The sequence below is a fragment of the Acidipropionibacterium timonense genome, from assembly GCF_900605005.1.
Taxonomy (GTDB): Bacteria; Actinomycetota; Actinomycetes; order Propionibacteriales; family Propionibacteriaceae; genus Cutibacterium; species Cutibacterium timonense.
Window position 1 is genome coordinate 158,033 of the sequence record NZ_LR027558.1, and the last position, 446,926, is coordinate 604,958.

The window sequence follows — 446,926 nt, forward strand, 5'->3', positions numbered from 1 at the left end:
ACTGGCTCTTCAGGATCCAGGGTGTAGTCGGGGTCTGAATCCTCCGGTCTCCAGGAGTGATCTGGTGATGTAGTGGGTGAGGTTGCGGAATCCCAGGGCGATGCCGCGGAGGTGTTCGAGTCTGCCGTTGATGGCTTCACTGGGCCCGTTCGAGGTCCCGGGGTGGTCGAAGTAGGCCAGGATGTCGTCGGCCCGCTTCTTCAGGGTGTGGCCCAGAGTGGTGACTTCGGGCAGGGCCTTCGGGACTTTGGTGGCGATCGCGTCGATGAGGTGGGCCATGATGCGTCTGCCCTCGGCACGGTTCTCGGCGCGGTAGGCGGCCACGATCTCCTGGTAGACCGCCCAGGTGACCTGGACCGGGGCGTGGGCGTCGGCGGCGAACACCTGTTCCAGGCGGGCGGCCTGCCGGTCGGTGAGCAGGTCCCGGCCCGTGTGCAGGGTCAGCCTGACCCCGAACAGGGGGTCGCCCGCCCGGCCCCGATGGCCCGTGGTGTCCTGCTGGACGCGTTGGCGGGTGACATCGAGCTGGTCGCCGGCGAGCTGCACGACGTGAAACGGATCCACGACCTCGACCGCGGCCGGGAGTTCTTCGGCGGCTGCGGTCTTGAAGCCGGTGAACCCGTCCATCGCCACGATCTGGATGCGGTCGCGCCAGGCCTGGTCGCGGCCGGCCAGCCAGGTCTTGAACACCTTCTTGGAACGTCCCGCCACCATGTCGAGCAGCCGGGAGGCCCCGGTGCCGTCGCGAAGCGGTGTCAGGTCGATGATCACGGTGACGTACTTGTCACCACGGCTGGTGTGGCGCCACACGTGCTCGTCGACCCCGATGACCTCCACGCCCTCGAAGCGGTGCGGGTCGTCGATGAGCCGGCGGGTGCCCTCGGCCAGCACCGCATCGTTGGCGGTGGTCCAGTCCACCCCCAGACCAGCGGCGATACGGGAGACCGGCAGGGGATCGAGCACCAGGCCCTCCAGTGCCCAGGCCAGCCCGCCCCGCGACAGTTTCGCCCTCGCCTCGGCGGCCTGGTCGGTGTTCTGGCGCCACACGTGTCCGCAGCCGGTGCACCGGTACCGGCGCACCCGGATCCGGAGGATCGTGGGCCGGTGGCCCATCGGGGTATGGGCCAGCCGGCGGATCACCGTGTCACGAGGGACCCCCTGGCATCCGCACCAGTGGCACCAGTCGTCGGGGGCGACGACCCGGCAGGCCAGGACCGTCTCCTCGTCACTGATCAGCTGGCCGGTGACCTCCAGACCGAGTTCGTCGAGACGGGCGAATGTGGTCAGGTCGGGGGTGCTGAAGGTAGCGTGGTTCATGGAGGACCTTGCGATTCACGAGGACGGGACTTAAGACACTCCGATCCTCGCGCAGGGTCCTCCCCCCACGCACCCCGGCCCCACAGGCCAACTACAGCAGACTCTCACACAGTCAAGTCACAACTACACCCTGGATCCTGAAGAGCCCGTTCATCCTCTTCACCGGCCTCATCATGGTGCCGCTCCTCGAGGGCATCTTCTACACCTTCACGAACTTCCAGGGCTACGGGAACTGGCACTTCATCGGGCTGCGCAACTACCAGGCGCTCTTCGGTGACCAGATCATCTGGCAGTCCTACCGATTCACCCTCACCTATGCGGTGACCGGCACCATCCTCGTCAACGTCATCGCCCTGGGGATCGCCCTCCTGCTCAATGCGAGGATCGCCGCCAAGAATGCCTGGCGTGGGCTCTTCTTCGTGCCCTACCTGCTGCCGGTCCTCATCATCGCGTACGTCTTCACCTACCTCTTCACCAACAACCTGCCGGCCATCGGGTCGGCACTGGGTGTCGGGTGGCTCTCGACCTCGCTGCTGGCCAACGAGCACCTGGCCTGGCTGGCCATCGTCGTCGTCGGCGTCTGGCAGGCGGTGGCCTTCAACACGCTCATCTACCTGGCCGGTCTGCAGACCGTGCCCTCCGAGGTGTACGAGGCGGCCGACGTCGACGGGGCGGTCGGCTGGCGGAAGTTCAGCCAGATCACGTTCCCGCTCATCATGCCGTACTTCACCATCAACATGGTGCTGTCGTTCAAGAACTTCCTCGGGGTCTTCGACCAGGTCGTCGCCATGACCAACGGCGGCCCGGGGACGTCGACCCAGTCCATCGCCTTCCTCATCTTCTCCAACGGTTTCAAGGGCGGCGAGTACGCCTACCAGACGGCCAACGGCGTCATCTACTTCCTCATCGTCCTGGCCATCTCGTTCGTCCAACTGCGATTCCTCCAGGGCAAGGAGCGTGTCTGACATGTCGATCAATCCTCGACGCCACGATCGCGTCAACTGGTGGCTCACCGCCCTCGTCGCCGTCCTCAGCCTCACGGTCCTCGTCCCGCTGTACTTCACCGTCGTCACGACCTTCAAGACGCCGCAGGAGCTCGCCCAGTCGGCCTTCGGTCTGCCGCACCACTGGACCCTGGCGAACTTCAGGACCGCCTGGACCCTCACGAGCTTCCCCAAGCGTCTGCTCACGAGCTCGATCATCACCGTCGGCGCGGTGGTCCTCACCATCCTCACGAACTCGCTCGTCGCCTACGCCCTGGCGCGCAACCTCGAACGGCGCTGGGTCAAGGGGCTCTACTACTACTTCATCGCCGCGATGTTCGTGCCCTTCCCCATCATCATGCTGCCGGTCGTCAAGGAGACCGCGCTGCTGGGCATCGACAACGAGGGTGGCCTCATCCTCCTCTACACGGTCTTCGGGCTGAGCTTCAACATCATGCTGTACACCTCGTACCTGCGCTCGATGCCTCTGGAGATCGAGGAGTCAGCCGCCATCGACGGGGCCTCCCGATGGAAGGTCTTCTGGCGGATCGTCTTCCCGCTGCTGGCCCCGATGAACGCCACGGTCGGCATCCTCACCTGCGTGTGGGCGTGGAACGACTTCCTCCTGCCCCTGGTCATCCTCACCGACCCGGGCACCCAGACGCTGCCTCTGGCGCAGTACGTCTTCCAGGGCAAGTTCAACACCAACTACACGGTGGCCTTCGCCTCGTACCTGCTGGCCATGGCACCCATGATCATCGTCTACATCTTCTGCCAACGGTGGATCATCTCCGGTGTCATGAGAGGGTCGGCCAAGTGAGCCCTCGACCGACGCCCAACGGTACCCACCCCGAGCATCTGGAGTTCCTGTGACCACCACCCTCACCCACGTCGGGCGCGACGGGGTCGGCGTCATCCTCGCGATGACCGATGACCACCTGCCCCGGATCGTCCACATGGGCGCCGATCTCGACCCCTCCGGAGATCTGGCCGCCGTCCTCGTGCCGGCCGAGACCTCGGACCGCACCGACGAACCCCCCGAGCGGTCGATCCTGCCCGAGGCCTCCCGCGGCTGGCTCGGCACCCCCGGTCTGGCCGGCTCGTTCGGCGGGCTGCACGGCCTGACGCACCTCGTCACCGATTCGGTCGAGGAGGACGGCACCGGGGTGCTCGTGCGGGCCCACGACGACCGGCTCGCCCTCACCTGGGGGCTGGCGGTCGCCCCCGGCGGGCTCGTCGCCGTCCGCGCCGTCGTCGAGAACACCTCGGACGAGCCCTACGAGCTCGCCGGACTCGACCTGTCGGTACCGGTCGGCGACTGCGCCACCGAGCTGCTGAGCTTCACCGGCCGACACCTGCGTGAACGCCAGCCGCAACGCTCGCCCTTCCTCGTGGGAACCACCCAGTTCTCCAGCCGACGCGGCCGCACCGGCTTGCAGACGACAGGCCTGGTCGTCGCCGGGGAACCGGGGTTCGACTTCGAGCGCGGACAGGTGTGGGGAGTCCATCTGGCCTGGTCGGGGAACCATCGGGTGTGGGCCGAACGCACCCACGACGGACCGGCCGCCCTGGGCGCCGGCGAGCTCCTCGGACCCGGCGAGATCGTCCTCGGCCCGGGGGAGTCGTACACCTGCCCGGAGCTGCTCGTCTCCTGGGCCGAGGGGCTCGACGCCATGGCCGCGCGCTACCACCGGTGGCTGCGGGCCCTGCCGAGCCACCCGAGCCGTCCCCGTCCGGTCACCCTCAACACATGGGAGGCCGTCTACTTCGACCAGAACCTCGACTCCCTGGCCGAGCTGGCCCGACTCGGTGCGCAGGTCGGTGTCGAGCGGTTCGTCCTCGACGACGGGTGGTTCGGGTCACGGCGCGACGACACCTCGGGCCTGGGCGACTGGACGGTGTCGGCCGACGTGTGGCCCGAGGGGCTCGGCCCGCTGTGCGACGTCGTCACCGGCCTGGGCATGGAGTTCGGCCTGTGGGTCGAGCCCGAGATGGTCAACTTCGACTCCGACCTGGCGCGGGAACACCCCGAGTGGATCCTCGGCGAACGCGAGCACCCGGCCATGAACGCCCGGCACCAGCAGGTCCTCGACCTGGCCAACCCCCAGGCGTGGGAGCACATCCGGGCCAGGCTCGACGACCTGCTCACCCGGTACCCGATCAGCTACCTCAAGTGGGACCACAACCGCGACACCCACGAACCGGTCGATCCGGTGACCGGGAGGATCAAGGCGCACGAGGAGACGGCCGCGTACTACCGCCTCGTCGACCGGCTCAAGGCCGACCACCCGGGCCTGGAGATCGAGTCCTGCTCGGCCGGCGGAGGTCGGATCGACCTGGGGGTGCTCCAGCACACCGACCGGGTGTGGACGAGCGACTGCATCGACCCCCTCGAGCGCCAGACCATCCAGACGTGGACCTCGATGCTCGTGGCCCCCGAGTACCTCGGCTGCCACGTGGGAGCCCCGCGGGCGCACACGACCGAGCGGACCCATGACCTCACCATGCGGGCCGCGACGGCGCTGCTGGGCCACTTCGGTATCGAGTGGGACCTCACGAGGACCAGCGACGAGGACCTCGCCGGGCTGGCCGCCTGGGTCGAGGTGCACCGGGCCTGGCGCGAGGTCATCGCCACCGGATCGCTGCACCATCGGGCCAGCGGCTCGACCCTCTCGGGTGAGGGAACCCCCGCCCGCCTGGTGACGAGCCTCGTCTCGCCGGAGCGCGACCGGGCCCTCGTCGTCCTCGCCCAGTTGGCGACCCAGCACCGCTACCCGGCCGAGCCGCTCACGGTGCCGGGGCTCGACCCGGACCGCCGCTACCGGGTGCGGGCCGTCGACCCGACCCCGGGGCGCGCCGCCCAACCGGCCTGGGTCGGCCGGGAGGTCGTCCTCACGGGGGCCGCGCTCGACCGGATCGGCGTGGCCACCCCGACGATGTACCCCGAGACGGCCTGGGTCGTCGAGCTCACCGCGGTCTGAGGGGGTCCTGTCGGAGGGGTGTGCGTTCGGGCCGCGTAGTCGCGGCCCGAACGCACACCCCTCCCAGGGTCGACAACGCAGGTGGCCCCCGGCTCACGCCGGGGGCCACCTCGTCACGGAAGGGTCAGGAGAGCTTCATCGTCCCGGTCTCGAGGAAGCGGGTGTGCCAGGAGTAGGCCTCGCCCAGCAGGTGCGGGGTGTGCTTGAACTTGCAGTCGCGCAGCGAGCGGTCGTAGTAGTCCTGGAGCATCGGCCGGTAGTCCGGGTGGGCGCAGTTCTCGATGATCTTCGGGGCGCGCTGGCGGGGGGCCAGGCCACGCAGATCGGCGATGCCCTGCTCGGTGATGATGACCATGGCGTCGTGCTCGGTGTGGTCGACGTGCGAGACCATCGGGACAATCGCCGAGATGCCGCCGCCCTTGGCCGTCGACGGGGACACGAAGGCCGAGATGTAGGCGTTGCGGGTGAAGTCGCCCGACCCGCCGATGCCGTTCATCATCCGCGAGCCCATGACGTGGGTCGAGTTGACGTTGCCGTAGATGTCGGCCTCGATCATGCCGTTGGCGCCGATGACGCCGAGGCGACGGATGACCTCGGGGTGGTTCGAGATCTCCTGCGGGCGCAGGATGATGTGCTCGCGGTAGAAGGCCGCGTTGTCGTTCATCTTGTGCGCGTAGTCCGGCGACAGCGAGAAGGCGGTGGCCGAGGCGACGTCGAGTTTGCCGGCGTCGATGAGGTCGATCATGCCGTCCTGGATGACCTCGGTGTACGAGGTGAGGTGCTCCAGGTCCGAGTGCAGCAGCCCGTCGAGGACGGCGTTCGGGATGTTGCCGACGCCCGACTGCAGCGGCAGGAGGTTCCTGGGCATGCGGCCCTGCTTGACCTCGTTGTCGTAGAAGTCGAGGAGGAACCCGGCGATCTTGCGGGAGTCGTCGTCGATCGGCTTGAAGGGCGAGTTGCGGTCGGGGCCGTGGGTCTCGATGATCGCCGCGACCTTGTTCTGCGGGATGTGCAGGAACTTGTCGCCGACGCGGTCCCCGGGGTGGGTGATCGGGATGGGGACGCGGTTCGGGGGCAGGGCGAAGCGCCCGTAGATGTCGTGCATGCCCTCGAGGTCCTCGGACTGCCACGAGTTGACCTCGATGATGACCTTCTCGGCGACGTCGCAGTAGACGGCGTTGTTGCCGACCGAGGAGGTGAGGACGATGTCCCCGTCCTCGGTGATCCGGGTGGCCTCGATGACGGCGAAGTCGACCTTGCCGAAGAAGCCCTGCCGGACCATCATCCCCGACTCCGACAGGTGGATGTCGGTGTAGTAGCTCGTCCCGTCGTTGATCTTGTTGCGCATCGTCGGGTCGGACTGGTACGGCATGCGCCAGCCGATGCCGTCGATCCCGGCCAGCGCTCCGTCGAGCTCCGGGGCCGTCGAGGCGCCGGTGAAGACGTTGACGGTGAACTTCTCGCCGCGGTCGTGCGCGGCCTTGATGCGCTGGGCGAGGGCCCCCGGGAACTCCTTGGGGTAGCCCGACCCGGTGAACCCGCCGAAGCCGATCTGGGCGCCGTCGTTGACGAGGGCGGCTGCGTCCTCGGCGCTCATCACCTTCTGACGCAGAAATGGGTTGGCAATCCGCTCTGACATCTGTCCTCCTGCCGGTTGCGGCACGTGATCTCGTGCACCGTCAGGACACCACGGGGCGCACCCGACGGAATGCTGTCACTGTACCGAAGCCCGGCCGCGCGCAGGCCGGCGGGGCAAGGCAACCCGGGTCGGCCGGGCGGGGGCGCGTGCCGGGTCCCGACGGCAGGTGCTCAGGCGACGATGTTCTCGAGCTGCTCGCCGGCGGCCAGGTGCTGCAGTTGACGGCGCAGCAGGGCCGAGGCGCGGCTCCAGAACCCTTCGGCCGCCCCGCCGACATGGGGGCTCATGAGGACCCCGGGGGTGGTCCACAGCGGATGGTCGTCGGGCAGCGGCTCGGGATCGGTGACGTCGAGCCCGGCCCGCACGTGGCCCGACCGGCAGGCGGCGACGAGGGCGTCGGTGTCGACGACCGATCCGCGTCCGACGTTGACGAGCAGCGCTCCCTCCTTCATGGCCGCCAGGAAGGGCGCGTCGACGAGGTGCCGGGTGGCCTCACCGCCCGGGACGACGATGATGACGACGTCCTGGTCCACGAGCATCCCGCCGATCTCGTCGATGCCGTGGACGGCGTCGACCAGCTCGTCGCCGGGGTGGGGACGTGAGGCGACGGCGGTGATGCCGGCCGGCTCGAAGGCGGCCACCCGGCGGGCCACCGCCCGACCGATGCTGCCGTAGCCGACGATCATGACGTGCTGGTCGGCCAGCCCCGGGCAGAAGCCCTGGCGCTGCCAGGTGTGACGCCGGTGGTTGTCGACCCACTGCCACACTCCGCGTTGCAGGGCCAGGGTGAGGGTGAGGGCCAGCTCCGAGGTGGCGGCCGAGTGGACGCCGCGGGCATTGGCCAGGGTCACGCCCGGCCCGATGTGGGGCAGGGCGTGCTCGAACCCGGCCGAGAGGAGCTGCACGACTCGGACGCTCGGGGCCTGGGGGAGGAATCCCCATTCGTGTCCGGACAGGTGGTCCGGCATGCACACGAGGTCGATCTCGTCGGCCCGTTCCGGGGTGCCGTCGAGGTCCCAGGGGACGACGTCGACGCCGTCGACCGGTCCGACGCGGTCGATCCACTCGCCGGGCAGGGAGGCCACCGGGGTCATCGTTGCTCCTCGGGCGCGACGGTGATCCGCGTCCTCGTCGTGACGCTGGTGCCGGGCGCCAGGGTGAGCGCGTGCTCCTTGGCGTACCCGGTCTCGACACAGACGAAGTCGCGCCAGGCGGCGAGGGCAGGGGAGGGGTCGGCCGGCATGACGCCGCGGTACGGATTCCACACGACGACGGTCGGGCAGCCCTCGGTGGCCAGATCGATCCGTCGGCCCCAGGCGGGGTCGACGAGGGCGACGGTCCTGGCGCGGCCGGGCGCCCCGGCGTCACCGGGGTCGGCGGCGAGGTCGTCGGCGTGGCTCGGGTCGGCGTCCTGGACGACGGTGTCGGTGCCCGGGACGATCGGCATGATGTCCTCGTCGAAGACGCCGCGGGTGTCGTCGACGGTGTTCCACCAGCTCGCCCCGGCGACCCCCTCGACCCGGGAGCGGGCGGCGTCACCCACCCGGAAGTAACTGTGCCACATGGCCTCGACCGTGACCGGCTCGGCGCCCTCGTTGGTGAGGGTCAACCGCAGGTCGAGGGCGTCGTCGGTGAGGTGGACCTCGTGCCGGACGGCCACCCGGTCGCGTGCCGGGTCATCGGCGGCGGGCAGGGCGAGGACGACCTCGAGGCCGTCCGCGGTCGAGGAGCTGACCCGGGTGAAGTCGAGGGTGCGGGCCGGGCCGTGCTGCGGGTCGAGGGTGCCGTCGGGTCCGTGGCCGAACCACGGCGCGCACACGGGGATGCCGCCCTCGAGGACGCCCGGATGGCTCACCGGGTGGTCGGGGTCGGTCCAGATGACGGGATGGGCGGCGTCGGCCGGTTGCCAGGCCAGGACCTGCGCGCCGTGGTCGGCGACCTGCCAGCGTCCGTCACGTGCCTGGGTCAGGGGTCCGGGGAGGGTGCTCATGGGACCACGCTATCCAGCCCGGTGGGAGGCGGCCCTCACCTGCGCAGCGCCGGTGACCGGGGTCCGGGGCAGGAACACCGTGGCGAGCGCGTCGAGATGCGGCAGCGACAGGGCGGCAGGGGCGGCGTCGACGACGACCTGCTTGGCGTGGAAGGCCACCCCGAGCCCGGCCGTGGCGATCATGTCGAGGTCGTTGGCGCCGTCGCCGAGGGCGATCGTGGCCGCGAGGTCGACGCCGAACCGCTCGGCCCAGGAGCGCAGGTGCGCGGCCTTGGCCCGACGGTCGACGACGGGTCCGACCACCCGCCCGGTGAGGTGGCCGTCGAGGATCTCGAGGGTGTTGGCGGCATGGGCGTCGACGTGGAGCCGGTCGGCCAGGGGTGCCACCATCTGGGTGAATCCTCCGCTCACCAGGGCGACCCGCCAACCGGCGGCGTGGGCGGCGTCGACGAGCTCGGTGGCCCCGTCGGTGAGGACGACCGCCCGCTCGGCCTCGGCGACCGCACCCTCGGGGAGCCCGGCCAGGCAGGCGACCCGCTGGCGCAGGGAGTCGGTGAAGTCGAGCTCACCGGCCATCGCCCGGGCGGTGACCTCGGCCACCTCGCTGGCCCGTCCGGCGCAGTCGGCGAGCAGATCGATGCCCTCGGTGCGCACCATCGTCGAGTCGACGTCGCTGACGAGAAGTCCGGGGCGACGCAGGGCGTCCGGGACGACGATGAGGTCGACCGGGTCGGCGGCCGGCAGGGTGGCCCTCAGCGCGGTCGGGTCGAGCGTGCCGTCGTGGTCGACGACGAGGGCGCTCCAGCCGGGGCCCGCCACGGGGATCGTCGTCGTGGCGGACAGCCGCGGCAGGACGGTGGTCCAGTCCCGGGGCGAGGCGGTGACGAGGACGAGTCGGGTGCTCGATGGACTCATGGCGTCCTCACCGCTTCGTCGTCATGGTGACGGTGTAAGCCCGGTTCCGGGCGATCTGCCTGGTCGGGCCGACGGTCTGGTCGAGGTGCTCGCCCCACGGCAGGTGCGAGTTGTAGACGCACCACAGGTGGCCGCCGGGGCGCAGGACGCGCCCGGCGTCGGCGAGCATGACCAGGGTGGGGCCGGACTCCTTGGCGGTGCCGCGGTGGAACGGGGGATTGGTGACGACGAGGTCGAGACAGGCGTCCGGCAGGCCCTCGAAGCCGTCCCGCTGGGTGACGTCGACGTCGACGCCGTTCGCGGCGGCCGTCATCCGGGTCGAGTCGACCGCCGCCCAGGAGACGTCCGAGGCGGTCACCGCGGCCCGGTCGCCCAGTCGACGGGCCAGGGTGGTGGCGATGACGCCGTTGCCGCAACCGAGGTCGTGCACGGTGGCGCCGGCCGGGAGGCCCTCGACGATGCGATCCAGGTGCGCCAGCAGCAGGGCGGTCCCGGCGTCCAAGCCGGCGGTGTGGAAGGCCGCCCCATGGGCGACGATCTCCAGGCCGGCCTCGCCGACCGTGTTGTGACGCGGCCAGTCGCCGCCCCGGGCCGGACGTTCCCGCGGGTGCTCGAAATGGAGCGCCCGGGCGCGGCCCCAGCCGCGGCTGGCGTGGACCTCGTCGAACCAGCGGGCCCCCACCTCGTTCATCGACCGGTTCATGTGCCGGGTGCGGCCTCCGGCGATGACGTGGAGGTTCTTGACGCCGTGGCGGACGGCCAGGGCGTGCAGCACCGAGAGGGTCTCGTCGAGGGCGTCGAGTGAGGTCGGCAGACCCATCCACACCTGGTCGGGAACGAGGCCCTCGGGGGCGGTGAAGGGATTGACGACGAGGGTCGGGTCGAGTCGGGCCAGGTCGCGCAGGTCATCGCACCAGACGTTGACCGGGGACCATGCGCGGGCGACGTCGACGAGGGCGGGGCGGTCGAGCACGAGGACGTGACGGGCCCCTGCGGGAGCCTCCACGGCGATGACCTCGTCCACGCTGTCGTCCATGTGGACAGTCTTCCATGGGGCGGAACGCGGGACGGCGGGGGTGGACACGGCCCGCCGCCACCGTGTGCGCACCTCACCGTGGCCAAGGCCGCTACCGTGTCTGCATGGCCGAATCCGTCCTCGAGATCCACGTCATCGCCGACTCGACCGGTGAGACCGGTGTACGCCTCGCCCGCGCCGCCCGCAGCCAGTTCGAGGGAGTGCACTGGCACATCGTCCGACACCCCATGATCGGGACCGTCCACGACATGGTCACCGCTCTCGACGCCGTCCGCACCCGCCGCGACGCCGGCATGTGGATCTGCGTCGTTCACACCCTGGCCCTGCCCGACATGCGCGCCATGGTCATCGACGCCTGCGAGGAGCTCGGCGTCCAGCAGGTCGACCTCATGGGCCCCATGCTCGAGGCCATGTCGACCGCCTCCGGGCTGGACGCCGACCAGGTCCCGCGTCGTCCCGTCGGCGTCGAGGCCGACTACTTCACCCGCATCTCGGCCATGGAGTTCGCCGTCCGCAATGACGACGGCGCCATCCCCGAGCGACTCACCGAGGCCGACATCTGCCTGGTCGGCGTCTCCCGTTCGGGCAAGACGCCGTTGTCGATCTACCTGGGGTACCTCGGCTACAAGACCGTCAACGTCCCCCTGGTCCCCGGCATCCCTGCTCCCAAGGAACTCGCCGCGGTCGACCGGTGGCGCATCGTCGGCCTCACCATCGACGCCGAGCGCCTCCTGGCCATCCGGGGACGCCGGGTCCGCGGCCTCGGCGGGTTCGGCACCGAGGACGGGTACGCCGACCTCGTGGCCATCTACGAGGAACTCGACGAGGTCGGCAGGACCCAGCGTCGACTCGGCTGCCCCGTCATCGACACCACCGGTCTGGCCCTCGAGGAGGCGGCGACGAGGGTCATCGACGTCGTCGAGGAGCGGGCCAAGGTGGCCGGCACCCATCTGCGGCGTCCGGCCGGCAGCTTCCGCACGGCGCCCTGACGACCCTCGACCGGCGACTCCCGCGCCGGCCAGCCGGCTCGGCGCCAGAACCCTCCGGGCCGCAACTGTGACAAGAATCACCTTTGCCCCGTCCCGAGGTGCCATGGCGGCCCGCACCGTGGAAGAATGACGACGTGGTTCGACGAGGCGGTCGATCTGGCCGTCCCGACGAACGCAGGCTTCCGGGCTCGGGGCGTGCTCCTGCCCGGATGTGTCGAGACCGACCCGACCGGGTGCAGATCGAAGGAGATCGCCGAAGATGACCGACCACCGTTACGTGTACGACCTGTCCGAGGGCAGCGCCGAGATGAAGCCCCTGCTGGGAGGCAAGGGCGCCGGCGTCGCCGAGATGATGAGAGTGGGTGTGCCCGTTCCCGACGGTTTCACCATCACCACCGAGGCATGCGTCGAGACGATGAAGCGCCAGGGCGAGTGGCCCGAGGGGCTCGACGAGCAGGCCTGGGAGGGCCTCCAGCGCCTCGAGGAGCGTACCGGCCGCAAGCTCGGTGACCCCGACAAGCCGCTGCTCGTCTCGGTCCGTTCCGGCGCGGTCATCTCGATGCCCGGCATGATGGACACCATCCTCAACCTCGGCATCTCCGACGAGACCGTCGAGGCCATCGCCCGCGAGGCCGACAACGAGCGCTTCGCCTGGGACTGCTACCGCCGCTTCATCCAGATGTACGGCGAGGTCGTCGAGGGCATCGACGCCCACGTCTACGAGGACGCCCTCACCGCCCTCAAGGAGTCGGAGGGGGTCGAGTCGGACACCGACCTCACCGCCGAGGACCTCAAGGGCCTCGTCGACACCTTCAAGAAGCTCTCCAACGAGAAGCTCGGCGGCAACTGGACCACCGACCCGCGCGAGCAGCTCATGCGCGCCGTCGACGCGGTCTTCCGTTCCTGGCTCAACCCGCGCGCCTTCGTCTACCGCAAGGCCAACAAGATCTCCGACGACCTGGGCACCGCCGTCAACGTCATGCAGATGGTCTTCGGCAACCGTGGTGACAGCTCCGCCACCGGCGTCTGCTTCACCCGCAACCCCGCCACCGGCGCCAACGAGCTCTACGGCGAGTTCCTCCAGAACGCCCAGGGCGAGGACGTCGTCGCCGGCATCCGCACCCCCAAGCCGCTCGCCGAGATGGAGGAGATCCTCCCCGAGGCCTACCAGCAGCTCACGGCCACCATGAAGAAGATGGAGGCCCACTACCGCGACATGCAGGACATGGAGTTCACCGTCGAGAACGGCAAGCTCTACCTCCTGCAGACCCGCAACGGCAAGCGCACCGCCGCCGCCGCCCTCAAGGTGGCCCGTGACCTCGTCGACGAGGGGGTCATCACCAAGGAGGAGGCGCTGCTGCGCATCGAGCCCGGACAGCTCGACCAGCTCCTCCACGAGGCCATCGACCCGTCCCACTCCGAGAAGCCCGTCACCGAGGGCCTGCCCGCCTCCCCGGGTGCCGCCGTCGGTGAGGCCGTCTTCGACGCCGACCTGGCTGCCGAGCGCGGTGCCGCCGGCGACAAGGTGGTCCTCATCCGCTTCGAGACGACGCCCGACGACATCCACGGGGTCCTCCAGTCCCAGGGTGTCCTCACCGCCCACGGCGGCATGACCTCGCACGCGGCCGTCGTGGCTCGCGGCATGGGCAAGCCCTGCGTCGCCGGCGCCCGCGGCATCAAGATCGACTACGAGGCCAAGACCCTCACCATCGGGCAGACCGTCATCCACGAGGGCGACCCCATCACCCTCGACGGCTCGACCGGCGAGGTCTACGCCTCCGCCCTGCCGCTCATCCCGCCGCAGATCAACGAGGACTTCCAGGAGGTCCTGTCCTGGGCCGACGCCGTCCGTCGCCTCGGCGTCGAGGCCAATGCCGACAACGCCACCGACGCCGCCAAGGCCCGTGAGCTGGGCGCCGAGGGCATCGGCCTGTGCCGCACCGAGCACATGTTCTTCGGCCCCGATCGTCTTCCCGCCATGCACGAGATGATCACGGCCGAGACGCCGGAGGAGCGCAAGACCGCCGTCGACAAGATCCTGCCGATGCAGCAGTCCGACTTCGAGGGCATCTTCACCGCCATGAAGGGCCTGCCGGTCACCGTCCGTCTGCTCGATCCGCCGCTCCACGAGTTCCTGCCGAACCTCGTCGAGCAGTCCCTCAAGGTCCAGGAGCTGGAGCTCAAGGGGGCCGGCGCCGGCGAGCTCGACAAGGAGCGTCGTCTGCTGGCCCAGGTGAAGAAGCTGCACGAGCAGAACCCCATGCTCGGCACCCGCGGCTGCCGCCTCGGCATGCTGTACCCCGAGATCCCCGACATGCAGGCCCGCGCCATCATTCGCGCGGTCATGGCCGTCCTCGAGCGCGAGGGTGAGACGGTCGAGATCAACATCATGATCCCGCTCGTCTTCAACCCGACGGAGCTGGAGACCCAGCGCCGGATCGTCGCCGACGCCGTCGCCGACGAGCTCTCGAAGGCCGGCAAGGAGGTCGAGGTGCGGATCGGCACGATGATCGAGCTGCCGCGCGCCGCTCTGGTCGCCGACAAGATCGCCGAGCACGCCGACTTCTTCTCCTTCGGCACCAACGACCTCACCCAGACCACCCTGGGCATCAGCCGTGACGACGCCGAGAACGGGTTCCTCACCGAGTACCTCCAGACGAAGGTCCTCAAGGTCAACCCCTTCGCCTCGATCGACGTCGACGGCGTCGGCCAGCTCGTGGCCGGGGCCGTGGAGAAGGGCCGTCGTACCAACCCGAAGCTCGGGCTGGGCATCTGTGGCGAGCACGGCGGTGACCCGGACTCGATCCACTTCTTCCACGAGGTCGGGCTCGACTACGTGTCCTGCTCGCCGTTCCGGGTGCCGGTGGCCCGCTTCGCCGCCGCCCAGGCGGTGCTCCGGGCCACGAAGTGATCTGACCCCTCCGCTGACGACCGGCCGGGCCGTGGGGACGTCCCCACGGCCCGGCCGGTCGCTGTGTGTGCGGGCCCGGGTCCGACGCCGTGCACCTGTGAGAAGTTTCCACGGAGCGGCAAACCGGGGTTCGCCAGTTTGATAACAAAACGATAACGTTGCGCGCCGAGGGGTGGTCGAAGTAGACCAGCCCCTTGTCAACTCGTTGAACGCGACACGGACAGTTGTGCATATGAAGGACTGCACGACGTCGCTCGACAACCTTGCACGGCGTTCGACGAGCACTCGACCACGAAAGGACGAGCACATCATGGCGGACGCTCCCTCATCCCTTCTCGACGCCCCGGGGTCGGCCGGCGTCACCCCGGCGCACCGACGTGGCCGCTACCGGCCGAAGAACCTCGTCACCGGTCCGTCCCGCCAGGACACGGGTTTCCTCGGCCATCCCGGCGGCCTTCCGTGGATGCTCCAGGTCGAGATGTGGGAGCGGTTCTCGTGGTTCGGGATGCGGGCGATCCTCCTGTATTTCCTCACCGAGACCATCGCCCAGGGCGGCCTGGGCCTGCCGACGAGCGCCGGTCAGGTCGTCATCGCCTCCTATGGTGCCGCGGTCCTGCTCATGACGATCCCCGGCGGCATCTTCGCCGACCGCATCCTCGGGCCGTGGGTCTCGACCCTGTGGGGCGGACTCATCATCATGACCGGTCACCTCGTCCTGGCGATCCCGCAGGTCGTCACGAGCTGGGTGGGCCTCATCCTCATCGCCATCGGCACCGGCTTCATCAAGCCCAACCTGTCGACCATCGTCGGCGGCCTCTACGACGACCACGACCCACGACGCGACCAGGGCTTCCTCTACTTCTACATGTCGATCAACATCGGATCGCTCTTCGCCCCGCTCGTCACCGGCTTCCTCGGGCTACCACGTCGGTTTCATCGCCGCGGCGGTCGGCATGGCCCTGGCCCTCATCGCCTTCATCCACGGTCGCTCGAAGCTGCGCGAGTTCGCCTTCGACGTGCCCAACCCCCTGGGCCCGGGGGAGGGACGCCGTCTCCTCCTCGGCGCCCTAGCCGTCGTCGCCGGTGGTGCCCTGCTCGTGTGGGTGTGCAACCTCATCCTCGGCGAGCTCACGAGCGCCATCGCCTACGCCCTCTTCCTCTTCGCCCTGGGGACGTCGATCAGCTACTTCGTGACGATGTTCCGCAGCCCCAAGGTCACCGCCGCCGAGCGGGTGCACGTCCTGGCCTTCATCCCGCTGTTCGTCGGGCAGGTGCTCTTCACGATGATCTTCGAGCAGGCTGCCGGCAAGATGGCGACCTTCGCCAAGGACAACACCGCCCCGTCGTTCATGTCCCCGGAGGCCTACCAGTCGATCAACCCGACCGCCGTCCTCCTCCTCGCCCCGTTGCTGGGGCTTCTCTTCCGTCGTCGGGAGGGACGCTTCCCGACGACCCCGCAGAAGTTCGCCATCGCCGTGGGCATCATCGGTTTCTCGGCCCTCATGATGGGCTACGGGTTCCAGTCGTGGCCCGGCGGCGCGCGCCTGGCGCCGTTCTGGTACCTCGGTCTGGTCTTCGTCGTCCAGACGGTCGCGGAGCTGTCGATGAACCCGGTCGGCCTGTCGGTGACGACGAAGCTCGCCCCCAAGCAGTTCGCCTCGCAGATGATGACCCTGTGGCTGCTCGCCCCGGCCTGCGGTCAGGGCCTGGCCTCGGTCGTCATCGAGCGCACCAAGACCCTGGGCGACGTCACCTTCTACTACGGCCTGGGCATCGTGACGATCGTCGTGGCCGTCGTCCTCTTCGTCATCGCACCGTGGACCCAGTCGAAGATGAGTGACACCGACGTCTCCCAGGAGCGGCTCATGGCGGCAACGTCCGACCGGCCCGAGTGATTGCGGCCCCTCCGTGGGGCCGGCGGGGGTGGTGGAGCGGTGTTCCTGTGGAGGACGCAATAGGCTGAACCCACGGGAATGACCGCCCCCGAGACCATGGAGGACCCCATGACCCAGTCGTTCGGCGCCTGGCGTGCCACCTACACCCCCGGATCCTGGGTGGTGCTCGCCGGGCCCAGCAGCCTCGTCGTCATGCAGCCGGCGGCACCGCGGCACTCCGAGCTGGTCCGCTCGATCTGGAACCAGGTGGTCCGGGCCGCCGACGCCGACGCCCTCGTCGCGACCCTCACCTCCATCGGTCTGTCGCAGATGCCCAATCTCGGCGTCTTCTTCTGGAAGGGCGACCGGATGTGGTCGCTGGCGCGCGGCAGCGTCGTCGTCAAGGACGCGAGCAGCGGACAGGTCGTCAACCACGGGGAGGGACTGCTCACCTGGCGTGAGGAGGGGCTCGACCCCTCGGTCGTCCGGGTCGAGATGGAGGACGCCGCCCAGGGCCTCGACATGCCGCTCATGCTCGGGGTCGCCCTGGCCTCGGCGGTGACGATCGACGCCACCGGTACCGGTGAGGTGCTCCTCGTCGAGGACGAGGCGGAGGGTCCGGCCGATGCCGCCGTGCACCCGGACGTCGTCCCCGCGCCCGAGGTGTCCCCCTCCTCACCGACCTCGCCCGTCCCCCCGACGTCTCCCGCCTCGCCCGTGGCGCCGCAGTCCCCGGTGACGACCTCGCCGACCCGCCAGGAGGAGGCCCCCCGGCTGTCCGTCGTGCCCCGACCCCGGCACGACGAATGGGCCGAGGAGGCCGACGATCTGCCGGCCTGGCGCTCGGCGACCTACTCCCCCCATGAGCACGAGCCCGCGGCCGTGCACCTCGTCGCCTCCACCGGGGGTTCGGTGCCGCTGGACGGACCGGTGCTCATCGGCCGCGCTCCGAACGGCGGTGCCCACGAGCCCGACGCCGCCCTGCTGCGGGTGCCGTCCCCGAGCCAGGACATCAGCCGCACCCACGTGCGGGTCGCTCCGTCGCAGTGGGGCTACGACGTCACCGACATGAACTCGACCAACGGCACCACGGTGCGCCGGGCCGGGGAGGGGCCGCTGCGTCTGGAACCGGGAGAGACCGTCGGGGTGCGCGTCGGTGACGTCGTCGACCTCGGTGACGGGGTCACCCTGTCGATCGTGCAGGACCACTGAGCCACTTCCGCCTGCAGGTCGCGGCCGGCGGCCCCGGCGCCTATGGTGGCCTCGTGGTCCAATCGCAGGAAAGGGGTAGGTGATGGCTCGGATCCTCGTCCTGTCGGGTGCGAACCGGTACTCGGACGCCTGGCACGACTTCGACGGCACGTCCGCGGCCGTCGCCCAGATCCTCACCGACAAGGGGCACCAGGTGCAGGTGCGACGCTCGGAGCCGAGCGCCCTGGACGGCCTCGACGACGTCGACCTGCTCGTCGTCAACACCGGCGGCGGTGACCCCGAGGAGGGATGGGACTACATCCCCGAGTGGACGCGCGCCCATGGCCGCATCCTCGACTTCCACGAGTCGGGTCGGCCCATCCTCGGGCTGCACACGGCGTCGAACACCTTCTGCGACTGGGAGTTGTGGCCGGAGATCCTCGGTGGACGGTGGGTGCTGGGGCAGTCCGGGCATCCCGAACGGTCGTACGCCGTCTTCGAGCCCATGCCGGAGGCCCTCGACCACCCGGTGACCCGCGGCATCGACCAGGTCGTCTGCTACGACGAGCGTTACAGCAACCTCGACATCAGCCCGCTGGCGACCCCGCTGCTCTTCCACGAGACCGGTGAGGAGTTCCACGTCGTCGCTTGGACCATGGGCAATGACGTCGTCTACGACGGACTCGGGCATTCCGAGCGGTCCTACGAGTCCCCCTCCCGCCGACTGCTGCTGTGCAACGAGGTGTCGTGGCTGCTCAACTGGCGCAAGAGGTTGGCGGCCAGGGCGGCGGCGGAGGACGCTTCGGATATCTGAGCCGGTCTGGGCGTTGTGCGGCCGGAGACGTTGGCGTCCGCGGGTGGAGATTCAGCGCCGGGCGCCGGTTTTCGTCGCTGTCGTGACGAATTCGCCCGGTTGACGCTGAATCTCCACCCACTCGAGCCGATCGTCAGTCCTCCGGCGCCCCGGCGAGGATCTTCTCGGTCGCCGAGACACCGAGTCGGGTGGCCCCGGCCTCGATCATGGCGCAGGCCGTGGCGTAGTCGCGGATGCCACCGGAGGCCTTGACCCCCAGGCGTCCGCCGACGGTGGCCGCCATGAGTTCGACCGCGTGGACACTGGCCCCACCGGCCGGATGGAACCCGGTCGACGTCTTGACGAAATCGGCCCCGGCTGCCTCGGCGGCCCGGCAGGCCCGGACGATCTCGTCGTCGGTGAGGGCGGCCGACTCGATGATGACCTTGAGCAGCAGCGCCGGGGCGGGAACCGCCGCGCGCACGGCGGCGATCTCGGCGGTGAGGTCCTCGTCGAGGCCGGCCCTGAGCAGTCCGATGTTGATGACCATGTCGACCTCGTCGGCCCCCAGCCGCACCGACTCGGCCGCCTCGGCGGCCTTGGTGGTGGCGGTGTGCTTGCCCGAGGGGAACCCGCAGACGGTGCAGGTGTGCACCTGTCCCAGGTCGACGCCGTCCAGCGGAAGCATGGCGGGGGAGACGCAGATCGACCACGTGCCCAGATCCTTGGCCCGGGCGGCCAGGGCGGCGACGTCGGCGGCCGTCGTCTCGGGCGACAGCAGGGTGTGGTCGATGATGCGGGCGAGCTCGGCTCGGGTGGGCTGGGTGGTCACGACGGTGTCCTTCCTGTGGGTATGCGGTCAGGATACGGACCTTGCCGGGTCCTCGTCCGCGCAGGGGAGGGCAGAACGCCGACTCATCTGTGGCAGCTCACAGGTTTCGCATCGGAACACCACAGAGCCGATTCCCAGAATGAGGCCATGGACGCCACGACATTCCCCAGCCAGCAGCCCCGAGTCACCCCCGAACAGGCCAGGTCCGCCACCACCCAGCCCCGGTCGAAGAGCACCCAGCCCCGCAGATCATGGCGGACGAAGGTCCGCAACGTCGTCCTCGGCGTCGCCGCAGCCGCCACCATCGCCGTCGGTGGAGCCGGCATGTTGTCCAACCAGGACGCCGCGGAGGCCGGCGTCGTCCACCAGAACTACGCCGTGCTCACCCAGACGGTGCAGGTCCCGCAGGTGTCGATGGCCACCAGGAACGACGAGTGACGCCGTCCCCCCTTCCGGCGTCGAGTTCCGCAGTCGAGCCCCTAGCCGAGGCTGAGGCCCCATCCCTCGGGATGGGGCCTCAGCCGTTGCCGGGTGCCGCTGTCAGCGGGTGGCCACTTGGCCGTCCTTGGCGTCCGATCCGATGACCATCCGCAGGGTGACGAAGCGCACCAGGGTGGCGACGGCGTTGGCGACGAGCAGGACGAGCACCTCGACCCACCGGGAGACACCGGGGCTCCAGTGGTGCAGGGCCCACAGCGACCCACTGGTCAGCAGGAGTCCGACGCCGAAGGCGAGCAGACCGCTGAGTTGGTGCTTGACCATCCCCTCACGGCTGCGCAGGCCGAAGGTGTGACGCCGATTGGCGCTCGTGTTCCAGATCTGCGTCGTGAGCAGTGACACGAGATTCGAGATCTGTGGGCCCATGACGAGTCGGCAGAGCAGGTAGATGACGTAGTAGGCGATGGTGCTGACGACCCCGACGACACCGAAGCTCACGAGCTGGCCGACGAGTCCGCGGGGGGCGGCGGCCGACACCGCATGGGTGGTGGCCGTGTCGGTCTCCTGTTCGAGCTCCTCGCGGAGCCGGTCGAGGGGGATCGATCCGGTGGTGAACCCCTTGAGGAGTCGGGCGACTCCCCGCAGGTCCTCGGTGGCGGTGCCGACGATGTGCACCGTCGAGTCGGGGTCGTCGACCCAGTCGACCGGCACCTCGTGGATGCGCAGTCCGACCCGCTGGGCCAGGACGAGCATCTCGGTGTCGAAGAACCAGTTCTGGTCCTCCACCAGGGGGATGAGCCGTCGGGCGACATCGGCGCGGATCGCCTTGAACCCGCACTGGGCGTCCGAGAAGGACACCCCCAGGATGGTGTGGAGGATGAGGTTGTACGACCGCGAGATGAACTCGCGTTTCGGTCCGCGGACGACCCGCGACGAGGTCGACAGTCGCGACCCGATCGCCAGGTCGGAGTGCCCCGACATGAGCGGGGCCACGAGAGGGGCCAGGGCGCGCAGGTCGGTCGAAAGGTCGACGTCCATGTAGACCAGGACGGTCGAGTTCGACGACAGCCAGGTGCGTCTCAGAGCGCGTCCGCGTCCCTTCTCGTCGAGATGGACGGCGCGCACCTCCGGGTAGCGCTGGGCCAGGTCGTTGGCGATGGCCCAGGTGCCGTCGGTGCTGGCGTTGTCGGCGATGGTGATCGTCGCGCTCCAGGGGAAGTCGACGGCGAGGAACTCGTGCAGCCGGGTGACGGCGTGCGGCAGGTCCTTCTCCTCGTTGTACACGGGGATGACGATGTCGAGCGCCGTGCCGATCGACGCCGTCGCGTCCGCTTTCCGGATGGGGAGGGTGTCGGTGATGGTCATGTCGTGTCCTCCTTCTGACGTGGAGGTTTGCTCGCGGATCGAGGTGCGGACTGTGGGGCTCGTGTGCGCGTCATGTGGAGTCACGAGGCACCACCTGTGAGGTCGTAGACGGTGACCCCGCCCACGGTCCTGGCGGTGAAGGTCGACGCCACCCAGGCGGAGATCTCGGACGCAGCGTTCGACCCACCGTTCTGTTGGCCGCCGATGCCTCCGGCGATGAAGTAGTGGATCTTCTTCTGGGCGACGAGGGCCTTGAACTGCGCAAGGGTGGGGGAGGGGTCCGACCCGTTGAACCCTCCGATGGCCATGACGGGGTGCTGGGTCGCCAGCTGGTACGAGGCCGCCGACTGCGAACCGATGGCCGCGGCCACCCAGGTGTACGACGAGGAGTTGGTGTCGAGCAGGGTCGTCATGGCCGAACTCACGGTCGTCTCACCGAACATGCCGCCCTGGCGGCCGCCCGTGGCGCCGAACTCACGTCCTCCGGTGAGCCCCTGGTTGCCTTGGGAGGTTCCCGTCCCGCCCTGGCCAGTCCCGCCCGGTGCCGTCCCGCCCTGGGACGACCCGTTCGGCGCTGTCCCGTTGGGGGATGTCCCGTTGGGTGCCGTGCCGTTCGGTGGTGTGCCACCGGGCATCCCGTTCTGCCCGGTTCCGCCCGGCCCGGTGCCGTTCCGCGTGCTGCCGCCGGGCGCGGTGCCGTTGGGAGCGGCGCCCCCCGGCTGGAATCCTCCCCTGCCGCCGAAGGACCTGCCCCCTCCGGGTCCACCGTGCCCGCCCGGGCCGCCCATCCCGCTCACCGGGCCGGCAGTGACGATCGATCCGGTGTGCGGGGTCGACGCCGTGTTGACGGCGTATCCGGCGGGGCCGACGAGGGCCCCGCAGATCCCCAGGACGAGGGCCGTGAGCGCGACCTTGGTGCGGTGTCCGGACAGGGCCAGGCCGATCGTCGCCAGGGCCCCCAGGACGACGGCGAGCACCTGCGCCCACACCCAGCCCGAGCCGGCCTGGCGCAGCAGCACGACGGCCCACACCGTCGTCACGGCGCTCGACGCCGCCAGGGCCAGACGAGCGACGAGCCGCTGCCGACTCGACCAGCAGATGGCTCCGCCGATGGCCGTCGAGGCCCCGATCGCCGGCGCCAGGGCCACCGTGTAGTAGTCATGGTAGATGCCCGACATGAAGGCGAAGGTGAGGTAGGTGACGACGAGCCAGCCACCCAGGGCGAGGATGCCCGACACCGCCTGGGTCCGGGGGGTCGACGTCGTCCCCGCTCCGGCGCGCAGGTTCGCCCACCCGGGCCGTCCGGCCAGCACGAGGGCCGCGACGAGCAACAGGAGTGCGGCAGGGATGAGCCAGGTCACCATGCCACCCGAGACGCCCTCGAAGAGACGCAGGAGACCCGTCGACCCCCACGATCCGGCCCCGCCGGTACCGCCGCCGGTGACCGACCCGGTCTCGTTGCCGGTGATCCGGCCGAATCCGTTGTAGCCGAAGGTGAGCTCGAGGAAGGAGTTCGTCTGCGATCCGCCGATGTAGGGCCGTGAGGACGCCGGCCACAGCTCGACGGCGGCCACCCACCAGCCGGCTGAGACGATCATCGCCGCGAAGGCCGCCAGGAGGTCGACGATCTTGCGCCGCCACCGCACCGGGGCGGCGACCGCGTAGGCCAGGACGAATCCCGGCAGGACGAGGAAGGCCTCGAGGGTCTTGGTGAGGAAGGCGAAGCCGATGGCCACCCCGGCCCCGACGAGCCAGCGTCGCGACCCGTGTTCGGTCGCCCTGACGACGCACCAGGCCCCGGCGACCATGAGGAGCACCATGAGGGCGTCCGGGTTGTTGAAGCGGAACATGAGGGTGGCGACCGGGGTGAGGGCCATGACGGCCGCCCCGACGAGCGCCGCCCAGTGTGCGGTCGTCGTCAACTCGGTACGACGACGCCAGCCGACCCCGCAGATGACCCGGCGGATCGTCGCGTAGAGCAGGCCGACTGCGGCGACTCCCTCGAGGGCCTCCGGCACGAGGATGCTCCACGAACTGAGCCCGAAGAGTCGTATCGACAACCCCATGACCCACAGGGACGCCGGGGGCTTGTCGACGGTGATGGAGTTGGCGCCGTCGAGGGAGCCGAAGAACCACGCCTTCCACGACACCGATCCGGCCTGGGCCGCCGCCGAGTAGAAGGAATTCGCCCAGCCGGAGGCCGACAGACCCACGATGTACAGCGCCGCGACCCCGATGAGGAGCGCGGCCAGGCTGGCTCGACGCACCACGGAGCCCGCCCTGCCGGACGCCGCCGGTGGAGGCAGCGATGGCGAGTCCATGGGGCTCTGGGCAAGGGGGATCGTGGGCGCAGTGATGTCCATGTCCACCACACCACAGGCCGGCGCTGTGGGACGGCTGTCCTGGCGGTGAGACCTCGGCGTGGATCGGCGTCGGTCCGTCTGAGAGGATCGCGTACGGACCGGCGGGGAGACGTCGGACGGCCGGCCACACCGGGCCGGTTCCGGGCGAACGGACGGCCAGGGCCGGGTCGGCGAGCGGCCGACCCGGATCTCAGGCCAGCGGCAGGCGCAGGGTCACCGTCGTGCCGGCGTCACTGGAATCGACCTCGGCCGATCCGTGATGGGCCTCCATGACGGCCGCGACGATCGACATCCCCAGACCGGTCGACCCCTCCTTGGACGCCGTCCTGGCGGCGTCGGCACGGGAGAAGCGCTCGAAGACCGTGTCGCGGACGCTCTCGGGGATGCCCGGCCCGTTGTCGGCCACGGTGACGACGGCGCGGCAGTTCGCGGATCTCACGCTGGTGTGCACCTTCGTGCCCGGCGGGGTGTGCTTGCGGGCGTTCGACAGGACGTTGACGACGACCTGGACGAGTCGGTCGTGGTCGGCCTCGACCATGACCTCGTCCTCGGGCAGGTCGAGCGACCACGTGTGGTCGGGCCCGGCGGCCTGGGTGTCCGAGACGGCATTGAGGACGAGTTCGACGAGGTCGACCGGCACGAGCTCGAGTTTCTGGTCGTTGTCGAGCCGGGCCAGCAGGAGCATGTCCTCGACGAGGGTGCTCATCCGCGCGGACTCGGCCTCGATCCGGGTCATGGCGTGGTCGGTGTGCGGGGGCAGCACCTCCCCGGAGCGTCGGGTGAGTTCGGCGTAGCCACGGATCGACGCCAGCGGGTTGCGCAGCTCGTGCGAAGCGTCGGCGACGAACTGGCGCACCTTCGTCTCGGAGCGCTGGCGTGCGGCCAGGGCACCCTCGACGTTGTTGAGCATGTGGTTGAAGGCGTACCCCACCTGCCCGACCTCGGTGCGCGGGTCGGTGAGTTCGGGGGCCACGCGCACCGGAAGGTTGACCTCGCCGGTGTCGAGGTCGAGTTCGGAGACCTCGGTGGCCGTCGAGGCCAACTGGTTGAGGGGCTTGAGGGTGCGCACGACGACGGCCCGACACAGCAGGACGGCCGTGCCGATGGCGAGCACGGTGACGACGGCCTCGAGGGCCAGCAGGGAGGTGATCGCCTTGTCGACGTGACTCAGCGGCAGGGCGACGACGAAGGTGGCGCCGTCCCGGGTCTCCGACAGGACGCGGTAGTGGCCGAGCCCGTCGAGTTCGACGTCGTGCTTGCGGGAGTCGGAACTGACCGACAGCAGCTCGCTCACCGCCGACTGGGCGACGGCCTGGTCGACCTTCCCCTCGGCGACGATGGAGGCCCGGGCCGCCCCGCTGGCGAACCGGGTGATGAAGATCGAGCCCACGGAGTTGCCGAGGACGTCGGAGCCGGGCGCCGGGCCACGGGTGCCGTCGTCGACGTCGGGGCTGTGGTTGACCTGGCGGGCCGCGGCGGCGTCGATCTGCTGATCGAGCTGGTTGACGAGGATGCGGTGGGTGCCCCAGGAGGAGGCGGCCGCCAGGACGATCGCCAGGAGGATGACGACACCGACGACACGCCACACGAGGAGGCGCCCCAGGGTGCCCCGGCCGGTGGGATGGGCCAGCCAGGTCGAGGGGCGTCCCTCGCGCACGTCGATGTCGTCGTGCCGGTCGGTGTCACTCGTGCTCACGGATGATGATCGCAGTCCGGGCGGCCCTCAGGCAGCCGGACGCAGGACGTACCCGGCGCCGCGCATGGTGTGGATCATCGGATTGCGGCCCTTGTCGATCTTCTTGCGCAGGTAGGAGATGTACAGCTCGACGACGTTGGCCTGGCCGCCGAAGTCGTAGTTCCACACCCGGTCGAGGATCTGCGCCTTCGACAGGACGCGCTTGGGGTTGCGCATGAGATAGCGGAGCAGCTCGAACTCGGTGGCGGTGAGGTTGATCTCCGCGCCGCCGCGGGTCACCTCGTGGGAGTCCTCGTCGAGGGTGAGGTCGCCGACGACGAGGGTCGAGTCGGACCGCGGCTCGGTGGCCCCGGAGCGACGCAGCAGGGCGCGCAGTCGGGCGATGACCTCCTCGAGGGAGAAGGGCTTGGTGACGTAGTCGTCGCCGCCGGCGGTGAGCCCGGCGATCCGGTCGCCCACGGCGTCCTTGGCGGTGAGGAAGATGACGGGGACGTCCGGCTGGTCCATCCGGATGCGACGCATGACCTCGAGCCCGTCGAAGTCGGGGAGCATCATGTCGAGGACGATGACGTCCGGGTGGGTCTCCTTGGCGGCGCGCACGGCATGGGTGCCGGTGTCGGCCGTGGTGACCTCCCAGCCCTCGTAGCGCATCGCCATGGAGAGGAGTTCGGTGAGGCTCGGTTCGTCGTCGACGGCGAGGACCCGGATGGGGGTGCCGTCGGCCCGCGTGAGCCTGGACTGTGGTGCTGCCATGACTCAAGATTCCCACTGACGGGGCATGTGAGCACTGTGCCAAAGCTGTGATGAAGCTATGAATCTGTGAGCATACTGTGCACTGGCTGCGTGCCGCGACGCGGGTTCGGGGCCCTGTCGGGCCGGGACCTCATGCCCCGCGTTCCCCTGGGACCCCGATGGCGGTAGCGTGTGCCACGGTCGCGCTCCTTGCGGCGTCGACTTCCCCATGGTCGGCCTGCAGCCGGTCCGGCCGTGGTCTTCGATCGATCGACTCGGCTACAGAGGACGTCACATGAGTTCGACCCTGATCATCGTGGTCATCGTCGTCGTCACCGCACTGGCCTTCGACTTCACCAACGGATTCCACGACTCGGCCAACGCCATGGCCACGTCGGTCGCCACCGGGGCCCTGGCCCCCAAGGTCGCCGTCGCCATCGCCGCAGTCCTCAACGTCGTCGGTGCGATGCTGTCGACGGAGGTCGCCAAGACGATCTCGAACGGCATCGTCGACGACTCCCTCGTCACCCCGAGCATGGTCTTCGCGGGCCTCGTCGGGGCCATCCTGTGGAACCTCGCGACCTGGCTCTTCGGGCTCCCCTCCAGTTCCTCCCATGCCCTCTTCGGCGGCCTCATCGGGGCCGTCCTCGTCAAGGCCGGGATGCCCGGGGTTCACGTCGGCAAGATCATGAGCAAGATCATCCTGCCCGCCCTCGTCGCCCCCTTCGTCGCCGGCGTCGCGGCCCTGCTGGCCACGTGGCTCGCCTACCGGATCACCGACCACACGGCGCACCACTCGCAACGGATGTTCCTCAACGGGCAGCGGGTCTCGGCCTCCATGGTCGCCCTGGCCCACGGCACCTCCGACGGGCAGAAGACGATGGGCGTCATCACGCTGGTGCTCATCGCCGGCGGTTACCAGGCCTCCGGGACGAGCCCGCACTGGTGGGTCATCCTCCTGGCCGGAGCGGCCATCGGCCTGGGCACCTACTCGGGCGGCTGGCGGATCATGCGGACGATGGGCAAGGGGCTGTGCGACATCCAGTCGCCCCAGGGGTTCGCGGCCGAGACGGCGTCGACCGCGGCGATCCTCGCCAGCTCGCACCTGGGATTCGCCCTGTCGACGACCCACGTGTGCTCCGGGTCGATCCTCGGCTCGGGAGTGGGACGGCGCACCGAGGTGCGCTGGTCGACCGCCGGCAAGATGGCCGTCGCCTGGGTGGTCACCCTGCCCGCGGCGGCCCTCGTCGGCGCCGCTGCCTCGTGGATCGCCTCGACCGGCACCATCGGCACCATCATCGACGTCGCCCTGCTGCTCGTGGCCGCGTGGCTCATCGTGCATCAGGCGGCAAAGACGCGAATCAACCATGAGAACGTCAACGACGCCGCCCACGTCGGCGTCCGAGGCGGCAAGGTCTCCGAGGGGGCGGCGGCATGAACATCGACTGGGCATCACTGGGACTCGTGACGATCGTGACGATCTGCGTCACCGTCCTCATCGTCGCGGTCGTCTCGGGTGGGGCACTGGCCCTTGACAAGGCGCGCGAGCGTGCCCAGGGGGACGCCGGCGGGGAGGTCGCGCTCGTCGCACTGGGGTGGTTCATGATCGGGCTGGCCGGACTCGTCGTCCTCTACGGGCTGTACCTGCTCATCCCGTACTTCCACTGAGCGGGACTCGGCCCGTCCCCGGACGCTCCCGGCGCGGCGTCGACGACGTGAATCCGGGGGGTGGGGGTCGGACTGGTGCGCCCATGCCGTGGCGAATACTGGGATCAGTCCCCGCCACAGGAGGTCCCCATGTCCGTCAAGACGCACAAGCTCGCCCTCATCGGTGCCGGCAAGGTGGGTGACGCCGTCCTCGGCAACGCGATGCACAGCGGGCTCTTCGCCGAGGTCGTCGTCATCGACGTCAATGAGGACCTGGCACGCGGCCAGGCCCTCGACCAGCACCACGCCACGGCCCTTCCGCCCATGAACAATGCCCACGTGTTCGCCGGTGGGTACGACGACGTGGCCGATGCCGACATCGTCGTCCTCACCGCCGGGCCGTCCATCCCGCGCACCGACAAGCCGGCCGGCGTCGGGGCCCGCCGTCAGCTGGCCGCCACGAACGGGCGCATCGTCCGGGAGACGATGGCGCAGATCACCGCGCGCACTCGGGACGCCGTCGTCATCCTCTGCTCGAACCCCCTGGACGCCCTGGTCCACATCGCCTCGACCGAGTTCGACCTGCCGGCCGGTCAGGTCTTCGGGACCGGGACGATCCTCGACTCGGCGCGGATGTGTCGGGTGCTGGCCGACCGGCTCGGCGTCGACCCCATGTACGTGCGCGGGTACATGCTCGGTGAGCACGGTCCGTCCGGATTCCCCATGTTCAGCGGGGTCAACGTCGGCGGGGTCGGGTTCGCGGGACTGGCCGAGCTGTTCGGCGTCGATCCCATGGACCGCGAGGAGCTGACGACGCAGATCAACCGCGCCGGCTTCGACGTCTTCAACCTCAAGGGGTGGACGAGCGCCGGCATCGGCCAGTCCGTCATGACGATCATCCGGTCGGTCCTGCTCGACGAGAAGTCGGTGTACCCGGTGTGCACGACCCTGCGTGGCCAGTGGGGGCATGACGGCGACGTCAGCCTCGGCGTGCCCTGTGTCGTCGGTGCCGCCGGGGTGGAGCGGATCCTCGAGGTGCCCCTGGACGCGTGGGAGCGTCAACGGCTCGACGAGACGATCGCCGCCATCAAGGAGACGATCGAGGTGGCGGCCGGCTGACGGCGGCGTCGGCCGGGGGCTGGATGGGCGTGCAGGACCGACGCAGTGCCGACAGCCGCGTCGACCGAGTCGGCCCCGGGTGCTGGTTCAGGGGTGACGTGGCAGCTCGCTCTGGTCGCGACCCTGCTCCGGAAAGTGCACCCCCTCGCCACTTTGCTCCGGATACTGCGGCGACTGTCCACTCTGCTCCGGATACTGCACTGGCGGTCCACTTCGCTCCGGATACTGCACCTTGCTCCCTGTATTCCAGGAGCGACGTGCACTTTCTGGCGCTACGTGGTCTCCATGGTGGTTTCGGGTGATCTTTCCGGAGCAGAGTGAGGTGGTGTCGGATGACTCGTCATGTGACGCCGAGTTGCGGTATGTCAATGGCCACGGCATGCCTGTCCCGGTGGGGATCGCGTCGCGCTGGCAAACGTCCGCGATACCCGGTCGCGACCCTGCTCCGGAAAGTGCACCCACGCTCCACTCTGCTCCGGATACTGCGGCGACTGTCCACTCTGCTCCGGATGCTGCACTTTGCTCCCTGTATTCCAGGAGCGACGTGACCTTTCTGGAGCATGGTGGGGATCACCATGGTGGTAGGCGGTTGTTTGGGCGCGACGTGATTGTTGTGGAGCCAAGTGGATCTTGTGGAGCGAGGTGGATCTTGTGGAGCCAGGTGAATCCTCGGGCAACGTGCCTCGCGTGGAGCGACGTGCGTCTTCTGGAGCTACGTCAGCTCTCCGGGGCGAGGTCGGGGTCCCGGGGCGACGTCGGCGTCCGGAGCGAGGTGGACGTTTCGGGGGGTGGCACTGCGGCCCCGGCCCATCAGCCCCGACGATGCGACGGCCTCCGGGACTGCGTCATGGCCGCATGTGTCCGGGTGGCGTCGAGGGCCGTGACGGGAAGGGGAGTGAGGGTCCGGTCGGCGCGGATGCCGTCGAGGAAGATCTGCAGGTATCTCCGGTAGAGGTCGGGTTCGACGTCGGCGCTGCGGTTGCGGATCGATGCCAGCCCGGCCTGGAGGAAGATGATGTCGCTCTGTTCGACGTCCGGGCGAATGGCGCCCTGGCGTCGAGCCTTCGCCACCAGCTCCTCGAGGAGTGGCGCGATCCGGGTCTGCGCCTCGCGCACCTGGTCGTCGGCGAGGGCGGGATGGCTCATGATGGCGTTGAGTCCGGAGTCGCCGAACTGCAGGTCCAGGGAGTGGTCGAGGAAATCGACCAGCCCCACCCAGGCGTCGGGTTCGGACAGCGCTCGGCGGGCGAACCCTTCGAGCTCGTCGAGGGCGTCCTCGAGGAGCGCCGCCATGAGCTCCTGCTTGTTGGCGAAGCGACGGTACGCCGTCCCGACCCCGACCCCTGCATGATGGGCGATGTCGTTGAGGGTGACGTCGACTCCATGGCTGGTGAACAGGTCGCGGGCGGCGTGGAGGAGCCGTTCACGGTTGGCGGCGGCATCCTTGCGAAGGGTCTGGGCCATGCCTTCATCATGGCACAACCGGATAGATGCATCCGGTTGTGCTACCGTGGAGACGATCCGGACAGCCTCATCCGCTTGGCTGGGGCCTCCAGTTCTCCCGAGCACCAGCGATCCTCCTGGGCTCGCGGACCCCACGCTCGTGAAAGGACTCGACATGACCGACCCCGACTTCCAGCAGGACTTTCCCACCGGCGAACCCAACGACGGCTACGCGCAGTACTTCAGCGGCAGGAGTTGGCGTGCGCCCCTCACTGGCGGCAGCGTCCCGGTGAGCAACATCACCTTCGAGCCGAGTTGCCGCAACAACTGGCACATCCACCACGGCGGCAACGGTGGTGGCGACCAGATCCTCCTGTGCACCGCCGGCTCGGGTTGGTACCAGGCCGAGGGTGAGGATCCGGTGAGCATGGTGCCCGGCGTCACCGTCCGCGTCCCCGCCGGCACCAAGCACTGGCACGGCGCCAAGGCCGACTCGTGGTTCTCCCACCTCGCCTTCATCACTTCCGGGGACGACGTGAGCAATGAGTGGCTCGAGCCCGTGTCCGACGAGGCCTACCGTCAGCTCCCCGGCGTCGACCGGGATTGAGCGGTCCGACGCGACGGCATCGTGGTCGGACCGCTCGGCCGCCCTCCGATGCGTATCCGGACGACGACGACCTCAACGACCGCATCGACGACGCCTATCGCGCGAAGTACGCGGGCAGCGCGTACCTGCCGCCCATGGTCGCCGACGGCCCACGAGCGGCCACCGTCGAGGTGACGCCCCGGTCCTGACGTCCGCCGGAACTCACGGCGCCCCGGGCCTGCGAGTGCCGGTGATGGCCCGGGAATATCCGCCTCCTGCCAAGAGTTGAGTCGAGTGAACTCAAGTTTGACCCTGAGATCCCCCGGATCCCCTTGATACGACCCGGCTCAACCGTTAGCCTTGAGTCGTTGCCGCTCAAGGCGTCCCTCATCGGGCGTCCAGGCGAGAACTCAGCTCAACACAGACATCAGGAACACAGGACTCAAGTCCCAGGAGGAACCCCCATGGCCCGTGCAGTCGGTATCGACCTCGGAACCACCAACTCGTGTGTCGCCGTCCTCGAGGGCGGCGAGCCCACCGTCATCCCCAACGCCGAGGGCGCCCGGACGACCCCGTCGGTCGTCGCGTTCACCAACTCCGGCGAGGTCCTCGTCGGTGAGGTCGCCAAGCGACAGGCTGTCACCAACGTCGATCGCACCATCCGCTCCGTCAAGCGCCACATGGGCACCGACTGGAAGGTGACCATCGACGGCAAGGACTACCGTCCGCAGCAGATCAGCGCCTACGTGCTGCAGAAGCTCAAGAGGGACGCCGAGGCCTACCTCGGTGAGCCCGTGACGAACGCCGTCATCACCGTCCCCGCCTACTTCTCGGACGCCCAGCGTCAGGCGACCAAGGAGGCCGGTGAGATCGCCGGTCTCACCGTCGACCGCATCGTCAACGAGCCCACCGCGGCGGCCCTGGCCTACGGCCTCGACAAGTCCGACAAGGAGCAGACGGTCCTCGTCTTCGATCTCGGTGGCGGCACCTTCGACGTCTCCCTGCTCGACATCTCCGACGGCGTCTTCGAGGTCCAGGCGACCAATGGTGACAACCACCTCGGCGGTGACGACTGGGACCAGCGGATCGTCGACTGGCTCGTCAAGCGCTTCAAGGACGCCAACGGCATCGACCTGTCCGCCGACAAGATGGCCAAGCAGCGCCTCCAGGAGGCTGCCGAGCGCGCCAAGATCGAGCTCTCCCAGACCTCCGAGACGCAGATCAACCTGCCCTACATCACGGCCGGCGCCGCTGGGCCGCTGCACCTGGACGAGAAGCTCACCCGGGCCGAGTTCCAGCGGATGACCTCCGACCTGCTCGACCGCTGCCGCACGCCGTTCAATGCCGTCATGAAGGACGCCGGGGTCACCGTCTCCCAGATCGACGAGGTCATCCTCGTCGGCGGCTCGACCCGCATGCCCGCCGTGACCGACCTCGTCAAGGAGCTCGCCGGCAAGGAGCCCCACAAGGGCGTCAACCCGGACGAGGTCGTGGCCCTCGGTGCCTCCCTCCAGGCCGGTGTGCTCAAGGGTGAGGTCAAGGACGTCCTCCTGCTCGACGTCACCCCGCTGAGCCTCGGTATCGAGACCAAGGGCGGCGTCATGACGAAGATCATCGAGCGCAACACGACGATCCCGACGAAGCGCTCCGAGGTCTTCACCACCGCCGAGGACAACCAGCCCTCCGTGATGATCCAGGTGTACCAGGGCGAGCGTGAGTTCGTCCGCGACAACAAGTCGCTGGGCAACTTCGAGCTCACCGGCCTCATGCCCGCCCCGCGCGGCATCCCGCAGATCGAGGTGACCTTCGACATCGACGCCAACGGCATCGTCCACGTCCACGCCAAGGACATGGCCACCGGCAAGGAGCAGTCGATGACCGTCACCGGCGGGTCGGCCCTGGGCAAGGACGAGATCGACCGCATGGTCAAGGAGGCCGAGGCCAATGCCGACGCCGACAAGAAGCGTCGCGAGTCCGTCGACATGCGCAACGAGGGCGACGCCCTGGCCTTCCGTACCGAGAAGCTCCTCGAGGAGAACGGCGACAAGATCCCCGAGGAGACCAAGACCCCGGTGACCGAGGCCGTGGCCAAGCTCAAGGAGGCCCTCAAGGGCACCGACAACGACGACGAGGTGAAGGCCGCCATGGACGACCTCAACCAGAAGGCGTCGGCCATGGGCCAGGCGATCTACGCCGCCGCCCAGCAGGCCCAGGCCTCGGGACAGTCCGCCGCCGGTGCCGATGAGCAGGCCGACCAGGGTGGCGACGACACGGTCGTCGACGCCGAGATCGTCGACGACGAGAAGAAGTCCGACAAGTGACGACGAGTCGGTGGGCGGGGTGACCTGCCCCGCCCACCGACCACGCCCGGGCGCCCGGGGCCTGTGGGGGCCCCGGGTCGGCAGCGCCCACGAGAGCCACAGACGAGGATGAGATGAGCGAGAACACACACGAGCCGGGCCCCGATCCCGAGGACATCCGTCCCGGGAACGAGGACGCCGGCCAGAGCCCCGAGGCCGGACGGGCCGACGGGACGAGCCCTGCCGGCGACGACACCGGCCCCGCTGACACCGGTTCCCCTGACGCTGGGTCCGGTGACGCTGGGTCCAGTGACTCGGGCGCCCGGCCCGCGGACATCGACGGGCGTTTCGAGGAGATCGTCGAGGGAGTCGACGTCGCCGCCCCCTCCCGCGAGTCCGAGCTCGAGGCCATGCTGGCCGAGCGCACCGAGGACCTGCAGCGTCTCCAGGCCGAGTACGTCAACTACAAGCGTCGGGTCGACCGCGACCGCGCCCTGTCACGTCAGGGTGGCGTCGAGAAGGTCGTGAGCGACCTCATGCCGGTGCTCGACTCCATCGCCATGGCCCGTCAGCACGGCGAGCTCGAGGGTGGTTTCAAGCTCGTCGCCGACGAGCTCGAGAAGGTGGCGAGCGCACACGGACTGCGGTCCTTCGGGCAGATCGGGGAGGAGTTCGACCCGCGTCTGCACGAGGCCCTCATGCAGCTGCCGCTGGCCGGGGCGACGGTGACGAGCGTGTCCCAGGTCATGCAGCCGGGTTACATGATCGGGGACCGGGTGCTGCGTCCGGCCCGGGTGGCGGTCTCCGACCCCGATCCGCAGGCGTCCGGTGCCCCGGCCTCGCAGGAGGAGCCCGGGACGGACGACCCGCAGGGGCCGGACGAGGCCTGATTGACCAGACGATGAGGAGAGGAGGCGCACGGTGAGCACCAAGGACTTTGCCGAGAAGGACTACTACAAGGTGTTGGGCGTCTCCAAGGACGCCAAGCCCGAGGAGATCAAGAAGGCCTTCCGGAAGATCGCCCGCGACAACCACCCCGATTCCCATCCGGGTGACAAGGCAGCCGAGGCGCGGTTCAAGGAGGCCTCCGAGGCGAACGACGTCCTGTCGGACCCCAAGAAGCGCAAGGAGTACGACCAGGCTCGCAGCCTCTTCGGCGCCGGCGGACTCCACTTCCCACGGTCCGGTGGGGCGACGAACGTCAACGTCGAGGACTTCCTGCGCACCGCGGGCAACGGCGACGGTTTCGGCGATCTCTTCGGGAACCTCTTCGGGGCGACCGGGGGCCGCCGGACGACGACCCGCAGCGCCCGCCGCGGGGCCGACATCGAGGGCGAGACGACGATCGACTTCATCGACGCCGTCAATGGCACGACGGTGAGCCTGCAGATGGTCTCCCAGGAGCCCTGTCAGGCGTGTCGGGGCACCGGCGCCAGGGCCGGCACCGTCCCGACGGTGTGTCCGACCTGCCAGGGCTCGGGCATGCACGCGACGACGGCCGGCGGCGTCTTCCAGATGACCGAACCCTGCCCGGACTGTCACGGGCGCGGCATGATCGTCGACGACCCCTGCCAGGTGTGCCACGGTTCGGGGCGGGCCCGCTCGACCCGGACCATGCAGGTGCGCATTCCCGCCGGGGTCGAGGACGGTCAGCGCATCCGCATCAAGGGCAAGGGATCGCCGGGCGAGAACGGGGGAGCCTCCGGCGACCTCTACGTCGTCGTCCACGTGCGTCCCGACCCCACCTTCGGCCGTGACGGGTCGAACCTCACCGTGACCGTCCCGGTGACCTTCTCCGAGGCGGCCCTGGGGGCCGAGGTGGAGGTGCCGAAGCTCGGCGGGGGCACGGTGCGCCTGCGCATCCCGGAGGGCACCCCGAACGGGCGCACCTTCCGGGTCCGCGGTCGCGGCGTGACGCGCTCGGACGGATCGAAGGGGGACCTTCTGGCGACCGTCGACGTCGTCGTCCCCACGGGTCTGGACGCCGCCTCCCGCAGGGCGCTCCACGAGTTCGCGGCGGCCGCCCACGAACCGAACCCGCGCTCCTGGGAGGTGAGCTGAGGTGCGCCGGCGGGTCAACGTCGGCGCCTCCGGGCTGGCGAGGATCGACCGGGACGCCCCGATCTTCCCCATCTCGGCGGCCGCCGAGCTCGCCGGCATGCACCCCCAGACCCTGCGCACCTACGACCGGCTCGGCCTCGTCGTGCCGACCCGGGCCCGGGGGAGGGGACGACGCTACTCGGCAGCCGATGTCGCGAACCTGCGGATGATCCAGCACCTGTCGCAGGACGAGGGGATCAACCTCAACGGCATTCACCGGATCATGGAGCTCGAGCGACAGATCGTCCGACTCAACGACCAGGTGGAGCAGCTGTCCGACACAGTGCGGCGGATGCAGTCGGTGGAGTTCGAGGGGCGCAGTGACCCACGGGTGTTCACGGCCGAGTCGACCGGCCGGGTCCACATGGGGCGGACGGTCGTGCGGACCCAGCTCGCCCTTCCGCCCCGGTGACCGGGCTCTGACGAGCGACGACGTCGACGCTACCGCGCACTCGTATCCTGAGAATGTACTGAGAGAACCGGCTGGGCAGCGTGCCGCACGGGCGTGTCGGTTCCGGTGATCGGCCTGCGCATCTGCGCTCTGACGATGCATGATGCCGGGAATCGAGGCATGATGGAGGGGTGAAGCGCGTGCTGAGAATCCTCAGCTTCGTCGTCCTGGGGATGGCTGTCCTCGTCGGCGGGGCGAGTTGGTTCATGTCCCGTGCCTCCGCCGTGCCCGCGGTCGTCAGGGCCGCTGCGCATTCCCACTCCACGGCTTCCGGGTCACCGTCGTCGGGCGCGGCGGCTCCCAGCGCGTCACCCGTGCCTGCCTCGACGGACCCCACGGTCGGCTCCGTCTATCGGACGGTCGGTCTGGGTGACTCCGTCCCGGCTGGCACCAACTGCCCCGACTGCACGGAGTACGTCACCCAGGTGGGTCGCGCCATGGCGTCGTCCTCGGGAAAGGTGGCGTCGGTGGACAACGAGGCGGTCGCGGGGGCGACGACGAGTGACGTCCTGGCCCAGCTGGCCGATGCGTCGATTCGCGCGCGGATCGCCGACGCCGATCTCGTCATCATCACCATCGGGGCGAACGACCTGGACACCTCGCAGATCGACGGCGACTGTTACCCCCTCTCCACGACGGGCTGCTATCGCGATGATCTCGTCGGCATCTCGAGCCGGCTCACCGCCATCGTCAACCGCGTCCAGGGGCTCATGTCACGGCCGGGTGGGACGATCGTCCTCACCGGTTACTGGAACGTCATCGAGGACGGTGAGGTCGGGGCGGAGAACGGGTCGACGTACGTCACCGCGTCCGACGAACTCACCCGGATGTTCAACGCCGACGTGAGCGCCGTCGCGACGGCGACGTCGACGGCCTATGTCGACGTCTACACCCCGTTCAAGGGGGCGTCCGGGACGACGGACGACACCCAGCTGCTCGCCAGCGATGGAGACCATCCCAATGCCGCGGGTCATGCCGTGCTGGCGCGGGCCATTGAGACCGCCCTCGGGGTGGAGTGAGGTCGGGTTCATCCACATGGTGGACCGCACCGGCGCCCATGGGAGCAGTGGTCCCCAGTTGGGGGAACAACGGCGGCCCCTCTCTTTTCATGGATGAATGCGTGTATTTCCTTGTCGAATGCATGTCATCCGATGTCATTATCCCCCGCGTGGGTGACAAACTCAGCATTGCTGAAACCTGAATATTTGCTGAAGGTGTCCATCCTGGCTAGCCAAGGGGACACCGGACAACCTATGGTCTTCTCAGGTTGTGGCAGTCGGCACATGGCTCGACGCACTGCAGGAGGAAGAACAACAATGAACAACGCAGACACCCGGTCCGTCTCCCGGCGGACGGTGGCCAAGGGCCTCGCGTGGAGTGTCCCGGCGGTCACCCTGGCGACCCAGCTCCCGGCTTTCGCCACCTCGCCCGGTCCGATCGACATCCCGCCGTCCATCGGTGGGGACGTTGCGCACAAGTGCCCGGGCCACTCCCATGTCATCGGTGATGGCGTGATCTTCGGTCCCATCGAGGTCAAGAGCACGGCTCAGGCCGATGTCGCCGTGTCGTTCAGCTTCGCGTCGTCGAGCATCTACGGGGACGTCGCGTATGTCTCCACCGACGGTGGCAAGACCCTCCAGAGCGGGTCGTCGATCACCGTCCCCGCCGGCGAGACCATCGAGGTGTACGTCGTGAGCACGCGCGGATCCAGCAACAATGGTGCCGGAAGCCTCACCATCAACTACACCTACACCGTGGACGGAGTGACGAAGTCCGGGACGACGGTCCTCAGCTACAACAGCGTCCCGCCGCACCACAAGGTGTGTGACGCCAGGATCACCGGCTGATCTGCGGATACCTCCGGAGTCGGTGAGGGGCTCACGAGCGCGATGCTCGTGAGCCCCTTCGCTGTCCCTCACACCAACGCGATGACCTGGACGAGGAGGATCTTGACGATCGTCCCCAGGGCGAAGAGCGCCCCGTAGGCCGACTCGATCCGTTCATCGTTGACGAGGCTGTTGGCGTACCCGAGAATCGCCGGCTGCCCGACGAACCCGGCGAAGGCGCCGGTCGCCCGTTGCGCCGACAGGTCGAGCAGGCGGGCTGCCCCCAGCAGCAGCCCTGCCCCCAGGAGCAGCGACACCGCCGACACGGCGACGACGCACAGTCCCGACCAGCTCGCCGCCTGCGAGATGAAGGCCTGCCCCGAGGCCAGCCCGACGCAGGCCAGGAAGAGCATGAGGCCGAGCTGACGCAGGATGGCGTTGGTGGCGTGCGGCAGGTCCCAGCGGATCGGCCCGGTGCGGTGCACAGCACCGAGGACCATCCCCATGACGAGCGGCCCGGCAGCCGCCCCGAGCTCGAAGACGAGCCCGCCGGGCAGGGCGACGAAGAGCGCTCCCAGGGCCAGCCCGAGGGCAGCCCCGAGCCCCAGGGACAAGGCGTCGACCTGGGAGACGCCGGCCTCGGAGTCACCGAAGAAATCGGCGGCGTCGCTGATCCGGTTGGCCGGCACGACGCACAGCACCCGGTCTCCCGGTTGGAGGACGAGGTCGGATCGGGCGAGCATGTCGAGATCGCCGCGCCGCACCCGCGTCACCTTGCCGTTGGTGCGTCCGCGCACGTCGATCTCGCCGAGGGTGCGGCCGACCAGACGCGGGTTCGAGACGAGGAAGCGACGGAAGTCGATCTCCTGGCGCTGGTCGGTGAGGCGTCGGTCCGAGACGTGCCCCAGGTGCTCGACGGCCCGGGCGACGTCGTCCGGGTTGCCGACGACGAGCACCTCGTCGCCGGGATGCAGGTCGTCCTCCGGGGTGGCCAGGGTCATCTCGCCGTCGCGCAGCAGGTACGACATGCGGATCTGGTCGTCGACGAACCCGGGCGTCCGGCGGATCGACGTGTGCCGGTCGACGACGGTGGAGACGGCGGTGATGCCGGCCTCGGCCAGGGACGTGTTGTCCTTGCGGGCCGGCCAGCGGCGTCGGGCCACCAGGGCGACGACGATCATGGCGACGACGACACCGGTGGGGTACGAGAGGGCGTAGCCGACGAGGGTGTCGCCGGCTCCGTGGGTGGCCGAGGTGGCGGCGTCGATGGCCGGTGAGGTGAGCACGCCGGCGAAGAGCCCGGCGACGTGGGCCGGCGTCAACCCCAGGAGCCTGCCCAGTCCCAGCGCAGCCGCGGCCATCGCCACGAGGGCGAGTGTTCCGGCGACCATGAGGTGCCACTGGCGACGCAGGTCGGACAGGAAGGTCGACCCGGCGGCCAGCCCGACGGTGTAGCAGAAGAGGACGACGCCGAAGCTCTTGATCATCCCGAGCCCGACCCCGAACCGCGGATCGAGGGCACCGACGACCAGCCCCATGAAGAGGGCTCCGGCTGCCCCGAAGCGCAGCGGCCCGAACCTCACCTGCCCCAGCAGGGCCCCCAGGGCCAGGACGACGAGGATGGTGAGGATCTGGTGGGTGGCGAGGAAGTCAAGGACGGGGGTCACCCCGTCATTTCATCATGACTGTCCGGTATGTGCCCGTCGGTGTCCGGCTCTCTTCGCGAGAGTGTGGGCGGCGATGAGCAGCGCCACCCAGATCGGGCCGATGATGACGGCGATCCGGTAGGTCGGCGAGGTGGCCATGATGACGACGGTCGCGGCCAGGGCGGCCAGGACGATCCAGTTCGTCACCGGGGCACCGGGCATCCGGAAGGTGAGTGAGGCCAGCGTCGCGGCGTCGGCACGGCGTCGGAACTTCATCTGGGTGATGACGATCATCGACCAGTTGATGATGCCCGCGACCAGTGCGATCGACATGATGTAGCCGAAGGCCTGCTTGGGCAGGACGGCGACGAGGACGACGGCGATGAGGGTCATCGCGCTCGAGACGAGGATCGCCACCCAGGGGGCGCCGTGGCGGCTCACCCGGCCGAGGATGGCCGGAGCATTCCCCTGATGGGCCAGGGAGTGGAGCATCCGGCCGTTGGAGTAGAGCCCCGAGTTGTAGGCCGAGACGGCGGCGGTGAGGACGACGATGTTGAGGATCGTCGCGGCACCGGGCACCCCGACCCGGTCGAAGATCTGGACGAAGGGGCTGGAGTTCCCGTCGATGGTGCGCCACGGCACGATCGCGACGATGACGAGAACCGCGCACACGTAGAACAGGAGGATCCGGTGGACGACCTGGTTGATGGCCCGCGGGATGGTCCGTCGGGGATCGGTGGCCTCGCCGGCGGTGATGCCGACGAGCTCGACCCCGCCGAAGCTGAACATGACGACGACGAATCCGATCGCCAGACCCGCGAGACCGTGCGGGGCGAAGCCGCCGTCGTTCCACAGGTTCGAGATCCCGGTCGCGGCGTGGCCGCCGGCCCCGAAGACGATGATCCACAGCCCCAGCAGCACCATGGCGACGATGGCGACGACCTTGACGATGGCGAACCAGAACTCGAACTCGCCGTAGGCACGCACGTGGAGCAGGTTGATGGCCGTCACCGCGACGAGGAGCACCGCCGCCGACACCCAGCTCGGCACGCTCGGGAACCAGTAGTTGACGTAGATGCCGACGACCGACAACTCGGCCATCGACACCGCCACGTAGTTGAACCAGTAGTTCCAGCCGGACACGAAACCCGGCAGTTCCCCCCAGTAGTCGTGGGCGTACTCGGAGAAGGCCCCCGACGTCGGCCGATGAGTGCTCATCTCGCCCAGGGCACGCATGATGAGGTAGATGATCGCCCCGCCGACGAGGTAGCACAGGGCGACGGCCGGGCCCGCGGCACCGATGGAGTCGGCCGCGCCGTAGAAGAGCCCGGTGCCGATCGCCCCGCCCAGGGCGATGAGCTGGATGTGCCGATTGTGCAGACCCCGGCGCAGCCCGGCGTCGGAGTCCGCGGGGGCACTGGCGGGCGCGCCGTCGGGCGTCGCAGGGGCGTCGGATGTGCTGGGCTGGCGATTCACGGCGTGAATGGTATCGGTGCCCACAGGTTGGTCGACGTATCGTTCGGCCCGTGATCCTCGAGCTCTCCGCCGTCTGCCTGCTGCGCGGGCGCACCTGCCTCAACGTCCGCAAGGACGGCACCGCGCACGTCATCCTGCCCGGGGGCAAGATCGAGCCGGGGGAGGACGCCCTCGCCGCGGCGGTGCGCGAGGCGCGGGAGGAGCTACGACTCGACCTCGACCCGTCGTCGTTGAGCTGCCTGGGGACCTTCTCGGCGCTGCCCGCCAACGGTGACGCCGACTCCATCGTCTGCACGGTGTACGTCACCGGGTGGCAGGAGAGCTGGCCCGAGCCCCGACCCGACCACGAGATCGTCGAGTACGAATGGACTGCGCTGGACGAGGCCCACGCCGACCCGCGTCAGGCGCCGTTGCTCGTGGACGCCGTCATCCCGGCCCTGCGGGAGAGCGGCCTGCTCTGAGCCCGTCGCCCCCGCTTCCGGGACGGGCTGTGCTCTCAGCGTCCGGGACGGGCTGTGCTCTCAGCGTCCGGGACGGGCTGTGCTCTCAGCGTCCGGGACGGGCTGTGCTCTCAGCGTCCGGGACGGGCTGTGCTCTCAGCGTCCGGGACGGACTGTGCTCTCAGCGTCCGGGACGGACGAGGCCCGCATCGTACGCGGTGATGACCATGTGGACCCGGTCGCGCAGATCGAGCTTGGTGAGGATGTGCCCGATGTGGGTCTTCACCGTCGTCTCGGCCAAGAAGAGCCTGGTGGCGATCTCGGAGTTCGTCAGGCCCTCGCCGACGCAGGTGAGGACCTCTCGTTCCCGGTCCGACAGGGCGTCGACGAGGTTCCCATCGACCACCGTTCCGGCCTCCCCGGTGCGGAACCGCTCGATGAGCCGTCTCGTCGCCGAGGGGGCGACGACGGCGTCCCCCGAACTCACCGCGCGAATACCGGCCAGCAGCTCGGTGGGCCCGGCGTCCTTGAGGAGGAACCCGGCGGCCCCCGCGTGGAGGGCCCGATGGACGTACTGGTCGAGGTCGAAGGTCGTGAGGACGAGCACCCTGGTGGCCGGTTCGGCCGCGATGATCCGTTCGGTCGCCTCGAGGCCGTCCATCCGGGGCATCCGGATGTCCATAAGGACGACGTCGGGAAGCACCCGCCCGGCCAGGGCGACCGCCTCGGCGCCGTCCCCGGTCTCCCCGACGACGGTCATGTCGGGTTGGGCGTCGAGGACCATCCGGAAACCCACGCGGACCATCTCCTGATCGTCGGCCAGCAGAAGCCGGATCGGGTTCGCATCGGACCGGGTGTCGTTGGATCGGGGGTCATCGGTCACGAGGTCCTCCTGTCGGTCCAGTCCTGGGCGGGGACGACGGCGTGCACCCGGAAGCCGCCCGCAGGCAGGTCACCGGCCTCGAGGGAGCCGCCCCAGGCTCCCACCCTCTCACGCATGCCCACCAGTCCGTGGCCATCGCCCGCCGTGTCGGCGTCGTGGGATCCCCGGCCGTCGTCGACGACCTCCACCTCGACCGCCTCCGGGAGGTGACGCAGCCGCACGTGGGCACTGGCGTGCGCGCCGGCGTGCTTGATGACGTTGGTGAGGGACTCCTGGACGACGCGATAGACGGCGAGTTGGGCGCCCTGGGGCAGGTCCGGGTGACTGCGCGGTTCGCCCTCGACCACGAGATCGACGTCGAGGGCTCCGCAGGTGCGGCCGACGAGGTCGGGGATCTGGTCGAGGCCGGCCGCCGGGGCGAGATCGAGAGGCTGATCGCCGTCGTCCCGAAGCACCCCGACGAGGCGCCGGGTCTCGGCCAGGGCCCGCCGGGCGGTCTCGGCCACGGTGTCCAAGGAGCTTGCCGCTGCCGCCAACCGGCTCGTCGCGTCGCCGGTCTCCTCGTGATGGGCCAGGTAGGAGCCGCCATCGGCCTGGACGACGATGACCGACAGCGAGTGGGCGACGATGTCATGCATCTCCCGGGCGATCCGGGTGCGCTCCTCCTGGGTGGCCAGGCGAATCCGCTGGTCCCGCTCGCGTTCCAGATCCTCGGCCCGCCGACGCAGGGTCTCGAGGTTGAGACGTCGGGCGCGGGCGAAGCTCCCGGAGAACCAGGCGACGAGAACGGTGAGCGCGCAGGTCACCGCGACGATGGAGAACTGGACGACGCCGACCCGCAGGCTCGTCGCCGGGGGCGCCGACTGTCGCCAGCCGTATCGCCACCCGGCCAGGCACGCCCCGACCAGCGCCAGGGCCAGCCACCACCGCGCTCGGGTCGGCTTCCCATAGGCCACGACGGCGTAGATGACGACGGGCACGACGATGACGGAGGGCTCGATGGTCGGTGCGACGATGAGTTCGATGAGACAGCCGACGGCGGCACCGGCGGCGGCGACGTCGGGCCGGGTGCGACGCCACAGCAGCGGCACGACCATGACGAGCGTCCACACCCAGCCCAGGAGCACACTGGTCGTGCCGTTGTTGGCGCTGGCGCTGATGAGGGGCAGCAGGAGGACGGCCCAGACGGCGTCACCGATCATGGGCCGGGCGCTGAACCAGTCGTGGATTCCCTTGACGCTCACCCCACGAGGGTAGGGGCAGGCGCCGGTGCGCGACATCGTCCCGTGGGATGACGTCCACCGGTCATCGGGCGACGGCCGCAGGCCACCACACGACGAGACCTCGGGTCAGCGTGGTCCTGACCCAGTGTGACTCTGACACAATGACCGGGTGGACGCCCTCGACCTCACCCGACGTACCCGACGGATCGTCGGCGTCGTCGCCGTGCTCAACCTTGCCGGGATGATCGGTGAGCTCGTCGTCGCCTCCCTCATCGGCTCGGTGTCGCTCTTCGCCGACGCAGCCGACTTCGCCGAGGACTTCCTCATCAACGGGTTGGTCGTCGTCGCCCTCGGCTGGTCGGCGTCGTCCCGACGCAAGGCCTCGGTGTGGCTCGCCGGGCTCATCCTCATCCCTGCGGTCGCGGCCCTCGTCACAGCGGTGCTCAAGATCGTCGACGGCTCGGCTCCCGAGGGGATCCCGATGTCGGTGACGGCCGCCCTGGCCGGGATCGTCAACCTCGCCGCGGCGGCGCTGCTGCTGCGGGTGCGGCACGAGGGCAGTTCCCTCGTGCGCGGGGCCTGGCTGGCCGCCCGCAACGACGTCCTGGGCAACCTCCTCATCCTCGTGGCCGGACTGGTCACCCTGGCCTGGCCGGCCATCTGGCCCGACGTCGTCGTCGGTATCGTCATGGCGGTCGTCAACGCCCTGGCTGCCAAGGAGGTCGTCGAGCAGGCGCGGGCCGAGGTGCCGGAACTGGAGTGAGCCGGCGGGACGATCCATCCCTCGGTGACCCCGAGCGGTAGGTTCAAGAGGTGGGCGAGGAGAGGGCAGGCGGGCACGCCGTCAAGGGCCATCACCCCGTGTGGCGCCTGTTGGGGCCCGGCTTCGTCGCCGCCGTCGCCTACGTCGATCCGGGCAATGTCGCCGCGAACCTGTCCGCCGGTGCCGAGTACGGCTACCTGCTCGTGTGGGTCCTCGTCGCCGCGAACCTCATGGCCATGCTCGTCCAGTACCTGTCGGCCAAGCTCGGCCTGGTCTCCGGCCACACCCTGCCCGAGCTCATCGGTGAGCGGATCGGCACACGGGCCGGTCGCCTCCTCTTCTGGTTCCAGGCCGAGATCGTCGCCGCGGCCACCGATCTGGCCGAGGTCATCGGCGGGGCGGTGGCCCTCCAGCTGCTCCTCGGGCTGCCGCTGCTCGTCGGCGGGCTCGTCATCGGCGCCGTCTCGCTGCTCCTGCTCGTCCTGGGATCGCGACGCGGGCCGCGGGTCTTCGAGCTGTCCATCACCGGCCTGCTCGTCGTCGTCACCCTAGGTTTCGTCGCCGGCCTGGTCGTGTCCCCGGTCGACTGGGGAGGGGTCGCCGCGGGCCTCGAACCGAGGTTCTGGGGGAGGGACACCGTGCTCCTCGCGGCGTCGATGCTCGGCGCCACCGTCATGCCCCATGCCGTCTACATGCACTCGAGCCTGGTCCGCGACCGCCACGGGGTGAGCGAGGAGCCGGGACGGATCCGGATGCTCGTGCGCGCCACCCGGTGGGACATCCTCCTGTCCCTGCTCGTCGCCGGGACGGTCAACGTGGCCATGCTCGTCCTGGCGGCGTCGAGCCTGTCCGGCCTCACCGGGATCGACGGCATCGACACGGCGTACGACGCGATCCGGACCCGCCTGGGTGCCGGCGTCGGCCTCGCCTTCGCGGTCGGGCTGCTGGCCTCCGGTCTGGCCTCGACCTCGGTGGGCGCCTATGCCGGGTCCGAGATCATGGACGGTCTGCTCCATGCCCGGGTGCCGATGATCGTGCGTCGCCTCGTCACCCTGGTCCCCGCCCTCCTCATCCTGGCGACCGGGTTCTCCCCGAGCCGTGCGCTCGTGCTGAGCCAGGTGCTGCTGTCCCTGGGACTGCCATGGGCCGTGATCCCGCTCATCCGTGTCACGGGGGACCGACGCGTCATGGGCCGGTTCGCCAATCCACACTGGCTACGGGTCACGTCATGGGCGGTGGCCGGACTCATCTGCCTGCTCAACATCATGCTCGTCGTGCTGACTCTGGCGTGACGGCCCTCGCGGTGGCAGGGTGGGTGCTCGTGAGTGAACACCTCCACACGAGCGCACCCGGTGCGGTGGACCGCGACCCCATGATGCTGGCGTCAGCCCTGGCCGGAGCCTTCCGTGAGCACCCGGCAGGAGTGGCGATCCTCACCGTCCAGGGCCTCGACGGTCCCCAGGGGCTGACGATCTCGTCCCTCACCTCGGTCTCGGTGACCCCACCCGTCATCGCGGCCTCCCTGGCCAACGGCTCGTCGACCCTCGCCGCCCTCCGGATCGGCGCGAGGGTCGTCGTCCACCTGCTCGACGCCGCCCAGGAGTCCCTGGCCGACGAGTTCGCCCGACCCGGCGGCGACCACTTCGCCAGGACGCCGTGGACGGCCTCGCCGGAGGGTGCGCCGCTCCTGGGGACCCCCGGTCCCCGTCTGCACGGGTGGGTCCTCGACCGGCTCGACGTCGGCACGTCCACCCTCGTGGCCATGCAGGTCGACGACATCGAGCCGGGAAGCCGTGACGACGACGCCCTCATCCGGATGGGTCGGTCCTGGCGTCGTCTGCCGCGCCCCTCCGCCTCGTCCCGGGACTGAACCCGCCGCTTCCCGAACCGCGACTGTGTTCACCGAGTAGTCTGGAGGAACGAGATCCCACAGTCGACGAAGAGGTGGAGGACAGCGACATGAACACGGAACAACTCGATCGAATGCACTCGGCGCGCGGGTTCATCGCGGCACTGGACCAGTCGGGAGGCTCGACCCCCAAGGCGCTGCGCGCGTACGGGATCGAGGAATCGGCCTACGGCGACGACAAGGAGAAGATGTTCGACCTCGTCCATGAGATGAGGACACGGATCATCACCAGCCCGTCCTTCACGAGCGAGCACATCCTCGGCGCCATCCTCTTCGAGATGACGATGGACCGTCAGGTCGAGGGCATCCCCACCGCCGACTTCCTGTGGCAGCGCAAGGGCATCGTGCCCTTCCTCAAGATCGACAAGGGCCTGGCCGAGGAGGCCGACCACGTCAAGGTCATGAAGCCCATCCCCGGGCTCGACGAACTGTTGCACCGCGCGGTCGAGGACAAGCACATCTTCGGCACCAAGGAACGCTCGGTCATCCTCGACCTGGACGATGCCGGCATCGGTCGGGTCGTCGACCAGCAGTTCGAGCTCGGTGACCAGGTGCGCGCCGCGGGGCTCGTGCCGATCCTCGAGCCCGAGGTGGACATCCACGCCCCGCACAAGGCCGAGGCCGAGGACCTGCTCCACCAGCGGATCCGCGAGCACATCGACGCCCTTCCGGCCGATGCCCGGATCATGCTCAAGCTGACCATCCCGACGAAGCCCGACCTCTACGCCGACTTCATCGCCGACCCCAAGGTCGTCCGGGTCGTCGCGCTCTCGGGCGGCTACTCCCGGGACGAGGCCAACGAACTGCTCGCCCTCAACCACGGGCTCATCGCGAGCTTCTCACGGGCCTTGGCCGAGGGACTGTCGGCCGGGCAGGGTCAGGAGGAGTTCGACGCCACCCTCAAGGCGTCGATCGACTCGATCTACCAGGCCTCGATCAGCTGATCGGGGCCCGAGCGGCGCTCGGGCGGCGTCCGACCGGTCCCCACCCAGTAGGGTGTCGGCTGTGAAGACGCTGCCCGCAGTCGTCGCCTTCGACCTCGACGACACCCTCGCCCCCTCCAAGACCCGCCTGCCGCGGCCCATGGCCGAGGTGCTCGTGCGGCTCCTCGAGCGCGCCCAGGTGTGCGTCATCTCGGGCGGGCAGTTCGGGCAGTTCCGCTCCCAGGTCGTCGAGGCCCTCGACGAGGTCGGTGGCGCCCGGCTCGACCGGTTGCACCTCATGCCTGCCTGCGGCACCCAGTACTACCGCTTCGTCGACGGCCGATGGGCCCGGGTGTACCTCGAGGGCCTCACCGACGACCAGAAGTCCCGTGCGGCCGCGGCCCTGGAGTCGCAGGCCAGGGACCTGGGCCTGTGGGAGGAGCACACCTGGGGCCCGGTGCTCGAGGACCGTGAGTCGCAGATGACCTTCAGCGCGCTGGGTCAGCAGGCCCCGGTCGACGCCAAGCGCGCCTGGGACCCCGACGGGACGAAGAAGCTCGCCCTGCGCGAGCAGGTCGCCGCGCTCCTGCCCGATCTCGAGGTGCGGGCCGGCGGGTCCACCTCGGTCGACATCACCCGGGTCGGTCGCGACAAGTCCTTCGGCATGACCAAGCTCCTCGAGCAGACCGGGGTGGACAAGGGCGACGTCCTCTTCTACGGCGACCGGCTCGACGAGCACGGCAACGACTACCCGGTCAAGGCCATGGGTGTCCCGTGCGCCGCCGTCACCGGGTGGCAGGACACCCTCGCCCAGCTCGAGGAGCTCCTCGCCGACTGAGGAGGCACCCCACCGCCAGTCCGACCACCGCGGGCACCACCCAGCCCAGCCCGTCCGCCGACCACGGCAGGACGGCGTCGGCCAGGGACACGACGGCCCGGGTGAGGGAGTTCTGGACCGGCAGGGCGCGGACGAGGTCGAGGACCGCAGCCACTGCCACGCACCCGGTCATGACCTGATGGGGCAGACGCCGTCCTCCCAGCCACGGGGTGAGCAGTCCCAGGGCGATGGTCGTCACGGCCAGCGGGCAGAGGAACATGAGCACCGGGACCGACCACGCGATGATCGTCGTCAACCCGGCATTGGCGACCACCGCCGAGACGACGCAGAAGACGACCACCCACCCACGCACGGACAGCGACCGGAGGAACATCCGGGCGAACATCTCGGCGCAGGAGACGACGAGTCCGATCGACGTCTTGAGGCAGGCCACCAGGACGATCCCCGCGATGAGCACCTGTCCGGCGACCCCGTAGTAGTGCCGGGAGACGCCGGCCAGCACCGTGCCGCCATTGGTGGCGTCCGGCACGACGAGGTTCGAGGTGCGCCCCAGATGGGCCAGGGCGATGTACACCACGGCGAGGGGGACGACGGCGACCAGTCCCGATCGGGCCGTCTGCCGGGTCACCGCGCGCCGCCCGGTGATCCCGGCCCGGCCGATCGCCTCGATGATGACGATGGAGAAGGCCAGGGAGGCGAGGGCGTCCATGGTGTTGTAGCCGTCCAGGAGGCCGCGCACGAGCGGCAATCGGTCATAGGGCGGCGCCGGTGCGCGGGCCGGGTCCGTGGGCATGGGGTCCGCCAGGGTCGCCACGACGAGGACCGTGAGGAGCACGAGGAACAGTGGCGTGAGGTAGCGTCCGACCCAGTCCATGAGCCGACCCGGCCGCAGTGACGCCGCCAGGGTCGCGCCGAAGAAGAGGACCGTGAAGACCGCCAGGGCGGGGGTGCCCGACCCGGCCGCGACGAACGGTGCCACGCCGATCTCGTACGGCACCGTGGCGGTGCGCGGGATCGCGAAGGCCGGACCGATGGTGAGGTACAGCAGGCAGGTGACGGCGGTGGCGTAGCGGACCGAGACCCGCGAGGTCATCTCGTGGACGCTGGAGCTTCCCGACACGGCGGAGGCGACGACGCCCAGGACCGGGATACCCACGGCGGTGAGGAGGAATCCCGCGCAGGTGGTCGTGGTGGCCCCTCCGGCCAGCCGGCCGAGCTCCACCGGGAAGATGAGGTTGCCCGCGCCGAAGAACAGCCCGAAGGTCATGAGTCCGACGAGCAGGGTGGGGGATGTGCGTACGGCGTGGGCATGAGACACGGGTGACATCCTGCCGCATGTCACCTCGGGGCCCCGCTCGGGGTGGAGGAAGGGAATAATCCCGACCGAGCTGGGGTTGAGTCAATGTCACTCAAGTCTGACCGGATGTCCCCCGGGCAGCCATACTTGAGTTGAGGAAGCTCAACCAATCGAGGGATGCATGGACACCAATCTCACCACCATGAGTCGCGACGCGGTCACCGCCGCCTCGCGTCATGCGTTGGCCCACGGAAACCCGTCCGTCGAGCCTTCGCACCTGCTGCACGCCCTGCTGACGATCCCCGACAACACCGTCGGACCGCTCATCGAGGGCCTCGGTGTCGACCCCAGGCAGGTCGACACCGCCGCCACCGAGGCCATGGCCAAGCTGCCATCGACCTCGGGGGCCTCCGTCACCCAGCCACAACTGTCGGGCTCCTTCGCCCGGGTCATCGCCGACGCGCAGAACCGCGCCGAACAGATGGGTGACGCCTTCGTCGCCACCGAGCACCTGCTCATCTCGCTCACCGCCGTCCCGTCCGACGTCCAGCCCGCTCTGGCACGGCTGGGGCTGCGTCCGGACGCCCTGGCGCGTGCCTTCAATGAGGGACGCGGCGACCGCCGGGTCACCTCCGAGGAGTCCGAGGGAGGGGAGTCGGCCCTGGCCAAGTACTCGGTCGACCTCACCGAGCGCGCCCGCGCCGGCAAGCTCGACCCCGTCATCGGTCGTGACGCCGAGATCCGTCGGGTGGTCCAAGTGCTCGCCCGACGCACGAAGAACAACCCCGTCCTCATCGGCGAGCCCGGCGTCGGCAAGACCGCCGTCGTCGAGGGCTTGGCCCAGCGCGTCGTCGCCGGGGACGTCCCCGACTCCCTCAAGGGACGGCGCGTCGTCTCCCTCGACCTGTCGAGCATGGTCGCCGGAGCCAAGTACCGCGGCGAGTTCGAGGAGCGGCTCAAGGCCGTCCTCGGCGAGATCAAGGAGGCCGAGGGTCAGATCATCACCTTCATCGACGAGCTGCACACGGTCGTCGGTGCCGGGGCCTCCGGTGAGGGGGCCATGGACGCCGGCAATATGCTCAAGCCCATGCTGGCCCGCGGTGAGCTGAGGATGATCGGGGCGACGACCCTCGACGAGTACCGCGAGCGCATCGAGAAGGACCCTGCCCTGGAACGTCGGTTCCAGCAGGTCTTCGTCGGGGAGCCCTCGGTCGAGGACACCATCGCCATCCTCCGTGGTCTGCGCGAGCGGTACGAGGCGCACCACAAGGTGCGCATCACCGACGGCGCCCTCGTCGCCGCGGCCTCCCTGTCGAACCGCTACATCACCAGCCGTCAGCTGCCCGACAAGGCCATCGATCTCATCGACGAGGCCGCCTCGAGGCTGCGCATGGAGATCGACTCCTCCCCCGAGGAGATCGACACCCTGCGCCGTGAGGTCGACCGGATGAAGATGGAGGTCTTCGCCGTCGAGAAGGAGGAGGACCCGGCCAGCCGCCAGCGACTCGATCGCCTGCGCGCCGAGATGGCCGACAAGGAGGAGACCCTGCGTGGTCTGGAGGCCCGGTGGGAGGCCGAGAAGGCCGGCCTCAACAAGGTCGGCGAGCTCAAGACGCGGATCGACGAACTGCGGACCACCGCCGAGAAGTTCCAGCGCGAGGGCGACTTCGGCAAGGCCTCCGAGATCCTCTACGGCCAGATCCCCGGCCTGGAGAAGGAGATGGAGGCCGCCGCCCGGGCCGAGGAGGAGACCCCGCGGATGGTCTCCGAGGAGGTCGGCAGCTCCGACATCGCCGAGGTCGTCTCGGCCTGGACCGGCATCCCGGTCGGCCGGATGATGCAGGGCGAGCAGGAGAAGCTGTTGTCCATGGAGACGCGGATCCATGACCGTCTCATCGGCCAGGACAAGGCCGTCAGGGCGGTGGCGGACGCCGTGCGGCGCTCCCGTGCCGGAATCAGCGACCCCAATCGGCCCACCGGCTCCTTCCTCTTCCTCGGGCCGACCGGTGTCGGCAAGACGGAGCTGGCCAAGTCGCTGGCCGAGTTCCTCTTCGACGACGAGACCTCGATGGTGCGCATCGACATGAGCGAGTACATGGAGAAGCACTCCGTCTCGCGGCTCGTCGGTGCGCCTCCGGGCTACGTCGGCTACGAGGAGGGCGGTCAGCTCACCGAGGCGGTGCGGCGTCGTCCCTACTCGGTCATCCTCCTCGACGAGGTGGAGAAGGCTCATCCGGACGTCTTCAACATCCTCCTCCAGGTGCTCGACGACGGCAGGCTCACCGACGGTCAGGGGCGCACGGTCGACTTCCGCAACACGATCCTCGTGCTCACGAGCAACCTGGGATCGCAGTTCCTCTCGGACCCGGCCCTCGACGAGAAGGCCAGGCACGACGCCGTCATGGGCGCGGTACGGCAGGCCTTCCGCCCGGAGTTCCTCAACCGGCTCGACGACATCGTCATGTTCGACCCGCTGACGACCGCCGACCTCACGAGGATCGTCGACACCAACCTGGCCAAGCTCAACGCGCGGATGGCCGACCGCCGGATCACCGTCGAGGTGACCGATGCCGGCAAGGAGTGGCTCGCCATGACCGGTTTCGACCCGGTCTACGGGGCCCGACCGCTGCGTCGACTCATCCAGATGACGATCGAGGACGAGTTGGCTCGCAAGGTCCTGTCGGGCCAGGTGTCCGAGGGTGACACGGTGACCTTCGACGTCGCCCCCGACTCCGACGGGCTGACGAGTCGCTGATCCGGGACCCGATCCCGCCGAACCCTCGAAGCTGTGTGCGTTGGGGCCGTGAACTCACGGCCCCAACGCACACAGCTCGGCAGGGCCGGGCTCAGCGGCCGGTGTGAGGCAGCTTTCGCGGCGGACGCGGGGCTCGACCCGGGCGGCTCGGCCGGACCGACGAGGTCACCGAGGCGCCGGCCGACGGGGAGACGGCCGACGGCGTGCCCGAGGGGGTCGTATTCGAAGGGCTCGGGGTGCCGGTCACCGACGGGGTCGAGGTGGGCGTGCCGGTGGGCGTCGCGGTCGGTGTGGGCGTCGGGCTCGGCTTGGCGGCCCGAGCGGTGAGCCACTGCTCGGCGGTCGTCGGGTGGTCGATGAACCTCATCTCGCCGATGATCCCGAAGAAGCCCTTGTCCATCTCGCCGCCGTAGATGCTCCCGCCGATGATCCACGGCAGGTCGTCGAAGCCGTTGATGCCGTGCGCGACCCCCTTCGTGCCGTACTGGTTGCGGAGCATGGGCACGCCGTTGATGTACATGACGACCGATCCCTCGGCCGGGTCGTCGACGACGGCGACGTGGTACCACTTGCCCAGGTCGACGTCACCGGACCAGTTGGAGTACCCCATGCCGGCCGGCGCGATGTCGGTGAACGCCCACTGGACTTCCTTGAGGCTCGAGATGGCCCCGGCCATCGGCGGCTCGTCGAGGTCGGAGGTGTCCGCCCCCGCGACCTTGAAGTTGGGCAGGTCGGAACGCTTGCCGCCACGGCACACGAAGGCGCTCCAGTAGTTGTCGCCGCCGTAGGCCTCGTCGATCCGGATGAAGGTCTCGAAGGTGTAGCCGTGGGCGAAGCGCTCCTTGTTGGCGGGCGCATCCGTGGCGGTGGCGAAGTAGGAGAAGTTCGCCTTCGACGCCGGGGTGAGCTTGACGGCGTGGAAGCCGGACGAGTACATCATGTGGTCCTCGACGAGGGCCGCCGAGTCCGGGGCGACACCGGCGACCATGAGCGTCATGTCATTGCCGTGCCCGCTGATGTCCTGCTCGACGAGCTTTCCGTCGACCATCGTCGGACGCCAATGGGCGACGGTGCCGGGGACCTTGGGGTAGTCCTGATCGTCGACCGGCTTGACCAGGGGCAGGTCGGCGATGGGGGTGAAGACCGAGCGCAGGTGCTCGCGCAGCGCCTTGGTGGCCGAGGGCACCTCGCCGGTGGGGTGGAAGTCGGCCCCGAACGAGGCGAACCGGGAGGCGAAGTCGAAGTGGGTCGACCAGGTGTCGCCCGGACCCTCGAGGAGTGCGCGGTCCAAGGAGTTGGCCTTGGACCCCTTGAGCGGCACCCACGGCGAGAAGGCCGTCTGGGAGAGCTGGTTGTGGGTGAAGTCGAACTCCATGAGGGCCATGAGACCGTTGCCGCCCTGGTACGCCATCTGGTAGTCGAGGAGCTGCTGGAAGACCGGCTGGCCGGCGTCATTGGTGAGGACGCGGTTCGTCGCCCCGTGGTGGTGGCCGTTGACGGTGAGGAAGACCTGGTTGTGGGCCTTGACGAGGCGGTCCCAGATGCGCTGGCCGAAGTCGGTCGACAGGGCGGTGCCGTCGGGCGAGATGTCGATGATCTGGTGGGTGGTGACGATCGTCGGCACCGTCGGGTGGGCCTTGAGCACGGACTCGGCCCAGTCGAGGTCGGCCGTGTCGGAGCCCCAGGGCACGTTGACGGCCATCATGGGGACGCCGGCGACCGTGAAACTGTGCCAGTTCGACAGCCCCGAGGGCCCCATCTCCCGGAAGCTGGGTGACGACTTCTGCCGGGACTCGGGGAACCACGTCCGGTAGTACTTGAAGTCGTTGGCGACATCGTGATTGCCCGGGATGAGCGAGTAGCGCACCGCGGCGTCGTCGAGGATCTTCATGGCCCGGGAAGCGACGACGTACTGGTCCTCGTGGCCGTTGCCGGACTGGTCGCAGACATCGCCGAGGTGGTGGGTCATCTCGATCCGGTAGGTCTTCGTGTTGTCGGCGATCCACCTGGTCTGGCAGTCATAGGGGTTCGGCAGCCCGGGGTACTGCTTGGCGTAGAGGTCGGCCGTGGCGACGCCGTACCTCGAGTAGAACTGCGTGTCGGGCAGGAGGGCGATGCAGCCGCGAACCCCGGGGCGGTCGTCGACCGTTCCCGTCGTGGTGTAGGGGGCGGCGTTGGCGGGCCATCCCTCCCGGACGGCGACCCCCGCCAGGGTGATGGCTGCGCCGGTCATGAGTAGGTGACGGCGGCTGATCGGCGACATGTGTGGCTCCTCGACGGTCTTGGCTGGACCCGGTGTCGCAGCCCGCCAGTCATCTGAGCACTCCTGTCCGACGGGAACCCCTCGTACACGTGAACACGAGCTGACAGGCTCATGGACAGTCGGGGATGCCCCGGCGTGAGGGGCCGTCGGTGCGGGTTCATGCCGGCCGAACCCTCGAGCTGTGTGCGTTGGGGCCGTGAGTTCACGGCCCCAACGCACACAGCTCGGCAGGGCCGGGCTCAGTCGAGGAGATCACCGTCGACGTACATCCACCGACCGGCGCGGAACTGGAACCGAGCGACCTCGTGCATCCGGCCGCCGATGTGCTCGGCGAGATACTCGACGACCCCGGTCGCGTCGCCCGGCTGCCCCGCCTCGGTGCGCACCACGCGCAGCCCGGTCCAGCGCAGCGGCACCTCGTCGACGACGTCCGGCCGGGTCCGCGGGTGCCAGGTGGCCCACAGGTGGTTCCACCGCCGGAGGACGTGGGCGCTGTACCGCGACCTCATGAGGGCCTCGGCGGTGAGGGCCCGACGCGGGTCGTCGAGAACCGGGCCGCAGCAGGCCGACAGCGCCGCTCCGGAGCCGCAGGGGCAGGGACTGCTCATCGTCATCCTCTCGTCGGGTGGCACTCATGCTAGGGCGGCGCGGACGGTGGCCGCGGCCGGGCTCGATAGGGTCGCCCCGTGCCCCGTGTCGATCCTCCCGAGCCCGAGCGTCTCGTCCCCGACCCCGACGTGCCCGGGGCGTGGATCGTTCGGGTCGGCGGCGCCGACCAGTCGTGGATCGACCCGGCCGACCCCACCCGCCTCGAGTTCGACTACATGGAGCGCATCGCCGACCACCTCGACCTGCACCGCCCGGAAGGCGAGCGGATGCGCGTCATCCATGTCGGAGGAGCGGGGATGGCGCTGGCGAGGTACGTCGCGGCGACCCGCCCGACCTCCCCGCAGATCGTCCTGGAACCGGATGCCGCCCTCACCGAGGAGGTTCGTCGCAAGGCTCCGCTGGCACCGCGATCGGGCATCAAGGTGCGGCCGGTCGACGGACGGTCCGGGATCGCGGCGATGCGGGCGGACTTCGCCGATGTCGTCATCATCGATGCCTTCGCCGGCGCGAGGGTGCCGTCCGAGCTCGTCACCGTGGAGTTCCTCGCGCAGGTCCAGCGGATCCTCGTTCCCGACGGAGTCGTCGTCGCCAACGTCACGGACCACGCCCCGTTGGCCTGGACCCGACGTCTGGTGGCCAGCCACGGCGAGGTCTTCGCCGACGTCTGCCTGGCCGCCGAGTCCTCCACCCTCAAGGGGCGCCGGTTCGGCAACCTCGTCCTGGCGGCGTCGAACGGCCCGTTGCACGCGGCGCAGGTGAGACGCCGTGCCGCCGGTGCACCCTTCCCCTTCCGGCTGCTGCACGGCGAGGACCTCGATCGGTTCGTCGCGGGGGCTCGTCGGTTCACCGACGCCGACACGCAGACCTCTCCCGGGCCGCCGTCGGGGCTGACCTTCTTCGAGTGAGGACGAGCGGACCGGGGCCCGGGTCATGCGGCCAATGACATGATGGACCCATGTCCGAGCCCCAGCAGCCCCCGCGTCGGGCCGTGCCCCAGCCGCCGGGCTCGTACCCCCAGCAGGGCCCTCACGCGCCGCAGGGCCCGTACCCCCAGCACGGCCCGTACGGGCCGCAGACTCACCCCGGCGGGTACCTCATGCCGCCGAGGAACCCGCTCGCGCCGCCGGGAGTCCTCCTGGCGGTCGAGCTCGTCGTCGGGATCGCCGGGGCCCTGTGGATGCTCATCATCCTCGCCCTGTGGGTGAGCGCCGGGCGGTCGACCTCGGGTCTGGGACCCATGACGACCTCCTTCGCGCTCTCCCTGGCCGGAGGCGACTGGGTCCTGTACCTGCTCGTGCCGACGGCAGGATTCGTCCTGTCGATGACCATGAGACGCGGTCACGCCATCGACCGGTGGCTGTTCACCATCCTCGGCGCCTTCTGGATCATGTGGCTGCTCAGCCATGTGCAGGCCATCAGGTGGCCCGGGGTGCTCCTCGTCGGCGCCGGGATCCTCCTGGCCTGGACCCCGGCCATGAACGCCTGGATCGCCGCCGTCGCGGCCCATGAGCAGGCGATGGTCAACCCGCTTCCCCCGCCACAGCCACCGTCCTCATCGGCCTGCTCGGGCGCCCAACCCTGGGGACGCCATCCCTCCGACGACCCCTCCTCCTGGCCGCCGCCCTCACCGGGGCAGGACCGATGAGCCGGCGACCCTCGGCCTTCGGCTGGACTTTCGTCGTCCTGCTCGTCCTCGTCCTGGCCGGCGGGGCCTGGGCAGGATGGACGTGGTGGGGGAGCACCCTGGTGCCCGGGTCCCGGGGCCCGCGCGAGGCCGACGCCGCGGTGGCCTCCTGGTCGGCCTCACCCGCCCCCTCGCCCACGACGAGTTCGGTTCCCACACCGACGGACGGCACCGTCATGGCCGTCCTGCGCATCCCGGCCCTCGGGGACTCGTGGCGGTGGCCGGTCGTCGCCTCCACCGATGACGCCGACGCGGCCCTCGACCACGCCCTGGCCTGGTACCGCGGCACCGCCGGGGCCGGCCAGGTCGGCAACTTCGCCGTGGCCGGCCGGGCCGCCACCGGGGCCGACGCCTTCGCCGAGTTGCGCCGTCTGCGCAAGGGCGACGACATCGTCGTCCAGGCCCCGGGTGTGACGTACACCTATGTCGTCGACGTCCCGGCCTCGGCTCTCACCGTCGGCAAGGACGCCTCGTGGGTCCTCGACCCGGTGCCCGGCCACCGCGGCGCCATCCCCACCCAGGCCGTCATCACCCTGACGACGAGCCAGGACAGGGTCGCCACCGACGCCCGGGCCGTCCTCATGGGCCACCTCGTCGCCACCCGGGCGAACCGCTGAGCGTGATCCCGCCGGAAGCGGCCCCGGCGCCCAGTACCCTGCTGTGAAGCCCAGTACCCTGCTGTGAAGCCCAGTACCCTGCTGTGCCCGCCCCGGAAGGAACTGCACCGTGAGCCTCATCATCGTCCTCATCGGCCTGGCCGCCCTCGTCGCCCTCATCGTCGGAGTCGGCATCGGTGCCTACAACGGCTTCGTCCGGCAGCGCAACACCATCCAGGAGTCCTGGCGTCAGGTCGACGTCGAGCTCAACCGGCGCTACGAACTCATCCCCAACCTCGTCGAGACGGTTCGCGGGGCCGCCGCCCATGAGAGCGGAACCCTCGAGAACGTCATCCGGCTGCGCAACCAGGCGGTCCAGTCCTCCGGCGGCGACGCCCCCGACGCCCGGCGCGCCGAGATTGAGTCGCAGCTCAGCGGGGCGGTGCACAACCTCATGGTCCAGGTCGAGGCCTATCCGCAACTCCAGGCGAATGCCTCCTTCGTCGAGCTGCAGCGTCAGCTGGCCGAGACCGAGGACCGGATCGCCGCCGGACGTCGCTACTACAACGCCAACGTCAGCGCCTACAACACCCGGATCGACTCCTTCCCGTCGAACCTCGTCGCCTCGATGAACCACTTCGAGAAGGCCGCCTACTTCCAGGTCGACAACCCCGAGATGCGCTCGGCCCCGACGGTGAACTTCGGGGCCGGTACCGGGACGACGTCGACCCAACCCGGCATCGACCGGGGGACCTCCCAGGCGGCTCCGGGCTATGAGGCGCCGGGCTTCGGGACGCCGTCCGCCGAGCAGGGGCAGCAGGCCGGCCAGACCCAGCGGGCCGACGGCGTCGACCCCCGCTGACTCGCGGCCTCAGGCGGCGGCGTCGCGGCGTCGACCGCGCCACCACTCGACGACCATGGGGAGCACGGACACGAGGATGATGAGGATGAGCGCGGCCTCGAAGTTGTTGCGGATGACGTCGATCTGACCGAGGAAGAAGCCGGCCTGGACGGCGATGAGCACCCACAGGACGCCGCCGATCGCCGTGTACGAGATGAACCTGCGGAAGTCCATCCGACCGACCCCGCTCACCATGGTGACGAAGGTGCGCACGATCGGCACGAATCGGGCGAGGATGAGGGCCATCGCACCGTGCTTGGCGAAGAACTCGTTGGTCTTGTCGACGTACTCCGGCTTGAAGATCCTCCCCGCCAGGCCGTCCCGAGGCCGGAACAGCCGTGGACCCACCTCGCGCCCGATCCAGTAGCCGACGACATTGCCCGCCACCGCTGCGACGATGAGGACGGCGTTGACGAGCACCAGGGTCGAGACCTTCGACCCGTAGTGGACCAGCGGAGTCGAGCTCGTCACGCCGACCGCCGCGAACATGCCGAGCGCGAAGAGGAGCGAGTCTCCCGGCATGAAGAAGATCGCCAGGCCGCACTCGGCGAAGACGATGAGGGCGACGATCCACAGGGCGGCGGCTCCGGCGGCCTGGATGATGGCCTGCGGGTCCATCCAGGAGGGCAGGAGCAGGGGGACCAGGGTCAGGAGAGGACTCGGCATGGCCAACAGAGTAGCCTCAGGGCGTGACTCCTCCCTGTGACGACGAACGGCCCGGGGGGCTGCCCGACGACCTGTCGGTGCGTGTTCCCGGGTCGGCCGCGGGCACCACGAGTGACGACCCCTTCCTGCGGGTCGGGGTCGGCCCGGCCTCTCGACCCTGGCCGCAGGACCCCAGGCTAGACCCGGACCTGCTCGCCCACGGGGACCGTCGCAATGTCGTCGACCAGTACCGCTACTGGAGCGTCGAGGCCATCGTCGCCGACCTCGACACCCGACGCCGCCCGCTCCACGTGGCCATCCAGAACTGGGAGCACGACTTCAACATCGGCTCGGTGGTGCGCACCGCCAACGCCTTCAACGTCTCCGGGGTGCACATCCTGGGGCGGCGCCGGTGGAACCGTCGCGGCGCGATGGTCACCGACCGTTACCTCCACGTCCACCACCACCGGGATGTGCCGACCTTCCTGGCCTGGCTCGCGGGGCACGGCGTCGTGCCGGTCGGCGTCGACAACCTGCCCGGGGCGGTGCCCCTGGAGACCGCCGCGCTGCCGCGCGAGTGCTGTCTCGTGTTCGGCTCGGAGGGGGCCGGGCTCACTGACGAGGTGGTCGCCGGGTGCCGTCAGCTCGTCGCCATCACCCAGTACGGGTCGACGAGGTCGATGAACGCCGGCGCGGCCGCGGCCATCGCCATGTACGCCTGGGGACTGCAGCACCCTCTAGAGTGACCTTCATGACGTCGCCATCGCTGTTGGTCGCGTACAACCCTGTGCCGACGGCCGGCCGCGTGGCCCACCACCGGTCGACGCGGGTGAGGTTGGCCGTCCAGGCCCTCGTCATCGTCGCCATCGCCTTCCTCACCCTGGCCCTCACCCGTGACTCCTTCGACCTGTCCACGCTCATGTGGATGCTCGGATCGTGGGTCGTCCTCTTCGCGGTGCTCTTCCTCGTCCAGACCCTGCGGCTGCGGTCGGCCAGCAAGGCGCTGCTCGGTATCGGGGAGGGGACGGCACTGCGCCTGGACCGTTCCGGGATCGCGCTGCGGCGTCAGCTGAGGCAGGGGGACGGGTCCTTCGACGACGTCACCGGTGTGCAGGTCGAGGGGGCCCCGGCTGCCGAGCACCTCGACCTGGTGTCCTGGGACGACCTCGACCGGTTCGCCGTCCAGGGCACGGGCCTGGGGGAGGGGCCGGCCCTCGTCGTCACCGACCGTGCCGGACATCGCTGGCAGGTGCCGGTCTCGTGGCTCGACGAGCGGCCCGGGGCCATCGACTCGGCCGCCCTGGCGTGGTCGGGCGGACGACGACGACTCGACGTCACCGGGCTGGACTCCTTCTGACGCCCGGGTGGGCTCTGCCGATGCCCCGGTGGGCCCGGCTCGTGGGCCCCACGGGACACAGTGCCGCCCGATGCGGAACAATGGAGGGCGTCATCGCGAGATACCGACGCAGAAAGGCGCATGCACATGCCCATCGCAACACCTGAGGTCTATGCCGAGATGCTCGACCGCGCGAAGCAGCAGGGCTTCGCGTACCCCGCCATCAACGTGACCTCCTCGCAGACCCTCAACGCGGCCCTCCAGGGCTTCACCGACGCGGGTTCCGACGGCATCATCCAGATCTCCACCGGTGGCGCCGAGTACGCCTCGGGCCAGAAGGTCAAGGACATGGTCACCGGTGCCGTGGCTCTCGCCGAGTACGCCCACATCGTCGCCAAGACCTACCCGATCAACGTCGCCCTCCACACTGACCACTGCCAGAAGGAGAAGCTCGACAAGTACGTCAACCCGCTCATCGCCATCTCCCAGGAGCGCGTCGACCGCGGCGAGGACCCGCTGTTCAACTCGCACATGTGGGACGGCTCGGCCATCGAGGTCGAGGAGAACCTCCAGATCGCCGAGGAGCTGCTGTCGCGCACCTCGAAGGCCAAGCTCATCCTCGAGATCGAGGTCGGCGCGGTCGGTGGCGAGGAGGACGGCGTCACCGGCGAGATCAACGACAAGCTGTACACCACCGTCGCCGACGGCATGCGCACCCTCGAGGTGCTCGGCCTCGGCGAGAAGGGCCGCTACACCACGGCGCTGACCTTCGGCAACGTCCACGGCGCCTACAAGCCCGGTCACGTCAAGCTGCGCCCCGGCATCCTCAAGGAGATCCAGGACGCCTGCGGCGCCAAGTACGGAAAGGACAAGCCCTTCGACCTCGTCTTCCACGGCGGGTCCGGCTCAACCGCCCAGGAGATCGCCGACGCGGTGTCCTACGGCGTCATCAAGATGAACATCGACACCGACACCCAGTACGCGTTCTCGCGTCCGGTCGTCGAGCACATGTTCAAGAACTACGACGGCATGCTCAAGATCGACGGGGAGGTCGGCAACAAGAAGATGTACGACCCGCGCGCCTGGGGCAAGAAGGCGGAGGCCGGCATGGCCGCCCGCATCGTCGAGGCCTGCGAGCAGCTCGGCTCGAAGGGCACCTCGATCAACGCCTGACGGCTGGAACGCCTGACGTCGGGCGAGGGGGCCGGCCCGCATGGGTCGGCCCCCTCGCCGTGTCCGGGCAGCCCCGTGCCGGGCGCCGTGGCAGGGCAGCCCCGTGCCGGGCGCCGTGGCAGGGCGGTGCCGGGGATTGATGTCGGGATTTTCCCCCCAGCCAAGAAGTGTTCCCCTCCAGGGGAACGATCTCGATCTGGGGGGACTTTCCTGACAGTGCCTCCGTGAGCTCTCGGGCCCGACCGTGCCCGATCCCTGCCGCACCGTGAACGGACGCGCGACTGAACGCCGTTCAATCCTGCACAAGCCTGCAACTGGGACCCCCGCGGCTGACGGAGGGTCCGACGAGTGCAAGGATTGGGGCATGAGTCCGCGAAAGATTGGCGTCACCGAGCTCGTCCTCCGCGACGCGCACCAGAGCCTGCTTGCCACCCGCATGTCCATGGAGGACATGGTCGACGCTTGCGCCGACATCGATGCAGCCGGTTACTGGTCCGTCGAGTGCTGGGGCGGGGCCACCTTCGATTCCTGCATCCGATTCCTCAACGAGGATCCTTGGGAGCGTCTGCGCACGTTCCGCAAGCTCATGCCCAACTCGCGCCTGCAGATGCTGCTGCGCGGCCAGAACCTCCTGGGCTACCGCCACTACAACGACGAGGTCGTCGACAAGTTCGTCGAGAAGTCGGCCGAGAACGGCATGGACGTCTTCCGTGTCTTCGACGCCCTCAACGACCCGCGCAACCTCGAGCACGCCATGGCTGCCGTCAAGCGCGTCGGCAAGCACGCCCAGGGCACCATCTGCTACACGACCTCCCCGATCCACACCCCGGAGAGCTTCGTCAAGCAGGCCGACACCCTCGTCAACATGGGTGCCGACTCCATCGCCTTCAAGGACATGGCCGCCCTGCTCAAGCCGCAGCCCGCCTTCGACATCATCAAGGGCATCAAGGAGAACCACCCGGACGTGCAGATCAACCTGCACTGCCACTCCACGACGGGTGTCACCCTCGTCACCCTGCAGAAGGCCATCGAGGCCGGGGTCGACGTCGTCGACACCGCGATCTCCTCGCTCTCCCTCGGCCCGGGCCACAACCCCACCGAGTCCCTCGTCGAGATGCTCGAGGGCACCGAGTACACGACCGGCCTCGACATGGAGCGGCTCATCAAGATCCGCGACCACTTCAAGAAGGTCCGCCCGAAGTACAAGAAGTTCGAGTCGAAGACCCTCGTCAACACGAACATCTTCCAGTCCCAGATCCCCGGCGGCATGCTCTCCAACATGGAGTCGCAGCTCGTCGCCCAGGGCGCTGGCGACCGGATGGACGAGGTCATGCGTGAGGTCCCCAGGGTCCGCGAGGACGCCGGGTTCCCGCCGCTGGTGACCCCCTCGTCGCAGATCGTCGGCACCCAGGCCGTCTTCAACGTCCTCATGGGGCGCTACAAGACCCTCACCGCCGAGTTCGCCGACCTCATGCTCGGCTACTACGGCAAGCCGATCGGTGACCTCAAGCCGGAGCTCATCGAGCAGGCCCAGAAGCAGACCGGCAAGGAGCCGATCACCTGCCGCCCGGCCGACACCCTCAAGCCCGAGTGGGACGGCCTGGTCGAGCAGGCCAAGTCGCTCGAGGGCTTCGACGGGTCCGACGAGGACGTCCTCACCAACGCCCTCTTCCCGGGAGTCGCCCCGAAGTTCTTCAAGGAGCGCCCGCAGGGACCCAAGAGCGTCGCGATGAGCGAGGCCCAGCTCAAGGCCGAGGCCGAGGGCAGCGGGTCGACGGCCCTGTCCGGCCCGGTCAACTACACCGTGAGCGTCGGTGGCCGCAGCCACGACGTCACCGTCGAGCCCGCGTGAGGATGACTGCCCATCATGGCTGACAAGAAGACCATCAAGCTCGCCGACACCATGGAGGGTCGTGTCGAGCAGCTGGCCCAGGAGCGTCACCGCATCGAACTCGGTGGTGGTGAGGCCCGCCAGGCCAAGCAGCGCGAGAAGGGCAAGCAGACCGCTCGCGAGCGCATCGACAACCTCGTCGACGCCTACTCCTTCGACGAGGTCGGGGCGTTCCGCAAGCACCGCACCACCCTCTTCGGGATGGATGCGGCCGATGTCCCGGCCGACGGTGTCGTCACCGGCGCTGCGACCATCGGCGGGCGTCCCGTCCACGTGGCCTCCCAGGACTTCACCGTCATGGGTGGGTCGGCCGGCGAGACCCAGTCGACCAAGGTCGTCGAGACGATGGAGCAGTCCCTGCTCACCGGAACGCCGTTCCTCTTCTTCTACGACTCGGGCGGCGCCCGGATCCAGGAGGGCATCGACTCGCTGTCTGGCTACGGCAAGATGTTCTACGCGAACGTCAAGCTGTCCGGCGTCGTGCCGCAGATCGCCATCATCGCCGGCCCCTGCGCCGGTGGCGCCTCGTACTCCCCGGCGCTGACCGACTACATCATCATGACCCGGCAGGCCCAGATGTTCATCACGGGCCCGAACGTCATCAAGTCGGTCACCGGTGAGGAGGTCACCGCCGAGGATCTCGGTGGCCCGGACGCCCACATGTCGACCTCCGGCAACATCCACTTCGTGGCCGAGGACGACGACGCCGCGGTGCTCATCGCCAAGAAGCTGCTGAGCTTCCTGCCGCAGAACAACACCGAGGACGCCGCCATCGTCAACCCGAACAACGACGTCTCCCCGGATGCGTCGTTGCGTGAGGTGGTGCCGCTCGACGGCAACAAGGCCTACGACATCCGCGACGTCATCGCGAAGATCGTCGACTGGGGCGACTACCTCGAGGTCAAGGCCGGCTGGGCGACGAACATCGTCACCGCCTTCGCCCGGGTCAACGGTCGTACCGTCGGCATCGTCGCGAACCAGCCGAAGGTCATGGCCGGATCGCTGGATATCAACGCCTCCGACAAGGCCGCCGAGTTCATCACCTTCTGTGACGCGTTCAACATCCCGCTCGTCCAGCTGGTCGACGTCCCCGGCTTCCTGCCCGGCGTCCAGCAGGAGTACGGCGGCATCATCCGCCACGGCGCGAAGATGCTCTACGCCTACTCCGAGGCCACCGTCCCGAAGATCACCGTGGTGCTGCGCAAGGCCTACGGCGGCTCCTACCTGGCCATGTGCAACCGTGACCTGGGTGCCGACGCCGTCTTCGCCTGGCCGACCGCCGAGATCGCCGTCATGGGTGCCGCCGGTGCCGCGAACGTCATCTTCCGCCGCGAGATCAAGGCCTCGGAGGACCCGGCCGCGACCCGCGCCGAGAAGATCGACGAGTACCAGAACGCGTTCAACACGCCCTACGTGGCTGCTGCTCGCGGGCAGGTCGACGACGTCATCGACCCGGCCGACACCCGCCGCAAGATCGCTGCCGCCCTGGAGATGTACGCGACCAAGCGTCAGCCCCGTCCGGCCAAGAAGCACGGCGTCATGCCCTGCTGAGTGGAGGAAGAGATGACTGACAACGACAAGGATCGCGTCATCGAGTCGCTCCAGAGGCGACTCAACGCCCTCGAGGCCGAGGTGGGACGACTCCGCTCGTCCAGCCCCGGCGTCCCCGAGGACGTCCTGGTGGCCATCAGCGCCGCTGTGTCGGCGTACCTAGGGAACGACGGCAAGGTCCAGGCCGTTCGCTTCGCCCCGTCGGAGAACTGGACCCGTCAGGGTCGCAGGGCTCTGCAGAACCATTCGATTCGTTGACCCGGAGAAACTGACATGAAGCTCAAGGTGACCGTCAACGGCGTCGCGTACGACGTGGACGTCGATGTCGACAAGACCCCGAACGCCCCCATGGCCCCCATCCTCTTCGGTGGTGGCTCCGGCCCGGCCCTCAAGCCGTCGGCCGGTGGTGGCGCCAAGGCCGGCGCTGGCGAGGTCCCGGCCCCGCTCGCCGGTACCGTCGCGAAGATCCTCTGCAAGGAGGGTGACGCCGTCAAGGCCGGCGACGTCCTCCTCACGCTCGAGGCCATGAAGATGGAGACCGAGATCAACGCCCCTGCCGACGGCAAGGTGACGAAGATCCTCGTCGCCGTCGGGGACGCCGTCCAGGGCGGGCAGGGCCTCGTGGCCGTCGAGTCCTGAGACTCGCAGTTCTACACGAGTCCTGAGACTCGCAGTTCTACACGAGTCCTGAGGACTCGCCGTCCTACACGAGTCCTCACACGGCAAGATCCACGTCGGGCCGGAACCCTCGGGTTCCGGCCCGACGTGCCGTCCTGGCGATCCGCGGCCGAAGCTGCTGCGAGCCGTGACCCGGTCGATGAAAGCATGCGCCCATGGAGGGTGTGGACGCCGTCACGGTCGACGAGCACGTGCGCCGGCTCGACGCCGTCCTGGCGACCCTCGCCCCGCCGGTCGTGGTGAGTCACCTCTCGGCGGCCGTGCTCCACGGATTCGACGTCGACCCACTGCCGCTCGACAGGGTCTGGGTCACCCGGCCTCCCGGCCACCGGGCGCCCATGAGGCGCCACCTCGTCACCCGGGCGTGCCAGATCGAACGGGACGAGACCGTCCTCGTCGACGGCCGGCTGGTCACCATCCCCGAGCGCACCGTGCTCGACCTGGCCCGGGAGTTCGACTTCCTGCCGGCGGTGGCCGTGGCCGACTCGGCGCTGCGTCACGGGGCGGACCGCCAGCTCATGTCCGACCTCGTCGAGCGGGGTGCTCGTCGTCGCGGCAACGCCAAGGCCAAATCGGTGCTGGCCACCGCCGACGGGCGGTCCCGCGGAGCGGCCTCCTCGATGATGAGGGTGCTCCTGGTGCGGCACGGCTGCCCGCCTCCCGACCTGGACGCCGCCCTCACCGACGCCCAAGGCCGACCGGTGGGTCGCTTCGACTTCCTGTGGTCGCGCGAGCACGTCGTCGGGCAGGTGGACGACACCACGACCGGGGAGCCGGGCAGGATCGCCCGGGTGCGGTCCTGTGGATTCGAGCTGGTGCGGTTCGGAAGCCGTGACATCGAGCGGCCCGAGGCCGCCGCGGCGCGGACCCTGAGATGCCTGGCTCGGGGGCGGGCCCGGTGGGGGAGAGCTGACTACCGGCCCTCGCGATGAACCTTGTGGTTCGCGGCCTGGGCGACCGGACGCACGACGAGCCGGTCGATGTTGACGTGGGCCGGCAGACCCGCGATCCACCGGACGCACTCGGCGATGTCCTCGGCGACGAGGGGTTCGGCGACCCCGGCGTAGACGGCGTCGGCCGTGGCCCGGTCGCCGTGGAACCGCACGAGCGAGAACTCGTCGGTGCGCACCATGCCCGGTGACACCTCGCACACCCGCACCGGCCGTCCGCACAGCTCGAGGCGCAGCGACCCGACGAGGGCCCGCTCCGCCGACTTGGCGGCGCAGTACCCGGCACCTCCCTCGTAGGAGGCCTCGGCGGCGGTCGAGGTGATGAAGATCGCGGTGCCGTGACCGGCGTCGAGGGCGGGCAGCAGCGCCTTGGTGACCCGTCCGGCTCCGACGACGTTGGTGGCGTACATGGTGTCCCAGGCCGCCAGATCGGCCTGCGCGACGGGTTCCTGACCGACGGCGCCGCCGGCGTTGTTGAGCAGGAGGCCGAGCTCCGGGCCGACCTCGCGGGCCAGGTTCGCCACCGACTCGTCCGAGGTGACGTCGCAGACGACGGCCCGTCCACCGATCTCGCGAGCCAACTGGTCGATGCGGTCGGCCCTGCGGGCCGCGCAGATGACCGTCCACCCATCGTTTGCCAGGGCGCGTGCGCTGGCAGCCCCGATTCCTGAACTTGCTCCGGTGACCACTGCGGTTCTCATGGGACCATCTTGCCCCGCTCGGGCCGGGTGTGAGGCGGACCCGGTGAGGGTGGGAGCCGCAGGGACGACGAACGGGCCCCCGCATCGCGAAGGCCCGTCCGGTCCGTGGTGGGCGGTCAGCCGATGAGCACCTCGACGGCGTCGTCGGCCAGGTCGAGGGCCGCCTTTCGGGCCTCCTCCGGGGTCGGTGCGGCCACGGCGGCCCGGGCGATGGCCCGGCACTGCTCGAGGCTGTGCAGGGCCAGTGAGGCCTTGACCGCGGTGATCTTCCCGGCGGCCATCGACAGCGACCGTACCCCGAGCCCGACGAGCACCAGGGCGAGCAGCGGGTCGCCGGCGGCCTCGCCGCAGACGCCGATGAGACGGTCCCCGGCACCCTGGCAGGTCGCCTCGATGAGCTGGATGACGGCCGGCTGCCACGGCGTGAGGAGCTCGGCTAGCTCGCCCTGGAGGCGGTCGGCGGCCATCGAGTACTGGGTGAGGTCGTTGGTGCCGATGGAGGCGAAGTCGACCGGTGCGAGCACCTGGGACGAGCGCAGGGCCGCCGAGGGCACCTCGACCATGATGCCGACGGTCCTGATGCCGGCAGCGCGGGCGCGCTCGGCGAACCATGCGGACTCCACCGGGGTGGCGACCATGGGGGCCATGACGTAGGGATCGCGTCCGGTCCGGGTGGCGGCCTCGGCCAGCGCGGCCAGCTGGGTGTCGATGAGGTCGGTGCGCACCTGCGACAGACGCAGGCCGCGTCGACCCAGGGCCGGGTTCTCCTCGGGTCCGAGGTCGGCGAAGGCCAGCGGCTTGTCGGCCCCGGCGTCGAGGGTGCGGAAGACGACCTTGGAGCCGGCCTCGAAGGTCTCGAGCACCTTGGCGTAGGCGTCGACCTGCTCCTCCTTGGTCGGGGCGTCCTGACGCTCGAGGAAGAGGAACTCGGTGCGGAACAGGCCGATGCCCTCGGCGCCCTTCTTCTTCGCGGCAGGGGCGTCGGCGGGGTTGCCGATGTTGGCCAGGGTGAGGATCCGGGTGCCGTCGGACAGCGTCGCCTCCCCGGTGGGGGCGGCGTCGAGCACCTGTTGACGGCGTCCGGCCCGCTCGGCGAGCTTGGCGACGGTGGCCTCGTCCGGCTCGACGAGGACCGTCCCGGAGACACCGTCGAGGGCCAGCGGGGTGCCCGACTCGACGCCACGGACGTCGGGGCACCGGACGACGGCGGGGATGCCGATCTGGGCGGCGAGGATGGCCGTGTGGCTCGTCGGGCCGCCGGCAGCCGTCACCAGACCGCGCACCAGGGTGGGGTCGAGGGTGGCGGTGTCGGCCGGGGCGAGGTCCTCGGCGACGAGGATGACCGGCGAGTCGAAGGCCGGGACGCCGGGCTCGGGAAGCCCCTGGAGGACGGCCAGGGCCCGGTCGCGGACGTTGCGCAGGTCGGTGACGCGCTCGGCCAGGTAGCCGCCGGCGGCGGTGAGCTGGGCGCAGAACTCGTCGAAGGCGCCCCACAGGGCGTGCGCGGGGCCGTCTCCGGCCTCCAGATGGGTGCGGACGGACCCTGCCAGACCGGGGTCGCGGGCCATCATCGCGGTGGCCATGAGGACGTCGATCGCGGAGGGATCGGCCTCGAGGGCGCGGGCGTCGAGGCGGTCGGCGACCTTGTTGAGGGACGCCGTCACCGCCTCGAGATCGGTGTCGAGGTCGCCCTTGGGATCGCGTGACGGAAGTCCGGGGGCGGGGGCCACGAGCAGTGCAGGGGCCTGACCGACGCCCGCCGAGACGCCCAGTCCGGTGAGGGTCCGCATGGGATCAGGCCTCCGGATCGGACTCGAGGCTGGCCACGAGCGCGTCGAGGACGGCGTCGGCACCCTCGCCCTCGGCCGACAGCTCTACGACGTCGCCGTGCTTGACCCCCAGACCCATGACCGACAGGATGGAGCGGGCGTCGACGGCGGGCTGGCCGGGTCGTCCGATGGTGACGGCCAGACCGGACTTGGCGGCAGCCTGGACGAACATCGCGGCGGGGCGGGCGTGCAGACCGCTGGCGGCGGCGATGGTGGCGGTGCGAGTGGGCATGGGAACTCCTCCGTGGGGTCGAATCGTCACGGACGACGATAACTCAGGGATGCCTCGGTTGTGTGCCCGACCCCCGATGTGCTCACTTGCGCGCGAGCTGCCCGGGCGGAACCCGTGCCTCGGGCGGCCGGTAGGGTGGAGCCATGACATCCAAGCTCATCCTCCTCCGCCACGGCGAGAGCGAGTGGAACTCCAAGAACCTCTTCACGGGGTGGGTGGACGTCGACCTCAACGAGAAGGGCGAGGGCGAGGCCCGTCACGCGGCCGAGCTGCTCTCGCAGGAGAACCTCCTGCCCGACGTCGTCCACACCTCGCTGCTGCGCCGCGCGATCCACACCGCCTACCTCGCCCTCGACGGGTGCGATCGGCACTGGATCCCCGTCCACCGGTCCTGGCGACTCAACGAGCGTCACTACGGTGCGCTCCAGGGCCTCAACAAGGCCGAGACGAAGGCCAAGTACGGCGACGACCAGTTCATGGCCTGGCGTCGCTCCTACGACGAGCCGCCGCCCGTCATCGACAAGGACGGGCAGTGGAGCCAGTTCAACGACCCGCGGTACGCCGACATCCCCGAGGACGAGCGCCCGCTCACCGAGTGCCTCAAGGACGTCGTCGCCCGCATGGTGCCGTACTTCGAGTCGTCCATCGCCGAGGACCTCAGGGCCGGCCGTACCGTGCTCGTCGCCGCCCACGGCAACTCCCTGCGTGCCCTCGTCAAGCATCTCGACGGGATCAGCGACGACGACATCGCCGCCCTCAACATCCCCACGGGCATCCCGCTCTTCTACGACCTGGACGACGACCTCAAGCCGGTCACCAGGGGTGGACGGTACCTCGACCCGGAGGCTGCGGCCGCCGGCGCCAAGGCCGTCGCCAACCAGGGCAACAAGTGAGTCGCTGAGTCCCTCGGCGCGCCCGGGACCCCGACCTCTCGAGGGCCGGGGTCCCGGGCGTCCGGGCCTGTCGGCGCGAGACCGGAGCACTCGGATCGTTTTGCCCCGCCGGTGCCGTCGGCCGCGCTAGTGTCCCCTCAGGGGCCGCCGAGGGAGCGGTCACGACGTCAGGAGATTCCCATGGCTGTGGACTGGGCCGCCGACATCAAGAAGCATGTTCCCGACGCCGACGAGGGCGCCATCGCCGGCATCGTGCGGCACTGCGGTATCGCCCTGCAGAGTCAGGACGCCTCGATGGTCTCGTTCGGTGACGAGGCCGAGCTCGACCGGGTGCGCAAGAAGTTCATCGGCAAGAAGCTCGGCGTCACCGACGAGGCCCAGGCCGAGGAGGCCCTCAAGGCCGTCGGCGACAAGCTCAAGGGAGCCACCCGCAAGTACCGCCCGACGGTCTACTACCTGCTCGCCGATCACTTCGGCAAGCTCTCGCTGTTCACCAAGTGACCTTGACGTCCTGACGCTCGGCCGGTCGAGCGGACGACGATGCGGCGCCCTCCGGACAGGAGGGCGCCGCATCGTGTTCCCGGGTCGGGCGGCCCGTATCGCCGACTCAGGCGATGACGCCGAGCTCGTATCCCTGCGACTTGAGGTACTTCACCATGGCCGGCACGGCTTTGGCGGTGATCTTCTTGTCGGGGGCGTCGTGGTTGAGGATGACCAGGACGTTCGGCGTGCCGTACTCGGCGGCGGTCGACTTGATGTTGGCGACGGCCTCGTCGACGCTCGTCAGCGGCTTGCCCTCGGCGTCCTTGGACAGCGAGTTCCAGTCGATCCACGACATGTGACGCTCGGTCATCGCCGGGTCGGCCTTCTTCCAGCCGTTCCACGACATGTGCCCGCCGGGGTTGCGGATCGCTCCGGTGGTGTAGCCCGACCCGATGACCGAGCGCATCTGGGCCACGGCGTAGTCGATGTCGCAGCCGATGTGGCTGGCCGAGGCCCAGCGGCCCGGGTAGAGGTAGTTGTAGTCGTGGCTGAAGGAGTGGACGGCGATGGCATTGCCGTCGGCGAGGATCTCGTTGAGCAGTGACTTGTCGACGCCGACCTCCTCGCGCGAGATGTTGAAGAAGGTGGCGTGACCGCCGGTGGCCTTGAGCCCGGCGAGCACCTCGGAGGTGCGGTCGCTGGGGCCGTCGTCGAAGGTGAGGAAGGCGATCTTCTTGTTCTTCGGCTGGGTGCTCGGTTCGAGCATCCACCGGTGGACGGTGGCCGCCGGGTAGGCGTAGGAGTCCGCGGTGGTGCCGTGGTTGGTGCCGGGTTCCAGGGCGGGAAGGTTCGGTACGACGGTCCCAGTGGCCTTGAGCGGCGTCCCCTGGGCAGGCGGAGTGGGGCAGCTGGGCTGGGTGACGGGCTGCCCGACGCCGGGGTAGCCGACGGTCTTGGTGGTCGCCGTGGGCGTGGGGGTCGGGGTGGCCGAGCTGGCCGACGTCGACGCGGACGCGGCCTTGCTCGCGGCCGACGACGTCGACCCCTTCGCGGTGGAGGTGCCGTCGACGGTGGTGGAGGCGGACTGCGAGGCGCAGCCGGAGACGGCCAGGCAGATGGCGCCGAGGGCGGCCAGGGTGCGGCGTCGGCCTCGGGCTGACAGGTCGGGTCGGCGCTGGGGGAAGATCAGGGACATGACAGAACCTCATCGGAGGGGGGTGGTCCGGTCGGACCGCGGTCAAGCATACATATCGGGTACGAAAACACCGAATCGATCGGCATGGCGGGTCGGGTCCCCTGGGGCTCTCTCGAGAGGTCGATGACACCCCTTGTCAAAGCGCTTTCGGTGGGCTGTCCGGGGGATGTGGGGCAGCTGTCCTGAGCGCCTTGTCGTCATTTCTCAGCGAATGATTCTCTTCTCAGAAAAGCGTCGGCGCAGCCTCTCTGAAGGCCTTCGCGTGGGGTTCTCAGAAGGCCTTCGGCCAGTCCTCGCCCTCGGGCGCCTCGCCGGTGACGATGTAGATGACCCGCGAACCGACCGCCACCGCGTGGTCGGCGATCCGCTCGTAGTAGCGGCCGAGCAGGGCGGTGTCGACCGCCTTCTCGACCCCGTAGGTCCAGTCGTCGCCCAGGAGCATCCGGAACTGTTCGCGTCGCAGCTCGTCCATGGAGGAGTCCTGGCTGGCGAGGTCCCGCGCGGCGTCGGCGTCACGGTCCTCCAGGGTCGAGATCGCCGTGGCGATCATCGAGTCGGCGATGGTCGCCATCTGCTCGAACTGGCGGGCCACCGGCTCGGGGGCGGCCACCTCGGGGTAGCGCAGCCGGGCGATCTTGGCGACGTGCGCGGCCAGGTCGCCCATCCGGGACAGCTCGTAGGTCATGCGGAGCACCGCGACGACCGTGCGCAGCTCGCCGGCCACCGGGGCCTGGCGGGCGAGCAGCTGGAAGGAACGCTGCTCGATCTCGTCATTGAGGGCGTCGACCTTGGCGTCATCGCTGATGACCCGCTCGGCGGTGGTGAGGTCGGCCCCTACGAGCGCCTCGGTGGCGTCGCGCACGGCGGTCCTCACGAGACCGGCCATCGTCACGATCTGCTCGGTCGTGGCGTTGAGTTCGTCGTGGTAGCTCTCGCGCATGGTGACCCTTCCCGGTCGTCGGTCCTTCCCCTGGAAGCCTAGTTTGTCGGGGAACGCCGAGACGTCACGACTCTGATCAGTTGGTGAACCCTCGGTGAACAGCCGGTGTCGCGGTTCGACCGGGCCTCCCGCGGGTGCAGAGCGGGCGGCGTCGGGCCATATGATCGGGGCCGTGTACGTGTGGTTGGCAGCGATCGGTGGGCTGGTCGTCGGGGCTGTCGTGACCTGGCTCGTCGGTCGCGCCCTCGACGAGGCCCGCCATCCCGTCGACACCCTCGCCACCGACGTCCGTCAGGCCGTCGTCGAGCCCGAGGTCAAGCGCGTCATGGCGCTGCTCAAGGGAGCCGGGGTCATCGTCGGCCCGCACGACGAGGTGCTCCACTCGACGGTCGCCGCCCGTTCCCAGTCACTCACCAGGGGCACCCGGATCGCCGACCAGGAGGTCCTCGACCTCGTACGCAGCAGCCGGGAGGACGGGGCCCAGATCACCAGCGACCTCGACCTCGATCGTGGCCCGGGGCGCACCGTCCAGCACCTCACGGTCCGGGTCGGACCCCTCGACGACCACGGCAACGTCGTCCTGCTCACCGACGACCGGGCGCCCCTGCTGCGCGCCGAACAGACCCGCCGGGACTTCGTCGCCAACATCAGCCACGAGCTCAAGACGCCCATCGGGGCGGTCGCCATCCTCTCCGAGGCCATCGAGGGGGCGGCCGACGACCCCGACTCCGTCCGTCATTTCGCCGGGCGCCTCATCGTCGAGGTCGGTCGCCTCAGTGAGCTCGTCAAGCAGATCATCAATCTCTCCCGGCTGCAGTCCGACGAGCCCCTGCTCACCCCCGAGCAGGTCGACGTCGACCGGGTGCTCAGGCTGGCCGTCGACCGCAACCGTGAGCTCGCCGGGAGCCGCGAGGTCAACCTCGTCCTGCGCACCGAGCCCGACCTCGTCGTCCTGGGTGACGCCGATCAGCTCACCGACGCCGTCTCGAACCTCGTCCACAACGCCATCGTCTACTCCGACCGGCGGGCTCGCGTGGCGGTGAGTTCGCGTCTGGTGCGCGACGTCGACCAGGACGAGGTGGAGATCGTCGTCGCCGACAACGGCATCGGAATCAGCGACGACGACCAGAAGCGGATCTTCGAACGGTTCTACCGCGTCGACTACGCCCGTAGTCGCGACAACGGAGGGACGGGCCTGGGCCTGTCCCTCGTCAAGCACATCGCCCAGGTCCATGGCGGTGCGGTGGACGTGTGGAGCAAGGTGGGGCAGGGGTCGACCTTCACCCTGTCGCTGCCGGTTCCCGAGCCCACCCCCGACGCCGAGGACGAGATCGGGATCGAGAAGGAGCAGGCATGACCCGGGTACTCATCATCGAGGACGAGGAGTCCTATCGGGAGGCCACCGCCTTCATGCTCCGCAAGGAGGGCTTCGACGTCACCGAGGCCTCCAATGGGAACGCCGGTCTGGCCGAGTTCGACCGGGTCGGGGCCGACATCGTCCTGCTCGACCTCATGATGCCCGGGATGCCCGGCACCGAGGTGTGCCGTCAGTTGCGCCAGCGCAGCGCCGTGGGGATCATCATGGTCACCGCCCGGGACTCCGAGATCGACAAGGTCGTCGGCCTCGAGCTGGGGGCCGACGACTACGTCACCAAGCCGTTCAGCCATCGTGAGCTCGTCGCCCGCATCCGGGCGGTGCTGCGTCGTGGGCAGGACGCCGAGGACGTCCCCGACATCCTCGAGGGAGCCGGGGTGCGGATGGACGTCGAGCGACACGAGGTGAGCGTCGACGGGGAACCGGTCAAACTCGCCCTCAAGGAGTTCGAGCTGCTCGAGGTGCTCCTGCGCAACGTCGGACGCGTCATGACGCGCGCCCAGCTCATCGACCGCATCTGGGGCGCCGACTACGTCGGCGACACCAAGACCCTCGACGTCCACGTCAAGCGGCTTCGCTCCAAGGTGGAACCCGATCCCTCGCATCCCTCGCACATCATCACGGTGCGCGGACTGGGCTACAAGTTCGAGGACTGAGCCCGCCGGGAGTCGATGCGTCCGCCGGGGCCGCGAGGAGGGCTCAGGACTGCGAGGAGGGGCTCGTCGTCGGCGCGGCCGAGGAGAAGTCCGGGTTGACCGACGAGACGATCGGCGTGCGCACGGTGATCGGCTCGGAATTCTTGAAGGTGAGCGTCACGCTGGCCAGCAGGCCCGGCTTGAGATCGGCGGAGGTGAGTTCGACGCCGGCGTCGGTGATGTTCGTCGACGTGCCCTGCTCCAGGGTCACCGCCACTGCCGGGGCCTGCACCGCGCTGCCCTGGTTGTCATTGGTCGCCGACAGCGGCTGGGCGCTGATCCCGGTGATCTCGTCGGTCCTGCTCGCGACGACCGAGGCGGACACCCTGGCGGCCCCGTCTCCGTCGACGAGGATGAGGTTGCTCACCTTGACGGTGTCGTTGTGCGCGTCGACCCCGGCGGCGGGGGTGTAGGAGGTGAGCACCTTGGGTTCCTGGCCGCAGGCCGTCAGCATCGTCGCGGCCAGTCCGGCCGCGGCCAACGCGGCGGCACCACGGCGGAACCGGCCCGTCGTTCCGCGCGAGGGCGTCGTGCGCCGGGTGCTCGTGGAGGTGCGGGTGCTCATCGGTGGTGGTCCTCCCCGGTCGTGGGTCGTCGTGTCAGGAACGGTGCGCTGGTCCCGTGCCGAGCTTAGCTGAAACGCCCCCCTGACGCCCGTCCGTCCGGGTCCTCGTCGGGGACTCCCGGACCCCTAGTCAGAGCGTGGACGACCGGGTCCTGGCCGGCCGGCAGGCACAGGATTGACTCGATGTCAAGGGGTGGGTATAAGGTGAAGCGGCGCGTGACTAGGCTCGATGACTACCCGGACGTCGACGTCGGTGGTAGGATGGATCCCCGGAAGGGGTTGCGTACATGACTTTCAATGTCGGCGAAACGGTTGTCTATCCCAATCACGGGGCGGCGGTCATCGAGGAACTCGAGACCCGCACCATCAAGGGCGAGGAGAAGCTCTACCTGGTCCTCCGCATCATCGGTCAGAACGATCTGGTCGTGAGGGTGCCGGCCGCCAATCTCGATCTCGTCGGCGTTCGTGACGTCGTCGACGAGCAGGGTCTGGAGAAGGTCTTCGACGTCCTTCGTCAGCCCCACGCCGAGGAGCCCACCAACTGGTCGCGTCGCTACAAGGCGAACCTCGAGAAGCTCCACAGCGGCAATGTCCTCAAGGTCGCCGAGGTCGTGCGTGACCTGTGGCGTCGCGAGCGTGACCGCGGCCTGTCGGCCGGCGAGAAGCGGATGCTCTCGAAGGCCCGCCAGATCCTCGTCTCCGAGCTGGCCCTGGCCGAGAAGGTCGCCGAGGACCGCGCCGAGGAGATGCTCGACGAGGTGCTCGCCTCCTGAGGTCCTGCTGACCACGGCACGATGCCCCGACGGGATGAACCGTCGGGGCATCGTCCTGTCCGGGGGAGTCCGGCCCGATCAGGGCACGATCGCGTACTTCGATCCGCGTCCTGCGGCCATGTCCTCCAGGGAGTCGACGAGCGCCTCGAGCGGCCGTTCCTCACTGACGAGGTCGTGGCCGTCGACGATCCCCGACGACACCAGGTCGACGGCGGTCGCCACGTGCCTGGGGGTGTGGTGGAAGACGCCCTTGATGAGGTACTCGTGGTAGTGCATGGCGGTCGTGTCCAGCGGGAACGACGCCCCCGCCTTCGTCCCCCCGAACATGATCCCGGTGCCGCCCGGGCGCAGGCTCAGCAGGTTCTGCTGCCACACCGGGGCGTACCCGGTGGCCTCGATGCCGACGTCCGCCCCGCGCCCGGCCGGAGTGCGCGCCGCGACGAGCGCGGCGTTCGACTCCGGCGTCCCGTCGGTGGGCAGCAGCACGGTCTGCTCGGCACCCATCCGGGTGGCCTGGGTGAGCCGCCACGGCGTCTGGTCGACGGCGATGACGTGGGCACCCCGCGCTGCCGACAGACGCACGAACATGAGCCCGATGGGCCCGGCTCCGTGGACGACGACGGTGTCGGCGAGCTCGATGCCGGACTCGGCCATGGCGTGGGTGACGCAGGCCAGGGGTTCCAGGGGTGCGGCTGCGGCGAAGTCGACGTGGTCGGGCAGGTGGTACGTGTTGCGGGCCGCGATCCGCGCCGGGATGACGAGTTGTTCGGCGAAGGCGCCCCAGAGGAACTCGAGGTTCTCGCAGAGGGATTCGCGTCCGATCCGGCAGGCCCAACAGTGCCCGCACGGCACGGTGTTGGCCGAGACGACCCGATCTCCCGGGGCGAACTGCGTCACCCCCTCGCCGACCGACTCGACGACCCCGGCGATCGTGCGGCCGGTGTCGATGACTTGGTGCGCGGCATCCTGCCGGTACTGCGGCTGTCACTCGTCCCCTTGGTACCGATGAGGGCATGCCGACTCGACGGAGTCAACCCCAAGCTCGATCTGTGAGGGTGCCTCCTTCCGGGCCGTGAGCGGGGCTGGGATCCTTGCCCACGGCCCGGTTTTCCCGGCAGCGGTGGTAATCTCGGCCGCTTAACGGCTCTCGGCGGATACGTCCAGCTGGTCTGGGGCCCGGATCGAAACACCTGAGTGGGAGATCAGCTGAGCTCGTCCCAGCGGGGGATTGAGTCCTGGGCCCCGGGACGCGTGACGGTGACGGCTGCAGCGTCGGTCGCTGACGCAACGGCCCGCTCGAGGCTCAAACCGCGTCCGAGCTCCGCACAGAAAACACCGCAGAAAGTGTCCCCCCGCTGCCGTCGTGTCCACGGCCTCGACCTTCCGTGCAGCCTGACGCACCACTGGTTGCCCAGCCCGGACGATTACGCTTCCCTCGGGTCCGAGGGTCATCAACACGGTGACTCCCCCGGAAGCGATCTTCTCGGCAGCCTGCCATGGGTCGTCCAGCCCAGACACCGCCCGCGCCTCGTGCTCGTTGACGACCAGGATGTCGACCAGGGCCAAGAGGTCCGCCGGCAACACCTGGGCGGGAGCCGCATTCAGAACAAAAGGCACCCCTGGATGTCGCGCAATCGCGGCCCGACGCACCACCTCCAGAGGGATCTCCAATTGCGAGAGCAGGACATCGGCCGACGCCACCACATCGAGCTGCGTCGTTGACAGCTCTGACCGGGCCATGTTCGCGCCTGAGACGACAATGATCCAGTTCTCGCCCCGCCCGTCAACCGTGATCAGTGCCAGCCCCGACGGGCCATCCACCCGCTCCAACCCTTGTACGTCGATCCCGTCGGCCTCGAGCCCGGCCCGCAAGAGTTCCCCCTCCGGATCGGTGCCCACCCACCCCACCATCGAGGTGGTCGCCCTACCGGCCCGGGCGGCACCAACGGCCTGGTTGCCTCCCTTACCTCCGGGGCTGCGTACCACCGATTGAGCCAAGAGAGTCTCGCCAGGAACCGGGTGTCTTCTGACAGTCGTTGTCAGATCCATGTTGATCGAACCGACCACGACGACTCGAGGTTCAGAAGTGTTGGTCATGCCATCCTCCGATGGGTGGGGGTGATGGCAAGGGGTCAGGGCGTTGGGAACCCAACCCCGTCTCGTCACCCCTCTCGATGATGCCTCAGCAGACGCCTTTGGTAAGCAGGTAGCAGGCGTAGGGGAGGGTTTCCCCGGTGCGGAGGGTGAGCATCGCCTCGCGAGCCGGTGCGTAGAAGTCGAGACGCTTGACGCCCTGTTCCCCGATCGGCGAAGTCTCGGCAGCTGTCCATAGCTCGCGGGCACGCGCAGTGGAGGGGGCCTCCACTCCGTCGTCGGTCAGCATGTGCCGGACGGCCGGGGTTGAGAGTGTGTCGACTGGCCAGACCGAGAAGACAGCCTGCAGCACCCGTTCGACGCCGCAACTTGGCAGTTCGATGACTCGGTCACAGCGATAAGCCGGGAAGTTCCGGTCGACGACCGCCAAGACGTCCCCGTGACCCATGCGCGCAAGTCCCGCCAGCAGTTCAGGTGTCAGCAGCGGATCAATTCCCTTGAGCATCTCACGCCGTCCGGACGGCGAGCAGGACTTCGGCTGCCAGCTTGGACAGTGCCTCGGGGGAGCGCTCGACCTCGTGCTGACGCACCAGTCGACGGGCCACCTGTAGGACGCCCCGGGCAGCACCCTCGCGCAGGTTCTCCGGCAGGGTCTGCACGTCGGTAACCTTCGCGGCCCCGACAATGCGGCGCGACATCTCCGCAGCAGCGAAGAGCCAAGCGTCCGAACGCCAGGCGAAAAGAAGGTCGTGCAGGAAGTCGTCTCCAAAGACACGCGGGTCACGTCGCTCGGGCCAGCGACGACGGAACTCAGTCTCGAGCCCTTGCCAGACCAGCGGAATCTGCTTGAGTAGCCACAGCGCCCGGTCGTCCTCCTTGAGGGCGAAGGCCCGCGAGGAGGCCAAGACGAGGTTAGCCCAGACGGCGCCGAGGTCGAAGGCTTGGGGGCCGTAGAAGGCGAACTCGGAGTCAAACACCTTGACCGAGTCGGCCTCCGTGTCGGTCGGGTCGGCCTTGCGAACCATCACCGAACCCGTGTGCAGGTCGCCGTGCAGCAAGGTCTCGGCCTTGGTGAGGAACATCCACTTGGCCCAGCCCATAGCGCGAAGCATGGCCTCGTCGGCTTGGAAGTCGGCCACGTCTGGAGCGTTGGCGTCGAGGTAGGAGTTGCGTCCGGCGTCCACCAGCGGCTCGGTGAGCACAAGGTCGTCGGTGATCAGGCAGAGCTGCGGGTTTAGCGAGCTGGCGGTCGCCTCGGCGAGCTGGTCGCGGTCGAGGGTCAGGGCCGAGGTGCCGAAGGCGCAGGCGCCCATGAAACGCCCGACGGACTCGGCGACACCGGCGTGCGCCTCGCCCTTGTTGAGGGCACTGCGCCAGACCTCGTGGTCGGACAGATCCTCCATGGCGAAGATGTAGCGGGACGGATCGTAGAAGAAGACCTTGGGCACCAGGTCGGGGACCAAGGCCCCGTGAGCCTGCAGTGACTCCACCTCGTGGCGGGCACGGTCCGGCGTCATCGGCCAGCCCTCACCCGTCATCCGGACGTAGGGCAGTGCCTGCTTGACACAGAGGCCGCGACCGTGGGAGTCCTTGACTAGAAAGACCAAGTTGAGGTTGCCGTCGCCGATCTCGCGGACGGACTCGACTCGGTCGACGTCAACGACACCGGCCACCTCAATCCGAGTGCGGAGGTAGTCGACGATGGTCGCTTCAGTGAGGAATTCGTAGTTAACCATGACCTATTCACCTTTGCTGTTTCAGGGATAGTGCGTCCGATCACCCGGGACGCAGTGCGTGAAGTTGTCGTACGGTAGTCAGGTGGCTGGGGTGTAGCGCACCTTCTTGCGCGAGATGGTGTAGGAGAAGAGCAGGGCCAGCAGCAGGACCAAGCCCTTGGCGGTGTCCTGGTAGAAGTAGGCGAAACCGTCCATCGTGAGGCCGGTCAGGACAATGCCGACGAGCAGGGCGCCGAGCAGGGTGCCCCAGGCGTTCGGCTTGTTGGCGCCGAGCACAGAGGTGCCAACAAGGGCGACGGCGACCGCCTCAAGGAGCGAGGACGCGCCGGCATTCACGTCGCCCTGGCCTATGCGGGAGACCAGGATTAGGCCGCCGATTGAGGCGAAGGTGCCGCATAAGACGTAGGCGAGTCCACGGTAGAAGCCGACTTTCACGCCGGCGAGGCGCGCAGCCTCAGGGTTGGCACCGACGGCGTACATGATTCGGCCCCACTTGGTGCGTGCCAGGAAGAACCAGACGAGGATGGTGAGCACCAGCATCATCACGACGGGGATCGGGACCGGCCCGATGCTCCCGCGGTCGATCTGAAGGAAACCGTCGGTGAACTTGCCGGGGGCTTGGGTACCGTCCTTGAGCACCATGCCGGCCGACACGGACTGGCCGTTGACCGGGATGAGCTTGGCGCCCTGAATGACGAACATCATGGCCAGCGTCGCCAGCAGGTCGGGGATCTTGCAGATGACGATGAGGAAGGCGTTGAGGAGACCGACCAATACACCGGAGAGGATGACGACGACCACGGCAGTGCTGCCGGTCATGTTATAGAAGACCATGGTCATGGCGCCCAACTGGACGGCCAGACCGGCGGTAGAACCGATGGACATGTCCATGCCGCCGACCACCATCGAGATTGTCATGCCAAGGCCGAGGATAGCGGTGACCGATGCGAACTTCAGCATTGAGAAAAGCGATCCGGAGGTGCGGAACGCGGGCTCGGTCGCGGCGAAGAAGATAAACAGCGTTACGGTGACTACGACGAAGCCATACTTGACGACGAGGTCCTGCAGTCGACCGGCGTTCGAGGTGGCGTCGCTCTGTGGCGGCGGGACGGCCACGGCACGCGTGGCTGGTGTGTTCGAGGATTCAGACACTTTCGGGGACCTCCGACATGCTCCGGACAATTTCACCGTGGCTGGTTTGGGTGGTGTAGGCGTCGAGGGTCACCTGGCCCTCGACGAGGACGATGACGCGGTCCGCGACTTCGCGGATCTCGTCGACGTCGCTGGACAGGACGATGACGCAGGCTCCCCGCTCGGCGCACTCGCGTGCCTTCGCCGACAACACGCGTCGGGCACCGATGTCGACGCCGCGGAATGGCTCATCGAGCAGGAGGACCTTCGGGTCGGCCTGCATCCAGCGCCCGACCACAGCCTTCTGCTGGTTGCCGCCCGACAGCGAGTCGACGCTCTGCTCGGGTCCGGTGGCGACTACTGCGAATTCGTCTATGACCCTCTGGGCGCGCTTGCGCTCTAGCGGGTGGCGGATGACGCTCATCGGGCTGTCCTTACCAATGAACGGGAGGCTGATCGTGCGGGCGAGCGACCACCCGGGGAACATGGCCTCCTGCGCGCGATCCTCTGGCATTAGGTAGACACCGTGACGGACGGCATCGCTGGTATGCCTTGGCGCGAAAGGCTTACCGTCGAGTTCCATGGTGCCGGCTAACAGCTTGTCCGCACCGAAGCAGGCGCGTGCGAGCTCAGACTTCCCGGCGCCGACGAGTCCCACGATGCCGGTCACCTCACCGCGTCGAAGGTCCAAGTCAAATGGCTGGGCGCGCTTGAGCAGTTGCACGCCGCGCAGGCTCAAGGCTACGGACTCGCCTCGTCGCTCCTCGATGGCCGCGGCGTCGGCAAGTACTGAGTTTCCGAGCATCGACCGGATCGCCTCTTGCAGGTCCAGCGGCTTGGTCTGGCGGTCGAGGATCTGCCCGTCGCGCAGGACCAGCAGCTCGTCGGCGAGGTTCTTGATCTCGCTCATGTGGTGGCTGACATAGAGGATGGCAACGCCTTGGTCGCGCAGGTGGCGGATGACGTCAAACAGCCGGTTGGCCTCGGCCTGGGAGAGGGTGGAGGTAGGCTCATCCAGCACGAGCACCTTCGGACGGTGGCTCAGGGCACGGGCGAGCAGGACCAGCTGGCCGTCGGCGATTCCGAGGTCGAACGCGTCAGACCTGAGCTTCGAGTCGCTCCAGTCGAGGTCGAGAGTTGAGGCGACCTCCCGCGCCTTGGGCAGCATTGAGCGGACCGAGGCCACGCGGGGGATATCACTGCGCAGGATCTCCTCGAATAACAGGTTCTCTGCGACGGTGAGGCCGGGTACTAAGTTCTCGTCGATGCGCTGGTGAACGGTCTGGATTCCGTGAGCGGCGGCGTCGTTGGGCGTGACGATCTCGACCGGACGGCCGGCGACCTCGATTGTTCCGTTGGTGCGGGAGTAGACGCCCGCGAGGATCTTGATGAGGGTCGATTTGCCGGCGCCGTTGGCGCCCAGCAGCGCCGTGATGCGCCCGGGGCGCAGGGTGAGGGAGACGCCCTTGAGAACGCGGTTCGCTCCAAAGGACATGGTAATGTCCTTGAGCGCGAGGGCAGGGATCTCGTTTTCCATCGTCTCGGTCATGGGTACTCCTACGAGGTGGTGCCCCGGGGGCGGCATCGGCCTCCCCCCGGGGGGCGGGACGATCAGAAGGTCACCTTCGGTATCCAATCGGCGCTGGACGTGTCGGAGATGTTGAGCGCGGGCTCGGCCTTGCGCAGGTCGTCCATGTTCTTGATGCCTCTTGCCTTGAGCATCTCGGCGGTGACCAGGATCGGCGGGAACTCCACGTTCTTGGTCGTCAGCTGGCCCGCCATGTCAAGGGCCAGCGTGCGAGTGACCGCAGCGCCAATCGCGTTCGGGTCGGTGGCGCCGGTGGCCTTCCACGGGCTGCCGTTAGCAGTCATGAGTTCGATGTCCGCAGTGGAGATGTCAGCGCCGTAGACCGAGACCTTGCCTTTTCGGTTGGGGTTCTGCTCGAGCGCGGACAGCGTGGCCTTGGTCAGCTCGTCATAGGGCGCGTAAATCGCGGTGACATCGGAGTTGGCCTTGAGAGCGTTGTCGACCATCGGCGCGGTGTCCGTGGCAGTAGAGGCTGTGTACTTGCCCGTCTTGAACTTCTCGGTCCAGTTGTTGGCCTTCTTGGCCGACTGCCAAACGGCGTCGCGGCGGTCGAGCGGGGCGATGCCGGCGACGTTCACGTAGCCCACGTTCTGGTTCTTGCCGACGTCCTTGAGCATCTGGGCGAGCACCAATCCCGCCATCTTGGAGTCGGACTGCTGTGTCTGGACTGCACGCGGGGCGCACTTCTGGATCTCGACGTCGTAGATGACGACCTTGATGCCTTTGTCGAGCGCCTTGTTGACGCCGGGGCACAGGGTGTCGGCGAAGCCGTGGCGTACGATGATGCCGGTGGCGCCGGAGGCGATGGCCTGGTCGAGCTGCGAGGCTTGGGTGGCATTGTCGCCTTGGGCGTCGTAGACGTCGAGCTTCATGCCCAGTGCCTCGGCCTGCTTCTTGGTGCCGTTGAGGTACTGCTGGAAGTAGTCGCCCTGGCCGGTCTGCTGCACGATGGCCACGTGCACGTTGCCCTTACTGAAGGGCGTCGGCATCGGCTTGCTGGGCGTGGAGACGGCGGCCGACGGTTGGTTGGCCGCGGCGGCCGAGCCGCTGGTGCCGCTCGAGTTGCCGCCCTGGCTGCACGCGCTGGCCGCGAGGGTGAGTGCGGCGAGGGCGACTGCGGTGATCTTCTTGGACATTCCTTGCTCCTTTACAAGAAACCCGTGGGCTGTCGCCCAGTGTCAGTCGGCGACCCGCGCCAGGAGGCGGGGGTCCGACTCGTGCGCGGGCTCGACGATCCCGCGTTCAGTCACGATCGCGCTGATGAGGTCGTGCGGTGTGACGTCGAAGGCAGGGTTGTAGCCCTTGGCCTCCCTAGGGGCGGTCCGCTGACCGCCCAGCTCCAAGACTTCTGCGTCGTCCCGGAGCTCGATGTTGATGTCCTCGCCGCTGGAGGTGTCCAAGTCGATGGTCGAGGACGGTGCGGCGACGATGAAAGGAATACCGGCCCGCTGGCACGCAAGTGCCAAGGCTACCGAACCTACCTTGTTCGCGCTGTCGCCGTTGGCGGCGATGCGGTCGGCGCCGATGATGGCGACGTCCACCAGCCCCCGCAGGATCGTGGACGATGCCGCGCCGTCCACCTGCACGACGTGCGGGATTCCGTCTTGGGTCAGCTCCCAGCTCGTGAGCCGGGCACCCTGCAGCAACGGTCGGGTCTCGTCGGCGTAGACCATCTCGATGGCCCCCCGCTCGAAGAGCTCGCGGATGATGCCATAGGCGGTGCCTTGAGCGGTGGTGGCGAGGGCACCGGTGTTGCAATGCGTGTTGACACGCACCTTTTCCTTCCCGACCTTCGCCAAGATCCAATCGGCGCCAAAGCGGGACAGTTCCTTGTTGGCGGTGGTGTCGTCGGCGACAACCTTCTTGGCGGCTTCTGTGACGACTTCCACTCCCTGCCCAACAAGGTGCCGGACCTGGTTGACCCCCCAGGCGAGGTTGATGGCGGTGGGACGGGCATCGCGGATGCGGTCGATCTCGGTCTCAAGCCGGGTATCGTCCCAACTCTCCCTTTGGGCCTGGTAAAGGGCCATTGCCACGCCGAGGGCGCCGGCTGCACCGAGGGCGGGTGCCCCGCGTACGGCGAGGTCCTTGATGGCCTTTACCAAGACGTCGACGGTGCGCACGTCGATGTACTTCTCTTCTGCCGGAAGCAGGGTCTGGTCGATGAGCCGAATCGTCGGCTGGGGGAGTTCGACCCACTCGATTGCGAGAACCATGTCACTCCTTTGAACAAGGTTGTCCGACCTCTCGCTACAAGAGTATTGGTATCTCGATTGCGATGTCAATCACCCGCCGAGACTTGCACAGCGCCCCACGTGGCCCCATGTGGCAGGCAGGGCCCGTGGCTCACATGGTGTCCCCGGGAAATGGGTGCGGCAGGCACGATGGGGTGTAAGTGGACGGGAGCTGTCGTTGGGTTCTCGAGTTGAGGTGATGAAGAAGCGAGTCACGGCGTACTGGACTGCGTCGAAGAAGGACACGGGCTGGACCCTGGACCTGATGGTCGAGGTGACGGGCTAGAGCCAGGGCCAGTCCCGCCAACAACTGCGGGCCCGGCTGGCCTGAATCGGCCCGGGTTTCGTTCCTATCGGTTTCCCTGTCCGGCGGTCGCCGGGAGGCCTGATTCGAGGTCAGCGTAGTACGCGTCCTCGATCTCGATCGGGGTGCGCATGCCGAGTTCGCCGTGCAGGCGTTGATGGTTCCACCACCACACCCATTCGAGCGTCGCGAGCTCGACCTGCTCGACGGTCCTCCAGGGGCCGCGCTGGCGGATCAGCTCGGTCTTGTAGAGGTTGTTGACCGCCTCGGCGAGGGCGTTGTCATACGAGTCCCCGACGGTTCCCGTCGAGGGTGTTGCGCCAAGCTCGACGACCCGGTCGGTGTAGACCATCGACATGTAGTTCGAGCCGTGATCGGCGTGATGGATCAGCCCGTCCAGCGGGCCGTCCGCGCCCCAGGCGGCCATGTCCAGCACTTGCAGCGGCAGCACCTCCGCGCGCAGCGTCGCCGCGACGTTCCAGCCCACGATCCGACGTGAATAGACGTCGGTGACGAACGCGACGTATGCGAAGCCCGCCCAGGTGGCCACATACGTGATGTCTGCAACCCAGAGTCGGCGCGGCGCGTCCGCAGGGAACCGCCGCTGGACGAGGTCCCGCGGTAGGGCCTGCGCCTTGTCCGGCCTGGTCGTGAACACCTTCTTCGACTTGCGAACCCCACGCACTCCCGCGAGGCGCATGAGGCGCTCGGTCTGGTCGCGGCCGATGCCCCACCCCTGCCGTTTCAGGAGAGCATGCATCTTCCGCCGCCCGTAGACGCCGTAGTTCTGCGCATGCAGCCTGGCGACCTCGGGCACCAGCAGCTCGTCGCGCAGCTGCCGGGCGGAGGCTACGCGGGTCTTCGCGGCGCGATACCCGCGGGACGTGATGAATCCCTGCACTGCCGGGCGCAGCGTCCGGCAGATGAGCTCGACCCCGAACCGCTCTCGATACTCGTCGATGAAGCGGATCATCCCGGTCAGGGCCGGTCGAGCTCCTTCGCGACAAACACGCTCGCAGCCTTGAGGATCTCATTCGCCTTTCGCAGCTCGGCCACCTCGCGGCGCAGGCGCTTGTTCTCCTCAGCGACATCGCTCGGGACACCGGGCTTCGCGCCGGCGTCGACCTCGCGCGGCGATGCCACACCCGCAGCGTCTCCGCGCTCATGCCGAGGAGCCCCGCAACATGCCGCACGGCGGACATCAGATTCGAGTGCTCACCAGAGGCCTTGGCCTCATCGAGCATCCGCAGCGCGCGCTCGCGCATCTCGGGAGAGTACTTCTGGTTCATCGTGTTCCATCCTTGCTTCAAGAACGGAACGAAACCCAGGCCGATTCACCNCAGATTCGAGTGCTCACCAGAGGCCTTGGCCTCATCGAGCATCCGCAGCGCGCGCTCGCGCATCTCGGGAGAGTACTTCTGGTTCATCGTGTTCCATCCTTGCTTCAAGAACGGAACGAAACCCAGGCCGATTCAGTCGGAGTCGAGAGCACCGGAAGTTTCGGCGCAAGCTTGGCGCGGTTCCTGACCGATCAGCAGGTCAGGGTCGTCGAGGCCAACAGCCTCAACATGATGGTCCGGCGTCGCGACGGCAAGTCCGACCGGCTCGACGCCGAACAGGTCGCCCGGGCGGTGTTGAGCCAGACATCGACCGCGATCCCGAAGAGTAAGAGCGGCATCGTCGAAGTCATCCGGACCCTGCGCGTCACTCGAACCAGCGCTGTCAAGGCCAAGACGCAGACGTTCAACACCTTGTGGGGCGTCATTATCGGCGCCCCGTCAGCCCTCCGCGACGAGCTCACCCCGCTGAGCAGGAGAACGCTGATCAAGCGCTGCCTGANCGTCACTCGAACCAGCGCTGTCAAGGCCAAGACGCAGACGTTCAACACCTTGTGGGGCGTCATTATCGGCGCCCCGTCAGCCCTCCGCGACGAGCTCACCCCGCTGAGCAGGAGAACGCTGATCAAGCGCTGCCTGACGCTGCGTCCCGAAACGACCGACCTTCTCAGCCTGGCCACAACCCCGGAACGGCTCCTGCTCGCGGGGACCAAGACCGCCCTGCGTGACCTGGCCCGCCGCTGGAAGAGCCTCGACGAAGAGATCCAACTCCTCAACCGTCAGATCGATGCCCTAGTCCGTCACGCAGCCCCCGAGCTGGTCGAGCTGCACGGCGTCGGCACCGAGATCGCCGGCCAGTTCCTGGTCACCGCCGGGGACGACAACAGCCGGATCCACAGCGAGGCAGCCTTCGCCAAGATCTGCGGCGTCGCGCCACAACCCGCCAGCAGCGGCCGCACCACCGGGCGTCACCGACTCAGCCGCGGAGGCGACCGCGCCGCCAACAGCGCCCTCTACATCGTCACCTTGGTCCGAATGCGACGCCACCAGCCCACCATCGACTACGTCCAACGCCGCACCGCCGAGGGCCTCAGCAAACGAGAGATCATCCGCTGCCTCAAGCGTTACATCGCCCGCGAGATCTACGCCAATCTGCCCCAGCAACAACCCATAGCCCTGTCCGTCGCAGCCGCTTGACAAACATAGGAGCATCGAGCGCTACAACCGGATCCTGGCCGAAGAGTTCCTCTACGCCCGCCCCTACGACAGCGAGTCCGCCCGCACCAGCGCCCTGGCCGCCTGGAACATCCACTACAACTACCATCGACCCCACACCGCCTGCCGAAACCAGCCCCCAGCCACCCCGACCGCGGCACGCGTCACCAACGTCCTGGCCGAGTATCAGTACCCCAGCTGGCTGTTCGGCCACCGGCTGCGCGAGCCGGCTTGCCCGGATTGGTGGGACCGGTGACCTCCAGTCAGGAGAACGCAGCCGTGGAATCGTTCCGGTTGACCATGCAGCGGAAACTCCTGAACCGGAACACCTGGCCCACCCACACCGCCCTCGCCTCGGCCAGTTCGAGTGGATTGAGGGCTGGTATAACCTCAGACCCCGCCGGCACCTGCCTCGGAATGCTTTCACCTCACGAATGCGAGTCCCTTGGCGTTGACCCCGGCGAGGGCGGCATGATCACCACACGATAAGTACTGTCTGGGAAACCGGGGCAAGCTCCATGCCCTGCTGGGAGGTTCTTGGATGCGAAAGGAGAACGTCAATGGCTCGCAGGACTAGCCTCGTCTCGAAGGTCTCGGGTGAGCTCCGGGCTCAACTGGCTCGGGATGCCTTCCCAGTCGGCGCACGTCTGCCGACCGAGGCCTCACTGGCTGCCGAGTTCGGCGTCTCTCGGCCGACTGTCCGCGCTGCCCTGCGCGAACTCGAGACCCTTGGTCTGGTGCGGACTCGCCACGGCGTCGGCACCTTCGTCGCTGGGACCCCCGCTGTCCGAGCCGGTCTGGAGAGGATGGACTCGATCACCGACTCCATCCGGGACGGGGGAAAGGTCCCCGGAATGGACTACGCCTCCCGCTTGACTCGCCACGTCTTGCCTGAAGAGGCTAGCCGGATGGGTGTTTCGGGGGACAGTGAGGTGCTCGAGCTGAGGCGCACCATATTGGCGGACGGTGAGGTCGTGGCCTACTCCTACGACTTGATCCCCACCTGGTTGCTGCCGGAGGACTTCAATGTCGAGGAGCTGGACGGGTCCCTGTTCGCCTTCTTCTCCGCCCGGCTCGGGATCCAGGCAGTGCGCGGTGTGGCCGAGGTACATGCAATCCACTCGACCCACATCGGATGGGGCAAGGAGGCCGCCGCCCACGACCTGTTCGTCCTGCTCGACCAAGTCCATTACAGCGACGACGACTCGGTTCTGATGTACTCGCGCACCTACTTCATCGAGGGCCGCTACAACTTCACCATCCGGCGAACACGAGGCTGACCGTTCCCCGGTCGTCTATTGACGAGGCCAGGATAACGATCTAGATTGTCTGACAACTTCTCTTGGAGGTATGACATGACATCCTCGGCCCTTGGCGATGAAGCAAGCAGTCTATCTGGGCTGGTTGAGGCGACGCGCCAACTCGGCAGTGATCCGCGACTGGTCCTCCACGGTGGTGGCAACAGCTCCCTCAAGACCTCCGTCACCGACCTGGACGGGTCCACGGTCGAGGTGCTGTGGATCAAGGGGAGTGGCCACGATATGGGCACGATCACCGAGGCGGGCTTCGCCCCCTTGCGGCTGGCTCGCCTGCGCCAGATCCTGCCGCCGGTCACGGTCCCCGAGGAGGCCCTGCGCAACGAGTTGCGCTGTGCCTTGGTCGACTCCTCAGCCCCCGACCCCTCGGTGGAGGCCCTCGTCCACGCCCTGATCCCGGCCCCGGCCGTCATGCACTCTCACGCCGATTCGCTACTCGCCTTGGGCGCAGCTCTCGGCCGGGAAGGGCTGGCCGAGGTGCTCGGGGACCACGTGGTGATCGCCGACTATGCCATGCCCGGCCCCCACCTGGTGGTCTCTGTCGCCAATGCTTGGGCCCTGGCCGACGACCAGACCGTCGGCGTCATGGTCCAGGGGCATGGCCTCTTCACCGGTGGACAGACCCCGGCCGAGGCTCTGGAGCGGCACCTCGAAGTCGTGGCCCGGGCCGACGCCCGGCTAGGCGAGACCCGTCCGGTGACCGCCGAGCCAATCGGCCCGACGGATGCCGTCCGGCTGGCCACCCTGCGCTCGAAAATCTGTGACGCCGCCGGCCATCCGATGGTCGTGCGCACCACCCGCGACGAGCGGGTGGCAGCCTTCCTTTCAGATGAGGGTGCCCTATCGTCCACCACCGAGGGGCCGCTGACTCCCGACCACGTGATCTGGACCAAGCCATGGCCCCAGGTCGGCGAGGACTTCGAGGCCTTCGGCCAGCGCTACCGCGACTACGTCGAGCGCAACAAGCGCCGTGCCCCCGGCGAGACTATCGCGCTCGACCCAGCCCCACGTGTCGTCCTCGACCCCGAGGTTGGCATGCTGGCGGCTGGACGCACCGCCCGTGAGGCGGGGATCGTCACCGACATCTACCAGCACACGATGGATGCCATCACCAATGCCCGAGCCCTCGGTGGCTACACCGGTGCTGGAGAGGGCCACCTCTTTGACCTCGAGTATTGGTCCTACCAGCAGGAAAAGGTGCGTCGCACTGACGACCATGCACCGATGGCCGGCCAGGTGGCTGTGGTCACTGGGGCTGCCTCCGGCATCGGACGGGGCTGCGCCCGAGCGATGCTCGACCAGGGCTGCTGCGTCGTCGGCTGGGACCTCTCGCCCAAGGTCGTCGAGACTTTCGATTCGGATCGCTACCTCGGCATCCCGCTTGATGTCACCGACGCCGAGGCCGTCTCCAACGCCCTTCGGCTGGGCGTCGAGACCTTCGGCGGTCTGGACGTACTGGTAGTTGCAGCAGGCATCTTCCCATCCAGCGCCAACGTCGGCGAGATGGACATGGCCCAGTGGCGGAGGGCCATGTCAGTCAACGTCGACTCGGTGGCTGAACTCTACAGGCAGGCCCACGCCTTGCTGGCCCTCGGACGTCCATACGGCCGTGTGGTGCTGATCGCATCGAAGAACGTCGCGGCCCCCGGGCCGGGCGCTGCGGCCTACTCCTCGTCCAAGGCAGCTGTCACCCAGCTGACCAGGGTGGCCGCCCTTGAGTGGGCGGGGGAGGGGATCCGTCTCAACATGGTCCACCCCGATGCTGTTTTCGACACGGGACTGTGGACACCTGAGCTGCTGGCGGCCCGTGCCGAGCACTACGGCATGACCGTCGACCAGTACAAGCGCCGTAACATGCTGCACGCCGAGGTCACCAGCACCAAGGTTGGCGCCCTGTGCGTCTCGATGTGTGGCCCCGCCTTCGAGTGCACCACCGGTGCTCAGGTTCCGATCGACGGCGGCTCCGACCGAGTGATCTGAGGAGCACGACATGAAAAAAGGGAATACCAGCGATATTGAACCGCGCTTCGGTGACTGGGGGCCGGCCTACATCATTCAGGGGTCGACCAGCGATATCGGATTGTTGACCCTTCGCCCTGGCGACGAAATGACCAACCACATCCACCACTTTTGCGACGAGTCCTTCGTCGTGCTCGAGGGACGGGCGACCCTGTGGGTCGACTGCGAGAAGTCCTTTGCGCTCACGCCGGGCGACCTTTACCGCTGCGAACCTACCGAGATGCACTACTTTGTAAACGACTGGGACGAGGTGTTTAAGATGATCTTCATCAAGTCGCCTTCCTCGCCCGGTGACACCATCAATCTTCCCTGGCGTCCGGGCGAAACAGCGCCCGTGGTGCCCGTTGCTCCCGAGAAGTAATCTACGAAAGGATCACATCCATGGCAGACCTCGACGGCAACATCACGGCCAAGAACTTCGGATTCGATCATCCACAGGAGGTAATGGGCTTCCACATCAAGGGATCCGGGCAACTCGACTTCGGCATGAAGCACCGCCTCTCGCGGATCTTCGGTGACGACGGTCGCACCGTTATGCTGGCCTTCGATCACGGCTATTTCCAGGGTCCCACAAGCGGTCTGGAGCGAGTCGACCTCAGCATCGTGCCGTTGGCCCCGCATGCCGACGCCCTGATGGCCACCCGTGGCATCATCCGCTCGGTCGTCCCGGCCAGCTGCGACAACGCCTTGGTGCTGCGCGCCTCAGGCGGCCCGTCGGTCCTCAAGGAACTGTCCGACGAGCGCGTCGCCATGGACATGGCTGATGCCGCCCGCATCGACGCTGCCGCGGTGGCCGTTCAAGTCTTCATCGGTGGCGAGTTTGAGACCCAGTCGATCGCCAACCTGAACCAACAGATTGACGCCGGCCTGCAGTATGGCATCCCGGTTCTCGGCGTCACTGCTGTCGGCAAACAGATGACCCGCGATGCCCGCTACTTCGGCTTGGCCACCCGCATTATCGCCGAGTTCGGCGCGCAGATGGTCAAGACCTACTTCATTGAAGACGGCTTCCAGAACGTCACCGCCGGCTGTCCTGTGCCGATCATCATGGCCGGCGGCAAGAGGCTTCCCGCCCTCGACGCCCTAACCATGGCTTGGAAGGCAATCGACCAAGGCGCTTACGGCGTCGACATGGGTCGCAACATCTTCCAGCGCAAGGCCCCGGAGGCCATGATCAAGGCCGTGCGTGCGATCGTCCACGAGGGCCTGAAGCCCGAGCAAGCCCACGAGATGTACAAGGACCTCTCTCAGGGAGCCGATGACTGATGGGTGACGAGCAAGTTCTCCGGGCGCAGATCTGCGAGTTTGGGCGAAACCTATGGACCAAGAACATGGTCGCAGCCAATGACGGCAACATCTCGGTGCGCTTGAACGACGACCGCATCCTGTGCACCCCTACCGGCGTCAGCAAGGGCTACATGCGCCCGGAGAAGCTTGCCGAACTCGACTTGGACGGCAACCTAGTCAACGGGTGCACCGTGAAGCCGTCTAGCGAGGTCAAGATGCACCTGCGGGTCTACGTCGAGGACCCCTCGGTGAAGGCCGTCGTACATGCGCACCCGCTCTACGCGACCCTCTTCGCCACCCGCGGGATGGGTCTTCGCAACACCATGCTCCCCGAGACCATTGTGGGCCTCGGGGATGTCCCCTTGGCGCCCTACGCAACCCCGTCCACCCATGAGGTTCCGGACTCGATCGCCCCCTTTATCGCCGGCCACATGGCCTGCCTGCTGGAGAACCACGGGGCCCTCACTTGGGGCAAGGACCTGATGTCGGCGTATCTGGCAATGGAGCGGCTGGAGTCGTCCGCCCATCAGATGTGGGCTCTCGAACTGGTGGGCGGGGGCAATGACCTGCCCTCCGAGGAGGTTTTCAAACTCAGGGCACTCTTCGGAGTCACGTCGTAACTACGCAACATGAAGAATCATCAACTCCCCTGAGTGGTTCGTCGGCGTAGGTGCTCGAGGGGATTATGCTCGCATACCCGGATGCTCTGTGAGCCGTAGGCGACGGTCGTACACTGCTGCGCGTGGACACTGGCACGCGTGGTCGGGTTGGCATCGTCACCGGTGGCGGGGAGGGACACCTTCCCCTCTTCATCGGGCAAGTCGGATGGGGCTGGCCGGCGGTGTAACCGTCGGAAAGGTGTCTTCATCACTCTCCTGTGACGAGATCTTGGCTGCCACCGTGGCCAGCGACGGAGGGGCTGGAGTCCTTAACCTGTACGGCCGACCACGGCGGTGGCCTCCACAACATCAACGCAGCCCGCAAGCTGGCCGACGTGCGGGGGCATTCGGACGACGACCGTCGTACGCAGCAACAGGCAGCGCAGGACGCGGGCTGGCGCAGCCTGGCCCTGAGCTGTTGGCGGGCATGGTCTCGGTTCCAGCCGGTCACCGCGACCACCTGATCCAGAATCAGGGACCTGCCCTTGTCCTGCGCTGCCACATACTCGTCTGCGTACTTCTTTGTGACCTCATACCTCGCAGCGACCGACAGCCGTCCTTCGACCTCCACGCCCGATCGTGGTCCCCCCACCTTCCCGGGAAACTACATGTGGCACGGGCCCCCTACTACGACGCGGGGCCTCTTGAGGACGTGGTCGTCGACCCGGACGCTGATGTTGCCGCTCGTGCCGAGGGTGAGGTCGTCCTCGAGCATCCGCAGGCAGTACGCGATGATCTCCTCGCGCTCGTGCTCGTGGAGCATCACTGCGCCTCCCCGACCGCGGCCATGACGGAACCGAGGCTCGCCTGGATCTGCTCGGGCGAACCGTGGAGGAGCGACTCGTAGTCCTCCTGGGACTGCAGCAGCTCGATGACCGAGCCGAGCATGCCGACCTGGTTCTCCGGGTTGGTGACGAGCGGCCAGATCGACAGGGCGACGTCGAGCTCGCGCTCCGGGTCGTCCATGGCGTGGAAGACGGTCGTCGAGGAGTTGCGGCACAGGAGGATCCCCGCGTGCTTGACGTACTCGGGGTCGATGTGGGGGATGGCGACGCTGACGTAGCCGAAGTCGAGGCCGGTGGGGAAGGTCTGCTCGCGACGCGAGACGGCCTCGAGGAAGGCATCGGTGACCATGTCGTCGCCGGTGAGCCGCTCGTTGACGAGACGGTAGAGGTCCTCGCGCTCGGAGGTGTCGACGTCGAGGATGAGGAGCTTGGGGGCCATGGGTGGCTCTCCTGTCTCCGGCCCGGTGGGGTCGGTGTGGGTGGGAATGGGGATGGAACGGTCCCGCGGGCCCGGCAGGGGTGGTCGACCGGCGGAACAGCTCGGCGCCCCGCGGGGGCGCCGAGTGCGGGTCAGCGGGTGGCGCCGACCTTGCGGGTGCGGCGACCGGTCGTGCCGTAGACCTCGTCGCGGAACCGCAGGTAGTAGTTGGGCAGGCGGGTCATGTGGGCCAGCACCTCCTCGGGCTGCGCATGCTTCATCCACAGCCCGTGGAAGGCCGGCATCCACCGGTGGGTCGCCGCCGTCTCGAGGACGACGGGGTCGAGGGCGCGAGCCAGGCCCGGGCCGCCCGCGCGTCGCAGGGACGGCGTCGACCGGAGCTTGGCCCGCATCGCCTGCTCGCAATGCCTGACCACCTGGTTGCCGATGACCATGACGGCCATCCATGCCAGCAGGGGCACGAGGAAGATCATGAAGTGCTCCTGGAAGGTCGCGATGGCCGTGCGCCACCAGCGTCCCAGGATCGCGTCAAGCATGGCCTCGACCATGATGGATCACCAACCCGCTTCCGCAGCCTCGCGCTCCGCCTGGAGCTCCTCCTCGGACATGTACATCTCGCGGTCGTCGATGCCGGGCTTGCCGCCGCGGGCGATGTGGATGAAGAAGGCCGCGTAGCAGACGACGGCGAAGGCCAGCAGGAAGATGCTGAATCCGATGAACGCCGCGCCATAGGTCTTCGCCTGGGCGAAGACGAAGAAGAAGGCGAAGAAGTAGGCGATGAGGTGGGCGCCGGAATCGATCGAGGAGATCTGGCTGGCTCCCTGCGGGATGGCGAAGTGGGCCTGCTGGGCCAGGGTCGTCGTGGCCGGGGCCATGAACGTGCCGATGGTGAGCATGCAGGTGACGAAGAAGGTGCCGATGACGGTGCCCCGCGGGATGTTGCCCCGGCACCAGGTCGTCGCCCAGACGGCGAAGAACGGGGTGTCGGCCAGGTCGGTGAAGGGCAGCATCTGGTTGAGGTGCAGGTAGCTCATGACGATGCCGAGGAGCAGGGTGATCGGCACGAGGATGATGGCCACCGACATGTTGGCCGGGTAGCCGACGAGGATGGCGGCGTCCAGACCGATGTTGAGCTCACGATCGGGGTAGCGCGCCTTGATCCAGTCCTGGGCGGCGTCGGACAGCGGGATGAGGCCCTCCATGAGGATGCCGACCATGCGCGGCAGGAGCAGCATGACGGCGCCCATGGAGATGGCGACGGTGAGGATGCCCTTGATGGCGGTGCCCCAACCCCCGTTGAAGTCGGGGTAGTAGGCGAGCAGGCCGATGACGAGGCCGAGCAGGGTGCCCATGACCATGGGCTCGGCCCAGGCGCCGTACTTCTCCTGGATGTGCTCGGGGGTCATCCTGTTGTGCTTGAACCCGGGGACGTGGTCGAGCATCTTGTTGATGGTCCAGCCGACCGGTGCCCAGGAGACGGTGTCCGTGTGCGCGGTGGTGACGCCGGGGATCTTGTAGTAGTCCTGAATGATCGGGGCGACGATGTCGGCCAGCTTGAGGACGACGACGAGGGTGATGAGGCCGGCGGCCAGGCCGAGCCAGAAGTTGTTCGTCGCGATGTAGACGAACGCGGCCGAGAAGATGAAGTGCCAGAAGTTCCACATGTCGACGTTGAGGGTGGACGTCCACCGCAACGCGATCATGCCGAGGTTGACGGCGATGCCGATGATGAAGATCCACGGCACGACCTTGGCGGTGCCGAAGGAGATGGCCGCGGCGACCGGCCAGCCCGCGTCGATGATGGGCAGGTTGAGGCCGGTGTTGTGCACCATCTTCTGGGCCGCCGGGCCGAGGCTCTCGGACAGCAGGCCGATGACGAGGTTGATGCCGATGAATCCGATGCCGATCGTCAGCGCAGCGCGAATGGCCTTGCCGGGCTTCATCCGGAAGAACAGGCTGAGCAAGAATATGATGATGGGCAGGACGATGCTGGCACCCAGACCCAGGAAGTACTGGATGACGGTGGTGACGGTTCCCATGACTGGTGAGCTCTCTTCGTGTCCTGGGGTGTCCCCGGTCGGACCAGGACCGGGGACACCTGTGTGTCAGGTGATGGTCAGGCCTTGAGATCGGCTGCGATCTCGTCGGCCAGTTTGTCGGCACCGACGCCGGTGAGGAAGGCGACTCCGCGGTACACCTTGATCTGTGGCGAGGGGGCCTTGACGACGGTGGTGGAGACGATGGCGTCGGGCTTGAAGGCAGCGGTCTGGGCCGGCACCTCGACGGCCTTGCACTCCTTCATCGCGGCGTCGACACCGCGCTCCTTGAGCATCCGCTGCAGCTTGTTGGCGACCTGGACCGAGGTGGCGATCCCGGTACCGCAGCAGACGAGAACCTTCTTCTTGAGCATGTGGTTTCCTCCTAGGGGTCTGGGTGGACGCGGTCCTCGCGCGCCCGGTTGGACTCCACCTTTGCACCTGTGCGGGTGGAAGTCGTCATGGCCGTGGCCATGTCTCGCCGGCCGGAACGATGGATGTCACGGCGACATGGCGATTGTTCCCGAACCGGGGCATCCCTGCACCCGCCCGGGCCGGGTTCTGCTCCTATGTGCAGAACCCGGCGTGCGTGGTCAGCGGACGGGGCTCACTTCTCCCCACCGAAGAAGGTGCTCCAGGGCAGGTCGAGGGGGGCGTCGCGGGCGACGATGTTGTACAGGGCGCGCACGAGCGGATAGTCCTCGGCCGAGATGACGCCGCGATCGGTGAGCTTCTCGATGGCTTCGCCGACGACGCGAATGGCGGCCACACCCTCGAGGGTGATGCCCTTCATCCTGACATTGCGAATCTCCGAGAAGGGAACCCCTTGGCCGACGAAGGTTCCGGCGCGCACATTGCGTCCGCCCATCGTCGTGACGAACATGTCGCCGACGCCGCCGAGGCCGGTGGCGACCTCGGGATCGCCGCCCATGAATGTCACCATCTGCTTGAGTTCGCGGGCGCCTTCGCCGAAGAGGGCTGCGGTGTAGTCGTACATGACGTACTTGTTGTCCTGCTCGCCATTCTTGAGGAGCATTCCGGGGGCGAACCCGCCGCCGAAGGCGAAGATGTTCTTCATGCAGGCACCGACCTCGTGGCCGATGAAGTCGGTGGAGGTCCACACGTGGTAGTAGTCGGTGCGGAAGTCCTTGGCCAGGCCGTCGAGGATCTCCTGCTCCTCGCCGCAGAAGACGACGCAGGTGTTGCGGTGGACGGCGAGCTCGCCAGCGATGGAGGGGCCGACGATGGCGGCCCAGTGCACCTGGGAGGCCAGTTCGCCCATGTGCTTCTTGAGCACCTCGGGAAGGATGTGCAGGGTGCCATCCTCATCGGCCTGCATTCCCTTGGTGACGCAGAGAATCGTCTGTCCCGGCTCGGCCAGACGGGCGAGCTGTTCGCCGGCCCAGTCGACGCCGAAGGAATTGACGCCGCTCATGACGACGTCGGCTCCCGCAATGGCTTCCTCGGCCTCGCTGAAGAAATACGGCTTGACCGAGTCATTGACCTTGAGTTCGAGCACCGGATGGATTCCGGAGGTCTTGATCGACTCGATGATGTCGTCGTCCAGATGGGTGCCGATGAGGCGGACCTCGTTGCCATTCTCGCTGGCGGGGAACGTGAGCGCGGTGGCCATGACACCTGCGCCCAGAACTGCAATAGTGGTCATGAAGAACTCCTTCGTGGCGTCCAGCGGATTCCGCGCCGAATCACCAGGTCGTGTCGTTCCGGGTTCGCCGTCGGCTCCCCGGCCGTCACCGTCAAGCTATGGCACCGGGACCGACCCCGTCGCCCCCCGGGGGCAACGTGCACATTTGTGGGGAGAGCCTGGCGGGGGCTGCCCCGCAGAGCTCCAGGGCCCTGGCTGCGGTCTCGCTGTCGGTCACCAGGTCGGTGCACAACCCGGCCGCGGCCACCGTCCGGACCGCCCGGGCCCGATTGACCCCCGGGGCGACGGCGATGACCCGGCGGCAGTGACGGACCGACGCCAGGTCGATGGAGATGGTGCGGGCCTCGAGGTCCGGGTCGACGACATCACCGGCGTCATCGACGAAGTGGCTCATGACGTCGGCGCCCGCCCCGGCCTCGGCGAGCGCCGTCATCCGCTCGACAGGGATGTGCCCGGCGGCGACGAGGACCGAGTCCTTCTCGATCGGGCCCGGGGCGAACACCATGAGGTCGGCGCGGGCGGCGACCTCCATGGTGCGACTCACCGACGCGTCGGCCCGCAGCAGGTCGCCCAGTTCACGGCGTCCGACGATCGTCGGGGCCTGGAGGGTGAGGGCACGTCCGGGCCCGCGCTCGGCCATGGTGACGATGGACCGGCCGACGAGATCATTGCGGGTCACTGCGACCCCACCATTGGTCTGGGCGATGGTCACCCCGCGCGCCCAACCGACGTGCAGGTGCTTGGCGACGAGGGCGGTGCTGCGGCCCCAGCTCACCCCGACGACGGCGGGGGAGGGGCGCACCGAGGCGAGCCGGTCGGCCGCCGCGGCGCAGACGGCGTCGATGGTCGCCGGGGTGCTCGTCTGGGTCGGCACGACGACGGCGCCGGCCAGCTCGAACTGCTTGACGAGCTGCACCTCGAGCTGGTGATGGCGGGCGAGCGGGTGGTCGATGGTGATACGCACGAGACCGGACTCGCGGGCATCGTCGAGAATGCGCCCGACGGTCCACCGGCTCAACGAGAGCCGATCGGCGATGGCCGACTGGGTCATGCCCTCGAAGTAGTACATCTCGGCGGCGTGGATGGCCTGGAGCACCTGGTCGTCACTGGACCTGCGGGACATCGAGCCTCCTCGTCCCGACGGCGACCCGGTGCCGTCGGCTCTGGATGCGGCGTGGCAGGTGACACCTGCCGTGGTGCACCACCCTAGGGGATCGTCCCCACCGGTGGGACGTCGGATGGGACAATGGTGGGAACGAAGGTCGGGGCCGTCGTCGTGCGGCGAGAACGAGGAGTGACGAATGGGGCAGGCACACCCGCAGGTGAAGTGGCGGGCGGGAGTGGTCCGACTGGGTGACGACGTCGCCCAGATGACCGAGCACGACATCCTCGTCCTCTTCGGCAACCCGGTCCCGGTCGCCCTGTCGACCCTGGCCGTCGTCCACAGCCGCGGCGGGAACCAGGCCCGGGTGCCCAGCCCGTCGGTCGTCCCCCGCGACCTGCTGCGGGTCGGTGACCAGGAGTTCCGGGTCGACGAGGTCGGAGAACTGGCGAACGGCAACCTCGGCGACATCGGCCACGTCGTCATCTACGTCGACTCCCCGGGTCAGCCCATCCTGCCCGGCGCCATCAAGGTGAGTGCCGCGGCGGGTGGTGGAGTGGGGTTGCGCACCCCGGCCGTCGGCGAGCTCATCTGCTTCGAGGCCCCCGACGAGGCGTCCGGCTCCACCGGAGAGGGTGCGGGTCGGTAGGGTTCGGGCCATGGCTGAACCCATCGTCGCCGTCGTCATGGCCGCCGGCCTCGGCCAGCGGTTCGGCGGGCCGATCCCCAAACAGGTCACCACCCTCACCGGCAAGGCCGTCGTCGCCGTCGCCGTCGAGTCCTTGGCGGCCGGGGGATGCACCGACGCGGTCGTCGTCATCAAGGACGGGATGCACAACCACTTCCGGTTGGTCCTGGCGGCCTCGCCCATCCCGATCCACTTCGTCACCGGGGGAGACAGCCGACAGGATTCGGTGCGACGGGGGCTCGAGTACGTCGACTCCCATCCGCGGCTGGCCAGGGCCACCAAGGTGCTCGTCCACGACGCCGTCCGCCCGCTCGTGCCGGCCTACGTCGTCGAGGACGTCATCGCCGCCCTCGAGGGGGGAGCGGTGGCCGTCGCCCCGGCCATGCCGGTCGTCGACACCATCCGTGAGGTCGATGCCGACGGCGGGTCCAGTGTCATCGACCGCGACGTGCTCCGGGCCATCCAGACCCCGCAGGGATTTGACCGTGAAATCGTCACCGAGTGCCACCGACGAATGGCCGCCGACGGCGCCAGGGTCACCGACGACCTGTCCTGCTGCGAGCTCTACGGCCACGAGGTGAAACTCGTCGAAGGCTCCCGGATGGCCATGAAGATCACCGAACCGGTCGACCTCGACATCGCGGAGACCTTCGCCAAGGCGGCCGCCGGCGCCGGTCAGCACAGCGGCAAGCGGGTCAGGCGGGTACTGCATCTCCTCGACCCACGTCGGGCTCGGCGGCGGGCCGCCGGGAGACGGGGAGGCCGATCATGAGCGGGCTGCGTACCGGGATCGGCACCGACGTCCACCAGCTCACCGCCGGGGTGCCGATGCACGTGGCCGGGCTCTGCTTCCCCGAGGAGGACCACGGCCTGGCCGGGCACTCCGACGGTGACGTCGCCGCGCACGCCCTGTGCGACGCCCTGCTCTCGGCGGCCGGGGTCGGCGACATGGGATCGGTCTTCGGCACGAGCGATCCGCGGTGGGCCGGGGCGGCCGGGGTCGACTTCCTCCGCGAGACGGTGTCCCTCCTCGCCGCGGCGGGTTTCCGGCCGGTCAACGGGGCCGTCCAGATCATCGGCCAGCGTCCCCGGATGGCCGCGCGGCGTCTGGAGGCCCAGGAGGTGCTGTCGGCGGCGGTCGGCGCACCGGTGAGCGTGTCGGCGACGACCACCGACCACCTCGGATTCACCGGGCGAGGCGAGGGGGTCGCTGCGGTCGCCTCTGCCCTCGTCGAGGCCGTCGACTCCTGACCCGGCCCCTCGGACCCGCCGGGCCGCCGTGCGTGGGACGGCGTCGTGCGGGAGGATGGACCCACCGATGACAGGAGGTCCCCGTGTCCCACCCCGCCGACTGGTACCGGCAAGCCGTCGTCTACCAGATCTACCCCCGGTCCTTCGCCGACTCCGACGGTGACGGGATCGGCGATCTGCCGGGCATCGTCGCCCACGTCGACCATCTGGCGCGACTGGGGGTCGACGCCGTCTGGCTCAGCCCCTTCTACCCCTCGGCCCTGGCCGACGGCGGGTACGACGTCGACGACTACCGCGACGTCGACCCACGCCTGGGAACCCTGGACGACTTCGACCGTCTCGTCGCCGCGCTCCACGAGCGGGGCATCCGGCTCGTCGTCGACATCGTCCCCAACCACACCGGATCGGGTCACGCCCTCTTCCGCAAGGCGTTGGCCGATGGCCCCGGCTCGGCGGCCCGCGAGGTCTACATCTTCCGCGACGGTCGGGGTGACCAGCCTCCCACCGACTGGACGGCCACCTTCGGCGGGTCGGCCTGGCAGCAGGTTCCCGACGGCCAGTGGTACCTCCACCTCTTCGACGTCGCCCAGCCCGACCTCAACTGGGACAACCCGGTCGTCGTCGAGGAGTTCGACCGGACACTGCGGTTCTGGGCCGATCGTGGCGTCGACGGGTTCCGGGTCGACGTCGCCCAGCTTCTCAAGAAGGACCTGTCCGAGCCGCTGCCGAGCCAGGCCGAGCTCGACGCCCACGACCCCACCCTGGGCAACGGCCGGCTCGTCGACCGCGACGAGGTGCACGAGGTGTACCGGCACTGGCGCGAGATCTTCAACGAGTACGATCCCCCGCGGGTCGCGGTGGCCGAGGCCTGGGTGCCGGCCAACCGCCGTCCCCCCTACGCCACCGCCCAGGAGCTGGGGCAGGCGTTCAACTTCGACCTGCTCAAGGCCCCGCTGGTGGCCGCGGACCTGCGGGCCATCGTCGACGACAACCTCGCTCTGGCGGCCCGGTCCGGGGCGTCCAGCACCTGGGTGCTGTCGAACCACGACATGGTGCGCCACGCCACCCGCTACGGTCTGCCGGCCGGGCAGGAGGACGGGCGGCAGTACGTCCTCGGGGACGGTCGGACGGTGCCCTGCGACGCCGAGCTCGGCCTGCGTCGGGCCCTGGCGGCGACCCTCTTCATCCTCGCCCTGCCCGGGTCGAGCTACCTCTACCAGGGCGAGGAGCTCGGGCTGCCGCAGGTCGTCGACATCCCCGACGACGCCCGCCAGGACCCGACCTTCTTCCGGTCCCCGGGCTGGGACAAGGGCCGCGACGGTTGCCGTGTCCCGCTTCCCTGGCAGCCCGACGGGCCGTCCCTGGGGTTCGGGGAGGCCGCCCCGCACCTGCCGCAGCCGCCCGAGTTCGCCCGCTTCGCGGTGAGCGTCGAGGACGCCGACCCGCAGTCCCCGCTCAACCTCTACCGACGGGCCCTGAGGCTTCGCCGGGAGCTGCTGCGTGGCGAGGACCTCAGCTGGGCCGACGCCCCCGAGGGTGTGCTCGCCTTCGACCGGCACGACGGCTGGCGCTGCGTCTTCAACGTCTCCGCCGAGCCGGTCGGGCTCGACGGAGAGGTGCTCGTGGCCTCCGGGGAACTCGGCGACGGCCTTCTGCCCGCTGCGACGACCGCCTGGATCCGTCCGCGCTGAGGGTGCTGTCGTGGGGCGGGCCGGTGTGCCCGCCCCACGTCGTCACAGCTCGAGGCCGGGGTACAGCGGGAAGTTGCCCAGCAACTCGTCGGCCGCGGCGTGGACGCGGTCGGCGACGCCGTCGGCCATGACGTACTTGGCCTTGCCGGGCTTGCCGGTGGAGGCCGTCGCCGGGCTGGTGGCCTTGAGCGCCTCGAGGATGAGCTCGGCCACCCGGTCGAACTCGTCGGCACCGAACCCGCGCGAGGTGAGGGCCGGGGTGCCGATCCGGATGCCGGAGGTGTACCAGGCGCCGTTGGGGTCGGCCGGGATGGAGTTGCGGTTGGTGACGATGCCCGCCTCGAGCAGCGCCGACTCGGCCTGACGCCCGGTGAGTCCGAAGCTCGTGTTGACGTCGAGCAGGTTGAGGTGGTTGTCGGTGCCGTCGGTGACGAGCTTGACGCCGCGCTTCATGAGCCCCTCGGCCAGGGCCTTGGCATTGGCGGCGACCTGCTGGGCGTAGTCGCGGAACGCCTGGGTGCGGGCCTCGGCCAGGGCGACGGCCTTGGCGGCCATCATGTGCGACAGCGGGCCGCCGAGCACCATGGGGCAGCCGCGGTCGACGTCGTCGGCGTACTCCTTGGTGGTGAGCACCATGCCGCCACGCGGGCCGCGCAGGGACTTGTGGGTCGTCGTCGTGACGACCTGGGCGTTGGCCACCGGGTCCTCGTCCCCGGTGAAGACCTTGCCGGCGACGAGGCCGGCGAAGTGGGCCATGTCGACCATGAGGACGGCGCCGACCTCGTCGGCGATCTGGCGCATCGTCGCGAAGTTCACCCGGCGCGGGTAGGCGGAGTACCCGGCGACGATGACGAGCGGCTTGAACTGACGGGCCAGCTCGGCGACCTTGTCGTAGTCGAGCAGGCCGGTGTCCGGGTCGGTCCCGTAGGAGCGCTGGTCGAACATCTTGCCCGAGATGTTGGGCCGGAACCCGTGGGTGAGATGGCCGCCGGCGTCCAGGCTCATGCCGATGGCGCGCTGGTCGTTGAACCGGTGACGCAGGGTGTCCCAGTCCCCCTGGGTGAGGTCGTTGACGTTCTTGACGCCGAACTCGGCCAGGGCCGGGGTCTCGACGTGGTGGGCCAGGATCGACCAGTAGGCGGTGAGGTTCGCGTCGATGCCCGAGTGCGGCTGCACGTAGGCGTGCTCGGCGCCGAAGAGTTCGCGGGCGTGCTCGGCGGCCACCGACTCGACCGTGTCGACGTTCTGGCAGCCGGCGTAGAAGCGATGTCCGATGGTGCCCTCGGCGTACTTGTCCGAGAACCACGTGCCCATCGTCGCCAGGACCGGTAGCGAGGCGTAGTTCTCCGAGGCGATGAGCTTGAGCGAGTGGCGCTGGTCGGTGAGCTCCTGGCGGGTCGCCTGCGCGATCCTCGGCTCCACCGCACCGATGATGTCGAGGAGGGTGCGATAGGCGGTCGATGCCTGGGCGGCGATCGCGGGGTCGGAATGGATGGGCGTGGACTCGGACACGTGATCTCCTCGGGTCGGGGTGGGTCCAAATCTAGCCGTGGGACGAGCCGGCGGTGCCGATCCGCTCCCGGCTGGACGTGCCACCCTTCCGCTGCACGGTGGGATATGGGGACGCGCTGCCGGCGCCCGGCCGAGGATGCCGTGGTGGCCGCGTCAGGCCGCCTGTCGGGCCACCCAGCACTCGGTCGTCATGGGGATGTCGACGTCGTCGCGGTCCCGGACGGCCGGGTCGGTCTCGAGCACCTCGCGCCAGCCAGCCATCCAGCGCTCCCGGTCCGCGTGCGGCGCGACGAGCCACTGGGAGTGGGTGGTCCACAGGGCCAGGAAATCGTCCTTGGTCATGGTGCGGGTCCACGGGACGTCGGTGTGGGCGAACTCACCGCAGCCGTGTCCCGGCGCGGCCGGGGCGTTGTCCTCACCCCGGTTGAACTGTGAGCTGCGCGGAACCCCGCAGGTGCGCGGGGATGTCGCGGGCGTGGGCCGGGTTGTCAGCCTCGGACACGGCACACCTCGTAGAGGGCGATGGAGGCGGCCACCGAGGCGTTGAGCGACTCGACCTCGCTCGAGATGGGGATCGACGCCAGGGCGTCGCAGGTCTGCCGGGTGAGCCGGGCCAGGCCGTCGCCCTCGGAGCCGACGACGAGGACGAGCGGACCGTCCAGACCCGGGGTGGCGGCGATGTCGGCGTCGGCCTCCCCGGCCAGTCCGACGATGGTCCATCCGGCCCTGGCGAAGCGGCCGAGGGCCTGGTTGAGGTTGGCCGTCATGGCCACCGGGATGCGCGCGGCCGCCCCGGCGGAGGTCTTCCAGGCGGCGGCGGTCATCGAGGCCGAGCGGCGGGAGGGGATGAGCACCCCCTGGGCCCCGAAGGCTGCGGCCGACCGGATGATGGCGCCGAGGTTGCGCGGGTCGGTGACCTTGTCGAGGGCCACGACGAGGCCACCGTGCGGGGCCTCGACGCCGGCGGCGATGAGGTCGTCGGGGTCGGCGTACTCGTACTCGGGCATCCGCAGCGCCACACCCTGGTGGACGGCCCCTCCGGTGAGCCGGTCGAGCTCTCCGCGGGTGATCTGGAGCAGGGGCAGCCCGTGCTCGGCCGCGAAGGAGAGGATCTCGCGCAGTCGCGAGTCGTGCTCGGCTCCCTCGGCGACATAGGCGGTGCGCACCGGCAGGCCGGCGTGCAGGGCCTCCAGCACCGGGTTGCGGCCGATGACCCACTCGGGCCCGGCGCCCTTGCCCGTCCCCTTGGTCGCCTGGGAGGGGCGGGACGTCTGTCGCGCGGCGGCGGCCTGCTTGGCCTTGTATGCCTTGTGGTAGACGCGGTCCTCCGCCTTGGGGGTCGGGCCGCGCCCGGCCAGTCCCTTGCGGCCACGCCCGCCCGATCCGGCGGTGTTGCCCTTGCCCTTGTGTCCAGCGCCCTTGCGCTGCGAGTTGCCGGCCATGTCGTCCTTCCGTCAGCTCGGGGACCTCAGAGGGTCCATCGAGGGCCGTCGGGGGTGTCCTCGATGGACAGTCCGAGGGTGGTGAGGGTGTCGCGGATCGAGTCGGCGGTGGCCCAGTCCTTGCGGGCCCGGGCCTCGGCCCGCTGCTCGAGGATGGCCCGGACGAGTCCGTCGACGACCGGCTCGAGCCTGGCCGCCCCGCGGCCCTTGTCGGCCTCCCACTCGGGGGCGTCCGGGTCGAGCCCGAGGACCTGGAGGAAGTCGCGCACCTGGCTGGCGTGGTCGACGATCCCCTGGGCGTCACCGGCGTCGATGGCCTTGTTGCCCTCGGAGATCGCCGTGAAGAGCGTCGCGACGGCCTGGGGGGTGCCCAGGTCGTCGTCCATGGCGGTGGCGAAGCGCGTCGCCAGCTCCGGGACGCCGTAGGAGAAGTACCCGGCCGAGCCCGACTTCCCGCCGAGGGTCAGGCGTCCGTGGGCCTCGTCGGCCCGGCGCAGGAAACCGTCGATCCGCTCGATGGCCTTGTCGGCCTCGTCGAGGGAGCCCTGGGTGCCCTCGTCGGAAGGGGAGAACTCGATCTTCGACCGGTAGTGCGGGGCCAGGAGGAAGTACCTCACGGCCCGCGGGTCGTGGTTCCGCGTCACCTCGGAGACCTGGGCGGTGTTGCCCAGGGACTTGCTCATCTTCTCCCCGGCCATGGTGACCCAGGCGTTGTGCATCCAGTACCGCGCGAAGGGGCGCCCGGCCGCCGCCGACTGGGCCAGTTCGTTCTCGTGGTGGGGGAAACGCAGGTCGATGCCACCGCCGTGGATGTCGAAGGCGTCACCGAGGTACTTGCCCGCCATCGCCGAGCACTCGAGGTGCCAACCGGGACGGCCCCGACCCCACGGCGTCGGCCAGGAGGCGGTGAGCGGCTCACCCTCCTTGTGGCCCTTCCACAGGGCGAAGTCGCGGGGGTCACGCTTGCCGCGCGGGTCGGCGTCGGCGGCGGCCTCCATCTCGTCGACCTTCATGCCCGACAGCTCCCCGTAGCGGGGCCAGGAACGGACGTCGAAGTAGACGTCCCCCGAGCCGTCCGGGGCGACGTAGGCGTGGCCGCGTTCGATGAGGGTCTCGATGAGTTCGATCATCTCGGGGACGTGCCCGGTGGCGCGCGGCTCGTAGGTGGGCGGTCGGCAGCCGAGAGCCCGGTAGGCCGCGTGCAACTCGTTCTCGAAGTGATAGGCGTGGGCCCACCACGGCACCCCTCGCTCGGCGGACTTGACGAGGATCTTGTCGTCGATGTCGGTGACGTTGGCCACGACGGTGACGTCGTAACCGGAATGCTCCAGCCAGCGGCGCAGGACGTCGAAGACGACCTCCTTGCGGATGTGACCCAGGTGCGGCGAGGACTGCACGGTCATGCCGCAGTGGTAGATCGACACCTTGCCGTCGACGAGGGGGACGAAGGGCTCGACGCGTCGCGAGGCCGTGTTGTACAGCTGGAAGGTCACGGGCGACAGCCTACCGGCCGGCACCGACAGGTCGAGCCGGTGTGGATGACGGTGCATAGGATGACGACGTGGCTGAGATCAGGAAGCACAAGCCCTCCACGAGCGCCATCGCGCGGGCCATCGAGGAGGCCATGGGGCCGGTGCTCAGGCCGGTCGTCCCCGGTTCGCGTCCCGAGCCCGATGAGCCGGCCGCCTCGAGCCGGTCCGTGCAGCAGGGGCCGTCGACGGCAGCCACCTGGCAGCAGTTCGTCGTACCCCGACCGCCCGCCCGCACCGATCGGGCATCCGGGACCGAGGACCTCAGCCCCGATTCCTCGCCCGAAGGGCATTGATGTCGAATCGCTGGGCGGCGGCCAGGTCGACCTCCTCGGCCCCGTCCTCCCAGGGGTCGTAGGGCGGCGTCTCCTCGACGTCCTCGACGTAGCCCAGGGAGGGGTCGTAGGGGTTGACGAGCTGGTGAGCCGTCTCGGGACGGGAGCCGTCGAGAGGGACGACCGTCTCGGTGCTCATGGCCTCGTCGGGCAGGGTCGACAGGACGTCGCGCACATAGCCCTGGGCCGCCTCGACGTGCGGCACCTCGCGCTCCTCACGCTGGGACTCGTACCAGCGGTAGTCGAGGACCTCGTGGAACACCTGGGCCAGATCGCGCTTGCGGGACAGCTCCGGGGGGATCTGGGCGATGACCGGCTCGAAGACCTCGGTGAGCCACATGTGGGCGACGACGCCCTCGTCGACCCCCTGGAGGCCGCGTCGGGCGCGGAAGGTGTCGAGGTCGTTGAGCAGACGCCGGGCCTGGTTCTCCTCGGTGTCCAGTCCGGTGAGCCGCAGCAGCCGGCGCTGGTGGTGGCCGGCGTCGACCACCTTGGGCTGGATCCGGATGGACGAGCCGTCCGGGGAGGTCTGGATGTCGAGTTCGGCGACGTCGAACCCGAGGGCATTGAGACGGCGCACCCGTGACTCCACCTGGGACACGTCATTGCCGGCGAACTCCTGGGGTTCGGTGAGCTCGGCCCACAGTTCCCGGTAGCGCGTCTCGATGGTCGTCACGAGGTTGAGCGGGTCGAGGCTCGAGTCGAGCAGGTCGCCCTCCTCGAGGTCGAGGAACTCGCCGAAGAGGTTGGTGCGGGCGATCTGCAGGTCGTGCTCACGCTGACCGTCGGTGAGCTCGTCGTGGAGCTCCCCGGTCTCGGCGTCGACGAGATAGGCGGCGAAGGCCTCGGCGTCGCGTCGGAAGAGGACGTTCGACAGGGAGACGTCGCCCCAGAGGAAGCCCACCAGATGCAGGCGCACCAGGAGGACGACGAGGGCGTCCAGCAGCCTCATGACGGTCTCCTGGCGCACCCCGGAATGGAAGAGCGAGCGGTAGGGCAGGGAGAACTGGAGGTGTCGGGTGATGAGGATGGGGTCGAGAGGCTGGCCGGCCCCGTCGACCCGCCCGGTGACCACCCCGATGGGTTCGACCGACGGGGTGTCGAGCCGCTTGAGGTCGTGCAGCAGACGGTACTCGTGGACCGCCAGGTGCTCGATGACCTCCTTGGCGGCGTACACCGAGTCGTCCACCTTGATGAACCGCACGACGTGCCTCGAGATGCCGCGCGGGAGCGCGACGAGACGTTCGGCCGGCCAGTCGACCAGGGGAGTGCTCCACGGCAGCGGCAGCAGCCTGGCGTCGGGCTTGGCGGACAGGAAGCGGGTCACACCGCCAGTCTGCCACCACCGCTCGGAGCGGCGCCGGCAGGGGAGGTGGCGCCGATCAGGCCGCGGCGGCGCGGTCGAGGGCCTCGGTGAGGCAGGCGGCCAGGTCGTCGGCCGGTTCGATGCCCGGGCTCATCCGGATCATGGCGTCGGTGACTCCGGCGGCGTCCCGGGCAGCCTGGGTCATCGCGGCGTGGGTCATCGTCGCCGGGTGACAGACGAGGGACTCCACCCCACCCAGTGATTCGGCGAGGATGAACCCCTCGAGGCCGGTCATGAAGGCGCGGACGGCCTCGACGCCGGCCAGTTCGAAGCTCAGCAGGGAGCCGAAGTCCTCCTGCTGGCGCAGGGCCAGGTCATGGCCGGGGTGGTCAGGCAGGCCGGGCCAGTGGACGGCGCGGACGGCTCGGTGGCCGGTGAGGACCTCGACCATGGCTCGGGCGTTGTCACAGTGGGTGCGCATCCGCGCAGCCAGGGTGCGCAGGCCGCGCAGGGTGAGCCAGCAGTCGACCGGGGAGGCGGTGACCCCGGTGACATTGGCGAGGTACGCGAGGGCCTCGGCGTCCTCGGTGCCGGCGGCCACGACCGAGCCGCCGACGACGTCGGAGTGGCCGTTGAGGAATTTCGTGTCCGAGGCCACGGCCAGGTCCGCCCCGAGGCCGAGGGGGTGCTGGAGGACGGGGGAGCAGAAGGTGTTGTCGACGGCGACGACGGTGCGGCCCGGGGTGGGTGTGGACCGATGCGCGATGTCGGCGGCCGCCGCGATGTCGGTGACCCGCAGCAGCGGGTTCGACGGGGTCTCGACGAGGAGGAGGTCGGTGGGCCGGGTGAGGGCCTCACGGAGGTCGTCGAGGTCGGTCTGGTCGACCCAGTCGACGGACAGCCGTCCCCGAGTGGCCCAGGTGTCGAGGATGCGCCAGGTGCCGCCGTAGCAGTCGTGGGGGGCGACGACGTGCCCGCCGATGGGCACGAAGGTCTCGATGACCAGGCCGATCGCCGCCATCCCGGAGGCGGTGACGGTGGCCCCGGCGCCCCCCTCGAGGGTGGCCAGGGCGTCCTGGAGGAGTGCCCGGGTGGGGTTGCCGCCCCGGGAGTAGTCGAAGTTCGGACGCTGCCCGAACTCCTCATAGGCGTAGTTGGAGCTGAGGTACACCGGAGGGACGACGGCCCCGTGGGCGGTGTCGGCGGCCAGTCCGGTGGTGAGGCCCCGCATGGCCCTCGACAGCTTGGCACGGGCGCTCGCGGGTTGGGGCTGGGTCTGCTGGGACGGGTCTCGTGGGCTCATCATCGGTCCTTCCTGCTGGCCCGAACTGTAGTCGTGCGTGACGATTCGGCCCGGTCGGCATCTTCATGGGTGGAACGGGGCGCACGCCCGCATCCCGACGGCAGCATTCCGCCGGCCGCACACCGAGGAGAGTCCAGCATGACCACCGAACCCACCAGCCCGAGCACGGGCGACGTCGAGCCAGCCCTTCCGCCGTCCCCCCTGCACACCGACAGAGGAGCGACCCTCATCGCCGAGCAGGTCGTCCAGAAGATCGCCGGCATCGCCTGTCGGGAGGTGCCCGGGGTGTACGCCATGGGCTCCTCCGGTCGACGGATGCTCACCTCACTCACCGAGCGCATCCCCGGGTCGACGACGAACGTCGCCAACGGCGTCCAGGTGGAGAAGGGCGAGCGGCAGTGCGCCATCGACGTGAGCGTGGTCGTCGAGTACGGCTACTCGGTCGTCGAGGTGGCCGACAAGCTCCGTGAGACGATCATCGACGCCGTCGAGTACGGCACCGGCCTGGAGGTCGTCGAGGTCAACGTCCAGGTCACCGATGTGCGGATCGTCGGGGACGAGGACGGCGTCGACCTGCCCGATCCACCGGCCCAGACTCGCGCTCGCGCCGGGTCCGAGCTGGCGTGATGCCCATGAGTGCAGCACGTGTGGGAGCCCTCGCCGGGTTGATCCTCGGGGTGCTCGTCGTCTTCGCGGGTCCGTGGCGGGCCCTCGTCGTCGTGGCCTTCGGGCTCGTCGGCCTCATCATCGGGCGGGTCATCGACGGTCAGCTCGACCTGCGTGACATCTTCGGGCCCGGTGCGGGCCGAGGACGACGGTGACAGCGGAGGGTCTCGCCCTCGCCGGACGACGCCGATCGGTGCCGTCCCTGGTCGTCCACGACCGGGGCAAGGCCGACCGCGGGAGCCTCACGGTGACGGCCGCGGTCGTCGAGAAGGTCGCGGCCATGGTCGCCTCCGAGGTCGACGGGCTCGGCGCGCCGAGTGGTGGACTGTTGCGCCGATGGGACCGCGCCGACTACGACCGGGGGCCGGTCGTCACCGCCCGGCTCGTCGGTGACGTCGCCGACCTCACGGTGGCCGTCGCCGTGACCTTCCCGACGCCGGTTGAGCCGGCCTGCGACGAACTGCGTGAGCGGCTGGTCACCAGGGTGCCGCGGCTGTCCGGTGTCGAGCTGAGGGTCGTCGACATCGTCGTGACGACGGTGAGTAGGCACGCCGACGAGCATCGGGAACTGTCATGAGCGCCCCGCGGCGGATGTCGCCGGGGCTGGTCCGCCGGCCGGCGCGCACGGTTCCGGTGGCCCTGTTGGGTGTGGTGTTCCTCGGTGTCGGGGGCGTGGCCCTGGTGCTCGGGGCGGAGCGACTCATCGGCGGGTCGACCCCGCACTGGGCCCGCGCGGTCCGGGGAGTGCACCGGCTCGCCCCGTGGTCGAGCCGGTTCGCCCTCGTCCTGGCGATCACCCTGGTCATCGTCGGTGCCCTGTGTCTGGCGGCCGCCCTGGTGCCCGGTCGGACCGGAGCCCTTCGGCTGCGGCCGACCGACGGCGCGACGACGAGCCGGGAGGTGGCCATCCCCGACCGGGAGCTCGAGGGGTGGGTGTCGCGGTGGCTGCTCGGGGAGGACGGCGTCTCCTCGGCGCGGGCCCGCGTGCGCGGTCGGGTCCTGCTCGTCGACGTCGACACCCCGGTGGAGCCCTCGCAGGACCTGGCCGATCGGCTCACCGCCGGGGCCGGGCGACGGGTGGACGACCTCGGCCTCGCTCGGCCTCTGACGGTGAAGGTGAGGTTCCGATGAGATCACCGAGTGGTGGAGCCGACCGGGTGCGTCTGGCCGTCGTGGGACTGGTGTGCGTCCTCGCCGGGGGGTGGATCCTCGCCGTGCGCGGGTCCTGGCCCGATCGATGGGGCTGGTGGCAGCCCGACCCCACGGCTCCGATGGTCGTCGTGCCGCGGGCCTGGCAGGCCGACTGGTTGTCGTGGCTCCTCGTGGCGGTGGGGGCCGTGGCGCTCGTGATCGGTCTGGTGTGGTTGGTCCGTCAGGTGCCACCTCGCGTCCGGGTCCGGCGCTACGGGTTGAGCCACGCGGATTCCGGGTCGAGCTCGGTCGAGACGGCTGCGGTGGCCCGCGCGGTGCAGGCCGAACTCGAGGAGTTGCCCGACGTCGGATCGGCCACGGTGCGTTTTCTCGGCGATCGCACCAGACCCGAGATGCTCGTCCAGATCGACATCGCGGACCGCTCGGACGTGAGAGCCCTCCTCGAGCAGGTCGAGACCCGGGTCGTCGCGGACGTCGAGCAGTTCCTCGGCGCGCCGCTCGTCCACGTCGGCGTGCGGTTGCGCACCGGGGCGACGGTGGGCCGGCGGCCGGACCTCGTCGACGCCGTCCACGCCAGCGGCGCCTCGTCCTCGGTGCCCGACCCCACCGGGGCGAGCCTGCCCGAGTCACCGATGCCGCGCCCGACCTTCCCGCTCAAGCGGCAGACCCGTGACGGTGCGGCCCCGCGCACCCGGGACGGCCGGATCCTGCTGTGAGTCGGCCCGGGCAGGCCCCTCGTCAGTCTCGGTACGACTTGCTACCGTGGCGGACAGGACCGACATGGCCGGGAAGGAGACGGCGATGAGCGCACAACCGTGGTCGCCCGAGCCCGGCGTCGAGGTCGACGAGGAACCCGGTCTCGACGCGGTCCTCGCCGCACGCGACGGTGACGTCGAGTCCTACGCCAGGCTGGCCTGGTGGTGGGCGCCGCGACTCGAGTCCTTCTGCCGCCACCACCTGCCCTTCGACCTCGACCCGGCCGACGCCGTCCAGGACGTCCTGCTCACCGGGTGGCGCCGGCTGCCCGATCTCGACGACCCGGCCAGGTTCCGGGGCTGGATCCACGCCATCGCGCGGAACCGGTGCCTCGAACTGCTGCGGTTCCGGGGGCGTCATGCCACCGACCCGTGCGACCCCGATCTCCTCGACCGTGCCCCCGGGCAGGGGCGGGGCCCGGAACGCCGACATCTCCAGGATGCCGCCATGGTCGCGTTGCGCGGCGTCATCGACGCCCTGCCCGAGCCGCAGCGTCGCGTCTGGTGGCTCTGCGAGGTCGAGGGACTGGGCTACGCCGAGATCGCCGAGGTGGAGCAGGTGCCGGTCTCGACCGTCCGCGGGCGGCTCGCCAGAGCTCGCGCCGCGGTGGCCTCCGGGATGGCGTCATGGAGGTGACCCTGCCCTGCGGGGCCGATCCCAACGAGGTCTGGGAGGGCATCACTCGACCCCCGACCGATCGCGAGCGCGACTGCCCGTCCTGCTCCTCGGTCCGCCGGGAGGCCCGGCGTGCCTCGGCCCTGCGGATGGACGTCGTCCGCCCGGCTGCCGATCGCCCCCCGATCGACCTCGACGCCCTCGCCTCCGCCCGTCGCAGCGGCCGGCGTGACCTGTCACCGCGCCATCGGGTGCGTCGTGACCAGGACGGTGTCGTCGACGTGCGCGAGGCCGTCCTCGAGGCCATCATCGGGGCGACGCTGCGCGAGTCGGAGGACGTCGTCCTCAGGGATGTGCGGTTCTCCGTGCCGGGCTCGCCGCTGGCCGTCCGTCTGGACGTCGAGGTGGCCGGCGGGGTGCCCATCGCCGAGCGGACCGCGTGGGCGCGCCAGCGTGTCGCCGACACCTTGGAGCACCAGCTCGGCGGGCGACCCGATCGGGTCGACATCGTCGTCGGGGACGTCCATGTCTGACGAGGCGCTCGCCGGACCGGTCCTCGACGACAGCGGTGAGGAGCTGCGTCGTGTCGTCGCCGGCATCGTCACCCGGACCCCCGGGGTCGTCCGCCTGGTGCGGCCCCGGTGGCGACGGGGAACTGGTGGGGACGAGGCCGCCGTGCGAGTGTCGTCCCGGGACGGTGCCACGGGCATCGAGGTCGAGATCTGCGTCGATCTCACGGTGCCCATCGTCGTCCTCACCGAGGACCTGCGGACGCGGATCAGGGCTGCGGTCGAGGCGACCGGGCGGGCAGCCGGTCCCGTGACGGTCGTCGTCTCGCGCGCCCTCTGACAGGCACGACGCCCCCGGACCGAGGTCCGGGGGCGTCTGCTGGTCGACCGGGTCAGGAGATCCGCTCGGTGGTCTCCTGGCTGAAGACGTGCACCGCGGCGGGATCGACACCCAGACGGACGCGCTCGCCGTGCTGCGGAGGACGACGCGAGGAGATACGGGCGACGATCTGGTGCGCCTCGCCGTCCTCGATGGTGCCCTCCTCGTCGACGTGCGAGAGGGTGCCGTAGAGGTACGCGTCGGCGCCGAGCTCCTCGACGACCGCCACGTCCAGACCGATGCCCTCGGTGGCGAGGGTGAAGGCCTCCGGGCGGATGCCCAGGGTGAGCGACTTCTCGTTCGGGGCCTTGGCGAGGATCTCGCGGGCCACCGGCACGACGTAGTCGCCGATCCGCACGCCGCCGTCGACGACGTCACCCTCGATGAGGTTCATGGCCGGCGAGCCGATGAAGCCGGCGACGAAGAGGTTCTTCGGGGTGTCGTAGAGGGCCAGCGGCGAGTCGACCTGCTGGAGCACGCCGTCCTTCATGACCGCGACGCGGTCGCCCATCGTCATGGCCTCGACCTGGTCGTGGGTGACGTAGACGGTCGTGACGCCCAGACGCTGCTGGAGGGCAGCGATCTGCGTACGGGTCTGGACACGCAGCTTGGCGTCGAGGTTCGACAGCGGCTCGTCCATGAGGAACACCTGCGGGTTACGGACGATGGCGCGGCCCATGGCGACGCGCTGACGCTGACCACCCGACAGAGCCTTCGGCTTGCGGTTGAGGAAGTCCTCCAGACCGAGCAGCTTGGCGGCCTCGAGCACGCGCTGCTGGCGCTCGGCCTTGGGCACGTTCTGCATCTTGAGGGCGAAGCCCATGTTGTCCGCGACGGTCATGTGCGGGTACAGGGCGTAGTTCTGGAAGACCATGGCGATGTCGCGGTCCTTGGGGGGCAGGTCGGTGACGTCGCGGTCGCCGATCCAGATCGACCCGGAGTTGACCTCCTCGAGGCCGGCGAGCATGCGCAGGGAGGTCGACTTGCCACAGCCCGAGGGGCCGACGAGAACCATGAACTCGCCGTCGCCGATGTCGAGGTTGAGCTTGTTGACCGCAGCGCGATCAGTGCCCGGGTAGACCCGGGTCGCCTCGTTGTACTTCACGGTTGCCATGACCGTTGATCCTTTCCACGGGCAGGTACGTGCCCGACGATCCGTAGTGGAAACTGGCGACGCCGATGCGTCACCTGCTGCTCGCCCGGGACTGCTCCCGATCGATGGTGCTCAGCATAACGTGCCTTTCCACTGTGCGGCCAAGGGGGGTCGTCGAAAGTCTCGAGTCACCACACCGGGTCCACAGCGAGTCAGCACTCGACGATGTTCACCGCCAGCCCGCCGCGCGCCGTCTCCTTGTACTTGACCTTCATGTCCCGACCGGTCTCCATCATCGTCTTCATGACCTGGTCGAGGCTGACGATCTGGTTGCCGTCCCCGGTCATGGCCAGGCGCGCCGAGGTGACGGCCTTGATGGCCCCGACGGCGTTGCGCTCGATGCACGGCACCTGCACCAGGCCACCGACGGGGTCGCAGGTGAGACCGAGGTGGTGCTCCAGACCGATCTCGGCGGCGTTGCACACCTGGGCGGCACTGCCGCCCATGACCTGGGCCAGGCCGCCGGCGGCCATGGAGCAGGCCACCCCGACCTCACCCTGACAGCCGACCTCGGCCCCCGAGATCGACGCCGACTGCTGGTAGATCGCCCCGATCGCCCCGGCGGTGAGCAGGTAGTCGACGATGGCGTCATCGTCACCCCGGTCGACCCCGGGGGTTCCAGTGTCGACGTCCGGTCCGGAGGCGACGAACCTGAGGATGAAGTGGGCCACCGCGGGCACGATGCCGGCCGCTCTGTTGGTCGGGGCGGTGACGATCCGGCCGCCGGCGGCGTTCTCCTCGTTGACGGCCAGGGCCCAGACGGTGAGCCAGTCCATCGAGTCGAAGGCAGCCTGGCTCTTGCCCTGGGAGAACCGCTCCCGGGTCACGAGGTCCTGGTAGGCCCGGCGGGCACGACGCCGCACGTGCAGGCCGCCGGGCAGCACCCCCGACCGCGAGCAGCCGCGCTCGACGCACTCGTGCATGACGTCGTAGACGTGCAGGAGCATCTCGCGCACGTCCTCGCCGGGGTGCAGGGCCTCCTCGTTGGCCAGGGTGACCTCGGCGATCGTCATCCGGTTGTCGGAGCACTGGGCCAGCAGTTCCTTGCCGGTACGGAAGGGGTACGGCACGACGGTCGAGTCGGGGACGATGGCCGGGTGTCCGTCCTCGCCGTGCTCGACGACGAAACCTCCGCCGATGGAGTAGAAGGTGCGCTCCGAGACGACCTCGTCCCCGGCCCAGGCGGTGAAGGTCATGCCGTTGGGGTGGAAGGGCAGCGACTTGTTGCGGTACAGCACGAGGTCGTCGACGTCGGTGAATCCGATCTCGCGCCCGTGGCCATGGGCGGCGTCGATGACGATCCGGCCCTCCGAGCGGATCTGCGCGGCGCGTACCGGGGTCCGGTCGGTGTCGACCGTCGCCGGCTCCTCACCCTCGAGACCGAGGAGGACCGCCGACTCCGAGCCGTGCCCGTGCCCGGTCGCTCCCAGGGAGCCGAAGAGTTCGGCCCGGACGCGGGTGACCTCGGCGAACCTCGGGGAGGCCGCCAGATCCGCCGCGAAGGTGTTCGCTGCTCGCATCGGCCCGACCGTGTGCGAACTGGACGGTCCGATGCCCACCTTGAAGATGTCGAAGACGCTCACTGCCACGGTCCCAGTCTGCCGTATGTGGCCGCGTCGGTGGCCTGACGTGGTGGGCCGGCTCCCACCTGACGGCACGACGTCCTGACGTCCCCGACCGGGCCGGTACTAGCATCGACACCGCACGACGTGGTGATGGGACGACGTCCCGGAGAGGTGGACCGATGAAGGCCCTCGTCAAGACCCGACCCGAACCCGGGCTGGAGCTCATCGACATCCCCGAGCCCACGGTGGGCCCCAATGACGTCAAGATCCGCGTCATGCGCACCGGCATCTGCGGCACCGACCTGCACATCGACAAGTGGGACCCGTGGGCCGCCAAGGTCGTGCGGACCCCGCTCGTCGTCGGTCACGAGTTCTGTGGCGAGATCGTCGAGCTCGGTTCGGAGGTCGGCGACCTCGAGATCGGCCAGTTCGTCTCGGGTGAGGGACACTACGTGTGCGGACGGTGCCGTGCGTGCCTGGCCGGCAAGAGGCACCTGTGCCGCAACACCAGGGGTATCGGGTACGCCGTCGACGGCGCCTACTGCCAGTACTTCGTCATGCCGGCGTCGAACGTGTGGGTGCACCACATCAAGGGGCTCGACCCCGACGTCGCCGCGATCTTCGACCCCTTCGGGAATGCGGTCCACACCGCCCTCCAGTTCCCCTGTCTGGCCGAGGACGTCCTCGTCTCGGGGGCCGGTCCGATCGGGATCATGGCTGCCCTCGTCGCCCAGTTCCAGGGGGCACGCAATGTCGTCCTCACCGACCTGTCCGACGAGCGCCTCGAACTGGCCCACCGGCTCGGCCTCACCAACACCGTCAACGTCGGCCGCGAGCGCCTCGAGGACGTCTGGGGTCGTTTCGAGATGCACGAGGGGTTCGACATCGGACTGGAGATGTCGGGCTCCGGCAAGGCCCTGGAATCGATGATCGACAACATGACCCATGGTGGACGGATCGCCCTGCTCGGCACCCCGAGCGCCAACGTCAGCCTCGACATGTCGAAGGTCATCTTCTCGATGCTCACCCTCCAAGGGGTCACCGGTCGTCAGATCTTCGAGACCTGGTACACGATGGCCTCCCTCATCCGCTCCGGGCTCGACATCTCCGGGGTCATCACCGACCGATTCCCGGTCACCGAGTTCCGTGAGGCCTTCGACACCGCCGGCAACGGCACCGCCGGGAAGGTCGTCATGGACTGGGAGTGCCTGGCCTGACCCACCCACCCATCACCGAAGTCCGAGGAGGACGCATGTACGGATCCATGAAGGACGATCTCGAGGCCCGTCTCGACGACCTGCGGAACCAGGGCCTCTACAAGGCCGAGGCGGCGCTCACCAGCCCCCAGTCGTCGGTCATCGGCGTCGTCGACGGACGCCAGGTCATCAACCTGTGCGCCAACAACTATCTGGGCCTGGCCGACTCGCCGGTACTCATCGAGGCCGCCAAGAAGGCCCTCGACGAGTGGGGCTTCGGCATGGCCTCGGTGCGCTTCATCTGTGGCACCCAGACCCTGCACCAGAGGCTGGAACGGGCCATCACCGAGTTCCTCCACCCCGATGACCCGGACGAGTGGGACACCATCCTCTACTCCTCCTGCTTCGACGCGAACGGAGGGCTCTTCGAGGTCCTCTTCAAGGAGGAGGACGCCATCATCTCCGACGAGCTCAACCACGCCTCGATCATCGACGGCGTCCGGCTGTCGAAGGCACGTCGGTTCCGCTACCGCAACCAGGACATGGCCGACCTCGAGGCCCAGCTCCAGGCCGCGGCGGACTGCCGGTACAAGGTCATCGCGACCGACGGCGTCTTCTCCATGGACGGATTCGTCGCCCCGCTGCCGCAGATCTGCGAGCTGGCGGAGAGGTACGGCGCCATGGTCATGGTCGACGACTCCCACGCCGTCGGGTTCGTCGGTGCCCATGGCGCCGGGACGCCGGAGAAGTGGGACGTGCGTGGTCGCGTCGACCTGCTCACCGGCACACTGGGCAAGGCCCTCGGCGGGGCCTCCGGTGGCTACACCTGTGCCCACAAGGAGGTCGTCGAGTATCTGCGGCAGAACTCCCGGCCGTACCTCTTCAGCAACTCCCTGGCGCCCTCCATCGCCGGCGCGACCCTGGCCACCCTCGAGATGCTGCGCTCCTCGAGCGACCTCATCTCCAGGCTCGCCGAGAACACCGCCTACTTCCGTTCCGAGATGACTCGACGCGGGTTCGACATCCCCGAGTCCGACCATCCCATCGTGCCGGTCATGGTGGGTGACGCCGTCAAGGCCGCGAAGATGGCCGACGCCATGCTCGAGCGGGGCATCTACGTGCGGGCCTTCAGCTTCCCGGTGGTGCCGCGGGGCAGGGCGCGCATCCGCACCCAGATGTCGGCGGCCCTCACCCGCGAGCAGCTCGACCGGGCCATCGGCGCCTTCGAGGAGGTTCGCGAGCTCGTCGGCTGAGCGCAGAGGAGTGCTCAGGGGCCCCGCGGACGTCGGTCCGGGGCCCCGGCTCGTCGTGAGCGGTCCCATGAGGATGGACCCCCGGGGGCGGATCAGGCTGTCAGGGGAATGTGTTAGAGTGTGGTCACTGGTTGATGTACACGTGTACATCGCGCCGTTGCCAGACGGCACAGACCCCGGGGCGACAAGGCCCCGAGGATCCATGAAGACTCAAGGAAGAGTGGTCGACATGCCAACACGTAGGAACCGTACGGCGGCCTGTGCCGTCGGCGTCGTCGCCGGTGCGCTCATGCTGGGCGCCTGCGGAGGAGCCGGCTCGGGATCGGGTCAGGCCTCGACGTCGGGGTCGGCCGGAGCGTCGTCGGCGGCGGGCCCGGTGACGATCGAATACGTCCACCGCCTGCCCGACGGCGACGGCATGGTCAAGGTGGCCGACATCGTCAAGAAGTGGAACTCCGCCCACCCGGACATACAGGTCAGGACGACGAAGTTCGACGGCAAGGCCAGCGAGCTCATCACCAAGCTCGAGAAGGACGTCCAGGCCGGGAAGGCTCCCTGCCTGGCCCAGGTCGGCTACTCCGAGGCCCCGACGATGTTCGCCAAGGGGTTCACCGAGGACGTCACCGCCCAGGCTGCCAAGTACAAGGACCACTTCTCGGCGGGCGCCTTCGCCGCGATGACCGTCGGTGGCAAGACGATCGGCCTGCCCCAGGACACCGGCCCCATGGTCTACTACTACAACAAGGCCGAGTTCGCGAAGCTGGGCATCCAGGCCCCCAAGAACCTCGACGAGTTCAAGGCCGCCGCGAAGAAGGCCGCGGCCAAGGGCAAGTACATCTCGGCCTTCGAGCCGGACGAGGGCCTCATGTTCATGTCGGCCCAGGCCGCTGCTGCGGGTGCCAAGTGGTACAGCAACGACGGGGGCAAGTGGAAGGTCGACGCCAACTCGGCGGCCTCGAAGACGGTGGCCGATTTCTGGCAGTCGATGCTCGACGACAAGACGACGCTCGTGGCCGAGCGCTGGGGCGACGCCTTCGGCAAGGCCCTCAACGACCAGAAGCTCATCGGCACCATCGGTGCCGCGTGGGAGGCCCCGTTGCTCTCCGACACCATGAAGGGCACGAAGAATGCCGGCCAGTGGGCCGTCGCCCAGCTGCCCGACTACGGCAAGGGACAGGTCACCGGACCTGACGGTGGATCGGGTGTGGCCGTCCTCAAGGGCTGCAAGTACGCTGACCAGGCCATGCAGTTCAACGACTGGTTCAACACCCAGGTCTCCGACCTCGTCTCCCAGGGTCTCGTCGTGGCCGCCACGACCGATTCCATGAAGACCCCGGACGCCCTCAAGGCCTTCTACGGCGGCCAGGACGTCTTCGCGGAGCTGGGTCAGGCCAACAAGAACCTGTCGGCCGACTTCACCTACATCCCGTTCTTCCCGTCGATCGATGACGGAGTCGTCAAGGCCGCCGGTGCCGTCGGCGAGGGCAAGGGCAAGGTGGCCGACATCTTCGCCGCAGCCCAGGACGGCTCCATCAAGGCCCTCAAGGACGGTGGCCTGCCCGTCGAGGGCTGACCCCGTCGTCCACCCGATCCGCGAGGAAGCGATACCCGATGTCCGACCGCACCACCGCCCCGGTGACGGCTCCCGCCAGGAGTCGCCGGAGGGGGCACTCGAACAGGCGTCACGAGGCGGTGGCCGGTTGGGCCTTCATGGCTCCCTTCGCCGTGCTCTTCGCGGTCGTCTTCCTCGTGCCGATCATCGTCTCGATCCGGCAGTCCTTCTACCAGCAGGTGAGCGTCGGGGGAGGGTTGTACGGCGGCGGCGAGTTGCGTGACACCTTCGTCGGCCTCCACAACTACGCCGAGGTCGTCAACAACCCGCACTTCTGGACCGGGATCGCCAGGGTCGTCGGATACGGCCTCTTCCAGATCCCGGTGATGATCGTCGCGGCCCTGGCCCTGGCGCTCGTCCTCGACTCGTGGCTGGTGCGCCACGTCACGGTCTTCCGGCTGGGGTTCTTCCTGCCGTACGCCATCCCCGGGGTCGTCGCGGCCATGGTGTGGCTGTACCTCTACACCCCCGAGATCTCACCGATCGTCCGGGCTCTGGCCGGGGTGGGCATCCACGTGGACTTCATGGGCCACTCGATGATGCTCGCCTCGATGGCCAACATGACGACGTGGACCTACACCGGCTACAACATGCTCATCTTCCTGGCGGCACTCCAGGCCATCCCGCGTGAACTGTACGAGGCCGCGCGGATCGACGGTGCCAGCGAGTGGAAGGTCGTCACCCAGGTCAAGGTGCCGCTCGTCGGCTCGGCCGCCCTGCTGGCCGTTCTGTTGTCGATCATCGGCACCATCCAGCTGTTCAACGAGCCGACCGTCATGGCCTCGGTCAATTCCTGGATGGGCAAGGACTACATGCCCATGTCGATGGCCTACAACTCGATGATGGGCTCCCTCAGCCCCTCGGGTGACGGCCCGGCCTCGGCCATCTCCATCTGCATGGCGCTCATCGCCGGGGTGCTCGCCGTCATCTACGCCCTCGCCCAGAGGAGGATCGCCCGATGAGTGCTCGACGCCGTCACCAGCAGGCCGGTCCCGATGATCCGCCGTCCTCCCTGGCCCCGTCGGGAGTGGCCAAGACGATCGCCGTCATCATCCTCGTCTTCTGCCTGCTGTACTTCCTGCTGCCGATCGCCTGGGTCGTCATCTCGTCGTCGAAGTCGAATGCCGACCTCGTGTCGACGCCGGGGTTCTGGTTCGGCCACCTGAGGTTCGCCGAGAACTACGCCAAGCTCATGGACTGGACCCAGGGGTTCTTCTGGCGTTGGGTGCTCAACTCGGTCATCTACTCGTGCGTCGCCGGGGCCGTCGGGACCCTCGTGTCGGTCTCGGCCGGGTACGCCCTGGGCAAGTTCCGGTTCCCCGGGGCCGCGGTCATGGAGGGCACCATCATGGGCGGACTGCTCATGCCGGTGGCCCTGCTCACCATCCCGCTGTACATCGTCTTCAATCATGCGGGCCTCACCAACACGATGTGGGCCATCCTCATCCCGTCCTGCGTCTCGCCCTTCGGTGTGTTCCTCGGCAAGGTCTTCGCCCAGGCGTCGGTGCCCACCGAACTGCTCGAGGCCGCGAGGATCGACGGCGCCTCGGAGGCGCGGGTGTTCTTCACCATGGTGCTGCGTCTGCTCGCCCCGGCGATGGTGACGATCTTCCTCTTCATCTTCGTGGCGACGTGGAACAACTTCCTGCTTCCCCTCATGATGGTCAACTCCCCGCAGATCAAGCCGGTGACGCTGGGTCTGTACGGGATGATGAGCTACTTCGCCCCGCAGAAGGGTGCGGTCATGATGGGTGCCCTGCTCGGCGTCCTGCCGCTCATCGTCCTCTTCCTCGTCCTCCAGAAGTACTGGCAGGCCGGGTTGGCGGCCGGGGCGGTGAAGGGCTGATCGCTGTCGCGCATGTTCGGTCGACACGTAGCGGTCACGCGAGTGTGAGGACTCCTGCCGCCAGCGCTTCGTCGACAACCAAGATGTCGATCGCCCCGGTGCGGAGCGCGCCAAGCGCGCCGCGGGCCTTTTCCCGCGACGAGGCGACGGCCACCGTGCAGTCGATGGCTCGTAGGTCCTCTATGGTGATGCCTATGACCCGATCAGAGGCAGGCGGCCCCAGCGGGGTGCCGTGCACGTCGAAGTAGCGTCCGAGGACGTCACCGACCGGGGAACTCGCCAACACCTGGGCCATCTCGTCGTCATTGAGTTTCATGGCAGCGAGCACTTGGCGTGAGGTGTGTACGCCGAAGGAACCGATCCCCACGAAAGCCAACTCGGACGCCTTGACGCGTGCCAGTGTCGCCTTGATGGTGGATTCTGACATCATCGCCGCGTACGTCTGGGGCGATTCGACGATTGCGGGTGCATCGAATCTTTCGGGTATCGCTTGGATCTTCTCCGCGAGCAGTTGTATGTACGAATTGCCTTCCAGGCCGGTGTCCAAGGTCGGCATTCCACCCACCAAGGGGGTGACGCGCGTGTCAGTTCGCATGGGTTCGGTTGGTATGGCGTCGATGAGGGCTCCAATCGTCAGGCCCCAGCTGAAGCCGATCCGCGAGGCACTCGGGGCTCGGCGCATGAACACCTCGGCCGCGAGCATCGCTACTCCTCGCGAGCCCTCCGCACTGTTCGTGGCCTGAGCGACAAGGACTTCGCGGAGCCCGAATCGTCGCATCAACTCCGCCTCGATGTCCCTGTTTCGCTCCGCGTGGTCGTCCCCGACGATCCTGACTTGTACCAAGCCCTCTGCGCGCGCAGTGGCCAGCATGCGTGACACGCTGGACCGGGACACTCCAAGTCGCGTGGCCACAGCACCTTGGTCCAGCCCCTCGACGTAGTAGAGCCTGGCCGCGGCGATCAGTGTGCGTTGATCCCGTTTGGGTGGCACCGTCCCCCCAGTTCTCGATCGCAGTGTTTGCCTTGGACCGTTGTACCGTGATCCACAGTCACGAACAAAGTCTGGGTCCGAGCCGCGGCTCGGACCCAGACTTGTCTCAGATACCAGCTACTACTTGCCGATCACGCCAGAGGCAATGAGGGAATCCTGGAGGCGACGCATCGCGACGATCGGACGGGTCTCATCGATCTCAAGGTCGTCGTAGGTGATGATCTCGTCCTGCTTCTTGGCCGTCTTGAGCTTGCTGTGCTGCAGCAGGCCGATCGGAACTGCGCGCAGCTCTCGAGCCTTCTCGGCCGGGATCGACCACCCGTAGAAGTGATGACCGCCCATGCCCTCGAGCACGGTTTCCGGTTCAAGATCGAACTTCGCGCGCCCGACCACCTCCGTGCAGTTGTAGTGCGACTGGAAGTCAGCCTTCCGGTTGAGGACCGCCTCGCCGATCGACAGATGTGCCTCGATGGAGGCGATGTGCCACGGGCGGTAGAACAGGTAGTAAGGCCCGTGGCCCAGCTTCAGGTAGTCGAGTTCGTGCGTGATGACGTCCGATTCGGACTTCACGATGCAGAACACGCCAGGCGCGACATCTCCAGTGACGTACTCGACGACGGCACCCTTCTCCATGGAGAGGATCCCACCGTCTTCCACGGGGACAAGCTTCGTGGCGAGTTCCTTGACATTGATCTGCTGGCCATGCATGCCGTCAACCTCAACTGGAAGATTGGTGGCATTCGAAAGGGCCGCCATCTCGAGCTGAGTCTTCGTACCATCAGTGAACTCCGTCAGCATGCGCGGGCTCATCTTCTTGCGGGCGGCTTCCGCCTCGTTGTCCTCGGGCACCGAATGGATGATGTTGACGTTGTTCTTGCCCTTGCCGGCGCAAATGACCTTGAGGCCGAGGTCCTCGGCATACTCGACCAACTTGAGTGCCTCGACGGGCTCGTCCCCGCGGCAGACGGTGTAGACGGTGTCGCCGGCATTTGCCAAGCTGGACAGGAGCGGGCCGACGGTGATGTCCGCCTCGACCGTCATCAGCGCGACATCCTTCTGGTGGGTGATGCAGGTGTACGCAATTTGGGCAGCGATCTCAGGGACACCTGAGACCTCCACCACGATGTCGACGGGGAGCTTGGGCATGGAGAGGCCATCGCGGATCGCCACGGCCTTCCCATCCTGCATCGACGCGATCGCAAGCTCGAGGTCGTCCCCTGCCTCGACGACATCATCTCGGCCGGCATTCTTGAGCGCCGCAGTGGCCTTCTCGATGAAGATGTCCGCGACCGCGACGACGCTCAGACCAGGTGCCTTCTCGATGGAGGCCACGAGTCCCGAGCCCATCTGACCTGCGCCGACGACGCCGACATAGACAGGACGGCCCAACTTGGCTTGGCGCTCGAGGAGACCTTTGGTGTAACTCATTTCAGATTGTCCTTTCCAAATTGTGGGGAATTGAGACGCGCTACGGGGCTGGCCGCACGAGGTCGGCTCCGCTCACATACCTGGGGTGACGATGCACGACGCGTCGAGCACTCGAAGCTGTGATGACATTGGATGTTGATGCCATGGTCATTGACATCGCGTGGGGTAGTTCGCTTGACGGCGGCAGTTTCACCTGAGCCAGTGCCATCGAGATAGCATCCCTTAGTCGCTTGCGCTTCACACGACCTGTGGCATCGTCCATGGGCCCGACGAGTTCGGGCATGTCGTGAAAGCGGGCGAACACAGTCAGTCCGGACATGGCAGACGCACGCACAATGCGTCCGGTGGCTACATTCACGACAAGAATGGCGATTGCGCCGCCCTTGAAGGATCGCCCACGCCCCGAGACCATCATGAGTTCGTCTCCGGCGGATGTCCTCAACACGCGATTGAGTTCCTTCTGGTAGGCGCGTTGTTGCTGGATCGTGAACCATGCGCCGAGTGACATTCCGACGAAAAGAAGCAGGGCGAAGAGCCAATCGCGTGGCATGGGTCAGGCTCCAGTGATAGTCACGCGGCTGCCGACCGGTGGGGCAACGGGGTGATCGCCAGTCGCTTTGACTGCGCCCGGCAACAACGGTTGATCAGGCTGATTGACGTACAGCACGAAGTGACCGAGCTCGGAAAGGTTGTCATTGGCACGGGATCCGACTTCATCGATACGAAATGTCTGCTGTCCCAACGCGAACGTGTCGCCTTCTGCGACGTCTCGTGTGAGAGCGGTCGCACTCCTGTGGACGATGCTGTAGTCGGCCAGTTCGCTCGGTACTGGCTCGCCGAAGAGGATGATGACGCCCCCCTCGAGCATGTCCGTCGAGTCGGCACCGATGGCAGTCACCTCGGCGCTCCATACGATGTTGGTCACGAGATCTCCTAAGCGTTGGGTCGTCGGGAGTGCCTTCTTCCGACGGGACCCCTGCCTGAAGGGGGTCCTTGAGTGGGTGTTGGGGGATGGGCGGGGGAGCCGCTGAAGCCAGAGGGCTCCCCCAGGGAGTGGGTCACACGAGCAGGAACGAGGCCAGGTAGGCGAGGGCAACCGCCAAGGGGGACGTGACGAGCCGGGTGAAGAGAACCGCTGACACGCCGACGGACACCGTCTCTGGCTTTGCCTCGCCGAGCGAGAGCCCCACCGGGACGAAGTCACATCCGACCTGGCCATCGATGGCGAAGAGGGTGGGAAGGGCGTACTGCACGGGCAATGCGCCCTGACCGATCTGGGTACCCATGAGGACCCCGATCACCTGAGCGATCGCAGCACCCGGACCAAGAATTGGCGACAATAGCGGGATCGCGACGATGAAGCCCAGAAGAAGGAGGCCCAACGGGTTGCTCGCCAGCGGTGTCACGGTCTTCGCCAGCCACTTCGAGATGCCCGTGTAGTTGACGATGCCAATCAACAGGGCAACGTACGCCATGAATGGAATCACCGTCTGGAGGATGATTTCCAATGCCTGACGGCCAGATGACAGCAGCGAGTTGATGAAGTAGCCGATGCCGTTACCAAACTTGACGACGAACCCCATGAAGCCGCCCTTTTCGGCCTGCTGCTGGCTCACGGTCTTCGGCGTGGGTGGAGTTTCGGTGGGCATGGTCGTCGAGGTATCGCTCGCCGCTTGGGCTCCAGCTGCCGCTGGGTCGGCGATGGTGATCCGTTCGGGGCTGACATCCGACACGAAGATGTCCGGCTTGATGTATTTCGCGAGTGGACCTGTTGGACCGCCTGGAAAGATGTCGACGGTTGGCAGTCCCTTCTTTGGATAGATGCCGACCCGAGCGGTCCCACCGCAGTTGATGACGACGGCCATGACCTGCTCGTCCGGGATGGTGTTGCTGAATCCATCCACCGCTTCGGCGCCGCTGAGTTCGGCCATCTTCGCGGCAACTGGATGAATCCCACCTCCTGTGACGGACAGCACGATGTGGCGATCTTCGGTCGGTGTCAGGACGAGTCCATTTCCCCAGCCGCTCGATCCCTTGGAAACCTTGATGGACGTGTAGCTCATTCTGCCACCCCCTGGAGGTTACCGGCCTGGTAGGCAGCGTCATAACGAGCGAACGTCTCGACGTGCCCGCCTCGCTTGATGAGGATGTTCGTCATCCATTGAGTCGCGAGTCCACGGAAGAAGATGACGACCAGTCCGACGAGGAAATATAGGATTGCAAGCGTGGCATATTTGTCCGGAGCGATCTTCTGGACGCCTGCCGCTACCCCCATCCATACGAATATCTCGCCGGCGTTGGCATGCGGGAACAGTGCCGTGATCGGATGACACATCGAAACGGCCGAGTCATAGAACGCCGGCTTGTAGCGCTCTGGCAGGAATCGTCCGAAGGTGTATGCCATGGGGTTGGTCAGCAGTAGCATCGCCAAGAAAGGCATGATAGTGTACCGAGTGACCGTGTACCGGCCAGCGCGTTGGATGGCTCGGGTCACGCGCTCCTCGCCAATCCATGTAGTGATTGCGTACATGGCTGTCAACATGACCATGAGCAGCGGGAGGATTCCCGTGACCAAGCTCGTGAATGACTTGGCGGATTCATTGAAGAGGCCAATGAAGTGTTGAGCGAACCAGGTGATGCCATGCATCAGTGGGTTGTTGCCCATGTGAACTCCTCTGTTCGTTGGGGTTTGCGTCTGGGTTCCCTAAGTGCCGGGTGTGGGTGATCGTGGGAACCAAGCGGCTGGCGGTGGGTCATCCTTTCTGACTTGTGCGGGAGTCGCTTCGGCTGACTTGAGTGACGTTTTCCAGTTCTTATCGTGTGGCGACTTCGGTCAATCTCCGATGATCGTGACTCGACACGTTCTCTTGCGTGCACGAGATCGGTCCCAATCGGTGAAGAAAATGTATCCAGTTACACCGAATCCCAGCTCTCCATCGATGAGAGGGAAGACTTGACTTGAACCGACGACACTTGCTTTCAGGTGTGCGTCGGCATTGAGGAGCTGCGTGCGATCTCCATCAGGAAGGTACACGGCGGCATCGGGCCATGTCTCGACCTCTTGGAAATGCTTCTCTCCCGGATACCGATAAGCGCCGGCAGGGGGAAGCTCAGTCTGGTCTGGGGCAATCCTGGCCAACGTGTCATTGAGATCGGCCTGAAGAAAGTCCGTTCCGTCGGGCAGCTCGTCGTGGGCGTATTCGTCATAGTAGATTGAACACGTCGTGTGAGGTGACATCACGGCCACGATGCCATTCGTAATGTGCGATCGTGCGATGGCCTCACGCACCTGCGACGTCACGTTGATGAAGCTCGGGGTTCCACCGTGGGACTCGAGTTCGATGGTGTGGTGGAAGACAGTCATGATCAATCCTTGATCAGATAGTGGGTGTGGCGAGGACACTCACAAAGTGGGAAACATCCGCTTCGACGCCCCGTTGAGCTGCCACGGCCAAGTTGGAGAAGAGGATGGAGCTCTCGTCGTCGATGAGTGGAGCAGCGGCATCATATGCCGCCTTCGCGGCGTACGTGTAGTAGTTGATCTTCCGCACTCCATGCCGGATGCATTCCTTGTACTCATCGTCACTGAGACCGGAGCCCCCATGCATGACGATGGGAACTCCAGTTTGCTCACGGAGTTGGCTGATGAGCTCATAGTTGAGATGGGGCTTCCGGCGGTAGACGCCGTGCACGGTTCCGAACGAGGCTGCGAGGCAGTCGACTCCGGTGGCCTCGACGAAGGTCGTTGCCATTGCGGCGTCAGTGTAAAGGGTTTCGTCTGCGATGCCTTGGGAGGGGTCCCCGTTCTCGTTCCCGGTCATGACCCCGATTTCACCTTCGACTGCGATGTCGCGGGCATGGGCCATCTCGACGACCTCGCGCGTGATCTTGACGTTCTCGTCGTATGGACGACGTGAGGCGTCAATCATGCACGAATTGAAGCCGATGTCCAGTCCTCGGCGGATATAGTCGATGTCATCCCCGTGGTCGATGTGGAGGACGAACTTGCCCTCAGAGCGTGTCGCGAGTGCGACCATGGCAGGTCCGATCTCGTCCAGCGGAGTGATGTTCTCGTGGACCTGGGCGCACTGGAGAATGATGGGAAGCCCCGTCCGCTCGCCTACGCGAATTGTCGCGGTAAGAGCTTCGAAGAACGGTGTGTTGACGGCAGCGATGGCCGAGTTGTGCTGGTCGGCATAGGACAGTGCTTCGCGCAGTCCGATGAGCATCGTGGAGTCCTTTCGGTCAGGGGCGGGGGGTGGAGTGGGACGCCCTATGGTTGGCGATTGCCGTGAACATGTCGGTGAGGATGTGTCGCCAATCCGGGTGGTTGACAATGCCGCTGGTGCCGCCTGAGCCATCGGCGCCTTGGCCGAGGACGCGCGTGATGTCTGCGCCGGTCGTGACACCAGCGCCCTGGATGACCATGATGTGCGGGTCGACGTCCTTGACGATCCGCGTCGTCCTACCGATGTAGTCGCCCGCATCCATGGTTCCTGTTCCGATGAGCGCTGTGGGCTCGCAAATCATGATGTCGGGTCCCATCGTCGCGATGGCGCGGCACTGGGCGTCTGTGTCAGCGCAGACGATGGTGGCGAGGCCCACCTCCCTGGCGCGACGGATGTTCGCGTCCAGCTCCGCGATGGTCAGCGGATGCTCTGCATGGTTGAGGACCACGCCTCTCGCTCCAGCTTCGACGAGGGAGTCGGGAAGGATGTGACCCATTCCGCGACCCTTGACGATCGGGTCCATGTGCTGTGCCGTCACGGCCAGATGCCTGGTGGTCTCGGCAATGAGGCGGAGGTCGACATGTTGCGCCGTGAAGACCACGTCCACGTCGAACTCAGGAGCGAGTTCGTCGGCGAGACGAGCGAGCCGCAAGGTGTCGGCCGAGCCCAGGTACGCCTTCGGGTTGATGATCAGGAAAGGCGAGCGGACGAAGGGCTGATGCTGCGCCATGGTTGACATCCTCTCCGGTGAGTCTGCACAAAATTGCATATGATTCGGGAATAAGTGCGAATGGCTTCATGATGGCACGCCGGCTGTCGGTGCGCAAGGGTTCGGCGCGAATCTGACCGGTTCGGCCGTCCGCGCGCTTCGCATCCTGGACGGGAGGGATGGGAGGGTCCTGTCTCGGCGGCTTGTGGGCTGACCTACTTGTGGGCTGTCGTCAAGGTGTGTCCAGTGGTGAGTGTCCGTCCCGTCCATGGACTGGGCGTATCGACCGAAGGTCTTGACATCCTGCCCATCGCGGGCCGAAAGTGTTCCTGTTCATGTGAAGACCCCTTTCGAAAAGGGTCTTTGTAACCACTGTGTTACCGCGATGACAGGAGCAGGCGATGACGCCGGACGACCACGACGCCAGGAGGGCCAGGGCGGATGCAGTTCTTGCTGCCATCCGTGCCGCGGCACCAGAGCCCCGGACCGCCCGTGATCTTGTCGCGGCCACCGGCCTGTCCCGACCGACGGTCATGTCGTTGCTCGGGGATCTCGAGAGGCGCGGGCTCGTTCGACGCTCGGAATCGCTTCCCGAGTCCGGGGTGGGGCGTCCGGCGGCGTGCTGGCTGCCTGCTCGCCAGTCCGGCATCGTCGTCGCAGCGGACGTGCTCGTGTCGACGATGCTCGTCACCGTGGCCACCGTCCACGGTGAGGTGCTGCAGGCGCAGGCTCACCCGGTGCGCCACGAGCGGCGAACGGAACGGCTCGACGAGGTCGTCTCCGTCATCGAGGATCTCGTGGCTCGGTGGGCTCCCAGTCGTGGACCCCTCATCCAGATCGGCGTCTCGACAACGGGTGTCGTCGACGGCGATGGCCTCATCCAGCGCTGTGATCTCGTCCCGCAGTGGGTGGGCCTGGCTCTGGCGGAGGACCTGTCCGCGCGGCTCGGTGCCCCTGTGCTCGTCGACAACGACATCAACATGGCCGCCTACGGCGAGTTCGCGACCCGACGCCAGGATCGATCCCTGCGCCCTGACAGCGACCTCCTGCTGGTGCAGATGACGCGCGGTTTCAACACGGGTCTGGTGCTCGGGGGCGCCGTGCACCACGGTCGGCAGTGGAATGCCGGCGAGCTCAGCGACGTCCTGGGTCGTCCACTCGACCGGATGGACGCGCCGACGCAGGAGTGGGTGGAGCAGGCGGCGGTGGCGATCGGGACCGCCGCTGCCGTCATCGATCCCGAACTCATCGTCATCACCGGCCCGACGCCGCGTTCGCGTGCCGCCATTCGCCAGGTCATCGCCCGACTGGTCAACGGACGCCCCGACGGCGCGCCGGCGCTACCCACCGACATCTCGACCCTCGGCTGGTCGGCCTCGGTCACCGGCGCCCTGGCGATGGCGCTCCATGCCGCCGTCGGGCGCCTGCTCGAGGTACCCGATCCCACTGCCGTGGACATCACTCACACCGACCTCATCGCTGCAGAACTCGAGAAAGGACCTCACTCCACCATGACGACGACCACCACCCCCGCCCCGCGCAGCGACACCCTCCGGGTGGGCGTCGTCGGGGTCGGAGCCCGGTCCCGCCTCGCGCTCAATGCCGAGCTCGAGGAGAACAACGGACGCATCACCGCCGTGGCCGAGCCCCATCACCTGGTCCGCAAGCGGGTGGCGGACCGACTCCACAAGGACCCCGACACCCTGACCATCGTCCCGGACGTCCAGGGGCTCATCGACGCCGGCGTCGACGTCGCCTTCGTCACCTCGCCCGATGACACGCACGCCGACGTCACCTGCGCGCTCCTGGAGGCCGGCGTGCCGGTCTACCTCGAGAAGCCCTTGGCGATCACCCTCGAGTCCGCGACCCGAGTGCTGACCACGGCCTTCCAGACCGGGACGCGACTCTACGTCGGACACAACATGCGGCACATGAACGTCGTGCGCTCCATGCGCGACCTCATCCGAACCGGACGGATCGGCGAGGTCAAGGCGATCTGGTGCCGACACTTCGTCGGCAACGGCGGCGACTTCTACTTCAAGGACTGGCACGCCACCCGCGAGCACGGCACCGGCCTGCTGCTGCAGAAGGCGGCCCACGACATCGACGTCATGCACTGGCTCGCCGACTCCCACGCCACCGATGTCGTGGCGATGGGGGAGCTCACCCTGTACGACCAGGTGACCGACCGTCGTTCCCACGCCGACGAGCTCATGGGTGACTGGTTCTCGCACGACAACTGGCCGCCGCTGGCCCAGAAGGGGCTCAATCCGGTCATCGACGTCGAGGATCTCTCGATGGTGCTCATGCGCATGGAGTCCGGCGTGTACGCCTCCTATGAGCAGTGCCATTACACGCCCGACTACTGGCGCAACTACACGGTCATCGGCACCGAGGGACGCATCGAGAACTTCGGCGACGGCGAGGGTGGCGTCATCCGGTTGTGGAACCGGCGCACCGAGTACAACCCGGGCGGCGACGAGCAGTTCCCCATCATCGGTGATGCCAATGGCCATGGTGACGCCGACGTCCTCACCGTCGGTGAGTTCATGCGTTTCGTGCGGACCGGTGCCCCGACCGACACCTCTCCGCTGGGGGCGTGGTACGCCGTCGCCGCCGGCATCCAGGCCACCGAGTCGCTGCGCGACGGCTCGACGCCCCGTGAGGTCCCGGTGTTGCCGTCCGAGATCGTCGACTACTTCCGGAACAACCAGGTCAAGTGACCACGAGAGAAATCAAGGAGAGACCATGAAGAGGCGCAGTTTCCTGGCCGGTGCAGCAACGCTCGCCGCCATGGCTGTCACCGGGTGCGGATCGAAGTCGGGTGGATCGTCGTCGACGTCGTCGACCATCGACGCCGGCACCACCGCTGAACTCACGCTGGCGTACTGGGACAAGAACCAGACCCCGACGATCCAGGAGAACATCAAGAGTTTCAAGGCGAAGTATCCGAAGATCACCATCAAGACGAACCTCACGGCCTACGCCAACTACTGGACGAAGCTCAAGACCCAGGCTCAGGGCGGGGACCTGCCTGACGTCCTGTGGATGAACGGACCGAACATCCAGCTGTACTCGTCCAACGACATGCTCGAGCCCCTGGACTCGGTGACCTCACAGGGGGTCTCGTGGGACAACTACCCCAAGGCACTCGTCAACCTCTACACGTACGACGGCAAGCACTACGGCATCCCCAAGGACTACGACACCATCGGCGTGTTCTACAACAAGGCGATCTTCAAGCAGGCAGGAGTGGAGGAGCCCAAGGCCGGTTGGACCTGGGATGACTTCCACACCAAGGCAAAGAAGATTTCGGACTGGGGCAGGTCGAAGGGCATCTACGGCTGTGCCACCACCATCAACGGTGACGGCCAGGGCACCTACTACAACACGATCCTCCAGGCGGGTGGGTTCATCATCAAGGACGGCAAGTCCGGATACGACGATCCCAAGTCGATCGAGGGGCTTCAGTGCTGGGCCGACTGGATCAAGGACGGTTCGGTCGCCTCGGCGAAGATCGTCACCGACACCAAGCCCGACGTCATGTTCGAGAACGGGAAGTCGGCCATGTTCTGGGCCGGCGACTGGACGGCGTCCGAGCTGGCCAACGATCTCAAGGGCAAGGAGGACCAGTTCGGCGTCGTCGAGCTGCCGCGCAAGGACAAGCAGGCCACGGTCATCCATGGCCTGGCCTGGGCCGTGTCGAAGAAGTCGGCGAACAAGGCCGCGGCCATCGCCCTGGCGGCACACATGAGCTCGAAGGCCGCCCATGAGGTCGAGGCGAGGAATGGCACCGCGATCCCGGCGTTCAACGGCACCCAGGACGCGTGGGTGAAGTCGTACCCGAAGTGGGACGTCAAGCTCTTCATCGACGCCGCGACGAGTTACGCCCAGCCGTATCCGGTGAGCAAGAACACCGATGTGTGGGCCAACAAGGAGGCCGAGATCCTCGTCCCGGCCTTCGATGGGCAGACCACCATCGCCGCCGCGGCCAAGCAGATGGCCGACTTCATGAATGCGGCCCTGGCCAAGGAGAAGTGATGTCGACAGCTGGCGCTCGGGGCGTCACTGGCGCCCCGAGCCCCGGCTCGGCTCGGCCGAGGGGTCGACGTCGCCGGGGCTCTCCCACCTCCGTCGGTGCCTGGCCGGTCCTCTTCATCGGCCTGCTCATGCTCGGTGTGGCCGTGTTCTACTACTGGCCGATCGTCAAGAACATCATCACCTCGCTGCAGCAGACCAATGCCTTCGGCGGTGATCCCGAGTTCGTCGGGCTGGCCAACTACCGGGATCTGTTCACCGATCCCGGGCTGGGGTCCGCGATCGGCAACACGCTGCTGTACACGATCGTGGTCCTTCTGGGGGTGCCCCTGTCGGTGGCCATCGCCTCGATGATCGAATTGCCCGGGCTGCGCGGGAAGAGCGTCTACCGGATGGTGTATTTCCTGCCCTATCTGGCGATGCCGATGGCCGTCGCCCAGGTGTGGAAGATCATCTTCAACGGGAACTTCGGTCTGCTCAACCAATTCCTTCGAGCCATCGGGGTGAGCAACCCTCCGTACTGGATCGTCACCTCAGGATGGGCCATCGTCGCGGTGTCCGTGTTCGGCCTGTGGTGCTCGATCGGGTTCAACGTCATCATCCTCTCGAGTGGGCTCAAGGCCATTCCGAGGGAACTGTACGAGGCGGCGTCCATCGACGGCGCCACCGGGCTCAAGCAGTTCCGGTGGGTCACCGTGCCTCTGCTCACGCCGTCGATCTTCTTCCTCACGATCATGACGACGATCGGTGGGTTCCAGTTGTTCGACGCCCTCTACGCCATGATGGGCGCCCTCAATCCAGCTGAGCCGAGCACGCGGTCGCTCGTGTCACTGTTCTATCGACAGGCCTTCGTCGACAGCAACCAAGGAGCAGGAGCCGCCATCGCGGTCGTTATCCTCGTCTTCGTCGCGATCGTCACGCTCGTCCAGTTCATCGGGCAGCGGAGGTGGGTGAACTATGTCTGAGGTCGAGACCGCCGAGGCGGTGGCGCGCATGTCGGCGCGCAGGTCGCACGTCTCCCAGCGACGGTACCTGGGCGTCCACATCCTGCTCGTTCTCGGCGGACTGTGCATGGTGTTCCCCTTCGTCTACCAGATCCTCATGTCGTTGTCGACGAATCTGGAGATCCAGTCGGTGCCGCCCACCTTCATCCCGTCGAGCCTGCACTGGAGCAACTACTCGGACGTTCTCACCAAGCTCCCGTTCCTCCACCAGTTCTGGGTGTCGGTCGAGATCACCGTGCTGCGCACGGTCGTCCAGCTCGTCCTGTGCTCGATGGCTGGCTACGCGTTCGCGCGCATGCAGTTCCGGGGAAGGACGGTCCTCTTCGGTTTGCTCCTGGCGATTCTCATGGTCCCCGGACAGTCGTACCTCATCGGTCAGTACAAGGTCATCCAGGGCCTGGGACTCCTGGAGACACCGTGGGGGATCGTCCTGCCGGGATTCTTCTCCGCCTTCGGCGCCTTCCTCATGAGACAGGCCTTCATGAGCCTGCCGGTCGAGCTCGAGGAGGCGGCGCGCCTCGACGGGTGCAATCCCTGGCAGACCTTCTGGCGGGTCATGTTCCCGTTGGTCAATCCGAGCCTCTTCGCGGTGATGATCACGACGGTGCTGTGGTCGTGGAACGACCTCCTGTGGCCGCTCATCGTCACCACCCGCGAGGAGTCGATGCCGCTGAGCGTCGGAATCGCCACCCTGGCCGGGCAGCACGCCAGCGACTACGCCCTCATGATGGCGGCGTCGACGATGGCCATGGCCCCGATCTTCATCCTCTTCTTCACGATGCAGAAGCGGGTCATCGAGGGGCTGGCGACCTCGGGTCTCAAGGGCTGATCAGCCCAGTCCCTTGGCCTTGAGCCAGTCCTTGGCGACCGTCTGGGCCGAGGCCTTCTCGTCGCCCTGGTTGCGGGAGTTCATCGCGATGAGGTCGTCGGTGGTGAGCTTGGCCGAGACGGCGTCGAGGACCTGCCTGGCCTTGGCGTCGACGGCCGAGGTCATGAGCGGGACGACGTTCTGCGGGACGATGAGGTGCTTGGGATCCTTGAGGACGACCAGGCCGTTCTCCTTGATCGCCGGGGTCGTCGTGTACAGATCGACGAGATCGACCGAGCCCGAGGTGAGCGCCTTGATGGTCAGCGGACCGGAGGAGTCGCTGAGCGCGGTGAACGAGATCCGGCTGGCCGGGACGCCGTACACCGACGTCAGCCCCTTCGGCCCGTACGGGCGTTCCTTGAGTTCGGGATTGCCGCCCACGCGAAGGGTGCCGGACACCTTCGCCAGATCGGCCAGGGAGGTCACCGAGTGCTTCGCCGAGAACTGCGAGGTGACGCACCACGAGTCGGCGTCCTGGGCGGCTGACGGCTTGCCCACGGCGAGCTTGCGGCCCGCGGCGGCCTTGGTCAGGGCGGACATCACCGAGGACTCGTCCGAGGCACTGGCTCCCGGCTCGAGATACTGGAGCAGGTTGCCGCTGTACTCCGGCACCAGGTCGATCGACCCGTCCTGCAGGGCCTTGACGTAGACGTCGCGGGCTCCGATCTGCATCCGGCGTCGTACGGTGAGACCCTTGGCCTCCAGGGCGGCGGCGTAGATCTCGGCGATGATCTGTGACTCGGCGAAGTTGGCCGAGCCGACCGTCACCGCGCTGCCCCCGGCCGAGGGTGACGCCGAGCTCGACAGCGGGTCCTGGGAGGAGCAGGCGGCGAGGGGCGCGAGGATCGCAGCGGCCAGGAGGGATCGGCGGGACAGGTCGGTCGTGAGAGGTCGGGTCATCATCGGGGCCTTCCGGTGGGGTGGGTGTTCTCAGTCGAGGGCGAGGGCGGTGCGCACGCCACGTCCGGTGGCGACGCGTCCGGCCAGGGACAACAGGAGGTCGAGCAGCAACGCCAGGGCGATGACGATGATCGCCCCGGCGAGCATCTGGGGATAGTCGGAGACGGCGAGGCCGTCGAGGATGGGACGGCCCAGTCCGCCCATCCCCAGGTAGGAGCAGATCGTCGCCGTCGCGACCACCTGGAGCACGGCGGACCTCAGCCCGCCGAGAAGCAGCGGCGTGGCCAGCGGGATCTCCACCCGCGCCAACACCTGGCGGGGCGACATGCCGCACGCCCGGGCCCCGTCGACGACGTCCGGGTCGATCGCCTCGACCCCTGAGTACGATCCGGCCAGCAGGGGCGGGATCGCCAGCAGGACCAGGACGATCGTCGCCGGGACGACCGGCCTGGTGATTCCCCACGTCGTCGCGACGGCCAGGAGGGTGAGCAGGCCCAGTGAGGGCAGCGACCTCAGCGCCCCGGTGAGGGCGACCGCCGCCGTCCGGCCGCGTCCGGTGTGCCCGATGACGAGTCCGGCGGGGACCGCCAGGACGGCCGCGATGACCACCGCCAGGGCGGTGTACTCGAGGTGTTCGAGGAGCCGGGTCGCCAGGCCGTCGGCGCCGACCCAGTGCGAGCCGTTCGACAGCCATGTCAGGGTGAGGGCGAACTGGTTCATGCTGTCCTCCTCGTCCACGGCATGATGATCCTCCCGGCGGCCACGAGGGCGAGGTCGAGCACGACGGCGAGCAGCAGGGTCCCCCCGATCCCCACCCAGATCTCGGTGGGGAAGGATCTCTGGTAACCATCGGTGAAGAAGTACCCCAGCGAGGGCACCCCGATGAGTGCCCCGACCGACACCAGCGACATCGTCGAGGCCGACACCACCCGCAGACCGGCGAGCAGCGCCGGTCCGGCCAGGGGCAGGGCCACCTTCCAGAAGACCTGGCCGGGGGAGTGACCCACCGCGACGGCATCGGACCTCACGGTGCGACCGACCGAGTCGAAGGCGTCGACGGCGGTACGGACGAGCAGCGCCACGCCGTAGATCGACAGGGCGACGACGACGTTGAGGGGGTCGAGGATCCTCGTGCCGAGGATCAACGGCAGGACGACGAACAGTGGCAGGGACGGCAGGGCGTAGAGGATGCCCGAACTCGTCGTCAGCACCCTGCGGGCGATCCGATTGCGGTGCGACCACCAGCCCAGGGGCACGGCGGTGAGCAGGCTCACCGCGAGGGGAACCACCGCCAGGACGAGATGGCTCACGGTGAGCTGCCAGATCTGGGCCCAGTTCGTGGCGATCCAGCGGGTGTTCACGCCGACTCCGCGGCGTCGAGACGCCCGACGAGGTGTCCGTCGGCGTCGACGACGGTCGTCGTGCCGCCGTCGCGTCGCACCGCCAGGTGTCTGCGCGGACCACCGATGAAGCTGTCGACGAAGTCGTCGGCTGGGTGCAGGAGGATCTGGTCCGGCGTCCCCTCCTGGGCGACGTGCCCGCCCTCGGTCATGACGAGGACCCGGGCGCCGAGGAGGAAGGCCTCGTCGACGTCGTGGGTGACGAAGAGGATCGTCTTGGCCAGATCGGCCTGGATGGACAACAGCTCCTGCTGGAGCTCGGTGCGCACCACCGGGTCGACCGCTCCGAAGGGCTCGTCCATGAGGAGGATGAGGGGATCGGCGGCCAGGGCACGCGCCACGCCGACCCGCTGACGCTGCCCTCCCGACAGCTGGGAGGGGTACCTCGAGGCCAGCTGGGCATCGAGCCCGACCCGCTCCAGCAATCCGAGCGCGGCGGTCCGGGCCCGGCGTCGCCCGACCCCGGTGAGGACGGGAACGGTCGCCACGTTGTCGAGCACGGTCCGGTGCGGCAGCAGGCCCCCGGACTGCATGACGTACCCGATCCGGCGTCGCAGGGCCACCGGGTCGAGGTCGGCGACGTTCTCGTCGTCGATCCAGACCGCGCCGCTGGTCGGGTCGACCATCCGGTTGACCATCCGCAGCAGGGTCGTCTTGCCACAGCCCGAGGACCCCAGGAGGACGTGCAGCTCGTGGGAGGGTACGACGTGGCTGAACCCGTCGACGGCCACGGTCCCATCCGGGTAGCGCTTCGTCACCGAGTCGAAACGGATCATGTCACCCTCCTCTCGTTGTCAGTCCGACTGTGCCATTCACCGTAGGCCATGGGTACGACAGTTCCGTGGAGGTTCGTCTTCCCGCGCAATCCGTCGAGGGCTGTGTCGTCCGCGTCCGGCGGATGACACAGTGGTCCCATGACGACCTTCCGCACCGCCAACATCCGTGACGACATCCGTTCCGGTTCGGGTCAGGCCGGTTCGGGTGAGGGTCTGCGCGTCCTCGTCGACCGGCTGTGGCCGCGCGGGGTGAGCAAGGACGCCGCCCGGCTCGACGAGGTGGCCAAGGACCTGGCCCCGAGCACCGAGTTGCGGCGGGAGTTCCACCACGGCGCCCTCGATTTCGACGTCTTCGCCGAGCGTTACCGGACCGAGCTCGAGGAGTCACCCGTTCCGGCCGACGACGTCGCTCGATGGGCCGGTCAGGACGTCGTCACGCTGCTCTACGGCGCGGCCGACCGGGAGCACAACCACGCCGTCGTCCTCGCCGACCACCTCCAGCGCCTCGCCGACGAGTCCTGACGCAGCCGAGCCGGACCGGCCCTCCCGGTACTCTGGGCGCCATGGCTTCGGACCCCACCACCCCGCACGACGACGTCGCCACCGGGCATGTCATCGACGCCGAGGAGCGGCCCTGGTGGGACGACGAGGGCATGCCGTGGAAGCACAAGCCCGGTCGCGCCGACTACTGGTGCATGGGCTGGATCGCCTTCCTCGGCGTCTTCTCGCTGGCCATGCTGCCTCTCAAGGGGTGGCTGCTCGGGCTCGACGCCCCGGTCATGCTGGGGCTCACCGGGTCTCGCACCGGGGCGACCGCCACCGGGGCGCTCGTCTCGGTGGGGCAGGCTCACGGCTGGGTGTGGTGGCTGCTGCTCGGCTCGCTCATGTCGATCAAGCTCGACTGGGTGTACTGGTGGGCCGGAAAGCTCTGGGGCCGCGGGATGATCGAGGTCTGGGCCGGGGCGTCGGACCGGTCGGCGCGGACGTATGCTCGCGCAGAACGATGGGCCGACAAGCTCGGATGGTTGGGGATCCTCGTCGCGTACGTGCCCATCCCGCTGCCGATCATGCCGGTCGTCTTCGTCCTCACCGGCGCCTCCGGGATGAGGGCGCGCACCTTCGTCGCCCTGGACTTCCTGGCCGCGACCCTGTGGAACCTCGGCTTCCTCGCGCTGGGTTGGGCGATCGGGGCCCCGGCGGTGAGCGCCCTGCGAGGCTACGCGAAGGTCGCGAACTGGGTGGCCATCGCCCTGGTCGTCGTGGTCGTCGTCCTCGTCATGCGGCGTCAGAACGCGTCGGCCAAGGGCACCCCCCGGTGAGTAGGTGCGGGATTCGTCGTATATCATGACGATGTGAATCACGGTGATCGGGGCACTCGCAGGATGCTGAGAAAACGCAGTGTCGTCATTGTGAGTTCAATTGTGGTCGTCCTCGGGCTGGCGGTGGTTGGCCTGTCCTACCCCTCATGGAAGGGTCTGGTGCGTCACGAGTCGCAACCGCGGTCGCTCGCCGGGGCGACCTCGACGGTGAATGACTCGCCCACCGCGGTACCATCGGTCCCCGCCCCTCCGCGGGGCTGGGTCAAGGACGAGAACCGCAAGCCGGGCACGACCGAGTGGTACGTCCCGATGAAGAAGATCGCTCCGGTGATGAAGCTCGGGGGCTACACGACCTCGACCTCGGTGCTTCCCGGTCAGCCGGTGACATTGCGGATCAACAACGTCATCGGCCCGCGGCAGAGGGTGAGTGCTTTCCGGGTCGGGTGGTACGGAGGCAAGGGCGCCCGGCTCGTGGCGCGGTCGCCCTGGCAGCCCGCGACCAAGCAGCCTCGCCATGTGTTGCGCGACAAGACCCCTGATGGCCGGACCCTCAACATGGTGGACGCCTCCGGGTGGCATGACAGCCTCACCATGGACACGAGGGGCTGGCCCGAGGGTGCGTACATCCTCATGATCGAGGCCTCGGCCACCCAGCGCTACCCGATTCCTTTCATGATCCGATCTGCGAGCGTGGCTGGTCGGACGGTCATGGTGTCCTCGACGACGACATGGCAGTCCTACAACAGATTCGGTGGATATTCCGCATATTCTGGGGCGGGTTCGTGGAACTTCCCGACGCGCTCACGATGGGTGACCTATGATCGTCCGTACGACACCGGCGCCACGGATCGGTTCCTTGCGTGGTCGCGAGCTGCCGTTGTGCGTGCCGAGCAGACCGGACTGGACCTGGGTTACCTCACCGACGTCGACCTCGACCGAGGCGGAATCAAGGCGTACCCGGGGGCGACGACGATCGTCGAGCCGGATCATGATGAGTACTGGCCCACCGCCCGGAGGCAGTGGTGGACCCAGATGCGCGATCGTGGGACGAATTTCGTCGCCGTCACCGGCAACATCATGTGGTGGCACATCCGTTGGCAACCCAGCATGAGAACCTTCGAGATCTACAAGGACGTCCGCGAGGATCCTCACGCCACGTTGGGTACGGGCACCGGCAACTACACGACGAGTGACATGGAGTCGCTGCACGGCTCCCGGTACACGTGCAACAAGCTCGTCGACCCGCTGAGGATCGAGGAGCCCTCCTTCTGGGCCTTCGCCGGCACCGGCGTCGTCAAGGGCGAGCGGCTGCCCGGTCTCATCCGTCACGAACCTGACCGGGTGTACTACGTCCCCGGCCTCATGCCGGAGAATCTTGAGATCGCCGCTCACTCCCCGGTGACGTGTTACAGCGGCAAGATCAGGCACTCCGACTTCCACGACCTCACGTACTACACGGCCCCATCGGGGGCAGGGGTCCTCGAGTTCGCCACTGCCGGTATCGACTATGCCATGGACACCGTCAACCACGACCGGTTCCCCGAGATCACCGACCGTTCCCGAGGCTTTGCGACGAAGACGTTCCAGAACGCGCTCACCGAAGCGGCCCGCGGCCCACTCGGGCGTGTTCATCCGGCGACCTTCAATGTCACCAAGGTGCTCGAGGCCGACGGCGCGAAACTGTCCATGAAGGGCCAGATGCCGGCTCCGCTCAAGGATGGTTGGGCACCGACCCCCTCGGGCGCGGACGGCGACGTCACCGGTGACCGGTTCGCCGACGTCCTGGCCGTTCGTGCCTCGGCGATGATCCTTCATCCCGGCTCGAGCGCCGGGCTGGGTACGGCCCAGCCGACGAGCGTGGGCTGGGGAGACACGAACTGGGTGAGCCAGGTCGGTGACATCAACGGCGACAAGGCAGCAGACCTCGTGTCACGGACGAACTCGGGCAAGCTCCTGCTCGAGCTGGGTCTGGCCCAGGGGCAGTTCTCCCAGGTCGTCGAGATCGGCCACGGCTGGCAGGGCCGCCCGCTCGCGGTGCAGAGGGCGACCGCCGTCCATCCTGCCGTCCTGCTGTCCGTCGACGAGGCTGGTGCCCTCACCGCCCGGACGATCACGAAGACCGGGACAGGGGCTCCCACCCAGGTCGCCACGGGGTGGTCGGACGTCACCGATCTGCTGGTCTCCCCGGTTCCCTCGGACCCGACCACCCAGATGCTCATCGCGCGGCATCGTGACGGCAGCGCGACGGCCCATCCCCTGACGCGGGGATCCGGTGCAGCCCCTGTCCTCGGGTCGGCTCGCGCCTTCGACCTCAAGGTGGCAGCCGGCTCCAGCGTCACGGCGGCTGGTGCCATCGACGGCGTGCACCCGGTGGCCGTCGAGGTCGATGCCGATGGTCGTGCGAAGTCCTGGACCATCGCGGCCGACGGTTCGTGGACCGATCCGAAACCGCTGTCCGGGTCGTGGTCCAACCAGGTGCTCGTCAGGTGAGGGCCTCGCGGTAGCCCCGCTCCGCGGCGTCGTTGAAGGCGACGAGGAGGACCTCCTCGACGCTGGTCGACGCCCTCAGGCAGGACTGCACCGCCACCCGGGTGGCGATGTCCATCGGGCACCCGTAGACCCCGGCGGAGATTGTCGGGAAGGCCACCGACCGGGCCCCGAGGGTCGCGGCGACCGCCAGGCTGGATTGGTAGCAGGAGGCCAGAAGGGTCTCGTCGCGGGAGGATCCGCCCCAGATCGGGCCGACCGTGTGGATGATCCACCGACAGTCCATCCTCCCGGCCCCGGTGGCCACGGCCCTCCCGGTGGGCAAGCCGTCGGGCAGTGCGCTGCACCTCAGGGCCCGACACTGCCGGTCGAGGTCGGGGCCGGCCGCCTCATGGATGGCGCCGTCGACCCCGCCGCCCCCGAGGAGACCGGAATTGGCGGCATTGACCACCGCGTCGACCGCGACGGTCGTGATGTCCGACCGCACGACGTGGATCCGTGACCTGTCCATGGCACGATCCTGCCTCGCCGAGCGCTCGGCGACCGGGTGCACCGCCACGATTCACCGCGGAACTCCTGCCGGCGTGCTCTCAGGGCGGTCGCAATGCAGTTGCGCGGGGTTCCGTGGCGGGAGGGCCGGTGGCCGTGACGAATGTCATGGGCAGGTCGTGACGTCATCCCCTGTCGCCTCGGCGGGTCCCGTCGGGACACTGGATCCATGGAGAACGCAGCGATCCACGTCCAGGACCTCGTCAAGAGTTTCCGGCGACCCGGCGGCCAGGAGAGGCTCGTCGCCGTGGACCATCTGTCCCTGACCATCGACCGGGGCGAGGTCGTCGCCTTCCTGGGCCCCAACGGGGCGGGCAAGTCGACGACCATCGACATGATCCTCGGGTTGACGAGCCCCGACAGCGGGACCGTCGCCGTCCTCGGCTCAGATCCCCGTCAGGCCGCCCGATCGGGTCGGGTCGGGGCGGTGTACCAGACCGGTGGCCTGCTGCCCGACTTCACCGTGGCCGAGACGATGAAGGCCATCGCCGCCACCCACGGCAAGGCCTCCCGGGTGGCTCCGCTCATCGACCGTTGGGGCCTGGCCTCCTTCGCCGGCACCAAGGTGCGCAAGTGCTCGGGTGGCCAGCAGCAGCGCCTGCGGTTCGCCCTGGCCATGATCCCCGACCCGGAGATCCTCGTCCTCGACGAGCCGACGACCGGCCTGGACGTCGAGTCGCGACGCCGGTTCTGGCAGGTCATGGCCGAGGAGGCCGACGCCGGCCGGACGATCATGTTCGCCACCCACTACATCGAGGAGGCCGACTCCTTCGCCCGTCGGGTCGTCCTCATCTCCGGCGGACGGATCGTCGCCGACGGTCCCATCGACGAGGTCCGCGCCTCCGTCACCGGATCGACCGTCGAGGCCACCCTCGACGACCCGGCCGCCGAGGCGGCGTCACTGCGTGGACGACACGGCATCCTCGACGTCACCGTCCAGGGGCAGCGTCTCGTCGTTCGCACCGACCGGCCCGACGACCTCGCCCGGCACCTGCTCACCGCCACCGACGCCCGCGGCCTGCTCATCTCGACCACCACCCTCGAGGACGCCTTCGTCCACCTCACCTCGTCCGACGCCCCGGAGGCTGCAGCATGATCACCTACGCCCTTCTCGATTTCCGTCGCATGGTGCGCAACACGGGCACCATCGTCTTCGCGATCCTCATGCCGGTCGGCTTCTACCTCATCTTCGGGGCCGCCCAGTCGTTCGACGACGCCGACCTCGACCACGGCAACGTCAAGGCCGTCATCATGGCCTCCATGGCGGCCTACGGGGCCATCGTGTCGGCCAGCTCCCTGGGATCGCAGGCCGCCCTCGAACAGGAACGCGGATGGGGCCGGCAACTGGCCCTCACCCCCATGACCCCGCTGCGCTACGTCGTCGCCAAGGCCATGGCGGTCGAGTGCGTCGCCCTGGCCCCCGTCGTGCTCGTCTTCCTCGTGGGGGCCCTCACCGGCGCCCACATCGACGGCGTGAGATGGTTGTGGACCCTCCTGCTGTGCTGGGTGTGCGCCATGCCGTTCACCCTGCTCGGACTGACGATGGCGCTCCTCGTGCGCAGCGAGTCGGCGACCTCGATCAGCGCCTTCTGCATCGTCGCCCTGGCCTTCCTGGGCAACATGTTCGTGCCGCTCAGCGGGTTCATGCTCAAGCTGGCCCGGTTCACGCCGATGTACGGCCCCAACCAGCTGGCACGGGTCCCGATCATGGGCTCGTACATCACGTCGGGGAACTCGATGGTGGCCGAGCCGTTGTGGCGCCCCATCGTCGGTATCGTCGTCTGGACGATCGTCCTCGGCGCCCTGGCCGTCATGGCGGGTCGCCGGCGTCAGGAGCGGTGAGGAGGAGGCCATGGGGGTCATCGTCAGGTCCCTGCCCAGGGCCACGCTGGCCAGCCGGCGTCGCAGTGTCCTGGAGTCAGGGATCTGGCTCATCTTCCTCGCGGACGCCGCGATCGCGCTCGTCGCCTCGCGCCCGCCGATGTGGCGGGCGACGCTGGGATGGGTCGGGCTGGCCGTCTTCGCCGCCACCTACCTCGGCCTCTTCTGGTGGAATGCCAACGGCCTGTACCTGTGGTTCACGACGGGCAAGGTGAGGCTCGGCGCCCTCGTCGGCCTCGTGGCGATCCTCGCCCTGGGCGGGCTGCTCACGGTCGCGAGCCCGGCAGCCGGGATCGTCACCCTGGCCTATCCCGTCGCGTTCGCCATCTTCGAGTTGCCCCTGGCAGCCTTCGTCGTGGTCATCGTCATCGAGACCGCCGCGGTGGGCACGCTGCTCCTCGTCGACCCGCCTGCCGCCCCGTGGACGATCGGTGCCGCCATCTCGGTCGGCGTCGTCAGCGTTCTCGGGTTCCTTCACCGCAGCAGTACGAGGGCCCAGATCATTCGGGCGGCCGACCAGGACCTCGTCTCCCGGCTCGAGGAGCGCGAGCGGATCGCCTCGGACGTCCACGACCTGCTCGGCCAGACCCTCACCGTCATGGCCATGAAGGCCGAACTCGTCGAGCGCCTCGTCCGCTGCGACCCGGACGCCGCCGCGGAGGAGGCCCGTGCCCTGCACGGGTTGTCCCGTGAATCCCTGCGCCAGGTCCGCGAGCTCGTCGCCGGGATGCGACAGGTCTCCCTCGACTCCCAACTCACTGCTGCCCGCACGGCCCTGCAAGCAGGCAACGTCACCTGCCAGGTCATCGATGAGCGCACCGGGGCTGCATCGAGCTTCGACACCGTGCGTGGCTGGGTGCTGCGCGAGGCGGTGACGAACGTCGTGCGCCACGCGCAGGCGCACAGTTGCCGGATCGAGGTGACCGACGACACCTTGGCCGTGACCGACGACGGACGCGGTCGGGGGGACGCTGCGGAGGGCAACGGCCTGGCCGGCATGCGCCGACGGGTGGAGACGGCCGGGGGAGAGCTGTGGATCGGCCCGGGGGACCGCGGTCGCGGCACCCGGATCCTCGTGACAGGCTGAGTTCATGATCAGGCTCGTGCTCGCCGACGACCAGGCCCTCGTCCGGGGCGCCCTGGCCGCCCTGCTCGGCATGGAAGCCGACCTCGAGGTCGTCGGCACCTGTGGTCGGGGGGACGAGGTCGTCGACCTCGTGACGAGCACCCATGCCGACGTCTGCCTGCTCGACATCGAGATGCCCGGCGGCGACGGCATCACCGTCGCGACACAGCTGTCCCTCAGGGCCGAGTGGTGCCGGGTCCTCATCGTCACGACCTTCGGTCGGCCCGGTTACCTGCGGCGAGCCATGGACGCCGGCGTGGCCGGATTCCTCGTCAAGGACACCCCTGCCGGGGAACTGGCCCGCGCGGTGAGGACGGTGCACGCCGGCGGCCGGGTCATCGACCCGGCACTCGCTGCCGAGTCCCTCATCGAGGGGCACAACCCGTTGTCGGACCGGGAGCAGCAGATCCTGCGCCTGGCCGAGTCGGGGGCGTCCATGGCCCTCATCGCGTCCCGGTTGCACCTGTCGGTGGGCACGGTGCGCAATCACGTGTCCTCGGCGATCGGGAAGACCGGGGCCGCCAATCGCACCGAGGCGGCGGTCACCGCCCGCCATCGGGGATGGCTCTGAGGACGCTCAGCTGCCGTTCCCGGGCGGTGTCACGTCCCGCACGACGACGATCCCGTTGGTGAGCGGCAGGTCCCAGTCGAGGTCACGGTGACTGCGACCATCGAGGACGCCCAGGAGCACCCGCAGCGTGTCGCCGTGGGTGACGAGGACGACGTCCCCGCTGCCCTCGGCGGCCAGGTCGGCCAGCAGCGACCGGCAGCGGTCGGCGACGTCGGCCAGGGACTCCCCGCCACCCCACCGGACGTCGGCGACGTCCACCCCGTCGGGCACCGGGATGGGATCGAGGTCGGCGGCGACGCGACCCTCCATCTCGCCGAGACCCTGTTCGCGCAGCCGCGGGTCGAGGATCGGGCACACCCGTAGCGCCCGGGCGATGGGGCGGGCCGTCTGTCGGGCCCGACGCTGGTCGGAGACGATGACCGGTGTGCCGGGGGACACCAACTCGCGGACCTGCCGGGCGGCCCGCGCTGCCTGACGCCGTCCGAGCAGCGTCAACGGGACCCCCATCGTCTGCCCCTGGATGCGGCCGCGACGGTTCCACGTCGACTGTCCGTGCCTGACCATGACGATGCGGCTCACCTGCACGAGGCTAGCGGTCCCGGCCAGCCGGGTCGGCCCCGCGTCCCCTCGGTAGGGTGGCGCCATGTCGTTCACCCCTCGTCGTCGCGCCGCCGTGAGCCTGCTCGCCCGGGCAGCTGGCATCGCCCTGGGCGTCGCAGCCGACCGTCTCATCGCCGACCCTGCCGAGCACCACCCGGTCGCCCTCTTCGGGACGGCCGCTGGGCGGTTGGAGAAGGCCATGTACGCCGATGCGGCGTCTCGCGGCGCCGTCCTCACCGCCGCTTGCCTGACCCCACTCGCCGCCGGGGGAGCGATCGTCGACCGTCTCACCCGACACCGCCCGCTCGCGCGTGTCCTCACCACGGCCGCAGTCACCTGGGCCGTCATCGGGGCGGCATCCCTGACCAGGGAGGGGCGGGCCATGGCCGCCCACCTGGCCGACGACGACCTGGCCGCGGCACGGGAGCGCCTGCCCCACCTGTGCGGGCGAGACCCCGAGGCTCTCGACGCCTCCGAGATCGCCCGCGGGACCGTCGAGTCGATGGCCGAGAACACCTCGGACGCCGCCGTCGCGTCGGTGTTCTGGGGTGCGCTCGCCGGCCTCCCCGGCCTGCTCGTCCACCGCGGGGCCAACACCCTCGACGCCATGGTCGGCCACCACAACGACCGGTACGAGCGCTTCGGCACAGTGGCCGCCCGCCTCGACGACGTCCTCGACTGGGCACCGGCCCGGCTCACCGGGGCCCTGGCCTCCCTGTGCGCCCCGACCGTCGGTGGTCACCGCGCCGCGACCTGGCGAGCGGTCCTGGCCGAGCACGCCCACCACCCGAGCCCCAATGGAGGCTGGTGCGAGTCGGCCTGGGCGGCGGCCCTGCGCGTCCAGCTCGGCGGCCGCAACGTCTACTACGGTGACCGAGTCGAGTTCCGTCCGCTGCTCGGATCGGGTCCGAGACCCGACGCCGCGGCGGTGCGACGAGCTGCCGATCTCGTCGGCACCGTGACCTGTGCGGCGACCGGCGCGGCGGTTGTCGCCCTGGCCGGCGTCGCCCATGTGCTCTTCCACGGCGGTCCATGGCCCGCCCGACCGCTCGACGACAGGAGCTCGCGATGACCGGTCTGCTCGTCGCCGGGACCTCGTCGGACGCCGGCAAGTCGCTCGTCGTCACCGGACTGTGCCGGGCGGCCCGACGTCGCGGGATCGACGTCGTCCCGTTCAAGGCGCAGAACATGTCGAACAACTCCATGGTCTGTGCCGACGGGTCCGAGATCGGCCGGGCCCAGTACCTCCAGGCCACGGCGGCCGGTGTCGTGCCGAGCTCGGCGATGAACCCCGTCCTCCTCAAGCCCGGCACCGACCGGAGGTCCTTCATCGTCCTGCGCGGCCAGCCGGGTGGGGTGCTCGAGGCCGGCCAGTACACCACCGGACGGCGCCACCTCGCCCAAACAGCCTGGGCCGCCTACGACGAGCTCGCCGCCGCCCACGACCTCGTCCTGTGCGAGGGGGCCGGATCGCCGGCCGAGATCAACCTGCGCCGGGGTGACTACACGAACATGGGCCTGGCCAGGGCGAGGAACCTGCCGGTGGTGCTCGTCGGCGACATCGACCGCGGCGGGGTCCTGGCGTCCCTCTACGGCACCTGGGCCCTGCTCGAGGAGGCCGATCGCGCCCTGCTCGCGGGCTATCTCATCAACAAGTTCCGGGGTGACGACGCCATCCTCGCTCCCGGGCTCGAGGAGATCACCCGGCGTACCGACATGGACTGTCTCGGTGTCCTGCCGTGGGTGCCCGGGGTCTGGCTCGACGGGGAGGACGCCCTCGAGGTCGGTCGCTGGCGCCACGAGGGGGACGCCGTCGACCCGTCGGCGCTGCGGGTCGCGGTGGTGCGCTTCCCCCGGATCTCGAATGCCACCGACGTCGATGCCATGGCCGGCGAGCACGGGGTCGACGTCCAGGTGACGACGAGTCCGGACACCTGCGCGACGGCCGATGTCGTCGTCCTGCCCGGGTCGCGATCGACGGTGAGCGACCTCGACTGGCTACGACGCACCGGCCTGGCCGACGTCGTCACCCGTCGGGCCGCCCAGGGACGACCGGTTGTCGGCATCTGCGGTGGCTACCAGATGCTGTGCCGCACCATCACCGATCCCGCCGGTCAGGAGGCCGCCCCGGGCAGCGTCGTCAAGGGGCTCGGCCTGCTGCCGGTGGACGTCGACTTCGGAGTCGCCAAGACCCTCGCCCTCTCGCAGGGGTCCTGGCGGGGGATCGAGGTCGGCGGGTACGAGATCCACCACGGCGTGTGCCGCCCGATGGAGCCGGCCGAGCAGTTCCTCGACGGCGTCCACGTCGGGTCGGTGTGGGGGACGATGTGGCACGGCGCCTTCGAGCACGACGAGTTCCGGCGGGCCTGGCTCGAGCAGGCCGCGCACGACGTGGGCTCGCCGTGGCGTCCGGACCGGTCGAGGATCGGCTACGCGGCACGACGGGAGGCCATGATCGACACCTTGGCCGACGCTCTCGAGGAGCACGTCGACGTCGAGCGCATCCTCGCGATGGCGCGCTGATGTCTGCATTTGACTGACCGGTCAGTCAGTTTCATGATGGAGGCATGACCTCCACGGAGCCCCTCGTCCACGCGCGCGCCTTGACCCTGTCGGGACGCCGCGGCGCCGTCTTCGGCCCGGTCGACCTCGAGCTGGCCCCGGGTTCCTGTGCCGCCCTGCTCGGCCCCGAGGGGTCGGGCCGCACGGCGCTCCTGCTCACCCTGGCCGCGCCAGGCACGTGTGGCAGCTCGACCCCCTCGACCGCCAGCGACTGCGCCTCTGCTTCACCCTCCTCAGCGATCCCGAGCTGCCGTGCGTCGACGACGTCACCGCCCTGCACGGCCCCGACGACCAGCGCCGGCTGTGGGACTGCCTCGAGCGGGTCCGCGCCGGCGGGACGACCGTCGTCGCCGCCACGACCAATCCCGACACCATCCCGGGGGACGTCCTCACCGTGCCCATGACCACCCACCCGGAGAACTGACATGACGCTCCACCTGCCGCATGCCCTCAACGAGGTGCGCAAGTTCCGCTTCTTCCCGGCGGCCATCGTCATGGCCGTCCTCATCCCGCTCATCTACTCGGGCATCTATCTCGCTGCCTTCTGGAACCCCACCGGCCACCTCGACCGCGTGCCGGTGGCCCTCGTCGTCGAGGACACACCGGCCCGCCGGGACCGACGGGACGACGCTCGACGCCGGTCGCACGGTCGCCGACACCATGACGTCGACCGACACCTTCGACTGGCACGAGGTCTCCGCGCAGACCGCCCGCGACGGGGTCGACGACGACACCTACGCCGCCGAGGTGCTCATCCCCGAGGGCTTCTCGGCACCCCTGGCCGGTTCCGGCTCCGACCTGAGGGCAGCCCGGATCCGCGTCGTCTACAACGACGCCAACGGCTACACGACGCGCACCGTCGTCTCCACCGTCGTCACCCGCATTCATGACGCCGTCTCCCAGTCCCTCGGCAGCCAGCTCGCCGACAAGCTGTTCCTGGGCTACACGTCCATCCATGACCAACTGTCCGGTGCGTCGACCGGGGCACGGACCCTGGCCGACGGGGCCGGCAGCCTCGACTCCGGCGTCCTCAAGCTGTCGACGGCCTCCGCCCAGCTCGCCTCCGGGACAGCCACCCTGGCCGGTGGCGTCCACGAGGCGGCAACCGGGTCGACGGCACTGGCCGACGGGGCCAGCACCCTCTCCGGCAAGCTGGAACAGGCCCGATCCGGGGCACGGCAGGTGTCCGCCGGAGCCACGAGACTCTCCCAGGGGCTCCCGGCGGCGGTGAGCGGCGCGACGACCTTGGCCCAAGGGGCGAGCGCGCTGGCCGACGGCGCGACGACGGCCGCGTCCTCCTCGTCCACCCTCGCGGACTCCCAGCAGACCGCCGCCACCTCGGCGTCGACCCTGGCGAGCACGCTCTCCCAGGCCTCCACCGGAGCCACCCAGCTCGCCGCCGCCCTCGCGGCGGGCCCCTCGAGCCAGCAGCAGGCAGCCATCGCCCAGTTCACCGCCACCCTCAGCGCGCCCCAACAACAGGCCTTCGCGACCCTCCTCGGCTCCCTCCAGGCCAACCAGCGGACCGCGGCGACCGCCGCCGGGCTCACCCGGGCCTCGACGGGGGCATCCACCCTGGCCGCAGGCCAGCAGCGGATCGCCACGGGGCAGACGCAGCTCACCGCCGGTCTGTCGACGCTGGCCTCCAAGGAGAAGACGTGGTCGACCGGGGCCGCAACCCTCCACAGCTCGCTGGTGACCGCCGCCGGCGGAGCGTCCTCCCTGGCCACAGGCGCCTCCAGCCTGTCGAGCGGGGTCGACCGGCTCGCCACTGGTGCGTCCACCCTGGCCCAGAGCAGCCGGACCCTCTCCGACGGCCTGGGGCGCCTGGACACCGGATCGGCAACCCTGGCCTCCGGATCGAGCCAGCTCGCCACCGGCGCAGCGAGCGCCAGATCCGGGTCGAGCAAGGTGGCCTCGGGGGCGTCGTCCATGTCCTCGGGGAACGCCAAGGCGGCCACCGCCGTACCCAGCTACTCCAGCGCCCGGGCCTCGGCCAACGCCAAGGTCGTCGCCCAGCCGGTCGAGGAGTCCCAGTCGTGGCTGCACCGGGCCTCCGGCAACGGCGAGGGGTTCGCGCCCTACTTCGCCGGGGTGAGCCTCTACGTCGGCGGCATCATCCTGTGGATCCTCCTGCGGCCCCTCAATCGACGCAACCTCCTCACCCCGGTGTCCGCCCGGCGGATCGTCGTGCGCGAGTACGTGCCCGCCTGCGCTCTCGGGGTGATGGGGTCGATCGCCCTGGTGTCGATGCTCGTGTGGGGCATGGGTCTGCACCCTGGGCACCTCGTCGCCATGTTCGGCGTGGCCGCCCTGGCCAGCCTGTGCTTCCTGGCTCTCCAGCAGATGCTCGTCATCTGGTTCCGGACGCCCGGACGGCTGCTGGCGATCATCCTCCTCATCGTCCAGCTCGCCTCGGCCAACGGCACCTATCCGGTCGCCACCTCGCCGGCCTTCTACCGAGCGGTGAGTCCGTGGCTGCCGATGACCCACGTCGTCACCGGGCTGCGCCAGGCCATCACCGGAGACCTGGGGGTGCCGTTCTGGACCGCCGTGCTCTTCCTCGCCCTGGGCTGTCTGGCATGCCTGGTGGTCTCGATGATCGGCGCCGCCCGGTCGCGCACCTGGACCCTGTCCTCGCTCCATCCGGCGCTCAAGGTCGCCGTGTGAGTAGGGTCGGGGCCATGGTCGAGTCACAGGCGTCCGGGAAGACGACGCGACAAGGTCGGCGGGACCGCACCCGTTCCGAGATCATGTCCGCGGCGATCCCGCTCTTCGCCGATCAGGGATACGGGTTGACGAGCATGGACCAGGTGGCCCAGGCCGCGGGGGTGAGCAAGGGGCTCATCTTCCACACCTTCGGATCGAAGGCCGGGCTGTTCGAGGCGATCTTCCAGACCTTCGCCGACCGAGCCCTGTCCTGCATCCTCGAGGCTCGTGAGGGCAAGGTGGGCTTCGCCGCCCTCGACGCCATCACCGGCAGCCTGCTCCACCTGGTGTGCGAGCACCCCACGCAGGCGACGATCATCCTCACCGAGATGTGGCGGGCCGACCGCCCCTGGCAGGAGGTCACCGAGCGCTTCCGGCGGTCGGTGACGGACCCGGTGGCCCAGGTCGTCGGCGAGGTGTACCAGGACCGACGCAAGGCCGGGCTGGTCGACGTCGACCGTAGTCAAGAAGACTTCGAGACGGTGGCGCAGGCCTACTTCGGGGCAGCGGTCGTCGCCGGGCTCGACCACGTGCTGCGCAATCCGCAGGGGTCGGTCGATGACCTCCACGCGACGGTCCGGGTGGCCATGACCTCGCTGGTGAGGACGCCCTGACGTGCCCCTGACGCCCTGCCGCTATGCTCGTCCTGCGATCGGGCAGGGAGGAATCCGGTGTCACTCCGGAGCGGTCCCGCCACTGTGAGCCGTCCCCGGGGCGGTGCAGCCAGACACTCCGCCGATCGAGTGACGTCATCGGGCGCGGACACCTGAGGAGGGCGACATGACAGTCGGTGCAGCACGGACCCTGGTCGGGGTGGGGGTGGGTCCCGGTGACCCCGAACTCGTCACCCTCAAGGCGCGACGCCTTCTCGAGGAGGCCGACGTCGTCCTCGTGCCGGCCACCGAGAAGTCGGGTGAGGGACCGGGCCGGGCCGAGGCCATCGTCCTGGCGGCCTGCCCGCGGATGCGAGGGGAGCTGCGTCGGATCCCGTTCTCGATGGAGCAACGACGTGGCATCGGTGCCAAGCGGATCGAGTCCTGGCAGGTGTCGGCCGACGCCGCCGTCGCCGCCTTCGAGGCCGGGGCGCGGACCGTCGCCCTGGCCACCGTCGGCGACCCCGCCGTCTTCTCGACCTTCACCTATCTGCGCGCCAGCGTCGAGGAGCGCATGCCCGACGTCGTCGTGAGCCTCGTCCCGGGGATCACCGCCATGCAGGCCCTGGCCGCAGCCTCCGGGACGCCCCTGGTCGAGGGCCGCGAGATCCTCGCCCTCGTCCCGGCGACCGTCGGCGTCGACAAGCTCGGCGAGGTCCTCGACGTCGTCGACTCGGTGGCTGTCTACAAGGGAGGACGCACCCTGCCGCAGGTCCTCGACGAGATGAGGGCGCGTGGGCGTGACGCCGTCCTCGGCACCGACGTCTCCCTGCCCACCGAGCACCTGCTCGGCCTGGCCCAGGTGGACGCCGGGGCGACCGCACCGTACTTCTCGACCGTTCTGTCGGTCCCCGAACGCACCGTCACGGGAGGAAAACTGTGAGCACACCGACCAGCGGGAAGGTCGTCTTCGTCGGGGCCGGGCCGGGCGCCGCCGATCTGGTGAGTGTGCGTGGCGCCAAGGTCATCGCCGCCGCCGACATCATCATCTGGGCATCCAGCCTCGTCCACCCCGACATGGTCGCCGACCACAAGCCCGGGGCCGAACTCATCGACTCGGCGTCGATCCCGCTCGAGGATCTCGAACCGGTGTACACCCGCGCCCGGGACGAGGGCCTGCTGGTGGCTCGGGTGCACACTGGCGACCCCTCCATCTACGGCGCCACCGCCGAACAGCGAGACCTGTGCCGTCGGGTCGGCATCGACTTCGAGACCATCCCGGGCATCTCGGCCTTCTCGGCCGCCGCCGCGCGCATGGACGTCGAGATCACCGTGCCCGAGGTGTCCCAGTCGCTCGTCCTCACCCGGTTGGAGGGGGGCCGGACCCCCATGCCCGACGGGGAGACCGTCGAATCCTTCGCCCGGCACGGTGCCACCATGGCCATCTACCTGTCGGCCGCGCGCAACCGTGCCCTCCAGGAGGCCCTCCTGTCCGGCGGCTACCCCCCGGACACGCCGTGCATCATCGGCTTCTCGGTCTCCTGGCCCGAGGAACTCATGATCCGCTGCGACCTGGCCCACCTGTCCGAGACGATGCGCGAGCACAAGCTGTGGAAGCACACCGTCGTCCTCGTCGGCCCGGCCCTGGCCGAGGGGCCACTGGCCACCCGCAGCCACCTCTACCATCCCGGGTTCCGCCACGAGTACCGCGGAGCCGACCCGGCCGCCCACGCCGACCTGAAGGCCCACGGCACCCGTGGCGTGCTCGAGGAGGAGAAGCACTCATGATCCGCGTCCACGGCTACCTCGGCACCATCACCGAGGCCATGAGATCCGACGTCGACGCCGCCGACCTCGTCGTCGGAGGACGCCGCCACCTCGACGCCCTCGGGGTCGGCGAGGCGCGTCGTCAGGTCCTCGGCGGGATCGGCCCGGCGGTCGACCGCATCCGGGCCCTGGGTGAGGACGCCCGGGTCGTCGTCGTCGCCTCGGGCGACCCGCTCTTCTTCGGCGTCGTCCGACGCCTGCGCGCCGAGGGACTGCGCCTCGAGGTCGTCACCGCGCCGACCTCGTTGCAGGCGGCCTTCGCCGCCGTCGCCCTGCCCTGGGACGACGCCCAGCTCGTCAGTGCCCATGCCGGCGGCCTCGGGACCGCCATCCGGATGGCCAGGGTGCACCCCAAGGTCGGCATCCTCACCGCCCCGGGACGGGGTCTGCCCGAACTCGTCGCCGGACTGGGCGGCCTGGACCGCACCTTCGTCCTGGCCGAACATCTGGGGGAGGAGGGACAGCGCGTCCGGGTGCTCGACGCGGCCGCCGCGCGAGCCGTCGACCCGCACGACATCGCCAGCCCCAACGTCGTCCTCGTCCTGGCCCATCACCCCGACTCCGCGGAGGCCCTCGGTGTCAGCCCGGTCCTCGCCGGGGACGCCGATCTGCCCGACCCCGACGACCCGGCCCCCGGCCAGGACCGCAACCCCGACGGGTCCGACCGCCAGCCCATCGTCGGGCAGGTCGTCAACAGTGACCTGGCTCGGACCCACGCCCAGGCCATCGAGAACGCCCTGGGTCGGCCCACCCGTCTCTACGACGGACCCTCGCGGACCGGCCTGGCCAAGGCCTGGGGGGAGTGCGACCTCATCGTCTCGCACCTGGCGCTCGGAGCCACGACGCGGATCATCGCCCCATTGCTGGAGTCGAAGAAGACCGATCCCGGTGTCGTCGTCGTCGACGAGGCCGGACACTTCGCCATCCCGCTGGTCGGTGGGCACGTGGGCGGGGCCAATGACCTGGCCCGCACCATCAGCGCCGCCTTGGGGGGAACCGCCGTCGTCTCCACCGCCACCGACTCCCTCGGTGTGCCCGCCCTCGACCAGCTCGGCTGGGCCTATGAGGGGGACGTCGCCACGGTCACCGGGGCCATCCTCGCCGGGCGTCCGGTGCGGGTCGTCCGGGAACAGCCCTGGCCCCTGCCGCCGCTGCCGCGCAATGTCGGCGAGGACGCCGCCGATCCCGTCGCCCGCATCCTCGTCACCGACCGTGAGGTCTTCGTCGAGGACCTGCCGACCGTCGTCCTGCACCCGCGCTCCCTCGTCGTGGGAATGGGCTGCAACAGCGGCACCGACGTCGACCACCTGCGCCAGCTGCTCGACGACACCCTCCGCGAGGCCGGCCTGGCCCGCGGATCGGTGAGCATCCTGGCCAGCCACGAGGTCAAGGCCGGGGAACTCGGGCTCATCAAGCTCGCCCACGAGCTCGGCGTCGAGTACCTCACCCAGCCCGCCGAGGTGCTCGCCGCCCAGGACGCCCCGACCCCCTCGCAGGTCGTCGCCCGCGAGGTCGGCACGCCGAGCGTCGCCGAGGCCTCCGTCCTGGCCCACGGGGCGACGCTCCTGGTGCCCAAGCACAAGACGACCGAGGCGACCATCGCCGTGGGCCGCATCCCCGCGCGCGGCCACCTGTCGGTCGTGGGCCTGGGGCCGGGCTCCCGGGACCTGCTCACCCCGCGCGCCGTACGCGCCATCCAGGACGCCACCTTCGTCGCCGGGTACGCCCCCTACGTCCGGCAGATCCGCGACCTCGTGCGGCCCGGGGCGACGATCCTCGCCACGAAGATGGGCACCGAGGAGGAGCGCACCGCCGCCGCCATCGACGCCGCCCGCTCCGGGGCCAACGTCGCCTTCGTCTGCGGGGGAGACCCGGCCATCTACGCCATGGCCTCTCCCACCCTCGAGATGGGCACCGACGGCATCGACGTCGAGATCATCCCCGGGGTCACCGCCGAACTGGCCGTCTCGGCCATCCTCGGCGCCCCGCTCGGCCATGACCACGCGACGATCAGCCTGTCGGACCTCCACACCGACTGGGAGGTCATCCTCAAGCGGGTCCGGGCCGCCGCCGAGGGCGACCTCGTGACGACCTTCTACAACCCGCGGTCACGCACCCGCACCCACCAGTTGCCCGATGCCCTGGCGATCATGGCCGACCATCGCCCGCCGACCACCCCGGTGGCCCTCGTCTCGCACGCCGAGCGACGCCAGCAGGAGGTCATCATGTCGACCCTCGCCGACTTCGACCCGTCCTGGGTCGGCATGACGACCCTCGTCGTCGTCGGCTCGTCGACCTCGAAGTACGTCACCTCAGGGGACGGGCGTCGTCTCCTCGTCACCCCCCGCGACTACCACTGGATGAAGGAGTCCCATGACTGACGATCTCACGGCAGGAATCCCCCTCGTCATCGCCGCCCACGGCACCCGGAGCGCCGAGGGCATCGCCCAGTGCCGGGCTCTGGTCGACCGGGTCCGGCGGATGCTCCCGGGCACCCCGGTCGAACTCGGTTTCGTCGAGCTGGCCGAACCCGGGATCGACGAGGCCGTCGAACGGGCCATCGCCGGCCAGAGTTCGCCCGTCGACGACGACAGCCCGCGGGCCGTCGTCGTCCCGCTCATGCTGCACACCGGTGGGCACGTGCGCCAGGGCATTCCCGAGGCCATCGACGCGGGACGCCACGAGGAGCGGGTCGTGTACTCGCGGCCGCTGTCCCCGGACCCGCGACTGCGGCGCGTCCTCGTCGACCGGGTCACCGAGCTGCTCGGCTCCGACTGGCGCGCCCGCGACACCGACGCCGTCCTCGTCGGACGCGGGGCCGACGTCGCCGAGGCCAACGCCGCCCACTACACCCTCACCCGGATGTTCTGGGAGGAGTCCGGGCTGGCCCGGGTCGAGCCGGCGTTCATCCAGGTGACCCGCCCCTCCGTGCCCGAGGCGCTGTCCGCCCTGGCCGCCCGCGGCCAGGACCACATCCTCGTCCTCGGCAACTTCCTGTTCACCGGCAAACTCGACGAGTGGCTCCACGAGCAGGTCGACGCCTGGGCGGCCGCCCACCCGGGGATCGAGGTGCGCGTCGCCCCGGTCATCGGGGACTGCGAGGAGCTCGCCCGGGTCGTCGTCGACCGCTACCGGGAGCCGCTCGACGAGGCCGGACTGGGGGAGGGCGCCCCGGTGTACATGTCGGCCCTGCGCCTGCAGGACCGTCCGGTGCTCGTCGTGGGTGCCGGACGGGTCGCCGAACGGCGCATCGTGAGGTTGCTCGAGGCTGGGGCCCAGGTGCACGTCGTCGCCCCCAATGCCGGGATCCGGGTCTCCCGGATGGCCGCACAGGGTCAGGTGCGCTACGACAAGCGGCCCTTCGCACCGGACGATCTCGACGGCGTCTGGTTCGTCCAGGCCCTCACCAACGACCCGCAGGTCAACGCGGAGGTGGGGCGCCTGTGCCAGGAGCGCCGCATCTTCTGCGTGCGGGGCGACGCCGGACGTCTCGGCTCGGCCTTCACCCCGGCCACCGGGCAGGCCGGCGGCATGACGGTGAGCGTCGTCGGTGATCGCACCCCGCGCCGGTCGGCGAAGCTGCGCGACGAACTCATCAAGGCCCTCCAGGACTGAGCCGACCGGCCCGGGGCCTCTAGGATCGACGGGTGATCGCCCACGACCTGCACTCCCTCGGTTTCGACGCCGACACCCTCGACACCCTCGTCGACTCCGCCGTGCGCGCCGGGGTGACGGGGGTCGAGGAGGTCGGTGGGTTCGACCTCCTGGCCGCCTACACCGACCCCTCCGGCGCGCGGCTGGCACTGCTCGGGCGCGAGGGCCGGATCGAGACGATGGCCTCGCTCGTCGCCCCGACGACCCACCGTGCCCACGTGCTCCGGCTCACCCCGACGGTGGCGCGGGTCGATCTCGTCGACGCCGACGGGCAGGCCCTGGCGCGGTTCCTGGCCGACGTCGACGACCCCGTGGAGTACCCGCTCACCGAGCCGCCGGCGACCGTCGAGCACCTGCGTGTCGGGGCGGTGGCCAATGGGTACATCCGCGTGTACGACTCCGAGGAGGCCTACGGGGCCTCGGAGGAGGGGGCGATCGGCACCTCGGGCCAGGTGCAGTTCGCCGCCGGACACCTCATCAGCCCCTGGCTCATGGAACTCAACGCCGGTCGGGCCCGACCCGAGGAGGTGAGCCCGGCCGCCGAGATGACGATGGTCGTCCAGCGGGTCGACCGGCGCACCAATGAGCTCACCGGGGTGGACTGGTGGCGGGTCATGGGCTCGGTCGGGGTCGACCTCACCCTGTCCCTGCCCTGTGATCTGCCCCACGAACCCCGTCCGGGGTCGGTCCTGTCGGGCCGGGTGGTGCCGGTCGTGTCGTCGGGGGTGTGGGAACAGGGACGGTTCTGGGGTTGATCCTCAGCGGTGCTCGTTGGTGAGTTCGTCGGTCGAGGCGATGGCGTTGACGGCGGCCACCGTCACCGCCGAGCCACCCCGGCGTCCCAGCAGGGTGATGTACTCCAGGCCCAAGGGGGAGTCGACGAGGGCCTGCTTGGACTCGGCCGCCCCGACGAAGCCGACCGGGATGCCGACGACGGCCGCCGGACGGGCCCCGGTGCGCTCACACACCTCGAGCATCCGGAACAGGGCGGTCGGGGCGTTGCCGATGGCGACGACGGCCCCGTCGAGACGGTCCTCGGAGGCCCACAGGTCGACGGCCGCGCAGGTCTTCGTCGTCCCGTGTTCGGCGGCCAGGGCGGCCAACCGCGGCTCCTTGATGTGGCAGACGACGTCGACGCCCTTCGGCAGACGCGACCGGATGATGCCGGTGGCCGTCATCGACGAGTCGCAGAGGATCTGCGCCCCTCCGGCGAGAGCAGCCCTGGCCGAGGCGACGACCCCCGGGGTGAAGGCGATGGAGTCGGCGATGGCCGGATCGGCCGCCGCGTGCACCATGCGGACGACGACCCGCTCGACGTCGGCCGGGAAGCGCTCGAGGTTCGACTCGGCCCGGATGATCCGGAACGACTCGCGGTAGATGTCGGACCCGTTGTTGACGTAGTCGTTGACCATCCGTCGACCTCCTGTTCGCCTGGGACGGTTCGAGCCTACCGACCCCCACCCCGGTGCCACCGACCGCACCGGGTGTGACAGACTGTCGCCTGACAACTCAACACATCTCGATCCGACGGTCGGAAGCCGGGAGACGCCGGCACGGTCGCGCCACTGTGAACGTCCCGCCATGCGCGGACGGAAGTCAGAATGGCCGTCGGGGACGAGCCTTTCCAGGACGGGACGCGAGATCCCGAGAAAGGAGAAGGATCCCCGTGCACATCGCGGAGGGAATTCTCTCACCCACACAGTGCGCCATCTGGTATGCCGCCAGCGCGCCCTTCGTCATCCACGGCGCCCGTGAGGTCGTCCGTCAGGTCCGCCATCATCCGGAGAACAAGCTGCTGCTCGCCACCGCGGGGGCCTTCACCTTCGTCCTGTCGGCCATCAAGCTGCCCAGCGTCTCGGGTTCCTCCTCGCACCCGACCGGCACCGGCGTCGGCGCCATCCTCTTCAAGCCGCCGGTCATGGCCTTCCTCGGCATGATCGTCCTCATCTTCCAGGCCCTGCCGCTGGCCCACGGCGGCATCTCGACCCTGGGAGCGAACACCTTCTCGATGGCCATCGCCGGGCCGTGGGCCGGCTACGCCTTCTACAAGCTCACGAAGAAACTCGGTGGTCCGGACGCCCTGGCGGTGTTCCTCTGCATGGTGTTCTCGGACTTCGTCACCTACTGCGTCACCAGCGTCCAGCTCGGCATCGCCTTCCCGGACGCCACCTCGGGCGTGTGGGGGGCTGCCGTGAAGTTCCTCGGCATCTTCGCCATCACGCAGATCCCGCTGGCCATCATGGAGGGCCTCGTCGGCATCGTCCTGTTCCGTTTCCTCGCCAAGGTCGCCGGCCCGCAGCTGCACCAGCTCGGCGTGCTGCGTGACGCCCCGGTCACCGAGCCCGTGAAGGAGGCCGCTCATGTCTGAGGCCGTGCACCATGACACCTCACTGACGAACTCCAAGAAGTGGGTGACGCCGCTCCTCCTGGTCCTCGTCGTCGTCATCTTCGTCATCTCGATGGTCTTCGGGTCGCGGCACACCGCCAGCGGCGAGGAAGGCTTCGGCGGGACGGACGACGCCGCCGCCGAGGCCGCCGAGAAGGCCGGCGCCAAGCCGTGGATCCAGCCGATCTTCGAGCCGAACTCCGGTGAGGTCGAGTCGGGCCTCTTCGCCCTCCAGGCTGCACTGGGGGCCGGCATCGCCGGCTTCGCCCTGGGCCGCATGTCGGGCAGGCACAAGGCTCGGGAGGAGGCCATGAAGGCGTCCGACCTCCCCTCGACGATGCCGCTCGTCGACCACTCATGACGATCACGTCCCTTGACGACGCCGCCTGGGACAGTCCCTGGCGGCGTCGTCCCGTGGGGGAGAAGGTCGCGCTGAGTCTCGGCCTCCTGCTCACCGCCCTGTGCACCCCCGAGGTGCGCATCGGGTCGCAACCTGTCGGGTTGTGGCCGGGGGCCCTGCTGGTGGCCCTCATCGCCCTCATCGCCCTGGTGGAGCCGGCGCGGATCCGGCCACGTGTGGTGTGGGAGGCCATGGTGGGCCCGCTCGTCTTCCTCCTCATCGGAGGGCTGTCCGTGCTCGTGAGCATCGGGACCACCCCGGCCGGCACGACGTGGTGGAGCTGGGGGTTCCTCAGCGTCGGGCCGCGCTCGGCCGCCCAGGCGGGATCCCTCGTCGAGCACGGCCTCGGCGGCACGCTGGCGCTCATGGTGCTGGCCCTGACGACGCCGATGGTCGACATCCTCACCTGGCTGAGAAAACTGCGCATTCCCGACCCGCTGCTCGAGATCGCCTCGCTCACCTACCGGCTCATCTTCGTGCTCCTCGACACGGTCGTCAGCGCCACCGAGGCCCAACGGTGCCGGCTCGGCGATGCCCCGGCCGGCGGGATGCGCCGTCGGATCGAGAACACCGCCGCCCTCATGGGATCGGTGGGAGTCCGGGCGTGGAACCGGGCCGAACGACTCAACGCCGGCCTGGTCAATCGGGGATTCGAGTCGGCCCTCCTCACCGTGCCGTTGACCCGGCGCGGCTCACGTCAGTTCCAGATCGTCGCCGCCGCGGCGGTCCTCATGGTGTGGGTGGCCTGCTGGGCGCTCACGGGAAGGGTGTGGCGATGACGACACTGCTCGCCACGAGATCACTGTGCGCGACCCATCCGGGTCGTCCCCTGGTGTTGTCCGAGGTCGACGTCGACCTGCGTCAGGGAGTGCGCGTCGCCATCCTGGGGGCCAACGGGTCGGGCAAGACGACCCTGCTGCGATGCCTGTCGGGGTCACTCGAGCCGGTCTCCGGGCAGGTCATGCGCGAGGAGACGGTGCTGCGGTACGGGCGTGCCGACCTTCGGGAGCACCGCCGCGACGTGCAGCTCGTCCTCCAGGATCCCGATGACCAGCTCTTCAGCGCCGACGTCTTCCAGGACGTCTCCTTCGGGCCGATGAACATGGGGCTGCCGGTCGACGAGGTGCGTGACCGGGTGGGCGAGGCGCTGGCCCTGCTGGGGGCCGGACATCTGGCCGAGCGGCCCACCCATCAGCTGTCCTACGGCGAACGCAAGCGGGTGGCCGTCGCCGGCGCCGTCGCCATGCGGCCCAGACTCCTGCTCCTCGACGAGCCGACCGCCGGCCTCGACCCGGTCGGGGTGAGCCAGATGCTGGCCGCCCTCGATCGGCTGCGGGAGGCCGGGACGACGGTGGCCATGGCGACCCATGACGTCGATCTGGCCCTGGCCTGGGCCCAGGAGGCGCTCATCGTCGTCGACCACACCGTCGTGCAGGGGCCGATCGACACGCTCCTGGCGGACGCCGACCTCGTCGAGCGGGCGCACCTGCACCTGCCTTGGCCGCTCGAGCTGGCCCGGCGTCTGGGACTGGCGGTCCGGCCGCGGACGATGGACGAGGTCGTCGAGGCCCTCGGGAAGGGTGTCAGCGAGTCCACGTCCACGCGGTGACGGTGCGGGCGGGCTGCCAGCCGCGCAGCCGCCCGATGTGATCGGCGGTCTCGACGCCGACCCTCATGAGGTCTCCGCCGAGGCGGCCGGACAACTCGATGAGCAGCGCCTCGGCCTCCATCGTCACCCCATGGATGACCAGACGCCCGCCCTGCCGTAGACGCGGCGTGCAGGCGTCCACGAGGGAGGCCGTGGCCCCGCCGCCGATGAAGATCGCGTCCGGGTCGGGCAGGCCCTCGGGCAGCCCGGCGGCCAGGTCGGCGTCGATGATGGTCACCTGACCGGGCAGGGTGAGGGACTCGGCGTTGAGACGCGCATTGTCGGCGCGGTCAGGGTTGCGTTCGACGCCGAAGGCCCGGCAGCTCGGGTCGGCCCGGCACCATTCGACGGCGATCGACCCGGCGCCGGCACCGAGGTCCCAGAGGACCTCTCCGGCTCGCGGTCGGAGGGCGGCCAGGGCGATGGCCCGCACCGGATGCTTGGTGATGAGTCCGTCATGGACGAAACGGTCCTCGGCCAGGCCTGGGGTGCGGCCGAGGAGGGTGGCGTCAGGATCGAAGGTCACGACGGCCAGCCTACGACGGGTCCGGGTGCACCCCGGGGGCGCCGATGTGCCAGAATCACGCTGATCGATCGGGAGGAATTCCGGTGTGAATCCGGAGCGGTCCCGCCACTGTGAGCCCTCGGGCAAGCCAGGTCGTCCGGGTCGGTCACCCATCGACAGCGGGCGCGGACCCGCGAGGAGGCCACCATGTCAGAGTCATCGGGGACGACACGGGAGCGCAGGCTGCGCCCGGTCGTCATCGTCAACACCGGTGAGGGCAAGGGCAAGACGACAGCGGCCATGGGCACCGCGCTGCGCGCATGGAACCAGGGCTGGCGGGTCGGCGTCTTCCAGTTCGTCAAGTCGGGCAAGTGGCACGTCGGGGAGCAGAACGCCCTGCAGGCCCTCGGACGACTGCACGACGAGTCCGGGATCGGAGGCCCGGTGACCTGGGAGGTCATGGGCACCGGATGGTCGTGGACGCGAGCCTTCGACGCCGGCGTCGACCCGGCGGAGGCCGCCCGGGAAGGGTGGCGTCACGTCCGCGGGCTGCTCGAGTCGCAGGCCCTCGACCTCTACGTCCTCGACGAGTTCACCTACCCGCTCACCTGGGGATGGCTCGACGTGGCCGAGGTGGTCGAGGTGCTGAGGTCGCGGCCCGGGGTGCAGCAGGTCATCATCACCGGACGGAACGCCCCCCGGGAGCTGGTGGACGCCGCCGACCTCGTCACCCACATGACGAAGGTCAAGCATCCCTTCGACGAGGGCCAGCGAGGGCAGGCGGGAATCGAGTGGTGATGAGACTTCCCAGGATCCTCCTGGCCGCACCGGCCTCCGGGGGCGGCAAGACGACGCTGGCGACCGGACTCATGGGGGCACTGCGGGCCGCCGGGCATCGGGTGGCCCCGTTCAAGGTGGGGCCCGACTACATCGACCCCGGGTACCACACGCTGGCCGCCGGCCGACCCGGGCGCAATCTCGACGCCGTCATGTGCGGGGCCGATCTCATGGCGCCCCTGTTGGCACACGGCTCGCTCGTGCCCGAGCCGGCGGACGTCGCCGTCATCGAGGGGGTCATGGGGCTCTTCGACGGGCGTCTGGGCGACGGGGAGGGGTCGAGCGCGCAGATTGCCGCGCTCACCGGGACACCGGTCGTGCTCGTCATCGACACGGCCCACGCGTCGCTCACCCATGCGGCGGTGGCGGCCGGCCTGGCCTCCTTCGACCCGCAGGTGCGGGTGGCGGGGGTCATCCTCAACCGGGTCGCCTCGCCGCGGCACGAGGCGGAGGTCCGGCGCGGGTTGGAGCGGGTGGGGCTGCCGGTGCTCGGGGCGGTGCCACGGGATGCGGCCATCGCGGTTCCGTCGCGTCACCTCGGGCTGGTACCGGCGGCCGAGAGGGAGCAGTCGGCCGGGCAGGTGACGCAGTTGGCCGGTCTGGTGGGCGAGCACGTCGACCTGTCCGCGGTGCTCGACGTCGCCCGGTCGGCACCCGACCTGGACGTCGACCCGTGGGATCCGGTGGCGGCGCTGGCCGGGGTCGGGTTCGTTCGGCGGAGCGGCACGCGGCCGCTGGTGGCCATGGCCGGTGGGCGCGCGTTCACCTTCCGGTACCCGGAGACGGCGGAGTTGCTCGAGGCAGCCGGGATCGACGTCGTCGACGTCGATCCGCTCGTCGATGCGCGTCTGCCCGAGGGGGTGGCCGGGCTGTACCTCGGCGGCGGGTTCCCCGAGATGCACGCGGCGGAGTTGTCGGACAACGAGTCGCTGCGCGCGGACATCCGAGACCGGGTGGCGGCCGGGCTGCCGGTCGTCGCCGAGTGCGCCGGGCTGCTGTACCTGTGCCGCGAGCTCGACGGTGTGCCGATGACGGGTGTCCTCCCGCTCGACGCGGCGATGGGTCCGCGACTGACGATGGGGTACCGGCAGGCGCAGGCGCCGGCCGACACGCCTGTCGTACGGTCCGGGGAGCGGGTCGTCGGGCACGAGTTCCATCGCACGACGGTGACCCCGGTCGACGATGCGGCGGCGCTGACGGTGAGGTCGGCGGCCTGGCGGTTCGACGGGGAGCCCGCACGGGAGGACGGGGCGGTCGCCGGGAACGTGCACGCCTCGTACCTGCACCTGCACTGGGCCGGGGCCCCGGCGGTGGCCGCAGGGTTCGCGCGGCTGGTCGAGCGGTTCGCGGAGGGTCGTCAGGGTCGCGACGAGCCCGATCTGCTGCACCACGGGGACCACGACGTCCAGCCGGGGCTCGTCGACCTCGCCGTCAACGTGCGGGTGCCGGCGACGCCGACCTGGCTCGTCAACGACATCGTCGCGGGACAGTCCTGGGCGTCCTACCCGGATGCCGGACCGGCCCGTCACGCCTTGGCCGCGATGCACGGTGTCGACGCGAGGCAGGTGTTGCCGACCGCTGGCGGAGCGGAGGCGTTCACCCTGGTGGCGCGGGCCCTCCGACCGCATCACGCGGTCATCGTCCATCCCCAGTTCACCGAGCCCGAGGTGGCGCTGCGAGCCGCCGGGCACGACGTCGACCGACTCGTGCTCGGACCGGATGACGGGTTCTCCCTCGACCCGCGGACGATACCTGCGGATGCCGACCTCGTCGTCGTCGGCAACCCGACGAACCCGACCGGGCGGCTCCATCCGCGCGCCCTGCTCGAGCAGCTGCGTCGGCCCGGGCGGGTCCTCGTCGTCGACGAGGCCTTCATGGACGCCACGGACGAGGCCGAGTCGCTCGTCGGGGGTCCCATGGACGACCTCCTCGTCCTGCGGTCGCTGACGAAGACCTACGGCCTGGCCGGGGTGCGCGCCGGCTACGTCGTCGGTGACCGTGCTCTCGTCGGGCGCCTGGAGGCCCAGCAGCCACCGTGGTCGGTGTCGACGCCGGCCGCCACCGCCATGGTCTCGATCACGGGGGACCTGGGGCGTGCCCACCGCCTCGATCTGGCTCGGGCGCTCCCGCGCCAGCGGGCCGACCTGGTGAGCCGGCTCGAGGCACTCGGTCTGGGGGTCGTCGAGTCGGGGGCCCCCTTCGTCCTCGTCGACACGTCCTCGTTCGGTCCGCGGTCGATACGCCCGGCCCTGGCACGACGCGGGTTCGCGGTGCGACGAGGGGAGACCTTCCCCGGGCTCGGACCGACCTGGATCCGCGTCGCCGTCCGGGACGCCCGCACCCACACGCTGTTCGCCGAGGCCCTCGGTGACCTCATCGCCCACCCCGATTCGATCCAGGAGACCCCATGACCTACGCCCCCGACCTCGTCCCCGGCACCGTCACCCTCGTCGGGGGTGGCCCCGGAGATCCCGGGCTGCTCACCGTCGCCGGGCTGGAGGCGGTTCGCCAGGCCGATGTCATCCTCTTCGACCGGCTCGCCCCCGTCGCGGTCCTCGACGAGAACCCGCACGCCGTCAAGGTCCCCGTCGGCAAGGTGCCGCGGGGTGAGTACGTGCCCCAGGAGCGGATCAACGAGTTGCTCGTCGAGCACGCCCGTGCCGGTGAGCGGGTGGTGCGTCTCAAGGGTGGTGACTCCTTCGTGTTCGGTCGGGGTGGGGAGGAGTGGCAGGCCTGCGCCGCGGCGGGGGTCCCGGTGCGGGTCATCCCCGGGGTGACGTCGTCGGTCGCCGGGCCGGAGCTCGCCGGGGTGCCGCTCACCCACCGGCATCTCGTCCAGGGATTCACCGTCGTCTCCGGGCACGTGGCGCCCGGCGACAGCCGCTCCGAACTCGACTGGACCCAGATCGCCCGGACGGGTACGACCCTCGTCATTCTCATGGGGGTTGCCCACATCCGGGGCATCTGCGACAAGCTGCGCGCCGGCGGCCTGGCCGAGTCGACCCCGGTCGCCGTCGTCTGCGACGCCTCCCTACCGACCCAGCGGGTGCTCACGTCGACCCTCGGTGGGGTCGCCGACGCCATGGATGAGGCCGGGGTGAAGCCGCCGGCGATCGTCGTCGTCGGCGATGTCGCCGGGCTGGACCTCGACCACACGACGGTCCACGATCCCTCCGATCACTGACGGTCTGCCAGCCAGGCGAGCGCGTCCTCGACGGTGCCGACGTCGTCGCCCCACGAGGGGGTGGGCGCGCGGGAGACCATGACGACGTCGATGCCGCGCTCGCGGGCGACGACGAGCTTGGGGTCGAGGTCGGCGCCACCGGAGTCCTTGGAGACGAGGACCCTCGCGCCAGCGAGCGCACGACGTTCGTGATCGAGGTCGAAGGGCCCCCGTTCGCACCGGACCGTCCACCCCTCGGGGAGGACCTCGTCAGGCGGATCGACACAGCGAAGGACGACCTCGCGGGGGCCGATGGGCAGGTAGTGCGCGGCCGGTTGCCGCCCCACGGTGAGGACGACCGGACCCGTGGTCGACGCGACGACCCGCGCAGCCTCGTCATGGTCGGCCACCCACGTCCAGGCCGAGGCCCCGGGGGCCGGACGCCAGCTCGGCTGGCACAGCCGCAGCAGGGGGACGCCGAGCGAGCCACACGCCGCCGCAGCGTGGTCGTGCATGGTCGAGGCGAAGGCATGGGTGGCGTCGACGAGGAGGCGGACCTGCTCGGTGACGAGGAAGCGCTCGAGACCTTCGACGCCGCCGAACCCACCGGTTCGTGTGGGCCCGGGCAGGGGACGCGGTGATCGCGTACGGCCCGCGATGGAGGTGAGGACGTCGACGCCGTCGTCGACGAGGCGCTCGACCAGCCGGCGGCCGAGGGTCGTACCGGCGAGCACGAGGACATCCATGCCCCCATCCAACTCCGCGGGTCGTCCGTGCTCAACGTCATGCCGCCTCCCGAGCGAACCAGTCCCGCCCCGGGTCGACCGAGCGGCCGTCCGGGTGGGTACACCGGGTCGTCCTTCCACCTTCGACGACGTAGCGGAATCCCAGCGGCGAAGTCCACTCGTACCGACCGGGCCTGGGCTGGGTCAGTCGCCACCCACCGAAGGTCTTCACCCGGTGTTCCAGGCGAGCCAGTGGGCCGAGGTTCGACGGCCTCGTCTGTCCTGGGCGCCCTGAGGCTCGCCACGGATCGGTGTGGTCGAGGTCGCAGCGGCGTGCCCGGTGGGCGGAGAAGGGGAACACCGAGACCGGTTCGCGCAGGGCGACGTGTCGGTGGATCGGTCGTGTTGGAAGGTAACCGTCGATGACGGGGTCGTCCGCCAGGTCGACGACCGGCAGCACGCGCACCGTGTTTCCGCCCAGGATCGCTGCGAGATCGTCGGTGAGCACGGCTCCCAGATCGGTGCCGGGTCCCTCGACCTGGGCGACCCCGATGGCCCCGGTGGCCGCCGACGTGAGCTCGGTCCGGCTGATGTGGACCACCATCGTGGCCCGGCCGGTCGGGGCCTTGGCTGGTGCGGCCCCGGACCGCGCGAGGATGCCCAGGGCATCGGCGGCCAGGGCCGCCGAGTCACCATCGCGAGTCGGATCGTCGTCGAGCAGCGCACTGCTGATCTGGTCGAGTCGGTGGGTCAGCGCGAGGGCATCGGGGGTGGGCAGGCGGCCCAGGAGCGTCGTCATGCCCGTCTCGTCGTGTCGCATGACGAGGAACCGCCGTCGTCTCGCCTCATGACGTCGCGCTGCGGCCCGCTGTGGGTCCACGGCGGCGATGAGACCGGTGAGACGACGTCGAACACGGGCCCAGGGCATGGCGCCCCAGCATGGGGCGAGCCGGTGGTCGACCCACAGTGCGGCACGCTCGTCGAGCCCGGCGTCGCGGCATGCGGCCGCCACCTGACGGGCCTGCCAGGCCTCGGCGCGATCGTCGGCCAGGGCTGCCCAGGCATGGGGATGCCGATGGGCAAGGCACACGACGTCCCGGACCAGGGTCCACGCCGAGGCGATCCCCGTGCCCAGGAGGGCTGCGAGTTCGGGGACGAGGAACTCGTCGACAGCGGGCACCCCGTCGGCCACCGGTGTGCCGCGCGTGGCACCGGGGATGCCCGGGTCCTGGGGCACCTGGTACTCCTCGACCAGCGACGCGATGAGCATGAGGCGACGGGCAGCTGCCCGACGCTCCTCGACGACCGTCTCGAGGATGGCGTCCGCCACCCGTCGGGGCGCCGGGACGCACGAGTCCGACCCGGGACCCGGGGGCGGTGGCTGAGCCGATGTGGACTGGCTCGGCTCGACTCGGATGTCCAGCGATTGGTGGTGCGGTGTGGTGCAGGTGTTCGACATGTGCCCTCCCTCTTGACACCGCTATTCAAACATATGTACGATCATCACACAACACATCGAACGAACGTCCCGGTGAACATGTCATGAACGAGTCATGACCCTGGGTGTGAGCGGGACGGATGGGAACGGAGAGGAGACGCCATGGAGAGAACAGCCCCAGTCGGGTACCGCCACACGACTGTCGTTACCCATGTGCAAGGATGTGGTCTGCTCGAGGTGGAACCCGGTGCGAACCCGGGACGGTCCCGCCACTGTGACGCCATGAGGCGAAGTCAGGTCATCACCCCGACAGCCGTCCCCCCACGGGACGGGACACCCGGACGGCTGCCATCGGTCGACCCGTTCACTGCGAGGACACAGCGAACGGCGATGGGGCACGTCCATGACGATGGAGGTCCCCGATGACCGTCAACCTGCCCGACGCCGTCGCCGTCGACGGCCTGTTGTCCACGACCGCTCGGCGCATCGTCCCGGCGGACGAGGCTGCCATGGAGGCGGCCCGTGAGCGCCAGCAGATCCTCACCAAGCCCGAGGGGTCACTGGGGATGCTCGAGGACCTGTCGGTGCGCCTGGCCGGCATGTGCGGTCGGGTCCCCGTCCCCGTTCCCACTCGGCCCGTCGTCGGGCTGTTCGCCGGCGACCACGGCGTCTGGGCCCAGGGTGTCTCCCCGGATCCCCAGGAGATCACCGCGCAACAGACGGTCAACATCGCCGCGGGTGGGGCTGCCGTGAGCGTCCTCACGCGCCAGATGGGCGGTCGGGTCATCGTCACCGACGTCGGCGTCGCCGGGGACGTGCCGACCGGGGTCGGAGTCGTCGATCGGAAGGTCCGACCCGGCACCGACGACATCTCCCTCGGACCGGCCATGACTCTCGAGGACGCCGTCGCCGCCCTCGAGGTCGGCATCGGCACCGCGCTGGAGGCCATCGATTCCGGCGCTGACATCCTCGTCACCGGCGAGATGGGCATCGCCAACACGACTCCTGCCGCCGTCCTCATCAGCGTCTTCACCGGTACCCCGGCCGCCGAGGTCACCGGGCGCGGTGCCGGGGCGGACGAACGACGTCACGCCCACAAGATCGCCGTCGTCGAGAAGGCCCTCGACGTCAACCATCCCAGCCCTGACGCCCCGGTCCAGACCCTGGCCCTCGTCGGTGGGCTGGAGCACGCCGCCATGGCCGGGCTCGTCCTGGGCGCCGCCTCCCGCCACGTCCCGGTCATCGTCGACGGCGTCATCGCCTGCTCGGCTGCCCTCGCCGCGGTCGCCATCGCCCCCGACGCCCGTGACTACATCATCGCCGGGCACGCCGGTGCCGAGCCCGGCATCAGGGCGGCGACGACGGCGCTGGGCCTGCCCGCCCTACTCGATCTGGGCATGCGTCTGGGGGAGGGGTCCGGGGCCATCCTCGCCCTGCCCATCGTCCAGGCGGCGGCCCACATCCTCGACGAGATGGCGACCTTCGAGGACGCGGCGGTCACCGACATCAAAGTCACCGGCGAGACCTCCATCCCGTCCCAGTCCTGACACCCCAGCCTTCGCAGGAGACATCCGTGACAGTCCACATCCCGACCCCGGTCGACACCCGTGGTCGCCACCTGCTCGTCCTCGGCGGTGCGAGGTCGGGGAAGTCGACCTTCGCCGAGTCGCGGATGGCCGGTCACGAGGTGGTGACCTACGTCGCCACGAGTGCGCGCAATCCCGACGACCCCGAGTGGACCGAACGCATTCGGCTTCACCGGGAACGCCGTCCGGAGAGCTGGCGCACGGTCGAGACCCTCGACATCGCCGGGGTCCTGGCCCAGGACGACCCGTCGCCGGTGCTCGTGGACTGCCTCGGGGTGTGGATGACGAGGGTGCTCGACGAGGTGGGCGCGTGGACCGGCCAGGACGGCTGGCGGGACCGCCTCGCCGGGCGGGTGCAGCCGCTGTGCGAGGGCGTCCGCCGCACGCGACGCGAGGTCGTCCTCGTGACGAACGAGGTCGGCATGGGGATCGTCCCGGCGACCGAGTCGGGCCGACTCTTCCGCGACGAGCTGGGGCGCCTCAACGCCGCCGTCGCGGCATCCTGCGACGAGGTGTGGATGTGCGTAGCCGGGATCCCCAAGAGGTGGGCCTGATGGCGGTGCGTGGTCCCCTCGGAGGGTTGGCGGCCGCGACGTCGCTCTTCACCGTCCTCCCCTCCCCGGTGCTCGACGACGTCGACCGACAGGTGGCCGCCCGGGCGATCCGGGCCTTCCCGTGGCTCGGTCTGCTCCTGGGTATCGTCGCGGGTGCGGTGGCGGCGGGTGTCCTGGCCCTGGGTGCCGGTCCATGGCTGGCCGGGGCGTTGGCCCTCGTGTGGCTGGCCGGGGCGACCGGAGGGTTCCACCTCGACGGGGTCGCGGACACGGCTGACGGACTGGGGTCGAGGCGCCCGCCGGAGCAGGCGCTGGAGATCATGAAGAAGTCCGACATCGGACCCATGGGCGTCATCGCGCTGTTGCTCGTCCTCGTCGTCGACGTCGCCGCGCTCACCTCGCTCACCGGGACGGCGGCCGAGCTCGGGTCGGGACACTGGTGGCGGGTCGGGCTGCTCGTGGCCCTGGGGCCCTCGATGGGTCGCGCCGCGATCCTCCTGGCGACGACGCCGTCGGTGCCGTGCGCCCGGCCCGGGGGCTTCGGGTCCCTCGTGGCCGGGGTGACGGGCCCGCGCGTCGCGACGATCGACCTGGCGCTGCTCGGCGTCGTGTGGGTCGTCCTCGGCTGGATCGCGGGTGGTTGGAGCTGGGCAGTCGTGACCCTGGCCGTCGCCGGCGTCACCCTGCTCGCGGCGCGGTGGTGGATCACGCATCTCGTCAAGCGACTGGGCGGCATGACCGGGGACTGCTTCGGGTCGGTCAACGAGCTCGCCCAGACCGTCATGTGGGTGCTGTTCGCCCTGGCCCTGCCGGTGGTGGGATGACGACATGGCACACCTCGACGATCTGGGAACCCCGATGGACCTCACAGCGAGTGTGGGGCGCATCGTCAGCCTCGTGCCCTCCATCACCGAGGCGGTGGCGCTCACCTGCCCCGAGCGGCTCGTCGGGTGCACTGACTACTGCATCCGGCCCGAGGGCCTCGACGAGGTCGTCGGGGCGCCCGTGCGCAGGGTGCGGGGGACGAAGAATCCCGACCGCGCCGCGATCATCGATCTGGCCCCGGACCTCGTCATCGCCAACATGGAGGAGAACCGCGCCAAGGACGTCGAGCAGCTGCGTGCCGCCGGGTTGCAGGTGTGGGTGACCCGGATCGACACCGTGGACGAGGCCCTCGTCAGCCTCGGTCGGCTCTTCGACGCCCTCGACTGCGGCACCCCGACCTGGCTGTCCCGGGCCCGCCAGGAGTGGCAGGCGCCGTTCGACGGGATCGAACTCACGGCGGTCGTGCCGGTCTGGCGCGACCCGTGGATGTGCGCCGGCCCGGACACCTACCTGGCCGACGTCCTCGCGCACTGCGGGGTCCGACTCGCACCGCTGCCCGATGACGGCACGAGGTACCCGCACGTGCCCCTCGAGGTGCTCCGGGCCCTCGACGTCGACCGCATCGTCCTGCCCGACGAGCCGTACCACTTCGGGCCGGATGACGCGGCGGACCTGCCCGGCCACGACGTCCGTCTCGTCGACGGGCAGCGGTTGGTCTGGTACGGGCCGATGATGGTGGGCGCCCGTGCCGAACTCACCTCGGCCGTGCGCTGAGGAGGCACGGCGAGCGTCCACGCGACGAATCGTGCCAGAATGTCCCGTGCCCCTGCGGGGGCCAGGCCTCTGTAGCTCAGTTGGTAGAGCGCCGCTCTTGTAAAGCGATGGTCGCGGGTTCGAATCCTGTCAGAGGCTCCACCCTCCATGACGCCACAGCGCCCCCGATATCGTCGAACCATGACCTCCTCGTCCTGGCAGCGACCCGTTCCCACCATCGGCGACGCGACCTCCTCGGTCGATCGCAGGGAGTCCCCTGACGGCTGGCGGATGGGCGAGGACGTCGTGCGCCACCTCGACGAGGTCATCGGTGCCCGCCGCGACATCCGCCGCTACCGTGACGCAGCCGTTCCCGCCGACCTCGTCCACGAGGTCATCGACGCCGGTCACCACGGCCCCAGCGTCGGCCACAGCCAGCCCTGGCGGTTCATCGTCATCGACGCCCCCGCCGTTCGCGACCGCGCCGCCCTCATGGCCGACCGGGAACGACTGCGCCAGGCCGACCTGCTCACCGCGGATCGTCGTGCCCGGCTGCTCGACCTCCAGCTCGAGGGGATCCGTGAGGCCCCGCTCGGCATCGTCGTCGCGTGCGACCGACGCACCCCTGCGTCCGGGGTCCTGGGTCGCAACACCTTCACCGACGCCGACCTGTGGAGTTGCGCCGCTGCCATCGAGAACATGTGGCTGGCCGCCCGCGCCCGCGGCCTGGGCATGGGATGGGTGACCCTCTTCGATCCCGCCGAGCTGGCCGGGCTGCTCCACCTGCCGGACGGCGTCGAGACCCTCGGGTGGATGTGCCTGGGGTGGCCGGACGAGCGCCCGCCGGCCCCCGGACTCGAGCGTCGGGGATGGTCGCGCCGCCTCCCGGTCGACTCCCTCATCATGACCAACCGGTGGCCCGACGCCGCCGAGCCGGCGTCCCCCGTCTCCGGACTGCCCACCCCTGCGGCGACGAGTTCGGCCGTACCGCGGATCATTGCCCCCGACCAGCGCCACGTCGTCGACGCCCACGACGGCGCCGACCGACTGCTCACCCCGCCGGGTTCCCTCGGCAAGCTCGACCAGGTCCTCGATCGCCTCATCGCTGCTGCCGGCGACGAGGTCTCCACCGGAACCCTCGTCCTGGCCGGCGCCGACCACCCGGTACGCGCACACGGCGTCTCGGCCTTCGACGGCTCGGTCACGGCCGAGGTCATGGCGGCCTCGGTGGCGGGAACCGCCCTCGGGGTCGCGACCGCGGAATCGGTGGGCCTGGGCCGGATCGTCGTCGACGCCGGCGTCGACACCCCCGTCCCCGGTGCCATCGACGCCCGCGCGCAGGGCGAGCGCGGCGACCTCGTCACCACCGACGCCATGTCCGCAGCCCAGGTCGATGCCGCCATCGAGCGGGGCATCGCCATCGCCGTCGACCTCGCCGACGACAACACCTCCGATCTCGAAGACCACGCCGGGCGCCGAGGTCTGGTGTGCCTGGGGGAGGTCGGCGTGGCCAACACGACGGTCGCGGCCGCCCTGGCCTGCGCCCTCGCCGGCATGGACCCCGCCGAGACCGTCGGCCTCGGTGCATCGAGCGACTCGGCCATGGTCGAGCGGAAGGTTGACGTCGTCTCCAGGGCCCTGGCCCGGGCGGCCTCCACCCACGACGACCTCGCCGATCCCAGAACCGCGCTGGCCGCCGTCGGCGGCCCGGAACTCGCGGTGCTCACCGGTGTCGTCCTGGGGGCGGCATCGGTCGGTCGCCCGGTCGTCCTCGACGGTCTGGCCACGAGTGTCGCCGCCCTGGCCGCGGTGCGGTCGGACCCCGCCGTCCAGTCCTGGCTCGTCGCCGGTCAGGTGAGCCGGGAACACGCCCATGCGGCGGTGCTCCGTGAACTCGGCCTGGAACCCCTGCTCGACCTGCGGTTGCGCGCTGGGGAAGGGGTCGGCGCCTGTCAGGCGGCCGGGCTCATCCTCACGGCCCTGGACGTCCGTCGTCGCGCTGCCCGCTGGGCCTGATCTCAGGCCATGACCTGCTGCCACTCGTCCCGGCGCTCGAGCATGGCCCTGGCCGCCGCCTGCGCCCCGGCCAGACTGTGGTGGGCCCCCCAGCCGCACTGCACCTCGTTGGCGGCCGGGACGGCGTCGAGGTCGAGGATGTCGCTCAGCGTCGTCGCGACGAGGTCGCACACCGCCGGGACGTCGGGCTCGCCGACCATGATGAGGTAGAACCCGGTCTGACAACCCATGGGGCCGAAATCGATGACGGCGTCACTGTGGTTGCGGACGCACTCGGCGAAGGAGTGCTCCACCGAATGGACGGCGTCCATCTCGAGGTGCTCGACATTGGGCTGGCAGAACCGGACGTCGTACTTGGTGAGGGTGTCACCGGCCGGGAGGTGCTTGACGTCGGCCACCCGGATGAAGGGTGCGGCGACCTTGGTGTGGTCCAGGTTGAAGCTCTCGACGTTCATGCGTTGCGTCATGCGGCCATCCTCCCGCACCGGCCCCGACCCCGCACACCGGTGACATCCGCACACCGGCGAGGCCACGCCCGACCCTCACCCCAGACCGGCCGTCGCCAGGAATCCGTCGCAGTTGCCGTGCACCTGCACCTGTTCCCCGGCCGGGATCCACACGGCCTGACCGTGGACGATCTCCTCGGTGCCGGCTGACCCGCTGCACACGGCGTACCCGCCGGTGACCAGGAGGATGCGGGCCAGATCACTGCTCGGCAGCATGGCCGGCGCTGCGACGGACAGGTCCAGACGCCACAGCCGGTACTGCGCATCGGGCGTCGGGTAGCGCCACAGGCCGGCTCCCTCGTCGATCGGATGGAGGATCGTCGGCGGCTCGGTGTCGAAGGTGACGATCGACACGAGCGACTCGACGTCGATGTGCTTGTCGGTGATGCCTCCGCGCACGACGTTGTCGGAGTTCGCCATGATCTCGACGCCGGTCCCGTGCAGGTAGGCATGGAGCACGCCTGGGCTGACCCGCAGGCCGTCCCCCGCCCGCAATCGGATCCGGTTGAGCAGCAGGGCCGCCATGATCGACGGGTCGCCGGGGTGCTGTTCGTCGAGTTCGACGGCGGTGCGCGCGAAATCACCGAACTCGCCGGGCTCCGAGACATGGTTGACGGCTGCCGAGACGACCTCCTCGACCCAGGCCTGGCGTTCGGCGCCGCCGGTGAGGCAGTCGAGGAAGACCTCCGCCAACCCGGCCGACCCGTGCCTCTCGGTGAGCGGACCGAGGACGGCGTCGAGGGACACCCGAAGGTCGAGGGCGTCGAAGAGGCTTCGCGAGACGAGCGGGTCACGGAACCCGCAGAGGACGTCGACATCGCCCAGGGCGACGAAGAGCTCGGGTTTGGGCCAGCCGTCCCGGAAGGTCCGGATGGGATCGTCGAGGGCCAGACCGCGTCGGTTCTCGGCCTCGAACCCCGCTGCTGCAGCGTCGGCGTCGGGATGGGCCTGCAGGCTCAGTGGCCGCTCGGCGGCCAGGATCTTGAGGAGGAAGGGCAACCGGTCCCCGAAGGTCTGCCGACTCCCCGCGCCGAGTTCCTCGGGCCTGGCGTCGATGCGCGCGCCCAGACTGGTGCCGTCGGCCAGGGTCGAGGGAGCCAGCGGGTGGGCGCCGAGCCAGTACTCGGCCTGCGGGTCGCCTGTCGGCTCCGTGCCGAGGATCGCCGGGATGGCGTCGAGCGACCCCCACGAGTAGGTACGGATGCTGCCCGCGAGTCGTTCCATGTCGAGGGTCCTCTCCGGTCCGTCCACAGCTGCGGATGCATCCTTGCAGCCGAGTGTGGCCACCTCCTATGTAACCACTGTCGGGCCAGCGGCGTCCCCGCGACCCCCTGACCCCCTGACCCCCGAGCCTCGAGCCTCGACCTGCCCCGGGCCTCGAGCGATCCGGGACCGAGTCGCGGGGGAGCGGCCGGCTACGATCGGACGAATGAGTGGCGACCTGGATCCCGTCGACGCCGCCCTCCTCGCCTTCGAGGAGGACTGGCAGTCCGGTCGTCTCCACGGGGACAAGGCTGCCCTCATCCGTGACCGGCTCGACCTCTCGTCACCGCGCTACCACCGGCGCCTCAACGAACTCATCGATGATCCCGTCGCCCGGGCCCAGGCGCCCTCCCTGCTGGGGCGCCTGGACAGGGTCCGGGCCGGACGCCGCCACGACCGGTCGGCCGACCTGCTGCCCTGAGCCCGGCGTGCCCGGTCGCCGTCCCCGTCGTCCCGCTCACCCGAACCGGCCACCACGTACCCGCCCAGGACGAGGTCGGCGTCCTGCTCGAACCAGTTGGCCAGCCCGACGTCCCCGGTGCGCAGCATCGACCACCCCGCGGCCACGGCGTACGCCGGCAGCATGAGGAGGCCCCCGAAGCAGGCGTACTGGAGGGCGTGGTTCTCCTCGTGGACGAGGAGTCCGGGCCGCTGTCGACACAGCTCGTCGAGGCTGGGGGAGGCCGTCATGACGACGTCGCCCAGGGTGAAGGCCGACCCATTGGGGTACCGGAACCGGTAGCCGTCGGCCAGCCACAGGCCATGTGGCCCGTGGCGCACCCTGCCGCAGCAGCTGCGGGCCACGAGCAGCCCGACCGGGGTCGACAGGTTGAACCAGTTGAGGGCGGCGCGTACCCGGTGACGGCGGTTCTCCACGGTCTCCTCCGATCCTATCGGCCCCGAACCCGTCCGACGGGACGGAGCCGCAGGCCCCGCGTCGATCTCGGTGTGCCCGATCCTTTGCACTCGCGTAGGGGGAGTGCTAAACATGATGTTGGCACTCGAACAGTGAGAGTGCCACCGATCGGGTCGGTGTTGCGAGCTCCAACCGGATCGGTCTCCCGGTGATGAGATCACCAGATCGTCCGTCGCGGGCATCACGGGGAACACAACGCGGGGGCACCCCCGCAACACATCTGACGTCCAGGGCCACCACGGCCCACCGGAGCGGAGGACTCCCCACCAACATGGCAAAGCTCATCGAATTCAACATCGAGGCCCGCCGCGGGCTCGAGCGGGGCATGAACACCCTCGCCGACGCGGTCAAGGTCACCCTCGGCCCCAAGGGCCGCAACGTCGTCCTGGAGAAGTCCTGGGGCGCCCCGACGATCACCAATGACGGCGTGTCCATCGCCAAGGAGATCGAGCTGGCCGACCCCTACGAGAAGATCGGCGCCGAGCTCGTCAAGGAGGTCGCCAAGAAGACCGACGACGTCGCCGGCGACGGCACGACGACCGCCACCGTCCTGGCCCAGGCCATGGTCCGTGAGGGCCTGCGCAATGTCACCGCCGGGGCCAACCCGATGGGTCTCAAGAAGGGCATCGAGACCGCCGTCGCGGCGATCAGCGCCACCCTGTCCGAGATGGCCATCGACATCGAGACCAAGGACCAGATCGCCGCCACCGCGTCGATCAGCGCCGCCGACACCACGGTCGGCGAGATCATCGCCGAGGCCATGGACAAGGTCGGCAAGGAAGGCGTCATCACCGTCGAGGAGTCGAACACCTTCGGGCTCGACCTCGAGCTCACCGAGGGCATGCGCTTCGACAAGGGCTACATCAGCCCCTACTTCGTCACCGACACCGAGCAGATGGAGGCCGTCCTCGACGACCCCTACGTGCTCATCGTCAACTCCAAGATCTCCTCCCTCAAGGACCTCCTGCCGGTCCTCGAGAAGGTCATGCAGTCCGGCAAGCCGCTCCTCGTCATCGCCGAGGACGTCGAGGGTGAGGCCCTGGCCGGCCTCATCGTCAACAAGATCCGCGGCACCTTCAAGTCCGTCGCCGTCAAGGCCCCGGGCTTCGGTGACCGTCGCAAGGCCATGCTCGCCGACATCGCCATCCTCACCGGCGGCGAGGTCATCTCCGAGGAGGTCGGCCTGTCCCTCGACGCCGTCACCCTCGACCTGCTCGGCAAGGCCCGGTCGGTGCGCGTCACCAAGGACGAGTGCACCATCGTCGACGGCGCCGGCGACTCCGACCAGATCGCCGGTCGGGTCTCGCAGATCCGCAAGGAGATCGAGAACTCCGACTCCGACTACGACCGGGAGAAGCTCCAGGAGCGTCTCGCCAAGCTGGCCGGCGGCGTCGCCGTCATCAAGGTCGGTGCGGCCACCGAGGTCGAGCTCAAGGAGCGCAAGCACCGCATCGAGGACGCCGTCCGCAACGCCAAGGCGGCCGTCGAGGAGGGCATCATCCCCGGTGGTGGTGTCGCCCTCATCCAGGCCTCCAAGGCCGCGAGGATCGAGGGCCTGACCGGTGACGAGGCCACCGGTGCGCAGATCGTCCTGTCCTCCTGCGCAGCTCCGCTCAAGCAGATCGCCGAGAACGCCGGTCTCGAGGGTGGGGTCGTCGCCGAGAAGGTCGCCAACCTGCCCGCCGGCCAAGGGCTCAACGCCGCCACCGGTGAGTACGTCGACATGGTCGCCTCGGGCATCATCGACCCGGCCAAGGTGACCCGTTCGGCCCTGCAGAACGCGGCCTCCATCGCGGCCCTGTTCCTCACCACCGAGGCCGTCATCGCCGACAAGCCCGAGCCCGTCAAGGCTCCGGCCGGTGGCGACATGGACGGCATGGGTGGCATGGGCGGCATGATGTGACCCAGCTCTTCCGAGCCTGACAGGGGGCGGTCCCGCACGGGGCCGCCCCCTTCCGCGTCCCGTGCCGTCCCGTCCTGGCCCCGTCCCTCCCCTAGGATCGGCGGGTGATCACCGTTCCCGACGACCCACGGGTCGGATCCAGCCCAGCCCTGGAGTTCCTCTCCCGGGCCGGCCGGCTCCACCCCTTCGCGATCATCCTCGGGGCCCTGGCCGTCGTCGCCATCGGGCAGGGGATCGTCGCCCTGCCCGTCCAGGCGGCGCTCGGCTCCTCCCCCGTCGCCACCTCCTTCACCGCGGTGAGCTCCTTCATCGGTGTCTGGCTCGCCCTGTGGCTGTGGATGAGGTTCGTCGACCATCGCCCGCTGCGCGACCTCGGCCTCGTCGGCAGGCCCCGCGACCTGTGGATCGGGGTTCTCATCGCCGTGGCCATCCTCGGGCTCGACGTCGTCGTCATGGCAGCCGGGGGATGGGCCGACCCCGCGTGGGCCCACCCGGGGGCCAAGGGCCTGGGGATCATCCTGGGCACCCTCATCCTCTTCGCCATCCAGGGCCCGGCCGAGGAGATCGTCCTGCGCGGCTACCTCATGCAGGGCGTCGCGGCTCGGTGGGGCATCCCGGCCGGGCTCGGTCTCCAGGCCGTGCTCTTCGCCCTGCTCCACGGCGCCAACCCCGACATGAGTTGGCTGGCCGTCCTCAACATCGCCCTCTTCGGGCTCCTGCTCGGCATGCTCGTCCTGTGGCGCGGTTCCCTGTGGGCCGCCATGGGGTTCCACGCCCTGTGGAACTGGCTGCAGGGTCTCGTCCTCGGATTCGACGTCTCGGGCATGTCCTTCGGGACCTCCCTGCTGGCCCAGCACCCGCGAGCGGGGGCCGCCCTGTGGACCGGCGGGTCCTTCGGTGCGGAGGGGTCGGTGCTGACGACGTCGTTCTGCACCGTGGCCATCGTCGTCGTCGCGGTGGCCTGGCGCCGGTCGACCGCGCGATGATGTGACCATGGCTCTGCTCGAGGTCATCTGCCTGCACGAGAACGACGCCCGCCGGGCCGCGCGCGGGGGAGCCGACCGGGTCGAACTCGTCGGATCGATGGAGGACGGGGGCATGTCCCCCGAGCCCGACGTCGTCGCCCGGGCCGTGAGTGCCTGCGGGATCCCGGTGCGCCCCATGGTGCGGCTGCGCCCGGGCTTCTCGACCGACGGGGGAGAGCTGGCCCGGCTTCGTGGGCTCATCGAGTCGTACCTGCGGGTCGGGGCCGAGGGGGTCGTCATGGGATTCCTCGACCCGCTCACCGCGATCGACCTGCCGGTCATGGGGGCGCTGGCTGACGGCACGTTCAGGTGGACCTTCCACCGGGCCATCGACGCCACCCTGGAGACCGACCGTGCCTGGCGCGACCTGCGCGGCCTCGAGGGTCTCGACCAGGTGCTCACCGCCGGGTCGCCCCGCGGCGTCGAGCACGGGCTCGACGACCTCATCCGGCGGGTCCGCGACGACCCCTTCGCTGCCCGCCTCGTCATGGCCGGTGGGGGACTGGTCCCCGAGCACGTCCCCTGGTTGGCCCGGGCCGGGGTGCGGGCCTTCCACATCGGCGGTCCGGCCCGCCCGCAACGGTCCTGGAAGGCCTGGGTCGACGCCGACCTCGTCCGCTCCTGGCGCGAGCTGCTCGACAGCCTCGACTGAGGCTCAGCAGGCCGTCGCGAGGTGGGTTCGCACGGCGACGACGCTCGGCGCACCGCAGCGGCTCATCGCCTGGTGACGACCGATCGTCGCCGTGGACCGGGTCGACGTCGTGGCCCCGCTTCCGGTCGACGAGGTCGTGATGGCCGGGTACTCCCTCGTGGCGAGAATCCGGGACAGCCCCTCGAGGGTCTCGACCTGCACCGCCATGTCGCCCTCGGTCGACGTGATGAGGCCGGCGACGACGTATGCTCCGGTGCCCGTTCTCGCCGCCACGCTGTTGACGTGCCAACCGTCGTCGAGCGGCAACCACCCGTTCTTGACGAGCTGTCGGCTGTCGGGAATGGCCGCGGTGAGGCCCCAGTCCTGGTCGTCCTCCACCTGGCTGAGCAGGCTGATGGCATAGCTGCGCATGTCGGCGTCGATGATGGGGTTGGCCATGGTGAAGTGGCTCATGATGACGACCTGGTCCCGGGCGGTCGTCGTCGTCATGCCCCACGCCTCGTCGGGCTCGGTCTGGTCGGCTCCCATCGACCGCAGCACCTGACGGACGGCGTCGGGGCCGCCGACATCGTCCCACAGCTCGGTCGTCGCGTCATTGTCGGAGGCGGTGATCATGGGTTCGAGCAGGGACTTCTCGTCCTCGGTGAGGTCACGGTCGTCCTCCTCGGCCTGCACCATGACGGTCGCCATGACGGCCAACTTGACGATCGACGCCGTGATGAAGCGTGACTGCCCCTTGGAGTAGACGTAGATGACGTTCGATCCCGCCTTGCGCATGGCCACCGACGCAGTGCCGGGCCGGTCGGCCAGGTACGACTCGAGCGGCCCCGGGGAGGGGAATGCCTTCGTCGGGCCCGGGGCGGCAGGGTCACTCACCCGCGCCGAGGCCCGCGGAGCCGGAGCTCCCAGCAGTCCCAGGGACAGGCCCATCGTCAGGAGCGCGATCCAGACGCGCTGTCTCATGCGTTCTCCTCGAGGTCGGCGGCGTCGATGATCCGGTACGAGTAGCCCTGCTCGGCCAGGAACCGTTGCCGGTGCGAGGCGAACTCGGCGTCGACGGTGTCGCGGGCGACGACGGCGTAGAACCGTGCCACGCGGCCGTCCTTGGGACGCAGCAGACGCCCGAGCCGCTGGGCCTCCTCCTGACGCGACCCGAAGGCCCCCGACACCTGGATGGCCACCTGGGCGCTGGGCAGGTCGATGGAGAAGTTCGCCACCTTGCTCACGACGAGCAGGTCGATGACGCCGTCACGGAAGTCCTGGTAGATCCGCTGGCGCTGGGTGGGGGAGGTGGCCCCGGTGATGATCTCGCAGTCGAGTTCGGCGGCGAGCTCCTCGAGCTGGTCGACGTACTGGCCGATGACGAGGGTCGGCTCGCCACGGTGCAGGGACACCAGACCGCGCACCACCCGGTTCTTGCTCGGCAGGGTCGACGCCATCCGATAGCGCACGTCGGGTTCGGCCAGGGCGCAGGCCATCCGCTCGTCCTCCTCGAGACTCACCCGCACCTCTACGCAGTCGGCCGGGGCGATGTACCCCTGCGCCTCGATCTCCTTCCACGGCGCGTCGTAGCGCTTGGGTCCGATGAGGCTGAAGACGTCGTCCTCGTGGCCGTCCTCGCGCACCAGGGTCGCGGTGAGGCCGAGGCGTCGCCTCGCTTGGAGGTCGGCGGTCATCCGGAACACCGGCGCCGGCAACAGGTGAACCTCGTCGTAGAGCACCAGTCCCCAGTCGCGGGCCTCGAAGAGCTCCAGATGGGGGTGGACGCCGTTCCGCCTGGTCGTGATGACCTGGTAGGTGGCGATGGTGACCGGGCGCACCTCCTTGCGCGAGCCGGAGTACTCGCCGATCTCGTCGGGGGTGAGGCTGGTGCGCCGGACGAGCTCGTCCTTCCACTGTCGTGCCGAGACGGTGTTCGTCACGAGGATCAACGTCGTGCACCGGGCCAGGGCCATCGCCGCTGCCCCGACGACGGTCTTGCCGGCCCCGCAGGGCAGGACGACGACGCCCGAGCCGCCGTTCCAGAAGGACTCCGCGGCCATCCTCTGGTAGGGGCGCAGAGACCACCCGTCCTCGACGAGGTCGATGTCGTGGTGTTCGCCGTCGACGTAACCGGCGAGGTCCTCGGCCGGCCAACCGAGCTTGAGCAGGGCCTGCTTGAGGGTGCCTCGCTGGGACGGGTGGACGACGGCCGTGTGCTCGTCGATCTGTTCCCCGACGAGACCGCGAACCTGCCGTGACCGCAGCACCTCGGTGAGCACCGCCCGGTCGGTGCTGAGGAGCACCAGACCGTGGGTCGGGTGCTTCTCGATGCGCAGGCGTCCGTACCGGCCCATCGTCTCGGTGATGTCGATGAGCAGTCCGCTGGCCACGGGGTACCTCGAGTACCTCATGAGGACGTCGACGACCTGCTCGGCGTCGTGCCCGGCCGCCATGGCGTTCCACAGCCCGAGGGGGGTGAGCCGGTAGGTGTGGATGTGCTCCGGGGCGCGTTCCAGCTCGGCGAACGGTGCGATGGCATGACGACACTCATCGGCCAGGGGGTGGTCGATCTCGAGCAGCAGCGTGCGGTCGGACTGGACGATGAGGGGGCCGGGTGTGGAAGTCATCCGTTCAATTATCACCCGGCGACACCGTCAGGGCGTCGCGGTGACCCTCGGGGTGGGATCTGCCGACGGCGTGAGGGAGGGTGAGGGTGTCGGCGTAGGCACGGTCGCCGTGACGGTCGGCGTCGGCGGGACGGCGGAGGTGCTCGGCGACGCGGTGCCGGTCGGTGTCGTGGCCGGTTCCGACGGGGACGTCGTGGGCGGGCTGGGAGTCGGGGTCGGCGTGGCGGGGGCCGACGCCGTCGCGCTCGAGGAGGAGGTGGGAACGGCGATCGTCGTCGTCGACGGGGTCGGTGCGGCGGAGGTGGCCGGGTTCTCGAAGGAGTCCAGGGGTCGACGCGCGACTCGTGTCGTCCTGCCGGGCAGCGGCGGGCCGGCGACCTCGCTGGCCTCGACGGTGGGCAGCTGCAGCGGGGGCGGGATGATGAACAGGGCCGTCCACGGGCTGTGCACCCCTGCCGGGCTGATCGCGGCGACTTGGATGAGCACCCGATTGGCGGAGGCCGGCCAGGCCAGAGTCATCGACTCCAGGCGCACCGTCCCGACCCGGCGACCGTCGAGGAGGACGTCGAACATGACCTGGCCGGCGTCCGGGGCCGGGGTCCAGGCGATGGTGAAGGTGCTGGCGTCGTTGCTGGCCAGACGCAGGTCGTGGACGGGGGCTGGGACCGACCTGGGGCCGGTCGGCTCCACTGCCGACGGGGTCGTCGTGGACGGGACGACCGAGGTGGGGGAGGGCGTCGGCCCGGTGACGTCGTCGTGGGGACTGGAACGCAGCAGAGCCGCCACGGTCACCGCACCGATCGCGGCGACCGCGACGGCGATGACGACGAGCGGACGCGGGCGCACGGGTCAAGCGTAGGTCAGGAGGGTGTCCGAACCGCGGTGAGCACGCGGGCGACCGGCACGACGATCACCCCGCCACCACCACGGATGACGCACCTGGCGGCCCCGGCCCCGACGGCCATGACCCGCACGACGTCGCGTCGACTCGTCCCGGTGTCGTCGACATGGGTGACCTCGAGCCAGGCCCCGTCGGTCTGGGCGCGGCGCAGCTCGACGAGCACCCGGGTGGGGTCGGTGACGGTCGGCTCCGGGGCGGTGACCAACCGGTCGACGAGCTGGGAGACATCCGAGGAGGGTCCGGGTGTCGCGGTCGGGGCCGCCGTGCGGATCCGTGCCGGCGCTGGACTGTTGAGGACCTCGCCGTGGGAGTCCCGGGCGATCGGGGACAGCCCCTGCTCACGCAGCAGCTCGAGGGCCATCTCGGGTTCGCACTGGGCGAGCAGCACCGTCGGCCCGAGCCTGCGCAGCCCCAGGTCGGTGGCTCGCGATGAGCGCAGCAGGGCCTCGGCGACGGCGGGGTCGTCGACCTCGAGGACGGCCGAGGCCGCCGACACCGACACCCGGCCGTGGTCGCGGACGACGTCGTCGAGGAGGACGAGCAGCCCCTGGGGGACGCCGGTCATCGAATGCTGCGACCACCAGGTGCGGACCCGTTCACCGGTCCAGCCGGCGTCGAGGGCGCGGCGCAGGCTGGTGCGGGTGAATCGTCGGACGCCGGCGATGCCGGTCGACTCCCGATCGGCGAGCAGCGCCAGCTCCCCGGCCGTGTCCGGGGTGAGCGGGCCGGGGGCGATGGCGGTGAGGTCGGACTGGAGGATGAGCGTGCCCGACCGCTCGGGCATGCCGGGGTCGTCCGTGCGGTCCGCCAGTCGGCTCCGCGCTCCCAGGGCGATGGCGCCGATGACGGCCGCCTCGGCCAGGACGGCGTCGATCAGGGGGAGGGAGTCGTCGACCGGCCAACCGGGGTGTCGCCAGGCCAGGCGCGCGGCCAGGTGGGAGGTGTCGACCGGCGTGCCGGGGGAGGCGGTGCAGATCTCGGCGAGGATCTCCTGACGCCAGGCCCTCGCCGTGGCCGGGGCCTGGGCGGTCAGGGTGTTCGAGAGGGTTCCGGGGGTGGCCGGGATCTGCGTCCACGCCTCCCGGAGCGCGAGCCACTGGGTCCACAGCGCGGCCCGACGCCATCGGTCCGAGGAGACGGTGGGCAGCCACCCGCGGGCGTCGGCGCCGATGAGGCCGGCGGACTCGGCCAGGGCCAGGTGGAACCATCCGGCGTCCCCCGGCGCGACCCGGGAGAGCGCCTTGACGGCGTCCTTGCGGGCCATGCCGCCGTGGGTGAGGCGGGCGGGATGGTGACGGTCGACGGCCTCGAGAAGGGCGGCGGTCGCCGAGACCGCCTCGAGGGCCGTCCCGACGGCCGCGGCGTCGACCCGGTCGAGGTGCGTCGGTGAGTCGGCGGACGGTTCCGGCCAGGGTGGCGCCGTCGGCGGCACGACGTCGGGGAACAACGCGCCGTCGCGAAGATGGAGGCTCACCTCACGGGGCAGGACGACGGTCTCGTCGTCGACGGGCCGCAGCAGGTGATGGGCCAAGGCCAGGTCGATGGGGCCGGTCGCCTCGTCCGGATCGACGACGCGCATCGCGTGCGGCACGTGTCCGGCCGGTCGCCACAGCAGGCGCTCCAGCACGGGTCGGACGCCGGGTCCTGCCTGGGCCAGCCTCAACCCGATGTCGGGGACGGGGTTCGCTGACGGTGCCGCCAGGCCGGCCGGGTACGGCCCGAGGACCGCGGCGGCCGCCCCGACGACGTGGACGAGGTCGTCGTCGACGAGGACGAGCAGCAGGCCGGCGAGTCGGTCGACGGCCCGGTCGACCTGCCGGGGTGTCGCCCCGGTCAGGCCGCGGGCCAGGGTCGACACGGTGACGTCGCCCAGGGCGGTCGCCGCGGTGAGCACCCGCAGGTGCCAGGCGTCGAGGGAGTCGACGGCGGCACGGACCGAGGCCTGGGTGGTGGCCCGCTCGGCGAGTTCGGCGAGACTGCGCGGTGCCGGGACGGCCAGGTCGCGTCGGGAGTCGAGGAGGTCGAGGAGCTGGGGGCGCGTCATGGACCGGACGACGGAGGCCACGGTGGAGACCACGGTCACCTGTCCGGCGGACCGGGACGGTCGAGCGGGCTGAGGTGACGATCGGCGATGACCAGGCACACGGGAAGGAGCACCATGCACCCCAACCGGCACGCCCAGCACAGCTGTTCCAGGGTGTCGCGCACCGGCGTCCCCACCACGGTGAGCACGATGACGACGACGCTCGTCCAGAGGAAGGCCAGTCGCAGGCTCCGGGCGATGACCGGGTGGGTGGCGGCGAAGACCCACCCCAGGGCCAGTCCCAGCAGTCCGAACCATGACCCGATGAAGCCGAGCACGAGGGCGGCGGGCAGTCCCCAGCCGAGCAGCCGGATGAGCGATCCGACCGATCGGTCGGCCGTGTGCAGGGGACCGCGGCCGCGCCAGGGGGCCGGCAGCCTGCCGACGGTGCGCTCAACCGGCCCGACCTCGTCGGTCCCGGGCGGAGCCCAGCCCCCGACCTCGTCGGCGACGACCGGGTGTGCGTCGGCCTCGGGAGTGGCGCGGATGGACGCGCCGATCTCGAAGGGCTGACGTGGGTCGTCCCCGGCCTCGCCCCGATGGGTCCATCCGGCGCTCGTCGTGTCGAAGGGTGCGGCGGGGTCACGGGTCGGGCCGGTGCGCGGCACGAGGGTCGACAGCGGCGGCAGGGGCGGGAGGGAGTAGTCGCCGGGTCGGTCGGTCGGGGCCGGCGGGACGGCGGGGTCGGGCTGCGGGGACGCCAGCGGCGCCACCCGGGGCATGGCGAATCCGTAGGGGCGCTCCACCTCGTCGACGACGTCGACGCCCCCGGGTCGAGTCGTCACGGTCATGGATCTCATCCTAGGCGAGCCGGCGCAGGGCTGACATCGCTCACCAGGATGGTTATCTTGAGCACTTTCGGTGATCGACATGAGCGCTTCGGTGAGCGTTCTGTCTACCGTGAGGTCATCGTCCGCAGTTCTGGAGGGAGTCGACCCATGGAGGTCATCATCTGCCGTGACGCCGCCGAGATGGGGCAGATCGCAGCCCGTCACATCGTCTCGGTGCTGCGTGCCAGCGCACGACCGGTCCTCGGTGTCGCCACCGGGAGCACCCCGCTGTCCACCTACGCCGCCCTGGCCGAGCTCCAGGCCGCGGGCAGGGCCGACCTGTCCGGCATCTCCGCCTTCGCCCTCGACGAGTACGTCGGGCTCCCGGCCGACGACGAACGCTCCTACGCCGCGACGATCCGACACACCGTCACCGAGCAGCTCGGGCTCGACCCCGACCACGTCCATGTGCCCGACGGCACCGCGACCGACCTCGTCGCAGGATGTCAGGCCTATGAGGACGCCATCGCCGCCGCGGGCGGGGTCGACGTCCAGATCCTCGGTATCGGCGCCAACGGGCACATCGGGTTCAACGAGCCGACGTCATCGCTGTCCTCGCGCACCCGGATCAAGACCCTGGCCCCGCGCACCCGGGCGGACAACCAGCGATTCTTCGCCGCCGACGAGACCGTCCCCACCCACTGCCTCACCCAGGGGCTCGGCACGATCATGGACGCCCGTCACCTCGTCCTGCTGGCCAGCGGCACCGCCAAGGCCGAGGCTCTCGCCGCAGCCGTGGAGGGTCCGGTCAGCGCCATGTGCCCGGCCTCGGTGCTGCAGTTCCACCGCCACGCCCTCGTCCTGGCCGACGAGGACGCAGCCTCCGCCCTCAAGCTCTCCGACTACTACCGGCACGTCCGCGACAACCAGCCCCAGGGGATGCGCATCGACACGCTCTGAGCGCATCGGCGCCGGTGGAGTTGGGATCGATCGACCGTTAGGCTTGGAGGACGGCCCGGCGCCCCGGGCGGTGAATGACGGAGGAGTGAGCCAGCGATGCCAACCGGGAAGGTGCGTTTCTACGACGCCGCCAAGGGGTTCGGTTTCCTGACCAAGGACGGCGGCGGGGACGTGTACGTCAACGCCCAGGCGTTGCCCGAGGGGGTGACGACCCTCAAACCTGGCCAGAAGGTCGACTTCGGCGTCGTCGCCGGGCGACGCGGCGACCAGGCGTTGTCCCTGCAACTCATCGACACCCCGCCGTCGCTGTCGAAGGCCTCCCGCAAGAAGCCGCAGGAGATGGCGGTCATCTGCGAGGACCTCATCAAGATGCTCGACCAGATCGGCAACGGCTACCGCCACGGGCGTCACCCGGAACCGCGCAGCGCGGAACGGGTGGCCAAGATGCTGCGAGCCGTCGCCGACGAACTGGAGCTGTGATGAGCGAACCCACGACCGAGTCCACCGCCCGCACCCGGCGTCCCCGGGCAGCGGCCAGGCCCAAGGCCGACCCGACGATCGCCAAGGCGGTCGACGAGGCCCGGGCCGCCGCGGAGCACCAGGCCAAGGACTTCGGCGTCGGGGAGTACCTCGGGGCGGTCGTCGAGGGCGACCGCCTGCTCACCCACCTCTTCGAGTGCCCGCATCCGGGCTACCGCGGCTGGCGGTGGGCGGTCACCATGGTCCGAGCCTCCCGCGGCCGCAACGTCACCGTCAACGAGGTCGTCCTGTTGCCCGGTGACGACGCCCTGCTGGCCCCGGCCTGGGTGCCGTGGAAGGACCGCGTCCGGGCCGGTGACATCACCCCGGGCACCCTCATGCCCACCCCGGACAACGACCCACGGCTGGAGCCCGGGTACACCGGCGGGGAACTGGCCGCCGACGAGGACCCGGCCGAGTGGTCGGCCACCCGGGCGGTGGCGTCCGAGCTCGGTCTGGGACGCGAGCGGGTGCTGTCCCGGCAGGGACGCGACGAGGCCGCCCAGCGGTGGCTCGAGGGGCGTCCCGGGCCCGATGACAGCTTCACCAAGCACGCCCCGGCCACGTGTCAGAGCTGTGCCTACTTCGTCCGGCTGGCCGACAGCCTCGGTCGTCTCTACGGCGTGTGCACCAACGCGTACTCGCCCTTCGACGCCTCGGTCGTCCACGTCGACCACGGCTGTGGCGGGCACTCGGACGTCGTCGAGAAGGAGCGCGGGATCGAGTTGCCCGAGCCGGTCTTCGACACCATGACCTACGACAGGTCGCTCTTCTCCGAGTGAGCGGTCTGCCGCGCCAGGGGTACTGAGGCGGCACGACGGGACCGACGCCACAGGCAGTACGCCGTCCCGACGACCCCCAGGGCGGTGCCGGCCAGGCAGATCCAGAGCCAGTCGTGGTAGCCGGCCTCGGTGAGGCGGCTGCGGAAGGCCAGACTGGCCAGCCCGGCGACGGCGAAGGCCACCGTACCGATGATCGCGACGACGACGCCGTCCTCGTCGAGGGGGGTCACCGTCGCCTGGACGAGGAGATGGGGTCGGGCGTTCCGGTCGTCGGCATCCACGAGGCCATCGTAGGCGTCCCGGCGCGCCGGCATCGGGGACCGAGGGTGTCGACAGTTCGGGATCCGGCCCGGCGGCCACGCCGTCCGAGTCGCTCGATACAGTTCGGCAGGTGTCGACCACAGTCACATCCCAACCTGCACCCAGCGGTCTGGACCGCTGGTTCGAGATCACCAAGCGGGGATCGACCCGCTCCCGGGAGGTGCGCGGTGGCCTGGTGACCTTCTTCACCATGGCCTACATCCTCGCGCTCAACCCCCTCATCATCGGTACCGCGGCGGACAAGAACGGACGGCTCATCGACGGGGCCCCCAAGTTCCTCGACGCCGCCGGCAAGACCCTCAACACCGCGGCCATCGACCACAACAAGATCCTCGTGCTCGCCGTGACGGCCCTCGTCGCCGGCGTCATGACGATCGCCATGGGCATCTGGGGACGTTTCCCACTGGGCATCGCCACCGGCCTGGGCATCAACTCGCTGCTCGCCTACGTCGTCGCCCCGACGATGACCTGGGGCCAGGCCATGGGCCTGGTCGTCTGGGAGGGCATCCTCATCCTCGTCTTCGTCCTCACCGGGCTGCGCGAGATCATCTTCCGGGCCGTCCCCCGATCCCTCCGATCGGCGATCAGCGTCGGCATCGGCCTGTTCATCGCCTTCGTCGGCCTCGTCGACGGCGGCATCATCCGCAAGGGAGCCGGTACCCCGGTGACCCTCGGCGTCGGAGGTGACCTCCTCGGCTGGCCGATCCTCGTCTTCCTCGTCGGCTTCTGCCTCGTCGCCGTACTGCACCACAAGCACGTCAAGGGGTCGATGCTCATCGCGATCATCGGCACCTCGCTGCTCGGTGTCATCGTCGAGGCCGTCGCCCATGTCGGCCCGCAGACCGACACCCATCCGACCGGCTGGCAGCTCAACGTGCCTCGCTGGCCGGCGGCCTCGAGCTTCTCCTGGCCCGACCTGTCGCTCGTCGGTCACATCGACCTGTTCGGCGGGTTCCTGGCCGACGGTCACTTCCGGATCGGCGTCTTCCTGGGCACCCTCCTCATCGTCTTCTCGCTCATGCTCGCCGACTTCTTCGACACCATGGGCACCGTCGTGGCCATCGGTTCCCAGGCCGGGCTGCTCGACGAGGACGGCAACCCCCCGCACCTCAAGGAGATCCTCACCGTCGACGCCCTCGCCGCCGTCGCCGGCGGTGTCGGCCAGGCCTCCTCGGCGACGGCCTACATCGAGTCGGCTGCCGGGGTCGGCGAGGGGGCGCGCACCGGTCTGGCCTCGGTGGTCACCGGTGCCGCCTTCCTCGTGTCGATCTTCCTCTCGCCGATCGTCTCGATCATTCCCTCCGAGGCGGCCGCGCCGGTCCTCGTCTTCGTCGGATTCCTCATGATGGCGCAGGTGCTCGACGTCGACTGGACCGATCTGGAGGACGGTCTTCCGGCCTTCCTCGGCATGATCCTCATGCCCTTCGCCTACTCCATCACCACGGGCATCGGCGCCGGCATCATCGCCCACTGCCTCACCAAGGCGGTCGGCGGCAAGGCGCGCACCGTCCACCCATTGCTGTGGGTCGTCGCAGCGCTCTTCGTCATCTACTTCGCCCAGGGGGTGCTCGTCAAGATCATCTGAACGGGATCACCCGAAGGCTGGCGCCGGCACCGTCGCGAGGGTGCCGGCGTCGGCGTGCCACACGACGATGAGATCGGGCTGGGGTCGGTCGGCGGACGCCGCCAACTCGGTCCAACTCGGGAACGATCCGAGGAAGCCGACGAGATCGGTGATCTGGACGGCGAAGTCCGGTCCGAGGAACGGCAGTGCCCGCGCCATGGCGTCATGGGTGGCCGCCACGTGGAGGCGTCGCGAGTAGCCCACCCGCATGCCGGGAGCCGGACGCAGCGGGATCTGCGGGTCCCCACCGAAGAGGCGGTGCAGGGACAGGTGGCTGGGCACCCCGGCCCTGGCCAGGTCGAACTCGAGGTCATCGGCGCGGGCGGCGTCCAGGACGAGGGAATGGGTGCCCCACGAGAGGTGCTCGAGCCATTCGTCGAGCAGCCGCCAGCACCGGGACAATCTGTCGGGACCGACGAATCGGCCCTGGATGAGGTCGTCGACGTCCTGGTTCGTCGGCCACCCGGGGCGCACCGAGTGCCGCGCGCGCAGTCGCCCGCGATGACGTCCATGGCGGTCGGTCCGGTCGGGGTGTTCGGGATCCTCGGTGTCGAATGTCTGCGCCGCCCACAACCTCAGGTGTCGTGCGAGGGCGGCGTCGGCCCCGAACACGTCGCGAACCTCGTCGATCGCCATGGCGTGAAGTCGGAACTCACCCATGGCACCACCGTACCCGCCGGCTTGTCACGAGGCTCTAAGGTGGGCCCATGAACCCCCGATCCCGCCAGTTCGTCGTCACCGGGGTGCTCACCATCCTCGTCCTCATCGTCGTGCTCGGCGCGATCCTCCACCACTGAGGTGCCCGTGGCAGGATGGGGGACCATGAACGCTGCCGCACGCCCTGCCCTCGCGGCCCTGGCCGGTCTCACCGGATGGGCTCTGGCGGTCGCCCCGGCGATGGCGGCGCCGGCAGGTTTCACCATCGGTGTCCAGGGTGTCAAGCAGATCGTCGGTCTGGCGGCCGATTCCGACGGCGGCCGGTACTGGATCACCGATGGGACCAGCGCGACGACGTCGAGACTCGTCGCCGTCGACGAGAGCGGTGCGAAGGTGGCCTCGGTGCCCTGGGGGGCCACCCCGACGAGCGTCCAGGCCCTGTCCTGGGCCGACGGGCAACTCTTCGTCGGCGACATCGGTGATCCCAAGGGCACCCGTTCGTCCATCCAGGTGCTGTCGCCGACGTCGCTGTCGTCGACGACCTCGAGCTGGAAGGCCTGGGACCTGGCCTACCCCGACGGGAAGCACGACGCCGCCGCCATGGCGGTGAGCTCGAAGGGCAACATCTACGTCATCACCCGAGGGTCCTCCCCGGCGATCTACCGGGCACCCACGACGCTGAGCAGGGAGTCGGTCAACACCCTCACCAAGGTGGCCAGTGCCCCGGCCGGGGTCACCGACGCCACCTTCCTGCCCGACGGAGCCCGCATCGCCCTGCGCACCTCCTCGGCGGTGATCGTCGTCGACGCCTACACGTGGAAGACCGTCGGGGCGGCGACGACGTCGACCACCGGTGGCCAGGCCCTCACGACCGACCTGGCCCAGAAGGGGCTCGAGGTGGGCACGACGAGCTCGACGGTCGTCGGCGCCGACATCCCCACGGCGGTCGACCCGCAGGCGACCGCGGTGGCCACCGCCTCGGCGACGCCGGCCGTCGTCCGGACCACGGCGAAGAGGTCCTCGGGGACCCTCTGGGTGGTCCTGGCGGCCTCGGCCCTGGCCGTGGTCGCCGGACTCACGGTCGGGCTGTGGGGTCGACGATCCTCTCGATGATCCAGTCGAGGCAGCCGACGAGGGCCTCGACGTCGGCCGGGTCGACGGCGGCGAAGGTGCCCACGCGGATCTGGTTGCGACCGAGCTTGCGGTAGCCCTCGATGTCGACGATCCCATTGTCGCGGGCGACCTGGCACAGCCGTGCGGCGTCCACGGACGGGTCGAGGTCGATGGTGACGACGACGGGGCTGCGCAGGGTCGGGTCGGTGACGAAGGGCATGGCCAACGGGTGGTCCTCGGCCCAGCGGTAGAGCAGTCCGGAGGACGCGTGGGTGCGTTGGCCCACCCAGGCCATGCCGCCCTGGGCGAGCACCCATTCGATCTGGGCGCGGGCCATGACGAGGGTGGCCAGGGCGGGCGTGTTGAGGGTCTGGTCCGATCGCGAGTTCGTCAGCGCGACCGACAGGTCGAGGATGGCGGGCACCCACCGTGCGGAAGCCGTCAGGCGTTCGGCTCGCTCGATGGCCCTCGGGGACAGGAAGGACAGCCACAGGCCGCCGTCGGAGGCGAGGTTCTTCTGAGGTGAGAAGTAGTAGGCGTCGGTCTGCGAGAGGTCGGCGTCGACACCGCCGGCGGCCGAGGTCGCGTCGATGAGGACGAGGGCGTCGTCGTCGACGTCGTCGGGTCTGCGCACCGGGGCCACGACGCCGGTCGAGGTCTCGTTGTGCGGCCAGCAGTAGGCGTCCACCCCCGGCACGGCCGTGGGGACGGCGAGCTGCCCGGGGTCGGCCTCGAAGACGGCCGGGTCGGCCAGGAACGGCGCCCGGTGCAGGGCGGTGGCGAACTTGTGACCGAACTCCCCGAAGACCCCGGTGGCGGCGCGGTGGTCGACGAGACAGACGCTGGCGGCGTCCCAGAAGAGGCTGGCGCCCCCGTTGCCGAGGGCGATCTCGTACCCGTCGGGGGCCCGGTACAGCTCGGCCAGGCCCTCCCGGATGGCGGCGACGATGTGCTTGACCGGGGCCTGACGGTGCGAGGTGCCCATCACCGAGTCCGGGGCCGACAAGGACTGCAGCACCTCGGTGCGGATTCGGCTGGGGCCCGAGCCGAAGCGGGTGTCGGCGGGCAGCAGGCCCGAGGGGATACGCAGGTCGTCCATGACGACAGTGTCGCAGCCGGAGTGCTCGATCACCGGGGATGTCCACTCGCGGGTTCCGACGGGGGTGAGTGTGCGACCATGGGAGGACAACCGACGGAGGTCTGCTGACATGCTCATGTCGTCCCAGCGCGTTCTGCGACCCGATGGCGCCCTGGCGCCGGCGACGATCCACATCGAGGGGGATCGCATCGTCGCCGTCGACGACGCCGTCCTGCCGGAGGCCGAGGTCGTCGACCTGGTGATCCTGCCCGGGTACGTCGACACCCACTGCCACGGCGCGGCCGGTGCCGATTTCGCCGACCCCGACCCGCAGAAGGTGCGGGCCGCCATCGCCCATCACCGTGCCATGGGCACGACGACCCAGTTCGCCAGCACGGTGACCGAGGCCATGGACGACCTCGTCGAGCAGATCGGCCGGCTGCGAGGCTTCGTCGAGGCAGGGGAACTGGCCGGAATCCACCTCGAGGGCCCGTTCCTGGCCGAGAGCCGCAAGGGCGCCCACAACCCGGAGCTCCTGCGCGACCCCACCCCCGAAGCGGTCGGGCGGTTGCTCGACGCCGGTGGCGACGCGGTGCGGATGATCACCCTGGCACCGGAGCGTCGCTGCGGCATCGAGGCGGTCGGCACCATCCACGCCGCCGGGGTCCACGCCGCGTTCGGGCACTCGGAGGCCGACGCCCGCACCGCCCATGACGCTGTCGACGCCGGTGCCGACGTCGTCACCCATCTCTTCAACGCCATGGCGTCGATCCACCACCGCAGGCCGGGGCCGATCCCGTGGATGCTCACCGACCCGCGGGTCATGTGTGAGCTCATCTGCGACGGGGTCCACGTCGCCCCGGACGTGCTGCGCATGGCGATCGAGACCGCTGGGCCGCGCCGGGTCGCCCTGGTGACCGATGCCATGAGCGCCACCGGTCAGCCCGACGGGCAGTACCGGCTCGGGTCGTTGTCGGTGCAGGTCGACGACGGAAGGGCCCGGATCCTCAACCCGGACGGGACCCTCGGCGCCATCGCCGGGTCGACCCTCACCATGGGTGCGGCCGTCGAGTTCCTCGTCCGGGTCGTCGGCATCGACCTGGCCGATGTCGCGACCATGGCGTCCACCACGCCGGCCCGGGTGCACGGGCTGGACGAGGTCGGCGTCATCGAGCCGGGGCGCCGCGCCGACCTGTGCCTGGTCACGGCCGAGGGGCATCTGGAGCGGGTCATCCGGGGTGGACACGAGGTCGACCGTTCCACGGTCACCGGAACGGAGCCGTCCGCCGTGCGATGATGCATCTGTCCCCGTCGGGTCGGGGACGGAGCGGAGGACGCGGTGAGTGAGCTCATCGACACCACGGAGATGTATCTGCGGACCCTCTACGAGTTGCTCGAGGAGGGGATCGACCTCAAACGTGCCCGGATCGTCGAGCGCCTGCACCAGTCCGGTCCGACGGTCTCCCAGACCGTCTCACGGATGGAACGTGACGGACTGCTCGTCGTGCGACCGGATCGGTCCATCGAACTCACCCAGGAGGGGCACGACGTCGCCCAAGGGGTCATGAGGCGTCATCGGCTCGCCGAGTGCCTCCTCACCCAGGTCATCGGGCTGGCGCGTCCCCTCGTCCACGATGAGGCATGTCGGTGGGAGCACGTCATCTCGCCGGAGGTCGAGCAACGGATCGCCCGGATCCTCGGCGATCCACGGGTCTCCCCCTACGGAACGGCCATTCCGCGGTGCGACCACGGCTGTCCGCCCGATGCGGCCGACTTCTTCCGGGCCGACTCCCGGCCGCTCGACGAGATGCTCGACGCCGAGCCGACGGGTGGTTCGTTCGTCCTGGTGCGGATGAGCGAGTACTTCCAGGCCACCGAGCCCAACCTCGAGACCGCCGAGCGGGTGGGAATGCTCCCCGGCAGCCGCATCGAGGCCCATCTGGAGGACGACCTCGTCGTCGTCACGACCGATACCGGTGAGGCGGAGTTCCCCATGGACGCCGCCTCCGGGCTCTTCGTCGCCGCTGTCGGGGAGACGTCATGAGTGGGCGCCGTCCGTCCGTCGAACCGATGCCGAACGAGTCGATCTCGCTGATGTGTCGACACGGGTGGGTCGACGCCGCCGACTCGATGTTGCGTGAGCGCCGTGCCCTGGGCGACGAGGACCCCGCCGTGGGTCGGGCGGCCGCGCTGGCCTCGGTGGCCCGACGAGTGCTCGTCCTCGACGCCGAGGACTTCCAGGAGATCGCCACCCTCGTGCCCGAGCGGTTCCGGCATCGTCTCGTCGACGCCGGATTCCCGCACGAACCGCGGGCCATGCGCCGTGGCGCCCTGGGCGACCTGGTGCCGCTCTTCGAACTCATGCTCGAGGTGCTCGACCTGCGCATGGTGCGTGAGGAACCACAGCACGTCGTCGTCACCGCCCACATCATCGGCGAGTACCTCGGCCAGCTGGCGTGGCAGCCGCGCCTCGGGGACGGCGGCGACCCCCTCACCCTGCCCGGCAAGGTCGGTGGCAAGTGGGGCGGCGACGGCATCGGGTGCGCCCACACCTCGGCGATGAACGCCACCGCCCGACGGGCCCTGCACGCCGCCCAGGGGGACGAGACCGGCTACACCTCGTACCTCGACAAGTTCCACTCGCGCCTGGGCGAGGCACTCGGGGTGTGCGCCATGAACCACGAGACGATCGAGGCGGGGGAGCGGCCCGACGTCGGCATCACCTGCCCACATCCGTGCGCGTGGGTGCTCCAGGGCAGTCGCCAGGAGCGTCGCGACCTCGACGCACGGGTGCGCCTGGCGCGGATCTACCAGGAGTCACCGCTGGTGGCCCTGCGTCACCACGCGCCGGTCGGCCATTTCTTCGGGGTGCCCTCGCCCGCCGAGATCTCGGGGGCGTGGATCGACACCTGGGACAAGCTCAACGAGCAGTGGCCCGACGGTTCGAACCCGCTGCTCGACCCCGCATCACCCGGCCGGGACGTGCGGGCCCCCAAGGAGGCCCTGCCGGGTCTGTCACGCCTGGTCTCGGTCATCGGGCGCCAGCAGATCCGTTCCGGGACGCTCCTGCACGACCTGGCCGACGCCACGATCGAGGAGCTCGGACGGTGAGGATCCCGGAGCGCGCAGGAGTGGTCGAGGTCGCCCGGCGGCTGGGTCTGGCCGACCCCGACGAGAGTTGGCCGGACTACCTGGCGAGGTTCCACGAGGAGCGACCCGGGGTGATCCAGGCGGTGCTCGAGGACTGTCGGGCGGGCAGCCGCGACCCCTACGACTGGCTGGCCAGATCCGTGTCGAGGTCGGCCCGGGTCGTCGTCGACGTGTGCTGCGGGGCCGGTGCCCTGACGAGGCGACTGGCGATGCCCGGCCGGCAGGTCGTCGGCGTCGAGGCGCTGGACGCGGAACTGGCCCTGGCTCGATCCCGGGCCGGCGAGGGGGTGCGCGTCGTACGGGGGACGCCGACCGCCCTGCCGATGGGCGACGGGCAGGTCGACGCCGTCGTCACCTCGATGGGCATGGTGACGACGCGCGACCCGCGGGCCCTGGCGGCCGAGGCCGCACGGGTGTTGCGCCCGGGTGGGGTGTTCGCCGCCATGGCGCCGACGGTTCGTCCGGTGCGTCGGGCCATGGTCGGGCCGGCGCTCGAGGTGGCTCGGCGGGTGGGGTCCGTGCCCTCCTTCCCCGGGGCCCTCGAGATGCGCATGAGGGCGCTGCTGGCCGACGCCGGACTGCGGATGGTCGAGGACGCGCGGTCCTGCTACGGGTACACCGTCGTCGACGAGGAGGCCGCCTCGAGGGTGATCGGGGCGCTGTACCTGCCCGGATCGACGCCGCGAGGTCGCCGGTCCGCCGTCGCATGGCTGGCGCGACGGGCGGCGTCGGGGCAACCGGTGACCCTGCCGGTGCCGATGCGTCGGATCGTCGCGGTGAAGTCGCCCGGGGCCTGATCCCCGTCCCCGGGCGCGCGGAACCTGACCCTGTGCCCGGAATAGTGTGACGCCGTCGGGTGTTCAGTGGACGTACGCCCGTGACCGGGAACCTCAACATCTTCGGAGGACAGCATGGCAACCGTCGCGCTCACCAAGGACACCTTCTCCTCGACGATCGACTCGAACGACGTCGTCCTCATCGACTTCTGGGCGAGCTGGTGCGGCCCGTGCCAGCGTTTCTCGCCGATCTACGAGGAGGCCAGCGAGCGTCACGACGGGGTCGTCTTCGCCAAGGTCGACACCGAGGACCAGCAGGAGCTGTCGGCCGGACTCGAGATCACCTCGATCCCGACCCTCATGGCCTTCCGCGGTGGCTACCTCGTCTTCCGTCAGGCCGGACTGCTCCAGGGCCGTCAGCTCGATGATCTCATCGGTCAGGTCAAGGCCCTCGACGTCGAGGAGCTCAAGAAGCAGGCCGCGGCGCAGCAGGCGTGATTCGGTGCTGATGCCCTGACCTCGGGGTCCTCCGGCCGGTGGTGATACTCTCACCGCCGGCCGGCATCGTTTCCGGCCGGACACGCATCGCTGCGTCGGAAGGATGGACATGACCCGTGATGGCGCGCCAGACCCATCGGTCACCGAGCTCGAAGATCTCGTCGCGGGGACGCCGCCGTCCGGCCCGCGACGCCGGATCGTCGCGGTTGCTGGTGTGGCCACTCTGGGTTCGTTGCTGTTCGGCTACGACACCGGCGTCATCTCCGGTGCGTTACCTTTCATGTACCTGCCTCGGGCGGCCGGCGGGCTCCTTCTCACGGCCGGTCACGAAGGTGCCATCGGTGGCACGCTCACTGCGGGCGCGGCGCTCGGCGCACTGCTGGGCGGGTGGGCCTCGGACCGGTGGGGGCGCCGCCACAACCTCCTCATGCTGGCGCTGCTCTTCTTCGTCGGTGCGGTGGGGACGGCCTTGTCGCCGTCGGTGTGGGTCATGTACCCCTTCCGGGTCATTCTCGGCATGGCCGTCGGGGCGGGTTCGGCAACGGTGCCGGTGTATCTGTCGGAGACCTCGCCGCGACAGACTCGTGGCCGCGTCGTCGCCCTCGACCAGTTCATGATCGTGTCGGGTCAGCTCCTGGCCTTCGGCATGAATGCGGCCATCAGCGCAGCTCACGGTGGGCCCCAGCTCGTCGTCTCGGCAGATCCCTCGGGCCACGTCACTGCCGGCCGGTACACCCTCGATGCCCTGCGTGCCGCTGCGTCCGGAGGAGGGTCGCGGATCGGCGACCCGGCCTTCCGGGCCTTCCTCGACCAGCTCGTCGTCACGAGTGGAACCGGATCCGCGTGGCGGTGGATGCTCGTGCTCTGTTCGATCCCGGCCGTCGGGTTGTGGGTCGGGATGCGGGCGATGCCGGAGTCGGCGCGCTGGTACGTGGCTCACGGGAGGTTGCGCGAGGCGGTCGGTGCCCTCAAGCGGGTGCGCTCAGAGACCGACTCCGTCGAGGACGAGATGCGCGAGATCGTCGACTCCCACCGGGCGGACGAGGCCGCGCTCGGTCATCGTGAGCAGGTGTCCGTCGTCCGATCAACGCCGTGGTTGCGCCGGCTCATGATCGTCGGAGTTTTCCTGGCGGTAGTCAACCAGACCACCGGAGTCAACACGGTGATGTACTACGCGCCCAAGGTGCTCGAGTACGCCGGCATGAGCACGTCGACGTCGATCATCGCCCAGGTCGGGAACGGGGTGATGTCGGTCATCGGGGCGGCGGCGGGCCTTGTGCTCATCACACGATTCAGCCGGCGTGGCCTGCTCATCTTCGACGTATTGGCCGTCGCAGCGTGTCTGCTGGCCATCTCGGCGACCTTCCATTTCGTCATCGCTTCGCACCTGGGGTCCGGAACCTCTGCGCCACGGTGGGCCGCCCTGCTCGTCCTGGCGCTCATGGCAGTGTTCATGCTCGTCGTCCAGTCGACGAACGGGACGGTGGTCTGGACGATGCTCGGCGAGATGTTCCCGGCGCGTGTGCGTGGGGTCATGAACGGCACGGCGGTGTTCTGCATGTGGGTTGCCAATGCCGTCATCACGTGGACCTTCCCGACGATGATGGCCGACCTCGGGGGAGCGACGACCTACGCCCTGTACGGGGTGCTCAACATCGTCATCGCCGCCGTGCTGTTCAAGGTCATGCCCGAGACGCGGGGCCGATCGCTCGAGCAGATCGAGGTCGAGATGTCGAGGCGGTACGCCTGACCGGTCACGTGTGCCCGTGCTGGTGGTGCGCGTCCGGGTAGTGGGCATGGGTGTGCACCAGATGCTCGTGGGTGTGCTCATGGGTGTGACGCACCCCCGGCGGTACCGGCGGGTTGTGGGTGTGGTTGTGGTGCCCGTCGTCGTGACTGTGCTCGTGGGTGTGGGTCATCGGCTCATGGACGTGCTCGTGGACATGTCGCTCGGTGAGGTGGAGCCAGATGCCGAAGGCCATGAGCACGCCCGCCACGACGAGAGCCGGGGAGATCCGGTCTCCGAGGACGACCGCCAGGATCGCGCCGAAGAAGGGCGCCGTCGAGTAGTAGGCGCCGGCGCGGGCTGTGCCCAGGCGACGCATTCCCAGGATGAAGAGGACGAGGCTGACGCCGTAGGCCAGGACGCCCACCGCGGCCCCGGCCAGGAGAATCACGGGATGGGGGAGCTCCGCGCCGAGGACCAGGCCGAGCGCGAGATTGACCGGGCCGGCGACGAGCCCCTTGACCATGGCCAGCCAGGTGGCGTCGGTGAGGGCGATACGGCCGGTGAGGTTGTTGTCGACGCCCCAGCACAGGCAGGCACCGAGGATCGCCAGCGACGGCAGGACGCCGGCGAAGGATGGTTGCCCCGGACAACTGAGGACGATCGCACCGGCGGCGATGGAGACGAAACCCGCGACGATCCGTCGACTCGTCGCCTCCTTGAAGACGAACCACGCGATGAGCGCGGTGAAGACACCTTCGGCGTTGAGCAGGAGGGATGCCCCCGAGGCGGGCATCGCCCGCAGCCCGACCATGAGCAGGAGCGGCCCCATCGCCCCGCCGAACAGGACCGCCCCGACGAGGTACGGCACATCGCGTCGGGCCAGATGGACGGCGTCAACCCGCCGAAGTCGGCGGTGGAGGGCCAGGGCCAGGCCGGACGTCGTGTAGAGCAACCCGGCGAGCACCCAGGGGCTCGTCGAACCGAGGAGGAACTTGGCGACGGGCGCCCCCGCTCCGAAGAGCGCTGCCGACGTCAGGGTGGCGCGGCTCCGCGGTCGATACGGCTCATGGGGTCCATTGTGGTGCCGCGCCGCCACAGATCATCCACCGGTCCACGACGGTCGATCCATCAACCCTTGTCAGGGCGTACATCAAGGGCGGCCCCGAAAGGATTCGAACCTTCGACACATGGTTTAGGAAACCACTGCTCTATCCCCTGAGCTACGGGGCCCACCCGGCCATTGCCGGACCCCCACAGCCTAGTGTGCGCCGTCGGACCCGACCAACTCAGCTCAATTCGTCGATCCGCCCGACGAAGAGCGGGGTCGCCGTCGCCGCGTGGACGATGGCGTAGAGGAAGGGCCGATCGATGACGAGTTCGTCACCGGGGAGCGGTGCGGCTGCATCGCCGACGTGAATCTCCGTCGCCGCTGCGGCCTCGATACCGCCCTCGGTCACCTTGATCCACGCCTCGTGGGCGATGTCCTGGATGAACAGTGGCTCATGGGTGGTCGACATCCGTCCGAACCTGGCCGCCGTCGGGTCGAAGGCGGAGACCAGGCCGGCGTCGACGAGCGCCTGCTTGGGTGACCGCCGGCAGCGTGACTCCCACTGCGGAAGGATGACCTGCATCCCGTCCTCGAGCTTCTTCGAGGAGTCCCCGGCAAGGGCGCACAACTCGACGACGGAGACCGTCTCCGGGTTCGAGCCCCGGTCCGGGAGGCCGACGACGAGGTGGAAGTCCTCGTCGGCCAGGGGAATCGAGATTCCCGTCCAGGTGGACCTGCCGACATGGGAACTCGTGGATCCCAGCGACATCGCCAGGCCGGACACCTGACGGTCGCCCGAGCGCCCGTGGAACGTCACGGTCTGCTCATGGGCGATGTGTCCCCACCGTGTCCTGAGGTGCAGCGCATTGACGAAAACCAGAGTCGTCTGCTCGTTGAAGGCGCCGTCGGCGAAGAGCTTGCCGATGGCTCCCTTCGTCGCCTCGGAGACCCAGTCGTTGAGCTCGCCGACCAGGTCGTCCTGGTGCCCCCGGGCGAAGGTGCCGACCGGGGACGACAGGGCCTCGAGGTCACTGCGGAACGAGCGCTGTACCGACAGATCATCCCTCACGACGACACGTCCGGCCGCCTCGAGCCCGACCTTGTCGGACGTGCGCGGGATGCGGGCGAGGCCCCACTCCAAGGCGTCCCGCGCCTGCTCCGGGGACACGCCGAGGACGCGCGCGAATTCGGAGCGCGTCCTCCCGTCCGCGCCCAGGGCGACGAGCGCGAGAGCCCATCCCAGCGACCACGGCGACCAGATCGTGTTGCCGGGGCGGGCCGTCGTCGACCGGTGCAGCGTGGCGGTCAAGGTCATGAGCGGCCAGGGCAGGGGACGTGCCCTGCCGGCTGTCTGGGCCTCGGGCATCGTCAGCTCCGCCGACGAGCATCCTGACAGTCCGAACGCCGGCATCGCCAGGACGGGCAGCGTGAACAGATCGCGGCGGTGCATGCCACGTCCTCCTCCGGGAGCGAACAACCACCTTCACGGTAGCTACCGGCAGTGTCATGAAAGCCGATGTGCACGTGCCCTCCACGACCTGCGTTCGCGGATGTCGGCACCCCATAGGATTGTGGCAGCGACCGGAAGGAACACCATGAGCCAGTCAGGACTGGACGCCGCCCGCGCGAAGATGACCGAGGCCGGCGTCGACCCGGTGGCGATCGACGTCTTCGCCGCCTACTACGCGCAGCTCGAGCAGGGGAGGACCGGGATCATCCCCGAGGACTCCATCAGCCCGCTGACCGACCCGCCCATGCTCGACGACATCACCGTGGACGACGCCGCCGCGGCCGAGGCCCTCGACCACACCGTCATCATCAAGCTCAACGGGGGCCTGGGCACCTCGATGGGTCTGGACCGGGCCAAGTCCCTCCTCCCGGTGCGCGACGGCAAGACCTTCCTCGACATCCTCGTCGGCCAGATCCGCGCGGCCCGACGCCAGTACGGCGCCCGACTGCCGCTGCTGCTCATGGACTCCTTCAACACCCGCGACGACACCCTCGCACACTTGGCGCAGTACCCGGACATCGCCGTCGACGGGCTGCCCCTGGACTTCCTGCAGAACCGTGAGCCGAAGTTGCGTGCCGACGACCTCACCCCCGTCGAGTTCCCGGCCGATCCGCGGCTCGAGTGGTGCCCGCCGGGCCACGGAGACCTCTACACGGCGCTGCTCGGCTCCGGCGTCCTCGATGCCCTGCTCGACAAGGGCTACCGGTACGCCTCGGTGTCCAACGGGGACAACCTCGGCGCCACCCCGAACGCGCGCATCGCCGGATGGTTCGCGTCCTCGGGGGCCCCGTACGCCGCCGAGCTGTGCCGGCGCACCATCAATGATCGCAAGGGTGGCCACCTGGCCGTCCGCAGGTCCGACGGCCGCCTCATCCTGCGTGACACCGCCCAGACCGCCCCCGAGGAGATGGACTACTTCACCGACGAGAACCGTCACCCCTACTTCCACACCAACAACCTGTGGTTCGACCTGCGCGCCCTGCGGGACGTGCTCGCCGAACGCCACGGGGTCATGGGTCTGGCCCTCATCCGCAACGAGAAGACGGTCGACCCCAGGGACTCCTCGACGACCCCGGTCGTCCAGGTGGAGTCGGCGATGGGTGCTGCGATCGAGGTCTTCGAGGGTGCCACGTGCATCTGCGTCGATCGCTCCCGATTCCTGCCGGTCAAGACGACGAACGAGCTGCTCCTGCTCCGTTCTGACGTCTACCGTCTCGACGAGTCCGACCACCTGGTCAAGACGACCGACACGACCTGCGCCGTCGACCTCGACAAGGAGTTCTACAAAAAGGTCGGCGACTTCGAGCGGCGTGTTCCCGAGCCGCCGTCCCTGCGAGAGGCCACCTCGCTCACCGTCGTCGGCGACGTCACCTTCGGCAGTGGGGTCGTCGTCCGCGGCGACGCGAGGGTCGAGGCCGAGCAGGCGGCGTCGATCCCGGACGGAGCCGTCCTCAGCGGCGACGTCGTCCCGTCGTCCCGGTGACCCACTCGGCGGCTCAGGCGTGGACGGCCATCGGTGCCGTCCTTGCCGGGCAACGGCTCCGACCCCCGGAGACGGCGAGCTGGGAGGGATCCGACGTCGTCGCCTGGTTGTCCGAGCAGGGCTGGACGGGTGAGCGCCTGAGGGCCAGGCGTGACGCCGCGCAGGACTCCCGCGCTCCGTGGCCGCAACGGCTTCCCGACGATCTGGCCTCAGGGCTCGAGTTCGCCCGGTACGGGGCACTGCTGGCCCAGGTGCGTCGGCTCACCGGTCTGGACGGTCTCCATCCGGCGATCCACCGCGGGGCCGCGACCATCGGTCCGGAGGAGGCGCGTCTGCTCGCCGAGGTGCCCCCGCACCACGTCGTCCGCTGAGACGGCGATGCCCGTCCGGGTTCGGGCCGACGGGCCCATGGGCACCCAGAACGTGCAGAACCCCCGGTCGGGTGACCGGGGGTTCTGCACGGCGCCGACGGTACGTCGGAGGCCGGGCTCAGTTCTTCGAGGCGAGCAGGTCGCGGATCTCGGTGAGGAGCTCCTCGGTGGTCGGCTCCGGGGCGTCCTCCTGGATGCCCTTGGCGGCCTTGCGATGAGCGATGGCCATCTCGTAGGGCTTGACGACGCCGAAGTACACGACGAAGGCGAGCACGACGAAGGCGATGAGGTCGGTGAGGAAGACGCCGACGTGGACGCCTCCGGGGACCCACGAGGAGAAGTTCGGCGTGCCACCGAGCTTGCCGAGCAGGTCCATGACGATGGCGGTGAATGACTTGACGACGGTGGCGAAGGCGCCACCGATGATGAACGCGACGGCCAGTTCGATGAGGTTGCCGCGCAGGAGGAAGTCCTTGAATCCCTTCACGGGAGTTCCTTTCCGCTGGGTGTCGCCCGATGAGCGGGCGGTGGGGCACCGGGCAACGAGTCTAGGACACCGCCATGAAAAATCTTGCATTCATGGCCGGGTGTTTCGTTCTGCATGAATTTCCTTGCACAGTGGCATGGGCATCATTCGTCTCATCGCACGACCAGACCGATCGTGCTGTTCGAGGACTGGACGGCGATCTCGGCCGCTGACCGTTCGTCGGTGGCGACGACGACCAGCCCGGTTCCGTTGTCACCGAGCAGGCCCCCGCCGGAGGGGTGCGGGAGCGCCCGGATGACGGCGTCGGCGGCGATGACCTTGGCTGCTCCGGACTCGCCGCTGACGACTGACACCTTCTGGCCGACTCTCAGCATCGACAGCAGTGCCGGATCGGACAGGTGGACGCCGACCAGGGCCTGGCCCTTGGACCCGGCCGCAGCGGTGAGGAAGGAGGCGTCGGTGACGGCGGCACCCTTCGGCAGGTCGGCGACGACAGTCCGGCCGACGACCTCCTCGGGACGACTGCGGGCACCGTCGGGGGCCAGGTCGAGCGGCATGTCGACGACACGCACCTGGGAGGAGGTGACGGCACTGCCCCCGGGAATGCGCGTGGAGGCCACGACGACCGGAACGGTGCCTGCCGGGGCGCGATGCATGGCCGTCGTCGCCAGGAAGACCGCAGCGGCCGCCAGGAGGGCGGCGAGCAGCCGGCGATGTCGGGCGACCAAGACGTGCAGGCTGCGCCCAGCGCTGTGGCCTCGGGCGGATCGGGATCTGGGTCGGGTCTGGTGGGGGCGGGTGGACGAACCTCTCATGCCCCAGTTATCGGGGCGTCAGCCTCGATCGGGACAGTTGTCCACAGATTGAAGACGAAATCAGTTCGCGGCGGCCTTGGCTGGGGATGACGCGGAGGAACTCTGGCTCGCCGTCGAGGAGGTCGAGGGCGAGGAGGAGGTCGTCGACGAGCCGTCGGAGGAGTCCGAACTGGCCACGGCGGCCTTGGCGGCACCGCTCGTGTGGTTGTCGGTCGAGTAGAAGCCAGATCCCTTGAAGACGACGCCGACCGCACTGAACACCTTGCGCAGTGAGCCGTGACAGGTCGGGCAGACGGTCAGAGCGTCGTCGCTGAACCGCTGGAAGATCTCCAGGTCCCTGCCGCAATCGGTGCATCGGTACTGGTAGGTGGGCATGTTCTCCTCGTTCCGGGGCGGCCCCGGAAGCCGGGCCGGACCACTGGCCCATGATAGGCGGGCGATCGAGTCAACTGAAATCACCGTCCATCCCGTACGCCGAGGGGGCAGCGACCGGAGTGCGCAACCCTGACGGCGTGAGGACGGCGTCGACCGGCACGTCCCAGGGTTCTCGCGGCACCCGGTCGACGACGTCCTCGTCGTCGACGACCGCCCACACCGACGCCCCCGGTCGTCGCGATCCGAGCGCGCGGTCGTACCAGCCACCACCGACGCCGACCCGGTAGCCCTGACGATCGACCCACAGGGCCGAGCACAGGACGACCTGCGCCTCGCCGATGGCCCCGACCTCGAGCAGCGTGCCGTTCGGCTCCGGGATGCCCCACAGGCCCAGGCGCAGGGCGTCCGGGTCGTACCAGCCCCAGGCGGGTCGTCCGAGCCCGTGACCGTGTCCGTCGGTGAGCACCGGCACGAGCACCCGGGCCCCTCGCTGGTGCAGCTCCCGCGCCAGGTCGAGGGTTCCCGGTTCGTCCCCGCACGACAGGTACGTGCACACCGTCTCGACGCCGGCCAGGGATGCCAGGGCTGCCCGGGTGCGGTCGGCGTCGAGACGGTGCCGCCGGGCTCGGCGGTCCGCCCGAGCCTGCCGGCCCCGGCGTCTCCACTCGCGCTTGAGCTGGGCCACGTCCTCGTCCATGGACCAACCGTAGGTGCTCCGCCGCGTCGTCGTCCCAAGGAACGGGCGTCGGTCCTAGTCTGGCGCCATGGCGCTGTTCCGCAGGAAGAAGGTCGAGACGGATGACGAGGCCCCGGTCGACGAGGTGACTCGTCTGCCCGGGACGCCCGGGGAGGACGCCTTCGGACGCAGACCCATCGCCGCCCAGCGTGACTACCTCGTCTCCCTCGTCAAGCCGCTCAGCCCCTTTGGTCTGAGCATCACCGACGCCCACGGGTTGGCCCTGTGCGAGAACGTTCCGGCACCCGAGGACGTCCCGCACGAGACGACCGCCGCGATCGACGGCTATGCCCTGGCGTCGTCATCGACGCGGTTCGCCGGACGACCCGACGAGGTGCGCGTGCAGGTCGACCGGCGTCCGCCCAGCCCGGTCACCGAGGGGACGGCGGTGCTCGTCATGGCCGGGGCCCGGCTTCCGCGGGGCACCGACGCCGTCGCCTCGGCGAGCCACATGGACGCCGACGGTGAGCTCGTCTTCACCCAGCCGCTCACCCAGTGGTCGGGCTGCCGACTGGCCGGTACCGATTTCCTCGCGGGCGAGACGTTGCTGCACAAGGGCACGACGATCCACGCGGGATCGGTCGCGCTGCTGGCCAACGCCGGCGTCGACAAGGTGCTGGCGCGACCGCGCCCCCGGGTCGTCGTCATCGGGACCGGCGGGGGACAGCCCGGGGAGGGCGTGCCCACCCTCGACACCACCGCGCGGACCGTGGCGGCGGCCGCCCACGTCTCGGGAGCACACGTGTGGCGGGTCGAGGCCGACGGCCAGGATCTCGACGCCCTGCGGGACACCGTCACCGACCAGCTCATCCGGGCCGACCTCGTCCTGGCGACGAGCGACCGCATGGTTCCCGGGGACCGCGACCCCGTGTCCGTCCTGCTGCCCGAACTCGGCGCCACCGACTTCTGCCAGGTGGCCATGGCTCCCGGGTCCCTGCACGGGTTCGGTCTGGTCGGACCGGATGAGACGCCGTTGCTCGTCCTGCCGACGGGCCCCGGGGCCGCGCTGGCCTCCTTCCATGCCTTCGCCCTACCCATGCTGCGCGCCATGGCCGGCGCCGCCGCAGGTGACGTCCTGCACGTTCCGACGACGGTGCCCTTCGGCCCCGATCCCGAGCTGACGACGTTCCGTCCGGTGCGGCTCGTGCGGACCGATGGGCACCTGGCGATGGAACCGGTCGGGACCGGCGACATCACCCACGTGCCCTCCTTGGCCGCGGCCGATGCCATCGCCGTCGTCGAACCCGGGTTGACGACCGTCGGGGTCGGGACGCCGGTGGACTGCTGGCCCCTGTCGCGATGACCTCGTTCCACGGCCCGGCCCCGGACGGCGCACGGCTCACGCCAGCGCCCATGCCCTACGGGGTCGAGCTGCCCAGCCGGGACCGCTGGCCGGTCACCCTCCGCGCCGGCGCGGTCGTCCTTCGTCCCCTCGTGCGACGTGACCACGCCCAGTGGTCGAGCGTGCGCGAACGCGACTGGGACTGGCTCAGTCCGTGGGAGGCGACCCGACCGCCGACGAGCACCGAACCCATCCCGACCTTCGCCCGGATGATCGCCCGCAATGAGCGGCGGGCCCGACGGCACGAGCTGCTTCCCTGGGCGCTGGCGTGGGACGAGGGCTGGCCGCAGGCTCCGACGCGTCGTCCCGATCGCCTGCCACTGGTCGGCCAGTTCACGGTGTTCCAGATCTCCCACGGGTCGGCACTGTCGTGCTCGATGGGGTACTGGGTCGCTGCCGACCGGGCAGGTCAGGGCATCGTCCCGACCGCCCTGGCGCTGGCCTGTGACTACGTCTTCCAGGTCATGGGTCTGCACCGTGTCGAGGTGTGCGTCCGACCGGAGAACGCCCCGAGTCTGCGGGTCGTCGAGAAGGTCGGCATGGTCGAGGAGGGGACGCGCGCGCGGTTCCTCCACATCGACGGCGACTGGCGCGACCACCGGGTGTTCCGGATGATGCCGCAGGACCACCCGCGCGGGGTTCTGCACGACTACCTGGAGCGGCACGTCCTGCCGGGATCGCCGCTGACCTGAGCCGCTGGCGGACCGCTCGACCCACAGGTCGGCGCCCTCGGCTCCGAGCGACAGCATCCGCGCGCTGGCCAGCTCGAATGACATGGATGTCATTTCGCCGACACTCCGGCGCAGCTCAGCTCGACACGCCGGTGGGCCCCCTAGGTTGAGGCCCGTGGAAGCAGTCATCCTGGGTGTGCTCGTCGTGGCGTGGATCGCCTACCTCGTGCCGTGGTTCGTCAACCGGCATCGCGAGCAGCTCGAGGACGTCGAGCGTCCCAGCGGCTTCCCCGAGACGATGACCGTCGTCTCCCAGGGCGGGATGACCATCACCTCCGACGTCGACGAGGACGCCGCCGAGGTCGAGGTGTCCACCCCGTACACGCGCTCCTGGGCGCGCCGTGACCTGCGTCTGTCGTGGGCGCGGGCCGCTCGACGCCGTCGCAACACCCTTCTCGTCCTCACCGGCGCCACCGTCCTGGCCGCCGTGCTCGGCGCGACCTCGCTCATCTCCTGGTGGTTCACCGCCGTCTGCGGTCTGCTGCTCGTCGGGTTCATCGTCCTGGCACGTGTGTCCGTCGTCGGTATGGCGCGACGGATGGACGCACGGATGGCGCTCATCGACGAGGGGTGGGACGAGGTGACGACGGTCATCGAGGTGCCCGAGTCCTTTCGGCGACCCGAGGCGGACTACGAGGCCACCGAGTACGCCATCGACCTGACCGGGCCGGTCGAGCCGCGACAGGGCTCCCTGTGGGACGCCGTCCCGGTGACCGCGCCGACCTACGTCTCCCAGCCACTCATGGCCCGCACCGTGCGCACGATCGACCTGTCGGCCCCGGGTGCGGTCCTCGGCGAGACGACCTCCCCGGTGGCCCTCGAGGCCGGGGCCGAGGGTGTCGGCGAGGAGAGCGTCGAGACCTCGAGGATCGACGTGGACCGCGATCGGGAGTCCGCCTGAGCGTGGCGGGGTGCGCCATCGCGCCCCAGACGCCGTGACCGGTCCGATGGCCGGCGTGACACAATGACCGCCGTGCAAGCTGCGCTGCCCGGTCTGACCTTCTGTGCCGTCTTCGCGGCGGTCGTCCTCGTCGTCTCGGCCGTCGCCAAGATGCGCTCCGACGAGTCGCTGGCCGCGGTCATGGACTCGCTCGGTCTGCCGGGGTCGTCGCTGCCCGCGTGGTTCGTGCCGCTGCTGCCGTGGGCGGAGGTGGTCCTGGCGGTGGCCCTGCTCGTGCTGCCCGGGGTGGCCGGGGTGGTCGCCGCCTCGCTGGTCACGGCGTTGTTCATCGCGTACACGGTGGTCGTCGTGCGGGTCCTGAGGACGATCCCGGACCCGGTGGACTGTCACTGCTTCGGTGACCTGGCACCCGGCGACGTCACCGGGTCGACCATCGCGCGCAACCTCGTGTTCGTCGTCCTGGGTGGACTGTCGGTCGTCGCAGCGGCCGTCGATCCTCGTCCGGCGGTCGTGCGCGCCTGTCTCACGATGACGACGACCTGGTCGTGGTGGTTGGCGGCGGTGCTGGCCGTCGTCGCCACCGCCCTCATCCTGCACCGGTCGGCCGACGACGCCGATGGTGGCTCCGGCGAGGGGGGCGACGGTGACTACGTGCCGGTACCGACCCCGCTGGCCGCGGTGACCGACCGGGAGGGCAGACGCCGCACCCTTCGCGAGCTGTCGTCGCGTCGGCCGGTGCTGCTGCTCTTCGTCTCCACGGGGTGCGGGTTCTGCGCCGAGGTGATCGAGAAGGCCGTCGGCTGGGTGACCCTGCTGCCGGAGGTCGACATCCGGTGCGTCCTGGGGCCGACGGCAGGGGTCGACTCCCTGCCGATCGAGTTGCAGGAACTGGCCCTCGTCGACGAGGACGGTGGGGCTCGCGACGTCTTCGAGGTGCGTGGATTCCCGACGGCCTGGCTGCTCGGCGTCGACCAGCAGGTGGCCGGTGGGCCCCAGGCCGGGCCCTCGAACATCGAGACCATGGTCGGTGACATGCGGGCCTCCCTCGACGAGGCGGCGGTCGAGGCCGAGCGGTTGCGCGCCGGTCAGTCGGCCATCGAGATCGGGTGAGGTGGGCCCGGCGGTTCGTCGGGGGAGTCCAGCTGTGGTAGCGTGGACTCTCGCCTTGGGGCATTAGCGCAGTTGGTAGCGCGTCTCGGTCGCATCGAGAAGGTCACGGGTTCGAATCCCGTATGCTCCACCAGATCGGACTTGAACACCTGACGTCGGAAGCGTGAGGGCGGCGAACCGCTCGTTGAGCTGGATCGCCGCCTTTTCGTCTTCCGTCATGGGGATGCGCTGGTAGAACGCTGGATGGTGAGCCGATTCCCGATACATCCGGGCGCAGTCGGCCAGAATCCGTAGGGCGGTGGTGCGGGGAGCCTGTCCCGGTTCTTGGGACACCAAGTCCGAGGTGATGGTGGCCCCAGGAAGGGAGTCTGTGAGTTGCCTGCTGCCAGGCCGCTGGCGTTCCGGTGTCGTGTTCTTGGCCTGGTCAGGCTCCGAAGCTCATCGAGTGGGCGAAGCTTGTGGGCGGACCGCGTCGTCTGCTGGCGCTCATCTTTGGCGGTGGAGTTGTCGCCGGGGGCGCCGGCGTCGGTATCGTCAACCATGTAGGCAAGCACGAGCCGAGCCGCAGGGATCGTCCCGGGCGTCGCGTCACGCTCGACCAGGACCTCGTTGGGGCCGACCAGTCATGGTCACCACCCGGCGGCTGCCCGTCATTGACGCCGTTCGGTACAAACATGTGCCAAATGGTGAGACCTCGTTCTTCGGCCTGATCCACCACACCGAAGCCGTCGACGACGACCTCGCTGCCATGCTCGAGGATTACCGCGCCGCCCACGAGCGGTTTCTGGAGTTGCTGAACGAGGGGAACGACTGAAGCTCGATATCTATACGGTATCCACGTCCTCAATGAAATCGTCATCGACGAACCCGACAAGTCCCCATCAACGTCGACAACATTTGTCACGTCATGACCGGCGCACCCGGCTGGATCTCAGGCCCGTCGGCGGCTGCCGACGGCTACGAGTGCGATTGCTACTGCAAGGATTGATTACAGATCAGGGTTGGCGGGCAATCCGAGTGCCGAATCGGTGACGAGCGGATTCTCACGGAACTCACGGGTAATGAGGGCACGGACCTTTTCGGGCCAAGTGGTGCAGGGTGAGGTGATTCGCAGAATCTGGGCCATCACCGAGAGCGCCCCGTAGATGCGTTCACTCTGTCCGTCAGGCAGCTGGCTGAATTGCGGCAGCGTCTTCAAGGCTGCAGTGGGAGCAGGCGTGAAGGACTTGTTCCACAGCCGTCCGTGATGAGCACAGATGTTGCGGATGATCGTCAACTGTTCCAGCCAACGCACCAAAGGGGACTGTGCTTTGGCCTTCTGCCGCTGGTTCTTCGACAGTGCAGACAGATTCACGACGAAGCCCAGCCCTTCAGCGATGACACGCTGATCCTTCGTGGCCAGACCTTCGAACAACTGCGACACATCGGCAAAGTCGAGAACCTCGGCCAGGACCCAGAACGGGTACTGGCCCGCGTAGTTGTAGCGGTAATGCTTGATCGCCTCGTTGTTCTTGCCAGCACGACCAATGCGCTTACGGGCAGTCCGCAGCCACCCGGCGTGATCAAACGAGGCACGGAAACGCGAAGGATCGGTGTACGCGAGCGGGTCTGGATGACACAGCACCTCCCCCAGGCGGGTGCGCAGCGTCACCTCGACACGTTCCATGCCGTCATGCACGAGCATGCGCAGTTTTCGGTCTGCCTCGTACAACGCCACGACATCAGTGAAGGACGTGCCTGGGGCGAACACGTCACCACGTTCGCCGCTGAAGTTGAAGGACCTTGCAGGATACCAATACGCCGAGAGCCGGTAGTACGAGACGTTCGTCAGCCACTGACCGGCGAGGTCGTCGTTCACGTCCATGCCGCGCGAGCGGAGCAGGGCGATCTGCTCGTCGACCGTCGTCGCCGACTTGAGCGGCCTAGGCATGGCACGGCTCCTCGGGCTCAAAAGAGATCCAGCCCACTCCCGACCGGAGTCGAGGCGGGCTGAACGGTTACCAATATGCTACCAGGACCAAGCAACAAACTCCAGCAGCTCCGGCAGAAGCCCAACTGAGGAGGAGCAGTATCCCAAGACGACCTCCACCTGCGACACCCTGTCCACGATGACCGCGGGAAGATTGCGTTGCAATGGCATGCGGGTCAGTCCGGCGGAGAAGTTGTCCGCGGTCTGGACACCGGTGGTGAGGAAGGACAGCGGAACGGCCACCACCCCCGAAACGGACCATGAGACGTTCTGCTCGGGCCATCCGCCCGCCGCGCAGGTGATCCCCCAGCCGTCGGGAGCAGTGGCCGCCGGCGTTCACCACCCTGCCGACCCAGTATTTGGCAACTGCTCGTGCCATGACCACCATGAAGAGGCGGAGCACGGCCAACTCGAACGGGAGTGCGCGTAACTGATCCATGTCAGCTGGCCGCCCGTCGCTTGGCCGGGTCGGCGGCGTAGTGGCGTTGCACCAGGCGGCCGATGGCCTGACCACCGGACAGGTCACCGAGATAGCGAACGTAGTGGTGCGCCACCAGTGCCGCCGGGCGGCGAGCGTGCACACGCAGCGTCGCGATGTACGCCCCGGTTTCGGGGAGCACGGTGCGGTGGACGCGTCCGTGCGCGGCGTGGTACGCGAGATCCGCCTCCAAGCGAGCCGTGCGGTCCAGGCGCTCGTCGAGCACTGGAGCGAGCACCGCGGACTGGTCGCGGATTGGCGGCAGGACTCCTCGAGAGCGCGATAGATCGGCAGTCACTGGGCCAGAAGGGCCACTGCGGCGTCGAGTGACAGGGAACCTGCCATGAGATCGGTGATGAAGGATGAGCCCTCGGCGCGCCCATGGGCGGCGGCCGTGTGCTGGTGCAGGGCGGTCGACAGTGGGGTGGTCTGCTCAGGGGGCATGGGTTGCATCGTTCCTGGATGTCGTCGCTGTCGCGGGCGGGCGTCTGCGGTGGTCATGGACGGGATGTCTCTTGGCATGGCGCCCACCGGAGGAGGGGACATGCTCAGTCGACGGGATAGGACTTAGGGTACCCTAAGAAAGGTTAGGCATACCTAATCTCATGTCATCTCGGCTGTCGCCCTCCGCATGTCGCTCTCCGCCCTTGGCTCCTGAACCCCGGGGTCAGAGAGCCTCCACGAGCACGACCGAGTCCTCGAGCATCCCGGTCTCGCCAGACGGCCCCACGGCCTGCCGGCTGCGCGTCTCGGCGAGGAGGACCCGCCAGCCGGCCGGGTCGAGGGCCAGGGCCGACACCTCCTCGTCCGGCGTCGGGAAGCGATGCTCATGGTGGTCCGACCACGGTGGAGCGGCGGCATGGGAGGTCACCAGCAGGTGCCCACCGCGAGCGACGAGCGCCGACGCCCGGCGCAGGATGTCGGTCCTCGCCAACTCCACCGGGGACTCGAGGAAACTCGCGGTGACGAGGTCGAAGGGGCCGTCCGGCAGGACCGACAGGTCGCCAACGAGGAATCGGGCGGCGTCGAGCCCCTCGGACCGGGCTCGTGACTCGGCTCGGTCGATCGCGGTGGGCGAGATGTCGATCCCGGTCGCCTGCCAGCCCCGAGCGGCCAGCCACAGGACGTCCCCGCCCTCGCCACACCCGAGGTCGAGTGCGCGTCCGGGCGTCAGGTTCGCTGCGACGTCGGCCAGGACGGCGTTGACCCGTCCCGACCAGATGGGCTCGGTGCCGGCGTACCGCCCCTCCCAGTAGTCGACGGCGTTCATCGGCCGCTGAAGACCGGGAATCGGGCGTCATCCCCGTACTGCTTGAAATCGATGGCGGCCAGCACCGCCATGTCCGCATCCGAGATCTCGAAGTCGACCTCGGCGTTGGCCCTCATGTGTGCCGGATCAGCCGTCTTGGGCAGTGGCACGGTTCCCAACTGGAGGGCGTACCGGATGCACAGCTGCGGCACGGAGACCCCGTACCGCTGTGCGACCTCGACGATCTGCTCGCTGCGCATGACGGCGCCGTGACCGATGGGGGAGTAGGCCTCGACGAGAATATCGTGTTCGCGGCACCAGCCCAGGAGGTCGTGCGGGGTGTTGCCGACGTGCAGGAGGATCTGGTCCACCTGGGGCTGGACGCGGGCGTCGGACAGGATGGGCTCCAGATCGGCCGGGGTGAAGTTCGAGACGCCGATCGACCGGATCCGGCCGTCGAGCTGGGCGTCCTCGAGGGCGCGCCACGCCTGCCGATTGCCCTCGGAGTAGTCGCCGCCACGGAAATCGCTCCACGGCTGCGGGCTGTGGATGAGCATGAGGTCGACGTAGTCGAGCCCCATCCGTTCGAGAGTGCCGTCGATGGCCTCGACCGCGCCGTCATGGGTCTTGATCTCCGCGGCCAGCTTGGAGGAGACGAAGAGGTCCTCTCGTGGCACCCCGCTGGTGCGCACCCCCTCGCCGACGCCGCGCTCGTTGCCATAGGCCTGGGCGGTGTCGATGTTGCGGTAACCCACCTCGATGGCGCCACGGACGGCGTCGGCCACGACGGCGTCATCGATGAGCCAGGTGCCCAGACCGAGCCGCGGGATGGTGGAGCCGTCGGCCAGGGAGTAGGTCTGATGGAGGGCAGGGGTCGTCATGGTCTTCTCCTTCGTGCGACGTCACCATTGTGGCGCGCCGGTCCGTGGCGGTGGCGGTGGCCGGGGTGGCGGAAGGCGACGCACGACCTCGTGCCCGCTCGATTGCGAACCAGGCAGGGCTCATGCCGGGGCGACGTCATGACGCCGCCCCGGCCAGCCATCAGCTCACTTGAGCCGGTCGGCGGCGTCGGTGATCTTGTCCTTGACGTCCTTGATGGCGTCCTTGACATCCTCGGCGGCCTGACCGAGCCGGCCCTTGGCCTCCTGCTCGGCGCCTTCCTGCTGCAGCTCCGCGTTGTCGGTGGCCTCGCCGAGCTTGCTCTTGGCCGAGCCGATGGCCTCGTCGCTCTTGCCCTTGATCCTGTCGTCGAGTCCCATGGCGGGCTCCTTCCCTACGGTGAGCGGCCCGGATCGGACCGTGTTCCGTCAACCGTACAAGGTGCCTCGATCATTCGTGGTGATTCGACCATGAATGGGTGGAGTGACGGGGTACGGGTATCGGGCGCGGTGCTTCCCACGAGGGAATTCCTACAACCAGTTCTTCTTCTTGAAGAGGAACCAGAGGATGATGCTCGAGGCGATCATGAGCCCGACGCACACCGGATAGCCATATTTCCAATGGAGCTCGGGCATGTAGTCGAAATTCATGCCGTAGATCGACCCGATGAGCGTCGGCACGACGAGAATGGCGGCCCATGAGGACACGGCCTTGAGGTCCTCGTTGCGACGTTGGTCGACCAGGGTCGAATTGACCGTGAGCACCTGGTTGAGCAGCTCGCGGATGTCACCGATCTGGCTGGAGATCCGTGCCAGGTGGTCGGCGACGTCAGCCAGATATGCCTGGAGTTCCTGGGACACCCGGTGCTTGTCGAACCCTGCCCGCAGTGCCGCGACGATGGGGATGAGGGGGTTGATGGCGTGCTGCAGGTCGATGGTCTCGCGCGAGAGGCGGTAGATGCGTTCGGGGGCTGCCGGGTCACCGGTGAAGACCTGCCGTTCGATCTCCTCGATGTCGTACTGGACGCCCTCGATGACCGGGTTGGTCTGGTCGACGACGCCGTCGAGCACGGTGTAGAGCACCGACTCGGGGCCGTGTCGCAGCAGGTCGGTGTTCGTCGGGAGTCGAGGCGACCAGGTGAGGCTGGACAGCTCGTCGGGGATCCGCTGGGTGATGACGACGACACAGTTGCGCTGCTTGATGACCTCGGCCTCGACGAAGCCGACGTCCTCCTGGGAATCGATGTAGAACGGGGGGTGGAGCACCATGAAGAGCGCGTCCCCGTGCCGCTCCAGCTTGGGGCGCTGATGGCCCTCGACGAGATCCTCGGCCAGCAGCGGACGAAGGTCGAGCAGGTCGACGATGGCCCGGATCTGGCTGCGATTCGGCCGGTGCGCGATGATGACGCCGAGCCGTTCATCGTGGCCCTCGAGCCAGGCGAGCGTCTCACGGATGCCGGTGCTGTGGGCGACGTCGACGGCGGTGCCCGACTCGAACCACTGGATGTCGATCGGGCCCGGCCTGGTGTCGGCCAGCGGGGCCAGATTGATCGGCGAACTGGTCCGGGTGCGCACCGTCCGGGTCCGAGCGTTGAGACTCGCCATCATGGCCTCCTCAGGGATCGCCGGGGACCCGGGACCTCACTGGTCCCGGTCGGACCTCTTGTTCCGCGGACGGTCGTCGTCACGGTACATGCCCGGAGCATCCAGGACGATGTTCGTGCCGCCGGCGGCGTCGGCGAGCTCCTTGGGGGCCAGCCAGCGTGCCAGATGGTAGACGCCGACCGTGACGATGGTGCCCAGGGCGATGCCACCGAGGGTGAACGAGTCGGTGAACCGGAGGGAGACGTCGCCGACCCCGATGATGATGCCGGCGGCCACCGGGACGAGGTTGACCGGGTTGCCGAAGTCGACCCGGTTCTCCTTCCAGATCTTCGCCCCGAGCAGACCGATCATGCCGTAGAGGACGACCGTGATGCCGCCCAGGACACCTCCGGGCGTGGCCGAGATGATGGCCCCGAACTTCGGTGAGAAGCCGAAGAGGATCGCCACGACGGAGGCGACGGCATAGGCAGCCGTCGAGTACACACGGGTCGCGGCCATGACACCGATGTTCTCGGCGTAGGTCGTCGTCGGTCCGGCGCCGGCGAGGGTGGCCAGCATCGAGGTCGCGCCGTCGGCGGCGATGGCCCGACCCATCTGGTGGTCGAGGTTGCGCCCGGTCATCTCGGAGACGGCCTTGACGTGCCCGGTGTTCTCGGCGATGAGGGCGATGACGACCGGCAGGGCCAGCAGGATGAAGGCCAGGTGGAAGGCCGGCAGGTGGAAGCCGACCACGTTGTGGGCCCCGAAGTGTCCGGTTCCGGTGGAGTCGACGCTGTAGGTCCACGTCGACAGGTTGGTGCGGGGCGGCAAACCGAACCAGGCCGCCGACCTCACCTGGCTCCAGTCGACGCGGTACACGCTCGTCGTCACCCCGTCGACGGTCTTGTGCATCGGCCCGAACACGAGGTCCTCCAGCCACGACAGGACGTAGCCGATGACGAGGGCCAGGAAGATCGCGATCCGCGAGACGAACCCCTTGGGCCCCACCGACAGGGCCACGACGATGAGCATGACGACCAGCGCCGTCCACTGGTCGACCGGCCAGTACGTCTTGGCGACGACCGGGGCCAGGTTGAAGCCGATGAGCATGACGACGGCGCCGGTGACCACCGGCGGCAGGGTCCGGTGGATGACTCGCGATCCGGCGGCGTGGATGATGATGCCGCAGATGAAGAGGGTGAGCCCGACGCAGAAGAGGGCGCCGGAGACGTCGTTCGGCTTGCCGCCGGAGGCGTAGATCGCCGCGGCGACGCCGGGGAAGGAGGCCGAGGAGCCGAGGTAGCTCGGCACCTCGTGATGGGTGACGAAGATGAAGACCAGGGTCGCGATGCCCGACATCATGACGGCGAGCTGCGGGTTGAGCCCCATGAGGATGGGGAAGACGAAGGTGGCGCCGAACATGGCGACGACGTGCTGGGCTCCCAGGCCGGTGGTGCGGCCCCAGCCGAGCCGCTCGTCGGGCTTGACGACCTCTCCCGGACCGAGCTTGCCCCCGTTGTGGAGTGTCCAGATCATGGTGACCCCTTTCCGGGGTCAGTAGCCTATCGGACCGGTCCGGGCACCGGCGGTGTGACCGTCATCGAGCAGGCTGGCAGCCATTGCCACTGCCACGCAGGTGGTGGCGACCGTGACGATGGGCCAGGGCGAGACGCTCCATGACCAGGGAAGGTCAACCCCCGCCCTGTCGAGGAAGAACCGGATGAGGAACACCGATCCCAGATAGGAGCATGCGATGGCAGGAGCTCCCGCTGCGGCCGCCCGCACGATGTTGAGGCCTGCCAGCGTCGGTGCGGACATGCCCAGCGCTCGCAGGATCGTCCGGTCGCGCATGTCCCGGGCGACCACGAGCCAACAGGTCAAGGTCGTGAGGATGGCGCAGACCACCACGCCGACGAGTGTGGACAGTTGGGCCACCCGATGGAATCGTTCGCTCGTGTCGTCATCGACGGGTGTCTGGAGGGTCATGGCAACGCCGTGGGGCAAACCCTGTCGAGCAGTGGCCTCGTCCCAGGGACGCATCGGCGATGCCGGCAGCAGCAGCCAGGCCTGTGCGCTGGCGCTGAGGTCGGCGGGACGTGGGGCGGTCCTCAGGGCGACGAGGGGCGGCACGCCGATCCATCTGTGGGTCCGAACCGGTCTGGTGGCGACATGGACGCGATGAGTCCCGGCTGCCTCGCGTGATGACGGCATGGGGACAAGATCGACTTCCGTGCCACTTGTGGCGGGGTCTGCGACGGCCTGGAGCAGAGTGCCTGATGTCAGCGCCGCACGCTCCTGTGCAGTGAGGTCGACGCCGAGCAGGGCCTGTGCAGCTGGCAGGTCGTTGACCAGGGCCACCGTGCGCATCGAGGGGATGGACGATGCTCCCACGCACGAGGAGTGGGCCTGACCGGCCTCGAGGCAGCGCACGTATTCGTCCTCGACGACCCACGGGCGTTCCTGGCCGCCGATGACGGCGGTACGCCACTGCGCTGGTTGACTGTCGTGGACACTCGACCAGTGATCGAGCTCGAGGGTCGTGAGGGGCCGCCCCAGGCGCGCCACGGCCGTGGCCGGCGGCAGGTCGTCGAGGCGCGCCTGGCTGTGGATGTGCGCCGTGACGTCGGCGATGGAGATGATGCTCGTGGTCACGACGCACGCCCCGGACATCGCCACCACAGCCCACAGGCTGGTCGCGCCATCACGCGTCTCGGAGCCTGGGCGTAGCGCCCAGGAGATTCGGGCAGTCCGGTGTCGGCGAAAGGTCAGGCGGCGGGCAACCCACAGTGCGACGGCCATGAGCCCGATGACCGCCGTGGACGCCAGGATGAGCGAGACGAGGTCGTCGGACAGGGCGGCACCGACGAGCGCTGCGATGGAGACGCAGGCGGTTGCGGTGGGTGGTCGTGTGGTCCGGTCCTTGCCAGGGCGCGGGGTCGACATGGCAATCCTCATGCACAGGGCCAGGGCGGCGCCCGCCACAGCGCAGATCGCCGGGGTCAGCGGGCTGGACGGCTTCCACCGCCACGTGCTGCCGCAGGCCCATGCGACAAGACGCTGAACAGGGACGGACGCGAGGAGGCCCCCTGCGGTTCCGAGCGCCAGGGCTGCGCCCGTGGCGACCACGGTGTTGGTCACGACGAAGGCCAGCATCATGCGGCGCCGAGCCCCCAGGCGGTCCATGGTCGAGGACCGGGCTCGCCAGTACCGGCCTTCGGACAGGGTGGCGACCACCCCCACGGCGAGGACGAGCACAGCCGATGCAGGCCCGAGCAGGGCGGTCCACGGGGGCAGCTGGTCCGAGCTTGGCAGCTCTGATGATCGTTGGACCGAGAATCCTTGGGCGTCGAGGGAGACGACATCGGCGGTGCTGAGGGGGCCCATCGCGAACCAGCGAGGCGTCTGGGCCTGTTGCATGTCCGAGGTCGCCAGTGTTCCCGGCTCGACGAGGAGAAGGTCGGAGGTGGAATCAGTCGGGGGGACGATGACGGCCCCCACGGTCAGCGTGGTTGATCCGACACGAACTGACTGTCCCGTGTCGACACCAAGCGTGCTGGCCAGGTGTGCCGAGAGGGCGACTTGTCCCTGCGGCTGGAGCTGAGTTCTGGGGTACAGCGACGAAAGCCGCTCATCTCGCCAGGCGAGTTCGCGGCCACTCGTCTCCACCTGTCGGCCTCGTGCGGCCACGAGGACCTCGATGTCGCGGTCAGGCAGGAGTTCGACCTGGGTGGACGGCCTGCTGGGGGTCGTGACGTCCGCGATTCCGGAGTGTCCGGACACTCTGACGATGCCAGTCGCCGATCCATACACGATGGCTTTGAGTTCGACGGGGGAGAATCGAGAACTGGCCACGACGGTCCACGCGCACACCGCAATGGCGAATGCTGACGCCAGGATGATGACTTGACGCCTGCGCAGCCAGGCAAGTCGTGCCAGGTCGATGAGCGCGAGTCGTGGCCCCATCACCGTGGCTCCGCAGGGTGAAGCTGACCATCCCGAATGCCGATGACGACATCCATTCGCGTCGCAACGTCTGGATTGTGCGTCACGACCAGGGCCGCCCGGCCCGCACGGTGGGCGAAATCGATGATGGCATCGGTGACATTCTCTCCGGATTCGCTGTCGAGGGCACCGGTTGGTTCATCGGCCAGCAGCAGGACGCTGTGCCCGGCCAGGGCCCGGGCGATGGCGACCCGCTGCTGTTCGCCGCCGGACAACGTCTTCGGATAATCATCGACAAGCTTGCCGAGGCCCAGCGCGGTGAGCCTGTCGCGGGCCACGGCGTCGGCCTGGCGCCGTCCCTGCCCGGAAAGTTCGGCGCCGAGGGCCACATTCTCGGCGGCGGTGAGATTCTCGATGAGGTTGTAATCCTGGAACACCAAGGACACGGACGTCCTTCTCATGGCGCGACGGTCGGCGTCTCGCCCGGCCCAGACATCGTGCCCGGCAACGAGGATCGTTCCCTCATCGGGCCTCCTCAAGCCGGCGATGGCTCGAAGCAGGGTGGTCTTGCCGCACCCGGATGGCCCGATGAGGGCGGCCGACGTGCCGGCGGTCAGCGTCAGTGCAGAGTCGCGCAACAAGATGCGCTGACGCGTTCCGTCTCGTATCCACAGCCCAAGATGTTCCATTCGGAGAACGGGATCGCCCGGGGGAACGGTGGCGGAATCCGTCATCCCAGCCCGCGAGTCTCCTGAATGGCGCCGCGAGCGCCCCAAGGACACGTCTTACCCACGGATACCTGCCACGCGCCGACCCAAGACGTGTATGTATCAGGGGAAAAGGTGCAGTCTGCACGTGCGCGGGCTTGGGCATTCACGACCGTTCCACATTCAATATATGGTCGTCGAATCATGCCACTCGCAACTTGCAGGCCCACGGCACAATCGGTGTAGCTCTGGCTGAAGGCGCTTGTCGGGGTTGCAACTACCGGAATGGCGATGGCTGCAATGCATGCGATGCTTGCCCCAAGACGTCGTCCAAACATGATCATCTCCTCTTGGAAGGCTCCCTCAGCACTGAGGATGTCGTCACGATATGTATCGTCCAGGAGCGCTGTCAAGAGCCGTATTCATGAACGCTTGGTGAATGATTGGCGACGGGAGGATGGCGATCAGAAGACAAACCTGTGACCACCGGCCGCGGCCTCAGATCCATGACCGGAACCACATCCGGGCCAGCCACGCCTTGCGCGTCATGAGGGTGTCGGTGAGGATCGGGTGGATGAAGGCGAAGTCCGCCGCGACGAGGGCCATCGCCGTGCCGACGATGATCGCCCCGATCCGGCGTCGGTCGTGGTTGTCGACCGGGCCGAGGATCCGTCCCAGCCAGATCGCCAGGATCGTCACCGTGAACGGGATGATGCAGATCGCGTAGAAGAAGAACAAGGGACGGTCGTCGTACTTGAACCAGGGCAACCAGGTCGAGGCCATGGCGACGATCGGCAGGGTGAAGCGCCAGTCCCGCCCGGCGATCCACCAGACGACGCCGGCGAGCAGGGCGACGAAGGCCATCCACCACAGGATCGGGGTGCCGGTGCCCGAGATGACCCTCAGACAGGTGTCGCCGACCGCGGTGCACCCCTGCTGGCCGGGTTGGATGCCGTTGACGGCGTCGATCCCGATGGGGCGCTGGTTGATGAGCCAGCCGGACGGGTTGGCCGAGTAGGTGTGCGTCTGGCTGGCCATGTAGCTGCCGGTGTGGAACTGGTAGATCTGCACGTGGTAGTCCCACAGTGCCGCCAGCGGCCGGCCGATGACCTTCGCCAGGGCCGGGTCCGGGTTCGGCCCGCCCCACGACTGGCCGAACTTCATGTGCGGGTAGGCCACCAGCCAGCGCGCCCACGACGCCAGGTAGACGACGACCGCCACGACGACGAGGTAGCAGAAGGCCGGGACGCCGTCGCGCAGGAACGACCGCCACGACCTCGAACGGTCGACCCCCGCCAGTCGGCGGGCGGAGTGGTCCCAGATGACCGAGACGATGCCGAGGGTGGCCAGGACGAACATCGAGTTCCACTTGACGGCGCAGGCCGCTCCGAACATCACGCCGGCGACCAGACGCCAGGGACGCCACAGCAGGGCTGGGCCGAACCGCCCGCCGAGGGTGGTCGCCCCGTCAGCCCGGATGGCGTCGGCCAGACGATGCCGGAACCAGTCACGGTCGGCGGCGACGGAGGCCACCGCCGCGACGAGGAAGGTCGCCTGGAAGACGTCGAGCAGGCCGATGCGGCTCATGACGAAGTTGAGCCCGTCGAGGCTGAGGAGGATGCCGGCGATGGCCCCGACGAGGGTGGAGCGGGCAAGTCGGCGCGCCAGCCGGATCGTCAGGAGGATCATGAGCGAGCCGAAGATGACCGACATGAACCGCCAACCGAAGGAGTTCATGCCCCACAACTGCTCGCCCAGGGCCATGATCCACTTGCCCAGTGGAGGGTGGACGACGAACTCGGCGTCCGGGGTCCACCCGCTCGTCAGACCCTTGACGATGTCGGGATTGGCGGTCTTGGCGTCCGGCCAGGTCCCCTCGTAACCCTGGTGCAGCATCGTCCAGGCGTCCTTGGGGTAGTACGTCTCGTCGAAGACCAGGGTGTTCGGCGTCGCGACGTTCCACAGCCGCACGAGCAGGGCGACCCCGGTGATCGCCAGGGTGACGACCCAGCTGGTGAAGCCGTCGGTCATCCGTCCGTCGTCGAGCTTGTCGAGGGTCGACGCGCCACTGGTCCTGCCACTCACCCGGCCCATCGTAGAGGCCCCGGTGCAAGGGACGTGCGACACTGGCCCGGTGAGCCCAGAGACGACCCCCGGCCGAGTGATCCTCGCCGGAACCCCCATCGGTGACTCCGGGACGGCGTCCCCTCGGCTGCTCGAGACCCTCGCCGGGGCGCGGGTCATCGCCGCCGAGGACACCCGACGCCTGTCCGATCTGCTGCGGCGCCTCGGCGTGACGACGCCGGCTCGGGTCGTCTCGTACTTCGAGGGCAACGAGGCGGCCCGCACCCCCGAACTGCTCGAGATGCTGGCGGCCGGGCAGGACGTCGTCGTCGTCACCGACGCCGGGATGCCGTCGGTGTCCGATCCCGGCTTCAGGCTGGTGCGTGCGGCCATCGATGCCGGGTTCCGGGTGACCTCGGTGCCCGGGCCCACCGCCGTCACGACCGCGCTGGCGTTGAGCGGGCTGCCCACCGATCGGTTCTGCTTCGAGGGGTTCCTGCCGCGCAAGCAGGGGGAGCGACGCCGTCGCCTGCAGACCCTGGCCACCGAACCGCGCACCATGGTGCTCTACGAGGCCCCGCACCGGCTGGCCGACCTGCTCGACGACGCGGCCGAGATCCTCGGTGCCGACCGGCCGGCGGCCGTGTGCCGGGAACTCACGAAGACCTGGGAGGAGGTGCGGCGGGGCGGCCTCGGCGAGCTGGCGATCTGGGCTCGTGATGCGGCCCGCGGCGAGATCACCCTCGTCATCGCCGGAGCCGAGGGGGCCGAGGTGTCGCTGGAGCGTGCCCTGGAGCTCGTCGAGGATCTCGTCGACGATGGCGTCAAGACCTCCCGGGCCGTCGCCCGGGTCGCCGCGAGCACCGGACTGCCACGACGCGAGCTCTACGACGCGGTGCTGGCGCGTCGGGAGGTCGGTGGGGATGCCGGCGCACAGGAGGCGGGGCCGGTGCAAGGGACGGACGGCCGATGAGGCTCACCGACACCATCGAGGACGCCCTGGCCGGGCGCGGCCTGCCGACGCTGCCCGTGCCCCTGGCCGCCGAGACGATCGACTCGCACACCCATCTCGACACGGTCCGCGAGTTCACGACCCTCGTCGCCGCGCAGTCCCTGGCGGCCGCGGCGAAGGTCGGGGTGACGCGGATCGTCCAGATCGGCTGTGACGTCGACGGATCGCGGTTCGCCGAACGACTCGCCCGGGGCCGGACCGGGGTGGTCGCCGCCGTGGCCATCCACCCCAATGACGCCGTGCGCATCGCCCGCCGCTCCCGGCAGGATCTGGCCGAGGCGCTGCGCGTCGTCGACGAGCTGGCCGGAGCCGGGCCGCACGTGCGCGCCATCGGGGAGACCGGCATCGACCACCACGAGACCCCCGAGGGCCCGGACTGGGACCTCCAACGTGAGGTCTTCGCCGCGCACATCCGAATGGCCCACGAGCACGGCCTGACCCTGGCCATCCACGACCGTGACGGGCACGACGACGTCCTGGCCGTCCTCGACGAGGTCGGCTGGCCCGACCGCGTCATCATGCACTGCTTCTCCGGCGACGAGGACCTGGCACGTACCTGCGTCGAGCACGGGGCGTGGCTGTCCTTCCCCGGCGTCCTCACCTTCAGGAACGCCGACAACCTGCGCCGAGCGTTGGCAGTGACGCCCCGCGAGCGGATCCTCGTCGAGACCGACGCGCCCTTCCTCACGCCGACGCCCTGCCGGGGCAAGCGCAACGGGCCGTACCTGCTTCCGCACACCGTCCGGTTCCTCGCCGACCAGCTCGGTTGGGACGAGCGCGAGTGCTGCGAGCAGCTGCGGCTCAACACCTTCGAGGCGTACGGCGGGCCCTGGCCGGCCCATGGGGAGGACGACGATGTCTGAGGGCCTGCTCGACCCCACCTCGGTGCGGGCCATCGCCGAGCGGATCGGCCTGCGTCCCACGAAGACACGCGGCCAGAACTTCGTCCATGACGCCAACACGGTGCGACGCATCGTCTCCCTGGCCGAGGTCGGCCCCCGGGACCGGGTCATCGAGGTCGGGCCCGGACTGGGGTCGCTCACCCTGGGTCTGCTCGAGACCGGGGCGCAGGTCGTCGCCGTCGAGATCGACGAGGTGCTGGCAGCCCAACTGCCGGCCACGGTCACCGAGCGGATGCCCGAGGCGGCGTCCCGCCTGGACCTCGTGACGAGCGACGCCCTGGCCGTCCGGGAGCTGCCCGGGCAGCCCCCCACGGCGCTGGTGGCCAACCTGCCGTACAACGTGTCGGTGCCGGTGCTGCTGCACATGCTCGACCTGTCGGAGTCGTGGCGGACAGGGCTGGTCATGGTGCAGCTCGAGGTCGCCGACCGCCTCGTCGCTGCTCCGGGGTCGAAGGTCTACGGCGTGCCCAGCGCCAAACTCGCCTGGTGGGCGCAGGCCAGCCGTGTCGGGACGGTACCCCCCAAGGTCTTCTGGCCGGTGCCCAACGTCGACTCGGGACTGGTACGGATCGTGCGACGCGAGCCCCCGGTCACCGAGGCCACCCGCGAGCAGGTCTTCACCGTCATCGACGCCGCCTTCGCCTCCCGGCGCAAGATGCTGCGCGGGGCGCTCGCCGGCCTGTGCGGCGGATCGGCGAGGGCTGCCGAGCTCATCGAGGCCGCCGGTGTCGACCCGACCCTGCGCGGCGAGGCCCTCGACATCGCCGCCTTCGCCGCGGTGGCCGAGGCACTCCTGCGCGGGGGAGCCCTGCGTGGGTAGGTTGTCCCCATGACCAGCTTCGACGAGTTCTGGCCTCCGGCCCCCTCCACCGTGACCGTGCGAGTGGCGGCGAAGGTCAACCTCGCGCTGGGGGCGGGCCCGCTCGCCGAGGACGGCTACCACCCGCTGGCCACCGTCTTCGAGGCCATCGGTCTGCACGACGTCGTCACCGCCACCGACCGGGAGGACGACCTCATCACCATCACCGTCACGGGAGCCGACGCCGACCTCGTCCCGGCCGACGGCACGAATCTCGCGGTCCGCGCGGCACAGCTGCTGCGATCGAGCTGGGGGCACCCCGGACTGGGTGCTGATCTTCGGATCGACAAGACCATTCCCGTGGCCGGTGGCATGGCCGGCGGGTCGGCCGACGCCGCCGGCGCGCTGCTGGCGTGCTCGGTGCTGTGGGACCTCGACACCAGCCCGGACGACCTCCACGACGTCGCCGCCCGGCTCGGCTCCGACGTCCCCTTCTGCCTCACCGGCGGGGTGGCCCTGGGGCGCGGTCACGGGGACCAGCTCGTCCCGGTCATCAGCCGTGGTACCCATGTGTGGGTCCTGGCCACCTCGACCGTCGGTCTGTCGACCCCGGCGGTGTACCGCCGTTTCGACGACCTCGCCGTCGACGGCGGCGACATCGTTCCCACTGAGCTCATCTCGGCGCTGGCAAGGGGGCGGATCGACGAGGTCGCCGGACTGCTGCGCAACGACCTGCAGGCCGCGGCCGTCGACCTGCGGCCAGAGCTCGGCGAGGTGCTCGAGGTCGGTGTCCAGGCCGGGGCCCTGGCCGCCCAGGTGTGTGGATCCGGCCCGACCTGCGCCTTCCTCGTCGCCGACGAGACCACTGCCCGGACGGTCGCGCAGGGGTTGGCCGAGCTCGACCAGGTGCGCACCACGAGGATCGCCCGCGGGCCGGTCGCCGGTGCCCAGCTGTTGCCCGGATCCCTGCCCTCGGGGGCATGACGATGCCGGAGGGGCAGCAGGGGCCCGAGGAACCGGGCCGGCCGGCGGACGTGGAGCGGTGTGCGCCGCCGGATGCCGCGGATGACCTCCGGATGGCCCCGGATGCCGTCGACGACATCATCGCCGCCTGGCGACGGGAGCGCCCCGACCTGCCGGTGGAGGCGATGGAGGTGTGGTCGCGGGTGACCCGGCTGTCGCGGCGTCTCGACCGCGCCCGCTCCCGGGCCTGTGCGACGGCTGGCCTGGAGATCTGGGAGTTCGACGTCCTGGCGGCGCTGCGCCGGGCGGGGGAGCCCTACCGGCTCAGCCCCGGGGCCCTGCTGGCCGAGCTCGAGGTCACCTCGGGGACGATGACCAATCGCGTCAGTCGCCTGGCCGACCGGGGACTGGTGGAACGCCGTCCCAACCCCGAGGACGGCCGGGGGGTCATCGTCGTCCTCACGACGCAGGGGTGTGCCCGGGTCGACCGGGCACTCGAGGAACTGTTGGCCTCGGAGGGCAGGTTGCTCGGCGCCATGGACGCCGCCCGGGTGGCCGACCTGGGACGCACCCTCAGGGTCGTCCTGGCTCGTCAGGAGGAACTCGACCGGGACGACGGGTGAGCCTGGGCTCGGCCGAGAGGCGGGCCAGGCCGTTGAGGCCGAGATCGACGAGATGGGCGGCGACGACCTCCTTGGCCGGCTGCCGGTCGTCGAGCCAGGCCAGGCCGGTCATGCCGACCATCCCGGTGAGCGCCTGGGCGTAGATGCTCACGTGTTCCGGATCGAGCCCGTGCTCGAGGAACCTGTCGTGGAGGATTCCCTCGACCCAGGCGGCGACGTCGGAGAGGATCGAGGCGTAGGACCCGGTGGCCGACCCGACGGGGGAGTCCCGCGAGATGATGCGGAACCCGTCCGGATGGTCGTCGATGTAGTCGAGCAGGGCCAGGACGGCTGACTCGAGGGTGCGCCGCGGGCCCTGGTGGGGTTGGTCGAGGGCATGGCGCAGGGCGTCCTGCAGCAGCCGCACCTGCCGATCGACGACGACGGCGTACAGCCCGTCCTTGGACCCGAAGTGCTCGTAGACGATGGGCTTGGAGACGCCGGCGCACGCGGCGATCTCCTCGACCGAGGTGCCGTCGACGCCGTTGGCGGCGAAGAGGCCGGCGGCCACCTCGATGAGCTGCTCGCGACGCTCGCCGCTGGTCATCCGCACCCGTCGTGAGGTGGTGCGGGACGACTCGACGGGGTGCTCGCTCATGGCTCGAATCTATCGTGTGGCCCCGGGCCCGAGGTCGTCGCGCAGCCGGCGGCGCGATGCCATCGCACGGCTCCGTGGCGCGCGCCGACGGGACTCGCCCCGCCTGTCGCCTCGCGTCCCGCCTGTCGCCTCGCGTCCCAGTCGTGCCGTGCCGTACCCTTGTGGCGCTCGCCAGAGCGATCCCCGGTTGGTCTGCCGGCAGGGCCCGCCTGACTTTGAATCAGGACCAGCGACGCAGGTTCGACTCCTGCCCGGGGAGCGGTGGTGGGAGGCGACGTTGTCGTGGACTCCTCACCGGCGACGACGGACGCGGGAGACTCATCGCTGTCCTCGGTTCGTGGGCCGTCGAGATCTCGGATCTGGTCGGGTGCACCTTCCACCTGAAGGTTCGGAAGCCACTCTCGTAACATCCTTCTGTTACTTTTGTGCCATGAGGCCATCCATGGAGGCGATCAATCCGCTGCTGGCCGACCAGTGGGGGATGGTGACCACAGGGCAGGCGGAGGCCGCCGGAGTGTCGCGGGTGACAATCAAACGGATGGCCGACGCCGGAGAACTCGTGCAGCTACGTCGTGGGGTGTACATGTCCCCACAGTTCCCCATGACCGACCTTGACCCCATGCGAGCAGCGTGGCTCGCCGCCGACGCGAGCCGGACCCGAGCCGACCGTTACGACGACGTGGACCAGGTCATCGTCGCGGAGGAGTCCGCGGCGCGACTCCACGGGATCGGGGATCTGCCCGTCGCTGAGATCCGGTTCAACTCCCGTCGTCGTATCAGGGTCGACGGCGCAGCCACCTCCTCCGAGCCGATCGTTCGTGCCGAGTGGGACTGGCTCGACGGGTTGCCCGTCACAAGTCCCCGCCGCACCATCGAGGACCTCGTCCGAAGTGGACGATGGAACGACGACCACGTGCGCTCCGTCATCGACGACGCCATGGACAAGGGGATACTGAAACCCGCCGACGCAGCACGATCACGACTCATCCTGCGGGTCGCTCCACACCTCGCTCCACCCGCCAGCCACCAGTCCGTGGCCCAATTGCTCCGCAACGACGCCAAGGCACGTGGTGTGGCCGCCAACGACGCCATTGCCGAGTTCACCCGTATGCTCTTCCTGGCCAGCCTCATGGAACGCACCGATGACTGGGTCGTCAAGGGCGGCACCGGGATGTTGTGCCGGTTCGGGAAGGTGCGTTCGACGAAGGACCTGGATCTGTTCCGTGTCGGGGTGGGCGACAACGATTCGCCAGCCAGATCCGCCCAGTATCTGGTCCATGTCATGAACGGTGTGACCGTTGGCGCCTACACCTTCGGCTGCGCCTCGCCCCCGTCATCATCTGGTGAGGACCGGGACTCGCATCGGGTCATGGTGACGGTGGCCTCGAGGGGTGCCCGGCCCGTGGCCACGTTCTCGGTCGATGTGTCAGCCAAGGTGCACCTGTCGAAGGATCCCGACATGGCCATGGCAGAGCGCAGTGATCGCGCGGACATTCCCGGTTATCCACGTCGATTCCCCGTGAGGCTGTACCCCTTGGAGAACCAGATGGCCGACAAGATCTGCGCCATGTACGAGGTGCACAACGGCCGGGCATCGACCAGATATCGCGACCTCTATGACCTGGCCGTCATGGCTGACCGGGGAGTGATTGACGCGCCATCCCTCATCGATGCGGTGAGGGAGCAGCAGGTGCGCAGGAGCCTCAGTGTTCCCCGGCCTCTCATGCCGCCGTCACCCACCTGGCCGAGCGAGTACGACCGTGCCGTGCGCAAGATGGCCCGCCCGGGCCGGCCGCAGTATGCGACGTATGAGGCCGCGGTCCGTCTCGTCGAGGCAAGGCTGGGGGCCGCACTCGACATGGTCGGAGCCTCGCCCACCGCCCAGGGGTCGACCTCGCCCACAGTGGAGTAGGCGGTGACGTCGCTGCCCGGGTAGCCAGCGGTGGTGGGAGACGACTGGGCCGTGCCTGTGTCGGACTCGGCCGCTAGAGTTGGGTCCTGCCTGCCGTATCCGAGCGATGGGGGATCACCGTGACGTCCAGTCCGTCCGAGGCCCGCGCCGAGACCGTTGCCGCTGTCATCGTCCTGGCCGCTGGTGGCGGCACCCGGATGAAGTCGTCGAAGTCGAAGTTACTCCATGAGGTCGCCGGCCGTCCCATGCTGTCGTGGGCCGTCGCCGCAGCGCGCGGACTCGACCCCGAGCACCTCGTCGTCGTCGTCGGTCACAAGCGTGAGCAGGTCGAGGCGCACCTCCACGAGGACGCCCCCGACGTGCGCACCGCCGTCCAGGCCGAGCAGAAGGGCACCGGGCACGCCGTCGCCTGCGGGCTCGAGGGGCTCGGAGAGCTCCACGGCCAGGTCGTCGTCACCTACGGCGACGTCCCCATGCTCACCGGTCAGACCCTGCGTGACCTCGTCGCCGCGCACCGTGAGCAGCGCAACCTCGTCACCGTGCTCACCGCATGCGTCCCCGACCCCACCGGGTACGGGCGCATCCTGCGTGAGGGGGACACCGTCACCGGTATCGTCGAGCACAAGGACGCCACTGCCGAGCAGCGGGCCATCGACGAGATCAACTCCGGCATCTACGTCTTCGACGCCCAGGCGCTGCGAGACGGGGTCGCCGGGCTCTCCAATGACAACGCCCAGGGCGAGTACTACCTCACCGACGTCGTCACCATGGCTGCGGCGGGCACCATCAGCGCTCCCGGGCTGAGCGGCGTCGGGGCCTGGCGCACCGACGACCTCTGGCAGACCGAGGGGGTCAACGACCGCGTCCAGCTGGCCCGGATGAACCGCGAGGTCAACCGGCGCACCCTGGAGCGCTGGATGCGTGCCGGCGTCACCATCGCCGACCCGGCGACGACGTGGATCCAGCCGGACGTCGACATCGACCAGGACGTCGAGATCGAACCGGGAACCTTCCTCAACGGGGCGACGACCATCGGCTCGGGGTCACGGATCGGCCCGGACTGCACCCTCATCGACACCGAGGTGGGGCATGACGCCGTCGTCACCCGCTCCGAGGCCACCCTGGCCGTCATCGGCGACGGGGTGCGGGTGGGGCCCTGGGCCAACCTTCGCCCCGGCACCGTCCTGTCGGCCCAGGTGCGGGTCGGCGCCTTCGTCGAGACGAAGAATGCCAAGGTCGGCGAGGGATCGGCGCTGCCGAGGCTGTCCTATGTCGGCGACGCGCGGATCGGCCGCGGTGTCACCGTGGGCGGCGGGACCGTCTTCGCCAACAACGACGGCGAGGTGAAGAACCGCAGCGCCGTGGGTGACGGCGTCTTCCTCGGGTCGAACTCGACCGTCGTCGCCCCCGTCGAGATCCCCTCCGGCACCGCCGTCGCAGCGGGGTCCGTCATCGACGCCACGGCGTCCACAGTCTCGGACACGACGTCCGATCAAGGAACAGACAACCCGAGCCCGGAGGCGGACCTGTGAGCGGAGCCACGCGACCCAACAACAAACATCTCATGGTGTGCTCGGGGCGGGCATACCCCGAACTTGCCGATGAGGTGGCCCAGGAACTCGGGGTCGAGCTCGTCCCCTCCCGCCAGGTGACGTACGCGAACTCCGAGATCTACGTCCAGTTCCAGGAGTCGGTGCGCGGCTGCGACGCCTTCGTCATCCAGTCCCACAGCGCCCCGGTCAACGAGGCCATCATGGAGCAGCTCATCATGGTCGACGCCCTCAAGCGGGCCTCGGCCAAGCGCATCACGGTCGTCTCGCCCTTCTACCCCTACGCCCGTCAGGACAAGAAGCACCTCGGACGCGAGCCCATCTCCGCCCGACTCATCGCTGACCTCTATCGGGCGGCGGGGGCCGACCGCATCATGAGCGTCGACCTCCACGCCGCCCAGATCCAGGGCTTCTTCGACGGTCCGGTCGATCACCTGTGGGCCCTCCCGGTGCTGTCGGACTACGTCCACGCCAAGTACGCCGAGGAGGACATGGTCGTCGTCTCGCCGGACGCCGGTCGGGTGCGCCTGGCCGACATGTGGACCGACAAGCTCGGATGCCAGCTCGCCATCATCCACAAGCGTCGCGACCCCAACAAGGCCAACGAGACGACGACCCACGAGGTCGTCGGCGACGTCAAGGGCAAGACCTGCCTGCTCGTCGACGACATGATCGACACCGCCGGCACCATGTGCCAGGCCGCCCGCGCCCTCAAGGAACACGGCGCCGCCCGGGTCGTCGCCGCCGCGACGCACCCGGTGCTGTCCGGCCCGGCCGCCGACCGCATCAACGCCTCGCCCATCGAGGAGCTCATCGTCACCAACACCCTGCCCATCCGCGAGGGCATCGAGATCCCGGTCATGACGGTGCTGTCGATCGCCCCGCTCATCGCCAAGGCCATCCAGGAGGTCTTCGAGGACGGGTCGGTGACGAGCCTGTTCCGCTGACGGCGCTCGTCGAACGGTCGTGCCGGGGTGGGATTCCCACCCCGGCACGACCATGTCGGCGTCGAGCGTGGGGGGGCTGTGGGCGAAGTCCGCCGGCTTCGCCGGTTCGGTCGCCCTGCGCGTCCAGAACCTCGGCGCCAAGCAGTACTACAAGGACGTCAAGGCCCCGACCCGGTTCGTCGTCTCGGTGAGGACGCAGTCCGGCCCGCAGGGCGTCGACCGACTCATCACCACCGCCGGCCACAACGGTGCGTACGTGCGTGATCTCGGCTTCGACCGGGCCACGTCGACCCGCAAGTTCGAGGTGACCCTGTCGAATCCCGTCGAGCCCGGCCAGGACCAGCTCGTCGCCGCCTTCTCTTTCGGGGACGGCGCGACCAAGCTCGGCCGGATCGTCAACTACGCGACGGTCACCCAGACCGGTCGCATCGCCGGCGACGTCTCGGCCGCCAACGACCAAGACCAGGACTCGCGCCAGGTGTCCCGCGACGACTTCGGCAAGTCCATCGTCGGCTTGTTCTGATCGACTCGGCGGTGCCCCCGGGGTCGCGTCGTCCGCCCCGGGGGACTGCGCCGGGCGGACCCGTGTTGGCCACCGAGCCGGGTGAAGGCGCCCGGAACACCTCCGTGGCCCCCACGAGTGCACGTCGCCCAGGCCAGGGCTTGGTGCTCCGCGCACGGCGCAGGTACCATGTCCCTGCTTGGCGAGGGACCTCACGGTCCGTCATCGACTGGCTGTCCAGCACGGACATCCCCTGCTCGTCGAGCTTGTCAGTTCCGAGAAGGAGGATCACATGGCTGACGTCATCACACTCAAGGCCACCATTCGTGACGAGTTCGGCAAGGGCGCCGCCCGCCGCATCCGTCGTGCCGACCGCATCCCTGCCGTCATGTACGGCCACGGGCACGACCCGGTCCACATCACCCTCGACGGTCACGAGACGCTGCTCGCCCTGCGCGCCGAGAACCAGCTCCTGTCCATCGAGATCGAGGGCCAGTCCGCCCAGCTCGCCCTGCCCAAGGACGTCCAGCGTGACGCCCTCAAGGGCTTTGTCCGGCACGTCGACCTGCTCACCATCAAGCGCGGTGAGAAGGTGACCGTCCAGGTCGCCCTCCACGTCCTGGGCGAGCCCGCCGAGGGCGCCGTCGCCACCACCGAGTTCAGCGAGATCGAGGTCGAGGCCGACGCCCTGTCGATCCCCGAGCACCTCGAGGTCTCGGTGGAGGGGGTCGACGCCGGCACGAGCATCACTCTCGGCGAGATCACCCTGCCCGAGGGCGTCACCCTCGTCGGCGATTCCGAGGCCGTCGCCGTCTCGGTCCAGTTCCCGGCCATGGAGGTCGAGCCCGAGCCCGAGGCCGAGGGTGAGGCCGAGGCCGCCGCGGAGGACGCGAGCGCCGGCGAGTGAGCCAACCCTGGCTCGTGGTCGGGCTCGGCAATCCGGGCCCGACCTACGACGGCACCCGACACAACGTCGGGGCCATGGTCGTCGACGAGCTGTGTCGACGGGCCGGCGAGAAGCTCTCGTCGGCCCGCGCCCAGCGCGCCGAGACCGCCCGCACCCGGATCGGGCCCGCGGGCATCGGGGTGCCCTCCGCGCAGGCCGAGCAGGTCGTCCTCATGCGCAGTCGCACCTACATGAACGATTCGGGCATCGCCGTCCGCAAGGTCGCGGACTTCGCCCACATCCGGCCCGACCACGTCATCGTCGTCCACGACGAGATCGACCTCGACCTGGGCCGGATGCGCCTCAAGCTCGGCGGTGGCGACAACGGTCACAACGGGCTCAAGTCCATCCGGGCCCATCTGCGCACCGGTGACTTCCTGCGGGTGAGGGTGGGGGTCGGGCGGCCACCGGGCCGACAGGACGCCGCGGACTACGTCCTGGGACACTTCTCGTCGCGTGAGAAGCCACAGGTCGAGCTGCAGGTGGCGCTGGCCGCCGACGCCGTCGAGGCCATCGTCTCGACGGGTCTGGAGCAGGCCCAGAACCGCTTCAACTCCTGACCTCCTCAGGTCCTGGCGACGACCTTGTCGGGGCGCGCCCGGAGCCAGGCCGACAGCTCGTTGCGGCGTCGCACCAGCTCGGGGCCGCCCTGTCCGGAGGCAATGCGCTCCTGGGCCGCAGCCGCCTCCATGACGGCCGTGACCATCCTGTCGCGTGCGGCACGTTGGGACCGTGACGTCGTCCCGCGGTGACGCAGCTGGGGCAGGACGACCATGTCGGCCTCAGCCGGCGTCACCAGTCCGGCCGCGACCATGAGCGGCAGCTGGCGGCTGGCGGCGTCGATCTCGCGGCGTCGGGACCGCAGCACCATGCGCACCGCCACGACGAACACCGGCACGAAGAGGACGAGGTAGACGACGGCCATCGACACCAACCCGCTGAGATCGCTGTCGCCGAGGGCGAGCGTCAGGGCATCCGGGCCGCCGTTCCACAATCCGTGCAGGAGGCACGCGACGACATAACCGACGACGACCCGCCAGAACCCGCCACGGTGGCGCCACGACCACAGTCCGACAGCGGTGGCGGAGGTGAACAGCGGGTGACCGAAGACGCCGAAGCCGGTGCGCACGAGGGTCATGACGACGATGTCGCCGGCCCCCTCCGCGGAGGCGAAGTAGCCGAGGTTCTCGACGAAGGCGAAGCCCAGGGCGCACACCCCGGCGTACACGAGATGGTCGGTGAGCGAGGTGAGTTCGAGCTTGCGGACACCGGTGAGCAGGACGAGGAAGACCGACGCCTTGGCGAATTCCTCGACCGGCGGGGCGACGAGGACGGCCGTGACGAGGTCGCTCGTGCCTGCCAGCGCCTCGACGACCGTCGCCAGGACGACGGCGACCGAGCCGCCCCACACCAGCGTCATGACGAGCATGCCGACCGGCTCGGGTTCCCATCGGTCGATCCACCGGTAGCAGGCCAGGCAGGCCAGCAGGGCCACGGTGGAGGGGATCGCCCCGATGGCCAGGGCTCGCGGCGAACCCGCGCCGATGAGCGCCACCATGACGAGGATGACGACGAGCCCGAGGATCGTCACGAGCATCGGCAGCACCGGGCGACGACGCCGTCTCGGCGGCGTCAGATGCCACGGCTGCACCGGGCCGAACGAGGCCGGCGTCGTCGCCCAGTGCGACAGGGGGTCCGGGGCGGACGGGTCGGGTCTCGGACGGTCGGGAACGGGGCTGGCGGTCACAGGGCGATGGTAGAGGCTCCCGGTGTGGCACCGCCCGACGCCGTGACCCGGGCGGCGTCCCGGGGCCACCTACACTGTCTCGGTGAGTTCCCGCGCTCTTGCCAGCCTTCTGTCTCGCGAACCCGTCCTGTCCGAGGCCGTCGGCGACGCCCTCACCGGGCGGATGCCCACCCTCGACCTCACGGTGGCCGCCCCGGCCCGTCCGGGGGTCGTCGCGGTACTGGCGCAGGCCCTTGAGGGCACCGAGCACATCCCGGTGCTGCTCGTCACGAGCACCTTCCGCGAGGCCGAGGAGGCCACCGCGACCCTGGAGACCTGGCTCAGCCCGCAGGAGGTCTGCTACTACCCGTCCTGGGAGACCCTGCCGCACGAGCGTCTCAGTCCGCGGACCGACACCGTCGGACGGCGTCTGGAGGTGTTGCGCCGGCTCACCGGCCATGACCCGATGCCCGCACCGAAGGTCGTCGTCGCCCCGGTGCGCGCCATCCTGCAGCCCCAGGTCGCCGGGTTGGGCGGCGTCATCCCCGTCGAGCTGCGGGTCGGTGACTCCCACGACCTCACCGCCCTCGCCGGACGTCTCGTCGACGCCGCCTACAGCCGGGTCGACATGGTCGAACGGCGCGGCGAGTTCGCGGTGCGCGGTGGCATCCTCGACGTCTTCCCCCCGGTCCTCGACCATCCCGTCCGCATCGACTTCTTCGGTGACGAGATCGAGGAGATCCGCTCCTTCGAGGTCGCCGACCAGCGGTCCACCGATGCGACGCACACGTCCGTCGTGTGCTCCCCGTGCCGCGAGCTCATCCTCACCGACGCCGTCCGTGCCCGTGCCCGGGCCCTGCTGCCCGACCATCCCGAGCTCGCCGACATGCTCGAGAAGATCGGTCAGGGCCAGGCCGTCGAGGGGATGGAGGCGCTCATGCCGGCCCTCGTCGACGACATCGAACTGCTCGTCGACGTCCTCCCGGAGCGATCCATGATCGTCCTGTCGGACCCTGAACTCGTGCGCTCCCGGGCCGCCGACCTCGTCCGCACCTCGGAGGAATTCCTCCACGCCGGGTGGGCGGCAGCCGCCGGCGGCGGAAAGGCCCCCATCGACCTCGCCGCGTCGGGCTACCGGGCACTGTCGCAGGTGCGGTTCCACGCCCTGGAACGGGGCATGTCGTGGTGGTCACTGTCCTCGTACACCCTCGACGCCCCGTCGACGCCGCTGGCCGGCGATCTCCCCGAGGACTCGGCCGAGTGGGGGAGTGCCCCGGTCACGCGCGACCCCCAACTCACCGAGGTCGAGCCCTGGCGCGGTGACGTCGACGCCGCTGTCGCCGACCTGTCGGGTCGTCTGGCCGACGGGTGGACCGTCGTCCTCACCGCCGAGGGCGAGGGGACCGCCCGGCGGATGCACGAACTGCTCACCGAGCACGGGGTGGCCGCCGACATCAGCCCCGACCTCGACGAGACGACGACCGAGGCCGCCGTGCACATCGTGCGGGCCCACCAGCGGCACGGATTCGCCGCTCAACGCCTGCGTCTGGTCGTCCACTCCACGGGCGACCTCGTCGACGACCAGGGTCGCCCGGACGCGTCGTCGCGCCGGATGCCGACCCGACGGCGCAACCAGATCCAGCCGCTCGAACTCAAGCCCGGCGACCTCGTCGTCCACGAGCAGCACGGCGTGGGACGGTACGTCGAGATGATCCAGCGCACCGTGGCCGGGGCGACCCGTGAGTACCTCGTCATCGAGTACGCCCCCGCCCGCAAGGGTCAGCCCGGCGACCGGCTCTTCGTGCCGATGGACTCCCTCGACCAGGTGACGCGCTACGTCGGCGGGGACGCCCCGAGCCTGGACAAGATGGGTGGGGCCGACTGGAAGAAGCGCAAGTCGCGCGCCAAGAAGGCCGTCAAGCAGATCGCCGCGGAGCTCATCAAGCTCTACGCGGCCCGACAGGCGACCAAGGGTCATGCCTTCGGCCCGGACACCCCGTGGCAGCACGAGCTCGAGGACGCCTTCGCCTACGTCGAGACCCCCGACCAGCTCACGACGATCGCCGACGTCAAGGCAGACATGGAGCAGGTCGTCCCCATGGATCGCCTCGTCTGCGGTGACGTCGGCTACGGCAAGACCGAGATCGCCGTGCGCGCCGCCTTCAAGGCGGTCCAGGACGGCAAGCAGGTGGCCGTCCTCGTGCCGACCACCCTGCTCGTCCAACAGCACTTCCAGACCTTCACCGAGCGGTACGCCGGGTTCCCGGTCAACGTCGCGGCCCTCTCGAGGTTCCAGACCGACGCCGAGGCCAGGGCGGTGCGCGAGGGCATCGAGCGAGGCACCGTCGACGTCGTCGTCGGCACCCATCGGCTGCTGAGCAAGGAGGTCCACTTCAAGGACCTCGGTCTGGTCGTCATCGACGAGGAACAGCGCTTCGGCGTCGAGCACAAGGAGGCCCTCAAGCGCCTGCGGGTCGACGTCGACGTCCTGTCCATGAGCGCCACGCCCATCCCGCGAACCCTCGAGATGGCGGTCACCGGCATCCGCGAGATGAGCACCATCGCCACCCCGCCGGAGGAACGCCACCCGGTGCTCACCTTCGCCGGCCCCTACGACGAGGGCCAGGTCGTCGCCGCCATCCGCCGTGAACTGGCCCGCGAGGGACAGGTCTTCTTCATCCACAACCGAGTGCAGTCCATCGAGAAGACCGCCAAGCGCATCCGCGACCTCGTCCCCGAGGCCCGCGTCGTCACCGCTCACGGCCAGATGCCCGAGAAGCAGCTGGAACAGATCATGGTCGACTTCTGGGAGCGCCGGGCGGACGTCCTCGTGTGCACGACGATCGTCGAGTCGGGTCTGGACATCTCGACCGCGAACACCCTGCTCATCGACCGGGCCGACCTCATGGGTCTGTCCCAGTTGCACCAGCTGCGTGGGCGGGTCGGACGCTCCCGGGAGCGCGGCTACGCCTACTTCCTCTACCCGGCCGACAAGCCCATCTCCCAGACCGCCCACGACCGGCTGGCGACGATGGCCGCCCACACCGACCTGGGTGCCGGCATGGCCATCGCCATGAAGGACCTCGAGATCCGCGGCGCCGGCAATCTGCTCGGTGGGGAGCAGTCCGGGCACATCGCCGACGTCGGATTCGACCTCTACATCCGCCTCGTGGGCGACGCCGTCGCCGATTTCCGCGGTGAAAAGGACGCCGACGAGGAACCCGAGATGCGCATCGAGCTGCCGGTCGACGCCAACCTGCCGGTCGACTACGTCGAGACCGAGAGACTGCGTCTCGAGATGTACAAGAGGCTCTCCCAGGTGCGCGACGACGCCGAGATCGACGCCGTCGCCGAGGAGTTGCAGGACCGCTACGGGCCGCTTCCCGAGCCGGTCCGGGCCCTCCTCGGGGTGGCGAGGTTCCGGCTGCTGTGCCGAGCGGCCGGGATCCGGGAGGTCGTGCCGGCCGGCAACTCCATCCGTTTCTCGCCGGTGCACCTGCCCGAGTCGCGGGTCATGCGCCTCAAGCGGCTGCACCCCGGATCAGTGGTCAAGGACGCGGCCGGCATCGTCCTGGTCCCCAAGCCGCGAACGGCCCGGATCGGGGGCCGCCCGCTGGGTGGCCAGGAGCTGCTCGACTGGGCGTCCGAGGTCGTCACCGGGGTGTTGGAGGTCTCGGGTTCGGCCGCGGTGACCGCGCGGTCGTAGGATCACCGGTGGCAGACGTCCCAGCCGCCCCACGGGTGCGGCACCGAAACCAGGAGAGTTGCTCATGACCTCGTCGCGTCCCACGTCGATCCGCATGGTGGCTGCCGCAGCGGCCGGAGTCTTCGGCGTGGCCGGACTCACCGGGTGCTCCTGGCACAGCTCCTCGACGGCCATCGTCGCCGGGTCCCACACGGTCTCCATGGCGACCTTCGACGACGTCGTCGCTCACTGTGGCGGTCTGGCCCAGTCGAGCACCCTCAGCGCCCGTCAGGTCATCGCCTCCACGTTGGCCCAGGGGGCCGTGGGCGAACAGATCCTCACCGACACCGGCCGGACGCTCAGCACCGCCGAGCGGGACAAGGTCATCTCGAGCAATGACCTGTCGGTGCTCACCAAGGACCCGGTCTGCCAGTCCATGGCGCGGTCCCTGGCCGCCATGTACTGGGTCATCAACACCGACGGACAGGCCAAGACGCTCAAGGAGATGGCCGCGGTCGACGTCACCGTCAATCCGCGCCTGGGCCAGTGGTTCCCCCGGCAGCTCGCCGTGGCCGGCACCTCGTCGATGTCCTCGGCGTGGACCGGTCAGTGACGGACGGGCCGACCGGCCTTCAGGATGACCGGTCCGGCCGCCCCCGGGCGAGCCTTGACGAGCTCGTCGACCTCATGGCGGTTCTGCGCGACCGCTGTCCGTGGGATGCCAGGCAGACCCATCGCAGCCTCGTCACGTATCTCATCGAGGAGACCGGGGAGGTCGTCGACGCCATCGAGGACGGCACCGACGACGACCTCGTCGAGGAACTCGGTGACCTCCTCCTCCAGGTGGTCTTCCACGCCCGGATCGCCGAGGTCGAGGGCCGCTTCGACATCGAGGAGGTCGCCGGCGGCATCGTCACCAAGCTCGTGCGGCGTCATCCGCACGTCTTCGCCGACCAGGAGGTACCGGGTGACATGGACGCCGCCTGGGAGGCGCGCAAGGCCGCCGAGAAGGGACGCAGCTCCAGCCTGGACGGGATCGCGCAGTCGCTGTCGTCGATCGCCCGGGCCACGAAGGTCATCTCCCGGGCGCGTCAGCACGGGGTCGACGTCGCCCTGCCCGACGCCCCCGTCGGCACACTGGCGGGCGAGCCGTCGGTCGGTGAGCAGATCCTCGACCTGGTGGCCCGCGCCCAGGCCAGCGGGGTCGATGCCGACCAGTCCCTGCGCGATGCCCTGCGCGGACTGGAGAAGCGGGTACGGCAGGCCGAGGCCCGATCCTGACCGGGTCGATGGTGCACGTCCGACCAGACGGCGTCGCGGCGCCGGGAAGGCCGGGAAGATTGACCCTCGGGCCCTTGGGATGACGGTGCGCTCCGATAGGCTTTGAGACGGAAACTCCGTTCCAGCGAAAGGTTGGCCCATGGCTACCATCGAATTCATCGATGCTCGTGAGATCCTCGACTCCCGCGGCAACCCGACCGTCGAGGTCGAGGTCATCCTCGACGACGGCACCGAGGCCCGTGCGGCCGTCCCCTCCGGCGCATCGACCGGCGACTTCGAGGCCGTCGAGCTGCGCGACGGCGACAAGAACCGTTTCGGCGGCAAGGGCGTTCTCCAGGCCGTCGAGAACGTCAAGGAGACCCTTGCCGAGGAGGTCCTCGGTTACGACGCCGCTGAGCAGCGGGCCATCGACGCCGTCATGCTCGAGCTCGACGGCACCGACAACAAGGGCAAGCTCGGCGCCAACGCCATCCTCGGCGTCTCCCTGGCCGTCGCTCGCGCCGCCGCCGAGTCCGCCGGTCTGCCGCTGTACCAGTACCTCGGTGGCCCGAACGCCCACGTCCTGCCCGTCCCGATGATGAACATCCTCAACGGTGGTGCCCACGCCGACTCCGACGTCGACATCCAGGAGTTCATGATCGCCCCGATCGGTGCCGAGTCGTTCCGTGAGGCCTACGAGATGGGCGCCAACGTCTACCACGCCCTCAAGAAGGTCCTCAAGGACAAGGGCCTGTCGACCGGCCTGGGTGACGAGGGCGGCTTCGCCCCGAACCTGCCCAGCAACGCCGCTGCCCTCGACCTCATCGAGGACGCCATCAAGGCCGCCGGCTACGAGCCGGGCAAGGACGTCGCCCTGGCCCTCGACGTGGCCTCCTCGGAGTTCTACAAGGACGGCAAGTACGAGTTCGAGGGCGCCGCGAAGTCGAGCGCCGAGATGATCGAGTACTACGAGAAGCTCATCGAGGACTACCCGCTCGTCTCCATCGAGGATCCCTTCGACCAGTCCGACTGGGAGGCGTGGTCCGCCTTCACCGCTCGTGTCGGCGACAAGGTGCAGATCGTCGGCGACGACCTCTTCGTCACCAACCCGAAGCGCCTGCAGCAGGGCATCGACGAGAAGGCCGCCAACGCCCTGCTCGTCAAGGTCAACCAGATCGGTTCGCTGTCGGAGACCATCGACGCCGTCGACCTGGCCCACCGCAACGGTTACCGCTGCATGATGTCGCACCGTTCCGGCGAGACCGAGGACACGACGATCGCCGATCTGGCCGTCGCCCTGGGGACCGGCCAGATCAAGTCGGGTGCCCCGGCCCGCGGTGAGCGCATCGCCAAGTACAACCAGCTGCTGCGTATCGAGGAGGAGCTCGACGACCAGGCCGTGTACGCCGGTCGCGACGCCTTCCCGCGCTTCCAGGTCTGAGCTCGTCCTGACTGGAGCCTGAGCAGACCACTCTCGGCCCGGTTCCCCCTGTGGGGAGCCGGGCCGAGAGCGTCCCGGCGGATCCCGAGTAGATAGCGAGAATCATTCTCAGATAGGGTGTGGGGGTTCATTCGAGAGGAGCTCTGATGCACTGCACCCCAACCCGCACGTCGACTCGCCGGACGATCGGCGTGCTCACCTCGGTCGCGACCGCAGCGGCCATGCTCGTGGCCGCTTCACCGGCCAGCCAGGCTGGGCCGGATGACGGCAAGACCGTCGCCACCGAGGCCCACGTCGACGCCCCGAAGACCTACTGGGAGAACGGGACCTTCGCCCTCAAGAGCGAGGTCCGTCAGCATGCGATCCCGCTGGACGGGACCGTCAACTGGATCGGCCGGGGCTACAGCACGCTGCTGCGTCCCGAGCAGAAGTTCATGTTCACGGTGCCCGACGATCCCGTCTTCGCACCCCTGTCGGACCATGGCCGTCGCTGGTACGCCGGTCCGCACATCGCCGGTGACCACAACACCCCCATCTGGGCGGGATTCGGTGCGGACGACAAGATTCCCACCGAGACCTTCCGTGACGGTTCCTTCTCGCTCGACGTCGTCGGCTTCTCCGGACCGGGACGCATGGAGGCCTTCAACGCTTGGGACCACTCGCTGTCCAGGCTGCTGTCGAGCCACGACCCGAGCTACCGGTCGTCGTACCTCACGCCGAAAAACCACACGCACAACGTCACGGCCTTCACCAAGCCCGGCCGCTACGTCGTCGACTACCGGACGACGGCCCGCGGCAAGGACGGGCGACTCATCGCCTCGAAGACCTCGACCCTCGTGTGGCAGGTCGGCGGGACGCGTCCGGCGGACAAGGCCACCACGCCCCTCAAGGACAGCTTCGCCGCCGCCCCGTCGGGCAAGCCGAGCACTCCCTACACCTTCACGATGAAGCCCCACACCGGCCGCGAGAAGCCCGCCGACGACCAGCTCACCGACATGGTCTTCGACGCCGGCGACAAGAACGTGCGCGGGACGGTCACCTTCTTCATCGACGGGTTCCACCTGGCCGAGCTGCCCGTCGTCGACGGTCGCGCCACGTGGAGCGAGATGATCGGCTCGGGGACCTCGAAGTTCCAGGCGGTCTTCGTCCCGGCCTCCGGCTCGAGCGCACCGCGCTGGGCCTCGAGCCCGTTGGCCTACGAGTTCGGTCCGGAGTCCGCCTCGACGACCTCGGCGACGGGGGAGGAGTCCCTGCCGACCGAGCACTCGCAGGATCCGGCTCCGGCCTTCGACCTCAAGGAGTACTCGCCGGCCTCGGCCGTCAAGTGGACCGTCGACGTCACGCCCGGCAAGCCCGATGACGACACCGACAAGCCCTTCGTGACGCGCATCAAGCTGTCCGACCCTCGCTATCGAGCCAACATCGACGGCGGCTACTACGACAAGCCGGACGCCAAGTACTCGACCTGCCAGGTGTACGGCGTCACCGACGAGCACGGGGAACTCAAGGTCTCCAACGACGGTGACGTCTGTGGCGGTTACTACCTCAAGTTCAAGATCTCGCCGCACGCCCTCGTCAAGGCCCCGGGTGGTTCGGTGGAGGTCACCGTCCCGCTGCCGAAGGACTCGCTGACCCTGCACCGCAGCGGTGAGCTGGCGACGGGAGATGCCACGCCGAAGCCGACGCCCACGCCCACGCCGAAGCCGGACTCGGTCCTGACGACCCCGGTGCTGCTCGAGCGAGGACATGTCGACATCAAGGCGGACCTCGACCACGGCACTCTTCGCGGCCTGCTCGGGGATGACACCTTGAGCCATGCCAAGCACTCCGTCGACCGCTCCCTCGGGTCGGTCGCCCTCGCCGTGCCGGACTCGGCCCGCAAGCGCCGTCCGTCGTCGGGCATGCTCGCCGAGCCGAGGTTCGGCTTCCTGGGCCGCAAGGGAGCGCTCGTCCACATGCTGCCCGAGGTCAATGACAACGTGCACGTGTGGCCGGGCTGGTCGACGAATGCCCTGGCGGGCACCGGCGCCGGAGCCGCAACCCTGCGGATCGCGCCGGCCGTCATTCCCGCCGGTGGCGCCTACCACGTCTTCAGCGCCGACTCCATCACCGGGCGTCTCGACCACATGGTCGACTCGACCTCAGGAAAGGTGGACGTGGCGATCCCCGAGCCGACGCACGCCCACGCCACGTGGTCCTTCAGCAAGCCGGGGGCGTACCTGCTGCATGTGTCGTGGACGACGACGCTGGGCGGTCGCACCGTCTCCAGCCGTCCTGAGTGCCTCACCTTCCTCGTGGGGGACGCCGCCATCGCCGATCACCGTGCGGGGCGCACGCCGTCCTGCCCGGCCGTTCCCGGCGCCAGCACCTCCCCGTCGGCTCCGGCCGTGACGCCGTCGACCCCGGTGGCTTCCCCGTCGACGCCGGCTGTGACGCCGTCGGTTCCTGTCGCGACGCCGTCGACCCCGGTGGTGTCCCCGTCGGCCCCGGCCGTGTCGCCGACCTCCCCGACCACCTCGGCCCCGGCACCACGGCTGGCTCCTATACACATCTGACGCTGCCGACNCCGAGCCCCCGGCCCGGCCTGCCCCGCACCGGGGTGTGAGCCCGAGGGTCTGACGCGACAGCGAACCGCTCCTCCGCCCGACGATGAGATCGTCATCGGGCCGGGGGAGCGGTTCGCTGTCGTCTTCGGGTGGCACCGTGCGTCATGATGGATCCGATGGCGAACACACCTGGCACCCGATCCTCCCGTCCCAGTGGACGGGGACGTCCGGGCACCTCGACGACGCCCGGCCCGACGAGGGGTCGGGCGACGCGCGGCCGGCCCGCCCCCCGCACGAGCACGAAGGAGAGCCCCAGGCCGCGTCCGGAGAGTCAGCGCTCCCCGCGTCCGGCTCGGTTCGGCCTCACCGCCCGCGCCGCGGCCGTGGCAGCAGTCCTCCTTCTCATCGTCGTCATGATCACCCCGAGCCTGGGGGTCTACTTCACCCAGCGGTCCCAGCTCGCCGACCTCCAGGCACAGGGCGCGCAGTACGAGACGCAGATCGGCCAGTTCCAGGACGAGACGAACCGCTGGCGAGACCCCGACTACGTCAAGGCCCAGGCGCGCGGGCAGCTCGGCTGGGTCATGCCAGGTGAGGTCGGCTACCGGGTCATCGGGACCGACGGCAAGGTCATCGGGGGCACCGCCGACGTCGACACCGCCACGCCGGGACCGGCCACGCCCACCACACAACCCTGGTGGCGCAAGGTCGCCGGATCGGTCAAGGTGGCCGACCGTTCGGCGCGGTCCACCGCCTCCGCCACGGCGTCGGCGAGCCCGTCATCGTCGGCGAGTCCGTCATCCGCCTCGGCCGCGACACCGGGACAGTCCTCCGCCGGTGCCGTTCCGGCCTCGACGAGCCCGTCGCCGTCCCGACGCTGAGCCGCCCCCTCACCGAAACGACAGGAGCCTGACCAGGTGCCCGACCTCGAGCCATTCACCGAAGCCGACCGTGACGCGGTCCGTGACCAACTGGGACGCGAGCCGCGCGGCGTCGCCGGGGTCGCCTGGCGGTGCCCCTGTGGCCGGCCCGGGGTCATCGCCACCGAACCACGGCTACCCGACTCGAGCCCGTTCCCGACGACGTACTACCTCACCTGCCCCCGAGCCGCCTCGCTCATCGGCACCATCGAGGCCTCCGGCGTCATGGCCGCCATGACCGACCGTCTGGCCGACGATCCGCAGCTGGCCGACGCCATGACGGCGGCCCACGAGTCCTACCTGGCGGACCGGGAGGCCATACGCGTGGCGGCCGGGATGGACCCCGTCCCCCAGATCGACGGCGTCTCGGCCGGTGGCATGCCCGGTCGGGTCAAGTGCCTGCACGCCCTGGCCGCGCACGCTCTGGCGGCCGGGCCCGGCGTCAACCCGCTGGGCGACGAGGTCGTCGCGCAACTGGGATCGTTCTGGGACCGGCCCTGCGGTGAGCCTCAGGGCTCCGGGGAGGGTGCACCCGAGAGCGCGCCATCCGGCGACCCGACCCCGGTCGCCGCCATCGACTGTGGGACGAACTCCATCCGGCTGCTCATCGCCTCCCGAGGAGCGGACGGGGGCCTGGTCGAGCACGATCGGCGCCTCGAGCTCGTGCGCCTGGGCCAAGAGGTCGATGCCACCGGGAGGTTCCACCCCGACGCCCTGGCGCGTACCTTCACGGCCTGCGAGGAGTTCGCGTCCGTCATCGAGGAGGCCGGCTGCGCCCGGGTGCGCTTCGTGGCCACCTCGGCCGCCCGTGACGTCTCGAACCGTGACGAGTTCTTCGCCGGTGTCCGGCGCTGCCTCGGCGTCGACCCCGAGGTCATCGCCGGCACCGAGGAAGCGTCGCTGTCCTTCGGCGGAGCCCTGAGCGGGGTCGCGGCGGCCGCCGAACCGGTCCTCGTCGTCGACTGCGGCGGCGGCTCGACGGAGCTCGTCCTGGGGCACCGTGACGGGCACATCCTCCAGTCCGTGAGTCTGGACGTCGGCTCGGTGCGGCTGCGTGAGCGTTTCCTCCACGGAGATCCGCCGACGGCCGAGCAGGTGCACGAGGCACGACGCTTCGTCCGCGGCCTGCTCGACGGCTGCGGCATCGACCTGGCCGGGGCCCGCACGGCCATCGGCGTCGCCGGCACGGTGACCAGCCTGTCGGCCATCCACCAGGGGCTCGTCGACTACGACCGGGCCAAGGTCCACCGCTCGACCCTCACCGCGGCGACGATCCACAGCCTCGCCGAGCGATTGCTGGCCGCGACGGTCGACGAGGCCGAGGCCATGGGGCCGCTCAAGCGCCGACGGGCCGAGGTCATCTGCGGCGGTGCTCTCATCATCGACGAGCTCATGTCACGGTTGGGTACCGACGAACTTGTCGTCTCCGAGACCGATATCCTCGACGGTATCGCTCTGGCGATGGTGCGCTGACGGCTCGGGCAGCCCGGGGCCCAGCGGACCGGAGCCCCCGTAGCCCAATGGCAGAGGCAGGCGGCTTAAACCCGCTCCAGTGCGGGTTCGAGTCCCGCCGGGGGTACGCCGGTGGAACCTTGGCAGGTGGCTGTGCGTCCCACGACGGACCCTTCGGTGTGCGGCCGAGGTTGTCTACAGTGGACGTACAGTGACAGATGGAGGAGAGACATGGCCAACCCCGTGTTCCAGCGTGCGGAGGCGTTCCAGCCGCGCGCCCAGCAATACCCCTACCCGGGCCACGGGTACCCGACCCAGCCGGCTGGCCAGACCTGGGGCTACCCGCAGGCCGGTCAGGCCTGGGGGTCCGACGCCGCCGTCGCCGCGGCGCAGACGGATCCGCGCATCATGGGACAGGCAGCCCAGCGGCCGATGACCTTCGACGACGTCATCGCGCGAACCGGCATCGTCCTGCTGCTCATCGCCGCCGTGGGTGCCGCCACCTTCATGGCGGTCGGGTCGAGCCCGGCCCTCATGGGTGCAGCCCTCGTCCTGTCCTCGATCGTCGGCTTCATCACCGTGCTCGTCGTGAGCACGAGGCGCACGGTGCCGGCAGCGGGCGTCCTGGCCTACGGGTTCATCGAGGGCATCTTCATCGGCGCCCTGTCCGGACTCTTCGAGGCCATGTACCCCGGCATCGTCGTGCAGGCGGTGCTCGGCACCTTCGCCGCGGCCGGCGTCACGCTCGCCGCCTACAAGTTCTTCAACATCCAGGTGACGCCGAGGTTCCGGCAGATCGTCCTCATCTCGACCTTCGGGTTCGCCGCGGTCATGCTGCTCAACCTCGTCCTCGCGCTCTTCGGCGTCGACCTGGGGCTGCGCAGCGTCGGTGGGGGCATCAGCATCATCGCGATCCTCGCCTCGGCCGTCGGCGTCGTCCTGGCGGCGATGAACCTCGTCGTCGACTTCGACGCCGCCGAGCAGGGCGTGCGCAACCAGGCCCCGGCCTCCGAGTCGTGGCGTGCCGCTTTCGGCATCGCGGTGACGATGGTCTGGCTGTACACGGAGATCCTGCGCATCGCGAGCTACTTCCGCAACTGAGTCGACGCCGCACCTCGTGGCCCCGGGGACGTTCCCCGGGGCCACCTGCTCTTGTGGGGACCGCGCGTGGTGCTGGAGTGAGTGGAGGGAGGACCCTCAGCGGGCGGGGACGTCGTGGAGGTGCCGCTCCAGACAGCTGCGGGTGGCAGCCCCCCAGGGCAGACGCCGCCACCGGCGGATGGGTATCCACCTGGCCGTCTGCGTCGTTCCCCCGACGTCGAGCACGCGCGGCTCGGTCGGGGAGCTCGACGTCGCACTGTAGATGATGCGCAGGGCGTGGAAGTCCTCGAGGGCCCCCGAGGGGGAGCGGCCGATCCAGTGGTCGGATTGGAGGTCGAGGATGCGGTTGAGCCGAACGGTCTGCGCCGACTCCTCCATGACCTCCCGGGTCACCGCCTGGGCGGGTGACTCACCGGGTTCCAAGCCGCCACCGGGCAGGGTCCACAGGCCGGGGACGGCCGTGGCGTCGGAACAGACGGTGCCCAGGAGACCACGTTCGGACCGGACGACGGCGTACGCGGCGATGCGCTGGTACGGTCGGACCGGTTCGCCACGGCGTCGATCGGTGGCCAGATCGGGGACGTCGGGGCGCACCCTCGGGGCGCGCGACCTGCCACTGCGTGGGGTGACGTGGACCGTGACGACGACCTGCCCCTCGACCAGTTCGGCGGACAGGTACTCCTTGACGACGAGCCCGTGGTCCCACAGGACGGCGTGGGGGTTCATCCCGTGGTCGACGTGGAAGGCATGGATGACCCCGCTCCCAGGTTGCCCGACCGCGGTTATCAGCATTGTTTCATTCAACCACCTGGCCCCGGCCTGACCCAGCCGCTGCGCTGTCCGCGTGGCGGCCGTGGGCGGGGCGGTCACTTGACCTGACTGGTGATGTCCTTGCCGGTCATGTCGGTGACCATCTGGACGCCGTCGAGGTCGACGGTGATGGTCGGCAGCGAGCGTTCGTGGGACATGTCGATGGTGAGTGTGGCCTTCGCGGCGTCGGCCGGATGCCCCATGAGGGTCGGCGCCTGGGAGAGGAGGTCGACGAGGACCGAGGCCTTGACGTCGGTGGGGCTGAAGAGCTTGAGATCGGTGGAGCCCTTGCGCTGCGCCGACCAGGCCGGCAGGTCCGCGGACCTGGTCCGACGCATGACGATCCCCGGGGTCTCGGTGGGGCTGTCGACGACGATGCCATGGGTCGGGTCGTAGGTGATCGACGACACCTGGGTGAGTCCGGAGGTCGCGTCGGAGAGACCCTCGGTCATGCCAGCCAGAGTGGTGAAGTCGAGGCTCGCGATGAGCGACCCGTCGGCGCGGAAGAACACCGGGCGGCTCTCGGGCTTGGTCGACACCGAGATGAGGACGGTGCCGGAGTTGTACTCGACGATCTGCAGGTCCTGGTTCGACTGTGATCCCGACACCCTGGCCGCGGTCGCCAGGATCTTGGGCACCTCTCCCAGGGCGAAGGAGGCCGGATCGAAGGGGGTCGACGCCGTCTGGGCGCTCTGGGTGCGCGACGAGCTGATCTTCCCGTTCTCCCAGGTCCAGGTCGTCGGTGCCTGGCCCGACTGGGTCGTCACCGCGACGGACGTCTTCGTCATGTCGATCTTCGTCACGGGAGCCGGGCCGGCGGCGTCGAGCAGCTCGGAGACGATCCGTTCACCGTTCGTGGTCTGCAAGGGGGAGGAGGAGGCGGCCACTCTGCTCACCGGGGTCATGGAGATCCGAGTGGGCGCTGGCGCCGGGGTCGACGTCGTCGGTCCGCAGGCGCTCACGAGCAGGACCGCGAGTGGGCACGCGAGCGCGCGCGCCCCGTGACGGCGGCCCTGCCGGCGGCGGCCCGACCGACCCATGTGATCGTCCATGGGGGCGAGTCTACGGGGCCTGGCGAGGCGCGATCGTCGCCGATTTGCGGACCGCCCAGCTGTACGGCATAGTTGACCCCCGGTCCGGCCCGCGAGGGGCGGAGCCACGGGAGTCCGAGGCAACGATCCGGTCACGAATCGAAGCGTCGCCTTGACGAGATGGACCGAACGGTCTAAACTTTCCAAGGCTTCTGCGAGAGCAGAACCTCGCCGGAGTGATCCAGTTGGATCGCGACGGTGACCTGAACTCCAGGAAACATCGAGTTGAACTTCGGTGTGAAGGGGAGTAAGGTAGATCGAGTCGCCGTAAGGCGATGGATCAACCCAAGGATCTTCGGATTCTCGAGGCCGATCAGCCGAGTTTGACTCGGTGGAACGACTTCGGTAAGGTTGATCAAGTGCCCCAAGGGGTTGCCGGGAGGCGAACTGCGGGTCGCGTGTGATGCTTGAGAACTCAACAGCGTGTCTTTTATAGTCAATGCCTGATGCACTATTTATTTGTGTATCGAATTCTTTATGGATTCCNGATTGATCAAGTGCCCCAAGGGGTTGCCGGGAGGCGAACTGCGGGTCGCGTGTGATGCTTGAGAACTCAACAGCGTGTCTTTTATAGTCAATGCCTGATGCACTATTTATTTGTGTATCGAATTCTTTATGGATTCCTTTGATTGATCTAGACGATAACTGATTTGTCAGTTGTTTGTTTGGGTCAGTGTTTTGGATTCTCCGACACCTGTCCAGCCTGTGTGGTTGGTGGTGATATTTTTTCATTGGAGAGTTTGATCCTGGCTCAGGACGAACGCTGGCGGCGTGCTTAACACATGCAAGTCGAACGGTAAGGCCCTTCGGGGTACACGAGTGGCGAACGGGTGAGTAACACGTGAGTAACCTGCCCATGACTTTGGGATAACTCCAGGAAACTGGTGCTAATACCGGATATGAGCTCCTGCTGCATGGTGGGGGTTGGAAAGCTCCGGCGGTTGTGGATGGACTCGCGGCCTATCAGCTTGTTGGTGAGGTAGTGGCTCACCAAGGCTTCGACGGGTAGCCGGCCTGAGAGGGCGACCGGCCACATTGGGACTGAGATACGGCCCAGACTCCTACGGGAGGCAGCAGTGGGGAATATTGCACAATGGGCGCAAGCCTGATGCAGCAACGCCGCGTGCGGGATGACGGCCTTCGGGTTGTAAACCGCTTTCACCAGGGACGAAGCGTGAGTGACGGTACCTGGAGAAGAAGCACCGGCTAACTACGTGCCAGCAGCCGCGGTGATACGTAGGGTGCGAGCGTTGTCCGGATTTATTGGGCGTAAAGAGCTCGTAGGCGGTTGATCGCGTCGGAAGTGAAAACTTGGGGCTTACCCCTGGGCGTGCTTTCGATACGGGTTGACTTGAGGAAGGTAGGGGAGAATGGAATTCCTGGTGGAGCGGTGGAATGCGCAGATATCAGGAGGAACACCAGTGGCGAAGGCGGTTCTCTGGACCTTTCCTGACGCTGAGGAGCGAAAGCGTGGGGAGCAAACAGGCTTAGATACCCTGGTAGTCCACGCTGTAAACGGTGGGTACTAGGTGTGGGGTCCATTCCACGGATTCCGTGCCGTAGCTAACGCATTAAGTACCCCGCCTGGGGAGTACGGCCGCAAGGCTAAAACTCAAAGGAATTGACGGGGCCCCGCACAAGCGGCGGAGCATGCGGATTAATTCGATGCAACGCGAAGAACCTTACCTGGGTTTGACATGGATCGGTAACTTCCAGAGATGGTTGCCCCCCCTTTGGGGTCGGTTCACAGGTGGTGCATGGCTGTCGTCAGCTCGTGTCGTGAGATGTTGGGTTAAGTCCCGCAACGAGCGCAACCCTCGTCCACTGTTGCCAGCAATTCGGTTGGGGACTCAGTGGAGACCGCCGGGGTCAACTCGGAGGAAGGTGGGGATGACGTCAAGTCATCATGCCCCTTATGTCCAGGGCTTCACGCATGCTACAATGGCCGGTACAAAGAGTTGCGACATCGTGAGGTGAAGCGAATCTCAAAAAGCCGGTCTCAGTTCGGATTGGGGTCTGCAACTCGACCCCATGAAGTCGGAGTCGCTAGTAATCGCAGATCAGCAACGCTGCGGTGAATACGTTCCCGGGGCTTGTACACACCGCCCGTCAAGTCATGAAAGTCGGTAACACCCGAAGCCGGTGGCCCAACCTTGTGGGGGAGCCGTCGAAGGTGGGACTGGTAATTAGGACTAAGTCGTAACAAGGTAGCCGTACCGGAAGGTGCGGCTGGATCACCTCCTTTCTAAGGAGTTCATGGGTTGTCCTCTGATCGTTGTGGTTGGGGGTGTGGCCCCATGGTTGCCTTGCCTCCTGTGTGGGGGTGGGGTGCTCTGGAGTGGAACATTGACTGTCTGTGCTGCTGGCCCTGGTGGGTTGGTGGTGTGGGGGCACGTTGTTGGGGTTCTGGGGTATCACGCCGGCTGGTGTGGTGTCCTGGTGTGTCGCGAACACCGCGGCTGCTGATGCGTTTGTGTTGGTGGTGGGTGTCTCGTGTGGTGGTTGAGAACTGCACAGTGGATGCGAGCATCTTTGTATGTGATTTTGCGTGAGTGGTTTGTGTGACAAGCTACTGAGTGCGATCGGTGGATGCCTTGGCACCAAGAGCCGATGAAGGACGTTGTAACCTGCGATAAGCCCTGGGGAGTTGGTAAACGAGCTGTGATCCGGGGATGTCCGAATGGGGAAACCTTGAATGGCCGGAGTCATGTCCGGTGACCCTGCCCTGAATGTATAGGGGTGTGGGAGGTAACGTGGGGAAGTGAAACATCTCAGTACCCACAGGAAGAGAAAACAACCGTGATTCCGTGAGTAGTGGCGAGCGAAAGCGGATGAGGCCAAACCGTGTGTGTGTTCAAGCCGGCAGGCGTTGCATGTGCGGGGTTGTGGGGGCCTTCTGATCTGACTGCCGTCGGGTCGGCCGTTGTGTTCGTGTGAAGTCGAATCGTCTGGGAAGGCGGACCGTAGTGGGTGAGAGTCCCGTAGACGTGAGCGCGGCGCTGGTGAGGGTTGCCCCAAGTAGTGCGGAACTCCTGAAATTCCGCATGAATCTGGCGGGACCACCCGTCAAGCCTAAATACTCCTTGGTGACCGATAGCGGATCAGTACCGTGAGGGAATGGTGAAAAGTACCCCGGGAGGGGAGTGAAATAGTACCTGAAACCGGTCGCATACAAGCCGTCGGAGCCTTTCGGGGTGACGGCGTGCCTTTTGAAGAATGAGCCTGCGAGTTAGTGGTGCGTGGCGAGGTTAACCCGTGTGGGGTAGTCGTAGCGAAAGCGAGTCCGAACAGGGCGACAGTCGCGTGCTCTAGACCCGAAGCGGTGTGATCTATCCATGGCCAGGATGAAGCGACGGTAAGACGTCGTGGAGGTCCGAACCCACTTCAGTTGAAAATGGAGGGGATGAGCTGTGGATAGGGGTGAAAGGCCAATCAAACACCGTGATAGCTGGTTCTCCCCGAAATGCATTTAGGTGCAGCGTTGCGTGGTTCTTGTCGGAGGTAGAGCACTGGATGGTCTAGGGGGCCTATCAGCTTACCGAAATCAGCCAAACTCCGAATGCCGGCAAGTGTAGCGCAGCAGTGAGACGGCGGGGGATAAGCTTCGTCGTCGAGAGGGAAACAGCCCAGATCATCAGCTAAGGCCCCTAAGCGGTAACTAAGTGGAAAAGGATGTGGAGTTGCGCAGACAACCAGGAGGTTGGCTTGGAAGCAGCCATCCTTGAAAGAGTGCGTAATAGCTCACTGGTCAAGTGATTCCGCGCCGACAATGTAGCGGGGCTCAAGTTATCCGCCGAAGCTGTGGCAACTCGTGTGAGTTGGGTAGGGGAGCGTCGTGTCAGTGGTGAAGCGGCATGGTGACGTGTCGTGGAGTTGACGCGAGTGAGAATGCAGGCATGAGTAGCGAATGACGGGTGAGAAACCCGTCCGCCGAATATCCAAGGGTTCCAGGGTCAAGCTAATCTGCCCTGGGTGAGTCGGGACCTAAGGCGAGGCCGACAGGCGTAGTCGATGGACGACCAGTTGATATTCTGGTACCGGTGTAACACCGTCCGTGCCGAGGTGTGTGATGCTAAGCGTGCGAGTGTGCTGGTGATCCCTTCGGGGTGATCTTGTTGCATGAGTGTGTGAACCGATCATGTAGTAGGCAAGCTGCGGAGGGACGCAGTGAGGTAGCTCATCCCCGGCGATGGTTGTCCGGGGCTAAATGTGTGGACCGTCTGGTAGGTAAATCCGCCAGGCTTGTGGTTGAGGCATGATGGCGAGCCCACGTTGGTGGGTGAGTGAGTGATCCTGTGCTGCCGAGAAAAGCTTCGTGAGCGAGGTGTGAGCCGCCCGTACCCTAAACCGACACTGGTGGATTGGTAGAGTATACCGAGGCGATCGAGAGAATCATGGTGAAGGAACTCGGCAAAATACCCCCGTAACTTCGGAATAAGGGGGACCTGATCCGTGAAGGTTGTACTTCTGGAGCGGTGAGGGTCGCAGAGACCAGGGGGAAGCGACTGTTTACCAAAAACACAGGTCCGTGCGAAGTCGTAAGACGATGTATACGGACTGACTCCTGCCCGGTGCTGGAAGGTTAAGGGGAACTGTTAGGGTTTCGGCCTGAAGCGGTGAACTTAAGCCCCAGTAAACGGCGGTGGTAACTATAACCATCCTAAGGTAGCGAAATTCCTTGTCGGGTAAGTTCCGACCTGCACGAATGGAGTAACGACTTCCCTACTGTCTCCACCATGAACTCGGCGAAATTGCAGTACGAGTAAAGATGCTCGTTACGCGCAGCAGGACGGAAAGACCCCGGGACCTTTACTATAGTTTGGTATTGGTGATCGGTACGACTTGTGTAGGATAGGTGGGAGACTTTGAAGCGGCCACGCCAGTGGTTGTGGAGTCATTGTTGAAATACCACTCTGGTCGTTCTGGTTATCTAACCTCGGACCGTGATCCGGTTCAGGGACAGTGCCTGATGGGTAGTTTGACTGGGGCGGTCGCCTCCTAAAAGGTAACGGAGGCGCCCAAAGGTTCCCTCATCCTGGTTGGTAATCAGGTGTCGAGTGTAAGTGCACAAGGGAGCTTGACTGTGAGACAGACATGTCGAGCAGGGACGAAAGTCGGGACTAGTGATCTGACGGTGGCATGTGGACGCGCCGTCACTCAACGGATAAAAGGTACCCCGGGGATAACAGGCTGATCTTGCCCGAGCGCTCACAGCGACGGCATGGTTTGGCACCTCGATGTCGGCTCGTCGCATCCTGGGGCTGGAGTCGGTCCCAAGGGTTGGGCTGTTCGCCCATTAAAGCGGCACGCGAGCTGGGTTCAGAACGTCGTGAGACAGTTCGGTCCCTATCCGCTGCGCGCGTAGGAATCTTGAGAAGAGCTGTCCTTAGTACGAGAGGACCGGGACGGACTGACCTCTGGTGTGCCAGTTGTTCTGCCAAGAGCACGGCTGGTTGGCTACGTCGGGTCGTGATAACCGCTGAAAGCATCTAAGCGGGAAGCACGCTTCAAGATGAGGGTTCCCACAGATGAATCTGGTAAGGCCTCCGGTAGACGACCGGGTTGATAGGCCGGATGTGGAAGCACTGCAAGGTGTGGAGCTGACCGGTACTAATAGGTCGAGGGCTTGTCTCTCACTCTCGTGATTGATCGTGTGATTGTTCGCATCCACTGTGTGGCTCCCTGCCACCACGCGGCGTGTCCGCATGATGTATGGGGGCACGGTTTTCGTGACATGCCGGGGATTGTTGCCCCGGAGTGTTTCGGTGGCCATGGCGAGAGGGAAACACCCGGTCCCATTCCGAACCCGGTAGTTAAGCCTCCCTGCGCCGATGGTACTGCAAGAGGGATCTTGTGGGAGAGTAGGACGCTGCCGGACTTCAATATGATTGTGGCCCTGCACCTTCGGGTGCAGGGCCACAATTGCATTCCCGGACGTTTCGGGCCGGCGGAGCGCCTCCAGGGAGTGGTGGGTTCACGCGCGGGCACTCAGGGCAGCCCAGAGGAGGACATTCTGGCCGTCGCGGGTCGACACGGGCGAGAAGCCGGCGTCCTGCAGGAGGGTGAGGGCGACGTCGTCGCCCAGGGGGACGGCGGCACTCATGCTCGTCAGCGCGTGGGAGCGGGCGCCGGCGAGCAGACAGGACAGCAGGTAGCTGCCGTGCCCGCGTCGCTGGGCGTCCGGGATGATCCCCAGGACGAGCTCGGGAATGCCGGGGGCGACGAAGCCGCGCCCCGGGCGGTCGGCAGGCATGGTGACGAGCCAGGCCGCGCCGAGGGCCCTGTGGTCGTCCAGGCAGATGAGTCCGAGCTGACGCGGGGTCCAGCTGTCGATGTATCGGCTGAAGACGGGGTGGGCGCGGCACTCGTCGAGGGGGAGGGGGCCGGCGGACCCGCCAGCCACGAGACGAAGGATGTGCACCATGAACGGAAGGTCGGCCGAGGTTGCCTGTCGCGTCGTCGCCATGATGCCGACCCTACGTCGACCACGGCCAGGACGGGCAGCTGTGCCCGCGGAGGGCTGCGCCGAAAGGTGCTCATGAGAGGGGTTCTCGTGCCCTAGGATCGGGCCGTGAAGTTCCTCAAAGGCCTGTTGGTCGTTCTCGGCGTCGCCGCGCTCGGTTTCGGCGTGTATGTCCTGGTGAGGCTGTCCTGGGACATGAACAAGATCATGGGCGCAGCGAATGCGGCCAAGACGATCGACAATCTGTCCAACCCCATGCCGCGGATCTGGATCGCCTCCGGCGTGGCGGCGGTCGCCGGACTCCTGCTCGGTCTGGGTCTCGGTCTTCCTCGTCGGACCGCCGGCTCGGTGCGCAAGGAGACCCTCAGAGGGGCCGCGAGCGACCGTGAGGCCGCGATTCGCGAGGCCGCCATCCGTCGTGCCCCCGGAGAACCACAGCATTCCGAGGAGTCGGTGGAGGGGGAGCAGCGGTGAGCCTGCGCACGGCCGACCACATCATCGTCACCTCGTACGACGCCGAGGGGCGCTCGCAGACGAGCGTCGAGCGGCTGGTGCCCGTGTCCGACACGAGTATCGGGTTCTGGCTGGCCGACGCCAAGGGGGCCCACGACCGTTTCCCCGACGACTGCGTCGTCAGCGTCCGGGTCTGCAATCAGCGCGGCAGGGCAGTCGACACCGAACCGGTGCTCGAGGGCCGCGCGCGGGTCGTCGACGAGGGACCGCAGTTCGACGAGGTCAAGGCCGCCATCCACGAGAAGTACCGGATCGGAGCGGGGCTGGCCGGAGTCGTGGACCGCACCAAGGAGCTCTTCGGGGGACGAACCCCCGAGTGCGTAGTCCTGGTCAACGTCATCGGCTGAGCCGGCAGCTGGTGCGACGTCGCCAGGTGGGGACATACTGGAGGACGTGCCCACCAGCGTTCGTCGACAGCGCCGAGTGTCGGCCCGTCGGATGGACGCCCCGCGGGCCTTCCACCGGATGTTGCAGTCGATCCACTCCTTCATCCCCGCCGCGTTCAGCGACATCCCCGTGACGTTCATCGGCTACTGCATCATCAACGGCCTGGGATTCCTCCTCGACATCAGCCTGCTGGCCCTCTTCTACCAAGGAGTGAGGCTGCCGTACTCGCTGGCCGTGTCCCTGGGCTACGGGACATCCGTCGTCTACGGTTTCATCGTCAATCGGTGGCTCAACTTCCAGGCTCACGGGCACGTGGGTCGGCAGTCCGGTCGCTATGCCGTCACCATCGCGCTCAACTACCTCATCTTCATCGTCGCCTTCTCGACCCTCCTGCATCACCTGGGTGTGCAGGCTCAGGTGGCGAGGGTCGTCTCGGCCGCGATGGAGGGGATCTTCGTGTACGTCATGATGAGCCTGTGGGTGTTCCGCGGGGTGCGTCAGCGTCAACTCCTGTGAGCAACCGGCTGGGCGGAGCCACGGTGAACGCAGAGGTTGCGGGGACGCGCGGGCGACATGCACGCGTCAGGGCCAGCAGTGACGACTGCCGACCCAGACACGTCGGGCAGGCGTACCGGTTGTTCCAGTCGCCGTGATGCGGCTCGTGACGTGCGATGGATGACGTGGATGGGTTGTCAGGCGCAGGGCGCCTGGAATCGGATTCCTGCCAGGGCCACGAACTGGTAGCCGTAGTAGAGGTTGCTGTAGCGCAGTGTGATGGTGTTGCCGGGCAGGGCGTCGAACACGAAGACGTCCTTGATCGAGACCCCCGGCACAGTCGGCGCCTGTTCACCGGTCCTCCGGTAGGGGTCGGCGTAGCTGCCCTGTCCGGTCCCGGCGTAGGCACTGGTGGAGAGGCCCGATGCTGCGGCGTCGAAAGCGATGATCCTGGAGGGCGTCTGGCTGAACCCCACGGTGTCGACATAGCGACTGGTCCAGTATTCTTCCGGCGCCATGCCGTACGGCGTACCAGGAGCCTCGCGCCGGGTGACGCTGGTGATGTCGTACACCGTGAGTTCGAGGTGGCTGATCCCTCTGATCGGTCGTGCGACCGAGTCGAGGAACGTCAGGGTGAGATCCTGGGTGGGGTGGTCGTCACATGCTGAGCGACGGCAGTTCTCCAGTGCGGCATGCTGGTTGAGGACCAACCACCCCAGGGGGCGCCGGTGGGCTGTTGTTCCTCACTGCAGGCCGGATCGGCTCCGTAGTTGCTGACACCGGCCAGTGCAGCGTTCGACATCGAGGTCATGTTGAAGTAGGTGGTCTGCGTGCACGACGCCGGTGTGCTCTGCAGACCGACGGTGACGACATCGCCGGTCGGACTGGTGCCGCTGAGGTGTGTCAGCGGTGTCCACGACGCAGATGACGCGTTCGCCGAGAAGTCGATCGTGTAGGTGCACTCGGATGAAGTGGCGAAGGCCGGTGCCGCCGTGACCAGGGAGATCGCGGGCAACGTCCAGGCGACGCCTCTGACGATGGTGCGGCGTCGCACGCCGGCAGCGGTTGCTCCCACGGCCCGCGCGATGGTCAAGTTCTGTTCGTTCACATGGGAAAAATAGCCGGTGCGGAGAGTGGAAATAACTGTGGGAGCGGGCGGATTCGAGCCATGTCATGAAGACGTCGATCGGCAGTCTGTGGCGAATTGGTGCCACGTCATGGCCATGCCAGTTATTCTCTCAGGAAATCCAACCCTGCAGCACGGCTCGTGCGCCGAGTTGGAATCGTGAACTCGCCCCCAGTGACTCGCAGAGCTGGGAGATTCTCCGGGCCACGGTGCGTTCGCTCACACCAAGTTCGCGGGCGATGGCCTGGTCGGTGAGGCCGGTCGACAGGTGGGCCAGCAGCCGGGGGGAGTCATCGGTGGGGCCAGCTGGCGCCTCCTCGTCACCACGCCCGGCTCGGGTGAGCCGGATCGGCGTGCTGAGGCTCCAGAGGACGTCGAAGAGGCCTGAGATGACTTCCACGATCCTGGGATCATGGGTGAGCAGCCCGGCCAACGGTCCCTCGTGGGCACAGAGGATGATGAGAGCCTCCTCATTGTCCCTGAGCAGCAACCGACAGGGGAGGCGTCGTGACACTTGCGCGTCCTCACCGTCTCTGACCGACTTCTCCATGATTCGGAAGAGATTCGGGTCCCTCAAGACCTCCTCGTCGTAGATGGCGCGGTACTGCACTCCTTGGGCCATCGCCGCTGGTTGGGCGGTGGACTGCTGTTGGCGATCGGTCGGGACGAGGTGTGGCATGCGGTCCCACGCGTCCACGCTGAAGCGGGCCGTGAGTTGCAGGGCTGAGTAGTGGTGGAGCAACTCCTTGGTCGTTCTCAGCTCCGTGCACCAGTGTCCGCCGGATCCTCGGTCGAGTGCCGCTTCGACCTGGCGGGCTGCGCGTCGCAGCTCGGCTGCTTCCTCGTCCAGGCGGGAGGCCTCGCGTGCCAGATGGGGAGCCGCGTTCAACGGGACGAGATCGCTTCCCTCACGGCTCGCCAGCCCGTGTGCCTCGAGCGTCTCGAGCGCCAGCCGGTCGGGCAGGCCGCTCGCCGACTCGAGGACAGCGAGATAGGAATGCCACAGTCCCTCGTCATGCACCAGCGATCGGCCGCACTCGATGGTGGAATCCCCGGGTGAAGGTTCGGTGCAGTTCATTGGGCGCCCCCGGTGCTGTCACGGAGATACTGGTCACGTTTCGCGAGGTGTTCGGATCAGTCTACGTTCGCCATCCGAGGGCTGTTTGCCGAGGGTTCGTTTGCGGTGCCCGACATATCGCGTGGGCCTGCATTCCCGGGTTGCGTACGAGGTCGGTCTCAGGTGTCTTGCGGATGCAGGGCTGAGCCGGCTGCCGTCAGCGTCGCGGACGCCGTCTCACGGACGGGCCAGGCACACGCCGGTGGCATGCACCGGGCAGTAGCCGTTGGGGTTCTGCTCGAGGTACTGCTGGTGCTCGGCTTCGGCGAGGAAGAAGGGATGTCCGTCGGCCATGTCGATGGTCGTCGTCATCGCCCCGTAGCCCTCGGTGAGGAGACGGCCCTGGTACCGGCCCTTGAGGTCTATGGCGCGGATGTACTGGTCCGAGGTGGTGCACCAGATCGCCGACCGGTACTGGGTGCCGACATCATTGCCCTGGCGCATGCCCTGGGTGGGGTCGTGGTTCTCGAAGAAGAGGGTGAGGACGGCGTCGGTGGGGATCTGCTGCGGGTCGTAGGTGACCCGGACGGTCTCGGCGTGGCCGGTGCGTCCGGTGCACACCTCACGATAGGTGGGGTTGGCGGTGTACCCGCCCATGTAGCCGACCGCCGTGAGCAGGATGCCGTCGGTCTGCCAGAAGAGCTTCTCGGCTCCCCAGAAACAGCCCATGGCGAGGTGGATCGTCTGCGAGCCGGGGAACGCGCGGTCGAGTCGGTCACCGAACACCCGGTGGAAGAAAGGCATCGCCAGCACCGGCGTCGGTCCTCCGGGCAGCGCCTCGTCGGGCCCGATCATCCGCGTCCTGTCCATCGTGGTCCTCCTTGTCAATGTCCTCATGGCCTCAACCGGTCCCCGCCGGCTGCTATTCCAGCCCCCGGGCCCCGTCGTCTCACGGGATGGTCCACCATTCGATTGTTCATGACCGCCATGTGAAACTGAGCGGGTTCATCATCCGACAAGGAGGCATCCATGTCACATGCGGTCCAGGGGCCAGGTGACTCCCAACGCCCCCCTGAGGCACCCCGTGCTCGTGAGAATTTCACCGGGCGGGGCGCCTTCCTCATCGCCGCCATCGGCTCGGCCGTCGGCCTGGGCAACATCTGGCGATTCCCCTACGTCGCCTACTCCAATGGCGGCGGGGCGTTCATCCTTCCCTATCTCATCGCCCTCCTCACCGCGGGCATCCCGCTGCTCTTCCTCGACTACTCCATCGGTCACAAGTTCCGGGGGTCGCCGCCCATGGCCATGCGCCGGCTCAACCGGCGCACCGAGGCCATCGGCTGGTGGCAGACCCTCATCTGCTTCGTCATCGTCGTCTACTACGCCGTCATCATCGCCTGGGCGATCCGCTACGCAGGATTCTCGGTGACGAAGGCCTGGGGCAAGGACCCCGAGTCGTTCCTCGTCAAGGACTTCCTCCAGGTGGCGTCGACGACGGACGTCGAGTTCCACTTCGTGCCCGGCGTGCTCTGGCCGCTCGTGCTGCTGTGGGTCTTCACCCTGGTCGTCATGGCCCTGGGCGTGCAGAAGGGCGTCACCTGGGCGTCGAAGATCTTCATGCCGTTGCTCACGGTGATGTTCATCGCCCTGGTCGTCATCGCCCTCACCCTGCCCGGAGCCACCAAGGGCCTCAACGCCCTCTTCACCCCGGACTGGGGAGCGCTGACGAACCACCAGGTGTGGATGGCGGCCTACGGCCAGATCTTCTTCTCGCTGTCGGTGGGCTTCGGCATCATGGTCACCTACGCCTCGTACCTCAAGCCGAAGTCGGACCTCACCGGATCGGGGCTGGTCGTCGGGTTCGCGAACTCCTCCTTCGAGATCCTCGCCGGCCTCGGCGTCTTCGCCGCCCTCGGGTTCATGGCCCAGGCCTCCGGCAAGAACGTCCACGACGTCGCCGGCGCCGGCATCGGGTTGGCCTTCATCGCCTTCCCGCAGATCATCAGCCAGGCCGGGGCCCTGGGGCCGCTGCTCGGCGTCCTCTTCTTCGTCTCGCTCGTGTTCGCCGGGATCACCTCGATGATCAGCCTCCTCGAGGTCGTCATCGCGGCCTTCAAGGACAAGACCGGTCTGGGTCGCGTCTCCTCGACCCTCATCATCGGAGGTCTGACGGCGGTCGTCTCGGTGGCCCTCTTCCCGACGACGACCGGCCTCAACCTGCTCGACGTCACCGACCACTTCATCAACAACGTCGGCATCGTCGGCGTGGCCCTGCTCACCGCCGTCGTCGTCACCTGGGTGCTGCGCGACCTGCCCATGCTGCGCGACCACCTCAACGCGATCTCGTCCTTCCAGGTCGACCGCGTCTGGCGGTTCCTGGCCGGCGTCCTCTCACCGCTGGTCCTGCTCGGGCTGTGGATCACCGAGCTCATCACGGTGGGTCGTCACGGCTACGAGAACATGCCCAAGGCCTTCGTCGGCACCTTCGGCTGGGGCATGTCGGCCCTCGTCATCGTCCTGTCGGTCGTGCTGTCGTTCATCCCCTGGCCGCAGCGGTCGGCCCTGCACACCGAGCATCTCGTCGCCGACGACGGCACCCCCATCGCCGGTGACCACAAGGAAGGAGTCCGCCGATGAGCCCGCTCGCCGTCGTCATGATGATCGTCGCCATGGTCACCGTGTGGGGAGGTCTGCTCGTCTCGACGATCTCCCTCTACCGGCACCCGGAGGAGAAGGACTGACCAGGTCGGTCAGCGATGCGTGGGGTCCCAGTCGATCGGCTGGGACCCCTGCTTCGTCAACAGCGCATTGGCGCGGCTGAAGGGACGCGACCCGAAGAACCCGTACCGCGCCGACATCGGGCTCGGGTGCGGCGAGGCGATGACCGGGGTGTCGCCGAGCATCGGCTGGAGGGACTGGGCGTCCCGGCCCCAGAGGATCGCCACCAAGGGGCCGCCCCGGGCCACGAGCGCCTCGATGGCGCACTGGGTGACCTCCTCCCAGCCCTTGCCCCGGTGCGAAGCCGGCCGCCCCGGCTGGACGGTGAGGCACCTGTTGAGCAGCAGGACGCCGTGCTCGAACCATCCCGACAGATCGCCGTGCTCGCACACCGGCACGCCGAGGTCGTCACGCAGCTCGGCGTAGATGTTCTGCAATGACCGGGGCAGCGGCCGGACGCCGGGGGCCACGGAGAAGCTCAGCCCCACCGGGTGGCCCGGGGTGGGGTAGGGGTCCTGGCCGACGATGAGCACCCGGACGTCGGCCATGGGACGGCTGAAGGCCCGCAGGATGCGATCTCCGGCCGGCAGGAAGCCTCGGCCGGCGGCCACCTCGTCGCGCAGGAACCGACCCATCTCGTGGATCCGCGGCTCGACCGGCGCGAGGGCCTGGGCCCAGTCGGGGGCGACGATCTCGGTGAGCGGTCGGGCAGGCATGGTGGGCTCCGATGGGGACGGCTGATGGTCCTGGCTCACGCTACCCTGTGAGGTCGTCACGATGTGCGATCGGAATGGAGGAAGGCATGAGGGCCTCGACGAGGATGCGCCGTCAGCGGGCGACCGATGACCGGGACGACGCCGTCCCCCAGGGGCTGCGGACCGCGGCCGGGTGGTGCTGGCGGTTGGCCGTCATCGCCGTGTTCGTCTGGGGCCTGTTCACCGTGCTCGACAAGATCTCCGAGGTGTCGATCCCCATCGCCGTCTCGCTCCTCCTCACCGCCGCGATGTGGCCCCTGGCCGGATGGCTGACCCGCCACCGGGTACCACGGGCACTGGCCGCCGGGCTGTGCCTGCTCCTCCTCGTGGTCCTGTTGGGGGGATTGTTCACCCTTGTCGGCGCGCAGATCGCCAGCCAATGGGATGAGTTGTCGAAGCAATCGGTGGCCAGCGTCGCCCAGCTCACCCACTGGCTCGCCGGGTCGCCGTTCCATGTGAGTCAGAGCCAGCTCAACGGCCTGCTCACCGCCGCCGAGACCTGGGCCAAGGGCTCCCAGGGGCGGATCGCCGGGTGGGCGGCGGCCGCCGGCACCGGGATCGGGCACTTCCTGGCCGGGACCGTCATGGCCCTGTTCACGACCTTCTTCTTCGTCTACGAGGGCGACAAGCTGGCGGGGGCCGTGGCGCGGGTCATCCCGTCCGAGAATCGGGCGCGGATCCTCGACTCCTCCCGACGCGGCTGGGTGGCGCTGGTGGCCTACGTGCGGGCCGCCGTCATCGTCGCCGCCGTCGACGGCCTGGGTGCCGGCATCGGCGCGGCCCTCATCGGTTCCTCGATGTCGCTGGCCATTGGGACGCTCACCTTCGTCCTGGCGTTCATCCCGATCGTGGGTGCCTTCGTGTCAGGGGTCGTCGCGGTGGCCGTCGTCCTGGTGACCCTGGGCGTCGTCAAGGCCGTCATCATGCTCATCGTCTTCGTGGCGGTCATGGAGATCGAGAGCCACGTCCTCCAGCCCTTCCTGCTGGGCAAGGCGGTGTCGATCCATCCCCTCGTCATCCTCCTGGGCATCGCCATCGGTGGGATCGTCTCGGGGATCGTCGGAGCTCTCTTCGCCATCCCGCTGGTGGCCTTCGGGGCGGCGTTCATCAAGGCCATGGACCCGGAGACCCCACCCGACGAGGTGGCGCCGGTCGTCGACGACCTGGCGGCCGAGCACGGGCGGGGGCGTCGGGGACTGCGACGTCGATGAGCGTCCCGGGTCGCCCTGACGCCGGGGGTTGTGCGGGCAATACATTGGTCTCATGAGCGCTGACATCTCCGCCATCCTCGACGACCTCGCGGCAGGCCGGATCAATGCCGCCGAGGCGAATCGTCGCATCGCGGCCGCCCAGTCCGAGGGCCAGTCACCGGACGATCAGGAACGGGCCGCCGACCGGGCCGATGAGGACTCACCGGAGGAGCCCCCGTCGGCGTCGGGGCCGTCCGAGGAGCCGAACCAGCCGCACGGATCGACCCGTCCCGGGGGAGTCGGCTGGTCCACGGCCCGTGAGGTGCTGGGGGAGGGATGGTCCAGGGTTCCGCCCGAGGCCCGGCAGGGGCTGCGGTCGGCGTGGGAACGGGTGAGTGACGTCGCCGGGTCCATGGGTGGGGGTGGTGACTCCGCCCCCGGCCCGCGTCGGGCCCGCCCCTCCAGCCCGGACTCGCCGACGACGCCGCCGGCCGATCTGGAACGCGTGGCGCTGCGGTGCACGGGACGACGAGTGCACGTCATCGGGGACGCGACCGTCTCCGGGGTGCGCGTCGACGGGGACCACGTGCGCCGTCGGGTCGGGTCGACGACCGAGATCACCTGCGAGGGCCATCTGGCCCCCGATCTGTCAGGGCTGCTTCGCCTGCGCGTGCCGCGCGACCTGGACGGCGTCAAGGACCTGGGCCTGGGGCGGGAGGTCGTCATCCGGGTGCATCCGGACGTGCCGGTCGACATCGAGGTGTCCGGGGGATCGTTGCGCGTCGAGGGACTGGGTCGGCTCGGGACGGTGCGCGTCACCGCTGCGATGGCCGACCTCGGTGGTGTCCGTCAGCTCGAGAACGGGTTGGTGCAGGCGGGCAACGCCACGATCGGTGGCACCTTCGAGGTCGGGCGGTCCCGGGTGCGCGTCGAATCGGGCAACCTCACCGTGCGTCTCGAGGAGGGGGCGAACGTCGCCGTGCGCGCCGCCACGAGGACGGCGCTCATCTCCTGGCCGGACGCCGGACAGGTGGACGAGTACATCGTCGGCAACGGTGCCGCGCGTCTCGACCTGTCGGTCGTCGTGGGCAGGGTCGCCGTCCGCAATGCGTGACACGGCGACCCTGCCCACCTGACCGACTCATCTGACCGAGCCACCCGACCGAGCGGGGGCAAGCCTCACTCGTGGAAGGCCTCGACCGCGAGGATCGTCACCTCGATGGTCTTGCCGGTGGGGGCCTGGTAGCTCACCTTCTCGCCCTTGCGGTGGCCCTGGACAGCGGCGCCGAGGGGTGACTGCGGCGAGTACACCTCGATGTCGACGGCGTCGTCCGTCCCCATGACCTCACGGGAACCGAGGAGGAAGGTGTCGGTGTCGTCCTCGTCGTCGAAGTAGGCGACGGTGACCTTGGAACCGGGGACGACCTCGTCGGTACCCGCCGGGGCCTGGCCGACCTTGGCCTCCCGCAGCATGTGCTCGAGTTGACGGATGCGCGCCTCAGCCTGGCCCTGCTCCTCCCGGGCGGCGTGGTACCCACCGTTCTCGGACAGGTCGCCCTCGGACCGGGCTTCCGCGATCTTGTTGGCAATGGCGGTGCGGCCCTCCCCCTTGAGGTAGGTGAGCTCCGACTGGAGCTTGTCGAACGCCTCTTGGGTCAGCCACACGGTGTTGTTGGACTCAGACATTGGGTCATCCTATCGCGTGTGGACGCCCGCGGCCGTGCTCGCCGCGTCCGTCACTCAGCCCGTCGTGCGGCAGCTCTCCAGCTGGGCGGTGACGGCGGCGGAGAAGGTCTTCACCGAGGCATGCACCGTCTGGTCCGGATGGGTGGACGGGGCGAAGGTGACGGTCGTCTCGCCGACCCGCTGGTGGTCGGCCGAGACGGCGTAGAGCGTGCACTGGGCGGGTCTGGCGGGGTCGGGCCGGTGGACGACGATGATGGCGTCGACCTTGGTGGCCGAGACGACCTGGTAGCCGTGGATCTGGGCGGTGATCGGCGCGCGAGACCCGTGCAGCCCGGCCCACACCGTCCACGTGAGGAGGGCCGTCGCCAGGACGATCGTCGCGAGGATGCCGAGGACCCAGGTGACCTTCCGGCTCGACCGGCCGGGGTAGCGGCGCGCGATGCGCTCCCGGTCGGCGTCGGTGAGGGGGCGGGGGGAGGTCACGGGGCCATTGTGCCGTACCCGCGCCGGTGCCGGACGCAAGGCGCTCCTCGGGCGGCACCGCGTGGAGTGGCGGTATGGTCGGCCCATGACCGTACTGCTCGTCAACGCCGGCCTGGCCAACCTCGTCGTCTTCGTCGTGCTGGCGGCCTGCGGCGTCGTCGCGTGGTACTTCATGAGGCGCAACCTGCGAGGCATCGACTTCGACGAGGTGCCCTCGGGGCCGGCCCTCAAGGAGAGGCGCGACGAGGAGGAGCCCGGGACCGAGGGGAACCGCTCGTCCGGGACGGCGTGATCCTCCCCTAGGGTTGTCCTCATGGTCAACCACCTCGAGGACTCCGCCAGCCCGTACCTCCTCCAGCACGCCGCGAATCCCGTCGACTGGTTCGGTTGGGGACCGGACGCCTTCGAGGAGGCGCGCCGCCGCGACGTGCCGGTCATGGTGAGCGTCGGGTACGCGTCGTGCCACTGGTGCCACGTCATGGCACTGGAGTCGTTCACCGATCCGGACGTGGCGCAGGTCGTCAACGAGCTCGTCGTGCCGGTCAAGGTGGACCGGGAGGAGCGCCCCGACGTCGACTCCTCGCTCATGCAGGTGACCTTGGCCCTCACCGGTCAGGGCGGGTGGCCCAACACCGTCTTCCTCACCCCGGACGGGCAGCCCTTCTTCGCCGGCACCTACTTCCCGCCGGTCGCCCGCGACGGGCAGCCGGCCTTCGTCGACGTCGTCCGGGCGCTGGGCACGGCCTGGCAGGACCGGCGCGCCGAGGTGCTGGGCTCGGCGTCGGCCATCGTCGAGCACCTGGTGTCGGCCGATGACGGGGACGACGCCGCCGTCCCGCCCGCGTCCGAGCTCATCGACGCCGTCGGCGCCGACTACGACATCGTCCACGGCGGGTTCGGCGGGCCGACGAAGTTCCCCAACGCGACCCTCATCGACGCCCTCCTCGTCAAGGGCGACCCCACCAGCCTGGACATGGCGCAGAACACGTGCGAGCACCTCGTGCGTGGTGGCATCTTCGACCAGGTCGGCGGCGGGTTCCACCGGTACGCCACCGACGAGCAGTGGGTGGTGCCGCACTTCGAGAAGATGCTGTACGACAACGCCCTCCTCCTCGGGACCATGGCACGGTGCTGGCGTCGCACCGCCGACCACGATCCGGACCGGCGGGAGCTCTACGCCCACGCCGCCCGTCGCACCGTCGACTGGTTGGTGCGCGAGATGAGGATGGACTCGGGGCTGTACGCCGCCGGTCTGGACGCCGACTCCGATGACGCGGCGGGACACACCCGCGAGGGGATCTTCTACCTGTGGAGCCAGGACCTCATCGTCGACGCCCTCGGGCAGGAGGAGGCCGACTGGTTGCGGCCACTGGTGCATCTGTCGCCCGAGTTCGACGGCGGACTGGGCACCCTGCAGCTGCGTGGGCGGGTGCACTGGGACCGGATCAACGCCGACATGGACACCCTGCTGCGTGCCCGGTCGCATCGGGCCCGGCCGGCTCGTGACGACAAGGCGGTGACGGCGTGGAACGCCATGCTCGTCGACTCCCTCGTCGAGGCGGGGATGATCCTGCGTGAGTGGTCGTGGGTGAGCCTGGCTGCCGAGCTGGCCGAGGTGCTGTGGAACAGCCACTGGCGTGACGGTGAGCTGCTGCGGACGAGCTTCCACGGTCGTGCCGGCGCGCCGGCGGTGTGCGAGGACCATGCTCACCTGGCGCTGGCCCTGGCCGGGCTGGCCGGGGCCACCGGTGAGGGGCTGTGGCTCGAGCGTGCGGTGGCGGTCGTCGAGGCCGCGGTGGCGCGGTTCTCGGCCGATGATGGTGGGTTCCTCGACGCCGAGCCCTCGCCGTTGCTCACCGCGCCTGCCCGGGTACGCACCGATGACGCATGTCCCTCGGCGGCCGCGACGATGGTGCGGGCGCTGCGTCGAGTCGGGCTCATGGCCGGGCGTCAGGACCTCGTCGAGCGGGCCGACGTCGCGGCGTCGACCCTGCGAGGGGTGGTCGCCCGCTCACCGCGGTTCGCCGGGTGGGCGTTGGCCGACCATCTCGAGTCCGACGAGGCCCGCCGGGGACTGCGACGGGCGGCGGTTGTCGTCGTCGAGGAGACGGCCGAGCCGGGCGATCTGGCGGCGGCGGCCTGGCGGATGGCCCCGGCTGGGTCGGCGCTCATGCGTGGTCCGGCGGGGACCCAGGGCTTCGACGGATGGTTCGAGGGCCGTGGATCGATGGACGGACGCGCGACGGCGTACGTGTGCCGGGGGACGACGTGCTTCGAGCCGGTCGACGACTACGAGCAGCTCAAGGAGCCGCTGTGGCGTCGCGTGTAGGTGCGCCCCCGCGATGGCTCAGCGGCCGTACCGCCGCTCTCGCTGGGTGAACGAGCGCAACGCACGGAGGAAGTCGACCTTGCGGAAGTCGGGCCACAGGGCCTCACAGAAATAGAACTCCGAGTGCGCCGACTGCCACATGAGGAAGCCCGACAGTCGCTGTTCGCCCGAGGTGCGAATGATGAGGTCGGGGTCGGGTTGGCCGCGGGTGTACAGGTGCTCGGCGATCTGGTCGATCTCCAGGGTGCTCGCCAGCTCGTCCAGACTCGTCCCCTTCTGCGCCTCCTCGGCCAGGAGCGACCGGACGGCGTCACGCAACTCGTGACGGCCGCCGTACGCGATCGCCACGTTGATGTGCATTCCCTCGCGGCAGGCCGTCGAAGCGCTCACCTCGCGCAGCCCGGCCGCCATCTCCGGCGGGACGAGGCCGAGGTCGCCGACCGCCTGCACACGCCACTGGGGGTTGGTGGCCAGGTCGGTGACGAGTGAGGCGATGACGTCGAGGAGGGGGCCCAACTCGCCGGTCTCGGCGCGTTGGAGGTTGTCGGTCGACAGCACCCACAGGGTGACGATGGGGATGCCCACGTCGTCGCACCATGAACAGAACTGGATGAGTTTGTCCGCGCCGGCCTCGTAGCCGGCGACCAAGGGCTGTCCCGGGGCATTGAGCCTGGCCCAGCGGCGGTTGCCGTCGGCGAGCACCGCGACGTGCTGCGGCAGGCGGGATCGGTCGAGTTGGTCGACCAGTCGTGCCTCGTAGGTGCTGTAGAGCAGGCCGGACGGGTGGAGCCGGTCGATCGTCTCGCCGACCAGCGACATGTAGTGCTCGGCTCTACCCATGGACCCAGCGTACCGACGTCGTCCGACGCCGCGTGTGGAGGTCGGCTCCGCGAGCTACAGTCGATACGTAACCTACGGTTCGGTAGGTTGTGCACGTCTTGGGGTTCGCCCGTGGATCGGAGGGTTCATCATGGCCGTCGTGGCAAGGGGTGTCGCGGGTGCGTCCGATCTCCGCGAGAGCGTCCTGGCGACGCCGCCGCGCTGGCGCGGGTGGATCCACACCGTCATGGCGCCGGTCATCCTCGTGGCCGGGCTCGGACTCATGATCGCGACCTCCGGCTGGGCCGATCGGTTCGCCCTGGCGGTGTGGACGATCACCGGGATCCTCCTGTTCGGCAACTCGGCGGTCTACCACCGGGTGCCCTGGCGTCCGTCGATCAAGTCGGTCCTGAGGCGCATCGATCATGCCAACATCGCTGTGTTCATCGCTGGCACGTACACCCCGCTGGCGGTGTCGATGACGCGTGGGCTCTCGATGGTCCTCCTGCTGTCGATCATCTGGGCCTGTGCGCTGCTCGGGGTGGCGCTCCGGTTCTGGTGGCGCGGCGTGCCGCGCTGGGTGTCGGCGATCCTCTACGTCGTCATGGGGTGGACCGCCCTGTGGTGGCTGCCGCAGTTCTGGCACGCGGGCGGCCCGGCCGTCGTCATCCTCATCCTCGTCGGTGGCATCTTCTACACCGTGGGCGCGGTGACCTATGCGGCCAAGCGACCCGATCCGTCGCCGCAGTGGTTCGGGTTCCACGAGATCTTCCACGCCTGCACCGCGGTGGGCGCTGTCTGCCACGCGGTCGCCATCGGCCTGGCGATGATCTGAGTCGATCCGAGACGCGGGGCACCAGCTGATCGGAAGGTGAACACTCGGGGAACACCTGCGTGTCCGGTTCGGGCTGCCCCGCGCGCGCATAGGTTGGGGGCCAGGGACCGCGCACGACGCCCGGTGGCGTCCTCCTTCCCGCGGGCGGACCCAGTCCACGGGAGGTCCGTCTTGTCCGCCAGCCAGGTCACGTCCGCGAGAACAGCCATCCCCGAGCCTCGGCCGGGGTGCCGGACGTACGTCATCGACACCTCAGTGCTCCTGTCCGATCCCAGGGCGCTGTTGAGATTCGCCGAACACCAGGTCGTGCTGCCCATCGTCGTCATCACCGAACTCGAGGGGAAGCGTCACCACCCCGAGCTGGGGCACTTCGCCCGCGCCGCCCTGCGCATCCTCGACGACCTGAGGATCCGCTACGGCGGGCTCGATCTGCCCGTGCCGCTCAATGACGACGGCGGCACGCTGTGGGTGGAGCTCAATCACTCCGACCCGTCGACCCTGCCCGACGGATTCCGCCTCGGCGACAACGACACCCGCATCCTCGCGGTCGCCGCGAACCACCGGGCCGCAGGGCACGACGTCGTCCTGGTGAGCAAGGACCTCCCGTTGCGGGTCAAGGCCTCGGCCATCGGTCTGGGGGCCGAGGAGTACCGCCACGAGCTGGCGACCGACGGCACCTGGACCGGCATGACGAGCCTGGCCGTCGGCGATGACGTCGTCTCACGGGTGTACGACGAGGGCCGGGTGGCGCTGCCGGAGGCCGCCGAGCTGCCCGTGCACACCGGAGTCGTCCTCGAGGGGCCGTCGAGCACCGCCCTGACCCGGCGGATGCCCGACGGCGAGGTCCGGCTCGTGCGCACCGATCTGGAGGCCTTCGGCATCCACGGCCGGTCGGCCGAGCAGCGGGTGGCGCTGGATCTCCTCCTCGACCAGCAGGTCGGGATCGTCTCGCTGGGAGGCCGCGCCGGGACCGGCAAGTCGGCCCTGGCGCTGGCTGCCGGACTCGAGGCGGTCCTCGAGCAGGAGCTGTACAAGAAGGTCATCGTCTTCCGCCCGCTGTACGCCGTCGGAGGCCAGGAACTGGGCTACCTGCCCGGCACGGAGGGCGAGAAGATGGCGCCCTGGGGACAGGCCGTGCTCGACACCCTGTCGTCGGTGACGAACTCCTTCGTCATCGAGGAGGTCGTCTCGCGCGGGATGCTCGAGATCCTGCCCTTGACGCACATCCGTGGCCGGTCCTTGCACGATGCCTTCGTCATCGTCGACGAGGCCCAGTCGCTGGAGCGCAACGTCCTGCTCACCGTGCTCTCGCGGATCGGGCAGAACTCGCGGGTCGTGCTCACCCATGACGTCGCCCAGCGCGACAACCTGCGGGTGGGCAGGTACGACGGGGTCGCGGCGGTCGTCGAGCGGCTGCGCGGGAACCCACTGTTCGGGCATGTGACGCTCGTGCGGTCGGAACGATCGCCCATCGCGGCGCTCGTGACCTCGATGATGGAGGACATGGTCTGAATGACGGTGACTCTCCCGGGCCGCGCCGGGAGCCGATGATTTGGGGGTGCGGGTGAGGGATCTGTGACAATGCCGACGTGGCAGATTCCTCACGACCGGCGTACTCCGCTCACGCGACGGGGCGGGACATGGCCCTGTCCCTGGCGGTGCTGCTCGTGCCGATCGTCCTCATCGTGTGGTTCTTCACGCGCACACCGAGCGAGCCCCAGGTCGACACGGTCGACTGGAAACCGACGCTGGCCCAGGCTCGTGCCAAGGCCGGGTATCCCGTCCTGGCGCCGGCCGCCGTGCCCGAGGGGTGGCGGGTGACCAAGGCCCGGTACGCCGCCCGCGGCGAGGTCTGGGTGGGGTCGACGTCGGCGGCGGGCAACCGGTGGGAGCTCGGCCTTCTCGACGCCGACCAGGTGTACCTGGCCGTCGACCAGTCCGATGAACCGGCGTCGTCGTTCATCTCGTCGGTGACGGGGCAGGGAACCGAGGACGGGACGACAACCGTCGAGGGCCGACGGTGGACGAGGTACCTCAGTGCGGACGGCCGGACCCGCTCCCTCGTGCGGACCGTCGGGCGATCGACGGCGGTCGTCGTGGGGGACGCCGGCTATGACAAGCTCGCGCAGTTCGCGGCGATGCTGGGACAGTGACGGCGTGGTCCGCGGGGATCACGCGTCGTCGGGGGCCGGCGCGTCGCTCCTGGTCGCCCCGGCCCGAGTCTCCTCGGCGCGCGTGTCCTCGGCTCGGGACCGGGCCTCGTCGATGCGTCGACGCGCCCCGTCGAGCCAGGTCTGGCAGATCGCCGCGAGCTTCTCGCCGCGCTCCCAGAGGGTCATCGTCTCGGCCAGGCTCGTGCCGCCGGACTCGAGGGTGCGGACGATGGTGACGAGCTCGTCGCGGGCGTCCTCGTAGCTGAGGTCGGCGTCGGCCGAGGTGGTGCCGGTCGAGGTGGTGTCGACGGGTGCGGTGCCCGCTCGGGTGGTGGTCGTCGGGTCCGTGCCGGGTTCGGTCATGAATGCTCCTCGGTGGTGGGGGCGGCTGTCGTGGGTGCTGTGCGACCGTGAGGTTGGGGGTGGCCGTGAGGGTCGGTGGGGTTCCGGGGTTCACCGCCCGCGGCGTCAGGGCCGACGGGTGTTCCGTCTGCGAACCCGGGGCCGCGCGGGGTGACGCCGGTCGTCGTGACGTCCAGGGTGCCGTCGGACAGATAGACCGACAGCGGGTCACCGGGGGAGACGTCGTCCACGCTCGTCACCGACCCGCCCTCGCGGTCGGCGAGGATCGCGTACCCACGGTCGAGCGTGGCCTTCGGCGACATGGCGCGCACCCGCCCCAACAGGTGCCCGACCTCGCGGACCTCCGCCGAGACCGCACGATCGGTCGCCAGACGCAGTCTCTCGACGGTGGCCGCCAGTCGTTCCGCGGCGATGTCGAGGCTCGCGGCCGGGTTCACCATGACCGGACGCGAGACGAGCGCCCTCAGCTGGGCCTGCTCGGCCTCCACCAGTGAGGACACGAGTTGGACGAGATGCGCCCGGGCCTGGGCCAGCGCCCGTCCCTCCTCGGCGACGTCCGGAACCACCCGCTTGCCGGCGTCCGTCGGCGTCGAGGCGCGCAGGTCGGCGACGAGGTCGAGGATGGGGTTGTCGGCCTCGTGCCCGATGGCCGAGACCACTGGGGTGGTGGTCGCGAAGACGGCGCGCACGAGGGCCTCGTCCGAGAACGGAAGGAGGTCCTCGAGCGACCCGCCACCGCGGGCGATGACGATGACGTCGACGGTCCGATCGGCGTCGAGCTCGGCCAGGGCCGCGAGGATCTGCGGAACCGCCGAGGGGCCCTGGACGAGGGTGTTGCGCACGACGAAGCGCGCCGCCGGCCAGCGCAGGGTCGCATTGCGGATGACGTCGCGCTCGGCGTCCGACCTGGCCCCGGTGATGAGCCCGATCCCGCGCGGCAGGAAGGGCAGAGGCCTGTGCAGGGACGTGTCGAAGAGGCCCTCGGCCTCCAGGAGTCGACGACGTCTCTCCAGCTGGGCCAGCAGCTGTCCCTCCCCGGAGGGTCGGATCTCGGCGATCTCGAAGGACAGGCGTCCCGACTTCGACCACACCGTCGGTCTCAGCAGGGCGGTGACCGTCATGCCGGTCTCGACCGGACCCGCAGCGTCGAGCACCCGCCGGTGGCAGGTGGCGGTGACCGAGACCTCCTCGGTGACGTCGCGCAGGGTGAGGAACTGGGTCGGGCCCGACCGGCGGTTGAGCTCGATGACCTGGGCCTCGACCCACACCTGGCCACAACGCTCGACCCACGCCTTGACCGCCCCCACCACCCAGGCGAGGGAGCGGGGCGCATCGGGGGACGTCGCGTCGGCCATGGACCCAACCTAGTGGTCCGACGCCGGTTCGCGCCGCACCGCCGGGCGGGTGGCCTTCCGGTGGTGCCGGCCCGGCGGCGCGGGCACCACGTTGCGGCCGACCCGTAGACTCGAGGCCATGTCCGACAAGATGCTGCTTCTGGCCGCCCCCCGGGGATACTGCGCCGGGGTCGACCGGGCGGTCGTCACCGTCGAGCGCGCCCTGGAGACCTACGGCGCCCCGGTGTACGTGCGCAAGCAGATCGTCCACAACCGACACGTCGTCGAGACCCTGGAGAGCCGCGGGGCGATCTTCGTCGACGAACTCGACGAGGTGCCCGACGACGCCCTCGTCGTCTTCTCCGCCCACGGCGTCTCGCCGGCAGTGCAGGAGGAGGCGCGCACCCGCGGGCTGCGCACCATCGACGCCACCTGCCCCCTGGTGACCAAGGTGCACCACGAGGCTCGACGCTTCGCCCAGGATGGCACCCGAATCCTCCTCATCGGCCACGCCGGGCACGAGGAGGTCGAGGGCACCACGGGCGAGGCCCCCGAACACATCACCCTGGTCCAGACCCCGCAGGACGTCGACGCCCTCGAGCTCGACCCCGACGAGCCCATCGCTTGGCTCAGCCAGACGACCCTCAGTGTCGAAGAGACCGCGGAGACCGTCGACCGCATCCGCCAGGTGCACCCGAACCTCATCGACCCACCATCGGACGACATCTGCTACGCGACGCAGAACCGTCAGCACGCCGTCAAGCAGATGGCCCCCAAGTGCGACCTCGTCATCGTCGTCGGGTCGAGGAACTCCTCGAACACCGGCCGGCTCGTCGAGGTGGCGCTCGAGTCGGGGGCCGGCGCGGCCCACCGCGTCGACAACGCCGACGAGGTCGACCCCGCCTGGCTCGACGAGGCGACGACCGTCGGCGTCACCTCGGGGGCCTCGGTGCCCGAGGAACTCGTCCAAGGGGTGCTCGATCTGCTCCAGGGACGGGGCTGGCCGCCGGCGGTGGAGGAGACCCTCATCGAGGAGTCCCTCTCCTTCGCCCTGCCCCCGCAGCTGCGCACCCGTCGCGTCAAGTCTCATGGCGAGGCTCCGTCCCGGCATCACAGCCCGTCAGCGAGCTGAGCTCGGGGGCGGTGAGTGGTCGGACGGCGGCGTCGACCGGGGCGGGCCCGGTCAGCCGCGACGTCGTCACGTCGAGCTCCTCGAACCGACGCGCGCTCACGAGCACGCGGGTCTCGAGGGATCCCAGGGCTGAGTTGTACGACCGCACCGCGCCGGTGAGGGAGCGTCCGAGCTTGTCGAGATGCTCGGCCAGGGTGGCGAGCCGCTCGTGCAGTTCACGGCCCAGGGACGCCACCTCGGCCGCTGACCGGGCGACGGCGTCCTGCCGCCAGGCCAGGGCGATGACCCGCAACATGGGGATGAGGATCGCCGGGCTCGCCAGGACGATGTCGCGGCGTGCGGCGTACTCGTGGAGATCGGGCATCCGGTCGAGTGCTGCCTGGAGGAAGGCGTCGGAGGGCAGGAAGAGGACGACGAACTGCGGCGAGGCGACGTCGGTGGCCCAGTAGCGCTTCGACGACAGCTGGTCGATGTGGGTGCGCACGTGCCGGGCGAACCGCTCGAGGGCCTCCTCGCGGGTCGCCTCGTCCGGGGCGGCCGAGGCCTCGAGGAAGGCGGCCAGGGGAGTCTTCGAGTCGACGTGGACGCATCGGTCCCCGGCCATCCACACCGTCATGTCGGGCCGCTGGGACGCCCCGGAGACCGTCGTCGTCGACTGCTCCTCGAAATCGCAGTGCTCGACCATCCCCGCCAGCTCGACCACCCTCCGCAACTGCATCTCGCCCCAGGCGCCGCGAACCTGCGGTTTGCGCAGGGCGGTGGCCAGGGACGCCGTCTCCCGGCGCAGCCCCTCGCTCAGAGCCGCCACCCCGGACACCTGCTCGCGCAGGGTCGCCGTGGACTCCGTCCGTTCCTTCTCGACCTCGACGAGACGCCGGTCGAGTCGCTCGAGGGCCAGGGACACCGGAGCCAGGATCCGCTGGGTGCTGGCCAGGGTCTGCTCGGTGGTGCGCTCGGCGCGTCGGTCCTGGTCGGCCAGGGCCTCGGCGGACAGGGCCTTGAAACGATCTGCCAGGTCGTCGTGGGTGCGGGCGAGCTCCCGTTGGTCCTGGGCACGGCGTCGCTCGGCGCGGTCGGCGGCCCGCACGGTGGCTGCCAACCAGCCGATGACGAGGCCACAGGCCAGCGCCACGAGGACGATGAGCACGGTCGAGAGGTTCATGGCACCATCCTTGCCGCGGGGTGTGACAGTTCTGGAGGCCACCGGTTCCCGGAGCGTTCGGCACTGGTTGAATGAAGGGCATGTCTGTCAGTGCTGAACTTGCCCGGGAGATCGCCGACCACGCGGCCGATGCCATCGACTTCGTCGAGGCCTCGCCAACCTCCTACCACGCCGCCGCCGAGCTCGCCCGACGGCTCGACGCCGCCGGGTTCGTCCGGATGGACGAGGCCACCGGCTGGGACGGGGTCGAGGGTCGGCGGTACGTCGTGCGCGACGGCGCCGTCATGGCCTGGGTGACGCCGCAGGTGGTGGGGGAGCGCGCCGGGTTCCGGATCGTCGGGTCGCACACGGACTCCCCGTCCTTCAAGCTCAAGCCGCATGCGACGGCGTCGAACCACGGCTGGCAGCAGGTGGGCATGGAGGTGTACGGCGGGGGCCTGCTCAACTCGTGGCTCGACCGCGACCTCGGCCTGGCGGGTCGACTGGTGACCCGCGACGGCACCGTGCACCTCGTGCGCACGGGGTCGATCCTGCGGATCAGCCAGCTCGCGCCGCACCTGGACAGGTCGGTCAACGACGACCTCCACCTGGATCGGCAGCGCCACCTCATGCCGATCCTCTCGGTCGGGCACGAGGGGCTCGACGTCGAGGACCTGCTCTGTGAGGCTGCCGGGATCGATCGGGCCGATCTCGACTTCCACGATGTCTTCGCCTATCTCACCCAGGCTCCGGCGGTCATCGGGCCGTTCGGGGAGTTCCTCGCAAGCCAGCGGCTCGACAACCTCTCCTCGGTGCACTCCTCGATCGCCGCCTTCGTCGGGGTCGAGCCGGGCGAGGACGTGGCCGTCATGGCCTGTTTCGATCACGAGGAGGTGGGTTCGTCGACGCGGTCGGGGGCGTGCGGCCCGTTCCTCGAGGACATTCTCGTGCGCATCGGTGAAGGCCTGGGGCGGACCGGGGCAGGGTTCAGGGCGATGCTGGCTCGCTCCTCCTGCGTCTCCTCGGACGCCGGCCACGGGCTGCACCCCAACTACGTCGAGAAGTTCGACCCGACCAATCACCCGCTGCTCAATGCCGGGCCGCTGCTCAAGATCAACGCCAACCAGCGGTATGCCACGGACGGGGTCGGCGGGGCGCTGTGGAAGCGGGCCTGCCGGGCCGCCACAGTGCCGACCCAGGACTTCGTGTCCAACAACGCCGTCCCGTGCGGCACGACCATCGGCCCGCTCACCGCGACCCGTCTCGGTGTGCTCACCGTCGACGTCGGGGTGCCGCTCATGTCGATGCACTCGACCCGGGAACTCGCCGGCACCGCCGACCTCACCTTCCTCACCAGGGCGTTGGGGGCGTACTGGGCCGGGGCCTGACGAAGCTGTGTGCGTTGGGGCCGAGAGTACGCGGCCCCAACGCACAGAGTTCTCGCGCACAGCTGACACACAACGTGTTGTCCGGGTGTTGTCCGTTCCCGTTCGACCCTTTCCCGCCCGGTCCACGGTGGGTCATGCTCCGGCCATGAAACCTCGAACCGTGCTCCCACGACCTGCCCTGGCCTGCGCTCGCGCCCAAGGCGGCGTCATCTCGCGACGCCAACTCCTCGACCTCGGGGTGACCAGACATGGGGTCGCCGGGCTGTTGCGCCGAGGAGGGTTGGCCGAGCTTCTGCCCGGCACCTACTCGCTCGACGGGGACTCGTGGACGCATCGGGCGTGGGCCGGGGTGGTGCACGGCGGTGACGGAGCCTGCCTCGGCGGCGCCGCCGCGGCCCACCTCGCGGGGCTGTGCGAGGAGCCCGGGATCATCGACGTGTGGACGCCGACTCGCCACGTCCGGCTCGATGTCCCGGGCTGGCGGTTCCACCGAGGGTTCCGCATCGCGGTGGGGGCGCCGCCACGAGTCCCGGTCGAGATGGCGCTCATCGACCTGTGCGCCGGGCAGGACGCCGACACCATGAGCTCCTGGCTGGGAACGGCTCTCAGCTCGCGGGCGACCACCCCCGCCCGGGTCGAACGGGCCCTGTCACAGGCGCCGTCGATGAAGAACCGGGCACTGTTCCGGGAGCTTCTCGAGGCCGCGGGAGGTGGAGCCCACAGCGCTCTCGAGGCCCGCTACCTGCGGGACGTCGAGCGGGCCCATGGTCTTCCACCGGCGGCCAGGCAGCGGTCGGTGCAGCGCCGGACCCGCAGTGACGCCGTGTACGAGGGGTACGGGGTCATCGTCGAACTGGACGGGCGGCGTGGGCACGTCGGGGTGGGGCAGCGCAACGACGGGTGGCGGGACGCCCGGAACGCCGCCGCAGGGTGGGTGACCCTGCGCTTCGGTTGGGCCGATGTCGTCGAGCATCCGTGTGACGTGGCCGCGGCGGTCGCCGAGACCCTGGCCGCCCGCGGCTGGTCAGGTTCACCCCATCGATGCGGCGCCTGCCGACTCGTGGCCTGACCGACCCGTGTGCGTCTGGACCGCGTAGTCGCGGCTCGAATGCACACAGGCTCGGCCGGAGGCGTCGGGCATGCCGCAGGAGAGGCCGGCAGGGGCCCGGTAGGATGATCCGACGTGGCACTCACCATCGGAATCGTCGGTCTCCCCAATGCCGGCAAGTCGACCTTGTTCAACGCGCTGACCCGCAATGACGTGCTGGCGGCCAACTACCCCTTCGCGACGATCGAGCCGAATGTCGGCGTCGTCGGGGTGCCGGACAAGCGTCTCGACGTCCTCGCGACGGTGTTCTCGTCGGTGCGCACCGTTCCGGCCACGGTGTCCTTCGTCGACATCGCCGGCATCGTCAAGGGTGCCAGCAGGGGCGAGGGGATGGGCAACGAGTTCCTCTCGAACATCCGCGAGGCCGACGCCATCTGCCAGGTGACGAGGTGCTTCGACGATGACGACGTCACCCACGTCAACGGTCACGTCGACCCGGCCGACGACATCGAGACCATCACGACCGAGCTCGTCCTGGCCGACCTGCAGACCATGGAGAAGCAGCTGCCCAAGCTCCAGAAGGAGGCGGCGATCCGCAAGGAGTCGCGGCCCAAGGCGGAGGCCTGGCTGGAGGCGCAGAAGGTTCTCGAGGAGGGTCGGACGATCTTCTCGGCCGGGCTCGACCCCGAGCCGCTGCATGACCTGTTCCTCCTCACCACCAAGCCCTTCATCTACGTCTTCAACTGCGACCAGGACCAGCTGGCCGATGATGAGTTCAAGGCGCGCATGTCACAGCTCGTCGCGCCGGCCGAGGCGATCTTCCTCGACGCCGAGTTCGAGGCCGAGCTGGCCGAGATGGAGCCGGAGGATGCCGCCGAGTTCCTCGCCGACGCCGGGGTCGAGGAGCCCGGGCTCGACAAGCTCGCCCGGGTCGGCTTCGACACCCTGGGGTTGCAGACCTTCCTCACCGCGGGGCCCAAGGAGTCGCGCGCCTGGACGATCCACAAGGGCTGGACCGCCCCCCAGGCCGCCGGGGTCATCCACTCCGACTTCGAGAAGGGGTTCATCAAGGCGCAGGTGGTGTCCTTCGACGACCTCGTCCAGTACGGCGGGGAGAAGGAAGCCCAGGCGGCCGGGAAGCTTCGACTCGAGGGCAAGGATTACGTCATGGCCGATGGGGACGTGGTCGAGTTCCGCTTCAACAATTAGTTGGCCACGTATTTCAGCTGGCTATCTTTGGCGTGTGGACGATCTGACCTTTGTCGAGTCGACGCTGCCGCCGGATGGGAATGGACGCCGCGGCCAGTATCTCGACCTTGTGGTGGGCGGGGCGTCCCTGCGCTCCTCGATCGGTGAAGATCTGCTGGTGTGGGCCTCCACCCCATTGCAGTCTGGATGGGATCTGGAATCGGGGTTGACTTGGCTGACGTCCTTGTCACGCGGCCGGCAGGTCAGTCTTCCTGCTGGTCGGGTGGCTCTGTATGTGTGCCGTGAGTGTGGCGACCTGGGCTGCGGGGCGCTCTCCGTCAACATCGAACGCTGCGGGAGCGTGGTTCGCTGGACTCAGTTCGGCTGGGAGGATGACCTGGACGACAAGCCCTGGTCGGCCATCGAGTTTCCCCTGGAATTCACCTTCCAAGCGTCGGCCTACGACCAGACCCTCCGCGCCGCGCGGGAACGGGTGCTCGCGAGCCAATCGCGGACCGCTCCGACAGGGCACCTGTGGTGGCGGAAGCCAGGTTTCGTCGCCATCGACCTCTGATGTTGGTGTCGGCCACTGCCTTCGTGGGTTCGTGAATGGTAGGGCAGAATGTTCGTAGATGGGAGGGTCCAGTGTTCGTAGATGGGAGTGTAGGCTCTCGTGGCTCGCTAGGCTCCTCTCATGGAGTACCTGCCCCGCACTGTCGATCATGAGCTTGATGAGCTGCTGCCCGAGGTATCCGCCATCGCGCTGGACGGCCCCAAGGGCGTCGGAAAGACAGCCACTGCACAGCGTCGTGCGACGGCCGAGTGGAGACTGGATGATCCGGCTCAACGTGAGGTGGCGCGGGCGGACTTTGCGCTGACATCGGCGCCGATGGGAACCCTGCTGATCGATGAGTGGCAACATGTCCCACAGGTCTGGGATGCCGTGCGGCGTCAGGTGGACGCGGGGGCCCCTTCTGCGCGGTTCCTGTTGACGGGTTCGGCGACTCCGGTCGACGCAGCCGGCACGCACTCCGGGGCGGGGCGCATCCTCTCTTTGCGCATGCGTCCCTTGGCTCTTCATGAGCGAGGCATCCTCACTCCAACGGTGTCCCTCTCGAAACTGCTCGCGGGCACGCAGGGAGACGTGGGTGGATCGTGCTCCTTCACTGTGGCTGACTACGCGGAGGCCATCACGGCTAGCGGGTTCCCGGGGATCCACACTGCGTCCGCGAGGGTACGGCGGGGTGCGTCTCTTAGTGTGGTGTCACTTCCTGCGGGTCCCTCGTCGGCGTTGACGTAGAGGGGTCATCGTGGGAGGACCTGTTGTTTCCGGCAAGAAGCAAAGAAGTGATCTCACGATGACCCACAACCAGTCTGCCCTGTCCGCGCTGATTCAGGAAGTCCTGACCGATCCCGACCTCGCTCATTCGGACGTGTTCCGACGGATGCTGCAGGCGGGGCTGCAGGACCTGATCAACGCCGAGGCGACCGCGAGGATCGGCGCGGCCCCGCACGAGCGCACCCCGGAGCGCACGACCCGCCGCAACGGGACGCGCTCCAAGACGCTGGCCACTCCAGCCGGCGAGGTGGACCTTGCGATCCCCAAGCTGAGGGAGGGGTCGTTCTTCCCGTCCCTACTGTCCCCACGCAGGAGGGTCGACAAGGCCCTGTACGCCGTGATCGCCACTGCCTGGATCGACGGCGTGTCCACCCGCAAGGTCGACCAGCTGGTGCGCGCCCTGGGCAACGACACCGGCATCTCCCGCTCCACGGTCTCGCGGATCTGCACCGAGATCGACGAGACCGTCGCGCAGTTCCTGACCCGACCCCTGGACCACACCTGGTTCCCCTACCTGTTCCTGGACGCCACCTACCTCGACGTCAGGGTGCGGGGCCGCGTCGTCTCCCAGGCCCTGGTGGTCGCCACCGGCGTCTCCGGTCAGGGGCGCCGCGAGATCCTCGGGATCAGCCTGGGGGACGCCGAGACCACCGACTTCTGGACAAGCTTCCTGCGCTCCCTGCGCGAGCGGGGCCTGAAGGTCGCCTCTCCGGCGGACCCCGCTGGGGTCGCGATGGTCACCAGCGACTCCCACGCCGGCCTGAAGGCCGCGGTCAAGGCGATCCTGCCGGGAGCGGCCTGGCAGCGGTGCCGTGTGCACTTCTCGCGCAACGTCACCCAGCGCCTGGGGTCGGCGCGCTCCAAGCCCGTGAACGCGCTGATCTCCACAATCTTCGCCCAGACCACGCCCGAGGCCGTCACCGCCCAGTACCAAGCGGTCACCGACTCCCTGACCGGCTCCTTCCCCGAGATCGCCCACATGCTCGCCGACGCCGAGGCCGACCTGACGGCCTTCGCGGCCCTGCCCAGGGAGCACTGGCAGAAGATCTGGTCCAACAACCCCATCGAGCGGCTCAACCGCGAGATCAAGCGCCGCGCAGACGTCGTCCAGATCTTCCCCGACCGCCAGTCCGTCACCCGCCTCATCGGAGCCGTCCTGATCGAACAGCACGAGGAATGGCAGTACGGCGAACGCCGCTACTTCTCCGACACCTCCATGCGCAAACTCATCCACACCCTCACCGACCACCACGACGCCACCAGACCCCAACTTCACCTCACCGCCTGACCCCCACCCAGCAGACGAAGTGACACCACTCAAAGGGACTTGACNCGCTACTTCTCCGACACCTCCATGCGCAAACTCATCCACACCCTCACCGACCACCACGACGCCACCAGACCCCAACTTCACCTCACCGCCTGACCCCCACCCAGCAGACGAAGTGACACCACTCAAAGGGACTTGACCGTACGGCGGCAGTTGCTGGACTTATACCTCCAGCGAGTCATTGACCGGGACCTACCCGACCAGGGCTTCGAGGTGCGTCGCCCCGAGGTCCTGCGGCGCTGGCTCGCTGCCTATGCGGCCGCATCGTCGACCACGACGTCCTACTCCAAACTGCTTGACGCCACGACCGGAGGTGACGGCAGTCAACCAGCGAAGACGACCACGGCCACCTATCGAGAACATCTCACCCGACTGTGGTTGTTGGACCCCGTTCCAGGATGGTTGCCCGCGAACAATCCCATCAAGCGGCTCCAACAGGCACCCAAGCATCAGCTCGCCGATCCCGCGCTGGCTGCTCGGCTCCTGGGCCTGACCCCAGCGATGCTTGCGGGATCGGCGGGCGCCCACATGTTCGGCCCGCTCCTCGAGTCGTTGGCGGCCTTGGGGGTCCGGGTGTCTGCTGAGGCGGCGGAGGCGCGCGTGAGTCATCTCCGGCTTCTCGGTGGGGATCGGGAGATCGACCTGATCGTCGAGGGACCTGAAGGGCAGATCTTGGCTATCGAAGTGAAGCTGGCTGGCGCCATCGACGACTCCGACGTGCGTCATCTCCTCTGGTTGCGCGATCAGATCCCCGACCGGGTTGTGGACCTCGTGGTTCTCAACACCGGGCCGTTCGCATACCGACGTCGGGACGGAGTGGCCGTCGTCCCGGTGGCCTTGCTGGGTGAGTAGTGGGAGCAGAGCCTTTTCACCATTGACGCGACCACCGATACCTGCATGCCCGTGATGGGGACCACTACTGGGCCTCGCTGTCGTTTCGCATTCCACCGTTGCCGGGTGAGGAAGACGCCGGCGATGAACCTGGCTGCGACAGCGCGGTCTGTGGCAGCGGCTGCCTCGGCCTCAGGGATGGCGTGCCTGCCCGATCGGCACCGGCGGTGGCTGTGGATCGTCGGGGGCTGTGGCTGGGTGACCGCTGGACTGATGTCTGCGTCCCGGTCCGCACGCGCCATCCATGGTCGTCGCAGTGGCGCGTGATCCAGCCACCCGACGCCGCAGCGACATCGCTGCTCACCTTCCTCACGGAGCGTCCGGACCTTGGGTGCTGATGCCTACGTGCAGCGCAATGTGGTCGCCTTCGATGCGAAGGCGAGCGAACGGGACACAGGAAAGGAGTTCCATTGTCTTGCGCAGCTACGCGACCTGCTGGGGAAGTGATGGTCGTCGGTGCCAGCCCGGCAAGACGGCGTGGCGTACGTGACGCTCGGGGTCCTCGCGACGGGCGAGACAGACGTCCATCACCCGGCAGCATGGCGGGTATACTCCGGATCGCGTCATGGATCCCGCGGCGATGAACACGTGACTCACCGCCCATGGGTCACCCGAGAGCGGATGGCTTGTCGGTTGCGCTCCCGGTGGCCTGAGTTCTGAACCATGACCACGGACCTCCATGAGGGTGGCGATGATCGAACTCGGAAGTGCGGCCGACTGGGTGGCCGCGATCGGTGGCCTCCTGGCCGTCGTGGCGGCGTCGATGAGTTGGAAGTCCAGCCAGCGCATGCTGGACCTCGAGCGCCATCGTGATCGCAACGAGGCTGATCGTGCGGAACGCGAGCAGGCTGAGTTGGTGTTCGTCCTGGGGGCCAAGCTGCTCGGGCGGGCGCCCGGCGAACAATGGGCCATCTACATCTACAACGGGTCGACCAAGCCGATCTATGACGTGAGCATCGAGAGCAGGCGGCTGGATGGCGTCAAGGCGAATCATCCGCTGAATCTCGGCGCCGTTCCGCCCGGGCGATTCGTCGTTCCCTCTGACCCCAAATATCACTGGGGTGTGCTCGTCGACCTCGACGGGCCACGAGACGAGGAGGTTGAACTGCTCGTCAAGGGCAAGGGAAATGGCATGATCACAAGTGTTCAGTTCTCGGACTCCGCTCGGCGGAGGTGGGAGCTGGACGGGGGAGACGAGTTACGCCCGATGGGGGAGGCCTGACACTCCGCTGAGGTGAGGCCCGCGTCGCCGCCGCTTCACGACCTGCCGGCCAGCTCCCGCAGGATCTGCACGAACTGCGCCGGATCCTCCTCGTGGAACTCGTGGCCGGTCTCCACCTTGACGAGGTTCATTCTCGGCTCGTCGTGTCCACTCATGGTGGGCGAGGTTGTTCATCCACCACCGCCCCGGGGCCACCTCTCAGGCGACCGCCGCGTCGAACAGAGTCAGCTGCCACTCGCTGAGCTCAAGACTTCCGGCGGCGACGTTCTGCTCGAGATGATCGATCGAGGCCGTCCCGGCGATGACAAGGGTGTTCGGTGCATGATGAAGCAGCCAGAAGAGCCCGATCTGGGCCGGCGTCGCCCCCGTCTGCTCGGCGATCGCGAGCACCGCAGGCAGCTCGACGACCTTGGCGGAGCCGGGGAACCCGCCGCCCAGCGGGAAGTACGGCGCCCAGGCGATGCCCTCATCCCGGCAGATCCCGAGGAGCGGCTCGTCGTCGAGGGAGACGAGGCTGTAGGCGTTCTGGACGCAGACGATCCCGGCCGGCAGAGCACCACGCAGCTGGTCGGCGTCGACGGTGCTCAGGCCGATGGCCCCGATGAGCCCTTCCTGGCGCATGGCGACCATCTCGGCGAGCTGGTCCTCGAAGGGGACGACCTGGCCGGGCCCCGGCGGGACCGTGCCTTCCGGGATACGCCGCAGGTTGACGACGTCGAGCTGTTCGACGCCGAGGGTCCGCAGGTTCTCGTGGACGTCCTCGCGCAACTCCTCGGGGCGTTGAGCCGCCTGCAGCGGGACCGGGCCGGAGGCGGGGCGCGCGCCGACCTTCGTGACGATGACGACCTCGGGGTCGCCGACGACCTCGGCGGCCAGGCATGCGTTCGCCGCTCCATTGCCGTAGAACTGGGCGGTGTCGAAGTGGTTGACGCCGAGCTCGCGGGCCCTGCGCAGCACCGCCCTCCCGGCGTTGACGTCGCCCAGGCGGGGTAGCTGCATGGTGCCGAACCCGACCCGTGCGATGCGGCGTCCTGCCAGGACGGCCTCGCCTCCGGGGCGAGAGGGGGTGGTGAGTGTCTCGGCCGTGATGTCTCCTCCTGCCGTGACGGGTGCGGCAAGCTGATGCTGGTGGCCCTCCGCGACAATCCAAGCTGTCGGATCGCACGCTCTCGCGTTGTTGGCGTCGTTCCCCTTGGCCTGGCTCATGTCGGTAACGGAGTGTGGAACAGGGTCCTCAGGAGGTCGCTGTTGATGAAGAGGACGGACCGTCCCATCTTCTCCTTGATGATGAGCCCTGCGTCGGCGATCTCGGTGAGCCAGCGGGACGCCGTCTGTCGGCGTGCCAGACCCGCGTCGACGACGTTGCCGATCCGAAGATACGGTTGCGAGAACAGCATGCGGCTGAGTTCCGGCGCCGGCAGGCTCGCGTTGAGGGTGCGAAGGCGGGACTCCATGTCCGAGCGCATGACGTCAGTCGACTCGACGATGTCGAAGGTCCACGTGGCGGTCGATTCGACGGCCCTCAGCATGAAGAGGACCCACGATTCCCAGTCGTCGTCACGGGTGACGGCGTTGAGGCGTTCGTAATAGGTGTCCTTGTGGCGCACGATGTGGCCCGACAGGTACAGCACTGGCAATTGTAGAAGGCCCGCTTCGATGAGGATGAGCATGTTGAGGATGCGGCCTGTCCGACCGTTGCCGTCGAAGAAGGGGTGGATGGCCTCGAACTGATAGTGGGCCAGAGCCATGACGACGAGGGGGTCGAGCTCGGTGTCGGAGTGGAGGAACCGTTCCCAGGCCGACAGGTGGTCGAGGATGACGTCCTTGCCCTCCGGTGGTGTGTAGATGCGGGTGCGCGTGCTGGGATCGCCGATGTATGTTCCCGGCTGGTCCCGGATGAGTGCCGGACTGGCCTGGATGTGGGAGCAGATGTCGATCGCGGTCTGCGTGGTCACCGGTCGCGTCATGAGCGAGTCGAACCCGGCCCGAAGGGCTTCCCGGTATCGCAATGCCTCCTTGACCTGCGGCGTGGCCTCGGACAGCGCGCTGTTGGCTGCCTTGAAGAGTTCGTCGTTGGTCGTCACGATGTTCTCGATCTCACTGGATGCCTGCGCCTCCATGAGGGGGATGAGGTTGATGAGCATCGTGGGGTCGGGCAGACGCTCGCAGGCTCCATCCAGCCGTGCCAGGGCGCGGCTGGCGCTGATGGCGGCCTTGAGCACGGCGGGGGTCTCGACGTCGGCCTCCTGTGGCAGTGCCGGAAGGTCCTGACGTGGTCGATCAGGATGGTTCCACATGTCCGCAGCTTACCCACGTTGTCAGAACGTGTCGAAAAACATCAACAATTTCGACACGTTTTGACGACGTGTCGATGGCGTGGACATGTTCACCCACCCACACCGACGTCGACCCGACTCAGAACGGGTAGTCACCCTTGATGACGAAGAAGCTCCCGCGGATCGTCCCGGCGAGCTTCGAGCGCTGACGGGCGAACTTGAAGGCTCCGAGCTCGGCGGGCACGTCCATGCCGTCGCAGAGCTTGAACCCGACGGCGCGTTTGCCGGAGTCGGCGAGCGTCCACAGGACGTTGATCGCCAACCCGGACTCGTGGAAGACGTGCACCCAGTGGATCCCCTCGACGTCGTTGACGCTCACCTCGAGGGCCGGCGACGCGACGACGATGCCCCGCTCCTCCTCGAGGATCCGGGTGACCCAGGCGAGGGCATCGGGCTGCTCGGCGGCGGGGGAGACCTCGAAGACGTGCTTGAACTTCGTGTGGAAGTACCTCGCCTCGTTGGCGCGCAGGCCGGCGAGGGCCTCGGCATGCGGGCTGGACTCGAGGCCAGCCGTCGAGACGGTGGTGAAGTCGACCGGGATGGGCATGGGACCTCCTCGTGGCGAGTGGGTGTCAGGCGGATCGGGCGGCGGACGATGCCGACGTCGTGCAGTTGAGTCGCTCGAACATGACCAGGCCCAGGATGACGAGCAGCCCGAGGTACACCGGCAGCAACCACAGCCCGGTGGCCGCCGAGATCGCGCCGAAGAGCGGCGGGGCCAAGGTGGACCCAGTGTAGGCCGCGGCCATCTGGATGCCGATGATCGCCTGCGAGTTCTCGGCACCGAAATTCGACGGCGTCGAGTGGATGATGGCCGGGTAGATCGGTGCCGATCCGAGGCCGGCGATGACGAGTCCGGCGAGCGGCAACCACGTGGGCCCGACGGGAATCGCGATGAGGACGACGCCAACTCCCACCGTCGTGAACCCGCCCCGGATGAGCATGCGGTCGCCGATGCGATCGGCGACGAACCCGGCGAGGAATCGTCCCGCGGTGATGCCGAGGACGAAGAGCGAGGCGAAGGCGGCGGCCGTCGCGGCGTCGACCCCGCGGTCGGACACGAGGTACGTCGCGGCCCAGAGGATCGACGTGCTCTCGGCGGCGCAGTAGGCGAAGAAGGTCGCCAGGACGGCAGGGACGCCGGCGATCCGGACGGCGGTGGCGAGGGGCACGTGGGTGGACGGCGTCGCCCCCTGGTCCGGCGGCGTGGGTGCCCCGCCGGTCGCGGGGTCCGAGGCGGGATCAGGTGCCGTCGCCTCCGCGTGCCTCACCGGGTGGACCTTCGTCCACAGCGGCAGCGAGACGACGAGGATGACCGTGAGCACCGCTTGGAGCGTGCCGATCGTGCGGTACGCCGACGGCCAGCCGTGCCCGCTGCCGATGGCATGGCTCATGATGAACGGGCTGATCGACGCCCCGACCCCCCAGAAACTGTGCAACCAGTTCATGTGACGTGCGGCGTAGTGGAGGGCGACGTAGTTGTTGAGGGCGGCGTCGACCGCGCCGGCGCCCATGCCGTAGGGGACCGCCCACAGACACAGCATCCAGAACTGGGTCGACAGGGAGAACCCGAAGAGCGCGGCGGCCGTCATGGCGACGCTCACCGCGGTGACCCCTCCGGCGCCGAACCGGCGGGTGAGGCGCTCGGAGGCCAGACTGGAGACGATCGTGCCGCTGGCGATGATGACGGTGATGATGCCGGCGAAGGACACCGGCACCCCGAGATCGACGTGCATGGCGGGCCAGCCCGCGCCGACGAGGGAGTCGGGCAGTCCGAGACTGATGAACGCCAGGTAGATGATCGCCAGCAGAAGTGCGTACATGCAGGCAGCCTTTCGTCGCTCAGTGCGGCCAGCTCGACGTGAGGTAGGCGCCGACCGCTCGGTGCCGGAACCCGTACGGCCGGCCGCGGTGAATGATTCCACGGACGACGTCGAGACGTTGTGAGGTCGGCCCGGCGTCCGTGGCCTTCGCATGGCCGATGGTCCGCGCGATGGTGGTCAGGGTGCGGTCCTCGGGGGCCAGTTCGGCCATGACCTCGAGGAACTCGCGCTCCCGGTCGGGCAGGCGGTCGAGGATGCGCAGCACGTGCGCCTCCGCCTCGGGTGCGGCCTCCACCCAGCCACGCTCGACGTCTTCGACGGTGATGACGTCCGACCGTCCGGCGTACCAGGCGCGGGCGCCAGCCAGCTGGAGGAGGAAGGGTTCACCGCACGCCAGCTCGGTGATGCGACGCTGCGCCGCCGGTTCCATGAAGATGGGATGCGTGCCGCCGTCGTCGTCGGGAACCGGCCACCCCTGGGTGACGAAGGGCTGCAACGCGGTCATGACGGCGTCGTCGTCGAGGGCGTCGAGGACGGTCGTCTGGAACCGTCGGGCGAAGGTCGCGCCCTTGCGCGCACCGGCCATGTCGGCGAACTCGGGCAGCCCGGTGAGGTGGACGGCCACGGGAAGGGCGCGGTCGATCCGCAGTCCGCCCGGGGCGGTGACGGGCTCGTCATGGGCCAGGGCGTCACCCAGTGCGATGAGCAACTGGGAGCGGGCCTTGTCGTCGGTGATGTTCTGGACCTCGTCGATGTGCAGGCCGATCATGACGTCACCCTGACGGATGGCGGCGCGGCCCAGCTCGACGATGACGTCGGTGAGGGCGCGATAGGGCTCGGGACCCTCCTCGGCCCGCATCGACAGGGACACTCCGGAGACGGCCACCGCCTCGACCCGGCGCAGGAGGTCGGACATGCCCTTCTCGCGAGCGGTGGCCAGCCCGGCCGTCTCGGACAGGTCGAGCAGGGCCGACGCCACCCGCTTGACCGGGTCGGTGCCCGAGGGGATCCGCAGCTGAGGTGTCACCCAGTCGCCCGAGCGGGCGGCGTCCAGGGCGATGCGTCGGACGAGGGCGGACTTGCCCGACCCCGCCTCGCCGAGAATGGTTCGTCCACGTTCGTGGATCCCGGCGATCCGGCGGGGTCGCAGGATGTCGCGCCAGTCCGACAGCTGGCTGGTGCGGCCGGCCCAGACCTGGGGGACCGTGTCGGAACCCGGGCTGAACGGCGAGTCGATCGGCGTCCTCACAGCGATAACTTTATCGACGACGAGTCCGGGCGGTCGGGTGTGCCCGGGTCCCGGGTCCTCGTCCGTGATCCTCAGTCGTGACGTCGGCGTGCCGTGATGACGCCGTAGCCCGCGGTCGATCGGATGCGTCCGTCGTCGGCGTGGGACTCGAGATGGTCACGCAAAGCGTCGAGCAGGGCGTCTCGCCTGTTCCCGGCCGTGCGCAGCGACCAGGCGTGGGTGGGGCTCCCGTCGAGATACAGGGACATCCCGTCGTCGACGCTGTCGAAGGTCCAGTCGAGGGACCGGTGGGTGACGACGATCTCGTCGAACCATGGGCCGAGTCGGTCGGCGGCGACCTGGGGCCGGGTCCACTCCATGTGTGGTGGCTGGACGTCGAGGTCGGGGTGGAGGGCCGCCATCATGCGGTCGGTCATCTCGGCCAGGAAGCCGGAGTCGTCCCAGGCCGTCATGACGAGCGCGCCGGCCGGCCGCAGGACTCTGGCCCACTCGGCCGGACCCGCGGCCGGGTCGCAGAACATCGAGCCGAACGAGCTGGCGACGGCGTCGACCGATGCATCCTCCAGCCCGGTGCCCTCGCCGGTGGACCCCATCCACCGGGCGCCGGGGCAGGTGTGGACGCCGACCTCGCGCATCCGCTTCACGGGTTCGACGGCGATGACGTCGAACCCGGCGTCCACGAGTGCAGCTGCCGTGTCGCCATGGCCTGAACCGATGTCGACGACCGTCGAGCCGCGGGGGACGCGCCGGGAGACGTCAGCCGCGACGATGGTCGAGACCGGGCGAAGGCGGGTTGCGGTCGGGGCGTAGTCGCTCGCGGCCCAGATGTCGTCATGCGCAGTGGTCATGACGCCAGCCTATGGTGAGAATGGTTCTCGACAACGAAGAGTCGTCCCCGTGATGACAAGCGGGGGGGGTAACGTTCTGCCCGACATGCGTCACGGTGGACGCAGCAACACAGGAGAGCATGGTCATGGCGTCGAAGTTTCACGGCGTGAAGAGGTGGGTTTTCGGGATTCTCGTCGTTCTGGTCGTGGTGTCCGTGGCTGTCGTGGCGCTCCTCGTCAAGCTGTCGCCCGGAACCCTCTTCGGTACCGACACCAGGACCTCGAACACCCAGATCGTCCAGGCGGTGACGAAGGAGGAGCAGGTGGTCCTGCTCAGCCTGGGGATCCAGGGCATCGTCTCCCAGGAGTCCGAGCAGAAGGTCTTCGGGATCGCCATCCCGGGGTCGGACCGGGCTCAGTTCGTCGAGTACTCCTACCTCGCCAAACTCGGGATCGAGGGCAAGGACGTCAAGATCGCCAAGACCGGTGACAAGGCCTACAAGGTCTCCATCCCCGACTTCATCTTCATCGGTCACGACAAGGAGAAGTTCCGCATCGCCGTGGAGAAGGACGGTGCCCTGAGTTGGGCGACGCCGCAGGTCGACACCGCCGCACTCGTGTCCAAGGTCCTCAGCGAAGACGCCCAGAGCGCCCAGCTCACGGAGCACCGCGAGGACCTCCAGGCCCAGGCCAAGACCTTCTACACCGGGATCATCAAGGGCATCGAGCCCGAGGCGACGGTGACCTTCGAGTTCTCGAAGGCCTGAGGGGTCGGGCTGCTGGCCCGTCATTCTCGTCCGGGTCCCGGGGGTCGGACTCGCGACGGAACTCGCAGTGCCTGGCGCGTGGCGTCACTGTGCTCCATGGCACCCTCGGCCGACGTCGTGTCTGAGAACGGCGCGGCGGTGGAGCGTGCTCCGGCGGGCGCCGTCTCGGTGGAGGGCGCTTCCTCCCTTGGATGACTTCGCTCCGGAAAACGCCGTCTCGGTTGACTGTGCTCCGGAAAACGCCCTCTCGGATGACCTTGCTCCAGAAGGTGCACGTCGCTCCAGATACTCCAGGAGCAACGTGCACCTTCTGGAGCGGAGTGGGGTTTCAGCGGGGTTGGGAGGTGGTTTCCGGAGCAGGGTGGGGACCTGTGTCGGGGCCAGGGTGCGTCGACCGGTGGCTCCGATGGGCCATGGCTCCGCGTGTGGCCAGCCGTTGATCGCGGAAGGATAATCAGACCCCTATGGCACTTCGCTCCGGAAAATGCCGTCTCCATCGACTGAGCGCCCAAAAGGCCACGTGGCGCCGGATACTCCAGGAGCATCGTGGCTTTTCCGGCGCAGAGTCGGGTCTGGGCTGCCTTGAGTGGAGGTTCCGGCGCAGAGCTGCCCCGGGGGCTTCGCAGGTGGAGGTTTCCGGAGCACAGTGGAGGTGGGCGGCCGTCCCATGACGTGCTGTGACCGACGCCGGGTGGGGCCCGCGGTTCTCGCCGGGCACGTCGTGATCTCCACGCTGTCGCCCATCCTTGAACGACTGAGTTACGATATGTCGGTAACCTGTCGTTGAAGGGAGACGATCATGGAACGCGAACACTGGATGCGGGACGACGGCCCACGTGGGCCCCGCGGACGCGGACCCCGTGGGATGGGTCCGCGCGGCATCGGGCCCCGAGGCATGTGGGGGCCGGACGCCTGGGGATGGCCCTTCCGCGACCTGGCCGCCGGGCGTGACCCCTTCGGCCCCGACCGAGGACCGCGCCACCGTCGCGGACGCGGCGACGTGCGCAATGCCGTCCTCGCGCTGCTGGCCGAGGAGCCGATGCACGGCTACCAGATCATCCACGAGATCGAGGAGCGCAGCGGTGGCTTCTGGCGCCCGAGCCCCGGTTCGGTCTACCCGACCCTGCAGATGCTCGTCGACGAGGGGCTGGTCACCGCTCAGGCCGATGGTGAGAAGAAGACCTACACGCTCACCGACGAGGGTCGCGAGGCTGCCCCGGACGATGACGCCCCCCGCCCCTGGGACGGCCCCCAGTCCGAGCGTCCGCGGGGCCCGGAGTCCCTCGGAGCCCTTCCCAAGGCCGGAATGAGGCTCGCCCAGGCAGCCAGTCAGTTCGGCCCGGGCACGAGCCCCGAGCAGATCGAACGTGCCGTCGAGGTGCTCGACGACGCCCGGCGCAAGCTGTACTCCATCCTCGCGGAGGGCTGACCCTTGCCGGACGCCCCCGCAGCGCCCCGACCCCTGACGCCCCGAACCTCGGTGCCCCGGACCGGCGTCGACCGGCCCGGCCACACCTGGCCCGCCGTCAGTCGGGCCGACGTCGACCGACCGGGTGCTCATCGGCTGCTGCGGGGGCGCGCCCGGTACCGCCGGATCGTCGGTTTCGCCACCCGGTTCATGATCCTCGAGTGGTGGTTCGCCGTCGTCCTGCCGCGGATCGGGCTGCGTCGTCTGGCGGCCCGGGGTCGTGACGAGCGGCTGCGGCGTTTCGCCCGGCAGTTCCACGACCTGGCTGTCGACCTGGGCGGGCTCATGATCAAGGTCGGCCAGTTCATGTCGACCCGGCTCGACGTCCTGCCACCGACCATCACCCACGAACTCGACGGCCTGCAGGACGAGGTGCCGGCCGAGCGGTTCGACGACATCCGGGCCGTCATTGAGGCCGAACTCGGACGACCCGTCGACCGGGCCTTCGTCGAGGTCGACCCGACGCCCTTGGCGGCCGCGTCCCTGGGGCAGGTGCATCGAGCCCGGCTCACCGACGCCCTGGCCCGCGACACCGGATTCGGAGAGGTCGTCGTCAAGGTCCAGCGGCCCGGCATCGACGAGATCATCGACGTCGACCTGGCCGCGCTACGACGCATCGCCCAGCTGGCCTCACGGGTGCGGGCGGTGCGCTCCCGGGTCGACACCCGTGCCCTCGTCGACGAGTTCGCGACGATCTGCACCACCGAGATCGACTACCTCAACGAGGCCTCGTGGGCCGAACGATTCGCCGACAACTTCGCCGACGACCCCCGGGTGCGCGCGCCGCGGGTCGCGTGGGAGCGCACCACCAGGCGGGTGCTCGTCCTCGAGGACGTCTCGGCCATCAAGATCACCGACGTCGACGCCCTGCGTGCCGCCGGTATCGACCCGTCCGAGGTCGCCGACGAGCTGGCCCGGGTGAGCTGCCACCAGCTCTTCGTCGACGGTTTCCTCCACGGCGACCCGCACCCGGGCAACATCTTCGTCACGCCCGTGCCCGACGCCCCCGTGCCCGACGCACCAGGTCCCGACGCCACCCGGGACGTCTCCTGGACCCTCACCTACGTCGACTTCGGGATGATGGGCGAGGTGACGCCGCAGTTGAGGTCGGCGCTCACCGATCTGCTCATGGCCATCGTCGGGAGGGACGCCGACGGCATGGTCGCCGCCGTCCAGCATGTCGGGTTCCTCCTGCCCGGTGCCCGGACCGAGGACCTGCGTCGCGCCATGACCGAGACCTTCGACCGGTTCGGCGGCATGGCGGTGGCCGACCTGGCCGGCGTCGACCCCCGCGAGATGGCCGAGTTCGGGCAGCGGCTCGGTCGAACCCTCCGGGACCTTCCCCTGCAGCTTCCCGAGGATCTGCTCCTCGTGGCACGCGCCAGTTCGCTGGTCTCGGGCCTGTGCACCGCCCTGCAGGCCGACTTCAACATCTGGACGGCCCTGGAACCCTTCGCCGCCGACCTGGCCCGTGAGCAGTCCGGTGGGGTGCTCACCAGCGCCGGACGCCGTGCCGTCGACACCCTCGTCACCGCGGCGTCCCTGCCGGGGCGGCTCGACGCGCTGGCCCGCCGGGCCGAACGGGGCGATCTGGCCCTGCGCATCCCCGACGTCGACCGGCGTCTGGGGCACGTGGAACGGGCCATCGAGCGGGCCGTGCGGGCCCTCGTCTTCGCCGCCATGCTCCTGGCCGGGGCGTGGGTGCGCACGAGTGACCCACGGCTGGGAACCGCCCTCATGGCGGCGTCGGTGATCCCGCTCGTCGCACTGCTCGTGGTGTCGCGTCGACGCTGAGTGACCTCGCACCGGGGACGAGCCGGCTCACCCCGTAGCCGATCCAGAAACCGGCCAGACCGGCCGCCAGTGTGAGCAGGTAGTACCAGGGCTGCGGCACGAAGGGCAACAGCGGCTTGTCGCGCTGGTAGAAGTAGTTCCCACCGGTGAGGGCATTCGCCCCGACGGCGAGCAGCGAGAAGGCGACCATCCAGCCGAAGGCCCGCCACAGGGCACGTCGGGTGGGCCGCCAGTCGGTCGTGATCCACGCGAAGGCCGGCATGAGCAGGGTGACGACGTGGTTGACGAGGAAGCTCCACCCGAAGACGTTGTCGGCCGGCTGGACGTTCTGCGGGTACGAGAAGCTCGCCCAGGCCCACAGGCCGAAGTAGAAGAGGACGTCCATGACCCGCTTGGAGCCCGTCGCCAGGTAGACGATGCACAGGAGGGCGGAGACCCGCGAGATGTGCAGGGGCAGCGAGTCGGCCCACCGCCAACCGGTGATGAGGTACGTGCCGTAGAGGACGCACTGCTGGACGACGGCCACCGTGAGGACGGTCCACCTCACCCCGCGGGTGTGCGCGCGGACCCACCGACGTCCGCCGATGAGCCCCACGGCGGCGATGACGAGGACGGCGACGTAGATCCCCTGGTCGAGGCTGCCGATGGCGATCCAGCCCGGGTCGGGGTCGAAGAAGTGGCGCACGGGTGCCGGCTCAGTCCTGGGCGGCGGCCTCGAGGGTGGCGACGTCGATCCGACGCATCTGCCACAGGGCCTCGGCCACCTTCTGGGCGCGTCGCGGATCACCGCTGGTGAGGCGCTCCCAGGCTGCCGGGAGGATCTGCCACGACACCCCGAAGGGGTCGACGAGCCAGCCGCAGGCCAGCTCCTGGCCGCCGGCGTCGAGGAACCCGTCCCAGACGCGGTCGAGGGCAGCCTGGTCGGGCAGGACGAGCCACATCGAATGGGCCATGGTGAACTCCTGGCCACCGGTCGACCCCATGACGTGCACCGTCGACCCGGCGATCTCGAGGGTCCACACCCGGACGATGCCGGTGGGCTGGTCCTCGTTGCGCAGGCTCAGCGACTCGACGACCCGCGAGCCCGGGACGAGGTGGGTGTAGAGGTCGACGGCGCGGGAGGCGACCTCGGGGTCGAACCAGAGGCAGGTGGCCGCGTGGGCGGGGGTGGGATCGGTCGAGGTCATCGTCGTACCTGTCGGGTCGGGAACCGTGTCGGCACGAGCATGCCACGGGTCCGGGGCGTCAGGGCACGAGCGGGAGGAGTTCGGTCAGGCTCCGGACGTGATGATCGGCCGAGGTCGACGCGTGCCCGGTCGGATCGAGCAGGGCGGAGGCGCACCCGGCGGCGCGGGCGGCGTCGACGTCGATCTCGCGGTCCCCGACGCACAGCACCCGCGCCGGATCGAGGTGGTGCCGTGCCAGCAGCAGGAGGTTCATCGCCGGATCCGGCTTGCGGGCGATCCCGTCGGGGGCGCAGACGAGATCGTCGACGGTGATGCCGAGGGCCTCGAAGAGCTGTTCTGCGCTCGTGCGGTCGCGGTGGGTGGCGACGAGGTTGAGTCCGCCGGCGGCGTGGACGGCGTCCATGACCTGCCTGGCCCCGGCCATGAGCGGCGCAGGGTGGGTTCGCCAGCGGTCCTTGAGGTCGGCGTACGCCTGCTCGAGGAGACGCCGCTCGACGCCGTGCCGGGCGGCCAGGACATCGATGGCGTGGGCGATCGACACCTGGGTGAGCTGCGAGACGGCCGCCCGCCCGGGGTGCACCCCGCAGGCGCGTCGGACGGCGTCGGCCAGGGCCTCGTCGACCTGCGGATAGGTGTCGACGAGGGTCCCTCCCATGTCCCAGATGATGGTGCGCATCGCCCCCAGTGTGGCAGACGGCGTCGGGTGGGGGCCGATCGGTTCGCGTAGGGTGCGGGCCGTGACCACCCCCGAGCACGAACCGAACCCCTGGGCCATGAACCTCGTCGTCCTACGCGATCGGCACCACCCCGCGCGCCGGGTCGACGCCGCCGAGGCCGCGGCACGCGCGGTGGCGACACTGCTCGACGACCCCCGCGCCACCGGCGACGGCCCCTGGGCCCCGGCGGTGCGCCACTGGGAGGACGCCCGCATCCGCAAGATCGTCCGACGTGCCGACGGCAAGCGCTGGACCGACGTCCAGGTGGTGCCCGGAGTCACCGTCGTCCAGCCCTCCCCGCGCCCCGACCACGGTGACGCCGCCGTGCGCGCCCTCCTGCCCGGGCCGGTCGACGCCCAGGACCGACTCGTCGACCGGCTGCAGATCGCCGGCACCCACCTGCCCGACGCCGGCCCCACGGCCAGCCACGACGCCGTCGTCACCATCGAGGTCAACCCCGACGTCGAGATGACGACCGGCAAGCTCTGCGCCCAGTGCGGCCACGCCGCCCAGCTGGCGCTGCGGGCCCTGCAGGGCGGGGGAGCGGCCGACGCGCGGACGCTGGAACGCTGGCGCACCGACGGGTTCCGCGTGCGCGTCGTCGTGCCAGACCCGGCCACCTGGCGCGGCGCCCACCGGCCGGTCGAGGTCGTCGACGCCGGCTTCACCGAGTTCGACCGGCCGACCCCGACGACACGCGCCTGCTGGTGAGGAGGTGGCCCGTGGCCGAGGACGGTCTGCCGTCTGGTGACGACCTGTCCGCGATACGACCCACAACCGGCCGCTCCAGACCACCCTCCGGCTACCCTCGAGGCATGGCACAACTCGTTCTCACAGTGGTCGGCCCGGACCGCGCGGGCCTCGTCTCGACATTGTCGTCGACCGTGGCGGAACACGACGGCAACTGGCTCGGCAGCCGGATGGCCCGGCTCGCCGGTGCCTTCGCCGGCATCGTCCTCGTCGACGTTCCCGACGCCCGCCAGGACGACCTGCGGGCGGCCCTCGACTCCCTGACCTGCCGGGGGCTCACCGTCACCGCGACCGACACCCGCCAGGGTGAGGCTCCCGACCAGGTCGTCCTCAAGGTGCGTCTGCTCGGCCACGACCACCCGGGCATCGTCCGTCAGGTCACCGGCACCCTCGCCCGGCTCGGCGTCACCATCGACGACATGACCACCGGCCTGCGCGAGGCCCCCATGGGTGACGGCGTCCTCTTCGAGGCGGAGGTGCTGTGTCGGATCACCGGCGCCACCACCGACGAGGATCTGCGCGCCGAGCTGGAGTCCATCGCCTCCGAGCTCATGGTCGACATCTCGGTCGTCGACCGCACCTGAGTGTTCGACGACCGCTGAACGCGGGCCCGGGACGACGTCGCCGTCGTAGCGTGGGCGGTGACCCCGCTGACAAGGAGCACCATGACACGCATCCCGGGTACCGACATCGACATCCTCCCGCTCGCCCTGGGCGGCAACACCTTCGGCTGGACGAGCGACGAGCCGACCTCGTCGGCCGTCCTCGACGCCTTCGTCGACGCCGGCGGGTCCTTCATCGACACCGCCGACGGCTACTCGGCGTGGGCGCCGGGCAACCACGGCGGCGAATCCGAGACGATCATCGGCCGCTGGTTGGCCAGGACCGGACGTCGCGACGACGTCGTCATCGCGACGAAGGTCGCCACCCACCCCGAGTTCAAGGGTCTGGCCCCCAGCACCATCGCCGCGGCCGCCGACGCCTCCCTGTCCCGCCTGGGCACCGACGTCATCGACCTCTACTACGCCCACTTCGACGACGACACCCGCAGCGTCGAGGACATGGCGGTCGCCTTCGACCAGCTCGTGCGCGCCGGCAAGGTGCGACACGTCGGTCTGTCGAACTTCTCGGTGGCCCGCGAGCGCGAGTGGCTCGAACTGGCCGAGCGCGAGTCCCTGGCCCGCCCGGTGGCCCTCCAACCGCACTACAACCTCCTGCACCGCGGCGACGTCGAGGGACCCGACGGTTACGGCCGGTTCGCCGCTGAGCACGACCTGGCGATCTTCCCGTACTTCTCCTTGGCCTCCGGCTTCCTCACCGGCAAGTACCACGAGGCCGCCGAGCTCGACGGGTCGGCCCGCGCCGGCATGATGCAGTCCTACCTGCCCGACGACGAGGCGACGAGGGCCGCCTTCGAGGCGCTCGACGTCGAGCGTCGGATCGCCGACGACCACGGCGTCGAGGTGACCTCGGTGTCCCTGGCCTGGCTGCGAGCCAAGGGCGTCACCGCCCCCATCGCCTCGGCCCGGACCCCCGAGCAGTTGCCCGCCCTCCTGGCCTCGGCCACCCTCGAGCTCACCGCGGCCGAGGTCGCCGACCTCGATCGGGTCTCCTCCCGCTTCGTCGGCTGAGCTCGCCCGCGGGATGTCCGACTCCCACCCCTGTTGTCCCTGACCCCCACACCCGGAAGGATTGATCCCATGGCCACCACCGCATTCAAGGGAACCCCCGTCCACACCGTCGGCGAGCTGCCCGCCCAGGGCTCCGTCGCCCCCTCCTTCGAGCTCGTCGGCACCGACCTGACGCCGGTCACCGACACCTCCGTCGAGGGTCGACTCGTCCTCAACATCTTCCCGAGCATCGACACCGGCGTGTGCGCCACGAGCGTGCGCACCTTCAACCGGAAGGCCGCCGGCCTCGACGGCGTCACCGTCCTGTGCGTCTCCCACGACCTGCCCTTCGCCCAGGGCCGCTTCTGCGGTGCCGAGGGCATCGAGGACGTCGTCGTCGCCTCCGCCTTCCGCTCCTCCTTCGGGAAGGACTACGGCGTGACGATGACCGACGGCCCGCTCGAGGGCCTGCTCGCCCGCTCCGTCGTCGTCCTCGACGCCGACCGCACGGTGCGGTACGTCCAGCTCGTCGACGAGATCACCACCGAGCCCGACTACGACGCCGCCCTGGCCGCCGCCCGGGCCTGACCTCATTCCTCGCGGACGCGCCCCGTCGCTCGGACGGGGCGCGTCTCGTCGTGTGTTGCGCGGCCGCACGCACATGCTGGGTGAGTACCCTGTCCCGCGGTGTCCTCATCGGGCACCTGACTTCGGAGGGACATCCCATGACGACGACCGACGAGCTCGACCGGACCGACACGCCCACACCGCCGACCCCCGACGGTGACGGCCTGCGCCGCGGCCTGGAAGCCCGCCACATGAACATGATCGCCATCGGTGGGGCGATCGGCACCGGGCTCTTCCTGGCCTCCGGGGCGACGATCACCAAGGCTGGGCCGGGCGGAGCCCTGGCCGCCTATGCGGTCATCGGCCTCATGGTGTACCTCCTCATGCAGTCCCTGGGTGAGATGAGCGCCTACCTGCCGGTGCCCGGCGCCTTCGAGACCTACGCGAACCGGTTCGTGTCGCCCTCGTTCGGGTTCGCCCTGGGCTGGAACTACTGGTTCAACTGGGCCATCACGGTGGCCGCCGAGCTCGCGGCGGCGTCGATCGTCATGCGCTACTGGCTCCCGGACGTCCCGAGCTGGGTGTGGTCGCTGGCCTTCTTCCTGCTGCTCGTGGCCATCAACTACCTGTCGGCGCGCGCCTATGGCGAGGGCGAGTTCTGGTTCGCGGCCATCAAGGTGACCGCCGTCATCGTCTTCCTCGTCCTGGGGGTCCTCATGATCGCCGGCGTCATGGGGGGACGCTCCCCGGGCCTGACGAACCTGAGGATCGGGGACGCCCCCTTCGTCGGCGGGTTCGGCGGTGCCATGGCGGTGTTCCTCATCGCCGGGTTCTCCTTCCAGGGCACCGAACTCATCGGGATCGCCGCGGGGGAGTCCAAGGACCCCGCAACGGCCGTGCCGAAGGCCGTCCGTCAGATCTTCTGGCGGATCATGATCTTCTACATCGGGGCGATCGCCGTCATCGGGATCCTCATCCCGTACACCGACCCCCACCTCTTGGCCGGCGACGTCACCCAAGTGGCCATGAGCCCCTTCACGCTCGTCCTGGGACGGGCCGGCATCGCCGGCGCGGCGGCCGTCATGAACGCCGTCATCCTCACCTCGATCCTCTCGGCAGGGAACTCGGGACTGTACGCGTCGACCCGGATGCTCTACGCCATGGCCAAGGAGCACAAGGCCCCCGCCGTCTTCGCCCGGACCAATGCGCGCGGAGTGCCCGTCGCCGCCCTCCTGGCGACCGCCGCGGTGGGTGCGGCCTGCTTCGCCTCCAGCCTCGTCGGCTCGGGGAGGGCGTACACCTGGCTGGTCAACATCTCGAGCCTGTGCGGGTTCATCGCCTGGCTCGGCATCGCCGTGTGCCACGTACAGTTCCGACGAGCCCTGCGAGCCCAGGGACATGACCTGTCCGAGCTCCCGTTCCGGGCGCGCTGGTTCCCGGCCGGGCCGATCATCGCCTTCGCGCTGTGCCTCGTCGTCACCGTCGGACAGGGATGGGAGGCGATCGCCGCCCGCGACTGGCAGGGCACCGTCGTCGCCTACATCGGCATCCCGGTGTTCCTGGGGATCTGGCTCGGACACCGGCTGGTCACCGGGTCGAGGAGGTCCGATCTGAGGACCGCCAAGCTCACCGTCGATTGACCGGACCCGCCCGGGAACCCGGCCGAGTGTCGTGCCATGCTGGAACGACCCTGTCGAGAGGAAGTCCCATGACCGCCCGTCCGGACTGGGTGACGCATCTGGTCGCCTGGCACGTCTACCCGCTCGGCTTCGTCGGGGCGCCCATGACCCCGCAGGGCCTCGACGCCCCGGTGGTCCACCGGCTCGGGCACCTCGAGGCCTGGCTCGACCACGCCGTCTCCATCGGTTGCTCCGGGCTCGTCCTCGGGCCGGTCCTGGCCTCGCGCACCCACGGCTACGACACCCTCGACCATCTGCGGGTCGATCCACGACTGGGGGACGACGCCGACCTCGACCACCTCCTCGCGGCGGCCCACGACAAGGGGCTGCGGGTCATCCTCGACGGCGTCTTCAACCACGTGAGTCGGGAGCACCCCCTGGTGCAGCGGGCCCTGGCCGCGGGACCGGGCACCGAGGCCGGCGGCGTCATCGCCTGGCAGGACGGCCGCCCCCGGGTGTTCGAGGGACACGACGACCTCGTCGTCCTCGACCACCGTGCGGACGCCGTCGTCTCCCTCGTCACCCAGGTCATGTCGCACTGGGGCGACCGTGGGGTCGACGGATGGCGTCTGGACGCCGCCTACGCCGTCGAACCGACGTTCTGGGCGCGGGTGCTGCCGGCGGTGCGCGCCCGGCGACCCGACACCTGGGTCTTCGGTGAGGTCATCCACGGTGACTACGCCGGCATCGTCGAGTCCTCCGGGATGGACTCGGTGACCCAGTACGAACTGTGGAAGGCCATCTGGTCGTCCATCTCCTCGCGCAACTTCTTCGAGCTCGACCACGCCCTGGGGCGCCACGACGAGTTCTGCGACCACTTCACGCCGATGACCTTCGTCGGCAACCACGACGTCACCCGCATCTGCAGCCGAGTGGGGCCGGACGGGGCCGTGCTGGCGATGGCGGTCCTGGCGACGGTCGGCGGCGTCCCGTCGATCTACTACGGCGACGAACTGGCCTACCGCGGCGTCAAGGAGGAACGGTTCGGCGGGGACGACCAGATCCGCCCGGTGTTCCCGCCGACGCCGGCCGACCTGTCGACGCTCGGTGCGGACATGCTGCACGTCCACCAGGAGCTCGTCGGACTGCGACGGCGTCATCCCTGGTTGGTCGACGCCCGCACCTCGTCCCTGGCCCTGGCCAACGAGCGGTACGTCTACCGCACCGGGGTGCCGGGGGTCGAGCCGCTCATCGTCGAGCTCGATCTCACCGCTCAGCCCTGGGTCGTCATCCGGGAGGCCGGGCAGGTCGTCTGGTCCTGGGGACGCTGACCGACGCGGCCCGGGTCGCCGTCCGAAGGGGCTCGTCAGCGCAGGTCGGTCCTGCCCGGCAGTCAGTCCTGCCCGAAGAGATCGCGGGTGTAGACCTTCTCGGCGACATCGGCGAGGTCCGGCGACATCCGGTTGGCGATGATGAGGTCGCAGTCGGCCTTGAAGGCGGCCAGGTCGTGGGTGACGGGGGAGCGGAAGAACTCGTCCCCCTCGAAGGTCGGCTCGTACACCTCGACCGGGATGCCCTTGGCCTTGATCCGCTTCATGACCCCCTGGATCGAGGACGACCGGTAGTTGTCCGACCCGGCCTTCATGACGAGCCGGTAGATGCCGACCCGACGCGGGTTGCGCCCGACGATGTCGGCGGCGATGAAGTCCTTGCGCACCGTGTTGGAGTCGACGATGGCCTGGATGAGGGTCTGCGGGACGTCCTGGTAGTTCGCCAGGAGTTGGCGGGTGTCCTTGGGCAGGCAGTACCCGCCGTAGCCGAAGGAGGGGTTGTTGTAGTGGTCGCCGATGCGCGGGTCCAGGCACACCCCCTCGATGATCTGGCGGGTCTCCAGGCCACGCTGTGAGGAGTAGGTGTCGAGCTCGTTGAAGAAGGACACCCGCATCGCCAGGTAGGTGTTGGCGAACAGTTTGATGGCCTCGGCCTCGGTGGAGCCGACGTGGAGCACCGGCACGTCCTCGTCGGCGGCGCCTTCCACCATGAGGGCGGCGAAACGTCGGGCCCGCTCGTCCTGGCTGCCCACCACGACCCGGGAGGGGTGGAGGTTGTCGTGGAGGGCCCGGCCCTCGCGCAGGAACTCGGGGCTGAAGACGATGTCGAGGCCGGGGTGGGCCCGGCGGGCCGCCTCGGTGTGGCCCACCGGCACCGTCGACTTGATGACAACCATGGCGTCGGGGGCGAGTCGTTCGACCTGGTCGATGACGGCGTCCACGCTGGAGGTGTCGAAGTAGTTGCGGTCTGGGTCGTAGTTGGTCGGGGTGGCCACGATGACGTACTCGGCAGCCTCGAACGCCCGGTCGGGGGAGGTGGTGGCGGTGAGGTCGAGCGGGACCCGCGCCAGGAAGTCCTCGATGTCGGGGTCGACGACCGTGGAGTGACGTGAGCACACCTGCTCGACCTTCCGCGGGTCGGTGTCGAGCCCGACGACCTCGTTGTGCTGGGCCAGCAGGACGGCGTTGGCCATTCCGACGTAACCCAGACCTGCCACGGCGATCTTCATCGCTGCCTCCTCACGTCAGTGGACACCGGAAGTCTAGATGCCGCGAGGAGCGGGTCGGGCGGTCAGGGGCCGACGAGCATCCCGTGGACGAGGGAGTCGACGTAGTCGCGCAACACGGCGCGCTGGTCGCGGGTGCACCGGTGGCCCAGGCTCATCCCGAGCAGCTCCATGCACATCGAGGACCAGACGAGCCTGCCTGCCTCGCGCGGTGTGAGACCTTGCCGCAGCTGCCGGTGGGGATCGGCGACGAGGATCTCACCGATGCGGGTCTCCAGGGCGGCCAGGACGTCGAGGGCCTCCGAGCGGTGCGGCCCGGGAGGGCCGAACAGCGACTCGCGGGTGTAGGCGGCGAAGTTCTCCGGCCGTCGGGTGGCCACCTCGACGATGGGTTCCAGCAGGGCGCAGATGTGGTCGACCGCGGCGTCGGAGTCGGTCAGCCCGGCGACACTGTCGGCGATGCGGCCGATGAGCACTTCCTCGGTGAAGTCGTTGGCGACCCACATGAGCAGTTCGGCCTTGCTGGTGGCGTAGTTGAACAGGGTGCCGGTGGCTACGTCGGCGGTCTCGGCCACCTCCTGGGTGGTGACCTCGTCGAAGGGTTTGGTGGCGAACAGGGATCGTGCTGCGGCCAGGATGCGTCGTTGCTTCTCGGCCTTGTTCCGCTCGCGCCTGGACACCGGCCCGTCGACAGTGGTGGTCACTCGCTCCATTGTGGCGGAAACGGACGACGTGGTCACGTCGATCGTCTGTGGGCGTGACACCGTTCAAGTGTGGACGTCTGTGCACAATCATTGACACGCACTCGCTTTTGAGTACACTCAAAAATGAGTTCGATCCACTCGAGATGTCATCGGGCGGTGCAGCCCGGTGGCGCCCGGGTGGCAGCGGGCGAGATCACTGACGAAGGAGTCAAGACATGTCCACCTACTACGACCGGTTCCGTCCCGTGGCACCCGACGACATCACCGACCGCAGGCTCTACACCGTCGGCGGCGGCCTGGCAGCGTTGGCAGCCGCCTTCGTCGCGATCCGCGACGCAGGGATGCCCGGGTCCAACATCACGATCCTCGAGATGAACGACGTCCCCGGTGGCGGCATCGACGCAGCCGGCACCGCCGAGACCGGATACATCCTGCGCGGCGGGCGCGAGATGGAGCCCGACTACAACTGCTTCTGGGACCTCTTCCAGGACGTCCCGGCCTTCGAGATGGGGGAGGACTACTCCGTCCTCGACGAGTTCCACCACATCGACGACGTCGACCCCAACTACTCCAACTGTCGACTCATCCACCACCAGGGCCAGCCCAAGGACAACTCATCCTTCGGGCTGACGAAGTCCATGCAGCGCCAGCTCGTCAAGGTCTTCCTCGCCCGCGAGGAGGACCTCCAGGGCATCGCCATCGACCAGTTCTTCGAGCCGGACTTCCTCAAGACGAACTTCTGGTACTTCTGGCGCACGATGTTCGCCTTCCACGACTGGGAGTCGCTCATCGAGATGAAGCGCTACATGCACCGGTTCATGCACTGCTTCTGGGGCTTCAAGGACATGTCGGTGGTGAAGTTCTGCAAGTACAACCAGTACGACGCCTTCATCAAGCCGCTGCGCGACGTCCTGGTCTCGAAGGGGGTCACCTTCCGTTACGGGGTCAACGTCACCGACCTCGACATGGGCATCGCCCCGGACCGCAAGGTCGTGCGCGCCATCGTGGGCCAGGAGCAGGGCGAACCGGTGAGGATCGAGGTCGACCCGACCGATCTCGTGCTGGTCACCAACGGTTCGCTCACCGAGTGCACCGGCTACGGGACGATGGACACCCCGGCCCCGTTGGTCACCGAGGAGCAGGGCGGATGCTGGAACCTGTGGCGCAACCTCGCCGCCAAGGACCCGAGCTTCGGACACCCCGACGTGTTCACCCCCGGGCCCGACAAGACGGCCTGGGAGTCCTTCACCATCACCTGCCACCGCTCGGCCCTCACCGACAAGATCGCCGAGCTGTCGGGGCGTGACCCCTTCGCCCGCACCACCGCGACCGGCGGGATCATCACCGTCACCGACTCGAACTGGCTGCTGAGCTTCACCGTCAACCGCCAGCCGCAGTTCCCCGACCAGCCCGACGACGTCATCGTGGTGTGGGGCTACGGACTGCTCATGGACACCGTGGGCAACCACGTCCACAAGACGATGCCCGAGTGCACCGGGGCCGAGATCCTCGAGGAGTTGTGCCACCACCTCGGCCTGCTCGACCACTGGGACGAGATCCGGGAGGCCAGCATCAACATCCCGACGATGTTGCCCTACATCACCTCGTTCTTCCAGGTCCGTCGCCTCGGTGACCGGCCCCAGGTCGTCCCCGAGGGGTCGGTCAACCTCGGCTTCATGGGCGAGTTCGTCGAGACGCCGACCGACTGCTCCTTCACCCTCGACTCGGCCATCCGTACCGGCGAGGAAGGGGTCTACCAGCTCCTCGGGCTCAACAAGCACGCCCCCGACATGGTCGAGAAGCAGTACGACATCCGTTACATGGTCCGGGCCCTGAGGTCCCTCAACGACGGGGTCATGCCCGGCGACGAGATCCTCGGACGCCTCGCCCGGGGCACCTACTACGAGGACCTCTTCAGCCCTGCCGCCAAGGCGGCCTCCTTGGGGATCACCGAGCGCGGCGTCCGTCGCGGACGCTGCTGAGGCACCCCACCTGCCACGACACCACGAACCGACAACACCAAGGAGGAAGGACCATGTGGTACCTCAACGAGGAGCGCACCCTCGTCCAGCAAGCGGCCCGCGAGTTCGTCGACAAGGAGGTGCGACCGGTCGCCCTCGAGATCGACCGTGAGGACAGGTTCCCACTGGAACTGTTCAAGCGGGCCGGTGAACTGGGCTTCCTGGGGATCACCACCCCCGAGGAGTACGGCGGCATGGGCAGCGACTACACCACCGTCGCCCTCGTCATGGAGGAGATCGCCAAGGCCAGCCCCGTGCTGTGCGTGGCCATGGGTGCCCACAGCCAGCTCGCCGGCGGGATGCTCAAGATGCTGGGCAGCCCGGAACAGAAGGAGCGCTACCTGCGTCCTGCCGCCAGTGGCGAGATCATCATGGCCTGCGGGTCGACCGAGGCCGTCGGGGGAGCCGACCACGAGGAGCACACCACCAGGGCCGTCCTCGACGGCGACGAGTGGGTCATCAACGGCGGCAAGGTGCTCATCTCCAACATCGGCGTCGCCGACGTCTATCTCGTCTTGGCCATCACCGCCGACCACGTCGACCCGGTGACCAAGGCCGGCTTCAGCGCCTTCATCGTCCCCAAGGACACTCCCGGACTCATCATCGGCGACCCCGAGCACAAGCTCGGATGGCACGGCTCGGCCACCGGGTCCATCGAGTTCCGAGACATGCGGCTGCCGCGCGAGGCCATTCTCGGCCCGGAGGGTGGGTGCATGCAGGCGATGTTCGTCTCCTGCACCGACGAGTTCCTCACCTGCGGGCCGGTCGGCCTGGGCATCGCCGAGGGGGCCTACGACATGGCCTTCGACTACTCGATGCACCGGATCCAGCACGGCATGCCCATGTACGACCGCTTCCAGGTCACCCGGCACAAGCTCGCGCGGATGTGGATGGACATCGAGCAGCTGCGGGGCCTCGTCTACTCCGTCCACGCCATGCGTGACACCGGTGACCTCCAACTGCCCCAGGGTCGCATGCTCAAGATCCTCGGCGCCGAGGTCTCCGAGCGGGTGGCCCGTGAGGCGATCCAGCTCTACGGCGGGCTGGGGGTCATCCGCGACGTCGGCGTCGAGCGCTACTGGCGCGACGCCAAGGTGCTGGCCATCGGCGGGGCCTCGGTGGAGGCCATGACCGAGGAGATCACCCAACTGCTGCGCCCGCGCAACTGAACCGACACGGGCCGTCGCGCCGGGTCCGGGCCCGGCGCGACGACCCACCCACCACACGAGGAAAGGAATGACGATGATGACCAGCTACGACGACAAGGGTGTCGTCATCACCGGGGCGGCCAACGGGATCGGACGCGAACTGGCCGAACGCCTCGGCCGGGCCGGGGCGCGACTGGCCCTGGCCGACATCGACGAGGAGCGGCTGCGGCCCCTGGCCGAGGAACTCAGGGGCGAGGGGGTCGACGTCGTCGACACCGTCCTGGACGTCGCGCAACCCGACGGCCTGGCGGCCCTGGCCCAACGCCTGGGCGAGGAATGGGACCGGGTCGACTACGTGTTCTCCAACGCCGGGGTCATCTCGGTCGGCTGCATCTGGCAGGAGCCCGTCAGCGACTGGCAGTGGCTGCTGGGAACCAACACGATGGGGGCGGTGCACACCATGAGGGCCTTCATTCCCCTCATGGTCGACCAGGGGCCTGATGCCGAGGGCGCCAGCTCCCACTTCGTCACCACGGCCTCCATCGCCAGCCTGCTCACCGTCGAGAACTCACCGGCCTACGTCGCCTCGAAGTTCGCCGCGCTCTCGGCGACCGAGGTCCTCGAGCTCCAGCTCCAGGACGCCGGGGCCCCGGTCATGGCCCACGCGGTGTGCCCGGCCATCGTGCGCACCGACCTGCTCGACTGCGCCCGGCACCGCCACCCCGGCAGCTTCGACCCCGCCGACGCGTACTACGCCAGCCCCGACTTCCGACGCCGCGCCCAGGGAGCGGCTCAGGAGATGGCCACCGTCGGCATGCCGGTCGAGCAGGCCGTCACGACGATCCTCGACGAGGTCGAGAAGGGCACCTTCTACATCCTCACCCATCCCCAGTACAACCCGGCCGTCCTCGGTCGTGTCCAGGGCATCGTCAACGGCGCCCGGCCGACCAAGGTCGTCCGCTGACCCGAGGAGGCCAACCATGTACGACTACACCCGCGAGTACGACCACGTCCTCACCTACGAGGTCGACGGCCACGTCGCCACCATCACCCTGGACTGTCCCCAGAACTGGAACAGGATCAGTGAGCAGTACGTCGACGAACTCACCGCGGCCCTCGAGAAGGCCAGCTGGGACACCGAGGTGCGCGCGGTCATCCTCACCGGCGTCGGCCCGGTGACCTTCGGCGCCGGGGCGTTGAGTGTCATCAAGTCCAAACTGGCCCACGACCTCGTCTCCGCCCGTCAGGTCATGACCGAGATCGGGGCCATGGTCAAGCTGCTGTACTCGATGCCCAAGCCGGTCATCGGCGTGGCAGAGGGTGCCTGCATGGGAGGAGGGGCCAACCTCCTGCTCAGCACCGATGTCGTCATCGTCGGTGCGAAGGCCACCTTCCAGGAGGTCTTCGTCGACTACGCCCTCAGCCCCGACACCGGCGGCCTGTGGGCCCTCCAGCGGCTCGTCGGGCCCATGCAGGCCAAGGTGCTCGCCATGACGGGTGAGGTCGTCGACGCCGCCCGGGCCGAGGAACTGGGGATGGTCTACCAGGTCACCGAGGAGGGAGGGGCCCTCGAGGCGGCCAGGGCCTTGGCCGAGGTCATCGCCTCCAAGTCGCCGGTGGGCGTCAACCACGTCAAGCAGCTGTCGAACCGGCTGCACGACCTCACCCTCGACACCTACTTCCAGGTCGAGGCCGACTACCTGTCCATGGGCGCCCTGTCCCAGGACTTCAAGGAAGTCGTCACGGCCGCAGCACAGAAACGTCAGCCGGTCTTCGTCGGGTACTGACCGACCCGCACCCGGGGCCCGGGTGCGGTGAGCACCCGCACCCGGGCCCGACCTCAGCAAAGGAGCAGATGATGACCATCGCAGTTGCCTACAAGTGGGCGGCCGATCCCCAGGAGGCCCAGGTCGGCGAGGACGGGACCGTCGACTGGAGTCGGGCCAAGCCCGGTGTCGCCGAGTACGACGCCGTCGCCGTCGAGGCCGCCCGTCTCCTCGCCGAACCCGCGGCCGAGGAGTGCGTCGCGGTGAGCGTCGGCCCGGCGGCCACCGGGTCCTCGCTGGCCCGCAAGGGGATCATGTCGCGCGGTGCCGACCGTGGTCTGGTCGTCGCCGACGACGCCGTGCGGTCGTGGCCGACGACCCAGCAGGCCGAGGCGCTCGCCGCGCTGGTGGGACGCAGCGGGGCCGACGTCGTGATCACCGGGGACACCTCGGTCGACGAGAACGCCCGGATGATGTCGGGCCTGGTGGCCGGGTTCCTGGGTTGGCCCTGCCTGCAGATGGTCAGTCGGATCACCCGCACCGAGGACGGGTTGGAGCTCGTCCAGGCCGTCGCCGGGGGAACCCGAACCCTGCACGTCACCGGGCCGGTCGTCGTGGCCGTGACCTCGGACTGCGTGCCCACCCGGGTGCCCGGGATGAAGGACATCCTGGCTGCCGGCCGCAAACCCTTCGACGTCGTGGCGGTCGAGGACCTGACGACCACACCGGTGTCCCTGCCCGTCACCGGGGCACGGCGGCCCGACGGTCCGCGACGTGCCCGTCGCACCCTCACCGGCCCCGACGCAGTGGCCGACCTCGTCGCCGCGCTCCACGCCGACCAGGTGTTGTGAGCCAGCACCGTCCACGAACACACAGGAGAACTGAGATGACTGCATGGATCCTCACCACGACACCGGATGTCTGCGCCCTGGTCAGTGCGGCCCGTGACATCGGTGGCCCCGTCAGAGCCGTCCTCGTGGGCCACTCGAAGGCGACGCTGGCAGGAGTGGACTCGCTGACCGTCATGACCCCGGACCGCCCCGACGCTCCCCTCGAGGCCGTCGCGGCAGCGGTCGCCGAGGGCTTGGACTGCCGTGACGGTGACGTCGTCCTCGTGCCCGACCGGGAGGCCGACCGTGTCCTGGCCGGGGCGCTGGCCGCCCGCCACCACGCGCCCGTCCTCACCGCCGTGCGACGGGTCGGGCCGCAGGAGGCCACCGTGGGCCGGTTCGGCGGCGTGGTCGAGCAGACCGTGTCGCTGGGGTCCACGACGACGGTGCTCGTCATGGACCCGGGCGGTGCCCTCACCGGCCCGCAGGTGGCGGCGGAGCAGGTCACCGTGGCGGCCGGCCCCGTCACGGTGGTCTCGCAGAGTGCGGCCGACCACGAGGTGCCCGACCTGTCGAAGGCCCGCCGGGTCGTCGCCGTGGGGCGTGGCCTGCGCCAGGAGTCCGACCTGGCGATCATCGGTGACCTGGCCCGCGCCCTGGGCGCCGAGGTGGCCTGCTCGCGACCGCTGGCCGAGGGGTTGGGATGGATGCCCAAGGAGACCTACGTCGGGGTCTCCGGGCTCCACCTGTCCCCGGAGCTCTACGTCGCCGTGGGCATCTCCGGTCAACTCCAGCACATGGTCGGCTGTCAGGGCGCCCGGTGCGTCGTCGCCGTCAACACCGACGAGAAGGCTCCCGTGATGGAGCAGGCCGACTACGCGGTCCTCGGGGATCTCTACGACGTCGTGCCGGCACTCACCGCCGAGTTGGGAGGCCGGTGATGACACAGGAGGAGGTCTTTGACGCCGTCGTCGTCGGCGCCGGGATCGCGGGGTCGGTGTGCGCGCTGCAACTGGCCCGCCAGGGTCACGAGGTCGTGCTGCTGGAGCGCGGCGCCGAGCCCGGGTCGAAGAACCTGTCCGGAGGGGTGTTCTACTGCCGGGTCATGGACGAGGTCTTTCCCGACTTCGCCCGGGTGGCCCCCGTCGACAGGCGCATCACCCGCAACGTCGTGAGCTTCTGCAACGACGGGTCGTGGGTCAACGTCGACTACTGGGACTCCCGGCTGGCCGATCCCGTCAGCGCCGTGACGGTGCGCCGGGCCGTCCTCGACGCCTGGCTGGTCGAGCGCTGCGAGGAGGAGGGGGTGATGGTCATGCCGGGCGTGCGCGTCGACGAGCTCGTGCGCGAGGGCGACCAGGTCGTCGGCGTGCGCGCCGGCGAGGAGGAACTGCGCGCGCGGGTCGTCATCGCCGCCGACGGGGTCAACTCCTTCCTCTCGCGCGACTCCGGGCTGCGGGAGCGGGAACCGCGCAACCACCTCGCGGTGGGGGTGAAGTCCGTCATCGGGCTCGCCCCCGCGACGATCGAGGAACGCTTCCACCTGCGCGACGGGGAGGGGGCCGCCTACGCCATGGTCGGCGACGTCACCCGTGGCCTGGGCGGTGGTGGCTTCCTCTACACCAACACGGAGTCGGTGTCGGTGGGTGTCGTCGTGCGACTCGACGCCCTGGAGGCCTCCGGTGAGTCCTCCTCGGGCCTGCACGACCACCTGCTGTCCCACCCCCTCGTCTCGTCGTTGGTCGAGGGAGGGGAGTTGTTGGAGTACGGGTGCCACCTCGTCGCCGAGGGGGGACAGGTCATGCAGCACGACCTCGTGCGGCCCGGTCTCATGGTCATCGGCGACGCCGCGGGGTTCACCCTCAACACCGGGCTGACGGTGCGCGGGATGGACCTGGCCGCCCAGTCGGCGATCAGTGCCGCTCGTGCGGCACATCGGGCCCTCCAGACAGGAGACCTGTCCGAGCAGGCGATGGCGGGCTACCTCGAGGACTACCGCTCGACATTCCTCGGTCGCGACATGGCGACCTACTCGGCGGCGCCGGGCTTCCTGGAGAACCACCGCCTCTACGACACCTACGGGCCGCTGCTGGCCGACATCCTCCACGAGGTCTACCACCTCGACACCACGCCGAGGCGCCACCTGGTGCCCACGGCCGTGGGGGTGCTGCGCCGCAGAGGCCCCCGTGCCACGACCCTGGCCCGTGACATCGCCTCGGCGGCGCGGGCACTGTGACCCCAGGAGGACACCATGACAGTTCCGACCACCGGCGCGCAGCCCCACGACGACAGCAGCGCGTGGGGAACCGTGGCCCAACGGCTGGCCCTCAACCACGTCGACATCGACGAGGACAACAACCACATCGTCGTCAACCAGCGGATCGTGCGTCGCACCGGGTGCGCGTCCCTGCTTGTGCGGGCCTGTCCGGCCCACGTGTTCAGCCAGGAGGCCGACGGATCGGTGACCACGGAGTACGCCGCCTGCTTGGAGTGTGGCACCTGCACCGCGATCGCCCCCGCAGGGGCGGTTCACTGGCGCTATCCGCGGGGAGGGTTCGGCGTCTCCTACCGCGAGGGCTGAGCCGGACGGCCCGTCACGGTCCCTAGACTGGACGGGCCGGACCAGCCATGCAGAGGAGCAGCCATGGACACCATCACCCTCACCGCCGACGACGGAGCCGACCTCGACGTCCTCCAGTGGACCCCGACCGGCACGGTGCGGGGGATCGTCCAGATCGTGCCGGGGATCACCGAGTACGCCGCCCGGTACGACGAGTTCGCCTCCAAGCTCGCCGCCGACGGCTGGTTCGTCGTCGCCAGTGACCACCGCGGTCACGGGCCGCGCGCCCTGGCCAACGGCGACCTCGGACGGCTTCCCGACCGCGGCTACCACCAACTCCTCGACGACCTGTCCCTCGTGGCCGACGACGCCCGCTCCCGGTCCCCGGGGCTGCCTTGGGTGGTGGTCGGTCACTCCATGGGCTCGTTCCTCGTGCGCATCCTCGCCGCCCAGCGCGGACGCGACATGGCGGCCCTCGTCGTCATCGGCACCGGCGGCCCCCTGGGGGCGCTCACCCAGGTGGGCATCACCCTGGCGACGGCCCAGGTCGTGCTGCTCGGTGAGGACAGCCGCAGCCCGCTGCTCGACACCCTCACCTTCGGGTCGTACAACCAGGGCTTCCACCCGGCGCGCACGAAGTGGGACTGGCTCTCGCGGGACCGGCGCCAGGTCGACGCCTACATCGCCGACCCGCTGTGCGGTTTCGTCTGCTCGGCGGGGTACTATCGCGAGCTCATCCGGATGAGCGCTGCCGCCAACAGCGTCGACGTCATGCGGGCCACCCCGCCGCGGCTGCCGGTGGGGCTCTTCTCCGGGGCCCTCGACCCGGTCGGTGGAGCCGGACGTGGGGTGCGGCACGTCGCCCGGAACCTCGCGGCGCACGGCGTCAAGCACGTCGACCTGCGCCTCTTCGGGAAGGACCGGCACGAGATCCTCAACGAGCAGGACCGTCCGCGGGTCCAGGCGGAGATCATCGACTGGATCGATCGCGCGGTGGAGTCCTGAGGCCGTCCGGTCACCGGGCCACGCGACGCCGGCCAGGGTCGCCGATCGCCGGGCCCGGGGTGACGGAGCTGCACGATTGTGCGGGCTTGGTACCCGCGCGCCCATTCGGATGTGCAGCCTTATAGGATCGGGGGTGCTGGTGTCGGGTGTGTCCACGCACATCCGACGGCAAGAGGGAAGCCGGTGGGAATCCGGCGCTGCCCCGCAGCGGTGAATGGGAACGACATCACCATCGCCGCCGCCCCGGTCCCCGGGTCGACGACGATCAAGCACTGGGCCTCGGTCCGGGAAGCGGTGACGTAGGACTCGTCGGCAGACGAGGTGCCCGTGAGTCCGAACACCTGCCAGCGTGTCTTCGCACCCGGTGCGATGACGTGGCGAAAGCCTCGAGGGAGGGCTGCGGCACATGTCCATCCACAGCGGAGCAGGAGTCTGAAGAGTATGACTGATCCCGACAACCTCTCGGCGCCGGCCCAGGCCGACGTCCCCGAGGAACTCACCCTCGCCGGGGACTTCCCGGCCCCGACGGTCGATCAGTGGCACAAGGAGGTGCTCAAGGTCCTCAACCGCGGTCGTCCGGAGGGCAAGGAGCTCACCCTCGACAAGGCCATGGCGCGTCTGGAGCCGACGACGGTCGACGGCATCAAGTTCGAGCCCATGTACACCCGCCAGGACGCCCCCGAGCACCTGGGTGTTCCCGGAGTGCCGCCGTTCACCCGCGGCACGACGATCCGGACCGGCTCCATCGACGCCTGGGACGTCCGCTCCCTCCATGAGGATCCCGACGCCGCCGTCACCCGCAAGGCCGTGCTCACCGACCTCGAGCGCGGCGTGACCTCCATCTGGCTGCGCATCGGCGCCGACGCCATCGCCGCCTCCGACATCTCCACCGTGCTGGCCGACGTCATGCTCGACCTGGCCAAGGTCGAGGTCTCGAGCCGCGACGACCAGGCGGGCGCCGCCCAGGCGCTGCTCGACGTCGTCAAGGCCTCCACGGTCGAGGCCGACAGGATCAGCTTCAACCTCGGCCTGGACCCCATCGGTTTCGCCGCCCTCAACGGGGGCACCCCCGACCTGTCGGGGATGGCCGAGTGGGTCGGGAAGGTCAAGGACTTCAAGCAGGCCCGCCCCTTCGTCGTCGACTCGACGATCTACCACAACGCCGGTGCCGGTGACGTGGCCGAGCTCGCCTGGGCCATCGCCACGGGCATCGAGTACGTGCGCGCCCTGGTGGAGCAGGGGGTGTCCGCCGCGGACGCCTTCGAGTCCATCAACTTCCGGGTGAGCGCCACCCACGACCAGTTCCTCACCATCGCCCGGCTGCGTGCCCTGCGTACCCTGTGGAACCGCGTCGGCGAGGTCTTCGAGGTTCCCGCCGCCCAGCGTGGCGCCCGTCAGGAGGCCGTCACGAGCTGGCGCGAGCTCACCCGCGACGATCCCTACGTCAACATCCTGCGCGGGACGATCTCGACCTTCGGTGCGGCCGTCGGCGGTGCCGAGGCCATCACTACCCTGCCCTTCGACGCCGCCATCGGTCTGCCGAACGGCGACTTCACCCGCAGGATCGCCCGCAACACCGGGATCATCCTCTCGGAGGAGTCGAACATCGAGCGGGCCAACGATCCGGCCGGCGGCTCCTTCTACGTCGAGTCGCTGACGACGACCCTCGAGCAGGCCGCCTGGGGCGAGGTCCAGGCCGTCGAGGCCGCCGGTGGCATGGCGAAGGCCCTCACCGACGGTCACGTCGCCGAGGTGCTCGACAAGGTCAACGCCGAGCGCGCCGCCCGTCTGGCCAACCGCAAGCAGCCGATCACGGCGGTGAGCGAGTTCCCGATGATGGGTGCCCGCAGTGTCGAGACCAAGCCCTTCCCGGCTACGGTCGAGCGCAAGGGCCTGCCCTGGCACCGTGACGCCGAGGTCTTCGAGGCCCTCGTCGACCGGTCGGCCGCCGCTGCCGACAAGCCCAAGGTCTTCCTGGCCTGCCTGGGGACCCGCCGCGACTTCGGAGCCCGCGAGGGCTTCTCGGCCCCGGTGTGGCACATCGCCGGTATCGAGACCCCGCAGTGCGAGGGTGGTTCGACCGCCGAGATCGTCGAGGCCTTCACGAAGTCCGGTGCCCAGGTCGTCGACCTGTGCTCGAACGCCAAGACCTACGCGGCCCAGGGCCTCGAGGTCGCCAAGGCCCTCAAGGAGGCCGGCGCCAAGGCCGTGTACCTCTCGGGCGCCTTCAAGGAATTCGGTGACGACGCCGCCGAGGCCGAGCAGATCGTCGACGGACGGGTCTTCCTCGGAATGAACGTCGTCGACACCCTCAGCACCGCTCTCGACACGATGGGAGTTGCCAAGTGACCACCTTGCCCCGTTTCGATTCCATCAACCTCGGGGAGTCCGCGGTTCCCGCGGACGCCGAGGAACAGTTCGCCAGGCTCGCGAAGGCGGCGGGGGAGCAGGAGCCGTGGCTGACCCCCGAGCAGATCGAGGTCGGACACCTCTACTCCGAGGACGTCTACCAGGACATGGACTGGCTGGGCACCTACGCCGGCATCCCGCCCTTCGTCCACGGACCGTACGCCACCATGTACGCCTTCCGTCCCTGGACGATCCGCCAGTACGCCGGGTTCTCCACGGCCAAGGAGTCCAACGCCTTCTACCGGCGCAATCTCGCCGCCGGCCAGAAGGGCCTGTCGGTCGCCTTCGACCTGCCCACCCACCGCGGCTACGACTCCGACAACCCGCGCGTGCCCGGTGACGTCGGCATGGCCGGTGTCGCCGTCGACTCGATCCTCGACATGCGTGAGCTGTTCGCCGGCATCCCGCTGGACCAGATGTCCGTCTCGATGACGATGAACGGCGCCGTGCTGCCGATCCTCGCCCTCTACGTGGTGACCGCCGAGGAGCAGGGTGTCAAGCCCGAGCAGCTCGCCGGGACGATCCAGAACGACATCCTCAAGGAGTTCATGGTTCGTAACACGTACATCTACCCGCCGCAGCCGTCCATGCGGATCATCTCCGACATCTTCGCGTTCACCAGCGCGAACATGCCGAAGTGGAACTCCATCTCGATCTCCGGCTACCACATGCAGGAGGCCGGCGCCACCGCCGACATCGAGATGGCGTACACCCTGGCCGACGGCGTCGACTACATCCGTGCCGGCGAGTCGGTGGGCCTCAAGGTCGACCAGTTCGCCCCGCGTCTGTCGTTCTTCTGGGCCATCGGGACGAACTTCTTCATGGAGGTCGCCAAGATGCGCGCGGCCCGCATGCTCTGGGCCAAGCTCGTCAAGCAGTTCGGGCCGAGCAACCCCAAGTCGATGAGCCTGCGTACCCACTCGCAGACCTCGGGTTGGTCGCTCACCGCCCAGGACGTCTACAACAACGTCGTCCGTACCTGCGTCGAGGCCATGGCTGCCACCCAGGGCCACACCCAGTCGCTGCACACGAACTCCCTCGACGAGGCCATCGCCCTGCCGACGGACTTCTCGGCCCGCATCGCCCGCAACACCCAGCTGTTCATCCAGCAGGAATCGGGCACCTGCCGGGTCATCGACCCGTGGAGCGGCTCGGCCTACGTCGAGAAGCTCACCCTGGAACTGGCCCGCAAGGCATGGGGCCACATCCAGGAGGTCGAGGCCGCCGGCGGCATGGCCAAGGCCATCGAGAAGGGCATCCCGAAGATGCGCATCGAGGAGGCCGCGGCCCGCACCCAGGCCCGGATCGACTCGGGCCGTCAGCCCCTCATCGGCGTCAACAAGTACCAGCTCGACCAGGAGGATCCGCTCGAGGTCCGCAAGGTCGACAACTCCCAGGTGCTCGCCGAGCAGAAGGCCAAGCTCGTCAAGCTCCGTGCCGAGCGCGACGAGCAGGCCTGCCAGGCCGCTCTGGAGAAGCTGGCCTGGGCGGCTGCCAACCCGGATCCGACCGACCCGGACCGCAACCTGCTCAAGCTGTGCATCGACGCCGGACGCGCCCAGGCCTCCGTCGGCGAGATGAGCGACGCCATGGAGCGGACCTTCGGACGCTACACCGCCCAGATCCGTACCATCTCTGGTGTGTACAGCAAGGAATCCGGCAGCTCCGAGTCCGCGACGAAGGTCCACGAGCTCGTCAAGGAGTTCGAGAAGAAGGAGGGGCGTCGTCCCCGCATCTTCATCGCCAAGATGGGCCAGGACGGTCACGACCGCGGCCAGAAGGTCGTCGCGACCGCCTATGCCGACCTCGGCATGGACGTCGACGTCGGCCCGCTGTTCCAGACCCCGGAGGAGGCAGCTCGACAGGCTGTCGAGGGCGACGTCCACGTCGTCGGTGTCTCCTCCCTGGCCGCCGGCCACCTCACCCTGGTGCCGGCCCTGCGCAAGGAACTGGACAAGCTGGGACGCCCCGACATCATGATCGTCGTCGGTGGCGTCATCCCGACCCAGGACTTCGACGAACTGCGCGCTGACGGCGCCGCGGCGATCTACCCGCCCGGCACGGTCATCCCCGATGCAGCCGTCGATCTCATGGAGCAGCTGCTCAAGCACGTCGACGAGGACTGATCCTCTCCGGCGGACGGGCCGGGACGCCATGGCGTCCCGGCCCGTCGCTCCATCCCCGGGCGCCGCGCCCCGGTCGTCCCGCCCCGATGACCCTCACGACCACGTCCATCCGACCACCCGAGGGAGGCACGATGTTGGAGGTCGAGCGGAAGTACACCCTGCCGGCCGGCGTCACCGCGGCCGAGGCCGCCGAGGAGCTCGATCTGGGCCCCGGGCGTCACGACCTGCTACGGGCGACGTATCTCGACACCCCCGAACTCGACCTGGCCGGGGCGGGCGCCACCCTGCGACGTCGACTCGGCGGTCCGGACGAGGGCTGGCACCTCAAACTGCCGGTCCACGGGGACGCGCGCCTCGAGCTGCAGTGTCCCCTCGACGCCGCACCCGGCGAACTCCAGGTGCCGGCGTCCCTTCGTGAGCGGGCCGACGTCGGACCGCGCCCCCTGGTGCCCGTCGCCGAGCTCCACACCGAGCGCACCCGGACCCCGATCCTGTACGACGGAACCCCGGTCGCCACCCTGTGCGACGACCTCGTCACGGCCCGGTGCGCCGGTCGGGTCGAGGCATGGCGTGAGGTCGAGGTCGAACTCGTCGGGGAACCCGCCGACGCCGACCGGCTCCTCGACGATCTCGGCGCCTGTCTGGAGTCCCACGGGGCGACGCCGGCGCGTCCGGTCCCCAAACTCGTCCGTGCCCTCGGCCCGGTGATGGACCGGGGGACCGTCCTTCCCGGCGACCCGCACAGTGCTGCCCGGGTCGTCGCGAGCTACCTGGCCGATCAGCTCGGCGTCATCCAGTCGAGGCTGGCACAGGCCGAGGACGGCGACCCGGACGCCGTCCACAAGGTCCGGGTGGCCACCCGACGACTGCGCTCCACCCTGCGCACCTTCCGCCCGCTCCTCGACGCCGGGCTCACCGAGCCGCTGCGGCCCCGCATCCGTGACCTCTCGGCGGCCCTGGGCGGGCCCCGGGACGCCCAGGTGCTCGAGGAACGGCTCATCGGGCTCATCGGCGACCTGCCGTCCACGGCGATCCACGGACCGGTCGAGCAGCGGGTGCGCGCCGAGCTCGACGCCCAACGGACCACGGCGCTGGCGGGCCTGGGGCAGGTGCTCACGGAACCGACCACCCTCGACCTGCTCGACGACCTCAGCCGGCTCGTCGCCGCCCCTCCGCTGCGTCCCGAGGCCGACCGTCCGGCACGCGAGGTCCTGCCGCGACTGCTGCGCCACTCGGCCCGGCGGACGTTGCGCGCCTGGGGACGGGCGCAGGACGCCGACGAAGGACGGCTCGAGCTCGTCCACGAGAGCCGCAAGAAGGCCAAGGCCACCCGTTACGGCTGGGAGGCCGCCGTCGACACCCTGCCGCGCGGCGAGGAGACCGCCCGGGCGTGGGAGGCGATCACCGAGGCCCTGGGAACCGCCCAGGACACCGTCGTCGCCCGGTCCAGGCTGCAGGACCTGGCCGCTGCGGCCGTCGCCCACGGCGAGCCGACCTTCACCTACGGCGTCCTGTGGCAGCAGGAGATGGACCGTCAGGAGGAGGCCCTGGCCGATGCCGCGGCCGCACTGGGGGCGGTGCGCTCCCCGCGAGTGGGCCGGCGGTAGGTTGGGGGGACGAGTCCCGATGGAGGAGCGACATGCCGATTGACGTATCCGAGCTCGTCGACCAGGTGCTGGCCGGCAGCAGACCGCACATCGCCCGAGCGCTGACGCTCGTCGAGTCGAGCAAGCCCTCCCACCGGGAGAAGGCCCACGACATGCTGCGGCGTCTCGCCCCCCACACCGGCAAGGCCATTCGCGTCGGCATCTCCGGTGTTCCCGGGGCAGGCAAGTCGACCTTCATCAACGCCCTGGGCACCAAGCTCATTCGCGAGCACGACCATCAGGTCGCCGTCCTGGCGGTCGACCCGTCCTCGACCCGTACCGGCGGCTCGATCCTCGGTGACCGCACGAGGATGGGGGAGCTGGCGACCCTCGACGAGGCGTTCATCCGGCCCTCGCCCTCCGGCGGACACCTCGGCGGCGTCGCCCGGGCGACCCGGGAGGCCATGATCGTCATGGAGGCCGCCGGCTACGACGTCGTCCTCGTCGAGACGGTCGGCGTCGGTCAGTCCGAGGTGGCCGTGTCCGGCATGGTCGACACCTTCCTCATGCTCGCGGTGGCCGGCACCGGTGACCAGCTCCAGGGCATCAAGAAGGGCATCCTCGAGCTGGCCGACGTCGTCGCGGTCAACAAGGCCGACGGCGACAACGCCGGCAACGCGCGGGTCTCGGCCCGTGAACTGTCGATCGCCATGAAGCTCGTCCAGGGAGACCAGAAGCGACGGGTCCCCGTGCTCACCTGCTCGGCGTACACCGGGGACGGGTTGGACGACGTCTGGCAGGCCGTGCTCGACCACCGGGAGTGGTTGGAGTCCGACGGATCGCTGTCGTCGCGTCGTCTGGACCAGCAGAGGGAATGGCTCTGGGCCATGGTGCGCGACGAGATCCTCGAGTCCCTGGCGACCGACCCGACCGTCCAGGAGCAGGCCGAGCGGATCGAGGCGGCCATGGGCACCGAGGCGACGAGCGCGCTCGAGGGGGCCGAGCAGATCCTGCGCACCTTCGCCCGGGCGGTGCCGTCGATGCCGTGGGCCGACGGTCAGCTCCGCGCGACGTCCTGACGCCGCCTCACCACGGGACGTCGACGGGGGACAGGTCGACCTCGACCGTCGTCGGACCGTCGACGGTGGTGAGGGTGACCTCGTCGCCGGGATGGAGTTGACGTCCGCGACGGGTCTCCACCTCGCCGTTGACCGCGACAGCACCGGCGGCGATGAGTTCGCGCGCCTGACCGCCGGTCTCGACGAGGTTGGCGAACTTGAGGAACTGGCCGAGGCGGATCATGTCGTCCTTCACACGGTCATTGTCCCATCGGGTGCCGTGGGGCGGGCGGCTCAGAGCACCGAGTCGAGGAAGTCCTTGAGCCGCGGCGACCTCGGGTGGTCGATGACCTCCTCGGGCCGCCCGGACTCGACGACGACGCCACCGTCCATGAAGGCGACCCGGTCGGCCGCCTCCCTGGCGAACCCCAGCTCGTGGGTGACGACGATCATCGTCATCCCGGCTGCCGCGAGGTCCTTGAGCACTGCGAGCACCTCCCCGACGAGCTCGGGATCGAGGGCCGAGGTGGGTTCATCGAAGAGCATGAGCTCGGGATCCATGGCCATGGCGCGGGCGATGGCGACGCGCTGCTGCTGGCCGCCGGACAGTTCGGCGGGGTAGTGGTCGGCCCGATCGGCCATGCCCACGCGTTCGAGCAGCTCCATGCCGCGGGCCCTGGCCCGGGCCGAGGACACCCCGGCGACGTGGATCGGCGCTTCCATGACGTTCTGAATGGCGGTCATGTGCGGGAAGAGGTTGAACCTCTGGAACACCATGCCGACCTTGGCACGCTGGGCGGCGATCCGCTTGTCCGACAGCCGTCGCAGCCGCCCGTCGGAGGTCGGCCTCTCCTCGAACCCGACGAGCTCCCCGCCGACCCGGATCGACCCGGCCTCGAAGGTCTCGAGCTGGTTGACGCAGCGCAGCAGGGTCGACTTGCCCGAGCCGGAGGGCCCGAGAAGGACGCACACCTGGCCGGGCTCGACGTCCAGGTCGATGCCCTTGAGGATGTGCAGCGGGCCGAACTCCTTGTGGAGGCCGCGGATCTCGACCATGGGTCGGGTCGCGGTCACGGTGACGTCCTGGCTCACAGTTCCACCTCCGGGAGGGGCTCGTGCGGGGTCGTGCCGGCCGCGTTGACGGCTGCCTGGCGGCGCAGTCGCCGCGACGAGCCGCCGCTGGAGAAGCCGCGGCCGTAGTAGGCCTCGAGATAGTGCTGAGCCACCATGAGCACGCTCGTCATGACGAGGTACCAGATGGCCGCCACCATGAGCAGCGGGATGGGGGCGTAGATGCGGTTGGCGATGGCGTTCGTCGCGAACTGCAGGTCGAGGGTGAAGGGCACCGCCAGGACGAGTGAGGTCGTCTTGAGCATGCCGATCGTCTCGTTGCCCAGGGGCGGGATGATGACCCTCATGGCCTGCGGGATGATGATCCGCCGCAGGATGAGTCCGGGCTTCATGCCGAGGGCCTTGGCGGCCTCGGTCTGGCCGGCGTCGACCGACTCCAGACCGGCCCTGATGATCTCGGCCAGGTAGGCACCCTCGTTGAGCCCCAACCCGACGACGGCGGCGACGAGGGCCGTCACCACCTGGGCGGTGCTGAACCTCACGAACTCAGGGCCGAAGGGGATGCCGACCGACAAGGTGGGGTAGAGCACCGCCAGCAGACCCCAGAAGACGAGCTGGGTGTACACCGGCACGCCACGGAAGACGAAGATGTAGGCCCACGAGACGCTGCGCAGCACCGGGTTGCTCGCCCGGCGCATGATCGCCATCGTCAGGGCGATGATCGTGCCGAGGACCATCGCCGCGACGGTGAGCAGCAGGGTGTAGCCGATGCCCTGGATGACCTTGACGTCCCGGAAGTACAGCCAGACGATGTCCCACTGGAAGTTGCGGTTGGTCACCAGGGCGTGCAGGAGCATCGCCGTGACGACCGCGACGATCGCCGCCGCGATCCACGTCCCGGGATGGGCGACCTCCTTGACCCGGATGCGACCGGGGATGTCCGCGTGGTGCTGGGCCATGTGTCTCACGCTCTCTCGTACCGGACCTCGTCGAGGATCGGTGGATCAGGCCTTGGGGTTGATCTCGGAGGTCTGGATCATGCCGTCCTCATTGCCCCAGGTGGCCAGAAGCTTCTTCATGGTGCCGTCGTCGATGAGCTTCTGAGTGGCGGCCTGGATGGCCTTCGACAGCCCCTGGTCGTTCTTGGCGGTGACGACGCCGAAGAGGGCGGCGTCCGTCATGCCGCCGAGGTTCTCCAGGGCGCTGTTGCGCTTGACGGCGTAGGCGGTGATCATCGAGTCGGCGTAGAGGACGTCGGCCTTGCCGCCGGCGACGTTCGTCGTCGCATCGGCCTGGGAGGCGTACGACAGGATGGTGATGGCCTTCTTGCCCGCGGCCGTGCACTTCTTCGACTTGTCCTGGGCGGCGGTCTCCTGGGCGGTGCCGGTCTGGACGGCCACCGAGTGACCGCACAGGTCGGTCGGGTCGATCTTCTTGGGGTTGCCCTTGGGGACGGCCATGCCGAACCCGGCCTTGAAGTAGGAGACGAGGTTGACCTGCTTCTCGCGCTCGGCGGTGATGGTGAAGGACGACACGGAGATGTCGTACTTCGTGCCCACCGCCGGGATGAGGCTGGGGAAGGCGCCGTTCGTCGTCGTCGAGGTGAGCCCCATGACCTTGGCGATGGCCTTGACGTAGTCGACGTCGTAGCCGACGATCGTCGACCCGTCGGCGTCGATGAACTCGGCAGGGGCGTAGTTGGCAGCCGCCCCGTTGGCCAGGGTGCCCTTCTTGGCGATGTCGGCCGGCACGAGCTTGGCGATGGCGTCGTCCTTGGTGATCGAGGCGATGAGGGCGTCATTGGTCTGGGCGGTGGCCGCCGAGCCGGAACCGCTGCTGGTAGTCGCGGGGGTGTCCTCCGAGGCGTGGGTGCATCCGGACAGGGCCAGGGCCAGGACCGCGAGGGAGGCGGGGGCGAGACGAGCGAGCTTGTGCATGGTGACTTCCTGAGGTCGGGGCCGCGGGGCCGTGATGCACATAATTATGCACGCCTACGCATATTTGTAAAATCGGGAGACGCCCGTGGCGTCCCACCGGTGTGGGACGCCACGGGAACTGGGTGTGGAGGAGGGGCGTCAGCCCTGGTGGGAGCGCCATCCCCAGGCCTTGCCCCGGGGGGTGTGGGAGGCCGCGGCGGCCCCGGCGTTCGGCTTGCCGGTGAGATGGGTCGACGTCGACGAGACGAGGGAGTCGTCGAGGTAGAGGCCCAGGGTCCGGTTGCCGTTCCCGACGACCGATCGGTCGAGGACGACGTCGGCCGCCCGGCCGGTCGAGTCGGTGCGGACCGTGGCCAGCAGGACGCGGGCGTCCTTGTACAGCTGGTAGGTGGTGTCGGGCTCCAGGCCGGTCAGGTGCAGGCTCACCGTGGAGCCGGAGATCGACGCCGTGAGCGTCGGGTCGAGGAAGCCGGCGCCCTTGTACCGGGCCGGCACCTTGCGCACGTCGACGCCGAGGGCCTCGCCGACGTCGATGCCGTCGGCGTAGGTCTTCTGGACCATCTGGTAGGGGTTGGAGACCCCGGGGACCGATCCCGACAGGGCGAAGTCGGAGTCGTTGGAGAGGGTGACGCGGGTGCCGCCGCCGCTCACCGCGACCCCCTCGACCTTGTCGTGGCTGAAGGTCGCACCGCTGGGATCGGCACCCCAGACGAGCTTGGTGACGTCGAGGAAGAGGGAGCCGGTGGCCGGCGTGATGCCCGCGGCCTCGAGGGCCTGCTGGGCGACGACCTCATTGGCCTTGGCGTCCTTGGTGTGCGAGACGTAGCCCTCGAGGGACTGACCCTTGACGAGCAGGCCGCCCTTGTCGGCGTCGTACTCGCCCTTGAGGTCGAGCAGGTTGGTCGCCCGGGCCAGGTCGGTCCGGTAGAGACGCTTGAAGGTCGACGAACCGGCGTCGCCGTCGCGCTCGTCGACGAGCAGGGTGTGGTTGCCCAGGGCCGAGATCTCCGAGACGGTGGTGCCGGCCTCGCTCGAGTGGAGCAGGTAGAGGTACTGGCCGGTGACCTTCATGGTCGCGGTGTCGATCGCCACGATCCGGATGAAGGGCACGTTCTTCGACTTGCCCTTGAGGTCCGGGGTCTCGAGGGCGGCCTGCATGCTGCCGTAGAGGGTCTTGCCGTCGGGGCTCAGGGTGAGGCCCTCCATGCCCTTGTTGGCGGTGCGGAAGCGCAGCTCGCCGGGCAGGGTGCCGCGGTACGGGCTGAGGCGGCCGATCTCGTGGCCGGAGGCGTCGAAGTGGGTGATGAAGGGGCCGTACTCGTCGGAGACGTAGAAGGTGCCGTCGGGGGCGACGACGAGGCCCTCGGGGTCCATGCCGTCGGCATTGGGGGCGATGACCTTGCCGTTGACGTCGACGATGGTCTCGCCGGTGCTGGCCTCGGTGTTGACCGCCCCGTTGATCTTGCCGCCGTCGGCCCCGACGAGGCCGATCCGCTGGAGCGGGACCATCCGGCCGTCGACGAGACGGAACTTCTCGATGGCCGGCTGGAAGGAGGGGACGGGCTCGATCTTGTCCCCGTTGTCGGCGTCGACATTGGGCCCGCGGTCGGTGAGGCCGTAGAAGATGTCGCCCCGGTCCTTGGGGCTGGTGGCGGGCGCGCGGTAGAAGGAGGAGCCGTAGCCGGAGGCGGTCACCCGGACGCCGTTCGGCATGGTCGTCAGCAGTCCGATCTGGTTGTGGTAGAGGGTGATCGCGGCGGCGGCGTCGGCGTCGCCGGACTGTGGTGCTGCCTGGGCGAGGACGGGGCAGGCCGTCATGACGGCCGCGGTCGCCAGGGCGAGGGCGGTGGTGAGCCATGAGGTGGCGGTGCGCTTCGAGGTCATCGTGGTCCTTCGATTCTGCGGTGGTCGGACGATCCGACCCGATTCAATCGAGGGCCGATGACGGCTCGGTGAACGGCGGGCGACGAGTCGGCGTCAGCCAGGAACACGCTCGGCGATGCCCCGGCAGCGGTGGTCAGGCGATGTGCCGGCGTCCCCAACCAGCGCGCGCCCGCAGCGCACCGACCCCCAGGCAGACGAGGTAGATGAGGAAGCTCACTGTCGTCACGTAGGGGCTGATCGGCAGGCCCGGGCCCAGGGACAGGAGGATGCCGCCCACCGCCGACACCGAGGCGAAGAGGATCGACAACAGACTCAGCGCCAGGGGTCGCGCCGTGACGCGAGCGGCGGCCGCCGTCGGGGTGATGAGCAGGCTGAGGACGAGCAGGGCACCGACGAGCTGGACGGCCATGGCGGTCGTGAGCCCGAGCAGCACCATGAAGATGATCGACAGGGCCCTCATGGGCACGCCCCGCGCCCGGGCGACCTCGGGGTCGGCGGAGGCGAAGAAGAGCGGGCGCCAGATGATCGCCAGGATGACCGAGACGATGACGGCGACCGTCGTCAGGGTGGTGAGCTGGGCGCTGTCGACGGCGACGATCTGGCCGGCCAGCAACCCGAACTTGTTGGACGAGCGGCCCGGGTAGAGGCTGAGGAAGAGCATGCCGATGCCCAGCCCGAAGGGCAGCATGACGCCGATCGAGGCATTGCGCTCCTTGGCGCGGACCCCGAGCAGGCCGAGGATGACGGCCGCGACGAGGGAGCCCACGACCGCGCCGTTCGTCACCGAGACGCCGAGGTAGAGGGCCACCGAGGCTCCGGCGAAGGACAGCTCCGAGGTGCCGTGGACGGCGAAGGCGAGGTCGCGGGCATGGATCATCGGGCCGATGAGACCGGCGAGGATGCCGAGGATGAGGCCCGCCAGCAGGGAGCCGGTGACCAGCGGGACGAGGTTCGCGAAGTCGTTGAAGTTGATGAAGGTGCTGATGCTCACTGGTGTGACCTCCTGCCGGACCCGCCGTGCAGGTGGGGGCCCTGTTCCTCGTCGGCCAGGACGATGATGCGGTCGCCGTGATGGAAGACCTCGACCGGGGAGCCGTAGAGGTCGGTGAGGACCTCGCTGCGCAGCACCTCGTCGGGGGTGCCGATACGCATCCGACCGTTGGCGACGTAGACGACCCGGTCGACGAAGGGCAGCACCGGATTGACCTCGTGGGTGACGAAGAGGACGCCGAGCTGGCGGTCGCGTCGGGCCTCGTCGATGAGACGGGTGACGGCCTGCTGGTGCTTGAGGTCGAGGCTGAGCAGGGGCTCGTCACAGAGCATGAGGGCCGGGTCGGTGACGAGGGCCTGGGCGATCCGCAGGCGCTGTTGTTCCCCTCCGGACAGGACCGACAGGGGGGAATCGGCGTAGGCCCGGGCTCCCACCCGGGCGATGACCTCGTCGACCCGACGCCGCTTGGCCCGCGACGGCCAGCCCGGACCCCACCGGTGCCCGTCGATCCCCATGGCGACGAGGTCGCGGCCCCGGATGGGGGCCAGCGAGTCGAGGTAGCGCTGCTGCGGGATGTACCCGACGTCGGCCGAGCCACGACGTACGGGATGTCCGGCGACGCGGGCGCTCCCCGAGGCCAACGGGGTCTGGCCGAGCAGGACCCGCAGCATCGTCGTCTTCCCGACCCCGTTGGGGCCGAGGATGGCGATGAACTCACCGCGGTGGACGGTGAGGTCGACGTCGCTCCACAGGACGCGGTCACCGAAGGCGACGGTGGCGCCCACCAGCTCGGCGGGTGGCGCCGGTTCAGCAGGTGGGGGTGTCGGCATGAGTGGGCTCCAGATTGGTGTGGACGGCACAGGTGGTCCTCGGGCGAGCCGAGGACCACCTGTTCATGATACCGGGAACGATTCGCATCCCCGGTGGAGGATCACTTGAGGGCGGCGCCGATGGCGTCGATCGTCTTGCCGACGAAGTCGTCGTAGGTCGTGACACCCTCCGGGAAGGTCTCGTGGGTGCCGACGGTCGGGACCTTGGCCTTCTCGGCGGCCGCGACGAGCCGCTTCGACACGTCATCGGTGGTCTGCGCATTGACGAGCAGGACGGAGGCCTTCTTGTCGGTGAGCAGCTTGGTCGTCTCGTCGACGACCTTGGTGGAGGGGCCGGCGTCGGTCTCGGACTGCTCGACGAACTCGTCCGGGGTGATGTTCTTGATGCCCATGTCGGCCAGCAGGTAGCCGACGACGGGCTCGGTGGCGACGGCCGTGGCACCCGCGTGGGCGGCGCCGACCTTCTTGGCCTTGGCGATGAGGGTGTCCATCGTCGTGCCGAAGGACTTGGCGTTCTCGGTGTACTTGGCGGCGTTCGCCGGATCGGCCTTGCCCAGGTCGGTGGCGACGACCTCGGCCACCTTGCGGGCCGTGGCCATGGAGTAGAAGACGTGCTCGTTGAAGTCGGCCTCGCCGTCCTTCTTGAGCCCGGAGGTCTCGACGGCGTCGATGAGGGTCGGCTTCGAGGCGGAGGTCGTGGCCAGCTTCGTGGCCCAGTCGTCGTAGCCGCCGCCGTTGACGATGGCGATCTTGGCCTTGGAGAAGACGAGCTTGTCCTGGGCGGTGGCCTCGTAGTCGTGCGGGTCCTGGGTGGGCTTGGTGATGATGGGGGTGACCTCGGCCATGTCGCCGGCGACGACCTTGGCGACCGAGCCCCAGACATTTGTCGAGGCGACGACGGTGACCTTCTCGGTGGTCTTTGACATGGCCGACCCGGACGACGCCGGGGAGGTGCCGGTCGACGAGCCATTGGAGCAGGCGACGAGACTGACGGCAAGGGTTCCTGCGGCCACGGCGGCCAGCAGACGATGACGCATGGACTGTCCTCCTGACGGAATCAACTGAGAACCATTATCAGACTCATCCTCGGTGTGGGCAAACCTGTGGGCGGCCAGGGCCGACGGCGGCCGTCGTTGGGGTGGCCGGGGCGCGGGCTCCGGCGCACGATGTCGGGAAATCCCCGCCACGGAGGATGTCGTCCCCCGGAGGGGAACACATCGCCGCTGGGGGGGATTTCCCGACACCTCGACTGGGCGACCCGGGGGAGGCGCGGCAGGGGGTCGGGCATCGTCGCCCGCCTTCACCGCGCGGCGAGCAGCTCCTCGACCCCGATGACCTCGATCTGCGGCCCGAAGAGCCCCATGACCTGAAGTGCCGCGGCCTGGTTCGTGTCGTCACTGCCGGCCACCGCCTCGGGCACGACCTGCACCCAGGCGCCGGCGTCGGCCGCGGCCAGGGCGGTCGAGACGACGCAGCAGTCCGTGGCGACCCCGGCCAGGACGAGGTGCGGGGTGGGCCCGGTGACGGCCGTCAACCCCGGACCCCACTTGCCGAAGGTCGTCACGTCGAGGGTGGGACGGCGCACCCAGCCTCGGGCGGCGTCGACGAGGTCGAAGAGGGGATCGTCGGCCGGTCGGTCGGCGAAGGTCCATCGCTGGAAGTACTCGCCCCAGGACCCCTCGTGCACCGCGGACGGCAACCACCGGGTGACGATGACCCGCTCGCCGAAGGCGGTGGCCAGGCGGTCGATGGGCGGGACGGTCTCGTCGAACCGAGGCGCGCACCAGTCCGAGGTCGGGTCGGCGAAGATGCGCTGCGGGTCGATGACGACGAGCCAGGGGTCCTCCCCACTCATCGCTCCTCCTGACGCCGGATTCGACCGCGTCGACCCACCAGGGTGACGACGTACCCCAGGACGAGGGCGACGATGACGCCGATGTTGGCGTAGGCCCACGGCCCCTCCTTGCCGCCCAGACCGAGCGGGCCGAGGAGGTAGCCCTGCCAGTTGTTCCAGTTGACGCCCTCGTACTGGTTGATGACCAGACCCCAGCCGATGATCGTCACGACGATGAGGGTGACCAGCGAGACGACGTCGACCGAGCCGTACCGGCCGGACTGGTCGAAGAGGTCGGCGTCGTCGTAGGGTCGGCGTCGGGCGGTGATGTCGGCCATGACAATGCCTGCCCAGGCCGCCAGCGGTACGCCGAGGGTGACGAGGAAGGACTGGAACGGAGAGATGAAGTTGGGGGAGAAGAAGACGACGTAGATCGTGCCGATCGACAGGATCGTCCCGTCGATGAGGGAGGCGGCCGGGCGCGGGATCCGGATGCCCAGGCTGAGCAGGGTGAGGCCCGAGGAGTAGATGCCGTTGATGGCCCCCGACAGCAGCGACAGGATCGCCACGACGAGGAAGGGGACGAGGAACCAGGTCGGCAGGATCGTCGCCAGGGCGCCGACCGGATCACCCGAGATGGCGTCGGAGAGGTCCTTCGAGGAGCCGGCCAGCAGCAGTCCGACGGTGATGAGGACGACCGGGCCGAGCGACCCGCCGAAGGTGTTCCAGAAGACGATGGAGCTTCCCGAGGCGTCGCGACTCTGGTAGCGCGACCAGTCGGCGGCGATGTTGATCCAGCCCAGGCCCATGCCCGTCATGACCATGGTGAGGGCCCCCACGCTCGCCTGCCAGGGGCCGGCCGGCAGGGCGGCGACCGCTGACCAGTGGATGTGCGGGACGGCCATGGCCAGAGGTAGATGACGGTGACGATGCCGGTGATCCACGTGAGGATGCCCTGCATCTTCATGATGATGTGGTAGCCCGCGACCGCCCCGGCGACGATGAGCACCGCGACGAGCACCGTCGCGCCGATCTTGACTCCGGTGCCCGAGCTCCAGCCGAGCCTCTTGAAGATCGTCGCGGTGGCGAGCACCGAGGTGATGGCCAGGGAGGTCTCCCAGCCGATCGACGTCACCCAGGAGATGATCCCGGGCACCTTGTTGCCCTGCACCCCGAAGGCGGCGCGCGAGGTGACCATCGTCGGTGCCGACCCGCGCTTGCCGGCCAGGGCGACGATGCCGCAGAGGAAGAACGACCCGATGACGCCGACGAGGGTGGCCAGGAGGGCCTGTCCGAAGGACACCCCGAACCCCAGGACGAAGGCCCCGTAGCTCATGCCGAACACGGAGATGTTCGACGCGAACCAGGGCAGGAAGAGGTCGCGCGGGCGAGCAGTGCGCTCGGACTCGGCGATGATCTCGATGCCCGTCGTCTCGATGCCGGTGGTGCTGCCCGACGGTCGCGCCGTGGACTCGCTCATGGGGACTCTCCAAAGGTCTTGGGGTCAGTGCTCAGGTCGAAGGGTGCGGACGGCGTCCTCACCGTCCCGGGCGACATTCTGGCAGACGCCGCCGGCGGCGTGCGCCGGGTTCCATGATGATCGTGCCGCCCAGCGGGCTGAACCCCCTTGTGGACCGGTGGACCCCCACTATCGTGAGCCCATGAGCAGCGCAGCACAGGAGCCTTGGACCTCGCCCGACCCCGCCCCGGCGGACCTCGTCGAGGAGGCCGTCGCCCAGGTGAGACGGTGGCTCGACCCGACCACCGACCCCGCCGATCCAACCGATCCGACCGACCGATCGCGCCGGTCGTCCCGGGGGCCATCGGGCGGCGGCCGCGCCGCGACGGCCGCCAGGTTGCTGTCGAGGGTCCTGTCGCACCCGGCCGGGCTGCCGTTCACCCTGGCCTTCATCGACCGCGTCGTGAGGCCGGAGGACACCAGGACCGCCGCGACGAACCTCGCCGCCCTGTCACGCACCGACTGCACCTTCCTCCCGCCCGCCCTGCGAGCCCTGGTGCGCCTCGGCGGTCGTGTCGCCCCGGTGGCGCCGGACGTCGTCATCCCCGCCGCCCGCGTCACGCTGCGCTCGATGGTGGGTCACCTCCTCGTCGACGCCCGACCCCGTCCGCTCACCCGCACCCTCAGGGCGCTGCGCCGCGACGACGTCCGGCTCAACATCAACCTGCTCGGCGAGGCCGTCCTCGGTGACCGGGAGGCGGCGGCCCGGCTGGCCGGGACCGAGCGGCTCCTCGAGCGTCCCGACGTCGACTACGTGTCGATCAAGATCTCGGCCGTCGTCAACCAGCTCGACCTGTGGGCGCACGAGCAGACGGTCGAGCGGGTCGTCGATCACCTCGTGCCGCTGTACCGGATCGCCGCGCAGTCGCCGAACCCCAAGTTCATCAACCTCGACATGGAGGAGTACCACGACCTCGACCTGACGATCGACGTCTTCACGACCCTGCTCGAGCGGCCGGAGTTCGCGCAGCTGGAGGCCGGCATCGTCCTGCAGGCCTACCTTCCCGACGCCCTCGGGGCCCTGCAACGGCTCACCGCCTGGGCCGATCGGCGCACCGCCGCCGGAGGCGCCGGGATCAAGGTCCGTCTGGTCAAGGGCGCCAACCTGCCCATGGAACAGGTCGACGCCGAGCTGCACGGCTGGCCGCAGGCCCCGTGGACCTCGAAGATCGACACCGACGCCAACTACAAGCGCGTCCTCGACTGGGCGCTCACCCCCGAGCGCACCCGCTCGGTGCGGTTCGGGATCGCCGGACACAACCTCTTCGACGTCGCCCTGGCCACACTCCTGGCCGACCGACGCGGGGTGGGCGACCGGATCGAGGTCGAGATGCTCCTGGGCATGGCCCCCGACCAGGCCCGCCGGATCGGTGCCGACGTCGGCGGGCTGCTCCTCTACACCCCGGTCGTCGACCCGGCCCACTTCGACGTCGCCATCTCGTACCTCGTCCGACGCCTCGAGGAGAACGCCGCCTCCGACAACTTCATGTCGGCCGTCTTCGACATCGGGTCCGACCCCGAGCTCTTCGCCCGCGAGGAGGCCAGGTTCCGCGCCTCCGTCGACCGGCTCACCCGTGAGGTGCCGGCCCCGAGACGTCGTCAGGAGGTCGACCGGGTCCCCGACACCACGAGGGGTTTCGTCCAGTCGACGGACTCCGACCCCTCGGTGCCGACGGTGCGGGCCTGGGCTGCCGAGGTGGCCGCGGCCATGACGGCGTCCACCCTGGGCGCCGGGACCCTCGGCCGGTGCGCCGTCGAGAGTGTCGGCCAGGTGGACGACGCCGTCGAGCGCGCCCGGGCCGCGCAGGTCGACTGGGGCGGGCGTCCTGCCGCCGACCGTGCCGAGGTGCTGCGTCGGGTGGCCGCCGAGTTCGCCCGACGTCGTGGCGACCTCATCGCCGTGGCCGGTCACGAGACCGGCAAGATCCTCGCCGAGGGCGACGTCGAGGTGTCCGAGGCCATCGACTTCGCGACGTGGTACGCCGAGCGCGCCGTCGACCTCGAGCGGGTCGACGGGGCACGCCACGTGCCGGCGAGGGTGGTCGTCGTCACGCCCCCGTGGAACTTCGCCCTGTCCATCACCGCCGGATCGGTGCTCGCCGGCCTGGCGGCGGGGTCGTCGGTCATCCTCAAGCCAGCACCGCAGGCCCGGCACTGCGCCGCGGTCGTCGCCGAGTGCCTGTGGGCGGCGGGGGTGCCGCGCGACGTCCTGCAGCTCCTCGATGCCGGCGAGGGGGACGCCGGGCGACGTCTGGTGAGCCACCCGCAGGTCGAACGGGTCATCCTCACCGGGGCCTGGGACACCGCACGGTTGTTCCGGTCCTGGCGTCATGACCTGCCGCTGCTCGCCGAGACGAGCGGCAAGAACTCCATCATCGTCACCCCGAACGCCGACTACGACCTGGCGGCCGCCGACATCCTCCGGTCGGCCTTCGGCAATGCCGGCCAGAAGTGCTCGGCCGCCTCCCTCGTCATCCTCGTCGGTCAGGCCTACCGGTCGGCCAGGCTGCGCCACCAGATCCTCGACGGGGCGGCGTCGTTGCGGGTGGGGCAGCCCTCCGACCTGCGCTCCCAGATGGGTCCGCTCGTCGAACCGGCCTCCGGCAAGCTCCTCGACGCCCTGACGAGGGTCGATCCCGGCCAGACCTGGGCTCTCGAGCCGATGCGGATCGACGCCGAAGGACGGTTCTGGAGCCCCGGTGTGCGCGCCGGTGTCAAGCCCGGCGACCCCTACCACCGCACCGAGTACTTCGGCCCGATCACCGGAATCATGTACGCCCCCGACCTGGCCACGGCCGTCCAGTACCAGAACGGGACCGACTACGGGCTCACCGCCGGCATCCACTCCCTCGACGCCGAGGAGGTGCAGTGGTGGGTCGACCACGTCGACGCGGGCAACCTCTACGTCAACCGCGGGATCACCGGGGCCATCGTCGGACGTCAACCCTTCGGGGGTTGGAAGCGCTCGGCCGTCGGCCCCGGCGCCAAGGCCGGTGGCCCGCACTACCTCGAGGTGCTCGGGTCATGGCAGCCGGCCGAGCCGACGACCCCGACCCCGCAGGTCGAGATCCCGGCGCGGGTCCAGGGCTTCGTGGCGCAGGCCTGCGCCCTCCTCGAGGGGCCCGATCGTGACCTCCTGGCCGACGCCGTCGCCCGCGACGCGCTGGCCTGGGCGCAGGAGTTCGGGGTGAGCACCGACCTGGGTCGCCTCACCCGCGAGCGCGACGAGCTGCGCCACCGTCCGGCGGCGACCCTGGTGCGGGCCGGAGCCGGGGCCGAGCCGGCGCAGGTCGTCCGGGTCATCGCAGCCGGACTGTGCGCCGCCCCCGAGCTGCTCACCGTGAGCCTCGACCCGGCCGTCGAGCCGCGGCTGGCCAGGGTCCTGCGAGCCTGCGGGGTGAGCGTCGACGTCGTCGCCGACGCCGACTGGCTCACCGCGATGGGCGGGGCCGGGGCGCCACGGAGGGTGCGACTGCTCGGTGCCGACCCGGTGGCCCTGGCCGACGCCGTCGACGGCGACCCCGACCTGGCGGTGTGGGCGTGGCCGGTGACCCGGGCCTCGCGGATCGAGCTCCTGCCCTTCCTGCGCGAGCAGTCGGTGAGCATGGCGGCGCACCGGTTCGGCAACCCCGACCCGCTGGCGGCATCGGTGAGGTTGTGAGCAATCGAGATCAGGACGATCCGAGGAGACCATGAGGATGACGCAGGACATGTCCGCACTTCTCGACCGCCTGCTGGCTGGACGGGAGAACGAGGTCGTCGAGTTCAAGACGGCGGCACGGCAATTCTCCGAGGAGAGGACCGGTGAGTACGTCTCCGCGCCGAACAATGAGGCCAATCTGCGCGGAGTCGAAGCGGGCTGGCTCGTGTTCGGGGTCTCCGATGATCGTCGCGCGGTAGGCACGGAACACCTGAGCGCTGTCGAACAGTGTCAGCGATTGAAATTGCACCTCAGTCAATCGATCGATCAAGGGCTTACCGTACGTGACATCCATGAAGTCGTGTATTCAGGTAAGCGCGTGGTGCTGTTGGAGATTCCGGCGGCGCCACGTGGTATTCCGATATCTTGGAAAGGGGACTACCGGGCGCGAGCCGGACAGAGTCTGGTACCGCTCTCACTCGACAAGCTGGACGAGATCCGTCGGCAGACGATCAACGTGGACTGGTCGGCCGTCGTCGTGCCGGAGGCCACCCTGGAGCATCTTGACCCGGCCGCCATTGCTCGAGCTCGTCAGGGCTTCAAGGAGCGATATGCGTCGCGCATCCCGAACCGGACATCGATGGCTGGAGCGATGAAACCTTCCTCGCCAGGGCCAGGTTGACCCGCGACGGCAAGCTCACGCGGGCCGCGCTGCTGTTGCTCGGGGCGGGCACCTCGACGCACCTCCTGACTCCCCACCCGGCGCAGATGACCTGGAAGCTCATGGGGGAGCAACGGGCGTACGAGCACTTCCATCCCCCGTTCCTGCTCAGCGCCACAGAACTCGCCAGTCGCATCCGCAACGTGCAGCTCCGGCTCATGCCTCCCGATGAGCTGATCTACCGGGAGGTGAGCAAGTACGATGAGCGGAGCCTGCTCGAGGCGATCTACAACTGCATTGCGCACCAAGACTATTCGACATGTTCCCGGATCATCGTCACCGAGTATCCGGACCGTATCACCTTCGAGAGCGACGGTGAGTTCTTTGACGGCGTTCCGGATGACTACGTGCTGGACGAACGGACTCCGCACCGGTACCGCCACCCCTGCCTCGTAGAGGCGATGACCGAGCTTCATCTCATCGATCAGATGGGTTACGGTATCCACCGTATGGTTCGGGATCAGATGCGCAGGTTCCTACCATTGCCCGACTACGATCTCAGCTCACCCGGAGTCGTGAAGCTCACGATCCCTGGTGCGGTCATCGATCAGGCCTACTCCCAGATGCTCATGATTCGCACCGACCTGCCCCTGGACGATGTCCTTGCCCTGGACCGGGTGCAGAAGCGGCTCGACATCAGCCCTGCAGCCATCGCGCACCTGCGGAAGGAGAAGCTCATCGAGGGGAGGCAGCCGCACCTACGCGTGTCCGAGGCGATCGCTGGTGCCACGGGCAAGCTCGCTGACTACGTGCGCACGCGTCCCCAGACCGATGCGCACTACGCGACACTGGTCAAGGACTTCCTGCGCCGCAACGGGTGCGCATCCCGTGCGGACATCAACACGCTGCTTGTGCCCTTGTTGCCCGAGGTCTTGACGGAGCAGCAGAAGCTCACCAAGGTGTCCAACCTCCTGTCGAAGCTCAAGAGGGAGGGATCGATCGTCAACACCGGAACTCGTGGCAGGCCGAGGTGGGTGCTTGTCTAGACTCGGGGTCCGAGCGCGCGCTGCACGAATGAAATACAGCCGGGCATCGGAGAATTCCCTAGTCGTCACGGTGTCGCCTTTTGTAGATCGGCTCACGCATGACGCACTCCAAGAAAAGAGGACCGCATGATGCGGGCTTCCGTTCGAGACCTGGCAGCGCTGGACCGACGCGGTCGATCTCATCGCGTTTGACCGTGTCGGTCCGGCCCGGCGTCGCCTCAGCGTCGGGGGTCGATGGCGATCTTGATCCCCGCGTGGCCGGTGACGGCGTCGATGGCCTCGCGCCACTGGGACAGCCCGAAGGTGTGGGTGACGATCGGCTTCTCGTCGATGGTCCCGGCGGCGAGCATGTCGACGGCTCGGTGGACGTCGGCTCGGCGGGCGTTGGAGCCGCCGCTCACGGTGAGTTCGTTGTAGTGGACGGTGTTCGGCTGGACCGTCGCCGAGCTGCCCTTGGGGAACCCGGCGAACCAGCTCACCCGGCCGCCCGGGGCGGCCAGGTCGAGGGACTGGTCGGCGATCTCGTTGCGTCCGATGGCGACGACGACGACGTCGGCCCCCCACCCGCCGGTGACCTCGGCGACGGTGGCGACCAAGGAGTCGGGGGAGGCCGTGAGTGCCCCGAGGGCGGTGGCCCGCTCCCGGCGATCGGCGTGCTTCTCGCAGAGGATGACCTGTCGTGCCCCGCAGGCCAGTGCCAGCTGGGTGTGCAGCAGGCCGATGGCCCCGCCGCCGATGACGACGACGGTCTCACCCGGGTTGACCCCGCCGTGCCGGGTATGACCGTTGAGGACGCACGACAACGGCTCCGACAGGGCCAACCGGTTGGCGGGCAGCTCCCGCGGGCTGACGATGACGTTGCCGCGGCTCACCGCCCGGGCCGGCACGAGGAGGTACGGCGCCAGACCGCCGTCGATCCCGTAGCCGATGAGCTCCATCGACTCGCACAGGTGTTCCCGGCCCGCCAGGCAGGCCCGGCACACCCCGCACGACAGGACGATGGACACCGTCGCCTGGCAGCCGGGAGCCAGGCCCGTGACGCCCTCGCCGACCGCCTCGATGCGCCCGGCGACCTCGTGGCCGAGGGTCACCCCGGGGCGCACCCCGCTCGTCTTCTGGCCGCTGATGATGCGTAGGTCGGTGCCGCAGATCGTCGTCGCCTCGACTGCCAGGAGCACCTCGCCGGGGCCGGGTGTCGGAACGGGCTTGTCGGTGAGGGCGACCTCCCCGGGGCCGAGCAGGGTGAGGGCGGGCATGGAGTTCGACATCGTGGCGTCTCCTTCGAGCACGAAGTAACATGAGTCATGATGATTCTCTCATCGTTGATGATGATCATCGCGGTAATCCACATCACACCGCCACTCGCCCGGACCACGGTGGCCCGGACCGACCCATGGGAGGCACGTCCGTCATGACCCGACTCGTCAACGATCCCGTCGATTTCCCGGCCCAGGCCGTCGCTGGCCTGGCCAGCGCCTTCCCGAACCATCTGCGACCGGTGTTCGGTGGCGTCGTGCGCGCGACCCGCACCGAGCCCGGCAAGGTGGCCCTCGTCGTCGGCGGCGGGTCGGGCCACTACCCGGCCTTCGCCGGCTGGGTCGGCCAGGGATTCGCCGACGGGGCGGTGTGCGGCAACATCTTCGCCTCGCCCTCGGCCGCCCAGGCGCACGCCGTGTGCAAGGCCGCCGATCGCGGCGCCGGGGTCCTCATCGGCTTCGGCAACTACGCCGGTGACGTCCTGCACTTCGGACAGGCCGCCGAACGACTGCGCAACGAGGGCATCGACGCCCGCTGCATCCTTGTCACCGACGACATCGCCTCGGCCGGGCCCGACGAGCACACCAAGCGCCGCGGCATCGCCGGTGACCTGCCGGTGTTCAAGGTCACCGCAGCCGCCTGCGAGCAGGGCCTGGGCATCGACGAGGTGGAGCAGGTCTTCCAGCGCGTCAACGACCGCACCCGCTCCTTCGGCGTCGCCTTCAGCGGCTGCACCCTGCCGGGCGCCGACGGCCCGCTGTTCCGCGTCGAGCCCGGTCAGATGGGCGTGGGCATGGGTATTCACGGGGAGCCCGGCATCCACGACGCCGCCCTGGGCACCTCCGACGACGTCGCCGCCCTCCTCGTCGAGGGGCTGCTCGCCGACCGCCCCGAGAACCCGGGCAGCCGGGTCGTCCCCGTCGTCAACGGCCTGGGCGACACCAAGTACGAGGAGCTCTTCGTCCTGTGGAACGATATCCGCCGTCGGCTCGTCGACGCCGGTCTGGAGGTCGTCGACCCGCAGGTCGGCGAGTTCGTCACGAGCCTCGACATGGCCGGCGTCTCGCTCACCCTGGTGTGGCTCGACGAGGTCATCGAACCGCTGTGGCTGGCCCCCTGTGACACCCCGGCCTTCCGTCGCGGGGCCGTCGACGCCGCCGCCCTCGACACCACCGAGCTGCCCCAGGAGGCCGAGCAGGTGAGCGTCGCCGAGCCCGGGACCGAGGCCTCGTGGCAGGTCGCCGGCAGGGTCGTCGAGGTGCTCGACGCCGTCGGCGCGGTGCTGGCGGCCCAGCAGGAGGAGCTCGGCCGGCTCGACGCCGTCGCCGGGGACGGGGACCACGGCATCGGCATGGCGAGGGGGTCGGCCGCCGCGGCCGCCGAGGCATCGCGTGTCGCGTCCCAGGACGCCGGCGCGGCGACCACCCTCACCGCTGCCGGTGCCGCCTGGTCGGAGCACGCCGGGGGCACCTCCGGTGCCCTGTGGGGTGCCCTGCTCACCGCCGTCGGGTCGCAGCTCGGAGACGACCGCGGAGCCGACGAGGTCGACCTGCCCGAGGCCTTCGCCGCCGCCCTCGACGCCGTCGTGCGACTCGGTGGGGCGCAGGTCGGGGACAAGACGATGGTCGACTCGATGAGCCCCTTCGTCGCCGCCCTCCGGTCCGACGCAGCCTGGGCCGAGGCGGTGTCCGCGGCCCGGGCCGGGGCAGACTCGACCAAGGACCTCGTCGCCCGTCTGGGACGTGCGCGGCCGCTGGGGGAGCGGTCCCTGGGCACCCCCGACCCCGGTGCGGTGTCCTTTGTCACGGTCGTCGAGACGGTCGGACACGCCCTCGGCAAGGACTGAACGGCCGGCCCATGAGGTCGTCGAGCCCCCGCCTCATCCAGCGGGACGTCCCCCGTGCCGGCGGCGCCGGTCCGGTGCGGGGCTTCCCGACCGCGGGCTCGGTCGGCCGAGGTGCGGCGGACGGACGTCAGCGGGCCGTGACCGGAGGCTTGGCGCTCCACGGGAAGACGATCCACCTGTCGGTGACCCGCCACTGGAAGTCCGGCTGCACCACGGTGCGCGGCTTCGTGTAGAGCACCGCCGAGCGGACGTCGGCCCCGAACCCGCGCAGCAGCTTGAGGACGAGCGCCAGGGTCCGCCCCGAGTCGGCGACGTCGTCGACGACGAGGATTCGCTTGCCGCGGATCGAGTCGGTGTCGAGCATCGGGGCCAGCAGCACCGGGTCGGCCAGGGTCTCCTCGACGTCGGTGTAGAACTCGACGTTGATGGCGTCGGTGAGCTTGACGCCCAGGGAGTAGGTGAGCGCCCCACCGGGGATCATGCCGCCGCGTGCCACGGCGATGAGGACCTCGGGGCGGAACCCGGAGTCGGCGACCTGTCGAGCGAGCTCCTCCTGGGCCTGTCCGAAGAGATCCCAGGTGAGCACCTCCTTGTCGGTGAGGTCGGTGGAGTCTGCGTGGTACGCGGTCATGGGCACACCCTACCGATGCCCCTGCGCTCCCGACCTGGCACCCGGGGCTCAGTCGAGGACGAGCTGGTACAGGACGACCTCACGCCAGCTGTCGAACTTGCGCGCGGCCTGGGGGATCCGGCCCACCTCGCGGAACCCGAGCCGGGCGTGGAAGCGCAGGCTGGCCTCGTTGTCGGCGTCGATGACCGCGACGAAGCAGTGGATCGCCGCCGCCCTCGCCCGCGCGGTGAGTTCGGCCATGAGGGCCGTGCCGACCCCCTGTCCGCGGACCTCGTCACACAGCCAGATGCTCGTCTCGGCCGTCGGGTCGTAGCCGGGCAGGTCACGGAACTGGTGATGGCAGGCGTAACCGACGGGTTCCCCGTCGATCTCGGCGACGAGCACCGGCCGTCCCTGGGCGACGAGGTCGGTCCACCAGGCGGTGCGTTGGTCGACGGTCGCCTCGACGAGGGCGTAGGACGAGGTCGTCCGCACTGCGGCGCTGTTGTACAGGGCGGTCATGGCCGGGATGTCCTCGGCCCTCATGTCACGGATGAGGGTGCTCACGGCCGGTAGCCTACGGTCGCGTCCACCCCGTCCCGTCGCCGTCTCGGCACCCGGCGGACCACGGTCGCGACGGCGACATCGGTCCCCACCCACCACCCCGGAGAACCAGAGGCACTCATGAGCACCAAGAAGCCATCCGCACCGGTCGGACCGCGGGCCCGTCAGCTCGCGATCGCCCAGGCCGTCATCCGCAACGGCTCGGCGAGCATCGACGAGCTCGTCGCCCTCACCGGGGTCTCGGCCATGACGGTGTACCGCGACCTCACCTCCCTCGAGGACAGTGGTGTCCTGCAGCGCCATCGCGGGCTCGTCGTCGCGGTCGCCAGTGGACTGCACGAGGCCGACGCCGAGTTCCGGCTCGAGCAGAGCTCTGCCGAGAAGCGTGCCGTGGCGGCCTGCGCCGGCCAGCTCATCGGTGCGGGCAGCTCGATCATGCTCGACGACTCCACCTCGGCGGTGTGGGTGCTGCGGTCCCTGCCGGATCTGTCGGCGGTGACGGTCGTGACGAACTCCCTCCTCGTGGCCAGGGAGGTCACCGATGTCGCCAGGTCCGAACGGCTCGTCGTCACCGGGGGGGAGTACCAGGCCTGGGCCCACGCCCTCATGGGGCCCGCCGCGGTGCGCACCATCCGCTCCATGCACGCCGACACGTGCATCGTCTCGGCCTCGGGCATCTTCGAGACGGGCTGCTACCACCCCTACCAGGAGGTCGTCGAGGTCAAGCGGGCCATGCTCGACTCGGCCGAGTCCAAGGTGCTCCTGCTCGACCACACGAAGTTCAACCGTCGTGCCCTCTTCAAGTTCGCTGATCTGCAGGAGTTCGACCACGTCATCGTCGACGCGCTCACCCCGGCGACCGTCATCACGCACCTCGAGGGACTGGGGGTCCAGGTGACCGTCGCCACCGGCGAGGGTGAGAATCCCAACATCTGAGCGCAATTCACAGAGTTTCATGGTGTCTCTAACACAAGTCGTGTTAGTTTCTGGTCTGTCGGGCGATGGCCCGACGGCTCGCAACGAGGCACCGGAGGAACCATGGGATTTCGTATCGTCGTCGCCGCCGATCCGGCCGGCGTCGACTACAAGGACACCATCAAGGCCGATCTGGAGGCCGACCCCAGGGTCGACGAGGTCATCGACGTCGGCGTGACCAAGGGGGAGAACACCCTCTACCCGCACGTCGGCATCGCCGGGGCCAGGCTCATCGTCGAGGGGAAGGCCGACCGCGGCATCTTCTTCTGCGGCACGGGCATGGGCATGGCCATCTCGGCCAACAAGGTGCCGGGCATCCGGGCCTGCACCGCCCACGACAGCTTCTCGGTGGAGCGTCTCATCATGTCGAACGACGCCCACGTCCTGTGCCTCGGCCAGCGTGTCATCGGTCGTGAGCTCGCCCGGCGTCTGGCCCGCGAGTTCCTCGACTACACCTTCGACCCGTCGTCCCACTCCAAGGCCAACGTCGACCTCATCGAGGCCTACGAGAAGGGCGCCGTCGACGGTGCCCAGATCGCCGGAGCCGGCGAGAGCTGCTGACCCCGGCCCCGGGCGGACGTCGCGAGGGCGTCCGTCCGGGTCGGTCCGCCGGCGCGGGAGCCGGTGGACCATCACCATCACCCGGCGCGGGGCCTACCCGCCAGACCTGAGGAACACAGTTGTTCACAGCATCCATCGGAGTCTTCCTCTTCGGACTCCTCGCCGCCATCGCAGGTGGCGCAGTCGGTGCCGCCATCGGCGGCAACTACGCCTTCGTCCTCACCGGTTTCGCCGTCCTGGCATCCTGGGGCATGTTCGCGGCCACGGGCAACACCTTCGGCTTCGACTACCTGGCCTTCGGCCCGTTCATGGGCCCGCACATCGCCTTCGCCGGTGGGGTGGCCGGTGCCATCTACGCCCGCTACCGCGGTCACCTCGGTGACGGCAAGGACGTCAACACGCCGCTGGCCGGCCTGGGGCGCCCGGACATCCTCCTCGTCGGTGCCGTCTTCGGTGTCTTCGGCTACCTGTGCCAGATGGGCGTGGCCAACCTCCCCTGGTTCGGCAAGCACACCGACTCCGTCGCCCTCACCGTCCTGCTGTCCAACCTCCTGGCGCGCCTCGTCTTCGGTGGTGTTCCCGGCAAGGGTCTGTTCCACGGTTCACTTCACAACCCCGAGCTCTTCCACGAGGGGGCCACGAGCTTCCCGGCCAAGATCAAGCCCGGCCCCAACGGTCGCTGGCTGGAGTGGCAGGAGAAGCCGAGCCAGCTCATCACCATCGGCTCGCTCTTCGGCATCCTCGCCGGCGGTGCCTCGCTCTTCCTGGCGGCCAACGTCGGTGCCCGCCTCACCAAGCTCGGGTTCGCCAACAGCCTGGCCGCCGCGAACGCCAATTCCTTCACCTTCGGCATCTCGGCCGTCATCATTCTCTTCCTCATCACGAACCGGAACATGCCGGTCCAGCACCACGTGACGAACATCGCCGGCCTGGCCGCCATCCAGTTCTTCCCGCTGCTCATGGGCAAGACCTTCGCGACGTACACCTGGACCGCCACGAGCACGTGGGACTCCCACACCTGGCTCATGGCCTTCCTGGCCCTCGTCATCGCCGCGATCTTCGGCATCTTCGCCGCCGGTCTGGCCGAGTTCTGCGCCCGCCTCTGGTACGACCGCGGCACGAGCCACATCGACCCGCCGGCCGCCGCCATCTGGCTGTCCAACACCGTCGTCGTCACCCTGGCAGCCCTGCTGTCCTGACGACCTCCACCCCCTCATCCCAAGGAGCACACCATGGGTGTCCCGACGCAGTTCCACGACGCCTACGTCTTCGACATGGACGGCACCATCTACCTGGGCGACCACCTCCTGCCGGGAGCCAGGCGCATGATCGAGGAGCTCCGACGTCGGGACATCCCGGTGCGCTTCCTCTCCAACAACCCCACCAAGGACCCGGCCCAGTACGTCGAGAAGCTGGCCCGGCTCGGTCTGCCGACCGACATCGAGGACATCTCGAACACCGTCGTGACGACGACCCACTGGCTCGTGGCCAACCACCCCGACGCCAAGGTCTTCGTCGTCGGCGAGGAGCCGCTCAAGAACGCCCTGCGTCAAGCCGGCATCGAGCTGTCCGAGGACCCCGAGCAGATCGACATCGTCCTGGCCTCCTACGACCGGGGATTCGACTACTGCAAGCTCCAGATCGCCTTCGACGCCATCTGGTTCCACAAGCGGGCCTTCCTCATCCAGACCAACCCCGACCGGTTCTGCCCCTTCCCCGGAGGTCGGGGAGAGCCGGACTGCGCCGCCGTCACGGCGGCCATCGAGGCCTGCACCGGCACCACCTGCCGGGTGAGCCTCGGCAAGCCCTCACCCATCATGCTCGAGCAGTCACTGGCCGGTCTCGACGTCGACCAGTCCAACTGCGTCATGGTGGGTGACCGGCTGCAGACCGACATCAGGATGGCCGTCGACGCCGGCATGCTCTCGGCATGCGTCCTCACCGGTGAGGCGACGGCCCAGGACGTCGAGGATCTCGAGCCGGCGCAGCGGCCGACCTGGGTCCTCGACCGGATCGACCGACTCATCCCCGCCGCCGTGTGGGACGAGCTCGGCTGGACCGACACCGACGACTGATCCCGCGCGGACCGAACGACGGTCCATCGACGACACTCATCTCAGAGAAGAGAGACCCTCCATGCTTGACCACGGCCCCTACCTCCTCGGCATCGACTACGGCACCGAGTCCTGCCGCGTCGCGATCTTCGATCTCCAGGGGCGCCCGCTCACCTTCGCGGCCACCCCGTACCGCACGACCCACCCGCGCCCGGGCTGGGCCGAGCAGGACCCCAAGGACTGGTGGAACGCCCTCCAGGCCTCGTGCCACCGCGCCATCGCCAATGCCGGGATCTCCCCGGCCGCCATCGCCGGCATCTCCTACGACGCCACCACCCTCACCATGGTCGCCATGAACGACAAGGGCGAGGAACTGCGCCCGGCCATCATGTGGATGGACGTGCGCGCCACCGAGCAGGCGGCCCGCGCCGAGGGCTCGGACTCGGTCGCCCGCCTGTACAACGGCGCCGGGACCTCCCCGGCCACCGCCGAGTGGTACCCCTTCAAGGCGGCCTGGCTCAAGGAGAACGAGCCGGCCACCTACGAGGCCGCCACGCACCTCGTCGACGCCCCCGACTGGGTCACCTACAAGCTCACCGGCGAGTGGACGACGAACATCAACTCGGCTGCCATCCGGATGTACTACAACCGGGACAAGGGGGGATGGCCGGTCGACTTCTACGAGACCATCGGCTGCGGCGACGTCTTCGACAAGATCCCCGACCGGGTCCTCGACCTCGGCACCCCGGTCGGCGCCCTCGGCGTCATCCCTGCCCAGCTGCTGGGCCTGCGTCCCGGGATCCCGGTCGCCCAGGGCCCCGCCGACGCCTGGGCCGGCCAGATCGGTCTGGGCGTGCTGGCCCCCGGGTCGATGGCCCTCATCACCGGGTCGTCCCACGTCCTCACCGGTCAGTCGGCCACGGAGATCCACGGCCAGGGCTTCTTCGGGGCCTACACCGACGGCGTCATGCCCGGGCAGTACACCGTCGAGGGCTCCCAGGTGTCCACCGGATCGGTGCTCAAGTGGTTCAAGGACAACTTCGCGGTCGACGTCACCAATGCCGCCGAGAAGGTCGGGCTCAATCCCTACGACGTCCTCAATGAACAGTCCAGGAACATCCGGCCCGGTTCCGACGGTCTCATCATCAACGAGTACTTCCAGGGCAACCGGACCCCGTACACCGATTCGAAGGCCCGCGGCATCATCTGGGGCCTGTCGCTGTCGCACACCCCGGCGCACTTCTACCACGCCATCCAGGAGTCGGTCTGCTACGGCAACGCCCACAACCTGCGCGCCATGAAGGCCGCCGGCTTCGAGGTCGACAAGATGGTCGCCTGCGGTGGCGCCACCAAGAGCCGCGACTGGATCCAGATGCACGCCGACGTGTCGGGAGTGCCCATCGCCCTCACCGAGGTGGGTGACGCCGTCGTCCTGGGTACCTGCATGGTGGCCGCCGTCGGCGCCGGACTCTTCAAGGACCTGCCCGAGGCCGCCGCCTCGATGGTCCACGAGATCGACCTCCTCGAGCCCGACCAGCAGCGCCACGAGGAGTACCGGTTCTACGTCGACAAGTACTGCGAGACCTACCCGAAGCTGCAGTCGATGATCCACGAGACCGTGGACCACGAAGCCGCTCACTGACCCCACATCAGAGGAGACACATCATCATGTCCGAACTCATCGAGAAGGCCCTGGCCGACTGCGACGACACCGACGTCGTGGTCATGGGGATCGACGTCCTCGACCAGACCGGCCCCACCTTCCGCACGCTCTTCGGTGACGCCAAGGCCATCATCGTCGCCGACGGCAACACCTGGGGGGTCGCCGGGGAGGCCGTGACGTCGTCGCTCACCGCGGTCGGAGTCGAGCTGGGCGAGCCCCTGCTCTTCCCGGCCCATCCGACCGTCTACGCCAGCTACGAGAACGTCGAGAAGGTGCGCGACCACCTGGCCGGCCAGGACGGGATCGCCGTCTCGATCGGTTCGGGCACCCTCAACGACCTCACCAAGCGAGCCAGCGACGAGCTCGGCCGCCGCTACATGAACGTGTGCACCGCCGCCTCGATGGACGGCTACGCCGCCTTCGGCTCGTCCATCACCGAGAACGGCTTCAAGCACACCATGAGCTGCCGTGCTCCGCAGGCCCTCATCGCCGACCTGCCGACGATGGCCGCGGCCCCCCAGCGGTGCACCGCGACCGGGGTCGGCGACCTCATCGAGAAGATCCCGGCCGGGGCCGACTGGATCATCGCCGACGAGCTGGGCATCGAGCCCATCGACCAGGAGGTCTGGGACCTCGTCCAGGGCCCGTTGCGGGGAGCCGTCAGTGACGCCGAGGGGATCGCCGCCGGTCGTCCCGAGGCCCTCGAGGGCCTCGTCGAGGGTCTCGTCATGTCGGGTCTGGCGATGCAGAAGTATCGCGTGAGCTCGCGTCCGGCCTCCGGCGCCGGGCACCAGTTCTCCCACGTGTGGGAGATGGAGCACCTGGGCATGGACCAGGAGCCCCCGCTCACCCACGGCTTCAAGGTGGGCCTGGGCACCATCGCCACGTTGGCCCTGTGGGAGAAGATCCTCGACATCGACTTCTCGAGCATCGACATCGACGCCGCCGTCACCGCCTGGCCCACGGCGCAGGAGATGGAGGCCAAGGTCCGCGCCAACTTCGAGGGTGACATGCTCGAGCCGGCGGTCAAGCAGACCATGGACAAGTACCTCGACGCCGACGCCCTGCGGGAGCGCCTCGAGCTCGTCGTCGCCAAGTGGCCGACGATTCAGGCCCGCTGCCGCCAGCAGGTCGTGCCGGCCGAGCAGGTCGAGTCGATCCTGCGCACCGTCGGTGGCATCTACCACCCCGAGCAGATCGGCCTCACCGAGGAGAGGTTCCACGAGACCTACATCCGCTGCCAGATGATCCGTTCGCGGTACACCCTGCTCGACTTCCTCCTCGAGACCGGCGTCCTCCAGGAGGAGGTCGACAAGCTCTTCGAGCCCGACGGATTCTGGGGACGTCGTCCCTGGAGCAAGTGAAAGGCACTCCGGTGAGTGACCAGTACGTCATCGGCCTGGACTACGGAACCCTGTCCGGGCGCGCCCTGGTGGTGCGCGTGGCGGACGGCCGGGCCATGGGGACGGCGGTGCACGAGTACTCCCATGCCGTCATGGACCGCACCCTCGACGCCGCCGACGGACGGCGTCTGCCCCCGGACTTCGCCCTGCAGGATCCCGCGGACTACCTCGAGACCCTGCGGCGCATCGTCCCGGAGGCCGTCAAGGACGCCGGCATCGACCCGTCCCGGGTCGTCGGCATCGGTCTGGACTTCACCTCGGCGACGGTCCTGGCCTGCAAGGCCGACGGGACCCCGCTGTGCCAGACGGACGACTTCGCCAACGACCCTCACGCCTGGGTCAAGCTGTGGAAGCATCACGGCGCCCAGGAGCAGGCCGACCGCATCGTCGCCCTGGCGCAGCAGCGTCACGAGCCCTGGCTCGCCCGCTACGGCGGGGTGCTCTCGGCGGAGATGCTCATGCCGAAGGTCCTCGAGACCTGCCAGAAGGCACCGGACGTCTACGACGCCACCGAGGTCTTCTGCGACGCCCTCGACTGGATGACCTGGCAGCTCACCGGGGTGCTCACCTTCGCGGCGGGCGACTCGGGGTACAAGCGGATGTACCAGGACGGCCAGTACCCCTCGAAGGAGTACCTGGGCCTGCTCGACGAGCGCTTCGCCGACGTCTTCGAGACGAGGATGAACGCCCCCGTGCTGCCCCTGGGCGCCCGGGTCGGCGGGCTCACCGCCGCGTGGGCGGCCGAGCTCGGCCTGCCCGAGGGGATCGCCGTGGCCAGCGGCAACATCGACGCCCACGTCACGGCGGCCGCCGTCCAGGCCGTCGAGAACGGCCAGATGACCGCCATCATGGGCACCTCGGCCTGCTACATCGTCCCCGGCCCCGAACTCAAGGAGGTCCCCGGGATGTTCGGGGTCGTCGACGGCGGCATCGTCGACGGATCCTGGGGTTACGAGGCCGGTCAGACCGCCGTCGGCGACATCTTCGCCTGGTTCATCACCAAGTGCGTGCCCGAGTCGTACACCGCCGAGGCGGCGCGCCGCGGGCTGTCGGTGCACGACCTGCTCACCGAGCTGGCGGTGACCCAGGAGGTCGGCGAGCACGGCCTCATCGGGATCGACTGGCACAACGGCAACCGGTCGGTGCTGGCTGACGCCAACCTCTCCGGACTGCTCATCGGACAGACCCTCACGACGACCGCGGAGGACCAGTACCGAGCCCTCCTCGAGTCGACGGCCTTCGGCGCACGGACGATCATCGAGTCCTTCCGCTCCGCCGGGGTGGCCATCGACGAGCTCGTCGTGGCCGGGGGACTGGTGCACAACACCTTCTTCATGCAGATGCTCTGCGACATCTGCCGGGTGCCGTTGTCGGTGGGACGTACCGAGCAGCCCGGGGCCCTGGGCTCGGCGGTCTTCGCGGCCGTCGCCGCCGGCGTCTACCCGGATGTCCGCGCCGCGAGCGCCGCCATGGGCGACAAGGAGCCCAACGTCTATCTCGTCGACGAGACGCGCGCCGCCCAGTACGACGAGCTCTACTCGGAGTACCGGATCCTCCACGACTACTTCGGTCGTGGTGGCAACCCGGTCATGCACCACCTCAAGGACATCCGGCGTCGCGCCCACGAGAGGGCAGCGGCCCGCTGACGGCGGCCGTGCCACGACACGTCGGCGCAGGGGCGGCCCCGGCCCGCCGGGACTGACAAATGTGCACAGATCGTAGGGAGGCCCCGTTCACGGACGGGGCCTCCCTACGATGGGGAACGACAAAGACGCAACTCAGAAGCTCTCCACGAGAGGACATCACCGTGACTCAATTCACCTGGACCGACGACGACAGCCGCGCCGTCGACATCGCCCGCGTCCTGGCTGCCGACGCCGTCGAGAAGGTCGGCAACGGGCATCCCGGCACCGCCATCTCGCTGGCTCCCGTGGCCCATCTGCTCTTCCACAAGGTCATGCACCTCGACCCCAGGGACTCCCACTGGCAGGGCCGTGACCGCTTCGTCATGAGCGCCGGCCATTCCTCACTCACCCAGTACGCCCAGCTCTACACGACGGGCTGCGGGCTGGAGCTGGAGGACCTCGAGTCGCTGCGCACCTGGGGTTCGAGGACCCCCGGTCACCCCGAGTACGGCCACACCGAGTTCATCGAGACGACGACCGGCCCGCTCGGCGCCGGCATCTCGAACGCCGTCGGCATGGCCATGGCCGCCCGTCGCGAGCGCGGCCTGCTCGACCCTGACGCCGAGGTGGGCACCAGCCCCTTCGACCACATGATCTACTGCATCGTCGGTGACGGCTGCCTCCAGGAAGGAGTCTCCGCGGAGGCCTCCTCCCTGGCCGGCGCCCAGGAGCTCGGCAACCTCGTCGTCCTCTACGACGACAACCGCATCACCATCGAGGGCGACACGAACATCGCCTTCACCGAGGACGTCGAGGAGCGCTACCGCGCCTACGGCTGGGACGTCCAGCACGTCGACTTCACCCAGGGTGGCACCGAGTACCACGAGGACGTCGAGGCGCTGTACCGCGCCATCGAGCATGCCCGGTCGGTCACCGACAAGCCCTCCTTCATCCGCGTGACGACCGTCATCGGCTGGCCGCTGCCGACCAAGCAGGGTCAGGAGTCGGTGCACGGGGCGAAGCTCGGCGGTGAGGAGATCTCCGCCCTCAAGAAGCTCCTCGGCTTCCGGGACGAGCCCTTCGCCATCGACACCGACGTCGTCGACCGGACGCGCGCCGAGGTGGCGCAGAAGGCCGCTGCCGACCGCAAGGCCTGGGATGAGTCCTTCGCCGCCTGGCGCCAGGCCCACCCGGAGCAGGCCGCCCTCTACGACCGGATCAGCCGCCGCGAGCTCCCCGATCTCGAGCTGCCGGTCTTCGAGCCGGGCAGGATGAGCACCCGCAAGGCCTCCGGTGCCGTCCTGTCGGCCCTGGCCGACCAACTGCCCGAGTTGTGGGGCGGATCGGCCGACCTCGCCGGGTCGAACAACACGACGATGAAGGGGGCCGACTCCTTCCTGCCGTCCGATCGCGTCAGCGACGAGTACCCGGGCGGGCCCTACGGCCGCACCCTCCACTTCGGCATCCGCGAGCACGGCATGGGCGGCATCCTCAACGGCATCACCCTGTCGGGTCTCACCCGGGTGTACGGCGGCACCTTCTTCGTCTTCTCCGACTACATGCGCCCGTCGGTGCGTCTGGCCTCCCTCATGAGGATCCCGACGACCTTCGTGTGGACCCACGACTCGGTCGGCGTCGGCGAGGACGGCCCGACCCACCAGCCCATCGAGCACCTGGCCGCGTGCCGCGCCATCCCCGGCCTCGACGTCGTCCGCCCGGCCGACGCCAACGAGACCGCGGTGGCCTGGCGCACGATCCTCGAGCACACCGACCGTCCGGCCGGACTCGTGCTCACCCGCCAGGACGTGCCCACCGTCGACCGCACCAGCCACGCCTCGGCCGAGGGAGTCGCCAAGGGCGCCTATGTCCTCAAGGAGGCCTCGGGCGACCCCGAGCTCATCCTCATCGCCACCGGGTCCGAGGTCGCCCTGGCCCTGGCCGCGCAGGAGACTCTCGAGGCGGCCGGCACCCCGACCCGCGTCGTGTCGATGCCCTGCCAGGAGTGGTTCGACGAGCAGGACGCCGAGTACCGCGAGTCGGTGCTGCCCTCGCAGGTCAGCGCCCGGGTCTCGGTCGAGGCCGGCATCGCCATGGGCTGGGCCAAGTACGTCGGCTTCCGGGGCGCCTCGGTGTCCATCGAGCACTTCGGGGCCTCGGCCTCGGGCAGCAGGTGCATGGAGGAGTTCGGCATGACCGCCGAGCACGTCGTCGAGGTCGCCCAGCAGGTCCTCGCCGGCTGAGTCCCCGGGAGGGGAGTCAGCACCCACCCAGTCAGCACCCGCCCGGGAGGGTCCTCCACCGGCGTGTCGCGGCGTCGCGGTCCGTGCCCGCCAGGAGCACGGGCCGCCCGTCGACGATCCGCCCGGGGGCCCACCGGGCGGTGGGCGTCGCCCGGCCCGTGGCTGCCCGGGCCGGGACGGTCACCGTGAGCACTCCGGTCTCACGGGTGGCCGGACGGTCGGAGTCGAAGAGGAAGTTGCCCAGGCCGTACATGACGAGGGTGTGGCCGATGACCTCCATCCGCTGCACCCGGTGCACATGGGACCCCACGACGACGTCCGCCCCGGCGTCGGCCAGGTCGTGGGCGATCTCCTCCTGCCGGGTGGTCGTGCACACCTGGTAGTCCAGGCCCCAGTGCATGTCGACGACGATGACGGCCCCGGGATCGCCCCGTCTGACGCGGCGCACCGAGGAGACGAGGGCGTTGAGCCCCTCGGGGGTGTCGGTCATCGCCACCCCGGCAGTGGTCGGCCCGGCCTGCCAGCGCAGGTCTGCCTCCTGGACGTCGTTGCCGGCGAACAGGAGCACCCGTCGGCCCGCCGCCGTGACCGCTCGAGGACCGTAGGCGGCGCTGGCGGTGCCCACCCCGATGACCGGCAGCTGGTGCTCCCGGATGATCGCCAGGGTGCGCTCCAGCCCGGCCGACCCGTAGTCCATGGCGTGGTTGTTGGCCATCGACATGACGTCCACCCCCTCTCTCCTGAGCATGAGGGGCAGGTCGGCGCCGGCCAGGAAGTGGTAGGTCTTCGGCTCCGGTCGTAGCCCGGTGGGGGAGTCTGCCAGAGCGGTCTCGACATTGACGACGGCCAGGTCGGCGTCGGCCAGGAGGCGTCCGGCGTCACCCAGGCCGGTGGTGAGGGCGCTGGCGGCATGACCGAACGAGTTGGCGTCCCCGGCGAAGGCCAGGGTGAGGGTGCCGGGTGAGCCCGACCGACGTGGCGCCGAGGTCGGGTCGGCCGGAGACGCGACCGGGGCAGCGCCGGAACGGCGAGTCGCCGCGGGGATCGGGGCCGAGGAAGCCGACATCCCCCGCGTGGACCCGGTCGCACAACCGGTGAGCAGGGCACAGCACAGGGCCACCGCCCAGCCCTTCACCGTCAAGGTCTTCACAGGGACATTGTCCCCACCCCGAGGCCTTGGTGGACGGCGTACCGTGGACCGGCGGACAGGCCGGGGTGCGAAGGAGGTCGTGGCATGAGTCGAGCCGGTCACACGTCGACCTTCGCCTCCTTCGAGATCCACAACTATGCCCTCTTCTTCGCCGGTTCCCTCATCTCGAATCTCGGCCTGTGGATGGGGCGCACCGCCCAGGACTGGATGGTCCTCACCGAGCTCACCCACCATTCGTCGACCGCCCTGGGCTATGTCACCGCCCTCCAGTTCCTGCCGGTCGCCGTCCTCGCTCCCTCGGCGGGAGCCCTGGCCGATCGGTGGCACAAGCACACCCTCCTGTACTGGACGCAGTCCGGGCTCGCCCTCGTCGCCCTGGCCATGTGGGCCCTGCGGGCCACCGGCGTCATCACTCTGTGGCACGTCTATCTCCTGGCCTTCCTGCAGGGGGTCGTCACCTCCCTCGACAACCCGGTGCGTCAGTCCTTCGTGCCCGAGATGGTGCCCGACCGGCTCGTGCCCAATGCCATCGGACTCAATTCCGCCCAGTTCAACTCGGCCAGGCTTCTCGGGCCCGGTCTGGCCGGCCTGCTCATCGCGGCCACCGGCGTCGCGCCCTGCCTGCTCATCAACGCGGTATCCTTCCTGGCCGTGCTCGCCTCCCTGTGGTTCATGAAGCTCGACGAGCTCACCCCGGCCCCGACCCGGCGTGGCCGAGGAGCGGTGCGAGAAGGCATCGCCTACGTCCGGCACCGCCCCGACATCCTCGTGCCCATGGTCATCGTCTTCGTCCTGGGCACGTTCGGGATGAACTTCCAGATCACCAACGCCCTCATGGCCACCAAGGTCTTCGGCAAGGGACCGGGGGAGTACGGGCTCCTGGGATCGATCATGGCCGTCGGCACCCTCGCAGCCGCCGTCCTGGCCGCCCGACGGTCGAACCCGACGATCCGGCTCCTCCTGGTGGCCCTCGGCGGCTTCGCCGTCTTCGGCACGGCCCTGGCGCTGGCGCCCAGCTACGTCGTCTACGCCCTGTGGCTGGTTCCGGTCGGCCTGTGCGCCCTCACCGTCATGACCTGCGCCAACGCCACGGTGCAGCTGGCCAGCGACCCGACGGTCCGCGGACGGGTCATGGCCCTCTACATGGCCATCTTCATGGGTGGCACCCCCATCGGCGCGCCGATCATCGGCTGGATCGGCGATGCCTGGGGTCCGCGCTGGACGATTCTCATCGGCACGATCATCTGCGGCGTCACGGCGATCGGCGTGACGGTCGAACAGGCCCTGCGTCGACCGCAGGTGCGCGTCTGAGCGTCCTGTCGTCGTCCTCCCGACTGGCGCTGCACAAGCCCTTGCAGCCCCGATGATGGAGACGGCGGCCTCGGGCAATAGAGTCAGGGCCATGAGAATCGGAGTCCCACGGGAGTTGCTCCCGGGTGAGAACAGGGTCGCCGCGACGCCGACGACGGTGTCCGCCATCCTCAAGCTCGGCTACGAGGTCGTCGTCGAGCAGGGGGCGGGCGCCGACGCTGCGTTGCCCGACCAGGCCTACCTCGACGCCGGCGCACTCATCGTGGACGCCGCCGAGGCGTGGGGTGCCGACATCGTCATCGCGGTCAATGAGCCCTACGACCACCAGATCGAGCTCATGCGGCCCGGGGCGGTGCTCGTCACCTTCCTGCACCCTCGGCAGGACCTGGCCCTCACCGAGCGACTCCGGGCGGCCGGCGTCACCGGCATGAGCATGGACATGGTGCCGCGCATCTCCCGTGCCCAGTCGATGGACGCCCTGTCGTCGATGGCGAACATCTCCGGTTACCGGGCGGTCGTCGAGGCCGCCTTCGCCTACGGCCGTACCTTCGGTGGTCAGGTGACGGCGGCCGGAAAGGTGCCGCCGGCCAAGGTCTTCGTCATCGGCACCGGCGTGGCCGGTCTGGCCGCCCTCGGCGCCGCGAACTCCATGGGCGCCGAGGTGTACGCCACCGACGTCCGCCCGGAGACGGCCGAGCAGGTGCAGTCGATGGGGGCCACCTTCCTCCACGTGCGGCCCAGCTCCCAGGAGGCCGACCAGGGCGTGAGCTCCGACGGCTACGCCAAGGAGACGAGCGACGACTACAACGCCCGTGCCGCCGAGCTCTACCTCGAGCAGGCCGGCAAGGACGACGTCATCATCACCACGGCGGCCATTCCGGGACGTCCTTCCCCCAAGCTCATCACGGCGCAGATGGTCGAGGCCATGAAGCCCGGGTCGGTCATCGTCGACCTGGCCGCCCTCGGCGGTGGCAACTGCGACCTCACCCGGCCCGGGGAGAAGTACGCCACCGACAACGGCGTGACGATCATCGGCTACACCGACCTGCCCTCGCGGCTGCCCGGCCAGTCCTCCCAGCTCTACGGCACCAACCTCGTCAACCTCCTCAAGCTCACCACCCCGGGCAAGGACGGCCAGTTCGTCCTCGACCTGGACGACGAGGTCATCCGCACCATGACGGTGTGCAAGGACGGCGAGTTGCTCTACCCTCCGCCGCCGGTCCAGGTGGCCGCCGCCCCCAAGCCGGTAGCCAAGGCCCCCGCCCCGGTCGTCGAGGAGCGGAAGGAGCCGCGTCCGTGGACCTTCGGGTTCTCGGTCGTCACGGTGCTCGCGCTGGCCCTCATCGCCCTGCTCACCTTCGCCCCGTCGAGCTTCGTCCAGCTCTTCGGCACCTTCGCCATCGCGGTGGTCGTCGGCTACTACGTCGTCTGGAACGTCACCCACGCCCTGCACACACCCCTCATGAGCGTGACGAACGCCATCAGCGGCATCATCATCGTCGGAGCCATCACGCAGCTGGGCAGTGGATCGTGGGCCATCAGGATCATCGCCGCGATCACGGTGCTCATCGCGAGCATCAACATCTTCGGCGGGTTCACCGTCACCCAGCGCATGCTCAAGATGTTCCGGAAGGCCTGACATGTCCGAAACCCTCACCAACTTCGTCAACGCCTCGTACGTCGTCTCCGGGCTGCTGTTCATCCTGGCCCTGGCCGGGCTGTCCAAGTTCGAGACCTCCAAGCGGGGCAACGCCTTCGGCATCGTCGGCATGGTCATCGCCGTCGTCGCCACGATCGTCTGGCTCACCAAGCTTCCCGACTACCGTCCCAGCGCCCTCGTCCTGCTCCTCGTGCCGATGATCATCGGCGGCGCCATCGGCGTGTGGAAGGCCGTCAAGGTCGAGATGACCGGGATGCCCGAGCTCATCGCCCAGCTGCACTCCTTCGTCGGCCTGGCCGCCGTGCTCATCGGGTTCGCCGCCTTCATGGAGGACGGTTCGGCCGCCACCGCCTTCCAGCTCTCGGAGATCTGGATCGGCATCTTCATCGGTGCCCTCACCTTCACCGGGTCGCTCGTGGCCTGGGGCAAGCTGTCGGGCAAGATCGCCTCCAAGCCGCTCACCCTGCCCGGCCGCAACTGGATCAACCTCGGGCTCGTCGTCGGCATCATCGCCTGCGGCATCTGGTTCTCCAACGTCTCGGGGGCCATCGCGTGGCTGCCGCTGGTGCTGCTCACCCTCATGTCGCTCTTCCTGGGCTTCCACCTCGTCGCCGCCATCGGTGGCGCCGACATGCCGGTCGTCATCTCGATGCTCAACAGCTACTCCGGCTGGGCCGCGGCCTTCTCCGGGTTCAGCCTCGGCATCCCGGTGCTCATCGTCACCGGCGCCCTCGTCGGCTTCTCCGGCGCGATCCTGTCGTACATCATGTGCAAGGCCATGAACCGGTCGTTCATCTCGGTCATCCTCGGTGGCTTCGGTGACGCGCCTGCCGTCCGGGGAGACGGCCCCGCCGGTGAGATCACCGAGATCAAGGCCGACGAGCTCGCCTCCCAGCTGGCCGACGCCTCCAAGGTCATCATCGCCCCCGGCTACGGCATGGCCGTCGCCCAGGCGCAGTACCCGGTGGCCGAGCTCGCCAAGAGGCTGCGTGACCAGGGCGTCGACGTCACCTTCGCCATCCACCCGGTGGCCGGACGCCTGCCCGGTCACATGAACGTCCTGCTGGCCGAGGCCCACGTGCCCTACGACATCGTCCTCGAGATGGACGAGATCAATGACGACTTCGCCGACGCCGACGTCGTCCTCGTCATCGGCGCCAACGACACCGTCAACCCGGCCGCCATGGAGCCCGGCACCCCCATCAGCGGGATGCCCGTCCTCCACGTGTGGGAGGGCAAGGAGGTCGTCGTCTTCAAGAGGTCGATGAAGCCGGGGTACGCCGGCGTCGAGAACCCGCTGTTCTTCATGGACCGCACCCGGATGCTCTTCGGGGACGCCAAGGCCAGTGTCGACGCCATCAACGCCGCCCTGCCCGCCCCGGCCCTGACGAAGTGAGGCCCTGAGGACGTGGGGCACCGACCACACGTCGGTCTCCATGACGTCGGGCCCCAAGACGTCGGTCGACGTCGCTCGCACTCGGCCCCGCACCGATCGCGGTGCGGGGCCGTCGTGCGTCCGGATCCCCGGGGTGACCGCTGACCCCGACCCGGATAGTGTTCGGCGTATTCATTCGCCGTCCCCGCAGGAGCGCCACCCATGAGTCGACATCGTCTGGCCCCGGTCGCTGGCCGCCCCCCTCGTCGCGGCTGCGTTGGTCATGGCGGCACCGGCGGGTGCCGCGCGGGCCGACGACGCCTCCGGCAGCGACCAGGGTGATCCGGGCAAGTTCCTCCTCATGCTCGACTCCTCGGGGTCGATGAACGGGAAGGATCCGTCGGGCGTGACGAGGCTCGCCGCGGCGCAGAAGGCCCTCAGCCAGGCCGTCGACACGTTGCCGGCCAAGGCGCAGGTGGGGTTGCGCGTCTACGGGGCGACCGTCGACGTCCCCAAGCCGACGACGGCGTCGTGCCACGACACCCAGCTCGTCGCACCCGTGACCACCCGCGACCTCGCCGCCCTCAAGAAGGCCATCGCCGGGTTCACCGCCAAGGGCGACACGCCCATGGCCCACGCCCTCACCGAGGGCATCAAGGATCTCGGCACGAGCGGTCCGCGGCACATCATCCTCGTCTCGGACGGCCAGGCGAACTGCACCAAGGACCCGTGCCCCGAGGTCTCCAAGGCCATCGCGTCCAGCGGTGTCGACCTGCAGATCGACACCGTCGGCTTCGGCGTCGACGAGCCGACCCGTCGCCAGCTCAAGTGCGTGGCCGACGCCGGCCGCGGCACCTACTACGACGCCGCCGACGCCGGTCAGCTCGGGTCGGCGTTGAGTCGGCTGAGCACCCGAGCTGCCCGGTCGTTCAGCGTCCGCGGGACACCGGTCGTCGGTACCGCGACCGCGGACGCGGCCCCGACGATCACGGCGGGCCAGTGCACCGACGCGGTCCGGACCGACCCGAACGCCGAGGTGCACCGCTGGTACAGGATCCACCGCAAGGTTGCCGGGTCGACGATCCGGGCGACGATGCTGGGGCGCCTCCCGCTCGACATGGGTGACGTGCGCCAGGTCCCCTACTGGAAGACTCGCCTGACCACCCCAGACGGAGAGTTGTGCGCCGAGCGCAGCGACTGGGACAGTGACCCGTTCCAGTTCGGTCGGGTGACGACGATGACGTCGGTCGTACGCGCCATCAACCCGCGAACAGCCAGGACGACACCGAGAAGAAGTGCGCCGCTGCCTCCGACCTCCTCTTCGAGATCGACGTGTCCAAGGGCAAGGCCCTGAGCCTGGCCGCCCAGCTGCGGGTGCTCGAGGAGCCTCTCGCCTCGAACGTCGCCCAGCTTCCCTCCGGGATCGCGGATCCGCCCAACGGCAACGGTACGAGCCCGGCCACTGGGCACGAGACGTACCGACCGGTGGTGGGGGGTTCCAGTTTTGACGACGCCCTCACCATCGAGCCCGGCAACTACGTCACCGAGGTCGTGCCGCGGGAGAAGATCTTCTTCGCCATGCCGCTGGACTGGGGCCAGTCGGCGACCTTCTCCATGGAGGGCCCCGACCCGAATCATCCGGCGATCAGGAAGATGGCCAACGACTACCTGGCGTTCGCCGGGGACGTCTACGCCCCCGACCTCAGCCAGATGGACTCCCAGGACTTCGAACGGGCCAAGGTCTACAGCGGGCTGTACAAGAAGCTCAGCAGCGCCGACGTCAACCAGGTGCCGACGATCCGCTATCGCAATCTCTGGGACTCCAAGCGGATGTACAACAACGCGAGCATCGGATTCTCGATGGCCGGCCGCTACTACTTCACCGTCGGGGTCGGCCAGGGTGACTACGGGGCGTCGATCAAGGGCGTTCCCATCCCTGTACGGTTCATCGTCACCAGGTCCGGGCAGGTCACCGGCAAGCCGGTCTTCGCTGGAGCGCCCACGGCCGCCGGTGGCGGGACGAGCGCATCGGCCTCGGCGAGCACGAGCACGACCGCCGCGTCGACCTCGACCCCGGCCGCGCCGTCGGCCACGCCGTCGGCTCCCACCGGAAGTCACCGGGGACTGCTCGTCGGCCTGCTGGGTGTTCCAGCCGTCCTGATCGTCGGCGGCGTGGCCTGGTGGGTCGTCCGGCGGAGACGGAAGGGCTGACCGGCTCGTCGACGGGGTGCCGGCCGGCGACGTCCGACCGATGACGCCGGTGGAGGAATCCCGGCCTCGGGGACCCCGTCACCCCGTACACTGAGCCCTTGGCCCACAGCCGGCCCCAAGGACGACTCGGAGGACGAGGACATGGCGCAGAAGTCGCGACGTCGTGGAGCGGTCATCGTCGCGTCGATCGGTGGCGGACTCGTCGTGGCCACCGGGACGCTCTACCTGGTCGGACACGCCAAGGCCACCGACACCATTCCCGCCCACACCACGGTCGACGGAGTGGCGATCGGCGGCCTCAGCAGTGCGCAGGCCCGGGACCGGCTCGCCAGCACCCTCGGGCCTCGGTTCGACGCCCCCATGACCCTCGAGGTGGGCCGGACGAAGGCGACCCTCACACCGTCCAAGGCCGGTCTGACGGCCGACTGGAAGGCCACCGTCGCCCAGATCGACCCGGGCAACTCCTGGAGCCCGCGCGTCATTTGGAACACCCTGCGTGGCGGTGTGCCGGTCGACCCCGTGACGAGGATCGATCGTGCCGCCCTCGACGCCGCCGTCACCGCGACCGCCAGGACCTTCGAGGTCAAGCCGACCGACGCCACCGTCAAGCTCGTCGACGCCAGGATCGTCACGACGAAGGCTGCGGCCGGGCGCACCCTCGATGCCTCGACCACGGCCGACCGGGTCGTCGACGTCTGGCGGGCCGGTTCCGCACGCACCGTTCCGGCGGCGACGAAGGAGATCGCCCCCACCGTCACCGACGATGCCGTCCACGAGCTCGTGACGACCCGGCTCGCCCCCACCCTGTCGGGCCCGGTCACCGTCCACACCGCCAAGGGAGACGTCCACATCAGCGTCGCCCGGATCGCCGCCGCGACGACGATCAGCACCAAGGGCGGCCTGTCGGCGACGACCGATGTCGCCAAGCTCTACCACGCCGCCCTCGACGACGCCGGACTGACCTTCACCAAGCCCGTCGACGCCCGGATCGTCCTCGACGGCGGCAAGCCCGTCATCAAGCCCTCGGTGGACGGAGAGGGCATCACCGAGAAGACCTTCACCAAGGTCGTCACGCCCGCCCTCACCGCCACCGGTTCGGCGCGCACGGTCACCGCCGCCATCGACAAGGTCCCCGCCTCGTTCAGCACCGAGAAGGCCCGGGCCGCGGGCGTGAACCAGGTCATCGGCGAGTTCACGACGAACTTCCCCTACGCCGCCTACCGGAACACCAACCTCACCCTGGCCGCCAATGCCATCAACGGCACCTACCTGGCCCCCGGTGACACCTTCGACATGGACCGCGTGCTCGGGCCGCGGAACGCCTCGCGAGGATACGTCGACGGTTGGGTCATCGACGGGGCGAGGATGACCAAGGAGGCGGCCGGCGGCGTCTCCCAGTCGGCCACGACGACCTTCAACGCCGCCTTCTTCGCCGGCATGACCGATGTCGAGCACCACCCGCACTCGCTGTACTTCAGCCGTTACCCGGCCGGGCGGGAGGCGACCCTCTACTCCGGGGTGCTCAACCTGCGCTTCCGCAACGACACGAGGTACGGCGTCCTCATGCAGGCGTACACCCGCAAGGCCGCGCCGGGGGAGTCCGGGTCGATCACCGTCAAGGTGTGGTCGACGCCGACCTGGGACAGGATCACCTCGACCGACCTGGTGAAGTCGAACTTCACCGATGGCCGCACCCTCACCGAGTCCGGCCCGGACTGCCACCCCCAGGAACCCTCCCAGGGTTTCGACGTCCACTACTCCCGGCAGTTCTGGAAGGGCGGCAAGGTGGTCCGCACCGAACCCTTCTTCTGGCGCTACGACCCGACCGACGAGATCATCTGCAAATAGGGTCGTCAACCGGCTCGTCAGCGGGGGGACTAGAGTGGTCTGCGATCGTCCAACCCGCCCCCTCGGGGGCCGAACAAGGAGAGCGACGTGACCTACGTCATCGGTCTGCCCTGCGTCGACGTCAAGGACCGCGCCTGCGTCGAGGAGTGCCCCGTCGACTGCATCTACGAGGGCGAGCGCAGCCTCTACATCCACCCCGAGGAGTGCGTCGACTGCGGTGCCTGTGAGCCGGTGTGCCCCGTCGAGGCCATCTACTACGAGGACGACCTGCCCTCCGACCAGGCCAAGTTCCTCGACGTCAACGCCGAGTTCTTCGACTCCCTCGGGTCCCCGGGCGGCGCCGCCCGCCTCGGCCCGACCCACGAGGACCACCCCTACGTGGCGGCCCTGCCCCCACAGGGCGAATGAGCCGCAGGACGGTCTCGGCCAGCCTGCCCGACTTCCCCTGGGACACCATCGCCGGGGCCAAGGAGCTGGCCGCCAGTCATCCCGGCGGGATCGTCGACCTGTCGGTCGGCACCCCCGTCGACCCCACCCCCCGGGTCGTTCGTGAGGCCCTCGTCGGCGCCGCCGACGCGCACGGCTATCCGCAGGTCTGGGGCACCCCGAGGTTGCGTCGGTCGATCCTCGACCACATGACGGGTCGCTGGGGCGCTCCCGGTCTCGACGAGACCTCCGTGCTGCCGGTCATCGGCACCAAGGAGGTCGTCGCCGTCCTGCCGATCCAGCTCGGTCTGGGGCCCGACAGCGTCGTCGTCGTCCCGACGACGGCCTACCCGACCTACCGTGTCGGGGCACGGCTGGCCGGGGCACGGATCATCGCCGCCGACCGTCCGCAGGACGTCGACATCGCCCCGGACCTCGTGTGGATCAACTCCCCGTCGAACCCCACCGGACGGATTCTCGACCTCGACGAGATGCGTGCCTGGGTGGCCTTCGCCCGGCGCACCGGGGCCGTCCTGGCCTCCGACGAGTGCTACGGGGAGTTCGTCTGGGAGGGTGAGGCCCTCTCGGTCCTCGACACCCGGGTCAGTGACGGCGACGTCACCGGTCTGCTCGCCGTCATGTCGCTGTCGAAGCGATCGAACATGGCCGGGTACCGGGCCGGGTTCCTCGTCGGCGACCCCGCCCTCACCGGTGAACTGCTCACGGTGCGCAAGCACTCGGGGTTCATGGTCTCCACCCCGGTGGCCGCCGCCATGGCGGCAGCCCTGGACGACCGCACCCATGTCGAGGAGCAGGTGGGCCGCTACCGGCGCCGTCGCGAGGTGCTGCGTCCGGCCCTCGAGGCCGCCGGGTACCGGATCGACGACTCCCAGGGGTCGCTGTACCTGTGGGCGACCCGCGGCGAGGACTGCCGGGTGACCCTCGACCGGTTGGCCGCCCAGGGCATCCTCTGCTCGCCGGGGGACTTCTACGTCGACGGCGCCAGCGACCACGTCCGCATCTCGCTCACCGCCTCCGACGAACGGATCGCCGCAGCCGCGTCCCGCCTCCAGTCGTGAGGGCCGCCGCTCCTCGTCTCAGCTGGTGACGACGACCGTCCCGGTGGTCAGCCCGCCATTGCCCCCGGGGCTGGCCGAGGGCTCTGCCGGGGAGGCCGACCAGGTGGCGTAGGACTTCGGCTCCGCGGTCCATCGCTGACCGCTCACCGCCGCCGAGGTGATGGGCGCCAGCTCGGTCGACGCCAGGAGGAGGGCGATCCCGGCCCGGGCCGTCGTCGCAGTCGTCGAGGAGACGCTCACCGTCGACCCGCTGACCTTGATCGTCGCGACCTCGGCCAGACCCTTGCGGGCGGTGGCGGAGAGGGTCGAGGCCGAACCCTTCGTCGTCGACCGGTTGACGCAGGAGATCATCGACGTCGAGTTGCCGGTGAGGGCACTGGACCAGGCCTTGGCCGCCGACACGTGCTTGCGGTAGCCGTCGGGCACCCCGGAGCGCTGCACCGCCTGGGCGACGTCGTTGATGTCGCCGGTGCGCCAGCCGCTCACCTTGACCAGCTCGGCATAGAACTTCCCCGACGAGTACCAGGGGTCCATGATCTGCTTGACCGTGCCCCATCCCTGTGACGGACGCTGCTGGAACAGGCCCACGGAGTCGCGGTCGCCGTAGTCGAGGTTGCGCAGCCGGGACTCCTGCATGGCCGTGGCCAGGGCGATCGTCACCGCCCGCGCCGGAAGCCCGCGTCGGAAGGCCTCGGCCGTGATGATCGCGGCGTTGTTCGACTGCTCGAGGTCGAGCGTGTAGCTCTGTCCGTCGAGCTGCACCCGGCAACCCTCGGCGGCCGGGGTGGCGACCGGTCGAACCATGGTCCACACCTTCCAGGCCCCCAGGCCGACCCCGGTCACGAGGACCAGGGCGACGGCGAGGGCGACGACCGAGCGCCACGGCGAACGGCCACGACGGCGTCGGGACCGGGACGGCGTTCCCGAGGACCGGCGTGGGGGAGCGGTACGTGGCATGTCAGTTCGCGTGCAGGGCCGAGTTGAGGCTCACCTCGGCGCCCTGACGGCCGAGGACCTTGACGACGCCGGTCGTCGAGTCGCGGATGAAGAGGAGGTCGTCGTGCCCGGACAACTCCCGGGCCTTGACGACACCGCCGTCGGGCAGGGTGACCTTCGTGCCGGCGGTGACGTAGAGGCCGGCCTCGACGACGCAGTTGTTCCCCAACGAGATGCCCAGCCCGGACTCGGCCCCCAGCAGGCAGCCCTCGCCGATCGTCACCTGCTCCTTGCCACCGCCGGAGAGGGTGCCCATGATGGACGCCCCACCGCCGATGTCGGAGCCGTTGCCGACGAGCACCCCCTGCGAGATGCGGCCCTCGACCATGGACTCACCGAGGGTGCCGGCGTTGAAGTTGACGAAGCCCTCGTGCATGACGGTCGTGCCCTCGGCCAGGTGGGCACCCAGACGCACCCGGTCGGCATCGCCGATGCGCACCCCGGAGGGCACGACGAAGTCGACCATGCGCGGGAACCTGTCGACGAGCAGGACGATGAACGGGCTGCGGGTGGCCCTGGTCTCGGCCCGGGCGTGGTCGAGGTCGGCGACGCGGCAGGGGCCGACATTGGTCCACACGTTGTTGGGGAGGACCCCGAAGATGCCGTCGAGATTGATGGTGCGCGGTCGGCACAGCCGGTGCGACATGAGGTGCAGACGCAGGTAGGCGTCCGAGACCCCGGACGGGGCGGCGTCGAGATCGATGACGGTGCGGACGACCTCCATGCGGACCTTGCGGATGGGGTCGAACCCGCCGTTGACGGACCGCTGCAGGCTCTCGGGAGCCGGCGTGTCGTCCGGATCGCCCAGCCGCGGCTCGGGGAACCACGTGTCGAGGACCTCCCCGTCCTCGTGGACGGTGGCCAGGCCCCACCCCCAGGCGGTGCGCGCGGAATGCTGGTCGGGACTCGTCTGCGTCATGGCCCCGAGTGTATCCAGCCCGGAACGTCGACGACGTGGCCGATTCGACCCCCGTAGAGTGGCCCCATGACGCTCCATCTCGACCCGAGCGACCTGCACGGCCTCTTCCGGCAGATCGTCGACTGCCCCTCCGTCTCGCAGGAGGAGCAGGATCTGGCCGACGCCGTCGAGGCCCTGGTGCGTGAGGCCGCCCACCTCGAGGTGACCCGGATCGGCAACTGCGTCGTCGCGCGTACCGGGCTCGGCAGGTCGGAACGGGTCGTCATCGCCGGCCACCTCGACACCGTGCCGATCGTCGACAACCTGCCCTCGGTCGTCGAGACCCGACCCGATGGGGACTACCTCGTCGGACGCGGCACCTGCGACATGAAGGGCGGGGTGGCCGTCGCCCTGTACCTGGCGACCCGACTGGCGGAACCGGTGCGCGACGTCACCTGGGTCTTCTACGAGTGCGAGGAGATCGCCGCCGAGCACAACGGCCTGGCCCGCATCGCCCGCGAGCGTCCCGAGCTGCTCGACGCCGACCTGGCCATCCTCATGGAACCCACTGACGGGCGGGTCGAGGGAGGGTGTCAGGGGACGATGAGGTTCACCCTCAAGGTCGCCGGTCAGGCCGCCCACTCGGCCCGCTCTTGGGCCGGGCACAACGCCATCCACGACCTGGCGCCGATCCTCGAGAAGCTCACCCGGTGGCAACGCCGCGACCCGCTCGTCGAGGTCGAGGGGCTCACCTTCCACGAGGGACTCAACGCGACGATGCTCTCGGGCGGGGTGGCCGGCAACGTCATCCCACCCAGCGCGACGATCCAGATCAATTACCGCTACGCCCCCGACAAGTCCGTCGAGCAGGCCCGGGAGGCCATGGAGGCTCTCTTCGACCGCTGGCCGATGACGATCCTCGACCTGTCGGCACCCGCGCGGCCCGGCCTGGACCGCCCGCTGGCCCGGTCCTTCGTCGAGGCCGTGGGAACCGAACCCGGCCCCAAGTACGGGTGGACGGACGTCGCCAGGTTCTCCGAGCTCGGCGTCCCGGCCCTCAACTTCGGTCCCGGTGACGCCCTGTACGCCCACAAGGCCGATGAGTGCTGTCGGCTCGGGTCGCTCGACGAGTGTCGTCAGGCCCTGGAGACGTGGTTGACCGCGGACAGCTCGGTGACCTGTCAGGACGCAAGGATGGATTCATGAGCAGTTCCGACTGGGGAGCGCCCGACGGCTCCGACCAGCGCGTCCAGGGGCCGGTCATCCGCCGTCACGGACAGGTGCAGGCGACGACGACCGATCAGCGCCTTCTCGACACCGCCCCGGACGACTCCTGGGTGCACACCGACCCGTGGCGGGTGCTGCGCATCCAGAGCGAGTTCGTCGAGGGATTCGGGACCCTGGCCGGGCTGGGCCCGGCGGTGAGCGTCTTCGGGTCGGCGCGCACCGGGCCCGACCATCCCATGTACGCCCTGGCCACCGACATCGGTCGACGGTGTGCCGAACGCGGCGTGGCCGTCATCACCGGGGGCGGGCCCGGGATCATGGAGGCCGCGAACCTCGGGGCCTCCCGGGCCGGGGGAACCTCGGTCGGCCTGGGCATCGAGTTGCCCTTCGAGTCGAGCCTCAACGCCCATGTCAATCTCGGCATCAACTTCCGCTACTTCTTCGTGCGCAAGATGATGTTCGTCAAGTACGCCCAGGGGTTCGTCGCCCTGCCGGGCGGGTTCGGCACCTTCGACGAGTTCTTCGAGGTGCTCACCCTGCGCCAGACCGGCAAGATGACGGTGGCCCCGGTGGCCCTCGTCGGCGTCGACTACTGGGCCGGTCTGCTCGGCTGGCTGCGCTCCAGCACGCTGGCCGACCGGTACATCGACGAGGCCGACCTGGACTCGGTCCTCGTCTCGGACGACCCGGCCGAGGTCGTCGATCACGTCTGTCCCCAGGAGGTCTGAATGGTCTGGCTGCTCTGTGCATTCGTCATCGTCATCATCGGGTCGGCGGTCATGGCGGCATCCGGGAGGTTCGGCGAGGTGCCCGCCGTCGTCGACGACCGTCCGGCTCCCGATCTGCCCGACGGCGACCTGGGCCCCGAGGACGTGCGGGGCGCCCGGTTCGCCGTCGTCCTGCGCGGGTACTCGATGAGCCAGGTGGACGCCATGCTCGAGCGTCTGGCCGCCCAGATGGCCGGTTCGACCGGTGAGCAGGAGTTCACCTCCGGCACCGAGGCCGAGGATGCGGAATAATGGACACCGATCCCACTGCCCAGTGAGCGAGGAAGAGTGACATGGCAGCAATGAAGCCCCGAACCGGTGACGGCCCCATGGAGGTCACGAAGGAGGGGCGAGGCATCATCATGCGCGTTCCCGTCGATGGAGGTGGCCGTCTGGTCGTCGAGCTCAACGCCCAGGAGGCGTCCGAGCTCCTCGAGTGCCTCAAGGGTGTCGTCGGCTGAGTCGACGACCCGTCGGCCTCGTGACCGAGTCAGGCGACAACGAACTAGGTGAGCCCCGGCTGGTGCCGGGGCTCACGTCCTTCTGACGGGAAGGCAGTGGATCGTTGGGGGAGAGGTCGGACGGTCCTGGTCACCCCTGGTGCCGGGCGATGGCCTTCCGGTACACCTCGACGGTCTGCTCGGCGATCCTGCGCCAGGAGAAGACGTCGATGCAGCGTTGACGCCCGGCCCGGCCGAAGCTCGCGGCCCGCTCGGGGTCGCGGGTGAGGTCGTTGATCCGCTGGGCGAAGGCGGCCTCGAAGGAGGCGATCTCCTGGGGCGTCGAGTCATTGGTCGGCACGCCCGGCACGAGGAATCCGGTCTCTCCGTCGACGACGACCTCGGGGATACCGCCGACCGCCGACGCGACGACCGGCGTCGAGCAGGCCATGGCCTCGAGGTTGACGATGCCCAGGGGCTCGTACACCGACGGGCAGGCGAAGACGGTGGCGGCCGACAGCACCTGGCGCACGTCGGCCCGCGGCAGCATCTCGGCGACCCGGATGACCGGGGCGGTCCGCTTCGACTGCAGCGAGGCGAAGGCTTCCTCGAACTGGGCGGCGATCTCGGGGGTGTCGGCAGCGCCGGCCAGGAGGACCACCTGGGTGGTGGGGTCGAGTTGCTCGGCGGCGCGCACGAGGTGCACCAGACCCTTCTGGCGGGTGATCCGGCCGACGAAGACGACCGAGGGCGCGTGCGGGTCCATGCCGATCCGGGTGCAGACGTCGGTCTCGGTGACCGGGTGGAACTCCTCGGTGTCGACGCCGTTGCGCACGACGTGCACCTTGTCGGGGTCCAGCTCGGGGTAGGCGGCCAGGACGTCGCGGCGCATACCCGAGGAGACGGCGATGACGGCGTCGGCGGCGTCGTAGGCGCTGCGCTCGGCCCACGACGACAGCCGGTAGCCGCCGCCGAGCTGCTCGGCCTTCCACGGCCGGTCAGGCTCCAGCGAATGGGCGCTGACGACGTGCGGGACGTCCCGGTAGATGCTCGTGAGCAGGCCAGCCAGGTTGGCGTACCACGTGTGGGAGTGGACGAGGTCGACGTCCTCGGGGACGGCCGCCACCATGGACAGGTTGGCGCCGAAGACCCGCAGGGCTGCGTTGGCTCCCTCGGGGTAGGTCTCGGGGTGGGCGGTGACGCCCTCCCGGGGCTGTCCCATGCACTGCACGTCGACGTCGACGAGTTCACGCAGCTGGGGGACGAGTTGGGCGACGTGGACGCCGGCGCCGCCGTAGATGGTCGGTGGGTACTCACGGGTGAGGATGGACACCTTCATGAGCGAATGGTCCCACACCCGGTTGGCTCGCGCGGGTCGGGAGCGGATCTTCATCCGTGCGATGAACAACAGGGTGAAGATTGGGGTGCCCTGCTTGTGGTCGGACCCGTTCGGGCATAGGTTTTTCCCATGGCAACGTCGCATGCGAAGGTGCTCTCCATCGTCCTGGCGGGTGGCGAGGGCAAGCGCCTCATGCCCTTGACGATGGACCGCGCCAAGCCGGCCGTCCCCTTCGGGGGGACCTACCGGCTCATCGATTTCGTCCTGTCCAATCTCGTGAACTCCGATCTCACGCGGATCGCCGTCCTCACGCAGTACAAGTCACACTCCCTCGACCGGCACATCTCGCTCACGTGGCGGATGAGCACCATGCTCGGCAACTACGTCACCCCGGTCCCGGCCCAGCAGCGGCTCGGGCCGCGCTGGTTCCAGGGCAGCGCCGACGCGATCTACCAGTCGCTCAACCTCATCACCGACCAGGACCCCGACTACGTCGTCGTCTTCGGTGCCGACAACATCTACCGGATGGACGTCGAGCAGATGCTCCAGGCGCACATCGACTCGGGGCTGAGTTGCACGGTGGCCGGCATCCGCGTCCCGCGCAAGGACGCCTCCGCCTTCGGCATCATCGACGCCGACGAGAACCACCGGATCCGCGAGTTCCTCGAGAAGCCGAAGGACCCGCCGGGTCTGGCCGACTCTCCCGACGAGTCCTTCGCCTCGATGGGCAACTACATCTTCAGCCGGGACTCGCTCGTGCAGGCCCTCTTCGACGACTCGAAGGATCCCGAGTCGCGTCACGACATGGGCGGCGACATCATCCCGCGGTTCGTCCGGGCCCACGACGCGCAGGTCTACGACTTCCGCGACAACAAGGTGCCCGGTGCCACCGACAAGGACCAGGACTACTGGCGCGACGTCGGCACCATCGACGCCTACCACGACGCCCACATGGACCTGGTCTCGGTCGAGCCCGAGTTCAACCTGTACAACCCCGACTGGCCCATCTGGACCCAGCAGGAACAGGCTCCCGGGGCGAAGTTCGTCATGCGCGGTTCCTGCGACGACACCCTGGTGTCGGCCGGGTGCATCATCTCGGGCACCGACATCTACCGGACGGTGCTCGGGCCGCGGGTGCGGATCGAACGGTGGGCGCGGGTCGACGAGGCCATCCTCATGAACAACGTCAAGATCGGGTCGAACGCGACGGTGCACCGTGCGATCCTCGACAAGAACGTCGTCGTCCCCGACGGTGCCCAGGTCGGGGTCGACCACGAGCACGACCGTGCCCGCGGGTTCACCGTCTCACCGACCGGCATCACGGTGGTCGGCAAGGGGATCACGGTCCCGTACTGACCGGTCCCCGGGCCGAGGCCTCACGTCGGCGACGACACGTCACTCAGGACGGTGCCCCGCAGGAGATCCTGCGGGGCACCGGTGCGCGATGGGGACCGGGGACGGGCCGTCCGGCGTCACTCCTTGACGGCCAGCAGCAGCCCGCCGCCGACCGGCACGAGGACCGACGTGAACTCCTCGGTGTCCTGCACCGAGTCGAGGGTCTCGCGCATGATGAGGGTCTCGTCGTCCTCGTTGCCCGGGTCGGCGACATGGTTGTCGGCGAGGGCGTCGTTGACGACGACGACCCCGCCGTGGCGCAGCAGTCGCAGGGCCTGGGAGACGTACTCGACGTACTCCAGGCGGTCGCCGTTGACGAGGACGAGGTCGTAGGCGCCGTCACGCAGCTTGGGGAGCACCTCGAGCGGGTCGCTGGCGATGGGGCGGAACCGGTTCGACCGGATCCGGGCAGCGGCGACCGCGCGTCGTGCGGCGGTCTGCCGTTCCGCATCGGGGTCGACGCTGGTGAGCACTCCCTGCTCGTCCATGCCCTCGAGCAGCGCCAGGGCGGTGACGCCGGCGTCGGTGCCGATCTCGACGACGGCGTGAGCTCCGATGGACCGGGCCAGGAAGCCGAGGAAGGACGTCGTCCCCGGACCGGCGGGGGACCATCCGTCGTCGGCGGCGGACTCACGGGCGGCAGCCAGGGCCTCCGAGGGCGCGACGAAACCCTCGGCGTACTCCCAGGAACGCTCGTCGGGGCAGGACGGGGTGCGCTGTGCAGGACTCACGGACTCAGCCTAGCCGTCCACGGTGGTGCTGGAGCATCGACCCGGACACACCGGTGATGAGAGCGGTCCCAGGGGGCGGGCTCGTTAGCATGGAGGGGTCCGTGTTCCGTCCGGACGTCCCGAGGGACGCCCGGGGTGCACAACATGTACGCGTATACGCACAAGGAAGGCGTGCTGCGATGTCCGAGCCCGTGTTCGGTCGTCTCCTGACGGCCATGGTGACCCCGATGACCGAGGATCTGGCGGTCGATCTCGACCGCGCCGCCGAGTTGGCGGCCCGGCTCGTCGACGAGCAGTGCTGCGATGCCCTCGTCATCAACGGGACGACCGGCGAGTCACCGACCACCACCGACGAGGAGAAGGCGGACCTCGTGCGGGCGACCAAGGAGGCCGTCGGCGACCGGGCGCAGATCATCGCCGGAGTCGGCACGAACGTCACCTCGCACACCGTCGAGCTCGCCCGGCAAGCCGAGCAGGCAGGCGCCGACGGACTGCTCGTCGTCGCCCCGTACTACTCGAAGCCTCCCCAGGCCGGGCTCCTCGAGCACTTCACCCGGGCCGCCGACGCCACCGACCTGCCCGTCATGATCTACGACATCCCCGGACGTACCGGGACCGCCGTCGAGACCGAGACCCTCGTGCGTCTGGCCGATCATCCGCGGATCGTCGCCGTCAAGGACGCCAAGGGCCAGGTCGTCGAGTCGGCCAAGGTCATGGCCCGCACGACTCTGGCCTACTACTCCGGGGACGACGCCATCACCCCAGCCCTGCTGGCCGTCGGGGGGGTCGGCGTCGTCGGCACCTCCACCCACTTCACCGGGCGACGGATGAAGGAGGTCATCGAGGGCTACGTCGAGGGGCGGCAGGACGAGGCCCTGACGATCTACCGGGAGATCCTGCCCGTGCTCACCGGGGTGTTCGCCGCCCAGGGCGTCGTCATGGTCAAGGCCGGGTTGGCCCACCAGGGATTCCCGGTCGGGTCGGTGCGTCTGCCGCTCGTGCCCGCCACCGATGAGCAGGCGTCGACCTTCGCCGAGTTGCTCGACCGCGTCGACCTGTGACCTCGGCGGGCAGCGCGCGGCGCGCACCCGGCCGTCGGAAGTAGAGTCTGACCCATGTCCTCAGTCTCGCCCACGGAGATCGCGGTCCTGCTTCTCCTGGCCGTGCTCATGTTCGGCCCCGAGAAGCTGCCCGAGTACGCCCGGAAGGCTGCCCGGGTGGTGTACTACCTGCGCAACGTCGCCAACAGCACGCGCGACCAGCTGCGCAACGAGCTCGGCCCCGAGTTCGCCGACCTCGACTACCGTGACCTCAACCCCAAGGTCTTCGTCCGCAAGCATCTGCTCGACGGCATGCAGGACGACATCGACGAGATCCGTGAGGACCTGCGCGAGGTGCGCTCCGACCTCGACCTGCGCTCGACGACGCCGTCGACCCCGGAATCGCCGGTCGTCGAGGAGACCCCCGAGCTGGTCGCCGTCACCCCCTTCGACGACGAGGCGACGTGAGCACCGACGACATCCTCGGGACATGACGGGACCCCGGATCGGCCAGGCCGACCCGGGGTCCGGTGCGTCGGGGGTCAGTGGGAGGTGGGGGAGACGCCCAGGTGCATCCCGGCCAGCCCGCGCGGGCGTGAGTCGATGGTCGACGCGAGCTCGGCGATGGCCTTGGCCGCCGGCGACTCCGGATGAGCCAGGACGATGGGATCGCCCTCGTCCCCGCCGCGTCGCAGCTCGACGTCCATGGGGATCTGGGCCAGCAGCGGCACCTGCGTGCCGAGTCGCTTCGACAGGGCGTCGGCCGCCCCCTGGCCGCCACCGGAGCCGAAGAGGTCGATGCGGTACTCCTTGCCGGTGTCGGGAGCGGTGAAGGCCAACCACGACATGTTCTCGACGACGCCGATGACCTTCTGGTGCATGATCGCGGCCATGGTGCCGGCCCGCTCGGCGACCTCGGAGGCCGCGGCCTGCGGGGTGGTGATGACGAGCACCTCGGCATTGGGGATCTTCTGCCCCAGGCTCATGGCGATGTCGCCGGTGCCCGGGGGCAGGTCGAGCAGGAGGTAGTCGAGGTCGCCCCAGTGGACGTCGGCCAGCAGCTGGGTGAGGGCCCGGTCGAGGATGGGTCCGCGCCAGGCGATGACGTCGTCCCGGTTGGGCTTCATCATGCCGACGCTGATCGTCTTGATGCCGAGGGTCGGCACCGGCAGGAGGATGTCGTCCAGCGGCGTGGGGCGGGCGTCACCGACGCCGAGCATGTCGGGGATCGAGTGGCCGTAGATGTCGGCGTCGAGCAGGCCGACCGAGCGACCGAGTTCCGAGAGGGCCAGCGCCAGGTTGACGGTGAGTGACGACTTGCCGACGCCGCCCTTGCCGGAGGCCACGGCGATGACCTTCGTCGTCGACCCCGGCTCCGCGAAGGGGATGACCCGCTCCGGCACGCCTCCGCGCAGGGCGGTGCGCACCGCTGCGCGTTGCTCGTCGGTCATCGTGCCCAGCTCGACGTGCACCCCGCGCACCCCCTCGACCGCTTCGACGGCCTTGGTGACGTTCTCACGCAGGGTCGTCTTGAGGGGGCATCCGGCGACGGTGAGGAGGATGCGGACCGACGCGCGGCCGGTCTCGTCCACCGTGATCTCGTCGACCATGCCCAGGTCGGTGATGGGGCGCCTGATCTCCGGGTCGTCCACGTGCGACAGGGCCTCGCGGATGGCCGGGACAAGCGGGTTCTCGCTGCTCATGAGGACTTGTCTACACACGCGGGCGGGGTGGGGCAAGTTCGTCCACCGCGGGCCGATCCGGCCGGGTGCCCGCAGGTCCAAGGACCCGATGGCCGGTTCTCAGGACTGCCGTTGGCTTCGCTGCTCGTCGAGTTCGGCCAGCAGCGATCGCAGCTCCTCGCGGATCTGGTCGCGGACGTCGTCGCGCAGCTCGGACCTGATGTAGTCGCGGGTGGCGAGCTCGCCGACCTGCATCCGGATCGCCGCGACCTCCCGCGCCAGGAAGTCCATGTCGGCGCGGCTCTGGGCGGCGACCCGGCGGTCCTCGGACATGCTCAACCGGTCACGGTCCTCCTGGCGGTTCTGGGCCAGCAGGATGAGCGGCGCCGAGTACGAGGCCTGGGTCGAGAAGAAGAGGTTGAGGAGGATGAAGGGGTAGGGGTCGAAGCGCAGCGCGTAGATCGCCACGAGGTTCCACACCACCCACACGGCGACGATGACCGTCATGTAGACGAGGAACTTCGCGGTGCCCATGAACCGTGCGACGGCCTCGGCGAACTGGCCGAAGGCCTCGGAGTCGAGCTGGACCCGGGGCCGATGGGACTTGCGGGGGCCCGGGACGTCGAGCCGGTCGTCGTCGCGCATCTCAGCCATGGGTCACCTCCGTGGCCGGGGACGTCGTGGCACCGCCGCCGATGGAGGAGTCCCCGTCCATCTGGTCGCCGCGCCAGTCGTAGGGCAGCAGGTGGTCGAGGAGGTCGTCGACCGCGACGGCCCCGACGAGCTGCCCTGCCCCGTTGACGACCGGTGCCACGACGAGGTTGTAGGTGGCGAAGTAGCGGCTGACGTCGCCGACGGGGGTGTCGGTGCGCAGCGGCTCCAGATCACTGTCGAGGATCTCCGAGACCATCGAACTGGGAGGTTCGCGAAGCAGTCGCTGGACGTGGACGGCACCGAGATAGCGCCCGGTGGGGGTGTCGGTCGGCGTCCGGCAGACGAAGGCCATCGAGGCGATGGCCGGGGTGATGTCCTCGTTGCGTACCAGGGCCAAGGCGTCGGCGACGGTGGCGTCGGGTCCGACGATGACCGGTTCGGGGGTCATCATGGCGCCGGCGGTGAACTCGTCGTAGGCCATGAGGGTCCGCACGTCGGCGGCGTCCTCCGGCTCCATCCGGGCCAACAGCTGCTTGGCCAGGGTGTCGGGGAGGTCCTGGATGAGGTCGGCGGCGTCGTCCGGATCCATCTCCTCGAGGACGTCGGCGGCACGCTCCGGGTCGAGCACGGTAATGAGCGACACCTGCTCGTCCTCGGGCAACTCCTCGATGGCGTCGGCGAGTTGGTCGTCGTCGAGGGCCTGGACCACCTCGGCCCGACGCCTCGGGGTCATGTCGTGCAGCTCCCGGGCGACGTCGGCCGGCTTCATGTCCTGCATCTCGGCGATGGTGCGTTCGGTCGACTGACGGGTCGTCATGACGAGGCTGGGCACCTCGGCCCAGCCGACGACGGTGAGGGAGACCGACGACGAGAGCCCAAACCGGCGACGACGTCCTGCCGGGACGAGGGCGACCTCGGAGATCTCCCAGTCGTGGGAGCGCACGGGCGCCATGGCGACGTCGAGGATGCGGACCGGGGCGTCGCCCCGGGTGAAGGTGCGGTCGAAGAGATCGTCGACGACGAGGGTCTCGGCCTCCCGGCGGGTGAAGACCCGGGTGTCGACGGCCCCGGCGATGGCGACCTGTTGGGCGTCGATGGAGTGCACCCGCGGCATGGGGATGAAGATGCGGCGACGCGCGAAGAGCTCGACGACGAGCCCACGGACCCGCGGGGCCTGGCGTTGGCTGCGCAGCTGGATGACGACGTCGCGCACCTTGCCGACCTGGTCGCCCGAGGCATCCAGGACGGGAAGTCCTCGCAGTCGCGAGATGAAGACCGCACTCGACCTGCTCACGTGCGTCAAGATACCGGTCCGACCACAACGGGGGAATCTCACGGGGGTCCGTGCGAGGTCACCGGAAGCGTCGGTGGTCGGGCCTAGGGTGGCAGGTGCCCACGAGGAGAGGAAGGCCCATGTCACATGCCGTCGGACGTCCACCCGCCCGCCCGTCCGGGGCCCGTGGGGACCGCCCGCACGCCGTCGTGGTGGACCGACCGTCATGGGACGACCGCTATCGCCAGTTCCCCGACCTCTTCGGTGACCGCCCCAATGACTTCCTCGTCGAGTGCGAGATCCTCCTGCCGCGGGCTGGTCGCGTGCTCGTCGTCGGCGACGGCCAGGGCCGCAACGGCGTGTGGCTGGCCTCCCGTGGGTTCCGGGTGACGACCGTCGACCTGTCGGCGGTCGGCTGCGAGCAGGCCAGGGCGCGGGCGCTGCGCCGTGGGGTCGAGATGGACGTCCACTGCGCCGATCTGCTCGACTGGTGCTCGGGGCCACAGGCCCAGGGGCCCTGGGACGCCGTGGTGTGGGTCTTCGTCCACCTCACCCTGGCCGAGCGCTGTGCGATCGGCGCAGCCCTGGGGCCGCGGCTGGCGCCCGGGGGAGTGCTCGTCCAGGAGACCTACTCGACCGCCCAACCGCTCATGGGTACCGGTGGCCCGGCCGACCCGGCCCTGCTCAGCCATCGGGACGACGCCGCGGCCCAGTGGCCGGACCTTGTCGTCGACTCGCGGGCCGTGGAACGCCGTATCTTCGAGGGTCGGGCCCACCAGGGTCCCTCGTCGACGATCCAGGTGCTCGGCCGGGCACGCTGACCCCGATGCGCCGTCGGTCGACCGACAATGGCAGGATTCCACCCGGCCCCGCAGGCGCGGCGGCCATCGACCCAGCCAAGGGGAACAGCGTGATCGCACCGCACTCGTACACCGTCTCACCGGCACCTCGCTGGGTGGTGGTGCTCTTCGCCGTCACCGCCTCGGTCATCACCCTCACCCTGGCCCTGGGGTCCATGGTCTGCGCCACCGACGCCAGCGCGTCCTGCCCGAACTGGCCGGGGTGCTACGTCGGTCAGCTCATTCCGCGACCGGCGTACCAGCCGGTGCTCGAGTTCGTCCACCGGGTCATCGCCGCCTCGGTGGGTCTCCTCGCCCTGGCCGGCGTCGTCGTCGGCGTCCTCCAGCGGCACCGCTCGAAGCTGCTGCTCGTGCTGCCGCTCGTCGCGCTGGCCGGAGCCCTCACCTCCGGGGTGTTCGGCATGATGACGATCAAGTGGGGCATCAACCGGGTCGAGGCCGCGTTCGACCTGCTCGCCGCGATCATCTCGATGGGCGCCATGTGGACCGTCTGGTACGTCGCCCGTGACCCCGACCGGCGCTGGTCCTGGGGTCGGGACGCCGTCCTCGGCGCGGTGGCCGTCGGATGCCTCGTCGCCTCGCACTTCGGGGCGGTCCTCGTCGCCGGGGCCGGGTCGCTCACCCGATGCATGGGCTGGCCGATGCTCGTGCGCGGCGCAGGGGACGGTCCGCTGGTCGGGTGGGTCGTCCAGCAGGGCATCGGGGTCATCGGCGTCGCCGCGGCCGTCGCCGTCCTCATCCGGAGCCGGCAGCGGGGACGTCGGGTGCGGTTCCTCCTGCTCAACGTCGTCATCGTCGCCGAGGTGGCCACGGGCATTGTCGTCGCCACGAACGGGGCGACCCACCTCCTCGGTGTCATCCACGGGGTGTGCGCCTCCGCCGCCCTGGCCCTGCTCATGACCGGGACGGTCGACGACGCCCGGCACTGAGTGAGCTGAGCCGTCCCGGCCACTCGGCCGTGCGACGACGAGCGTGTGACTACGCCCGGGTCCGGGGGGAGTGGCACCCCCCGGACCCGGGCGCCGTCGGCGATCCGACCGTCGGTCGACTCAGCGGGCCCAGATCTCGCGCATCCAGGCCTCGACCTCGTCGATCTGCCTCGGGCAGTCCTCCGACAGCCACTGGCACGGGCCGTCGGTGATGAGGATGTCGTCCTCGATGCGCACCCCGATGCCGCGGAACTCCTCGGGCACGAGCAGGTCGGTCGACTTGAAGTAGATGCCCGGCTCGTTCGAGACGACCATCCCGGCGCGCAGCGGGCCGGAGTAGTCCTCGCGGCGCGCCTGCGAGCAGTCGTGGACGTCGAGCCCGAGGTGGTGGCTCGTCCCGTGGACCATCCAGCGTCGGAACTGGCCCCCCTCGGGGGAGACGGCCTCGTCGACGCTCACCGGCAGGATGCCCCACTCGGCCAGGTACTCGCAGATGACGCGGATCGCCGCCTGGTGGATCTCCTTGTGGTCATGGCCGACGGTGGCGACGGCGGCCGCGGCCTCCTGGGCCTCGTAGACGGCCTGGTACACCTTGCGCTGGGCCGGGCTGAAGGTGCCGTTGATGGGGAAGGTGCGGGTGATGTCGGCGGTGTAGAGGGAGTCGACCTCGATGCCGGCGTCGATGAGGATGAGCTCACCGGGGTGCAGGTCGCCGTCATTGCGCACCCAGTGCAGGGTGTTGGCGTGGTCCCCGGCGGCGCAGATCGACCCGTACCCGACGTTGTTGCCCAGGTGGCGCGCATGGAGGCCGAAGATCCCCTCCATCCAGCGCTCCCCGCGACCCTTCTCGACGGCGGTCGGCAGGTCGGCGATCATCGCCTCGAACCCCACCTTCGACTTGCGGCAGGCGTCGCGCAGCTGCTCGACCTCCCACGCGTCCTTGCAGAACCGGGCGTCGGAGGAGACGACGTCGAGCTGCTCGTCGTCGGCGGCGGAGCCCTTGCTCCCCGCCTCGCCGGCACCGAGCCCCTTCCCAGGGTCCGCCGCATCGGCTCGGGCGGCGTCGACCCTCGCGGTGACGGCCGGGTCGGCGTCGCGGATGACGCGCAACGGTCCCGGTGCGGCCAGGGCGGCGTCGAGCTCGCTGATGTCACGGCACACCAAGCCGGTCATCGCCGACATCTCCTCGAGGGACTCCCGCTTGCCGACCCACATCTCGCCGTAGGTCGGGTCGGCGTAGAACTCGCGGTCGGTGCGCGGGGCACGCGGCTTGAAGTAGAGGACGTCGCGGACCGGGGCGTCCGGTGTCGTGTCGATGACGAGGACGGCGTTCGGCTCACGGTCGGTGCCCAGACCCGAGTAGTAGACGAAGGTCGTGTGCGGACGGAAGGGATGATCGCAGTCGTTGTTGCGACGCACCAGGGTGCCGGCGGGAATGACGAGCCGCTCCCCGGGGAAGGCGCCGGCCAGGGCGTCACGGTGGGCGGTGGCCGAGGGGATCGAGGCCAGGGGTGCCGGTGGTGTCGAGTCGTAGGGTTCCCAACCCTGCGGGATGAACTCGCGGAAGGCCTGCGAGAACGGTGTCTGACGCTTGGGGACCTTCTGCTCCTCGGCTGCGGCGATCTGGCCGTCCGTGCTCGTGCTCATCGACTCCTACCTCTCTGTGACCCCCGCGGGTCGCGGCTCCGGCCAGTCTAGTAAGCGGGGACGTCGAGCGATCGGGGCGATAGGCTGTGCTGACCGGTCCACGGCAGGGCCGCGAGGATCGTCCCAGGAGGTTCGAGTGAAGGCCGCACCGCAGGACCAGTGGAAGCTGCTCGACCTCGTCGAGACCGACCGGCTCATCGCCCGGGCGAACCATCGTCGCGCCACCCTTCCCGAGCTGGCCGAGCTCAAGGAACTGGCGGTGCGACGTCGCGACCTCGCCGAGGAGGTCGTCGCCAAGCAGACGGTGCTCTCGGACGCCCGATCGGCCCAGGAGCGCATCGAGCACGACCTCGAGCCGGCCCGCGCCCGGCTGGCCCGCAACCAGGCCACCGTCGACTCCGGATCGCTCACCGATCACAAGGCCCTGCGCGGCATGGTCGAGGAGATCGACCACCTCGGACGGCGCATCGCCGAGCTCGAGGACGCCGAACTCGAGGCCATGCAGGCCGTCGAGGACGCCGAGAAGGACCACTCCGACGCCGACCGACGCCGCATCGAGCTCGACCAGCACATCCGCGGGGTCCTCGGCTCACGTGACCAGTCCTTCGCCGCCATCGACAAGGAACTCGCCGGGCTCGCCGAGCAGCGTCGCGCCCAGGCGGCCGGGGTGCCCACCGACCTCCTCAGGCTCTACGACACCCTGCACCAGCGCACCGGGATCGGTGCCGGCCAGCTCGAGCACGGGGTGTGCGGGGCCTGTGGCATCGCCGCCAATCCGGGCGATCTTCGTCGATACCAGTCCGCCGCACCCGACGACGTGCTTCGCTGTGAGGAGTGCGATCGCATCCTCGTGCGTACCGCCCGATCCTGAGTCCCCGGTCGGGGACGTCGCACGGGGTCGGCGTGACGCCACGACCAGACCCGTCCAGGAGCTGACCCATGCCACGACGTCGTTTCCGCCTGCGCGCCGCCGACGACCACACCCCCGCCCCCATCCGTGACGCCGTCGCGCAGTTGCGACAGCGCGTGGGGGTGCCCGACGACTTCCCCGAGGCCGTGGCGACCGAGGCCGCGATGTCGGCGACCGCCGGGCCGGGTCTGCCTCCCGGGGGCCGGGAATGGATCGACCGCACCGACGTCGAGTTCGTCACCATCGATCCGCCGGGGTCGATGGATCTGGACCAGGCCCTGCACCTCGAACGCCGTGGCGACGGCTACCGGGTGCACTACGCCATCGCCGACGTCGCCGCCTGGGTGCGTTCTGGCGGACGGATCGACGTGGAGACCCATCGGCGCGGACAGACCTTCTACGCCCCGGCGTCGCGCACCCCGTTGCACCCGCCCGTGCTCTCGGAACAGGCGGCCTCCCTCCTGGCCGACGGCACGGCCCGCCCCGCGCTGCTGTGGACGATCGACCTCGACGCCGAGGGGCGGCAGCAGGACGTCGAGGTGGTGCGGGCCATGGTCCGGTCGCGCGCCCGGCTCGACTACGACGGCGTCCAGAAGGACCTCGATACCGGCACCGCGTCCGAGTCGCTCCAGCTGCTGCGGACCGTCGGGCAACTGCGCCAACAGGTCGAGGCCGACCGGGGTGGCGTCTCCCTCAACCTGCCCGACCAGGAGGTCGTCGTCGGGGCGGACGGGTCATGGCGGCTGCACCTTCGCACACCCTTGCCGGTCGAGGACTGGAACGCCCAGATCTCCCTGCTCACCGGGATGGCGGCCGCCGGGCTCATGGTCGACGCCGGGGTCGGGCTGCTGCGCACCCTGCCGCCGGCGAGCCCGCAGACCGTCGACGCCCTGCGTCGGATCGCGTCCACCCTGGGTATCGCGTGGGCTCCGGGCGACGGCTATGCCGCCATGGTGCGCACCCTCGACCCGGCCGTCCCCGCCCAGCGGGCCATGATGATGGCCTGCGTCCTGCTCTTCCGGGGCGCTGCGTACACCGTCGTCACCCCGGGGCTCACCGGGGACGGGCTCGTGCACGGGGCGCTGGCGTCGACCTATGCGCACACGACGGCCCCGCTGCGGCGTCTGGTGGACCGATACGTCGGTGAGACCTGCCTGGCCATCTGCGCCGGTCTCGAGGTGCCCGAGTGGGTGTCCGCCGCGCTGCCGGACCTGCCGGCGACGATGAAGTCCTCCGACTCGCGGGCCAAGGCCTTCGAGCGCGGCATCATCGACCTCGTCGAGGCCCTCGTGCTGTCCGACGAGATCGGCCAGCAGTTCGACGCCGTCGTCGTCCAGGCGGCCCCCGACGGCACCTCGGGGACGATCGTCATCGACGACGTGGCCGTCGAGGCCCCGGTGCGCGGCACGGGGATCGCCCTGGGGCAACGCCGTCGGGTCATGCTCGTGAGCGATGACCCGGCTCAGGGCAAGGTGGCCTTCCGTGCTGTGTGAGGTCCTCGGGAGTGCCGGCCGGGGGCTCGTCGGGGCGATGCCCCCGGGGCGTCGAGGCGGGCGTCAGGGGCGCAGGGTGCGGCCCTCGGCGTCGTAGGCGAAGGAACTCGGCGGAGTCGCGGCGAGGATCATGATGCCCTCGATGAGCCCCCAGATGGTCGACACCGGGGCGAGGATGCCCGCCGACAGGACGCTGATGAGCAGCTGGGCGACTCCCTTGCCCGTGCGACCGATGTAGAAGTTGTGGATGCCGAGGGTGCCCAGGAAGACCCCGAGCAGACCGGCGGCCAGCTTCGATCGGGAGCTCATCGCCGGCACACCCGGGTAGCCGTAGGGAACCGGGGCGTAGGGCTGGTTCGGGTAGGACGGTGCGCCGTAGGGGTCGGCGGTCGGTGCGCCGTAGGCGTTCTGCGGGTACGGGGTCGGCTGGTAGGGAGCCGACGGGTACGTGGTGTTCGGGAACGGGGACGTGGCGTAGGGCTGAGGATCTGGCCCCGCCTGGTAGGGCTGAGGATCGGGCCCCGCCTGGTAGGGCTGAGGATCGGGCATCTGGGGCACGGTCCCGCCGATCCACGTGTCCCCGGCCGAGCTGGTGTCGCCCCAGCCCGAAGAGGTCGGCAGCACCGACGTCGGCTCGGTCGCGCCGGTGTCCGGCAGGCTCGTCGTCGCCTCCTGGGACCAGGAGGTGGTGGACTCGGGCGCCCAGGGGTCGGGGGTCTTGGGATCGTTGCCGTGCTCGGTCATCCTGGTCTCCTGTCCGACAGCCTCGACATGAGGTCGATGGTCACGGATCGTAGCCGACCCGGTGTCGGGCGAGCGGGCCCAGCACGTACAATGGTCGGTCGGACGAGCCACCCGGGGTGATCGCGGCAGCCCAGAGCTGTCGAGGAAAGTCCGGGCTCCACAGGGCAGGGTGGTGGGTAACACCCACCCGGGGCAACCCGCGGGACAGTGCCACAGAGAACAGACCGCCGGTCCTCGGACCGGTGAGGGTGAAACGGCGGGGTAAGAGCCCACCGCGTCACCGGTGACGGTGACGGCACGGCAAACCCCACCCGGAGCAAGGCCAAGAAGACCGGAAGGTCGCGGACGTGATCGAGGGCTGCCCGCCCGAGCGTCCGGGTAGGCCGCGCAGCCGCGAGGCTGGAGGACGTCGGCAACGGCGTTCACAGATGGATGATCACCGGCCCCATCGGGGTCACAGAACCCGGCTTACAAGGGTGGCTCGTCCCCCATCTCAACGGTGTCCGGGCGGTGCGCGGGTTGGGTGCCCGTCGAGGTGTGGGTGAACCGGTGTCAGGAAATCGCCCTGAGCGGGACTTTCCTCCCCCGGAGGGGAACATCTCGCCGCTCAGGGTGATTTCCTGACATGCGGCGGCGCAGCTCACCGGCCACGTCGCGCTCACTCGGGTCTCAGCAGCACCTCACGCCGGGATGGCGACCCTCCCGATCGCACTTGTCGGCCCAGAACTCCCGCTCCGACATCGGGGTGTGGCCCGTTCGGCGACACCACACGAGGTACTTGTCGTAGGCATCGGCCCCGGTGACCCCGCGGACGTACCAGTGCACGGCTCGTCCGGCGTCACGGAGCCGGTCGAGGACCGCGCTCATGACGCACCCGCCGTCTCGTGCTCCGGGGTGGCCTTCGCCTGCCGATGATGGTGCTCCAGGTCAAGGTCCGGGTGGGCGGTGTAGAACTCGTCCCACTGGCGCTCGAGGCTCCGCTCAGCCGGACTGGCCACCAGACCGGACGGGGCGAAGATCCGCGACGGGAGGGCGGGGTCCTCGGTGTCGGCGAAGGGGCGTCCGGCGAGGGTCTGCACGGTGCGAATGCACGCGACGACCATGACGATGAGGGCACAGACGACGAAGAGGATGGACATCGATCCCTGGATGGCGGTGTTCGTCACGACGGTGTGCATCTCATCGAGGTTCTTCGCCGCACCCAGCTGGGTCTTGCCGGCGGCGATCGCGCGCCGATAGGTCATGTGGTTGGCCCAGTAGCCGATCTTGGGGTCGGGGGAGAAGATCTTGAGCCAGGACCCGTAGACGGTGATGACGGCGGTGAAGACCATCGGCACCGCGATGACGAGCAGCCTCCACCGATGACCTTTGCGGGCGAAGACGACGAGGCAGATCGACAGGGCGACGGCGGCGAGCAGCTGGTTGGCGATCCCGAAGAGGGGGAAGAGGGTGTTGATGCCACCGAGGGGGTCGGTGACGCCCATGAGGAGGATCGACCCCCACCCGGCCACCATGATCCCGGTCATGAGCCAGGATCCAAGGGTCCACGAGTGGTCCTTGAGCCGAGGCCAGAAGTTGCCCAGGGCGTCCGAGAGCATGAACCGGGCGACGCGGGTGCCGGCGTCGACCGAGGTGAGGATGAAGAGTGCCTCGAACATGATGGCGAAGTGGTACCAGAAGCTCATCATGGCCGGTCCGCCGAAGAGCTGGTGCATGATCGTCGCCAGCCCGACCGCCAGGGTCGGTGCGCCTCCGGTGCGGCTGATGACCGAGGTCTCACCGACGAGCCGGGCGGTCTCGGTGAGTTGATCGGGCCGCAGGTGCACCCCGGTGAGACCGAGCGAGTTGACGTAGGCGACCGCCCCCTCGACCGAGTTGCCGGTGGCCCCGGCGGGGGAGTTCATGGCGTAGTAGACGCCCTGGTCGACGCACACCGCCGCCACCAGGGCCATGATCGCGACGAAGGACTCCATGAGCATGCCGCCGTAGCCGATGAGCCGCGCCTGGGACTCCTTCTCGATGAGCTTGGGGGTGGTCCCCGAGGAGATCGTCGCGTGGAACCCCGACAGCGCCCCGCACGCGATGGTGACGAAGAGGAAGGGGAAGAGCTTGCCGGAGAACACCGGTCCGGCACCAGTGTGAGCGTAGAGGGTGATGGCCGGGGTGGTGATCGTCGGTCGGACGATGACGATGGCGACGGCGAGCATGGCGATGACGCCGACCTTCATGAAGGTCGACAGGTAGTCGCGGGGGGCCAGCAGCATCCACACCGGCAGGATTGCGGCGATGAACCCGTAGAGGATGATCGCCCAGGCCAGGAAGGGCCGGCCCAAGTGCAGTGCACTGGCGATCGCAGTGTTCTCGATCCAGCGTCCCGAGGCGATGGCCAGGAGCAGCAGTACGACGCCGATCCCCGACACCTCGAGCACCTTTCCGGGACGCAGATATCGCAGGTAGAAGCCCATGAAGAGGGCGATGGGAATGGTCAGACCGACGCTCCACACGCCCCAGGACGACGCCGCCAGGGAATTGACGACGACCATGGCGAGGATCGCCACGATGATGAGCATGATCGTCAAGGTGGCGACGAGAGCGGCGATACCGCCGAAGCGCCCCAGCTCGTCCTTGGCCATCTGGCCGATGGAGCGACCACCGCGCCTCATCGAGATGACGAGGACCAGGTAATCCTGGACGGCGCCGGCGAAGATGACCCCGACGATGATCCAGATCGTTCCCGGCAGGTAGCCCATCTGGGCGGCCAGGACCGGGCCGACGAGAGGTCCGGCCCCGGCGATGGCGGCGAAGTGGTGGCCGTAGAGGATGCGTCGGTCGGTGGGGACGAAGTCGCGGCCGTTGTAGTCGTACTCGGCCGGGGTGGCGCGATGGTCGTCGGGGTGGACGAGCTTGTTCTGGATGTACTTGGCGTAGAAGCGGTAGCCGATGAGGTACGACCCCACCGCCGCGAAGACGAACCAGATGCCGTTGACTGTCTCGCCGCGGTGGACGGCGAGCATCCACCAGCCGAGGCCGGCGATGGCCGACAGGACGATCCAGATGGTCGCGCGCAGTGGGGTCCATCGCTCGTGGTGGGCCCGTTCGGCAGGGGTGATGCTCGTGGCCGGCATGTCCGTCGGCGTCGAGCTCGGGTCGTGGGTGGTCGTGAGGTTCATGGTCTCCTCCAAAGGCGCGGGGCCACGCCGAGGCGATGCGTGGCGACAGTCCGGTAACGCCGTCGTGGGTCGGACTTCGCGGCGACGCTACGCCGCAGTGTGCCGCGATCGCCGGGCACGACACGCCGAAAACGTGAGAAAAGTCACAAAGTACACGACCAGACGCCCGCGTGATGTGGTGCCGAGGCCGAGGTGTGGCTGAACCGGTGTCAGGAAACCACCCTGAGCTGTCAGGAAACCACCCTGAGCGCGCGTTTCCTCCCCCGGAGGGGAACATCTCGCCGCTCAGGGGGAATTCCTGACACGCACCGGCGCAGCCGACCCCGGACCGGCCCCGGCGAGGCCGAGCTCAGTCGAGGGTGGTGAGGATGCGGGCCCCGCCCGACTCGACGACGAGCGTCTGCTCGAACTGGGCGCACCGGGAGTGGTCGTTCGTCACGACCGTCCAGCCGTCGTCCCACTGGTGGGAGTGGTAGTCGCCCAGGGTGAGCATCGGCTCGATGGTGAGGGTCATCCCCTCCTCGAGCGGCAGGTCGTAGCGGGGTTCGTCGTAGTGGAAGACGATGAGCCCGGAGTGGAAGGCCGTGTGCACCCCGTGGCCGGTGTAGTCGTGGACCACCCCGTGGCCGAACCGCTTGGCGTACTTCTCGATGATCCGCCCGATGATGCTGATCGACCGGCCGGAACGAACCGCCTTGATGGCCCGGTTCATCGCCTCCTGGGTATGGGTCACCAGGTCCTTCGAGGCCTGGTCGACGTCGCCGCACAGGAAGGTGTAGCAGTTGTCGCCGTGCACCCCGTTCTTGTACGCGGTGACGTCGATCTTGACGATGTCACCGTCCTCGAGGGGGCGGGCGTCGGGGATGCCGTGGCAGATGACCTCGTTGACGCTCGTGCAGATCGACTTGGGGTAGTCGCGGTACTCGAGGGTCGACGGGTAGGCGCCGTGGTCGCACATGTACTCGTGGGCGATCCGGTCGAGCTCATCGGTGGTCACCCCGGGGGCGACGGCCTTGCCGGCCTCGTGCATGGCCCCGCACGCGATCCGTCCTGCCTCCTCCATGGCGGCGATGACCTCGGGGGTCTGGACGTGTGACCCGGTGTACTCCTCGGGCACGTCACCCAGGCCGACGTAGGGCGGTCGGACGATCGAGGCCGGGACGGACAGACGAGGACTGACGGGAAACGGTTCGATGGAGGTCACGTCGTGCAAGTCTATGAGCACGACCCCGAGGAGGAGCCATGGCCCACGAGGATGAGTACTACTGGTGCCTCACGCACCATTCGGTCGAGCCCTGGGACGGGTGCCGGTCCGGCGACCGGCTCGGACCGTACCCGAGCGCTGCCCAGGCCGCCCAGGCGCTCGACCGGGCCCAGGCCCGCAACGACGCCTGGGACGCCGATCCGCGTTTCAAGGACGACGACGAGGACAAGGACCCCGACGACAAGGAGGAGGGCTGGGGGCCGTTCCGACACCCGGTGCGCTGACCGCCGGTGAGCCCGGCCCGGGCAGTTCTGGCTCCGCCGTCGCTGGCGGATGCGCTCCGCCGGTGGGGACGGTCTGGCCGCATTCCACCGGAGAGACTCGCTCAGCCGACCCGGATGGACTCGCGCGCCTGGTCGACGAGCTTCTGCCGCGCCGAGTCGCCGATGGTCGCCGAGTTGAAGTACAGCCCGAGGAAGTCCGAGGCCCCCGTGTTGACGACGACGACGTCGACGACGTCGCCGTCGACCTGGGGCAGCTGGGGGATGCGCACGTGGACCTGTTCGCGGACCCACCAGCCCTGGTGGCCGTCGATGGTGACCTGCTGGTCCGAGACGACGTTGCGGCCCGAGAACTCCTCGTAGTACTGGGAACTGGCGAAGCAGTCCATCATCATGTGGGCGGCCGTCCTGGGCTCGGTGAAGCCGTCGGCCACGGCGAGCCCGCCCACCGCCGAGACGCTCATCCAGCCCGGGTACACTTGGTCGGTCTGGGCCTGCTGGTTGCGTACCCAGGGCAGCAGGAGGGACTCGTCGGTCCATCCGGGGATGCGCTGCACCGAGATGCCGCCGCCGTGCAGGCGGCCGCCCGTGCTCGTCGTCCCGGAACCACCGCCGGCCTGCGGGCACTTGACGGTCGAGGATCCGGCCGAGGGGGTGGTGGACTTCTCGTTCCAGGCCGAGACGGTCGGGGTGGACGAGTTGAGATCGGGCTGGGCCTGCTGGCGATGGCCCTGACCCTGTCTCACGACGATCCACACGACGAGCCCGATGACGGCCAGCACCGCCAGGACGACGAGGACCCCGCGTCCCGGACCCCGGCGGGTGGGGGCCTGGCCGGGGCCGCCGGATCCGCGCGCTGCCCGGTACGACGGCGAGGGGCCTCCGGCCGGCGTCGTCGACGTCGTCCAGCCCGAGCCGTCCCACCACCGCAGGGTGTCGGGAGTGCCGGCCGGGTCGGGGTACCAGCCAGGGGCAGGGGAGCTCGCCATGGCCACGAGTCTACGGGGCGTCCTTGGGTCGATCCTGTGGCCGACGACGGCCACCGGGCACGGCCGGGCTCCCGAGCGATTGTTACGGGTTTGAAACATCGGATCGGCACACTGGTGTCATGAGCAGGCAGACCGAGTTCGTCCTGCGTTCCATGGAGGAACGCAACGTCCGTTTCGTCCGGCTGTGGTTCGCCGACGTGCTCGGCTCCCTCAAGTCGGTGGCCATCGCCCCGGCCGAGGTCGAGGGGGCCTTCGCCGAGGGGGTCGGCTTCGACGGGTCGGCCATCGAGGGGTACGCCCGGGTCTACGAGTCCGACATGGTCGCCCACCCCGATCCCTCGACCTTCCAGATGCTGCCGTGGCGCGAGGGCACCGGCACCGCCCGGATGTTCTGCGACATCGCCAATCCCGACGGCACCCCGAGCTTCGCCGATCCCCGTCACGTCCTCAAGCGGGCCATGGCCAAGGCCGCCGACATGGGGTTCACCTTCTACACCCACCCGGAGATCGAGTTCTACCTCCTCAAGGAGGCCCACCGTGCCGGCGGCACCCCCGAGCCCCTCGACAACGGCGGGTACTTCGACCACACGACCCTGGGAGCCGGCACCGACTTCCGTCGCGACTCCATCTCGATGCTCGAGCAGATGGGCATCTCGGTGGAGTTCAGCCACCACGAGGGCGCGCCCGGTCAGCACGAGATCGACCTGAGGTACGCCGACGCCCTCACCATGGCCGACAACATCATGACCTTCCGGGTCGTCATCCGCGAGGTGGCGTCACTGCGGGGGATCAACGCGACCTTCATGCCCAAGCCCTTCAGCCAGTACCCGGGGTCGGGCATGCACACCCACGTGTCCCTCTTCGAGGGCGACACCAACGCCTTCTACGACGCCTCCGACGAGGCCCGGCTGTCGCCGGTGGCCAAGCACTTCGTCGCCGGACTGCTGCACCACGCCCCGGAGATCACCGCGGTGACGAACCAGTGGGTCAACTCCTACCGTCGTCTCGTCGGCGGCGGCGAGGCCCCGGCGTACATCTGCTGGGGCTGCAACAACCGCTCGGCCCTGGTGCGGGTGCCCGCCTACAAACCCGACAAGGCGTCCTCGGCGCGGATCGAGGTGCGCTCCATCGACTCGGCGACGAACCCCTACCTCGCCTACGCCCTCATCCTCGCCGCCGGCCTGTCGGGCATCGAGCACGAGTGGGAGCTGCCCGAGGAGGCCTCCGACGACGTGTGGAGGCTGTCGGCACGTGAGCGGATGGCCCTGGGCATCAAGCCCCTGCCTCGTGACCTGGGGCAGGCCATCGCCGCCATGGAGGACTCCGAGCTCGTCGCCGAGACCCTCGGCGAGCACGTCTTCGACTACTTCCTGCGCAACAAGAAGGCCGAGTTCGACGACTACTTGGGCCAGGTGAGCCAGTTCGAGCTGGATCGGTACCTGCCTCGACTGTGAGACGCCGGCAGGTGCCCCTGCGCTGAGGGGGAACGCCGGACCGGAACCCGGGTTCAGTCGAGCAGGGCGGTGAGGCTGCTCGCCAGCGGGATGACCGGCAGCATGTCGGCGACGTCCTCGACGTGCGACCCCGATGCCTGGATGCGTCCGGCCGACCTCGCGTCGTCCCAGGTCGTCAGTCCCGTGGCCAGGGCGATGAACGTCGTCATGTCGGTCTCGGCGACGTTGGGCGGGGTCCCCCGGTGATGGTCGGGGCCGGCGTCTCGCGCGCTCAACTGGACGGCGGTGGCCGGGGGCACCCGCATCTCGATGGTCCGGCCGCCGTGCACCTGTCCCAGGGCGGTGGCGAGGGTCCTCGACACCTCCATGAGGACGGGCCGGGGCAGCGTCAGCCCGTCGCGCATCCCCAGGGTCGCCGCCTCGACCAGGCCGACCCGCAGGTGGTCGACGAAGCGAGCCGGGCCGACGAGGGTCTCCACGGTGACCGGGAGGGAGCGTCCCGCCCCCAGGGCGTTGCGGGCCGTGAGGACGAGGGAGCGGGCCTGTGGCAGGAGGTCCTGGGGGGTGTCGTCGGCGCTCACTTGGGTGCCGATCCGGGCGAGCATCGGGGTGGCGGCGGCCCGCTCCCGGAGCAATTCCCACAGGGCCATCGGCCGCAGGGTCGTCGGGACCTCAAGGGTCTGCAGGGTGTCGGTGAGCCACACCATGACATGGGCGATGTGACGGCGTCCCCAGCGCGGATCGGTGGGCTCGGGGCGAGCCTCGGACCGGGCAGCCGCCGGCAGCAGCAGGTCCATGCCGGCCAGCCACGTGGTGGCGACCTTCCTGACCTCCTGCTCGGTGCGAGCTGCCATGACTGTCACCCCCACGATGCTAGGCCGGGCAGTTTCCCGGACGACGACCCCGACATGTCCATTGGGCAACGTCCAAGTGACATCCACGGTCCGGGTGCAGAGGTTAGTCTCGGCACGACGGGTCGTGCACGGCAGGACGGAGGACGAGATGGCCGATCGGTTGGTGACCCTCGAGGCCGAACTCGTCCGTCACGGCGCCGCCGACGGGGCCAGAGCTCGCCGTTTCCACGACATGACCGCCGCCGCCCTCGGCGCCGACCCCCGGCGGTGGGCCGGCTGGGAGGACGAACTCGAGGACGCCTGCGACGTCGACCAGGCCCTCTCGGCCATGGCCGACGTCTCCGCAGCCGCTCCCGAGGCGACCCGCAGCTGCCTGGCCGAGCCCGACCACGCCCGGCGCCTGATCCGGCTGCTGGGGGCGTCGACCGAGCTGGGACGCCATCTGGCCGCCCACCCGGAGGACCTCGCCCAGGTCGTCGCCGATCCCCGGGCGTGGACCGCCGAAGACCTGCGCGAGGACCTGCTGGCCACCGTCGAGGCGCGGCCCGACGGGAGCGGACTGCTCGTCGCCGGGGCCGACCCCACCACCGGGGCCGACGCCCTGCGCCTGGCCAACCGGCGCCACCTCGTGCGGATCGCCTGCCGTGATCTCGACCGCGACGACCCGACCACCATCACCGAATCGATCGCCGCCGAGCTGGCCGATCTGGCCGACGCCGTCGTCGAGACCGCCCTGGCCCTGGCCCGCGCCGCCACACCCGGTCATGACGCGGCCCGGCTCGCGATCCTGGCCATGGGCAAGTGCGGGGCCCGCGAACTCAACTACATCTCGGACGTCGACGTCATCCACGTCGTCGCGCCGACGAGGGACGACGTCTCCTCCTCGCGGGCCGTCGAGGTCGGCCAGCGGCTCGCCGCCGCCGTCGCCCGGATCTGCTCGGCCCACTCGGCAGCCGGGTCCATCTGGCAGGTCGACGCCGCCCTGCGTCCCGAGGGCGACGCCGGCCCACTGGTGCGCACCCTCGAGTCGATGGGGGAGTACTACCGGTCGTGGGCGAGGAACTGGGAGTTCCAGGCCCTGCTCAAGGCCAGGCCGATGGCCGGGGACCGGCAGCTCGGTGAGGACTTCTGCTCCCTCGTCGCACCGCTGGTGTGGAAGGTCGGCGAGCAGGACGGGTTCGTCGCCCAGACCCGGGCCATGCGCACCCGCGTCGTCGACCACATCCCCCGGCGCGACCGCGACCGCGAGATCAAGCTCGGCCCCGGGGGTCTGCGGGACGTCGAGTTCACCGCCCAGCTGCTGCAGCTCGTCCACGGACGCCAGGACGCGTCGCTGCGGGTGAGGTCGACCTTCGACGCCCTGCGCGCCCTGTCGGCCGGCGGGTACATCGGCCGGGCCGACGCCAACAGGCTGCTGGCGGCCTACCGACTCGAACGGACCCTCGAGCACCGCGTCCAGCTGTACCGCCTGCGTCGCACGCATCTGCTGCCCGAGGCCCCCGAGGACCTGCGTCGGCTGGCCCGGGCGGTCGGTCTGCACCGAGCCGAGGACGTCCGTGACCTGTGGCGGACGACGTCGAGGTCCGTCCTGCGCACCCACAACCGGGTCTTCTACTCGCCCCTGGTCGAGGCCGTCTCACGGATCCCCTCGGAGGAACTGCGGATGACGACCCAGGCCGCCCAGGTGCGGCTGCGTGCCCTGGGCTTTCACGACGAGGCCTCCGCGTTGCGGCACATCGAGGCGCTCACCCAGGGCACGAGCAGATCGGTGCGCATCCAGGCCCAACTCATGCCCGCCATGCTCGGCTGGCTCGCCGAGGGGCCCAACCCCGACCACGGCCTGCTCGCCTTCCGCCAGGTCTCCGAGGGTCTGGGGACGTCCCCCTGGTACCTGCGTGCCCTGCGGGACGAGGGCGCCATGGCCCAGCGGCTGGCCGCGGTGCTCTCGGGGTCGCGGCTGGCCGTCGACATGCTCGTGCGCGCCCCCGACACCGTGCAGGTGCTCACCGATGACGATCTGGCCCCCCGCGACGGCGCCGAGGTGCGCACCGAGATGCTCCGGGTGGCACGGCGTCACCCCGAGGTGGCCGACGCCGTGCGTGCCATCCGCGCGGTGCGACGCCGCGAGCTCTTCCGCGTCCTCGTCGACGTCGTCCTGGGGATCATCGACGTCGAGGCCGCCGGTCGGGCACTGTCAGACCTGGCAGGGGCCACCGTCGACGCCGCCCTCGACGCCGTGAGTCGTACCGTCGAGAACCCGCCGCGGATCGGTGTCGTCGCCATGGGACGCTGGGGCGGCGCGGAACTGTCCCTGGGGTCGGACGCCGATGCCATGTTCGTCGTCGAGGACGGCGGGCCGCAGGCCGTGGCCGCGGCCACCGAGATCGTCGCGCGCCTGCGGACCCTGCTGGCCGCACCCGGACCCGAACCACGTCTGGACCTCGACGCCGGGCTGCGCCCCGAGGGACGCTCCGGGCCGCTCGTCCGCACCCTCTCGAGCTACCGCTCGTACTACGCCGGCTGGTCGAGCACCTGGGAGTCGCAGGCCCTCCTGCGGGCCGCCCACGGCGCCGGCGACGAGGACCTCACGGGGGCGCTGGTGGGGTCCGTGGCGCACCTGCGCTGGCCCGCGGACGGGCTCGACCCGGCCCAACGCACCCAGGTCCGCCGGCTCAAGGCGAGGATGGAGAAGGAACGGGTCAAGCGCGGCACCGATCCACGGCTCGACGTCAAGATGGGTCCCGGTGGTCTGGCCGACGTCGAGTGGACGGTGCAGATGATGCAGCTCGACCATGCCGGTCAGATGGAGTCCCTGCGGACGACGTCGACGCTGGCGGCCCTCGACGCCGCCCACGAGGCGGGTTTGGTGGACCTCGAGCAGACCCAGGCGCTGCGTGCCGCCTGGATCGACGCCAGCCGGCTGCGCAACGCCATCGTCTGCGTCCGTGGTCGGGCCGGGGACGTCATGCCCTCCGATTCGGGCGACCTCGACGCCGTCGCCCGGATCATGGGTCTGGGGCCGGGAGCCTCCGAGCTCGTCGTCGAGAACCACCTGCGCAGTGCGCGGCGGGCCGGCAAGGTCGTCGAGGCGATCTTCTGGGGCTCCTGACGGCCGCGGGTCTCACGCCCGGGATCGGAAGGCGTGCGGGCTGGGGATCGGCTTGGCGAAGGCCCAGTGCGGGTCGGTGAGCATCCGGGCGACGGCCAGCCCGGCCGAGATCGACACGACGGTGAGGACGGCGTCGGCCCCGAACCCGAGGGCCTGGGAGACGTCGCGGCCGTTGAGCCAGTACATCATCCGGTACATGGCCGCTCCCGGCACCATGATGACGCAGGCCGGCACGGTGAGCGTGATCCGTGGAAGGTGCAGGCGCGGTGCCAAGGGGGCGGCCATGAGCCCGATGACGAGACCGCCGACCCCGGCGGCGAGCTGATTGGGCATCCCCGCCTGGCCCAGACCGAGCCGACAGAGGTTGCCGATCATCCCCAGGAGGGCGGCGACGAGCACCATCGGGGCGGTCGAGTTGAAGAGCACCGCGAACCCGGCGACCCCGAGGAAGGTGGCGAGGGCGAAGGCGATCCACTGCCACGCCCCCGGCAGGGAGAACTGGGTCGGCAGCGGCGCCATCCCGGTGGCGAAGCTCATGACCCAGGCCGACAGGGTGGCGGCGATGACGAGCCCCAGGGAGTACGTCGCCCGGCTGAGTCCGGCGGTGAAGTCGAGCCTGGCCATGTCGAGGATCGACGTGATCATGGGGAACCCGGGCACGAGGAAGAGCAGGGAGGCGACGTATCCGGGTCCGTTGACCGACCTGAGCAGGGGAAGCCCGGTGGCGTCGAGCAGGGCCACGATGACGAGGTACACCAGGGATGCGAGGGCTGCCGCCAGGGCGGCGACCCCGAACTGGTTGAGCCACCGGTGGGCCAGACGACGCCGCAGATCCTGACCGGCGCTGGCCGCGACGAGGACGACGAGGGCGTCGAGCGGGCTGAACCGGTTGAGGATGGCGAATCCGGCGCAGGCGACGCCGCCGGCCAGGGTGTTCTGCCAGGGCTTCCACACCGGGGTGACGGTGCGTGAGACGCGGTCGAGCTCGGCCTCGAGGTGCTCGGCGGTGCAGTCCTCGGGCAGATGACGTGACACGTGTTCGAGGGCTGCGATCCGTGCGGCGTCGACCTTGACCCGGTACACCTCACGCACGACGGTGCGGAAGTTGTCGCCCCGATGGGCGGTGACCATGATCTCGGTGAGGCTCACCGAGGCGTCGTGGCGCTCCATGCCCAGGGCGCTGGCCGCCCGCTCCATGGCTCGCTTGACGCGGTACGAGCCCGTCCCCGAGGCCAGCAGCATCGATCCGAGGCGTACCACCGCCTCCGTGTCGTCGATGAACTCCCGATCGTCACGTGCTCCCACAGTCATGACATTCTCCCACCTCAGGGCGGGGTCGGATGGGCCGGGGTGGGTTCCGGGGGGTGTCCCTGGGAGGATGCGGCCGGCGGTGTCAGCGGCGCACCCCAATGGTCCACGGGTCGGTGCGTACGTCCAGGGCGGTCGCCGGGATGCCGGCCCCGGTGAGGCGCCGGGCGACGTCGTCACACCAGGGCGACTCGCTGGCCCAGTGGGCGACGTCGACGAGGACCGGTCCGCCCGCACGCAGGTGCTCGTCAGCCGGATGATGGCGCAGGTCGCTGGTGAGGTAGGCGTCGGCGCCGCTGGCCCGGGCGGCGTCGAGCAGGCTGTCGCCGGCGCCCGAGCACAGCGCGACCGTCCGCACCAGCGTCGTGGGGTCGCCGGCGGCGCGCACCCCCCAGGTCGTCCGGGGGAGGCGGTCGGCCACCAGTTCGGTGAACTCGGCCAGGGTGAGGGTAGCCGGCAGGAGGCCGACCCGACCGATGCCCTCGACCGGGCCGGGCCGGTGATCGTCGCCGTCCACGGGGCGGGACGCCGGTTCGAGGGTCCCGGTGACGGTGAGTCCGAGCAGTCCGGCCAGGACGTCGTTGACCCCGCCGATGGCGGCGTCGGCATTGGTGTGGGCGCTCATGAGGGCGACGCCGGCCCGGACGAGCCGGTGGACGATCCGCCCCTTGGGTGTGTCGGCGGCCACCGAGGTGACCCCGCGCAGCAGCAGGGGGTGGTGGACGACGAGCATCTGCGCACCCGCGTCGATGGTGCGCGCCACGACTTCGTCGGTGGCCTCGAGGGCGGTGACGACCCCGGTGACCTCGTCGGTCGGGTCGCCGCACACGAGTTCCGGGCTGTCCCAGGACTCGGCGAGGCGAGGGGGATACCACCGATCGAGGAGGGTGCGGACGTCGTCAACAGTCGTCATGGGTGCAGGGTACCCAGTGGGGGCGTCGGGGCTCAGGGGTGACGTGGGCACCCACCGGTGACGCCCTGGCGGCCCCGATGTCGTCGTCACCGACTGCTCGTCCGATAGGTTGGGCCCATGCGCATGCCTCGTCCCCCCGCGGCCATGGCGGCCGCGCTGCTGCTGCTCGCCGGCTGTGGCCAACACGTGCCGACCGTGGCCGAGCAGGCCAAGGGTGCCGGTGCGGCTCCTCCGCCCACCCGGGTCGCCGTGTCGTCCGCCAGTGCCTCCGGATCCTCGCGGGCCCATGGGACGCCGACCCCCTCGGCCAGCGTCTCGGCACCCGCCTGCCAGGGGAGTGCCGATCTCGCCTTCGGTTTCGGTGCGGTGCGCGCCGCCGACGGGCAGGGGTCGATGGTCGTGTCCATGCGCAACTGCACGACCGACACCTTCACCCTGCCCAAGGTGCCGCAGTTCACGGCGTCGACCGCCGACGGGCAGAGCGTCGACATCACCTGGACCGCCGGCAAGGAGGTCGGGAGTCGTCTCATCAAGCCCAAGGAGACCCGTTCGCTCACCCTCACCTGGCAGCTCGCGTCCTCCTGCTCCGCTGGTGCCCAGGTCCTGGGCATCAACGTCCGCGGGGTGGACGCCACCACCGAGGGATGCCTGCGTCTGGGCAGGAACCCCCAGCAGGCCTCGGCCGATCCGTCCGCCAGTCATGATGCCAACGGTGAGGTCGACACGTCGAGTGAGGTGACGGTCACTTGGAACCCGTGACGAGGGTCGGACGCGGGTCGGTCACGGTGGGGGTGATGTCCTTGGTCATGACCGCCGTGACCGTCACCGGGTGCACCTCGCCGGACGTTCCCGCCGTGCCGGCCGCCCGTGTCCCGAGTGGATCGGCCTCGGCACGTCCGTCGTACCGCGTCGCCGCGCCCACCACCGAGGCCGGGGTCCGTCGGGAGGTGAGCTGCCGGGGCCGGACGACGCCGGTCGTCGGATTCGGCCAGGTCGACGCGGCCCTCGGTACCCGGGTCCTGCGGGTCACCCTGCTCAACTGCTCCGGGCGGCAGCTGCCCGTGTCCCGGCCGGTCATCGTCGCGTCGCGCGATGGCGCTCCGGTCCCGGTGAGGTGGCTGGTGGACGGCACCTGGCAGGACCCGGTGGTGCCCCCTGCGGGGCGATGGGACGTCGACCTCGTGTGGCACTCGAACGGGCGGTGTGAGCGCGGGGCCTCGCGTCTGGACGTCACCCTCGGCGGTGCGCGGGCGTCGGTGACCGACTGCCTGCAACTCGGTGGGCAACAGGCCGTCACCGGCGAGGAGGACGGCGTCCCGGTGGGTCGGATACGCGTCGTCGCCGGTTGAGCTGTCCCGGGCCCGACCGGCCGGGCGTGCCCGGGCGAGGCAGGGCCACGGTGGCCGGCGCCGTCCCGGGGTTCAGGATGCCCACCACAGCAGGGGAGGGATGGCCACGAGGACGGCCAGCACGGCCCCGTTGAGCCAGGGATGGCCGACGAGCAGCGCGATGAACTCGCGCAGGAGCGCGCTCGGCAGGAAGTACCCGGCCGTGTCCGACCCGATGACGGTGGCGGGGGCGATGCCCTGACGCCGACACAGGTCGGCGGCCCGCACCGCGTGGTAGGAGCTGGTGACGACGACGGGCGACCGTGTTCCTCCCGCCGGCACCAGCGCCGTCGAGAAGGCGAGGTTCTCATCGGTGTTAGTCGCACGGTCCTCGACGACGATGGCCTCGCGGGGTATGCCTCGGGCGACCATGTAGTCGGCCATGGCGTCTCCCTCGGTCCGTAGCTCGTCCGAGCCGCGTCCGCCGGAGGGGATGAGCATCGAGGTGTGCCCGGAGGAGACGTCGAGGTGCCACTGGTCGATGGCCCGATCGATGCGAGAGGCGAGCAGCGGGGGCACCCGGTCGCCGATGAGCCCGGATCCGAGCACGATGATGTCGTGGTCGCCCGGCTCCATGCGGCGTCGCCAGATGACCGCCACGGAGGCGAGATAGCCGAGGAAGGCGAAGGACAACCAGGCCAGCGCCATGGTCGCGCTGGCACCGACGACGATGGCCGGGTCGATCGCGGTGCCGATGGCCAGGACCATCCATACCGGCAGCGCCATGAGTGCCAGTCCCACCAGCCCCGACAGCATGTTCGACGGGCTCAGCCCCTCCCTACGGGCCATCGTCACCCCGTTGAGGACGAGGAGCACCGGCAGCGCCAGGGCACCCAGGCCCATGGCGACCACGACGAGGACGGCGATGGCGGGCCCCACCGCGGGTAGGAGAGCCAGCGACACGAGTGCGGTGGCGACGCCGGCAGCCACGGCGAGCGCCAGCACCATGCCGTTGCTCCAGGCTCCGGGACGCTGACGCACCAGGGCGTGGTGGCAGGCGAGCAACAGGAGTGTCGTCAGGGCGGGGATGAGGATCACGGATCCATCGTCGCCGCTGGGGCCGGTCCTGTCGTCATGCCATGGGTGGGTCTTCCGGTCATCCCGCGGAAGGACGGGCAGGACGACACCTCCCCCGCAGAACGACGTCCTGACGGGGGAGGTGCGGTCTGGGGGCAGGCTCAGATGTCGTCCTGCCGGAGGCAGGCTCAGATGTCGTAGTACAGATCGAACTCGTAGGGGTGCGGGCGCTGCTGCAGTGCCGCCAGGTCGCCGCGCTTGAGCTCGATCCACGTGTCGATGAGGTCGGAGGTGAACACGTCACCGGCCTCGAGGAACTCGTGGTCGTCATCCAGGGCGTTGAGGGCACCCTCGAGGCTGCTCGGCACCTGGTCGAGCAGGTCGTGCTCCTCCGGCGGCAGCTCGTAGATGTCCTTGTCGACGGGCTCGTGCGGCTCGATCTTGTTCTGGATGCCGTCGAGACCGGCCAGGAGGATCGCCGAGAAGGCCATGTACGGGTTGGCCGACGGGTCGGGGCAACGGAACTCGACGCGCTTGGCCTTGGGGGACGGGCCGGTGATCGGGATGCGCATGCAGGCCGAGCGGTTGCGCTGCGAGTAGACGAGGTTGACCGGGGCCTCGAAGCCCGGCACGAGGCGGTGGTACGAGTTCGCCGACGGGTTCGTGAAGGCGAGCAGCGCCGGGGCGTGCTTGAGGATGCCGCCGATGTAGTAGCGGGCGGTGTCGGAGAGCTGCGCGTACCCGTTCTCGTCGAAGAAGAGCGGATCGCCGTTCTTCCACAGCGACGAGTGGACGTGCATGCCCGAACCGTTGTCACCGAAGATCGGCTTCGGCATGAAGGTGGCGGTCTTGCCGTGGTTCCAGGCGACGTTCTTGACGATGTACTTGAACTGCATGACCGCATCGGCGGACTTCAGCAGGGTGTCGAACCGCCAGTTGATCTCGGCCTGGCCGCCGGTGCCGACCTCGCTGTGGGCGCGCTCGACCTTGAGGCCGATGGCCTCGAGGTGCGAGACCATCTCGTCGCGCAGGTCGCCGAAGTGGTCGGTCGGCGCCACGGGGAAGTACCCGCCCTTGTACTTGACCTTGTAGCCGCGGTTGCCGCCCTCCTCGACGCGGCCGGTGTTCCAGGCCCCGGCCTCCGAGTCGATGGCGTAGTAGGAGGTGTTCTGGCGGGTGTCGAAGCGGACGTCGTCGAAGACGTAGAACTCGGCCTCGGGGGCGAAGAAGGCGGTGTCGCCGATGCCGGTGGAGGTGAGGTAGGCCTCGGCCTTCTTGGCGATGTTGCGCGGGTCGCGGCTGTACGGCTCCTTGGTGATGGGGTCGTGCACGTTGAAGTTGACGATGAGCGTCTTGTGCGTCCGGAAGGGATCGATCCAGGCCGTCGTCGGGTCGGGCAGGAGGGCCATGTCCGACTCGTGGATCTTCTGGAAGCCGCGGATGGACGAACCGTCGAAGGCGAGCCCCTTGTCGTAGGTGTCCCTGTCGAATTCGCGGGCGGGGACGGTGAAGTGCTGCATGACCCCGATGAGGTCGCAGAAGCGGACGTCGATCATCTCGACGTTCTCCTTCTTCACATAGGCGAGCAGCTCGTCTGCGTCGTGGAACATGTGTCCTCCATGAACTCCGTGGTGTTGACCCGAAGCTAACCGACCTTGGTTGCCTCGCGGTCACCATCATGTTTCGGCCGTGTTACAGACCAGTGGGCGGGGTGGGAGCAGGGCGGTCTCGGCGCCCCGGCGCGGTGGGGCCGAGACCGCCCTGCTCCCCCCCCGCCCACTGGTCNCGCCCCGGCGCGGTGGGGCCGCGGGCGGGGCATCGCGAGGGGGCGTCAGGAAAATCCCCTGGGATCGACTTCGTTCCCCTCCGGGGGAACAATCCGCCGCTCCGGGCGATTTCCTGACATCGGTGCCGGACCACCCGGTCGTCATCGGGCGCCCAGCAGCGGCAACCGGCCGCCGTTGCCCGCCGGATAGGCTGGGGGAATGACCACCACCCATCCGGGCTCGACCCTCGGCCTGCCGGCCACGGGCCGGGGTTCCCTCGCCTCGTGGAACCGGCGAATCGGCGCCCTCGTCGTCGACTGGGCCGCCTCGATGGCCGTCGCGGCGGGCATCTTCGGGCCCAGTGTGCTGCGCGGTGGCGGGTGGGTCGTCTGGATGCCGATGGCGGTCTTCTTCGTCGAGTCCACCGTGCTCACGGCGATCACGGGGGGCAGCTTCGGCCAGCTCCTGGCGCGGATCGCCGTCGTCCGACTCGACGGTCCGGCGCCGCTCGGCTGGTGGCGGTCGGCCGCCCGGACCGCCATGAAGTGCCTGGTCATCCCAGCCCTGGTCATCGGTGCCGAGAGACGTGGCCTGGACGATCTCGTCCTCGGCTCGGTCGTCGTGGCGAGGGTCTGAGATGCGTGTCCTCGTCCTGTCCCGCGGGGTGCCCGGCCCCAGCGACCCCCTGCGCGGGGTCTTCGAGCTCGACCAGGCCAGAGCCCTGGCCGCAGCCGGCCACGAGGTCCTCCTGGCGACCATCGACGCTCGCTCGGTCCGGCACCGGCGACACCTGGGCTGGTCGCATCGCAACGTCGAGGGGGTCGAGGTGCTCGGCCTCGACGTGCCGGTCGGTGCGGTCCCTGCCCGGCTCGACCATGCCCTCTTCGCCCGGGCGGCGTCGGCCCTCTGGACCCGAACGACCCGACTGTGGGGTCGGCCCGACGTCGTCCACGCCCATTTCAGCCGGTTCGCCGCCGCCCTCGCCCGGGCCGGCGTCGACGAGGTGCCGCTGGTCCTCACCGAGCACGACTCGCACCTGCGCCTGGCCGGTACCGACCGCCTGCGTGACGACGACGTGCGCCTCGCCGTCGCCCGGGCCGACGCCGTCATCGCCGTCTCCGGGGCCCTGGCCCGGGTGCTCGAGCACCGCTACGGCGCCGACCCGGTCGTCGTGCCGAACGTCGTCGACGTCGACCTCTTCGACGTGCCGCACGTCGATCACCCCCCGACGGTGCTCGTGACCGCGGGCAATCTCATCGAGCGCAAGGGCATCGTCGAACTGGCCCGGGCCGTCCAGGCGGCCGCCCCCTTCCACCCCGGCCTGGTGCTACGGGTCATCGGCGACGGCCCGCTGCGTCGTGACCTCGCCGAGATCGCCGTCCAGTCCCCGGGGGTCGTCGAGCTCCTGGGCAGGATGTCGCGCTCCCGGATGGCCGAGGAGTTCGCCCGCGCCGATGGGTTCGCGCTCTTCTCACGCTGGGAGACCTTCGGGGTGGTGTACGCCGAGGCCATGGCCGCCGGCCTGCCCGTCCTGGCGACCCCGTGCGGCGGGCCCCAGGACTTCTGCGGGCCCGACGTCGGCCTGGTCACCGCGGGCATGGAACCCCATGATCTCGACTCCGGCCTCACCAACTTCCTCGACCGGCTCGGCTCCTGGGACCGTGACCACATCCGCGCCACGGCGCGGGACAGGTTCGCCCCGGCCGCGGTGGCGGGCCGGATCGAGGAGGTCTACCAGTCGGTGCTGTCGTCGTCCGGGTCGACCTCATGACCCTCGCCGCCTGGATGCAGTCGATCAACGACCTGTTGTCGGCCCATGCCTCGAACCCGTGGGTGCTGGCCGCCCTGTTCGGTCTGTGCCTGCTCGACGGTTTCTTCCCGCCGGTGCCCAGCGAGTCGCTCGTCGTCGCCCTCGCGGCGATCGGCACCCCACCGTGGTGGTCCATCGTCCCGGTGGCAGCCCTGGGTGCCCTGTGTGGGGACAACATCGCCTACTGGCTGGGTCGCTGGCTGGGCAGCACCTCGCTGCTCACCGGCGGGGAACGTCGGCGTCGGACCATCGACTGGGCCCGCCACCAGTTGCGGGTACGCGGACCGTTGGCGATCCTCGTCGCCCGGTACATCCCGGGCGGCCGGGTCGTCGTCAATGCCATGGCCGGAGCGACACACTTCTCCTACCGGGCCTTCGTCGTCGTCGACGCCATCGCCGGGGTGCTGTGGGCGGGCTACGCGACCGCGGTGGGGGCCGGGGTGGCGAGCGTCCTGGGAAACAACCACCTGCTGGCGATCGTCGTCGGGGTCGCCGGGGCAGTGCTCGTCGGGATGGTCCTCGACCGGGTGCTGCGTCGCGTCATGCCTGCCCCCAACCCTTCCGCGGAGACCTCCGAGGAGCAGGACGCCGACCGGGTGCAGGCCTGACTCGCCCTCGCGGCGCCTTCCCCCATGCAGCGTCCCGGGCAGGTCGATGAGGACGTCCGCGAGCCCTCCGCGCCTCGGGACCTCCGCGGACAGCTCCGCGCCCACCCCGACCGAGGCCGAGGTGGGCGCGAGCCAGTGAGAACCGAGGGGGTGTGGGTCAGGCCCGACCCTCCTCCTTGGCGGCCTTCTTGCCGGTGGAGGCGTCGGCAGCGAGCTGGGCCTCGTCGAAGACGCTGGCCGCGGCGCTGCCGTCGGCCCCGTCCTCCTCACGACCGGGGGTGTGGAGGTTCCACTTGGTGATCGCGAACCGGAAGATGACGTAGTAGAGGGCGCCGTAGGCCAGACCGATGACGAGCAGCAGCAGGACCTTGCCCGGGCCCCCGGAGAGCTGGGAGGCGCGTCCGAAGTTGATGATGTAGTCGGTGAGGCCTGCCGAGAAGCCGAAGCCGTCCTTGATGCCCAGCGCGTTGACCAGGGCCAGGGCCGAGCCGGTGAGCAGGGCGTGGACGAGGTACAGCGGGAAGGCGACGTAGGCGAAGGCGTACTCGAGGGGCTCGGTGATGCCGGTGAGGAAGGCGGTGAGGGCCACCGAGATCATGACGCCACCGGTGATCTTCTTCTTCTCGGGCTTGGCGGTGTGGTAGATCGCCAGGGCGGCGCCGGGCAGGGCGAACATCATGATCGGGAAGAAGCCGGTCATGAACGACCCGGTCCAGGCGTTGGTGGCCGCGGTGCCGTTGAAGAAGCAGGTGATGTCGCCGTGCAGGGTCTCGCCGGCAGCGTTGGTGCAGTTGCCGAGCTGGAACCACGGCAGCGAGTTGAGCAGGTGGTGCAGGCCGAAGGGGATGAGCAGGCGGTTGATGGTGCCGAAGACGAAGCCGGTGCCCGGGTTCGACCCGTGGTGCATGATGAAGCCACCGACCTGCTTGTTGATGAGCCAGTCGAAGGCCGGGTAGATGAAGGCCAGGACGACGCCGGCGACGAGCGAGGCCGCGGCGGTGACGATCGGGACGAAGCGACGTCCACCGAAGAAGGCGAGGTAGGTCGGCAGCTTGGTGCGGTGGTAGCGCTCGTACATCTTGGCGGCGATGATGCCGATGACGATGCCACCGAGGACGCCGTAGTTGATGACCCCGGTCTGCTTGGAGAAGTACGGGGCCAGGGCGTGCAGGACGCCACCCTGGGTCTTGTCGGACAGCCCGGCGCCGGTGAGGACGAGGTAGCCGACGAGGGCGGCCAGGGCGGTGGACCCGTCGGCCTTCTTGGCGTAGCCGACGGCGACGCCGATGGCGAAGATGAGCGGCAGGTTGTCGAAGATCGCGCCGCCCGCCGAGGCCAGGACGTCAGCGACCGGCTGCATCCAGTGGGCGTGCTTGGCCAGCCCGTCGGCTCCCAGGACGTCGGCCGAGCCGAAGCGCAGCAGGAGCGCGGCGACGGGCAGGGAGGCGATCGGCAGCATGAGGGAGCGACCGATGCGCTGGAGCTGGGAGAAGCCCGGGATGGGCTTGCGTTCCTTCTTGGTGGATACGGCCTGTGCCGTCATGATCTCCTCCACGGTGAGTTCAGGTCATGGATCGTCCCCGTCATCGGGGCGACCCGCGGTGGTGGGTCCACTGGTATGGACCACTCGCCGCTCAGTACAGACCTCCGGTCTCCGGGATGTCAAGGACCCGTGAGGAGACCGTGGAAAGTGATCATTCACGACGATCACCCCTCGTCGCCACGGTCCCGGCCTGGGCGTGTCATGATGCCGACCATGAAGTACGCCGTCGTGCGGGACTACCTGGCCGATCTCGTGGCCACCCGGTTGTCGCCGGGCGACCCCGTCCCCAGCGAGCGTGAGCTCGTCGAGCGGTTCGGCGTCTCGCGGACGACGGTGCGTCAGGGGATCGACGCCCTCGTCGCCGACGGCCTGCTGGAGCGGCGTCAGGGCAGCGGGACCTATGTGGCCCCTCCCAAGGTCGACGTCCAGTCGCGGATCACCGGTTTCACCCAGGAGATGCACCAGCGGGGGATGATCCCGGCGTCCCGGCTGCTCCAGGCCGAACAGTTGCCGGCGCCGCCCGACGTCGCGGCGTGGTTGGGCATCAAGACCCGCGATCCGGTGCACTACGTCCACCGCGTCAGGCTCGCCGACGGGGTGCCGATGGCCGTCGAACAGACGTGGATCTCGACCGCCCTCGTGCCGCGGTTGCTGGCCGACGGCGTCCCGACCAGTCTCTACGAGGCCCTCGCGGTGGCGGGTCTGGCGCCGACGTGGGGTGAGGACTCGATCGAGGCGGTCGTCGCCGGCCAGACCCTGGCGGAACTGCTCGAAGTCTCGCGGGAGGCCCCGCTGCTGCGGATCGGACGGCGCACCTATGCCGACGACCTGGCCGTCTCCTATGCCCGCACCTGGTATCGCGGTGATCGTTACACCTTGTGGGTTCCTATTTCCAGTCCGCGGCGGACGCTCTACCCGCCGCGTCGTCAGACAGGAGTGAGATGAAGCGGATCGAGCAGATCCTGGCCGCCATCGGCAGGATCGAGAACGTCGTGTCGGTCGAGCCGTGCGTGACGCGCCTGCGGTGTCAGGTCCGCGACGGTCGTCTGGTGGACCGCCCGGCCCTGCGTGACGCCGGGGTGCACGGGGTCACCGTCCAGGGTGACAGCGTCCAGGTCATCGTCGGCCCGGACGCCGATCTCCTCGCCTCGGATCTGGAGGATCTGTGGGGAGGTGATCGTCACGGGTGAGCGATTCGCCTCCCGGACGGCCCGAGGGCGAGTGGGGGGCGCCGGTCCCTTGACACCTCGGGGGTGATCGGGTTTAGTGAAAGATGTCTGGACCACTTTCTCCAAGTGGCCGACGATGATTGATCCCCGGGGGTTCCCAGCGCTGGGGCCGGCCGGGTCCAGGACAGGAGTGCACAGCATGAGCAAGGCAGAGCAGATCCTTCGCGCGCTCGGTGGCGACGACAACATCGACGACCTCGAGGCGTGCATCACCCGGTTGAGGGTCGAGGTCAACGACCCGAGCCTCGTCGACGAGGCCGCGCTCACCGCGGCCGGAGCCTTCGGTGTCGTCAAGCAGGGTACGAGCATCCAGGTCGTCGTCGGTCCCGAGGCCGACAACCTGGCCGAGGACATCGAGGACCTCCGCCCGTGATCGTCGCCGCTCCCATGGCCGGGCAGGTCCATCCGCTCGCGGAGGTTCCCGACCCGGTCTTCGCCCAAGGGCTGGTCGGACCCGGTGTCGCCATCGCACCGGCCGGCGAGGGGGAGGTCATGGTCGTCGCCCCCGTCGCGGGGCGGATCGTCAAGCTCCACCCACATGCCTTCGTCATCCAGTCGAGCACCGTCGGGGTGCTCGTCCATCTGGGCATCGACACCGTCCAGCTCAACGGCCAAGGCTTCGTCCTGCACGCCGGCGAGGGGGACGAGGTGGCCGTCGGGGATCCGCTCATCACGTGGAGCCCCTCGCAGGTCGTCGCCGGTGGGCGTTCGGCCATCTGTCCCGTCGTCCTGCTCGACGCCGATCCGTCGGTGGTGACGCCGGCATCGTCCGGTCCGGCCGTGGAGCCGGGGGACGACCTCCTGCGGGCCGACTGACCCGCGGTGGGCCCGGCCGGGCCCACCATCTGCCCGGTGAGTGGCTCCGGGCGCCCTCCCCGCAGCGTCGGGGAGGGTCCAGTCGCAGTGTTGTACACGTTCACATCGAGGTGGGGCCCGCCGTCGGGTCCTGCCATCCGCATCGGGCGCTGTGCGTCCGGTCACCAAGCGGCGCCCGGTCGGGCGCCACCCAACGAAGGGAGAACCCATGTCGAGACCGCCACGAGCGGACGCCGAGCGTCCCAGATTCACCCGAAGGATCGCGGCCTGCCTCACCGCCCTGGCGGTGGGCTCCATGGCCGCGGTGACCAGTCTTCCGGCGCGGGCCGCCGACGGCGCCCAGCCCGCTGCCGAACCCGGGACGTCGACCCTGCCCTCCGTCCTGCCGAACCCGCAGGAGATGACCTCGGCAGGGGCCGACATGTCGTTCTCGGGGAAGGTCACGGTGGTCGCCGGGGCCGACGCCGATGCGAAGGCCGTCGAGCAGGTCGTGAGCATCCTTCGCGGGCTGCCCGGTGCCCAGGTGAGCGTGTCCCGGACCCCGGACGCCTCCGGCGACCAGGTCTGGGTCGGGACCGCTGAGACGACCCCGGGGATCGCTGAGCTCGTCGCCTCCCTCGGCGGCAGCAAGGCCGACACCCTGCCGGCCGACGGCTACGTCGTCGCCTCGGGGCGTCGCTCCGGTCATGACGTCATCGCCCTGCAGGGCAAGGACGCACGCGGCACCTTCTACGCCGCCCAGACCCTCCGCCAGCTCGTCCGGCACGGCAAGGTGGCCTCGGTGACGGTCCGCGACTGGCCGCTCATGTCGATCCGCGGTGGCATCGAGGGGTTCTACGGCATCCCCTGGTCGCACCAGGCCCGACTCGACCAGTTCACCTTCTACGGGCGTCACAAGATGAACACCTACATCTACACGCCCAAGGACGACCTGCTGCTGCGCGCCAAGTGGCGCACGTTGTACAGCGGCGACGACCTCACGCGGATGAAGGAGCTCGTCAAGGGGGCCAACGCCAACCACGTCGACTTCACCTTCGCGCTGTCCCCGGGCAATGACATCTGCTACTCCTCGGACGCCGACTTCAAGGCGACGACCGCCAAGTTCGACCAGCTGCGGTCGCTCGGAGTGACGTCGTTCTACGTCGCCCTGGACGACATCGAACTCAAGTTCCACTGTGACGCCGACCGCCAGAAGTACCCGAACAACGGTGACTGGAAGTGGATCGCCGACGCCCAGGCCGACTACCTCAACCGGCTCGAGACCGAGTACGTCAAGAAGAACGGCCTGCCCCCGTTGCAGACCGTTCCGACCAACTACAACGGTTCGGGGGAGGACCCCTACAAGGCCGAGTTCGGCACCCGTCTCGACAAGGACATCCGGGTCCAGTGGACCGGTGAGGGAGTGTTCTCGCCGTCGATCACCGAGTCCTCGGTCGCGCGTGCGGCGCAGTCCTACCGCACCCAGCACCTGTACATCTGGGACAACTTCCCGGTCAACGACGGGCGACGGAACCGACTCTTCCTCAACCCGCTCATCAACCGTGACCCCAACCTGTACAAGCACATCGACGGCATCACCTCGAACCCGATGATCGAGCCCTACGCTTCGATGCCGGCCCTGGCCAACTACGGCGACTACACGTGGAGCCCGACCGCCTACGACGCCAAGGCGTCGATGTCCTCGGTGCTCGACGAGCTCGCCGGGGCTGACGAGCACACCCGAGCCGCGCTGCGGGTCTTCGCCGACCTCAACCAGAGCTGGCCCTACCGCACCCCGGACACCCACGCCCCCGAACTGTCGGCCGCGGTCGACGCCTTCTGGGCCGCCCGCGCGAAGGGGTCGGCCGACAGCTCCCTCAAGGCCCGTCTGGCAGCCGTCGTCGCACTCCCCGAGGCCCTGGCGGGCATGAGTCAGCAGGGCTTCCGCCAGGACGCCAAGCCCTGGATCACCGCGGCCTCGCAGTGGGCCAGCGCCAGCCAGCACCTCGTGAAGATGCTCGACGCCATCGACGCCGGTGACGGGGCCACCGCCACGACCGAGTACCTGGCCGCGCAGAAGCAGATCGACCTGGCCAAGCAGCCCACGGTCGACGACCAGGGCAGCGACGGGGTCCTGCACAAGGCCGTCATCGTCCCGTCGGTCGGTGACGGTGTCTTCGAGGCCTTCGTCAAGAAGGCCAGCGCGGAGTACACGACCTTCATCGGAGCGCGTCCGACGTCGGCCAAGGGCTACACCGGGACTGCGTCGTCCTCGCTGGGGCAGTGGCAGGCCAACTCCCCGAGCCGGATGGTCGACGGCAACCTGTCGACCCTCTACTGGAGCAACGCCGAGCCGAAGAAGGACAGCTACGTGCAGGTCGACCTGGGATCGGTCAAGCCGATCGGACAGGTCGCCGTCCACCAGGCCGACGACGACACGGCGACCGGGGACATGTTCTACCACGCCGCCCTCGAGTACTCGACGGACGGATCGACGTGGACGAGTGCCGGGACCTTCGACTCGGCCCCGCTCGTCAAGCACACCTTCGAGACGCCGGTCCAGGCCCGTTACGTCCGACTCCGCGCCACCGACTCCAACCCCGGTGCCCAGTGGGTCAAGATCCGCGAGTTCCAGGTGAGCCCGCCGACCGATGCCTACTCGACCAATGTCAAGGCGGCTGAGGGCTCGAGCGTGGCCCTCGCCTTCGACGGGGACGTCTCGACGGCGTTCCGGGCTGCCGCGGCGGCCAAGGCCGGGGACTTCGTGAGCTTCGTGCCTGCCAAGGACGTCACCGCGCGTCAGGTCATCGTCGTGGGAACGGCGCGTGGCGACGTGCAGGTGCGTTCGGGCCAGACCTGGACGACCATCGGGACGATCAGCGACGACGCACCCTTCCATGCCTTCGCGGTCCCGACCGCGACGACGGTCGAGGAGGTGCGGATCATGCTGGCCGACGGGTCGCCGGCACCGGTCATCCGTGAGATGACGGTCGTCGATCGGGAGCTCAAGGCCACGCCGACCGTGACGCCGAGTGCCGGGGGAGAGCACGGGCACCCGGGTCACTCGACCCCGAGCCCCTCGAACGGTTCGCGTCCGAAGCTGCCTCACACCGGAGCCTGATCCGGTCCACGGGCCACAGCGGGCGTCCGTCCGGTCACAGCGACCGGGCGGGCGCCCGTTTCGGCGTCCATCGTCGGTGGGAGGCCACCGGCCCCCGACCCTCAGTTCCCGACGATCTCGGCGGCCTCGAGCCACTCGGTCTCGAGGGCGGCCAGCCGTTCCTCGACCTGCTGCGCCTGCGTCTGGAGGTCGGAGAGCTGCTGGAAGTCCGAGGCGACCTCGGCCATGCGCGCGTGGAGGTCGTCGAGGGCTTCCTGGGCGCGAGCCAACTGGCCCTCGACCCGGGCCATGTCCTTGCTCGCGCGGCGTCGCTGGGCCGGCGTCGGCCGCTCGGGCTCCTGGCGGGTGGCGGTCGCGCCGACCTGGCGTGACTTGCTCGGACCCTCGTCCCGGTGGGCGCGGCGCTCGAGGTACTCGTCGATGCCGCCGGGCAGCAGGACGCACGATCCGTCGCCCAGGAGGGCGTAGGTGACGTCGCACACCCGCTCGAGGAAGTACCGGTCGTGGCTGACGACGACGAGGGTCCCGGGCCAGGTGTCGAGGTAGTCCTCGACGACCCGCAGGGTGTCGATGTCGAGGTCGTTCGTCGGCTCGTCCAGGAGCAGGACGTTGGGCTCCTCGATGAGCAGTCGCAGCAGTTGGAGACGGCGTCGTTCCCCTCCCGACAGGTCTGCCACCCGGGTGACGAGACGCTGCCCGGTGAAGCCGAAGTCCTCGAGGAGGTTTGCGGCGCTGGCCTCCTGACCGGTCGCCAGCCTCGTCTCCTGGCGCAGTCGCTGCACCGACTCGAGCACCCGTTCGTCGCCGTCGAGCTCGTGCACCTCCTGGGTGAGGTGGGCCAGTCGCAGGGTCCGGCCCTGCTTGACCCGCCCCGAGGTCGGCGCGACCCGGCGGTCGAAGAGGTTGAGCAGGGTCGACTTGCCCGCCCCGTTGACCCCGACGATCCCGATCCGATCGCCCGGCCCGATCGACCAGGTGAGGCGGTCGAGGAGGGTCCGTCCGTCGGGGAGGGTGAGGGTGACGTCCTCGAGGTCGAGGACGTCCTTGCCGAGGCGGGTGGCCGAGAACCGTGCCAGGGCGAGCTTGTCGCGGGGCTCGGGGACGTCGGCGATGAGGGCGTTGGCCGCCTCGATGCGGAACCGTGGCTTGGACGTGCGGGCGGGGGCCCCGCGGCGCAGCCAGGCCAGTTCCTTGCGGGCGAGGTTCTGCCGCCGTGCCTCGTTGGCGGCGGCCTGCCGGGCGCGCTCCACCCGGGCCAGGGTGTAGGCGGCGTACCCGCCGTCGTAGGCGTCGACGCTGGCGTCGTGCACCTCCCAGACGTGGTTGCACACCTCGTCGAGGAACCACCGGTCGTGGGAGACGATGAGCATGGCGACGCCGCGTTCCTGCAGGTGACGCAGGTGTCCGGCGAGCCAGGAGACCGCCTCGACGTCGAGGTGGTTGGTCGGTTCGTCGAGGACGAGGAGGTCGTGCCCGGCGAGCATGAGGGCGACGAGCCCCGCGCGACGGCGTTCCCCACCCGACAGCTCGGTGGTGGGGGCGTCGAGGTCGATGTCGGCGAGCATCTGCTCGACGACGGGCCGGGCCTGCGGGTCGGAGGCCCACACGTGGTCGGGGCGTCCGGCCAGGACGAGGTCGCGCACGCTCTGGCCCGGTATCGGTAGTTCGGCCTGGGCCAGGACGCCGATCGACGTCGACCCGGTCCGCGTCACCTGGCCCGAGTCGGGTTCCACGGTGCCGGTGAGGATGCCCAGCAGGGTCGACTTGCCGTCCCCGTTGCGTCCGACGACGCCGATGACGTCACCTCGCGACAGGCCCAGGGACAGGTCGTCGAGGATGACGCGGGTGCTGTAGGACTTCGAGACGTGTTCGGCGTTGACGAGGTTGGTGGCGGCCACGGCTCAGCGGCCGCGCATGGCGGAGCGGGCGCCCTTCATCGAGGTCGGCATGGGTCCCTTGGGCAGCGGCACCCGTGGCCTCATGGCGTCGAGGGCCTTGAGACGTGAGGTGACCTCCTCGACCTGGGCCTCACCGAGGGCCTTGGGGAGCTTGCGGATGTGCTTGCCGAGGTCTTCCAGGGGCACCTGGTTGGCTCCCTCGCCCATGATGACCTGGGTGACCGGGGTGCCGTAGGCCACCTGCTCGTGGCGTTTGGCCTCGGTCGTCATGAGCGAGCGCAGAGCGCCGCCCCGGCCCTCACCGACCAAGACGATCCCGGCCGGGCCCACGGCGCGGTGCACGACGTCCTGCTGGCGGGTGAAGGCGATGGCCGGGCTGACGTGCCACTTCTTCTTGTCGAGCATCGACAGGGCCACCTCGGCCGATCCTGCCTGGCCCTTGTACCGGGAGTACATCGCCCTCTTGGCGCGCCACTGGAAGACCCACATGGCTGCGGCGATGCCGCCCATGATGCCGACGACGAGCCACATCCACCACGGCGGCAGGAGGATGCCGATGACGACGAAGACGGCGACCGTGAGGATGAAGGCGCCGAGGGTCCACCAGGTGACCGACGGGTCGGCCTTGCGGGTGAGCTTGAAGCTCTCGACGAGCTGCTTGGTCGTGCCCCAGTCCTTGGGGTTGTCGGAGTGCTTGCGGCGCTCTTTCTCGGCCTTCGCCTGCGCCTTCTGCTTGGCGGCGAGCTCCTTGGCGGCCTGGCTCTTGGGCATGGTGGGCGGCTCCCCGTGTCTCGATCGTGGAGGACGTCGGCGGCCGGTGCCGCGACGTCGCGGACAGGCATTCTACCGTGCGCTCCCACAGGCTGACGATGTGGCGGTCAGTGCACTTGGGGGCTCCTCGGTCGGAGTCGTTACCACATTGTGACCTTGGAGTCCACTGCGAACCATTGACGCGCTCCCTGAGGGGAATCTACCGTGAAGGTGTCGGTCGTTGGGGATCGGCGTGGACCACCAAGGAGTGAGGACGATGTCACGAATGATGGCTTTTGTTGCGGCGCCGCTGGCCCTTGGCTGCATGATGATGTCTGCTATGCCCGCCCAGGCGGCGACGAAGTCCGGCAAGATCAGTTGTACCTCCGGCGCACACGTCGGAGTGAAAGGTCAGCAGAGCAGGTATACGGACAGGATGGTCTTGGTAGTCAACGGTTCCACCATCTATAGTGCATATAATGTCACGACGGCATATGCTGTTTCTGGCGCGACGAGCGGTGCGTGGACAGCCACGTCGAATTCGCTCGTATCCAGCGGTACTAATGGTTATTGTGCCCCACTAGTGGGATGATGACTCGGTAGGGGCGCAATGTCCGTGGAACGGTGAAGGCCCTGAAAATCCGCGTGCACGGAGAGGTTGACATGCAGCGCGAGCGATCGTTCATGGAGTTGGCCCTTATGGTGGCCATGTGCGTCATATGTGCCTGCACATCAGGGTGTGGGGCGTCCGGCGATGGGGTCGCCGGCGAGGCGACCCCATCGGTGGCTTTGTCGACGACGACTCCAGCCGCGGTGTGGACGATGCCTCCCTGGCATCCGCGTACGCCGATCAAGCACCGGACGTGGACGGAGGCACAGAAGCAGGAGTTCAGGACGCAGTGGCTCAAGCACATGGCAGAGACGCAGCATGTGTCCAATCCGCCGAAGGTCGCCTTCGTCAGATGGATCGGGAACAATGACCCCATCATTCCTCAGTGCATGACCGAACATGGTTTCCGGTCATGGGAATTGGAGGATGGCGGGATGGCGTCCGATCCTTATCCGCCATCACAGGAATCGGCGTACCAGCTGGCGGAGTACATTTGCTACTCGAAATATACGATTGATCCGAAGTTTTCTCAGGAGTGGACCAATGATCAGATTGGGCTGGTCTACGACTACTGGACCGAATATTACGTGCCCTGCCTGGCGGCACACGGTGTGACGACGGACCCCGCGCCGTCTCGACAGGAGTTCATCGCGACGTTCCACGACGTCAACAAGCAGACATGGTGGCCGATCGACTCGTACGCAATGATCGCCTCGAAGTCCAAGAAGGATGCGGTTCGCAAGACGTGCCCTCAGTATCCCAGTGACGCCGACATGTGGGGCTGACCACACGACGTCCCCGGCGACTGCCTCGACTGGGCTGACGGCGTCGCCTCGTTCCATGGTCTGTGAGGACCACGACTACCGGAAGGACAGACATGCCTGAGAGGGCGAGCTCCGACGCGCAACACGGACATCGGGTGCTGCGCACCGTCCTTGGCCTTCTCGTGCTGATGGCCCTGCTGGCCGGCGCGTTCTGGGCGGGGCGCGTGACGATGGGCTCCCACCCGTTGCCGGAGGCCCTGCCCCAGGACAAGGTCACCGTCACGGTCCGGGAAGGCACGGTGGGACGAACCCTGCTGCTCAACACGACCGTCAAGCAAGCCCGCGTGCCCATCGCGACGAACGCGTTGGCCGGCGTCGTCACCTCGGTGGGCCGGGGTGGCCACACCACGCAGGGACAGGTGCTCTACTCGGTCAACGGGCGGGTCGTGCGTGCCGTCCAAGGGGCGACCCCGTTCTATCGCTCGCTGTCGGTCGGAACGGTCGGCGACGACGTGCGCCAACTCAACGAGGCCCTCATCGCCACCAAGGCGATGACCGGCCCGGCGACGCGAAGGTTCACCACCGACACCAAGGACGGCGTCGAGACCTGGCAGGAGCAGGCCGGTGAGAAGGCGACCGGCACGATCGACCTGGGAGAGCTCGTGGCCGTGCCCACTCTGCCCGCCTCGCTCACCTTCGACAGCCAGAAGCTGCGCAGCGGCGCCGTGCTCGTCGGAGGTGAGCCGGTCGTCCTGGCTCCGGCCGGCAAGCCGACCTTCACCCTCGAGCTGGGCCGGTCCCAGGTGGCGCTGGTGCCGAGCGGATCGGCCGTGACGATGACCTGGCAGGACCGCACCTGGACGGGCGTCATCACGAAGATGACCGACACCGATGACGGCAATGTGGCCGGCACGCTCGAGGCACCGTCGGGTGGCCCCGTGTGCGGTACCGACTGTGCCCTGTTGCAAGGCTCCGACCAGATCTCGATCCCCAGCCAGATCCAGACCGTCAAGGAGACGTCCGGCCCGATCGTGCCGGTGGCCGCCCTCACCACCGGCGCCGATGGCACGGTTCACGTCACGGTCGTCAAGGATGGGACGACGACGGTGCGGGCGGTGACGATTCTTGCCTCCCAGGACGGTCAGGCGGTGGTCAAGGGAGTCCGAGTCGGCGAGACCGTCCAGGTGCTCGCCGACACCGCTTCGACCTCGCAGGGTCAGGGCGGTGCCGGGGAGGCGTCGGGCACGGCCGCCCCTTCCGACGACCACGCAGCGTCCGGGAACCCAGCCGCGTCGTCCCCCTCGAGCCCACGATGACAGCCCTGGCCGTGCGCGAGCTGAGTTTCCGATACGGCTCTCGCGGGGAGGAACTCTTCGACCACATGTCGCACGAGTTCGATGCTGGTGCCGTCACCGCGCTCACCGGACCCTCCGGGCGGGGCAAGTCGACCCTGCTGTATCTCCTGGGGCTCATGCTCAGCCCGACCCACGGCGCCGTGCTCATCGACGGTGTCGAGGCCGCCACGCTGCCGGACCGCCGCCGTTCGACCATCCGCGCCCAGCGGATCGGATTCGTCTTCCAGGACTCCGAGCTCGACCCCTCACGGACCATCCTCGACTCGGTGCTCGAACCGACCCTGTACGCCGGCCTGGAGCGACGGCCCAGCGTGACGCGTGCTCTGGAGCTGCTCGAAGGATTCGGGTTGGCCGCCCGAGCGACGCACCGACCCGGTCAGATCTCGGGGGGACAGGCCCAGCGCGTCGCGTGCTGCCGGGCTCTCGTCAACGACCCCCAGATCATCCTGGCCGACGAGCCCACCGGAAACCTCGACCGGGACAATGCGACCGTCGTCCTCGATGCGCTGGCGCGTGCGGCCCACGACGAGGGGGCGACGGTCGTCATCGCCACGCACGATCCCTACGTGCTCACCCGCTGTGACGGGACGGTGTCGCTGTGAGAGCGGCCGTGACGTGCGGAGAGACCGCGACGACGAGGCCGGGCGGCCGCGTCGAGAACGAGGTGGCGACATGAGGATTCGAGCGTTGCTCCGTGAAGGCTGGTTCGCCGCGCTGTCGGCCAGGGTACCGAGCCTGCTCACCGCCCTCGTCGTCGCCGCCATGTGCGTCACCGCCCTGGTCACGGTCGGACGCTCGGCCTCGGCGGTGGCCTCGGTGGCCGACGAGATGGAACAGGCCGGGGCGCGGCGTCTGACCGTCACCGATATCGGCACCGTTCCCTTCCTCACTCCGCAGGCCGTCAGCCAGGTGCGTGGCCTCAACACGGTGCAGAAGGTCGTCACCCTGGGGTCGGCGACCGACGTGCGGAACGGCCCCATCGGAGCCGGTGGCGAGGTCATCGCACTGCGACAGATCATCGGTCCGGCCAGTGACGCCGTCACCCTCGTGCGTGGACGTCAACCGCGCACCGGGGAAGCCCTCATCTCCTGCTCGGCCATGGCCAAGGTCGGGTTCGAGGTGCCGGTCGGCACCCTGGCGGACGCCAACGGTGTCGGTGTGCCCGTCGTCGGCTGTTTTCGCGCCCAGCCGCCCTTCGACGACCTGGCCTCAGCTGCGGTCGTCGTCGCCGACCGCTCGACCGCCGCCGTGGAACTGCGAATCGTCATTGACAAGGTCACCTCCGCGGAGGCCACGACGAGCGCGGTGCTGGCCGTCGTCAGCCCTTCCGACCCCAAGTCGATGCAGGTGGACTCGCCGGTGGGGCTGGCGCGGACCGCGGCCTCGCTCAACGCCAAGATGACGAGCTACGGGCAGTCGATGCTCGCCGGGATCATGCTCGTCGGGGCCTTCTTCGTCGCCGCGGTCGTCCTGTCCGACGTGCTCATCCACCAGCGTGACCTGGGGCGGCGGCGCACCCTCGGCATCACTCGGGGCGACCTCGTCCAGCTCGTCGTCCTCAAGACCCTCATCCCGGCGGTCATCGGTGCGCTTCTCGGGGCCGTCGGCGGCTGGGCGTTCGTGGCCTGGCGTGGGGCTCGGGTGCCCCTCGACTTCACTTCCGCCGTGCCGGTCCTCGTCCTCGTGGCCGCCGGGCTCGCCGCGATTCCGCCGGCGCTCTACGCCGTCCACAAGGACCCGGTCGACGTCATGCGCACCCCGTGAGGCGGATCTTCCAGACTGAGCGCTACCTGTGCGGCACGACGAGCTTTGGTCCGGACTGGCTGTTCCGTGCGGTCCTCGACCAGTCGATCTTCCATACGGCGGGCTTGTCCGCTGCCTTCTCGGTACTGGTGAAGCAGATCGTCATGACGAAATCACCCGTCGTGGAGTCCCACACCCGAAGGTCGTTGTTCCGCGTCACGTAGGCCCACTTGACGAGCACGCCGTCGGAGCCGTCGCGGTCGGTGGCGGCGCTCACCCGTTGGTGCAGGGTCTTGCGCATGGCTGCGTCCGGCGTCCAGCCCGTGCCGGGGGCCATGAGGGAGGCGAGGTCCTGCTCATTGTCCGTGCGCAGGGCATCGACCAGGGAATAGCCGACCTCGAGTGAGGAGTGCAGGTCAGTGCGCGCGGAGTCATCGGCCCGGGTGTCGGTGGCGGAGCATCCGGCGAGCAGGACGAGGCACAGACCCGCAGACAGGCGTCGAATCAAACTCATTAATTTTCCTCACATTCAGAATCGCCGTACTTCTTGAAATACCGAAATCACGTGAGATGAAGCGCCCAAGTGAGCCCCCCTGGGTGAGCTCTAGAAAATGACTCTCTGAAACTGTAGAATGGCCTATTATGGACATTGTTCGTATGGTATGTCAGCAAAGGCAAATTATTTGACCGGCCAGTGACGATTGTCGAGTGGTACCACGTCCCATTTACGGCGACCTGGATAACATTGCCATGCCACATTTGGGTTACATTCTGTGCGAGCTTGCTGCGGCCATGCTTTATTGAAAACGATCGGAAAATTCCCACGTTCACCCAAGAGTATGACTGCGTAACCTTCCAATAGAACCACGCCTTGTCGTTCGTTCGATCCAGCAGTGAACCGGTATCGCTCCATCCACCCGCACGCATGCACTGCGATACAAAATTAGTACAATCGCCTCCGTAACTGTTTGATGAGAAGTCACGGTAGCCTCTATTATATGAATTCCAGTACTTGTTAGCATAGGCTGCAGCAGCCATTCTTCCGTTACCGCCGAGAGCGCGAACTGACGCTGTTCCGAGCATGTGCTCGGCGCGCAGCATGCGCTCTATGTCCGAGTCTGATGTTGACGGGAGGTCAAGGACTGGCGTTGGAGAATCGAGACAGATCATGGACGGCGTGACTAAGCCGTTGGTTTGCGCAATAACGCTGTCCCAGTCGGTGTCGATTGCGTTGTAGCGTACCACAGCGTCCCTATTGTCGAACGTTAGCAGAATTGGCAATGACGACGACCATACCAACCCCGAATCCAGCTTCTTCTCGACGAGCAGGTTGACGAGGTGGTACTTGTAGTTACTTGATTCAAGTACATGTTCCGAGGCGTATGAGACGCAAAAGTCAGACGCCAAGATTCCATCGTCGCGGAGGCTTTGATCTATGCGCTGGCTGAATTGGCTCCAGTTCTGGACCTCGTCAATTGCCTCTGAGGATAGTCTGAGGTCATCCAGAGGATTTCTTGATCTTTCGCGCCCAGAGACTCCTGAGCGAGTAACGAGATTGACAAGATCCTCGACTTGGGCGGCTACGTCGCTCCGTGCCGTCTGCCCCTGAATAGGGAGTCGAGAGCTGGTCGGACTGGCGTTTGCGTGTTGTGGAGTCAGGGCACAGAGCCCGAGGCCGGCTGAAGCTACAAGGAACGTGCGACGGGAACATGGGGATCTAGGCATGGATACTCCAGAGTGTGGGCATCGTTGACTACAGTTGGTATGATAACACAATGCTGGCTGGGATGTCAGACCTTAAGGGGCTCTTCCCAGACGAGGGTGTAGGTGCCGTGTTCACCTGAGCGGGCCGGGGTGGGTGTGTCGCTGCCGGGATAGGCGTCGAGGTCTTCCGAGGATGGAAGTTCTCACACAGCCATCCGAAAGACCTCGACGTGTTCGACGCTACCTTCAGCGACCCCGACCTGACCACCGTCACCGGCCTGGATGACCTGGGCCTACAAGCAGTCGGTCAGTGTTTGTTTCCGCACAAGGCAGTGCTGGCCTGCCGCGTCGTCGCCGATGACCGCTGGTGCCGACGGTGCGGTTGCGAAGGGCGCGTGCGCGACTGCGCGGTGCGGGAACTGGCCCATGCTCCGCTGGGATGGCGCCCGACGATTCTGCAGGTCCGGCTGCGTCGCTACCGCTGCACTGGCTGCGGGCACGTGTGGCGCCAAGACATCAACGCCGCGGCAGCGCCACGGTGCAAGCTCACCAAGACAGCTCTGGCCTGGGCGCTCGAAGGACTCGTGGTGGCACACCTGTCGATGAGTCGCGTAGCGCAAGCGCTCGGGGTGGCGTGGGGCACCGCCAACACCGCCGTCCTGGACGAAGGACGCAGGCGCCTGATCAGCGATAACACCCGTTTCGATGGCGTCAAGGTGCTCGGCGTGGACGAACACGTCTGGCGTCACACTCGCCGCGGGGACAAGTACGTGACCGTCATCATCGACCTCACCGGTGTGCGGGATGGGACCGGTTCTGCGCGGCTGTTGGACATGATTGAAGGGCGTTCCAAGGCCGCCTTCAAGACGTGGCTCGCCAGCCGCGACGAGGCGTGGCGGGAACAGGTCGAGGTCGTCGCGATGGATGGGTTCACCGGGTTCAAGACGGCCGTGGTCGAGGAGATCCCGCACGTCACGGCCGTGATGGATCCCTTCCACGTGATCCACCTGGCCGCCGACGCCTTGGACGAATGCCGACAACGCGCTCAGCAGGACATCTTCGGCCGACGGGGCCGCGCCGGTGACCCGCTGTACAGGGCCCGACGCACTCTGCACACCGGCGCCGACCTGCTCACCGACCGCCAGAAGGTCCGGCTGGCTGACTTGTTCGCCGATGAGCGTCATGTCGCGGTCGAGGTCACCTGGAGCGTCTACCAGCGCATGATCGCCGCCTACCGCGACCCCGACCGCACTGCCGGGAAGGCCACCATGAGCGCGCTGATCGCCTCCGTGGCCCGTGGTGTTCCGGCCGGTCTTGCCGAGGTCGCTCGACTGGGCCGGACGCTGAACAAGCGCGCCGCGGACGTGCTGGCCTACTTCGACCGTCCCAGCACGTCCAACGGCCCAACCGAGGCCATCAACGGACGACTCGAGCACCTACGCGGCATCGCGTTGGGCTTCCGCAACCTCACCCACTACATCGCCCGCAGCCTCCTCGAGACCGGCGGCTTCAAGCAGCAACTACACCGTTGATTGGGAAGAGCCCCTTCGGCTTTGATGACAAACGGGTGTCCAGGCTGGAACGAGCTAGCACCGTGCCCTGGGGGTCGACGATCATCGAATGCCCGCAGAACGCCTCGAGCTGCTTGTCCGTTGCGACAGCAAACACCCGGTTCTCTTGGCTGCCGGCCACTCGATCAATACTGACGACGCAAGGTCGCGTTGTTGGGACAGCGTCACGAGCGCGGCGGCCCCGCAAGACCAGGTTCATGAACACCTCATCGGGACACAGAGCCCGGCCCGGGCCCAGGAGATCGTCAGGAGCGTCGAGAGAGCTGCGCCGCGCGAAGCCTGCAACAAGGGCTCCATTCTTGCGCGAAACCTATTGGCGTTTCATCGCGATGCGCTCATACGCCCGTCGGAGCCGTTTGAGGCACATCATGATCACGATTAGGAAGTGTGTACCTGCGGCGATGGCGACGCCTGTCCATGTCGTGCGGAGCACGCCTCGGTCCATCCACTCGCCTGCGCCCATGACCACGAGGTAGAGCGTGAGCGCCAGGCCCCAGACGATAGCCCACAACGTGTTGGCCATGCACTCGTCGACCAAACGGAAATCAGTCTCTGTTAACCGCTTGTCCTGGCTCAGCGTCGTGCGGAGCTGGAAGAGGAAGATCGACATCGAGAACAGCAGACCGGCCACGATTGAGACACCGGCGACCGGCCCGCCGACATCCTTCAACGTCGCACCCCTGACCCCAGATACGACGCCGAGCATGACCGGCACCAGCGTCTGGGCAATCCACGCTCGACAGTCGGGTTTGTTGGTCCTGGAGTCGTAAAGCGTACGGAAATGGTCAGCGGGGACTCGCCACAGCGATGACTTTCCCATGCTGCATCACTCCCTCGGCCGATTGCTCCAGATTGGATTCCACTGGCCGCCCTGCCGTTCAAGAAGCCTCGACACGCGATCAGTGCAGCGGCTGATAAGTTCGTTGTCGGGCAGCGGCGGGTCCCCGGCAGCGGACAGCAACTCGCGGATGGCGGGGCCAGACTCATCGCCGAGAAGGAACTTCCTTGAGCGGCCCCCCTGCTGCATCGTCACATAGACCTCGTGCGAAGGGTCGAGGTCCTGCACGGAGACTATCTGCTTGAGAACATCCTGATCAGTGAGTCGCCCAAGGAGCCGACGCGGGAAGAACTTCAGTCCACGCTCAGGCCGTGCGAGGTACGAAACACGTCCGACCTTCACGTCAGGGCCGTCGGCCACGTCCACGCTCTTGCCAGTCGTGCGCACCTCCACCTCTGTCAGGTTCGCCAATTCCAGCCAGCTCTCTGCCTCGACGGCCTTGCTCGTGACCAAGGTGACGGTGTCCATTGTCGTCGAGAAGTGGTGCTTGAACATCGCCATGATTCGACCACCCGCGGACCCCCTCGAAGATTCCTCAGCCAAGAAATACGCGCGTTCGCCAACCAGAGGAACGAACAACAACGCGCGGTTTGAGCCGACCGGGGCTTCGTCGTCGGTGATCGTGTGGACGACCGTGCCGGTCTTGATGTCTCGCACCTCACCGGGCTCGCCATACGATCCGACACGAAGATCGAGGAACTCGACACGAGCTCCTACTCGGATGACAGATTCCACACGCACGTAGGTCTGCTGCTTGGCGAACGACTGATCCTCCTCGGGAATGGCGGTGACCCAGTCGTGAAACACCTCAAGGAGATCCGCGCCGTCGAGGTCTGAGGGCGCCCGAGTCTCACCGTTGTGAACCCGCGCCTGGTGGAAGGTCATCTCCGTGACCGTGAGGACTCGTCGGCCCATGGCTGCTCCTAGATCAAGGTACTACCTCCATCATCGCCCAGCCCACTGAAAAAGTCGCGAAGGCCAGATGACACCCAGCAACCCCCAACCGGCTACACTATTACCATATCCGACAAAAGAGGGGGTGTCATGACGGCGCTCAAGGACTACGCCCGTACCGTCGACCTGGCTGCCCGCCAGGACGGAGTCGTCACCCGCCAGCAGCTCCTGCGCTACGGCATCAACCCCTCCAGCATCCCCAGGATGCTCGCCGACGACACCATTCTGGCCGTCGCGCAGAGGGGGGTCTATTACGTGCCGGCGCTGTTCGACACCATGCACGGGTGGCACCGTGTCATCTGGGAGTCGTTGGAGCCAGCCATGTTCACGCAGGAGAAGCTGAACGACCCGATTCCGGTGGGGGTGTTCTCTCACTACACCGCTGCCGAGTTCCACGGGGCGTGGGACCTTCCCATGGAGTCGCACCTGACCCGGCCCACCTCGCGCCACGTTCAGCGATACACCGTCCACGTCGATCGCCTGAGCCCCGACGACATGTGCTGGATCGACGGACTACCGGTCACCACCCTCGAACGCACCACCTACGATCTGGGCCACATGCGTCTCATGGACGGTGAACACCGCTCCCGATGGATGCTCGAACTCGTCGAAGAACACGGCTGGACCATCGACCGCGTCTGCGAGGTCATGGGCCCCGACGCCGTCAAAGAATCCCTGCCCTACTACCTGGAGAAAGTGGCATGAACCGACCCGCGTATGGCGACGGTGACGCCATACGAGCAGCCCTGGCCGATGCGTCCGCCCGTACGTTCGACAACGTAGAAGAGCGCCAGTTCGCCGTCCACGTCTGGGTCATGCAACGACTCGTAGCACGGCTGTGTGCACACGACCAGTTCGTCCTCAAAGGTGGCCAGGCCATGATGGCGCGGCTACCTCACCAATCCCGACTCACCAAGGACATTGATGCCACGATCCTCGCCACTAGCGTGGACGCCGCCGTCGAACACATCCGCTCCCTGATCGGCCAGCCGACACCCATTGATGACTGTCTCCGGTTCCAACTGCGAGACGGGTGGAGCGCCGTGGGTCCGACAAGACACCTCCTGCGCGCCAAGATCACCCCGTTCATCACCGACAGGCGTGGCCAGTGGCGCAAGATGCCTAACATCGGCCTGGATGTGGCTCTCACACCGGCCTTCGAGTTCTCGCCCGACGTCCTCGGTCTCCGTCCGCGCCTCGACCTCACACGCTTCGACGACTGGCCTCGGATCCCCCTCATCCCCTTGGCTGAACACACCGCCGAGAAAACCACCGCCATGTACACCCTGCACTCGGGGAACATGTCGACCCGCCGCCGCGACCTCATCGATCTCGCCCTCATTGCGACGTGGCTTCATCCTGACCCCCACGACGTCACCGACGCCCTCGGCCGGGTCCTCGCTCGACCCAGCTACAGCTTCAACACCATCACCGTCCCGGACCGGCTCGTCGTCCCCGAGATCGAGATGGCGGCCTACAACGCCAGCACCCAGGTAGGACCATGGGATCAGACCAAACCCCTCATCGAAGCAATGATCGGACCCGCCCTGGCCGCCCACCACACCGTCACCGGGGACACCTTCACGATCCCCGATGATGTCGCAGCGCTACCACTGGACCCCCATCGGTCACGCCTGACACCCGAAGCTCCAACCATCGATGGCACCGCACGTACCCAGCCACCTACACACGTCCGCCGCCGAGGTCGGGGGTTGTCAGGCTCTTCAGGATCCAGGGGGTAGTCGGGGTCTGAATCCTCCGGTCTCCAGGAGTGATCTGGTGATGTAGTGGGTGAGGTTGCGGAATCCCAGGGCGATGCCGCGGAGGTGTTCGAGTCTGCCGTTGATGGCTTCNAGGCTCTTCAGGATCCAGGGTGTAGTCGGGGTCTGAATCCTCCGGTCTCCAGGAGTGATCTGGTGATGTAGTGGGTGAGGTTGCGGAATCCCAGGGCGATGCCGCGGAGGTGGTCGAGTCTGCCGTTGATGGCTTCACTGGGCCCGTTCGAGGTCCCGGGGTGGTCGAAGTAGGCCAGGATGTCGTCGGCCCGCTTCTTCAGGGTGTGGCCCAGAGTGGTGACTTCGGGCAGGGCCTTCGGGACTTTGGTGGCGATCGCGTCGATGAGGTGGGCCATGATGCGTCTGCCCTCGGCACGGTTCTCGGCGCGGTAGGCGGCCACGATCTCCTGGTAGACCGCCCAGGTGACCTGGACCGGGGCGTGGGCGTCGGCGGCGAACACCTGTTCCAGGCGGGCGGCCTGCCGGTCGGTGAGCAGGTCCCGGCCCGTGTGCAGGGTCAGCCTGACCCCGAACAGGGGGTCGCCCGCCCGGCCCCGATGGCCCGTGGTGTCCTGCTGGACGCGTTGGCGGGTGACATCGAGCTGGTCGCCGGCGAGCTGCACGACGTGAAACGGATCCACGACCTCGACCGCGGCCGGGAGTTCTTCGGCGGCTGCGGTCTTGAAGCCGGTGAACCCGTCCATCGCCACGATCTGGATGCGGTCGCGCCAGGCCTGGTCGCGGCCGGCCAGCCAGGTCTTGAACACCTTCTTGGAACGTCCCGCCACCATGTCGAGCAGCCGGGAGGCCCCGGTGCCGTCGCGNCCCGACGGTTCCCGTCGAGGGTGTTGCGCCAAGCTCGACGACCCGGTCGGTGTAGACCATCGACATGTAGTTCGAGCCGTGATCGGCGTGATGGATCAGCCCGTCCAGCGGGCCGTCCGCGCCCCAGGCGGCCATGTCCAGCGCTTGCAGCGGCAGCACCTCCGCGCGCAGCGTCGCCGCGACGTTCCAGCCCACGATCCGACGTGAATAGACGTCGGTGACGAACGCGACGTATGCGAAGCCCGCCCAGGTGGCCACATACGTGATGTCTGCAACCCAGAGTCGGCGCGGCGCGTCCGCACGGAACCGCCGCTGGACGAGGTCCCGCGGTAGGGCCTGCGCCTTGTCCGGCCTGGTCGTGAACACCTTCTTCGACTTGCGAACCCCACGCACTCCCGCGAGGCGCATGAGGCGCTCGGTCTGGTCGCGGCCGATGCCCCACCCCTGCCGTTTCAGGAGAGCATGCATCTTCCGCCGCCCGTAGACGCCGTAGTTCTGCGCATGCAGCCTGGCGACCTCGGGCACCAGCAGCTCGTCGCGCAGCTGCCGGGCGGAGGCTACGCGGGTCTTCGCGGCGCGATACCCGCGGGACGTGATGAATCCCTGCACTGCCGGGCGCAGCGTCCGGCAGATGAGCTCGACCCCGAACCGCTCTCGATACTCGTCGATGAAGCGGATCATCCCGGTCAGGGCCGGTCGAGCTCCTTCGCGACAAACACGCTCGCAGCCTTGAGGATCTCATTCGCCTTCCGCAACTCGGCCACCTCGCGGCGCAGGCGCTTGTTCTCCTCAGCGACATCGCTCGGGACACCGGGCTTCGCGCCGGCGTCGACCTCGCGGCGGCGATGCCACACCCGCAGCGTCTCCGCGCTCATCCCGAGGAGCCCCGCAACATGCCGCACGGCGGACATCAAATTCGAGTGCTCACCAGAGGCCTTGGCCTCATCGAGCATCCGCAGCGCGCGCTCGCGCATCTCGGGAGAGTACTTCTGGTTCATCGTGTTCCATCCTTGCTTCAAGAACGGAACGAAACCCAGGCCGATTCAGNTCAGATTCGAGTGCTCACCAGAGGCCTTGGCCTCATCGAGCATCCGCAGCGCGCGCTCGCGCATCTCGGGAGAGTACTTCTGGTTCATCGTGTTCCATCCTTGCTTCAAGAACGGAACGAAACCCAGGCCGATTCAAGCGGGACTGGCCTGAGGAGTTCTCCGAGGGGACCAGGCCCAGGTAAGAGCCGATCGAGTTGCCGCTGAATCTGTTCCAGTCGCCGATCTCGACCGCCAGCCCGAACCCGGTGAGGGTCGAGATCCCTCGCAGGCAGCCGAGCCGCCTGATCGTGTCGGTCCAAGGGCCGTCGACGGCCATGGCTTCGATCCGCTCGTCGAGACGATCACGGCGCGCCGTGATCGTGACCACACTGTCGTAGGCCTCGTCGAAGGCGGCCTGGAGCAGCGGGGATTCGACGCGCTGCCGCCGCAACCAGGCGTCATGGGCGCCGACCCAGGCCTGCCCACCGGAGTAGACGATCCCGTGACGCAACAGGAGTTTCGAGAGCCGGTGTCGGGATCGCATCAGGTCGGAGCGGCAGTCCTCCCGGGCGCGGACGAGGTCACGGGCTGCTTCGGTGAGCTCGTCGGGGACCGTGACCGCGGTGAACGCGTCAAGCCGGAGCAGGGTCGAGAGGTGTTCCGCGTCGATCGCGTCGGTCTTCACCCGCGATCCGGCCGGCTTCTGCAGCTTCGACGGGGCCGCCACCACGGTCCTGATGTCGTGGGACAGGAGGGTTCGGGCGAGTCCGTATCCGGTCGGTCCGGTTTCGTAGATCGCCGCTGCCGGGCCGGGCAGGGCCTTGATCCAGGCCGTCACTTCCAGGGGATCGGGGCAGAGACGGGCTTTGAAGATTTCTCCGGTCTGGACGTCCATGGCATGCGCCACGACGCTGCGGGCATGCACGTCCAGGCCAACACTCGTACGCTCGGTAAACACCGGGGCCTCCCACGTATGTCGGAAAGGCCAGACAGGCCGCCCCTGTCCGGCAACCCACGCATCGTTGCGCGGTGAGGCCCCGGCCCACCAGAGCCTCACCCCGAAACGGGGTCACCCATACCGTCTAGACCCCGATGGAGTCCCTGATCGCCAAACTCACCAGTACCGTCCCGGCCTGCCTGACCGAGGGTCGCTGCCCTCTGACGGATCCTGAAGAAGCGTGCCGCCGACGTCCCCGCGTTCTTCGACCGGCCCCACACCAGCAACGGCCCCACCGAAGCGATCAACGGACGCCTCGAACACCTCCGCGGCTCCGCACTCGGTTGCCGGAACCTGACCAACCACATCGCTCGCAGCCTCCTCGAGACCGGCGGATTCAGACCCCGCCTACACCCTGCATTGTGAAGAGCCACACGACGATCTGGTGGAGCATGTCACCTTTCGCAATGTATCGTCCGGCCCGGGGATGACATGGTGTTGAGGGTGAGGCTGCGGTCGAACCAAACTCATCCTCACGGCGTCTCGTAAGGCTCGAAGGCACTCTGTGGTGTCTCAACCCTTCGCCGCGAAGGGGGCTGGCGTCGCTCCGTCCCGATACCCCGTGACGATCGTCACCGGACGCTCCCCACGGGCCGCCATGGCTTGCCGGTACAGCCGTCCGGCCCGGTACGAGGATCGTACGAGCGGGCCGCTCATGACCCCGACGAAGCCCAGCTCCTCGGCCTCCTCGGCGAGCTCGTCGAACTCCTGGGGGGTGACCCACCGGTCGATGGGATGGAGCAGCTTGTTGGGACGCAGGTACTGGGTGATCGTCAGCAGATCGGTGTTCGCCTCTCGCAGGGCTGCCATGGCCTCGGAGATCTCCTCGCGGGTCTCGCCCATACCGAGGATGAGGTTCGACTTCGTGATGAGCCCGGCGTCATGGCCACGTCGGAGCACCTCGAGGGACCGGTCGTAGCGGAACCCCGGACGAATCCGCTTGAAGATGCGCGGGACGGTCTCGAGATTGTGGCCGAAGACCTCCGGTCGGGCCTCGAAGACGACGTCGAGCAGGTCGGGGCGCCCGGAGAAGTCCTGGGCGAGCATCTCGACGCCGACGCCGGGATTGCGCGAGTGGATCTGGCGGATCGTCTCGGCGGCCAGCCAGGCCCCCTCGTCGGGCAAGTCGTCGCGGCAGACGCTCGTCACCGTGGCGTAGCGCAGCCCCATCTGGGCCACCGACTCGGCCACTCGACGCGGCTCGTCGGTATCGTAGCCGTCCGGCTTGGCCGAATTGATCTGGCAGAAGTCGCAGCGCCGGGTGCACTTGTCACCACCGATGAGGAAGGTCGCCTCGCGGTCCTCCCAGCACTCGAAGATGTTGGGGCAGCCGGCCTCCTGGCACACCGTGTGAAGTTCGGCGCCCACCATGCGTTTGCGCATGTCGCGGTACTCCGGCCCCATCGTAGCCGTCGTGCGGATCCACCGCGGCTTGTTCTCGATGGGGGTCTGGGAGTTCTTGACCTCGACCCGCAGCAGCCTTCGTCCGTCAGCTTCGACACTCACGCCGGGCAGTCTAACGACCCGTCCCGGTGAAACCCAGCCGGCGTCAGTCGTTGCCCGTGTGGCGGAAGTTCCGAAGTCGCAGCGAGTTCGTCACGACGAGCAGGCTCGACAGGCTCATCGCCAACCCCGAGATGAGCGGGTTGAGCAGCCCGGCGGCGGCGATCGGCACCGCGGCGAGGTTGTAGACGAAGGCCCACACGAGGTTGCCGCGGATGGTGCGCAGGGTGCGACGGGACAGCGCGATGGCGTCGGGGACGACGCGCAGGTCGTGGCGCACGCAGATGATGTCTGCGCTGCGCATGGCGATGTCGGTGCCGGTGACGAGGGCCAGGCCGAGATCGGCCGAGGCCAGGGCGGCGGCGTCGTTGATCCCGTCGCCGACCATGGCGACCGTGTGGCCGCCCGACCGCAGCTCGTCGATGACCCGGGCCTTGTCGGTGGGCAGGACCTCGGCGAGCACCTCGTCGACGCCGAGCCCGGCCCCGACGCTCTCGGCCGCCGCCCGCGAGTCGCCGGTGAGCAGAACGGTGCGCAGCCTCATGGCGTGCAGCTCGTCGATGACCTCGCGGGCCTCAGGGCGGACGGCGTCGGACAGCCGCAGCAGCGCCCGGGCCAGGCCGTCGACCGCGACGAGGACGACGGTGGAGCCAGCTGTCCGGGCCTCGTCGAGGGCGGCGGCCAGGTCGGTGGGGAGCGGGACGTCGTGGTCGGCCAGCAGCGCCGTGTTGCCGACGAGCACCCGGTGTCCCTCGACCTCGCCGATCACCCCGCGGCCCGGGACGGTCGTGGGGGAGGGGCACTCGGGCAGCCGATGGTCGGGGTCGGCGGCGACCGCTGCCGTGACGATGGCGGCGGCGACGGGGTGGGTGGAGTGCTGGTCGAGGGCGGCGGCCAGACGCAGCGCGGTGGTACCGGGATCGCGGCTCCCGGCGTCGTCCGGGGTCGCGGTGACGACGCCGTCCACCGTCATGGTGCCGGTGGTGAGGGTGCCGGTCTTGTCGAGCACGACGGTGTCGATGACCCCGGAGGCCTCGAGGGCGTCCGGGCCCTTGATGAGGATGCCGAGCTGACCGCCGCGTCCCACCCCGACCATGAGGGCGGTGGGGGTGGCCAGGCCGAGGGCGCACGGGCAGGCGATGACGAGCACCGACAGGGCCGCCGACAGGGCGTGACGGGGGCCGGCGTCGGCCAGCCACCAGCCGAGGAAGGTGAGGACGACGATGCCCAGGACGACCGGCACGAAGACCGCGACGACCTTGTCGACGAGTTTCTGGACGTTGGCCTTGCGGGCCTGGGCCTGCTCGGCCAGGGCGGCCATCTGGGCCAGCTGGGTGTGCGCCCCGACCCCGGTCGCGGTGGCCACGAGGCGTCCGGTGAGGTTGACGGTGCCGCCGAGGATCGTCGAGCCCGCCGTGACGTCGACCGGCAGCGGCTCCCCGGTCATCATCGACGCGTCGACGCTCGAGGACCCGGTGGTGACGGTGCCGTCGGCCGGGACGGTCTCCCCGGCCAGGACGACGAAGGTGTCCTGCCGCCGCAGCTGCCCGATGGGCACGACCTCCTCGACTCCGTCGCGCACGACGCGGGCGGTCTTGGCGGCCAAGTCACCCAGGGCGGTGAGCACCGACCGGGCCGACCTCTTGGCGCGGGCCTCGAAGTAGCGGCCGGCCAGGAGGAAACAGGTGACCCCGGCGGCGACGTCGAGGTAGAGGGTGTCGGCGCCGGCCGGGGTAATGCCGTAGCCGAGCCAGTAGCCCTCGGTGTCGGCGGCGCCGATGAGCATCGAGACGACCGACCACGAGAAGCTCGCCAGCACCCCGAGGGAGACGAGGGTGTCCATCGAGGTCGTCCCGTGCCGCAGGTTGGACCACATCGCCTGGTGGAACGGCGCGGCGCTCCAGAGGACGACCGGCAGGGCCAGCACGACGAGCAGCCAGTCCCAGCCGGGGAACCGCAGGCCGGGGGCCAGGGCCAGCACCAGGCCGATGTCCATGAGCGGCAGGGTGAGCAGGGTGGCGACGATGAGCCGGCGTCTCAGGGTGGTGATGCGCTGTTCGGTGAGCTTGTCCGGGTCGACCTCGTCGAGCGGGGCCGCCTGGTAGCCGACCTTCTCCACCGCGGCGATGGCCTCGGGGGTGTCCAGACCGGTGACGAGGGCACGTTCGGTGGCGTAGTTGACGGTGGCGGTGACGCCGTCCATCCGGGAGAGCTTCTTCTCGATCCGGGCGGCGCAGGCCGAGCAGGTCATGCCGCCGATCTGGAGCTGAACGGTGTCGGTCATCGGGGGTCCTCCTCGGGTGTGGTCGGACCGTCGGTGTCGGGGTCTCGCGACGTCGGTGGGGGCGTCGCGACATCTGCCGGGGTGACGGGCGCGTCGGCGGGGGACTGGCCGGCCATCCGCGCGAGCATCTCGTTGTAAGCGGCCAGGGACTCGTCCAGACCGGAGTCCTGGGACCGGTCCAGGCGGCGTTGGTCGCGTCGGTCCGAGAGGAACCACTGGACGCACAGCGCGACGAGGACCAGCGCCATCGGCACCTCGCCGGTGGCCCAGGTGATCTGGCCGCCGAGGTTCTGGTCGTGGGCCAGGTCGTGCACCCACGGCACCGACAACGTCCGGTAGTAGTTCTCGCCGATGATGTCGTGGGCCCCCATGGTGATGACGGCGAAGAACGAGTGGAAGGGCATGGCCGTGATGACGAAGCCGAGCCGACCGATGTGCGGCAGGGAGGCCGGCAGCTCGTCCAGTCCGATGACGTACTCGAAGAGCATCGTCCCGGCGAAGAGGAAGTGCAGCAGCATCCACTGGTGGCCCCAGTGGTAGCGCATGAGGACACCGAAGACGGGCGTGAAATAGGTGACGTAGAAGCTCGCGACGAAGACGACCCAGCCGGCGAAGGGCCCGAAGAGGGTCTTGGTGGGACGCCATCTCAGCAGGGAATCGACGGTGTTGCCCGCGCCCAGCAGCGGCCCGTCGTTGCGCAGCACCTGGCGCAACAGGGTCATCGGGGAGCCGAGGACGAGCAGCGCCGGCACGAGCATGTTGAACGTCATGTGGACGAGCATGTGCCAGCTGAACATCATCGACGAGTACTCCCACAGGCCCGCGACGGCCAGGTAGGCGACGACGACCCAGCCGGCGATCCACGCCCCGGTGCGCGCCCCCGGCCAGGCCTGACCGCGTCGACGCAGCGCGACGGTCGCCAGGACGTAGCCGACGATGCCGCCGACGGCCAGCGTGAGGAAGAGGATGTTGGGTCGGCCCGGCAGCATGAGACGAGCGACGGTCGGCGCCCCGGGGAACTCGTAGCCCAGGTAGTTGACCTGCGGGGTCTGCGGGACGAGGTAGCGCGGCGGGATGAGCTGGGTCGAGGCCCCGGTGATGAGGAGACAGACGGCTGCCAGGGCCACCTGGAGACGCACGGTGAGGCGACGCTCGTGGACGAGGGTGAGGGAGAACCACAGCGTCCCGGCTGCCAGGAGGACGACCCGACCGATGCCCCACCGGCTGGCGAATGGGGACGCGCCGGCCAGCCCCTGCCAGGTGACGACGACCTGCCCGGCGACGAGCAGGGCCGTCGAGATGCGCAGTGGCCAGCGGGTGCGTCGGGCGCAGGCCTCGAAGAGCAGCCGGTCGCCCAGGACCATGGCCAGGGCCGACCCGGCGGCGACGACGAGGGCGACCCCGGCGATGAGGCCGGAATCGGTGGAGAAGTCATGGTCGAGGCCGACGGAGATCGAGCCGTTGACGATGACCGGGATCCCGGCGGCCACGACGAGGCCGCTGGTGAGCAGCAGCCCGCCGGCCGACGTGGCGGTGAGGCTCACCAGCGAGACGACCAGTCCGAGGGCGGCCATGACGAGCCAGGCGGTCACCGAGGGCGTCGAGGTGAGGTAGGTCGGCAGGTCTCCGACGACCTGCCCGACGGGCAGTCCGGCGCTGTCGGCGGCCTCCAGCGGCACCATGACGAGGGCCGCCAGGGTCCAGATCTGGCTGTTGATCCAGGCTGGTCGGCCAGCGGTCCGAGTGCGGTCGCGCATGTCGCGTCGCGGACCGAGGATGGTGGCCAGAAGCAGCAGGGCCAGGGTCGCCGCCAGGAACGTCCAGGCGATGGTTGCCGTGACGCCATGGGCGATGCTCGTCGCCGGGTCGGGGTTCTCCCGGCCGAGCAGACGCGGCTCCAGGGGCCGGGCCGAGGCGATGACCCCGGTGCACACCGCCATGACCACGGCGGCTGCCGAGCCGAGGGTCACCGTCCGGCGATCGAGGTGCGGGGCGGCGGTGGGGCGGGCGCTCGCGGTGTCCATCGGGCTCATCCCAGCGGGTGGAGGAAGGCCGGGTGGGCGGTGCGGGGGATGTCCGGGCTCATCGCGTAGGGCTGGAACGACATGAGCTGGGTGAGGATCGGCTCGAGCTCGTGGGCNGGGGGGGGCGGCGGCGGGGTGGGCTCAGGTGGCGGGGGGGGAGGAGGGGCAGGCGCGGGGGTCGGGGCGGGGGTGGCGGCCGGTGCCGGTGCGGCCGGGGCGGCGGAGGCGTCGCCGATGATGGCGAGGACGGCGCCGACCTCGGCCTCCTCGTCCTCCTGGACGCGGATCTCGAGGAGGGTGCCGGCGGCGGGGCTGGGGACCTCGGTGTCGACCTTGTCGGTGGAGACCTCGACGAGTGGCTCGTCGACGGCGACGGTGTCGCCGACGGCCTTGAGCCAGCGCGAGACGGTTCCCTCGGTGACGGACTCACCCAGGGCGGGCAGGGTTACTTCAGTCGACATGTGGTGGAGCTCCTTTGCAAGCCGCAACGTACGGGACTCAGCCTAGCCCGCTACGCGCCGATGTGCAGTTTCTCTCAGGACGCCAGGGCTGCCGCCAGGTGGACGAGGGTCCGCACGCCGAAGCCGGTGGCCCCCACCGGTGTGTAGTCGTGGGCCTTGCCCTCGTTGAACGCCGGGCCGGCGATGTCGAGGTGGGCCCAGTCGGCGTCGGGTGCGACGAACCCCTGGAGGAAGGCCGCAGCGGCCATGGCGCCACCCTGCCGGGCTCCGGACGACTTGACGTCGGCGATGTCGGAGTGGAGGCCCTCACGGACCTCATCGGTGATGGGCAGCTCCCAGAAGTTCTCGCCGGCGGCCTCGGAGGCGTCGAGCAGGGTGTCGGCGGCCTCGGTGGACGACGCCATGAGCCCGGCCCAGGTGTTGCCCAGGGCGACCATGCAGGCTCCGGTGAGGGTCGAGATGTCGACGACCATGTCGGGACGGTCCTCGGCGCTGCGGGCCAGGGCGTCCGCCATGACGATGCGACCCTCGGCGTCAGAGTTGGCGTTCTCCACCGTCCGACCGCCGTACATCGTGAGGACGTCGGAGGGACGCCACGCCGATCCGGACGGCATGTTCTCGGCCATCGCCGCGTAGCCGACGACGCGGACGCCCAGGCCCAGGCGCGCGATGGCCTCGACGGCGGCCAGAACGGCAGCGGCCCCGCCCATGTCGCACTTCATGGTGTACATGCCGTCCTGGGTCTTGATGTCCAGGCCGCCCGAGTCGAAGGTGATGCCCTTGCCGACGAGGGCCAGGGTCGTCGTCGCTCCGGCCGGGGCGTACTCGACGCGCACGAACCGTGGCGGACGGACCGACCCGCCACCGACGGCGAGGATGCCACCGTAGCCGCCGTCGGCCAGGGCCTTCTCGTCGAGGACGTCGACGGTGGTGTCGGCGATCCCGGTGAAGCGCTCGACCGCCGAGGCGGCGAAGGTCTGCGGGTAGAGGAGGTTCGCCGGGGTGTTGACCCAGTCGCGGGCGGTGGTGACGACGTCGGCGAGGATCTCGGCCTTGCGCAGCTCGTCCTTGGCACCGCGGGCCTGGGAGACGACGGTGATCGAGGCGATGGCCGGGGTCGACGGTTGCCCGGTGATCCGGGGGATCCGGTAGGCGCCGAGCAGGGCGCCCTCCGCGGCGACGCGGACCCGCTCGGGGGTCGTCGTGCCCATGTCGAGGCTCACCTTGAGGCTGCGGCCGTCGGCCAGCTCGGCGGCGGCGCGCACCGCCGACCCGGCGGCCCTGCGCACGGTCTCGTCGTCGAGATCCTCGCCGCCGACGCCGACGAGGACGATCGATCCCGATCCCCACGGCAGCGCCGTGGTGCTGCCGAGCTTCGTCGACGCCCCCAGCCGGCGGGCGACCGTGGCCAGGTCGGCCCCCAGGCCCGTCTCGGCCTCCTTGACTGCCTTGGGGGCCAGCCCGATCACCGACGGTTCGTCATCGGTGCCGGCCAGGGCGGCGATGACGACGTCGGCCCCGGACGCCGACCGGGAGACCTTGAGTGCGGGCCGAGGCGTGGAGAGCAGGGAGGTTGCGGTGGGCACGAGGCGGTCCTTTCATCGACGACGACGCGGATGTCGTTCAGCCTAACCGGTCCCGACGACAACCTGCAGGTAGGGTGACCCGGCGAAGCCGACCGACCTGCGCCCGGCGGCGTCGAGACCCCAGGAGGAGACATGTCACGCACCGACGCCCGCCCGTCCGTCCCCAGGCGTGGGCGTCTGCTCCTCGACCTGCTCCTGGCCGCCGCGGGAGTCGCGCTGGTCCTCTGGGGGATCATCGCGATGGCCGACCCGTCGATCAGTTGTCGCGGGGTGACGATGGGCCCGGGCGACGTCTGCCACAAGTCGTCCTTCACGGCGACGAACACGTCGACGACTCAGACCTACGAGCAACGGCGGCGCGCCGTCGCCCAGTCGCGGCCGGTCGTCATCGGGCTGGGTGTCGTCGCGGCCGGGTACGGGGGAGCGATGGCCGCGGCGCGGGTGCGCAGGGCACGCCGGGACTGAGCGACGCCGAGCCCGGGGCGGGCCCGGACAGGGACCGGCTGTCCACGGTCCGCGGTCGATCAGCCCTCGGCCAACGACATCGGCCCGTAGACCGGGGTCTCGTCCTCGAGGAGCGTGACCGCTTCGACGCCGATCTCCGCGAGGTCCTCCCAGGCGCTGGAGAGCCAGGCCTCGGCGTCCTCGCGGGTGTCATAGGTGTTGCCGGCACCGAGGGCGGCGAGATCCTCGGCGATGGCTACCGACAGGTGCGGCTGTGTGAGGACCCAGGAGAAACTCATGGTCCAACTGCACCACCGCGCGCCCGCCGGGGCAAGGGATTCGGACAGATCGCGCCCGGCCCCCGCAGCTCAGCCGTGACGGTGCGCTCCCCGCTCCACCCTCGGGGCGGGGGTGCGCCACCGCCGCGGGGTCATGATGCGGTTGTTGAGGTAGCTCAGCAGCCCGCGTCGACTGGACGACGGACGCTTGGCGTCGAGTTCCTTCTTCACTCCCCGCCACAGGCGCCACGTGTCGACGGCCCAGCCCAGGAGGGTGGCCAGCATGACGAGCGAGAGGATGTTGACGACCTGGATGGCGCGCGGTGCGAAGATGAGGATGCCGAGCCACACCGCCATGACGAGCAGGAAGATCGGCATGATGAACTCGCTGAAGGTCCACCGGGAGTCGACGTAGTCGCGGATGAGGGCCCGCTCCGGTCGATTCTCGGCGGCCTCCATGGCGGCGATCCGGCGATCCTGGCGGGCCCGACGATCGTGGCGACGTTGCTCCTTGGGAGTGAGCACCGGGTGCAGGCGCTCGCGTCGAGCCGCCTCGGCCTGAGCCCGCGTCGGCGTCGGACCCTCCTTGGGGCGGCGCGTCGAACGGGCGGACGACGTGGACGGGGCGGACGGCTCCGGGGTCGATGTCTGCTCGACCTTCGCGGGCTCGTCGACCCGCCTGTCGGAGGTGTTCTTCGTCTTGGTCTCACCCTGCTGGTAGGGGCGGAACAGTCCCACGATCTCGTCCTCGGTGTCGGCGCTGTCCCCGGTCTGGGGTCGGGTGGTCATTCTAGGACCTGGGGTGCGTCAGTACCCAGCTGGTGCACCGGAAGTGTGGGGTGCACCCCCGTCTTCCCCCGAGATCGCCCCAGGTGTGCAGCGCGATGTCCTGTCGACGCTTGCCACACCCCGTAGGCTTGTCGTACCCGAGCAGGGCCGTACCGATGGGAAGGATCCGACACCACTCATGGCTGGAATATTCGAGCGACTCTCGACGATCTTCCGTTCCAAGGCCAACAAGGTCATGGACAAGGTCGAGGATCCCCGCGAAACCCTTGACTACTCCTACCAGCGCCAGCTCGAGATGCTGCAGAAGGTGCGCCGCGGGGTGGCCGATGTCGCCACGAGCCGCAAGCGCATCGAGCTGCAGGCCAAGCAGATCGACGGCGAGATGACCAAGATGCAGAACTCCGCCGCCCGCGCCCTCGAGCAGGGTCGGGAGGATCTGGCCCGAGAGGCCCTCACCCGCAAGGCGGGGCTCCAGGCCCAGCTCAACGACCTGCAGGCCCAGCACGCGACCCTCCAGGCCGAGGAGGAGAAGCTCATCACCGGCTCCCAGCGGCTCCAGGCCAGGGTCGACGCCTTCCGGACCAAGAAGGAGACGATCAAGGCCACCTATTCGGCGGCCGAGGCCCAGACGCGGATCAACGAGGCCTTCACCGGGCTGAGCGAGGAGATGGGCGACGTCGGCCTTGCCATCCAGCGGGCCGAGGACAAGACGATGGAGCTCCAGGCCCGCGCCGGTGCCGTCGACGAGCTCATCGCCATCGGCGCCATCGAGGACCCGACCCGGGCCCCGGGCGACGACATCAGCCGCGAGCTCGACGCGCTCGCCTCGACCTCGGCGGTCGAGTCCGAGCTCAGCGCCCTCAAGGCACAGCTGGCCGCCGGCCGGTCCGAGGCGGGCGAACTCGAGGCGGGCCGCTCCTCCTCGTCGAGTGCGGTCCAGCGGGTCGACAACGATGCCCAGGGAGGCCAGCGATGATCATCCGAATCGTGGGCGAGGGCCAGTGGAGCGTCCCCGACGACAAGCTGGGCGCCCTCAACGAGATCGATGCGCGTGTCGAGCACGCCGTCGAGACGGCCAACCAGACCGAGCTCACCGCAGCCCTGTCCGACCTCGTCACCATGGTGCGCACCGAGGGTGCGCCGATCGGTGACGACGTCGTCACGGACTCCGACCTCATCGTCCCGGACGTCTCCTCGACCATCGAGGAGATCACCGTCTGGCTGTCCGAGAACGCCGCCGGCGACGGACTCATCCCCGGCTGACCGGTGCGCGTCCTCATCATGACGGACGCCTGGGGTTCGGTTCCCTCGGCGTCCGTGGGGACCGCGCTGGGCCGAGCCTGGGCGGCCCGAGGTGCCCGGGTGGCCGTCGTCCCCCTGGGGACGGTCGACGTCCCGCCGACCGGTGCCGGCGATGCGGTCGGCACCGGGTTCGCGCGGGCCTGGGCCGACCTGCACCATGGCGAGGCGCAGGTCGTTCGCGTCGGCGGGTTCGACGTCCTCACCGAGCGTGACGGGTCCCGTCTCCTCGTCCGACCCTCGCTCGGTGCACCCGACGAGACCCGGTGGGAGACCGACTCGTCCGTCCTGGCGCAGGTGCTCGACCAGGTCGTCGGTGACGGCGTCGACCACGTCGTCCTCGAGCTCGACGAGGTGCCCTGGCGAGACGGCGGACGCGGCTTCGTCTCCTCGTGGCGGGCCGGCCGGGCGTGGCCGCGCGGGGTGCGCGTCGATCTGGCCACCAGCGCCGACCGGGCCCGGGCCGCGCTCACCGGGCTGCGCGGGGTCGTCTCGCTGGAGGGACGCGGCCAGGGCATGGATCCGGCCCGGATGCTGCAGCTCGACCAGGACCTGTGCGACTGGGCCGAGCAGTTCACGGGTGACCCGAGGGCCGGCGAGCGACCCGGGTCCGGGGCGGCCGGGGGAGTGGGGCTGACCGTGCTGGCGCGTGGCGGCGTCGTCACCACCGGTCCGCGTCTGCTCATGGCGGACGCCGACGTCGAGCGGACCCTGGCCGGCGCGGACCTCGTCGTCACGGGATGCCCTGAGCTGAATTTCGGCACCATGGGCGGCGAGGTCGTCGCCGACGTCACCGCAGCCGCCGCTGAGCACGGGGTGCCCGTGCTCGCCGTCGTCGGGCGCAACTGGATCTCGGCCCGCGAACTGCGCCAGATGGGCCTGGAGGCCGCCCAGCCGCTGCTCGACGAGGTCGGCGGGCATGACGGGGGACCGGCCGAGGAGACACCCTGGCAGGCCGATCCGACGTGGCTCACGCGGGCCGTCGAGCCCGTCGTGCGCACCTGGTCGTGGTGACCGACCCGGGGCGAACCGCTGTGGTGAAGTCGTCGGATCTCGTTACCATGGGAGGCGCGTGACGGGAGAACACACCCGCCGGAGCCGTTCCGACGGCTCTCCACCACCCGGGTCGTCCCCCGGGGCCGTCCACACAGGAGTTTCACCATGAGCGACACCCTCACCGAGTCGACCGTCGACGGCATCATCCTCACCGATGCCGCCGCCGCGAAGGTCAAGTCCCTGCTCGAGCAGGAGGGTCGGGACGACCTGGCCCTGCGCCTGGCGGTCCAGCCCGGCGGCTGCTCCGGCCTGCGCTACCAGCTCTTCTTCGACGAGCGTCACCTCGACGGCGACATCGTCAAGTCCTACGACGGGGTCGACGTCGTCACCGACCGGATGAGCGCCCCGTACCTGTCCGGCGCCACCATCGACTTCATGGACACCATCGAGAAGCAGGGGTTCACCATCGACAACCCCAACGCGACGAGCACCTGCGCCTGCGGCGACTCCTTCCACTGAGCCCCCACTGAGCCGGCGGACGGGTGCGCCGGCCCCCACGGAGCCGCCACCCCACCCGGACCGCCCTTGACGACCCCCGTCGCCCCTCGTCCCGCCACGCGGCGGACGGGGGGCGACTTTTTCGCTATTGTTCGCTGTGACAGAGGTAACAACACCGGGCCTCGGCAGGTGTGCGGTGCGGGAAGGGTGAGACGTGGAACCCAAACTCGACTGGCAGCGTGGCGGACGCCGACGCCGGACGATCGTGGCGGCAGCACTGGTGCTGCCTCTCATCGCCGGGTGTTCGTCCGTCGGACAGGGGCAGGCGGCGAGGTTCGGTCTCGTCCATGCCGCCTCCGACCGTGCCGTCCACATGGGTGATCTGTGGACCGGCGGCTGGATCGCGGCACTGGCCATCGGCGTGCTCGTGTGGGGGCTCATCGGCTACGCCGTCATCCGGTTCCGTCGTCGCTCCGGTGACCCGGAGATCCCCCACCAGACGCGCTACCACCTGCCCCTCGAGGTCGTGTACACGATCGTCCCCTTCCTCATCATCGGGGTGCTCTTCTTCTACACGGTGCGCACCCAGAACTCGGTGCTCGAGAAGGACGCCAAGCCGCAGCACCAGATCAACGTCGTCGGCCAGAAGTGGTCGTGGACGTTCAACTACATGGAGGCCGACAATCCCGCTGCGGGCGGGGTCGTCACCCACGAGATCGGGACGCTCGAGAAGATCCCGGATCTCTACCTCCCGGTCAACGAGTCGGTGCGATTCAACCTCCACTCGGCCGACGTCATCCATTCCTTCTGGGTGCCGGCGTTCTACTTCAAGCTCGACGTCATTCCCGGACATCCCAACAGCTTCGATCTCACCCCGACCAAGGTGGGGACCTACGACGGCAAGTGCGCAGAGTTCTGCGGCACCTACCACGCGAACATGATCTTCAAGGTGCACGTCGTGCCCGTCGCGGAGTACAACGCGTACCTCAAGACCCTCAAGGACCAGAAGCAGACCGGCGAGATCAAGCCGGCGAAGTCGGTCGACGCCCTGACCGTCAACGCCAAGGAGAGTGAGCCGAAGTGAGCACGACCCCTGTCGCCGCGCACCACGCCCCCGAACCGCACGGGTACGGGGCCAAGGTGTGGGACTACATGACGACGACCGACCACAAGAAGATCGGGCGGCTGTACTTCGGCACGTCCCTGTTCTTCTTCGCCTTCGGTGGAATCCTGGCCCTCATCATTCGCGCCGAGCTGGCCTACCCGGGCATGCAGTTCGTCAACTACGAGACGTTCAACCAGCTCTTCACCATGCACGGCACGATCATGCTGCTCATGTTCGCGACGCCGTTGTTCTCGGGATTCGCGAACTACATCATGCCGTTGCAGATCGGCGCCCCCGATGTCGCCTTCCCGCGACTCAACCAGTTCGCCTTCTGGCTGTACCTCTTCGGCTCGATCATCGCCTGCCTCGGATTCCTCACCCCGGGCGGCGCCGCGAGCTTCGGCTGGTTCGCCTACGCACCACTGTCGGACGCCATCAACTCCCCGGGAGTCGGCGGTGACCTGTGGGTCATGGGCCTGTACCTGCTCGGTCTGTCGTCGATCCTCGGATCGGTGAACTTCGTGACGACGATCGTCACGATGCGTACCCCGGGCATGACGATGTTCCGGATGCCGATCTTCACCTGGAACATCCTCGTCACCTCGATCATGGTGCTCATCTGCTTCCCGGTGCTCTCGGCCGGTCTGCTCGTCCTCGAGGCGGATCGCCGACTCGGGGCGCACATCCTCGACGCCGCCAATGGCGGCCCGATCCTCTGGCAGCACCTCTTCTGGTTCTTCGGCCACCCCGAGGTGTACATCATCGCCCTGCCGTTCTTCGGCATCATCACCGAGATCCTGCCGGTCTTCAGCCGCAAGCCGGTCTTCGGCTACGTCGGTCTGGTCTTCGCGACGATCGCCATCGGCGGCCTCTCGATGTCGGTGTGGGCGCACCACATGTTCGTCACCGGCGCCGTGTCGCTGCCGTTCTTCTCGTTCATGACCTTCACCATCGCCGTCCCGACGGGCGTGAAGTTCTTCAACTGGATCGGCACGATGTGGGGCGGGTCGTTGAGTTTCGACACGCCGATGCTCTGGGCCCTCGGCTTCCTCACGACCTTCCTCTTCGGTGGCCTCACCGGCGTCATGCTCGCCAGCCCGCCGATGGACTTCAACGTGTCCGACAGCTACTTCGTCGTCGCCCACTTCCACTACGTCCTCTTCGGCACCGTGGTCTTCGCGATGTTCGGTGGCTTCTACTACTGGTGGCCCAAGATCACCGGCAGGATGCTCGACGAGACGTGGGGCAAGATCCACTTCTGGCTGCTCTTCGTCGGCTTCCACACGACCTTCCTCGTCCAGCACTGGCTGGGGATCGAGGGCATGCAGCGACGTATCGCCGACTACGGCGCCTGGGAAGGGTTCACCCTGCTCAACCAGGTGTCGACCTTCGGTGCCTTCCTGCTGGGTGTCTCGATGCTGCCCTTCGCCTGGAACGTGTGGATCAGCCGCAAGCACCCCAAGGTCGAGGTGGACGATCCCTGGGGTTGGGGTCGCACCCTCGAGTGGGCCACCTCGTGCCCGCCGCCGGCCCACAACTTCACCCGTATGATCCGGGTCCGCTCGACCTCCCCGGTCTTCGACGCCAACCATCCCGAGGCCGCCGAGCACCGGGCCCAGGTCGCCGAGGCCGATGAGCCGCGTGAACTCGTCCACTCCGGCAGCAAGGGGGATGCCCGATGAAGTCCGAGCGCTGGGTGTTCGGGGGGCTCGCCCTCTTCTACGCCCTCATGGCGGTCATCTACTGGTTCACCACCCACGAGGTGGTCGGCGTGTGGGTGCTCGGCCTGTCCGCCGCGATGGGCCTCATGGTCTACTTCTACGTCCGGGTGCTCAGTCGCAGGATCGACCCGCGCCCCTCGGACGACAAGGAGGCCGAGGTCATCGACGGGGCCGGGGTCATCGGCTTCTTCCCGCCCAAGAGCATCTGGCCGTTCTGGTGCTCCGTGACGATCGCGGTCATGTGCCTGGGGGTCGTCTTCGGGTGGTGGCTCACCGTGCTCGGCATGGGCATCGGCATCTGGGCCGTCTCCGGCTGGTGCTTCGAGTTCTACCGGGGTGACTACGCCCACTGAGGGATCGTCGCCGTCTTCACCATCGCCGTCGCGGACATCGTCCGCGGCGGCGATGTCGTGTCGGGTCCCGGACCCGACCGCCACGATTCACCGCGCAACCGCCGAGGTGGCCCGTTCGGATGGGATCGGGTGAGTTGCGCGGGGATCTGTGGCGGTCAGGTGCGCCGAGGTCCTGGCAGGCAGGTGGTGCGCTCGGGATGGAAGGCGGAGCGTGACGGTCCTGCGTGCCCACGCCGTCAGGACCGCAGCGCCTCGATCGGTTCGATCCTCCCGGCGCGCCAGGCGGGGATGAGGCCCGCCAGGACGCCCACCAGGGCACCGATGAGCGGGCCACCGACGGCCAGCCGCCAGTCGAGGACCGCCGTCCACTGACGGGCCACACACACGGCGACGACGGTGATGACGCCCACACTGGCTCCTACCAGACCACCGAGCAGCCCGATGAGAGTCGACTCGATGAGGAACTGCGCCACGATGTGACTGGGGCGGGCGCCGATCGCTCGACGCAGACCGATCTCGGTGGTCCGTTCGATGATCGCGACGAACGTCGTGTTGGCGATGCTGATCATCCCGACGACCAGGCTCACCCCCGCCAGCAACAGCATGAGTCCGGTGAGGTCGGAGGACACCGCATTGCGCAGGCTCAGCGGGTCGGGTGGCGCGGCGACGGTGACCGAATCGGGGCCATCGGGCTTGATGGCGGTGGCGAGCTGACTGGCGACGACCTGCGCGGCACCGTCCCGGGTGCTCACCCAAAGGGTCTGGTCGGTGTGGCGGCGTCCTTCCGGGTACACCTGTCGCGCGGTCCCGACAGGAATGATGACCGAGCTGAGCAGCTCGGCATGGGCCTTCGCCCCCGCGAGAACGCCGAGCACCTCGAAGCGTGTCCCGTCGATCCACACACTGGCTCCGGGCTCCCATGCACCGAATCCGATGCTGCGAGCCAATTGCGGACCCAGGTACGCCACTCGCTCTGCGGATGCGTCGAGCCGGGGCGACATCGGTACTCCGGAATCGGTGGTCGCCTGGGCGATGGCCATGAAGTCCGGCGAGACGGCCATGACGTGGGTCTGGGAACCTTCCCGGCGAGGATCGGTGGACACGCGGGAGGTGTCCTGGAGGGCGTACCCGAAACCGGCGTGCTCCACGCCGTTGATGCGCATCGCCCGAGCCGGGGCATCGGCAGGCAGCGGAACGTGGTCGTCACGGATCGTCGCGGAACGGGCGCTCACCTCTGCCGCGAGGATCGGGTTGAACCGGCTGGTGATCTGCACGGCAGCCGAGTTCGTCAGCCCCAGCACGACGATGAGCACCGCGACACCGAGCACGGTGCCCACGGCGGTGAGGACCGAGCGTCCGGGCCGCTGCAGGACACCTGCCAGGGCCTCACGCCAGATGTCGGCTGCACGGACCCGGGTGGTCGGCGGCAGGTCCTCGTCCCGGCCGTCATTGCGCGGACGTCCTTGCCGTCGCCTGCGTAACGGGACGGCGTGCTGCCATCGGCGAGGCCGCGGATCACTGCTCACGGGTCATCCACCCATCCTTGGCGACGAGCCGCTGCTGGCCCATCGCGGCGATGCCAGGGTCGTGGGTGATGACGACGACGGCCACCCCGCTCTCATTGAGCGCAGTGAGCAGGTCCATCACCTGCGCCCCGTTGCGCGAGTCGAGATTGCCGGTCGGCTCGTCACACAGCAGGAGCGACGGTGAGCCCATGAGGGCGCGTCCGATGGCGACCCGCTGCATCTCACCTCCGGACAACTGCCCGGCCATGGCGTCGGTACGGTGCGACAGCCTGACCCGCTCGACGATGCCGAGGGCCTGCTCCCGGCGCCGGCGAGGATCAAGGTGCTGGTAGACACCTTGCAATTCGATGTTCTCGAGCACCGTGCGTCCCGGCAGCAGGAAGAACGACTGGAACACGAAGCCGAGCTGGGTCGCTCGCAGGGCGGTGCGATGACGTTCTCGCAGGGGTGAGGTGGCCAGCGAGTTGAGGTACACCTCGCCGCTCGTCGGCCTGTCGAGCAAGCCGGCCAGGTGCAGCCAGGTCGACTTGCCCGACCCGCTGGGGCCGCTGATCGTGACGAACTGTCCGGCCGCCACGTGCACGGTGCACGCGTGCAGGGCGGTGACGGTTGGTGGCCCGGGGTAGGTGCGTTCGACCCGGTCGAATGCCAGGACCTCACTCACCGACGATCACGGCGTCCTTCTCGGTGAGGGTGGCGCCGTTGACCGGTGTCACCTCAATGCGCCCGTTGCCGTCTATTCCCGTGACGACCTTCACCCGGACGGTCGTGCCGTCGGGCTTCCTCACTCGGACGTGTGCACTTCCGTCCGAGTCGTTGGTCACCGCGACGAGGGGCACGTTGAGGACGGGCCTCTTGCTGAGCGCCGTGTCGATCATGACCCGTAACTCCTTGCCGAGCTGGGAGCCCGGAAGTGCCGTAGTCGGTGTGACGACGGCTCGGATGCCCCCTTCCGTCGTGTCGGTGTCCTGCGATGAGGTGTCCGAGGAATCGGTCTTGGAATCCGAGGGGGTCGTGTCATGCGAGATGGACGTGACGGTGCCCGGGTACTCCTTTCCGTCGTCGCCGAGGACGCGTGCGACCTGGCCCACCTTGACCGAGTCGGCATCGGCTTGGGACACCGCCACGGTGGCCACGAACGGCCCGCTCACCATCTGCATCGAGGTGGACGCAGTGCTCACCCCCAGTTCGGCTCGTACGGTCGCGGTGGCCGGGAAGGACGGCACGTACAGCAGTTCGCGCGAGCCTACGACGACGCCGGCGCTTGCCTCCTGGGAGGCGAGCTTGCGTGTGGCATCCGCGACGGCCGCATCGGCATCACTGACAGCCTCCTCGGCCTTGGTGAGCGCGAACCGGGCATCATCGATGTCGTCGGCACGGTTGCTGGAGTCCTCGGCCCGCGACGTCTCCGTCGCACCGCTCGACGAGGACGCCTGTGGCGCGGTGGGGACTGCGGGTGTCTGCTGGGCTCGGGCCAGGGAGCGACGAGCCTTGTCCAGGTCGTGTCGGGCGTCTCTGGCGGCGCGTTTCGCTGCGGTGAGGGCCGTGCGCGCCTCGGCGACCTCGGTGCCGCCGCGGGTGGTGGGGGAGTAGTGGTGCGACGCGTAGAGCTTGCGAATGGCGGCTTGGGCGTTGGGGCCGAAGGACGTCTCACCGCCGACCGAGTATCCCAGTGAGGTGAGCGCGGTGAGAAGCTGCGTGACGTCGGCCCCGCGCAGGCCCGGGGTGATGTCGCGGTAGTTGGCCAATGCGCCAGCGAGCGCAAAGGTGGGACGCCCATTGACCTCGAGGACGACCGTTCCAGCCTTGACGGTCGCTCCGTTGCCGACCGGCAGCGAGGTGATGACGTCGCCGGGGCGAATGGCGACCTGGGTCGTGTTGCGGCGCGCGACCGTCGCTCCCGCGCTGATACTGCGGCGTACCACGGACATCGTCACCGGCTCGGTGAGGACAGTGCGCGGCGGCGGCGCGGTCTCGACTCGTTTCTGGGCCGGGGACTTGATGAAGACGCCCGCAACGAGGCCCACGACAAGACTCACTGCGGCGACGAGAACCATGATGATGAGGCCGCGACGCCGACCGGAGATGCTCATCGGCCCGCCAGGATCGACGTGGCCTTCGCCAGACCCTTGGCGTATCCGTCGGAGACCTCCTGGATCTCGGCGCCGTGTGTGTCGAGCCATTGGGTCTGGTATGCCGAGTCGACGGCGTACATTGTTCCGGCGAGATTGACCTTCTGCGAACACTTGGCATCCGTGCGGGTGAACGCAACGGACACCCCGCCCTTGTTGTCAGTGACCGCATGCGCCTCATCGGCGCCGCCTGCCCACGTCTTGACGGCGTATCCTCGGGCGTTCATGCAGGAGATCCACTCCTTCTGCTTGGCGACGACTCGGGAATCGCCCTCCATGCGTTGCCGAGCATCCTCGAGGCCGTCGGACAGGAGCTTCTGCAGCTGTTGGTCGAAGGGAGCGCTGACGAAGAGCGCTTTGTGGGCCTCCGCCGTGCAGCCGCCCTTGGGTAGAGGGGCACCATGGGAATCGGCGATCTTCGACGGGTTCCCGGCTCTTCAGGATCCAGGGTGTAGTCGGGGTCTGAATCCTCCGGTCTCCAGGAGTGATCTGGTGATGTAGTGGGTGAGGTTGCGGAATCCCAGGGCGATGCCGCGGAGGTGTTCGAGTCTGCCGTTTGA

410 protein-coding genes, 5 tRNA genes, 3 rRNA genes, 1 other RNA gene, 16 pseudogenes and 4 riboswitches are annotated in these 446,926 nt (G+C 69.0%); of the genes and pseudogenes, 255 read left to right on the forward strand and 180 right to left on the reverse strand.

Annotated elements, in window-relative coordinates:
- Window positions 1-9 precede the first annotated feature (9 nt).
- Window positions 10-1,317: an ISL3 family transposase gene (locus E0E30_RS00765; protein ID WP_130864664.1), complete on the reverse strand. Its 1,308-nt coding sequence runs from the start codon at window positions 1,315-1,317 to the stop codon at window positions 10-12.
- A gap of 173 nt (window positions 1,318-1,490) precedes the next feature.
- Here E0E30_RS00765 and E0E30_RS00770 point away from each other — a divergent pair, with 173 nt between their 5' ends.
- The 3 genes from E0E30_RS00770 to E0E30_RS00780 are packed head-to-tail and all read left to right on the forward strand — an operon-like array spanning window position 1,491 to window position 5,281.
- Complete coding sequence (locus E0E30_RS00770) at window positions 1,491-2,282, forward strand: carbohydrate ABC transporter permease (RefSeq protein WP_130864665.1); 792 nt, start codon at window positions 1,491-1,493, stop codon at window positions 2,280-2,282.
- Between the two features lies 1 nt (window position 2,283).
- Complete coding sequence (locus E0E30_RS00775; protein ID WP_130864666.1) at window positions 2,284-3,120, forward strand: carbohydrate ABC transporter permease; 837 nt, start codon at window positions 2,284-2,286, stop codon at window positions 3,118-3,120.
- 49 nt (window positions 3,121-3,169) lie between these two features.
- A complete protein-coding gene (locus E0E30_RS00780) occupies window positions 3,170-5,281 on the forward strand; it encodes an alpha-galactosidase (RefSeq protein WP_210115740.1) in 2,112 nt (703 codons plus the stop codon).
- 124 nt (window positions 5,282-5,405) lie between these two features.
- Here E0E30_RS00780 and E0E30_RS00785 read toward each other — a convergent pair whose 3' ends face one another.
- The 5 genes from E0E30_RS00785 to E0E30_RS00805 all read right to left on the reverse strand — a co-directional run bounded on the left by E0E30_RS00785 (window position 5,406) and on the right by E0E30_RS00805 (window position 10,861).
- Window positions 5,406-6,920, reverse strand: coding sequence for an acetyl-CoA hydrolase/transferase family protein (locus E0E30_RS00785; protein ID WP_130864667.1), 1,515 nt, complete (start codon window positions 6,918-6,920; stop codon window positions 5,406-5,408).
- Between the two features lie 170 nt (window positions 6,921-7,090).
- A complete protein-coding gene (locus E0E30_RS00790) occupies window positions 7,091-8,014 on the reverse strand; it encodes an NAD(P)-dependent oxidoreductase (protein ID WP_130864668.1) in 924 nt (307 codons plus the stop codon).
- Window positions 8,011-8,910, reverse strand: a complete 900-nt coding sequence (locus E0E30_RS00795; RefSeq protein ID WP_130864669.1) for an aldose epimerase family protein — start codon at window positions 8,908-8,910, stop codon at window positions 8,011-8,013. Before E0E30_RS00795 ends, E0E30_RS00790 begins: the two co-directional genes overlap by 4 nt.
- 9 nt (window positions 8,911-8,919) lie before the next feature.
- The gene (serB, locus tag E0E30_RS00800) at window positions 8,920-9,825 is read right to left on the reverse strand and encodes a phosphoserine phosphatase SerB (protein ID WP_130864670.1); all 906 of its coding nucleotides are present in this window, start codon (window positions 9,823-9,825) and stop codon (window positions 8,920-8,922) included.
- Between the two features lie 7 nt (window positions 9,826-9,832).
- The gene (locus tag E0E30_RS00805; protein WP_130864671.1) at window positions 9,833-10,861 is read right to left on the reverse strand and encodes a class I SAM-dependent methyltransferase; all 1,029 of its coding nucleotides are present in this window, start codon (window positions 10,859-10,861) and stop codon (window positions 9,833-9,835) included.
- 104 nt (window positions 10,862-10,965) lie between these two features.
- Between E0E30_RS00805 and E0E30_RS00810 the strand changes: the two genes are divergently transcribed.
- The 5 genes and pseudogenes from E0E30_RS00810 (at window position 10,966) to E0E30_RS00830 (ending at window position 18,640) form a co-directional block, all read left to right on the forward strand.
- The gene (locus E0E30_RS00810) at window positions 10,966-11,850 is read left to right on the forward strand and encodes a pyruvate, water dikinase regulatory protein (protein WP_130864672.1); all 885 of its coding nucleotides are present in this window, start codon (window positions 10,966-10,968) and stop codon (window positions 11,848-11,850) included.
- A 259-nt stretch (window positions 11,851-12,109) separates the two neighbouring features.
- On the forward strand, window positions 12,110-14,761 hold the full coding sequence (gene ppdK, locus E0E30_RS00815) for a pyruvate, phosphate dikinase (protein WP_130864673.1): 2,652 nt from the start codon (window positions 12,110-12,112) through the stop codon (window positions 14,759-14,761).
- A gap of 310 nt (window positions 14,762-15,071) precedes the next feature.
- Window positions 15,072-16,656: pseudogene (locus E0E30_RS00820) on the forward strand (peptide MFS transporter).
- A 108-nt stretch (window positions 16,657-16,764) separates the two neighbouring features.
- On the forward strand, window positions 16,765-17,847 hold the full coding sequence (locus tag E0E30_RS00825) for an FHA domain-containing protein (RefSeq protein ID WP_130864674.1): 1,083 nt from the start codon (window positions 16,765-16,767) through the stop codon (window positions 17,845-17,847).
- A gap of 82 nt (window positions 17,848-17,929) precedes the next feature.
- Window positions 17,930-18,640 carry a ThuA domain-containing protein gene (locus tag E0E30_RS00830; protein WP_130864675.1) on the forward strand — a complete coding sequence of 237 codons (711 nt, stop codon included), beginning with the start codon at window positions 17,930-17,932 and terminating at the stop codon, window positions 18,638-18,640.
- Between the two features lie 133 nt (window positions 18,641-18,773).
- Here E0E30_RS00830 and deoC read toward each other — a convergent pair whose 3' ends face one another.
- Window positions 18,774-19,451 carry a deoxyribose-phosphate aldolase gene (gene deoC / locus E0E30_RS00835; protein WP_130864676.1) on the reverse strand — a complete coding sequence of 226 codons (678 nt, stop codon included), beginning with the start codon at window positions 19,449-19,451 and terminating at the stop codon, window positions 18,774-18,776.
- A gap of 147 nt (window positions 19,452-19,598) precedes the next feature.
- Between deoC and E0E30_RS00840 the strand changes: the two genes are divergently transcribed.
- A complete protein-coding gene (locus E0E30_RS00840) occupies window positions 19,599-19,889 on the forward strand; it encodes a hypothetical protein (RefSeq protein WP_130864677.1) in 291 nt (96 codons plus the stop codon).
- A 102-nt stretch (window positions 19,890-19,991) separates the two neighbouring features.
- Here the strand turns inward: E0E30_RS00840 and E0E30_RS00845 are convergent, their stop codons facing one another.
- From E0E30_RS00845 to E0E30_RS00860, 4 genes are all read right to left on the reverse strand, one after another.
- Window positions 19,992-21,254 (reverse strand): bifunctional glycosyltransferase family 2/GtrA family protein, encoded by a 1,263-nt coding sequence (locus tag E0E30_RS00845; RefSeq protein ID WP_130864678.1) that lies wholly within the window; start codon window positions 21,252-21,254, stop codon window positions 19,992-19,994.
- Between the two features lie 80 nt (window positions 21,255-21,334).
- Window positions 21,335-23,524 carry an ArnT family glycosyltransferase gene (locus tag E0E30_RS00850; protein ID WP_210115741.1) on the reverse strand — a complete coding sequence of 730 codons (2,190 nt, stop codon included), beginning with the start codon at window positions 23,522-23,524 and terminating at the stop codon, window positions 21,335-21,337.
- Between the two features lie 283 nt (window positions 23,525-23,807).
- Window positions 23,808-25,313 carry a sensor histidine kinase gene (locus E0E30_RS00855; RefSeq protein ID WP_245306454.1) on the reverse strand — a complete coding sequence of 502 codons (1,506 nt, stop codon included), beginning with the start codon at window positions 25,311-25,313 and terminating at the stop codon, window positions 23,808-23,810.
- Window positions 25,314-25,340: 27 nt separating this feature from the next.
- A complete protein-coding gene (locus E0E30_RS00860; protein WP_130864680.1) occupies window positions 25,341-26,066 on the reverse strand; it encodes a response regulator transcription factor in 726 nt (241 codons plus the stop codon).
- Window positions 26,067-26,340: 274 nt separating this feature from the next.
- Here E0E30_RS00860 and E0E30_RS00865 point away from each other — a divergent pair, with 274 nt between their 5' ends.
- The 3 genes from E0E30_RS00865 (at window position 26,341) to E0E30_RS00875 (ending at window position 28,811) form a co-directional block, all read left to right on the forward strand.
- Complete coding sequence (locus E0E30_RS00865) at window positions 26,341-27,483, forward strand: inorganic phosphate transporter (RefSeq protein ID WP_130864681.1); 1,143 nt, start codon at window positions 26,341-26,343, stop codon at window positions 27,481-27,483.
- Window positions 27,480-27,713 carry a hypothetical protein gene (locus E0E30_RS00870; RefSeq protein ID WP_130864682.1) on the forward strand — a complete coding sequence of 78 codons (234 nt, stop codon included), beginning with the start codon at window positions 27,480-27,482 and terminating at the stop codon, window positions 27,711-27,713. The genes E0E30_RS00865 and E0E30_RS00870 overlap by 4 nt, the downstream gene beginning before the upstream one ends.
- A 129-nt stretch (window positions 27,714-27,842) precedes the next feature.
- Entirely contained in the window at window positions 27,843-28,811 is a 969-nt protein-coding gene (locus tag E0E30_RS00875) for a lactate/malate family dehydrogenase (protein ID WP_130864683.1), read from the forward strand.
- Window positions 28,812-29,621: 810 nt separating this feature from the next.
- On the opposite strand, the gene E0E30_RS00880 is transcribed toward E0E30_RS00875, so the two are convergent.
- Window positions 29,622-30,275: a TetR/AcrR family transcriptional regulator gene (locus E0E30_RS00880; RefSeq protein WP_130864684.1), complete on the reverse strand. Its 654-nt coding sequence runs from the start codon at window positions 30,273-30,275 to the stop codon at window positions 29,622-29,624.
- 154 nt (window positions 30,276-30,429) lie between these two features.
- On the opposite strand from E0E30_RS00880, the gene E0E30_RS00885 reads away from it, so the two are divergent.
- From E0E30_RS00885 to E0E30_RS00920, 8 genes are all read left to right on the forward strand, one after another.
- Entirely contained in the window at window positions 30,430-30,861 is a 432-nt protein-coding gene (locus E0E30_RS00885; RefSeq protein WP_130864685.1) for a cupin domain-containing protein, read from the forward strand.
- Window positions 30,858-31,049: a DUF2255 family protein gene (locus tag E0E30_RS13395; RefSeq protein ID WP_245306455.1), complete on the forward strand. Its 192-nt coding sequence runs from the start codon at window positions 30,858-30,860 to the stop codon at window positions 31,047-31,049. The genes E0E30_RS00885 and E0E30_RS13395 overlap by 4 nt, the downstream gene beginning before the upstream one ends.
- Window positions 31,050-31,304: 255 nt before the next feature.
- A complete protein-coding gene (gene dnaK, locus E0E30_RS00895; protein WP_130864686.1) occupies window positions 31,305-33,161 on the forward strand; it encodes a molecular chaperone DnaK in 1,857 nt (618 codons plus the stop codon).
- A gap of 113 nt (window positions 33,162-33,274) precedes the next feature.
- Complete coding sequence (locus E0E30_RS00900; RefSeq protein WP_130864687.1) at window positions 33,275-34,030, forward strand: nucleotide exchange factor GrpE; 756 nt, start codon at window positions 33,275-33,277, stop codon at window positions 34,028-34,030.
- A gap of 31 nt (window positions 34,031-34,061) precedes the next feature.
- Window positions 34,062-35,201, forward strand: a complete 1,140-nt coding sequence (gene dnaJ, locus E0E30_RS00905) for a molecular chaperone DnaJ (protein WP_130864688.1) — start codon at window positions 34,062-34,064, stop codon at window positions 35,199-35,201.
- Between the two features lies 1 nt (window position 35,202).
- Window positions 35,203-35,652, forward strand: a complete 450-nt coding sequence (locus E0E30_RS00910; RefSeq protein WP_130864689.1) for a heat shock protein transcriptional repressor HspR — start codon at window positions 35,203-35,205, stop codon at window positions 35,650-35,652.
- A 170-nt stretch (window positions 35,653-35,822) separates the two neighbouring features.
- The gene (locus E0E30_RS00915; protein WP_130864690.1) at window positions 35,823-36,710 is read left to right on the forward strand and encodes an SGNH/GDSL hydrolase family protein; all 888 of its coding nucleotides are present in this window, start codon (window positions 35,823-35,825) and stop codon (window positions 36,708-36,710) included.
- Window positions 36,711-37,007: 297 nt separating this feature from the next.
- Window positions 37,008-37,538, forward strand: a complete 531-nt coding sequence (locus E0E30_RS00920; RefSeq protein ID WP_130864691.1) for a hypothetical protein — start codon at window positions 37,008-37,010, stop codon at window positions 37,536-37,538.
- A gap of 68 nt (window positions 37,539-37,606) precedes the next feature.
- Here E0E30_RS00920 and E0E30_RS00925 read toward each other — a convergent pair whose 3' ends face one another.
- Window positions 37,607-39,184, reverse strand: a complete 1,578-nt coding sequence (locus E0E30_RS00925; RefSeq protein WP_130864692.1) for an aspartate:alanine exchanger family transporter — start codon at window positions 39,182-39,184, stop codon at window positions 37,607-37,609.
- Between the two features lie 12 nt (window positions 39,185-39,196).
- Window positions 39,197-40,555 (reverse strand): amino acid permease, encoded by a 1,359-nt coding sequence (locus tag E0E30_RS00930; RefSeq protein WP_130866654.1) that lies wholly within the window; start codon window positions 40,553-40,555, stop codon window positions 39,197-39,199.
- A 164-nt stretch (window positions 40,556-40,719) separates the two neighbouring features.
- Here E0E30_RS00930 and E0E30_RS00935 point away from each other — a divergent pair, with 164 nt between their 5' ends.
- Complete coding sequence (locus E0E30_RS00935) at window positions 40,720-41,100, forward strand: NUDIX hydrolase (protein ID WP_210115844.1); 381 nt, start codon at window positions 40,720-40,722, stop codon at window positions 41,098-41,100.
- A 160-nt stretch (window positions 41,101-41,260) separates the two neighbouring features.
- Here the strand turns inward: E0E30_RS00935 and E0E30_RS00940 are convergent, their stop codons facing one another.
- Together E0E30_RS00940 and E0E30_RS00945 are read right to left on the reverse strand one after the other, a co-directional pair.
- Window positions 41,261-41,962, reverse strand: coding sequence for a response regulator transcription factor (locus E0E30_RS00940; RefSeq protein ID WP_280953242.1), 702 nt, complete (start codon window positions 41,960-41,962; stop codon window positions 41,261-41,263).
- Entirely contained in the window at window positions 41,959-43,206 is a 1,248-nt protein-coding gene (locus E0E30_RS00945; RefSeq protein WP_411913977.1) for a sensor histidine kinase, read from the reverse strand. The genes E0E30_RS00940 and E0E30_RS00945 overlap by 4 nt, the downstream gene beginning before the upstream one ends.
- Window positions 43,207-43,354: 148 nt before the next feature.
- Between E0E30_RS00945 and E0E30_RS00950 the strand changes: the two genes are divergently transcribed.
- The 5 genes from E0E30_RS00950 (at window position 43,355) to E0E30_RS00970 (ending at window position 47,618) form a co-directional block, all read left to right on the forward strand.
- Entirely contained in the window at window positions 43,355-43,948 is a 594-nt protein-coding gene (locus E0E30_RS00950) for a cation transporter (RefSeq protein ID WP_245306456.1), read from the forward strand.
- Between the two features lie 50 nt (window positions 43,949-43,998).
- Window positions 43,999-45,240, forward strand: a complete 1,242-nt coding sequence (locus tag E0E30_RS00955) for an Nramp family divalent metal transporter (protein WP_167853847.1) — start codon at window positions 43,999-44,001, stop codon at window positions 45,238-45,240.
- A gap of 29 nt (window positions 45,241-45,269) precedes the next feature.
- Window positions 45,270-45,818, forward strand: a complete 549-nt coding sequence (locus tag E0E30_RS00960; protein WP_245306457.1) for a flavin reductase family protein — start codon at window positions 45,270-45,272, stop codon at window positions 45,816-45,818.
- Between the two features lie 89 nt (window positions 45,819-45,907).
- The gene (locus E0E30_RS00965) at window positions 45,908-46,801 is read left to right on the forward strand and encodes a fructose bisphosphate aldolase (protein WP_130864694.1); all 894 of its coding nucleotides are present in this window, start codon (window positions 45,908-45,910) and stop codon (window positions 46,799-46,801) included.
- Between the two features lie 70 nt (window positions 46,802-46,871).
- Window positions 46,872-47,618 carry an HAD-IIB family hydrolase gene (locus tag E0E30_RS00970; RefSeq protein WP_210115845.1) on the forward strand — a complete coding sequence of 249 codons (747 nt, stop codon included), beginning with the start codon at window positions 46,872-46,874 and terminating at the stop codon, window positions 47,616-47,618.
- Here the strand turns inward: E0E30_RS00970 and brnQ are convergent.
- Window positions 47,566-48,885, reverse strand: a complete 1,320-nt coding sequence (brnQ, locus tag E0E30_RS00975) for a branched-chain amino acid transport system II carrier protein (RefSeq protein ID WP_245306621.1) — start codon at window positions 48,883-48,885, stop codon at window positions 47,566-47,568. The genes E0E30_RS00970 and brnQ overlap by 53 nt on opposite strands.
- A gap of 211 nt (window positions 48,886-49,096) precedes the next feature.
- On the opposite strand from brnQ, the gene clpB reads away from it, so the two are divergent.
- Complete coding sequence (clpB, locus tag E0E30_RS00980) at window positions 49,097-51,670, forward strand: ATP-dependent chaperone ClpB (RefSeq protein WP_130864697.1); 2,574 nt, start codon at window positions 49,097-49,099, stop codon at window positions 51,668-51,670.
- Window positions 51,671-51,761: 91 nt separating this feature from the next.
- On the opposite strand, the gene E0E30_RS00985 is transcribed toward clpB, so the two are convergent.
- Entirely contained in the window at window positions 51,762-53,933 is a 2,172-nt protein-coding gene (locus tag E0E30_RS00985) for a LamG-like jellyroll fold domain-containing protein (protein WP_130864698.1), read from the reverse strand.
- 239 nt (window positions 53,934-54,172) lie between these two features.
- Window positions 54,173-54,541, reverse strand: a complete 369-nt coding sequence (locus E0E30_RS00990; protein WP_130864699.1) for a YchJ family protein — start codon at window positions 54,539-54,541, stop codon at window positions 54,173-54,175.
- Between the two features lie 78 nt (window positions 54,542-54,619).
- On the opposite strand from E0E30_RS00990, the gene E0E30_RS00995 reads away from it, so the two are divergent.
- From E0E30_RS00995 to E0E30_RS01010, 4 genes are all read left to right on the forward strand, one after another.
- Window positions 54,620-55,447 (forward strand): spermidine synthase, encoded by an 828-nt coding sequence (locus E0E30_RS00995; protein ID WP_130864700.1) that lies wholly within the window; start codon window positions 54,620-54,622, stop codon window positions 55,445-55,447.
- A gap of 50 nt (window positions 55,448-55,497) precedes the next feature.
- Entirely contained in the window at window positions 55,498-56,187 is a 690-nt protein-coding gene (locus E0E30_RS01000) for a hypothetical protein (protein WP_130864701.1), read from the forward strand.
- Window positions 56,184-56,843, forward strand: coding sequence for a sortase domain-containing protein (locus E0E30_RS01005; RefSeq protein WP_130864702.1), 660 nt, complete (start codon window positions 56,184-56,186; stop codon window positions 56,841-56,843). Before E0E30_RS01000 ends, E0E30_RS01005 begins: the two co-directional genes overlap by 4 nt.
- Before the next feature lie 109 nt (window positions 56,844-56,952).
- Window positions 56,953-57,684 carry a LemA family protein gene (locus E0E30_RS01010; RefSeq protein ID WP_130864703.1) on the forward strand — a complete coding sequence of 244 codons (732 nt, stop codon included), beginning with the start codon at window positions 56,953-56,955 and terminating at the stop codon, window positions 57,682-57,684.
- A 9-nt stretch (window positions 57,685-57,693) separates the two neighbouring features.
- Here the strand turns inward: E0E30_RS01010 and E0E30_RS01015 are convergent, their stop codons facing one another.
- Window positions 57,694-58,389 (reverse strand): VTT domain-containing protein, encoded by a 696-nt coding sequence (locus tag E0E30_RS01015; RefSeq protein ID WP_130864704.1) that lies wholly within the window; start codon window positions 58,387-58,389, stop codon window positions 57,694-57,696.
- A 125-nt stretch (window positions 58,390-58,514) separates the two neighbouring features.
- Between E0E30_RS01015 and E0E30_RS01020 the strand changes: the two genes are divergently transcribed.
- The 8 genes from E0E30_RS01020 to E0E30_RS01055 all read left to right on the forward strand — a co-directional run bounded on the left by E0E30_RS01020 (window position 58,515) and on the right by E0E30_RS01055 (window position 65,929).
- Window positions 58,515-59,114, forward strand: coding sequence for a TrmH family RNA methyltransferase (locus E0E30_RS01020; RefSeq protein ID WP_210115846.1), 600 nt, complete (start codon window positions 58,515-58,517; stop codon window positions 59,112-59,114).
- Between the two features lie 5 nt (window positions 59,115-59,119).
- Window positions 59,120-59,725: a hypothetical protein gene (locus tag E0E30_RS01025; RefSeq protein ID WP_245306458.1), complete on the forward strand. Its 606-nt coding sequence runs from the start codon at window positions 59,120-59,122 to the stop codon at window positions 59,723-59,725.
- Window positions 59,726-59,851: 126 nt separating this feature from the next.
- Complete coding sequence (fbaA, locus tag E0E30_RS01030) at window positions 59,852-60,877, forward strand: class II fructose-bisphosphate aldolase (protein ID WP_130864705.1); 1,026 nt, start codon at window positions 59,852-59,854, stop codon at window positions 60,875-60,877.
- Between the two features lie 364 nt (window positions 60,878-61,241).
- Window positions 61,242-62,729: a methylmalonyl-CoA carboxytransferase subunit 5S gene (locus E0E30_RS01035; RefSeq protein ID WP_130864706.1), complete on the forward strand. Its 1,488-nt coding sequence runs from the start codon at window positions 61,242-61,244 to the stop codon at window positions 62,727-62,729.
- Window positions 62,730-62,744: 15 nt separating this feature from the next.
- On the forward strand, window positions 62,745-64,319 hold the full coding sequence (locus E0E30_RS01040; protein WP_130864707.1) for an acyl-CoA carboxylase subunit beta: 1,575 nt from the start codon (window positions 62,745-62,747) through the stop codon (window positions 64,317-64,319).
- Window positions 64,320-64,331: 12 nt separating this feature from the next.
- The gene (locus E0E30_RS01045; RefSeq protein WP_130864708.1) at window positions 64,332-64,577 is read left to right on the forward strand and encodes a hypothetical protein; all 246 of its coding nucleotides are present in this window, start codon (window positions 64,332-64,334) and stop codon (window positions 64,575-64,577) included.
- Between the two features lie 15 nt (window positions 64,578-64,592).
- Entirely contained in the window at window positions 64,593-64,958 is a 366-nt protein-coding gene (locus tag E0E30_RS01050; RefSeq protein WP_130864709.1) for a biotin/lipoyl-containing protein, read from the forward strand.
- 194 nt (window positions 64,959-65,152) lie between these two features.
- On the forward strand, window positions 65,153-65,929 hold the full coding sequence (locus E0E30_RS01055) for a type IV toxin-antitoxin system AbiEi family antitoxin domain-containing protein (RefSeq protein ID WP_130864710.1): 777 nt from the start codon (window positions 65,153-65,155) through the stop codon (window positions 65,927-65,929).
- Here E0E30_RS01055 and E0E30_RS01060 read toward each other — a convergent pair.
- The 3 genes from E0E30_RS01060 to E0E30_RS01070 form a co-directional block, all read right to left on the reverse strand.
- Window positions 65,911-66,648, reverse strand: coding sequence for an SDR family NAD(P)-dependent oxidoreductase (locus E0E30_RS01060; protein WP_130864711.1), 738 nt, complete (start codon window positions 66,646-66,648; stop codon window positions 65,911-65,913). The two genes, E0E30_RS01055 and E0E30_RS01060, sit on opposite strands and share 19 nt — an antisense overlap.
- 116 nt (window positions 66,649-66,764) lie before the next feature.
- Complete coding sequence (gene ptsP / locus E0E30_RS01065; protein WP_130864712.1) at window positions 66,765-68,438, reverse strand: phosphoenolpyruvate--protein phosphotransferase; 1,674 nt, start codon at window positions 68,436-68,438, stop codon at window positions 66,765-66,767.
- Between the two features lie 4 nt (window positions 68,439-68,442).
- Window positions 68,443-68,709 carry an HPr family phosphocarrier protein gene (locus E0E30_RS01070; protein ID WP_130864713.1) on the reverse strand — a complete coding sequence of 89 codons (267 nt, stop codon included), beginning with the start codon at window positions 68,707-68,709 and terminating at the stop codon, window positions 68,443-68,445.
- A 143-nt stretch (window positions 68,710-68,852) separates the two neighbouring features.
- Between E0E30_RS01070 and E0E30_RS01075 the strand changes: the two genes are divergently transcribed.
- Both E0E30_RS01075 and E0E30_RS01080 read left to right on the forward strand, forming a co-directional pair.
- Window positions 68,853-69,602 (forward strand): phosphoglyceromutase, encoded by a 750-nt coding sequence (locus tag E0E30_RS01075; RefSeq protein WP_130864714.1) that lies wholly within the window; start codon window positions 68,853-68,855, stop codon window positions 69,600-69,602.
- A gap of 180 nt (window positions 69,603-69,782) precedes the next feature.
- The gene (locus E0E30_RS01080; RefSeq protein WP_130864715.1) at window positions 69,783-70,103 is read left to right on the forward strand and encodes a DUF2853 family protein; all 321 of its coding nucleotides are present in this window, start codon (window positions 69,783-69,785) and stop codon (window positions 70,101-70,103) included.
- A 106-nt stretch (window positions 70,104-70,209) separates the two neighbouring features.
- On the opposite strand, the gene E0E30_RS01085 is transcribed toward E0E30_RS01080, so the two are convergent.
- Window positions 70,210-71,280, reverse strand: coding sequence for a polysaccharide deacetylase family protein (locus tag E0E30_RS01085; RefSeq protein ID WP_130864716.1), 1,071 nt, complete (start codon window positions 71,278-71,280; stop codon window positions 70,210-70,212).
- A 271-nt stretch (window positions 71,281-71,551) separates the two neighbouring features.
- Entirely contained in the window at window positions 71,552-72,220 is a 669-nt protein-coding gene (gene phoU / locus E0E30_RS01090) for a phosphate signaling complex protein PhoU (RefSeq protein ID WP_130864717.1), read from the reverse strand.
- Window positions 72,221-72,383: 163 nt separating this feature from the next.
- On the opposite strand from phoU, the gene E0E30_RS01095 reads away from it, so the two are divergent.
- Both E0E30_RS01095 and E0E30_RS01100 read left to right on the forward strand, forming a co-directional pair.
- Complete coding sequence (locus E0E30_RS01095; RefSeq protein ID WP_130866662.1) at window positions 72,384-73,577, forward strand: sensor histidine kinase; 1,194 nt, start codon at window positions 72,384-72,386, stop codon at window positions 73,575-73,577.
- Window positions 73,574-74,251 (forward strand): response regulator transcription factor, encoded by a 678-nt coding sequence (locus E0E30_RS01100; protein ID WP_130864718.1) that lies wholly within the window; start codon window positions 73,574-73,576, stop codon window positions 74,249-74,251. The genes E0E30_RS01095 and E0E30_RS01100 overlap by 4 nt, the downstream gene beginning before the upstream one ends.
- A gap of 43 nt (window positions 74,252-74,294) precedes the next feature.
- On the opposite strand, the gene E0E30_RS01105 is transcribed toward E0E30_RS01100, so the two are convergent.
- Window positions 74,295-74,855: a hypothetical protein gene (locus E0E30_RS01105; protein WP_130864719.1), complete on the reverse strand. Its 561-nt coding sequence runs from the start codon at window positions 74,853-74,855 to the stop codon at window positions 74,295-74,297.
- 287 nt (window positions 74,856-75,142) lie between these two features.
- Here E0E30_RS01105 and E0E30_RS01110 point away from each other — a divergent pair, with 287 nt between their 5' ends.
- A complete protein-coding gene (locus E0E30_RS01110; protein WP_130864720.1) occupies window positions 75,143-75,628 on the forward strand; it encodes a CarD family transcriptional regulator in 486 nt (161 codons plus the stop codon).
- Window positions 75,629-75,706: 78 nt separating this feature from the next.
- On the opposite strand, the gene E0E30_RS01115 is transcribed toward E0E30_RS01110, so the two are convergent.
- From E0E30_RS01115 to E0E30_RS01155, 9 genes and pseudogenes are all read right to left on the reverse strand, one after another.
- Complete coding sequence (locus E0E30_RS01115; RefSeq protein ID WP_130864721.1) at window positions 75,707-76,576, reverse strand: zinc-binding dehydrogenase; 870 nt, start codon at window positions 76,574-76,576, stop codon at window positions 75,707-75,709.
- A 189-nt stretch (window positions 76,577-76,765) separates the two neighbouring features.
- Window positions 76,766-77,725 (reverse strand): ribokinase, encoded by a 960-nt coding sequence (locus tag E0E30_RS01120; protein ID WP_342588102.1) that lies wholly within the window; start codon window positions 77,723-77,725, stop codon window positions 76,766-76,768.
- Between the two features lie 85 nt (window positions 77,726-77,810).
- Window positions 77,811-78,227 (reverse strand): RbsD/FucU family protein, encoded by a 417-nt coding sequence (locus E0E30_RS01125; RefSeq protein WP_130864722.1) that lies wholly within the window; start codon window positions 78,225-78,227, stop codon window positions 77,811-77,813.
- Between the two features lies 1 nt (window position 78,228).
- A complete protein-coding gene (gene mtnK / locus E0E30_RS01130) occupies window positions 78,229-79,458 on the reverse strand; it encodes an S-methyl-5-thioribose kinase (protein ID WP_130864723.1) in 1,230 nt (409 codons plus the stop codon).
- A gap of 78 nt (window positions 79,459-79,536) precedes the next feature.
- Entirely contained in the window at window positions 79,537-80,610 is a 1,074-nt protein-coding gene (locus tag E0E30_RS01135; protein ID WP_210115745.1) for an ABC transporter permease, read from the reverse strand.
- Window positions 80,603-82,138 (reverse strand): sugar ABC transporter ATP-binding protein, encoded by a 1,536-nt coding sequence (locus E0E30_RS01140; RefSeq protein WP_210115746.1) that lies wholly within the window; start codon window positions 82,136-82,138, stop codon window positions 80,603-80,605. The genes E0E30_RS01135 and E0E30_RS01140 overlap by 8 nt, the downstream gene beginning before the upstream one ends.
- A gap of 62 nt (window positions 82,139-82,200) precedes the next feature.
- A complete protein-coding gene (locus E0E30_RS01145) occupies window positions 82,201-83,313 on the reverse strand; it encodes a substrate-binding domain-containing protein (RefSeq protein WP_130864724.1) in 1,113 nt (370 codons plus the stop codon).
- Between the two features lie 42 nt (window positions 83,314-83,355).
- Window positions 83,356-84,393: an S-methyl-5-thioribose-1-phosphate isomerase gene (gene mtnA, locus E0E30_RS01150; protein ID WP_130864725.1), complete on the reverse strand. Its 1,038-nt coding sequence runs from the start codon at window positions 84,391-84,393 to the stop codon at window positions 83,356-83,358.
- A gap of 368 nt (window positions 84,394-84,761) precedes the next feature.
- Window positions 84,762-86,004 (reverse strand): annotated as a pseudogene (locus E0E30_RS01155) (IS3 family transposase).
- Here E0E30_RS01155 and E0E30_RS01160 point away from each other — a divergent pair.
- From E0E30_RS01160 to E0E30_RS01190, 8 genes and pseudogenes are all read left to right on the forward strand, one after another.
- Entirely contained in the window at window positions 85,900-87,249 is a 1,350-nt protein-coding gene (locus E0E30_RS01160; protein WP_459348727.1) for an IS110 family RNA-guided transposase, read from the forward strand. The pseudogene E0E30_RS01155 and the gene E0E30_RS01160 overlap by 105 nt on opposite strands.
- A gap of 13 nt (window positions 87,250-87,262) precedes the next feature.
- Window positions 87,263-87,454 (forward strand): annotated as a pseudogene (locus E0E30_RS01165) (integrase core domain-containing protein); the annotation flags it as partial.
- Between the two features lie 373 nt (window positions 87,455-87,827).
- Window positions 87,828-88,025: pseudogene (locus E0E30_RS13540) on the forward strand (winged helix-turn-helix domain-containing protein); the annotation flags it as partial.
- A gap of 48 nt (window positions 88,026-88,073) precedes the next feature.
- The gene (locus E0E30_RS01170; protein ID WP_245306624.1) at window positions 88,074-88,547 is read left to right on the forward strand and encodes a UTRA domain-containing protein; all 474 of its coding nucleotides are present in this window, start codon (window positions 88,074-88,076) and stop codon (window positions 88,545-88,547) included.
- Between the two features lie 75 nt (window positions 88,548-88,622).
- Window positions 88,623-90,563, forward strand: coding sequence for a bifunctional aldolase/short-chain dehydrogenase (locus E0E30_RS01175; RefSeq protein WP_130864727.1), 1,941 nt, complete (start codon window positions 88,623-88,625; stop codon window positions 90,561-90,563).
- A 10-nt stretch (window positions 90,564-90,573) separates the two neighbouring features.
- Window positions 90,574-90,963 carry a cupin domain-containing protein gene (locus tag E0E30_RS01180; protein WP_130864728.1) on the forward strand — a complete coding sequence of 130 codons (390 nt, stop codon included), beginning with the start codon at window positions 90,574-90,576 and terminating at the stop codon, window positions 90,961-90,963.
- Window positions 90,964-90,983: 20 nt separating this feature from the next.
- Window positions 90,984-91,868 carry a 3-hydroxy-5-phosphonooxypentane-2,4-dione thiolase gene (gene lsrF / locus E0E30_RS01185; protein WP_130864729.1) on the forward strand — a complete coding sequence of 295 codons (885 nt, stop codon included), beginning with the start codon at window positions 90,984-90,986 and terminating at the stop codon, window positions 91,866-91,868.
- The gene (locus E0E30_RS01190; RefSeq protein WP_130864730.1) at window positions 91,868-92,509 is read left to right on the forward strand and encodes a class II aldolase/adducin family protein; all 642 of its coding nucleotides are present in this window, start codon (window positions 91,868-91,870) and stop codon (window positions 92,507-92,509) included. The genes lsrF and E0E30_RS01190 overlap by 1 nt, the downstream gene beginning before the upstream one ends.
- Window positions 92,510-93,152: 643 nt before the next feature.
- Here E0E30_RS01190 and E0E30_RS13230 read toward each other — a convergent pair.
- The 7 genes from E0E30_RS13230 to E0E30_RS01220 form a co-directional block, all read right to left on the reverse strand.
- The gene (locus E0E30_RS13230; protein ID WP_167853848.1) at window positions 93,153-93,311 is read right to left on the reverse strand and encodes a class II aldolase/adducin family protein; all 159 of its coding nucleotides are present in this window, start codon (window positions 93,309-93,311) and stop codon (window positions 93,153-93,155) included.
- Entirely contained in the window at window positions 93,311-93,772 is a 462-nt protein-coding gene (locus E0E30_RS01195; RefSeq protein WP_130864731.1) for a PTS sugar transporter subunit IIA, read from the reverse strand. The genes E0E30_RS13230 and E0E30_RS01195 overlap by 1 nt, the downstream gene beginning before the upstream one ends.
- Before the next feature lie 131 nt (window positions 93,773-93,903).
- The gene (locus tag E0E30_RS01200; RefSeq protein WP_130864732.1) at window positions 93,904-94,308 is read right to left on the reverse strand and encodes a hypothetical protein; all 405 of its coding nucleotides are present in this window, start codon (window positions 94,306-94,308) and stop codon (window positions 93,904-93,906) included.
- 18 nt (window positions 94,309-94,326) lie between these two features.
- Window positions 94,327-95,811 carry a PTS galactitol transporter subunit IIC gene (locus tag E0E30_RS01205; RefSeq protein ID WP_130864733.1) on the reverse strand — a complete coding sequence of 495 codons (1,485 nt, stop codon included), beginning with the start codon at window positions 95,809-95,811 and terminating at the stop codon, window positions 94,327-94,329.
- Window positions 95,812-95,888: 77 nt separating this feature from the next.
- Complete coding sequence (locus E0E30_RS01210; RefSeq protein WP_130864734.1) at window positions 95,889-96,182, reverse strand: PTS sugar transporter subunit IIB; 294 nt, start codon at window positions 96,180-96,182, stop codon at window positions 95,889-95,891.
- A 233-nt stretch (window positions 96,183-96,415) separates the two neighbouring features.
- Entirely contained in the window at window positions 96,416-97,474 is a 1,059-nt protein-coding gene (locus tag E0E30_RS01215; protein WP_130864735.1) for a glycerol-3-phosphate dehydrogenase, read from the reverse strand.
- A 91-nt stretch (window positions 97,475-97,565) separates the two neighbouring features.
- Window positions 97,566-98,597 carry a sugar-binding transcriptional regulator gene (locus tag E0E30_RS01220; protein ID WP_130864736.1) on the reverse strand — a complete coding sequence of 344 codons (1,032 nt, stop codon included), beginning with the start codon at window positions 98,595-98,597 and terminating at the stop codon, window positions 97,566-97,568.
- 178 nt (window positions 98,598-98,775) lie between these two features.
- Between E0E30_RS01220 and E0E30_RS01225 the strand changes: the two genes are divergently transcribed.
- The 4 genes from E0E30_RS01225 to E0E30_RS01240 all read left to right on the forward strand — a co-directional run bounded on the left by E0E30_RS01225 (window position 98,776) and on the right by E0E30_RS01240 (window position 102,206).
- Window positions 98,776-99,225 carry a PTS glucitol/sorbitol transporter subunit IIA gene (locus E0E30_RS01225; protein ID WP_130864737.1) on the forward strand — a complete coding sequence of 150 codons (450 nt, stop codon included), beginning with the start codon at window positions 98,776-98,778 and terminating at the stop codon, window positions 99,223-99,225.
- 10 nt (window positions 99,226-99,235) lie between these two features.
- Window positions 99,236-100,036 (forward strand): 2-C-methyl-D-erythritol 4-phosphate cytidylyltransferase, encoded by an 801-nt coding sequence (ispD, locus tag E0E30_RS01230; protein WP_130864738.1) that lies wholly within the window; start codon window positions 99,236-99,238, stop codon window positions 100,034-100,036.
- Window positions 100,033-100,515 carry a 2-C-methyl-D-erythritol 2,4-cyclodiphosphate synthase gene (gene ispF / locus E0E30_RS01235; protein ID WP_130864739.1) on the forward strand — a complete coding sequence of 161 codons (483 nt, stop codon included), beginning with the start codon at window positions 100,033-100,035 and terminating at the stop codon, window positions 100,513-100,515. Before ispD ends, ispF begins: the two co-directional genes overlap by 4 nt.
- An 83-nt stretch (window positions 100,516-100,598) precedes the next feature.
- Window positions 100,599-102,206, forward strand: a complete 1,608-nt coding sequence (locus tag E0E30_RS01240; RefSeq protein WP_130864740.1) for a glycoside hydrolase family 13 protein — start codon at window positions 100,599-100,601, stop codon at window positions 102,204-102,206.
- 42 nt (window positions 102,207-102,248) lie between these two features.
- Here the strand turns inward: E0E30_RS01240 and E0E30_RS01245 are convergent, their stop codons facing one another.
- The 4 genes from E0E30_RS01245 to cysS all read right to left on the reverse strand — a co-directional run bounded on the left by E0E30_RS01245 (window position 102,249) and on the right by cysS (window position 106,653).
- On the reverse strand, window positions 102,249-103,718 hold the full coding sequence (locus E0E30_RS01245) for a glycine hydroxymethyltransferase (protein WP_130864741.1): 1,470 nt from the start codon (window positions 103,716-103,718) through the stop codon (window positions 102,249-102,251).
- Between the two features lie 153 nt (window positions 103,719-103,871).
- A complete protein-coding gene (locus tag E0E30_RS01250; RefSeq protein ID WP_130864742.1) occupies window positions 103,872-104,060 on the reverse strand; it encodes a hypothetical protein in 189 nt (62 codons plus the stop codon).
- 146 nt (window positions 104,061-104,206) lie between these two features.
- Window positions 104,207-105,160, reverse strand: coding sequence for a 23S rRNA (guanosine(2251)-2'-O)-methyltransferase RlmB (rlmB, locus tag E0E30_RS01255; RefSeq protein WP_130864743.1), 954 nt, complete (start codon window positions 105,158-105,160; stop codon window positions 104,207-104,209).
- Between the two features lie 26 nt (window positions 105,161-105,186).
- On the reverse strand, window positions 105,187-106,653 hold the full coding sequence (gene cysS / locus E0E30_RS01260; protein WP_130864744.1) for a cysteine--tRNA ligase: 1,467 nt from the start codon (window positions 106,651-106,653) through the stop codon (window positions 105,187-105,189).
- A 68-nt stretch (window positions 106,654-106,721) separates the two neighbouring features.
- On the opposite strand from cysS, the pseudogene E0E30_RS01265 reads away from it, so the two are divergent.
- Window positions 106,722-106,931, forward strand: a pseudogene (locus E0E30_RS01265) (hypothetical protein); the annotation flags it as partial.
- A 22-nt stretch (window positions 106,932-106,953) separates the two neighbouring features.
- On the opposite strand, the gene E0E30_RS01270 reads toward E0E30_RS01265, so the two are convergent.
- Together E0E30_RS01270 and E0E30_RS01275 are read right to left on the reverse strand one after the other, a co-directional pair.
- Entirely contained in the window at window positions 106,954-108,351 is a 1,398-nt protein-coding gene (locus E0E30_RS01270; RefSeq protein ID WP_130864746.1) for a DUF4032 domain-containing protein, read from the reverse strand.
- A 55-nt stretch (window positions 108,352-108,406) separates the two neighbouring features.
- Window positions 108,407-109,561 (reverse strand): trans-sulfuration enzyme family protein, encoded by a 1,155-nt coding sequence (locus E0E30_RS01275; protein ID WP_130866666.1) that lies wholly within the window; start codon window positions 109,559-109,561, stop codon window positions 108,407-108,409.
- 210 nt (window positions 109,562-109,771) lie between these two features.
- On the opposite strand from E0E30_RS01275, the gene E0E30_RS01280 reads away from it, so the two are divergent.
- The 8 genes from E0E30_RS01280 to E0E30_RS01315 all read left to right on the forward strand — a co-directional run bounded on the left by E0E30_RS01280 (window position 109,772) and on the right by E0E30_RS01315 (window position 113,671).
- On the forward strand, window positions 109,772-110,260 hold the full coding sequence (locus E0E30_RS01280) for an Asp23/Gls24 family envelope stress response protein (RefSeq protein WP_130864747.1): 489 nt from the start codon (window positions 109,772-109,774) through the stop codon (window positions 110,258-110,260).
- A 5-nt stretch (window positions 110,261-110,265) separates the two neighbouring features.
- Entirely contained in the window at window positions 110,266-110,454 is a 189-nt protein-coding gene (locus E0E30_RS01285) for a DUF2273 domain-containing protein (protein ID WP_130864748.1), read from the forward strand.
- Window positions 110,451-110,876, forward strand: a complete 426-nt coding sequence (locus E0E30_RS01290; protein WP_130864749.1) for an Asp23/Gls24 family envelope stress response protein — start codon at window positions 110,451-110,453, stop codon at window positions 110,874-110,876. Before E0E30_RS01285 ends, E0E30_RS01290 begins: the two co-directional genes overlap by 4 nt.
- Window positions 110,873-111,430: a DUF6286 domain-containing protein gene (locus E0E30_RS01295; RefSeq protein WP_130864750.1), complete on the forward strand. Its 558-nt coding sequence runs from the start codon at window positions 110,873-110,875 to the stop codon at window positions 111,428-111,430. The genes E0E30_RS01290 and E0E30_RS01295 overlap by 4 nt, the downstream gene beginning before the upstream one ends.
- Window positions 111,427-112,167, forward strand: a complete 741-nt coding sequence (gene amaP / locus E0E30_RS01300) for an alkaline shock response membrane anchor protein AmaP (RefSeq protein ID WP_130864751.1) — start codon at window positions 111,427-111,429, stop codon at window positions 112,165-112,167. The genes E0E30_RS01295 and amaP overlap by 4 nt, the downstream gene beginning before the upstream one ends.
- Window positions 112,168-112,252: 85 nt before the next feature.
- Window positions 112,253-112,843, forward strand: a complete 591-nt coding sequence (locus E0E30_RS01305; RefSeq protein WP_130864752.1) for an RNA polymerase sigma factor — start codon at window positions 112,253-112,255, stop codon at window positions 112,841-112,843.
- Window positions 112,834-113,355, forward strand: a complete 522-nt coding sequence (locus E0E30_RS01310; protein WP_130864753.1) for an Asp23/Gls24 family envelope stress response protein — start codon at window positions 112,834-112,836, stop codon at window positions 113,353-113,355. Before E0E30_RS01305 ends, E0E30_RS01310 begins: the two co-directional genes overlap by 10 nt.
- Window positions 113,348-113,671 carry a hypothetical protein gene (locus E0E30_RS01315; RefSeq protein ID WP_130864754.1) on the forward strand — a complete coding sequence of 108 codons (324 nt, stop codon included), beginning with the start codon at window positions 113,348-113,350 and terminating at the stop codon, window positions 113,669-113,671. Before E0E30_RS01310 ends, E0E30_RS01315 begins: the two co-directional genes overlap by 8 nt.
- A gap of 52 nt (window positions 113,672-113,723) precedes the next feature.
- Here the strand turns inward: E0E30_RS01315 and E0E30_RS01320 are convergent, their stop codons facing one another.
- Both E0E30_RS01320 and E0E30_RS01325 read right to left on the reverse strand, forming a co-directional pair.
- On the reverse strand, window positions 113,724-114,824 hold the full coding sequence (locus E0E30_RS01320; RefSeq protein WP_130864755.1) for an ABC transporter ATP-binding protein: 1,101 nt from the start codon (window positions 114,822-114,824) through the stop codon (window positions 113,724-113,726).
- Window positions 114,825-115,015: 191 nt separating this feature from the next.
- Window positions 115,016-116,452 carry an L-serine ammonia-lyase gene (locus E0E30_RS01325; protein WP_130864756.1) on the reverse strand — a complete coding sequence of 479 codons (1,437 nt, stop codon included), beginning with the start codon at window positions 116,450-116,452 and terminating at the stop codon, window positions 115,016-115,018.
- 155 nt (window positions 116,453-116,607) lie between these two features.
- Between E0E30_RS01325 and tdh the strand changes: the two genes are divergently transcribed.
- The 5 genes from tdh (at window position 116,608) to E0E30_RS01350 (ending at window position 122,335) form a co-directional block, all read left to right on the forward strand.
- Window positions 116,608-117,645 carry an L-threonine 3-dehydrogenase gene (gene tdh / locus E0E30_RS01330; RefSeq protein ID WP_130864757.1) on the forward strand — a complete coding sequence of 346 codons (1,038 nt, stop codon included), beginning with the start codon at window positions 116,608-116,610 and terminating at the stop codon, window positions 117,643-117,645.
- 47 nt (window positions 117,646-117,692) lie between these two features.
- Complete coding sequence (locus tag E0E30_RS01335; protein ID WP_130866667.1) at window positions 117,693-118,877, forward strand: glycine C-acetyltransferase; 1,185 nt, start codon at window positions 117,693-117,695, stop codon at window positions 118,875-118,877.
- Window positions 118,878-119,106: 229 nt separating this feature from the next.
- Window positions 119,107-120,450, forward strand: a complete 1,344-nt coding sequence (locus tag E0E30_RS01340; RefSeq protein WP_130864758.1) for an ABC transporter substrate-binding protein — start codon at window positions 119,107-119,109, stop codon at window positions 120,448-120,450.
- Between the two features lie 137 nt (window positions 120,451-120,587).
- On the forward strand, window positions 120,588-121,451 hold the full coding sequence (locus tag E0E30_RS01345) for a carbohydrate ABC transporter permease (protein ID WP_245306625.1): 864 nt from the start codon (window positions 120,588-120,590) through the stop codon (window positions 121,449-121,451).
- Complete coding sequence (locus E0E30_RS01350) at window positions 121,448-122,335, forward strand: ABC transporter permease subunit (protein ID WP_130864760.1); 888 nt, start codon at window positions 121,448-121,450, stop codon at window positions 122,333-122,335. The genes E0E30_RS01345 and E0E30_RS01350 overlap by 4 nt, the downstream gene beginning before the upstream one ends.
- Before the next feature lie 34 nt (window positions 122,336-122,369).
- On the opposite strand, the gene E0E30_RS01355 is transcribed toward E0E30_RS01350, so the two are convergent.
- The 9 genes from E0E30_RS01355 to E0E30_RS01395 all read right to left on the reverse strand — a co-directional run bounded on the left by E0E30_RS01355 (window position 122,370) and on the right by E0E30_RS01395 (window position 129,713).
- A complete protein-coding gene (locus E0E30_RS01355) occupies window positions 122,370-123,326 on the reverse strand; it encodes a sugar-binding transcriptional regulator (protein WP_280953243.1) in 957 nt (318 codons plus the stop codon).
- 120 nt (window positions 123,327-123,446) lie between these two features.
- The gene (locus tag E0E30_RS01360) at window positions 123,447-124,754 is read right to left on the reverse strand and encodes an NAD(P)H-dependent oxidoreductase (RefSeq protein WP_130864762.1); all 1,308 of its coding nucleotides are present in this window, start codon (window positions 124,752-124,754) and stop codon (window positions 123,447-123,449) included.
- A 40-nt stretch (window positions 124,755-124,794) separates the two neighbouring features.
- Window positions 124,795-125,304, reverse strand: coding sequence for a transcriptional regulator GutM (locus E0E30_RS01365; RefSeq protein ID WP_130864763.1), 510 nt, complete (start codon window positions 125,302-125,304; stop codon window positions 124,795-124,797).
- Between the two features lie 3 nt (window positions 125,305-125,307).
- Window positions 125,308-125,679 carry a PTS glucitol/sorbitol transporter subunit IIA gene (locus E0E30_RS01370; RefSeq protein ID WP_130864764.1) on the reverse strand — a complete coding sequence of 124 codons (372 nt, stop codon included), beginning with the start codon at window positions 125,677-125,679 and terminating at the stop codon, window positions 125,308-125,310.
- Between the two features lie 133 nt (window positions 125,680-125,812).
- Window positions 125,813-126,817: a PTS glucitol/sorbitol transporter subunit IIB gene (srlE, locus tag E0E30_RS01375; protein ID WP_130864765.1), complete on the reverse strand. Its 1,005-nt coding sequence runs from the start codon at window positions 126,815-126,817 to the stop codon at window positions 125,813-125,815.
- Window positions 126,814-127,419, reverse strand: a complete 606-nt coding sequence (gene srlA, locus E0E30_RS01380) for a PTS glucitol/sorbitol transporter subunit IIC (protein WP_210115749.1) — start codon at window positions 127,417-127,419, stop codon at window positions 126,814-126,816. Before srlA ends, srlE begins: the two co-directional genes overlap by 4 nt.
- Window positions 127,420-127,587: 168 nt before the next feature.
- Window positions 127,588-128,118: a YjbQ family protein gene (locus E0E30_RS01385; RefSeq protein ID WP_130864766.1), complete on the reverse strand. Its 531-nt coding sequence runs from the start codon at window positions 128,116-128,118 to the stop codon at window positions 127,588-127,590.
- A gap of 13 nt (window positions 128,119-128,131) precedes the next feature.
- A complete protein-coding gene (locus E0E30_RS01390) occupies window positions 128,132-128,983 on the reverse strand; it encodes a class II fructose-bisphosphate aldolase (protein WP_130864767.1) in 852 nt (283 codons plus the stop codon).
- Between the two features lie 16 nt (window positions 128,984-128,999).
- Window positions 129,000-129,713 carry a triose-phosphate isomerase gene (locus E0E30_RS01395; protein ID WP_130864768.1) on the reverse strand — a complete coding sequence of 238 codons (714 nt, stop codon included), beginning with the start codon at window positions 129,711-129,713 and terminating at the stop codon, window positions 129,000-129,002.
- 380 nt (window positions 129,714-130,093) lie between these two features.
- Between E0E30_RS01395 and E0E30_RS01400 the strand changes: the two genes are divergently transcribed.
- Genes E0E30_RS01400 through E0E30_RS01415 form a run of 4 tightly spaced genes read left to right on the forward strand, consistent with a single transcriptional unit; the run spans window position 130,094 to window position 135,563 of the window.
- A complete protein-coding gene (locus E0E30_RS01400) occupies window positions 130,094-132,415 on the forward strand; it encodes an ROK family protein (protein WP_130864769.1) in 2,322 nt (773 codons plus the stop codon).
- 25 nt (window positions 132,416-132,440) lie between these two features.
- Window positions 132,441-133,733, forward strand: coding sequence for an ABC transporter substrate-binding protein (locus E0E30_RS01405; RefSeq protein ID WP_130864770.1), 1,293 nt, complete (start codon window positions 132,441-132,443; stop codon window positions 133,731-133,733).
- Window positions 133,733-134,695: a carbohydrate ABC transporter permease gene (locus E0E30_RS01410; RefSeq protein WP_130864771.1), complete on the forward strand. Its 963-nt coding sequence runs from the start codon at window positions 133,733-133,735 to the stop codon at window positions 134,693-134,695. The genes E0E30_RS01405 and E0E30_RS01410 overlap by 1 nt, the downstream gene beginning before the upstream one ends.
- Window positions 134,688-135,563, forward strand: coding sequence for a carbohydrate ABC transporter permease (locus E0E30_RS01415; protein ID WP_130864772.1), 876 nt, complete (start codon window positions 134,688-134,690; stop codon window positions 135,561-135,563). Before E0E30_RS01410 ends, E0E30_RS01415 begins: the two co-directional genes overlap by 8 nt.
- Here the strand turns inward: E0E30_RS01415 and E0E30_RS01420 are convergent, their stop codons facing one another.
- The 4 genes from E0E30_RS01420 to E0E30_RS01435 are packed head-to-tail and all read right to left on the reverse strand — an operon-like array spanning window position 135,564 to window position 138,678.
- Window positions 135,564-136,505 (reverse strand): ABC transporter substrate-binding protein, encoded by a 942-nt coding sequence (locus E0E30_RS01420; protein ID WP_411913978.1) that lies wholly within the window; start codon window positions 136,503-136,505, stop codon window positions 135,564-135,566.
- Window positions 136,506-136,532: 27 nt separating this feature from the next.
- Window positions 136,533-137,222 carry an ABC transporter permease gene (locus E0E30_RS01425; protein WP_130864774.1) on the reverse strand — a complete coding sequence of 230 codons (690 nt, stop codon included), beginning with the start codon at window positions 137,220-137,222 and terminating at the stop codon, window positions 136,533-136,535.
- Window positions 137,219-137,863 carry an ABC transporter permease gene (locus tag E0E30_RS01430; protein ID WP_130864775.1) on the reverse strand — a complete coding sequence of 215 codons (645 nt, stop codon included), beginning with the start codon at window positions 137,861-137,863 and terminating at the stop codon, window positions 137,219-137,221. The genes E0E30_RS01425 and E0E30_RS01430 overlap by 4 nt, the downstream gene beginning before the upstream one ends.
- Window positions 137,860-138,678: an ABC transporter ATP-binding protein gene (locus E0E30_RS01435; RefSeq protein WP_130864776.1), complete on the reverse strand. Its 819-nt coding sequence runs from the start codon at window positions 138,676-138,678 to the stop codon at window positions 137,860-137,862. The genes E0E30_RS01430 and E0E30_RS01435 overlap by 4 nt, the downstream gene beginning before the upstream one ends.
- A gap of 138 nt (window positions 138,679-138,816) precedes the next feature.
- Here E0E30_RS01435 and E0E30_RS01440 point away from each other — a divergent pair, with 138 nt between their 5' ends.
- The 3 genes from E0E30_RS01440 (at window position 138,817) to E0E30_RS01450 (ending at window position 142,487) form a co-directional block, all read left to right on the forward strand.
- Window positions 138,817-139,200, forward strand: a complete 384-nt coding sequence (locus tag E0E30_RS01440) for a DUF488 domain-containing protein (protein ID WP_130864777.1) — start codon at window positions 138,817-138,819, stop codon at window positions 139,198-139,200.
- A 41-nt stretch (window positions 139,201-139,241) separates the two neighbouring features.
- Window positions 139,242-139,997, forward strand: coding sequence for a VTT domain-containing protein (locus E0E30_RS01445; RefSeq protein ID WP_130864778.1), 756 nt, complete (start codon window positions 139,242-139,244; stop codon window positions 139,995-139,997).
- A 90-nt stretch (window positions 139,998-140,087) separates the two neighbouring features.
- Window positions 140,088-142,487, forward strand: a complete 2,400-nt coding sequence (locus E0E30_RS01450) for an FG-GAP repeat domain-containing protein (protein WP_130864779.1) — start codon at window positions 140,088-140,090, stop codon at window positions 142,485-142,487.
- On the opposite strand, the gene E0E30_RS01455 is transcribed toward E0E30_RS01450, so the two are convergent.
- Complete coding sequence (locus E0E30_RS01455) at window positions 142,480-142,995, reverse strand: O-acetyl-ADP-ribose deacetylase (protein ID WP_130864780.1); 516 nt, start codon at window positions 142,993-142,995, stop codon at window positions 142,480-142,482. The genes E0E30_RS01450 and E0E30_RS01455 overlap by 8 nt on opposite strands.
- Before the next feature lie 207 nt (window positions 142,996-143,202).
- Here E0E30_RS01455 and E0E30_RS01460 point away from each other — a divergent pair, with 207 nt between their 5' ends.
- The 4 genes from E0E30_RS01460 to E0E30_RS01475 are packed head-to-tail and all read left to right on the forward strand — an operon-like array spanning window position 143,203 to window position 146,611.
- A complete protein-coding gene (locus tag E0E30_RS01460; protein ID WP_130864781.1) occupies window positions 143,203-144,129 on the forward strand; it encodes an ABC transporter ATP-binding protein in 927 nt (308 codons plus the stop codon).
- The gene (locus tag E0E30_RS01465; protein WP_130864782.1) at window positions 144,126-144,875 is read left to right on the forward strand and encodes an ABC transporter permease; all 750 of its coding nucleotides are present in this window, start codon (window positions 144,126-144,128) and stop codon (window positions 144,873-144,875) included. Before E0E30_RS01460 ends, E0E30_RS01465 begins: the two co-directional genes overlap by 4 nt.
- A gap of 10 nt (window positions 144,876-144,885) precedes the next feature.
- The gene (locus tag E0E30_RS01470; protein ID WP_130864783.1) at window positions 144,886-146,001 is read left to right on the forward strand and encodes a sensor histidine kinase; all 1,116 of its coding nucleotides are present in this window, start codon (window positions 144,886-144,888) and stop codon (window positions 145,999-146,001) included.
- Window positions 146,002-146,005: 4 nt separating this feature from the next.
- A complete protein-coding gene (locus tag E0E30_RS01475; RefSeq protein WP_130864784.1) occupies window positions 146,006-146,611 on the forward strand; it encodes a response regulator transcription factor in 606 nt (201 codons plus the stop codon).
- Between the two features lie 6 nt (window positions 146,612-146,617).
- Here the strand turns inward: E0E30_RS01475 and E0E30_RS01480 are convergent, their stop codons facing one another.
- On the reverse strand, window positions 146,618-147,190 hold the full coding sequence (locus E0E30_RS01480) for a histidine phosphatase family protein (RefSeq protein WP_130864785.1): 573 nt from the start codon (window positions 147,188-147,190) through the stop codon (window positions 146,618-146,620).
- Window positions 147,191-147,254: 64 nt separating this feature from the next.
- Here E0E30_RS01480 and E0E30_RS01485 point away from each other — a divergent pair, with 64 nt between their 5' ends.
- The 10 genes from E0E30_RS01485 (at window position 147,255) to E0E30_RS01530 (ending at window position 159,311) form a co-directional block, all read left to right on the forward strand.
- Window positions 147,255-148,283, forward strand: a complete 1,029-nt coding sequence (locus E0E30_RS01485) for a cobalamin biosynthesis protein (protein ID WP_130864786.1) — start codon at window positions 147,255-147,257, stop codon at window positions 148,281-148,283.
- Window positions 148,280-149,734: a cobyric acid synthase gene (locus E0E30_RS01490; protein ID WP_130864787.1), complete on the forward strand. Its 1,455-nt coding sequence runs from the start codon at window positions 148,280-148,282 to the stop codon at window positions 149,732-149,734. Before E0E30_RS01485 ends, E0E30_RS01490 begins: the two co-directional genes overlap by 4 nt.
- Window positions 149,735-149,951: 217 nt before the next feature.
- Window positions 149,952-150,197: an ATP-binding cassette domain-containing protein gene (locus E0E30_RS01495; RefSeq protein ID WP_130864788.1), complete on the forward strand. Its 246-nt coding sequence runs from the start codon at window positions 149,952-149,954 to the stop codon at window positions 150,195-150,197.
- A 236-nt stretch (window positions 150,198-150,433) separates the two neighbouring features.
- Window positions 150,434-152,443, forward strand: a complete 2,010-nt coding sequence (locus E0E30_RS01500) for a YhgE/Pip domain-containing protein (protein ID WP_130864789.1) — start codon at window positions 150,434-150,436, stop codon at window positions 152,441-152,443.
- A 14-nt stretch (window positions 152,444-152,457) separates the two neighbouring features.
- Complete coding sequence (locus E0E30_RS01505; RefSeq protein WP_167853849.1) at window positions 152,458-153,096, forward strand: TetR/AcrR family transcriptional regulator; 639 nt, start codon at window positions 152,458-152,460, stop codon at window positions 153,094-153,096.
- Window positions 153,097-153,118: 22 nt separating this feature from the next.
- Window positions 153,119-153,236, forward strand: a riboswitch (cobalamin riboswitch).
- Between the two features lie 26 nt (window positions 153,237-153,262).
- Window positions 153,263-154,018 (forward strand): precorrin-2 C(20)-methyltransferase, encoded by a 756-nt coding sequence (gene cobI / locus E0E30_RS01510; RefSeq protein ID WP_130864791.1) that lies wholly within the window; start codon window positions 153,263-153,265, stop codon window positions 154,016-154,018.
- The gene (gene cobM, locus E0E30_RS01515) at window positions 154,015-154,863 is read left to right on the forward strand and encodes a precorrin-4 C(11)-methyltransferase (RefSeq protein ID WP_130864792.1); all 849 of its coding nucleotides are present in this window, start codon (window positions 154,015-154,017) and stop codon (window positions 154,861-154,863) included. The genes cobI and cobM overlap by 4 nt, the downstream gene beginning before the upstream one ends.
- Complete coding sequence (gene cobJ / locus E0E30_RS01520) at window positions 154,860-157,283, forward strand: precorrin-3B C(17)-methyltransferase (RefSeq protein WP_130864793.1); 2,424 nt, start codon at window positions 154,860-154,862, stop codon at window positions 157,281-157,283. The genes cobM and cobJ overlap by 4 nt, the downstream gene beginning before the upstream one ends.
- Window positions 157,276-158,517, forward strand: coding sequence for a CbiX/SirB N-terminal domain-containing protein (locus E0E30_RS01525; protein ID WP_130864794.1), 1,242 nt, complete (start codon window positions 157,276-157,278; stop codon window positions 158,515-158,517). Before cobJ ends, E0E30_RS01525 begins: the two co-directional genes overlap by 8 nt.
- 32 nt (window positions 158,518-158,549) lie before the next feature.
- Complete coding sequence (locus E0E30_RS01530; protein WP_130864795.1) at window positions 158,550-159,311, forward strand: hypothetical protein; 762 nt, start codon at window positions 158,550-158,552, stop codon at window positions 159,309-159,311.
- A 3-nt stretch (window positions 159,312-159,314) separates the two neighbouring features.
- Here E0E30_RS01530 and E0E30_RS01535 read toward each other — a convergent pair whose 3' ends face one another.
- Window positions 159,315-159,968: a precorrin-8X methylmutase gene (locus E0E30_RS01535; RefSeq protein WP_130864796.1), complete on the reverse strand. Its 654-nt coding sequence runs from the start codon at window positions 159,966-159,968 to the stop codon at window positions 159,315-159,317.
- A 254-nt stretch (window positions 159,969-160,222) separates the two neighbouring features.
- Here E0E30_RS01535 and E0E30_RS01540 point away from each other — a divergent pair, with 254 nt between their 5' ends.
- The 4 genes from E0E30_RS01540 to E0E30_RS01555 are packed head-to-tail and all read left to right on the forward strand — an operon-like array spanning window position 160,223 to window position 162,951.
- Window positions 160,223-160,924: an energy-coupling factor ABC transporter permease gene (locus E0E30_RS01540; RefSeq protein WP_130864797.1), complete on the forward strand. Its 702-nt coding sequence runs from the start codon at window positions 160,223-160,225 to the stop codon at window positions 160,922-160,924.
- A complete protein-coding gene (locus E0E30_RS01545) occupies window positions 160,917-161,303 on the forward strand; it encodes an energy-coupling factor ABC transporter substrate-binding protein (RefSeq protein WP_130864798.1) in 387 nt (128 codons plus the stop codon). Before E0E30_RS01540 ends, E0E30_RS01545 begins: the two co-directional genes overlap by 8 nt.
- The gene (cbiQ, locus tag E0E30_RS01550; protein WP_130864799.1) at window positions 161,300-162,121 is read left to right on the forward strand and encodes a cobalt ECF transporter T component CbiQ; all 822 of its coding nucleotides are present in this window, start codon (window positions 161,300-161,302) and stop codon (window positions 162,119-162,121) included. Before E0E30_RS01545 ends, cbiQ begins: the two co-directional genes overlap by 4 nt.
- Window positions 162,118-162,951, forward strand: a complete 834-nt coding sequence (locus E0E30_RS01555) for an energy-coupling factor ABC transporter ATP-binding protein (RefSeq protein WP_411913979.1) — start codon at window positions 162,118-162,120, stop codon at window positions 162,949-162,951. The genes cbiQ and E0E30_RS01555 overlap by 4 nt, the downstream gene beginning before the upstream one ends.
- Here the strand turns inward: E0E30_RS01555 and cbiT are convergent.
- Window positions 162,926-163,516, reverse strand: a complete 591-nt coding sequence (gene cbiT, locus E0E30_RS01560) for a precorrin-6Y C5,15-methyltransferase (decarboxylating) subunit CbiT (RefSeq protein WP_130864801.1) — start codon at window positions 163,514-163,516, stop codon at window positions 162,926-162,928. The two genes, E0E30_RS01555 and cbiT, sit on opposite strands and share 26 nt — an antisense overlap.
- Window positions 163,517-163,577: 61 nt before the next feature.
- Window positions 163,578-163,664, forward strand: a riboswitch (adenosylcobalamin (AdoCbl) riboswitch).
- A 38-nt stretch (window positions 163,665-163,702) separates the two neighbouring features.
- Here cbiT and cobO point away from each other — a divergent pair.
- The 3 genes from cobO to cobA are packed head-to-tail and all read left to right on the forward strand — an operon-like array spanning window position 163,703 to window position 167,516.
- Entirely contained in the window at window positions 163,703-164,293 is a 591-nt protein-coding gene (gene cobO, locus E0E30_RS01565; protein WP_130864802.1) for a cob(I)yrinic acid a,c-diamide adenosyltransferase, read from the forward strand.
- Window positions 164,293-166,743 (forward strand): cobyrinate a,c-diamide synthase, encoded by a 2,451-nt coding sequence (locus E0E30_RS01570; protein WP_130864803.1) that lies wholly within the window; start codon window positions 164,293-164,295, stop codon window positions 166,741-166,743. Before cobO ends, E0E30_RS01570 begins: the two co-directional genes overlap by 1 nt.
- A complete protein-coding gene (gene cobA, locus E0E30_RS01575) occupies window positions 166,740-167,516 on the forward strand; it encodes a uroporphyrinogen-III C-methyltransferase (protein ID WP_130864804.1) in 777 nt (258 codons plus the stop codon). Before E0E30_RS01570 ends, cobA begins: the two co-directional genes overlap by 4 nt.
- Here the strand turns inward: cobA and E0E30_RS01580 are convergent.
- Together E0E30_RS01580 and E0E30_RS01585 are read right to left on the reverse strand one after the other, a co-directional pair.
- Window positions 167,510-168,241, reverse strand: a complete 732-nt coding sequence (locus E0E30_RS01580; protein WP_130864805.1) for a cobalt-precorrin-6A reductase — start codon at window positions 168,239-168,241, stop codon at window positions 167,510-167,512. The genes cobA and E0E30_RS01580 overlap by 7 nt on opposite strands.
- A 37-nt stretch (window positions 168,242-168,278) precedes the next feature.
- A complete protein-coding gene (locus tag E0E30_RS01585) occupies window positions 168,279-169,550 on the reverse strand; it encodes a DUF222 domain-containing protein (protein WP_167853850.1) in 1,272 nt (423 codons plus the stop codon).
- 294 nt (window positions 169,551-169,844) lie between these two features.
- A riboswitch (cobalamin riboswitch) is annotated at window positions 169,845-170,018 on the forward strand.
- 62 nt (window positions 170,019-170,080) lie between these two features.
- Here E0E30_RS01585 and cobT point away from each other — a divergent pair.
- The 5 genes and pseudogenes from cobT to bluB all read left to right on the forward strand — a co-directional run bounded on the left by cobT (window position 170,081) and on the right by bluB (window position 175,392).
- Window positions 170,081-171,798, forward strand: a pseudogene (gene cobT / locus E0E30_RS01590) (nicotinate-nucleotide--dimethylbenzimidazole phosphoribosyltransferase).
- The gene (locus E0E30_RS01600; RefSeq protein WP_130864809.1) at window positions 171,798-172,622 is read left to right on the forward strand and encodes an adenosylcobinamide-GDP ribazoletransferase; all 825 of its coding nucleotides are present in this window, start codon (window positions 171,798-171,800) and stop codon (window positions 172,620-172,622) included. Before cobT ends, E0E30_RS01600 begins: the two are co-directional and overlap by 1 nt.
- 4 nt (window positions 172,623-172,626) lie before the next feature.
- The gene (locus E0E30_RS01605; RefSeq protein ID WP_130864810.1) at window positions 172,627-173,397 is read left to right on the forward strand and encodes a helical backbone metal receptor; all 771 of its coding nucleotides are present in this window, start codon (window positions 172,627-172,629) and stop codon (window positions 173,395-173,397) included.
- Between the two features lie 65 nt (window positions 173,398-173,462).
- Window positions 173,463-173,538, forward strand: a tRNA-Thr gene (locus tag E0E30_RS01610).
- A 39-nt stretch (window positions 173,539-173,577) separates the two neighbouring features.
- Window positions 173,578-175,392 (forward strand): 5,6-dimethylbenzimidazole synthase, encoded by a 1,815-nt coding sequence (gene bluB / locus E0E30_RS01615; RefSeq protein WP_245306460.1) that lies wholly within the window; start codon window positions 173,578-173,580, stop codon window positions 175,390-175,392.
- 2 nt (window positions 175,393-175,394) lie between these two features.
- Here the strand turns inward: bluB and E0E30_RS01620 are convergent, their stop codons facing one another.
- Complete coding sequence (locus E0E30_RS01620; RefSeq protein ID WP_210115848.1) at window positions 175,395-175,877, reverse strand: S-ribosylhomocysteine lyase; 483 nt, start codon at window positions 175,875-175,877, stop codon at window positions 175,395-175,397.
- Between the two features lie 57 nt (window positions 175,878-175,934).
- Window positions 175,935-177,122 (reverse strand): mannose-6-phosphate isomerase, class I, encoded by a 1,188-nt coding sequence (gene manA / locus E0E30_RS01625; RefSeq protein WP_130864812.1) that lies wholly within the window; start codon window positions 177,120-177,122, stop codon window positions 175,935-175,937.
- Window positions 177,123-177,327: 205 nt separating this feature from the next.
- Here manA and E0E30_RS01630 point away from each other — a divergent pair, with 205 nt between their 5' ends.
- The 4 genes from E0E30_RS01630 to E0E30_RS01655 all read left to right on the forward strand — a co-directional run bounded on the left by E0E30_RS01630 (window position 177,328) and on the right by E0E30_RS01655 (window position 181,657).
- Entirely contained in the window at window positions 177,328-177,582 is a 255-nt protein-coding gene (locus tag E0E30_RS01630) for a DUF3263 domain-containing protein (protein ID WP_130864813.1), read from the forward strand.
- A gap of 766 nt (window positions 177,583-178,348) precedes the next feature.
- Window positions 178,349-179,980 (forward strand): chaperonin GroEL, encoded by a 1,632-nt coding sequence (gene groL / locus E0E30_RS01645; protein ID WP_130864814.1) that lies wholly within the window; start codon window positions 178,349-178,351, stop codon window positions 179,978-179,980.
- A gap of 104 nt (window positions 179,981-180,084) precedes the next feature.
- Window positions 180,085-180,966: a type II CAAX endopeptidase family protein gene (locus tag E0E30_RS01650; RefSeq protein WP_245306461.1), complete on the forward strand. Its 882-nt coding sequence runs from the start codon at window positions 180,085-180,087 to the stop codon at window positions 180,964-180,966.
- Between the two features lie 7 nt (window positions 180,967-180,973).
- Window positions 180,974-181,657 (forward strand): copper homeostasis protein CutC, encoded by a 684-nt coding sequence (locus E0E30_RS01655; protein WP_130864815.1) that lies wholly within the window; start codon window positions 180,974-180,976, stop codon window positions 181,655-181,657.
- A 3-nt stretch (window positions 181,658-181,660) separates the two neighbouring features.
- Here the strand turns inward: E0E30_RS01655 and E0E30_RS01660 are convergent, their stop codons facing one another.
- Genes E0E30_RS01660 through E0E30_RS01680 form a run of 5 tightly spaced genes read right to left on the reverse strand, consistent with a single transcriptional unit; the run spans window position 181,661 to window position 188,041 of the window.
- Window positions 181,661-182,620 carry a serine hydrolase gene (locus tag E0E30_RS01660; RefSeq protein WP_130864816.1) on the reverse strand — a complete coding sequence of 320 codons (960 nt, stop codon included), beginning with the start codon at window positions 182,618-182,620 and terminating at the stop codon, window positions 181,661-181,663.
- Window positions 182,617-184,266: a DNA repair helicase XPB gene (locus E0E30_RS01665; protein WP_130864817.1), complete on the reverse strand. Its 1,650-nt coding sequence runs from the start codon at window positions 184,264-184,266 to the stop codon at window positions 182,617-182,619. The genes E0E30_RS01660 and E0E30_RS01665 overlap by 4 nt, the downstream gene beginning before the upstream one ends.
- 27 nt (window positions 184,267-184,293) lie before the next feature.
- Window positions 184,294-185,112 carry a hypothetical protein gene (locus E0E30_RS01670; protein ID WP_130864818.1) on the reverse strand — a complete coding sequence of 273 codons (819 nt, stop codon included), beginning with the start codon at window positions 185,110-185,112 and terminating at the stop codon, window positions 184,294-184,296.
- Window positions 185,113-185,126: 14 nt separating this feature from the next.
- On the reverse strand, window positions 185,127-187,211 hold the full coding sequence (locus E0E30_RS01675) for a helicase-associated domain-containing protein (RefSeq protein WP_130864819.1): 2,085 nt from the start codon (window positions 187,209-187,211) through the stop codon (window positions 185,127-185,129).
- 35 nt (window positions 187,212-187,246) lie between these two features.
- Window positions 187,247-188,041, reverse strand: coding sequence for a hypothetical protein (locus tag E0E30_RS01680; RefSeq protein WP_130864820.1), 795 nt, complete (start codon window positions 188,039-188,041; stop codon window positions 187,247-187,249).
- A gap of 147 nt (window positions 188,042-188,188) precedes the next feature.
- Between E0E30_RS01680 and nagB the strand changes: the two genes are divergently transcribed.
- The 3 genes from nagB (at window position 188,189) to E0E30_RS01695 (ending at window position 190,281) form a co-directional block, all read left to right on the forward strand.
- Window positions 188,189-188,980, forward strand: a complete 792-nt coding sequence (nagB, locus tag E0E30_RS01685; RefSeq protein ID WP_130864821.1) for a glucosamine-6-phosphate deaminase — start codon at window positions 188,189-188,191, stop codon at window positions 188,978-188,980.
- 96 nt (window positions 188,981-189,076) lie between these two features.
- Window positions 189,077-189,460, forward strand: a complete 384-nt coding sequence (locus E0E30_RS01690; protein ID WP_130864822.1) for a cold-shock protein — start codon at window positions 189,077-189,079, stop codon at window positions 189,458-189,460.
- Window positions 189,460-190,281 carry a DUF3027 domain-containing protein gene (locus E0E30_RS01695; RefSeq protein ID WP_130864823.1) on the forward strand — a complete coding sequence of 274 codons (822 nt, stop codon included), beginning with the start codon at window positions 189,460-189,462 and terminating at the stop codon, window positions 190,279-190,281. The genes E0E30_RS01690 and E0E30_RS01695 overlap by 1 nt, the downstream gene beginning before the upstream one ends.
- 35 nt (window positions 190,282-190,316) lie before the next feature.
- On the opposite strand, the pseudogene E0E30_RS01700 reads toward E0E30_RS01695, so the two are convergent.
- A pseudogene (locus E0E30_RS01700) lies at window positions 190,317-190,595 on the reverse strand (DUF2530 domain-containing protein); the annotation flags it as partial.
- Between the two features lie 197 nt (window positions 190,596-190,792).
- Here E0E30_RS01700 and E0E30_RS01705 point away from each other — a divergent pair.
- Complete coding sequence (locus tag E0E30_RS01705) at window positions 190,793-192,187, forward strand: NCS2 family permease (RefSeq protein WP_130866671.1); 1,395 nt, start codon at window positions 190,793-190,795, stop codon at window positions 192,185-192,187.
- A 6-nt stretch (window positions 192,188-192,193) separates the two neighbouring features.
- Here the strand turns inward: E0E30_RS01705 and E0E30_RS01710 are convergent, their stop codons facing one another.
- Complete coding sequence (locus E0E30_RS01710) at window positions 192,194-192,886, reverse strand: hypothetical protein (protein WP_130864825.1); 693 nt, start codon at window positions 192,884-192,886, stop codon at window positions 192,194-192,196.
- A gap of 162 nt (window positions 192,887-193,048) precedes the next feature.
- On the opposite strand from E0E30_RS01710, the gene E0E30_RS01715 reads away from it, so the two are divergent.
- Window positions 193,049-193,996, forward strand: coding sequence for a hypothetical protein (locus E0E30_RS01715; protein ID WP_130864826.1), 948 nt, complete (start codon window positions 193,049-193,051; stop codon window positions 193,994-193,996).
- Here the strand turns inward: E0E30_RS01715 and serC are convergent.
- On the reverse strand, window positions 193,959-195,095 hold the full coding sequence (serC, locus tag E0E30_RS01720; RefSeq protein ID WP_130864827.1) for a phosphoserine transaminase: 1,137 nt from the start codon (window positions 195,093-195,095) through the stop codon (window positions 193,959-193,961). The genes E0E30_RS01715 and serC overlap by 38 nt on opposite strands.
- Window positions 195,096-195,204: 109 nt before the next feature.
- Here serC and nagA point away from each other — a divergent pair, with 109 nt between their 5' ends.
- From nagA to E0E30_RS01750, 6 genes are all read left to right on the forward strand, one after another.
- Window positions 195,205-196,371, forward strand: a complete 1,167-nt coding sequence (nagA, locus tag E0E30_RS01725; protein WP_130864828.1) for an N-acetylglucosamine-6-phosphate deacetylase — start codon at window positions 195,205-195,207, stop codon at window positions 196,369-196,371.
- A 69-nt stretch (window positions 196,372-196,440) separates the two neighbouring features.
- A complete protein-coding gene (locus tag E0E30_RS13545) occupies window positions 196,441-197,118 on the forward strand; it encodes a metal-dependent transcriptional regulator (RefSeq protein ID WP_130866672.1) in 678 nt (225 codons plus the stop codon).
- A complete protein-coding gene (locus E0E30_RS01735) occupies window positions 197,115-198,185 on the forward strand; it encodes a hypothetical protein (RefSeq protein WP_130864829.1) in 1,071 nt (356 codons plus the stop codon). The genes E0E30_RS13545 and E0E30_RS01735 overlap by 4 nt, the downstream gene beginning before the upstream one ends.
- Complete coding sequence (locus E0E30_RS01740) at window positions 198,182-199,021, forward strand: class I SAM-dependent methyltransferase (protein WP_167853851.1); 840 nt, start codon at window positions 198,182-198,184, stop codon at window positions 199,019-199,021. The genes E0E30_RS01735 and E0E30_RS01740 overlap by 4 nt, the downstream gene beginning before the upstream one ends.
- Before the next feature lie 114 nt (window positions 199,022-199,135).
- On the forward strand, window positions 199,136-199,498 hold the full coding sequence (trxA, locus tag E0E30_RS01745) for a thioredoxin (protein WP_130864831.1): 363 nt from the start codon (window positions 199,136-199,138) through the stop codon (window positions 199,496-199,498).
- Between the two features lie 109 nt (window positions 199,499-199,607).
- Window positions 199,608-201,248: an MFS transporter gene (locus E0E30_RS01750; protein ID WP_130864832.1), complete on the forward strand. Its 1,641-nt coding sequence runs from the start codon at window positions 199,608-199,610 to the stop codon at window positions 201,246-201,248.
- 4 nt (window positions 201,249-201,252) lie between these two features.
- Here E0E30_RS01750 and E0E30_RS01755 read toward each other — a convergent pair whose 3' ends face one another.
- The 3 genes from E0E30_RS01755 to E0E30_RS01765 form a co-directional block, all read right to left on the reverse strand.
- Window positions 201,253-202,323: a DMT family transporter gene (locus E0E30_RS01755; RefSeq protein ID WP_130864833.1), complete on the reverse strand. Its 1,071-nt coding sequence runs from the start codon at window positions 202,321-202,323 to the stop codon at window positions 201,253-201,255.
- A 61-nt stretch (window positions 202,324-202,384) separates the two neighbouring features.
- Window positions 202,385-202,457: transfer RNA gene (locus E0E30_RS01760), tRNA-Arg, on the reverse strand.
- Between the two features lie 56 nt (window positions 202,458-202,513).
- Window positions 202,514-203,725 (reverse strand): serpin family protein, encoded by a 1,212-nt coding sequence (locus E0E30_RS01765; RefSeq protein ID WP_130864834.1) that lies wholly within the window; start codon window positions 203,723-203,725, stop codon window positions 202,514-202,516.
- 145 nt (window positions 203,726-203,870) lie between these two features.
- On the opposite strand from E0E30_RS01765, the gene E0E30_RS01770 reads away from it, so the two are divergent.
- On the forward strand, window positions 203,871-205,268 hold the full coding sequence (locus E0E30_RS01770) for a UTP--glucose-1-phosphate uridylyltransferase (RefSeq protein ID WP_130864835.1): 1,398 nt from the start codon (window positions 203,871-203,873) through the stop codon (window positions 205,266-205,268).
- Window positions 205,269-205,297: 29 nt separating this feature from the next.
- On the forward strand, window positions 205,298-205,639 hold the full coding sequence (locus E0E30_RS01775) for a hypothetical protein (protein WP_130866673.1): 342 nt from the start codon (window positions 205,298-205,300) through the stop codon (window positions 205,637-205,639).
- A gap of 118 nt (window positions 205,640-205,757) precedes the next feature.
- Here the strand turns inward: E0E30_RS01775 and mscL are convergent, their stop codons facing one another.
- The 4 genes from mscL to E0E30_RS01795 form a co-directional block, all read right to left on the reverse strand.
- Window positions 205,758-206,126, reverse strand: coding sequence for a large conductance mechanosensitive channel protein MscL (mscL, locus tag E0E30_RS01780; RefSeq protein ID WP_130864836.1), 369 nt, complete (start codon window positions 206,124-206,126; stop codon window positions 205,758-205,760).
- A 152-nt stretch (window positions 206,127-206,278) separates the two neighbouring features.
- Window positions 206,279-206,854 carry an SAF domain-containing protein gene (locus tag E0E30_RS01785; protein WP_167853852.1) on the reverse strand — a complete coding sequence of 192 codons (576 nt, stop codon included), beginning with the start codon at window positions 206,852-206,854 and terminating at the stop codon, window positions 206,279-206,281.
- Between the two features lie 147 nt (window positions 206,855-207,001).
- Entirely contained in the window at window positions 207,002-207,316 is a 315-nt protein-coding gene (locus E0E30_RS01790) for an FmdB family zinc ribbon protein (protein ID WP_130864838.1), read from the reverse strand.
- 70 nt (window positions 207,317-207,386) lie between these two features.
- The gene (locus E0E30_RS01795; RefSeq protein WP_130864839.1) at window positions 207,387-208,013 is read right to left on the reverse strand and encodes a 5-formyltetrahydrofolate cyclo-ligase; all 627 of its coding nucleotides are present in this window, start codon (window positions 208,011-208,013) and stop codon (window positions 207,387-207,389) included.
- A 67-nt stretch (window positions 208,014-208,080) separates the two neighbouring features.
- Here E0E30_RS01795 and E0E30_RS01800 point away from each other — a divergent pair, with 67 nt between their 5' ends.
- The 6 genes from E0E30_RS01800 (at window position 208,081) to E0E30_RS01825 (ending at window position 212,950) form a co-directional block, all read left to right on the forward strand.
- Window positions 208,081-209,355 carry a MoeA family protein gene (locus tag E0E30_RS01800; protein ID WP_130864840.1) on the forward strand — a complete coding sequence of 425 codons (1,275 nt, stop codon included), beginning with the start codon at window positions 208,081-208,083 and terminating at the stop codon, window positions 209,353-209,355.
- Between the two features lie 50 nt (window positions 209,356-209,405).
- Window positions 209,406-210,086 (forward strand): GNAT family N-acetyltransferase, encoded by a 681-nt coding sequence (locus E0E30_RS01805; protein WP_130866674.1) that lies wholly within the window; start codon window positions 209,406-209,408, stop codon window positions 210,084-210,086.
- Between the two features lie 145 nt (window positions 210,087-210,231).
- The gene (locus tag E0E30_RS01810) at window positions 210,232-211,026 is read left to right on the forward strand and encodes a hypothetical protein (RefSeq protein ID WP_411913980.1); all 795 of its coding nucleotides are present in this window, start codon (window positions 210,232-210,234) and stop codon (window positions 211,024-211,026) included.
- A gap of 72 nt (window positions 211,027-211,098) precedes the next feature.
- Complete coding sequence (locus tag E0E30_RS01815) at window positions 211,099-212,136, forward strand: MauE/DoxX family redox-associated membrane protein (RefSeq protein WP_130864842.1); 1,038 nt, start codon at window positions 211,099-211,101, stop codon at window positions 212,134-212,136.
- 57 nt (window positions 212,137-212,193) lie between these two features.
- Window positions 212,194-212,269, forward strand: a tRNA-Ala gene (locus E0E30_RS01820).
- A 492-nt stretch (window positions 212,270-212,761) separates the two neighbouring features.
- Window positions 212,762-212,950, forward strand: coding sequence for a hypothetical protein (locus E0E30_RS01825; RefSeq protein ID WP_130864843.1), 189 nt, complete (start codon window positions 212,762-212,764; stop codon window positions 212,948-212,950).
- A gap of 174 nt (window positions 212,951-213,124) precedes the next feature.
- On the opposite strand, the gene E0E30_RS01830 is transcribed toward E0E30_RS01825, so the two are convergent.
- The 11 genes from E0E30_RS01830 to E0E30_RS01875 form a co-directional block, all read right to left on the reverse strand.
- Window positions 213,125-214,066, reverse strand: a complete 942-nt coding sequence (locus E0E30_RS01830; RefSeq protein ID WP_130864844.1) for an Abi family protein — start codon at window positions 214,064-214,066, stop codon at window positions 213,125-213,127.
- A 479-nt stretch (window positions 214,067-214,545) separates the two neighbouring features.
- Complete coding sequence (locus E0E30_RS01835; RefSeq protein WP_342588103.1) at window positions 214,546-214,881, reverse strand: biliverdin-producing heme oxygenase; 336 nt, start codon at window positions 214,879-214,881, stop codon at window positions 214,546-214,548.
- Window positions 214,878-215,027, reverse strand: a complete 150-nt coding sequence (locus E0E30_RS13235; RefSeq protein ID WP_167853854.1) for a biliverdin-producing heme oxygenase — start codon at window positions 215,025-215,027, stop codon at window positions 214,878-214,880. Before E0E30_RS13235 ends, E0E30_RS01835 begins: the two co-directional genes overlap by 4 nt.
- A gap of 223 nt (window positions 215,028-215,250) precedes the next feature.
- Window positions 215,251-215,853: a class I SAM-dependent methyltransferase gene (locus E0E30_RS01840; RefSeq protein WP_130864846.1), complete on the reverse strand. Its 603-nt coding sequence runs from the start codon at window positions 215,851-215,853 to the stop codon at window positions 215,251-215,253.
- The gene (locus E0E30_RS01845; protein WP_130864847.1) at window positions 215,850-216,713 is read right to left on the reverse strand and encodes an aldo/keto reductase; all 864 of its coding nucleotides are present in this window, start codon (window positions 216,711-216,713) and stop codon (window positions 215,850-215,852) included. The genes E0E30_RS01840 and E0E30_RS01845 overlap by 4 nt, the downstream gene beginning before the upstream one ends.
- 165 nt (window positions 216,714-216,878) lie before the next feature.
- Complete coding sequence (locus E0E30_RS01850) at window positions 216,879-217,091, reverse strand: CsbD family protein (protein ID WP_130864848.1); 213 nt, start codon at window positions 217,089-217,091, stop codon at window positions 216,879-216,881.
- A gap of 150 nt (window positions 217,092-217,241) precedes the next feature.
- Window positions 217,242-218,261: a magnesium and cobalt transport protein CorA gene (locus tag E0E30_RS01855; protein WP_130866675.1), complete on the reverse strand. Its 1,020-nt coding sequence runs from the start codon at window positions 218,259-218,261 to the stop codon at window positions 217,242-217,244.
- Window positions 218,262-218,351: 90 nt separating this feature from the next.
- Window positions 218,352-219,830 (reverse strand): uracil-xanthine permease family protein, encoded by a 1,479-nt coding sequence (locus E0E30_RS01860; protein ID WP_130864849.1) that lies wholly within the window; start codon window positions 219,828-219,830, stop codon window positions 218,352-218,354.
- An 18-nt stretch (window positions 219,831-219,848) separates the two neighbouring features.
- Entirely contained in the window at window positions 219,849-222,257 is a 2,409-nt protein-coding gene (locus tag E0E30_RS01865) for an FtsX-like permease family protein (RefSeq protein WP_130864850.1), read from the reverse strand.
- On the reverse strand, window positions 222,257-222,970 hold the full coding sequence (locus tag E0E30_RS01870; protein WP_130864851.1) for an ABC transporter ATP-binding protein: 714 nt from the start codon (window positions 222,968-222,970) through the stop codon (window positions 222,257-222,259). The genes E0E30_RS01865 and E0E30_RS01870 overlap by 1 nt, the downstream gene beginning before the upstream one ends.
- A gap of 471 nt (window positions 222,971-223,441) precedes the next feature.
- Window positions 223,442-224,974, reverse strand: coding sequence for a dolichyl-phosphate-mannose--protein mannosyltransferase (locus E0E30_RS01875; RefSeq protein WP_130866676.1), 1,533 nt, complete (start codon window positions 224,972-224,974; stop codon window positions 223,442-223,444).
- 103 nt (window positions 224,975-225,077) lie between these two features.
- Here E0E30_RS01875 and rsmI point away from each other — a divergent pair, with 103 nt between their 5' ends.
- From rsmI to E0E30_RS01900, 5 genes are all read left to right on the forward strand, one after another.
- Window positions 225,078-225,980 carry a 16S rRNA (cytidine(1402)-2'-O)-methyltransferase gene (gene rsmI, locus E0E30_RS01880; protein ID WP_130864852.1) on the forward strand — a complete coding sequence of 301 codons (903 nt, stop codon included), beginning with the start codon at window positions 225,078-225,080 and terminating at the stop codon, window positions 225,978-225,980.
- Window positions 225,977-226,882, forward strand: a complete 906-nt coding sequence (locus E0E30_RS01885; protein WP_130864853.1) for a TatD family hydrolase — start codon at window positions 225,977-225,979, stop codon at window positions 226,880-226,882. Before rsmI ends, E0E30_RS01885 begins: the two co-directional genes overlap by 4 nt.
- The gene (gene rsmA / locus E0E30_RS01890) at window positions 226,875-227,741 is read left to right on the forward strand and encodes a 16S rRNA (adenine(1518)-N(6)/adenine(1519)-N(6))-dimethyltransferase RsmA (protein WP_130864854.1); all 867 of its coding nucleotides are present in this window, start codon (window positions 226,875-226,877) and stop codon (window positions 227,739-227,741) included. Before E0E30_RS01885 ends, rsmA begins: the two co-directional genes overlap by 8 nt.
- A gap of 9 nt (window positions 227,742-227,750) precedes the next feature.
- Complete coding sequence (locus E0E30_RS01895; protein WP_130864855.1) at window positions 227,751-228,704, forward strand: 4-(cytidine 5'-diphospho)-2-C-methyl-D-erythritol kinase; 954 nt, start codon at window positions 227,751-227,753, stop codon at window positions 228,702-228,704.
- A gap of 92 nt (window positions 228,705-228,796) precedes the next feature.
- On the forward strand, window positions 228,797-229,306 hold the full coding sequence (locus tag E0E30_RS01900; protein ID WP_130864856.1) for a MarR family winged helix-turn-helix transcriptional regulator: 510 nt from the start codon (window positions 228,797-228,799) through the stop codon (window positions 229,304-229,306).
- Here the strand turns inward: E0E30_RS01900 and E0E30_RS01905 are convergent.
- On the reverse strand, window positions 229,257-229,892 hold the full coding sequence (locus E0E30_RS01905; protein WP_130866677.1) for a TetR/AcrR family transcriptional regulator: 636 nt from the start codon (window positions 229,890-229,892) through the stop codon (window positions 229,257-229,259). The genes E0E30_RS01900 and E0E30_RS01905 overlap by 50 nt on opposite strands.
- Before the next feature lie 231 nt (window positions 229,893-230,123).
- Here E0E30_RS01905 and E0E30_RS01910 point away from each other — a divergent pair.
- The 7 genes and pseudogenes from E0E30_RS01910 (at window position 230,124) to pth (ending at window position 236,360) form a co-directional block, all read left to right on the forward strand.
- Window positions 230,124-230,202: transfer RNA gene (locus E0E30_RS01910), tRNA-Gln, on the forward strand.
- Between the two features lie 171 nt (window positions 230,203-230,373).
- Window positions 230,374-231,855 carry a nucleotidyl transferase AbiEii/AbiGii toxin family protein gene (locus E0E30_RS01915; RefSeq protein WP_130864857.1) on the forward strand — a complete coding sequence of 494 codons (1,482 nt, stop codon included), beginning with the start codon at window positions 230,374-230,376 and terminating at the stop codon, window positions 231,853-231,855.
- Window positions 231,856-231,974: 119 nt separating this feature from the next.
- Window positions 231,975-233,309: pseudogene (gene glmU, locus E0E30_RS01920) on the forward strand (bifunctional UDP-N-acetylglucosamine diphosphorylase/glucosamine-1-phosphate N-acetyltransferase GlmU); the annotation flags it as partial.
- Window positions 233,310-233,383: 74 nt separating this feature from the next.
- The gene (locus E0E30_RS01925; RefSeq protein ID WP_130864859.1) at window positions 233,384-234,352 is read left to right on the forward strand and encodes a ribose-phosphate diphosphokinase; all 969 of its coding nucleotides are present in this window, start codon (window positions 233,384-233,386) and stop codon (window positions 234,350-234,352) included.
- 67 nt (window positions 234,353-234,419) lie between these two features.
- Entirely contained in the window at window positions 234,420-234,875 is a 456-nt protein-coding gene (locus tag E0E30_RS01930; RefSeq protein WP_210115752.1) for a hypothetical protein, read from the forward strand.
- Between the two features lie 271 nt (window positions 234,876-235,146).
- Window positions 235,147-235,761 (forward strand): 50S ribosomal protein L25/general stress protein Ctc, encoded by a 615-nt coding sequence (locus E0E30_RS01935; protein ID WP_130864861.1) that lies wholly within the window; start codon window positions 235,147-235,149, stop codon window positions 235,759-235,761.
- A complete protein-coding gene (pth, locus tag E0E30_RS01940) occupies window positions 235,758-236,360 on the forward strand; it encodes an aminoacyl-tRNA hydrolase (protein WP_130864862.1) in 603 nt (200 codons plus the stop codon). The genes E0E30_RS01935 and pth overlap by 4 nt, the downstream gene beginning before the upstream one ends.
- A gap of 5 nt (window positions 236,361-236,365) precedes the next feature.
- Here pth and E0E30_RS01945 read toward each other — a convergent pair whose 3' ends face one another.
- Window positions 236,366-237,397: a PrsW family intramembrane metalloprotease gene (locus E0E30_RS01945; protein ID WP_130866678.1), complete on the reverse strand. Its 1,032-nt coding sequence runs from the start codon at window positions 237,395-237,397 to the stop codon at window positions 236,366-236,368.
- A gap of 232 nt (window positions 237,398-237,629) precedes the next feature.
- Between E0E30_RS01945 and mfd the strand changes: the two genes are divergently transcribed.
- The 10 genes and pseudogenes from mfd to E0E30_RS01990 all read left to right on the forward strand — a co-directional run bounded on the left by mfd (window position 237,630) and on the right by E0E30_RS01990 (window position 249,931).
- Window positions 237,630-241,232 carry a transcription-repair coupling factor gene (gene mfd / locus E0E30_RS01950; RefSeq protein WP_130864863.1) on the forward strand — a complete coding sequence of 1,201 codons (3,603 nt, stop codon included), beginning with the start codon at window positions 237,630-237,632 and terminating at the stop codon, window positions 241,230-241,232.
- Window positions 241,233-241,296: 64 nt separating this feature from the next.
- Window positions 241,297-241,824 carry a hypothetical protein gene (locus E0E30_RS01955; protein ID WP_130864864.1) on the forward strand — a complete coding sequence of 176 codons (528 nt, stop codon included), beginning with the start codon at window positions 241,297-241,299 and terminating at the stop codon, window positions 241,822-241,824.
- Between the two features lie 74 nt (window positions 241,825-241,898).
- Window positions 241,899-242,492, forward strand: coding sequence for a nucleoside triphosphate pyrophosphohydrolase (locus E0E30_RS01960; RefSeq protein WP_130866679.1), 594 nt, complete (start codon window positions 241,899-241,901; stop codon window positions 242,490-242,492).
- 139 nt (window positions 242,493-242,631) lie between these two features.
- On the forward strand, window positions 242,632-243,912 hold the full coding sequence (gene eno, locus E0E30_RS01965) for a phosphopyruvate hydratase (protein ID WP_130864865.1): 1,281 nt from the start codon (window positions 242,632-242,634) through the stop codon (window positions 243,910-243,912).
- A gap of 146 nt (window positions 243,913-244,058) precedes the next feature.
- A complete protein-coding gene (locus E0E30_RS01970) occupies window positions 244,059-246,467 on the forward strand; it encodes a choice-of-anchor M domain-containing protein (protein ID WP_130864866.1) in 2,409 nt (802 codons plus the stop codon).
- Window positions 246,468-246,634: 167 nt separating this feature from the next.
- Window positions 246,635-247,339 (forward strand): FtsB family cell division protein, encoded by a 705-nt coding sequence (locus E0E30_RS01975; RefSeq protein ID WP_245306463.1) that lies wholly within the window; start codon window positions 246,635-246,637, stop codon window positions 247,337-247,339.
- 36 nt (window positions 247,340-247,375) lie between these two features.
- Window positions 247,376-247,879, forward strand: a pseudogene (locus E0E30_RS13400) (DUF501 domain-containing protein); the annotation flags it as partial.
- Between the two features lie 72 nt (window positions 247,880-247,951).
- Window positions 247,952-248,851 (forward strand): Ppx/GppA phosphatase family protein, encoded by a 900-nt coding sequence (locus tag E0E30_RS01980; RefSeq protein WP_245306627.1) that lies wholly within the window; start codon window positions 247,952-247,954, stop codon window positions 248,849-248,851.
- 33 nt (window positions 248,852-248,884) lie between these two features.
- Window positions 248,885-248,957, forward strand: a tRNA-Leu gene (locus E0E30_RS01985).
- Window positions 248,958-249,061: 104 nt separating this feature from the next.
- The gene (locus tag E0E30_RS01990) at window positions 249,062-249,931 is read left to right on the forward strand and encodes a Bax inhibitor-1/YccA family protein (RefSeq protein WP_130864868.1); all 870 of its coding nucleotides are present in this window, start codon (window positions 249,062-249,064) and stop codon (window positions 249,929-249,931) included.
- Between the two features lie 96 nt (window positions 249,932-250,027).
- Here E0E30_RS01990 and E0E30_RS01995 read toward each other — a convergent pair whose 3' ends face one another.
- Together E0E30_RS01995 and E0E30_RS02000 are read right to left on the reverse strand one after the other, a co-directional pair.
- Entirely contained in the window at window positions 250,028-250,657 is a 630-nt protein-coding gene (locus E0E30_RS01995) for an NUDIX hydrolase (protein ID WP_210115850.1), read from the reverse strand.
- A gap of 140 nt (window positions 250,658-250,797) precedes the next feature.
- Window positions 250,798-251,793, reverse strand: a complete 996-nt coding sequence (locus tag E0E30_RS02000) for a hypothetical protein (RefSeq protein WP_245306464.1) — start codon at window positions 251,791-251,793, stop codon at window positions 250,798-250,800.
- Between the two features lie 767 nt (window positions 251,794-252,560).
- Here E0E30_RS02000 and E0E30_RS02005 point away from each other — a divergent pair.
- From E0E30_RS02005 to rrf, 3 genes are all read left to right on the forward strand, one after another.
- A 16S ribosomal RNA gene (locus E0E30_RS02005) occupies window positions 252,561-254,077 on the forward strand.
- 317 nt (window positions 254,078-254,394) lie between these two features.
- Window positions 254,395-257,466, forward strand: a 23S ribosomal RNA gene (locus E0E30_RS02010).
- Window positions 257,467-257,593: 127 nt separating this feature from the next.
- Window positions 257,594-257,710 (forward strand): 5S ribosomal RNA (gene rrf / locus E0E30_RS02015).
- Together the 16S, 23S and 5S rRNA genes form the textbook arrangement of a ribosomal RNA operon.
- A 96-nt stretch (window positions 257,711-257,806) precedes the next feature.
- On the opposite strand, the gene E0E30_RS02020 is transcribed toward rrf, so the two are convergent.
- Window positions 257,807-258,298, reverse strand: a complete 492-nt coding sequence (locus E0E30_RS02020; protein WP_130864870.1) for a GNAT family N-acetyltransferase — start codon at window positions 258,296-258,298, stop codon at window positions 257,807-257,809.
- 105 nt (window positions 258,299-258,403) lie between these two features.
- On the opposite strand from E0E30_RS02020, the gene E0E30_RS02025 reads away from it, so the two are divergent.
- The 3 genes from E0E30_RS02025 to E0E30_RS02035 all read left to right on the forward strand — a co-directional run bounded on the left by E0E30_RS02025 (window position 258,404) and on the right by E0E30_RS02035 (window position 259,711).
- Window positions 258,404-258,769 (forward strand): hypothetical protein, encoded by a 366-nt coding sequence (locus E0E30_RS02025; protein WP_130864871.1) that lies wholly within the window; start codon window positions 258,404-258,406, stop codon window positions 258,767-258,769.
- The gene (locus E0E30_RS02030) at window positions 258,766-259,155 is read left to right on the forward strand and encodes an SH3 domain-containing protein (protein WP_130864872.1); all 390 of its coding nucleotides are present in this window, start codon (window positions 258,766-258,768) and stop codon (window positions 259,153-259,155) included. Before E0E30_RS02025 ends, E0E30_RS02030 begins: the two co-directional genes overlap by 4 nt.
- A gap of 118 nt (window positions 259,156-259,273) precedes the next feature.
- A complete protein-coding gene (locus tag E0E30_RS02035; RefSeq protein WP_130866682.1) occupies window positions 259,274-259,711 on the forward strand; it encodes a GtrA family protein in 438 nt (145 codons plus the stop codon).
- A gap of 176 nt (window positions 259,712-259,887) precedes the next feature.
- Here E0E30_RS02035 and E0E30_RS02040 read toward each other — a convergent pair whose 3' ends face one another.
- The 4 genes from E0E30_RS02040 to msrA form a co-directional block, all read right to left on the reverse strand.
- A complete protein-coding gene (locus E0E30_RS02040) occupies window positions 259,888-260,208 on the reverse strand; it encodes a hypothetical protein (protein WP_130864873.1) in 321 nt (106 codons plus the stop codon).
- A gap of 110 nt (window positions 260,209-260,318) precedes the next feature.
- Window positions 260,319-260,798, reverse strand: coding sequence for a hypothetical protein (locus tag E0E30_RS02045; protein WP_130864874.1), 480 nt, complete (start codon window positions 260,796-260,798; stop codon window positions 260,319-260,321).
- A gap of 130 nt (window positions 260,799-260,928) precedes the next feature.
- Entirely contained in the window at window positions 260,929-261,837 is a 909-nt protein-coding gene (locus E0E30_RS02050) for a helix-turn-helix transcriptional regulator (protein WP_167853856.1), read from the reverse strand.
- A 273-nt stretch (window positions 261,838-262,110) separates the two neighbouring features.
- The gene (gene msrA / locus E0E30_RS02055; protein WP_130864876.1) at window positions 262,111-262,743 is read right to left on the reverse strand and encodes a peptide-methionine (S)-S-oxide reductase MsrA; all 633 of its coding nucleotides are present in this window, start codon (window positions 262,741-262,743) and stop codon (window positions 262,111-262,113) included.
- A gap of 159 nt (window positions 262,744-262,902) precedes the next feature.
- On the opposite strand from msrA, the gene E0E30_RS02060 reads away from it, so the two are divergent.
- Entirely contained in the window at window positions 262,903-264,510 is a 1,608-nt protein-coding gene (locus E0E30_RS02060; protein WP_130864877.1) for a sodium-dependent transporter, read from the forward strand.
- Window positions 264,507-264,614 carry a methionine/alanine import family NSS transporter small subunit gene (locus E0E30_RS02065; protein WP_130864878.1) on the forward strand — a complete coding sequence of 36 codons (108 nt, stop codon included), beginning with the start codon at window positions 264,507-264,509 and terminating at the stop codon, window positions 264,612-264,614. The genes E0E30_RS02060 and E0E30_RS02065 overlap by 4 nt, the downstream gene beginning before the upstream one ends.
- A 9-nt stretch (window positions 264,615-264,623) precedes the next feature.
- Here the strand turns inward: E0E30_RS02065 and E0E30_RS02070 are convergent, their stop codons facing one another.
- Window positions 264,624-265,307 (reverse strand): uracil-DNA glycosylase, encoded by a 684-nt coding sequence (locus E0E30_RS02070; protein ID WP_130864879.1) that lies wholly within the window; start codon window positions 265,305-265,307, stop codon window positions 264,624-264,626.
- Between the two features lie 86 nt (window positions 265,308-265,393).
- On the opposite strand from E0E30_RS02070, the gene E0E30_RS02075 reads away from it, so the two are divergent.
- Together E0E30_RS02075 and E0E30_RS02080 are read left to right on the forward strand one after the other, a co-directional pair.
- Entirely contained in the window at window positions 265,394-266,557 is a 1,164-nt protein-coding gene (locus E0E30_RS02075) for an AI-2E family transporter (protein ID WP_245306465.1), read from the forward strand.
- A 52-nt stretch (window positions 266,558-266,609) separates the two neighbouring features.
- On the forward strand, window positions 266,610-267,650 hold the full coding sequence (locus E0E30_RS02080; protein WP_130864881.1) for a hypothetical protein: 1,041 nt from the start codon (window positions 266,610-266,612) through the stop codon (window positions 267,648-267,650).
- A 65-nt stretch (window positions 267,651-267,715) separates the two neighbouring features.
- Here the strand turns inward: E0E30_RS02080 and greA are convergent, their stop codons facing one another.
- A complete protein-coding gene (gene greA, locus E0E30_RS02085; RefSeq protein WP_130864882.1) occupies window positions 267,716-268,222 on the reverse strand; it encodes a transcription elongation factor GreA in 507 nt (168 codons plus the stop codon).
- 54 nt (window positions 268,223-268,276) lie between these two features.
- The gene (locus tag E0E30_RS02090) at window positions 268,277-268,705 is read right to left on the reverse strand and encodes a DUF4307 domain-containing protein (RefSeq protein WP_245306466.1); all 429 of its coding nucleotides are present in this window, start codon (window positions 268,703-268,705) and stop codon (window positions 268,277-268,279) included.
- 85 nt (window positions 268,706-268,790) lie between these two features.
- On the opposite strand from E0E30_RS02090, the gene E0E30_RS02095 reads away from it, so the two are divergent.
- Window positions 268,791-268,997, forward strand: a complete 207-nt coding sequence (locus E0E30_RS02095) for a GNAT family acetyltransferase (protein WP_130864884.1) — start codon at window positions 268,791-268,793, stop codon at window positions 268,995-268,997.
- 21 nt (window positions 268,998-269,018) lie between these two features.
- Window positions 269,019-271,034, forward strand: a complete 2,016-nt coding sequence (locus E0E30_RS02100) for a thioredoxin domain-containing protein (RefSeq protein WP_130864885.1) — start codon at window positions 269,019-269,021, stop codon at window positions 271,032-271,034.
- Window positions 271,035-271,052: 18 nt separating this feature from the next.
- Here E0E30_RS02100 and E0E30_RS02105 read toward each other — a convergent pair whose 3' ends face one another.
- On the reverse strand, window positions 271,053-271,874 hold the full coding sequence (locus E0E30_RS02105; RefSeq protein WP_130864886.1) for an isoprenyl transferase: 822 nt from the start codon (window positions 271,872-271,874) through the stop codon (window positions 271,053-271,055).
- Window positions 271,875-272,013: 139 nt separating this feature from the next.
- Between E0E30_RS02105 and trhA the strand changes: the two genes are divergently transcribed.
- The 3 genes from trhA to E0E30_RS02120 all read left to right on the forward strand — a co-directional run bounded on the left by trhA (window position 272,014) and on the right by E0E30_RS02120 (window position 274,841).
- Complete coding sequence (gene trhA / locus E0E30_RS02110; RefSeq protein WP_280953249.1) at window positions 272,014-272,688, forward strand: PAQR family membrane homeostasis protein TrhA; 675 nt, start codon at window positions 272,014-272,016, stop codon at window positions 272,686-272,688.
- 171 nt (window positions 272,689-272,859) lie between these two features.
- The gene (locus E0E30_RS02115; protein ID WP_130864888.1) at window positions 272,860-274,200 is read left to right on the forward strand and encodes a PhoH family protein; all 1,341 of its coding nucleotides are present in this window, start codon (window positions 272,860-272,862) and stop codon (window positions 274,198-274,200) included.
- Between the two features lie 128 nt (window positions 274,201-274,328).
- Entirely contained in the window at window positions 274,329-274,841 is a 513-nt protein-coding gene (locus E0E30_RS02120) for a DUF4245 domain-containing protein (RefSeq protein ID WP_130866683.1), read from the forward strand.
- 18 nt (window positions 274,842-274,859) lie between these two features.
- Here the strand turns inward: E0E30_RS02120 and E0E30_RS02125 are convergent, their stop codons facing one another.
- The gene (locus E0E30_RS02125; RefSeq protein WP_130864889.1) at window positions 274,860-275,204 is read right to left on the reverse strand and encodes an exodeoxyribonuclease VII small subunit; all 345 of its coding nucleotides are present in this window, start codon (window positions 275,202-275,204) and stop codon (window positions 274,860-274,862) included.
- 125 nt (window positions 275,205-275,329) lie between these two features.
- A pseudogene (gene xseA, locus E0E30_RS02130) lies at window positions 275,330-276,559 on the reverse strand (exodeoxyribonuclease VII large subunit); the annotation flags it as partial.
- Between the two features lie 118 nt (window positions 276,560-276,677).
- On the opposite strand from xseA, the gene E0E30_RS02135 reads away from it, so the two are divergent.
- Window positions 276,678-277,670: a 4-hydroxy-3-methylbut-2-enyl diphosphate reductase gene (locus E0E30_RS02135; RefSeq protein WP_130864891.1), complete on the forward strand. Its 993-nt coding sequence runs from the start codon at window positions 276,678-276,680 to the stop codon at window positions 277,668-277,670.
- Here E0E30_RS02135 and E0E30_RS02140 read toward each other — a convergent pair.
- Entirely contained in the window at window positions 277,618-278,832 is a 1,215-nt protein-coding gene (locus E0E30_RS02140) for a DNA recombination protein RmuC (protein ID WP_130864892.1), read from the reverse strand. The genes E0E30_RS02135 and E0E30_RS02140 overlap by 53 nt on opposite strands.
- 80 nt (window positions 278,833-278,912) lie before the next feature.
- Here E0E30_RS02140 and E0E30_RS02145 point away from each other — a divergent pair, with 80 nt between their 5' ends.
- The 8 genes from E0E30_RS02145 to E0E30_RS02180 all read left to right on the forward strand — a co-directional run bounded on the left by E0E30_RS02145 (window position 278,913) and on the right by E0E30_RS02180 (window position 287,217).
- Window positions 278,913-280,199 (forward strand): M18 family aminopeptidase, encoded by a 1,287-nt coding sequence (locus E0E30_RS02145; RefSeq protein ID WP_130864893.1) that lies wholly within the window; start codon window positions 278,913-278,915, stop codon window positions 280,197-280,199.
- Between the two features lie 145 nt (window positions 280,200-280,344).
- On the forward strand, window positions 280,345-281,268 hold the full coding sequence (locus E0E30_RS13550; protein WP_245306467.1) for a hypothetical protein: 924 nt from the start codon (window positions 280,345-280,347) through the stop codon (window positions 281,266-281,268).
- A gap of 114 nt (window positions 281,269-281,382) precedes the next feature.
- Window positions 281,383-282,456, forward strand: a complete 1,074-nt coding sequence (gene ychF / locus E0E30_RS02155; protein ID WP_130864894.1) for a redox-regulated ATPase YchF — start codon at window positions 281,383-281,385, stop codon at window positions 282,454-282,456.
- A 34-nt stretch (window positions 282,457-282,490) separates the two neighbouring features.
- Window positions 282,491-283,009, forward strand: coding sequence for a hypothetical protein (locus E0E30_RS02160; RefSeq protein WP_130864895.1), 519 nt, complete (start codon window positions 282,491-282,493; stop codon window positions 283,007-283,009).
- A 120-nt stretch (window positions 283,010-283,129) separates the two neighbouring features.
- The gene (locus E0E30_RS02165) at window positions 283,130-283,735 is read left to right on the forward strand and encodes an AAA family ATPase (protein WP_130864896.1); all 606 of its coding nucleotides are present in this window, start codon (window positions 283,130-283,132) and stop codon (window positions 283,733-283,735) included.
- A gap of 58 nt (window positions 283,736-283,793) precedes the next feature.
- On the forward strand, window positions 283,794-285,062 hold the full coding sequence (locus E0E30_RS02170) for an IS256 family transposase (RefSeq protein WP_130864897.1): 1,269 nt from the start codon (window positions 283,794-283,796) through the stop codon (window positions 285,060-285,062).
- A 195-nt stretch (window positions 285,063-285,257) separates the two neighbouring features.
- Window positions 285,258-285,956: a DUF4143 domain-containing protein gene (locus E0E30_RS02175; RefSeq protein WP_280953294.1), complete on the forward strand. Its 699-nt coding sequence runs from the start codon at window positions 285,258-285,260 to the stop codon at window positions 285,954-285,956.
- Between the two features lie 730 nt (window positions 285,957-286,686).
- Window positions 286,687-287,217 (forward strand): hypothetical protein, encoded by a 531-nt coding sequence (locus E0E30_RS02180; RefSeq protein ID WP_130864899.1) that lies wholly within the window; start codon window positions 286,687-286,689, stop codon window positions 287,215-287,217.
- 198 nt (window positions 287,218-287,415) lie between these two features.
- On the opposite strand, the gene E0E30_RS02185 is transcribed toward E0E30_RS02180, so the two are convergent.
- From E0E30_RS02185 to E0E30_RS02210, 6 genes are all read right to left on the reverse strand, one after another.
- Window positions 287,416-288,423 (reverse strand): aldo/keto reductase, encoded by a 1,008-nt coding sequence (locus tag E0E30_RS02185; protein ID WP_130864900.1) that lies wholly within the window; start codon window positions 288,421-288,423, stop codon window positions 287,416-287,418.
- The gene (locus E0E30_RS02190; protein ID WP_130864901.1) at window positions 288,420-289,514 is read right to left on the reverse strand and encodes a Fic family protein; all 1,095 of its coding nucleotides are present in this window, start codon (window positions 289,512-289,514) and stop codon (window positions 288,420-288,422) included. Before E0E30_RS02190 ends, E0E30_RS02185 begins: the two co-directional genes overlap by 4 nt.
- A 118-nt stretch (window positions 289,515-289,632) precedes the next feature.
- On the reverse strand, window positions 289,633-290,100 hold the full coding sequence (locus E0E30_RS02195) for a phage tail protein (RefSeq protein WP_130864902.1): 468 nt from the start codon (window positions 290,098-290,100) through the stop codon (window positions 289,633-289,635).
- Between the two features lie 25 nt (window positions 290,101-290,125).
- Window positions 290,126-291,376: an MFS transporter gene (locus tag E0E30_RS02200; RefSeq protein ID WP_130864903.1), complete on the reverse strand. Its 1,251-nt coding sequence runs from the start codon at window positions 291,374-291,376 to the stop codon at window positions 290,126-290,128.
- 19 nt (window positions 291,377-291,395) lie between these two features.
- Window positions 291,396-292,625, reverse strand: coding sequence for an ATP-binding protein (locus E0E30_RS02205; protein WP_130864904.1), 1,230 nt, complete (start codon window positions 292,623-292,625; stop codon window positions 291,396-291,398).
- Between the two features lie 71 nt (window positions 292,626-292,696).
- Window positions 292,697-293,473 (reverse strand): class I SAM-dependent methyltransferase, encoded by a 777-nt coding sequence (locus E0E30_RS02210; protein ID WP_130864905.1) that lies wholly within the window; start codon window positions 293,471-293,473, stop codon window positions 292,697-292,699.
- 125 nt (window positions 293,474-293,598) lie between these two features.
- Here E0E30_RS02210 and E0E30_RS02215 point away from each other — a divergent pair, with 125 nt between their 5' ends.
- The 3 genes from E0E30_RS02215 to E0E30_RS02225 all read left to right on the forward strand — a co-directional run bounded on the left by E0E30_RS02215 (window position 293,599) and on the right by E0E30_RS02225 (window position 297,481).
- Window positions 293,599-294,219 (forward strand): hypothetical protein, encoded by a 621-nt coding sequence (locus E0E30_RS02215; protein ID WP_130864906.1) that lies wholly within the window; start codon window positions 293,599-293,601, stop codon window positions 294,217-294,219.
- A 799-nt stretch (window positions 294,220-295,018) separates the two neighbouring features.
- Complete coding sequence (locus E0E30_RS02220) at window positions 295,019-295,648, forward strand: PadR family transcriptional regulator (protein ID WP_245306469.1); 630 nt, start codon at window positions 295,019-295,021, stop codon at window positions 295,646-295,648.
- A 3-nt stretch (window positions 295,649-295,651) separates the two neighbouring features.
- A complete protein-coding gene (locus tag E0E30_RS02225; protein WP_245306470.1) occupies window positions 295,652-297,481 on the forward strand; it encodes an ABC1 kinase family protein in 1,830 nt (609 codons plus the stop codon).
- Here the strand turns inward: E0E30_RS02225 and E0E30_RS02230 are convergent.
- The 3 genes from E0E30_RS02230 to E0E30_RS02240 are packed head-to-tail and all read right to left on the reverse strand — an operon-like array spanning window position 297,423 to window position 299,344.
- On the reverse strand, window positions 297,423-298,166 hold the full coding sequence (locus tag E0E30_RS02230) for a YwaF family protein (protein WP_130864907.1): 744 nt from the start codon (window positions 298,164-298,166) through the stop codon (window positions 297,423-297,425). The two genes, E0E30_RS02225 and E0E30_RS02230, sit on opposite strands and share 59 nt — an antisense overlap.
- Window positions 298,167-298,176: 10 nt before the next feature.
- Window positions 298,177-298,668 carry a VOC family protein gene (locus E0E30_RS02235; protein WP_130864908.1) on the reverse strand — a complete coding sequence of 164 codons (492 nt, stop codon included), beginning with the start codon at window positions 298,666-298,668 and terminating at the stop codon, window positions 298,177-298,179.
- Window positions 298,669-298,726: 58 nt separating this feature from the next.
- On the reverse strand, window positions 298,727-299,344 hold the full coding sequence (locus E0E30_RS02240; RefSeq protein WP_130864909.1) for an HAD-IA family hydrolase: 618 nt from the start codon (window positions 299,342-299,344) through the stop codon (window positions 298,727-298,729).
- Between the two features lie 97 nt (window positions 299,345-299,441).
- Between E0E30_RS02240 and E0E30_RS02245 the strand changes: the two genes are divergently transcribed.
- The 6 genes from E0E30_RS02245 (at window position 299,442) to E0E30_RS02270 (ending at window position 305,261) form a co-directional block, all read left to right on the forward strand.
- Entirely contained in the window at window positions 299,442-300,095 is a 654-nt protein-coding gene (locus E0E30_RS02245) for a peptidyl-tRNA hydrolase (protein ID WP_130866686.1), read from the forward strand.
- A gap of 104 nt (window positions 300,096-300,199) precedes the next feature.
- Window positions 300,200-300,718 carry a glycine cleavage system transcriptional repressor gene (locus E0E30_RS02250; RefSeq protein WP_130864910.1) on the forward strand — a complete coding sequence of 173 codons (519 nt, stop codon included), beginning with the start codon at window positions 300,200-300,202 and terminating at the stop codon, window positions 300,716-300,718.
- An 81-nt stretch (window positions 300,719-300,799) separates the two neighbouring features.
- Complete coding sequence (locus tag E0E30_RS02255) at window positions 300,800-301,765, forward strand: aldo/keto reductase (protein ID WP_130864911.1); 966 nt, start codon at window positions 300,800-300,802, stop codon at window positions 301,763-301,765.
- Between the two features lie 69 nt (window positions 301,766-301,834).
- Window positions 301,835-302,332 carry a thiol peroxidase gene (tpx, locus tag E0E30_RS02260; protein WP_130864912.1) on the forward strand — a complete coding sequence of 166 codons (498 nt, stop codon included), beginning with the start codon at window positions 301,835-301,837 and terminating at the stop codon, window positions 302,330-302,332.
- 137 nt (window positions 302,333-302,469) lie between these two features.
- On the forward strand, window positions 302,470-303,951 hold the full coding sequence (locus E0E30_RS02265; RefSeq protein WP_130864913.1) for an amino acid permease: 1,482 nt from the start codon (window positions 302,470-302,472) through the stop codon (window positions 303,949-303,951).
- A gap of 68 nt (window positions 303,952-304,019) precedes the next feature.
- Window positions 304,020-305,261 carry an alpha-amylase family protein gene (locus tag E0E30_RS02270; protein WP_130864914.1) on the forward strand — a complete coding sequence of 414 codons (1,242 nt, stop codon included), beginning with the start codon at window positions 304,020-304,022 and terminating at the stop codon, window positions 305,259-305,261.
- A gap of 62 nt (window positions 305,262-305,323) precedes the next feature.
- Here E0E30_RS02270 and E0E30_RS02275 read toward each other — a convergent pair whose 3' ends face one another.
- Window positions 305,324-306,490 (reverse strand): nucleotide sugar dehydrogenase, encoded by a 1,167-nt coding sequence (locus E0E30_RS02275; protein WP_130864915.1) that lies wholly within the window; start codon window positions 306,488-306,490, stop codon window positions 305,324-305,326.
- Between the two features lie 62 nt (window positions 306,491-306,552).
- Window positions 306,553-307,191 (reverse strand): TetR/AcrR family transcriptional regulator, encoded by a 639-nt coding sequence (locus tag E0E30_RS02280; protein WP_167853857.1) that lies wholly within the window; start codon window positions 307,189-307,191, stop codon window positions 306,553-306,555.
- Window positions 307,192-307,406: 215 nt separating this feature from the next.
- Here E0E30_RS02280 and E0E30_RS02285 point away from each other — a divergent pair, with 215 nt between their 5' ends.
- From E0E30_RS02285 to meaB, 13 genes are all read left to right on the forward strand, one after another.
- Window positions 307,407-309,173, forward strand: a complete 1,767-nt coding sequence (locus E0E30_RS02285; protein WP_130864916.1) for an oleate hydratase — start codon at window positions 307,407-307,409, stop codon at window positions 309,171-309,173.
- Between the two features lie 53 nt (window positions 309,174-309,226).
- Window positions 309,227-310,381, forward strand: coding sequence for an acyl-CoA dehydrogenase family protein (locus E0E30_RS02290; RefSeq protein ID WP_069101720.1), 1,155 nt, complete (start codon window positions 309,227-309,229; stop codon window positions 310,379-310,381).
- A gap of 73 nt (window positions 310,382-310,454) precedes the next feature.
- Entirely contained in the window at window positions 310,455-311,324 is an 870-nt protein-coding gene (locus E0E30_RS02295; RefSeq protein WP_210115753.1) for an SDR family NAD(P)-dependent oxidoreductase, read from the forward strand.
- 16 nt (window positions 311,325-311,340) lie between these two features.
- A complete protein-coding gene (locus E0E30_RS02300; protein WP_069101718.1) occupies window positions 311,341-312,147 on the forward strand; it encodes an enoyl-CoA hydratase/isomerase family protein in 807 nt (268 codons plus the stop codon).
- Window positions 312,148-312,218: 71 nt separating this feature from the next.
- On the forward strand, window positions 312,219-312,977 hold the full coding sequence (locus tag E0E30_RS02305) for an electron transfer flavoprotein subunit beta/FixA family protein (protein ID WP_130864918.1): 759 nt from the start codon (window positions 312,219-312,221) through the stop codon (window positions 312,975-312,977).
- A gap of 35 nt (window positions 312,978-313,012) precedes the next feature.
- Entirely contained in the window at window positions 313,013-313,897 is an 885-nt protein-coding gene (locus E0E30_RS02310) for an electron transfer flavoprotein subunit alpha/FixB family protein (RefSeq protein WP_130864919.1), read from the forward strand.
- Window positions 313,897-315,192, forward strand: a complete 1,296-nt coding sequence (locus tag E0E30_RS02315; protein ID WP_130864920.1) for an FAD-dependent oxidoreductase — start codon at window positions 313,897-313,899, stop codon at window positions 315,190-315,192. The genes E0E30_RS02310 and E0E30_RS02315 overlap by 1 nt, the downstream gene beginning before the upstream one ends.
- 15 nt (window positions 315,193-315,207) lie before the next feature.
- Window positions 315,208-315,537, forward strand: a complete 330-nt coding sequence (locus tag E0E30_RS02320; protein ID WP_130864921.1) for a ferredoxin family protein — start codon at window positions 315,208-315,210, stop codon at window positions 315,535-315,537.
- Window positions 315,538-315,600: 63 nt separating this feature from the next.
- Window positions 315,601-316,521, forward strand: coding sequence for an alpha/beta fold hydrolase (locus E0E30_RS02325; RefSeq protein WP_130864922.1), 921 nt, complete (start codon window positions 315,601-315,603; stop codon window positions 316,519-316,521).
- Between the two features lie 120 nt (window positions 316,522-316,641).
- Window positions 316,642-316,884, forward strand: a riboswitch (cobalamin riboswitch).
- A gap of 78 nt (window positions 316,885-316,962) precedes the next feature.
- Window positions 316,963-318,870 (forward strand): methylmalonyl-CoA mutase small subunit, encoded by a 1,908-nt coding sequence (mutA, locus tag E0E30_RS02330; RefSeq protein ID WP_130864923.1) that lies wholly within the window; start codon window positions 316,963-316,965, stop codon window positions 318,868-318,870.
- The gene (scpA, locus tag E0E30_RS02335) at window positions 318,867-321,056 is read left to right on the forward strand and encodes a methylmalonyl-CoA mutase (RefSeq protein WP_130864924.1); all 2,190 of its coding nucleotides are present in this window, start codon (window positions 318,867-318,869) and stop codon (window positions 321,054-321,056) included. Before mutA ends, scpA begins: the two co-directional genes overlap by 4 nt.
- Before the next feature lie 131 nt (window positions 321,057-321,187).
- Window positions 321,188-322,663 (forward strand): CYTH and CHAD domain-containing protein, encoded by a 1,476-nt coding sequence (locus E0E30_RS02340; RefSeq protein ID WP_167853859.1) that lies wholly within the window; start codon window positions 321,188-321,190, stop codon window positions 322,661-322,663.
- A 32-nt stretch (window positions 322,664-322,695) separates the two neighbouring features.
- Complete coding sequence (meaB, locus tag E0E30_RS02345; protein ID WP_130864926.1) at window positions 322,696-323,721, forward strand: methylmalonyl Co-A mutase-associated GTPase MeaB; 1,026 nt, start codon at window positions 322,696-322,698, stop codon at window positions 323,719-323,721.
- A gap of 7 nt (window positions 323,722-323,728) precedes the next feature.
- Here the strand turns inward: meaB and E0E30_RS02350 are convergent, their stop codons facing one another.
- The 10 genes and pseudogenes from E0E30_RS02350 to E0E30_RS02395 form a co-directional block, all read right to left on the reverse strand.
- Complete coding sequence (locus E0E30_RS02350; RefSeq protein WP_130866687.1) at window positions 323,729-323,944, reverse strand: RNA-binding S4 domain-containing protein; 216 nt, start codon at window positions 323,942-323,944, stop codon at window positions 323,729-323,731.
- 50 nt (window positions 323,945-323,994) lie between these two features.
- Complete coding sequence (locus E0E30_RS02355) at window positions 323,995-324,756, reverse strand: amino acid ABC transporter ATP-binding protein (RefSeq protein WP_130866688.1); 762 nt, start codon at window positions 324,754-324,756, stop codon at window positions 323,995-323,997.
- Window positions 324,757-324,788: 32 nt separating this feature from the next.
- Complete coding sequence (locus tag E0E30_RS02360; protein WP_130864927.1) at window positions 324,789-325,730, reverse strand: ABC transporter permease subunit; 942 nt, start codon at window positions 325,728-325,730, stop codon at window positions 324,789-324,791.
- A gap of 45 nt (window positions 325,731-325,775) precedes the next feature.
- The gene (locus E0E30_RS02365) at window positions 325,776-326,708 is read right to left on the reverse strand and encodes an ABC transporter substrate-binding protein (protein ID WP_130864928.1); all 933 of its coding nucleotides are present in this window, start codon (window positions 326,706-326,708) and stop codon (window positions 325,776-325,778) included.
- A 138-nt stretch (window positions 326,709-326,846) separates the two neighbouring features.
- Complete coding sequence (locus tag E0E30_RS02370) at window positions 326,847-328,592, reverse strand: esterase-like activity of phytase family protein (protein ID WP_210115754.1); 1,746 nt, start codon at window positions 328,590-328,592, stop codon at window positions 326,847-326,849.
- Between the two features lie 133 nt (window positions 328,593-328,725).
- Window positions 328,726-329,583 (reverse strand): metal ABC transporter permease, encoded by an 858-nt coding sequence (locus E0E30_RS02375; protein WP_130864929.1) that lies wholly within the window; start codon window positions 329,581-329,583, stop codon window positions 328,726-328,728.
- The gene (locus tag E0E30_RS02380) at window positions 329,580-330,413 is read right to left on the reverse strand and encodes a metal ABC transporter ATP-binding protein (protein ID WP_130864930.1); all 834 of its coding nucleotides are present in this window, start codon (window positions 330,411-330,413) and stop codon (window positions 329,580-329,582) included. Before E0E30_RS02380 ends, E0E30_RS02375 begins: the two co-directional genes overlap by 4 nt.
- A gap of 101 nt (window positions 330,414-330,514) precedes the next feature.
- Window positions 330,515-331,450: a metal ABC transporter solute-binding protein, Zn/Mn family gene (locus E0E30_RS02385; RefSeq protein WP_130864931.1), complete on the reverse strand. Its 936-nt coding sequence runs from the start codon at window positions 331,448-331,450 to the stop codon at window positions 330,515-330,517.
- Window positions 331,451-331,713: 263 nt separating this feature from the next.
- The gene (locus E0E30_RS02390) at window positions 331,714-332,268 is read right to left on the reverse strand and encodes a cysteine hydrolase family protein (RefSeq protein WP_130864932.1); all 555 of its coding nucleotides are present in this window, start codon (window positions 332,266-332,268) and stop codon (window positions 331,714-331,716) included.
- Window positions 332,265-333,727, reverse strand: a pseudogene (locus E0E30_RS02395) (purine-cytosine permease family protein). The gene E0E30_RS02390 and the pseudogene E0E30_RS02395 overlap by 4 nt, the downstream one beginning before the upstream one ends.
- A gap of 181 nt (window positions 333,728-333,908) precedes the next feature.
- Here E0E30_RS02395 and E0E30_RS02400 point away from each other — a divergent pair.
- Genes E0E30_RS02400 through E0E30_RS13560 form a run of 3 tightly spaced genes read left to right on the forward strand, consistent with a single transcriptional unit; the run spans window position 333,909 to window position 339,113 of the window.
- Window positions 333,909-337,427, forward strand: a complete 3,519-nt coding sequence (locus E0E30_RS02400; RefSeq protein WP_130864933.1) for a bifunctional proline dehydrogenase/L-glutamate gamma-semialdehyde dehydrogenase — start codon at window positions 333,909-333,911, stop codon at window positions 337,425-337,427.
- A gap of 37 nt (window positions 337,428-337,464) precedes the next feature.
- Window positions 337,465-338,088, forward strand: coding sequence for an AlbA family DNA-binding domain-containing protein (locus E0E30_RS13555; protein ID WP_245306471.1), 624 nt, complete (start codon window positions 337,465-337,467; stop codon window positions 338,086-338,088).
- Window positions 338,085-339,113 (forward strand): ATP-binding protein, encoded by a 1,029-nt coding sequence (locus tag E0E30_RS13560; RefSeq protein ID WP_245306472.1) that lies wholly within the window; start codon window positions 338,085-338,087, stop codon window positions 339,111-339,113. Before E0E30_RS13555 ends, E0E30_RS13560 begins: the two co-directional genes overlap by 4 nt.
- 218 nt (window positions 339,114-339,331) lie before the next feature.
- Here E0E30_RS13560 and E0E30_RS02410 read toward each other — a convergent pair whose 3' ends face one another.
- A complete protein-coding gene (locus E0E30_RS02410; RefSeq protein ID WP_130864934.1) occupies window positions 339,332-340,381 on the reverse strand; it encodes an alcohol dehydrogenase catalytic domain-containing protein in 1,050 nt (349 codons plus the stop codon).
- Window positions 340,382-340,524: 143 nt separating this feature from the next.
- Between E0E30_RS02410 and E0E30_RS02415 the strand changes: the two genes are divergently transcribed.
- Window positions 340,525-342,216: a dihydroxyacetone kinase family protein gene (locus E0E30_RS02415; protein WP_130866690.1), complete on the forward strand. Its 1,692-nt coding sequence runs from the start codon at window positions 340,525-340,527 to the stop codon at window positions 342,214-342,216.
- Between the two features lie 127 nt (window positions 342,217-342,343).
- On the opposite strand, the gene E0E30_RS02420 is transcribed toward E0E30_RS02415, so the two are convergent.
- Both E0E30_RS02420 and E0E30_RS02425 read right to left on the reverse strand, forming a co-directional pair.
- A complete protein-coding gene (locus tag E0E30_RS02420) occupies window positions 342,344-342,847 on the reverse strand; it encodes a phosphoribosyltransferase (protein ID WP_130864935.1) in 504 nt (167 codons plus the stop codon).
- Between the two features lie 48 nt (window positions 342,848-342,895).
- The gene (locus E0E30_RS02425) at window positions 342,896-343,393 is read right to left on the reverse strand and encodes a GNAT family N-acetyltransferase (RefSeq protein ID WP_245306473.1); all 498 of its coding nucleotides are present in this window, start codon (window positions 343,391-343,393) and stop codon (window positions 342,896-342,898) included.
- 117 nt (window positions 343,394-343,510) lie between these two features.
- Between E0E30_RS02425 and E0E30_RS02430 the strand changes: the two genes are divergently transcribed.
- From E0E30_RS02430 to tkt, 8 genes are all read left to right on the forward strand, one after another.
- Window positions 343,511-344,326: a DeoR/GlpR family DNA-binding transcription regulator gene (locus E0E30_RS02430; protein ID WP_130864936.1), complete on the forward strand. Its 816-nt coding sequence runs from the start codon at window positions 343,511-343,513 to the stop codon at window positions 344,324-344,326.
- A gap of 102 nt (window positions 344,327-344,428) precedes the next feature.
- The gene (locus tag E0E30_RS02435) at window positions 344,429-344,926 is read left to right on the forward strand and encodes a ribose-5-phosphate isomerase (protein WP_130864937.1); all 498 of its coding nucleotides are present in this window, start codon (window positions 344,429-344,431) and stop codon (window positions 344,924-344,926) included.
- 119 nt (window positions 344,927-345,045) lie between these two features.
- Window positions 345,046-346,125, forward strand: a complete 1,080-nt coding sequence (locus tag E0E30_RS02440; RefSeq protein WP_130864938.1) for a hypothetical protein — start codon at window positions 345,046-345,048, stop codon at window positions 346,123-346,125.
- Between the two features lie 33 nt (window positions 346,126-346,158).
- Window positions 346,159-347,001, forward strand: a complete 843-nt coding sequence (locus E0E30_RS02445; protein ID WP_130864939.1) for an HAD-IIA family hydrolase — start codon at window positions 346,159-346,161, stop codon at window positions 346,999-347,001.
- A gap of 61 nt (window positions 347,002-347,062) precedes the next feature.
- On the forward strand, window positions 347,063-348,622 hold the full coding sequence (locus E0E30_RS02450; RefSeq protein ID WP_130864940.1) for an FGGY-family carbohydrate kinase: 1,560 nt from the start codon (window positions 347,063-347,065) through the stop codon (window positions 348,620-348,622).
- A 26-nt stretch (window positions 348,623-348,648) separates the two neighbouring features.
- Window positions 348,649-350,007 carry a sn-glycerol-1-phosphate dehydrogenase gene (locus E0E30_RS02455; protein ID WP_130864941.1) on the forward strand — a complete coding sequence of 453 codons (1,359 nt, stop codon included), beginning with the start codon at window positions 348,649-348,651 and terminating at the stop codon, window positions 350,005-350,007.
- 11 nt (window positions 350,008-350,018) lie between these two features.
- Window positions 350,019-351,692 carry a ribulokinase gene (locus E0E30_RS02460; protein WP_130864942.1) on the forward strand — a complete coding sequence of 558 codons (1,674 nt, stop codon included), beginning with the start codon at window positions 350,019-350,021 and terminating at the stop codon, window positions 351,690-351,692.
- 161 nt (window positions 351,693-351,853) lie between these two features.
- Window positions 351,854-353,911: a transketolase gene (gene tkt, locus E0E30_RS02465; protein WP_245306474.1), complete on the forward strand. Its 2,058-nt coding sequence runs from the start codon at window positions 351,854-351,856 to the stop codon at window positions 353,909-353,911.
- 31 nt (window positions 353,912-353,942) lie between these two features.
- On the opposite strand, the gene E0E30_RS02470 is transcribed toward tkt, so the two are convergent.
- A complete protein-coding gene (locus E0E30_RS02470) occupies window positions 353,943-355,061 on the reverse strand; it encodes a CapA family protein (protein ID WP_130864944.1) in 1,119 nt (372 codons plus the stop codon).
- A gap of 84 nt (window positions 355,062-355,145) precedes the next feature.
- Between E0E30_RS02470 and E0E30_RS02475 the strand changes: the two genes are divergently transcribed.
- From E0E30_RS02475 to dapC, 8 genes are all read left to right on the forward strand, one after another.
- The gene (locus E0E30_RS02475; RefSeq protein ID WP_130864945.1) at window positions 355,146-356,372 is read left to right on the forward strand and encodes an MFS transporter; all 1,227 of its coding nucleotides are present in this window, start codon (window positions 355,146-355,148) and stop codon (window positions 356,370-356,372) included.
- Window positions 356,373-356,463: 91 nt separating this feature from the next.
- Complete coding sequence (locus tag E0E30_RS02480; RefSeq protein ID WP_130864946.1) at window positions 356,464-358,011, forward strand: Re/Si-specific NAD(P)(+) transhydrogenase subunit alpha; 1,548 nt, start codon at window positions 356,464-356,466, stop codon at window positions 358,009-358,011.
- A 1-nt stretch (window position 358,012) separates the two neighbouring features.
- Complete coding sequence (locus E0E30_RS02485) at window positions 358,013-359,428, forward strand: NAD(P)(+) transhydrogenase (Re/Si-specific) subunit beta (RefSeq protein WP_130864947.1); 1,416 nt, start codon at window positions 358,013-358,015, stop codon at window positions 359,426-359,428.
- Between the two features lie 262 nt (window positions 359,429-359,690).
- Window positions 359,691-360,761, forward strand: coding sequence for a vWA domain-containing protein (locus tag E0E30_RS02490; protein WP_130864948.1), 1,071 nt, complete (start codon window positions 359,691-359,693; stop codon window positions 360,759-360,761).
- Window positions 360,740-361,618 carry a hypothetical protein gene (locus E0E30_RS02495; RefSeq protein WP_130864949.1) on the forward strand — a complete coding sequence of 293 codons (879 nt, stop codon included), beginning with the start codon at window positions 360,740-360,742 and terminating at the stop codon, window positions 361,616-361,618. Before E0E30_RS02490 ends, E0E30_RS02495 begins: the two co-directional genes overlap by 22 nt.
- A 141-nt stretch (window positions 361,619-361,759) precedes the next feature.
- Window positions 361,760-363,466, forward strand: a complete 1,707-nt coding sequence (locus E0E30_RS02500; RefSeq protein WP_130864950.1) for a VanW family protein — start codon at window positions 361,760-361,762, stop codon at window positions 363,464-363,466.
- A gap of 87 nt (window positions 363,467-363,553) precedes the next feature.
- Window positions 363,554-363,874 carry a ferredoxin gene (gene fdxA, locus E0E30_RS02505; protein WP_130864951.1) on the forward strand — a complete coding sequence of 107 codons (321 nt, stop codon included), beginning with the start codon at window positions 363,554-363,556 and terminating at the stop codon, window positions 363,872-363,874.
- Window positions 363,871-364,971 carry a succinyldiaminopimelate transaminase gene (dapC, locus tag E0E30_RS02510; RefSeq protein ID WP_130864952.1) on the forward strand — a complete coding sequence of 367 codons (1,101 nt, stop codon included), beginning with the start codon at window positions 363,871-363,873 and terminating at the stop codon, window positions 364,969-364,971. The genes fdxA and dapC overlap by 4 nt, the downstream gene beginning before the upstream one ends.
- A gap of 18 nt (window positions 364,972-364,989) precedes the next feature.
- On the opposite strand, the gene E0E30_RS02515 is transcribed toward dapC, so the two are convergent.
- Together E0E30_RS02515 and dapD are read right to left on the reverse strand one after the other, a co-directional pair.
- Window positions 364,990-365,928, reverse strand: a complete 939-nt coding sequence (locus E0E30_RS02515; protein WP_459348728.1) for a hypothetical protein — start codon at window positions 365,926-365,928, stop codon at window positions 364,990-364,992.
- A gap of 1 nt (window position 365,929) precedes the next feature.
- Complete coding sequence (dapD, locus tag E0E30_RS02520) at window positions 365,930-366,886, reverse strand: 2,3,4,5-tetrahydropyridine-2,6-dicarboxylate N-succinyltransferase (protein WP_130864953.1); 957 nt, start codon at window positions 366,884-366,886, stop codon at window positions 365,930-365,932.
- A 66-nt stretch (window positions 366,887-366,952) separates the two neighbouring features.
- Between dapD and dapE the strand changes: the two genes are divergently transcribed.
- From dapE to E0E30_RS02540, 4 genes are read left to right on the forward strand one after another with little or no spacing between them, the layout of a single operon-like run.
- Window positions 366,953-368,071: a succinyl-diaminopimelate desuccinylase gene (dapE, locus tag E0E30_RS02525; protein ID WP_130864954.1), complete on the forward strand. Its 1,119-nt coding sequence runs from the start codon at window positions 366,953-366,955 to the stop codon at window positions 368,069-368,071.
- Window positions 368,068-368,820: an LOG family protein gene (locus tag E0E30_RS02530; RefSeq protein WP_130864955.1), complete on the forward strand. Its 753-nt coding sequence runs from the start codon at window positions 368,068-368,070 to the stop codon at window positions 368,818-368,820. Before dapE ends, E0E30_RS02530 begins: the two co-directional genes overlap by 4 nt.
- Window positions 368,821-369,111: a DivIVA domain-containing protein gene (locus E0E30_RS02535; RefSeq protein ID WP_130864956.1), complete on the forward strand. Its 291-nt coding sequence runs from the start codon at window positions 368,821-368,823 to the stop codon at window positions 369,109-369,111.
- 41 nt (window positions 369,112-369,152) lie between these two features.
- Window positions 369,153-369,320 carry a DUF3117 domain-containing protein gene (locus tag E0E30_RS02540; protein WP_130864957.1) on the forward strand — a complete coding sequence of 56 codons (168 nt, stop codon included), beginning with the start codon at window positions 369,153-369,155 and terminating at the stop codon, window positions 369,318-369,320.
- Window positions 369,321-369,450: 130 nt separating this feature from the next.
- On the opposite strand, the gene glgA is transcribed toward E0E30_RS02540, so the two are convergent.
- Window positions 369,451-370,638, reverse strand: a complete 1,188-nt coding sequence (glgA, locus tag E0E30_RS02545) for a glycogen synthase (RefSeq protein WP_130864958.1) — start codon at window positions 370,636-370,638, stop codon at window positions 369,451-369,453.
- 129 nt (window positions 370,639-370,767) lie between these two features.
- Between glgA and glgC the strand changes: the two genes are divergently transcribed.
- Complete coding sequence (gene glgC, locus E0E30_RS02550; protein WP_130864959.1) at window positions 370,768-371,994, forward strand: glucose-1-phosphate adenylyltransferase; 1,227 nt, start codon at window positions 370,768-370,770, stop codon at window positions 371,992-371,994.
- A gap of 116 nt (window positions 371,995-372,110) precedes the next feature.
- On the opposite strand, the gene E0E30_RS02555 is transcribed toward glgC, so the two are convergent.
- Window positions 372,111-372,764 carry an O-methyltransferase gene (locus E0E30_RS02555; RefSeq protein ID WP_130864960.1) on the reverse strand — a complete coding sequence of 218 codons (654 nt, stop codon included), beginning with the start codon at window positions 372,762-372,764 and terminating at the stop codon, window positions 372,111-372,113.
- Window positions 372,765-372,943: 179 nt separating this feature from the next.
- Here E0E30_RS02555 and dapA point away from each other — a divergent pair, with 179 nt between their 5' ends.
- A complete protein-coding gene (gene dapA / locus E0E30_RS02560) occupies window positions 372,944-373,825 on the forward strand; it encodes a 4-hydroxy-tetrahydrodipicolinate synthase (RefSeq protein ID WP_130864961.1) in 882 nt (293 codons plus the stop codon).
- A 54-nt stretch (window positions 373,826-373,879) separates the two neighbouring features.
- Window positions 373,880-374,272, forward strand: a complete 393-nt coding sequence (locus E0E30_RS02565; protein WP_130864962.1) for a sec-independent translocase — start codon at window positions 373,880-373,882, stop codon at window positions 374,270-374,272.
- Between the two features lie 74 nt (window positions 374,273-374,346).
- Here E0E30_RS02565 and E0E30_RS02570 read toward each other — a convergent pair whose 3' ends face one another.
- The 3 genes from E0E30_RS02570 to E0E30_RS02580 form a co-directional block, all read right to left on the reverse strand.
- Entirely contained in the window at window positions 374,347-375,507 is a 1,161-nt protein-coding gene (locus E0E30_RS02570; RefSeq protein ID WP_130864963.1) for an Mrp/NBP35 family ATP-binding protein, read from the reverse strand.
- A gap of 99 nt (window positions 375,508-375,606) precedes the next feature.
- Window positions 375,607-376,140, reverse strand: coding sequence for a DUF1003 domain-containing protein (locus E0E30_RS02575; protein ID WP_130864964.1), 534 nt, complete (start codon window positions 376,138-376,140; stop codon window positions 375,607-375,609).
- A complete protein-coding gene (locus E0E30_RS02580) occupies window positions 376,133-377,434 on the reverse strand; it encodes a magnesium transporter MgtE N-terminal domain-containing protein (RefSeq protein WP_411913981.1) in 1,302 nt (433 codons plus the stop codon). Before E0E30_RS02580 ends, E0E30_RS02575 begins: the two co-directional genes overlap by 8 nt.
- Before the next feature lie 119 nt (window positions 377,435-377,553).
- On the opposite strand from E0E30_RS02580, the gene E0E30_RS02585 reads away from it, so the two are divergent.
- Both E0E30_RS02585 and E0E30_RS02590 read left to right on the forward strand, forming a co-directional pair.
- Window positions 377,554-378,234 (forward strand): SAM-dependent methyltransferase, encoded by a 681-nt coding sequence (locus E0E30_RS02585; protein ID WP_130864966.1) that lies wholly within the window; start codon window positions 377,554-377,556, stop codon window positions 378,232-378,234.
- 92 nt (window positions 378,235-378,326) lie between these two features.
- Entirely contained in the window at window positions 378,327-379,202 is an 876-nt protein-coding gene (locus tag E0E30_RS02590) for a COX15/CtaA family protein (RefSeq protein WP_130866693.1), read from the forward strand.
- 120 nt (window positions 379,203-379,322) lie between these two features.
- Here the strand turns inward: E0E30_RS02590 and E0E30_RS02595 are convergent, their stop codons facing one another.
- Complete coding sequence (locus tag E0E30_RS02595; RefSeq protein WP_130864967.1) at window positions 379,323-380,849, reverse strand: aminopeptidase P family protein; 1,527 nt, start codon at window positions 380,847-380,849, stop codon at window positions 379,323-379,325.
- A 136-nt stretch (window positions 380,850-380,985) separates the two neighbouring features.
- On the opposite strand from E0E30_RS02595, the gene E0E30_RS02600 reads away from it, so the two are divergent.
- On the forward strand, window positions 380,986-381,720 hold the full coding sequence (locus E0E30_RS02600) for a zinc ribbon domain-containing protein (RefSeq protein ID WP_130864968.1): 735 nt from the start codon (window positions 380,986-380,988) through the stop codon (window positions 381,718-381,720).
- A 68-nt stretch (window positions 381,721-381,788) separates the two neighbouring features.
- The gene (locus tag E0E30_RS02605; RefSeq protein WP_130864969.1) at window positions 381,789-383,252 is read left to right on the forward strand and encodes an RNB domain-containing ribonuclease; all 1,464 of its coding nucleotides are present in this window, start codon (window positions 381,789-381,791) and stop codon (window positions 383,250-383,252) included.
- Window positions 383,253-383,315: 63 nt separating this feature from the next.
- On the opposite strand, the gene E0E30_RS02610 is transcribed toward E0E30_RS02605, so the two are convergent.
- Window positions 383,316-383,996 (reverse strand): TM2 domain-containing protein, encoded by a 681-nt coding sequence (locus E0E30_RS02610; RefSeq protein ID WP_245306475.1) that lies wholly within the window; start codon window positions 383,994-383,996, stop codon window positions 383,316-383,318.
- Between the two features lie 104 nt (window positions 383,997-384,100).
- Between E0E30_RS02610 and rnpB the strand changes: the two genes are divergently transcribed.
- Window positions 384,101-384,483: RNase P RNA component class A (gene rnpB / locus E0E30_RS02615), an RNA gene on the forward strand.
- 182 nt (window positions 384,484-384,665) lie between these two features.
- Here the strand turns inward: rnpB and E0E30_RS02620 are convergent.
- From E0E30_RS02620 to map, 3 genes are all read right to left on the reverse strand, one after another.
- Complete coding sequence (locus E0E30_RS02620; RefSeq protein ID WP_130864970.1) at window positions 384,666-384,863, reverse strand: CstA-like transporter-associated (seleno)protein; 198 nt, start codon at window positions 384,861-384,863, stop codon at window positions 384,666-384,668.
- A complete protein-coding gene (locus E0E30_RS02625; protein WP_130866695.1) occupies window positions 384,860-387,121 on the reverse strand; it encodes a carbon starvation CstA family protein in 2,262 nt (753 codons plus the stop codon). Before E0E30_RS02625 ends, E0E30_RS02620 begins: the two co-directional genes overlap by 4 nt.
- A 394-nt stretch (window positions 387,122-387,515) precedes the next feature.
- On the reverse strand, window positions 387,516-388,283 hold the full coding sequence (gene map / locus E0E30_RS02630; protein ID WP_280953295.1) for a type I methionyl aminopeptidase: 768 nt from the start codon (window positions 388,281-388,283) through the stop codon (window positions 387,516-387,518).
- Between the two features lie 125 nt (window positions 388,284-388,408).
- On the opposite strand from map, the gene E0E30_RS02635 reads away from it, so the two are divergent.
- Window positions 388,409-388,654 (forward strand): hypothetical protein, encoded by a 246-nt coding sequence (locus E0E30_RS02635; protein ID WP_130864972.1) that lies wholly within the window; start codon window positions 388,409-388,411, stop codon window positions 388,652-388,654.
- A 101-nt stretch (window positions 388,655-388,755) separates the two neighbouring features.
- Here the strand turns inward: E0E30_RS02635 and E0E30_RS13565 are convergent, their stop codons facing one another.
- Both E0E30_RS13565 and E0E30_RS13785 read right to left on the reverse strand, forming a co-directional pair.
- Window positions 388,756-389,115 carry a hypothetical protein gene (locus tag E0E30_RS13565; RefSeq protein ID WP_245306634.1) on the reverse strand — a complete coding sequence of 120 codons (360 nt, stop codon included), beginning with the start codon at window positions 389,113-389,115 and terminating at the stop codon, window positions 388,756-388,758.
- Window positions 389,116-389,532: 417 nt separating this feature from the next.
- Window positions 389,533-389,739: pseudogene (locus tag E0E30_RS13785) on the reverse strand (DUF2510 domain-containing protein); the annotation flags it as partial.
- 53 nt (window positions 389,740-389,792) lie between these two features.
- Between E0E30_RS13785 and glnA (E0E30_RS02645) the strand changes: the two are divergent.
- Window positions 389,793-391,094 carry a type I glutamate--ammonia ligase gene (glnA, locus tag E0E30_RS02645; RefSeq protein WP_130866696.1) on the forward strand — a complete coding sequence of 434 codons (1,302 nt, stop codon included), beginning with the start codon at window positions 389,793-389,795 and terminating at the stop codon, window positions 391,092-391,094.
- Window positions 391,095-391,147: 53 nt separating this feature from the next.
- On the opposite strand, the gene E0E30_RS02650 is transcribed toward glnA (E0E30_RS02645), so the two are convergent.
- Window positions 391,148-391,948, reverse strand: coding sequence for a sterol carrier family protein (locus tag E0E30_RS02650; protein ID WP_130864974.1), 801 nt, complete (start codon window positions 391,946-391,948; stop codon window positions 391,148-391,150).
- A gap of 148 nt (window positions 391,949-392,096) precedes the next feature.
- Between E0E30_RS02650 and E0E30_RS02655 the strand changes: the two genes are divergently transcribed.
- Entirely contained in the window at window positions 392,097-395,057 is a 2,961-nt protein-coding gene (locus E0E30_RS02655; protein ID WP_130864975.1) for a bifunctional [glutamine synthetase] adenylyltransferase/[glutamine synthetase]-adenylyl-L-tyrosine phosphorylase, read from the forward strand.
- A gap of 12 nt (window positions 395,058-395,069) precedes the next feature.
- Here the strand turns inward: E0E30_RS02655 and E0E30_RS02660 are convergent, their stop codons facing one another.
- Together E0E30_RS02660 and E0E30_RS02665 are read right to left on the reverse strand one after the other, a co-directional pair.
- Window positions 395,070-396,299: a threonine/serine exporter family protein gene (locus E0E30_RS02660; protein WP_411914006.1), complete on the reverse strand. Its 1,230-nt coding sequence runs from the start codon at window positions 396,297-396,299 to the stop codon at window positions 395,070-395,072.
- A gap of 151 nt (window positions 396,300-396,450) precedes the next feature.
- Entirely contained in the window at window positions 396,451-397,278 is an 828-nt protein-coding gene (locus tag E0E30_RS02665) for a Nif3-like dinuclear metal center hexameric protein (protein WP_130864977.1), read from the reverse strand.
- A gap of 117 nt (window positions 397,279-397,395) precedes the next feature.
- On the opposite strand from E0E30_RS02665, the gene E0E30_RS02670 reads away from it, so the two are divergent.
- Both E0E30_RS02670 and E0E30_RS02675 read left to right on the forward strand, forming a co-directional pair.
- Complete coding sequence (locus E0E30_RS02670) at window positions 397,396-398,037, forward strand: hypothetical protein (RefSeq protein WP_130864978.1); 642 nt, start codon at window positions 397,396-397,398, stop codon at window positions 398,035-398,037.
- A gap of 47 nt (window positions 398,038-398,084) precedes the next feature.
- On the forward strand, window positions 398,085-398,627 hold the full coding sequence (locus E0E30_RS02675) for a hypothetical protein (RefSeq protein ID WP_167853862.1): 543 nt from the start codon (window positions 398,085-398,087) through the stop codon (window positions 398,625-398,627).
- A 72-nt stretch (window positions 398,628-398,699) separates the two neighbouring features.
- Here the strand turns inward: E0E30_RS02675 and E0E30_RS02680 are convergent, their stop codons facing one another.
- Together E0E30_RS02680 and glnA (E0E30_RS02685) are read right to left on the reverse strand one after the other, a co-directional pair.
- Window positions 398,700-399,704, reverse strand: a complete 1,005-nt coding sequence (locus tag E0E30_RS02680; RefSeq protein WP_245306476.1) for a YdcF family protein — start codon at window positions 399,702-399,704, stop codon at window positions 398,700-398,702.
- Window positions 399,705-399,871: 167 nt separating this feature from the next.
- Complete coding sequence (glnA, locus tag E0E30_RS02685; RefSeq protein ID WP_130864980.1) at window positions 399,872-401,293, reverse strand: type I glutamate--ammonia ligase; 1,422 nt, start codon at window positions 401,291-401,293, stop codon at window positions 399,872-399,874.
- Window positions 401,294-401,668: 375 nt separating this feature from the next.
- Here glnA (E0E30_RS02685) and E0E30_RS02690 point away from each other — a divergent pair, with 375 nt between their 5' ends.
- The 3 genes from E0E30_RS02690 to E0E30_RS02700 are packed head-to-tail and all read left to right on the forward strand — an operon-like array spanning window position 401,669 to window position 403,867.
- On the forward strand, window positions 401,669-402,085 hold the full coding sequence (locus E0E30_RS02690; protein WP_130864981.1) for an RDD family protein: 417 nt from the start codon (window positions 401,669-401,671) through the stop codon (window positions 402,083-402,085).
- A 1-nt stretch (window position 402,086) separates the two neighbouring features.
- Window positions 402,087-403,220, forward strand: coding sequence for a glycosyltransferase (locus E0E30_RS02695; protein ID WP_130864982.1), 1,134 nt, complete (start codon window positions 402,087-402,089; stop codon window positions 403,218-403,220).
- Window positions 403,217-403,867, forward strand: a complete 651-nt coding sequence (locus E0E30_RS02700; protein ID WP_130864983.1) for a DedA family protein — start codon at window positions 403,217-403,219, stop codon at window positions 403,865-403,867. The genes E0E30_RS02695 and E0E30_RS02700 overlap by 4 nt, the downstream gene beginning before the upstream one ends.
- A 157-nt stretch (window positions 403,868-404,024) precedes the next feature.
- Here E0E30_RS02700 and E0E30_RS02705 read toward each other — a convergent pair whose 3' ends face one another.
- Window positions 404,025-405,410 (reverse strand): PTS transporter subunit EIIC, encoded by a 1,386-nt coding sequence (locus E0E30_RS02705; protein ID WP_130864984.1) that lies wholly within the window; start codon window positions 405,408-405,410, stop codon window positions 404,025-404,027.
- A gap of 213 nt (window positions 405,411-405,623) precedes the next feature.
- Here E0E30_RS02705 and E0E30_RS02710 point away from each other — a divergent pair, with 213 nt between their 5' ends.
- The 5 genes from E0E30_RS02710 to E0E30_RS02730 all read left to right on the forward strand — a co-directional run bounded on the left by E0E30_RS02710 (window position 405,624) and on the right by E0E30_RS02730 (window position 410,555).
- Window positions 405,624-406,355 carry a GntR family transcriptional regulator gene (locus E0E30_RS02710; protein ID WP_130864985.1) on the forward strand — a complete coding sequence of 244 codons (732 nt, stop codon included), beginning with the start codon at window positions 405,624-405,626 and terminating at the stop codon, window positions 406,353-406,355.
- Complete coding sequence (locus tag E0E30_RS02715) at window positions 406,352-406,600, forward strand: PTS transporter subunit EIIB (RefSeq protein ID WP_130864986.1); 249 nt, start codon at window positions 406,352-406,354, stop codon at window positions 406,598-406,600. Before E0E30_RS02710 ends, E0E30_RS02715 begins: the two co-directional genes overlap by 4 nt.
- Window positions 406,601-406,778: 178 nt before the next feature.
- Window positions 406,779-407,012, forward strand: coding sequence for a PTS transporter subunit EIIB (locus E0E30_RS02720; RefSeq protein ID WP_130864987.1), 234 nt, complete (start codon window positions 406,779-406,781; stop codon window positions 407,010-407,012).
- A gap of 14 nt (window positions 407,013-407,026) precedes the next feature.
- On the forward strand, window positions 407,027-407,455 hold the full coding sequence (locus E0E30_RS02725) for a PTS sugar transporter subunit IIA (RefSeq protein WP_130866698.1): 429 nt from the start codon (window positions 407,027-407,029) through the stop codon (window positions 407,453-407,455).
- A 208-nt stretch (window positions 407,456-407,663) separates the two neighbouring features.
- On the forward strand, window positions 407,664-410,555 hold the full coding sequence (locus E0E30_RS02730; RefSeq protein ID WP_130864988.1) for a beta-N-acetylglucosaminidase domain-containing protein: 2,892 nt from the start codon (window positions 407,664-407,666) through the stop codon (window positions 410,553-410,555).
- Between the two features lie 101 nt (window positions 410,556-410,656).
- Here the strand turns inward: E0E30_RS02730 and E0E30_RS02735 are convergent, their stop codons facing one another.
- The gene (locus tag E0E30_RS02735; protein WP_130864989.1) at window positions 410,657-412,453 is read right to left on the reverse strand and encodes an ABC-F family ATP-binding cassette domain-containing protein; all 1,797 of its coding nucleotides are present in this window, start codon (window positions 412,451-412,453) and stop codon (window positions 410,657-410,659) included.
- Between the two features lie 3 nt (window positions 412,454-412,456).
- Entirely contained in the window at window positions 412,457-413,224 is a 768-nt protein-coding gene (locus tag E0E30_RS02740) for a DUF4191 domain-containing protein (RefSeq protein ID WP_130864990.1), read from the reverse strand.
- Between the two features lie 603 nt (window positions 413,225-413,827).
- Here E0E30_RS02740 and E0E30_RS02745 point away from each other — a divergent pair.
- The 4 genes from E0E30_RS02745 to E0E30_RS02760 all read left to right on the forward strand — a co-directional run bounded on the left by E0E30_RS02745 (window position 413,828) and on the right by E0E30_RS02760 (window position 417,696).
- Window positions 413,828-414,598: a hypothetical protein gene (locus E0E30_RS02745; RefSeq protein ID WP_130864991.1), complete on the forward strand. Its 771-nt coding sequence runs from the start codon at window positions 413,828-413,830 to the stop codon at window positions 414,596-414,598.
- 92 nt (window positions 414,599-414,690) lie between these two features.
- Entirely contained in the window at window positions 414,691-415,893 is a 1,203-nt protein-coding gene (locus E0E30_RS02750; protein WP_130864992.1) for an efflux RND transporter periplasmic adaptor subunit, read from the forward strand.
- The gene (locus E0E30_RS02755; protein ID WP_130864993.1) at window positions 415,890-416,534 is read left to right on the forward strand and encodes an ABC transporter ATP-binding protein; all 645 of its coding nucleotides are present in this window, start codon (window positions 415,890-415,892) and stop codon (window positions 416,532-416,534) included. The genes E0E30_RS02750 and E0E30_RS02755 overlap by 4 nt, the downstream gene beginning before the upstream one ends.
- Before the next feature lie 70 nt (window positions 416,535-416,604).
- Window positions 416,605-417,696 carry an ABC transporter permease gene (locus E0E30_RS02760; RefSeq protein ID WP_167853863.1) on the forward strand — a complete coding sequence of 364 codons (1,092 nt, stop codon included), beginning with the start codon at window positions 416,605-416,607 and terminating at the stop codon, window positions 417,694-417,696.
- 22 nt (window positions 417,697-417,718) lie between these two features.
- Here the strand turns inward: E0E30_RS02760 and E0E30_RS02765 are convergent, their stop codons facing one another.
- Entirely contained in the window at window positions 417,719-418,189 is a 471-nt protein-coding gene (locus E0E30_RS02765; protein WP_130864995.1) for a hypothetical protein, read from the reverse strand.
- A gap of 47 nt (window positions 418,190-418,236) precedes the next feature.
- On the reverse strand, window positions 418,237-419,400 hold the full coding sequence (locus E0E30_RS13855) for an amidase domain-containing protein (RefSeq protein WP_130864996.1): 1,164 nt from the start codon (window positions 419,398-419,400) through the stop codon (window positions 418,237-418,239).
- A 209-nt stretch (window positions 419,401-419,609) separates the two neighbouring features.
- On the opposite strand from E0E30_RS13855, the gene E0E30_RS02775 reads away from it, so the two are divergent.
- Window positions 419,610-420,911 carry an ISL3 family transposase gene (locus E0E30_RS02775; RefSeq protein WP_130864997.1) on the forward strand — a complete coding sequence of 434 codons (1,302 nt, stop codon included), beginning with the start codon at window positions 419,610-419,612 and terminating at the stop codon, window positions 420,909-420,911.
- On the opposite strand, the gene E0E30_RS02780 is transcribed toward E0E30_RS02775, so the two are convergent.
- From E0E30_RS02780 to E0E30_RS02790, 3 genes are all read right to left on the reverse strand, one after another.
- A complete protein-coding gene (locus E0E30_RS02780; RefSeq protein ID WP_130864998.1) occupies window positions 420,889-421,149 on the reverse strand; it encodes a nitrilase-related carbon-nitrogen hydrolase in 261 nt (86 codons plus the stop codon). The genes E0E30_RS02775 and E0E30_RS02780 overlap by 23 nt on opposite strands.
- 111 nt (window positions 421,150-421,260) lie before the next feature.
- Window positions 421,261-421,770: a hypothetical protein gene (locus E0E30_RS02785; RefSeq protein WP_130864999.1), complete on the reverse strand. Its 510-nt coding sequence runs from the start codon at window positions 421,768-421,770 to the stop codon at window positions 421,261-421,263.
- A 6-nt stretch (window positions 421,771-421,776) separates the two neighbouring features.
- The gene (locus E0E30_RS02790) at window positions 421,777-422,703 is read right to left on the reverse strand and encodes a hypothetical protein (protein ID WP_130865000.1); all 927 of its coding nucleotides are present in this window, start codon (window positions 422,701-422,703) and stop codon (window positions 421,777-421,779) included.
- Between the two features lie 129 nt (window positions 422,704-422,832).
- On the opposite strand from E0E30_RS02790, the gene E0E30_RS02795 reads away from it, so the two are divergent.
- Both E0E30_RS02795 and E0E30_RS02800 read left to right on the forward strand, forming a co-directional pair.
- Window positions 422,833-423,447, forward strand: coding sequence for a type IV toxin-antitoxin system AbiEi family antitoxin domain-containing protein (locus E0E30_RS02795; RefSeq protein ID WP_130865001.1), 615 nt, complete (start codon window positions 422,833-422,835; stop codon window positions 423,445-423,447).
- Window positions 423,444-424,484 (forward strand): nucleotidyl transferase AbiEii/AbiGii toxin family protein, encoded by a 1,041-nt coding sequence (locus tag E0E30_RS02800; RefSeq protein WP_167853865.1) that lies wholly within the window; start codon window positions 423,444-423,446, stop codon window positions 424,482-424,484. The genes E0E30_RS02795 and E0E30_RS02800 overlap by 4 nt, the downstream gene beginning before the upstream one ends.
- Before the next feature lie 119 nt (window positions 424,485-424,603).
- Here the strand turns inward: E0E30_RS02800 and E0E30_RS02810 are convergent.
- The 4 genes and pseudogenes from E0E30_RS02810 to E0E30_RS02825 all read right to left on the reverse strand — a co-directional run.
- Window positions 424,604-425,341: pseudogene (locus tag E0E30_RS02810) on the reverse strand (ISL3 family transposase); the annotation flags it as partial.
- Between the two features lie 13 nt (window positions 425,342-425,354).
- Window positions 425,355-426,023: pseudogene (locus E0E30_RS13860) on the reverse strand (IS3 family transposase); the annotation flags it as partial.
- A 5-nt stretch (window positions 426,024-426,028) separates the two neighbouring features.
- Window positions 426,029-426,340 carry a transposase gene (locus E0E30_RS02820; RefSeq protein ID WP_130865003.1) on the reverse strand — a complete coding sequence of 104 codons (312 nt, stop codon included), beginning with the start codon at window positions 426,338-426,340 and terminating at the stop codon, window positions 426,029-426,031.
- Window positions 426,341-426,422: 82 nt separating this feature from the next.
- Window positions 426,423-427,427, reverse strand: a complete 1,005-nt coding sequence (locus E0E30_RS02825) for an IS110 family RNA-guided transposase (protein WP_459348729.1) — start codon at window positions 427,425-427,427, stop codon at window positions 426,423-426,425.
- A gap of 105 nt (window positions 427,428-427,532) precedes the next feature.
- Between E0E30_RS02825 and E0E30_RS02830 the strand changes: the two are divergent.
- Window positions 427,533-427,733 (forward strand): annotated as a pseudogene (locus tag E0E30_RS02830) (transposase); the annotation flags it as partial.
- A gap of 147 nt (window positions 427,734-427,880) precedes the next feature.
- On the opposite strand, the gene E0E30_RS02835 reads toward E0E30_RS02830, so the two are convergent.
- The 5 genes and pseudogenes from E0E30_RS02835 to E0E30_RS02855 all read right to left on the reverse strand — a co-directional run bounded on the left by E0E30_RS02835 (window position 427,881) and on the right by E0E30_RS02855 (window position 435,225).
- Window positions 427,881-428,873: a lipoyl synthase gene (locus tag E0E30_RS02835; RefSeq protein WP_130865005.1), complete on the reverse strand. Its 993-nt coding sequence runs from the start codon at window positions 428,871-428,873 to the stop codon at window positions 427,881-427,883.
- A gap of 43 nt (window positions 428,874-428,916) precedes the next feature.
- A complete protein-coding gene (locus E0E30_RS02840; protein WP_130865006.1) occupies window positions 428,917-431,154 on the reverse strand; it encodes a heavy metal translocating P-type ATPase in 2,238 nt (745 codons plus the stop codon).
- On the reverse strand, window positions 431,151-433,178 hold the full coding sequence (locus E0E30_RS02845; protein WP_411913982.1) for a cytochrome c oxidase assembly protein: 2,028 nt from the start codon (window positions 433,176-433,178) through the stop codon (window positions 431,151-431,153). Before E0E30_RS02845 ends, E0E30_RS02840 begins: the two co-directional genes overlap by 4 nt.
- A gap of 89 nt (window positions 433,179-433,267) precedes the next feature.
- Window positions 433,268-433,639 (reverse strand): annotated as a pseudogene (locus tag E0E30_RS02850) (biotin/lipoyl-containing protein); the annotation flags it as partial.
- Window positions 433,640-433,713: 74 nt separating this feature from the next.
- Complete coding sequence (locus E0E30_RS02855; protein ID WP_130865007.1) at window positions 433,714-435,225, reverse strand: leucyl aminopeptidase; 1,512 nt, start codon at window positions 435,223-435,225, stop codon at window positions 433,714-433,716.
- 132 nt (window positions 435,226-435,357) lie between these two features.
- Between E0E30_RS02855 and E0E30_RS02860 the strand changes: the two genes are divergently transcribed.
- Window positions 435,358-435,690: a hypothetical protein gene (locus tag E0E30_RS02860; protein ID WP_130865008.1), complete on the forward strand. Its 333-nt coding sequence runs from the start codon at window positions 435,358-435,360 to the stop codon at window positions 435,688-435,690.
- 59 nt (window positions 435,691-435,749) lie between these two features.
- Here the strand turns inward: E0E30_RS02860 and E0E30_RS02865 are convergent, their stop codons facing one another.
- A complete protein-coding gene (locus tag E0E30_RS02865; RefSeq protein WP_130865009.1) occupies window positions 435,750-435,968 on the reverse strand; it encodes a hypothetical protein in 219 nt (72 codons plus the stop codon).
- Window positions 435,969-436,037: 69 nt separating this feature from the next.
- Window positions 436,038-436,685 carry a DUF3043 domain-containing protein gene (locus E0E30_RS02870; RefSeq protein WP_411914007.1) on the reverse strand — a complete coding sequence of 216 codons (648 nt, stop codon included), beginning with the start codon at window positions 436,683-436,685 and terminating at the stop codon, window positions 436,038-436,040.
- Window positions 436,686-436,914: 229 nt separating this feature from the next.
- On the opposite strand from E0E30_RS02870, the gene E0E30_RS02875 reads away from it, so the two are divergent.
- The 7 genes from E0E30_RS02875 (at window position 436,915) to E0E30_RS02905 (ending at window position 442,708) form a co-directional block, all read left to right on the forward strand.
- Window positions 436,915-437,712: a PspA/IM30 family protein gene (locus E0E30_RS02875; protein ID WP_130865011.1), complete on the forward strand. Its 798-nt coding sequence runs from the start codon at window positions 436,915-436,917 to the stop codon at window positions 437,710-437,712.
- The gene (pspAA, locus tag E0E30_RS02880; RefSeq protein WP_130865012.1) at window positions 437,709-437,999 is read left to right on the forward strand and encodes a PspA-associated protein PspAA; all 291 of its coding nucleotides are present in this window, start codon (window positions 437,709-437,711) and stop codon (window positions 437,997-437,999) included. The genes E0E30_RS02875 and pspAA overlap by 4 nt, the downstream gene beginning before the upstream one ends.
- A 99-nt stretch (window positions 438,000-438,098) precedes the next feature.
- Window positions 438,099-439,049: a glycerate kinase gene (locus tag E0E30_RS02885; protein ID WP_130865013.1), complete on the forward strand. Its 951-nt coding sequence runs from the start codon at window positions 438,099-438,101 to the stop codon at window positions 439,047-439,049.
- A 147-nt stretch (window positions 439,050-439,196) separates the two neighbouring features.
- On the forward strand, window positions 439,197-439,550 hold the full coding sequence (erpA, locus tag E0E30_RS02890) for an iron-sulfur cluster insertion protein ErpA (protein ID WP_130865014.1): 354 nt from the start codon (window positions 439,197-439,199) through the stop codon (window positions 439,548-439,550).
- 193 nt (window positions 439,551-439,743) lie between these two features.
- The gene (gene ctaC, locus E0E30_RS02895; protein WP_411913983.1) at window positions 439,744-440,613 is read left to right on the forward strand and encodes an aa3-type cytochrome oxidase subunit II; all 870 of its coding nucleotides are present in this window, start codon (window positions 439,744-439,746) and stop codon (window positions 440,611-440,613) included.
- Window positions 440,610-442,316 (forward strand): aa3-type cytochrome oxidase subunit I, encoded by a 1,707-nt coding sequence (gene ctaD, locus E0E30_RS02900; RefSeq protein WP_130865015.1) that lies wholly within the window; start codon window positions 440,610-440,612, stop codon window positions 442,314-442,316. The genes ctaC and ctaD overlap by 4 nt, the downstream gene beginning before the upstream one ends.
- Window positions 442,313-442,708, forward strand: a complete 396-nt coding sequence (locus E0E30_RS02905; RefSeq protein ID WP_130865016.1) for a cytochrome c oxidase subunit 4 — start codon at window positions 442,313-442,315, stop codon at window positions 442,706-442,708. The genes ctaD and E0E30_RS02905 overlap by 4 nt, the downstream gene beginning before the upstream one ends.
- 236 nt (window positions 442,709-442,944) lie before the next feature.
- Here E0E30_RS02905 and E0E30_RS02910 read toward each other — a convergent pair whose 3' ends face one another.
- From E0E30_RS02910 to E0E30_RS02925, 4 genes are read right to left on the reverse strand one after another with little or no spacing between them, the layout of a single operon-like run.
- Window positions 442,945-444,234: an ABC transporter permease gene (locus E0E30_RS02910; RefSeq protein WP_130865017.1), complete on the reverse strand. Its 1,290-nt coding sequence runs from the start codon at window positions 444,232-444,234 to the stop codon at window positions 442,945-442,947.
- Window positions 444,224-444,898 (reverse strand): ABC transporter ATP-binding protein, encoded by a 675-nt coding sequence (locus E0E30_RS02915; protein WP_130865018.1) that lies wholly within the window; start codon window positions 444,896-444,898, stop codon window positions 444,224-444,226. Before E0E30_RS02915 ends, E0E30_RS02910 begins: the two co-directional genes overlap by 11 nt.
- Window positions 444,891-446,327 carry an HlyD family efflux transporter periplasmic adaptor subunit gene (locus E0E30_RS02920; protein WP_130865019.1) on the reverse strand — a complete coding sequence of 479 codons (1,437 nt, stop codon included), beginning with the start codon at window positions 446,325-446,327 and terminating at the stop codon, window positions 444,891-444,893. The genes E0E30_RS02915 and E0E30_RS02920 overlap by 8 nt, the downstream gene beginning before the upstream one ends.
- Window positions 446,324-446,644 carry a hypothetical protein gene (locus E0E30_RS02925; RefSeq protein WP_130865020.1) on the reverse strand — a complete coding sequence of 107 codons (321 nt, stop codon included), beginning with the start codon at window positions 446,642-446,644 and terminating at the stop codon, window positions 446,324-446,326. Before E0E30_RS02925 ends, E0E30_RS02920 begins: the two co-directional genes overlap by 4 nt.
- Window positions 446,645-446,926: the final 282 nt, after the last annotated feature.

Excerpts from the sequence above, each read along its gene's own strand:
- E0E30_RS02635 (WP_130864972.1), top strand. The coding sequence starts at position 388,409 with ATGGCCCACGAGGATGAGTACTACTGGTGCCTCACGCACCATTCGGTC.
- E0E30_RS01935 (WP_130864861.1), top strand. The coding sequence starts at position 235,147 with ATGGCTGACGTCATCACACTCAAGGCCACCATTCGTGACGAGTTCGGC.
- E0E30_RS01465 (WP_130864782.1), top strand. The coding sequence starts at position 144,126 with ATGATCACCTACGCCCTTCTCGATTTCCGTCGCATGGTGCGCAACACG.
- E0E30_RS01250 (WP_130864742.1), bottom strand. The coding sequence starts at position 104,060 with ATGACCAAGGACGATTTCCTGGCCCTGTGGACCACCCACTCCCAGTGG.
- E0E30_RS02480 (WP_130864946.1), top strand. The coding sequence starts at position 356,464 with ATGAGAATCGGAGTCCCACGGGAGTTGCTCCCGGGTGAGAACAGGGTC.
- greA (WP_130864882.1), bottom strand. The coding sequence starts at position 268,222 with ATGTCTGAGTCCAACAACACCGTGTGGCTGACCCAAGAGGCGTTCGAC.
- E0E30_RS01440 (WP_130864777.1), top strand. The coding sequence starts at position 138,817 with ATGACGACCTTCCGCACCGCCAACATCCGTGACGACATCCGTTCCGGT.
- E0E30_RS02235 (WP_130864908.1), bottom strand. The coding sequence starts at position 298,668 with ATGACCTCGACCGATCCCACCCCCGCCCACGCGGCCACCTGCCTCTGG.
- E0E30_RS02780 (WP_130864998.1), bottom strand. The coding sequence starts at position 421,149 with ATGAACCTGGTCTTGCGGGGCCGCCGCGCTCGTGACGCTGTCCCAACA.
- E0E30_RS02355 (WP_130866688.1), bottom strand. The coding sequence starts at position 324,756 with ATGGTCGAGATCCGCGGCCTCCACAAGGAGTTCGGCCCGCTGCACATC.
- E0E30_RS01005 (WP_130864702.1), top strand. The coding sequence starts at position 56,184 with ATGAGCCGGCGACCCTCGGCCTTCGGCTGGACTTTCGTCGTCCTGCTC.
- E0E30_RS01220 (WP_130864736.1), bottom strand. The coding sequence starts at position 98,597 with ATGTCCCGCAGGTCCAGTGACGACCAGGTGCTCCAGGCCATCCACGCC.
- E0E30_RS13545 (WP_130866672.1), top strand. The coding sequence starts at position 196,441 with ATGTATCTGCGGACCCTCTACGAGTTGCTCGAGGAGGGGATCGACCTC.
- E0E30_RS01845 (WP_130864847.1), bottom strand. The coding sequence starts at position 216,713 with ATGACGACCCCTGCCCTCCATCAGACCTACTCCCTGGCCGACGGCTCC.
- E0E30_RS13235 (WP_167853854.1), bottom strand. The coding sequence starts at position 215,027 with ATGCCCCCTGAGCAGACCACCCCACTGTCGACCGCCCTGCACCAGCAC.
- E0E30_RS02720 (WP_130864987.1), top strand. The coding sequence starts at position 406,779 with ATGAGCAAGGCAGAGCAGATCCTTCGCGCGCTCGGTGGCGACGACAAC.
- E0E30_RS02490 (WP_130864948.1), top strand. The coding sequence starts at position 359,691 with ATGGCGGCACCGGCGGGTGCCGCGCGGGCCGACGACGCCTCCGGCAGC.
- E0E30_RS01285 (WP_130864748.1), top strand. The coding sequence starts at position 110,266 with ATGAGTGCAGCACGTGTGGGAGCCCTCGCCGGGTTGATCCTCGGGGTG.
- E0E30_RS00875 (WP_130864683.1), top strand. The coding sequence starts at position 27,843 with ATGTCCGTCAAGACGCACAAGCTCGCCCTCATCGGTGCCGGCAAGGTG.
- E0E30_RS01795 (WP_130864839.1), bottom strand. The coding sequence starts at position 208,013 with ATGGACGAGGACGTGGCCCAGCTCAAGCGCGAGTGGAGACGCCGGGGC.
- ptsP (WP_130864712.1), bottom strand. The coding sequence starts at position 68,438 with ATGCGGACCCTCACCGGACTGGGCGTCTCGGCGGGCGTCGGTCAGGCC.
- E0E30_RS02170 (WP_130864897.1), top strand. The coding sequence starts at position 283,794 with ATGACCCACAACCAGTCTGCCCTGTCCGCGCTGATTCAGGAAGTCCTG.
- rsmA (WP_130864854.1), top strand. The coding sequence starts at position 226,875 with ATGTCTGAGGGCCTGCTCGACCCCACCTCGGTGCGGGCCATCGCCGAG.
- E0E30_RS02710 (WP_130864985.1), top strand. The coding sequence starts at position 405,624 with ATGAAGTACGCCGTCGTGCGGGACTACCTGGCCGATCTCGTGGCCACC.
- E0E30_RS01405 (WP_130864770.1), top strand. The coding sequence starts at position 132,441 with ATGAAGAGGCGCAGTTTCCTGGCCGGTGCAGCAACGCTCGCCGCCATG.
- E0E30_RS01660 (WP_130864816.1), bottom strand. The coding sequence starts at position 182,620 with ATGAGACAGCGCGTCTGGATCGCGCTCCTGACGATGGGCCTGTCCCTG.
- lsrF (WP_130864729.1), top strand. The coding sequence starts at position 90,984 with ATGGCAGACCTCGACGGCAACATCACGGCCAAGAACTTCGGATTCGAT.
- E0E30_RS01420 (WP_411913978.1), bottom strand. The coding sequence starts at position 136,505 with ATGATGACCCGACCTCTCACGACCGACCTGTCCCGCCGATCCCTCCTG.
- E0E30_RS01050 (WP_130864709.1), top strand. The coding sequence starts at position 64,593 with ATGAAGCTCAAGGTGACCGTCAACGGCGTCGCGTACGACGTGGACGTC.
- E0E30_RS02125 (WP_130864889.1), bottom strand. The coding sequence starts at position 275,204 with ATGACCGAACCCGGCACGGACCCGACGACCACCACCCGAGCGGGCACC.
- E0E30_RS01045 (WP_130864708.1), top strand. The coding sequence starts at position 64,332 with ATGACTGACAACGACAAGGATCGCGTCATCGAGTCGCTCCAGAGGCGA.
- E0E30_RS01735 (WP_130864829.1), top strand. The coding sequence starts at position 197,115 with ATGAGTGGGCGCCGTCCGTCCGTCGAACCGATGCCGAACGAGTCGATC.
- E0E30_RS02705 (WP_130864984.1), bottom strand. The coding sequence starts at position 405,410 with ATGACGGCACAGGCCGTATCCACCAAGAAGGAACGCAAGCCCATCCCG.
- E0E30_RS02250 (WP_130864910.1), top strand. The coding sequence starts at position 300,200 with ATGGCACAACTCGTTCTCACAGTGGTCGGCCCGGACCGCGCGGGCCTC.
- E0E30_RS01085 (WP_130864716.1), bottom strand. The coding sequence starts at position 71,280 with ATGTCCCTGATCTTCCCCCAGCGCCGACCCGACCTGTCAGCCCGAGGC.
- E0E30_RS01870 (WP_130864851.1), bottom strand. The coding sequence starts at position 222,970 with ATGACGGATTCCGCCACCGTTCCCCCGGGCGATCCCGTTCTCCGAATG.
- cobA (WP_130864804.1), top strand. The coding sequence starts at position 166,740 with ATGACCTACGCCCCCGACCTCGTCCCCGGCACCGTCACCCTCGTCGGG.
- E0E30_RS02820 (WP_130865003.1), bottom strand. The coding sequence starts at position 426,340 with ATGAACCAGAAGTACTCTCCCGAGATGCGCGAGCGCGCGCTGCGGATG.
- brnQ (WP_245306621.1), bottom strand. The coding sequence starts at position 48,885 with ATGACCTTCGGGCTGTTCTTCGGCGCGGGCAACCTCATCTTCCCGGTG.
- E0E30_RS13855 (WP_130864996.1), bottom strand. The coding sequence starts at position 419,400 with ATGCCTAGATCCCCATGTTCCCGTCGCACGTTCCTTGTAGCTTCAGCC.
- E0E30_RS02655 (WP_130864975.1), top strand. The coding sequence starts at position 392,097 with ATGGCCGATCGGTTGGTGACCCTCGAGGCCGAACTCGTCCGTCACGGC.
- E0E30_RS00985 (WP_130864698.1), bottom strand. The coding sequence starts at position 53,933 with ATGTCGCCGATCAGCCGCCGTCACCTACTCATGACCGGCGCAGCCATC.
- glnA (WP_130864980.1), bottom strand. The coding sequence starts at position 401,293 with ATGTTCCACGACGCAGACGAGCTGCTCGCCTATGTGAAGAAGGAGAAC.
- E0E30_RS01275 (WP_130866666.1), bottom strand. The coding sequence starts at position 109,561 with ATGCGGGGCCTCACCACCGGACTGGCCGCCGACACCGCCCACGGGGCC.
- E0E30_RS02700 (WP_130864983.1), top strand. The coding sequence starts at position 403,217 with ATGACCCTCGCCGCCTGGATGCAGTCGATCAACGACCTGTTGTCGGCC.
- E0E30_RS01715 (WP_130864826.1), top strand. The coding sequence starts at position 193,049 with ATGAACGCTGCCGCACGCCCTGCCCTCGCGGCCCTGGCCGGTCTCACC.
- E0E30_RS02570 (WP_130864963.1), bottom strand. The coding sequence starts at position 375,507 with ATGAGCAGCGAGAACCCGCTTGTCCCGGCCATCCGCGAGGCCCTGTCG.
- E0E30_RS01800 (WP_130864840.1), top strand. The coding sequence starts at position 208,081 with ATGGCGCTGTTCCGCAGGAAGAAGGTCGAGACGGATGACGAGGCCCCG.
- E0E30_RS02370 (WP_210115754.1), bottom strand. The coding sequence starts at position 328,592 with ATGACCTCGAAGCGCACCGCCACCTCATGGCTCACCACCGCCCTCGCC.
- E0E30_RS02200 (WP_130864903.1), bottom strand. The coding sequence starts at position 291,376 with ATGTACGCACTTCTGCTGGCGATCATCTACCTGGCGTTCATCAGTCTC.
- E0E30_RS02325 (WP_130864922.1), top strand. The coding sequence starts at position 315,601 with ATGGACACCATCACCCTCACCGCCGACGACGGAGCCGACCTCGACGTC.
- E0E30_RS01895 (WP_130864855.1), top strand. The coding sequence starts at position 227,751 with ATGACCAGCTTCGACGAGTTCTGGCCTCCGGCCCCCTCCACCGTGACC.
- E0E30_RS02660 (WP_411914006.1), bottom strand. The coding sequence starts at position 396,299 with ATGCTGCTGGCCTCGGGGACGGGCTCGTACCGCGTCAAGCGAGCCATG.
- E0E30_RS01970 (WP_130864866.1), top strand. The coding sequence starts at position 244,059 with ATGCACTGCACCCCAACCCGCACGTCGACTCGCCGGACGATCGGCGTG.
- groL (WP_130864814.1), top strand. The coding sequence starts at position 178,349 with ATGGCAAAGCTCATCGAATTCAACATCGAGGCCCGCCGCGGGCTCGAG.
- E0E30_RS01900 (WP_130864856.1), top strand. The coding sequence starts at position 228,797 with ATGGCCCCGGATGCCGTCGACGACATCATCGCCGCCTGGCGACGGGAG.
- E0E30_RS02740 (WP_130864990.1), bottom strand. The coding sequence starts at position 413,224 with ATGCCCAAGAGCCAGGCCGCCAAGGAGCTCGCCGCCAAGCAGAAGGCG.
- bluB (WP_245306460.1), top strand. The coding sequence starts at position 173,578 with ATGACCTCCTCGTCCTGGCAGCGACCCGTTCCCACCATCGGCGACGCG.
- E0E30_RS02065 (WP_130864878.1), top strand. The coding sequence starts at position 264,507 with ATGAGCCCGCTCGCCGTCGTCATGATGATCGTCGCCATGGTCACCGTG.
- E0E30_RS01750 (WP_130864832.1), top strand. The coding sequence starts at position 199,608 with ATGACCCGTGATGGCGCGCCAGACCCATCGGTCACCGAGCTCGAAGAT.
- E0E30_RS01885 (WP_130864853.1), top strand. The coding sequence starts at position 225,977 with ATGAGGCTCACCGACACCATCGAGGACGCCCTGGCCGGGCGCGGCCTG.
- E0E30_RS00825 (WP_130864674.1), top strand. The coding sequence starts at position 16,765 with ATGACCCAGTCGTTCGGCGCCTGGCGTGCCACCTACACCCCCGGATCC.
- E0E30_RS01195 (WP_130864731.1), bottom strand. The coding sequence starts at position 93,772 with ATGGCCCCCAAGCTCCTCATCCTCGACGTCGACACCTCCGAGCGCGAG.
- E0E30_RS02535 (WP_130864956.1), top strand. The coding sequence starts at position 368,821 with ATGGTCTGGCTGCTCTGTGCATTCGTCATCGTCATCATCGGGTCGGCG.
- E0E30_RS01200 (WP_130864732.1), bottom strand. The coding sequence starts at position 94,308 with ATGCTTGACGCGATCCTGGGACGCTGGTGGCGCACGGCCATCGCGACC.
- E0E30_RS01525 (WP_130864794.1), top strand. The coding sequence starts at position 157,276 with ATGACTGACGATCTCACGGCAGGAATCCCCCTCGTCATCGCCGCCCAC.
- E0E30_RS02350 (WP_130866687.1), bottom strand. The coding sequence starts at position 323,944 with ATGATCCGCCTCGGCCAGTTCCTCAAGTTCGCCAACCTCGTCGAGACC.
- E0E30_RS01040 (WP_130864707.1), top strand. The coding sequence starts at position 62,745 with ATGGCTGACAAGAAGACCATCAAGCTCGCCGACACCATGGAGGGTCGT.
- E0E30_RS01655 (WP_130864815.1), top strand. The coding sequence starts at position 180,974 with ATGGCTCTGCTCGAGGTCATCTGCCTGCACGAGAACGACGCCCGCCGG.
- nagB (WP_130864821.1), top strand. The coding sequence starts at position 188,189 with ATGGAGGTCATCATCTGCCGTGACGCCGCCGAGATGGGGCAGATCGCA.
- E0E30_RS01190 (WP_130864730.1), top strand. The coding sequence starts at position 91,868 with ATGGGTGACGAGCAAGTTCTCCGGGCGCAGATCTGCGAGTTTGGGCGA.
- E0E30_RS01345 (WP_245306625.1), top strand. The coding sequence starts at position 120,588 with ATGGCTCCCTTCGCCGTGCTCTTCGCGGTCGTCTTCCTCGTGCCGATC.
- E0E30_RS01975 (WP_245306463.1), top strand. The coding sequence starts at position 246,635 with ATGGCGAACACACCTGGCACCCGATCCTCCCGTCCCAGTGGACGGGGA.
- E0E30_RS02920 (WP_130865019.1), bottom strand. The coding sequence starts at position 446,327 with ATGAGCATCTCCGGTCGGCGTCGCGGCCTCATCATCATGGTTCTCGTC.
- E0E30_RS01535 (WP_130864796.1), bottom strand. The coding sequence starts at position 159,968 with ATGGTCAACGACTACGTCAACAACGGGTCCGACATCTACCGCGAGTCG.
- E0E30_RS01505 (WP_167853849.1), top strand. The coding sequence starts at position 152,458 with ATGGTCGAGTCACAGGCGTCCGGGAAGACGACGCGACAAGGTCGGCGG.
- eno (WP_130864865.1), top strand. The coding sequence starts at position 242,632 with ATGGCTACCATCGAATTCATCGATGCTCGTGAGATCCTCGACTCCCGC.
- E0E30_RS13555 (WP_245306471.1), top strand. The coding sequence starts at position 337,465 with ATGACGCAGGACATGTCCGCACTTCTCGACCGCCTGCTGGCTGGACGG.
- E0E30_RS00805 (WP_130864671.1), bottom strand. The coding sequence starts at position 10,861 with ATGGACGACAGCGTGGACGAGGTCATCGCCGTGGAGGCTCCCGCAGGG.
- E0E30_RS02765 (WP_130864995.1), bottom strand. The coding sequence starts at position 418,189 with ATGAGTTTGATTCGACGCCTGTCTGCGGGTCTGTGCCTCGTCCTGCTC.
- E0E30_RS01630 (WP_130864813.1), top strand. The coding sequence starts at position 177,328 with ATGAGTGGCGACCTGGATCCCGTCGACGCCGCCCTCCTCGCCTTCGAG.
- E0E30_RS02070 (WP_130864879.1), bottom strand. The coding sequence starts at position 265,307 with ATGCCTGCCCGACCGCTCACCGAGATCGTCGCCCCCGACTGGGCCCAG.
- E0E30_RS02040 (WP_130864873.1), bottom strand. The coding sequence starts at position 260,208 with ATGGCGCCGGAAGAATACTGGACCAGTCGCTATGTCGACACCGTGGGG.
- E0E30_RS02295 (WP_210115753.1), top strand. The coding sequence starts at position 310,455 with ATGATGACCAGCTACGACGACAAGGGTGTCGTCATCACCGGGGCGGCC.
- E0E30_RS01485 (WP_130864786.1), top strand. The coding sequence starts at position 147,255 with ATGTCGTTCACCCCTCGTCGTCGCGCCGCCGTGAGCCTGCTCGCCCGG.
- ispD (WP_130864738.1), top strand. The coding sequence starts at position 99,236 with ATGGCTGAACCCATCGTCGCCGTCGTCATGGCCGCCGGCCTCGGCCAG.
- E0E30_RS01825 (WP_130864843.1), top strand. The coding sequence starts at position 212,762 with ATGGTCACCACCCGGCGGCTGCCCGTCATTGACGCCGTTCGGTACAAA.
- E0E30_RS13550 (WP_245306467.1), top strand. The coding sequence starts at position 280,345 with ATGAAACCTCGAACCGTGCTCCCACGACCTGCCCTGGCCTGCGCTCGC.
- E0E30_RS02420 (WP_130864935.1), bottom strand. The coding sequence starts at position 342,847 with ATGACCGCGTACCACGCAGACTCCACCGACCTCACCGACAAGGAGGTG.
- E0E30_RS02750 (WP_130864992.1), top strand. The coding sequence starts at position 414,691 with ATGCCTGAGAGGGCGAGCTCCGACGCGCAACACGGACATCGGGTGCTG.
- E0E30_RS02315 (WP_130864920.1), top strand. The coding sequence starts at position 313,897 with ATGACACAGGAGGAGGTCTTTGACGCCGTCGTCGTCGGCGCCGGGATC.
- E0E30_RS02625 (WP_130866695.1), bottom strand. The coding sequence starts at position 387,121 with ATGCCGGCCACGAGCATCACCCCTGCCGAACGGGCCCACCACGAGCGA.
- E0E30_RS01210 (WP_130864734.1), bottom strand. The coding sequence starts at position 96,182 with ATGCTCAAGAAGAAGGTTCTCGTCTGCTGCGGTACCGGGATCGCCACC.
- E0E30_RS02265 (WP_130864913.1), top strand. The coding sequence starts at position 302,470 with ATGACGACGACCGACGAGCTCGACCGGACCGACACGCCCACACCGCCG.
- E0E30_RS01055 (WP_130864710.1), top strand. The coding sequence starts at position 65,153 with ATGGAGGGTGTGGACGCCGTCACGGTCGACGAGCACGTGCGCCGGCTC.
- E0E30_RS02620 (WP_130864970.1), bottom strand. The coding sequence starts at position 384,863 with ATGAGCGCGGTCCTCGACCGGCTCCGTGACGCCGGACGAGCCGTGCAC.
- E0E30_RS00880 (WP_130864684.1), bottom strand. The coding sequence starts at position 30,275 with ATGGCCCAGACCCTTCGCAAGGATGCCGCCGCCAACCGTGAACGGCTC.
- ppdK (WP_130864673.1), top strand. The coding sequence starts at position 12,110 with ATGACCGACCACCGTTACGTGTACGACCTGTCCGAGGGCAGCGCCGAG.
- E0E30_RS01390 (WP_130864767.1), bottom strand. The coding sequence starts at position 128,983 with ATGCTCATCGGACTGCGCGAAGCACTGTCCTATGCCGACCAGCACAAC.
- E0E30_RS02185 (WP_130864900.1), bottom strand. The coding sequence starts at position 288,423 with ATGAGCCAGGCCAAGGGGAACGACGCCAACAACGCGAGAGCGTGCGAT.
- E0E30_RS01805 (WP_130866674.1), top strand. The coding sequence starts at position 209,406 with ATGCCCTACGGGGTCGAGCTGCCCAGCCGGGACCGCTGGCCGGTCACC.
- E0E30_RS02390 (WP_130864932.1), bottom strand. The coding sequence starts at position 332,268 with ATGAGTGGGGAGGACCCCTGGCTCGTCGTCATCGACCCGCAGCGCATC.
- E0E30_RS00775 (WP_130864666.1), top strand. The coding sequence starts at position 2,284 with ATGTCGATCAATCCTCGACGCCACGATCGCGTCAACTGGTGGCTCACC.
- E0E30_RS02075 (WP_245306465.1), top strand. The coding sequence starts at position 265,394 with ATGAGGGCCTCGACGAGGATGCGCCGTCAGCGGGCGACCGATGACCGG.
- dapC (WP_130864952.1), top strand. The coding sequence starts at position 363,871 with ATGAGCCGCAGGACGGTCTCGGCCAGCCTGCCCGACTTCCCCTGGGAC.
- E0E30_RS01350 (WP_130864760.1), top strand. The coding sequence starts at position 121,448 with ATGAGTGCTCGACGCCGTCACCAGCAGGCCGGTCCCGATGATCCGCCG.
- E0E30_RS02415 (WP_130866690.1), top strand. The coding sequence starts at position 340,525 with ATGACCCGACTCGTCAACGATCCCGTCGATTTCCCGGCCCAGGCCGTC.
- E0E30_RS01865 (WP_130864850.1), bottom strand. The coding sequence starts at position 222,257 with ATGGGGCCACGACTCGCGCTCATCGACCTGGCACGACTTGCCTGGCTG.
- E0E30_RS02270 (WP_130864914.1), top strand. The coding sequence starts at position 304,020 with ATGACCGCCCGTCCGGACTGGGTGACGCATCTGGTCGCCTGGCACGTC.
- E0E30_RS01395 (WP_130864768.1), bottom strand. The coding sequence starts at position 129,713 with ATGGCGCAGCATCAGCCCTTCGTCCGCTCGCCTTTCCTGATCATCAAC.
- E0E30_RS02060 (WP_130864877.1), top strand. The coding sequence starts at position 262,903 with ATGTCACATGCGGTCCAGGGGCCAGGTGACTCCCAACGCCCCCCTGAG.
- clpB (WP_130864697.1), top strand. The coding sequence starts at position 49,097 with ATGGACACCAATCTCACCACCATGAGTCGCGACGCGGTCACCGCCGCC.
- E0E30_RS01140 (WP_210115746.1), bottom strand. The coding sequence starts at position 82,138 with ATGACCGAGACGATGGAAAACGAGATCCCTGCCCTCGCGCTCAAGGAC.
- E0E30_RS02020 (WP_130864870.1), bottom strand. The coding sequence starts at position 258,298 with ATGGCGACGACGCGACAGGCAACCTCGGCCGACCTTCCGTTCATGGTG.
- E0E30_RS02240 (WP_130864909.1), bottom strand. The coding sequence starts at position 299,344 with ATGCGCACCATCATCTGGGACATGGGAGGGACCCTCGTCGACACCTAT.
- dapD (WP_130864953.1), bottom strand. The coding sequence starts at position 366,886 with ATGACGCAGACGAGTCCCGACCAGCATTCCGCGCGCACCGCCTGGGGG.
- E0E30_RS01545 (WP_130864798.1), top strand. The coding sequence starts at position 160,917 with ATGTCTGAGGCCGTGCACCATGACACCTCACTGACGAACTCCAAGAAG.
- E0E30_RS01015 (WP_130864704.1), bottom strand. The coding sequence starts at position 58,389 with ATGCCGAGTCCTCTCCTGACCCTGGTCCCCCTGCTCCTGCCCTCCTGG.
- E0E30_RS01360 (WP_130864762.1), bottom strand. The coding sequence starts at position 124,754 with ATGAGTTACACCAAAGGTCTCCTCGAGCGCCAAGCCAAGTTGGGCCGT.
- E0E30_RS01340 (WP_130864758.1), top strand. The coding sequence starts at position 119,107 with ATGCCAACACGTAGGAACCGTACGGCGGCCTGTGCCGTCGGCGTCGTC.
- msrA (WP_130864876.1), bottom strand. The coding sequence starts at position 262,743 with ATGGACAGGACGCGGATGATCGGGCCCGACGAGGCGCTGCCCGGAGGA.
- E0E30_RS01225 (WP_130864737.1), top strand. The coding sequence starts at position 98,776 with ATGGGGCAGGCACACCCGCAGGTGAAGTGGCGGGCGGGAGTGGTCCGA.
- E0E30_RS01475 (WP_130864784.1), top strand. The coding sequence starts at position 146,006 with ATGATCAGGCTCGTGCTCGCCGACGACCAGGCCCTCGTCCGGGGCGCC.
- E0E30_RS01470 (WP_130864783.1), top strand. The coding sequence starts at position 144,886 with ATGGGGGTCATCGTCAGGTCCCTGCCCAGGGCCACGCTGGCCAGCCGG.
- E0E30_RS01990 (WP_130864868.1), top strand. The coding sequence starts at position 249,062 with ATGGCCAACCCCGTGTTCCAGCGTGCGGAGGCGTTCCAGCCGCGCGCC.
- E0E30_RS02905 (WP_130865016.1), top strand. The coding sequence starts at position 442,313 with ATGAAGTCCGAGCGCTGGGTGTTCGGGGGGCTCGCCCTCTTCTACGCC.
- E0E30_RS00830 (WP_130864675.1), top strand. The coding sequence starts at position 17,930 with ATGGCTCGGATCCTCGTCCTGTCGGGTGCGAACCGGTACTCGGACGCC.
- E0E30_RS02785 (WP_130864999.1), bottom strand. The coding sequence starts at position 421,770 with ATGGGAAAGTCATCGCTGTGGCGAGTCCCCGCTGACCATTTCCGTACG.
- E0E30_RS01315 (WP_130864754.1), top strand. The coding sequence starts at position 113,348 with ATGTCTGACGAGGCGCTCGCCGGACCGGTCCTCGACGACAGCGGTGAG.
- E0E30_RS01680 (WP_130864820.1), bottom strand. The coding sequence starts at position 188,041 with ATGACCGTGACGACTCGACCCGGGGGCGTCGACGTCGTCGACGAGGTG.
- E0E30_RS01080 (WP_130864715.1), top strand. The coding sequence starts at position 69,783 with ATGGCTGTGGACTGGGCCGCCGACATCAAGAAGCATGTTCCCGACGCC.
- meaB (WP_130864926.1), top strand. The coding sequence starts at position 322,696 with ATGCCGATTGACGTATCCGAGCTCGTCGACCAGGTGCTGGCCGGCAGC.
- E0E30_RS00965 (WP_130864694.1), top strand. The coding sequence starts at position 45,908 with ATGAACACGGAACAACTCGATCGAATGCACTCGGCGCGCGGGTTCATC.
- E0E30_RS01280 (WP_130864747.1), top strand. The coding sequence starts at position 109,772 with ATGACCACCGAACCCACCAGCCCGAGCACGGGCGACGTCGAGCCAGCC.
- E0E30_RS01295 (WP_130864750.1), top strand. The coding sequence starts at position 110,873 with ATGAGCGCCCCGCGGCGGATGTCGCCGGGGCTGGTCCGCCGGCCGGCG.
- E0E30_RS01060 (WP_130864711.1), bottom strand. The coding sequence starts at position 66,648 with ATGAGAACCGCAGTGGTCACCGGAGCAAGTTCAGGAATCGGGGCTGCC.
- E0E30_RS02035 (WP_130866682.1), top strand. The coding sequence starts at position 259,274 with ATGTTGCAGTCGATCCACTCCTTCATCCCCGCCGCGTTCAGCGACATC.
- E0E30_RS02340 (WP_167853859.1), top strand. The coding sequence starts at position 321,188 with ATGTTGGAGGTCGAGCGGAAGTACACCCTGCCGGCCGGCGTCACCGCG.
- E0E30_RS02840 (WP_130865006.1), bottom strand. The coding sequence starts at position 431,154 with ATGACCGACACCGTTCAGCTCCAGATCGGCGGCATGACCTGCTCGGCC.
- E0E30_RS02450 (WP_130864940.1), top strand. The coding sequence starts at position 347,063 with ATGCTTGACCACGGCCCCTACCTCCTCGGCATCGACTACGGCACCGAG.
- E0E30_RS02305 (WP_130864918.1), top strand. The coding sequence starts at position 312,219 with ATGACCATCGCAGTTGCCTACAAGTGGGCGGCCGATCCCCAGGAGGCC.
- E0E30_RS01035 (WP_130864706.1), top strand. The coding sequence starts at position 61,242 with ATGAGTCCGCGAAAGATTGGCGTCACCGAGCTCGTCCTCCGCGACGCG.
- E0E30_RS01665 (WP_130864817.1), bottom strand. The coding sequence starts at position 184,266 with ATGACTTCCACACCCGGCCCCCTCATCGTCCAGTCCGACCGCACGCTG.
- amaP (WP_130864751.1), top strand. The coding sequence starts at position 111,427 with ATGAGATCACCGAGTGGTGGAGCCGACCGGGTGCGTCTGGCCGTCGTG.
- E0E30_RS02365 (WP_130864928.1), bottom strand. The coding sequence starts at position 326,708 with ATGCACAAGCTCGCTCGTCTCGCCCCCGCCTCCCTCGCGGTCCTGGCC.
- E0E30_RS01705 (WP_130866671.1), top strand. The coding sequence starts at position 190,793 with ATGGCCTACATCCTCGCGCTCAACCCCCTCATCATCGGTACCGCGGCG.
- E0E30_RS02080 (WP_130864881.1), top strand. The coding sequence starts at position 266,610 with ATGAGCGCTGACATCTCCGCCATCCTCGACGACCTCGCGGCAGGCCGG.
- phoU (WP_130864717.1), bottom strand. The coding sequence starts at position 72,220 with ATGCGCGAGAGCTACCACGACGAACTCAACGCCACGACCGAGCAGATC.
- serB (WP_130864670.1), bottom strand. The coding sequence starts at position 9,825 with ATGAGTCCATCGAGCACCCGACTCGTCCTCGTCACCGCCTCGCCCCGG.
- E0E30_RS00990 (WP_130864699.1), bottom strand. The coding sequence starts at position 54,541 with ATGAGCAGTCCCTGCCCCTGCGGCTCCGGAGCGGCGCTGTCGGCCTGC.
- E0E30_RS01915 (WP_130864857.1), top strand. The coding sequence starts at position 230,374 with ATGAGGCCATCCATGGAGGCGATCAATCCGCTGCTGGCCGACCAGTGG.
- E0E30_RS02540 (WP_130864957.1), top strand. The coding sequence starts at position 369,153 with ATGGCAGCAATGAAGCCCCGAACCGGTGACGGCCCCATGGAGGTCACG.
- E0E30_RS02845 (WP_411913982.1), bottom strand. The coding sequence starts at position 433,178 with ATGGACACCGCGAGCGCCCGCCCCACCGCCGCCCCGCACCTCGATCGC.
- E0E30_RS02165 (WP_130864896.1), top strand. The coding sequence starts at position 283,130 with ATGGAGTACCTGCCCCGCACTGTCGATCATGAGCTTGATGAGCTGCTG.
- E0E30_RS01310 (WP_130864753.1), top strand. The coding sequence starts at position 112,834 with ATGGAGGTGACCCTGCCCTGCGGGGCCGATCCCAACGAGGTCTGGGAG.
- E0E30_RS01875 (WP_130866676.1), bottom strand. The coding sequence starts at position 224,974 with ATGACCGACGGCTTCACCAGCTGGGTCGTCACCCTGGCGATCACCGGG.
- E0E30_RS02650 (WP_130864974.1), bottom strand. The coding sequence starts at position 391,948 with ATGGCAGCTCGCACCGAGCAGGAGGTCAGGAAGGTCGCCACCACGTGG.
- E0E30_RS02575 (WP_130864964.1), bottom strand. The coding sequence starts at position 376,140 with ATGGCTGAGATGCGCGACGACGACCGGCTCGACGTCCCGGGCCCCCGC.
- E0E30_RS01425 (WP_130864774.1), bottom strand. The coding sequence starts at position 137,222 with ATGAACCAGTTCGCCCTCACCCTGACATGGCTGTCGAACGGCTCGCAC.
- trxA (WP_130864831.1), top strand. The coding sequence starts at position 199,136 with ATGGCAACCGTCGCGCTCACCAAGGACACCTTCTCCTCGACGATCGAC.
- rlmB (WP_130864743.1), bottom strand. The coding sequence starts at position 105,160 with ATGGCCGGCAACTCGCAGCGCAAGGGCGCTGGACACAAGGGCAAGGGC.
- E0E30_RS02790 (WP_130865000.1), bottom strand. The coding sequence starts at position 422,703 with ATGGGCCGACGAGTCCTCACGGTCACGGAGATGACCTTCCACCAGGCG.
- E0E30_RS02725 (WP_130866698.1), top strand. The coding sequence starts at position 407,027 with ATGGCCGGGCAGGTCCATCCGCTCGCGGAGGTTCCCGACCCGGTCTTC.
- E0E30_RS01995 (WP_210115850.1), bottom strand. The coding sequence starts at position 250,657 with ATGAACCCCCACGCCGTCCTGTGGGACCACGGGCTCGTCGTCAAGGAG.
- E0E30_RS01305 (WP_130864752.1), top strand. The coding sequence starts at position 112,253 with ATGAGCGCACAACCGTGGTCGCCCGAGCCCGGCGTCGAGGTCGACGAG.
- E0E30_RS01500 (WP_130864789.1), top strand. The coding sequence starts at position 150,434 with ATGACGTCGACCGACACCTTCGACTGGCACGAGGTCTCCGCGCAGACC.
- E0E30_RS02430 (WP_130864936.1), top strand. The coding sequence starts at position 343,511 with ATGAGCACCAAGAAGCCATCCGCACCGGTCGGACCGCGGGCCCGTCAG.
- glnA (WP_130866696.1), top strand. The coding sequence starts at position 389,793 with ATGGAGGAACGCAACGTCCGTTTCGTCCGGCTGTGGTTCGCCGACGTG.
- E0E30_RS02690 (WP_130864981.1), top strand. The coding sequence starts at position 401,669 with ATGACCACCACCCATCCGGGCTCGACCCTCGGCCTGCCGGCCACGGGC.
- E0E30_RS01070 (WP_130864713.1), bottom strand. The coding sequence starts at position 68,709 with ATGCCCACTCGCACCGCCACCATCGCCGCCGCCAGCGGTCTGCACGCC.
- E0E30_RS02675 (WP_167853862.1), top strand. The coding sequence starts at position 398,085 with ATGACCGCCGTGACCGTCACCGGGTGCACCTCGCCGGACGTTCCCGCC.
- E0E30_RS00765 (WP_130864664.1), bottom strand. The coding sequence starts at position 1,317 with ATGAACCACGCTACCTTCAGCACCCCCGACCTGACCACATTCGCCCGT.
- E0E30_RS02610 (WP_245306475.1), bottom strand. The coding sequence starts at position 383,996 with ATGACCGAGCACGGCAACGATCCCAAGACCCCCGACCCCTGGGCGCCC.
- E0E30_RS00900 (WP_130864687.1), top strand. The coding sequence starts at position 33,275 with ATGAGCGAGAACACACACGAGCCGGGCCCCGATCCCGAGGACATCCGT.
- E0E30_RS02190 (WP_130864901.1), bottom strand. The coding sequence starts at position 289,514 with ATGTGGAACCATCCTGATCGACCACGTCAGGACCTTCCGGCACTGCCA.
- E0E30_RS02310 (WP_130864919.1), top strand. The coding sequence starts at position 313,013 with ATGACTGCATGGATCCTCACCACGACACCGGATGTCTGCGCCCTGGTC.
- E0E30_RS02445 (WP_130864939.1), top strand. The coding sequence starts at position 346,159 with ATGGGTGTCCCGACGCAGTTCCACGACGCCTACGTCTTCGACATGGAC.
- E0E30_RS01555 (WP_411913979.1), top strand. The coding sequence starts at position 162,118 with ATGACGACACTGCTCGCCACGAGATCACTGTGCGCGACCCATCCGGGT.
- E0E30_RS02140 (WP_130864892.1), bottom strand. The coding sequence starts at position 278,832 with ATGAACCTCTCGACCGTGCTCATCGTCCTCGTGGCGCTGGCCTGTGGC.
- E0E30_RS01120 (WP_342588102.1), bottom strand. The coding sequence starts at position 77,725 with ATGACCAACACTTCTGAACCTCGAGTCGTCGTGGTCGGTTCGATCAAC.
- E0E30_RS02755 (WP_130864993.1), top strand. The coding sequence starts at position 415,890 with ATGACAGCCCTGGCCGTGCGCGAGCTGAGTTTCCGATACGGCTCTCGC.
- E0E30_RS02195 (WP_130864902.1), bottom strand. The coding sequence starts at position 290,100 with ATGCCCATCCCGGTCGACTTCACCACCGTCTCGACGGCTGGCCTCGAG.
- E0E30_RS02360 (WP_130864927.1), bottom strand. The coding sequence starts at position 325,730 with ATGGCCCAGCACCACGCGGACATCCCCGGTCGCATCCGGGTCAAGGAG.
- E0E30_RS01695 (WP_130864823.1), top strand. The coding sequence starts at position 189,460 with ATGAGCGAACCCACGACCGAGTCCACCGCCCGCACCCGGCGTCCCCGG.
- E0E30_RS01125 (WP_130864722.1), bottom strand. The coding sequence starts at position 78,227 with ATGCTCAAGGGAATTGATCCGCTGCTGACACCTGAACTGCTGGCGGGA.
- E0E30_RS01840 (WP_130864846.1), bottom strand. The coding sequence starts at position 215,853 with ATGAACGCCGTCGACTACTGGGAGGGGCGGTACGCCGGCACCGAGCCC.
- E0E30_RS01110 (WP_130864720.1), top strand. The coding sequence starts at position 75,143 with ATGACTTTCAATGTCGGCGAAACGGTTGTCTATCCCAATCACGGGGCG.
- E0E30_RS02300 (WP_069101718.1), top strand. The coding sequence starts at position 311,341 with ATGTACGACTACACCCGCGAGTACGACCACGTCCTCACCTACGAGGTC.
- E0E30_RS02795 (WP_130865001.1), top strand. The coding sequence starts at position 422,833 with ATGACGGCGCTCAAGGACTACGCCCGTACCGTCGACCTGGCTGCCCGC.
- E0E30_RS01335 (WP_130866667.1), top strand. The coding sequence starts at position 117,693 with ATGAAGGACGATCTCGAGGCCCGTCTCGACGACCTGCGGAACCAGGGC.
- E0E30_RS01445 (WP_130864778.1), top strand. The coding sequence starts at position 139,242 with ATGGCTTCGGACCCCACCACCCCGCACGACGACGTCGCCACCGGGCAT.
- E0E30_RS01710 (WP_130864825.1), bottom strand. The coding sequence starts at position 192,886 with ATGGGTGAGTTCCGACTTCACGCCATGGCGATCGACGAGGTTCGCGAC.
- E0E30_RS01025 (WP_245306458.1), top strand. The coding sequence starts at position 59,120 with ATGACGTCGCCATCGCTGTTGGTCGCGTACAACCCTGTGCCGACGGCC.
- E0E30_RS00795 (WP_130864669.1), bottom strand. The coding sequence starts at position 8,910 with ATGAGCACCCTCCCCGGACCCCTGACCCAGGCACGTGACGGACGCTGG.
- E0E30_RS00840 (WP_130864677.1), top strand. The coding sequence starts at position 19,599 with ATGGACGCCACGACATTCCCCAGCCAGCAGCCCCGAGTCACCCCCGAA.
- E0E30_RS01955 (WP_130864864.1), top strand. The coding sequence starts at position 241,297 with ATGACCTCGTCGCGTCCCACGTCGATCCGCATGGTGGCTGCCGCAGCG.
- E0E30_RS01365 (WP_130864763.1), bottom strand. The coding sequence starts at position 125,304 with ATGCCACGCGATTGGCTCTTCGCCCTGCTTCTTTTCGTCGGAATGTCA.
- E0E30_RS01205 (WP_130864733.1), bottom strand. The coding sequence starts at position 95,811 with ATGGGAACCGTCACCACCGTCATCCAGTACTTCCTGGGTCTGGGTGCC.
- E0E30_RS02530 (WP_130864955.1), top strand. The coding sequence starts at position 368,068 with ATGAGCAGTTCCGACTGGGGAGCGCCCGACGGCTCCGACCAGCGCGTC.
- E0E30_RS00810 (WP_130864672.1), top strand. The coding sequence starts at position 10,966 with ATGGCCGAATCCGTCCTCGAGATCCACGTCATCGCCGACTCGACCGGT.
- E0E30_RS01455 (WP_130864780.1), bottom strand. The coding sequence starts at position 142,995 with ATGGACAGGTCACGGATCCACGTCGTGCGGTCGGACATCACGACCGTC.
- erpA (WP_130865014.1), top strand. The coding sequence starts at position 439,197 with ATGAGCGACACCCTCACCGAGTCGACCGTCGACGGCATCATCCTCACC.
- tdh (WP_130864757.1), top strand. The coding sequence starts at position 116,608 with ATGAAGGCCCTCGTCAAGACCCGACCCGAACCCGGGCTGGAGCTCATC.
- manA (WP_130864812.1), bottom strand. The coding sequence starts at position 177,122 with ATGGAACGACTCGCGGGCAGCATCCGTACCTACTCGTGGGGGTCGCTC.
- E0E30_RS02730 (WP_130864988.1), top strand. The coding sequence starts at position 407,664 with ATGTCGAGACCGCCACGAGCGGACGCCGAGCGTCCCAGATTCACCCGA.
- fbaA (WP_130864705.1), top strand. The coding sequence starts at position 59,852 with ATGCCCATCGCAACACCTGAGGTCTATGCCGAGATGCTCGACCGCGCG.
- srlE (WP_130864765.1), bottom strand. The coding sequence starts at position 126,817 with ATGAGCTACACGTCCATCAAGGTTTCCAAGGGATCGAGCGGCTGGGGA.
- E0E30_RS01105 (WP_130864719.1), bottom strand. The coding sequence starts at position 74,855 with ATGAGCACCCGCACCTCCACGAGCACCCGGCGCACGACGCCCTCGCGC.
- E0E30_RS01765 (WP_130864834.1), bottom strand. The coding sequence starts at position 203,725 with ATGCACCGCCGCGATCTGTTCACGCTGCCCGTCCTGGCGATGCCGGCG.
- E0E30_RS01790 (WP_130864838.1), bottom strand. The coding sequence starts at position 207,316 with ATGCCCACCTACCAGTACCGATGCACCGATTGCGGCAGGGACCTGGAG.
- serC (WP_130864827.1), bottom strand. The coding sequence starts at position 195,095 with ATGGACGACCTGCGTATCCCCTCGGGCCTGCTGCCCGCCGACACCCGC.
- E0E30_RS02595 (WP_130864967.1), bottom strand. The coding sequence starts at position 380,849 with ATGAGCACGAGCACGGACGGCCAGATCGCCGCAGCCGAGGAGCAGAAG.
- cobO (WP_130864802.1), top strand. The coding sequence starts at position 163,703 with ATGTCAGAGTCATCGGGGACGACACGGGAGCGCAGGCTGCGCCCGGTC.
- E0E30_RS02865 (WP_130865009.1), bottom strand. The coding sequence starts at position 435,968 with ATGAGTTTCTCCTGGGTCCTCACACAGCCGCACCTGTCGGTAGCCATC.
- mutA (WP_130864923.1), top strand. The coding sequence starts at position 316,963 with ATGACTGATCCCGACAACCTCTCGGCGCCGGCCCAGGCCGACGTCCCC.
- mtnK (WP_130864723.1), bottom strand. The coding sequence starts at position 79,458 with ATGGTTAACTACGAATTCCTCACTGAAGCGACCATCGTCGACTACCTC.
- E0E30_RS02120 (WP_130866683.1), top strand. The coding sequence starts at position 274,329 with ATGGCCCTGTCCCTGGCGGTGCTGCTCGTGCCGATCGTCCTCATCGTG.
- E0E30_RS02565 (WP_130864962.1), top strand. The coding sequence starts at position 373,880 with ATGTCCTCAGTCTCGCCCACGGAGATCGCGGTCCTGCTTCTCCTGGCC.
- E0E30_RS02695 (WP_130864982.1), top strand. The coding sequence starts at position 402,087 with ATGCGTGTCCTCGTCCTGTCCCGCGGGGTGCCCGGCCCCAGCGACCCC.
- E0E30_RS02245 (WP_130866686.1), top strand. The coding sequence starts at position 299,442 with ATGAACCTCGTCGTCCTACGCGATCGGCACCACCCCGCGCGCCGGGTC.
- E0E30_RS02605 (WP_130864969.1), top strand. The coding sequence starts at position 381,789 with ATGCCACGACGTCGTTTCCGCCTGCGCGCCGCCGACGACCACACCCCC.
- tpx (WP_130864912.1), top strand. The coding sequence starts at position 301,835 with ATGGCCACCACCGCATTCAAGGGAACCCCCGTCCACACCGTCGGCGAG.
- E0E30_RS01960 (WP_130866679.1), top strand. The coding sequence starts at position 241,899 with ATGGCGGTTCTGCGCGACCGCTGTCCGTGGGATGCCAGGCAGACCCAT.
- E0E30_RS00870 (WP_130864682.1), top strand. The coding sequence starts at position 27,480 with ATGAACATCGACTGGGCATCACTGGGACTCGTGACGATCGTGACGATC.
- E0E30_RS00845 (WP_130864678.1), bottom strand. The coding sequence starts at position 21,254 with ATGACCATCACCGACACCCTCCCCATCCGGAAAGCGGACGCGACGGCG.
- E0E30_RS01075 (WP_130864714.1), top strand. The coding sequence starts at position 68,853 with ATGACATCCAAGCTCATCCTCCTCCGCCACGGCGAGAGCGAGTGGAAC.
- E0E30_RS02100 (WP_130864885.1), top strand. The coding sequence starts at position 269,019 with ATGGTCAACCACCTCGAGGACTCCGCCAGCCCGTACCTCCTCCAGCAC.
- E0E30_RS02410 (WP_130864934.1), bottom strand. The coding sequence starts at position 340,381 with ATGTCGAACTCCATGCCCGCCCTCACCCTGCTCGGCCCCGGGGAGGTC.
- glgC (WP_130864959.1), top strand. The coding sequence starts at position 370,768 with ATGGCAACGTCGCATGCGAAGGTGCTCTCCATCGTCCTGGCGGGTGGC.
- ispF (WP_130864739.1), top strand. The coding sequence starts at position 100,033 with ATGAGCGGGCTGCGTACCGGGATCGGCACCGACGTCCACCAGCTCACC.
- E0E30_RS01605 (WP_130864810.1), top strand. The coding sequence starts at position 172,627 with ATGGCACACCTCGACGATCTGGGAACCCCGATGGACCTCACAGCGAGT.
- E0E30_RS02585 (WP_130864966.1), top strand. The coding sequence starts at position 377,554 with ATGTCACATGCCGTCGGACGTCCACCCGCCCGCCCGTCCGGGGCCCGT.
- mtnA (WP_130864725.1), bottom strand. The coding sequence starts at position 84,393 with ATGGTTCTCGCAATCGAGTGGGTCGAACTCCCCCAGCCGACGATTCGG.
- E0E30_RS01400 (WP_130864769.1), top strand. The coding sequence starts at position 130,094 with ATGACGCCGGACGACCACGACGCCAGGAGGGCCAGGGCGGATGCAGTT.
- pspAA (WP_130865012.1), top strand. The coding sequence starts at position 437,709 with ATGATCATCCGAATCGTGGGCGAGGGCCAGTGGAGCGTCCCCGACGAC.
- E0E30_RS02380 (WP_130864930.1), bottom strand. The coding sequence starts at position 330,413 with ATGCCGACACCCCCACCTGCTGAACCGGCGCCACCCGCCGAGCTGGTG.
- E0E30_RS02800 (WP_167853865.1), top strand. The coding sequence starts at position 423,444 with ATGAACCGACCCGCGTATGGCGACGGTGACGCCATACGAGCAGCCCTG.
- E0E30_RS13565 (WP_245306634.1), bottom strand. The coding sequence starts at position 389,115 with ATGAGCGTCTCGGCGGTGGGCGGGCTCGCCGTGGCCGACGGCTTCACC.
- E0E30_RS02860 (WP_130865008.1), top strand. The coding sequence starts at position 435,358 with ATGTCACGCACCGACGCCCGCCCGTCCGTCCCCAGGCGTGGGCGTCTG.
- E0E30_RS01415 (WP_130864772.1), top strand. The coding sequence starts at position 134,688 with ATGTCTGAGGTCGAGACCGCCGAGGCGGTGGCGCGCATGTCGGCGCGC.
- E0E30_RS02715 (WP_130864986.1), top strand. The coding sequence starts at position 406,352 with ATGAAGCGGATCGAGCAGATCCTGGCCGCCATCGGCAGGATCGAGAAC.
- E0E30_RS01600 (WP_130864809.1), top strand. The coding sequence starts at position 171,798 with ATGGCGGTGCGTGGTCCCCTCGGAGGGTTGGCGGCCGCGACGTCGCTC.
- E0E30_RS02285 (WP_130864916.1), top strand. The coding sequence starts at position 307,407 with ATGTCCACCTACTACGACCGGTTCCGTCCCGTGGCACCCGACGACATC.
- E0E30_RS01170 (WP_245306624.1), top strand. The coding sequence starts at position 88,074 with ATGGACTCGATCACCGACTCCATCCGGGACGGGGGAAAGGTCCCCGGA.
- E0E30_RS01830 (WP_130864844.1), bottom strand. The coding sequence starts at position 214,066 with ATGCCTAGGCCGCTCAAGTCGGCGACGACGGTCGACGAGCAGATCGCC.
- E0E30_RS02500 (WP_130864950.1), top strand. The coding sequence starts at position 361,760 with ATGGCGCAGAAGTCGCGACGTCGTGGAGCGGTCATCGTCGCGTCGATC.
- E0E30_RS02385 (WP_130864931.1), bottom strand. The coding sequence starts at position 331,450 with ATGCGTCATCGTCTGCTGGCCGCCGTGGCCGCAGGAACCCTTGCCGTC.
- E0E30_RS01175 (WP_130864727.1), top strand. The coding sequence starts at position 88,623 with ATGACATCCTCGGCCCTTGGCGATGAAGCAAGCAGTCTATCTGGGCTG.
- E0E30_RS02485 (WP_130864947.1), top strand. The coding sequence starts at position 358,013 with ATGTCCGAAACCCTCACCAACTTCGTCAACGCCTCGTACGTCGTCTCC.
- E0E30_RS02180 (WP_130864899.1), top strand. The coding sequence starts at position 286,687 with ATGATCGAACTCGGAAGTGCGGCCGACTGGGTGGCCGCGATCGGTGGC.
- E0E30_RS01180 (WP_130864728.1), top strand. The coding sequence starts at position 90,574 with ATGAAAAAAGGGAATACCAGCGATATTGAACCGCGCTTCGGTGACTGG.
- E0E30_RS02760 (WP_167853863.1), top strand. The coding sequence starts at position 416,605 with ATGAGGATTCGAGCGTTGCTCCGTGAAGGCTGGTTCGCCGCGCTGTCG.
- E0E30_RS02515 (WP_459348728.1), bottom strand. The coding sequence starts at position 365,928 with ATGCCACGTACCGCTCCCCCACGCCGGTCCTCGGGAACGCCGTCCCGG.
- E0E30_RS02400 (WP_130864933.1), top strand. The coding sequence starts at position 333,909 with ATGAGCAGCGCAGCACAGGAGCCTTGGACCTCGCCCGACCCCGCCCCG.
- cbiQ (WP_130864799.1), top strand. The coding sequence starts at position 161,300 with ATGACGATCACGTCCCTTGACGACGCCGCCTGGGACAGTCCCTGGCGG.
- E0E30_RS01215 (WP_130864735.1), bottom strand. The coding sequence starts at position 97,474 with ATGACCACTATTGCAGTTCTGGGCGCAGGTGTCATGGCCACCGCGCTC.
- E0E30_RS01580 (WP_130864805.1), bottom strand. The coding sequence starts at position 168,241 with ATGGATGTCCTCGTGCTCGCCGGTACGACCCTCGGCCGCCGGCTGGTC.
- dnaK (WP_130864686.1), top strand. The coding sequence starts at position 31,305 with ATGGCCCGTGCAGTCGGTATCGACCTCGGAACCACCAACTCGTGTGTC.
- E0E30_RS01000 (WP_130864701.1), top strand. The coding sequence starts at position 55,498 with ATGTCCGAGCCCCAGCAGCCCCCGCGTCGGGCCGTGCCCCAGCCGCCG.
- E0E30_RS00785 (WP_130864667.1), bottom strand. The coding sequence starts at position 6,920 with ATGTCAGAGCGGATTGCCAACCCATTTCTGCGTCAGAAGGTGATGAGC.
- E0E30_RS13230 (WP_167853848.1), bottom strand. The coding sequence starts at position 93,311 with ATGCTCCACGAGCACGAGCGCGAGGAGATCATCGCGTACTGCCTGCGG.
- nagA (WP_130864828.1), top strand. The coding sequence starts at position 195,205 with ATGCTCATGTCGTCCCAGCGCGTTCTGCGACCCGATGGCGCCCTGGCG.
- E0E30_RS02320 (WP_130864921.1), top strand. The coding sequence starts at position 315,208 with ATGACAGTTCCGACCACCGGCGCGCAGCCCCACGACGACAGCAGCGCG.
- E0E30_RS01100 (WP_130864718.1), top strand. The coding sequence starts at position 73,574 with ATGACCCGGGTACTCATCATCGAGGACGAGGAGTCCTATCGGGAGGCC.
- cobJ (WP_130864793.1), top strand. The coding sequence starts at position 154,860 with ATGATCCGCGTCCACGGCTACCTCGGCACCATCACCGAGGCCATGAGA.
- E0E30_RS02290 (WP_069101720.1), top strand. The coding sequence starts at position 309,227 with ATGTGGTACCTCAACGAGGAGCGCACCCTCGTCCAGCAAGCGGCCCGC.
- srlA (WP_210115749.1), bottom strand. The coding sequence starts at position 127,419 with ATGGGCAACAACCCACTGATGCATGGCATCACCTGGTTCGCTCAACAC.
- glgA (WP_130864958.1), bottom strand. The coding sequence starts at position 370,638 with ATGAAGGTGTCCATCCTCACCCGTGAGTACCCACCGACCATCTACGGC.
- dapA (WP_130864961.1), top strand. The coding sequence starts at position 372,944 with ATGTCCGAGCCCGTGTTCGGTCGTCTCCTGACGGCCATGGTGACCCCG.
- E0E30_RS00790 (WP_130864668.1), bottom strand. The coding sequence starts at position 8,014 with ATGACCCCGGTGGCCTCCCTGCCCGGCGAGTGGATCGACCGCGTCGGA.
- E0E30_RS00770 (WP_130864665.1), top strand. The coding sequence starts at position 1,491 with ATGGTGCCGCTCCTCGAGGGCATCTTCTACACCTTCACGAACTTCCAG.
- E0E30_RS01850 (WP_130864848.1), bottom strand. The coding sequence starts at position 217,091 with ATGGGACTCGACGACAGGATCAAGGGCAAGAGCGACGAGGCCATCGGC.
- E0E30_RS02220 (WP_245306469.1), top strand. The coding sequence starts at position 295,019 with ATGGAACGCGAACACTGGATGCGGGACGACGGCCCACGTGGGCCCCGC.
- E0E30_RS02135 (WP_130864891.1), top strand. The coding sequence starts at position 276,678 with ATGTCCGACAAGATGCTGCTTCTGGCCGCCCCCCGGGGATACTGCGCC.
- E0E30_RS02475 (WP_130864945.1), top strand. The coding sequence starts at position 355,146 with ATGAGTCGAGCCGGTCACACGTCGACCTTCGCCTCCTTCGAGATCCAC.
- E0E30_RS00865 (WP_130864681.1), top strand. The coding sequence starts at position 26,341 with ATGAGTTCGACCCTGATCATCGTGGTCATCGTCGTCGTCACCGCACTG.
- E0E30_RS02665 (WP_130864977.1), bottom strand. The coding sequence starts at position 397,278 with ATGACGACTGTTGACGACGTCCGCACCCTCCTCGATCGGTGGTATCCC.
- E0E30_RS02215 (WP_130864906.1), top strand. The coding sequence starts at position 293,599 with ATGGCGTCGAAGTTTCACGGCGTGAAGAGGTGGGTTTTCGGGATTCTC.
- E0E30_RS01490 (WP_130864787.1), top strand. The coding sequence starts at position 148,280 with ATGACCGGTCTGCTCGTCGCCGGGACCTCGTCGGACGCCGGCAAGTCG.
- E0E30_RS00920 (WP_130864691.1), top strand. The coding sequence starts at position 37,008 with ATGAACAACGCAGACACCCGGTCCGTCTCCCGGCGGACGGTGGCCAAG.
- E0E30_RS00860 (WP_130864680.1), bottom strand. The coding sequence starts at position 26,066 with ATGGCAGCACCACAGTCCAGGCTCACGCGGGCCGACGGCACCCCCATC.
- E0E30_RS01690 (WP_130864822.1), top strand. The coding sequence starts at position 189,077 with ATGCCAACCGGGAAGGTGCGTTTCTACGACGCCGCCAAGGGGTTCGGT.
- E0E30_RS02875 (WP_130865011.1), top strand. The coding sequence starts at position 436,915 with ATGGCTGGAATATTCGAGCGACTCTCGACGATCTTCCGTTCCAAGGCC.
- E0E30_RS02455 (WP_130864941.1), top strand. The coding sequence starts at position 348,649 with ATGTCCGAACTCATCGAGAAGGCCCTGGCCGACTGCGACGACACCGAC.
- dapE (WP_130864954.1), top strand. The coding sequence starts at position 366,953 with ATGACGCTCCATCTCGACCCGAGCGACCTGCACGGCCTCTTCCGGCAG.
- E0E30_RS02145 (WP_130864893.1), top strand. The coding sequence starts at position 278,913 with ATGTCTGTCAGTGCTGAACTTGCCCGGGAGATCGCCGACCACGCGGCC.
- E0E30_RS02095 (WP_130864884.1), top strand. The coding sequence starts at position 268,791 with ATGACCGTACTGCTCGTCAACGCCGGCCTGGCCAACCTCGTCGTCTTC.
- E0E30_RS02210 (WP_130864905.1), bottom strand. The coding sequence starts at position 293,473 with ATGACCACTGCGCATGACGACATCTGGGCCGCGAGCGACTACGCCCCG.
- E0E30_RS01860 (WP_130864849.1), bottom strand. The coding sequence starts at position 219,830 with ATGATCTGGACACTCCACAACGGGGGCAAGCTCGGTCCGGGAGAGGTC.
- E0E30_RS02925 (WP_130865020.1), bottom strand. The coding sequence starts at position 446,644 with ATGGAGGGCGATTCCCGAGTCGTCGCCAAGCAGAAGGAGTGGATCTCC.
- E0E30_RS01905 (WP_130866677.1), bottom strand. The coding sequence starts at position 229,892 with ATGACCAGCGGCGAGCGTCGCGAGCAGCTCATCGAGGTGGCCGCCGGC.
- E0E30_RS02670 (WP_130864978.1), top strand. The coding sequence starts at position 397,396 with ATGCGCATGCCTCGTCCCCCCGCGGCCATGGCGGCCGCGCTGCTGCTG.
- E0E30_RS01320 (WP_130864755.1), bottom strand. The coding sequence starts at position 114,824 with ATGGCAACCGTGAAGTACAACGAGGCGACCCGGGTCTACCCGGGCACT.
- E0E30_RS01460 (WP_130864781.1), top strand. The coding sequence starts at position 143,203 with ATGGAGAACGCAGCGATCCACGTCCAGGACCTCGTCAAGAGTTTCCGG.
- E0E30_RS02000 (WP_245306464.1), bottom strand. The coding sequence starts at position 251,793 with ATGGACGATCACATGGGTCGGTCGGGCCGCCGCCGGCAGGGCCGCCGT.
- E0E30_RS02275 (WP_130864915.1), bottom strand. The coding sequence starts at position 306,490 with ATGAAGATCGCCGTGGCAGGTCTGGGTTACGTCGGAATGGCCAACGCC.
- E0E30_RS02105 (WP_130864886.1), bottom strand. The coding sequence starts at position 271,874 with ATGGGTAGAGCCGAGCACTACATGTCGCTGGTCGGCGAGACGATCGAC.
- E0E30_RS01570 (WP_130864803.1), top strand. The coding sequence starts at position 164,293 with ATGAGACTTCCCAGGATCCTCCTGGCCGCACCGGCCTCCGGGGGCGGC.
- E0E30_RS02255 (WP_130864911.1), top strand. The coding sequence starts at position 300,800 with ATGACACGCATCCCGGGTACCGACATCGACATCCTCCCGCTCGCCCTG.
- E0E30_RS01770 (WP_130864835.1), top strand. The coding sequence starts at position 203,871 with ATGAGCCAGTCAGGACTGGACGCCGCCCGCGCGAAGATGACCGAGGCC.
- E0E30_RS01945 (WP_130866678.1), bottom strand. The coding sequence starts at position 237,397 with ATGCTCGTGACGATCCTCGGGCTCGTCGTCATCCTCGTCATGGTGGCG.
- E0E30_RS01435 (WP_130864776.1), bottom strand. The coding sequence starts at position 138,678 with ATGATCCGTTTCGACTCGGTGACGAAGCGCTACCCGGATGGGACCGTG.
- E0E30_RS01145 (WP_130864724.1), bottom strand. The coding sequence starts at position 83,313 with ATGTCCAAGAAGATCACCGCAGTCGCCCTCGCCGCACTCACCCTCGCG.
- E0E30_RS01385 (WP_130864766.1), bottom strand. The coding sequence starts at position 128,118 with ATGACTGTCTTCCACCACACCATCGAACTCGAGTCCCACGGTGGAACC.
- E0E30_RS00885 (WP_130864685.1), top strand. The coding sequence starts at position 30,430 with ATGACCGACCCCGACTTCCAGCAGGACTTTCCCACCGGCGAACCCAAC.
- E0E30_RS01675 (WP_130864819.1), bottom strand. The coding sequence starts at position 187,211 with ATGACGCGCCCCCAGCTCCTCGACCTCCTCGACTCCCGACGCGACCTG.
- E0E30_RS02435 (WP_130864937.1), top strand. The coding sequence starts at position 344,429 with ATGGGATTTCGTATCGTCGTCGCCGCCGATCCGGCCGGCGTCGACTAC.
- E0E30_RS01410 (WP_130864771.1), top strand. The coding sequence starts at position 133,733 with ATGTCGACAGCTGGCGCTCGGGGCGTCACTGGCGCCCCGAGCCCCGGC.
- cobI (WP_130864791.1), top strand. The coding sequence starts at position 153,263 with ATGACAGTCGGTGCAGCACGGACCCTGGTCGGGGTGGGGGTGGGTCCC.